The organism is Pseudomonas koreensis (assembly GCF_012986595.1).
GTDB lineage: Bacteria > Pseudomonadota > Gammaproteobacteria > Pseudomonadales > Pseudomonadaceae > Aquipseudomonas > Aquipseudomonas koreensis.
In genome coordinates this window covers 228,450-657,737 of record NZ_JAAQYM010000005.1, presented here as the reverse complement: position 1 = coordinate 657,737, position 429,288 = coordinate 228,450, and the positions used below count along the sequence as shown (strand labels likewise).

Genomic DNA, 429,288 nt, shown 5'->3' with positions numbered 1-429,288 from the left:
CTCCACAAGCACCCACACGAATTGCTTGATTCAGTTGTTAAAGAGCGGTTGGTTAAGATCTTTCGTCTCAACCGAGGCGCGCATTCTACAGCAGCCTCATTTGCTGTCAAGTGATTATTTTCAGAAGTTTTCGAAGATTTCTTCAACAACTTCAACCACTTGCGCTTCCGATCTCTCGTTAGCGGGAGGCGAATTCTACAGCGTTACACGCTGCTGTCAACACCTCTTTTTCTCCGCTTTCGACCGAGAAGATCGAACCGTTAAAAGAGCCAAACATCACCACTCTTTCAACTCCTTCCAGGCTTCGATGAACTGAAGCGAGCCACTGTCGAAAACTGCGTAACTCATTGAATCTCAAGGAGTTTTCCGTTTCGACTGCGCCGGAAGTGGGGCGAATTATAGACCTCTGGAATCTGCCGTCAACAGCTTTTTTCATATTTCTGTCATATCGGTCAAAAAAGCCCGAAAACACGAAGGCCGATCTCTAGAGGTCGGCCTTCTTCATCCCTTTACTTGTTACAAGCTAGGGAAAGCGAATTGCGAAGCTTCATGGCTCGCACGCTGCGGCCAGCGCTGGGTGATGGCCTTGCGACGGGTATAGAAGCGCACGCCATCCGGACCATAGGCATGCAGATCGCCGAAGAGCGAACGCTTCCAGCCGCCGAAGCTGTGGTAAGCCACCGGTACCGGCAGCGGTACGTTGACGCCGACCATGCCGACTTCGATCTCGTCGCAGAACAGACGCGCCGCTTCACCGTCACGGGTGAAGATGCAGGTGCCGTTGCCGTACTCGTGATCGTTGATCAGCTTCATCGCCTCTTCCAGGCTGTTGACCCGAACCACGCAAAGCACCGGCCCGAAGATCTCTTCCTTATAGATGCGCATCTCAGGGGTGACGTTGTCGAACAGGCAGCCACCAATGAAGAAGCCATCTTCATGACCCGCAATGCTCAAGCCGCGACCATCGACCACCAGGGTCGCGCCCGCCGCCACACCGTCATCGACATAACCGCTGACCTTGTCCCGCGCCTGACCGGTGACCAACGGGCCCATGTCCAGACCGCACGAAGTGCCGGCACCGATTTTCAGCGCCTTGATCTGTGGAACCAGTTTCGCCACCAGCGCATCCGCCACCTGATCGCCGACACACACCGCGACCGAGATCGCCATGCAGCGCTCACCGCAAGAACCATACGCTGCGCCCATCAGGGCGCTGACCGCGTTATCCAGATCCGCATCCGGCATCAACACTGCGTGGTTCTTCGCCCCGCCCAGTGCCTGGACGCGTTTGCCGCGCTTGGTGCCTTCGGCGTAGATGTACTCGGCAATCGGCGTCGAGCCGACAAAGCTCAGCGCTTTGACTTCCGGCGCTTCGATCAGCGCGTCTACCGCTGTCTTGTCGCCATGCACCACGCTCAGTACGCCTTTCGGCAGACCGGCCTCGATCAGCAATTGAGCGATCAGCAGCGTCGAACTTGGGTCACGTTCGGACGGCTTGAGGATGAAGCAGTTGCCGCAGACAATCGCCAGTGGGTACATCCACAGCGGCACCATCGCCGGGAAGTTGAACGGGGTGATACCGGCGACCACGCCCAGTGGCTGGAAGTCAGACCAGGCGTCGATGTTCGGGCCAACGTTGCGGCTGTACTCGCCCTTGAGGATTTCCGGGGCGGCGCAGGCGAATTCGACGTTCTCGATACCGCGCTTCAGTTCACCGGCAGCGTCTTCCAGCGTCTTGCCGTGCTCTTCGCTGATCAATTGCGAGATCCGCGCTTCGTTCTGCTCCAGCAGTTGCTTGAAGCGGAACATCACCTGGGCGCGTTTGGCCGGTGGCGTGTTGCGCCAGGCCGGGAAGGCAGCCTTGGCAGCGTCGATCGCGTGTTGAATGGTTTCGCGGGTGGCCAGTGGCAACTTGTGGATCGCCTGACCGGTGGACGGGTTGAACACATCAACCGCGCGACCGTTCTCGGTCACCAGTTCACCATTGATCAAATGCGGGATAACGCTCATCGAAAACTCCTGAATTCTTGTCAACAGGCGCCCACAAGGGGCACCTGTTATTGGCAGGTATATATAGAAGGGAAAATCAGTCGAGCTTGTTCAGCACTTCGCCGACCGCGTCGAACAGACGATCAAGGTCTTGCGGCTTGCTGTTGAAGGTTGGGCCGAACTGCAGAGTGTCACCGCCGAAGCGCACGTAGAACCCGGCTTTCCACAAGGCCATGCCCGCTTCAAACGGACGCACGATGGCGTCGCCGTCACGATGGGCAATCTGGATCGCACCGGCCAGGCCGTAGTTACGGATGTCGATGACGTTCTTCGAACCTTTCAGACCGTGCAGGGCATTTTCGAAATGCGGTGCAACCTCGGCCACGCTCTGCACCAGGTTTTCCTTTTGCAGCAGGTCGAGTGCCGCCAGGCCAGCAGCGCACGCCACCGGGTGGGCCGAGTAGGTGTAGCCGTGGGGGAATTCCACAGCGTATTCCGGGGTCGGCTGGTTCATGAAGGTCTGGTAGATCTCGGAGCTGGCAATCACCGCGCCCATCGGGATCGCACCGTTGGTGACTTGCTTGGCGATGCACATCAGGTCCGGGGTCACGCCGAAGCTCTCGGCGCCGAACATCGAACCGGTGCGGCCGAAACCGGTGATCACTTCGTCGAATACCAGCAGGATGTTGTGCTGATCGCAGATCTCGCGCAGACGTTTCAAGTAACCCTGTGGCGGAACCAGTACGCCAGCGGAACCGGCCATTGGTTCGACGAACACCGCCGCGATATTCGACGCGTCGTGCAGTTCGATCAACTTGAGCAACTCATCGGCCAGGGCGATACCGCCCTGCTCCGGCATGCCCCGGGAGAAGGCGTTGCTGGCCAGCAAGGTGTGCGGCAGGTGATCGACGTCCATCATGGCCTGACCGAACATTTTACGGTTGCCGTTGACGCCGCCCAGGCTGGTGCCGGCGATGTTCACGCCGTGATAGCCACGGGCGCGGCCGATCATTTTGGTTTTGGTCGCCTGGCCTTTCAGGCGCCAGTAGGCACGGACCATTTTCACCGCGGTGTCGGCACACTCGGAGCCGGAGTCGGTGAAGAACACGTGGTTCAGGTTGCCCGGGGTCAGGTCAGTGATCTTTTCTGCCAGCTGGAACGACAACGGGTGGCCGTACTGGAAGCCTGGCGAGTAGTCGAGGGTGCCCAGTTGCTTGGCGACCGCTTCCTGGATTTCCTTGCGGGTGTGCCCGGCGCCACAGGTCCACAGACCGGACAGCGAATCGTAGATCTTGCGGCCCTTGTCATCGAACAGCCAGCTGCCTTCGGCACCGACAATCAGACGCGGGTCGCGCTGGAAGTTGCGGTTGGCGGTGTACGGCATCCAGTGCGCGTCCAGCTTCAGTTGGCTGGCCAGTGGCGACGGAGCGGTTTCAGGCATGTTCATCGGGCAAAACCTCGCAGGGCATAAGCATCAGGGAGATAGAAAGCGTTGTTGCAGCTAAATTGCCACGCGGATAAAGTCGGTGAAATCAAACTTTTCTAACCTTCAGTTAGAAGCCTGCTAAACAATGAGAACAACAGCATGAGCAGTCGCCGTCCCGATCCGCTGGCCCAGGTGAGTGACTTTGATATTCGCCTGCTGCGGATTTTTCGCAGCGTGGTGGAATGCGGCGGCTTTTCTGCGGCGGAAACCGTGCTCGGCATCGGTCGCTCGGCGATCAGCCAGCAGATGAGCGATCTGGAACAGCGCCTCGGCCTGCGCTTGTGCCAACGCGGTCGCGCCGGATTTTCGCTGACCGAAGAAGGTCGCGAGGTTTATCAGTCGGTGCTGCAGCTATTAAGTGCGCTGGAAAGTTTCCGCACCGAGGTCAACGGCCTGCACCAGCATTTGCGCGGCGAGTTGATCATCGGCCTGACCGATAACCTCGTCACCCTGCCGCACATGCGCATCACCCATGCCTTGGCCCAATTGAAGGAACGTGGCCCGGACGTGCAGATCCAGATCCGCATGATCGCCCCCAACGAAGTCGAACAAGGCGTGCTCGATGGCCGCCTGCATGTCGGCGTGGTGCCGCAGGCCAGCGCGCTGTCTGGGCTGGAGTATCAGCCGTTGTACAGCGAGCGTTCGCTGCTTTATTGCGCGGTAGGTCATCCGCTGTTTTATGTCGATGACAGGCAACTGGATGACCAACGTCTTAATAGTCAGGACGCGATTGCCCCGACGTTTCGTTTGCCGGCGGATATTCAGGCGCATTACCAAGCGCTTAATTGCACCGCCAGTGCGTCTGACCGTGAGGGCATGGCGTTTCTGATTTTGACCGGGCGTTACATTGGTTATCTGCCGGATCATTACGCCAGCCTTTGGGTGCAGCAAGGTCGCTTGCGTGCGTTGAAATCCCAAACGCGTTTTTATGACCTGAGCCTGGCATCGGTCACGCGCAAGGGGCGGCGCCCTCATTTGGTGCTGGAAAGCTTTCTGGAGAGTCTGGCAGCGACACGTTGAAAGCCAGATCAAAAGATCGCAGCCTTCGGCAGCTCCTACATTTGGGGGGTATTCGCCGATAAAGCTGAGCAAGTGGACAGCTTTTTGCAAAGCAGGATCAACCCCGATCCTTCAACAAGAAGCCTTAAGCCATGCAGCCAGATTCTGAACCGTCCAGCGAACTGATCTACGGCCTCGACGACCGCCCGCAACCGCCGGCCGCGATGCTCGCCGCCCTGCAACACGTGCTCGCCAGTTTCGTCGGCATCATCACCCCGCCGCTGGTGATCGGCTCGGCCCTCGGCCTGACCGCGCACTTGCCGTACCTGATCAGCATGGCGCTGATGGTCTCCGGGGTCGGCACGTTTATTCAGGCGCGCCGTCCGTTCGGTATCGGCGCCGGGATGATTTGCTTGCAGGGCACCAGTTTTGCCTTCCTCGGTGCTGTGCTGTCGGCCGGGTTTCTGGTCAAGCAACGCGGCGGCAGCCCCGAGGACATTCTGGCGATGATCTTCGGCGTGTGTTTTTTCGGCGCCTTGGTGCAGATCGTTCTCAGCCGCTTCATTGGCCAGTTGCGCCGGGTCGTCACGCCGCTGGTGACCGGGATCGTGATTACCCTGATCGGCATCAGTCTGATCAAGGTTGGCATCACCGATCTGGGCGGCGGCTTCAATGCGCCGGACTTCGGTGCGCCGGGTAATCTGGCACTGGGCGTATTCGTGCTGCTGACGATCATCCTGCTCAATCGCTCGAACACGCCGTGGGTGCGGCTGTCGGCGATCATGATCGGGCTGTTGCTTGGCTGTCTGGCCGCATGGTTCAGCGGCAAACTGGTGCCGCAGGCATTGCCTGACCTGCCGCTGATCAGTCTTCCTGCACCGTTCAAGTTCGGTTTCAGCTTCGACTGGACAGCTTTCCTGCCGGTCGCGCTGATTTATCTGATCAGCACCATCGAAACCGTCGGCGATCTCACGGCCAATTGCATGCTCGCCCGCCAGCCCATCAGCGGCCCTTCTTATATAAGCCGTTTGCGCGGCGGCGTGCTGGGCGATGGCGTGAGCTGCATGATCGCCGCCACCTTCAGCGCCTTCCCCAACACCACGTTTGCGCAGAACAACGGCGTGATCCAGTTGACCGGCGTCGCCAGCCGCTACGTCGGCCTGTACATCGGCGCGATTCTGTTTTGCCTCGGGCTGTTTCCCATGATCGGCGCGGTGCTGCAGCAAATTCCGAAACCGGTACTCGGCGGCGCCACGCTGGTGATGTTCGGCAGCGTCGCGGCGGCTGGGGTGCGAATCCTTGCGCAATCGCCGCTGGACCGGCGCAGCATGCTGATCATCGCCACCTCGCTCGGCGTCGGCCTGGGCATCGCCGCGCAGCCGAACCTGTTGCACCTGCTGCCGAAACTGGTGCAGAACCTGTTCGATTCGGCGATCACCAGCGGCGGCCTGACCGCGATTTTCCTCTGCCTGTTGCTGCCGGAGGCAAAAACCTCGGCGGTCGAGGCCACAGCAGCGTTGAACAAGATCGAACAGGCGTAACGGTTTTATTGCATCAGGACTTGTCGGATGCCTGTGGGTGCGTTATCAACGCAACTGGTTGCACCCACAGACAAACCGGAAGTGCCTATGACCTTTGAAGTCCCAGCCCACGGCGGCAAACCCGCCAGCCGCATTCGTCAGAAGAACGAAGAGACCATCCTCAAAGCCGCCGAAGACGAGTTCGCCCGTCACGGTTACAAAGGCACCAGCATGAACACCATCGCGCAGAATGCCGGGTTGCCCAAAGCGAACCTGCATTACTACTTCACCAACAAGCTTGGGTTGTACGTGGCGGTGCTGAGCAACATCATCGAGTTGTGGGACAGCACCTTCAACACCCTCACGGCCGAGGACGATCCGGCCGAAGCGCTGACCCGCTACATCCGCGCAAAAATGGAATTCTCCCGACGCCAGCCGCAAGCCTCGCGGATTTTCGCGATGGAAGTGATCAGCGGCGGCGAATGCCTGAGCGAGTATTTCAACCAGGACTATCGCGCCTGGTTCACCGGTCGGGCCGCCGTGTTCCAGGCGTGGATCGATGCCGGCAAAATGGACCCGGTGGATCCGGTGCACCTGATCTTCCTGCTGTGGGGCAGCACCCAGCATTACGCCGACTTCGCTACGCAGATCTGCCGCGTCAGCGGTCGCAGCAAGCTGACCAAACAGGACATGGAAGACGCCGGCAACAACCTGATCCGCATCATTCTCAAAGGCTGCGGCCTCACCCCGACTATTTAAGACATTTATGCCTTTCACCCTCAGCGGTTTTTGCGAGTACCGCGAAGAGATTCGCAAAAGCCGCTTTATCACCTTCGCCGCGCCCATCTGCAGCCCCGCCGACGCGCAGGCGTTCTTCGAGCAACACAGCGACTTGAACGCCTCGCATAACTGCTGGGCGTGGAAGCTCGGTGATCAGTACCGCAGCAATGACGATGGCGAACCCGGCGGCACTGCCGGGCGACCGATTCTGGCGGCGATCGAAGCGCAGGATTGCGATCAGGTCGCGGTGCTGGTAATCCGCTGGTATGGCGGCATTCAACTGGGCACTGGCGGTTTGGCCCGGGCGTATGGCGGTGGCGCGAACAAGTGCCTGCAAAACGCGGAAAAAATCGAGTTGATCAGCCGCGTGCCGCTGCGCTGTGCCTGCGGTTTTGCCGAGTTGCCGCTGGTGAAGCTGCGCGTGGCGGATCTGGGTGGCCTGGTAGTGGAGGAGAACTTCACCGCCAATGGCGTTGAGTTGCAGTTGGCGTTGGGCGAGGCGCAGATCGAGTTGTTGCAAACGCAGTTGGCGGATTTGAGCCGTGGGCGGATTGTGCTGCAGCGTTAGAAGAGCAAAAGATCGCGGCCTTCGGCAGCGCCTACATTGGAATGCGCCGACCTGCAGGAGCTGCCGACGGCTGCGATCTTTTAGAGCATCGACGAAATCCGTTATTCCAACAACTTGCCCACATCTACTGTGCACCCGACTGTGGATAACCTGAGCACATCGCGCTGTAACCCTTCTGTCACGTGGCTTTGCGCGATTTGCTCACTTTTCGTCCAATTCACATGAAAAAAGATTAATCCCACGTAAAAACAAATAGTTAGCGCTGTTTATCACCATTAGAAGATAAGCGGTCTTTGCTTATGCCCGGCTTTTCGGCTTGCGCACAAATACTGTGGAACAACCTGTGGATAAGCCGTTCATGGCTGGCGCAGCCGCCGATTCTGCATAGGTTCGGCTCGACTGCTCGTTTTTTAACCAATTGTAACGGTGCAAAAGTGGAGCCGGATCAACGGCTTTGCTCCGCATTGGTGCTCGCCTACCCAGGGAATTTGAGCGGGAGGCTCTACCTCTGGCGCACGGCAACGGCCGTTGCGGGCGTTCCTGACTCAATGGCCAGGAAATTGCTTTATCCACAGGCACAACGCCAAGCCAGACGAGCCTGTCATGCACACCCCTTCTACGAGCAACGATCTCACCCCGCGCCTGCAACTGCGCCACATCAGCAAACGCTACCCCGGGTGTCTGGCCAACGACGCCATCGACCTGAGCATCGCCCCCGGGGAAATCCACGCCCTGCTCGGCGAGAACGGCGCGGGCAAAAGCACGCTGATGAAGATCATCTACGGCGTCACCCAGGCCGATGCGGGGGAGATGCTCTGGCAGGGCCAGCGGGTGAATATCCGCAACCCGGCGCAGGCCCGACAGTTGGGGATCGGCATGGTGTTCCAGCACTTCTCGCTGTTCGAAACCCTCAGCGTGGCGCAGAACATTGCCCTGGCGATGGGCGCCAAGGCCGGCACGCCGAAACAACTGGAGCCGAAAATTCGCGAAGTGTCGCGCCGCTATGGCATGGCGCTGGAGCCGGAGCGACTGGTCCACAGCCTGTCGATCGGCGAACGGCAACGGGTGGAGATCATTCGCTGCCTGATGCAGGACATCCGCCTGCTGATTCTCGACGAGCCGACCTCGGTGCTCACCCCGCAAGAAGCGGACGAGTTGTTCATCACTCTGCGTCGTCTGGCGGCCGAGGGCTGCAGCATTCTGTTCATCAGCCACAAACTCGGTGAGGTGCGTGTGTTGTGCCACAGCGCCACGGTGTTGCGTGGCGGACGGGTGGCGGGGCATTGCATCCCCGCCGAATGCTCGGACCAGCAATTGGCACAGTTGATGGTCGGCGAAGCGGCGGCACTGATTGGCGAATACCCGAAGGTCAGCGGTGGCGCGGCGTACTTACAGGTCCACGGCTTGAGTTGGCACAACCCCGATCCGTTCGGCTGCTCGCTGGCCGAGATTAATCTGCAGGTACGCAGCGGGGAAATCGTCGGCATCGCCGGGGTCGCGGGCAATGGCCAGGACGAACTGCTCGCTCTGCTCAGTGGCGAGCAAATCCTGCCCCGCGATAGCGCCACAACGATTCGTTTTGCTGATCAAGCGGTCGCGGATCTGCGCCCGGATGCACGACGCAAACTCGGACTGGCGTTTGTCCCGGCCGAGCGTCTGGGCCACGGTGCGGTGCCAGAGTTGAGCCTGGCCGACAACGCCCTGCTCACGGCGTTTCAACACGGGTTGGTGAGCAACGGCTTGATCGAGCGTGGCAAAGTCCAAGCCCTCGCCCAACAGATCATTCAACGTTTCGGTGTGAAAACCCCGGACAGCCAGGCCACCGCACGCAGTCTCTCCGGCGGCAACCTGCAGAAATTCATCCTCGGCCGGGAAATCCTCCAGCAGCCGAAACTGCTTGTCGCCGCGCACCCGACCTGGGGCGTCGACGTGGGCGCGGCGGCCACCATTCACCGGGCGCTGATCGCCTTGCGCGATGCCGGCGCGGCGATTCTGGTGATTTCCGAAGACCTCGACGAACTGTTCCAGATCAGCGACCGACTTGGCGCCCTGTGCGCCGGACGCCTGTCGCCCCTGCAAAACACCACCGACACCCTGCTGAGCGACGTCGGCGGCTGGATGGCCGGCCAGTTCGATGCCCCTCAACCACACGCCACGGTTTAACGGAGTTTTCAACATGCTGCTTTCCCTCGAACCCCGTGGCCAGCAATCGCGCCTGATGCTCTGGTGCTCGCCATTATTGGCGGCGGCGCTGACCCTCGGTTGCGGCTCGCTGCTGTTCATCGCCCTCGGCCATGATCCGCTGCAAACCTTGCACACCCTGTTGATTGCCCCGATCAGTGATGGCTATGGCGTCTCCGAACTGCTGGTCAAGGCGCTGCCGATTCTGCTCTGCGCACTGGGCCTGGCCGTGGCTTATCAAGCGCGAATCTGGAACATCGGCGCCGAAGGTCAACTGCTGCTCGGGGCACTCGCCGGCAGTGCGCTGGCGGTGAACATCATCGACATGCAAAGCCGTTGGGCGCTGGTGCTGATTCTGTTCACCGGGACCTTCGCCGGCGCCGCGTGGGCCGGGCTGACGGCGTGGTTGCGCACGCGCTTCAACGCCAACGAAATCCTCACCAGCATCATGCTCAATTACATCGCGCTGAATCTGCTGTTGTTCTGCGTGCACGGGCCGTTGAAGGATCCGGCCGGCTACAACTTTCCCGAGTCAGCGATGTTCGGCGACGCCAGTCGTCTGCCGTTGCTGATGGAGGATGGTCGGGTGCACGCCGGGGTGTATTTCGCCCTGCTCGCGCTGGTCGCGGTGTGGGTGTTGCTGCAGAAAAGCTTCGTCGGTTTTCAGATCAAAGTGCTGGGGCTGGACAAGCGCGCGGCGGGGTTCGTCGGCTTTCGCGAGAAGCGCCTGATCTGGCTCGCGCTGCTGATCAGCGGTGGCTTGGCCGGGCTGGCCGGGGTCTGCGAAGTGACTGGGCCGATCGGCCAACTGGTGCCGCAGGTGTCGCCGGGTTACGGCTACGCGGCAATCACCGTGGCGTTTCTCGGCCGGTTGAATCCGCTTGGCATTCTGTTCTCAAGCCTGCTGATGGCGCTGCTGTACATCGGTGGCGAGAACGCGCAGATGACCCTCAACCTGCCGCAAGCCATCACCCAGCTGTTTCAGGGAATGATGCTGTTTTTCCTGCTGGCCTGCGACGTGCTGATCCTCTATCGGCCACGCCTGAAACTGCGCTGGGCACGGCGCACCTCGACCACCGCCGTAACCGCCGGAGCGCTGTGATGGATATCGATCTGTTGAGCAATATTTTCTACGCCATGGTGCGTTGCGGCACGCCGCTGCTGTTGGTGGCGCTGGGTGAGCTGATCTGCGAGAAGAGCGGCGTGCTCAACCTCGGCCAGGAAGGGATGATGCTGTTTGGCGCGGTGATCGGTTTTATCGTCGCGCTTAACAGCGGCAACCTGTGGCTCGGCGTGTTGTTGGCGATGCTCGCGGGGATGCTGTTGTCGTCGTTGTTTGCCCTGGTGGCGCTGGTGTTCAATGCCAATCAGGTGGCGACCGGCCTGGCGCTGACGATTTTTGGTGTGGGGCTGTCGACCTTTGTCGGCGCGGCGTGGGTCGGCAAGCCGCTGGCCGGATTCGAGCCGTTGGCGATTCCGTACTTGAGTGAGATCCCTCTGATCGGGCGGACGCTGTTTGCTCAGGACTGGCTGGTGTACCTGTCGTTCGCCCTGTTTGCGCTGGTGGCGTGGGTGATCATCAAAAGCCGCGTCGGGCTGATCATTCAGGCGGTCGGCGAAAACCCGGATGCGGCCAGTGCGATGGGGTTGTCGGTGCTGACCGTGCGCACCCTGGCGGTGTTGTTTGGCGGGGCGATGGCCGGGTTGGCCGGGGCGTATCTGTCGTTGGCGTACACGCCGATGTGGGCCGAGAACATGACCGCCGGGCGCGGCTGGATCGCCTTGGCGCTGGTGGTGTTTGCCAGTTGGCGGGTGTGGCGCCTGTTACTCGGGGCTTACCTGTTTGGCCTCGCCAGCATCCTGCACCTGGTGGCGCAGGGGCTGGGGCTGGCGATTCCGTCGAGTCTGCTGGCGATGCTGCCGTATGTGGCGACGATTGTGGTGTTAGTGCTGTTGTCGCGGGATGCGGTGCGGACTCGGTTGTATGCACCGGTATCACTGGGGCAGCCGTGGCAGGCCGGGCATTAGGCACACCCAAAACCTGTGGCGAGGGAGCTTGCTCCCGCTGGGGCGCGAAGCGGCCCTCAACATTGAGTCTGGAAGACCTCGCACTCAGGAATTACGACTGCTGCGCAGCCGAGCGGGAGCAAGCTCCCTCGCCACGGATCGGCAGTACCTGGGCAATGCCCCACACCAGTTCAAGGACCAGAAAACCCACCACCAACGAACTGGCGCCGTGGGCCAGGGCATACGCCATCCACGCTGCGAACAGAAATCGCGTCACCGCGTCATAACGCCCATAAACCGGCTGCGGATCACGAATCCGCAGCACCGCCCACATGCACACCACCGAACCGAACAGATTCGCCATCAACAGATGCGCAGGTTCGAACAGCGGCAGCTCGCCGGGTAGCTCCAGCGCCTGACTCAGCGTCGTCAGCAACCCATGCAACACAGCAAAACTCCAAGGTGTGACAAACGCCGCCGTCACGATCAAGTCATACCAGGCACTGCCGCGCACCAACTGCCGATACTGCGTTGAAGTCCACATCATCCTTGCTCCGAAAATTCAGGGAGCAACCACGCTAAAGCCTGGAGTATGCTCCAAGGTCAAACACTTTCGAGATCTGCAAGATGCGCATCGGTGAGTTAGCCCAGGCCTGCGATGTCAGTCGTGACACACTGCGCTTTTACGAAGAGCGCGGATTGATCTCAGCGCAACGCAGCGCCAATGGTTATCGCGACTATCCGCCGGAGATGGTGCAACTGGTGCTCTACATCAAAACGGCGCAGCGTCTGGGGTTTACCCTCGGCGAGATCGGCAACAGCGTTGGCGCGTTGTGGAACGCCCCCGCCCCAGACAATGCCGTGGCGCAACTGCTGCGTGACAAACTGCAATTGATCGAAACCCGCATGAGCGAACTCGATGTATTGCGACGAGAGTTGCAACAACGGCTCGGTCAGGCGTGTCCATTGAATCCGTGAACCGTAACCTTCAAGGAATCCCGTCATGTCCCAGGCAAAAAACGCACTGATCATCGGCGCCTCCCGTGGCTTGGGCCTCGGGCTGGTGAAAACCCTGCTGGCCGATGGCTGGCAAGTGACCGCGACCGTGCGCAACCCGCAGAAGGCAGAGGCACTGCAAGCGCTGGGCAAGGTGCGCATCGAGAAACTCGACATGGATGATCAGCAAGCCGTGATCGCCCTGAGCCAACAGCTCAAAGGCGAAACCTTCGACCTGCTGTTCGTCAACGCCGGGGTCAAAGGCCCGGAGGTGCAGACCCCGGGTGGCGCGACGCTGGCAGAAGTCGGCCAGTTGTTCTTCACCAACGCGGTGGCACCGATCAACCTGGCGCAACGCTTCGTCGGGCAGATCCGCGACGGCAGCGGCGTGCTGGCGTTCATGAGTTCCGGGCTCGGCAGCGTGACGATACCCGACGCACCGGAGCTGGCGCTGTACAAGGCGAGCAAGGCTGCACTGAACTCGATGACCAACAGTTTCGTCACGCAATTGGGCGAGCAGAAACTCACCGTGCTGTCGCTGCATCCGGGTTGGGTGAAGACCGACATGGGCGGTGAAGGCGCTGACCTGGATGTCGAGACCAGCACGCGGGGGCTGATTGATCAGGTGAATGCGTATACCGGCAAGGGCGGGCATCACTTCATCAACTACAAGGGTGAAACCATTCCCTGGTAAGCACACAAGACCTCTGAAATCCCCACATACCTGTAGGAGCTGCCGAAGGCTGCGATCTTTTGATTTGTTTTTTCAAGATCAAAAGATCGCAGCCTTCGGCAGCTCCTACAGGGAGTGATGCGTTGGCTGTCGGGTCGGGCTTGCCCGATCCGGCGATTTGTTTGAAACTGCGCACCTCGTCCTTCGCGGCGACCCTGGATCAGCAGACAGGGCAACACTGAGCTGGCAACCCTGAACCCACTTTCAGAGGAGCCGGCCACAATGCCTGCGACCCGTACCTGGTTAAAAAATCCCCTCGCCATTTTCACGGCCAATGTGCTCGATGCCCGTGGCGGTCTGGTGCTGCAAGACGGTGTCATCGTCGAAGTGCTGGCAGCCGGTCAGCAACCGTCCGCGCCGTGCAATGAAGTGTTCGATGCCCGCGAGCATGTGATCCTGCCGGGCCTGATCAACACCCACCATCATTTCTATCAAACCCTGACGCGCGCCTGGGCGCCGGTGGTCAATCAGCCGTTGTTCCCGTGGCTGAAAACCCTGTACCCGGTGTGGGCGCGGCTGACCCCGGAAAAACTCGCCCTCGCCACCAAAGTCGCGCTGGCTGAGTTGCTGCTGTCGGGTTGCACCACCGCCGCCGACCATCACTATCTGTTCCCGGACGGTCTGGAAAATGCCATCGACGTGCAAGTCGAAACCGTGCGCGAACTGGGCATGCGCGCCATGCTCACCCGCGGTTCGATGAGCCTCGGCGAGAAGGACGGCGGTCTGCCACCGCAGCAGACCGTGCAGGAAGGCCAGGTGATTCTCGACGACAGTCAGCGCCTGATTCACGAATACCACGAGCGCGGCGACGGTGCGCAAATCCAGATCGCGCTGGCGCCGTGCTCGCCGTTCTCGGTGACCCCGGAAATCATGTCGGCCAGCGCCGAATTGGCGAACAAACTCGACGTCCGCCTGCACACGCACCTGGCGGAAACCCTCGACGAAGAAGACTTCTGCCTGCAGCGCTTCGGCCTGCGCACCGTGGATTATCTGGACAGCGTCGGCTGGCTCGGCCCGCGTACGTGGCTGGCCCACGGCATCCATTTCAACCCGGACGAAATCGCCCGCCTCGGCCAGGCCGGCACCGGTATCTGCCATTGCCCGAGTTCGAACATGCGCCTGGCTTCCGGCATCTGCCCGAGCATCGACTTGACCGATGCCGGCGCGCTGTTTGGTCTGGGTGTGGACGGTTCGGCGTCCAACGATGCGTCGAACATGATCCTTGAAGCGCGGCAGGCGCTGTACATCCAGCGTCTGCGTTACGGCGCCGAGAAGATCACCCCGGAACGCGTACTCGGCTGGGCCACCAAAGGTTCGGCGAGCCTGTTGGGCCGTACCGACATTGGTGAACTGGCGGTGGGCAAGCAGGCGGATCTGGCGCTGTTCAAGCTCGATGAGCTGCGTTTCTCAGGCAGCCATGATCCGATCTCGGCACTGTTGTTGTGCGGTGCGGATCGCGCAGATCGGGTGATGATTGGCGGCAAGTGGCGTGTGGTTGACGGCCAGGTTGAAGGGCTGGACCTCAAAGGCCTGATCACCGATCACAGCCAGGCGGCTCGGCAGTTGATTGCCGGGAGCTGATCCCCGCCGATGAAACCCTGTAGGAGCTGCCGAAGGCTGCGATCTTTTGATCTTGTTTTTTGAAAATCAAAATCAAAAGATCGCAGCCTTCGGCAGGCTCCTACAGAGAATTTGTGGTGGGTCTAGAGGCCCAGCAGCGACAGCATGATGAACGTCGCAAACAGCACAAAGTGGGTCATCCCTTCGATGGCATTGGTCTCGCCGTCATTCAGGTTGATCGCACTGACGATCAGCGTGATGAAGATCATCACCGTCTGCACCGGGGTCATCGCCATCTGGAACGGTTGACCGGTATACAGCGCCATCGCTTCCATGACTGGCACGGTCAGGATCACGGTCGACAGTGACGCGCCCATCGCAATGTTCACCACCGATTGCATGCGGTTGGCCAAGGCTGCGCGCAACGCGGTGAGAATTTCCGGCGCCGCGGAAATCGCCGCCACTAGGATCGCCGTGATCACCGGCGGTGCGCCCGTGCCTTCCAGACCCAGATCGAGGGTCTTCGACATCACCTCGGCCAATGCGCCGATCACCACAATGCCAAACACCAGAATGCCGATGGACAGGCCGATGCTCGGTGCTTTCGCCTGCGCGTCCTGCGGTTCCTTCTTGCGCCGTTTGTCCGGGTAGCTGTAGCTGAAAAAATAGCTGTGCGGCCCGACCTGCATACGCAGGAACAACGCATAAAGCACCACCATCGCACCGATGGTGAACGCCGAATAAATCTTCCAGTTGGCCGCCGGAATGAACTCCGGCACCACCATCGACACGCCCATGGCGGTAAGGATCATCACGCTGTAGCTGCGCGCCGAATCATCGTTGTACGACTGTTCGCCATGCTTGAGTCCGCCCATCAGCGCGGCGAGGCCGAGGATGCCGTTGATGTCGAGCATCACCGCCGAATAGATCGTGTCACGCACCAGCGTGGCCGAGGCTTCGTTGCTCATCATGATCGCCAGGATCACCACTTCCACCAGCACCGCGGCGAGGGTCAGGATCATCGTGCCGTAGGGGTCGCCGACTTTTTCCGCGAGCAGTTCGGCGTAATGGGCGACGCGCATCGACGCGGCGACGATGAAGGCGATCAGCACCAGACCGCAGATCAGCGCGACGACCTGCCCGCTATGGAGCATCCAGTGTTCCAGCGGATAGGCGATGCACGCGGCAATCACCGCCAGCAACAGAAAGCTTTCTTGCTTGAGGATCGTGAGCATGGCGGGCCTTTTTGCCGAGAGGTTCGAATGAGCTACTGACTGCGGCGCGGCGCTAACGTTTCGTTACACCTTAGCGCACCAGCGAATAGCAGCTAGTTTGGCAGGTGCCCTTTTATTGGCCTTACCGGCCTCTTCGCGAGCAGGCTCGCTCCCACAGGGGAATGCGCTCGAATGTGGGAGCGAGCCTGCTCGCGAAGGCCTTCACACGATTTCAAACCGGTTTGTTGTCCTGTTGGTCAGCAATTTGCATTGGCCCTGACCACACACAACAAAATGGAGTTCGAATTCATGCAAATACGTCCGCTGCACAAACTGCTGTGCGCCGCCATCGGTCTGGGGATCAGCCTGAGCGCCAGCGCTGCCGATCCGCTGAAGGTCGGTTTCGTCTACATCGGCCCGATCGGCGACCACGGCTGGACGTATCAGCATGAACAGGGACGCAAGGCGCTGGCGGAGAAATTCGGCCCGCAGATCACCACCAATTACGTCGAGAACGTGGCCGAGGGCGCCGACGCCGAGCGGGTGATCCGCAACATGGCCAAGGACAACTACGACCTGATCTTCACCACCTCGTTCGGCTACATGAACCCGACGCTGAAAGTCGCCAAGCAGTTTCCCAAGGTGACCTTCGAACACGCCACCGGCTACAAGCAGGACAAGAATCTTGGCACCTACCTGGCGCGCACCTACGAGGGTCGTTATGTCGGCGGCTTCCTCGCGGCGAAGATGACCAAGACCAAGAAGATCGGTTATGTCGCCTCGTTTCCGATTCCGGAAGTGATCCGCGACATCAATGCCATTCAGCTAGCCCTGAACAAGTACAACCCCGGCACCGAAATCAAGGTTGTTTGGGTCAACTCGTGGTTCGACCCGGGCAAGGAAGCCGATGCCGCCAACGCGCTGATCGACCAGGGCGTGGACGTGGTGTTCCAGCACACCGACAGCCCGGCGCCGATCCAGGCTGCCGAGCGCCGTGGCGTATACGCCGTGGGTTACGCCTCGGACATGGCGCACTTCGGCCCGAAAGCGGTGCTGACTTCGATCGTCAATGACTGGGCACCGCACTACATCCAGGCCACGCAAAGCGTGATTGACCACACCTGGAAGTCTCAGGATTACTGGGGCGGACTGAAGGAAGGCACGGTTGAGCTGCCGATCAGCGACCTGGTGCCAGCCCCGGTGAAAGCCGAGGCCGAGCAGATCATTGCCGACATCAAGAGCGGCGCACTGCAACCGTTCACCGGGCCGATCAAAGATCAGGCCGGGGTCGAGAAAATCCCGGCGGGGGTGAGTGCGACCAATGCGCAACTGGCGTCGATGAACTATTACGTGGAAGGGATGAAGGCTGAGATGCCGAAATAACCCTCCAGCCAAAACACAAATCCCCTGTAGGAGTGAGCCTGCTCGCGATAGCGGTGTGTCATTCAGCAAAAGTGTTGCCTGATACACCGCTATCGCGAGCAGGCTCACTCCTACATTTGATCTTCAGCGTGTTCAAGGATTGTGTATGGATCAACTTCCGATCATCGACATCGCCCCGCTCTACACCGACAACCAAAACGCCTGGCCCGCCGTCGCCGCGCAAATCGACCTGGCCTGTCGCGAATGGGGCTTCTTCTACATCAAGGGCCATCCGATCGGCGCGCAACGCATCGCCGCCCTGCTCGATCACGCGCAACGCTTCTTCGCGCTACCGGCAGAAGAAAAACTCCAGATCGACATCACCCAGACCCGCCACCATCGCGGCTACGGCGCCATTGCCACCGAGCAGCTCGACCCGAGCAAACCCAGCGACCTCAAAGAAACCTTCGACATGGGCCTGCACCTGCCGGCGGAACATCCCGAGGTGCTCGCGGAAAAACCGCTGCGCGGGCCCAATCGCCATCCGGCGCAGGCAGGCTGGGAGGCGCTGATGGAGCAGCACTACCTCGACATGCAGGCCCTCGCGCAAACCCTGCTGCGGGCGATGACAATTGCGCTGGACATTGAGCGCGATTTCTTCGACTCGCGCTTCGTTGAGCCGGTCAGCGTGCTGCGCCTGATCCACTACCCGCCGCGCCACACCGCCAGCAGCGCCGAGCAGCAAGGCGCCGGGGCGCACACCGATTACGGCTGCATCACCCTGCTGTATCAGGACAGCGCAGGCGGTCTGCAGGTGAAGAACGTCAATGGCCAATGGATCGATGCGCCGCCGATTGACGGCACCTTCGTGGTCAACCTCGGCGACATGATGGCGCGCTGGAGCAACGACCGTTATCGCTCGACGCCGCACCGGGTGATCAGCCCGCTGGGCGTGGATCGTTACTCGATGCCGTTCTTCGCCGAGCCGCACCCGGACACGCGTATCGAATGCCTGCCCGGTTGCCAGGACGCCCAACACCCGGCGAAATATCCGACGACCACCTGCGCCGAATTCCTGCTCTCACGCTTCGCCGATACCTACGCCTATCGTCGTGAGCCGGAAGCGGTCTGACGGATCGCTTGGTCAGGTTTTGCCAATTGTTTCGGCGCGCATCTGTAGAATGGCCGCCATCTGCACCTGATGAGAAAAGCATATGTACGACTGGCTCAACGCCTTGCCCAAGGCTGAACTGCACTTGCACCTGGAAGGCTCGCTGGAGCCCGAGCTGCTGTTCGCCCTGGCCGAACGCAACAAGATCGCCCTGCCGTGGAGCGACGTCGAAACCCTGCGCAAGGCTTACGCCTTCAACAACCTGCAGGAATTCCTCGACCTGTATTACCAGGGCGCCGACGTGCTGCGCACCTCGCAGGATTTCTACGACCTGACCTGGGCCTACCTGCTGCGCTGCAAAGAACAGAACGTGATTCACACCGAACCGTTCTTCGACCCGCAGACTCACACCGACCGGGGCATCCCGTTCGAAGTGGTGCTCAACGGCATTGCCGCCGCGCTGAAGGACGGCGAGCAGCAACTGGGCATCACCAGCGGTCTGATCCTGAGCTTCCTGCGCCACCTGAGCGAAGACGAAGCACAGAAAACCCTCGATCAGGCGCTGCCGTTCCGTGACGCGTTTGTCGCTGTCGGTCTGGACAGTTCCGAGATGGGCCACCCGCCGAGCAAGTTCCAGCGTGTGTTCGATCGCGCTCGCCACGAAGGCTTCCTGACCGTCGCCCACGCCGGTGAAGAAGGCCCGCCGGAGTACATCTGGGAAGCCATCGACCTGCTGAAAATCCAGCGTATCGACCATGGCGTGCGTGCCATCGAAGACGAGCGCCTGATGCAACGGATCATCGACGAGCAGATCCCGCTGACCGTGTGCCCGCTGTCGAACACCAAGCTCTGCGTGTTCGATCACATGGCGCAGCACAACATCCTCGACATGCTCGAGCGTGGCGTGAAAGTCACGGTGAACTCCGATGACCCGGCGTACTTCGGCGGCTACGTCACCGAGAACTTCCACGCGCTGTACGAACATTTGGGCATGACCCAGGATCAGGCCAAGCGCCTGGCGCAGAACAGCCTGGATGCGCGCCTGGTAAAACCGTAAGCAAAAGCGCAAAACCTTTGTAGGAGTGAGCCTGCTCGCGATAGCGGAGTGTCAGACACCGATGTGTTACCTGACAGACCGCTATCGCAAGCAGGCTCACTCCTACATTGGATCGGTGTTAGCCGATGGTTTGGGTTTCAGTCAGCTCCTCCAGCGTCTTGCCCCGCGTCTCCATCCCGAACAGCCACACCACCCCCGCCGCAATCGCGAAACACAACGCGCCCAAGGCGAACACCCCGCCCTGCCCGGTAATCGGGAACACCAGCCCGGTCACCAGCGGTCCGAGCAACGAGCCGACACGGCCAATCGCCGAGGCGAAGCCCGAGCCTGTGGCCCGTGCCGAGGTCGGGTACAACTCCGGCGTGTAGGTGTAGAGCACCGCCCACATGCCGAACAGGAAAAACTGCATCAACAGCCCGGTGCCGATCAGCAACGCGACGTTGCCGCCGAACACCGCACTCTGACCATACAGAAACGCCATCACCCCACCGCCGAGCAAGGTCACGATACACACCGGTTTGCGCCCCCAGCGCTCGACCAGCCACGCCGCCATCAGGAAACCGGGAATCCCGCCCAGGGAAATCAGCACGGTGTAATACACCGACTGAGTCACGGCGAAACCCGACTGTTGCAGCAACGCACTGAGCCATGACGTCAGTCCGTAGAAACCGAGCAAGGCAAAGAACCACAGGCTCCAGATCATCGTGGTGCGCTGGCGGTATTGCGGCGACCAGATCTGCTTGAGGGCCGAGAAGAAGTTGCCCGGTGGCGTCACCGTCCGCGGCAAGCGCAGCGGCTCAGGCAATGTCGCGACCCCGAGGGATGTGCGCACGCGCTGTTCGATCGCGCTCAGGACCTTGTCCGCCGCCTCGTGCCGCCCGGCCTGCTCCAGCCAGCGGGGCGACTCGGGGATGAAGAACCGGATCGCCAGCACGAAGACCGCCGGTACCGCCAACACCAGAAAGATGTCGCGCCAGCCAATCAGCGGCAACAGGAAGTAGGACAACACCCCGGCCGCGACAAAACCCAGCGGCCAGAAACCGTCCATCAACGCGATGTAGCGCCCGCGACGCTGCGCCGGGATCAGCTCGGAGAGCATCGACTGCGCGATCGGGAACTCCATGCCCATGCCGATCCCCAGCAGGATGCGGAACAGCGTCAGGCTTTCGACCGTTTGCGCGGTCGAACACAGGTAACTGGCCACGCCCCACAGGACGATGCTCCACTGGAACACCGGTTTGCGTCCGAAGCGGTCGGCGAGCATGCCCGACAGCGATGCCCCCAGCACCATGCCGAAAAAACTCGAACTGGCGAGCAAGCCGGCCTGGGCACTGCTCAGGCCGAATTCGCTTTTGATCGAGCCGAGCAGGAACGTCATCATCGCCAGGTCCATGGAGTCGAAAAAGAACGCCAGGGCAATGATGATGAAAATGACCCGGTGATAACCGCTGAGCGGCAGGCGCTCCAGTCGTTCTGCCGCACTGAAGTTTCGCGTATCCATGCCCAGCTCCCCCTCCGCAATGTGTGCGGATCGAGTGTGCGCGATAACGGCCCGGCGCTTTTTCTGGATACGACCTGTTCGCAGTCACTGGCGACGCCGACGCCCGGCGAAGGCTCTGTTACGCCAATTCCAGCTCGGTTTCCGTGGCGAAACGGTGAATCTCGCGCTGCCCGGCCGGGGTGACCTGCAAGGCACGCGAGTCCTTGGGCAGCGTCAGCCAGCCGGATTGCATGAACAGCTGCAACAACGCGGCTCCGAGCGCGCCGCCCAGGTGCGGACGCCGCTCGCTCCAGTCCGGACAGGCGCACGCCACCTGGGCCTTGCGATGGGCCAGGGCCTGGATGAATACGCCGCGGTTCGCCAGTTGTGTCGACCCCTTGAGTGTCACCACCACGCGCTGTTCGATCTGTTCGATCCAGCCGGCATCGAGCAGGCGCTGGTACAGATCAGCGGCCAGCGTGCCACCCAAATGGTCATCGCAAAAACGCGCGCGCAGCAGCGAAGACGGTGCGGCCTGAGAACGGGCGATCGGGGTCGAGCGCTTGAATACGTGAGGAATGTCGCGCGGAGCACTGGCGAGCGTGGCACTGGCCAGCGCTTCGATGGCGGTGGCGATCTCCGGGGCGGCCAGACGGAAAAAACGCTTGCGCCCGCGAGCCTCGACTTTCAACAGGCCACCGGCGGACAAACGCCCCAGATGCGCACTGGCCGACGATGGCGACAAGCCTGCCAGCAGCGCCAGCTCCTCGGTCTGACGGGCCGAGCCATCCATCAATGCCCACATCATCGCACTGCGCTTGGGGTCGGCCAGCAGCGTGGCGATCTGGCTGATGCAAGGTGCATGTTCCATGTATTCACTCCCTGTTGAATCGTATCGTCTACTGCTCGAAGACATCTTGACCAGTAATGTGTCGTCGGCCAAGACGCGTAAAACGCCATCAACCGGAGCGAGGCCAGCCGGTGGTGCCGCACCCGTCACTGGTGGGTCCGGAGCGCTTGCGCTGCGCAGGCCCGGCCCGGGAAAAACCGGGCTGATTCTGTCCTGGCCGGTTGTCGGTGCAGGTTTGAGGCGGCCGCTAGTATAAGCGGGATGCTCGACGCTTCCTGCGTCGCGGCTGTCACGAATGGTGATAATTGCTGAGTGAAATTTCGCTAATTGCCTGCGACTAATGATCAACTCTCTGAAAATGCGGAAATTGACTACTCAGTTCGGCGCATCGGCTGGCGAGCATTTCCCTTAAAAGGTTCACCGGCTTACTCAATTGCGCGCGATGGGCGCACAACAGATTCAGCGGAGCACGCTCGCACAGCAATTCGGGCAGCAGCACTTTGAGACGTCCGGCGAGGACATCCGCGCCGACATCGAGCCATGACTTGTAGGCGATCCCCGCCCCTGCCACTGCCCACAAGCGCACCACGTCGGCGTCATCACTGAAACGGTCACCGCTGACCGTCAGGCCGACTTCACGTTTGCCATCATGGAAGCTCCAATGGTCATGAACCCGGCTGCCGAGCATGTACAGCAGGCAATTGTGCTGCGCCAGTTGCTCGAGCTGGCGCGGCTCGCCATGACGTGCCAGATACGCCGGCGACGCACAGAGCACCCGTCGATTATCCGGTGCGATGGGCAAGGCGACCAGGCTGGAGTCTTCCGGCGCGCCGTAGCGCAAGGCGATGTCCACTGGCTGGCGAAACAGGTCAGCGATGCGATCACCCAGAAGCAAGCGTACGGTCAGCTTCGGGTGTTCGCGCTGAAACTCATCGAGCCACGGCAGCAACAGGTTGCGGCCGAAGTCCGAAGGCGCCGACAGTTGCAGGATCCCGCTGACCTGATCCTGCGCGCTCGACAGGTAGCGCCGCCCCTCATCCAGTTGACTCAAAGCGGCGCGCGCGTATTCGAGAAAGCCTTCGCCCTCGGCAGTCAGGCGCAGGCTGCGGGTCGAGCGCGCCAGCAGGCGTGCGCCCAGTTGCTGTTCGATGCGCTTGAGGGCGGCACTGGCCACGGCAGCGGACATGTCCATGACCCGGGCCGCCGCCGACAGGCTGCCCAGATCCGCTGCACGGACGAACAACTGCAAATCATCGAAACGCAGCATTCTCAGCCTCGATTATCAAAAATATATTGAAAGAGACTGCTCTTTTAGCCGGTTTTATCGCGTCGAGAAATAGCTAATTATCTGTCCATCGAGATTAACCACGGCTTGAGCACCTGAGCCCTTCTTCTATTACCGTTACGGAGCAAGTCATGAAAGCCATTGCCTATTACGCCTCCCTGCCGATCAGCGACGAAAAATCCCTGCAGGACATCGAACTGCCAGAACCGGTCGCCGGCCCGCGCGACCTGCTGGTGGAAGTCAAAGCCATCTCGGTCAACCCGGTCGACACCAAGGTGCGGCAGAACGTGGCGCCGGAAAACGGCGCGGCGAAAGTGCTGGGCTGGGACGTGGCCGGTGTGGTCAAGGCGGTCGGCAGCGAAGTGAGCCTGTTCAAGGCCGGCGACAAGGTGTTCTACGCCGGCTCCATTGCTCGCGCCGGCGGCAACAGCGAACTGCACGTGGTCGATGAGCGAATCGTCGGCCACATGCCCAAGTCCCTCGGTTTCGCCGAAGCCGCGGCACTGCCGCTGACCGCCATCACGGCCTGGGAATTGCTGTTCGAACGCCTGCAGATCCGCGAAGGCAAGACCGACGAAGGCCAGAGCCTGCTGATCGTCGGCGCCGCTGGTGGCGTCGGTTCGATCCTCACTCAACTGGCCAGCGAGTTGACCGGGCTCAAGGTGATCGGCACCGCTTCCCGCGCGCAGACCCGTGACTGGGTGAGCGAACTGGGCGCCGATCTGGTGATTGACCACAGCCAGCCGCTGAGCGAAGAACTCAAGCGCGCCGGAATCGACCACGTGACCCACGTTGCCAGCCTGACCCAGACCGATCTGCACCTCGATCAACTGGTCGAAGCGCTGGCGCCGCAGGGCAAACTGGCGCTGATCGACGATCCGAAATCGCTCGACGTGACCAAGCTCAAGCGCAAGAGTCTGTCGCTGCACTGGGAATTCATGTACACCCGCTCGCTGTTCGAAACCCCGGACATGATCGAGCAACACAACCTGCTCAACCGCGTGGCCGAGCTGATTGACGCGGGGACCTTGAAGACCACCGTGGGCGAGCATTTCGGCACGATCAACGCGGCGAACCTGCGCCGCGCGCATGAGCTGCTGGAAAGCGGCAAGGCCAAGGGCAAAATTGTTTTAGAAAGTTTCTGAGAACCCGACAGTCATCATCAGCGCCAGTCCTCATCAGGGCTGGCGCTGTTTTTTTGCCGTCAGTCAGATGCTTGATCGTTGTCACAAATCCGATCGTATTCAGGTCTACACTCGAAACCTCTGCGATACATCTTTTACGCAAGGGAGGTCAGCAATGAAGATCCTGATAAAAGAAGTGGCCAAGTCTCAGTGGCAAGTTCGCCTCGATCAACACGCCGTGACATTCCGCAGTGAAGCCGAAGCCCTCGCCTTCACCCGCACCCTCGAAGCGCGCCTGCACGCGCCCCATCAGATTCCCCAACCCGGACAGCAACGCGCCGTCGGCTGAGATTTCAGGCTTCGGCCTGTGCTTGCGCCAGCGCCCGGGCATTCTGCAAATGCCGGGTGTACATGGCGACGCTCACTACCAGTAATCCGCACAGGCTGATGACCATGGCCATCGGCATGGCGCTGCCGTCGTGCAGAATCCCGACCAGCGAAGCCGCGCCGGATGCCACGCTGAACTGCAGGCAGCCCATCAGCGCCGAGGCACTGCCGGCGCGCGCACCCTGGCCGTTCATCGCACAGGCCGAGGCGTTGGGCAGGATGCAACCGAGGCTGGCGATGCACACGAACAAGGGAATCAACAACGGCCACAACGCCTCGGTGTGCATCGCACTGACGGCCAGCAGCGTCACCCCCGCCAACAGATACACCCACACCGCGCGCGCCAGCAGAAACGCCGGGCCACGCTTGGCCAGCAGCCGCGCATTGACCTGAGCGACAAGAATGAAACCCGCCGCATTCGTGCCGAACAACCAGCCGAAATGCTCGGCCGGCACGCCGTAGAGCTTGATGAAAACGAAGGGTGAGCCGGCGATGTAAGAAAACATCCCGGCGACCGCGATGCCGCCGGTCAGGGCATGGCCGAGGAACACCCGGTCACCGAACAAGCGGCCGTATTGGCGCAGCGCCCCGGACAACGGCTGGCGCGGCACGTAGTCCGGCAGACTTTCCGGCAGGCCCAGCGCCACCGCGAGCCCGGCCAGGGCACTGAAACCGGTGAGTGTGAGAAAGATCGACTGCCAGCCCGTGGTGTTGACCAGCAAACCGCCGAGCAGCGGTGCGAGGATCGGCGCCAGGCCCATCACCAGCATCAATTGCGAGAAGACTTTCGCCGAACCGACGGCATCGCACTTGTCACTGACCACCGCGCGGGAGATCACCATCCCCGCGCAACCGCCCAGAGCCTGGACGAAGCGTGCGCCGATCAGCCACTCCAGATTCGGTGCGTAGGCGCAGGCCAGTGAGGCCAGCGTAAACAAGCCAACGCCGACCAGCAGCGGCAAACGCCGCCCAAAACGGTCGGCCACCGGGCCATAGAGCAATTGCCCGATCGACAGGCCGGCAAAGTACGCCGCCAAAGTCAGCTGAACGTGTTTCTCATCAGTACCGAAGGCCAGCGCCATCGACGGAAACGCCGGCAAATAGAAGTCGATCGCCAGCGGACCGAAGGCGCTCAGGGCACCGAGAATCAGAATGGTACGGAAGTTCATCAGGCATCCAGGTGGGATTGAAGTCGGCAGCCCGACAGTCTAGCCGCGCATGGACGCCTTGAACATTCCGATAGCTCGCTAACTATTAAAAAGTCAGACGAACTGCACTGTGGAGCTTGCCTGCAAAGATCAATAGATCGCAGCCTTCGGCAGCTCCTACAGGAGCCACAACAGTGCCTTGTCGGAGCTGCCGCAGGCTGCCATCTTTTTGCTATTGATCACTCGGCCAGTTTTACCGGGTAGCCCTCTTCGCTGATCACCTCGATCACCTGCTCTGGGCTGAGCGAACTCTCGACGCCGACCTCCTTGGCCGCCAGATCGACCCGCACATTTGCCGCCGGATCCTTGGCCTGCACCGCGTGGGTGATGGCTTTGACACAGTGACCGCAGGACATGCCTTGAACGCTGAACACTTGCATGGATTGACTCCTTTGAGTGAGGTTGCCGCCAGTCTCGAGCTTGCCACCGTGGCAAGGTCAAGTTCTGCGAAAAACTGCCGGGCTGGCATTCGGCGTCGCGCTCAGCCAAGCTGCGTGCATCAATGACTCAAACTCAGGAGATTCAGCCATGCGCTGGTCAGCTTTCAGCCTGTTTGGCTTGCTCAGCCTTTTTGCCGCCCTGCCCCAGGCCAACGCGACCGGCGAGGACTACGCGGTTCTGATCATCTCGCGCGAGCGCCTGGAAGTACCGACGTCCTGCGAGATTGGCGTGTTCGTCAATGATCAACTCGCCGGGCGCCTGCTGCAGGAACAGACCACCTCATTCAATCTGCCCCACGGCACGATTTCCATTCGTCTGAAACAGTTGCCGGGCCAGGTGCCAGGTTGCCAACCAGGCATGCTGGCACCGCCCGCGCAGGACATCTCGCTCAAGGCCGGAGACGTGGTGAAATACCGGATCGCGGCAAATGCCAAGGGCTTGTACCTGCGACCTGCCGCCCTCGAGTATTGAGTCGCCCATAAAAGATCATCCGATCTTTTGCTGTGCAGATTGGCGCTTGACCTTGCCCGCATGGCAAGGTTGATCCTTGTAGGCATCTACTACAGGGAGTACGACCGATGTCCGATTCCATCACTTTCGATCTGCCGATTGCCGGCATGACCTGCGCCAGTTGCGCCGGGCGTGTCGAGCGAGCCTTGAGCAAAGTCAGTGGCGCCAGTGCCGTCAGCGTCAATCTCGCCACCGAACAGGCCCGCGTCCAGGCCCCCGGCGACAGCTTGCCGGCATTGATGGAAGCAGTTGAACGCGCCGGTTACAGCGTCCCGCAGCAAACGCTCGAACTGAACATTGAAGGCATGACCTGCGCCTCGTGCGTTGGCCGCGTCGAGCGTGCGCTGAATAAAGTCCCCGGGGTCAAACGCGTCAGCGTCAACCTCGCCAACGAACGCGCTCACCTCGAACTGCTCGGTCAGGTCGATCCGCAGTCGCTGCTCGACGCCGTGAGCAAGGCCGGCTACTCGGCCAGCGTCTGGCAAAGCGAACACCCCACAACCGATAACCCGCAACGGCGCCTGCAACATGAGCGCTGGGCGCTGATTTGCGCGGTCGCCCTGGCGTTGCCGCTGGTGTTGCCGATGTTGCTGCAACCGTTCGGCATTCACTGGATGCTCCCGGCCTGGGCGCAATTCGCCCTCGCCACGCCGGTGCAATTCATTTTCGGTGCGCGCTTCTATGTCGCCGCGTGGAAAGCCGTGCGCGCCGGTGCCGGCAACATGGACTTGCTGGTGGCCCTCGGCACCAGCGCCGGTTATGGCCTGAGCCTGTACGAATGGGCCACCGCCGCCGGACGCATGCCGCATCTGTATTTCGAAGCGTCCGCGGTGGTGATCGCCCTGGTGCTGCTCGGCAAATACCTCGAAAGCCGCGCCAAGCGCCAGACCGCCAGCGCCATCCGCGCCCTCGAAGCCTTGCGCCCGGAACGGGCGATTCAAGTGATCGACGGCCGCGAGCAGGACGTGGCGATCAGCGCCCTGCGTCTCGATGACCGCGTGCTGGTCAAACCCGGCGAACGTTTCCCGGTGGACGGCGAAGTGCTCGAAGGCCAGAGCCACGCAGACGAAGCCTTGATCAGCGGCGAAAGCCTGCCGGTGCCGAAACAGCCCGGCGACAAGGTCACCGGCGGTGCGATCAACGGTGAAGGTCGCCTGCTGGTGCGCACCACCGCCCTCGGCGCGGAAAGCGTGCTGGCGCGGATCATCCGGCTGGTGGAAGACGCCCAGGCGGCGAAAGCGCCGATCCAGAAACTGGTGGATAAAGTCAGCCAGGTGTTCGTTCCCACCGTGTTGCTGCTTGCCCTCGCCACCCTGATCGGCTGGTGGCTGTACGGCGCGCCGATGGAAACCGCATTGATCAACGCCGTCGCCGTGCTGGTGATCGCCTGCCCGTGCGCCCTGGGGCTCGCCACCCCGACGGCGATCATGGCCGGCACGGGTGTGGCTGCGCGTCACGGCATCCTGATCAAGGACGCCGAAGCGCTGGAACGTGCCCATGAAGTCGACAACGTGGTCTTCGACAAGACCGGCACGCTGACATCCGGCACCCCGCGCATCGCCCATTTCAGCGCCGTGGATGGCGATGAAAATACCCTGCTGACCCTGGCCGGTGCCCTGCAACGCGGCAGCGAGCATCCACTGGCCAAAGCCGTGCTGGACGCAGCCGCCGAGCGCGACCTGCGCGTGCCGGATGTCAGCGACAGCCAATCCCTGACCGGCCGTGGCATCGCCGGCAATCTTGAGGGGCGGCGCCTGGCGCTGGGCAATCGGCGCTTGCTTGAAGAAAGCGGCCTCAGCGCCGGCAACCTCGTAGAGTCCGCGCTGGCCTGGGAAAGCGAAGGCCGGACCTTGTCCTGGCTGATCGAACAAAGCCCTGAACCGCGCGTGCTCGGACTGTTCGCCTTCGGTGACACGCTCAAGCCCGGCGCACTGCAAGCGTTGCAGCAACTGGCCGCCCGAGGTATCCACAGCCACCTGCTGACCGGCGACAACCGTGGCAGCGCGAAAGTGGTCGCCGAGGCTTTGGACATCGAGAGCGTGCACGCCGAAGTGCTGCCCGCCGACAAAGCCGCCACCGTCGCCGAACTGAAGAAAACCGGGGTGGTGGCGATGGTCGGCGATGGCATCAATGACGCCCCGGCACTGGCGGCCGCCGACATTGGCATCGCCATGGGCGGCGGCACCGACGTGGCGATGCATGCCGCCGGCATCACCCTGATGCGCGGCGATCCACGGCTGGTGCCGGCGGCGCTGGAGATCAGCCGCAAGACCTACGCGAAGATCCGTCAGAACCTGTTCTGGGCCTTCGTCTACAACTTGATCGGCATTCCGCTGGCGGCGTTCGGCTTTCTTAACCCGGTGCTGGCCGGCGCGGCGATGGCGCTGTCGAGCGTCAGTGTGGTGAGCAATGCGCTACTGTTGAAAACCTGGAAACCGAAGGATCTGGAGGAGCACCGATGAACATCGGCCAAGCGGCCCGGCACAGTGGCCTGAGCGCAAAGATGATCCGCTATTACGAGTCGATCGGCCTGCTCAAGGCTGCCCATCGCACCGACAGCGGTTATCGGATCTACAGCGACGACGACCTGCACACACTGGCGTTCATCAAGCGCTCGCGGGACCTGGGTTTTTCTCTGGAAGAAGTCGGCAAGCTGCTGACCCTCTGGCAGGATCGTCAACGCGCCAGCGCCGATGTGAAGGCCCTGGCCCGTCAGCACATCGACGAGTTGAATCAGAAGATCCGCGAACTCGGCGAGCTGCGCGACACCCTGCAGGACCTGGTCGAACACTGCAATGGCGACCACCGCCCCGATTGCCCGATTCTCAAGGAGCTGGCGTCGGGCTGCTGCGCGCAACCCGCTCGCGTCTGAGCGCCAAGCCTTTCACGGTCAACAACGTGCCGAGCGGAATGCCGTGGAACAGCAGCACCACGGCACCCGGCGTCCACCAGCCATAAAACGGCGCGGCAATCAGCATGCCGACGCCGAACCCGGTCATTTGCAGCAAGGTCAGAAAACTGAAGATCGGCAGGCGCAGCCGCTCCGGTTCGCGTTGCAGGCGCGACATCAGGCCGACCTCGGAAAAACCGTCGCCCAACCCCGCGGGCAATGAAAACAGCAAAAGTCCCAAGAGGCTGTGTTGCTGGAACATCAGGATAAAGCCGCAAGACATCAGCGCCACGCCGAAGAAAAATCGTCGCTCGAGGTGGACGTTGTCCGAGCCCTTGAGACGGCTGGCAATGCGCGCGCCGAGCAGTTTGCCGCTGGCCCACACCGCCAGCATCAGGCCCAGCGTGGTGCTGGCCGAATCCGGTGTCAGCAGTTTCGAAATGATCGGGAAGCCGACGTTGTGCGCAGCGCTGCCCAAGGTGTCGGCCATGGTCACGGCAAGCATCGCGGCGATCACCGGGGCACTGCGCAGGCCTTGCTTGAGGGCTGACCATTCGCCGGCTTCGCTGGCCGATTGCTCACTGACCGCCGGCGCAGCGAAACGCAACGGCGCAATCAACAGCGCTGCCAACAAGTAGGTCACGGCATTGAGCGCGAACACCGTCTCGAAGCCGAATGTCGCCACCAGCAAACCGGAGACCAGGCTGCCGCCAACCATCGCCGCCGAGGACGCCGAGGTGATCCAGGCATTGGTTTTCAATAACTGCGCCGGTTCGATCAATCGCGGCAACTGGCTGTTGAGGCCGATGGCGAACATCGAGTTGCCAAAGCCGAGGCCGAAGGCGATCACTGGCAACAGTAACGCCTGCTGGCTGACCGGCAGAATCAACAGCCCGCCGAGCAGCGTCGCACGCAACAGATCGAAGGCAATCAACGGCCCCCGACCATGCCAGCGCCGATAGAAACGCGTGCCGATCAGACTGGCAAAAATCCCCCCGCCCACACGGCTGGCGAGAAAGATCCCGACGCTCATGGCGCTGTTGCTCAGCAGGTAGACGTAAGTCGCCAGCGCGACCATGTTGAGAAAGGCGCCGAAGTCGGAGATCAGCCGGGCGGTGATGATCAGGCGGGCGTTGTGCGAGGCGTTCACATACATTCCTTGTAGGAGCTGCCTAAGGCTGCGATCTGTTGATCTGGCCTTTTAAAATCCAGGGCAAAAGATCGCAGCCTTCGGCAGCTCCTACAAGGTGTCCATGCGTAACAGGCACAAAAAACCCGGCCGAAGCCGGGTTTCTGTTCAAGCGCTTACTGCATCCACGGTGGCGGCGGTGGTTCGTCAGACTTGCCTTTCGGCTCATCATCCGCCGCACGGATCGCCTGCTTGCGCTCTTCGTCGAGGCGCGCCGCTTCGATCTCGCGCAACACTCCGCCAACGTCGGCCAGGTCTTCCGGATCGTCGAACTCACCGGTCAGCACACTGTTCGGGTGCAAGGTGCCGGCTTCGTACAGCGCCCACATTTCCTTGGCGTACTTGGTTTTCTTCAGCTCCGGAGCAAAGCGCCCGAAGTACGAAGCCATGTTGCCCACATCCCGCTCCAGCATGCTGAACGCGTGGTTGTTGCCCGCCGCATCCACTGCCTGCGGCAGGTCGATGATCACCGGACCGGTCGGTGTCAGCAGCACGTTGAACTCCGAGAGGTCACCGTGCACCAGACCGGTACACAACATCAGCACGATCTGCGAAATCAGGAACGCGTGATATTCGCGGGCCTGATCCGGTTCCAGCACCACGTCGTTCAGACGCGGGGCGGCATCGCCGTACTCGTCGGCCACCAGTTCCATCAGCAGCACGCCATCGAGAAAATCGTACGGCTTGGGCACTCGCACACCGGCACCGGCCAGACGGAACAGCGCCGCGACTTCGGCGTTCTGCCAGGCGTCTTCGGTCTCTTTGCGACCGAATTTCGAGCCCTTGGCCATCGCCCGCGCTTGCCGGCTGTTACGCACCTTGCGGCCTTCCTGATACTCGGCTGCCTGGCGGAAACTGCGTTTGTTCGCCTCCTTGTAGACCTTCGCGCAACGTAACTGGTTACCGCAGCGCACCACATAAACAGCTGCTTCTTTACCACTCATGAGTGGGCGCAGCACTTCGTCGACCAGACCGTCTTCGATCAGGGGTTCAATGCGTTTTGGAGTCTTCATCAGCTTTTATTGTGGGTCCTTTATTACCAAACACGCGAATGTCACTCGTTATACGGCAATCCTCGCGCTACGGGGAGGGGTTGCCGACCTGTGAACCCTGTGGATGCACACACTGTGCCGAAATAATCGACCGTTGCCGATCATAGCCGAGCCCACCTTGCTTGTAGTTATCGGCCGTCGAGGGCATTTGCGACAGAATCTGACATGCGGCGGTGATGAACAGATTCAAGATCAAAAGATCGCAGCCTGCGGCAGCGCCTGCATGAGATTGGCGAGCCCCTGCAGGAGCGGCCGAAGGCTGCGATCGTTTAGCGTTCGATGATTGCGGTGACACCCTGGCCGCCAGCCGCGCAGATCGAGATCAGCCCCCTGCCCTTGCCCGCCGCATCCAGCAATTTAGCCAGGTTGGCGACGATCCGCCCGCCGGTCGCGGCAAACGGATGCCCCGCCGCCAGCGAACTGCCTTTCACGTTCAGCCGACTGCGGTCGATCGAGCCCAAGGGCGCTTCCAGGCCAAGGCGAGTCTTGCAGTATTCCGGGTCTTCCCAGGCCTTGAGCGTGCACAGCACCTGCGCGGCGAACGCTTCGTGAATTTCGTAGTAGTCGAAGTCCTGCAAGGTCAGCCCGTTGCGCGCCAGCAGACGCGGCACCGCATACACCGGCGCCATCAACAGCCCTTCGGCGCCGTTGACGAAGTCCACCGCCGCCGCTTCGCCATCGCGCAGGTAGGCGAGGATCGGCAAGCCACGTTCCCTGGCCCATTCCTCGCTCGCCAGCAGGACCACCGACGCACCGTCGGTGAGCGGCGTGGAGTTGCCCGCCGTCAACGTGCCCTTCGCGCTTTTTTCAAAGGCCGGTTTGAGCGCGGCGAGTTTTTCCAGGGTCAGGTCCGGGCGCAGGTTGTTGTCGCGGGTCAGGCCGAGGAACGGCGTCATCAGATCGTTGTGCCAGCCTTCACTGTAGGACGCGGCGAGTTTGTGATGGCTTTCGAGGGCCAGTTGATCCTGCTCTTCACGAGGAATATTCCAGGTTTGCGCCATCAGTTCGCAGTGCTGGCCCATCGACAGGCCGGTACGTGGCTCGCCGTTACGCGGGAATTCCGGGATCAGGTGTTGGGGGCGCAATTGCAGAAAGGTTTTCAGCTTGTCGCCGGTGGTCTTGGCGCGGTTGGCCTGCAGGAGGATTTTGCGCAGGCCTTCGCTGACGCTGATCGGCGCATCCGAAGTGGTATCAACGCCGCCGGCGATGCCGCAATCGATCTGGCCGAGGGCGATCTTGTTCGCCACCAGCAGCGCCGCTTCCAGGCCGGTGCCGCAGGCTTGCTGGATGTCGTAAGCCGGGGTCGCCGGTGACAGCCGTGAGCCGAGCACGCACTCGCGGGTCAGGTTCATATCCCGTGACAATTTAAGCACCGCACCCGCCACCACTTCACCGATGCGCAGGCCGTGCAGGTTGTAGCGTTCGATCAGGCCTTCAAGGGCAGCGGTAAGCATCACCTGATTGCTGGCAGTGGCGTACGGCCCGTTGGAGCGTGCGAAAGGGATACGGTTACCACCGATGATGGCGACGCGGCGCAGCTGACTCATGAAATGCTCCTTTTCCAAATGGTCGAATTCACCTGAATCCCTTGCAGGAGTGAGCCTTGTGGTGAGGGGATTTATCCCCGATGGGTCGCGCAGCGGCCCCACACATTGCAATCGCGATACATCAGGTATATCGCGTGCAGCACCTCTGCGACTGCTTCGCAGCCGTTCGGGGATAAATCCCCTCGCCACAGGTCATCCCTACAGGGTTCAGCGTTGTTACTGAATTTGTGTTCGGCCACAAAACCCGCGGTGGCCAACTACTCTGCTGTTCTAGCGTAGGCCTTATTGCGTGGATCGAACGATTGATTGCCGTTGGTAGTCCACACTTTGAACCCCAACTTTTGGAGAGCGTTCCATGTCTGACCGCTATATCGACTTCGCCAACTCGTCCATCGGCCACCGTTTGGTCGGGGCTTTGGGCCTGCCGTCGCCGGTGCGGCTGGAACGCTGGCAGGCTGGACGCCTGCGCCCGGTGGACGGTGCGCTGCTGATCGGCGGCGGGCCGCTGGCCGAACGGGTCAATGCGTTCGCCAACCGCCTGACCGATGCGATCTACAGCTACGGCACCGAGCCTTCGCTGGCCACTGCGTGGATCCCCGGCCACGGCCCGAAACTCAAGGCCGTGGTGTTCGACGCCAGCGACCTGCAGCACACCGACCAGCTCAAACAGCTGCGCGAATTCTTCCAGCCGCTGATGAAAAATCTCGACCACAGCGCGCATCTGGTGATTCTCGGCCGCGCCCCGGAAACCCTGCGCGAGCCCTTTGCCTCCAGCGCGCAACGGGCGCTGGAAGGTTTTTCGCGTTCGCTGGCCAAGGAGCTGCGCAGTGGCGGCACGCTGCAACTGATCTATGTCGGTGACGGCGCCGAAGAACAACTGGAAGGCCCGCTGCGGTTTTTCCTCTCGCCGAAAAGTGCGTTCGTTTCCGGGCAGGTGATTCGCCTGACCGCGTGCGCCACCCAGGTCAGCGACTGGACTCGCCCACTGGCCGGACGCAAGGCGCTGGTCACCGGCGCGGCACGCGGGATCGGCGCGTCGATTGCCGAAACCCTGGCCCGCGATGGCGCCGAAGTGATTCTGCTCGACGTGCCGCCGGCCAAGACCGATCTGGAAGCCCTCGCCGCTCGCCTCGGTGGCCGCGCGATCACCCTGGACATCTGCGCCGAAGACGCCGCCGCACAACTGATCGAACACCTGCCCGACGGCCTCGACATTCTGGTGCACAACGCCGGGATCACCCGTGACAAGACCCTGGCCAACATGACCCCGGAATTCTGGGATGCGGTGCTGGCGGTCAACCTCAATGCCCCGCAAGTGCTGACCAAGGCCCTGCTCGACAACGGCACCCTGCACGACAACGCGCGGGTGATTCTGCTGGCGTCGATCAGCGGCATCGCCGGCAACCGCGGGCAGACCAATTACGCGGCGAGCAAGGCCGGTTTGATTGGCCTCGCTCAGGCGTGGGCGCCGACGCTGCTCGAACGCGGCATCAGCATCAACGCCGTGGCGCCGGGCTTCATCGAAACCCAGATGACTGCGCACATTCCGTTCGGCCTGCGTGAGGCCGGGCGGCGCATGAGTTCGCTGGGCCAGGGCGGCTTGCCGCAAGACGTCGCCGAAGCCGTCGCGTGGCTGGCGCAACCGGGCACGGGCGCGTTCACCGGCCAGGCGCTGCGAGTCTGTGGACAAAGTGTGCTGGGGGCGTAGACATGAGCATTGAATGGCACACCCTCGACCGCGAACCGAGCCTGCCCGGCCTGTATGCGCGGGCCGCGACCCGGCGCAAGATCACCGGCACGCGTCTGCCCGACAGCGGTTTGCGCTGCTGGGTCGATGTCGACGGGCAGAAACTGGCGGCCTATCGCAAGGTTTGCGGCTTTGCCGATGACGGCCTGTTGCCGCCGACTTATCCACACATCCTCGCGTTTGCCCTGCAGATGCAATTGCTCACGGCGAAAGAGTTTCCGTTCCCGCTGCTGGGGCTGATTCACCTGAGCAACCGCATCCGCGTATTGCGCCCGATGGGCGGGATCAGTCGCGCGCAAGTCAGTGTCCGTGTGCACAACCTGCAGCCGCATCCCAAAGGCGCGACCTTCGAGGTGTTGACCACCCTCGATGATCAACTCGGGCCGCTGTGGGAAGCCGAAAGCCAGATGCTCTGTCGCGGCGTGAAACTCGATGGCGAGCCGGCTGAACAACATTGGGAACCTTCGCAGGTCTTGACCCAGGTGGCGCAGTGGAAGGCGCCGGTCGACATCGGACGGCAATACGCCAAGGTGTCGGGCGACTACAACCCGATTCACCTGAGCGCTGCCAGCGCCAAGCTGTTCGGTTTTCCCACGGCCATTGCTCACGGCTTGTGGAACAAGGCGCGAACCCTCGCCGCACTGGCCGATCATTTACCCAAGGCCAACCTTGAAATTGCCGTGCACTTTCGCAAACCGGTGCGCTTGCCCAGTGAGGTTTCGTTGCTGGCGAGTGCGGCGGGGTCGAGCGGCGAATTGCGCCTGATCGGTGCCGGTGACCTCGAACACATGGTCGGGCAATGGCAACCGGTTGCCTGACGCAACCCCTGGGGCAAGCCTGTAAATTGTGTATATATCACTTAAGTTTTCCTGCACCCGCCACCGCACGCTGAAAAATTCCAGGCCTTGATTTTCAAGGCCTTTTTTTGCGCCTCTATATCCTGGGTATTAGTGCTTAGGCACTGCGCTGCGCCCTATATATAAAGGCGTTAATACCAACTTGAGAATGGTCGAAACCTGCGGCGCGATTGAGATTGACACCACGGACGAGGCATCCCCGGCGACAGATCGGTGAGCCATCGAAAACGACGAATGTTGTTACAGGTGCAAGGAATCTCAATCATGAAAACTCAAGTGTGGTGCAAATCGGCAACAGCTCTGGCATTGATCCTCTCCCTTGGCCTCGCTGGCTGCAGCAGCGGCGGTGGCGGCCATCACAGCAGCTCCGGCAGCTCTTCGCCAGACAGCGCGACGTCGGGCACTGGCGGCACTAGTGGTACAGGCGGTACTAGTGGCACTGGCGGCACTGGCGGCACTGGCGGCACCGATACCGCTGGCACAGGGGGTACCGGTGGCACAGGGGGTACCGGTGGCACGGGTGGTACTGGCGGTACCGGCACGACCAATCCAACCAACCCAACTAATCCGACGAACCCGACCAACCCTACGGATCCAACCAATCCGACCAACCCGACCACCACACCGCTGGTGACCACGACCCTGGTACAGGATGTCGGCAAAACCGTCGCTGGGGTTGGCGATGGTGTCGGCCAGATCGGCGATTCGCTGAGCACCGTTCCGGTGGTCGGTGGCGTCGTGCAAAGCGCGGCCAACACTGCCGGCAATGTGGTCACCACATTGGGTGACGGCGTGGCCAACGGCATCGGCAAACTGGGCACCGTTGACAACGGCCTGGGCGTCACTGCGTCAGCAGCGGGTGGCGTGGTGTCGGATGTGGGCACCGGCGTCTCCGACCTGAGCAGCAAACTGGCGACCGCCACCGGTAGCATTCCGGTAGTCGGCGGCGTAGTCACCAAAGTTGCACCGGTGCTTGATGGCGTCGGCGAAAAAGTCACCATGCTTGGCGATACCCTGAGCGTGGCCACTACGACCGGTCCACTCGGTCAGGTGACCAAAACTGTCGGCAACGGCCTGGTCCCCGTGATTGCAATGGTTGAGAGCACTACTGGCAAAGTCGGCGATGCGACCGGACTTGGCGCTCCGCTCAATGGCGTACTCGGCCAGGTCGGTAGCGCCGTCAAAGGCGTGGGCGGTCAAGTAACCGGTGCTGGCGGCGGCAACGCCTTGACCAACACCGTTGGCGGCGCGCTGACCAACGTCGGCACCACCGTTGGCAAAGCCGGCGGGCTGGTCGACAACGGCACCACCTCCGGTGGAGGCTTGGGCGGCGGTCTCGGTGGCGGTCTGGGCGGTACTGGCTTGCTGCAAACCGTCGGCGGCGCCGTGGTCAACGTCGGTGCCGGTCTGAACGCCGGCAACACCAACGGCGTGGTCAGTGCCGGTGGCGTCACGGCCGGCGGAGTGGGCAATACCATTGCCTCGCTCAACACCGTACTCGGCGGTTCGGGCACACCGATCACGGCCACCACTTCGCCGCTGGCGACCGTGGGCGCCACGGTGGGCGCAGCGCTTAATCCAGTCACCAGTGCAGCCACCAGTGTGACCCAACAAGTCGGCGCCGCGACAGGCCTGGCCGCACCGGTCGCCGGTCTCACCGGCCAGGTCGGCGGAGCGGTAAGCAATGTGGGCGCAACCATCGCCGCCGCTAACAACCCGGTCACTACGGCGGTCGGTGGACTGGTCACCAACGTCGGTTCCACAGTCAGCGCAGTCGGTGGCTTGGTCAACGGCGGCACCGCCACCGGAGGCACCGCAACCGGTGGCCTGGGCGGTGTACTCGGTGGCCTGACCGGCGCTCTTGGAGGTAACAAACGCTAAATTGCACCTGGCCGATTCGACGGCCTCACCTACAGCGCCTACGCTTGGTTGAGGGCGGAAGATTCCCACGAGTCTTCCGCTTTTTTCTTAGGAAAAAATTATATCCAGCGCTGTGATCTGACCATGGAGTGTCCTATGCGCGTAATGGCATCCCTGCTGTTCCTCAGTATCAGTTCCGCCGCCCTCGCCGACACCCTTCCCAGCTTTCTCAACAGCAACGAAACCATCCGCAACCTGCCCGTGCCGAACCTGCCGGCCGATGCCTACCGCCCGGCCACCACCCCGGTGCAAGTGCCAGAACCCGGCGCGGCCAATGCCCAGCCGCTGATGATGGAAACCAGAATCACCCTGAAGACGGTGCAGATTGAAGGCGGGACGATCTATCCACTCAGCGAACTGGCCGAGAACTACAAACCCCTGATCGGTCACCAGACCAGCCTCGCCGACCTGATAGAAGCCACCCGCAACATCACCCGCCGCTACCAACAGGACGGTTATCTGCTGTCCTACGCGTTCTTGCCTCAACAAAAGTTCGACGACGGGGTAGCCCGGGTGGTGTTGGTGGAAGGCTACGTCAGGGATATCCAGATGCAGGGCGACGTTGGCCGGGTCAAAGGCCTGCTCGACAAGCTGGCAGCGAAAATCCAGGCTGAACGGCCGCTGACCCGCAAGACCTTCGAGCGCTATACCACGCTGATGACCCGCATTCCCGGAGTGACGGTGCAAGCCCAAGTGCCTCCGCCCGGCACCACCGACGGTGCCACGACACTGGTCGCCCAAGCCAGTCGTAAACCGTTCACCAGCACCCTGAGCACCACAGAAGACAATCGCAATGGCACCCAGGCACTGCTGGGTGTCAGCAGCAACTCCCAGACATCCATGGGCGAGCAATTGACCCTCAGCGGTCTGTTTCCGCCAGGGGACGATCATGAGCATTACTACCGGCTGGACTACAACCAGTTCCTCAACAGCGAAGGCACCCAATTGAGTCTGTTTGCCTCACGCTACCGTGCCGACCCAGGCACCAGCCTGTTCACCAGCGATGGCTTCGAACTCAAGCCGCACAAGGAAGACGACCGTTACTCCATCGGCGTCAGCCACCCGTTCATTGCGGCGTCCAACGAGCTACTGAATGCCGGTGCGCGGCTGTATGCGGTCGATAGCACCACCCGTTACAACGTGGTCGGCTACCCGATCAGCATCGAGGAACGGACTGACGTACGCGCCCTCGCGTTCGAAGGCGACTGGCGCAAGGCCGATGCCCGGCAATTGCGGATTCTCAGCGGTGGCCTGTATCAGGGTCTGGACAGCATGGGCGCGCACTCCAACAACCCGGCCCTGGACCTGAACTTCCTGCGCCTGCGCCTCTCCGGGGTGCAGAGCGACAAGTTCTTCGACAACTGGCAAGGCGTGCTCTCGGCAGCGCTGTACTGGAGTGATGACACCCTGCCTGACAGCGAGCGCGCGGTGTTCGGCGGGCAGAATTTCGGCCGTGGCTATCCGGACGATCAAGCGTCGGGCGACAAAGGCTGGGGCGCGGCTTACGAGGTCAACTACAGCTTCAACCGCGACGGCAACTGGGTGCGCATCCTGCAGCCGTACGTGGTGCTGGACCGTTCGAAAACCTGGTTCAACAAACTGCAGGTGCAGAGCAACGACCTGTCGTCGGCGGCGGTGGGGCTGCGTTTTGGCGATGCCAAGTACTACAACATTGCGTTGGAGGCCGCCAAGCCGATGTCGGATGAAGCACTGGATACGCTCAATCGACGGGCACGCTACAGCATCAGCTTCAGCTATCAGCTTTAAGGGCCGGAATCACATTTTCAGCCTGAGGCAAAACAGTGTAGGAGCGAGCCTGCTCGCGAAAGTCGTGGATCAGCCAACCGTTTGGTCGACTGACACGCCCTCTTCGCGAGCAGGCTCGCTCCCACAGGTTTTACGTGGCGTGTATCAGAACGCGTAACGCACCTTCGCGGTGAAACCGTCGGAATCAAAACCGCTGGCCGTCACGTAGTTGTAGGAGCCACCGACGCTCCACGCGCCCATGCGATAGTTGGCGCCCAGCCCCAGCTCATAGCTGTCACGCACCGGCGTCGTACCACGGCTGGTGAATGAATCGCCGCCCAGCACAAACGACGATTGGGTAGCGACCTTGTCGCCAACGAAGTCGTGCCAGGCCATGACTTTTGCTTCAGGTTCCAGGCTGCCAGTGCCGACCGCGAACGCCGCTGCCAGACGTGCACCGACGCCCATCTCGCCAACCTCATAGCGCTGACTGCCGACGGTCAATGACGCCGAACTGCCTTTTTCGCGATAGGCATCCATCCCCACATTGGCGTAACGCGCGCCGACTTGTGGCTCGAGCACCACGTCAGGCATCAGGCGCAGACTGTAACCGGCCAGTGCGCTGACCCCGAACACATCGCTGTCGTAGTCAGCCTTGGCCTGGGTGCCGGCGATGTAGCGTTTGGACGCGTTGTCGTTCCAGCCGTACATCAGCGAAGCGTCAACGAACCAGTTGTCATGCACCCAGTTGCTGTACAGCGTCAGCGCATGCCCGGTGACTTTGGTCTTGTTGCCCAGATCGGACTTCACGTCGCTGTCGAGGTAGCTGTAGGCCAGACCCAGGGTCGTATCAGCGTTCAACTGACCATCGGCACCGACCGCGACCCCGTGGCTGTCGGCGTCATAACCGGCAACGCCGCGGCGCTCGTCCTGGTTGGCATCGCTGCTCAGGGACTGCAGCCAGACACCCTTGTCAGTCGCCGAATCGCCGTTGCGCGCGCGGCTGGAGCGCTCGTTGATCACCCCCGACACCAGCGTCTGGCTGTTGGTCGTGGCATGCAATACGCCGCGGCTGACATCCGGGCTGAGGGACTCGGACAAGCGCGCGAGTTGCGCATCGGTGCTGGCGTTGGCGAATGCCTGATACACCGGATCCTGCTCATCCAGCTGCGACATCAGGCCCGACACGCGACCCACCGCCACCGCCGCGTTGGTGCTGCCGCCGACGGCCAGGGTGTTTTCGGCCAACACCTCGCTCGACTTGGTTGTCACCACGCTGGTGATGTCGTTGCCGTCAACGCCGAAGCTCTTCACATCCAGCAACGCCGAGGACGAGGTCACCGTCAGGTTGTTGCCGCCAATCAGATTGCCTGAGCTGATCAGGGTGTAACGCGTACCGCCGGGGCTCACGCGAAAATCACTGGAACGTGCCAGCAGATGCAGCTGCGCGCCCGGGGCAATATCGGTGGTGCCGGTGACTTTCAACACGGGCAGCGCTGGGTTGGTGTCGTTGCCCAGGTACATCTCCAGCACCGAGTTCGACTCCTCCATGTCGAAGTCGCCGATGAATGTGGTGTGTGGCTTCATCAGGGTCAGCGTGCCCTCTTCGATGGTGACGTAACCGGAACGGATGGTCGAACCGTCAAAGATCGCATCACCGTCGACCTTCACCCCGGACAGGCCCAGCAGGTCACCCCGGACGGTGCCGCCGTAGAAGCTGAAGTAACTCACGCCGTCATCGACCTGGATCGCCGCCTTGCCGCCCTCGATCAGACCGAACTGCTGATAGATTCCAAAGGGTAGTGCGTTACTGGCCTGGCCGCTGACGTGAACGCCAATGTCTTCGCCGGAGATGGTGCCGTTGTTGAACAGGGCAATGCCATTGGAGCCCACCGGCCGGGTGAATTTGGCGCCCTCGAACACCAGCGCTTCGGCGTTGGCACCGGTCGCACGAATCGTTCCCATGTTGCTGACCGACAGGCTCATCGTGGTGCCATCGAGCAACACGCCCAGCGCATCGGTACCGCTGGCGGTGATGGTGCCCCGGTTGCTCAGTCCGGTCATGCCGGTATGCACCAGCATCAGGCCGCTGGCGCTCTGGCCGCTGACGTCGATGCTGCCACTGTTGGCCAGCGAACCGCCCAAGGTGCTGCCGAGATCGGAAATACCGCTGGAGGTGCCGGCGTCGGCCAGGCCGTGAACCGAAATAGCGCCTTCGTTGATCAGCGCGCCGGCAATTTTGGTCGACACCATACCGGCTGTTCCCAAACTGATACCGTTGCCGAATTTTGCACCGTCAATCCGGATATCGCCGGTGTTGCGCAACTGATCCGCCGTCACGCCGGCGAGTTGTGCGCCGTAGGTCGAGCTCAACTGCGAGACGGGAGCGATGTTGCCGTTACCGCTCAGAGTGATCAGCCCCCAGTTCTGCAGATTACTGGTCAGCGGACCACCGCTCAGGTCGTGATTCAGGTTCGCGCCGGCGGCGCCAGCAGTGGCGGTGTGCAAAGTTGCGGCGGCGATGGAGAGCGCCAGGACAGAGCGACGCAGGCAAACGATATTCACGCGAGATTCCCTTCCAAAACATGAGTAACAGTTTCAGCAGGGTTAATGACATGGTGCTGGCATCCCTACCGTCCCGCCAGAATCGTCTGGTCTGGGCGCGGGGAATGTACACGAGCCATCATTTTGATACCATCAAAAAGTCAAAGCGATGGCGTCAATTTTAAAGTCAACCATCCCCAACAGACGCGAGCGATCAAGCGTGGGCAATCGGCCTAATTTTTGGTCTCGATCTTGCCACCGGCATCCGGATCGTAGAGATCCGGAATCTCGTATTTGTATTTCTTCAGCCAGCGCTGCATGGCCAGTTCGCGTTCTGTCGCCGTGGCGGTTTGCGGGTTTGGCGAAGCTGCCTTATTGCGGCTTTGCAGCACCAGCCAGCCTTCGGTTTCCTGTTGTTGCGCCGAGGCCGGGCCAGCGTCGATCGCCTGGGCCGCGAGCGGCAGGCTGAGCAGGGTCAGGCAGCACACACGGTGCAAAGTGTTCATGGTGATCTCCCCGAGTGTCACTTGATCGTCGACGGTTGTGGGTCAGCCACCACCGCCACCTGATTGCCGGCCGCTGCCGGAGCCTTGGCCGGTGCCTTGAGTTTTTCCGCGCGGCTCTGGGCTTCGGAGAACTGCTCCGGCGTCAGGTGCGCGCGGCTGACGATTTCGGCGGCTTGCTGCCAGTTGTTCTGGTACAGCAACAACGTCACCAGATTCAGCGGCGCCAGTTGATCGTTCTGCTTGAGTTCGATGGCGGTGAGGAATTCGAAGCGCGCGTCTTCAAGGCGCAACTGGTTGAGGTAAACCACGCCCAGGTCGTTGCGGATCTTGTCGTTGGTCGGCGCCAGGCGCACCGCCCGCTGCAAGTGCGCCTGGGCCTGGCCGTTGTCGCCCCGGGCCGCGTAGAGCTGACCCAGGCCATGTTCGGCGTCGGCCGTGAGGCAAGTGCCGAGCAGCCCGCGATACAGCGGCTCGGCCTCATTGCGCCCGAGCAAGCGATAAACCTTGGCCTTGCGCAGACGCACTTCGGCCAGGTTGTCGGGCAGGCTTTGCAGGTTGGCCAGACTGGCGTGCAGCTTGCCATCGTTGGCCAGATCGTCCGCCAGGTTCAGGGCCAGTTCCTGCTCGGAATCGAGCTTGCTGCAACTGGTCGGCGCCAGCATCGCCGACCACGGCGCCTGACCGTCGGTGGCGCAACCACCGAGCATCAACAGACTTGCCACGACAATCAGTGCTTTCATCAAACGCTCTCCATGAGCCAACGTCAGTTGGCAAACGCCCGGGTAATCGCCGTGAACCCCGGGCCGGCCAGTACGATCAGCAAGGCAGGAAACAGAAACAGCATCATCACCACCGACATCTTCGCGGACATCTTCGAAATGTATTCCTGCAGCCGGGTCAGGCGGCGGTCATCGAGCAACTGCTTGAGTGCCAGCAACGATTTCATCGCCCCGCCGCCCTGCTGAATCAGCTGTTGCAGGATCACGCAGGTGTCGGTGAATTCATCGACTGCGAGCATCACCGAGGCCTTGTTCAGTTCCTGCCCCAGCTCAAGTCCCGAGTCGACCCGGGCCAGAATCAGGCGCAGTTCGCGGGTCAGTTCCGGCAGCAATTTTTGCCCTTCGGTACTGAGCACGCGCAACGCTTGTTCGACCGCCATGCCGGACTCGAAGAGGATGCGCAGCAACGGGATGAACGTGGAAATCTCCACCGCGATGATTTTCTGCCGACGCCCCGCTGCGTACGCCAGCAGCCGCTTGGGCAGCAGGTAACCGGCACCGGTGGCGAGCATCGGCACGATCCAGCGGTTGCCGGCGTGCGGAAAAAACACTTCCTGCAGAAAGATTGCCAGTCCCAAAGCCAGCAGTGGCGTGCCGATCTGGCAGGCAGCGAACAGCGAGCGCTCACTGGCGCGGCGCCAGCCGAGGCGGCTGAGCAAGGTCTGGGTTTCGCTGTCGATGCTCACCGAACGCTGGCCGAACTTGCTGCCGCCCAACGCGCGCAGCCAGTTGCCGAAACGGTTTTCGCGCACCAGATGGCCCTGCAACCGTTGGTTGACCTGGCGCACGCGGCGCCGCTCGGTCAGCAGGTGGTTGACCACCAGCAACAGGGCACCGAGCAACAGCATCAGGGCGGCGAGATAGACCATGTCAAACACTCCGCAACATGCGCCACAGCGCCAGGCAGCCGGTGACTTGCAACACCACGGCGATGATCAACATGGTCTGCCCACCGGAGTCGTGCCACATGCCGAGCATGTAGCCGGGGTTGGTCAGCATGAAATAGCTCACCAGGATCACCGGCAGCGAGCCCAGCACCCAGGCGGTCATGCGCGTCTCGCCGGTGAGCGCGCGCAGTTGCCGGGCGCCCTGGTCACGCTCGCGGATCAGCTTGATCAGGTTCTCCAGCAACTCGCTGGCATTACCGCCGTAGCGATGGTTGACCTTCAGGCCGAGGGCGAACATGCGCAACTCATCCTGCTCATAAAGCTCGGCAAAGTCGCTGACCGCGTCCGGCAGATTGACCCCCAGTTGCACGTTGCGCTGTACCCGGCCCATGGCTTTTTTCAGTGGATCGTCACTTGTCTCGATACCGCCCATGACCGCGTCGCTCAGGGTGCGTCCGGACTTGAGGCTGCGCACGGTGTAGTCGAGCAATTGCGGCAACTGCTCGATCATGCGTTTGATCCGGCGGTGGTACAGCCAGGCAATGTACAGGCGCAAGATCAGCGGCGGCGCCAGCAGCATCGCCAGCAGCCCGACCCAGCTCGCCAGCAGATAACCGAGGACGATGGCCACGCCCCACAACGTCAGCCACAGGCCGAAACGCTCGGTGGGGCGCCCGAGGCCGGCGCGCAGGAACATCCGCTCAAGCCCGACCCAGGCCGGTTTCTCGGCCGCCAGTTGTGGCTGCCCCGCCGCGAGGCGGTTGAGCACCCGTTCGTTGCTGGTCTTGTGGATGCCGTGCAGGAACAACCAGATCGACAGCCCGAGCAGGATCAGACAAAGCAGGATAAGAATGGCCGGTCCGATCATGATGTGCGTCCCATGCTGTCAGCCCAGGTTCGTCTCGTGCCGCAACTTGTCGCCGGCCGGATTGACCGCTTCGCGCAGGAAGCCGAAACCGGTGCGCCGATCAAGGCGAAACAGGGTGTTGGTAACGTAGACGTCTTCACGAATGCCGACCACTTCCACCACTTCGCTGACGCAGCGCCGACCGTCGGGCATGCGGGTCAGCTGGATGATCACGTCGAGGGCGGCACAGATCATCTGGCGCAAGGTGCGCTCGGCGATCGAGCGTCCGGTCAGGCCCACCAGCGTCTCCAGACGCAGCAGCGCATCCTGCGCATTGTTGGCGTGCACGGTGCTCATCGAGCCGTCGTGGCCGGTGTTCATCGCGGTCAGCACATCGACCACTTCGACGCCACGAATCTCGCCGAGAATGATCCGGTCGGGACGCATGCGCAGGGCGTTGCGGATCAAGTCACTGGCCTTCACCTCACCGTGGCCCTCGGCATTCGGCGGACGGGTTTCCAGACGCACCACGTGCGGGTGGCCGAGCTGCAATTCGGCGACGTCTTCGATGGTCACCAGACGTTCGTGCGGGTTGATCAATTGACTGAGAATGTTCAGCAACGTGGTCTTGCCGGTGCCGGTGCCGCCACTGATCAGCACGTTGCAGCGCTTGCCTACTGCCTCCTGGAGAAATTCGAAAATCGCCAGATCGATGGTCTGCATCGCCATCAGATCGCTGCTCTTGAGCATGTCCTTGCGAAACTTGCGGATCGACAGGCATGGGCCGTCGAGGGCAATCGGCGGGATGATCGCGTTGACCCGACTGCCGTCCGGCAGGCGTGCATCGACCATCGGCGAAGACTCATCGAGGCGGCGTCCGAGCGGCGCGAGAATCCGTTGCATGACCCGCTCGACGTGATGCGCATCGATAAAGCGCAGGTCGCTTTGATGCAGCACACCGTCGCGCTCGATGAATACCCGGTGTGGGCCGTTGACCAGAATCTCGGTCACCGATGGATCGCGCAACAGCACTTCCAGCGGACCGAAGCCGGTGAGTTCATCGACGATTTCCTCGGCCAGACGCTCCATCTCATAACGGGAAATCGCCAGGTGCAAACGGGCGATGTATTCGGCGACCTTGTCGGTGACAAACTGCGCCAGCAACTGACGCGAGCCTTCCAGCAGGTTTTTTCCCGACTCTTCGATGGCGTCGATGATGTAACGGTGCAGGACCAGCTTCAGGCCTTCGTGATCGGTATTACCGACCGCGCCATGCTGCACCGCGCCGAACAGCTTTTCCGCGCTCATGGGGTGCCTCGCAAGCGGCCGAACCAGGTGACCTTGGGCTTGGCCAGACCTTCGGAGCGTTTGGCCAGGCGTTCGCCGAGCGTGCGCAGGCTCTGCGTGAGTTTTTCCCGCGGGGCCAGTTCGAACAGGCTGACGCCCTGGTTCTTGGCATTGAGGCGCACTTCGGCGTTGGCCGCCAACACCGCGATCACTTCCAGGTTGAAGGTCTTGCCGAGGGTTTCGGCATCCGGGGCGACGCTGCCCAGATAGCCGTCCACCAGCAAGCGTGCGTGGTCGAGCTTCATGCCTTTCTCGCGCCACAGGTTGAGCACGGCAAGGTTGCGGCGGCAGTTGAGCACGTTCTGATCGGTGTACCAGATCAGCTTGTCGCAATGGCTGACAAACGTGCGCAAGGCTTCGCTGTCGGACTGCCCAGTGAGGTTCACGACGATGTGCTGGAAATGTTGGCGCAACGCGCTGAGCAGCATGTACAGCTCGGCGGCGCTGGTGCTTTCCAGCGGCTCGTCGTGGTTGGCGTAGGCCAGAATCCGCAGGCCCGCTTCAGTGCTGGTGAAGGCACTGTCGATCAGGGTGGCGTCAAGCCGGCGCAAATGGCGCAAGGCATCGCCGAAGTGAAACGAACTCTCGAGCCCAAGCAGCGCCAGACTGTCGCCCCGGGGCAGGCCCAGATCCAGCAGCAGGGTTTGCTGCCCGCTCTTTTGCACCACCTGCGCCATGTGATTGGCCAACAGTGCGCCATCGGAATTGCTCTGGGTGCCGTATAACACCGTAAGGCCACCGAGCTGGGTATTGGCGGCCACCGGTGGCAAGCGCTTGTTCAGGCGGCGGACCAGCCCGGCGACTTCACTGGCGCGCGAACCGTACGCTACGAAATCCCGGGCACCGGCGCGCATGGCATTGAGCACCAGTTGGTTGTCCATGCCATCGCCGAGGGCAACGATGGCGAGCATCGGCTTGGCTTCCAGTGCGCCTTCGATCAACGCGCTCTGCGCCACCACATGGTCGCGGTCGAGGCCGACGAACACCAGGCTGGCGAAGGTGACGTCGACCAGCGCCAGCAACTCGTCCAGGCTGCCGGCCCCGGCGCTGACCACCTGGCCCAGCGGTGCGAGCGCGCCCTGCAGCCACTCCAGATCAGTACTGTTGCGGGTGATCGCCAGGAAGGTCTGGCTCAGGTTCTGGTTCATTGGGACAACCCGCTGCGCTTGTCGAAGTTACCGTTCTCAAGGAAGAACATGCGGTAGAAATTCGGGTCGTAGTTGCGCAGTTTTTCTCCCGGCAGTGACGGCAGTTGCGCATCCGCCGCCAGTGGCTGCACCAAGTGCGGGGTGACGATCATCAGCAGCTCGCGCTCTTCGCGCTTGATCTGCGAATCACGGAAAAACGCGCCGATCACCGGGATGTCGCCCAGCCCCGGAAACTTGTTCACCTGCGAATTGTTGGTGGTGCTGATCAAGCCACTGATGACGAAGCTTTCGCCGTCGGCCAGCGATACGCTGGTATCGGTCCGGCGTACGGTCAGGGCCGGCACCGGGGTGCCGCCGATGTTGATGGCATTGGCGTAATCCAGCTCGCTGACTTCCGGGGCGACCTTCAGCGCCACGCGATTGCGGTCGATCACGGTCGGGGTCAGGGTCAGGCGGATGCCAAACTCCTTGTATTCGATGGTCACCGTGTCACTGCCGGAGCTGGGCACCGGAATCGGAATTTCCCCCCCGGCGAGGAAGCTCGCACTCTGCCCGCTCAGCGCGACCAGGCTTGGCCGCGCCAGGGTGTAGGCGAAGCCACTGCCCTCCAGCGCGTTGATGATCGCCATGGTCTTGCCGCCGATCCACGAGAAGTTGAACTGACCGTTATTCACCGGCAGCTTCGGCGTCGGCACTCCGTCGACGTTGGGCAGCGTGTTCGGTGAGCCAAACAGAAAGTTACCGCGCACGCCAATCAGCGAGGCCGTGGCTTCCTTGAGTTTGGTGCGGCTGACTTCGACGAAGCGAATATCGGTCTGCACCTGCGAGGGCAGGCTCGGATCGTCGGAAGGCATGCGGCTGGCGCTGGTCAATGCGGCGGTGGCACTGCCCTGCACGAACACCATGCTCTGGCGCGGCTCGCTGGAGCACGACGTCCAGACCATCAGGCTGGTAGCGCCGGGGGCCACCCCGGTCAGTAAAAACGAGGCGCTGCCGGTGTCATGCACATCGGCGATTTTCGGGTCGCCGATGGCCACACGAGTGATTGCCACGGGCGACTGGATATCCTGCTGGAAGCCTTCGCCGATCTCGATCACCGGTGGCATACGGCCGAGTGCCGAGCAATTGCCCGTGGCCGCGATGGCCGCGTTCATCGACAGTCCCATCAGTATCAAGGCCCGGACTACAGGTTTTAATAGCGGCCTGAATCGACTCTGCATGCACATGGATCCTTGCTCAGTCATGGGGCTTGTTGGGAAACCTGATTGCCGCGGATCACTTCCATCGGCGTGCGCGCATGGCCGCCAGCGGCCGGCGCTTTCGGCGCGGCACCCAAGGCCAGCTGGGTGAATTGAAAGAGTTGGCTGTTGGCGTTATCCACGTGCGCCGGCGACTGCTTTTCACCGGCCCAGTATTTCGCCAGGCGCTGCTCCTCGCTGCTGCGCACGGCCAGGCGCAACGTACCGACCTGGGTGGCGAGCATCATCCGGCTCAGCAATTGCTCAGGCACCGCCAGCACCACGGTGCGTGCGGCGATCCGGCGTTGATCCTGTTTGAGTTTGTCGTCGGCGCTCAGGGCCGGATTGGCGGGCTGGCCGTCGTTGGTCAGGCCGTATTGTTCACCGACGCCGAGCACGCGCATCGCCGGCACGACGATCTGCGCCGACTGCTGCAGATTGCTCGCGTCCTGACGCAAGTAGAGCAGCACATCAACGTAGTCGCCGGGGATCAGTTGCCCTGCGGCGCCGATCACTTCATCCACCGCCACGGTGAGCGCGCGCTCATCACTGTGGATCATCCGCGCCAGTGAGCCACCGGCCTGAAAGCTTTCATCGTTGAGCCAAGTGCCTGCGCTCAGGTGCCGCCACGGGGTGCGACCCACCGCTTGATCGACACTGGCAAGGCTTCCGGCTGGCGCACTGCGCAGTTTCTCCACCGCCACATCGGCAGCCGTGAGAGGCGTGAAAGGCGGGACATCGTGCAACAGCACGACCACCGGCTGACGAGTCTGGTCTTCGGCGGCGGCGACGGTTTTTTCCACAACGACTGCCGGAGCGGCAGGTGCCTGGGCAACGGGAGCTGGCTGCCGACTGAGGACCAGGCCCCAGTAACCGACGAAAATTGCCCCCAGCAGCAGTACAGCTGCAAGACCCATGGTGACGCGACTGTTCATGACGGCTCTCCCTTTCCTGCTGCACCGACAGCCTGTACTTCCTGATGAGAGAATTTTTCGCGATCAGGCAGCTATGAACATGCAACTATTTCGCTATTTCCAAGCTAGCTGATCCGAGACAAAACGCCATTACTGACAGGAAAATAACTCACTAAAGTATGAGTCGTGGCCAATTAACTGTAGGGATTGGCTCGACTAACGTTCCGGTTAATCCTTTGTGATTAATCCGTTCTTACAGTTGTTGACCGGGGGTTTGTTGACAATGCTTTGATAGCACGGTGAAAGCATGCCGCTGTTGGATCGGCGCCAGAGGCGCAAAGGAGTGGACGTATGTTTCGGATGATCATCGACTATCTACTGGCCAGGGCCAGGCTGCTGTGCAGAAGCGAAGAAGGTGCGTCTGCCATTGAATACGCGATCGTGGTGGCAATGGTGGCGGTCGTTGTCGTGGTGTTTGTGACGCCCATCGGCGACAAGGTGCTGGCTATTTTCAACCTGGTGCTGACCAAACTCGGAGGCACGGCACAGGTCAGAACCACGCCTTGATCAAAACCCTTTCCCCTCTTCTCAGTGCCCGGGTCCCTGCTGAAAAACAGCAGCGCTCAGGCACTGCCAACCATCGGATTTCACAAGTCCGATCACTCGCCGTTACGAAGGAGAATGTCAATGATCCTTGAATACCTGATATTGCGCCTGAAGTCGTTTCTGGCAAGCACAGAGGCCGCATCCGCCATCGAATACGCCATTGTGGTGGCGATGGTGGCGGTCGTCGTCGTGGTGTTCATTACCCCGCTGGGCGCGAAAATATTCGCAATTTTCAACAACGTCCTGGTATCCCTGGGCGGCACTGCGCAAACAGCTCCGGTGCAGACGCCCTGATATGAGTCGTGTCCGGCGAATGTCGCGCTACACTCGATCTCACTTTCAGCTTTTCAGGGACTGCCCATGACTGCTTCCTCATTACCCCGCCAACAGTTGCTTCTGGTTGACGATGAAGAGGACGCGTTGCTTGAGTTGGCCGAATTACTGGAAGGCGAGGGCTTTGTCTGCCACACGGCGACGTCAGTGAAACTCGCCCTGCACCACCTCACCCGCCATCCGGATATCGCCCTGGTGATCACCGATCTGCGCATGCCGGAGGAGTCCGGCATGTCGCTGATCAAACGCCTGCGCGAGCACACTTCACGCCAGCATCTGCCGGTGATCGTCACGTCCGGACACGCCGACATGGAAGACGTCAGCGACATGCTGCGCCTGCAGGTACTGGACCTGTTTCGCAAGCCGATCTACCACGTGCGCCTGCTGGAAACTCTGGACAATCTGTTCCCCAAACCGAAGACGCAAGCCGGCTGATTTCAGGTGAGGTGTTTTTGGCAGAATTGACTGCCTGCCCACGAAGGGCAGGCAATCGCGATCAGTGTGCGGTCACACGCTGACGGGCGGCCGAAGCACTGGGGGACAACGCCAAGGCCAACTGGGTGCGGTTGTGCATGTGGGTCAGGCGCAACACCTGCGAGACGTACAACTTCACGGTGTTTTCAGTGATGCCCAATTCGCAGGCGATCTGGTAATTGGTCTGCCCTTTGCCCACCAGACGCGCCACATCCAGTTGCCGTGGTGACAACTGATTGAAGATCGCCGGCATCTCCTGCTCCGCCTCGGCGCCATCGCCGCCGAGCATGTCACTGACCACCGCCGTCGGATTACGCCGGACTTTGTCCAGGTCCTGGTAGAGATCGTCGATGGACTCGGAAAGAAATTGCAGCTTCTGGTTCAGGTGGCCCAACTGCACATTCTTGTGCCGCTCTTGCAGCGCCGCTTCCTGGCGTTTGACCCCTTCGAGCAGTTCATTCAGCTCGATCGGCTTCTGATAGTAGTCGGCGATCCCCGCACGCAATGCCTTGATCACGTCCTGTTTATCGGCGCGGCCGGTGAGCATGATCGCTTCGAACACGCGGTGTTTGCCGCTGATACGTTGCAGTTCCTGCACCAACTGGATGCCATCCATGTCCGGCATATGCAAGTCGCTCAGCACCAGGCCGATTTCCGCGTCTTCACTGAAACGCTCGATGGCCTGCTGACTGGATTCACACGGCACACAGCGGTAGCCGCTGCTTTCGAGAAACTCGCACAACTCTTCGACGATCAAGGGTTGATCATCAACCACGAGCACTTTTACCGCAGACGTAAGCTTGTTCACGAACCACTCCATTGCTCGGGCCAAAGCTGACTTTTTCTGCACTTTGGCGGTGTAACGACCTCATTTGAAAGTAGACGCACTTTCCGACTATGTACATAGGACTAGTGGCACCTGGCGACTAATGGATCCAATGAATCGATGCCAAAACCCCTGCCAGCACGAACGGAGCAAATGGCAGCTTTTTTGACGCCACAGGCTCCATATACCGAAGATGTTCTCTAAGCCCTTGACGCATATGAAGCCAGACTCTTGGCGCGATCAGCAGCCAGAGCAAGCTGGCGACACCCGCGCCGATAAATGCGCAAAGAATGAAGACGCCGTTCGTCGCAAGGCCCATGGCTGTCATTAATTTCACATCAGCTGCGCCCATGCGTCCCATGAAATACCCCGGCAGGGTCAGCGCCAAAGCAATCACGCCCGCCCACAGTCCCTGCTGCGCATCAGCGCCGAGCCAGGTGGTGCCGGTCGCCCACAGATAGATCAGCGCCAACGCTGCGGCACCGAACGTCAGTCCATTGGAGATACGCCGTTGCCGGGCATCCTGGGCGGCGCACACCGCCAGCCAGATCAGGAGAACGAAACTCTGCATCCGGTTAAATCCCGTCCGATTTTGCTGAATGATTCTATGCTGATACTACGCAGTGAACGTCAGGGTAGACGCAGTCATGAAAACCGGCTTCGCAAAATCACAGGCAGGCGCAGTGGCGATCGAATTCGCCTTGGTATTCGTGATTTTTTTTGCTGTGTTCTACGCACTGGTCAGTTACAGCTTGCCGTTTGTGTTGATGCAGACCTTCAACGAGGCAACGTCCGAAGCGGTGCGCCGCAGCGTCGCGGTCGACCCCAATACACCCGGTTACGCCAGCGTGGTGGTGAGCACCGCCAACACCGCGTTGACCCAGCAATTGCAGTGGGTGCCATCGACGCTGAACCTGGTGGTCGGCGTCGATACGTCGGCGGTGTATGACGCCAGTCAGGGCACACTGACGGTCAGGGTCGACTATCCCACCAGCAAGCTCAATCAGGTCATCCCGTTTCTGGTGTTGCCGGGCGTGGGTGCAGTGCCGAGCCTGCCCGCCACCCTTAGCGCCGCCTCGAGCCTGAAATTTTGACCACCGGCGATACGCTGTTCGGGCGCCTGCTCAGACGCACGCCTGCGCCTGCCAACGAACTGCCCGACGCTCTCGGCTCACCGACGCTGGGCCTGCACCTGCATCTGGACCACGACGGCCGCGTGGTGCAGCTAGCCGGGCCGTTGCGTCACCAATTGGCGCAACAGCCGCCCCATGAGTCACCGTTACCGCTGTCGGCATATTTACTGGCGCACAGCACGCTGGCGATTGAAGGTCGCCCGCAAGACTGGCAAGGGCAAATGCTCGACCTGGATTTCCCCGGCCTCAGCGATCAGACCTTGCACCTGCGCGGCTGGGTGCAGCCTTCGGCCGAGGGCTGGACGCTGCAATTGATGGACATCGGCGACCTGCTGCTGGAGCGCCAGCAATCACGCCACCGTGAATCCTGTCAGGCCCTCGCCGGGCAGATCAGCGAACACCTGCGAACCTGCGGCCTGATGCGCCTGCCGGCGGTGGTTAGCGAGCAATTGCAGGCCATCGCCCAGCGTTGGCGGATCCCGTGCCTGGCCATCGCCCTGCTCGACGAACGGAAACAGGGCTGGCAGATCTTCGAACAGTATCGCGCCCACGATGCGCCGATGCTGTGGCAGGACGGCCAGCGTCTGGGCACACCGCTCGACAGCCTCAACGGCAGCGCCCCGCAGCGCCTCGGCGCTCATCATGGGCTGTACGAACATTCGCGACTGGAAGCCACGTTCGGCAACGCCGATGGCTTCGCCGTCCCCTACAGCGATGATCGCGGGGTGGTAGCGTGGCTGCTCTGCGGCTTCTACACCGTCGACGTTGCCGCGCCGCACCTCAGCGACCGCGACTGGATGTCACTGACCAGCGCCCTCGCCGGCCCGCTGCTCAGTCGCCTGCGCGACCAGCAGCATCATCAATACACCGAGCGCCTCGAATCGCTGCAAACCCTGCTCGGCACCGGCTGGTGGGAAATACTCGGTGACGACGTGCTGCTGGCGCCGTCGCTGCTTGAAGTGCTCCCTGCGGACAGCGCCCGAATCTCGCAGCAGGACTGGCTGGCGCTGATTCACCCTGCCGACCGCGAAGAACTGCGCAGCCGTCTGCACGCCCTGCAACTGCACGGCGAGGCCCTGACCCTGAGCGTTCGCCTGCACCGCAACGGCCCTGAGCAAACACCGCTGTGGTATCGGGTGCAGGGGCAAGTCGCCGGCACCGGCGAACAGCGGCGGCTGGTGGGGTTCATGCTCGATATCAGCGACATCCAGAACCAGCAGCAACGGGCCGAAGCCGCCCATGCGCGACTGGACAACCTGATCGCCAGTTCGCCGGCGGTGATCTATGTCCAGCGCTATGTCGAAGGCGCGCTGATTCCGGTTTTTTTCAGCGCCAGCCTGGGCCCCCTGCTGGGCTGGACACTGGACGATTGCAGCACCGCCGATTGGGTGCAGCGGATTCATCCCGAAGACCGCGAACTGTATTTCACCCGCACCCGTCAGTTGTTACGCGAAGGCTCGGTGCGCGCGCGTTATCGCGTGCTCGACCGTGGCGGCGACTACCATTGGCTGCTCGACGAAGCCAGGCTGCTGCGCAATGACCTTGGCCTGCCGGTCGAAGCCGTGGGCCTGTGGCTGGATGTCACCGAGGCGACGCTCGCCGCCGAACAGGTCAGGCACAGCGAAGAACGCTATCGGATTCTGGTGGAAGACTCGCCGGCAATGATCTGCCGCTATCGCCCGGACCTGACCCTGACCTTCGGCAACCGGCCGCTGGCGACCTACCTGGAATGCACGCCGGAACAATTGCCGGGGGTCGATCTGGGCAGCTGGATGTCCGACGAACAGCGCGCAGCGTTCGTGCAACGCCTGGCGCTGCTGACCCCGGAACTGCCGGTGAGCACTGCCGAAATCAGTCTGCAACTGCCCGGGCGCGAGCACGCGTGGTGGGTGTGGTCCGATCGCGGGGTGTTCGATGAACACGGGCGCCTGCTAGAAGTGCAGGCCGTGGGCCGCGACAACACTGAGGTGCGGCGCTCGCAGCAGCAACTCACGCAAAGTGCGAAAATGGCCACCCTCGGCGAAATGGCCACAGGTCTCGCTCACGAAATCAACCAGCCGCTGAACGTGATGCGCATGGCCATCGTCAACGTGCTCAAGCGTCTGGGCAACGGCGACGTGCAGATCGACTACCTGACCGACAAACTCAACCGCATCGACGCCCAGGTGCAGCGCGCCGCAAAAGTGGTCGATCACATGCGGGTGTTCGGGCGTCGCTCGGAGATCGAGCAACAACTGTTCAACCCGGCCTCGGCCATCGAAGGCACGCTGTCATTGCTGGCCGAAGGCATGCGCGGCAAGGGCGTCGACCTGCGCATCAGCGAAACCGGTTTTAGCGTGCAGGTGCGCGGTTATGTCGATCAACTGGAACAGGTGCTGATCAACCTGATGGTCAACGCCCGCGATGCGCTGCTCGGCAAACGCGAGAAGGACTCGACGTTCAAGCCCTGGATCTCGATCTATGCCGAGCGCGATGAACACAAGGTGCGGCTGTGGGTCGAGGACAATGGCGGCGGCATCGACCCGCGTTTGCTGGAGCGGATTTTCGAACCCTTCTTCACCACCAAACCGGTGGGGGTCGGCACGGGCCTGGGGCTGTCGGTGAGCTACGGCATCATCGAAAACATGGGCGGGCATTTGAGCGTGCGCAACTCGGGAGAAGGCGCACGCTTCTGCATCGAGCTGCCCGTGGCGCCGGACGTCTAGATCACCAGATAGGCCTTGCCGGTCTGGCCGCAGGTCATGTTGGCGCCGACATCGACGTCCATCAGGTTGATGCCCAGGCTTTTGAGCAGGTTGTTGAGCAAGGGGTCGAGCAATGGGCTGACGACACCGGTCACCACGGGCAACAAACGGCTGGTGACATCACTGATCAACGACGCCACCCCGGTGACGATGGCGCCGAGGGGGTTGCTGCCGAGCGGTTGGTAGACGATCAGGTTGATACCCGCCAAGGTGTTACTCAGGCTGGCGACGATATTGTTGCTGGGGATCGCCGATTGCACGCTGGAGGGCAGTTTGAGGTTCGGCGGAGTTGCGAACGGCGTGCCACTGGAGAACACCAGATCCTGCGAATTCTGCGCGACGGAAGTATCGAGTTTGATCGCGATGCCGCCCGCGCCGTATTGAACATGGGTCGCGGCATCGCAGGTGCCGAGGCCGAGGATCTTGTGGCAGGTCACGATGCCCAGATCCACCAGCGGCAAGGGCGCGACCGTCGGCTCGGCCGCCGATGAAAAAGCGTTGGTCGGATCAATCTTGCCAAGTTTGAGGTCCGCAATCGACGTGATGGTGTGGGCCGTCAGACTTTTGGTGCCGGTATTGCCGGTCGGGCAACTGTAGTCAGTGACATAACTTTTCGCGCCGCCGGCATCCAGCGCGATATCGATTTGCGGGCTCGGCAGCAGTTTCGGATCGAGTTGCTCGCAACCGGCGCCCAGCAGGCAGCCCAGTGAGTTCAGCGTGTCTACCAGATTCAGACTCAGCAGCGCATTGAGGGTCGGGGTCAATGTGCCGACCAGCCCCAACACCGCGTTGACCAGCCCGGTCACCCCGCTCAACACCGGCAGGTTCACCGAGAGCATCGTGCGAATCTGCGCCGTGCGCACATAAATCCGGTCCGGCCCTAATGGATTGGCCTTGGCCCGCGCCGGGTCGCCAATCGCCGAGAATTGCGGTGGCTCGATCACCTTGACCCGCACCGTAACGTTCGCCAGCCCCAGCACACTGATCGGCAGGGTCGCGGCCACCGCGCTTTTGCTGTTGGCCAGTTGCACCACGCCCTGAATCAATTGCAGCAGTTGCAGATTGGCGTCCAGCCCGGCCGCCGTGGTGCCGGTTTGCAACTGCAGGATGTCGCCGAGCTTGACCGGTGCGGCGTTGATCGCCGCCACCTGCAGTTGCCCCAGCGCGGTGATCACCGTGGCCGTCGCGCCATTGAGTTGCACCACCGTGGCGGCCGCCTGAATCAGTTGGGTGACCGTGGCCTGAGTGTTGAGCAGTTGCGTGTAGTTGCCCGCGGCGACGTTGAGGTTGATTGCCAGTTGGTTGAGGTAGCTGAGCAGGTTGATGTCGGTATTGAGCAAGCCATCCCAGCCCAGGGCGGTGAGGTTGACGTTGCCGCCGAGCAGCCCGGAAAACAACGGATTGAGAATGTTCGACTGCGCGGTATTGATGCTCGCCAGGGTGCTGCGGATGTTCAGTTGCGCGACCGTCGGGGTCGGTTGCGCGGCGACGGCCGAGGCATTGAGCGTGGTGTTGAGGCTGACCGCTGAACCCGTGAACAACGCTTGTACGCCACCGGCAAAACTGGTGGTCACCGTACGACTGGCCGCGACCTTGACCGCCGTCGACTGGGTCGCATCCGCAGTGAACGCGCGCAGTCCGCTGGCCGCGGTCTGCACGCTGCCGCACGTGGTGGTCAGCGTATTGTTGCCATCGACGATGTAGCCATTGCGCACCGCGCTTTGCCCGGCATAAGTGGCAGCGCTGAGGCCTGACAGACAGTTGCCGCCGCGGCTGACGGCTTCCAGCGCCGCACTGTCCACCACCCGCTGCAACTTGCGCTGCTCCATGTACAACCGACCGGTGTCGACCACCAACAGCATCAACACCAGCGCCAGACTGAGGGTGGCAGCCGCCATCAACCCGATCGCCCCGTGTTGCCGGGCCGGGCCGTTGAATTGCGAACGAGGCGACATGGCGCACTCCTTTGCCGGCGCGTTGCCGAGCGCTACCTCCGATGGTGGATTTGAGTGTAGACGGCGCTAGTGGCAACGCGCCATTTGATGCAGCACAAAACCCTGTGGGCTTTGTGGCGGGGCAAAAAAAACGGGAGCTGCTTGGGCTCCCGTTTTGTCCACCGGTTTAGCGCGGTGGATAGTTGGCCAGAATCCGGCCGACCGTTTCGCGAATCGCGTTGCTGCGATCCTGTGGATTGGGGGTGCTGCTGAGCATTTGCTCATCGCTGCCGCGCCACACCAGTTTGCCGTCCTTGCCGTCGAGCAGGTCGATCTGAATGGTCGCCACTTTGTAGGTGATGTTGCGGGTTTCGTTGTACATCGGCGCGCCCCAGTAACCGTTCCACGGGCCGCCCCAACCGCCGCCATAGTTGGTGGTGACTTGCTGCTGACGATCCTCGACGATCAGATACGTCTGCACACTCAAGTCAGCCTTGGTGCCGGCAGCGGCCGGACGCAAGCCGCGCTGATCCAGCTGATCGGTGACGGCCTGGCGGATGCGCTGTTCGGTCAGGTCGCTTTTGATCCGGGGATCATCCGGGCGGTATTGCAGGGCGGGTTCCTTCCAGCTCCAGCTGCGATAGGCGGCAAAGTCGCGGCTGGCATCGAAGTCATGGTTGACCTGGTTGCCGGCACAGGCGCTGAGCAGCGCGGCCATGGCCAGTAAAGCGAGACGACGGAACATGGTGGTTCTCCGGTTGAAAGCCTGAGCCTGCGGTGCGCTCTCACATACAGATTAGCTCGGAGGATAGGCCGACATGGCTTTTTCCAGAGCCTCGCGAATAGCGTCGGTGCGCACGAGTTGGCTACCCTGGTTGGCCGTTTCGGCGCTGGCGCTCCACACCGGTTGACCGGTGCCAGCGTCGAACAGATTGACCTGCACCACCACAACCTGCTCCTGATAGGTGCGTACGATCGGCACGCTGTTGTACATGCCGTACCCGCGACCGTATCGGTCATAGCCGCTGTATCCGCCGTAGCCGTAATCGTCCTGCACCTGACGCAAACGGGTTTCCAGACGCAGATTGGCACTGACTAACAGGTCGGCCGGGCGATTGTCGTGCAACGGGCGCAAGCCCCGCTGATCGAGGGCATTGCTGACCGCCTCGGCCACTTGCGCCGAATCCGCCCAGGCGGTGCCCGGCGGCAGTTGCCCGTTGAGCCACGCCCAACTGCGGTAGCGCCCGTAATCGCGCGGTGGCGCCGGATAGGCACTGCGATCAAAGGTGTTCGCCGCTTGCGGCGGTGCCGGTGGCAAGGGAAGCGATTGCGCCACATACGGATTGCTGCCCTGACAGGCGGCCAACCCCAGACAGATCAGCAATAACCCCGATTGTGCTTTCATCTCGTGCTCCGATCAGATCGGCCGGCAGATCCAGTGCAAGTAACGCCCAAGCCCGGCGAAGCTTGGGTGGCGACGGTGAGCGAGCTCCATCTCCAGCAAATCCGCCAGCTCGACGCGAGCCTGGAATTCCACCGGCATGTAGTCGTGGAAAACCCGAACCCCGCTCTGGCTTTCGACCTGCCACAAGCCATCGAGTTGCGTCGCCAGTTCCCGCGGATCGAGTGGCTGCTGCGGGGTCAGGCTCTGCTTTTCGCCGGCCATGACGTTCTTGCGCATTTTCTTGAAATGGCCCTTGAGCAGGTTGCGGTAGATCAGCGCATCGCGGTTGTAGAAGGCCAGCGACAGCCAACCACCGGGCCTGGTCAGTTGATGCAGCACCGGCAGAATCGCATGGGGTTCGGCCAGCCATTCCAGCACCGCGTGGCAGATCACCAGATCGTAGGGTTCAGTGAGCTGGCCGAGCAGGTCCTGCCACGGTGCCTGAATGAACGTTGCGCTCTGCCCGGCTTCAGCAAAGCGCTGACGCGCACCTTCGAGCATCGGCTCGGCCGGCTCGGTAAAGGTTATCTCATGGCCACGTTCGGCCAGCCACAGCGACATGTGGCCGAGGCCGCCACCGATGTCCAGCACGCGCAACGGACGATCCGGCAGCGCTTCGGCGAGGTCAGCCTGCAACACCGCAAGGCGAATCGCGCCTTTGGCGCCGCCGTAGATTTTTTCGGCGAAGCGGGTCGCCAACTGATCGAAATGCCGGTCGCTCATCAGCTGAACCGCCGTTCGCTGTCGGCGAGCTTGCTGCGCACCACTTCATTCATGTCCAGCCCCAGCTCGCTGCACAGCAGCAACAGGTACAACACGATGTCGCCGACTTCCTGCCCGGCATGCGCCAGCTTGTCCGCCGGCAACTGGCGCGACTGGTCTTCGGTCAGCCACTGGAAAATCTCCACCAGTTCGGACATCTCGACACTGGCGGCCATGGCCAGGTTTTTCGGGCTATGAAATTGCCGCCAGTCATTGCGGTCGCGAATGGCGTGCAGGCGTTCAGTCAGTTCAACAAGGTTCATCGGGCTCTCCTGAAGGCGTATAGCTTCGGGGGGATACAGGCTGAAGGCAAGGCCTAACCGGCGCAAAACCTCTATGCTTGCAGGGAACTCGGCCACCTTCGCTGTGGCCCAAGGCTCAGCCCTTTCATCAGGATGCACACATGCAGGTAGAAAGCTTTTTCGAATGGCTCGGCCAGGCACTTGGTTCGATCATCCGTTTCATCGTCGATGGGCTCAGCGGCCTGTTCAACATTCTGAGCAATGCCGGCGGCAACTTTGTCGATGGCCTGGCCAAGACGCTTGGCATGGACACCTCGATCATCAGCATCCTCGCGTTGATCGTTGGCTTGATGCTGTTGTGGTCGGCGATCCGCGCGTTCATGAATGCGTCGATCATTGCCGGCATCATCTGGCTGCTGCTGGGGTTGTGGTTGCTGAGCTGGATTATTCATTAACACCACCGCCCCCTGTGGGAGCGAGCCTGCTCGCGAAGCCGGTGTGTCATTCAGCACTGCTTTGACAGACCTGACGCTTTCGCGAGCAGGCTCGCTCCCACAATGGAACGCACTGCGAACCCGATGAATCGCTACAATCCCCGCTCCCCCAAGGAGCCCGCATGTCCAACCTGATTGCCGACTGGCGCGACCGCCCGACTCACCGCAAGGTCTGGGCGCTCGCCGCGCCGATGATCCTTTCCAATATTTCCGTGCCGCTGGTGGCGCTGGTCGACAGCACCGTCATCGGCCACCTGCCCCACGCCCATCAGTTGGGCGCCGTGGCCGTCGGCGCCAGCCTCTACACCTTTCTCGCCTGGGCCATGGGTTTTCTGCGCATGGGCACCACCGGGTTTGCCGCGCAGGCGGCCGGGCGCAGCGATGGTGCGGCGTTGCGGCAGATTCTGTTGCAGGGCTTGCTCTTGGCGCTGGGGCTGGCGATCGTGCTCGGCGCCGTGGGCGTACCGTTGAGCGGTATCGCTCTGCATTTCATGCAGCCGTCGGCGGAACTCGATCAACTGACCCGCGACTTTTTCCACACCCGGTTATTCGGGCTGCCGGCAGCGCTGGCCAGTTACGCCCTGGTCGGCTGGTTTCTCGGCACCCAGAACGCCCGGGCGCCGCTGGCGATTCTGCTGAGCACCAACCTGATCAACATCGCCCTCAACCTGTGGTTCGTCATGGGCCTGGAATGGGGCGTGGTCGGTTCGGCGCGGGCCTCGGTGATCGCCGAATGGAGCGGCGCCCTGCTCGGCCTGTGGCTGACCCGTGGCGCATTGCGCGCCTATCCCGGGCACATCGCCTGGGCGGCCTTGAAGCTGTGGCAGAGCTGGCGCCCGCTGCTGGCGGTCAACCGCGACATCTTCATCCGCAGCCTGGCGTTGCAATCGGTGTTTTTCCTGATCACCGTGCAGGGCGCGCGGCTCGGCGATGCCACGGTGGCGGCCAACGCCCTGCTGCTCAACGGCCTGCTGCTGACCGCACACGCCCTGGACGGTCTGGCGCATGCGGTCGAAGCCTTGTGCGGGCACGCCATCGGCGCCCGCGACCGGCTCGCCTTGCGGCGTTCATTGGTGGTGGCCGGGGGCTGGTCGCTGCTGGCCAGCCTCGGCTTCGCCGCGCTGTTTCTGCTGGCCGGACATCTGTTCATCGAAATGCAGACCGACATCCAGAGCGTGCGCGACACCGCGTTCATCTATCTGCCGTATCTGGCCGTGTTGCCGTTGATTGCGGTCTGGAGTTATTTGCTCGATGGCCTGTTCATTGGCGCCACCCGTGCCCGGGAAATGCGCAACGGCATGCTGCTGACCGTCGCCCTGCTGTTGCCGTTCGCCTGGGCGTTGCAGGGGCTGGGCAATCACGGGCTGTGGATATCTTTCCTGTTGTTCATGGTCCTGCGCAGCCTGACGCTGGGCGGCATCGCCCTGTGGCTGCGGCGTAACGATGGCTGGTTCAGCGGTCGGGTTCACTGAGCCGGCGTGTGCTTGACGAATGAAACCACCTGATCGAGCACCGGCGCCAGACGCCGAAGGGGTCGCGACAAAGCCGCCACCAGCGTCACATGATTGGGGCGCGAGTAGTACAGGTCCTGAACCGGCACGCCGGCCTCGCGCAGCTTGCGCGCCAAGCCCTCGGTGTTGCGGGTCGGATTGACCAGACTGTCCCGGGTCGCGGCGATCAGCAGCGCCGGGGGTTCGCCCTGCCTGACATGGTTGATCGGCTGCGATTGCGGCGGTGAGTCCGGCCAGAAAAACACCGGACGCACGTCGGCGTTCTTGATCGGCAGAAAATCATAAGGCCCGGCCAGGCCGATCCAGCCGCTGAGGTCCTTGGGCGACATGCCCACCGCACCGAGCAGGCCAGGGTCGAGTGCCAGCATCGCCGCGTTATAGGCGCCGGAGCTGTGGCCCATCAGGTACAGACGCTGCGGGTTGCCGGAGAACTCGCGGATGTGTGCCCGGGTCCAGGCCACCGCCTGCGCCGAATCCTCGAGGAACAGCGGATAACGCACTTGCGGGTACAGCCGATAGTCCGCCAGCACCGCAACGATTCCCCGCGACGCCAGTGCCTCACCGACAAAGGTGTAATCGCCACGATCGCCGCTGTTCCAGCTGCCACCGTAGAAAAACACCACCACCGGCGCGCCCTCCAGCGGCTGGCGCGGCACGTACACATCGAGTTTCTGCCGTGGGTCAGTGCCATAGGCAATGCCGGTGGTGCCGTGGAACGTGTCGGCGGGTGTAAGCGCATTCAGCAACTTGACCGGCGAGCAGCCCGTCAGCGCCAGCAGCAGAAACCCGCCAAGCATGCTGCCGAACCGCCGTCGCAAAGGATTTGCCATGAGCACTGCACCTCAAGATTGATCGTTCTGCCAATGCCGCCGCACCTGCTCGAGCCGCGCCTGCGAAGTCAGCGCGCCCTGAATGTCTGGCAGTTTCGCCCGGGGATAGTGCAAGCGTAGCCACAACCAGTCATCCAGCACCGGCCGTTCGCTGAAACCCAGGGCCAGACCCTGCTGGACATGGGAGGCCATCTGCAAGTAATCGGTTCCCATCGATTGGCTCCAGCGCCAGATGTGCTGCTCGAGCAGGCACGTCTGCAACCGCTCGCGCTGACGAGGGGTGAGGCTTTGTTCGTTCCCCAGGGGTTCGACCGGCCACTGCGGATTGCGCAATTGTTGCCAGCCCAGACTGCCGATTGCCCGGTCCGCCCAGGTGCCGCCGAACCAGCGCAACTGGCGGATCGGCCCCAGCCAGCGACTCAACTCGGCGGCATCGCAGGCATCGAAGAAATAACTGGCGGTCTGGCGGTTGTAATAGCCGAGCAAGGCCCGGTGATTGAGGCCGAAGGACACCGTCAGCATCCGCCGCAGATGACTCAACAGCCGCTGTTCCGAGGCATCACACACCAGCAGCAGGCCGCGCCAGGTGTGCGGGTCGTGGTGACACAATGCGGCCAATCCGGCTTCCGCCTGCAAATCGACCAATACCGGGCCGGCATCGCTGACCGGTTGAAACTCGGTGCCGTCGAACAATGGCCAGCACCGCACCGTGACGAAGCTCTGGCGCAAGAGCGCCAGGGCCCGGGGGGATTCGGGTCCATCGAGCAGCAACCACTGCGCAGGTTGCTCAAGCGCCGCGCCGCTCATGGTGCGTCGCTCCGGTCCAGCGCCGCGAGCAGCCGACAACTGCACACCGCCGCCGGACAATGCTGGTAACTCCCGCCCCCGGGGATCAGGCACAGCAACAACATGGGCTCCGCCGATTTCAGCCATTGTGCGAAGCCTGCACCGGGCAGTTCATCGGGAAGGGTCAGCTCATCTTCCCGGTCATCGACCCGCGCCGGCTCCTGCAGCACGCCACTGATCACGGGCTGATCCGGATCACCCTCAAGAAAGCTCACCACCACTTCGACACCTTCATGCAGGCTCGCCAGTGCAGTCGCCGTTAGCGCCGGCGCGAGTGGCAGCCAGCAATGGCTCGCGGCGGCTCCTTCGCCCTGGTAGAGCCAGTCGAACTGCACCGCCACCGGCCGCGAATGATCGGGACGCGGCTCGTCGACCGTCACCACCCAGGCCCGTTGCAGACTGTGCATGCGCGGCCGGGCCTGAACGCTGACCGGAGCCGGCGCCAACATCTGCGCGACGCCGAGGACACGATTGCTGTAGGGCGGCTCGGCGGCGGTATCGGCGCGGTGTTCGATCCGCCTCAGCAACCAGTGACGGTTGCACTCGGCAAACGGATGACCGTGCAGCGACAGCCACTGGCCGCTGCGCAAGGTCGGCAGATCCGATTGCCCTTCAGCCGTGTGCATCGCAAGGCTGTCCTTGCCGCCGGGTCGGGTCCCCACCTGCAGTTGCCAGCGACGCAGCGCCGGCGATTCGCCGAGGTCATCGAATGACGCCGCGTCAGCCTTGGGCAATTGTTCGGGCTCATCGCCGAACACCAGACAATGCCCGTCACGCCCGTGCTCGAAGTAATAGTGGATTCGCGCCTGCGCGCACAGACGCTGGAAAAATTGCAGGTCAGACTCGCGGTACTGGGTGCAAAAAATGCGCGCCGGATACTCGACGCGCAGGTCAAAGCGGCACTGTGATCCGACGATCCCATGCTCCTTGAGCACCTGCATCAGGATCTGCGGCACCGAACGGCCGCTGAAAATCCGCTGACTGAAGCGCAACGCCAGACAACTCAGCTTCGGCCCCAGCGTCACTCGACATAAGCGCAAACCCTCGCCGTGTTCATGCTGGACGACACTCTGCAACTGCCCGTTCAGACCATTGGCCAAAGGCCCGAACTGCAGAAAAGCGCAGCGATGCAGCAGGCCGGCAAGGTCCAGGTGCGGGTCTTCAATCATGACGTCGATGTCAAAGGCAAAAGGCTCGCTGATGCCCTCACTCCCGGTAAAGGCCAACACCTCGAAGGGCTCGGGCAGCCCCGCTACATCGAGACGAAACGACGGCTCGTTGACTGAATCGAACATGGGCGGATCTCTACAGGAGGGGCGGCCGGGGATTCTCGCCGAGAGCCATGGCCGAGTAGAGAGCAGAAGTACAACTTAGGAAATGACCTACGCGAAAAGCAGACCGAATGACTTTGCTGGTGCAGTTGGCCAAACATTTCGCGAGGTTTTGGGGATATGTCCCACCGGGTCATCCGAATTTTCCGCAGCTTGAGGAAAAACTTCAGACAACCCGACGGGAGCGCAACCGATCTCAGGAAGACAGGTAGGAGGAGCGGGTCAGGCCCAGACGCAAGGCATCGAGGAACTGCGTGCGTTCGCTGGCACTGATGCGGGCACTGGCGCACTTGTCGCGGTAGTGGGTCATCAGTTCTTCCGGCGACAAGTGCACGTAGCGCAGCATGTCTTCGATGGTGTCGTGGGTTTCGATACCGGCGTGGTACACGCTGCCATCGGCGTTCTGGTAGATGTTCACCGAGTCGGTGTCACCGAACAGGTTGTGCATGTCGCCGAGGATTTCCTGATAGGCGCCGACCAGGAACACGCCCAGCAGGTAGTCCTCGCCCTCGTTCAGACCGTGCACCGGCAGGCTGGTCTCGATGCTCTGCTCGTCGACGTACTGATTGATCTTGCCGTCGGAGTCGCAGGTCAGGTCTTGCAGCACCGCACGACGCAGCGGCTCTTCATCGAGACGATGCAGCGGGATGATCGGCAGTACCTGATCGATCGCCCAGGTGTCCGGCAGGCTCTGGAAGACCGAGAAGTTGCAGATGTACTTGTCGGCCAGCTTGTCGTTGAGTTCGTCGAGCACCTGGCGATGCGAACGCTGGCGCGCCTTCAGCGAGTTGTGCAGGCGACGGCAGACGGCGAAATAGCACTGCTCGGCCAGGGCTTTCTCCGCCAGGGTCAGCTTGCCGTCGGCGTACTGCGAGGCCACGTCGCTCATGTAGTGAGTGGCGCGCCAGTAGGTTTCGGTGACCATTTCGATGTCGGTCGGACCGAGCAGGTCCACCAGCCACTGCACGGTTTCCGGCAGCGCTTCCTTGTTTTCGATCAGCGGAATTTCGTCGTTGTGCTTCTCGACGTCGGTCACCTGCACCACCAGCATCGCGTGGTGCGCGGTCAGCGAGCGGCCGCTTTCGGAGAAGATGTGCGGGTGCGGCAGGCTCTGCGCATCGCAGAATTCCTTGAGCATCCCGACCACGACACCGGCGTAGTCGTCCATGTCGTAGTTGATCGAACTGGCGTTACGCGAGTGGGTACCGTCGTAGTCGACACCCAGACCGCCACCGACGTCGATGTGATCGACCGGCAGGCCGAGGTTGCGCAGCTCGCCGTAGTAACGGATCGCTTCCTTGAAACCGTGCTGGTAGTCAGCGAGGTTGGCGATCTGCGAGCCCATGTGAAAGTGCAGCAGGCGAATGCCCTGATCCAGGCCGGCGGCGCGGAAGCGCTCGACCACCGACAGCAGTTGCGCCGCCGACAGACCGAATTTGGATTTCTCGCCACCGGTGTCCGCCCACTTCGACGAGGCCAGCGACGACAGGCGCACGCGCAGGCCGACCTGTGGCTTGACCTTGAGCGAGGCCGCTTCTTCGATCACCAGGCCGACTTCGGATTCTTTCTCGATCACGATGAACACGTTGTGGCCGAGCTTCTGGCCCATCAGTGCCAGACGGATGAACTCGCGGTCCTTGTAACCGTTGCAGACGATGGTGCCGCCCTTCGGCGCCAGCGCCAGCACGGCCAGCAATTCAGGCTTGGAACCGGCTTCCAGACCGATGGACACGTTCTGGGTGGCGATGATGTTCTCGATCACCGCTTCTTGCTGGTTAACCTTGATCGGGTACAGCGCGGTGTACTTGCTCTGGTATTCCAGGCGCTCGATGTTCGAGTCGAAAGCACCGGTCAGCTGACGGACGCGGTCTTGCAGGATGTCGGGGAAACGCACCAGCAACGGCAAGGACAAGCCGCTCTTGCGCAGTTGGTCGACCTGTTCGAACAGGTCGATAGGCGAACTGCTCGGGCCGTTCGGACGAACTTCGACGCGACCGGCGTCATTGATCGCGAAATACCCGGCCCCCCAATGGCGAATCCCGTAAACACTGCGGCTGTCCGCAACTGTCCATTGGCTGCCATCGTCTTTACGTGTGCGTCGTACGGACATCGAAGTCCCCTATAAAGAAGTCATAGTGCGTCGCCTGATCTCAGGCCGGCGCAGTCTAAAGAATGAAAATGACGGTTCGTCAGCGCGGCGGTAGACCGCGCTGACCGCGTGTAGTTTAGAAACCGGTATGAACAGGCTCTGTGAAAACCATGGAGACGACGCCGGCGCTGAACATTGCAGAACCGGATCAAGCCGCGGGTGGTTTTCACAGAGGCTGCTAGCCGCCGGACTTCTTCGCTTTGAAACCGTGCTTGATCAGCTCTGCCAAGAGTAGCTCGACATGATCGCCCTGGATTTCGATGACCCCGTCCTTCAACGCCCCACCGGTGCCGCAACGTTTCTTCAACGTTGTCGCAAGCTCCTTGAGGGCCTCTTCGGCCAGTGGCACGCCGGTGATGGTGGTCACCGTCTTGCCGCCACGGCCCTTGCTCTCGCGACGTACGCGGGCAATGCCGTCCCCGGCCGGGATCACGGTTTGTTTGCAGATACAGGCGTCCACCGGCTTACTGCATTCCGGGCAATGACGACCTGCGTCGGTGGAAAATACCAGGCCACCAAGGGCGGCGAAGGATGCGGCTTTTTTGGCCACCGGCAATCCTCTTGGGAGGACAAAGACTGATCGCAACCTTGGGCAAGGTTATCGACCGCGAAGCCCCACTCAGGCAGGGGCAGCGCTACTGCACCGGATGCTCCTGCAAAAGCAGGCCGGTACAGCTTGAAAAGGTCGCGCAGTGTAACGGCAAAAAGCGCAATTGCTAAGAGCCAATCGGCGCCAATTTATGAGTTCTTTGCGACGTCGCTTTGTTGAGCCTTGAGATAGCGCTTCAACGCTGCCAGCGAGTCCGGGCAGTAAGGCTTTTGCTCGATTTCCAGCAGCACTTGTTCGACCGGAATGAAGCGCGCTTCCAGGACTTCTTCCGGCTGCAGTTTCAACGGGCCGTCCCACACCGCAGAAAACGCCGAACACCACAGGCGATTGCCGGTGTCTTCGAAGAAGAAATGGTCATGGGCGGTGAGTTCTACGCCGCTCACGCCCAACTCTTCCTCCAGCTCACGGGCCGCCGACTCGGCGTAAGTCTCGTCCGCCTGCACCATGCCGCCCGCCGCCACGTCCCAGTAACCGGGGTAAATGGCCTTGCTCAAGGTGCGCCGGTGTACACAGAGTTCGCCGGCAGAGTTGAACAGCATGATGTAGGTGCCGCGCCCGATCAGGCCACGTTCACGCAAATCGGCCCGCACCAGAGCGCCGAGCAGGTTGTCCTGCTCGTCGACCCAGGCGATCTGTTCGGCATCGGAGGCGGCGCGGTGGGCCGCCTCTTTGGCGCTATCGACCATGACTCAGCCCTGATTGAGCAGTTGGCGCAGATCGATCACTGCGGCGTTGGCCCGGGAAATGTAGTTGGCCATGACCAGCGAGTGGTTGGCCAACACACCGAAGCCGCTGCCGTTGAGGATCATCGGGCTCCAGACCGGCTCTTGCGACGCTTCCAGCTCACGGATGATCTGGCGCACGCTGACCGTGGCGTTCTTCTTCGCCAGCACATCGGCGAAGTCCACTTCGATGGCACGCAGCAGGTGCGACAGCGCCCAGGCCTGACCGCGGGCTTCGTAGAACACGTTGTCGATCTGCATCCACGGAGTCTCGACGACTTCCTCGTCAACCTGCGGCACTTCGCCTACGGCCGGGACTTCGGTTTTCAGCGCGGTGTTGAGCTTGACCCGGCCAACACTGGCCGACAGACGCTGCGACAGCGAACCCAGACGGGTGCCGACATCGCCCAGCCAGTTGTTCAGGTTGTCGGCGCGCGCGTAGAACAGGGCGTTTTTCTGACTAGGGTCAGACAGACGTGCCTGATAACGGCTCAGGGAGTTGATGCCTTCCTGATATTCCGACTCGCTCGACGGTAGGATCCAGCTCTTGTTGTCGAAGTTGAAACGCGGCTCGGCCTTGGCCAGATCGGCGTCTTCGGCCGATTGCGACTGCGAACGGGCGAAGTCTTTGCGCAGCGCGCGGGTCAGGTCGCGCACCTGCACCAGCACGCCGTATTCCCAGCTCGGCATGTTGTCCATCCACAGGCCCGGCGGGAAACGATCGTTGGAAATATAGCCGCCCGGTTTGTCCAGCAAGGTGCCGGCCACGGTCTTGAGGGTTTCGACGGTGGTGTAGCCGACGACCATCTGCTTGCCTTCTTTCTCGGCCGCAACCTGGGCGTTCTGCGCCACCGGGAACAGCGCCGGCTCCTGGCTCCAGTACCAGCCGAGGCCGATCGTCACCAGCAGATAAATGCCGATCAACGTGGCCAGCGCGCGGCTGAACAGCAGCCCGCCTACATAGCTGCGGGTGGCCGACTTCGGCTCAGCGGCACGTTCAGGCGCGCTGCCCGCGCGGTTCTTCCAGTCCAGCATGGCGATATCCTTTCAATCACTTGGGTTCAACGGTTCGACCACAACCATACAACAACGTGCCAAGGCCGGCACCCGTGATCGGGTCATCGAAGAAAAAACCGCTCGCTGTCAGTGAGCGAAAGGATAGACGCGCCGTTCAGACGTTGAAAATTTTCATTGAGATCTGCGAGACGGCGTCCGATGCAAATAGATGTGCGATGCCCTCGGCGTCGGTTTTTCGCTGGCTGGCGACGCCATCAACCGTGGCGATGCAGGCCTGCTGCGCCAACGGTTCCCCGGTCATGCTGGCGACCAGACGAAAGATCCGCGGTGTTCTGCGCGGTTGCGCAGGCGGATTGTTCATCAGCGCCAGCACCGCCTGATCGAAGACCGCGGCCGCGACCGGCCAATGACCGAAATCGGCCTGCGGCTTCAATAACAGCCATTCACCACGCTCGACCTGATCCAGCACCTCGCTGTCCAGATCAATCAGCAACCCCGCCCGCAGTTCATCCAGCCCCTCAAGGGGCTGCCGCTCTAGCAGCACCTGACAAACCCGTTGCAATGCCTGGTCCACCGGATAAACATGCTGGCGTTCGGTTTCGCTCAGGTGCCAGTGGTGAACCAGCCTCATCCCCGCCCCTCGCCTTGCCATTCGTCGGACCCCATCGTCCGGCTGACTTCGTGCCGCCAGTAGATGCGTTGGTAGGTGAAATGGACTTTCTCCAGTTGCGTGTAGTGCGCCATGCCGGAGTCGAGACAATGCGGCATCAGCACCTCGGCGCCGACGATTAACGCATCCTCCAGTTCGATCGTGTAGAAGTGCTCCTGCACACCCTGGGCCGATGTGCGATACCACTCCACCCGGCACTGGCTGAGCAGTTCACCGGAACACATCGCGACTTGAATCAGCGGCGAGGCCTTGTCGAGGGTTTTGGTGATGATCAGCGGCTTGTGCATCCGCCGTCCCGCGCCCTGCCCCTTGGGCACGAAAATGCCGTGGTTCAGGGCCTGAACCATGATCTTGTCCTCGCGTCCGGTCTGATAGCTGTTGCCCACCGAATCCTCGCTAAAGGCACCGGCGCTGATCAGGCCCTGGCGGCTGCCGTGGAGAGTCATGAAGGCTGGGATGGGCATGGGCTGGCTCCTTGTTGGGGTTGGGGCGGGGGGAAATGATCGGGTTCGGCGGAAAGCCTTTCGCTTTCTTCGACAGGCATCCAAGGCTCGGCGAGGGCGAGAGTGATGAGGTAGCGCTCCTGGTCGAGATGCCTGGAGTCTCTGAATCGTGCCAGTGACAGCATTGCCTGATACTTGTCGCCGGCCTGCCAATAAGACACGCCGGAGAGCACACCTTGCCTGACGTATGCACGCCACTCAGGGGTATCCGCCATGGTCGGATCGCGCCGCACGCCTATCGGTTTCCAGCCCTTTGCACACCACTGTGCCTGCAGGTCGACAACCACCTTCATCGCATCGTCGATGAGCAATGGCTCGATTTGCGGGGACATGCGGATGGTGTCGACCACGTTATCGTCGAAGCCCACCGACAAAAAACGCGCCAAAGGCGTCTCGAATCCATACTGCGGGTCGACAACGCGCAGGCGCGCATCAGTCTTGGGAATGCCAGCCCAGATGTGACCGCGAATCAACGGACTGAACGGCGCGGTGGAATGCTCCATCATGCTTTCATAGGTTCCGCCGATTTCGAGAATGATCACGGGGTCGTCCCACAACGGCTGGGTCAACTGACGGGCGGCCGCAAGCGCGAACACTATACAAAGCGCCAGCCACATCCAGCCTCGCCAGTCGGGCAGAGCAATACGCAAGGTCATCAAGCACCCGCCATGACAGCGATTTCACCAATGGATTGCGCGAGTGCCGCTCGGTTTCCGTCATTGAGCATCTGATCAAACCGAGCCGCTGCCCGAAGCACGAACGCCATTCGCTGATTGATATCGGACAAATCCGCCAACGGGTTACTGCCGAAACTGATGGTGCGACCATCCTCGACACGCCGGCATTGGCTGGTAAGGGTCAACTCGATGGCCTGAGCGACACCTGAAGGAAAGCCTGTCACGTAGGCAAAATGATTGCTGCGTAACAGCGCCACCAGATGACGGTTTTCGTAGATGGTTGGCTGAAGAATGTTTCGTTGCTCGTGCCGCGCCAGATGCTCTACGCTTTCGGCAATATTCCCTGCCTCGATCGACTCAAAGGCTTTCAGAACTTCTGGAAAGCGCTTTCCGAATTCAAGTGTTTGCTGGCCGACCGGCCAAAGCACCGGAAACCTGGTGTGCCCATATATTTTTTTCCGCTCACCAAGACACATCTTCAGCTCCTGCAACCCACGCACCGCATAAAACTGATGCAACGGATAAACATCCAGAAACAGCGTGGTATTGCCCAGCGCCATCATGTCGTACACATGCCGGAACTGTTGCTGCACCAGAGACAATGCTTCGCCTGGGGCGCGAAAATCCACGGACGGCACGGGATTGCGTGCCCGGGCTTCGTCGTACTCGCGTAACGCAACGGCCTGTTCAGGCATTTTTTCCGGAGTCAGCAATCCGTGCTCGCGACGGCCATCCCGCACCCGCTGCCGCGCCTCATGCTCGGCACGAATACGGTCGATGCTGTCTGCCGCATGCAGCAACCCACAGCCCACCTGCTTGGAGGCGAACGCCGCCAGACCCGCCCACTGGAACCGCGGATCGTGTTGCCACAGGCGGGCATAGGCCGCGTTGATCGCCCGGTTGCGGGCAACGGGATCGGCAATCAAAACGCCTTCAGGGGCGACGATTCTCTCGGCCGCTTGTTGGTAGGCGCGCCATAGACACTGGCACGTCAACACTGGCACCTCAGTAACCTGCAGCCTGTCGCCATACAGCCATTCTTCGCGGCACTCGCAGTCGGCCACGGGTCTGGTGTTGTGGTTCAGGCGTTGTTCGTCAGTGGTGTGCTCGGTGAAACACTGGCTCATGTCGGCAAGGCAGCCTCTAGGGGAATCCCTTAACCCTACCTGTCCGGAATGCATGTGAAAGAGGCTGAAGAAAAATCAGAAGCGGCTGAAGGACAGCGCCTGACCCGGCATGAGAAAAGTCGTCAGAAACGACAGGAAACGTCCTTAAGCGCCCGGCATACGGCGACTTGACCGACGACGAGGTCAAAAATAAAACCACCCGGTCATGAACTGAATTGTGCCGCACCGCAGATTATTGACGCACGACACTCATATAAGGGAAAAGAGGTGCTAGCATAGAGCCACCAGTCGATCTCAGCATGCACCCTAACTAGTAGTCAGGATATGACCGAGCCAGAAGACCCCAGCCGTGAGCGCCTCAAGCACCACTTTGCCCAGCGGGTAATTCATCAGGCACGTCAGATTCTTGAGATATGGCAACGCCTGCAACGCAGTGAGTGGTCCACTGCCGACCTCGCCGAACTGAGCGAGGCCAACCTGCGCCTGCTGCGTTTTGCCGAGCGCTTCGAACAGCCTGAGCACACGCAACTGGCCCACCACATCAGCCAGTCGCTGGACGCCGTCGATGCCAATCGCGGCCGTCTGAGCAGTGGCCTGATCACCGATCTCAATCGCTTGATGCAACGCCTGTCGCGCACCGGCCTGCGTCATGGTGACCAGCTCGACCAGACCTTTCTGCCGCCGCTGCGCAAACCGATCTATGTGTTGCTGCAGGATCACGACCGCGCCGAGCGGCTGGCCAAACAACTGGAATTCTTCGGCCTGACCGCCCAGGCGCTGGACAGTGTGTCGGCGTTTCGCTCCTCGATGGTCGAGCGTTTGCCGGCCGCGATCGTCATGGACGTGGATTTCAGCGGGCCCGGCGTCGGCCTGCAACTTGCCGCCGAAGCGCAAGTGGGTCTGGAAGAACCGCTGCCGCTGCTGTTCTTCAGTCTGCACGAAACCGACACCCCGACCCGCCTCGCTGCGGTGCGCGCCGGCGGCCAGGAATTCCTCACCGGCACCCTCGAAGCGTCGAGCCTGCTGGAGAAGATCGAAGTCCTGACCTGCGTCGCCCAGTACGAGCCTTATAAAGTGCTGATCATTGACGACTCCCGCGCCCAGGCCTTGCACACCGAGCGCCTGCTCAACAGCGCCGGGATCGTCACCCGCACCCTGATCGAACCGATCCAGGCGATGGCCGAACTGGCAGATTTTCAGCCGGACCTGATCATCCTCGACATGTACATGCCGGCCTGCACCGGCACCGAGCTGGCCAAGGTCATTCGCCACAACGATCGTTACGTCAGCGTGCCGATCATTTACCTGTCGGCCGAAGATGATCTGGACAAGCAGCTCGACGCCATGAGCGAAGGCGGCGATGACTTCCTGACCAAGCCAATCAAGCCACGGCACCTGATTACCACCGTGCGCAACCGCGCCGCCCGCGCGCGCAATCTGAAGGCACGGATGGTCCGCGACAGCCTCACCGGCCTGTACAACCACACGCACATCCTGCAATTGCTCGAAGACTGCTCGTTCCGCGCCCGCCGCGAGAACAAGCCGCTGAGCTTTGCCATGCTCGACATCGACCACTTCAAACGGGTCAACGACAGCCACGGTCACCCCATGGGCGACCGCGTGATCAAAAGCCTTGCGCTGTTCCTCAAGCAACGCCTGCGCAAGACCGATTTCATCGGCCGTTACGGCGGCGAAGAATTCGCCATCGTCATGCCCGACACCGATATAGAAGCCGCGCACAAAGTGCTCGACGAGATCCGCCAGCGCTTCGCCGAAATTCACTACCCGGCCCAGCCGCAGGATTTGTGGTGCACCTTCAGCGCCGGCGTGGTGGAAATGCGCGAGGACTCCGACAGCCTGATGATGGCCAGCCAGGCCGACGAAGCGCTGTACCGCGCCAAGGGCGCCGGACGCAATCGAGTGCAGACCGCGCGCGACTCAAAGCAAAGTGCCACTTTTTCATCGGATTCCACTGACTCGGTCATAACCCTGTAACAGAACCGCAATAAATTCAGGCGCTTACCATTTCTGCCGTTGGTAACCGTCATGCGCCTGAAGTTGCTCACCAATCTCAACACTCTGCTGCTGGTCGCCGTCTGCGTGGCCCTCGGCGCGACGCTGTGGTGGTCGCAAAAAGCCCTGGAGCGGCCGTACCTGTTGATGGAGCGCTACCTGAGTCTGTCGCAGCAATTTCAGAATGACGTGGCGCGCAACGTCGAGGATTACCTCGGCAGCGGCGACGCCCTGCGCCTGAGCAGCGCCAGCCAGGCCATCGACGGCTTGCAGCTAGAACTCGGCGAACTGCCGCCGGCGCTGGCCGAAACCCTGCGCCCGAGCCTGTCGAGCCTCGAAGAATTCAGCAAGACCGACCTGCTCGCCGCCGGCAAACTGGCCGGCGATCCGCAAGCGCTGCTGCTGCAGGCCGAACGCGAACTAAGCGCCAGCCTCGACCAGTTGAACACCTACGCCAACGGCAACGCGACCTACCTGACGCCGCTGCTCGTCGCTTCGCAGCATTTGGGCAAACTGTCGCTGGCCCGCGACAAACTGGTCAGCAGCGGCCGCAGTGAGCTGGCCGCCGACGTCGAGCGCGAAGTCGCCAGCATCCGCACGCAGGCCCAGGCCATCGACGCCCTGCCCCTGCTCGGCGTGGTCGCCAAGAATGAGTCCGGCAGCGATGATTTCGCGGCGATGATGGGCATCGAAAGCACTGAAAAAGCCGCTGCCGAAGACGCCGGCGTCGGCATCAAACGCGAACTCAACAGCCTGCTGGTTCGCTACCCGGCGGAGCTGCAACGCACCCGCGAGCTGATCCAGAAACGCACGGAGCTGAGCACCGCCACGCACCTGAAGATCGCCGCCGTGCAGCAGGCCATCGCCGGTCTCGAGCCAGTGGTGCGCGCCCAGCACGGGCAGATCCAGGGCGAAGTGCGGCTGATGCAAGGCGTGATGATCGGCCTAATCCTGTTGATCGCGCTGCTGATCGACACCTTGCAGCGGCGCCTGGCGCGCACCCTGACCAACCTTGCCCCGGCGCTGTCGACCTGGGCTGAAGGTGATTTCAGTCGCGACATTCATCTGGGCAAGACCAACCGCGAACTGCATGACATCGAAGCATCGCTCAATCGTCTGCGTGCGTACCTGGTGGATCTGGTCGGGACGATTCGCGGCAACGCCGAACAGGTCGCCGGCAGCAGCCGCACGCTGGCCGAACTGAGCAACGACCTGCACTCCGGCGCCGAGCATCAAGCTGGGGATACCGCGCTGATTCGCGATTCTCTGGGCGAACTGGAGGCCACGATTCAACAAGTGGCGGGCGATGCGCGTCAGGCCGCGGATGCCAGCCGCCATGCCGGCCTGGCCGTGGAGCACGGACAAACCGTGATCGGCCAGAGCCTGACCGGGCTGCACGCATTGGTCGGCGAAGTACAAGGCAACGCGCAGATGATCGAACACCTGGCCGAAGAGTCGGCGACCATCGGCGGCGTGCTGACGGTGATCCGCTCGATCGCCGATCAGACCAACCTGCTGGCACTCAACGCCGCCATTGAAGCGGCGCGCGCCGGGGAAATGGGTCGGGGTTTTGCGGTGGTGGCCGAGGAAGTGCGCTCACTGGCGCAACGCACGGCAGGCGCCACGGCGGAAATCCAGACCCTGATCGCCGGCCTGCAAAGCGCCGCCCGACAATCGGTCGAAGGCATGCGCGCCCAGGTCGAACACGCCGAAGCCACCGCCAACCAGGCGCAAGCGGCGGACGGCGCGCTGGATAAAATCGTCGGCGCGATCCAGACCATTTCCGACACGGCGATCCGCATCGCCGACATCACCGCCCAGCAAAGCGGCGCGGTCAGCGAGATTCGCGATCACAGTGAGCGGATCCATCAGTTGGGCGGGGATAACCTGCTGCGCATCGGCGAAGGTCGCGAACAGGGGGAGAATCTGCTGGTATTGGGTGGGCAACTGCATACAGCGGTGCAGGCCTTCCGCGTCTGACACCAACCGCTGTAGGAGCTGCCGAAGGCTGCGATCCTTTGATCTTGCTTCTAAAAACAAAAAGATCGCAGCCTTCGGCAGCTCCAACAGGACGAGATGAGTGACCGGATCAAATCACTCAGTCACAAATTTCGCGCAAACATCGGTCATCGTGCTGGCTATTGCAGAGAACTGGACAGTCACAAAGCCTTTGCGGCATAGTCGCCGGGTTCTGACGACTGCTCATTCATAACAAGGAACATGCAGATGGCAACGCTACTGGTGCTGCACGGCCCCAACCTGAACCTGCTCGGCACCCGCGAACCGGGCACCTATGGGTCAACGACCCTGGCGCAGATCAATCAGGACCTGGAGCGGCGCGCCCGTGAAGCCGGCCATCATCTGCTGCATCTGCAGAGCAATGCCGAGTATGAATTGATCGACCGCATCCACGCCGCACGCGGCGAAGGTGTGGATTTCATCCTGATCAATCCAGCGGCTTTTACGCACACAAGTGTCGCATTACGTGACGCGCTGCTGGGAGTGAGCATCCCATTCATCGAAGTGCATTTGTCCAACGTGCACAAACGCGAACCTTTCCGCCATCACTCTTACTTCTCCGACGTAGCGGTGGGAGTGATCTGCGGCCTTGGCGCCAGCGGTTACCGACTGGCCTTGGAGGCCGCACTAGAGCAGCTTGAACAACAAGCTATACGCCCCTGACCGACCCTTGGGAGTTGATGATTCATGGATATCCGTAAAGTTAAGAAACTGATCGAATTGCTGGAAGAGTCCGGCATCGACGAGCTCGAGATCAAGGAAGGCGAAGAGTCCGTTCGCATCAGCCGCCACAGCAAGACCCCGGCTCAGCAGTACTACGCACCTGCGCCGATGCAAGCACCGGCTGCTGCTCCTGCCGCCGCTGCCGCTCCAGTTGCCGCCGCCCCGGCTGCCGCTGCTGCACCTGCGCTGAACGGCACCGTGGCCCGCTCGCCAATGGTAGGCACCTTCTACCGCAAGTCTTCGCCAACCTCGCCAGCCTTCGTTGAAGTCGGCCAGACCGTGAAGAAAGGCGACACCCTGTGCATCGTCGAAGCCATGAAGATGATGAACCACATCGAAGCTGAAACCAGCGGTGTGATCGAATCCATCCTCGTCGAAGACGGCCAGCCGGTTGAGTACGACCAACCGCTGTTCACCATCGTTTGAACTGCGGAGAGCCTTTGATGACTGCGAAGTTGGAAAAAGTTCTGATCGCTAACCGCGGTGAGATCGCCCTGCGGATTCTGCGTGCCTGCAAAGAGATGGGCATCAAGACCGTCGCCGTTTACTCCAAGGCCGACAAAGAGCTGATGCACCTGGGTCTGGCAGACGAATCCGTCTGCATCGGCCCGGCGTCTGCCGCTCAGTCCTACCTGCACATTCCGGCCATCATCGCTGCTGCTGAAGTGACTGGCGCCACCGCCATTCACCCAGGCTACGGTTTCCTCGCGGAAAATGCCGACTTCGCCGAGCAGGTCGAGAACTCCGGTTTCGCCTTCATCGGCCCGAAAGCCGACACCATTCGCCTGATGGGCGACAAGGTATCGGCCAAGCACGCGATGATCGAAGCGGGCGTACCTACCGTTCCAGGTTCTGACGGCCCGCTGCCGGAAGACGAGGAAACGGCGCTGCGCATCGGTCGTGAAGTCGGCTACCCGGTGATCATCAAGGCCGCTGGCGGCGGTGGTGGTCGCGGCATGCGTGTGGTGCACAAGGAAGAAGACCTGATCGCCTCGGCGAAACTGACCCGCTCCGAAGCGGGCGCGGCGTTCGGCAACCCGATGGTCTATCTGGAAAAATTCCTGACCAACCCACGTCACGTCGAAGTTCAGGTACTGTCCGACGGCCAAGGCCACGCCATCCATCTGGGTGACCGCGACTGCTCGCTGCAACGTCGTCACCAGAAGGTTCTCGAAGAAGCGCCGGCACCGGGCATCGACGAGCAGGCCCGCCAGGAAGTTCTGGCTCGCTGCGTCAAGGCGTGCATCGACATCGGCTACCGTGGCGCCGGCACGTTCGAGTTCCTGTACGAGAACGGTCGTTTCTACTTCATCGAAATGAACACCCGTGTTCAGGTGGAGCACCCGGTTTCGGAAATGGTCACCGGTATCGACATCGTCAAGGAGATGCTCAGCATCGCCGCTGGCAACAAGCTGTCGTTCACTCAGGATGACGTGGTAATCCGCGGTCACTCGCTGGAGTGCCGGATCAACGCTGAAGACCCGAAAACCTTCATGCCGAGCCCGGGTACGGTCAAGCATTTCCACGCCCCAGGCGGCAACGGCGTTCGCGTCGATTCGCACCTGTACAGCGGTTATGCGGTTCCGCCGAACTACGACTCGCTGATCGGCAAGCTGATCACTTACGGCGCCACCCGCGACGAAGCCATGGCCCGCATGCGCAATGCCCTGGACGAAATCGTGGTGGACGGGATCAAGACCAACATCCCGCTGCACCGTGATCTGACCCGTGACGAAGGCTTCTGCAAAGGGGGCGTGAACATTCACTACCTCGAGCACAAGCTGGCTGGCGATAAGCACTAAGCTTCGAACCTGCCCCCAACAAAGCCGCCTTCGGGCGGCTTTGTTGTATCTGCAGCAAAGTCAAAAGATCGCAGCCTGCGGCAGCTCCTACATTCAGGATGCATTCCCCTGTAGGAGCTGCCGCAGGCTGCGATCTTTTGATCTTCGGCCATGGTCGTGTTCTGCCGCGCGCTCGCGTAAACTTGCGCGCTTCTCGCTGGCCGCTAGGCTGCAATCATATTTTTTCAAAGGTGCCCGCCATGCCTTGGCTGCAAGTACGCCTCGCCATCAGCCCGGAACAAGCCGAAACCTACGAAGACGCTTTCCTTGAAGTCGGCGCCGTTTCGGTGACCTTCATGGACGCCGAAGATCAACCGATCTTCGAGCCGGAACTCAACACCACCCCACTGTGGGCGCACACCCACCTGCTGGCCCTGTTCGAGGGCGGCACCGAGCCTGCGCCGGTGCTGGCGCACCTGGAACTGCTGACCGGCAGCCCGCTGCCCGAGCATCACAGCGAAGTCATCGAAGATCAGGACTGGGAACGCAGCTGGATGGACGGTTTCCAGCCAATGCGTTTCGGCCAGCGCCTGTGGATCGTGCCGAGCTGGCACGCCGCACCGGAGCCTGACGCGGTCAACCTGCTGCTCGACCCGGGCCTGGCGTTCGGTACCGGCACGCACCCGACCACCGCACTGTGCCTGGAATGGCTCGACGGTCAGGACCTGAAGGGCTGCAACGTGCTGGACTTCGGCTGCGGCTCAGGGATTCTGGCGATCGCCGCCCTGCTGCTCGGCGCGAAAGAAGCCGTCGGTACCGACATCGATGTGCAGGCGCTGGAAGCTTCGCGCGACAACGCCGGGCGCAACAACATTGCCGAAGAACTGTTCCCGCTGTACCTGCCGGAAGACCTGCCGCAGGTCCAGGCCGACGTATTGGTAGCCAACATTCTTGCCGGCCCGTTGGTCGCTCTCGCGCCGCAACTCTCCGGCCTGGTTAAGTCCGGCGGTCGTCTGGCGCTGTCCGGCATCCTCGCCGAACAGGGCGAAGAAGTGGCTGCCGCCTATGCCCAGGACTTCGATCTGGACCCGATCGCCAATCGCGATGGCTGGGTGCGTATCACCGGCCGTCGGCGCTAGAATGGCCGCCTGCATAAACCGGATCGCCGCATGACCGACAGTTTCGTCACCCAGTGCCCGCATTGCCAAACCAGCTTCCGCGTCAGCCATGCTCAATTGAGCGTGGCCCGCGGGGTGGTTCGCTGTGGCTCCTGCCTGCAAGTGTTCAACGCCGCCAAACAGCTGCTGGAACAACATGCGGGCAAGGAAGCGGTGACGCCGGTCGCAGCACCGCCAGTCGAGCAGGCTGTGCAACCGCCTGAGTCCATCCAGCCCCCGGCCATCGACCAACCGCCCGCGCCGCGCGCCATCAGCCAAAAGCAATGGAGCGCCAGCGAGCTGGATCTGGACAGCCTGGACCTGGACGAAGAACTGGCCCGCCTTGAGCAACGGGAAATACAGCCGACCACCGAATTCGGTCGGCAGCGCGAAGAATCCCTGAGCGCCCGGCGTGACAGCCCTGAAGCCGATGAAACGGTGTGGCGCGACAGCCTGTTCAGCGCCCGCGACGATGAGCGTCTGCCCGAGCCCGACGATGAAGTCGAGCCCGAGCCCCTCGAACCGGAGCCGGTAAAAACCGCGCGCACCGAGCCGTCCTTGTCACTGGAACCGGTCGACCTGGACGACGAACCGCCGATTCCGCAACTGCGCCTGCACGATCCGATCGATCCGAATGCCCGCCGCGAACGCCTGTCCGCCAGCGCCGAGCCTGATGACGACGATCTGCCGTCGGTGGAACCGCTGCGCAAAAAGCGTGACCGCGCAGAACCCGGCGTGCGCGCCGAAGTCCTGCAGGACCTGACCGACGACCCGCTGCAACTGGACTGGCAGAAACGCCGCTCGCCGTGGGGCCGGCGCCTTCTCTGGACCTTACTGGTCTTGCTGGCCGCCGCCGGCCTTGGCGGACAGTACATCGCCTATCACTTCGACGAATTGGCACGCCAGGATCAGTATCGTCCGTGGTTCCAACAGTTCTGTCCGCAGATTGGCTGTACGGTGCCGTCCAAGGTCGACATCGCCAAAATCAAAAGCAGCAATCTGGTGGTGCGCAGCCACCCGGAATTCAGCGGTGCGCTGGTGGTCGACGCGATCATCTATAACCGCGCGACGTTCTCCCAGCCGTTCCCGCTGCTGGAGCTGCGCTTCGCAGACCTCAACGGCCATCTGATCGCCAGTCGTCGTTTCAAACCCGGCGAATACCTCAACGGTGATCTCGAAGGCCTGGCGGAAATGCCACCGCAGACGCCGATCCACATCGCGCTGGATATCCTCGATCCAGGCCCCAAAGCGGTGAATTACAGCCTGAGTTTCCACTCCCCCGAGTGAATCGCTGCAGCGCTTCAGGTTTGACGGCGGTTTTCTGACTGGGCGCAGCCCAACCAAACCGCTGGCAATAACAGAATAACTGTTCAGATTTTGTTCAATTCAGCCTTTATCCAGTCATCGAGAGCGGGTATCATGCCAACCCTTTTTCGAACTCTCATGATCCGGCCCCACTTCAGGGAAGTCCTATGTCGGCGGTACGCATCGGCCCATATACATTACAGAACGGTTTGATTCTCGCCCCGATGGCGGGGGTCACCGACCAGCCCTTTCGTCAGCTTTGCAAGCGTTTGGGCGCAGGGCTTGTAGTCTCGGAAATGGTCACCAGTGACATGAGCCTGTGGAACACCCGCAAGTCGCGCATGCGCATGATCCACGAAGGCGATCCCGAGCCACGCTCGGTACAGATTGCCGGTGGCGACGCGCAGATGCTGGCGGATGCGGCACGGGCCAACGTCGAACTGGGCGCACAGATTATTGATATCAACATGGGGTGCCCGGCAAAGAAGGTCTGCAACAAGGCCGCCGGCTCCGCGTTGCTGAAGGATGAAGCACTGGTCACCGAGATCCTGCAGGCCGTCGTCGCTGCAGTGGATGTGCCGGTGACCTTGAAGATCCGCACCGGATGGGATCGCGACAACAAGAACGGCCTGACCGTGGCGAAGATCGCCGAACAGGCCGGGATCGCCGCGCTGGCCGTGCATGGCCGCACGCGCGCCGATCTGTACACCGGTGAAGCCGAATACGACACGATTGCCGCGATCAAGCAGGCGGTGTCGATGCCGGTGTTTGCCAATGGCGATATCGATTCGCCGGAAAAGGCCCGTTACGTGCTCGACGCGACCGGTGCCGATGGCCTGCTGATAGGCCGGGCTGCCCAGGGGCGGCCATGGATTTTTCGTGAGATCGAGCACTTCCTGCGTACTGGCGAGAAATTGCCGGCGCTGGAGTTGAGCGAAGTGGAACGCATCCTGCTGGAGCATCTGGCCGCACTTCACGCCTTCTATGGGGACGTGATGGGCGTACGTATTGCCCGCAAGCATGTGGGCTGGTATCTCGCAACCTTGCCGGGCGCCAGGGAGTTTCGCGCCCACTTCAATCGTTTGGATGGTACGGAAACACAATGCGCCAACGTTCGGGAGTTCTTCGCCGAGCGTTACAAGAGCCTGACAGGGGACGAAGAAGGGGTGGCCGCATGACGATGATGACCGAGACTTTAGTGAGTGGAACAGCACCCGTGAGCGACAACGTGAATTTGAAACAGCACCTCAATACCCCGAGCGAAGAAGGTCAGACCCTTCGCGGGAGTGTCGAGAAGGCGCTGCACAATTATTTCGCCCACCTTGAGGGCGCGTCCGTCACGGACGTGTACAACCTGGTGCTCTCCGAAGTCGAGGCTCCCCTGCTCGAAAGCGTGATGAACTACGTCAAGGGCAACCAGACCAAGGCCAGCGAGCTGCTCGGACTCAACCGCGGCACGCTGCGCAAGAAACTCAAGCAGTACGATCTGCTGTAAGCATTCAATCCAACCAGAAAGGCGCCCGCGTAAAACCGGTCGCCTTTTTTGCTGACTTCCCTTGCTTTTGATGGAAATTGAGATGACCGACCAGACTACCCGCCTGCCGATCCGCCGCGCCTTGATCAGCGTTTCCGACAAGACCGGGATCCTCGAATTCGCCAAGGAGCTCGAAGCTCTGGGCGTCGAGATCCTCTCCACCGGCGGAACGTTCAAGCTGCTGCAGGACAATGGCGTAGCCGCAGTGGAAGTCGCGGATTACACCGGTTTCGCAGAAATGATGGACGGTCGGGTGAAAACCCTGCACCCGAAAATCCACGGCGGAATCCTCGGTCGTCGCGGTATCGACGACGCGATCATGAACGAGCACGGCATCAAGCCGATCGACCTGGTTGCCGTTAACCTCTACCCGTTCGAAGCCACCATCAACAAGCCAGGCTGCGACCTGCCGACCGCGATCGAGAATATCGACATCGGCGGCCCGACCATGGTCCGTTCGGCAGCGAAAAACCATAAAGACGTAGCGATCGTGGTGAATGCCAGCGATTACGCCAACGTTCTGGAAAACCTCAAGGCCGGTGGCCTGACCTACGCTCAGCGTTTCGACCTGATGCTCAAGGCCTTTGAACACACCGCCGCCTACGACGGCATGATCGCCAACTACATGGGCACCGTGAACCAGGCTGCCGAGACCCTGAGCACTGAAGGCCGCAGCGAATTCCCGCGCACCTTCAACAGCCAGTTCATCAAGGCTCAGGAAATGCGCTACGGCGAGAACCCGCACCAGAGCGCGGCGTTCTACGTGGAAGCCAAGCCGGCCGAAGTCGGCATCGCCACCGCGACCCAGTTGCAAGGCAAAGAGCTGTCGTACAACAACGTGGCCGACACCGACGCCGCGCTGGAATGCGTGAAGAGCTTCGTCAAGCCAGCCTGCGTGATCGTCAAGCACGCCAACCCGTGCGGCGTGGCCGTGAGCCCGGACGCCGAAGGCGGCATCCGCCAGGCCTACGAACTGGCCTACGCCACCGACACCGAGTCGGCCTTCGGCGGCATCATCGCCTTCAACCGTGAACTGGATGCCGAGACTGCCAAGGCCATCGTCGAGCGTCAGTTCGTGGAAGTGATCATCGCCCCAAGCGTCAGCGAAGAAGCCCGCGCCATCGTCGCCGCCAAAGCCAACGTGCGCCTGCTGGCCTGTGGCGAGTGGTCGGCGGATCGCGCTCCGGCGTGGGATTACAAGCGCGTCAACGGTGGCCTGCTGGTGCAGAGCCGCGATATCGGCATGATCGGCGCCGATGACCTGAAAGTGGTGACCAAGCGTGCACCGACCGAACAGGAAATCCACGACCTGATCTTCGCCTGGAAAGTCGCCAAGTACGTCAAGTCCAACGCCATCGTCTACGCCAAGAACCGTCAGACCATCGGTGTCGGCGCTGGCCAGATGAGCCGCGTCAACTCGGCACGTATCGCCGCGATCAAGGCGGAACACGCCGGTCTGCAAGTCGCCGGTTCGGTGATGGCATCGGACGCGTTCTTCCCGTTCCGCGACGGTCTGGACAACGCGGCCAAGGTGGGCATCACTGCGGTGATCCAGCCAGGCGGCTCGATGCGTGATGCTGAAGTGATTGCTGCAGCCGACGAAGCCGGTATCGCCATGGTTTTCACCGGCATGCGCCACTTCCGTCACTAACCAGTCGACGGCCGCACTGAAGCCGGCATCTGCTGCGTTGGAGCCGACCTCGATGATGCTCATTGCCAAAAGGCAACTCCGCTCATCGAGGTCGACTCCGCCTTGCATCTACCGCCTTCATTGCGACCTCCTACAGCGTGAAGCGCTTTAGGCTCTAAAAACAGAATTAGCGTCATCCGAGGTTTTTGAAATGAATGTTTTGATCATTGGCAGCGGTGGCCGTGAACACGCCCTGGCCTGGAAAGTGGCTCAGGATCCGCGTGTGCAGAAGGTTTTCGTCGCACCGGGCAACGCCGGTACCGCGATTGAAGCCAAGTGCGAGAACGTCGCTATCGACGTGCTGGCCCTTGAGCAACTGGCCGACTTCGCCGAGAAAAACGTTTCCCTGACCATCGTCGGTCCGGAAGTGCCGCTGGTGGCTGGCGTGGTCGATCTGTTCCGCTCCCGTGGCCTGGACTGCTTCGGCCCGACCGCCGGTGCTGCGCAGCTGGAAGGTTCGAAAGCCTTCACCAAGGATTTCCTGGCTCGCCACAAGATCCCGACCGCCGACTACCAGAACTTCACCGAGATCGAGCCGGCCCTGGCTTATCTGCGTGAAAAAGGCGCACCGATCGTGATCAAGGCCGATGGCCTGGCCGCCGGTAAAGGCGTGATCGTCGCCATGACCCTGGCCGAAGCCGAAGACGCCGTGCGCGACATGCTCGCCGGCAATGCGTTCGGCGATGCCGGTTCGCGCGTAGTCATCGAAGAGTTCCTCGACGGCGAAGAAGCCTCGTTCATCGTCATGGTCGACGGCAAGAACGTCCTGCCGATGGCCACCAGCCAGGACCACAAACGCGTCGGCGACGGCGACAGCGGTCCGAATACCGGCGGCATGGGTGCCTACTCCCCTGCCCCGGTGGTCACCGCCGACGTGCACCAGCGCGTGATGGACCAGGTGATCTGGCCGACCGTGCGCGGCATGGCTGACGAAGGCAACGTCTACACCGGTTTCCTGTATGCCGGTCTGATGATCGACAAGGCCGGTAACCCGAAAGTCATCGAGTTCAACTGCCGCTTCGGTGACCCGGAGACCCAACCGGTGATGCTGCGTCTGCAGTCGAGCCTGGTGCTGTTAGTCGAAGCTGCCCTCGCGCAAGCGCTGGACAAGGTTGAAGCACAGTGGGATCCACGTCCGAGCGTCGGTATCGTATTGGCCGCCGGCGGCTACCCGGGCGACTACGCCAAAGGCGCAGCGATCAACGGTCTGGACGCGGCCGCCAGCCTGGAAGGCAAAGTCTTCCACGCCGGTACCGCGCTCAAGGATGGCAACGTAGTAACTGCCGGTGGTCGCGTACTTTGCGCCACTGCCATGGGCGCCAGCGTGAGCGAAGCCCAGCAGCAAGCCTACAAGCTGGCCGCCGCCATCGACTGGGAAGGCTGCTTCTACCGCAAGGACATTGGCTACCGCGCCATTGCCCGTGAACGTGGCGAAACCCAGGAATAAGCTGTCCTTCACGTCCGGCGCGGGATGCAGTCCCTCGCCGGGCTGTTCCGCCGCGGCGCATCGTTATATTCTGGCATCAACCTACGAAGGGATTTCGCCGTGCGCTGGCTCAGGATTGCCATAAGTTTCACCGTCACGTTGCTGACCTTGCTCTGCATGCTTTCGGCCCAGGCCGCGCAAGGCAGTGGCTGGTCGGTATTGCTTGACGATCAGGGCAATCTGCAACTGAGCGACATCCGCTCGGCCCGCTACACCAATCAATTCAGCCCCATCGAACTGGACCGCCTCACGGCCGCCGAGCCCGATGGCGCACTCTGGCTGCGTTTCAAACTGACGCCGGGCAAGCACGAACAGGTGCTGCGGATCTTCGCCCCCGACCTGTCCAGCGTCAGCCTCTACGTGCTGGACGGCGACAAGCTGATCGAGCAACGCAACTCCGGCACCCGCCAGCCGCAGGTCGAACGACCGCTGCCCAGCAGCGACTTCCTGCTGCCGCTGCCGCAAAGCGACAAACCCCTCGATATCTACCTGCGGATGGTTTCCGACCATCAGCTGCGTCCGCACATCACCCTGCAATCGGCAGTGATGAGCGCTGCCAACCAGAACCAGACGCTGATCTTCGGCCTGCTGTTCGGTTGCCTCGGCATGTTGCTGCTGCATAACGTCGTGCGCTACGCCTACTCGCGCTCGCGCAGCAGCCTGTGGCTGGCCATCTGCGAAGGCCTGCTGGGTCTGAGCCTGCTGCTGTTGCTCAACCTCGCCGGTCCCTGGTTGCCGAACTGGCACGCGATCCAGACCCCGGGCGCTTATCTGGCGCTGCTGCTGACCGCCCCGGCCGGGCTGATGTTCGCCCTGCGCTTCTTCGCCCCGCTCGGCCCGCACCCGCTGAACAAACTGTTGCTGGGCGACATTCTGTTCATCGTGATCTGCAGCCTGCTGCTGTTGTTCGTCAACACCCTGCCGCTGAACATCATCACCTACGCGCTGGTGGCTCTGGCCGGCCTGAGCATGTTGCTGGTAGGTTTCTATCACTGGCAGAAGGGTTACCGTCCGGCACGGCTGTTCGTCGCCGCAATGGTGGTGTTCAACATCGGCACGCTGATCATCCTGCCGGCCTTGCTGGGGCTGACCCTGGTTGCACCGCAAGGCCTGATCATGACCCTGATGGCCTTCATCTGCGTCAGCGGCCTGCTGATGAGCATCGCGCTGGGTGAGCGCCAGCGCAGCATTACCGAAAGCCGTTTCAGCATCAGCCGCGACCTCGCCGCCAGCAACGCCGAGATCAACGCCAAGGCCGAGTTCCTCGCCAAGATCAGCCACGAGATCCGCACCCCGATGAACGGCGTGCTGGGCATGACCGAGCTGTTGCTGGGCACACCACTGTCGGTCAAGCAACGCGACTACGTGCAGACCATCCACAGCGCCGGCAACGAGCTGCTGACGTTGATCAACGAGATTCTCGACATCTCCAAGCTCGAATCCGGACAGATCGAACTGGACGACGTGCAGTTCGACCTCAATGCCTTGATCGACGACTGCCTGAGCATCTACCGGGCCAAGGCCGAACAGCAGAACGTCGAGTTGATCAGCTTCATTCAGCCGCAAGTGCCACGCGTCATCAGCGGTGACCCGACCCGCCTGCGCCAGACGTTGCTGAGCCTGCTGGAAAACGCCCTGAAGAAAACCGACGAAGGCGAGGTGCTGATCGTCGTCGCCCTCGACGAGCGCAGTGTCAAACCGCGCCTGCGCATCGCCGTGCAGGACAGCGGACAGCCGATGGATGCGGAAGAGCGCGATGCGCTGATGCACGCCGAACTGCACAGCAAGCACTTCCTCTCGGCCAACCGTCTGGGCGGCAACCTCGGGCTAGTGATTGCCCGGCAACTGATCCGCCTGATGCACGGCGAGTTCGGGATCAAGAGTGGCGCCAACCAGGGCAGCACGTTGTGGCTGACCCTGCCGCTGGACCCTGACCGTCTCGAACACCCGACCTCCGACCTCGATGGCCCGTTGCAGGGGGCGCGGGTGCTGGTGGTGGATGACAACGACACGTGCCGCAAGGTGCTGGTGCAGCAATGCAGTGCCTGGGGCCTGAACGTCAGCGCCGTGCCATCGGGCAAGGAAGCGCTGGCGCTGCTGCGCACCAAGGCGCACCTGCGCGACTACTTCGATGTGGTGCTGCTGGACCAGAACATGCCCGGCATGACCGGCATGCAACTGGCCGCCAAGATCAAGGAAGATCCAAGCCTGAACCACGACATTCTGCTGATCATGCTCACCGGCATCAGCAACGCGCCGAGCAAGATCATCGCGCGCAACTCCGGGATCAAGCGCATCCTCGCCAAACCGGTGGCCGGCTATACGCTCAAGACCACGCTGGCGGACGAACTCAACCAGCGCAACAAAGGTCAGGTGGTGTTCCAGCCGCAGGTGGTCACCGCCGCCACGGCGGCCAAAGTGCCGAGTGATTTCCGCATCCTCGTCGCCGAAGACAACACCATTTCCACCAAAGTGATTCGCGGCATGCTCGGCAAGCTCAACCTGCAACCGGACACCGCCAGCAATGGCGAAGAAGCCCTGCAGGCGATGAAAGCCCAGCGTTACGACCTGGTACTGATGGACTGCGAAATGCCGATCCTCGATGGCTTCTCGGCGACTCAGCAACTGCGTGCGTGGGAAGTCAGCAACCAGCGCATCCGCACGCCAATCGTGGCGCTGACCGCGCACATCCTCGCCGAACACAAGGAACGTGCGCGCCAGGCCGGGATGGACGGCCATATGGCCAAACCGGTGGAGCTGTCGCAGTTGCGTGAGCTGATCGAACACTGGGTTGCGCAACGCGATCAACAGAATCGCGCCACCACGCAACCGTCCTGAGCCGACAGACGCCGTAGCGCCTGATAGACTCCGTCACGACTTCCTCGCCAGTGAGCCAGCACCATGCTCCACGTGTTGTTCAGCGTTTACCTGAAGATGCTGGTGCTCTACAGCCCGTTCTTCGTGTTGTCCTGCTTTATCAGCCTGACCCGTGGTTATTCGCGCAAGGAGCAACGGCGCCTGGCCTGGAAAGTCGCGCTGGCCACGCTGATCTCCAGCGTGTTGCTGTACCTGTTCGGCCGGGTGATCTTCGATGTGTTCGGAATTACCGTCGATGCGTTCCGCATCGGTGCCGGCAGTGTGTTGTTCATATCCGCACTGGGCATGGCGCAGGGCAAACCGGCGGTGCAGGCCGACAACGTGCAGCAGGACGTGACCATCGTGCCGCTGACCATTCCGCTGACCGTCGGCCCCGGCACCATCGGTGCGCTGCTGGTGATGGGGGTCAGCCAGCCGCATTGGGACGACAAGCTCACCGCCATCATGAGCATCGCCCTGGCCAGCTTCACGGTGGGCGTCGTGCTGTATCTGTCCAACCGCATCGAGCGCATTCTCGGTGATCAGGGCTTGCAGATCGTCAGCCGCTTGATGGGGTTGTTTGTCTGTGCGCTGGCGGCGCAAATCATCTTCACCGGGGTGAAGGGCTATCTGGTTCCTTGAGAGACAATGCAAAAAGCCGCGAGTGGAATCACTCGCGGCTTTTTTCATGGCTCAGGATTGAACCCTCGGGTGTCAGACTTCGTTCGAGGTATCCATTGCCACGGCCAGGTCACAGGGAGCGCCGTCGAGGGTCGCCAGTTGCCAGCCGTTGATCAGTTCCGGCACTTTGAAGTACCGATAGTCGCCCCACAGGTGAAGTTGCAGATCCAGCAGTTGCCCTGACATGTGCCCCAGCGACCGGGCATTGCGCAGAATCAGGCTACGCCCGGAATCAGGGTCCGTCAGCACCAGATGCTCGCCTGCCATCACCACTTGCCAACGATCAAGCTCGCGCATTTCCAGGCGCAGCTCGCTGCCGTTGGCGGTTTCCGCCCGCTGCAGATTCGGCAGGTCGACGACCAAGCAGTCCAGCCGGTCCCAATCGGCAGACGAAACCGAGCAGCTCATGCCATCAAGTCCGAATCCGAGCAACAGCGTATCGACCCCTTCTACCAGCAGATCCTGCACTCGAGTACGATAATCCGCACTGTCGATTATCAACAACGCCCCATTACGGCGCGCGCTGATCTGGCGCGTGAAGAGTTTTCGGTCATTACTGAACAGCGTCGGCTCAAAGGCGTCGTACATCAGGAAGCGACTGTCTGGCAGCGCTCCCAGGTAGGTGACCCATCGCCCATCTGCCCTGCCGTCGACGGATTGCAAATGTCGCGCCGTGGCGTCATACCAGTTGAACATGCCCATCCGGGAACCTGCGCGCAGAAACGGCACATGAGGTTGACCTTCGATCAGGCTCTCGATCCTTTGTTGTCGAGTCTGCCCATGCGCGGCGGCATAGACGAATTCGTTGGCCACAGCGCTGATGCGCGCCGGCTGGCCCTCCTTCAGTTCAAGGATCACCCCATCATGGGTGCGCCCCTGCAAACCACTGTCCAGCGGGCTGACGCTTGCATACGTCCACTCTGCCCAGACGCGCTGCGGTACTTCCAGAGCCCCATCCCCTGACCGCCGGATCGCGTTGCCGAACAGCGCGCGCATCTGCTCCAGCGTCTGCAGCGCCTGACGGAAAACATGCCCCGTACCGGAGGCGAATAGCCAGGCAGCGGTTTTGTCCGGAGTCTGCGAGACGAGGTGCAGATCGCGCCCCTGCCCGGAACCGACCAGCAATATTTTCCCTTGCAGATAACGGGCAGAGAGCGGTGCACCGACGTCATCCGACAGCCCGAGAATATCGAAGCCATCGGCCCGCTGCTGCTCCACCACGCGCGTCAGGGCCTTGATCCAGTCGTCCTGCGCACGCAGCCATTGCTCACTCAGCGCACGCAGTGTCAGCGTGTCATTGCGCAAATCGAACACCAGACCCTGCGTGGTCTGTGCCAGATGACCATCAGCCGTTGCCACCACGCTGTCGACATCGCTGAGCATCAGCCTTAATGAACCGCCCGAGGCATCCGCGTTGCGTTGCCAGGTGTACAAGCCTTGCTTGCCGCCGTCATGAAAGACCATGCCGTGGCCGTCGTCATCGAGTGGCGAGGCGATCAGCAAGGGATGCTCAAGCCCCAGGTCTTTGTCGGTCACGAACCAGTCATCGCGCACGCGAATCCAGGCATCGAGCATCATCCTCGGATGGGAAATCCGGAGCGAGATGAATTTGGCGGTAGTTGCCGAGCGGATATCTTCGACCATCGAAATCGAACCGTCATCGTCCCTTTCGTAGGTGTTGAATCCTGCGATGAACGAATTCCAGCCCGGCCATTTGAAGCGACTCAAATCGACAGGCTGGACGCCTTCCAGCTGCGTGGAAACCGCGACCAGTTCGACTTTCTCCTGATCCAGCAGGTATTCGAACTGAAAGGCGACACCATTCAGATCGGTGACCTGCTGAACCACCTGAATGGCTCCGCCGACGTCCTGACACGAGAGCACTTGCGAGGGTTTTAACGGGCTGAGCAAGCGATAGCGGCGGCTGACTCGTCCGGTCAGCGCGTCGACCCGCCACAGCGTCGGCTGATCCGGGTGATAGAGAAACACTTGATCACCGAACACCGCCGCCAGGCGGATCTGCGGGTTGAACGCGTGTGGCAGATCCCGGCCATAAAGGATGCGATCGGTCGCGCTTTCAAACCAGGCATTGGTGTGCACCGGCCATTCAGGATCGACCAGCGGCACCTTGAAGTTGTGCAACGGCAACCACGGACTGGCAAGGCGATGAGTGTGATTGAGGCGGGTCAGATGCCGGGCAATGGCAGCGGCGTCATTCTGCTCTGGCAGATTTTCCTCCAGCAGGATCAGCCGCTGTTCGAGCCAATCCACCTGGTACGTCTGCCCCTGCGCGAGTTCGACGTAAACCTCAGCACCGGCGTTGCAGTGCACCTCGGTAGTGCCCAGTTGCAAGCGCAGACCATCGACAGCGGCCTGCGCATCATCCACCCAGCTGGCAGCAATGACCCAGCGCAGTGATGCCGGGTCCCCGGTGCTGGACAACTGCACATTGGCGACGCCCTTGGCGAGGGACAACGCATACTGTCCCGTCACCGCCTCGATGTCATAGGACATTTTCCCATGCCATTCGACCGGTAGCGGCGGAACATGAAGCGACCGGCATTGTTCATCCAGCAGCACCTTGACCTGCGTTCCGTGGTACTTCGGGAAGAGTTTTTCAACGCAGTATTCGAGGGGGGTCGAGGCATCGAACCAGAATGTCTGATGACCCTGGCTGTCCTTTTCCAGTTCGCGAAATTCGTCGAAGCCCTGGTCATGACGATGGGTAACACCGGGCATCAGTTGGTAATCAATACCGAAGGTGCAGGTCGGCGTGCCGGGCAGAATCAGCGTGTGAATGTCCCACGGCACCGCACTCTGCGCAGACAGGTTCCAGCGCTCGCGGATATTGATCGGCGGCTGCTCGTCCTCCCCGAGGATGCTCGGCAGTCCCCAACCTCGGCGCTCCGCGCTCAACAACAACTGACTGCCCATGTGCACGTGACGGATGCGCAGATCGATGCCCGTGATCACCGCATCCGGCAATGGCTCGAGTGTTCCCTGAACGACTTGGCAAGCACCGTTGCTGTACGCTGATTTCAGGGCATAGATGTACTGGCCGACCTGCTGCGCGCGGGCCAGGATCAGGCTGTAATTGCGCGCCAGCGCGCCGATTCCGAAGCCCAGTCCCCCGACAATCACCGCCAAGGGTCCGGCGACCGCAGCGAACGTTCCACTGGCGGTCACGGCACCCGCACTCAATGCCAGCGCTGTCGCGTCGAAACTCAACTGAACCGCCGCCGCTGTTCGCGCCGGAACGCTATCCGCGGTCGCCAACTCGATGATGTCAAATCCAACGTTGGCCAGCGCGAGCAGAACACCCACCCCCTCGCCGAGCACCCGCGAGCCCAGTGAGGGGGCGAGCGCATTGGCCGAGGCTTGTGCTATCAGGCGTTCATCGAGCAACGCCAGTTCAACCAGCTTGACCACTGAAACGACATCGGACACCACGCCGTGCAGAAGCTGGCCGTAAATCACGAAACTGTGCAGACGCACCGCCAGCGTTGCCGTTGAGGTTTGGGCGTCGGCATGTTTATTCAGCAGTTCCAGCAGGGCCATGATCGCAAAGCCTGCGTTCAACGTGTGAATAGCTTCCGGGGCGTGGGGGCTTGTCTGCCCGGGGATTTTTTTCAGTGCCTCGAAGCGGTCGCTCAACCAGAATTTGATTTCCTGAAAACGCGGATCATCGACGGTGATGCCGATGACCTTCGATGGGTCCTGACGGTTGATCAGCGACAGCGTCCATTTCCCGGGGCCCGCATTTTTTACGGTTTCATACAGCACCACACTCTGCGGATCGAGGGTGTGGGTCGCGAACAACTGACGATTCGCCGATTCGATCATCTGCGCAAGGCGCGTGCCTTCCAGCTCCGCCAGGCCGCGACCCAGTTGCGCATTTTCCGACAGTGCACGGGAACGCAACGCGGCATGGTGTTGCCACGGCACGACTGTGCGTTTGCCGGCCACCGGCTCGCTGCTCAGCAGTTCTCCCGCTGTCACCTTCGAAGGTAATGCCTTGTTGGCGATGTTCGATCCATCGAGGGCAATCATGTCGAACAGATCGCTGCTCGCCTCCTGTACGCCATAGAGTGCAGCCAGTTGCTTATCTGCCAGCGCCGCTTCAATGCCACGCCGCAAATGGTCGGCCTGGGCGAACTCATACACGGCGAAGTTCGGATCGTAGAAGAAATACGAAACGCGGTTCCCTTCGACGACTTTGCACGCCAGCAATGAGTGATTTTGAGTGTTGAACATGATGCTGGCGGTCGACGATTTCGCCTCCAGGGTGCGAATGACCGTCGCCAGGTCTGCCGCGCCGAGTTTTTCACCGAACTGCGCCATGGGCACACCGCGCATTTCATCCAGAACCCTCAGCAACGCATGGGATTCAGGGTCTTGCGGGGCAAGGTTGGTGGTGGCCAGTTTGCCGATCAAGGTGCGCTGTGCGGCTCGACCCTGCTCCAGCGCAGCGGCCATCAACAACGCCAGCGGGTAGCAGCGCCGTCCGGGATCGCCCTCGCCATACAACAAAAGATCCTGCGGCAACTGCTTGGCGGAGACAGCGCCGGCCTGAAACAAGCGCGCACGAAGCGGGCCGCCACGCTGCAGGATCGAGGCCCGATACTCGTCTCTTGCCACCGATTCGACACGGGCGATGTGCTCGCCCCATTGGCGGACACTCAACGGCTCGACCAGGGCCTGCGCTTTCAGCAGATACGCATTCTGCGTGCGTATCGCGCTGGACAGCGACGCCTTGAGCCCCGCCTCGAACGCAGACGGACTGCGCTCGCGCAAGGTCTGTTCGATCTGGTCATAACGCGCGGCGATGCCGCGATCCTCGGTGTTGGCAGCCAACGACCGTGTTGCCCTCCAGGCCTCGGCAAACCCCGCATCGTCCAGATGCTGTGCGCCGAACAGGCCACCGAACACCACTCGGTGCAAAGGACTCAATTGCTCTTGCGGCAACCTGCCGCTCGCCACCCGGGTGAACGCTTCGTTCAGATTGCCCAGCGCTTCGGCGCCGACCGATTCCGGCACCTCGGATGATGGCTGCGCGAGGATCTGCTGGCGTTGATCAAAGCTCAGGTAAAACGGTTTGCGGAAGGTGATTTCGCCGCTCAGGCGATCATTCATGGCCCGCCTGAAAGGTTCGCCCAGATCATCGAGCAACTGTTGCAGCACCGGCACCAGCAATACCGGTCTGCCCTCAACGACCGGCCAGCCGCGCTTGAACGTCAGGGTCTGTTCCTTGAGCAGATCGGTGAGGTCGCCGACGTAGCGGGACTTGAGTTTGCCCGACGTCCACTTTTCCTTCTCCTTGGCCAGCCACTCTTCGGGATTACCGTTTACGGTCCAGCCGCTGATGAATTCTTCCTCGGTAAAGACGTTGTAGCCTTCAACCAGTTTCAGGCGATCGCGGATGGTTTGCGACAGGCCGGGCTGCAAATGAATGTTGCTGTAGTGGTCCACTCCGTTTGCGGCAGCCCCAGGACCGGTTAGCGTGATGGTACCTCGGGCCTCCAGGCGGATGCCGTCCTGGTAGTATCCGAAAATGGCGTTGATCAGTTGCCCCCGTACAGATTGTGGAAGGCGTCCCTGGGCGGTAATTTCATCAACGACATCAGTGATCGTCGTAAATAGATGGCTCTCATCCGACCAAGGAATGCTGTTGATACGCATCCGGTGCTCAGTCTCATACAGGCAGTCATAGTTGGAACGGATCATCTGCATGATCGAGTCGGTCATGCCGCTGTCGGGTTGAGCCAGGAAATGCGCATTCATTTCGCCTGACACCTGCAAACCTCTGGCAGTGCCCAGTCGGATGGCATCGTAAGGTACAGACGCATCTTGCGGCGGTTTGAACAGATCCATTGCATTGGGGCGAGTCTGAGCAAATGCGCGCAGTGCTTCCAGATGCTCAACCGGGATGTCTCCAGTTCTGTCGACGTAGCGTTGCCGATCCCGCCCTGGCAACAAGGCGTCGTTATAGTTGAGCAGCAACTGCAGGACGCCTACTTTTGCTGTTTCGCTGAAGCCCGCGATATCCACTCCACCCGGCTTGTCGATCAAAGGTGGCAAGTAGTCCATGTCGCTGTAACGCCCTCCCTCCAGATGCACAGCCTGCAAGCGCACCACGTCACTGGCCGCAGCAAAGTTGCCGCGCAGGGCGATTTCTCGCTTGTAGACGTCATTGAGGTAATGATCGGCAAACGCGTGGCGCACGTCGCGCAACTGCAAATCCGCGCCCACTACGGCGTGATGCGAATCGAGACATTTCTGGCGAAAGGCCTCGAGCGTGCCCCGGTCCTTGCCGTAAGCGCGGACCATCAGATCGATCCGGCCCAGATCCGCGCGTCCGTTCCACTCGGGCCGATTGAGGTGGTCAAACATCTGCTGCTTGAGCACTCGGGCGCGATTTTCAATCAGTGCTGACAGCGCGCTCTGACTCTCCAGTTCAGCCCCGCCCGACTCCATCGCATGCACCCGCGCACTGTCGAGGATCACCCGGTTCATTTCGAAGGCCAGCACCGCATCGCTGTCATACCAGAGATTGAAGGTGTAGCCCTGCGGCGCCAGCACTGTGCGCCAGATGTTCATGTAATCGCGCTGATTCGGCCCGACCTCACTGCCGCCCACCCAGACAAAGTGCATGATCCGGGGCACCGATTTACCGGGCGCCATCACCTCCACCGTCGCAGACAAGCGCTGGTGATAATCGACCAGTTGCTGGTGATAGTCTTTCCACTGAACATTTTCGGCGTCGGCAAAGTCCGTTTCGAAACTTTCTTTAAGCAGTCTGACCGCTGTCAGTTGTTCAGTGAAACTTTTTGCCGAAACCGCAGCGTCGTAATAACTCAACGCCTGTTCCCTGTAGGCCCCACCGCTATTTGTTGAGGCTATCGACGCCAACTCGGTTCGATCCAAAGCCGTCGAAAAACCATCACTTAAAACCAAGACTTTAAAATCGCTCAACTCCATCAAACTAAACTCCCTGTTTTTCACGCAGACATAACCGCCCCGACGACTTATTCGCCGCGACTTATAAAAATTCAATTTCGACAAACCAACTACAACCACTGAGCTATTCAAAATCAAATAGGCCAGGTCAGCTTTACATCACCGAGTTCAGCCCTCGACAGTGACGCTCAGCAACTCCCCGAGAGTTGCAACCGGGTTCGTCGCCTGCCGCTCGCGCAACGTTCGAACCAGACGCGACACCGCGACCGAAAACTGCCCGTCAAAGCCGAGGAACACTTCACCGCGCAGCAGCGGATCAGCGCTGCCGGCATCGCGGAAAATCAGACTGTGTTCGCTGTCCGGATCAACCACCACCAGATGCTCGCCGAGCATTTCCAGTTGCAGTTTGTTCGGCGCGTCCAGCGACCAGTTCAGCTTGCCGGGGATCGTGACGGCTTCACTCGCCGCATGCCGGCAATCGACGATGACCGAAACGAGCCTGAACCAGAGTGTCCTGGACAGATGAAACGTCACCGCGCCCTGCCCCAGCCGCAGGATCAACGTATCGACACCGTCGGGCAGCAGCGGGGTCAAATCAGCTATTTGTTTCTGCCCCTCGACCACCAGCACCCGGGCTTTTCTCTGCAGATAATCGAAAGGGCCGATGCGTCGCGCCTTGGGCAAGGCATGCACAAACCCCGCGCGACGGTCATGCAGCAAGACCTGCTCCTGAAGCCGTGTACCCAACAAGTTGAACGCTGGGGGCAAGTCTTGCTCGGCGACCTCGATCAGCCGCGCGTTCTGCACGTCGTACCATTGCAGGCGACCCGGCCCGGATTCCACCGAGATAAACGCTTCGTGCTCGTCCGTCTCCAGCAACAACTGCAGTCCCTGGACCAGGTGCTCGCCCTGCTTGACCACCCAGGCATGGTTGACGCCAGTGATCCGTTCGCTTTCCCCAAACGGCAACGCCAATATCACCCCGTCGACCGTGACGCCGCGCAACTCGGCGCCGTTGAGGCTCACGTCGGCAAACCGCCATTCCTCCCAGGGTTGCTGCGACGCCGGCAACACCTGCGCATGCAGCAATTGGCTGCCGTCGCCGAACGCGTCGGCCAGCAAGGAAGCATCAATGAATGCCTGGGTTTTCAGTTCACCGCTGGCGGGTTCGAATAACCAGGCCTGGCGTTTATCCGGCGTCACGCCGAGCAGCCGGGTGTCGCCGCTGCGGGTCGACTCACTGAGCAACAGTCGCTGGTCCACGTACCACGCTGCCAGATGCGGATTACCCTGCTCGTTGCGTAATCCGCACACGGCAAAATGCTCCACCGGGTATTGCGCCGCCACCGCATCGAGCGCAAGCCACCATTGCCGCCGCCCATGCAGCCACTTTTCCGTCAGACCGCCAAACTGGATGTCGCCTTGCGCATTCAGATTGAAAAACAAGGCACTTTCAGTGAGTGCCACATAACCGCTGCCGACGGGCAACAATTCGCGCAAGCCTGCGGGCTGCACCCATTTGTGTGACCAGTCCGAGCGGCCGTCGGACAGAGTTCGTGCCAGTCGGCACAGGCGTTGCGCCAAACGATCGTAAATCATGAACACGTCACTGTCCGGCGCCAGGGTCAGCAGCATCAGATCGTTCAGGTTCTTGATCGAATCAGCCCAGCCACGAGCACGTTTCGGCCGCGGAACCGGATGAATCAGCAAGCGGTCACGCTCGCGCACCCACACCATGTCCCTTGAGTCCGGCGCAAACTTCCACGACACCGACACGTACGCGGCCGGCTCCCAATCGACGGTGGTCGCGCCATCCTGGCTCGGTGCCGGCGATTGCCGGTGATAGCTGCCCAGCGCCTGGTCCCAGTCGGTCAAGGTTTCATCGGCAAACAGACGGGTACTCAGTTCTCGGTTGATGTCGTGAGTGGCCGAACTCAACAGCAGTTGCCCGGAATGAATCAGGAAGTTGAACTGCCGTGGGCCTTGCCCCGCCCCCGTATATTCCTGGACCACGTGAATCACCCCGTCGGTATCGGCCTCGACACGGCTCACTTTGCCAGTGCCGGGCATTTGCAGCAGCCGATAGACATGCCTGAGCAGCCCGCTCACCGCATCGACCTGCCAGACAAGAAAACCCGCCGGCTCATAAAAATAGGCAAAGCCGTCGCTGACGGTGCCCAATAACGCCTTGTCGCCCTTCACCTGCTCATTGCGCACGTACACAAAACGATCTTCGGCAGCGTCATACCAGGCCGTGGTGTAACGCGGTTTTTGCGCGGATTCGAACGGGATCAGATAGCGATGCACAGGGGTGTAGGCCAGGCTCAGACGATGCGCCCGGGTCAGCGCTTTGTAATGCTCGAGCAGCGCCGCCTCGTCGAGGCCCGTCGGAGCGGTGTCTTCCAGCAGGATCAGTGTTTGCGTGTCGCGATCAACCCGCATCAGTCGTTGCCCGTCCAGCCTGATGAACAACTCGCTGCGGCCACTGCCGGAAAAACTCAGCTCGATTGCGCCGAGCATGAGATTGCCGTTTTTGAGGAAACGCACCTCTTGCGCGCGTACCCAATTGGCCGTCAAGACCCAACGACAAGCGGTCTGCGGCGGCGCGAGCAGTCTGACCTTGACCCCGGGGCTGAGACTGAGCCGGCACGTGCCACCGGCGCCTGTCAGCGCATACGTCACGTTGCCCTGCCATTCCTGCGGCAGGCGAGGCACCACCAGTTCGCGATCAGAGCCATCCAGCAGCACCTTGATGACCGTTGGCTGGCAGGAAGGAAACAGGCGATGGACGATGTAATGGGACGGAAAGGAGTAGAACGAAAACAGGAATTGCCAGTTGCCAGCGCGATCCTTCTTCTCCAGGCGGCGCGCGATATCAAAGCCTTTGTCGTGCCGCAGTGAAGCGAACGGCAGTGCCTTGTACTCATAGCCGTAACAGGTCTGCGGCATGCAGGGCAGCACAATGGGCTGCCCCACCGGCAGGACCCGCTGGATACGCTCAGGCAGGCCCAACTGCTCGGCGATATCGATTGCGTTCGCGGTTTTCGGATCGTACCCCGGCACACCGAAATGGTCGCGCAGCCTGAACAGCTTTGGACTTTTCAATAGCAGTTGCCCGCCCGGCAGATCCAGCGTATCGATACACAAGGACGATGGCTGTACCACCCAAGCCTGCAAAGCCTTGTCATACCGGTAGCCAACGCCATAGGCGCCATGCTGAAGGCCGTCGAAGAACAACCCGACCGCCTGCGCATCCCGGGCGATGTTGGCGAACCCCTGGGCAAGTGCCGCCACGCCAACGGCCAAACCGCCGAACACCGCTCCCACGCCGCCCAGTACCGCCGCAGCGGTCGCGGCGCCGCCGGCAGCTGCCGCCAACCCGGCCCCCGTCAGGGCGAGGCCGCCGGCATCGAACGCCAGCTGCGTGCCCGCCTGCGCTTTCTCCACCTCGTCTTGCGCCGTCGCCAACTGGTAAATATCGAAACCGACATTAGCCAGTCCAAGCACCGCGCCGACCCCTTCGTTGGCGACATGCCCCAGCGCTTCGCCAACCACTGGCGCACAGGTGCGGGCAATGGCTTTTTCTTCGCTCAAGGCCGTCTTGACCAGTTTGGCCACGCCAAGCGCATCGATCACCGTGCCGTGGGCCAACTGTGCGTAGTTGACGTAGGCATGCAGGCGCACCGAAAGCGTCAGGGTGCGGTCGCTGCCTTCACGGTTGCGCAACGCATTCATCAAGGCCTGGATGGAAAACCCGGCGTTGAGGGTGTGGACACTGGCGACCTCCATCGGGTCCGCCAACCGGCCCATTCCTGCGGGTTTTCGCGCCAGGGTGGAGAACTGTTCCGAGAGCCAGTTCCTGATGCGCAGCAATCGATGCTCATCACTGATCACTTGCGTCACGAAATCCCCGCTCGCCGGATCGAACAGGCTCATCTGATAACGGCCGTCGGGCAAGACTTGCAGCGTATCGAACACCGGCACCAGCGCCTTGGGCGAGTCATGCAAATCCTGCAGTTGCGTCGTTACATGGGCGATCTGCTGCCCCCACCAGCGGCTGTCCAGTTCCAGCAGGCAGCGGCCGAGGTGGGCGTTGTCGATCAACGACTGACCGTGCGCACTGGTCAAGCGTCGGCGGATAGGTCGCGGCGAGGGCAATTGCGGCAGGGCATCGGCCGCCAGCAACTGCGCCACCTGGAAGCCCGCCGACACACTGAGGCCGGCCACGTCCTGCCCCCGCACCTCGATCAGATCGAATTCGGGCGCCGACGCGGTGCCATAGGCGGCGTAGTACCCGGCCATGCCCTGAGTCAGGAAAAAATGCTTGAGCGCCTGCTCGAACATTGTCGCGTGGGCGAACTCGAACAGGCCGAAGTTGGGATCATAGAAGTGAAAGGTCGTCCGTCCGGCGTCAACGGTTTTCGCCAGGAGCATGGCGTGATTATCCGAGTTGAGCATCAACGTACAGGTATCGGGATAGCGCTCAAGCGTCGCGCTGACCTGAGCCAGGCCGACACGTCCCAACGCCTTGCCCACGTCCTTGAGCGGCACATCGCGCAATTGCTCCAGTGCCTCGAGAAACGCCCGCGAATCATTTTGCCCGGGCTCGAGGGCCGCCAGAAAAAACCGCTCGCGCAAGCGCCGTGAGGCGGACTCGCCCTTGCTCAGCGCCGCACTCATTACCAGCGCCAGCGGATAACAGCGCCCGCCGAGCGCCTCGCCCTGACTTTGCAACAGCAGATCCTGCGGCACCAGTTTGACGGTGCTTGCTTCGAACTGAGCGAGCACCTGCTCGACCCGATCCTGCACTTTTTCCCGGTGTTCCAGCGTTGCCAATTGGCGAATCTGTGCGACGTGACGGCCCCATTGGTAGGCCGTATGAGCCTGGACGAGAGCCGCTTCCTTGAGCGCCAGCGCACTGCCGGCCAGTTGTAGCGGCTCATCGGACACGCTTGCGATTCCGGCCATGAAGGCTGGGGTACGCCGCTTGTACATCTGCCGTTCGATGACCGCGTAACGGTTGGACGCACCGAGTTCGCCAACGCTGTTGGCGAGGTTGTCGAGATCTTCGACGAGCAGGTCGAAGCTGCGATTATCCAGCGCCTGTGCACCGAGCAGCAGGCCCAGTGTCAGACGTTGCAAGGGGCTGACCTGGTCCAGGTGGAAAGTGCCTTTGGCCATTCGGCCGAGCAACTCGTCGATGCCGATCCGTTGCGTCTGCGGATCGCTCTGCGACGCCGGGGGAAACATCTGCGCCGGCTGCGCGCGAATGGCCTGGCGATCATCGAAGCTCAGCGGCAGCGGTTTGTCGAACCTGACAATGCCGTCATGACTGCGCCTCATCGCCTGCACGAAAGGTTCGCCCAACTCGTCGGCGAGGCGCTGCAGCAAATCGGTCAACAATACCGGACGACCTTCAATCACGGGCCAGCCCGCGTCGAATTCGATGGCCGGTGGCATGAGCAACTGCTCCAGATCGCCCTGATAGCGCGTCGGATACTGGCCGGCCTGCCAACGGGCCTGCTCGTTGGCCAGCCATGCCTGGGGATCAGTCGCGTTGTCTTTCCAGGAGTGATCCAGCTCCTCTTCGGTGGCGCGATTGACCATCGCCACCGGGGCAATGGGCAACTCCTCGCGCGCCATCCGCGCGCCGTCAGGGGTCAGGTGCTGCCGTTCATAATCCGCCATGCCCGAGCGCATCGCCGCAGGGCCTGTCAGGTAAATGGTGAACTCACTCTGCAGGCGTATGCCGTCGCTGAAGTAACCGGCAGTGGCTGCTGCGAGAAAATCGGCGTTGATCTCCTCTTCCTCCGACAGTTGGCTGAACGGTCCGTAGGTTCGCTCCAGCACTTCACGGGCGAGCGGTTTGATCTTGTCAAAGTCTGTCGGCGCGATGTTGCGCTGGACGCTCAGCCGAGTGACTTCGTCGAGTACTTCATAGTTGAAGCGCATACGCTCGATCACCGCGCCGAGCATCGCAGCATCAGGATGAGCCAACAGAAAGGCGTTGCTCAACGAGGCACTTTCCTTCACCGCGCGCAATTCATGGGGGCGCGCCAGCGCTTGCGCCGGAGGCAGAAAGACCTGGCCCAACGGCGGCGCGCTTTTGGCAAATGCCTCCAGCGCCCCGCGCGACGCTGGCGGAATGCGTTCGGCATAATCCCGGTAGCGGCTGCGGATAGCGACGCGCCCGGGCATCCAGGCGGGGTTGTGATTGAGCAACAGTTGCAGCGCCCCCCGACGCGCATCGCTGCCCCAGGCGCTGATGTCTGTATCACCCAGTTTTGGCGCCAGTGGCGGCAGATTATCGACATCGGCGTAAAGCCCGCCCTCACTGAACAGGACTTCGGCACGCACCACGTCCGACGCGGCGGCAAGGTTGCCGCGCAGACGGATTTCACGCTGATAGATGTGTTCCAGACGCGACTGCAACGGCTGCGATGCATCGGCCAGATCGCGCAGATGCAAGTCACCGCCGTGCAGCGCCAACAGGCTGTCACGATTGTTTTGTCGCAGTATTTCCAGGGCCTCGGCGTCCTGCCCATAGGCACGGCTCAGCAGATCGATCCGGGCCTCATCCGCCGCTTGCCCCTGCGCGACGGCGGCATTGATGTGAGCGAACATCTGCTGTTTGAGCACTATCGCGCGCGCTTCGTACAACGTGGCCAGTTGATCTTCAGTGACGGGACCGCCATCGGTCTTGCGCAACGCGTCCGCCTTGGCGGCTTCAACAATGACCTTGTTGGTCTGGTAGGCCAGCAGCGCATCGCTGTCATACCAGAGGTTAAGGGTGTAACCCTGCCCGGCCAGCACCTGTCGCCACACATTCAGATAGTCGTGCTGAATCGCGCCCATGCCGCCGCCGAGCCAGACAAAGTGCAGGTTTTTCGGCACGGCGCTGGGCGCGGTGTTGATCTGCTCGATACCAAAGCGCAGACGCGTTTCAAAGTCTTCGACCCGGTCGCGGATCTGCGCCAGATTCGGTGCCACCGGCGATTGCTGATCGCTCGCACGCCGTACCCGGATATCCCCCAGCAATAATTCAAGTGTCTGCTTGAGCAGGGCCACGGGTTCGATCAGCTGTGGCGAACTCAACTTCCCCACACAGGCAAAGTAATAACGCAGTACCGCCTCGTAAACATCGTTGCCTTTGTGTGAGCTCAAAGCGTCTTCAAGATCTTTCAACTTGAAAAGATCGACGAATTTTACGAAGTGTTTGCTGCCTTGCTCGGTTGATTGCATTGAATTCAACTGCCTCTTTGAGAGTTCGTGATAATCCAGCCAGAACGTCCAGGAATTCAGGACAACAGCGTGAACTGTCTAACCACGACTTAAGGTTCCGAAGTCAACAAACTACCGACGGGCAACGCTCCGCTCAAACAGGAAAAAATTCAGCAAGTTTCATAAAACATGGATAAGAGAAGAACTAATAAAGGATGTAACCTGAGTGCCATGTCACCGAACATTTCATTGAAATATAAAAACCCGCAAACCACGCAAACAACCCGGGCACGGCAACTTCGCCAAGGCGTCGGCACGTTATAAAAAAACAAGACAAGAAGTAAGTAACAAGAAATCGCTTACGCGGGACGGGTAAAAATCAGACAAGGCCCGATGAAGTCTCCGACACCGTCAAACGCGGAAATAATCCCGCGAAAAAGACCGCAGCCCCGAAGGGCTGCGAGCACTCAGGACAGTGGTTTTTCGCCGTACCAGCGCGGCGTGTAAACCCAATCGCCACCAGCGGCGCGCGGGAAAGTGCAGGTGGTGGACGAGCCGATCAGCACCATGGTGCGCATGTCTACCTGATCCGGCGTCAGCGCGCCCAATGTGGTGGTGCGCAGCGTCTGGCCCGGGCGACCGATATCGCGCCCCAGCACCACAGGGGTTTGCGCGGTGCGGTGCTGCGCGACGATTTCCAGCGCGCGGCCCAACTGCCAGGGTCGGGCACGGGAGATCGGGTTGTAGAACGCCAGGGCCAGATCGGCCTCGGCCGCCAGATCGAGGCGCTTCTCGATGATCGACCACGGCTTGAGGTTGTCCGACAGCGACATCACACAGAAGTCATGGCCCAACGGCGCACCGGCTTGAGCTGCGGTGGCGAGTGATGCGGAAACCCCCGGGAGGATTTCCAGATCGACACTGTGCCAGGCCGGATCATCCGACTCGTGCAACGCTTCGAGCACCGCTGCCGCCATGGCGAACACCCCGGGATCACCGGACGACACTACGATCACCGAGCGCCCCTGGGCCGCGAGCCTGAAAGCATGACGGGCGCGCTGCATCTCTTCGCGGTTGTCGGTGCAGTGCTGCACTTGATCGGCGCGGAACGGGCCGGCCATACGCACATAGGTTTCGTAACCGAGCACGTCGGTGGCGCGGGCCAGTTCGGCTTTGACGGCGGGCACCATCAGTTCCGCAGCGCCGGGGCCAAGGCCGATCACCGCCAGGCGCCCGCGTGGACGCCCGATAGTCGCCACGTCCAGTGGTTGCTCGGAAATCGCAATGGCAAGGTTGTTCGCGCTGACGACCTGCGCCGCCGGTACTGCCACTGCCGCCAACGCTTGCAGGTCACCTTTTGCGGCAACGAACCGCAGCGGCACGCCGAGTTCAAGCGCCGCCTCACGCAAGCTCGCCGAGGCCATTTCTCCGTCGGCGGCCACCAGACACGCCAACGCTTGCAGCGCGACTTTGGCCTGCTGCAGCGCCGCGCGAACGGCGTTCGCCAGGTCAGCAACGTCGGCACTCACCGCCACCGCGACACTGCGCGGGTAAATCAGCAATTCGTTGACGCTCGATTCACGTTCGGCACTGCTCACATGAATCGAGCGCTGCGCCTGCGGATCTTCCGGCAATTGCGCCTGATCCAGCCACGGCGCCGCGCCTTCGATGCGTACGCTGTGCCCGGCCAGCAGATCGGAAACAAAACGCTTGCCCAGTTCCAGGTCGCCCAGCGCATAACCGCTCGGCGGGTTCAGCAGGCAGGTGCCGAAACGCAATTCGCCGCTGGTGGTAATCGCCGCCGCCACCTGCAACCCGGCCGCAATGTCCCGGGCCATGACGTTCACGCCGCCCAGCCCGCCCAGCAGCGGCACCACCGCGCTGCCGTCTTCGGCCACGGCGAGCACTGGCGGCTCGGCGCCTTTTTCCAGCAACAGCGGCGCCAGCGTGCGGATGACGATGCCGGCGGCGCACAGGGCGATGATCGGCGTGGCCTGCTGATACAGCTCACGCAGGGTTGCGCCGAATTCCGCATAGGTTCGATCAGCGCCTTCGACCCGCCCGGCCAGGCCCAGGACTTGCGCGCCGGGATAGACCTGCTGGATGCGCCGGGCAGTGGCCAGGCTGCCCTGACCGAGGATGACGATGGCTGGCGTGGAAAGATTCATCAGCCTTGCCACCGTTCGCCAGGGACGATGATCAGCGAGAAGTACGGCGAGGACATCGGCTCGACCTGATCCAGCGGCACGATCTTCTGGTTGGCCATGGTTGCGCGCTCGACGTACAGCGCACGCTCGGCCAGACCGAGCTCTTCAAGCACCTGCCGGACTTTCGGGAAGTTGCGCCCCAGCTTCATGATCACCGCCGCGTCGGCATCGGCCAGACGGCGCTTCAGATCCTCATGCGGCAACACGCCGGACAACACCGACAGGCTCTGATTGCGGTACACCAGTGGCGCCCCCAGCACCGAAGCGCCACCGAGCATCGAACACACGCCCGGCACCACGTGGGCTTCGTAGCGGGTGGACAGCCGGTCATGCAGATACATATAGGAGCCGTAGAAGAACGGATCGCCTTCGCAGATCACCGCCACGTCGCGGCCGGCGTCCAGATGCGCGGCCACCGTTTCGGCGGCCTCGTCGTAGAAATCGCTGATCACTTGTTCGTACGACAGCGGAGCCGGCAACGCTTCGGTGGTCACCGGGTATACCAGCGGCAGCAGATTCTGTGCGTCTTGCAGGTGCGCCTCGATGATGCCGAACGCGTTGCCCTTCTTGCCCTTGGCGACGAAGTACGCCACCACTGGCGATTCACGGAGCAAGCGCAGGGCTTTGACGGTAATCAGCTCCGGATCACCCGGGCCAACGCCCAGACCGATCAAACGTCCTTGAGCCTGCATCATTCGACCTCCGTGGCGAGGGCATTCACCGCCGCGGCGGCCATGGCGCTGCCGCCGAGGCGGCCCTGCATGATCACGAACGGTACGCCGCGGCTGTCAGCCGCCAGTGCCGCTTTCGACTCGGCGGCACCGACGAAGCCCACCGGGAAGCCGAGGATCAGCGCTGGTTTCGGCGCACCGGCGTCGAGCATTTCCAGCAGATAGAACAGCGCGGTCGGTGCGTTGCCGATCACCACCACGCTGCCTTCAAGATGCGGACGCCACAACTCCAGCGCGGCAGCGGAACGGGTATTGCCCAGCTCACGGGCCAGCTCCGGCACGCTGTCGTCGCGCAGGGTGCAGATCACTTCGTTGTTGGCCGGCAGGCGGGCACGGGTCACGCCTTCGGAGACCATCCGCGCATCGCACAGGATCGGCGCTCCGGCCGCCAGCGCATCACGCCCGGCCTTGCCCGCGCCCTCGGAGAACTGCAGACCATCGACGGCCTCGACCATGCCGCAGGCGTGGATCACCCGCACCGCGAGTTTTTCCAGGTCGGCCGGGATGCGCGCCAGATTGGCCTCGCTGCGAATGATCGCGAAGGAGTTGCGATAGATCTCCTGACCGTCGCGGATGTAATCAAGCATCAAGGGGGCTCCGAGAGCGGGCGTCGAGCAGGGTCGCGGCCGCTTCAATAGTAAGGTTGCGTGCGTGCAGCGCGCCGAAACCCGGCTGCGTTGCATCGCGAAAATAGAGGTCGTAGCGGCCGGGGCTGACGGCCAGCAAGGTGGCTGGCGCGCGGTGCGCCGCCGCGCAGGAGCGCGGGCAACCGGACAGATGAACGCGCTGCGCCTGGTGTAACAGGGTCGCCAGCATACGAGCGTCGTGCTTGGTGTCGGCCAGGCCTTTGCCGCAGCCAGCGGAGCCGGTGCAGGCGATGATGGTCGACAGCGGGTCAGTGGGTTCTGTGAGCAGGTTCAATTGCTTGAGACCTGCGAGCACCTGAACGGCATCGGTTGCTTTGACGTTGGGCAGCAGCAGGCTTTGCCACGGTGTGAAACGCAAGTGGCCGTCGCCGAACAGACGGGCCAGTTGCGCGGCACCCCGCATCATCGTCGGGTCAAGGCGACCGAGTGGCGGCACCGCGCCGATGTAAACTCGGTTGTCGGTGTGTTGCGGGTGAGCGCCGATGTGCAGATCGTCCGCCGCGCGGACACGTTGCCAGGCGCTGATCGCCTTGATCGGCAGACGCGCCCTGAGCTGTTCAAGAAAAGCCAGTATCGGCAGTTCATCGAGCAAATGGCGCATCCGCGTCTGTTCGGGCCGGGCCAGTTCGAGGAACAACTCCAGCACCGCGACCACCAGCGCATGGCCGTTCTCCAGCGCCACCGCACCGACTGCGCGATCCGTCGGGCAACCGGCCAGACCGAATGCCAGCAGCGTTTCGCCGTCGCGTTCGAATGCCGAAAGCCACACGTCGTGCGGATGTTCGAGCATCGCCAGCGCCTCGCCGCCATCCAGTTGCACGGCGAACTTGGCGCTCAACTCGTGGAAGCGTGGATGGCTTTGCAGGGTGTCGAGGATCTGTTCGGCGAGCGCCCGGGTGTCGACGCGCATCTGCCGGTCAATCCCGGCGGCCGGGCTGAGCATCAGGTTGCGCACATCGTCGCCGGCGGCCGTTCGTGGCCCGAGACCCGCGGCGAGCAGACTGTCGATCAGTGCAGCGGATTGCTGACCGATGCCACGGATTTGCAGGTTGGCGCGATTGGTCGCCTCGATCGCGCCGCCGGCGAACTGCTCGGCGGCATTGGCCACCGCGTCAGCCTGATCGGCGCTGATCGAGCCACCATCGAGCTTGATCCGGCAGATCCCGCCGTCCAGTGCCTGGACGATACGCAGCAACCCCGGACAAGCCGAGGGGCGTAAGGCGGTGGACATCAGGCGTTCGTTCAAGGGGCTGACCGGCTGTGTGGCAAAGGCGCTTCGCGGGCGAAGGCGCGGTATTATGCCTGCTTTGTCCGGCGGCATGAAAAGTCTGCCCGTCGGATCAGCATGTTTAGAGGAATATAGATGTCACCCTGGCTGACGGTTGTGGGTATCGGTGAAGACGGCTTCAAGGGCCTGGGCAAGAATGCCCGGCGCGCTCTGCTGGGCGCCTCGCGGATCGTCGGCGGGCAACGTCAGCTGGACCTGCTGCCGGCGTGCATTCGCGGCGAACGGCAGTTGTGGCCGAGCCCGTTCTCCCTGGCCCCGGTGCTGGAGCAGCGTGGCGCGGCGGTCTGCGTGCTGGCCAGTGGTGATCCGATGTTCTATGGCGTCGGCGCGAGCCTGGCGCGGCAGGTGCCGAGCGACGAGATGCTGATCCTGCCCGCGCCGTCCTCTTGCGCGCTGGCGGCAGCGCGTCTCGGCTGGCCGTTGCAGGAGGTCGTGACGCTGTCGCTGGTGGCCCGGCCGCTGGCGGCACTTAATGCGCAGTTGTTCAGCGGTGTGCGTCTGCTGTTGCTGAGCAATGACGGACAAAGTCCGGCGGCGGTCGCCGCGTTATTGCGCGAGCGTGGTTTTGGCGGCAGCCGTATCAGCGTTCTGGAGCACTTGGGCGGCGACGCCGAACGGCGCATCGATGGCACCGCCAATGACTGGAACGACCCGCCGCTGGCCGACCTGAATATCATCGCTGTCGAATGCCTCGCTGACGCCGATACCCCACACCTGTCGCGCCTCGCCGGCCTGCCGGACTCGGCCTTCCGTCACGACGGCCAACTGACCAAACGTGATGTGCGCGCCATCACCCTGGCGCGCCTCGCGCCGATTCCCGGTGAGCTGCTGTGGGATGTGGGCGGTGGTTGTGGCTCGATCGGCATCGAATGGATGCGCGCGCATCCCGGTTGCCGGGCGCTGGCAATCGAAGCCGACGAAGGCCGTCAGCAGTTGATCGAACACAACCGCGATGCGCTGGGAGTGCCCGGCCTGCAACTGATTCGCGGCCGTGCACCGCAGGCGCTCGCCGGGCTGGAGCGTCCGGACGCGATTTTCATCGGCGGTGGCGTGACCCGTGAAGGGGTGTTCGAAACCTGCTGGGAACAGCTCAAACCCGGAGGCCGGCTGGTCGCCAACGCCGTGACCCTGCAAAGTGAACTGGCCCTGATGAACTGGCGCGAACGCCATGGCGGCGAATTGACCCGCATCCATGTCGCCCAGGCACAGCCGCTGGGCGAGTTCGACACCTGGCGCCAGGCGCTGCCGATCACCTTGCTCGACCTGGTCAAACCTCTCGATGCGTGACGAAACCGCCGAACAACCCGCGCCCCTGCGCAGCGGCCTGACCACCGGCAGTTGCGCCACCGCCACCAGCCTCGCCGCCGCACGTCTGCTGCTCAGCGGCACCTCGGCGGATGCGGTGCAGATCGTCTTGCCCAAGGGCAAGCAAGTGCAGATGCGCCTGGAGTTCTGTCGACTGACCGAAGCCGGCGCGGAAGCCGGGACCATCAAGGACGCCGGGGACGACCCGGACGTGACCCACGGTGCACTGCTCTATTCGCAGGTGCGGCTGCTGGCCGAGCCGGGGATTCGCTTCATCGCCGGCGCAGGGGTTGGCACCGTGACCCGGCCAGGGCTGGTGCTCGGCGTCGGTGAGCCGGCGATCAACCCGGTGCCGCGCAAGATGATCAGCGATCACCTGACGCTGCTCGCCGCCGAGAGCGGTTATGCCGGCGGTTTCGAGGTCACGGTCAACGTCGAGGGCGGCGAAGCGCTGGCGCTGAAAACCATGAATCCGCGTCTGGGCATTCTCGGCGGTCTGTCGATTCTCGGCACCAGCGGCATCGTCCGGCCGTTCTCCTGTGCGGCGTACATCGCCTCGATCCATCAGGGCATCGACGTCGCCAAGACCAACGGCTACCTGCACATCGCCGCGTGCACCGGCAACGCCAGCGAAGACACCATGCGCCGGGTCTACGACCTGCCGGAAATCGCCCTGATCGAGATGGGCGACTTTGTCGGCGCGGTGCTCAAGCATTTGCGCAAAGTGCCTGTGGATAAACTCAGCCTGTGCGGCGGGTTTGGCAAGATCAGCAAACTGGCGGCCGGGCACATGGACCTGCACTCCCGACATTCGAGCATCGATTTGCCGCAACTGGCCGAGTGGGCCGCGGCGATTGGCGCTGATGAGGTTTTGCAGCAAGGCATTCGCGAGGCGAACACCAGTCAGCAGGCCTTGGCGATGGCCAGTGCGGCGGGCATCGCCCTCGGCGATGAAGTCTGTCGCAACGCGCTGAATTTCGCCCGCAGCGTGGTGCCGGCGCAGGTGCAGGTCGAGGTGTTTGCGATTGATCGTCAGGGCGGGATTGTCGGGCATGCCGGAGGTTTTGCATGAAGCGGATAGTGTTGCTTGGCGGCGTGACCGAAGCGCTGGCGATTGCCCGTACGCTCGGGCCAGAACATATCTACAGCCTCGCCGGTGTTGGCCGGGTGCCGACGGATCTGACCTGTCAGGTGCGCGTCGGGGGTTACGGTGGCGCTGAAGGTCTGGCGAAGTTCATTCGCGACGAAGGCATTGATCTGCTGCTCGACGCCACGCATCCCTATGCCGCACAGATCAGCCAGAACGCCGCCAGCGCCGCCCACCTGGCCGGCATCCCCTGCTGGGCCTTGCGCCGTCCGGCGTGGCAGCCGCAGCCTAGTGATGACTGGCGCGAAGTCAGCGACTGGGCCGAACTGATCACTGCCCTCAAACCGTTCCGCCGTCCGCTGTTCACCCTCGGCCGCGAACCACTGCAGCACCTCGACGAAATTCCCGCCGAGCAGTTCTGGACCCTGCGCGCCCTCGACGTCTACCCCGGCAACGAACGCTGCGAAGTGATCGGCGCGCGCGGGCCGTTTCTGCTGGGGGATGAGCGCGCGCTGTTCGAACGGCGGCAGATTGATGTGCTGATCAGCAAGAACAGCGGCAGCACCGCAACCGAGCCGAAGCTGGAAGTGGCCCGGGAGTTGGGGGTACCGGTGATTGTGTTGAAGCGGCCGGGGTTGCCGGGGGTTGATCGGGAGTTTCAGACAACAGCTGAAGTCCTCGCTGCACTTGCCTCCGTCACCCGACTTTGACCAAATGCTGATCTCGAGTACGTCTTCGCGGGCAAGCCCGCTCCCACAGTGGTCGGCGGCGACCGCATAGTCTGTGTATGGCAGGGGCGAAGGCGTGCGATCTGACCGCTCGTTTTCTGAACGTTAAAAAACAGATCAAAAGATCGCAGCCTCGTTCCACTCGTCAGCTCCTACAGGATAGGAGGATGAGTCTGGCGTTGCGAACTTCAACCGCTACACTCCTTTTGATTGATCTGCGACACCAAACCGCACGACGCCTTTTTACTTATCGGCCCTGATCAGGCTAAATAGCCGCGCCTGATCGCCCACCCAACGGATCTGTCCCATGAACCGACACCGGCTAGCCATTGCCTGGATCGCCTGCTTTGCAGTGCTGTTCAACATGCTCGCCATGCCGATGACCGGGGCGATGGCACAGGCGGCCAGTTCACCGGCCGAACAGCTGCTATGGAGCAGTTTCTGCACCGGCAGCGGGACGAAGATGGTGGCGATCAACATCGGCACCACGGAGCAGAAAGCCCCGTCCAACGACAGCCATTCCAACATGCAGCATTGCTGGTGCTGCTCGGGTTCAGCGCCGCTGGTGGCGTTGCCGGGTCATACACCGCAGCTGTATTTCGCCCGCTACGAAAGCAATCGCAGCGTAGCGCCGCCCTCGTTGCAAACACCCACCCCGCGCCAGCAATGGCCGAGCCTCAATCCCCGCGCCTCGCCTCTGGTTTGATTTGTTCTCGCAATTGACCTGCGTATCAAATCGTTCTGGAGAACTGCCATGTTGAACAAACTCATCGTTATCGCTGCGCTGTTGCTGCCGGCGTGCTTTGCCCATGCCCACGAATACAAGGCCGGCGAGCTGGAAATCGCTCACCCGTGGTCACAGGAACTGCCGCCCAACGCACCGAACGTCGCCGCTTACTTCGTGATCAGCAATCCCGGCAAGACCAACGACCGTCTGCTCAGCGTCGATTCGCCGATCACTGATCAAGCGCAGTTGCACGAGCATGTGATGCAGGGCGATCTGATGAAAATGCAGCAGGTGCCCAACGTGCTGATTCCGGCCGGCGGCAAGGTAACGTTCGCGCCGATGGCTTATCACGTGATGCTGCTCAGCCCGAAAGACCGCAGCCTGCTCAGCGACGGCAAGCGCTTCCCGCTGACCCTGCATTTCGAGAAGGCCGGTGATGTAACCGTCGAAGTCGCGGTGCAAAAGAAACCACCGCAAGACAGCATGGCGCACGAACACGCCCAGTAATCGATCCGGCTGACCCCGCCCGTGCGCCCGCAACGCACCGGGGCGTCCAGCAAGCATCGCCAGAGCCAGGCTCTGACCCGCGGTAGCTGGATCGCCCTGTTCGCCATGTTGATGATCTTCATCGGCCCGCTGATTTCTCAGTCGATGCCGATGGATCAGCACGCCTCGACTTCCATGCCGATGCGCATGGACATGTCGATGGACATGCCGGGCATGGATCACGGCGGTCATGACGCGCAGCCCAGCGCCGAACATTGTCCGCCGCAATCCTCGCACCACGCCCTGTGGGAAAAGTGCGGTTATTGCAGCCTGCTGTTCAACTGCCCGGCGCTGACCGGTGGCGGCAGCTTCGCCACGTTCAGCATCGCTCACGTCAACACCTTCACCCCGCCCTCCCCGCGCCTGGGCCATGCCCGGCAAACCTTCTTTCCCGGCGCCCGCACCCGCGCCCCGCCCATCGCCGCGTAAACACCGCACCTTTGATTGCACACGGTTGAGAAGACAGCTCCAGGCTGCCGGCCGTGTCGTTTACGACTGTTTGATGGAAATTGTCATGTCCAGGTTTTCCGCTGTTCCACGTTTGAGCGCTGCTCGGGCGTCCTTCGCTTTGAACGAATCGCGCATTCGTTTCTCGCACGCTACCGCCGTCCTTTGCGGCGTCCTGCTGTCCCCGCTGGTGCTGGCCGATGACCACGCCGGGCACAACGATGAACTCAGTCCAACGGTGATCACCGCGATCGCCCCGAGCTCGCCGTTGACCATCGTCACCAATCCCAAGGACCCACGCCAACCGGTGCCGGCCAGCGACGGCGGCGATTATCTGAAGACCATTCCGGGCTTTGCCCTGGTGCGCAATGGCGGCACCAATGGCGATCCGGTGCTGCGCGGCATGTTCGGTTCGCGCCTGAACATCCTCACCAACGGCAGCATGCTGCTCGGCGCCTGCCCCGGCCGCATGGATGCACCGACCTCGTACATCTCGCCGGAAACCTACGACAAACTCACGGTGATCAAAGGCCCGCAGACCGTGCTTTGGGGGCCGAGCGCCTCGGCCGGCACGGTGCTGTTCGACCGGGAACCGGAAAGCTTCGGCGAACTCGGTACCCGGCTGAACGCGAGCGTGCTGGCCGGCTCCAACGGACGCTTCGACAAGGTTGTCGACGCTGCTGCCGGCGGGCCTTTGGGCTATGTGCGAGTGATCGGCAACACCGCGCACTCCGACGACTATCGCGACGGCAACAACGACACCGTGCCGTCGCGCTACGACAAGTGGAACGGTGACATCGCGCTCGGCTGGACGCCCGACGCCGACACCCTGATCGAACTCACCGCCGGCAAGGGCGACGGCGAAGCGCGCTACGCCGGACGCGGCATGGACGGTTCGCAATTCCTGCGCGAAAGCCTCGGGCTGCGCTTCGAAAAATCCAACATCACTGATGTGCTGGAGAAGTTCGAAGCGCAGGTCTACTACAACTACGCCGACCACGTGATGGACAACTACACCCTGCGCACGCCGTCCGGCACCGGGATGATGGCCGGGCCCATGGCGTCCAACGTCGACCGCCGCACCCTCGGCGCGCGGATCAAGGCAACCTGGCGCTGGGCCGACATCCAGTTGATCACCGGCCTCGACGCACAGACCAACGAGCACCGCCAGCGCAGCGGCATGGGCATCGACACCTACAAGGATCAGCCGTACACCAAGGACGCCGATTTCCATAATTACGGCGTGTTCAGCGAAATGACCTGGTACGCCGCCGACCGTGACCGTCTGATCAGCGGCGCCCGGGTCGACCGCGCGTCGGCCAAGGATTATCGGCAGAGCATTGGCTCCGGAATGATGAGCCGGCCAAATCCGACCGCCGACGACACCCGTGCCGACACCTTGCCAAGCGGCTTCGTGCGTTACGAGCATGACCTCGCCGACAGCCCGACCACGCTGTACGCCGGCCTCGGCCACGCGCAGCGCTTCCCGGATTACTGGGAGCTGTTTTCGCCCAAGTCCGGCCCGGCCGGTTCGCTGAATGCGTTCGACTCGATCAAACCGGAAAAGACCACCCAGTTCGACTTCGGCGTGAACTACAAGACCGCCGAACTCGAAGCCTGGGCCTCGGGCTACATCGGCGTGGTGCGCGACTACATCCTGTTCGACTACACGCCGACGATGATGGGCATGAGCACTTCCAGCGCCGAGAACATCAACGCGCGGATCATGGGCGGCGAACTCGGCGCTGCGTACAAGCTCACCGACAACTGGAAAGCCGACGCGACCCTGGCCTACGCCTGGGGCAAGAACAGCAGCGACGGCAAGGCCCTGCCGCAAATGCCGCCGCTGGATGCGCGTTTCGGTCTCACCTACAGCGAAGACAACTGGAGCGCCGGGGCGCTGTGGCGCGTGGTCGCGGCGCAAAACCGCATCGACCAGAACAAGGGCAACGTGGTCGGCAAGGACTACGACAAGAGCGGCGGGTTTGGCGTGTTCTCGCTCAACGGCGCTTACCGGATCAACAAACACTGGAAGGTCAGTACCGGCGTCGACAACTTGTTCGGCAAGGCTTACGCCGAGCATCTGAACCTGGCGGGCAACGCTGGTTTCGGCTACCCGGCCAACGACCCGCAAGCGATCAATGAGCCGGGGCGCACGCTCTGGACCAAGGTCGACATGAGCTTCTGATAAGAAAAAGTCAAAAGATCGCAGGCTGCGCCAGCTCCTACACAGGAGCGCGCGCCCCCTGTAGGAGCTGCCGAAGGCTGCGATCTTTTGATCTAAAAAAAATGATTCGCCAAGCGGAGCACACGTGATGCAAAAGCCCAAAACGAACTTCTACAACCTGGCCTGGCGCTGGCATTTCTATGCCGGATTATTCGTCGCGCCCTTCATGGTGATGCTGGCCCTGACCGGCATCGTCTACCTGTTCAAACCGCAACTCGATGCGCTGATGTACAGCAGCCTGCTCAACGTTCCGGCCGGGCATCACACGGTGCCGGCCGATGACCTGCTGCAGCGGGTGAAAAGTGCTTATCCACAGGGCCAGATCACCCAGTACCTGCCGCCGGCCAACGCCGAACGCAGCGCGCAGTTCGTGGTGAAGAACGCCGGTCATGAACTCAACGTGTTCATCGATCCGTACCACGGCGACATCCTCGGCGAGCAGGACGCGAAGAAAAACCTGCAAGCCGTCGCCCGCGCCGTTCACGGTGAGTTGATGATCGGCACCGTCGGTGATCGGCTGATCGAACTCGCCGCCGGTTGGGGCGTGGTGCTGGTGGTGTCGGGGGTGTTCTTGTGGTGGCCGCGGGGGCAGGCCGCCGGCATTCTATGGCCACGGCTGAACAGCCGCGGTCGGGTGTTGTGGCGTGATCTGCACGCGGTCACCGGGTTCTGGGGCGCAGCGTTGCTGCTGGTGATGCTGCTCAGCGGCATGACCTGGACCGGGTTCTGGGGCAAGCAGTACGCCCAGGTGTGGAACGTGTTCCCGGCCGCCATGTGGAACAACGTGCCGACCTCCGACGTCGAGGCCGGCAGCCTGAACAACGCTGCGCGCCAGACCGTGCCGTGGGCAATGGAAAACACGCCGATGCCGATGTCCGGCGACCATGCCGAGCACATGGCCCACGGCGGCATGCAACACGGTCCCGCCGCGCCCGCGATCAGCCTGCAAGACGTGCAGAACATTGCAATCGAGCGCAAGGTCGAACCCGGCTACAGCATCACCCTGCCGACCACCGCCACCGGTGTGTTCACCATCGCCGTGTTTGCCGACGACCCGCGTAACGACGCCACCCTGCACATCGATCAGTACACCGGCAAGGTCCTCGCCGATGTGCGCTTCGAGCAGTACGGCGCGGTGGCGCGGGCCACGGAAATCGGCGTGATGCTGCACGAAGGCAAGATGTTCGGCACTTTCAACCAGATTGTCGTGCTGCTGATCTGCCTGATGATCCTGCTCAGCGCCGTCAGCGGTGTGGTGATCTGGTGGAAGCGTCGCCCGCAAGGCAAGTTCGGCGTGCCGCCGCTGCGTCATGACCTGCCGAAGTGGAAAACCGGCGTGGCGATCATGCTGGTGCTGGCGGTGATTTTTCCGCTGGTGGGCGCTTCGCTGGTGCTGGTCTGGTTACTGGATCGCCTGCTGTTGTCGCGCCTGGGGCGCCAACCTGAATCCGCCTCAACTTCATCGTGAAGCAGGCGAGATGCGCGTTTTAGACAGATCTTTAAACTGCCGGGGCTTAATCTCCGGCGATTTTTAGTGTTACTGTATAACGCAAATAGGCCGCTCTGCCCGCAACCAAACGTTGCGGGCTTTCTTTTGAAGAAGTGATTCACCGCCCCGATGAACAAGTACCTCTTGTCCAGTCTCTGCCTGTTCGGCCTGAACAACGCCCATGCCGACAACCAGGCGCTGTTGCTGCCCACCGGCACCATCAGCGCACCGGCCATCGACGACGCAAGCGTCAGCCTGACCACGCCGACCACCGCCGGCTCGCGCCTTTACCTCAACGCCATGCAAACCCCGGCCAGCGTCGAAAGCCTCAGCGGCGAACAGGTCCGCGCCCGTGGCGATCACAGCGTGCAGGACGCCGTGTCGCGCAGCACCGGCATCAGCCGCACCGGTACGCCGGGCAATGGCGGCACCTCGTTGCAGGCACGCGGGTTTACCGGGCAGAGTTCGGTGATGCAGTTGTATGACGGCAACCGCCTGTACACCGGCATGGGCACCGTGACCTTTCCGGTCGATACCTGGTCGGTGGAGCGTGTCGACGTGCTGCGCGGCCCGGCCTCGGTGCTGTACGGAGAAGGCGCGACCGGCGCGGTGGTCAACGTGATCCCGAAGAAACCGTTCGAAGGCGAAATCGAAAACCACCTGCGCGTCGGTTACGGCTCCTACGACCGTCAGCAACAGGCGTTCGACAGCGGTGGCTCGCTGACCGATACCCTGAGTTATCGCCTCAATCTCAATCGCCTGCGCAGCAACGGCTGGATCGATCGTGGCGACTCATCCAGCGATTTCATCAGCGCCGCCCTGCGCTGGCAGGCCACCGATGACCTGGCCTTCACCCTCGCCCACGATTACGGCGACCAGCGCCCGCAGAACTATTTCGGCACGCCGCTGATCAACGGCCGGTTGCACGACAGCCTGCGCAACAAGAACTACAACGTGCGCGACGACCAGCAGCACTACAACGATCAGTGGACGCGCCTGACCACGGATTGGCAGATCAACGACGCGGTCAGTGCCAGCAACGAGCTGTACTACCTCAAGGCTCAACGCCGCTGGCAGAACGCCGAGAACTACAACTTCGACACCGCCACCCAGCAACTCAGCCGCAGCGGCTATTTCGGCATCGGCCACCGACAGGAGCAGGTCGGCGACCGCCAGACCTTCACCTTCAAGCACTCGCTGTTCGGCCTCGACAGCCAGACTGTGACCGGCGTCGATTACAACCGCATCCGCTTCCAGCTCAACAGCAACTCGCCGTTCAACGACGTGCTGCCCAACGGCCAGGCGCTGGATCCGTATCACCCGCAACCGGGCTACTTCGAAAGCGCCAGCCCGTACCGGGATCAGTTCGACAGCACCACGAAACAGATGTCGCTGTTCGGCGAAAACCGCACGCAACTGAGCGAGCGCTGGTCGCTGGTGACCGGTGTGCGCCGCGATTACGTGCAGGTGGATCGCACCAACCTGATCGACGACAGCCAGAGCGACAAGACCCTGACCGGCAATAACTGGAAGGCCGGACTGGTGTTTGCGCTGACGCCGGAGACTTCGTTCTACGGGCAGGTCGCGACCAGCACCGACGGCATCGGCGGCCTGATTTCCCTGAGCCCGAGCCAACAGCAATACGACCTGTCGAGCGCACGCCAGACCGAGGTCGGCCTGAAGCAGTTGTTCTGGGATCAGCGCGGCGAGTTCACCCTGGCGGCCTATCGCATCGTCAAGAAGAAGCTGCTGACCGACGATCCGGGCAATCCGACCCACAAGCAGCAGGTCGGTCAGCAATCGTCCAACGGCCTGGAAGCCAGCCTTGATCTGCAACTGCCGCACGCCTGGCAATTGCAGGCCAACGCCGCGATCGTGAAGGCCAAGTACGACGATTTCTCCGAGGTGGTCAACGGGCAAACCCTGTCATACAACGGCAACCGCCCGGTGGACGTGCCTCGGCGTACCGCCAACCTGTGGCTGAACAAAACCCTCAGCGATGACCTGAAGGCCGGCGCCGGCGTGCGCTATGTCGATGCGCGCTACGCCGACATGGGCAACCGCAACGAGTTGCCGAGTTACACCGTGGTCGATGCAACACTGTCGTGGCAAGCCCTGCGCAACACCACGCTGGGCCTGCAACTGAACAATCTGTTTGACCGCCAGTACGCGCAAAGCCAATACAATGCGGGCCAGCAATGGATGCTCGGCGAGCCGAGATCGTTCTTCGTCACGGCGGATTACACCTTTTGACCCAATCCCTGTAGGAGCTGCCGCAGGCTGCGATCTTTTGATCTTGATCTTTCAAAAGATGGCAGCCTGCGGCAGCGCCTGCAGGGGCAAGCATCGCTTTATGAGAATTTGATGACCTCGCTAAACCTCACCAACCTCGCCTGGACACCTCTGGGCCACGGCCACTGCCATCACCAGTTCCAGCTGCGTGACGCCTCGTTGCGGGTGGCCGCCGGTGAGTTTGTCGGTTTGATTGGCCCCAACGGCAGCGGCAAGACCAGCCTGCTGCGCTGCGCCTATCGCTTCAGCCAACCGGAACACGGTGAGGTCCGACTCGACCATCACAACGTCTGGAAACAGTCCTCGCGCTGGTGCGCGCAACGCATCGCCGTGGTCCTGCAGGAATTCCCCGACGCCTTCGGCCTGACCGTCGAAGAGGTCGTCGCCATGGGCCGCACACCGCACAAAGGCCTGTTCGATGGCGACACGCTGGAAGATCGCAACCTTGCCACGCAAGCGCTCAAATCCGTCGGCCTCGACGGCTTCGAAGAACACGCGTTCGCCACCCTGTCCGGCGGTGAAAAACAACGGGTAATCCTCGCCCGGGCACTGACCCAGCAACCGCAACTGCTGATCCTCGACGAGCCGACCAACCACCTCGACCCGCGCTATCAACTCGAACTGCTGCAACTGGTCAAGCGCCTGCAGATCGGCACTCTCGCCAGCATCCACGACCTGAACCTCGCGGCGGCGTTCTGCGACCGACTGTATGTGATCAACCACGGACGCATCGTCGCCAGCGGCACGCCGCAAGAGGTGCTCACCACCAAGCTGCTGCGCGATGTGTTCGGCGTCGAGGCGCTGATCGACTCCCACCCCCTCCACGGCTACCCGCGAATCACCTGGATAACCCGACCATGACTGTGCGTTCCCTGCTTTGCGTCGCTCTTCTGTTGTGCAGTGCCCAGGCCTCGGCCGAAGCCACGAAATACCCGCTGACCGTTCACAGCTGCAACCGTGACGTGAGCTTCAGCGAGGCGCCGAAACACGCGGTCAGCCACGACATCAACATGACCCAGATGATGCTCGCCCTCGGCCTCAAATCGCGCATGGCCGGGTACAGCGGTGTCAGCGGCTGGAAGTCGGTGACGCCCGAGATGCAGTCGCTGCTCGACGGTTTGCCGGAGCTGGCCGCGAAGTACCCGTCGGTGGAAACCCTGCTCAATGCCAACGTCGATTTTTTCTTCGCCGGCTGGGATTACGGCATGCGCGTCGGCGGTGACCTCACCCCGCAGACTCTGCAGCCGCTGGGCATCAACGTGTACGAACTGACCGAATCCTGCGCCTTCGTGATGAAGCGCCCGGCGGCGACGCTGGAGGATACCTACAACGACTTGCGCAATCTCGGCCAGATCTTCGACGTGCAGGATCGCGCCAACGCACTGATCGCCGACATGCAGCAGCAGGTTGCCGAGATCCGCAAAGACCTGCCCGCCGACAAGCCGCGCGTGTTCCTCTACGACAGCGGCGAAGACCGCGCCATGACCTCCGGCCGCCTCGGCATGCCGCAAGCGCTGATCGATGCCGCCGGTGGGCGCAACATTCTCGATGACGTCGACGCGAGCTGGACCCGGGTCAACTGGGAGACCGTGGTCGAACGCAATCCGCAGGTGATCGTGATCGTCGACTACAGCGAAATCACCGCCGAGCAGAAGATCGAATTTCTGCTGAAGAACCCGGCGCTGCAATCGGTGGAAGCGATCAAGAACCAGCGCTTCATCGTCATCCCTTATGTGCAGGCCACGCCGGGGATCGATAACGTGCTGGCGGTGGAAACCCTGGCCAAGGGGTTCCACGGCGAATGATCGACCGTCGCTACGCCCTGCTGCTGACCGCCCTCGGCGCCCTGTTGCTGGTGTCGTGCGTGGTCTCGCTCGGCTTTGGTCCGGCGCGGGTGCCGGTAGACGTGGTGTGGCGGATTCTGCTGCACAAGACCTTCGGCCTCGGCGAGGTGAGCTGGAACGCCGGGCAGGAACACATCGTCTGGCTGATCCGTGTGCCGCGCATGCTGCTCGGTGCGTTGGTCGGCGCCGGGCTGGCCTTGATCGGCGCGGTACTGCAAGCGGTGACGCGCAACCCACTGGCCGATCCGCACCTGCTTGGCGTCACCTCCGGCGCGACCCTGGGCGCAGTGATCGTGGTGCTGCACATCGGTGAGATCGTCGGCCTGCTGACCTTGCCGATTGCCGCGTTCATCGGGGCATTGCTGAGCATGTTTCTGGTGCTGGGCATTGCCAATCGGCAGGGCCGGCTCGACAGCGATCGCTTGCTGCTGTGCGGTGTGGCGGTGTCGTTCGTGATGATGGCAATCGCTAACCTGCTGCTGTTCATGGGCGACCACCGAGCCAGTTCGGCGGTGATGTTCTGGATGCTTGGTGGTCTCGGTCTGGCGCGCTGGGAACTGCTGGCGGTGCCGGCCCTGAGCGTGTTGCTCGGCCTCGGTTTGCTGCTGGGCATGGCCCGCCCGTTGAACGCGCTGATGGCCGGCGAGCAGACCGCCGTGACCCTCGGCCTGAATGCCCGGGCGGTGCGTTTGCGGGTGTTTGTGATCGCCTCGCTGATGACCGGCGTGCTGGTGTCGATCAGTGGCTCGATCGGTTTTGTCGGGCTGATGGTGCCGCACATTGCCCGGCGTCTGGTCGGCGCCGAGCACCGGCGATTGCTGCCGGCCTGTGTACTGCTCGGCAGCCTGTTTCTGGTGTGGGTCGATGTCGCCGCGCGGACCCTGATCGCGCCGGAAGACCTGCCTATCGGCGTCGCCACCGCGGCTATCGGCGGCCTGTTCTTCATCGGCCTGATGCGCCGCCGCTGATCCAGCACAATCAACTTGTAGGAGTGAGCCTGCTCGCGATGACGGCGGCACATTCGACATCAATGTGGATGACAGAACGCCATCGCGAGCAGGCTCACTCCTACAGGGGACAGTGTTGTCCTTGAAATCGCGCCCCAATCTGGCGCGGCCGCCTGCACCAACGCTCCACCCGCGTCCCTTCATGGTGCACCCCGCCCGCGCGCAACCGCTCTAAACCGACATTTTCCTGCCCGATCCCGACCGGGCACAGCCCTTGCAAAACACACCTTCAGTCGTCCGCATCTGCCAACCAGAAAAATTAAACGTTCATGGAGATCGCACAATGAAGCGTCGCAGTTTGATCAAGGCTTTCACTCTCACGGCATCCATTGCCGCGATGGGCATGACCTGGACTGTCCAGGCTGCCGAGACCATCAAGGTCGGGATTCTGCATTCGTTGTCCGGGACCATGGCGATCTCCGAAACGTCGCTCAAAGACATGGCGCTGATGACCATCGACGAGATCAATGCCAAGGGCGGGGTGAACGGCAAGATGCTCGAACCGGTGGTGGTCGACCCGGCGTCGAACTGGCCGCTGTTTGCGGAAAAGGGCCGGCAGTTGCTGACCCAGGACAAAGTCGCCGTGGTATTCGGCTGCTGGACCTCGGTGTCGCGTAAATCGGTGTTGCCGGTGTTCGAGGAACTCAACGGCCTGCTGTTCTACCCGGTGCAGTACGAAGGCGAAGAGATGTCGCCAAACGTGTTCTACACCGGCGCCGCGCCGAACCAGCAAGCGATCCCGGCGGTGGAATACCTGATGAGCGAAGAAGGCGGCAGCGCCAAGCGTTTCTTCCTGCTCGGCACCGATTACGTCTACCCGCGCACCACCAACAAGATCCTGCGCTCGTTCCTGCACTCCAAAGGCGTGGCCGACAAGGACATCGAAGAGGTCTACACCCCGTTCGGCCACAGCGACTATCAAACCATCGTCGCCAACATCAAAAAATTCTCTGCGGGCGGCAAGACTGCGGTCATCTCCACGGTCAACGGCGACTCCAACGTGCCGTTCTACAAAGAGCTGGCCAACCAGGGCCTGAAGGCCACCGACGTGCCGGTCGTGGCGTTCTCGGTCGGCGAAGAAGAACTGCGCGGCATCGACACCAAGCCGCTGGTGGGCAACCTCGCGGCGTGGAACTACTTCGAGTCCGTCGAGAACCCGGTGAACAAGAAGTTCGTCGCGGACTGGAAGGCCTACGCCAAGAAACACAACCTGCCGGGCGCCGACAAAGCCGTGACCAACGACCCGATGGAAGCCACCTACGTCGGCATCCACATGTGGGCGCAGGCGGTGGAGAAAGCCAAGTCCACCGACGTCGACAAGGTCCGCGAAGCGCTGGCCGGCCAGACTTTCGCCGCGCCATCGGGCTACACCCTGACCATGGACAAGACCAACCACCACCTGCACAAGCCGGTGATGATCGGCGAGATCCAGAACGACGGTCAGTTCAACGTGGTGTGGCAGACCGAAGGGCCGATCCGCGCGCAACCGTGGAGTCCGTTTATCGATGGCAACGACAAGAAGCCGGATTATGCGGTGAAGAGCAACTGAGCTATTGGATGTCAGTCCTGCGCCTGGCGTGGGGCTGATGCAATTCCCTGTGGTAGCGAGCTTATGTGGCGAGGGGATTTATCCCCGATGGGTTGCGAAGCAGCCCCAAATCCAGCAGTCGCGGTGTATCAGATTGATCGCGTCGGCTGATTTCGCGACTGCTTCGCAGCCGATCGGGGATAAATCCCCTCGCCACATAAGCTCGCTCCCACAATGTCCGCGTCAAGGCGACTGACTATGCCCACTGCTTTCTACCGCTTTATCTGCGTCATCGCACTTTTGCTGCCGATGATGGCCCACGCCGGCGACGCCGAAGACTTCGTCGCCGCCAATCCCGTGCAACAAGCCAAACTGCTGGAAGCCTGGGCCGCGCAGCCCGAGCCGGCGCGTGTCGAGCTGATCAACGCCCTGCAACAAGGCGAACTGACCCTCGACGGCCAAACCAAAACCCTGCGCCTGAACAACCGCCTGCGGGGCCTGATCGACACTGCACTGGCCAGCCACCAATTGCTCGCCGCCGACGCCAAAATCCGTCTGAGCGCCGCGCAGCAATTGCAGAAAAGCGCAAAACCCGCGCAGCTGAAATTCCTCGACCAGCAACTGGCTGGCGAAAAAGACCCTGGCGTTCACGACGCCCTGAGCCTGGCCCTGGCCAATCTGCAACTGGTGGATGCCGACCCGGCGGTGCGTCTGGCCGCCGTGCGCCTGCTCGGTGAAACCGGTGACCCACTGGCCCGCACCCGCCTCGAAGGCTTGCTCGAACCCGGCGTCGAAACCGATCCCGGCGTGCGCACGGCCGCCGAAACCAGCCTCGCGCAGGTCAAGCGCAAACTGCTGATCGGCGAAGTGTTGGGTCAGGCGTTCAGCGGCATGTCGCTTGGTTCGATCCTGCTGCTGGCGGCACTCGGTCTGGCGATCACCTTCGGCCTGCTCGGGGTGATCAACATGGCCCACGGCGAGATGCTGATGCTCGGTGCCTACTCGACCTACGTGGTGCAGTTGATGTTCCAGCGCTACGCCCCGCAAGCCATCGAGTTCTATCCGCTGATCGCGCTGCCGGTGGCGTTCTTTGTCACGGCGGCGATCGGCATGGCGCTGGAACGCACGGTGATTCGTCACCTCTACGGCCGGCCGCTGGAAACCCTGCTCGCCACCTGGGGCATCAGTCTGATGCTGATCCAGTTGGTGCGCCTGCTGTTCGGTGCGCAGAACGTTGAAGTGGCGAATCCGGCGTGGCTGTCCGGCGGCATCCAGGTGCTGCCGAATCTGGTGCTGCCATACAACCGCATCGTGATCATCGCCTTCGCCTTGTTCGTGGTGGTGCTGACCTGGCTGTTGCTGAACAAGACGCGCCTGGGCCTCAACGTGCGCGCGGTCACGCAGAACCGCAACATGGCCGCCTGCTGCGGCGTGCCCACCGGGCGCGTCGACATGCTCGCCTTCGGCCTCGGCTCGGGCATCGCCGGCCTCGGTGGCGTGGCGCTGAGCCAGATCGGCAACGTCGGCCCGGACCTCGGCCAGAGCTACATCATCGATTCGTTCCTGGTGGTGGTGCTCGGCGGTGTCGGGCAACTGGCCGGCAGCGTGCTGGCGGCGTTCGGCCTCGGTATCGCCAACAAGATTCTTGAGCCGCAGATCGGTGCGGTGCTGGGCAAGATCCTGATCCTCGCGCTGATCATTCTGTTCATCCAGAAACGTCCGCAAGGCCTCTTCGCACTGAAAGGACGGGTGATCGACTGATGAACCAGCCTCTATTAGTTACAGCCACGCAAAAGGCCGGGCCGAGAGTCACGCTGGCGGTCGGCGCGGTGATTCTTGCGCTGCTGATCGCCCTGCCGCTGCTCTCGCTGCTGTCGCCGGACAGTGCGCTGCACATCTCGGCCTACACCCTGACGCTGGTCGGCAAGATCCTCTGCTATGCCATCGTCGCCCTGGCGCTGGATCTGGTCTGGGGTTACGCCGGCCTGCTGTCGCTGGGCCACGGCTTGTTCTTCGCTCTCGGCGGCTATGCGATGGGCATGTACCTGATGCGCCAGGCCGCCGGTGATGGCTTGCCAGCGTTCATGACCTTTCTGTCGTGGACGGAGTTGCCGTGCTACTGGAGCGGCACCAGCAGCTTTGTCTGGTCGATGTGTCTGGTGGTGTTGGCACCCGGCCTGCTGGCGCTGGTCTTCGGTTTCTTCGCCTTCCGCTCGCGGATCAAGGGCGTGTATTTCTCGATCATGACCCAGGCCCTGACCTTCGCCGGCATGCTCCTGTTTTTCCGCAACGAGACCGGCTTCGGCGGCAACAACGGCTTCACCAATTTCCGCACGATTCTCGGTTTCGGCATCACTGAACCGGGCACCCGCGCGGTGCTGTTTCTGGCCACGGTGTTGCTGCTGGTGGCGAGCCTGTTCATCGGCTGGCGCCTGGCGCAGAGCAAGTTCGGCCGGGTACTGACCGCGCTGCGCGATGCGGAAAACCGACTGATGTTCTGCGGCTACGACCCGCGTGGTTTCAAGCTGTTTGTCTGGGTCCTGAGCGCGGTGCTGTGCGGTTTGGCCGGTGCCTTGTATGTGCCGCAAGTGGGGATCATCAACCCCAGCGAAATGTCGCCAACCAACTCCATCGAAGCGGCGGTCTGGGTCGCCCTCGGCGGGCGCGGAACCTTGATCGGCCCGTTGCTCGGCGCTGGTGTGGTCAACGGCATGAAGAGCTGGTTCACCGTGGCCTTTCCCGAGTACTGGCTGTTCTTCCTCGGCGCGCTGTTCATTGTTGTGACGTTGTATTTGCCCAAAGGTGTGATCGGTCTGCTGAAGAAACGAGGTGAGCAATGAGAGTGACAGCAACGGCTGAATTCATGCTGGAACCGGCGTTCTTTCCCGTCGAACCGAACAAGGATGAAGGCACCAGCCGCGATTCCATCGGCCTCGGCCAACGGGTCGGCCCGGGTCTCGACACCCGGCACGGCACGATCCTGACCCTGGAAGACATCAGCGTCAGCTTCGACGGCTTCCGCGCCCTGAACGATCTGAACCTGTACATCGGCGTCGGCGAATTGCGCTGCATCATCGGCCCCAACGGCGCGGGCAAGACCACGCTGATGGACGTGATCACCGGCAAGACTCGCCCCAGCCACGGCAAGGCCTGGTTCGGCGAAACCCTCGACCTGACGCAGATGAGCGAAGTGCAGATCGCCCAGGCCGGGATCGGGCGCAAGTTCCAGAAGCCTACGGTGTTCGAAGCCCTCAGCGTGTTTGAAAACCTGGAGCTGGCGCAGAAAACCGACAAGTCGGTGTGGGCCAGCTTGCGTGCACGCTTGAGCGGTGAGCAGCGTGATCGCATCAGCGAAGTGCTGGAAACCATTCGCCTCACCTCTTCAGTCAATCGCCCGGCGGGCTTGCTGTCCCACGGCCAGAAGCAGTTTCTGGAAATCGGCATGCTGCTGATGCAGGACCCGCAACTGTTGCTGCTCGACGAACCGGTGGCGGGCATGACCGATGCCGAAACCGAATTCACCGCCGAGCTGTTCAAGTCGCTGGCCGGCAAGCATTCGCTGATGGTGGTGGAGCACGACATGGGCTTTGTCGGCTCGATCGCCGACCACGTAACGGTGCTGCATCAGGGCAGCGTGCTGGCCGAAGGGTCGCTGGAACAGGTGCAGGAAAACGAGCGGGTGATCGAGGTCTACCTCGGCCGCTGACGATCCATCCCCTGTAGGAGCTGCCGCAGGCTGCGATCTTTTGATCTTGATCTTAAAAACAAGATCAAAAGATCGCAGCCTGCGGCAGCTCCTACACAGGGATTTGAGGAGATTTTGAGAATGCTGCAAGTCGACAAGCTGCACCAATACTACGGTGGTAGCCACATCCTGCGTGGCCTGAGCTTTGACGTGAAGGTCGGCGAAGTCACCTGCCTGCTTGGCCGTAACGGCGTGGGCAAGACCACCCTGCTCAAATGCCTGATGGGCCTGTTGCCGGCCAAGGAAGGTGCGGTGAACTGGGAGGGCCAACCGATCACCACGCTCAAGCCGCACCAGCGCGTGCACGCTGGTATTGCCTATGTGCCACAGGGCCGGGAAATCTTCGGCCGGCTGACCGTGGAAGAAAACCTGCTGATGGGTCTGTCACGGTTTCCCGGCAGTGAAGCCAAAGAAGTGCCAAGTTTCATCTACGAATTGTTTCCGGTGCTGCTACAAATGAAGCAGCGTCGCGGTGGCGATCTCTCCGGCGGTCAGCAACAGCAACTGGCGATCGGTCGCGCACTGGCCAGCCGCCCGCGCTTGCTGATCCTCGACGAACCCACCGAAGGCATCCAGCCGTCGGTGATCAAGGAGATCGGCGCGGTGATCAAGACACTCGCGGCCCGTGGCGACATGGCGATTTTGCTGGTGGAGCAGTTCTACGACTTCGCCGCCGAACTGGCCGATCAGTATCTGGTGATGTCCCGGGGCGAGATCGTGCAGCAGGGTCGCGGTGAAAATATGGAGGCCGAGGGTGTGCGCGGGCTGGTAACGATCTAGTACAACGAACTAATCTGTAGCTTCCTAACGATAATTACAAACCATGAATTCGACTGTTTCACCTGCCCTGTTTACCCCGAGCTGGCACGCCGAGCTGGAGCTGGCCTACGCGCGCTTCGGCGACTGCACGCGCCCGGTTCAGCGCCGCCATCTCGGTCCGCTGCGGGTGCAAAAGCACCTGTATGCCGAAGGCCCCGAGGTCTGCCAGCACATCATCGTTCACCCACCGGGCGGGATCGCCGGCGGTGACCGGCTGAACATCAGCGCCCGCGTCGAACCAGACGCCTGGGCGCAGATCACCAGCCCCGGCGCGGCCAAGTGGTATCGCGCGGCAGGGCCGGCGTATCAGCGGCTCGACCTGAAAGTGGCGGCCGGCGCGACGCTCGAATGGCTGCCGCAGGAAACCATCGTCTACAGCGCCGCCCAGGCTGAGCTCACCACCGCGATCGAGCTTGAGGGCGATGCACGGCTGTTCTACTGGGACGTGGTGGCGCTGGGTCGCCCGGCCAGTGGCGAGCGCTTCGACCTCGGACATTTCCAGGCGCACCTGGATATTCGCCGCGACGGCCGCTTGCTCTGGCATGAGCGCCAGCGCCTCAGCGGTAATGACGGCCTGCTCGATTCGCCCATTGGCCTGGATGGCCACCCGGTGTTCGCGACCCTGCTGGTGACCGGTGAAATCGACGCCGAACTGCTGGAGCGTTGTCGCTCGCTGGGCCATGAGGTACGCGGCGATCTGACCCAGTTGCCGGGGCTGTTGGTGGCCCGCTGTCTGGCGAACGAGGCACTGCTGGCCCGCGCCTGGCTGATCGACCTGTGGCGCCTGCTGCGCCCGGCCCTGCTCGGCCGCGAGGCCCAGCCACCACGAATCTGGAATACCTGAAATGCATTCCCCCTGTAATCCCGTGTAGGAGCTGCCGCAGGCTGCGATCTTTTGATTTTGATATCCAGAAGCAAGATCAAAAGATCGCAGCCTGCGGCAGCTCCTACACGGTGTACGACTTAACGTTCTTCTGCCGAGATTTGAAAAACAAATGGACCTGACCCCACGCGAAAAAGACAAGCTGTTGATCTTCACCGCCGGCCTCGTCGCCGAGCGCCGACTGGCCCGTGGCGTGAAGCTCAACTACCCGGAAGCCATGGCCTACATTTCCGCCGCACTGCTGGAGGGTGCCCGGGATGGCCAGACCGTGGCCGAGTTGATGCACTACGGCACCACCCTGCTCAGCCGCGAACAAGTGATGGAAGGCATCCCGGAAATGATCCCGGAGATCCAGGTCGAAGCGACGTTCCCCGACGGCACCAAACTGGTCACCGTCCACCAGCCGATCGTCTGAGGCCGCGCCATGACTTACACCATTCGCGATGCCCTGCACGCCGATCTGCCGGCGATCCGCGACATCTACAACGACGCGGTGCTCAACACCACGGCGATCTGGAACGAATCGGCGGTCGATCTCGGCAACCGTCAGGCATGGTTCAGCGCACGCCAGGCTCAGGCCTACCCGATTCTGGTGATCGTCGACGGCGACAATGCAGTGCTCGGCTACGCTTCATTCGGTGACTGGCGGCCGTTCGACGGTTTCCGCCACACCGTCGAGCACTCGGTCTACGTGCGCAGCGACCAGCGCGGCAATGGCCTTGGCCCGCAATTGATGAGCGTGCTGATCGAACGGGCGAAGGCCTGCGACAAGCACGTGATGGTCGCCGCCATTGAGAGTGGCAACGCCGCTTCCATTCGTCTGCACGAACGCGCCGGTTTCAGCATCACCGGGCAAATGCCGCAGGTCGGCACCAAGTTCGGCCGCTGGCTCGACCTGACGTTCATGCAACTGACCCTTAATCCTGGCGCACAGCCGCCGGTCGCCAACAAGGAGTGACACGCGATGAACCCCGCCCAACTGCGACGCGTCAATGCAGAAAGTTTTGCGCACTATCGTCAGGGCCTGATTGACCTGCTGCTGGATGCCGTGGGCTATGGCGCCAGCGTCGGCTTCATGGCCGACCTCGATGCCGCGCAGGCCCGCGCCTATTTCGATGAGGTGCAGCAACAAGTGAACAAGGGCAGCGTGTTGCTCTGGGTGGTGGTCAAGGATGAACAGGTGCAGGCCAGTGTGCAGTTGGGCCTGTGCCAGAAGGCCAACGGCCTCAATCGCGCCGAAGTGCAAAAACTGCTGGTGCGCGAACAGGCGCGCCGGCGCGGCCTCGGTCAACAACTGATGACTGCGCTGGAGCTCGAAGCGGCCAAGCACAAGCGCGGCATGCTCTACCTCGACACCGAGGCCGGCTCCCCCGCCGAAGATTTCTATAAAGCCCTGGGTTACACCCGCGCCGGGGAAATCCCCGACTACGCCTGCGACCCTCACGGCACTTATCGACCGACCGCCCTCTACTACAAGATTCTGCAAGGAGCCCGGCCATGATTCCCGGCCAGTACCAGATCCAGCCCGGCGACATCGAGCTGAATGTCGGCCGCCGCACCGTCAGCCTGAAAGTCGCCAACAGTGGCGACCGGCCGATCCAGGTCGGCTCGCACTACCACTTTTTCGAAACCAATGACGCGCTGACCTTTGACCGCGCCGCCAGCCGCGGCATGCGCCTGAACATCCCGGCCGGCACCGCCGTGCGCTTCGAGCCGGGGCAGAGCCGCGAGGTCGAGCTGGTGGAGTACGCCGGGCTTCGGCGGGTGTTCGGGTTTGCCGGGCGGGTCATGGGTGATCTCGACTGAGACGCACACAAGCCTGTGGCGAGGGAGCTTGCTCCCGCTTGAGTGCGTAGCACTCGCAAACCCGGGGACGCGGTGTGTATGAAAGAAATTATTGGCAGGTTGTGGGGCTGCTGCGCAGCCCAGCGGGAGCAAGCTCCCTCGCCACAATACATTTGTGCAAGGAATTGAAATGAAGATTTCCCGGCAAGCCTACGCCGACATGTTCGGCCCCACCGTCGGCGACAAGGTACGCCTGGCGGACACCGAGCTGTGGATCGAAGTCGAAAAGGACTTCACCACCTACGGCGAAGAAGTGAAATTCGGCGGCGGCAAAGTCATCCGTGACGGCCAGGGTCAGAGCCAGCTGCTCGCCGCCGAAGTGGTCGACACCCTGATCACCAACGCGCTGATCATCGACCACTGGGGCATCGTCAAAGCCGACGTCGGCCTCAAGGACGGGCGCATCGCCGCGATCGGCAAGGCCGGCAACCCGGACGTGCAGCCCAACGTGACCATCGCCATCGGCGCCAGCACCGAAGTGATCGCCGGTGAAGGCATGATCCTCACCGCGGGCGGCATCGACACCCACATCCACTTCATCTGCCCGCAGCAGATCGAAGAAGCGCTGATGAGCGGCGTCACCACCATGATCGGCGGCGGCACGGGACCTGCCACCGGCACCAACGCCACCACCTGCACCTCCGGGCCGTGGCACCTGGCGCGCATGCTCCAGGCCGCTGATGCCTTCCCGATGAACATCGGCCTCACCGGCAAGGGCAACGCCAGCCTGCCGGAGCCGCTGATCGAACAGGTCAAGGCCGGGGCCATCGGCCTCAAGTTGCATGAAGACTGGGGCACCACCCCGGCGAGCATCGACAACTGCCTGAGCGTCGCCGACCAGTACGACGTGCAGGTGGCGATCCACACCGACACCCTCAACGAGTCTGGTTTTGTCGAAACCACCCTCGGTGCGTTCAAGGGCCGCACCATCCACACCTATCACACCGAAGGTGCCGGTGGCGGGCATGCGCCGGACATCATCAAGGCCTGCGGCTTCCCTAACGTATTGCCGAGCTCGACCAACCCGACCCGGCCGTTCACCCGCAACACCATCGACGAACACCTCGACATGCTGATGGTCTGCCACCACCTCGACCCGAGCATCGCCGAAGACGTGGCGTTTGCCGAAAGCCGCATCCGCCGCGAGACGATTGCCGCTGAAGACATCCTTCACGACCTTGGCGCCTTCTCGATGATCAGCTCCGACAGCCAGGCCATGGGCCGCGTCGGCGAAGTCATCACGCGCACCTGGCAGACCGCCGACAAGATGAAAAAACAGCGCGGCCCGCTACCGCAGGATGGCGAAGGCAACGACAACTTCCGCGCCAAACGCTACATCGCCAAGTACACCATCAACCCGGCAATCACCCACGGCATCAGCCACGAGGTAGGATCGATCGAAGTCGGTAAATGGGCGGATCTGGTGCTCTGGCGTCCGGCGTTTTTCGGCGTGAAACCGACGCTGATTCTCAAGGGCGGCGCGATTGCCGCCAGCCTGATGGGCGATGCCAACGCTTCGATTCCGACCCCGCAACCGGTGCACTACCGCCCCATGTTCGCCAGCTACGGCGGCTCACTGCACGCCACCAGCCTGACCTTCATCAGCCAGGCGGCACACGAGGCCGGGTTGCCCGAAGCGCTGGGGCTGAAGAAGAAAATCGGCGTGGTCAAAGGCTGCCGCGAGGTGCAGAAAACCGACCTGATCCACAACGACTATCTGCCGAACATCGACGTCGATCCGCAGACCTATCAGGTCAAGGCCGACGGCGTGCTGCTGTGGTGCGAACCGGCGGAAACCCTGCCCATGGCCCAGCGTTATTTCCTGTTCTGACGCAGCCGACACGCGGTAAAAAGGCCCCGGGCCGTGCCTTGCGCACCGTCTCGGGGCCTTTTTCGTGGCGGTATCAAACCACTGCACAAACGGTCGTGTATTTCTCGTCAAAGGGTCTACTATTCGATTCGCTCCACCTCTTTTCAGGAACTGCCCATGCGTCTATCCGAGTTCATCCTGGCCAATATCGAGCCTATCGTCGATGAGTGGGAACAGTTCGCCGCGACCATCACGCCGGCCGCCGACTATCTGGACTCCACGGCCCTGCGCGATCACGCCAGCGCCATCCTGCGGGCTGCCGCCCGTGACATGAACAAGCCGCAAACCCCTGCTGAGCAAGCCGCCAAAGCCAAAGGCGAAGGCCCGGAAAAGACGCCGAGCCTTGACGAAGCCGGCGCCAGCCATGGCGAGCTGCGCCACACCGTGGGGTTTGATCTGGTGCAGATGACCAGCGAGTTCCGTCATCTGCGCGCCTGCGTCATCCGTCTGTGGGTCGACAGCCTCGAATCGCCGGACAAGGCCTATTTCCAGGACATGATCCGTTTCAACGAAGCCATCGACGAAGCGCTCGCCGAATCGACCGCCGCCTATGCCGAACAGGTCAACCGCTCGCGGGACATCTTCCTCGCGATCCTCGGCCATGACCTGCGCGCGCCCCTGCAGGCGGTGAGCATGTCCACCGAACTGTTGCTGCGCAAATCCAGCCTCGAGGGCGATGCCCTGGCCTGCGCCCTGCACATCAAGCGTGGCGCGCGACACATGGCGTCGATGGTCGGTGACTTGCTCGAGCTGGTGCGCAGTCGCCTGGGCCGCAGCTTGCCGATCGAGCCGGTGCCGATGGACATGGCCAACGCTGCACGGGCGGCAATCGCCGAGGCTTGTGCCGGCAACCCCCAGTACCATCCGACGCTGACGGTCGAGGGTGATACCCAAGGCACCTGGGACGCCGGCAGGATCGATCAACTTCTGCAAAACCTGATCGGCAATGCCTTGCAGCACGGCGCGAACCAGCGCGAGGTGAACATCCACCTCGGTGGCAACGTCGATAACGTCTGCCTGACGGTGCATAACTTCGGCACACCGATTCCCGAAGAGGCAATCGGCACGATCTTCGACCCGCTGGTACGCAGCGCCGACGAAGAGCTCGGGCAGCCGTCGACCAGCCTCGGGCTGGGCCTGTTCATCGTCAAGGAAGTGGTGAACGCCCATGGCGGGACGATCGAAGTCAGCTCGAGCGAGACTGACGGGACATTGTTCAGTGTGGTGTTGCCGAGAAAGGTTTAAGTAGGGAAATCTGCGGTGAATTTATCGCTGGCAAGCCAGCTCCCACATTTGATCGCATTGCCCTGTGGGAGCTGGCTTGCAAGCGATGAGGCCGGCCAATACCACCAAGAACCTATTCGACCACCAAGCGTCCCAACCGCTGACGCAGCATGCGGTTCTCGGCCCGTAGCGCCTGCACTTCTTCCAGCAGATTCAACGCCAGCGCCACCCCCTCCCACTCCAGCTCCAGTTCGCGCCGCAACTTGGCGGCGCGCTTGGCCAGACTCAGTTCGTAGTCGGTGAAACGCCATTCCCGGGGCTGCGCGCCCTGAGGTTCGAGTATGCCGTGTTCGACGATTTCGATCACGTAGACGTCCGACAGATCGGCCGCCTCACAGAATTCTGCCAAGTCCAGTAGAACGATCAGGGGGCTGCTCATGATGGGCTACTCCGTCGTCGGATTCAGAAGTTCTCGCGCGGATTGAAGGCGGCTTTCTTCGCCAGTTCCTGCCACAGCGCCTTGACCTCGTCGTCCGAGGTTTTCGGCATCACGGCCTTGAGCTGCACGAACAGGTAACCGCGTTCACCCGCCTTGTTTTTCAGACCATGACCCTTGGCACGCATGCGCTGGCCGTTCTGGCTACCGGCCGGAACCTTGAGGTTGATCTTGCCGGTCAGGGTCGGCACGGCCACCTCGGTGCCCAGGGCCAGTTCCCATGGCGCCAGCGGCAGGGTGATGATCAGGTTTTCGCCTTCGACATCGAATTTCGGGTGCGGCGCGAAGCGAATGGTCAGGTACAGATCACCATTGGCCCCGCCACCGATGCCCGGCGCGCCTTGGCCCTTGAGGCGGATGCGCTCGCCGTCGGTCACGCCTGCCGGGATCTTCACGTTCAGGCTTTTGCTGGTGTTGCTGACGTGCTGACCGTTGGCGTTGTATTGCGGCACCTGAAAGGTGACCTTCTTCGATTCATTCGAGAGCGTTTCCTCGAGGAAGATCGGCAGTTCCATTTCCACGTCTTGCCCTCGGCGCCCTGCACTGCGTTGTTGCCGACCTTCGCCACCACCGAAACCGGGGCCGCGATTGCCGAAGATCGAACTGAAGAAGTCCGAGAAGTCGCCGGTGTCACCACCGCCGCCAAAACCGCCACGGCTCTGCCAGCCCGGTGGCCCCTGGAACGGCTGACCGTGCTGGCCGTAGCGGCGCAGCTCGTCGTATTCGGCGCGTTTGTCAGCGCTTTTCAGCGCTTCATAGGCTTCCGAGGCGTCCTTGAACTTGGCCTCGGCATCCTTTTCCTTGCTGACATCGGGGTGGTATTTGCGCGCCAGCTTGCGATAGGCCGCCTTGATCGCCTTGTCGTCCGCTGTCGGCTCCACGCCGAGTATCTTGTAATAGTCTTTGAAGTCCATCGAAGGAATCACCATCCGTTATCGATTTCGCGCCGCCTGCAGCATGCGCCTGTTTGCGCGTGCCGGGTTGACCGATCTCAAGGTTGTGACCGGGTGGCGCAGCAGAAGTTTATCGGCAGTGGACGACGGTTCTTGCGACCGCCGGTATGTCTGCCGGCCCATGCCAGCAAGTTTGGGGCGAAGCTGCGACTTTCAAGAAGCTTAGTCGTGAAATAGCAGATGACCGGCCTTCGAATCTGTCGCGCACTGACATACACTGCGCGGCCGTTTTTTGACCGGATCCCGAAAGACATGAACAACGCCTCTCCAGCCCGTGCCTGCGGCATCGACTTCGGCACCTCCAACTCCACCGTCGGCTGGCTGCGCCCCGGCATGGAAACGATGATCGCGCTGGAAGACGACAAGATCACCCTGCCGTCGGTGGTCTTCTTCAACATCGAGGAGCGCCGCCCGGTTTACGGTCGTCTGGCGCTGCACGAGTACCTGGAAGGCTACGAAGGCCGGCTGATGCGCTCGCTCAAAAGCCTGCTGGGTTCCAAGCTGATCAAGCACGACACCAGCGTCCTCGGCACCGCGATGCCGTTCAAGGACCTGCTGGGGCTGTTCATCGGCCAACTCAAGAGCCGCGCCGAAACCGCCGCCGGTCGGGAGTTCGAGCAAGTGGTCCTGGGGCGCCCGGTGTTTTTCGTCGATGACGATCCGCTGGCCGACCAGGAAGCCGAAGACACCCTGGTCGAAGTGGCACGCAAGCTCGGCTTCAAGGACGTGTCGTTCCAGTACGAGCCGATTGCCGCCGCATTCGACTATGAGTCGACCATCGAAAAAGAAGAGCTGGTGCTGATTGTCGACATCGGCGGTGGTACGTCCGACTTCTCGCTGGTGCGCCTGTCGCCCGAGCGTCGCGGCATGGACAACCGCCACGATGACATCCTCGCCACCGGCGGCGTGCACATCGGCGGTACCGATTTCGACAAACAGCTGAGCCTGCAAGGCCTGATGCCGTTGTTCGGCTACGGCAGCCGCATGAAGAGCGGTGCCTACATGCCGACCAGCCACCACATGAACCTGGCGACCTGGCACACCATCAACTCGGTGTATTCGCAGAAGTCGACCCTGGCGTTGGGCAGCATGCGCTACGACATCGAGGACACTGGCGGCATCGACCGCCTGTTCAAACTGATCGAACAGCGCGCCGGGCACTGGCTGGCGATGGAAGTGGAAGAAACCAAGATCCAGCTGACCCACGCCGACAGCCGCCATGTGCCGCTGGACCGAATCGAGCCAGGCTTGAGCGTGGAGCTGAGCCGCGCCCTGTTCGAATCGTCCATCGACGCCCTGCTGGAGCGCGTGCGCGGCAGCGTCACGCAGCTGTTGAACGATGCCAACGTGTCAGTGGCTCAGGTCGATACGGTGTTCTTCACCGGCGGTTCCAGCGGCATCCCGGCCTTGCGCAACAGTGTCTCGGCGATGCTGCCGAACGCACGACATGTCGAAGGGAATATCTTTGGCAGCATTGGTAGCGGTTTGGCGATTGAAGCGATGAAGCGTTACGGCGCAATGGCCTGATACACAACCTGTAATGGTCTGATCACACATCTTGTGGCGAGGGAGCTTGCTCCCGCTGGACTGCGCAGCAGGCCCAGACTTTTGATTCAGCCCCAGCGGGAGCAAGCTCCCTCGCCACAGTGGACGCCCTACACCATCCCGCCCAGCTTCAACTCACTCTTCAGATACGCGTAATAAATCGGCCCTGCCACCACCCCCGGCAGGCCGAACGCGGCTTCGAACACCAACATCGCCAGCAGCAACTCCCACGACTTGGCACTGATCTGCCCGCCGACGATGCGCGCGTTGAGGAAGTATTCGAGCTTGTGGATAAAAATCAGGTAACCCAGCGCCGCCACCGCCACCCAGATCGACAGCGACAGGCCGACGATGGTGATCAGCGTGTTCGACATCAGGTTGCCGATCACCGGCAGCAGGCCGAGCAGGAAGGTCAGGACGATCAGGGTCTTGGTCAGCGGCAGCTTGATGCCGAACAGCGGCAAGACCACCACCAGGAAAATCGCGGTGAAGAACGTGTTCAGCAGGGAAATCTTGATCTGCGCGAAGACGATGTTGCGAAAGGCTTGAACCACCAGGTGCAGGCGGTCGAACAGGGCGGCGGCCAGCGGTTTGCGTTTGGTCAGATCCGGCACTCGCTGCAAGGCGATGATCGCGCCGAGGACCATGCCGATCAGCAAGGTGACGAACATGTGCGCGGCGTCCTTGCCCACCAGTTGCAGCTCGGACAGGTGCTTGCTCGCCCATTCGCCGATGGCCACGCGAAATTCCGCAGCACTGGCCGGCAGGTAGGCATCGAGAAACGGCGGCAGTTGCCCGCGCGCGCGGTCGACCACGCCCATGAATTTGTCGAGCGAGGCGCCGGGATTTTCTGCTTCGTGCAGCAGGAAACTGATAGCCCCGGCAAAGATCAGCGCCAGCACACTGACCACCAGGGTGCCCAGCAGCGCCACCGCCAGCCAGCGCGCACGCCGACCTTCGATCAATCGTTGCAGTTGCGGGGTGAGCATGTTGACCAGTTCGAACACCAGCAAACCGGCCAGCAGGCTGGGCAACAAGCGCAGCGGCAATGCCAGCAGCAAACCGCCGCCAATGATGATGCAACTGACCCAGAACACAACATGACGCTCAGAAAACGTTGGCATACAGCCTCAAAACGAACGGCGTAAAAGGATTGGCAGTCTGCCAGCGTTCAGGGGAGAGCACTAGGGATATGCAGGGACCTTGTCGCGCTCATTGGCCCCTTCGCGAGCAGGCTCGCTCCCACAAGGGGTATGCATTTCAATGTGGGAGCGAGCCTGCTCGCGAAGAGGCCGGCCCGTTCACCACAAATCCTTGCTGATTACTTTTTCTTCAGGCAATCACTCATGAACGTCTTGCGCGCATCGCCGGTCAGGGCTTTGGTTTTCGCGTCGGCGTTGCAGGTCTTCATTTTTTCCTGCTGCGGGGTCAGCACTTTGGCGTCATTGGCGGCCGGCGCGGCCTTGAGGCAGGTGCTCATGAAAGTCTTGCGCTCGTCGCCCTTGAGGCTCTTGGCGGTAGCGTCGGCATTGCAGGTGGTCATTTTGTTCTGTTGCGCCGTGGCGGCGAAACCCTGGGAACACAGGAGCAGACCGATCATCAACAAAGGGACACGCAACATCTTCATGGAGTTTTCTCCTTGTCGCCGCACCGATGGATGCGGCCTCTGCTGGAGTGTAGCCAAATCTTGTTACACCTTCCTGCCTTCGAGATGGCTGCGCCGATACTGTTCCGGCGTACACCCGGCCTGGCGAGCAAACATGGCGATGAAGGCCGAACCACTGCTGTAACCCAGATCAAAAGCGATTTCCTGCACGCTCTTCGTACTTTCCAGCGCCTCGATCGCGGCCAGATAACGCAGACGCTGACGCCATTCGCCAAAACTCATCCCCAGTTCGCGCACGAATTGCCGGGCCAGGGTGCGCTCGCTGACGTGCACCTGCGCCGCCCAGTGCGCCAGCGGCTGGTTATTTCCCGGATCGGCCTGCAACGCATCGAGGATCGCCAGCAACCCGGGGTGGCTGGCGTACGGCAGGTAGCATTCATGCACCGGCGCCTGTTGCAGTTGATCGACCAGCACCTGGGCCAGACGCTGGTCGGCATCCAGTTCGGGGATTTTCACGTCGCGGGCGGCGAAGTCCTTGAGGATCGCCTTGAGGATGTCACTGATCGCCAGCGTGCAGGCGCGCGCCGGCAGATCGGCGCAGACCTTGGGGTCGAGGCACACCGCGCGATAGTTGACCGGTTGGTGGCTGTAAAAACTGTGCTCGACCTGCGGCGGCACCCACACCGCGTATTGCGGCGGCGACATGAAACGGCTGCCGTCGACGTCCATGTGCAGCACGCCGTGGGCCGCGTACTCCAGCGTGCCCCAAGGATGACGGTGCGGCGCGGCGTATTCATGGGCGTTGAAGTCGGCGTAGCGGAAGTACACCGTTGACGGCAGTTCGCTGAAATCCAGCAGATCGATGTGTTTACTGTTCATGCTGTCCGGTTACAGAGGCAGGTTGTCCGGTTCGCAGTATAGGGCTGCATTCAGACAGGGGATAATCACCGTTCATCAACGTTCTGGTTTTAATTCATGCAATACGCGTTTCCCCTGTTGGCGATTTTCATCTGGGCCGGCAACACCGTGATCAACAAACTGGCGGTCGGGGCGATCTTCCCCGCGGAGATCGGTTTCTATCGCTGGCTGCTGGCCGGGCTGCTGTTCACCCCGTTCATGCTCAAGGCGGTGATCGCGCACTGGCCGCAGATCCGCCCGAACCTGGGCAAGATCTTCGTCCTCGGCGTGCTGGGCATGGCGGTCTATCAAAGCCTGGCCTACTTCGCCGCGACCCTGACCACCGCGACCAACATGGGCATCATTCTGTCGCTGATGCCATTGATGTCGCTGGCCATGGCAATCATCAGCCTCGGCCAGCGTCTGACCGCCGGCGCTTTGTTCGGCGCGGTGCTGTCGTTCGCCGGCGTGCTGGTGGTGGTCTCGTCGGGCAGCCTCGGTGCGCTGCTGCAGCATGGGGTGAATCTGGGTGACGCGATGATGCTGATCGCCACCCTCGCCTACGCGATCTACAGCACCTTGCTGAAAAAGTGGCAGCTGCGTTTGCCGCCGCTGGTGTTGTTGTACCTGCAGGTGCTGGTGGCGATTGTGGTGCTGTTTCCGCTGTACGCCGCCTCGCCGAAGACCGGCCTGACCGTGCAGAACATTCCGCTGGTGCTGTACGCGTGCCTGCTGGCCTCGATGCTCGCGCCGCTGGCCTGGATGCAAGCGGTGCAGCGTCTGGGGCCGAGCCGGACGACGTTGTTCTTCAACTTGCTGCCGTTGATTACCGCGCTGATTGCGGCGGTGGTGTTGAAGGAAGAGTTGGCGATGTATCACCTGGTGGGCGGGGTGCTGACGTTGGGCGGGGTGATTCTGTCCGAGCGTTGGACCACGGTGTTGGGCCGTCGGATCAGCGTTGCCTGACGAATTCCTGTGGCGAGGGAGCTTGCTCCCGCTGGGGCGCGAAGCGGCCCCTTTTTAAAGGCCGGGGCCTGCTGCGCAGTCCAGCGGGAGCAAGCTCCCTCGCCACAAAAGCAGGTTAAAGCCCGGCAGCCTTGAGCCGCGCGGCATGCTCGACAAACAGCCGCACCGGGTCCGCGCCTTTGCCCACCAGCCCCAGCGACTGGTTGACGATGTCGAAGTGATCCAGCGGATAGTCGTCGCCAATCACCGTGCCCAGGTGCGAGCTGTAGCGCCCGACCATCCCGTCGCACTGCCCCGGCTCTCGCACAAAGGTTTTCGCGAACAGGCGGCAGCTGCGATGGGTGCCGTCGAACAGGTTGCCGCCACGATCGGTCTTGCCCGGCTGCAACGTCCCCGACCATGAGTAATAGCGCACGCCGTTGACCTCTTCCGGTCCGTGTCCGCCCCAGGTCTCGGGCAAGCCCTGTGGATAACGCTGATTGAACAGCGCCACGCCCTCACGGGTCAGCGATTGATGGGAAGCGTGGATATCCACCGGCAGTTTCGGCCCGTGGTAGCCGGTTTCCAGCAGCGCCATCAGCCAGCCGATAAAACGCAGCAGCGCCTCGAGCAGACGGCCCTTGGCGCTGTTCGCCGGGTAGTGTTGTTGCAGATAGTCGGCCAGCTCCGAACCGTGATTGGGCCCGGCCACCGAGGTCACCGACGCGACCAGGTCCGGCCGCTTGGCGGCGGCATAGCGGGCGGTCAGTGAACCCTGGCTGTGGCCAAACAGGTTGACCTTGGCGGCGCCGGTCTCGCGCAATATCTCGTCGATGCGCGCCAGCAATTGCTCGCCGCGCACCTCGCTGGAATTGAGCGGCGACACCTGCACCGCGATCACCGTTGCACCACCGCGGCGCAAGGCCTTGATGATCCCGTACCAGTACGGGTACAGCAGCAGCCGGATAAACCCGAGCATGCCCGGCACCAGCACCAGTGGATAACGTGTCGCCGTACCTTGTGACATGGGCAAACATCCTTGTGGTCGTAAGTGGATGCCAGACGTGCAAAACGCCCGCCAAGCATCCTCCTTGATGATGACAACTCCACCATCAGCCTACTTCAGGCCCACCACCCCCGCCACAATCAGCCAGGCCTTCTAGAACGCCCGGGCGAGGTCGAGCAAGCGCTGCTCGGCCTCGGCCAGCGACACCGCGAAAGTGCGCTCGGCCGATTCTTCGCCCTCGGCCGCGACCACGCTGACGTCGTTGATGCCGATAAAGCCCAGCGCGGTGCGCAGCCATGGGTCGGCGTGGTTCAGTGCTTCCAGTTCACCGCCGGGGCCGAAGCCGAAACCGCCGCGACTGGTGACGATCAGCGCTTTCTTACCCTGCAGCAGCGGGGTGTACTGGGCCACGCCGTTGTCCAGGGTGTGGTCGAACGTCAGGCCCAGGCGCACGATCTGATCGACCCAGGCCTTGAGGCCGCTGGGCACGCTGAAGTTGTACATCGGCGTGGAAATCAGCAGCAGGTCATGCTCGAACAACTCACCGACCAGTTGATCGCTGAGCGCCAGATCGGCCTGCATCGACAACGGACGGGCTTGGGGTTCCGGGTAAAACGCTGCCGCCACGAACGCCTCGTTGACCGCTGGAATCAGCGCCCGTCCGACTTCGCGGCGGGTGACCAGAGCCTGCGGTTGACGCGCTTGCCAGGCGCTGAGAAAACTTTCCGCCAGGCGCCGTGAGTGCGAACGGTCACCGCGTGGGCTGGCATGAATCGCAAGAATCTTGCTCATCTGAAACTCCTTTGAGACTGGACTTTTCGGGGTGCTTGGCGCCACATTGCCGCTGGCTTGCCGTCGTCTCAAATGAGCAAAAATCAGTCGGGATGAATTAATTTCATCCATGGAGCTATCAATGTTCGCCTCATTGCCGCTGACCGCCCTGCGCGCCTTCGAATCCGCTTCGCGCCTGCTGAGTTTCAAAGCCGCCGCCGAAGAGTTGTCGGTCACCCCCACGGCGATTTCGCATCAGATACGCGCGCTGGAAGACTGGCTCGGTGTGGCGCTGTTCGAACGCTTGCCGCGTCAGGTGCGTCTGACCGAGGGCGGTGAGCGGCTGTTTCGCAGCCTGCACGGCGCGCTGCTGGAAGTGGCGCAAAGCGTCGACACCCTGCGTCCGCAACGCAGTGGCAGCAGCCTGACACTGTCGACCACCGCCGCGTTCGCCGCGCTGTGGCTGGTGCCGCGCCTCGGGCGTTTTTACACCCGGCACCCGAACATCAATGTGCGCCTGGATACCCACTGTGAAGTCATCGACCTGCATCAGGACGCCAGCGTCGATCTGGTGCTGCGCTACAGCCTCGACGACTACCCCAATCTCTACGGTTTGTGCCTGTTCGATGAGTCGTTCGGCGTGTACGGCTCGCCGGAGCAGGTGGCACTGGCCGCCCGGCGCACGCCGGCGCTGATCAGCGTGCACTGGCACAACTCCAGGCTCTATGCCCATGGCTGGGAAGCGTGGTGCGCCAGGTCCGGCGAGCAGTGGCTGAGCCAGCAACCCGCGATCCGCGAATACGACGAGGAGCATTACGCCCTGCAGGCCGCGATTGCCGGGCAAGGCCTGGTGCTGGCGAGCAATATTCTGGTCTCGCAAAGCGTCGCCAGCGGTTTGCTGGTGCCATACAAGGGCGAGGTGCAGGTCGATGGCGCCGGTTACAGCGCACTTTGCGTGCCGGGACGGGAGCGGCATCCGCCAGTGCGGGCTTTCTTTGCCTGGTTGCAGGAGGAGGCCGTGTTGTCCGGGCTGACGCCAAGATCGCAGGCTTCGCCCGCGCCTGCCGGGGAATCAGCGTAAAACCGATAAAACTTTTTGCATCGCGCAGGACTCACAACCTGGGTAGGCAATCACGTCAGTAGAGCGTGGCGCCAATCGGATTAGCCTCCAGGAGACTGAAATGAGTGACATGCATTTATCTGATGTAAAAACCCTGCGCGAGCGCGCACGGCAACACGTCGAGAACGGCGCGGTAACCGAGAGCTACAGCGCCAACCGTGAGGAAGTGCTGCGCTTGCTCAATGAATCGCTGGCCACCGAGCTGGTCTGCGTACTGCGCTACAAGCGTCATTACTTCATGGCCAACGGCCTGAAGGCCCACGTGGCCGCCGAGGAATTTCTCGAACACGCCACTCAGGAAGCAGAACACGCCGACCGTCTGGCCGAGCGCATTGTGCAACTGGGCGGCGAGCCGGAGTTCAACCCGGACCTGCTGTCGAAAATGTCCCACGCCCAGTACGTGGCCGGGAACACCCTGAAAGAAATGGTCTACGAAGACTTGGTGGCCGAACGGATCGCCATCGACAGCTACCGCGAAATCATTCAATACATCGGCGATAAAGACCCGACCACCCGACGCATCTTCGAAGACATCCTGGCACAGGAAGAAGAGCATGCGGATGACATGGCCGACATCCTGCAAGACCTCTAAGCCGTTCAAAACCGCCTTCGCGAGCAAGCTCGCGAAGGCGCCGTAGCAGAAGCAAAAAGATCGCAGCCTGCGGCAGCTCCTACAGGAAAATGCATTCCTCTGCAGGAGCTGCCGCAGGCTGCGATCTTTTGCTCTTGGCTTTATTTGGTTGGTTTGACGGTCACTGGAGCCTTGCCGGCCTTCATCTGTTGCAGCAACGGCGCACACTGATTCGGTTCACCACCGCTTGGTGCCACCAGCGCCAGCAGCCCTGCCGCCGGTGCGGCAATCACGCCCAACGCAACCATCCCCGCCCCGCGCAGCATCAGCGGCACGGCTTTCACGCCCGCGTCCGGTTTGATGAACTTGCCGCGCACGTACAACGGTGAACGCAGCGAGATCAGACGCCAGCCCTTGGATTCCGGCGTTACGGTCAGGTCCAGTTGCTCGGTGGCCATGTTCGCCGTGCCATCGATATAGATGATCGCGTTCTCGGTATCGAACACAAACAGCCGCGTGGTCGCCAGGCCGGTCTTGATGTCGAAGTCCGCCGCCGCGCAGTTGATCTTCACTTCCTTGTCGCCAAAGATCTTGCCGATCACATAGTTGCCGACGTTGAGCCCCGCCAGTTCCATCAGCTCACGGCTGATCGCGCCGTCGTTGATCAGCATCTTCAGGTTGCCATTGGCGCCGCCGAGCAGCTTGGCCACCGAGTTGCCGCGACCGCTGATATCGGCATCGCCATTGAGCTCACCGAAACTGGTTTTCATCGGTTCGAAGGTCGGGAACAGCTCCTTGAGCTTGAATTTGCGGGCGGTCAGTCTGGCCCGGCCTTCCAGCGGTTCGGTGCGGCCATTGAGGCGGATCTGCGCGTCCAGATTGCCGCCAGCCACGCCGAAGCGCAGCGGCTCGAGGCTGAGTTCGCCGTCGTTGAGCTTCAGGTGGGTGTAGAGGTCGTTGAACGGCAGTTTTTCGCTGTGCACGATGCGCTTGCCGGTGAACTCGACATCGGCGTCCATCGCGCGCCAGCGGTCGGTCTTGAACTCTTCGACCGGCAGCACTTTGTCGGTCGGCTGTTTGCTCTCGCCGCCGCGGGCCTTTTGCTTGTCATTGGAGTCGGCACCGATCAACGGCGCGAGGTCGGCGAACAGCAGTTGGTTGGACAGCAGCGCGCCACTCAGCTTGGGCCGTGGCTGGCTGGCGACGTAGGTCAGATCACCGTGAATGTCGCTGCTGCCGATCTTGCCGTTGAACTGCTCATAGGTGAATTTCGCCCCAGCAGCGTCATGCAGCTTGGCAATCAGGTGACCGTCGGTGGAATACGGCGGCGTGTCCGGCAGGGTCACGCCGGTCAGTGGATAGAGGTTACCGAGGCTGGCGCCGGCCAGCTTCAGACGCAGATCGAGGGCGCCGAGGTTGAGCGGGTCGGTCAAGGTGCCGGCCAGTTCAATGCTGGTGGCGCCGATCTTCGCCTGGGCCTGCAGCGGGAACGGCTTGTTCGCATCCTGCAGCGCCAGCAGCCCGCCGATCTTGCCCTGGCCGGTGAGATTCTGGCCGTGATACTGGCCTTTGACCTTCAGCGCGAACGCATAGTCCTGCGGCGCGGCGCCCTTGTCCTGCGCAGTCTTCGCGGCTTTGTCACCGACGATCTCGTTGAACGGAATCGGTTTGCCCAGCGGATCGATCACCACGTCGAGGTTGGTCTTGAGCGTCTGATCATCCAGCGTGACGTGGCCCTTGTCGAAGCCAATCGCCCCGATGTCCACCACCCAGTTGGACGGCTCGGCGTTCGGGTCCTTCGGATCGAACTTGAAGGTCCAGTTGGCGCGGCCGTCGGCCAGGCGTTGCAGCTGTGCATTGGGTTCAGTCAGGTCGATACGCGGGATCGTCACTCGTTGCGCCAGCAGCGCCAGCGGCGAGATGCGCAGTTCCACGCGCTTGAGCGTGACCATCTGCGGTTGTTTCGACCAGTCCGGATTGCCCAGCGTCAAGTCTTCAGCCACTACATGCGGCCATGGCACCCAGGCCCGCCAGCCGCCCTCATCCGGCTCGCGCTGCCAGATCACCGCGAGGTTGCCGTTAATGGCAAACGGTCGATGCAGTTCTTCCGAGACTTTGGCGTTGAGCGGCGGTTTGATCCGGTTCCAGTCGAAGAACACGATGATCAGAACCAGCACCGCCAGCAGCAGTACGAGGATGGCGAAGGTCCAACTGAAGATTTTCCCGGTGCGCGTCATGCACAAGACTCCTGATGACGACCGCACGCCGACTTCGCGACGCACAGCTGAAACGACGGGCCAAAGCGGCCCTCATGAATTCTACGACTGGCAAACAGTGCGCAGGTTTAATCGGAATATAGATTCCACGGCAAAAAATCGCCCGAATGCTGACCGATCGGTCGAAGTGCGTTACCGCCACCCGCACATTTGCGAGGCGCGAGTGAGTCGAAAATACCCACTGCGGTGCAAAACCACCGCCCGCAAACGCCCGAGCTAGAGCGCCTCGGCAGAACAATCAATTCTGTTGATTATTACCATTGCGTTTATGAACTTTTATATCGACTTATCGAGAGTAGCATTGGCTTCGTACCCACTTTATCGCCCTCCCAAGGAGCAACCCATCATGAAACGCCAATTACTGCTCAGCCTTACCCTGTCGATGCTAGCCAGCACTGCTTTCGCCCTGCCCGCTGCCGAACAGGCTACCCCACAAGTGAAATCCAGCCACTCGGTATTCAGCCAGACTGTGGCGGCCGACGGCAGCGACCGTACCCCACAAGGTCAGACCCTGGCTGAAAACGGCCGTAATCGTCTGGAAGAGAAAGGTCTGGTTGAAGATGGCTACGACAAGACTCCACAAGGTCAAGCTGTAGCTGAAGGCGGCCGTGATCGCCTGGAAGAGAAAGGTCTGGTTGAAGACGGCTATGACAAAACCCCACAGGGTCAGACTCTGGCTTCCGATGGCTACGACAAAACCCCACAAGGTCAGACTCTGGCTTCCGATGGCAGCGATCGCACTCCACAAGGCCAAACCCTTGCTGAAGGTGGTGGTGACCGTGTGATCGAACGCAACAGCGCTTTGAGCTAAGCCCGTGGCGGCCTGGAAAAAAAGCCCAATCACCCGATTGGGCTTTTGACTTTTTCAGCCCCGAGACACACCGCAAGACTGGATTTCCCTCTGCTGACTTTCCCCTGCCGTTCGACGCCAGCAAAGCCGATTTGCTAGAGTGCGGCGCTTGTCCCGCTCAAGAAAACGCCTTTGCGATGCTGCCCCGCGCCGAACAGAAACAACAGACCCGCAACGCCCTGATGGACGCTGCCCGCCACTTGATGGAAAGCGGCCGAGGATTCGGCAGCCTGAGCCTGCGTGAAGTGACCAAGACCGCCGGCATCGTGCCGACCGGTTTCTATCGGCATTTCGCCGACATGGACGAACTCGGTCTGGTGCTGGTCAGTGAAGTCGGCCAGACCTTTCGCGAGACCATCCGCCTGGTGCGCCACAACGAATTCGTCATGGGCGGCATCATCGATGCCTCCGTACGGATCTTCCTCGACGTGGTCAGCGCCAACCGTTCGCAATTTTTGTTTCTCGCCCGCGAGCAATACGGCGGCTCGCAGCCGGTGCGCCAGGCGATCGGCCGTCTGCGCGAGAACATCAGCGCCGACCTCGCGGCTGACCTGACGCTGATGCCCAAGCTGCAACATCTGGACGCTGCCGGCCTCAGCGTGATCGCCGACCTGATCGTCAAATCGGTGTTCGCCACCCTGCCGGACATCATCGACCCGCCCGCCGAAGCCCTGCCCGAACATCTGACGCCGCAGGCGAAGATCACCCAGCAGTTGCGCTTCATCTTTATCGGCCTCAAGCACTGGCAAGGGCTGGGCAGTACCGAGTAAAGATCAAAAAGATCGCAGCCTTCGCAGCTCCTACACCCATTCCCTGTAGGAGCTGCCGAAGGCTGCGATCTTTTTTTATAAGCCACAAATTGGTGCATGTAAAAATCTTCACGCACCAAAATCTTCCAAAATCCCGCAACATCTTGAAACATCCACTACGCTCCGACAGGGATTTCCTACATCTCGGCCGGTTGGCAAGCCACTTGCTCTAGCCCTCACTACAAGTCCATTGCTGGAAGCTTTCCGATGCTGGTGATTCACCGCAGAATCGACCCTCAACCTGTCTGGTCCGCCGAGTTGCACCTGACCTTCGAAGCGCGGAGCAAGAGCCGCCTGCGCTGTTTCAGTGCCGATGGCGAAGACGTCGGGTTGTTTCTGGAGCGCGGCCAGGCGCCGTTATATGACGGCGAATGCCTGCAGGCCGAAGACGGCCGCATCGTTCGCGTCTGCGCCCGCCCCGAGCAACTGCTGCACGTCACCTGCGCCAATGCCTTCGAACTGACCCGAGCCGCCTATCACCTGGGCAACCGCCACGTTGCCCTGCAAGTGGGCGATGGCTGGCTGCGCCTGCTCGACGACTATGTGCTCAAGGCCATGCTCGAGCAGCTCGGCGCGCAGGTCGAAGCGATTGAAGCACCGTTCCAGCCGGAACACGGTGCCTACGGCGGCGGCCATCATCATTCGCGGCACGGCGACGAAGACTTCAACTACGCGCCGAAACTCCACCAGTTCGGCGTCCGCCTGTGAATCCGGCCTGGGCGCTGCTGCGCCTGGCCAGTCCGCAATTGCCGATTGGCGGCTACAGCTATTCGCAAGGCCTGGAAATGGCGGTGGATAACGGCCGCGTAAACAACCCGGACAGCGCTCGGCGCTGGATCAGCGATCAGTTGCTGCTCAACCTTGCGCGTTTCGAGGCGCCGCTGTTGCTCGCCCATTGTCAGGCGGCGGTTGACGACAACTGGGATGAGCTGCTGCGCATCTGCGAAAGCCACCGCGCCAGCCGCGAAACCCGTGAGTTGCATCTGGAGAGCCGGCAGATGGGTTACTCGCTGCAGCAGTTGCTCAACGGTTTGCCGGAACTCGACGCGCCGGCCCGTAACTTTCTCGAGCAATGCGCCGAACCGCATCTGGCCCTCGGCTGGGCATTGGCTGCCCGCGCCTGGGGCATCATCCCGCAGGACGCCCTCGCCGCGTGGCTGTGGAGCTGGCTGGAAAACCAGCTCGCCGTACTGATGAAAACCCTGCCGCTGGGCCAGCAAGCCGCCCAGCGCCTGACCAGCGAACTGCTGCCGCTGCTGCAACAGGCGCAGCAGGACGCCAGCCGAATCAATCCCGAACACATCGGCAGCGCCGCGTTCGGCCTGTCCCTGGCGTGCATGGCGCATGAGCGCCAGTACAGCCGTCTGTTCCGTTCCTAGGGCCTGTCATCTTGGAGAAGCACATGAACACACAACCCCTGCGCGTCGGCATCGGCGGCCCGGTCGGTTCCGGCAAGACCGCATTGACCCTGGCCCTGTGCCTGGCGCTGCGCGATCGCTACAACCTGGCCGTCGTTACCAACGACATTTATACCCGCGAAGACGCCGACTTTCTGGTGCGCAACCAAGCACTGGCCCCGGAACGCATCATCGGCGTGGAAACCGGTGGCTGCCCGCACACGGCGATCCGCGAAGACGCCTCGATCAACCTCGAAGCGGTGGACCAACTGAACCGGCGCTTTCCGGGGCTGGACCTGATTCTGGTGGAGTCTGGCGGCGACAACCTGTCGGCGACCTTCAGCCCGGAGCTGTCGGACCTGACCATTTACGTTATCGACGTCTCGGCCGGCGACAAGCTGCCACGCAAGGGCGGGCCGGGGATCTGCAAGTCCGACCTGCTGGTGATCAACAAGATCGACCTGGCGCCGCTGGTCGGCGCCTCGCTGGAAATGATGGATAGCGACACCCGACGCATGCGCAACGGCAAGCCCTTCGTCTTCAGCAACCAGAAGACCGGCCAGGGCCTGGAAGAAATCATCGCCTTCATCGAACGCCAGGGCCTGCTGAACGCCGCCTGACTTATTGACCAACAAGGAAGCTTATCCATGACACTCAAACGTATTTTCGGCGCCGTGGCGCTGCTGCTGACCCCGGCACTCGCCTTCGCCCACCCGGGCCACGGCGACAGCGGTCTGGTCGCCGGTATCAGCCACCCGATCGGCGGCCTCGACCACTTGCTGGCGATGATTGCCGTCGGTTTGTGGGCGGCGCAGCAGCAAGGCGCTGCACGTTGGGCGCTGCCGTGCACGTTTGTCGGCACCATGCTGATCGGCGGCATGCTCGGCTTTGAGGGGCTGGAGCTGCCGGCGCTGGAAAGCGGGATCGCCGCCTCTGTGCTGGCGCTGGGCCTGGCGGTGGCACTGGCGGTGCGTCCGCCGCTGCTGATGGCGGTGGCCGCGACGGCGCTGTTTGCGCTGTTCCATGGCGTGGCGCATGGTCTGGAGCTGCCGGACATGAGCAGCCCGTGGGCGTATGCCGCCGGCTTCGTGGCGGCGACGGCTGCACTGCATGCGGCGGGTTATGCGGTGGTTCGTTTTCTGCCTCAGGCTGCTGCGCCTCTGGTGCGTGTGGCGGGTGCCGCTTCGGCTGTGACTGGCGCGTGGTTGCTGGCCGGTTGATTCTCTAGCGCCTGCCACTGGCCTCTTCGCGAGCAGGCTCGCTCCCACAGGTTTTGTGTACGCTGCAAATCCACTGTGGGAGCGAGCCTGCTCGCGAAGGCGGACTGACAGACTCCGCGTCTCTAAGGCCCGCCGCTCTGCTACCATGTCGCGCAATCGCCCCAGCCGTGACGACGTCCGCCAATGCCCCATGCTTCCCGCTGCACCTCCCTGCCCGAATTGACCGCCCTGTTCAGCGACGTGCAACAGCACTTTCTGAACGTGATCGTGCCGCTCTGGCAAGGCCCGGGCTGGAACGCCGACATGGCGCTGCCCTACGAAGCACTGGACGCCGCCCACAAGCCACTGCCGCCACAACGCTATCGGGCAATGGCCTGCGCACGGCAGCTGTACCTGTTTTCCAGCCTGATCGGGGTTGTGGATAACGCCGAGATCCGCGCCGCCGCACTGTTCCGTTCGCTGCAACGGCACTTTCATGATGCCGAGCACGGCGGCTGGTTCTACAGCATCGATGCCGACGGCAAGCCGCTGGATCAGCGCAAAGACCTCTACACCCACGCCTTCATCCTGTTCGCCTGCGCTCATTACTGGGCCAAGTCCCGCGAGCCGCTGGTGGAATCCACGCTCAACGCCGCACTGGAAGTCATCGCCCGGCGCTTCGCCACCGGTGACGGCTTGTACGAAGCGTGCCTGGACCGCGACTGGATCACCCTGCAAACCGGTCCGCTGCAGAACCCGCTGATGCACCTGGCCGAAGCCTTCCTCGCCACCCTCGCCGTGCGCGAAGATGCCCAGACACAGCAAGCGTTGCTGGAGTTATGCACAGCCATGCACAAGCACTTCGTCGATCCGCAACACGGCGTGCTGATGGAGAAACCGTTGGGGGCTGTGGATAACTGGTACGAGCCGGGGCATCAGTTCGAATGGTATTTCCTGCTGCAATCGTCACCGCTACTGCGCGGTTCGAAACTGCACGCGGCATTGGACCGGGCCTTCGCTTTCACCGAACAGTTCGGCGTGGTCGAGTCGACCGGCGCGGTGCGGGCGATGCTTGATCTGGAACTGGATGGACGACCGAAGGATTCGACTCAGCGCATCTGGGCGCAGGCAGAATACCTGCGCGCCCTGACCTTGCGCCCGGGCAGCGAAGCGGTAGTGCTGCGCCAGTTGCAGGCGCTGCAACAGCGGTTTCTGCATGGCGGTGGCTGGTATGAGTGCCGGGATGAACAGGGTGAGGTGAGCCGCAAGGACATGCCTTCTACCACGCCGTACCATTTGGCGACTTGTTACAGCGGATTGGCTGAATACCTAAGCTGATCTGATGGCAAATGGGATTACTGTGGTGAGGGGATTTATCCCCGATGGGCTGCGTAGCTGCCCCGCTTTTTCAGGGCCGCTTCGCGCCCCATCGGGGATAAATCCCCTCGCCACAAATGTGCTCTCAGCCTAAATCCGGGTTACATCAGGCAACCCACCTCCTGTCGCCAGTAAAGCTGATGGTCAGCCAGCGCGCCGCATCCGGCGCGCCCAGCTGCGCCGAAATCGCCTCACGCAGCGCATCCAGCTGCCCCACGCTCTGCAACCGGTAATCCGCCGGCAACACCACATGAATCTCGATAAACCGCGCCCGTCCGTGCTTCTGCACGTAGGTCACGTAATCGTCGAAACCATGCTCGACCTTCGCCGCTTCCATGACCTGCCGCACTTGGTCATCGAGCGTGTCCGGGGCAATACCCAGCACGTCGCGCTGCGCCGGGCCAAGGATCTTGAACGCCGGCGGCAACATGGTCAGGGCCAGTACGATCAGGATCAGCGGGTCGACAAACTTCGCCCACTCGTCAAAGCCCTGGGCCTTGAGCAGCAGTGCCGCGAGAAAACTGATCAACAGGCCGACCGAGAGCATCGCGTCCACCAGCCAGCTGATGTTGTCGAACTGGATCAGGCTGGATTTGAGCTTGCGATTACGGCGGCGCACGTAGAAGAAGTAGGCGAATTCAACGACGGTGAACACCGCCGCATAAATGATCACCAGCCCCAGCTCGATCTCGCGGCCGCCGTTGATGATGCCGAACACACCGTTGAGAAACGCATAGGTGGCGATCAGCAGCAGGAAACTGCCTTCGATCAGCAGCACCATCGGCTCCAGATGCCAGAAACCGAACTGGAAGCGGTGATTGCTCTCTTTGGCAATCAGCCGGGCGGTGATCAGCATCAGCACTTTGATAAACGTGGCGATCAGCGAGAAAAAACCATCGAAAAGGATGGATTGAGACCCAGAAATAAAACCGGTGACGATCCCGGCGATCGACACCGCGAACATCAGGATGGTGGATTGTTTGAGCAGCGACTGCTCACCTCGGTTACTCACGTAGCCTCCTCTAAAAACCTTTGAACCGCAGGGTGCGGTAGGGTTTGTCGGAGATGAGTTTACCTTATTGCCCTATTTTGGCCGATTTGCCCCCTTCGCGAGCAGGCTCGCTCCCACATAGGAATGCATTGCAAAGTGGGAGCGAGCCTGCTCGCGAATGGCCTCAACCCGGTCTTAAGCCTTGTTACGCTCGATGGCAAACCCGGCCCAGGTCTGGCTCACCGGCATCAGCTCCAGGCTGTTGATGTTGATGTGCGCCGGGGCATTGAGCACCCAGAAGATGGTCTCGGCGATGTCCTGCGGCTGGATCGGCTCGGCCCCGGCGTAGGTCGCGTTGTAACGCTCCTGGTCACCGGCAAAACGCACCAGCGAGAACTCGCTCTCGCACAGGCCAGGCTCGATGTTGCTAACGCGCACGCCAGTGCCTTGCAGGTCGCAACGCAGGTTCAGCGAGAACTGCTTGACGAACGCTTTGGTCGCGCCATACACATGGCTGCCCGGATACGGGTAGTTACCGGCGATCGAGCCGAGGTTGATGATACCGGCACCACGGCCGTGTGCGATCAGACGCGGCAGCAGCAGACGAGTGCTGTACATCAGGCCTTTGACGTTGGTGTCGACCATGGTGTCCCAGTCGTCGAGATCGCATTTCGGTGCCGGATCGACGCCCAGCGCCAGCCCGGCGTTGTTGATCAGGCCCCGCAGCTTGGCGAAGGACGGCGGCAGATTGGCGATCGCCTCTTCCATCGCCTTGCGATCACGCACGTCGAGCACCAGGCCGTGTACTTCAGTCTGCTTGGACAGTTCGGCGCACAGGGCATCGAGACGTTCTGCACGACGACCGGTCAACACCAGTTTCCAGCCAGCCTCGGCGAAACGACGGGCACAGGCTTCACCAAAACCGGACGTCGCGCCGGTGATAAACAGGGTGTTGGACATCGTGTTCTCCTTGCGTCGGCCGCCAGCGCAGCCATGGGAATAGAAAATCAGCAGCCAGCATGCCCGGCCACGCAACCACGGGCAACACCCGCAATCTGTATAAAAAACAACCAACACCCTGAACAGCACGGCGACCGTGGCCTGTAGCCATGTGCACGCACGTTATCCACAAGCCCTTCCACAGTTTCCGGGGGCAAGTGGAAACGCGCAAAGCCGCGCCACACAAGGCTTTGCGCCGGAAATAGAAAGTTTTTTGCTTGACCCTGAAGCGGCAGTTGTGCGGGACATGGCATTTTGCACGACCGACCGGTCACCGTCGTGACTGCGCGAGGCCAGTAATTACGGCCCTCAGCGCGGTCTTTCCAGAGTTTAGTCACAGACTTATCCACAGGCTTGCTCACATCAAATCGCCTGTGTCGCCACCCGCACAAAAGGGTTGACAACGACGTCTTCAGCTCCAGCAAAAATGCCTGATCAAAAAACACTCATCGCCCTGCAAGCCACGTTCAACAAGGGCTGCAGCCAGCTACTCCCACGTTATTCACAGCCGGCTCCACAGCAAACGGGGACAAGTCAAAACTGTGGAAAAACAGCCATTTGCAGCGTCTATATGTCGCGCTTTGGCAGCTATGGGAATTTGTTTTCCACAATTTCAAAATCGACTTGATATTGAAGATGGATTCACTGTAGGAGCTGCCGAAGGCTGCGATCTTTTGATCTTCAAAAACAACATCAAAAGATCGCAGCCTTCGGCAGCTCCTACAGGGTTTCTGTGTGAACTTGAGATGTAAAAAGCCCCGGGACTTGCGTCGCGGGGCTTGTGGACAACTCACGAACAATCAGTGCCCGCCCAGATAGGCGTTACGCACCTCCTCGTTCACCAGCAGTTCTTTACCGGTACCGGTCAGGCGAATCTCGCCGTTGACCATCACATACGCGCGGTCCGACAGCTTCAGCGCATGGTTGGCGTTCTGCTCGACGAGGAAAATGGTCATGCCGGTTTTCGCCAGTTCGCGCAGCGTGGCGAAGATCTGTTTCACCACGATCGGCGCCAGACCCAGGCTCGGTTCATCGAGCAGCAACAGCTTCGGCCGACTCATCAAGGCCCGGGCGATGGCGAGCATTTGCTGCTCGCCGCCAGACATGGTCATCGCCCGCTGGGTGCGGCGTTCTTCGAGCCGCGGGAACAGCTCGAACATGCGCTGCATGTCCTCCTTGGCGTACTTGTCGCCAATCGGGATGGTGCCCATCAGCAGGTTTTCCTCGACGGTCATGTCGGGGAACACCCGCCGCCCTTCCGGCGACTGCGCAATGCCGTTGGAGGCGATGTAGTGCGAGGACTTGTGGGTAATGTCGACGCCTCGATAGAGGATCTGTCCGCCCGCCGCCCGTGGCTGTCCGAAGATCGACATCAGCAGCGTGGATTTGCCGGCGCCGTTGGAGCCGATCAGGCTGACGGTTTCGCCTTCGTTGATCTGCAGCGACACGCCTTTGAGAGCCTGGATCGGGCCGTAGAACACGTCGAGGTCTTTGAGTTCGAGGATCGGTTGGCTCATACCAGCTCCTCTTCGTCTGCGCCCAGATAAGCCGCGATCACTTTCGGATCATGACGGATGGCTTCAGGCCCACCCTCGGCGATGACAACGCCGTGGTCCAGCACCACGATGTGATCGGAAATGCTCATTACCATGCCCATGTCGTGTTCGATCAGCACCACGGTCAGATCGTGCTCGTCGCGCAGCAGCCGGATCATCGCGCTCAGCGCTTCGGTTTCCTGAGGGTTGAGGCCGGCGGCCGGTTCATCGAGGCAGATGATCTGCGGCCGCGTGCACATGGCCCGGGCAATCTCCAGACGACGTTGTTGGCCATACGAGAGTTCACCAGCGAGACGGTTGGCGCAGTCCACCAGATCGACCACCTCCAGCCAATAGAACGCGCAGTCCAGCGCGTCGCTTTCAGCCTTGCGGTAACCCTTGGTGTTAAGGATGCCGGCGAGCATGTTGCGGTTGACCCACATGTGTTGGGCCACCAGCAGATTTTCCAGCACCGACATTTCCTTGAACAGGCGAATGTTCTGGAAGGTCCGGGCCAGTCCTGCACGGTTCACCAAGTGCGTGCCACCGAACATCTTGTAATACAGACGACTGAGGAACGACTTCGGCGAAACGAAATCGGTCGGTTTGAACGACTCGCCGAGCAACTGGATGACGTTGGTCTGCTTGCCGCGCACGTTGAGTTCGATCTTGCCGCCGGAGGCTTTGTAGAACCCGGTCAGGCAGTTGAACACCGTGGTCTTGCCCGCACCGTTGGGGCCGATCAGGGCGAAGATCGAGTTGCGTTTGACCTTGAGGCTGACATCGCTCAGGGCCTTGATGCCACCGAAGTGCATCATCAGTTTTTCCACAGAGAGTACGACTTCACTCATGGCGCAGTCCTCTCATAGTGAATGGCACCTTTGCGTGGAGTGACCCCGGTACGGCTGATGCGGATCAGCCCTCGTGGTCGCCAGATCATCATCAACACCATCAGGATGCCGAACAGCAGCACGCGGTATTCGGCGAAGCCGCGCAGCAGTTCCGGGGCCACCGTGAGCACGAACGCCGCGATCACCACACCGATGGTCGAGCCCATGCCGCCGAGCACGACGATGGCGAGGATCAGCGCCGACTCGAAGAAGGTGAACGAGGTCGGGTTGACGAAGCCTTGATAGGTGGCAAAGAACACCCCGGCCAGACCCGCCGTCGACGCGCCAATGGTGAACGCCGAGAGCTTGACCAGCACGTGGTTCAGGCCCATCGAGCGGCAGGCGATTTCGTCTTCGCGCAAGGCCTCCCAGGCGCGACCCACCGGCATCTTCACCAGCCGATGCTTGATGTACAGCACGGCCAGCACCACCAGGAACAACACCGCGTAGATGAAGTAATACTTCACATCGGGGTTGTAGGCGATGCCGAAGAACTCGTGGAACGGCACCCCGCCATCCTTCGCCCGCTTGCCGAACTCGAGGCCGAAGAACGTCGGCAGTGGCGCCGGCATACCGTTCGGGCCGCCGGTCAGCGACAGCCAGTTGTTGAGGATCAGGCGAATGATTTCCCCGAAGCCCAGGGTCACGATCGCCAGGTAGTCACCGTGCAGACGCAACACCGGGAAACCGAGGATGCAGCCGGCCAGGCCAGCGGTGATCGCCGCCAGTGGCAGCACGGTCCAGAAACCCAGTCCGAGGTATTGATAACCCAGCGCCAGACCGTAGGCGCCGATGGCGTAGAACGCCACATAACCCAGGTCGAGCAGACCGGCCAAGCCGACCACTATGTTCAGCCCCAGCCCCAGCAGCACGTAGATCAACCCGAGGATGACCACGCCCAGCAGGTACGAGTTGGAGACGAACGGCACGATGACCGCGAGCACAATCAGTAGCGGGATGATCCAGCGCAGCGAGGATTTGTGATCGGATGGCAATACATGCACACCGGAGCCGGTGCTCTCGAATCCGTCGAGAATCTTCAGGCCCTTGGGCGTCTGCAGAAACAGGCTGAGGGCAAAGCGGCCGAGCATGACGATGCCGATGATCCACGCCACGCGGGTCGGTTCAAGGTTGAAGCTATAGCCGTCGAGCACGACGCCGACAATCGGGCCGAACACAATCAGCGCAATCAGGCCGGCCAGAATCGCCTCAACCAGGCTTTTTTTGATATCGATGTTTTTTTGAGTGGTTGAAGACATCGCTTACACCTTCGACACAAGAGGACGGCCCAACAGGCCCTGAGGCCGGAAGACCAGAACAAGTACGAGCAGCGAGAAGCTGAACACGTCTTTGTAGTCGGAGTTGACCAGGCCCGAGAACAGCGACTCGGAGATCCCGAGAATGATCCCGCCGAGCATCGCGCCGGGCAGGGAGCCGATCCCGCCGAGCACCGCGGCGGTGAACGCCTTGATGCCAATGACGAAGCCTGCGTAGAAGTCGAACGTGCCGTAGTTCATGGTGATCAGCACGCCGGCCAGCGCCGCCATTGCCGCACCAATGATGAACACGTAGGAAATCACCCGGTCGGTGTTGATCCCGAGGATCGAAGCCATCTTGCGGTCTTGCTGGGTGGCGCGGCACATGCGGCCGAGCTTGGTGTACTTGATCACGTAGGTCAGCAGGCCCATGCCGACGAACGCGGCCACCAGAATGAAGATCTTGGTGTAGGTCAACTGGACGAAACCGCTGCCGACGTCGATACGCCAGGCACCGGTGAGCAGCGTCGGAACACCCTGTTGGCGGGCGCCCTGGCTGATCTGGGCATAGTTTTGCAGGATCAGGGAGATGCCGATGGCGCTGATCAACGGTGCCAGTCGGGTGGAGTTGCGCAGAGGTTTGTAGGCGACGCGTTCGATTACCCAGCCATAGACGCCGGTGACGACGATGGTGAAAACCAACGTGCCGAGCATCAACAGCGGGAAGGATTCAATACCGAAGTAAGCCAGCAGAGCCAGACTGATTGCCGCCAGGTAAGCAGAAATCATGTAAACCTCGCCGTGGGCGAAGTTGATCATGCCGATGATGCCGTAGACCATTGTGTAGCCGATGGCGATCAGGCCATAGACCGACCCGAGGGTCAGGCCGTTGACCAGTTGCTGCAGGAAAATACCATCCATAACGCAATCTCACGCAATGAGAACCTGCCCACCGGTGGGCGGGCGGTTCTTCTAGGAAAAATACAGATTTACGTCGGAGCAATGTCAGAGCGCATTCAGCTCGATCACCGCATGATCCTGTGGGAGCGAGCCTGCTCGCGAAAGCGGCTGATCATTCAACAGAGATGTTGCCTGTCAGTCCGTCTTCGCGAGCAGGCTCGCTCCCACATAGAACAGTGGGAGTCAGCTGATCGCGTCAGCCCTTACTTCTGTTTTTCCAGCTGATGGTATTTGCCGTCCTTGTCCCACTGGTAAACCACGTAGTCGGAGACTTTCAGGTCGCCCTTCTTGTCCCAGGCTTTCTCGCCCATCACGGTTTTCACCGGGTTGGCCTTGAGCCACTCGGCGGCTTTCTCACCACTGTTGGACTTGGCGCCGTTGAAGGCAGCAGCCAGGGTCTGGACCGATGCGTAGGCATACAGGGTGTAGCCTTCAGGCTCGGTGCCGGCCTTGCGGAATGCATCCACTACAGTCTTGCTGTCTGGCAGCAGGCGTGGGTCGGCGCCGAAGGTCATCAGCACGCCGTCAACGTATTGCGGGCCGCCGGCGGTGGTCACCAGTTCGTCGGTCACGATACCGTCGTCAGACATGAACTTGACGTCTTTCAGGCCTTCGGTACGCAGTTGTTTGACCAGCGGGCCGGCTTCCGGGTGCAGGCCGCCGAAGTAGACCACGTCGGCACCGGCCGCACGGATCTTGGTGACCACGGCGCTGAAGTCTTTCTCGCCACGGGTCAGGCCTTCGTACAGCACCGGCTTCACGCCGCGTTTTTCCAGTTGAGCCTTGGTCGCATCGGCCAGGCCCTGACCGTAGGTGTCCTTGTCGTGCAGCACGGCGACTTTCTTGCCCTTGAGCACGTCGACGATGTAGTCGCCCGCGACGATACCTTGCTGGTCGTCACGCCCGCACATACGGAACATGGCGCTCAGGCCGCGCTCGGTCACTTGCGGGTTGGTGGAACCCGGGGTGATCGCGATGACGCCGGCTTCGTCGTAGATTTCCGAGGCTGGAATGGTGGAAGAGGAGCAGAAGTGACCGACCACACCGGCAACCTTCTGGTTGACCAGGTCTTTGGCGACCGTCACAGCCTGTTTCGGTTCGCAGGCGTCATCGCCCTTGACCAGTACGATTTTCTCGCCGTTGACGCCGCCCGCCGCGTTGACCGCGTCCGCCGCTGCCTGTGCACCCTTCATGTACTGCTCGCCAAATGCCGCGTTGGCGCCAGTCATTGGACCCGCTACACCGATTTTCACATCAGCTTGAGCAAACGCAGAAACACCCAACGCAGTAGCCACTGCGAGGGCCAGAAAGCCTTTCTTGTAAAACGTCTGGGACATGAGGTGGTGCTCCAAGGTTTTTTTTAGTTGGCACTGCGACTTCACTTCACTGAATGCTCTGAGCAAGCGCCGTGCCATCGGTTTTTTATTCTTCAAAAAGTCGCTGCTTTCTTGTTATTTCGACTGTTTCGTTCCCATTTTCATTGGGCGTGCAACCGTCTAAACCGCGGAAGGTGAAACCTTTTTAAATCTGAGGCGCAACCCGCCTGCGCCATCATTGCAACCGCGGCACCAAACGACGTGCAACCAGCCTGTAACAGCTCGCGTCACCGAACTGCACACTGCTGGTGCGGGACTGCTACAACCCGCACCATTACAGGCTAGTCGCTACGCGCAAAAGCGCCGCGCAAAGCAACAAATTTCAACACTCAGATAACGATGCGCAGGCACTGGCCCGCGTGATACAGCGAGAACCCGGCCTCGTACAGGCAACTGCGCAGGCCGACACCGGCCAGGGGCTGCATCGGTGCGAAGGGGATTGGCAGAGCCTGCGGATTGCCGTGACACAGATAGTCGGCGAAGGCTTTGCCGACCACGGTGCCGGTGGTCACGCCACGGCCGTTGTAACCGGTGACGGCCACCAGTCCCGGCGCCGGTTCGAACAGGCGCATCAGGTGATCGGGGGTGAAGGCGATGCGCCCGGTCCAGGTGCATTCCCACTCCACCGGTTTCAGGTTGGGGAAGTAGTGTTGCTGCACCCGGTCGGCCCAGGCCTTGAGGAACCAGGCGGGTTTCTGATTGCCGTTGCCCAGGCTGCCGAGCAACAACCGGCCGTCCTTGTCGCGACGGATGCTGCTCAGCACCTGCCGCGTGTCCCACGAACCCTGCCCGCCCGGGAGGATGTCATGGGCCGCGTCTTCGGTCAGCGGCACCGAGGCGACCTGATAGTAGTAGCCGGGGAAGAAGTTGCGCTTGAGCTCGGTCCAGTCGCCTTCGGTGTAGGCGTTGGAGGCAATCACCACTTGCTCGGCGAGCACCGAACCCTGCTCGGTCTGCACCGACCATTGCTGGCCCTGGCGTTCGAGGCGAGTGACCGGCGAGTGATCGAACATCTGCCCGCCCAGGTCCTTCACCGCATTGGCCAGCCCGGTGACATAGGCCATGGGATTGAGGGTGCCCGCGCGGCGGTCGAGCAGTGCGGCGGCGATCTTTTGCGTGCCGGTGGCTTGCTCGCAGGCCTTGCCGGTCAGCAGTTCGACCGGTGCACCACGGCGTTTCCATTGTTGCTCGCGACTGCGCAGATCCGCCTCGCCCTTGGCGTTGTGCGCCATGTGCAGGGTGCCTTCGCGGCGTAACTGGCAATCGATGTTGTACTTGTCCACAAGGCTGAACACCAACGCTGGCGCCGCCCCGAGCATGCGGTTGAGCTGGCTGCCAACCGCCTCGCCGAAGCCGGCCTCGATCTCGTCCGGCGGGATCCACATGCCGGCGTTGACCAACCCGACGTTGCGCCCAGACCCGCCGTGCCCGGCACGATGCGCTTCCAGCACGCAGACACGCTTGCCCTGTTCCAACAGATGCAGCGCCGCCGACAACCCGGTAAACCCGGCGCCGATCACGCAGACATCGACTTTGACCTCGCCGCGCAGGGCGGAGTTATCCGGGCGCTGCGGCGTGAGTTTTTCCCACAGACATTCTTCGCGTAACGGCATTGCCAGACTCCAACAGAAACCTAACCAATTGCGTTGTGGGCACTAAAAAGATCGCAGCCTTCGGCAGCTCCTACAAAACCGCAGCCAACCGCAGCCCTGTAGGAGATGCCGAAGGCTGCGATCTTTTCAGCTTTTTCTCAATTTCAGTCGAAGGTAATACCCTGCGCCAGCGGCAACTCCAGCGAATAGTTCACGGTATTGGTCTGGCGACGCATGTACGCGCGCCAGGCGTCGGAGCCCGACTCGCGACCACCACCGGTCTCTTTCTCGCCACCAAACGCCCCGCCGATTTCCGCGCCGCTCGGGCCGATGTTGACGTTGGCGATGCCGCAGTCGCTGCCGACCGCCGACATGAATTGCTCCGCCTCGCGCACATCAGTGGTGAAGATGCACGACGACAGGCCTTGCGGTACAGCGTTGTTCAGGCGCAGCGCTTCCTGGAAGTCGCTGTAACCGACCACGTAGAGGATCGGCGCAAAGGTTTCGCTGCAGACCACGTCGCTTTGCTCTGGCATTTCAACAATCGCCGGCGACACGTAGTAGGCGTTGGGGAACTGCTCTTCGAGCTGACGCTGGCCGCCAAACACCCGGCCGCCCTCGCTCAATGCCTGCTCCAGCGCATCCTGCATGTTTTCGAAGCTGTGCTTGTCGATCAGCGGGCCGACCAGATTGCCTTCCAGCGGATGGCCGATGCGCACTTTCGCGTACGCGGCCTTGAGGCGGGTGACGATTTCCTCCTCCACCGACTCGTGGGCGATCAGGCGACGCAATGTGGTGCAGCGCTGACCGGCGGTGCCCACCGCACTGAACAGAATGGCGCGCACGGCCATGTCCAGATCGGCGCTCGGGCCGAGGATCATCGCGTTGTTGCCGCCCAGTTCGAGGATGCTGCGGGCGAAACGCGCAGCGACTTTCGGCGCCACTTCGCGGCCCATGCGGGTGCTGCCTGTTGCACTGATCAACGCGACACGCGGGTCATCGACCAGCGCTTCACCAGCGTCACGGCCACCGATGATCACTTGGCACAGGTTTGCCGGGGCATCAGTGAAATTCTTCACCACGCGGTCGAACAGCGCCTGACAGGCCAGTGCGGTCAGCGGGGTTTTCTCCGACGGTTTCCATACCACCGGGTTGCCGCAGACCAATGCCAGCGTGGTGTTCCACGCCCACACGGCGACCGGGAAGTTGAAGGCACTGATCACGCCGACCACGCCCAGCGGATGCCAGGTTTCACGCATGTGGTGACCCGGGCGCTCGGAGGCGATGGTCAAACCGTACAACTGACGGGACAGGCCGACGGCGAAGTCGCAGATATCGATCATCTCCTGCACTTCGCCCAAACCTTCCTGGGTGATCTTGCCCGCTTCCCACGACACCAGCTCGCCGAGGTCAGCCTTGTATTCACGCAACACTTCGCCGAACTGGCGCACCAGCTCACCACGACGCGGGGCCGGGACCTTGCGCCATTGCTCGAACGCATGATCTGCGCGACTGATGTGCTGCTCGACTTCGGCCGGGCCTTCCCAGTTCACCGCGGCGATGCGGCTGCCATCGATGGGCGAATGCACCGGCACTTTGCCGTTCTGGTACAGGGCCGGGTTCACACCAAGACGATCAAGCAATGCGGCAACCATGGGTCACTCCTCAAGCGAAAAACTGAATGTGTGCGGCCGAATGTTCACGACCGGGCAGGCCTTTAGTTGTAGCGTCAGTAGGGCGAGGCAACAAACGACCTTTACGCGAGATATCATTCCGTTTATTCATGCTGCGCAGAGAAAGACAAGAAAAAGGGATCACCCATGCTGAATAAACGCCACCTGCCATCGATCACCGCGTTGCAGTGCTTCGAGGCCGTCACCCGGCACCTGAGTTTTACCCGGGCTGCCGAGGAACTGAACCTGACCCAGAGCGCTGTCAGCAAGCAAGTGGCGCAGCTTGAGGAATTGTTGCAGCACTTGTTGTTCCGCCGGGTGCGTCGACGCTTGCAGATGACCCCGGCCGGGGATTTGTACCTGGTGGAAGTCCGAAAAATCCTCACGCAGGTGGAAATGTCGACGCATTACCTGCGTTCCTACGGCGGCGAGACCGAAGTCCTGCGCGTTTCTACGCCCTCGACCTTCGGCGCCCGCTGGCTGGTGCCGCGCCTGAAGGGTTGGCGTCTGCGCCATCCATCGATCCATCTCGACTTGTGCAACGAGCAGGAGGCGGACGACTTGCTGCAAGGGCGCAGCGATCTGGCGTTCTATTTCGGCCAGGGCTCACGCCCCGGCACCGAATGCCTGAAGCTGTTCGGCGAAGAGCTGGTGCCGGTGTGCGCGCCGGGCAGCCTGCCGGATCAGCCATTCACCGACCCGACGCAACTGACCGATCTGGTGCTGCTGCAAAACGCCTCGCGCCCACAGGCTTGGCACGACTGGTTCGACAGTCAGGGCTACCACACCGAACACAGCTACCACGGGCCGCGTTTCGAAACCTTTTATATGTGTATTCGTGCGGCGCAAGTCGGCTGCGGCGTGGCGTTGTTGCCACGGTTTCTGGTGGAAGAGGAATTGGCCGACGGCAAACTGGTCATTCCCTGGCAGCATGCTATGCCCAGTTCCGACGCTTATTACCTGGCCTATCCGGAACATGCGGCGGAAGTGCCGAAGGTGCGCGATTTTGTGAAGTGGATGCTGGAGCAGATTGATAACCCTGCTGCGTAACCAAGGCACGGTTGTTATCTCTGTGGCGAGGCAGCTTGCTCCCGCCCGGCGGCGCCGCCGTCGTAAGGCCACAGACGCGCTGTAACTGACATTACCGGGATATCGACATCGTGGCGGCTCCGCCACCCAGCGGGAGCAAGCTCCCTCGCCACGATTGCCTTCATTCAGCGCAAAAATCGCTGGCAATCCCCACCGCTGATATGCGCCACTAGCACCATTGTTTGATACCGCGCCGTGCGCGGTGCACCTGGAGACCCCGTTTATGAGCGAGAGTGTGTTTGCCGATCGCATCGTGCAGAACCTGCTCGACACCGACTTCTACAAACTGACGATGATGCAGGCGGTGCTGCACAACTACCCCAACGTCGAAGTCGAATGGGAGTTTCGTTGCCGTAACAGCGAGGATCTGCGGCCTTATCTGGCCGAGATCCGCTATCAGATCGAGCGCCTGGCCGAACTGAGCCTGAGCGCCGACCAGTTGAGTTTTCTCGAACGAATCAGTTTTCTGAAACCGGATTTCCTGCGCTTTCTCGGTCTGTTCCGCTTCAACCTGCGCTATCTGCACACCGGGATCGAAAACGGCGAGCTGTTCATCCGCCTGCGCGGTCCGTGGCTGCATGTGATTCTGTACGAAGTGCCGCTGCTGGCGATCGTCAGTGAAGTGCGCAACCGCTATCGCTACCGGGAAATCGAGCTGGTCCAGGCGCGTGAACAGCTGTATCGCAAGTTCGACTGGCTCAGCGCCAATGCCTCGGCCGACGAACTGGCGCAGTTGCAGGTCGCCGATTTCGGCACCCGCCGGCGCTTTTCCTACCGCGTGCAGGAAGAAGTGGTGAACGTGCTCAAGCACGATTTCCCCGGGCGCTTCGTCGGCACCAGCAACGTGCACCTGTCCAGGGAACTGGACATGAAACCGCTGGGCACCATGGCCCATGAATGGATCATGGCCCACCAGCAACTCGGCCCACGGCTGATCGACAGCCAGATCGCCGCGCTCGATTGCTGGGTGCGCGAGTACCGCGGCTTGCTGGGGATCGCCCTCACCGACTGCATCACCACCGACGCGTTCCTCGGCGACTTCGATCTGTTCTTCGCCAAGCTCTTCGATGGTCTGCGCCACGATTCCGGGGATCCGGTGCAGTGGGGCGAAAAATGCATCGCCCACTATCACAAGCTCGGCATCGACCCGATGAGCAAGACCCTGGTGTTCTCCGACAGCCTGACCCTGCCCAAGTCGCTGGAGATCTTCCGCGCGCTGCACGGGCGGATCAACGTCAGCTTTGGCATCGGCACCAACCTGACCTGTGACATTCCGGGTGTCGAACCGATGAGCATCGTGCTTAAAATGACCGCCTGCAACGGCCAGCCGGTGGCGAAGATCTCCGACGAGCCAGGCAAGACCCACTGCAAAGACCCGAATTTCGTCGCCTATTTGCGACACGTGTTCCAGGTTCCTGCCGATTCCAGTCTATCTAGCAAGGAGTGAATTCATGCAAGCCGTACAGCGTGAGATTGCTGAACAGCTCAAGGTCCAACCGCCGTTCGCTGACCACAAGGCTCTGCAAGCCGAAGTCGCCCGGCGCATTACCTTCATTCAGGATTGCCTGGTCAATTCCGGGCTCAAGACCCTGGTGCTGGGCATCAGCGGCGGCGTCGACTCGCTGACCGCCGGCCTGTTGGCCCAGCGCGCCATGCGTGAACTGCGCGAGCGTACCGGCGACGACAGCTACAAGTTCATCGCCGTACGCCTGCCGTACGAAACCCAGTTCGATGAGCACGACGCGCAGGCCTCGGTGGACTTCATCGCCCCGGACGAACGCCACACCGTCAACATCGGCCCGGCGGTGAAATCGCTGGCCAGTGAAGTCGCGGCGTTCGAAGGCAAGCACGCGGTGTCGGTGGACTTCGTACTGGGTAACACCAAGGCGCGGATGCGCATGGTCGCCCAGTACACCATCGCCGGCGCGGCCCACGGTCTGGTGATCGGCACCGACCACGCGGCGGAAGCGGTCATGGGGTTCTTCACCAAGTTCGGTGACGGCGCCTGCGACCTCGCCCCGCTCAGCGGTCTGGTGAAAAACCAGGTCCGGGCGATTGCCCGCAGCTTCGGCGCGCCGGAGTCGCTGGTGGAGAAAGTGCCAACGGCGGATCTGGAAGACCTCTCGCCGGGCAAACCGGACGAAGCGTCCCACGGCGTGACCTACGCCGAAATCGACGCCTTCCTGCACGGCGAACCGGTGCGTCAGGAAGCGTTCGACATCATCGTCAACACGTACAACAAGACCCATCACAAGCGCGTCATGCCGTACGCGCCGTAAGTTGTGCTGGAACCTGCAGGAGCTGTCGAGTGAAACGAGGCTGCGATCTTTTGCTCTGGCGTTGAAAATCAAGAGCAAAAGATCGCAGCCGGCGGCAGCTGCTGCAGAAACGAAAAAAGCGTCCCGAGGGACGCTTTTTTGTGCCTGAAACAATTACTTCACAGCAATGGTGCCTTTCATCATCGAGATATGGCCCGGGAACGAGCAGAAGAAGCCGTAGTCAGTCCCGGCGGCCAGCTTCGATACGTCGATGGTCAGCGTGTCTTTCTCGCCGGCACCGATGATCTTGGTGTGAGCGATAACGCGCTCGTCGCCGTCTTTCAGGTAGTTCTTGTCGATGCCGGCGGCCAGGCCGTCAGTGGCGATCGGCTGCATGTCCGCGGTTTTGCTCACGACCAGGTTATGGCCCATGACGTTCTTCGGCAGGCTGCCGGAGTGGGTCAGCTCGACGGTGAAAGTCTTGCAGCTCTTGTCGATCACGATCTCCTTGGTGTTGAAGGACATCTGGTCGGTGGAATCAACGGTGGTTTTGCACTCGGCAGCCATCAATTGGCTGCTGGCCAGCGCCAGCAGGGATACCGCAACAACTTTGGAAAACATGGTGAATCTCCAAGGCAGGGTTAACAAAACACGAATGGTTGGAAGACTGCCTGAAATCTTCGCAAGTTCCTATGACTTGAGTCAAAAATTGTATACAACTTTCAGGCTATGACACTCATCGAAACAATCTACCGGCCAGATTCCACGGCCGGCCCTATGATCAGGCCATCTCACTGAACTGAAACGGAGTGCCTGTCATGATCTTTAACGGCCTGTTGTGCAGCTTGCTCGCCGCCTACGCCTGCGGTGCCAGCGGCACCTGCGAAACACCGAAACGCGAAGTCTAGCCCTTGGATCGAGGCCTGCCAGCCATTACCCTGTGACGGATTGACCCAGGAGGAAGGCATGTCTCTCAAATCCGTTTGTGTGTTTTGCGGCGCCAACGCCGGTACTGATCCGGCTTACACCGAAGCCGCCAAAGCCCTTGGCCGCGCCTTGGCTGAGCGCCAGTTGACCCTGGTCTACGGCGGTGGAGCCGTGGGTTTGATGGGGCTGGTCGCCGACGCCGCACTGGCCGCCGGCGGTGAAGTGATCGGGATCATTCCGCAAAGCCTGATGGACAAGGAAATCGGCCACAAAAGCCTGAGCCGCCTCGAAGTGGTCGACGGCATGCACGCCCGCAAGGCACGCATGGCCGAATTGAGCGACGCGTTCATCGCGTTGCCCGGTGGCCTCGGTACGCTGGAAGAGTTGTTCGAAGTCTGGACCTGGGGCCAGCTCGGCTACCACGGCAAGCCGCTGGGCCTGCTGGAAGTGAACGGGTTTTACAACAAACTCACCGCTTTTCTCGACCATATCGTCGGCGAAGGCTTCGTTCGCGCGCCACACCGTGACATGCTGCAAGTGAGCGAATCGCCACAAACCCTGCTCGACGCCCTCGATCAGTGGAAACCGACCGTCACCCCCAAGTGGGTCGACCAAAAACCCGGTTAACCCCCGGGCACCGATACAGGGCAGAATACGCGCCGCTCAACCTCACCTTCGACCCCAGAGGATCGCCCATGGCCAAACCCAATTACTCCTTCGCCAAACGTCAACGAGACCTGGAAAAGGAAAAGAAGAAAGAGGAAAAGCTTCAGCGCAAGAAACAGATGGCTGAAGAAGCGGCACTGAACCCTGACGGTGAAGTGGCGACTGACAACGATGATGATGTTGAAGCACCGAAAGATCAGGCGCCCGACGCCTGAGCTGATTGCTGATTCGCTCCCTGAGGGAGCGATCTGTGGCGAGGGAGCTTGCTCCCGCTGGGTTGCGCAGCGACCCCAAATAGTTTTGCGACTGCTTCGCAGTCGAGCGGGAGCAAGCTCCCTCGCCACAAAAGCTCCTCACGCGCGAGTTGTCTTCAGTCCAGTGGCATCACGGTGACCCGTACTTCCGGATCGTGAGAACCGCCCCCCAGAATCACCCCCCGCAACGGCGACACATCGGAAAAGTCCCGGCCCCAGGCCAGGGTGATGTGCTCCAGCGCCGGCTGCACATTGTTCGTCGGATCAAAATCCACCCAGCCCAATACCGGGCAAAACACCGAAACCCAGGCATGCGACGCATCGGCGCCGATCAACCGTGGCTGTCCCGGCGGTGGCTGGGTCAGCAGATAGCCGCTGACATAGCGCGCCGCCAGTCCCCGCGAACGTACGCAGGCGAGCATCAGGTGGGCGAAGTCCTGGCACACACCACGCCGGCGCTCCAGCACTTCCACCAGTGGCGTCGCCACCTGCGTGGCCTCGGCATCGAAGGTGAACTCGCTGAAAATCTTCTGCATCAACGCTTGCACGCCGAGCATCAGCGGCTGCCCTGGCGGGAAGCAGCTTTCCGAGAACTCGACGAAGCTGCGTTTCAGATGCACGTAGGGTGACTGAAAGCGATATCGACAGGCTTCGAGCATCTGGGCAGTCAACGGCTGGCTGCTGTAGGTCAGCGCATTGCGCGTCTGCTCCCACGCCGGGGACAGATTGAAGTCCGCCAGCGGTCGCGCCAGCACCTCAACCGTGAGCCGGGCGTTGACCTGCAACTCGTCGTGCGGTCGCTCGAAGGCCAGGCGAGTCAGCGGGTTGCCGAAAACATCGAGTTCATCACGCCGGCTCGTCGGCTCCGGACTGATCAGCAATTGCTGTTCGGTGCAGCGCTGCCATGTGCACTCTCGAGGCCACAGGTGCGCCAATTGCTGCGCCAGCGACACCGGGCTGTCGTAGTGATAACAGGTGTCGTGGAAAATCTGGTAATGCGCGCTCATCAGACGGACACCGTACGCTGGCTGACATCATCGACATGGGCAAAGTGGCGCAGCGCCAGGCGATCCGAGACTTGCCCGCTGGCCTCGGCAATCTCTTGCAGCAAGTCAGCCAAACCATCGAGTGCCGCACGCACGCTGGATTCGCCGAACAGCGAGTTTTCCAGACAGCCCAGATCAAAACGTGCCAGACGCTCGACCAGTTGCGGCAGTCCGGCCTCGCGGGGCACGCCGAAATCATCGTTCAGGCGCTTCAGCGTGCGGGTCACCAGTTTCAGCTGGAACAACACCGCATGCGGGTTCTGTTCGTCGAGCAGCAGCAAGTCGAGCACCGGAATCAACTGCGCCACCGCCAGATAACGCGACCGGTAAGTGATGCTGCTGTTGCCCAGCTCCAGCAGCCACTCCAGCCCCGCCTGATCGAACGCGGCGCTACCGCGCAGGAACGCGGCGAGGCTGCTGCTGAGAAACTGCAGACGCTCGATGCGCCGGCCAATCATCAAGAAGCGCCAGCCTTCGTCGCGCGTCATGTCATCCAGGGCGAACCCGGACAGCGCCGCCAGCGACATCACCAGACGGTTGAGAAAATCCAGCAGCTCGCCGAAGTCCGGCGCGTCGGTGTCCAGCTCCATGGCTTCGCGCTGTAACTCGACCAAGGCCTGCCAGTTCTCCCGCGAGAGTTTGCCGCGCACCTGCGAAGCGGCCCACTGCAAGCGCTGCAGGTTGGAACGCAGGCTGAACGACCAGTCCTCGCCGAGCAGCGCCGCCAGCAGGCGCTCCGGCAGCTCGCCCTCCTCCGGCATCAGCATCAGGCGTTCGCCCAGCTCGACCGCCGCCTGCAAGGCTTGCGGATCGTCACCGTCGACATAACGCGCAAGCATGATTCGCAGCAATCGCGCACTGTCGTCGCAACGCTCGCAATAACGACCGAACCAGAACAGGTTCTCCACTACCCGCGACGGCAAGTAGGGATCACGACGCACCAGATCGTGCACGCCGACGTTGCGCTGAGTCTTCCACTGTTCGCCGCTGGGCGGACGATCCCCCAGCACCCAAGTGTCTTTGCTCGCTCCGCCACGTTGCATCGACACCACTTCGGCATCGGCCTCGGCGGCGACCCGGGTCAGGCCACCGGGCAGCACGCGATAACCCTCCCGGCTCGCCACGGCGTACACGCGCATGCCGATGGCCCGCGGTTGCAACTGGCCGTCCTCGGCCTGCCAGATCGGCGCCTGAGACAGCTGCGCCAGTTCCTGCGCCACGTAGGCATAGGGCCGGGCCTGCATACGCTCGGCGAGCGCCTGACGCTGTTGTTCGCTCAGATCCCGGCCGAACACCGGGGCAAAACTTTGTGAGGGGAACGCCGGCTTGATCAGCAGCTCCGGCAACTTCTCCAGCGCCTGCGCCAGCACCGGCGCCTCGCCGCACCACCAGGTGGCGATGGACGGCAGGATCAGCTCTTCGCCGAACAGGTATTGATTGATCTTCGGCAGGAACCCGAGCAATCCGGGTGACTCCAGCACGCCGCTGCCCAGGGCGTTGGCCACCAGCACCCGGCCCTGCCGCACCGCCTCAAGTAACCCGGGCACACCAAGTGCCGAATCGGTGCGCAGTTCCAGCGGATCGCAGAAGTCATCGTCGAGCCGGCGCATGATTGCGTGCACCCGGCGCAGGCCGCTGAGGGTTTTCAGGTACACCGTGGCATCGCGCACCGTCAGGTCGCCCCCCTCCACCAGCGGATAACCGAGCTGGCGCGCCAGATACAGGTGTTCGAAATAGCTTTCGTTGAAACGCCCGGGCGTGAGCAGCACCACCAGCGGCGCGTCGTCATCACAGGGCGCCTGGCGCGCGAGGGTTTCCTGCAGGGTGCGGAAAAATCCGGCCAGATGCTGCACCTTCAGATCACGGTACAACTCGGGAAACGCCCGCGAAACAATGGTGCGGTTTTCCAGCGCATAACCCGCGCCCGACGGCGCCTGAGTACGATCCGCCGTGACCCACCAGCGCCCGTCCGGGGTGCGTGCCAGATCCACGGCGTACAGATGCAGAAAGGCCCCTTCAGGCGGCGCAATGCCCTGACAGGGCCAGAGAAAATTGTTGTGGCCGAACACCAGTTCCGCCGGCAACAGCCCTTCGCTGATCAGCCGCTGCGGGCCGTACAGATCCGCCAGCACCGCATTGAGCAGGCGCGCACGCTGAGCGATCCCGGCTGACAACTGCTGCCACTCATCGGCGGCAATCACATGCGGCAGCAGATCCAGCTCCCACGGCCGGTCAGCGCCCTTGGGGTCGGCATAGACGTTATAGGTGACGCCGTTTTCCTGAATCTGCCGCGCCAGCAATGCCTGACGCTGCACCAGTTGCGCCGGGCTGCTGCGCTGTAACTGATCGAACAGCCGCCGCCAGTGCGCGCGCACTTCCCCACTGTCATCCAGCAGTTCGTGATAAGTGCCCGCGGTGCGCGGGTAGCGGTCTAGCAGGTCAGGCATGGAAAGCTCGGCAGACAGCAAGGAACGGTCAGACTAACGCAGGCACATGACGTGCGGATATACGAAAAATCCGCATGTCGTGCAGGACTTAGAAACGTCGCAAATCGAGTGTCATCGGCAGCTCGTCGGAGATTGTCAGGTCAGGTATCGGAAGTTTCCCCGGCGTGTGTCCGATGCGGAAAAACCGCGCCATGCGCCGGCTCTCCGCTTCGTTGGCATTGACCGGCAACGTCTCGTAGTTGCGCCCGCCCGGGTGCGCCACGTGGTACTGACAGCCGCCCAGGGAGCGCTGCATCCAGGTGTCGAGCAGGTCAAACACCAGCGGCGCGTGCACCGGGATGGTCGGTTGCAGGCAGTTGGCCGGTTGCCAGGCCCGAAAGCGCACGCCGGCCACAAACTCGCCGATGCGCCCGGTCGGCTGCAGCGGCACCGGAATGCCGTTGCACGTCAGCAGATAACGCTGCGGCGGCAGCCCACTGAGCTTGATCTGCAGCCGTTCCAGCGACGAATCGACATAACGCACCGTGCCACCCGCCGTACCCTCCTCGCCCAACACATGCCAAGGCTCCAGCGCCTGACGCAGTTCCAGCTCGATGCCGTTGACCGCGTAATCGCCGACCTTGGGAAAGCGGAATTCCAGATGCGCGGCGAACCACTCGGCGCGCACTGGATAACCGGCATTGTTGAGTTCGACGATGACGTCGGCGAAGTCCTGCTCGATGAAATGCGGCAGCATGAAGCGGTCGTGCAGTTCAGTCCCCCAGCGCGCCAGTTTCGGCGGCGCATACGGCTCGCGCCAGAATCGCGCAACCAGTGCGCGCAGCAACAGCTGCTGGGCCAGACTCATGCGCGCGTGGGGCGGCATTTCAAAGGCGCGCAGCTCGAGCAGACCGAGGCGCCCGGTGGGGCCGTCCGGCGAATACAGTTTGTCGATGCAGAATTCGGCGCGGTGAGTGTTACCGGTGACGTCGATCAGCAGATTGCGCAGCAGTCGATCCACCAGCCACGGCGGGCATTCTTCGCCCGCGTCCGGCATCTGCGCGAAAGCGATTTCCAGTTCGTACAAGGCGTCGTTGCGCGCTTCGTCGACCCGTGGCGCCTGCGAGGTCGGGCCGATGAACAAGCCGGAAAACAGATAGGACAACGACGGGTGGTTGTGCCAGTAGCTGATCAGGCTGCGCAACAGATCCGGGCGGCGCAGGAACGGCGAATCCGCCGGAGTCGCGCCGCCGAGGACGAAATGGTTGCCGCCGCCGGTGCCAGTGTGGCGCCCGTCGATCATGAATTTTTCCGTGGTCAGGCGGGTTTGCCGCGCCTCTTCATAGAGAAACTCAGTGCGTTCGACCAATTCATCCCAAGTCGCCGATGGCTGCACGTTGACCTCGATCACGCCCGGATCCGGGGTGATGCGGAAGTTGCTCAGGCGCGGATCACTGGGCGGTTCATAACCTTCCAGCAGCACCGGGCAATGCAGTTCTTCGGCGGTGGCTTCGATGGCGGCCACCAGTTCCAGATAATCCTCGACCCGCTCCAGCGGTGGCATGAACAGATACAGACGCCCCTCGCGCGCCTCGGCGCAGAACGCGGTGCGGGTCAGCCAGTCGGCGGACTCGTCGATTTTCGGTGGGCGTTCGTCGGCAGATGCTGACTGGCCATGGCTGTTGAGCTGCGTCGCGTCCGGCAGCGGCGGGAACTCCTGATTCGGATCGTTGGGATGAATGAACGGATACTCGGCGGCCTTCACCCACGGCTGCGAACCGAGCGGCAAGCGATAGCCCAGCGGCGAATCCCCGGGCACCAGCCGGCAATGCTCATCGCGCAGATACCAGCGCCCGCTCTGCCACTGATCGCCCTTGGCGGTGCGCGCCAGCGGCAGCACCTGACCAATCATTTTATCCAGGCCCTGACTGAAGACTTTGCGCAGACGCGCGCGCTCCAGCGGCTCCTCCAGCCGGGAGTCTTCGGCGCTGACGTTGCTCGGCAGCGCCCCCTCACGCCAGAGGTAGTAGAAATTGTCCTCGTAGGCCGGAAACACAAAGCGCGCAGGCACTTTCAGCCGCTCGGCGACACTCGCCAGAAAGCGCCCGGCCAGTGCACCGTCGGCGCCGTAATCCTGTTGTTCGTCGGCGATCAACGCGTTGTTGTGCCAGATCGGCACGCCGTCGCGACGCCAATAGCAGTTGAGCGACCAGCGCGGCAACTGCTCGCCCGGGTACCACTTGCCCTGACCGAAATGCACCAGGCCCTTCGGCGCGTAGTGTTTGCGCATGCGCTGGAACAGTTCGGCAGACAGCCGGCGCTTGTCCGGGCCCAGCGCCGCCGTGTTCCACTCGGCGCCGTCCGGGTCGTCGATGGAGACGAAGGTCGGCTCGCCGCCCATGGTCAGGCGCACATCGTCTTTCAGCAGATCGGCGTCGATCTGCCGGCCCAGCGCTTGAATCGCCAGCCACTGCTCGTCGGTGTAGGGCTTGGTGACCCGTGGCGCTTCCCAGATCCGTTCCACCGACATTTCGTGGCTGAACTGGCACTCGCACGGTTCGACCAGGCCACTGATCGGCGCTGCCGAGGATGGATCGGGGCTGCAGGCCAGCGGGATATGCCCTTCACCGGCGAACAAGCCGGAGGTGGCGTCCAGGCCGATCCAGCCTGCGCCGGGCAAGTACACCTCGCACCAGGCATGCAGGTCGGTGAAATCGACGTCAGTGCCGGACGGGCCGTCGAGGCTTTTCACGTCGGCAGTGAGTTGAATCAGGTAACCGGAAACAAACCGCGCGGCCAGCCCGAGGTTGCGCAGCAGCTGCACCAGCAGCCATGCCGAGTCGCGGCAGGAACCACACGCGTGCTCGAGGGTGTGCTCCGGGGTTTGCACGCCCGGCTCCATGCGGATCAGGTAGCGAATGTCTTCGCTGAGACGCTGGTTGAGCATCACCAGAAAATCCACCGCTGGCAGCGGCGTGCGGTCGATGGCGTCCAGATAAGCTTTGAAGGCCGGCGTCAGCGGCAGGGTTTCGAGGTACGGCGCCAGCTCCTTGCGCTCATCGGCGGCGTAGGCGAAGGGGATTTTTTCGGCGTAGGGCTCAAGGAAGAAGTCGAACGGGTTGAACACGGCCATCTCGGCCAGCAGATCGACCTCGATGCGCAACTCGTCGGTCTTCTCGGGGAACACCAGCCGCGCAAGGTAGTTGCCTTGGGGATCCTGCTGCCAGTTGATGAAATGCTGCTCGGGCGAGACCTTCAGCGCATACGAGAGTATCCGCGTGCGGCTGTGGGCGGCCGGGCGCAGGCGAACGATCTGCGGGCCGAGTTCGACAGCGCGGTCGTAGCGATAATGCGTGACGTGATGCAATGCGACATGAATCGACACGGCGTGCCTCCTGCGAGCCTAAGCGTATTCGAAAGCGCGCAAGACTTATGCCATGCAGAGGCTTGGGCGCTTTCCCCGAATGCTCAGGGCAGTACAGCACCAAAATCGGGCGTTGCGGGGAAATGAATTGAGGAAGTTGCGCCTAAATGTGGCGAAGGAATTCTTGTATGGCGAGGGAGCTTGCTCCCGCTGGGGCGCGAAGCGGTCCTGAAATCACCAACCGGATGTTTCAGGAGGAGCGAGGGAGCCGACTTTACGACGGCTTCGCCGCCGAGCGGGAGCAAGCTCCCTCGCCACATGAATTTCAGCGATTTTGAAATGCAAAACGCCAATCCGAAGGTTGGCGTTCTGTTGAGCTAAACGCTCCTTAGCGTGGCACCACCGGCTTGCGAGCCGGCTTCGGCCCCTTGCCCTTGGCCGCTTCCTTGCGCTCCTTGGCCGCCTGCTGGTTGCGGGCGAATGCCGCCGCCTTGGCCTGTTCACGCTTGTCCCAAGGATTGCCACCGTCGCTGGCACGCGGCGGCAGGCCGGTGTGCTGGGTGAGGATCTTGGTGGTCTTCTCTTTGCCTTCTTTCGCGACCTTGTGGCTGCCGGCCGGCGTCGAGTTCTTGCGACGGGCGCTCTGGTAGCTGTCGGTGGCCGGCTGGTGCAGCGGGATCAGTTGGTTCTTGCCCGGACCGATCAGGTCGGCGCGGCCCATGCGGGTCAGCGCTTCACGCAGCATCGGCCAGCCTTTCGGATCGTGATAACGCAAGAACGCCTTGTGCAGACGACGCTGCTCCTCGCTCTTGACGATGGTCACGCCGTCGCTCTTGTAGGTCACCTTGCGCAGCGGGTTCTTGCCCGAGTGGTACATCGCGGTGGCGGTGGCCATCGGCGACGGGTAGAACGCCTGCACCTGGTCGGCACGGAAACCGTTGCCCTTGAGCCACAGCGCCAGGTTCATCATGTCTTCGTCGGTGGTGCCCGGATGCGCGGCGATAAAGTACGGAATCAGGTACTGCTCTTTGCCGGCTTCCTTGGTGTACTTCTCGAACATGCGCTTGAAGCGGTCGTAAGTCCCGATACCCGGTTTCATCATCTGGTTGAGCGGACCTTCCTCGGTGTGTTCCGGGGCGATCTTCAGGTAGCCACCGACGTGGTGGGTCACCAGCTCCTTCACGTACTCCGGCGACTCGACCGCAAGGTCGTAACGCAGGCCGGAGGCGATCAGAATCTTCTTCACGCCCGGCAAGGCACGGGCGCTGCGGTACAGCTGAATCAGCGACGAGTGGTCGGTGTTCAGGTTCGGGCAGATACCCGGGAACACGCACGACGGCTTGCGGCACGCGGATTCGATTTCCGGGCTCTTGCAGGCAATGCGGTACATGTTCGCGGTCGGGCCGCCGAGGTCGGAAATGACGCCGGTGAAGCCTGGAACCTTGTCGCGGATCTCTTCGATTTCGCGAATGATCGACTCTTCGGAACGGTTCTGGATGATCCGGCCTTCGTGCTCGGTGATCGAGCAGAAGGTGCAGCCGCCGAAGCAGCCACGCATGATGTTCACCGAGAAACGGATCATGTCGTAGGCCGGGATCTTCTCCTTGCCGTACGCCGGGTGCGGAACTCGTGCGTAAGGCATGCCGAACACGTAGTCCATTTCTTCAGTGGTCATCGGAATCGGTGGCGGGTTGAACCACACGTCGATCTCGCCGTGCTTCTGCACCAGCGCGCGGGCGTTGCCCGGGTTGGTTTCCAGGTGCAGCACGCGGTTGGCATGGGCGTACAGGACCGGATCGTTACGCACCTTTTCCATCGACGGCAGGCGGATCACGGTCTTGTCGCGAGTCATCCTCGGGCTGGCCAGGATCTGTACGACCTTGGCTTCTTCGGGATCATCCACCGGGCCCTTTTCTTGCTCGATGGCGCAGGCCTGAGTGTCCTGGGTGTTGACGTACGGGTTGATGATCTTGTCGATCTTGCCCGGACGGTCGATGCGCGTGGAGTCAACTTCGTACCAGCCTTGCGGCGTGTCACGACGGATGAACGCGGTGCCGCGCACGTCGGTGATGTCTTCGATCTTGTGCCCGTAGGACAGACGCTGGGCCACTTCGACAATGGCGCGCTCGGCGTTGCCGTACAGCAGGATGTCGGCGCTGGCGTCGATCAGGATCGAGTTGCGCACGCGATCCTGCCAGTAGTCGTAGTGCGCGATGCGACGCAGCGAGGCTTCGATGCCGCCAAGTACGATCGGCACATGCTTGTATGCTTCCTTGCAGCGCTGGCTGTAGACCAGGCTCGCGCGATCCGGACGTTTGCCGGCCATGCCACCCGGGGTATAGGCGTCGTCGGAACGGATTTTCTTGTCCGCGGTGTAGCGGTTGATCATCGAGTCCATGTTGCCGGCCGCGACGCCGAAGAACAGGTTCGGCTCGCCGAGCTTCATGAAGTCGTCTTTGGACTGCCAGTTCGGCTGGGCAATGATCCCGACGCGGAAGCCCTGGGACTCCAGCAGCCGGCCGATGATCGCCATGCCGAACGACGGGTGATCGACGTAGGCATCACCGGTGACGATGATGATGTCGCAGGAATCCCAGCCGAGCTGATCCATCTCCTCCCTGCTCATGGGCAGGAATGGCGCTGGCCCGAAGCATTCGGCCCAGTACTTTGGATAGTCAAATAACGGCTTGGCTGCTTGCATGTCGATAACCGGTGTTGGCTTTCATTGAATTTCGCGGGCGCGGAATATAGCACAAATTTTGACCAATTCCGACGGCTGTGGTCGGAAATTGTGCTTTACCTGTGGCGAGGGGATCGGCTGCGCAGCAGTCGAATTTTGGGGGCTGCTGCGCAATCCAGCGGGAGCAAGCTCCCTCGCCACAAGTGCTCGACGTTATTCGTCGTCGTCGAAGTTGTAACTGCCCGGCGCAAGGTTTTCGAAGCGGGTGTATTTGCCGATAAAGGCCAGGCGAATAAAGCCGATCGGGCCGTTCCGCTGCTTGCCGATAATGATTTCGGCGATGCCTTTGTGCTCGGTTTCCGGGTGATACACCTCGTCCCGGTACACGAACATGATGACGTCGGCGTCCTGCTCGATCGCTCCGGATTCCCGCAAGTCGGAGTTCACCGGACGCTTGTTGGGACGTTGTTCCAGGGAACGGTTGAGCTGCGACAACGCCACTACCGGGCAGTTGAATTCCTTGGCCAGGGCTTTGAGGGATCGCGAAATCTCGGAAATCTCGTTAGTCCGGTTGTCACCGCTGGAGCCCGGGATCTGCATCAACTGCAGGTAGTCGATCATGATCAGGCCGACGTCGCCGTGCTCGCGCACCAGACGCCGGGTGCGCGCACGCATTTCCGACGGGCTGATGCCGGCGGTGTCATCAATGAACAGCTTGCGGTCGTTGAGCAGATTGACCGCCGAGGTCAGGCGTGGCCAATCGTCGTCTTCCAGTTGGCCGGAACGCACCTTGGTCTGGTCGATCCGACCCAGGGACGACAGCATACGCATGATCAGCGATTCGCCTGGCATCTCGAGGGAGTACACCAGCACCGCCTTGTCGCTGCGCAGTACGGCGTTTTCCACCAGGTTCATCGCGAAGGTGGTCTTACCCATCGACGGACGGCCGGCGACGATGATCAGGTCGGACGGCTGCAGGCCGCTGGTCTTCTCGTCGAGGTCGGTGTAACCGGTGGACAGGCCAGTGATCGCGTCGGCGGTGTTGAACAGGGTGTCGATGCGGTCGATGGCCTTGGTCAACAGTTCGTTGACGCCCACCGGGCCGCCAGTCTTCGGCCGCGCCTCGGCGATCTGAAAGATCTGCCGTTCGGCCTCGTCAAGGATCTCTTCGGCGGTACGGCCTTCAGGGTTGAACGCGGCGTCGGCGATTTCGGTGCTGATGCCGATCAACTGGCGCAACGTCGCCCGCTGGCGAACGATCTGCGCATAGGCCTTGATGTTGGCGACAGATGGCGTGTTTTTCGCCAGCTCGCCGAGGTAACCGAGGCCACCAACCTGGGACGTCTGACCTTCCTTGTCCAATTGCTCGGCAAGGGTCACGACGTCGATCGGCATGTTCTGATCGGCCAGTTTGGCGATCGCACGGAAGATCAAACGGTGGTCATGCCGGTAGAAATCGCCGTCGGAGACTTGATCGAGCACGCGTTCCCAGGCGTTGTTGTCCAGCATCAGACCACCGAGTACAGCCTGTTCGGCCTCGATGGAATGCGGCGGCACTTTCAGCGCGGCGGTTTGCAGATCGTATTGCTCGGGAGCGGAGATTTCGTTCATGGCCACTTGGAGTCAGGGTTGAAAACGGGAGTACCAGAAAGACAAAGGGCACGACCTGTAAACAGGATCGTGCCCGATGTTACCGGCAAGCACCCGAGGGTGCCAGCCGACAAGTGTTGCTTAAGCTGCTACCACGACAACGCGTACGGTGGCTTCAACTTCGGCGTGCAGGTGCACAGCCACGTCGAATTCACCCACGTTGCGGATGGTGCCGTTCGGCAGACGAACTTCGCTTTTCGCAACTTCAACGCCGGAAGCGGTCAGTGCGTCAGCGATGTCGTGAGTACCGATCGAACCGAACAGCTTGCCTTCGTCGCCAGCGGTGGCAGTGATGGTCACTTCCAGCTCGGCCAGTTGGGCAGCACGGCTTTCAGCCGATGCTTTACGGTCTGCGGCGGCTTTTTCCAGCTCAGCGCGACGCTCTTCGAACGCAGCCAGGTTGGCAGCGGTCGCAGCGGTAGCTTTGCCGAAAGGCAGCAGGTAGTTACGACCGTAACCGGCCTTAACGTTTACTTTGTCGCCCAGGTTGCCCAGGTTGGCGATTTTTTCCAGAAGGATCAGTTGCATGTGGAAATCCTCTTAACTTTTAACCTTCACCGTTCGCGTTATCGGTGTCTTTCGACACGTGACGACCGCGAAAATCAATCAGGCTGTCGACAATGGCCAGAACCACGAGCAACGGATAGATCAGCTGCATGAACAACAACAGCGTGACGTACAACCCCACCAGCCAGAAACCGGCCAGTCGCTTCTGCCCGACCAGCCCGTGAATCAGGGCGAGTCCGGCGAACACCAGCGGTACACTGCACAACGGCGTCAACATGGCCATCTGTGCACCGAGATTCGGGCCCAGAAGCATCAACGCCAGCAGCAACATCGCCGGCCCCAGCGGGATCCGGATGGCGCGAAACTCGCGACCAAAACCACCCGGGTTGTACAACAACGCCTGCCAATGCCGCCCGACAATCAGGCTCAGCACGCTGACGATCTGCAACAACGCCGCAATCAGTCCGGTCAGGACCGGTGCAATCAGGGACGCGAATCGCGCTTGCTCATCCACCGACAATTGCTTGTAGGTATCACCAAGAAGCGCCGGCATGACCTTTATCAAGGCCTGCGCGAGCATCTCGATCTGGGCTGCAAACGCCGCCCCGAGCACCACTGAAAACACCACTCCAATCACTACGCTGACCAGCAGCGTGCGAACCCAGGACTCGCTTGCGCGCAAAACCAACGCAAGCCCCGAAGATCCCAGCAGCACCAGAAGTGCCCGTGGATCATCGGCATACAGCCACCAGATCAATGCTGGCAGCAGCCCCAGAGACAGAACACCCAGGGCGTCCGTCAGTCCGCGCCGCAGCAGCACAAGGCTCCCGGCGGCAGCGCCCAACCAATACAACAACGGCAATGTTGCACATCCGGCCACCACGAGAGTGGCCTGCATACGGCCTCGCATGATGAACTCAGCTAAGGCACGCATGCATTCAATCCTTTGCTACTTGTCGACTGCCCGGTCTCAGCGGCCGTGGCTGTCGGTGTAGGCCAGCAGGGCCAGGAAGCGGGCGCGCTTGATAGCGGTGGCCAGCTGACGCTGATAACGAGCTTTGGTACCGGTGATGCGGCTTGGAACGATTTTGCCGGTCTCGGATACGTAGGCTTTCAGAGTGTTGAGATCTTTGTAATCGATCTCTTTCACGTCTTCAGCGGTGAAGCGGCAGAATTTACGACGACGGAAGAAACGTGCCATTTGATAGGCTCCTTAAAAGGTCCGTGGATTACTCGTCAGCGTTATCGCTGTTGTCGCTGTCATCACTATCAGCGCTATCAGCGCCTTCGTGCTCAGGACGGTCGCGACGCTCACGGCGCTCACTGCGGTTTTCTTCAGCCTTGAGCATCTCGGACTGGCCGGTAACGGCTTCGTCGCGACGGATGACCAGGTTACGGATCACAGCATCGTTGTAGCGGAAGTTGTCTTCCAGCTCGGCCAGGGCCTTGCCAGTGCACTCAACGTTCAGCATCACGTAGTGAGCCTTGTGAACATTGTTGATTGCGTAGGCCAGTTGACGACGGCCCCAATCTTCCAGACGGTGGATTTTGCCGCCGTCTTCTTCGATCAGCTTGGTGTAACGCTCAACCATGCCGCCGACTTGCTCGCTCTGGTCAGGGTGGACCAGAAAGATGATTTCGTAATGACGCATGAATGCTCCTTACGGGTTGTAGCCTGCCGCTCAAAAACGGTCAGACAAGGAGTGAATGACACTTATGGACTTGCTGGCGCGGGGCACATGCGTGCCTGCCGTCACAGCAAGGGGCGCAATTGTAGAGAAGGGACAGAGGAGGCGCAAGGCAATTGGTGATTATTTGAACAATCACCGACAGACAACTGTAGCCGCTGCCGAAGGCTGCGATCTTTTGCCTTTGATTTTTTCAAAACAGGATCAAAAGATCGCAGCCTCGTTTCACTCGGCAGCTCCTACAGTTTCTGCAAAGGCTTATTTCTTGGCAGCAGCAGCCTTGGCTTTTGCACCGCGCTGGCGCTGCGCTTCGAACAGGCACACACCGGTCGCCACGGACACGTTGAGGCTGCTGACGCTACCGGCCATCGGCAGGTTCACCAGATAGTCGCAGTGCTCGCGCGTCAGGCGACGCATGCCTTTGCCTTCGGCGCCCATGATCAGGATGGTCGGGCCGGTCAGGTCCTGGTCATAAATGCTGACCTCGGCCTCACCCGCCGTACCGACAACCCACAGACCGCGCTGCTGAAGTTTTTCCAGGGTGCGCGCCAGGTTGGTCACCGCCACCAGCGGAATCACTTCCGCCGCGCCGCAGGCGACTTTACGCACCACCGGCGTCAGGGTTGCCGACTTGTCCTTGGGCACGATCACCGCCAGCGCGCCGGCCGCATCGGCCGAACGCAGGCAGGCGCCAAGGTTGTGCGGATCTGTCACGCCATCGAGTACCAGCAACAGCGGTGCGCCTTCGGTGCGATCGAGCAGTTCGTCGAGCATCGCCTCGCCCCAGACCTGGCTCGGACTTACGTCCGCAACCACGCCCTGGTGCACGCCTTCAACCCAGGCGTCCATTTCGCGGCGCTCGGCCTGACCGACCTGCACACGATTTTCGTTGGCCAGTTCGATCAGGGTCTGCACGCGCGGATCGTTGCGGCTTTCAGCCAGCCAGATCTGCTTGACGCGTTTCGGGTGGTGACGCAGCAACGCTTCTACCGCGTGAACGCCGTAGATTTTTTCCAACTGACTCATGACTTCGCCTTCGGTTTACGCGCCCCGCCACTTTTGGCTGGAGCCGAACCCGCCTTTGGCGGGCCTTTACGGTGTTTGCTCGGTTTGGCTGGCTTGCCGCCGGCGGCCTTATCAGGCGCCGACCGTCCGGTCTTTCCCCCAGACGCCGCTTTACCACCGCTTTTGGCTTCGGCCAGCAAGGCCTTCTTCAATTCACGGCTTTTGCGCAGCTCGGCGTTTTTCGCCACGGCATCGCTCGGGCGATAGGCCTCGGGCGCTTTTTCCTTGGCCGGACGACGGCTGGCGGTTTTTGCCGGAGCCTTGTCTTCCACAACCTTGGCCGCCGGTGCTGCGGTGTTGGCGCCACGCTTCTTGCGACCAATCGGCGCGCTGATGGTTTTTTCTGCCATCTCGAAGTCGATCTTGCGTTCGTCGAGATCGACGCGCATGACCCGCACTTCAACGGTGTCGCCGAGACGGAAGCTGCGACCGGTGCGCTCGCCCGCCAGACGGTGATGCACAGGATCGAAGTGGTAGTAGTCGCCCGGCAGCGCGGTGACGTGCACCAGACCTTCGACGTAAATGTCGGTCAGCTCGACGAACAGACCGAAACCGGTCACAGCGGTGATCACGCCCGGGAACGATTCGCCCACGCGATCCTTCATGAACTCGCATTTGAGCCAGTTCACCACGTCGCGGGTTGCTTCGTCGGCACGGCGTTCGCTCATCGAGCACTGCTCGCCGAGCTGCTCCAGCGCCGCTTCGTCGTACGGATAGATACGCGCCTTCGGAATGGTCATCGCCCCGGCACGGCGAACGTGCGGAGTGTCCTGTTTCGAATGGATCACACTGCGGATGGCGCGGTGTGTGAGCAGGTCCGGGTAACGCCGGATCGGCGAGGTGAAGTGGGTATAGGCTTCGTAGTTCAGACCGAAGTGGCCATCGTTTTCAGCGCTGTACACCGCCTGACTCAACGAACGCAGCATCACGGTCTGGATCAGATGGAAGTCCGGACGATCCTTGATGCTCGCCAGCAGGGCCTGATAATCCTTCGGCGACGGACCGTCCTTGCCTTTGTGCAGGGACAGGCCGAGCTCGCCAAGGAAGGCGCGCAGTTTTTCCAGACGCTCCGGCGGCGGCCCCGCGTGAACGCGATACAACGCAGGGATTTCGTGCTTCTTGAGGAACTCGGCAGTGGCCACGTTGGCCGCCAGCATGCATTCCTCGATCAGCTTGTGCGCGTCGTTACGGACGGTCGGGCGGATTTCGGCAATCTTGCGCTCGGAACCGAAGATGATCCGGGTTTCCTGCGTTTCGAAATCGATCGCGCCACGCACGTGACGAGCGGCCAGCAGCACTTTGTACAGCGAATAAAGCTGCTTGAGATGCGGCACGACGTCGGTGTACTCGCCACGCAATTTGCGTGCTTCGGCGACCTTCGGCGTTTCCAGCATCGCGCTGACCTTGTTGTAGGTCAAACGGGCATGGGAGTGGATCACCGCTTCATAGAAGCAGTAGTCGGTCATTTCGCCGGACTTGGAGATGGTCATCTCGCAAACCATGGCCAGACGATCGACGTGCGGGTTCAGCGAGCACAGGCCGTTGGACAGCTGCTCAGGCAGCATCGGCACCACGCGCTCGGGGAAGTACACCGAGTTGCCACGCACCTGGGCCTCGTTGTCCAGCGCCGAGCCGATCTTCACGTAGCTGGAAACGTCGGCAATCGCCACGTACAACTTCCAGCCGCCGGAGAACAGGCGCAGCTTGCCCGGTTTGGCTTCGCAGTAGACCGCGTCGTCGAAGTCGCGGGCATCTTCGCCGTCGATGGTGACGAACGGCAGATGGCGCAGGTCGACGCGCTTCTCTTTGTCTTTGTCTTCGACTTCAGGCTTGAGCTTGGCGGCTTCTTTGAGCACCGCTTCAGGCCAGACGTGAGGGATATCGTAGGTACGCAGCGCGACATCGATTTCCATTCCCGGCGCCATGTAGTTGCCGACGACTTCGATCACATCACCTTGTGGCTGGAAGCGCGGAGTCGGCCAGTGGGTGATTTTCACCTCGACGAACTGACCGATCTGGGCGTTGGCGTTGCGGCCCGGGGTGACCAGCACTTCCTGCTGGATCTTCGGGTTGTCGGCAACGACGAAACCGATGCCGCCTTCTTCGAAGTAACGACCGACGATGCTCTCGTGAGCTCGGGACACCACTTCGACGATCACGCCTTCGCGGCGACCGCGACGGTCGAGACCGGAAACACGGGCCAGGGCACGGTCACCGTCGAACACCAGACGCATTTGCGCCGGGCTCATGAACAGGTCATCGCTGCCATCGTCCGGCACCAGGAAGCCGAAACCGTCACGGTGACCGCTGATGCGGCCGAGGATCAGGTCGAGCTTGTCCACCGGCGCATAGGTGCCACGGCGGGTGTAGATCAATTGAGCATCGCGCTCCATGGCGCGCAAGCGGCGGCGCAGGGCTTCGATCTGGTCTTCTGTGGTCAGACCAAACTCTTCGACCAGTTGCTCGCGGGCAGCGGGCGAACCCCGATCAGCAAGGTGCTGAAGGATCAGTTCGCGGCTGGGAATAGGGTTATCATATTTTTCCGCTTCACGAGCGGCCTCGGGATCGAGGGACTGCCAATCGGCCATTAGAGAGTTTTCACCTTGTCTATATACGGGTTAGTTTGGCATAGGCGCCATCAAACGGGAAATTTCCCACTCCATAAGGCTGTTCTAAAGCCTTGTATCGACGCCTGAACACCCTTTTGAACACCGCCGGTAAAAAAAATCATTTTTTTTGCTGGCAGGGGTTTACAGTTAAAAAGGCGCTCCGTATAGTGCGCGCCATCGACGACGTACACACGTTGACGAGATGCCCAGGTGGTGAAATTGGTAGACACGCCAGCTTCAGGTGCTGGTGACCTTACGGTCGTGGAAGTTCGAGTCTTCTCCTGGGCACCAATTTCGAGTTTGAGACTAGATCAGTTTCAAGACTCACACAAAACCCGCGAAAGCGGGTTTTTTGCATTCTAAGGAACGGATTTGTTAAAACCGATTAATTAAAATTAAATCAGGGGTTTACAGATCAAAAAGCGCTCCGTATAGTGCGCCACATCAACAGCGGCAACGCTTGCGATGAATGCCCAGATGGTGAAATTGGTAGACACGCCAGCTTCAGGTGCTGGTGACCTTACGGTCGTGGAAGTTCGAGTCTTCTTCTGGGCACCAATTCAAATTCAAGGTTACGACCTTGAGTTTCCCAAAAACCCGCGAAAGCGGGTTTTTGCGTTTCTGCCCTTTGGAAAACCACCAAACCTTTTTGTGGCGAGGGAGCTTGCTCCCGATGGGGTGCGAAGTAGCCCGCGCTTTCATTCAATTAATCCTCTCTCACAAATCTAACGACTGCTGTGCAGCCGAGCGGGAGCAAGCTCCCTCGCCACAATGGTTTTTCCAGCCATCTAGCAAACTCGCCTCTCCATCGCAAGGCGCACTTGAGAAACAATATCGTTTATCATTGTTGCAAGTTTTTGCAATGCGACAGTGAGGAACCCTGCGAATGATGTTTCGAAATACCCTGCGCCGCGGCTTGACCTTCACCCTGCTCGGCCTGGCACTCGCCACTCCCCTCACCCAGGCAGCCGACGCGGTTTCCCTGACGCTCTACAACGGTCAACACAAGGAAGTCGGCGATGCGATCGCCAAAGCCTTCGAGGCCAAGACCGGGATTCACGTCAATGTGCGCAAAGGCAGCAGCAACCAGCTCGCCAGCCAGGTCATCGAAGAAGGCGACCGCTCCCCCGCCGATGTGATCTACACCGAAGAATCCCCACCGCTGAACAATCTTGGCGAACAGGGTCTGCTGGCCAAAACCGATGACGCCACGCTGGCCGTGCTGCCGAAAGAATATGTCGCCGGCAACGGCACCTGGATCGGCGTCACCGCGCGGGTTCGCGTGGTTGCCTATAACCCGAAGCTGATCGACGAAAAGGATCTGCCGAAATCGGTACTCGGCTTCTCCGATCCGAAATGGCAAGGCAAGGTCGGTTTCGTGCCAACCAGCGGCGCGTTCCAGGAACAGGCCGTAGCAATCATCAAGCTGCACGGTCGCGACGCCGCCGAAGAATGGCTGACCGGCCTGCGCGCCTTCGGCAAGACCTACAGCAACAACATGGTCGCGCTCAAAGCCGTGGAAAACGGTGAAGTCGCCACCGTGCTGGTGAACAACTACTACTGGTTCGCGCTGCAGCGCGAGAAAGGCAAACTCGACTCGAAACTGCATTACTTCACCGGCGGCGACGTCGGCGGGCTGATCACCGTGTCCAGCGCGGCAGTCCTGAAATCCAGCAAACACCCGAAAGAAGCCCAGCAATTCCTGGCCTACATGGCCAGCGAAGAAGGTCAGCGCGTGATCACTCAGACCACCGCCGAATACCCGCTGCACAAAGGCATGGAGTCGGATCGCGGCCTCAAGCCATTCAGCGAGCTGCAAGCGCCGAATGTCACCCCGGCCGACCTGGGCAACGCCGAAGAAGCCCTGGAACTGGAACGTGAAGTTGGCCTGAACTGATGGCTACATCGCTATCCGCCCCCACCGCGCGCGGGGGTTTCGTGCCACGGCGCAAGCGGCCATCGATCTGGCTGGTACTGCCGGTTTTATTACTGGTGGTGCTGAGCCTGTTGCCGCTGGCCTACGTCGGCCTGAAGGCCTGGCAGGCCGGCTGGGCCGAGGCGCTGCACTTGCTGTGGCGCCCTTACGTGTTCGGCCTGCTGCGCAACACTTTGGCGCTGATGGTCGGTGTGACGCTCACCTGCGGCGTAATCGGCCTGACACTGGCGTGGTTGCTGGAGCGCAGCAATCTGCCGGGGCGGCGCCTGTGGGGCGTGATCTTGTGTCTGCCATTCGCCGTGCCGGCGTTTGTCAGCAGCTTCACCTGGGTCTCATTAAGCGCACAGTTTGAAGGCCTCGGCGGAGCGATCCTGGTGATGAGCCTGTCGAAATACCCGCTGATCTTCCTGCCGGTCGCGGCCACCCTGCGCAACCTCGATCCATCCCTTGAAGAGTCAGCCCGCACCCTGGGGCAGAATCGCTGGGGTGTGTTTTTCCGCGTCACCCTGCCGCTGCTCTGGCCGTCGCTGCTGGCCGGCTCGCTGCTGATTGCCCTGCACATGCTGGTGGAGTTCGGCGCTCTGTCGATCATCGGCCTGCAAACCTTTACCACGGCGATCTATCAGCAATTCGAACTGGAGTTCAGCAACGCCAACGCGGCGATGCTCTCCGCGGTATTGCTCGCATTATGTCTGGCACTGCTGTGGCTGGAGTTGCGCGTACGCGGCAAGGGCCGGCATGTGCGCACAGGCCAAGGCGCGGCGCGTCAGGCCGAACAGGTGCGTCTCGGGCCATGGGCCATCGTCGGTCAGCTGTATTGTCTGCTGCTGGCGATTGTCGGCAGCGGGATTCCGCTGGGCATGCTCGCGTATTGGCTGGCGGTCGGTTCGTCGGCAGCCTTCCCGGTCGCAGCGATCACGCAAGCGCTGCTGTCGTCGTTGGCGTTGTCGCTGGGTGGCGCAGCGTTGTGCCTGCTGCTGGCAGTGCCGGTCGGGCTGCTGGTGGTGCGTTACAAAGGCCAACTGGCGATCTGGGCCGAGCGCCTGCCGTATCTGCTGCACGCGCTGCCGGGTCTGGTGATTGCGCTGACGCTGGTGTATTTCGCCCTGCATTACGTGCCGGCGCTGTATCAGACGTCGGCGTTGCTGCTGATTGCCTATGCGCTCCTGTTTTTGCCACTGGCGCAGGCGCCGATCCGTACAGCATTGAACAAGGCCGCACCGCAACTGGAAGAGGCTGCGCGTACGCTGGGCGCATCTTCGTTCACGGCATTTTGCCGGGTGACCCTGCCGATCATCTTCCCGGCATTGGGCGCGGCGTTTGCGCTGGTGTTTCTGGATGCGATGAAGGAATTGACGGCGACGCTGTTGCTCAGCCCGACCGGGCTCAACACGCTGGCGACCGAGGTCTGGGCACACACGGCGAATGTCGAGTTTGCGGCGGCAGCGCCTTATGCGGCGTTGTTGATTTTGGTCTCGGGGTTGCCGGTGTATCTGCTGACGACGCGGATGTATCTGAGCCGCTGAAACATTAAAAGATCGCAGCCTGCGGCAGCTCCTACAGGGGAATTTGCGTTTCCTGCAGGAGCTGTCGCAGTCTGCGATCTTTTGATTTAAGCCCTGAACTGCCCCAGACTCGCCTTCAACTGCGCCGCCAGGCCATCCAGTACCTTGCCACTCGCCGTGGTCTCCACCACCGCCTGCGCTGCTTTCTCGGCCTGGGCATGAATCGTTTCCACCCGCCCGCGCACCGCTTGCGCGCCCTGCGCCTGATGCGCCGCTGCCTGCGTCGCTAGCCCGATCGCCGCGTGCACCTGCTCGACCGAGGCCTGAACCGACTGCTGCAGCCGCGCACTGTCGCGCAACACCAGCAGGCCTTCGCTGGCCTGACGCCCGGCCTGACCGATCGCTTCTACCGCCTCACGCGCACCTTGCTGCAAGGCGACGATGTGCGCCTGAATGTCGCCAGTCGAGCTTTGCGTCTTGCTGGCCAGCGCACGCACTTCGTCCGCCACCACCGCAAAACCACGCCCGGTCTCGCCGGCCCGTGCTGCTTCGATGGCCGCGTTGAGCGCCAGCAGGTTGGTCTGCTCGGCGATCCCGTGGATCACCGTCAGCACCACTTCAATCTGTTCGCTCTGCTGCGCCAGTCGCTCAATGACTTTTGCCCCGGTGTCGACCTGCCCGGCCAACGCCTCGATCAGGCTGCCGACCTTGGCTGAAGTGCGGGTGTTTTCGTCAGTGGCCTGGCGAATATCCACCACCTGCTTCAACGCCGCCTGCATCGCATGGCTTTCCGATTGCGCCTCGTCAGCCATCTGCGACAGCGCCCGCAGGCTTTCCGCCACTTCATCACGCTGCATCCCGGCTGCCGCATCGGCACCGGCATTGCGCAAGGTCATGGCACCGATTTCCACGCCGGTACGCTGGGCCACGTCGCCCGCCTCGCGCACGATCGGCTGCAACTTATCCACAAAGCGATTGACCGCCGACGCCATGTCGCCGATCTCGTCTTTGCTGTTGATCTGCACACGCTTGGTCAGGTCGCCCTCGCCCGCCGCCAGATCGTCCATTGCCGCGTTGAGCATCTTCAGACGATTGACCACCCGATGCCCGAGCACCACCGCCAGCAACAACAGCACGCCACAGCCGACCAGCGCCAGGCCCAGGCCGATGCGCCAGCGCAAGGTCGCGGCGGCGTCCTGCACGGTGCTGGTGGTATTGGCTTTCATCTCGGCAGCGGTGGATTGCGCCGACTGCAAGCGCGCCTGCATGGCGGCAGCGCTGTCAGCGGCGGCGCCCTTGAGGCTATCGCCGACCAGTTGATCGCCGCTGGCGATCAGCGCCGAGAAGCGCTGGTCGAGGGCGGCCAGATCGGTTTCCACCGAGGCCGTCGAGACGCCCATCAGCACCTTGCCGATTTCCACGCCGTTGGGGTTGATCGAGGCTTCAAGGTAGTAGACCGACGGATCGTTTTTCGCTGCGTCCAGCACCTTGTCCAGCGCGCGCTCACCCTGGCCTTTTTCCAGCAGGGCCTTGTTGATCGGGTTTTCGCGGTTGAGGTAGCGGGTCAGATGCTGGCCGGTGGCGTCGTCGTAGACCACGAACAACACATTGGGATTGCGCTGGGCCCGGCGGGCGAATTCGGAAAGGGTCGGCACGTCGCTGTCCCACATGGCGCGCGGAGCCACCGAGGCGAGCAACTGGGCCATGTCATTGGCCGAATCCTTCAAGTCTTTTTCCAGGGTCGTACGCAGTTGCGCCTGTTCGTCCTTCAGACGAGAAGACAGGCCGGCGGTCAAACGCTGGCGGGTACTTGAGGACAGATTATCAAGACTCGACGTGACTTCACGCCCGGCCTGCTCCAGCTCGCCCGAGAGCTTCTGGCTGTCAGCGCCCAGGCGAACGCCAAGGTCGGCTTCCAGCGCCGTGACCGTGCTTCGTGTGAGGGCGACGGCCACCAGCACTTGCACCAAAAGGGCGATACCAAGGGTAACGAACACGGGCCGCAACAAACGGCTTTGTAACAGTGAGAGAACGGCCGACACTGTGAATCCCTCTACTTCTGACGCCATTAATTTGCTGGCACTCTTGTAGACAGATTTACAGCAAAGGTCATGCCGTCCAACCGGCATAAACGACAAAGGCCCCGATTAAGGGGCCTTTGTTTTTTACATCAACGACTTATCAAGCAAACGGATGACGCAGAACGATGGTTTCGTTGCGATCCGGGCCCGTCGAAATAATGTCGATCGGCGCGCCGATCAATTCTTCAACGCGCTTGATGTAAGCACGAGCGTTAGCCGGCAGCTCTTCCAGGGTCTTGGCGCCCACGGTTGATTCGCTCCAGCCCGGCACTTCTTCGTACACAGGCTGCAGGCCTACGTAGCTGTCAGCGTCGGTCGGCGCAACGGCGTTGCCTTGCGCGTCTTTGTAGCCGGTGCAGATGTTGATGGTTTCCAGGCCGTCGAGTACGTCCAGCTTGGTCAGGCAGATGCCCGAGATGCTGTTCACATCGATAGCGCGACGCAGGATAACGGCGTCGAACCAGCCGCAACGACGGGCACGGCCGGTGGTAGCGCCGAACTCGTGACCTTGCTTGGCCAGGTGCGCACCCACTTCGTCGAACAGCTCAGTCGGGAACGGACCCGAACCGACGCGAGTGGTGTAAGCCTTGGTGATGCCCAGGATGTAGTCCAGGAACATCGGGCCAACGCCCGAACCGGTCGCCACGCCACCGGCGGTGGTGTTGGAGCTGGTCACGTACGGGTAGGTACCGTGGTCGATGTCGAGCAACGAACCCTGGGCGCCTTCGAACATGATGTCTTTACCGGCGCGACGCAGGTCGTGCAGCTCAGCCGTCACGTCCAGCATCAGCGGCTTGAGCAGCTCAGCGTATTCCTTGCACTCGGCCAGGGTTTTTTCGAACTCGATGGCCGGCTCTTTGTAGTAACCGACCAGCATGAAGTTGTGGTAATCCACCAGTTCACGCAGCTTGTCTTCGAAGCGCGGCATGTTGAGCAGGTCGCCAACGCGCAGACCGCGACGAGCAACCTTGTCTTCGTACGCCGGGCCGATGCCGCGACCGGTGGTACCGATCTTCAGCTCGCCACGGGCCTTTTCACGGGCCTGGTCCAGCGCCACGTGGAAGGACAGGATCAGCGGGCAGGACGGGCTGATACGCAGGCGCTCGCGCACCGGTACGCCTTTCTCTTCCAGCTTGGTGATCTCGCGCAGCAGGGCGTCAGGTGCAACCACCACGCCGTTGCCGATCAGGCACTGCACGCCTTCGCGCAGCACGCCCGACGGGATCAGGTGCAAGACGGTTTTTTCGCCGTCGATCACCAGGGTGTGGCCAGCGTTGTGGCCACCTTGGTAGCGCACTACGGCGGCAGCATGTTCGGTCAGCAGATCAACGATCTTGCCTTTGCCCTCATCACCCCATTGGGTGCCCAGGACTACGACATTCTTACCCATAACACTTGTCCTCATTCGCGCAAACTTGGTGCCGGCGTTGGCCGGCAGGAAAACTCAAGAAGCCAGTGGCGATACTTGCCAAAGCCCGTTCTGCTGAATCAATTGCCGGTCGCAGTCCGCTTCACGGGCGGCGGCCAAAGGTTGTCCAGGCAACGCCTGAACGACACGCTGACCCTCACTGCGCAACTGGCAAACCTGCTGCCAGAGTGCCGCATCCGTACTGTCAGGCATCCAGATACCGCCAGACGGTAGCTCGATCTCAGCACGCCCCAGGGTCACCAGGGTTTTCAAATCGGTAGAGAAGCCGGTCGCCGGACGGGCACGACCGAAGTCGGCACCGATGTCATCGTAACGACCGCCCTGAGCGATGGACTGACCCACGCCCGGTACAAACACCGCGAACACCACACCGGTGTGGTAGTGATAGCCACGCAACTCGCCCAGATCGAAGTACAGCGGCAGATCCGGGAAACGCACCGACAGACGCTCGGCGATCGCCAGCAAGTCTTCCAGCGCGGCCAGCACCGGTGCCGGCGCATTGGCCAGACGCTCACGGGCGGCGGCCAGCACTTCACGTCCGCCACACAGGTCGACCAGTGCCCGCAGCATGCCGGACAGATCGGCCGGCAAGCCTTCGGTCAAGGTAATGACCTCGTCGATGGCCTTGCGTTGCAGCGCATCGAACAACTGCTGCTCGACCTCACCGGACAGACCGGCGGCGCGCGCCAGACCACGGTAGATGCCGACATGACCGAGGTCCATGTGCACATCCGGCACATCGGCCAGTTGCAGCATGGCCAACATCAGACTGATCACTTCAACGTCACTGCTCGGGCTGGCATCGCCGTACAACTCGGCGCCCAGCTGGATCGGGCTGCGCGAGGAAGACAGTGCACGCGGCTGGGCATGCAGCACGCTGCCGGCGTAGCACAGGCGGCTCGGACCTTCACGACGCAGGGTGTGCGCATCGATGCGCGCCACTTGCGGCGTGATGTCGGCACGGAACCCCATCTGCCGGCCCGATTGCGGGTCGATGACCTTGAAGGTACGCAGATCCAGGTCCTGGCCCGCACCGGTCAGCAGGGATTCCAGGTACTCGATATGGGGAGTCACGACAAACTCGTAACCCCAGCTCTGGAACAGATCCAACACCTGACGACGCGCGACTTCAATGCGCGCCGCTTCCGGTGGCAGTACTTCTTCGATGCCATCTGGCAGCAGCCAGCGGTCTACCGTTGCCATTACGCCATTCCCCTTTGATCCGGGCGGCCAGCCTGCAGGCGAGCCTTGAGTGAAGCAGAAAATGACCGATCCGTTCAAAACGCACGCGCATGAACGACGCGGCGAAAGGCCTGTTACCGGCTTCGCCCATCACTTTCCTCGAAAAACGCTCGGGCCATTCAACCCGATGCCTGCAACAAAAAACAGCAATCAAACGTGCAGACGCAAAAAAGCCGGGAATTTCCCGGCTGCCGCATCATACACACGTTTTCCCAAAGGATCACCCCGCCCGAGGTTTTAGCCGCCGGGCGGAGCGATTCAGGTCAACGTCGTATCAAGGCTTGGACTTTTCCAGGTAACGGAAGAAGTCGCTGCTTGGGTCGAGAACCATGACGTCGGATTTGTTCGCGAAGCTTTCACGGTAGGCGCGCAGGCTGCGGTAGAAACCGTAGAACTCCTGATCCTGACCGTAGGCCTTGGAGTAGATCGCAGCGGCCTGGGCGTCACCGTCACCGCGAACCTCTTCGGATTCACGATAGGCTTCAGCCAGCAGTACGCGGCGCTGACGATCGGCGTCGGCACGGATGCCTTCAGCCAGCTCGTTACCCTTGGCGCGGTGCTCGCGAGCTTCACGCTCACGCTCGGTGCTCATACGTTCGAACACGCTGCGGTTCACTTCTTTCGGCAGATCGATGGCCTTGACCCGGACATCGACCACTTCGATACCCAGCTCTTTTTCCGCCATCGAGTTCAGCGATGCAGTGATGTCAGCCATCAGCGCATCTCGCTCACCCGACACCACTTCGTGCAGGGTGCGCTTACCGAACTGGTCACGCAGGCCCGATTCCAGACGACGGGAGAGACGCTCGTCGGCAATCTGCTTGAGGCCGGAAGTCGCGGTGTAGAAGCGCTCGGCATCTTTCACGCGCCACTTGGCGTAGGCATCGACCATCACGGCCTTCTTTTCCAGGGTCAGGAAGCGTTGTGTCGGCGCATCCAGCGTCATCAGACGTGCGTCAAATTTACGCACCTGGTTAACGTAAGGCACCTTCACATGCAGACCCGGCTGAACATCAGCCTGAACCACACGACCGAACTGCAGCAGCACCGCACGCTCGGTCTGAGCCACGATGTAGAAGCAGTTCCAGCCAACCAGAACCACAACGACGCCAACAATCAGGGCGATCAGCGATTTATTGCTCATCAGCGGGTCTCCCTTGTGCGTGTCTGCGGCAGGTCAGTGACATGCGGCGCGACGTCCGTGTTGTTGCTGGCAGCGGCCGAACCGGTCACCGGTGCATTGCTGCCACCCGAGCTGTTCTGAATCATCTTGTCCAACGGCAGGTAAAGCAGGTTGCTCTGGCCGTTCTTGTTGCCGGTCACGAGTACCTTGCTGGTATTGCTGAAGACTTCCTGCATGGTGTCCAGGTACAGACGCTGGCGGGTGACTTCAGGTGCCTTGCGATACTCGGCGACCAGTTTGGTGAAGCGGTCGGCCTCACCCTTGGCGCGCGAGATCGTTTCGTCACGGTAACCATTGGCATCCTCGAGGATGCGCTGGGCCTGACCACGGGCTTCCGGCACGACGCCGTTGGCGTAGGTTTCAGCCTGGTTGCGCGAACGCTGCTCGTCTTCACGGGCACGGATCACGTCGTCGAAGGCTTCCTGCACTTCACGCGGGGCTGCCGCGTTCTGTACGTTGACCTGGGTGACAGTGATACCGGTGCGATAGGTATCGAGGAAGCGTTGCAGACGCTCCTTGATTTCGCTGGCCATCAACTCACGACCTTCGGTCAGCACCTGGTCCATGGCGGTGGAACCCACCACGTGGCGCAGGGCGCTGTCGGTCGCATGCTGCAGGCTGATTTCCGGCTGATCGACGTTCAGCACGAAATCCTGCAGGTTGGTGATCTTGTACTGCACGGTCAGCGGCACTTCGACGATGTTCTCGTCTTCGGTCAGCATTTGGCCCTGCTTGGTGTACGCACGCTCACGCGTGACGTTTTCCATGTACTTTTTATCGATCGGCGGGAAGTAGATGTTCAGGCCCGGGCCGACAGTCTCGTAGTACTTGCCGAAGCGCAGCACCACGGCTTGCTCCTGCTCGTCGACCACATAGACCGCGCTGTACAGCCAGACAGCCGCCAGCACCACGAGGCCGATGCCGAGCAGACCGCCGAAGCCGCCACCACTCCTGCCCGAACCACCGCCGTCATCACCACCGCGTTTCTTACCACCACCGAACAACCCGTTCAGGCTTTCCTGCAGCTTTCGGAAGGCCTCGTCGAGATCCGGTGGCCCCTTGCGGTCGCCGTTATTGCGGCGCTTGCCACCCCAAGGATCCTGATTATTCGAGTTGCCACCCGGCTCATTCCAAGCCATAGCGCTCTCCATCTGATAAAGCAAAGACGCACCCACGGCGCGCCGACCAATGCTACAGAATGCCTGCCGTTGCGGCACAACCGCTTTGCCAGGCTTTTATTGCAAAGTGTGTTGCTCGATGAATTCCATCGGCTGCAATCCTTCGCGGCTTACCAGTCGATTCAACTCGACCCGGGGCAAACGAACGGCCAGCAGGCAGATGCCTTCTTCGTCGTGCTCTTCTTTCTGCACCGCACCGAGTTCGAAGAACTGCGCACGCAGTCGAGCGAACCGTTGCGGCAAGCGCAATGTCCCCACGAACAAATCACTGCCCAGCAACTCGGCAATGGCTTGTTCAAGCAATTCCAGACCCGTGCCATCACGCGCCGACAACCAGACCCGTTGCGGCTTGCCATCGGCATCGCGCTGGATCTGTGGCTCAACGCCTTCAAGCAAATCGAGTTTGTTGTATACCTCCAGGATCGGCAAGTCCTGAGCCCCGATCTCGCCCAGCACCACCATCACCTGCTCGATCTGCAACATGCGATCCGGTTCGGCCGCATCGATCACGTGCAACAGCAGGTCGGAGTTGCTCGACTCTTCGAGCGTAGACCGAAATGCCTCGACCAGCTTGTGCGGCAAATGGCGAATGAACCCTACCGTGTCCGCGAGAACAATCGGCCCCAGGTCATTCAGCTCCAGACGGCGCAAGGTCGGATCGAGCGTGGCGAACAGCTGGTCAGCCGCGTACACCTCGGACTTCGTCACGTTATTGAACAGCGTGGACTTGCCGGCGTTGGTATAGCCCACCAGGGAAACGGTAGGGATATCCGCACGGGAACGGCCGCGTCGCGATTGCTCGCGCTGGCTGCGTACTTTTTCCAGACGGCCCTTGATCTGGCGCAGGCGCACCCGCAGCAGACGGCGGTCGGTTTCGAGCTGGGTTTCACCCGGGCCACGCATGCCGATGCCGCCACCCTGACGCTCAAGGTGAGTCCAGCCACGCACCAGGCGAGTGCTCATGTGGTCAAGCTGGGCCAGTTCGACCTGGAGCTTGCCTTCATGGGTACGCGCGCGCTGGGCGAAAATATCGAGAATCAGACCGGTACGGTCAATCACGCGACACTCGAAAACACGTTCGAGGTTACGTTCCTGACTGGGCGTGAGAATGTGATTGAAAATCACCAGATCGGCTTCTTCAGCCTTGACCAGGTCGCGCAGCTCTTCGACCTTGCCGCTGCCGATCAGGAATTTGGCGGTTGGCCGATGACGCGGTACGTTAAAAAACGCAACGGTCTCGGCGCCCGCCGAATTAGCCAATTCCTGAAACTCCTGCGGATCTTCGCGCGCCTCAGGGTCCTGACCATCCAAGTGAACGAGGATGACTCGCTCACCACCACCGTGGCGCTCAAAGAACAAAGGAGACTCCTATCAGGCGTTACCTGGCTCAGCGTCACCTGCATCGGATTCGGTTGCGCTAGGCAGACGAATTGGACGTACTGGCACGACTGTAGAGATAGCGTGTTTGTAAACCATCTGGCTCACGGTGTTTTTCAGCAGGATAACGAACTGGTCGAACGACTCGATCGTGCCCTGCAGTTTGATACCGTTGACCAGGTAGATGGAAACCCCAACTTTCTCTTTACGTAAAGTATTCAAGTAAGGGTCTTGTAGCGAATGCCCTTTTGACATGTGCCGCACTCCTTTAAGGATTCAATAATAAAAAATAGGTAATTCAGATGGCTTTGGCCGCCACACCCCCAAGGATAGACGGCAATTGCAAGGACTCAGCTCAATATGGAGATGGTCCCAAGGTATTTCAAGGCGCGTGGCAGATTGTCGCAATCAAGACTGTCCAGCCAGTGCAGATCATCCCAGCTGCGCAGCCAGGTGAACTGGCGCTTGGCCAATTGACGCGTGGCAATGATGCCGCGTTCCTGCATTTCGGCTAACGACAGCTTGCCATCCAGATAGTCCCAGACTTGGCGGTAGCCTACCGCACGTATAGACGGCAACCCGGAATGCAGGTCACTTCTATTACGCAGGGCTACGACCTCGTCGATGAACCCCTGTTCCAGCATATTTGTGAATCTTTGTTTAATGCGCTCGTGCAGTACCTGACGATTTGCCGGGGCAATGGCCAAGTTCGCGACAGTATAGGGCAATTGTTGCCGTCCCGAAGCGGCTGCTTCAGTACTTTGCGCAGATTGTTGCTGACGCAGGGCCGTCATACTCTGACCGCTGACCCGATAAACCTCCAGCGCCCGACTCAGGCGCTGCGGATCATTGGGATGAATGCGCGCCGCTGACTCCGGGTCGATCACCGCCAATTGCTCGTGCAGGGCTTGCCAGCCAAGGCGTGCAGCCTCTTCTTCGATCTGCGCGCGGACCTCGGGATCCGCCGCCGGCATGTCCGCCAGACCTTCGACCAAGGCCTTGTAATAGAGCATCGTCCCGCCCACCAGCAGCGGAATTTTCCCGCGCGAGGTGATTTCAGCCATGGCTTGCAAGGCATCGCGACGGAAATCGGCGGCGGAATAAGCCTGCGCCGGGTCAAGAATATCGATCAGCCGATGCGGAAACTCGGCCAGCAACTCTTTCGACGGCTTGGCGGTGCCAATGTCCATGGCGCGATAGACCAGCGCCGAATCGACACTGATCAGCTCGCACGGCAGCACCTTGGTCAGCTCGATGGCCAGGTCAGTCTTGCCCGCAGCGGTCGGGCCCATCAGGAAAATCGCTGGAGGAAGCTGGCTCATCAACGACCGCGCAGGAACAGTTTGTCCAGATCGTCCAGGCCCAATTGGGTCCAGGTCGGTCGGCCATGGTTGCATTGACCACTGCGTTCGGTGTTTTCCATGTCTCGCAGCAGACCGTTCATTTCCGGCAGGGCCAGGCGCCGGTTGGCGCGGATCGCGCCGTGGCAGGCCATGGTCCCGAGCAGTTCGTTCAGGTGCGCCTGAATCCGGTCGCTGGTGCCGTATTCCATCAGATCCGACAGCACATCACCCACTAGGCGATTGGCCTCGGCCTGCTTGAGCAGTGCCGGGATCTGGCGGATCGCCAGGGTTTCCGGGCCCAGACGCTGCAGCTCGAAGCCCAGTTTCTGGAACCATGCCGCGTGCTCTTCGGCGCAATCGGCTTCACGCTGACTGACCGCCAGCGACTCCGGCACCAGCAATGGCTGGCCGCTCAGGCCTTCGCTGGCCATGGCGATCTTCAGGCGTTCGTACATGATCCGCTCGTGGGCGGCGTGCATGTCCACCAGCACCAGCCCCTGGGCGTTCTCGGACAAAATGTAGATGCCCTTGAGCTGGGCCAGCGCGTAACCCAGCGGCGGAATATCTTCCTGGCCAGCCGGCAGCGCGTTGGCATTGGCCTCCGGCAGCGGCGCAAAAAACTCGCGGTACGCGGCTTGCGCCTCGGCGGCTGGCGGCACCGCGGATTGTGGCCGTGGCGTGTACTGATACTGATAAGCGCCGCCAGCACTGGCTCCGGACGAGGTGTTGAACGCCGGTTGCGCCTGCGGCTGCTCCAGCAGCGCGTTGGCCGCCAGACGCATTTCGCCCTGCGGGCCGAACTCGCCGGCCTCGATGCCGGTTGGACGGACGACGGCAGTGGTGACAGAGCCGGCCAGTTGATCTTCCGGACGCACATCGCCCAGCGCGCGGTGCAGGGTGCCGTAAAGGAAGTCATGCACCATGCGCCCGTCGCGGAAACGCACTTCGTGTTTGGTCGGGTGCACGTTGACGTCGACCGCTGCCGGATCGACCTCGAAAAACAGCGCGAAGGTCGGATGACGACCGTTGAACAGCACGTCGCGATAAGCCTGGCGCACCGCGTGGGCCACCAGTTTGTCGCGCACCGCGCGGCCGTTCACAAAGAAATATTGCAGATCCGCCTGGCTGCGGTTGAACGTTGGCAAGCCGACCCAGCCCCACAAGTGCAGGCCATTGCGTTCGATCTCGATCGGCAGCGCCTGCTCGAGGAAGCCCGAGCCGCAGATGGCTGCCACACGCCGGGCGCGGGCCGCATCATCATGGGCCTCGTGCAGGCTGAGGATGGTCTTGCCGTTGTGGCGCAGGTGGAAAGCTACGTCGAAACGCGCCAGCGCCAGACGCTTGATCACTTCTTGCAGGTGATCGAATTCGGTTTTTTCGGTCTTGAGAAACTTGCGCCGCGCCGGGGTGTTGAAGAACAGGTCACGCACTTCCACCGACGTACCGACCGGATGCGCCGCCGGTTGCACGCGGGGCGCCATGTCGCGACCTTCGGTCTCCACCTGCCAGGCCTGATCGGCGTCGCGGGTGCGCGAGGTCAGGGTCAGGCGCGCCACGGAGCTGATCGATGCCAGTGCTTCACCGCGAAAACCGAGGCTCATCACCTGCTCGAGGTCTTCGAGGTTGCGGATCTTGCTGGTGGCGTGACGGGCCAGCGCCAGCGGCAGGTCATCGGCGGAAATGCCGCTGCCGTCGTCGCGCACCCGCAGCAGCTTGACGCCGCCCTGCTCGACATCGACGTCGATGCGTTTGGCACCGGAGTCGAGGCTGTTTTCCAACAGCTCCTTGATCACCGAAGCCGGGCGCTCAACCACCTCACCGGCGGCGATCTGGTTCGCCAGCCGTGGGCTGAGCAGTTCGATGCGTGCGGCGTTCAACAGCTGATTCATTCTTTGGACGCCAGTTCGGTGCCGGGGATGGTCAGGTGCTGACCGACTTTCAGCTCATCGCTGCTGAGGTTGTTGGCGCTGCGCAGGGTCGCGGGCGACACCTGATAACGCACCGCGATCATCGCCAGCGTCTCGCCCGGGCTCACGCGGTGATCGCGCGGGCCTTGGGCGATCTTGCCGGAGTCACGCAGCCAGGCAATGTAGGTGCCCGGTGGCGGATTCTGCTGGAAGAACTGGCGCACACCGCTGCTGATCGAACGGGCAAGCGCCTGCTGGTGGCTCGATGCCGAGAGTTTGTTCGCTTCATTGGCGTTGGAGATAAACCCGGTTTCCACCAGGATCGACGGAATGTCCGGCGACTTCAGCACCATAAACCCGGCCTGTTCCACGCGTTGTTTGTGCAGCGGCGTCACCCGGCCGATGTTGGTCAGGACTTTCTGGCCGACATTGAGGCTGGAGGTCAGCGACGCGGTCATCGACAGGTCGAGCAGCACCCCGGCGAGCATGCGGTCCTTGTCGTCGAGGCTGACGTTGCCGGCACCGCCGATCAGGTCGGAACGGTTTTCGCTGTCGGCCAGCCAACGGGCGGTCTCCGACGTGGCACCGCGATCGGACAAGGCAAATACCGAGGCACCGAAGGCAGCCGCCGACGGCGCGGCGTCAGCATGGATCGAGACGAACAGGTCGGCACCCTTCTTGCGGGCGATTTCGGTCCGGCCACGCAGCGGAATGAAGTAGTCGCCGGTCCGGGTCAGCTCGGCGCGGAAGCCTTTCATGCCGTTGACCTGACGCTGCAGTTCGCGGGCGATCTGCAGCACCACGTCTTTCTCACGCTGGCCTCGCGAGCCGGACGCGCCCGGGTCTTCGCCACCGTGGCCGGCGTCGATCACCACAATAATGTCGCGTTTGCCGGCCGGGGCTGGCGGCAACTTGATCGCCGGCTCTGCCGGGGTGACCGGCACCGCTGGCACTGTCGCCACTTGCGGCGTTGGCGCAGGCGGTGGCGCGGCATCGGCTGCATTGTCGAACAGGTCGACCACCAGACGGTTGCCGTATTGCGCGTTGGGCGCCAGCGAGAAGCTTTTCGGGGTGACGGCTTTTTTCAGGTCGATGACCACCCGCAGGTCGGTCGGTGTGCGCTGGGCCGAGCGCATCGCGGTGATCGGCGTGTTGGCGGTCGACACTTTCAAGGGTGCACCCAAGGTGGCGCCATTGATGTCGATCACCAGCCGATCCGGTGCGGTCAGGGTGAAGACGCTGTGCTGCACCGGGCCGCTCAGGTCGAAGACCAGTCGCGTGTTGTCCGGCGCCCGCCACAGGCGCACGCTGTTGACCTTCGTGTCGGCCACAGCGTTTACGGCCACTGCCATCAACATCAATCCTGCGGCAGCCACCAACGCGCGAAAGCGCATACCTAACCCCATCATTTAATTGGATTCCAATGCCAAAGCGGCACACCAGGTCTCGCCACGCGAGCCCTGGGATAAAATTTTCAGCGAACGCCCGCTGTCTTGCGGGCTAATGGTAATGGTCAGGTCGGGCTTTGGCAAAAAGCCTGCACCTTTATCGGGCCACTCGATCAGGCACAGGGCATCGTCTTCGAAATAGTCGCGGATGCCCAGAAACTCCAGCTCCTCCGGATCGACCAGGCGATACAGGTCGAAGTGGAAGGCGCGCACATCGCCGATCTCGTAGGGCTCGACCAGGGTAAAGGTCGGACTTTTCACCGCACCGACATGCCCCAGCCCGCGAATGATGCCCCGCGACAGCGTGGTTTTGCCCATGCCCAGGTTGCCTTCGAGAAAAATCAGGCCATGGCCCTGGGTCACGCGGGCGATCCGTGCGCCAAAGTCGCTCATGGCCTGTTCATCGGCCAGGTACAGGGTTACTTCAGACACGGTGCATGCTCCTCCAACAACTGACGAATGACTGGAATCAAATCACTGGCCGCCAGCCCACGGCCGAATTTACCTTGTTGCGCACCGGCATTGGCATGCAGCCAGACCGCCAAGCACGCCGCTTCGAAGCCGTTCATGCCTTGCGCCAGCAGCGCGCCGGTCAGACCGGCGAGTACATCACCAAGGCCGGCAGTGGCCATGGCCGGATGGCCCTGATGACACAACGCCAGACGTCCATCGGGATCGGCGATCAGGCTGCCGGCGCCTTTGAGCACGACGACGGCCGAATATTTCTTGCTCAGCGCCTGCGCTGCTGCCGGACGATCGGCCTGCACTTCGGCGGTACTGATCCCCAACAGACGTGCCGCCTCACCGGGGTGCGGGGTGATCACACAATCCTTGGGCAGACTGACAACACCGCCCGCCAGCAGATTCAATGCATCGGCGTCCCACACCTGTGGCAGTGCCGCGTTCGCCGCAGCCGACAATAACGCCCGCCCCCAACTCGCCTGCCCCAGCCCCGGCCCGACAACCAGCACCGAGACTTTCTCGAGCAAGCCCATCAACTGATTGGCCGATGAAGCGCCCAGCGCCATGGCTTCCGGCACCCGAGTCAGCGCCGCCGGGACATGTTCCGGGCGCGTCGCCAACGAGACCATGCCCGCGCCGCTGCGCAGGGCGGTTTCGGTACTGAGCAGGATCGCCCCGCCAAACCCGTGGTCGCCACCGATCAGCAGCACATGACCGAAGCGGCCCTTGTGCGAGGTCGGTGCGCGCGCGGGCAGACGCGGCAGATTAGCCGCATTGAGCCGGCGAGCCGCAACCTGAATGTCAGCATACGTTTCAGCGCTGGCCTGCAGATCGTTGAACACCCGTTCGCCGACACAATCTGCCGCATCGCCGGTGAACAGCCCCAGCTTCAGGCCAATGAAAGTGACCGTGAGGTCTGCACGCACCGCGACACCCAGCACTCGCCCGGTATCGGCCGACAATCCGGAAGGGATATCGACCGCCACCACCGGCAGGCCGCTGCTGTTGATCGCGGCAATGGCTGCGGCATAGGGCTCGCGTACCTCGCCACTCAAGCCCGTGCCAAGCAGGGCATCGAGGACAATCCCGCGCAACTCGGTCTGGGCGCTCCAGCCCAGCACCGCGACACCTTCGGCCACCGCCTCGGCATGGGCCAGCGCCGCGTCGCCCTGCAAGCGCTGCGGCTCAGCGACCGCCAGCACGCGCACCGTCCACCCGGCACGCTGCGCCAGCAGCGCCAGCAAATAGCCGTCGCCGGCATTGTTGCCACGCCCGGCCAGCACGGTCAGTTCACTGGCTGAGGGCCAGCGCCGTACCAGCGCGCGCCAGCACGCATACGCGGCGCGCTGCATCAATTCGAAGCCCGGCGTACCGGCAGCGATCAGCCGCGCGTCGAGCTCGCGCACCTGGGCGGCGGCGTACAGCGCGTCGGGTAATTCATCTTTCGTGTGCGGCATGCGTCTTCGGGCTCCGATGTCTGGCAGAATTATACGCACCTCAGCTCCGGTTTCTCTCGCCTCATGTCCGCCATCACCACAGATCTGCCCGCCCTCGCCCAATCGATCAAGGATTGGGGCCGCGAGCTGGGCTTCCAGCAAGTCGGCATCAGCGGTCTGGACCTGGCCGAGCATGAGCAGCACCTGGAGCGCTGGCTCGCCGCCGGCTACCACGGCGAAATGGACTACATGGGCGCCCATGGCAGCAAACGCTCGCATCCCGAGGAGCTGGTGCCCGGCACGCTGCGCGTGGTTTCGCTGCGCATGGACTACCTGCCCGGCGACACGCAAATGGCGCAGATGCTCGCGCAACCGGAGAAAGCTTACGTCTCGCGCTATGCCTTGGGCCGCGATTACCACAAATTGATCCGTAAACGTGTGCAGCAATTGGCCGACAAGATTCAGGCCGAGATCGGCCCGTTCGGTTTCCGCGCATTCGTCGACAGCGCCCCGGTGCTGGAAAAAGCCATCGCCGAGCAGGCCGGACTGGGCTGGATCGGCAAAAATACGCTGGTGCTCAACCGCAAGGCCGGCAGCTATTTTTTCTTGAGCGAACTGTTTGTCGATCTGCCGCTACCGGTGGACGAACCGCACAGCACCGAACACTGCGGACGCTGCACCGCGTGCCTGGACATTTGCCCGACCAACGCCTTCGTCGGTCCGTATGTGCTGGACGCGCGGCGCTGCATCTCTTATCTGACCATCGAACTGAAAAACGCGATTCCCGAAGACCTGCGCCCGTTGATCGGCAACCGGGTGTTCGGCTGCGATGACTGCCAGATCGTCTGCCCGTGGAACCGCTTCGCCCGGCCGTCCGGGGAAAGCGACTTCAAGCCGCGGCACAATCTGGACAACGCCGAACTGGCCGAGCTGTTCCTGTGGGACGAGGACAAGTTTCTCAGCAGCACCGAAGGCTCGCCGCTGCGCCGCGCCGGTTACGAGCGCTGGTTGCGCAATCTGGCCGTGGGCCTGGGCAATGCGCCGTCGAGCATTCCGGTGCTGGAAGCCTTGAAGGCGCGCCGCGACTACCCGTCAGAGCTGGTGCGGGAACATGTCGAGTGGGCGCTGAAACAACACGGCCTCGCCTAATCACACAATGTAGGAGCTGCCGCAGGCTGCGATCTTTTGCTCTTGTCTTTTAAAAATCAAAGTCAAAAGATCGCAGCCTGCGGCAGCTCCTACAGGGAATTGCGTCAGGGCTGATCGTTATAGACGAACTTGGGCATTTCCCAGTGGAAACGGATCGCCAGCAGGCGTAGCAGGAAGCCACCGAACAAGGTAATCAGGATCGCCTGCTCGCTCGGCACATTCAGGTACAGGCAGAGCATGTAGCACCACGCCGCCGCGAACGAGACGCTGGCGTACAGTTCACGGCGGAAGATCAGCGGGATGTCGTTGCAGAAGATGTCGCGCAGGATGCCGCCGAATACGCCGGTGATCACGCCGCTGACCGAGGCCACCAGCATGCCGTGGCCCATTTCCAGAGCGGTCATGCAGCCGATCAGGGTGAACGCCACCAGGCCAACCGCGTCGAGCACCAGAAACAGCGAACGCAGGTGGCGCATCCAGCGCGCGGTGAACACGGTGAGCATCGCGGCGGCCGAGGTCAGCACCAGGTATTCCGGGTGTTTGACCCAGGTCAGCGGGTAATGGCCGAGCAGCACGTCGCGTACCGAACCGCCGCCCAACGCCGTGACACAGGCAATCAGCACCACGCCGAACCAGTCCATGCCGCGCCGTCCGGCAGACAGCGCGCCGGTCATGGCTTCAGCGGTAATGGCGATCAGATAGAGCATCAGCAACATGGCGGCGGTCCTGGCAGGAAGGCGCGCAGTCTAGCCATTTCAGCGCCGCACCAGAAGGGGGCGGCGCCATCACAGATTCCTTGGCGGATACCTGTGGCGAGGGAGCTTGCTCCCGCTGGAGGGCGAAGCACTCCCTTGCACTCTTTCAGGCAAAAGGTGGCTACAGGCTTTGCGACTGCTACGCAGCCGAGCAGGACGGTGCGACCTTTCGACAAGCTCCCTCGCCACAAAAGCCCTCCACCGACACTCAGAACTTGATGAAGTGCTTGCGGTAGTGCTGCAACTCGGCGATCGATTCGCGGATGTCGTCCAGCGCCAGGTGAGTGCTGCCCTTCTTGAAGCTGTCACGCACGTCCGGCGCCCAACGCGCGGCCAGCTCTTTGAGCGTCGACACGTCGAGGTTGCGGTAGTGGAAGTAGCTTTCCAGCGCCTTCATGTGGGTATAAAGGAAGCGCCGGTCCTGGCAGATGCTGTTGCCGCAGATCGGCGATTTGCCCTTCGGCACCCACTGTTCCAGGAACGCGATGGTTTCGGCTTCGGCTTCGGCCATGCTGATACGGCTGTCACGCACGCGCTGGGTCAGGCCGGAGTTGCCGTGGGTGCGGGTGTTCCACTCGTCCATGCGAGCGAGCACTTCGTCGCTGTGGTGGATGGCGATCACCGGACCTTCGGCCAGGGTGTTCAGGTCACTGTCGGTGACGATGGTGGCCATTTCGATGATGACGTCGTTTTCCGGATCCAGACCGGTCATTTCCAGGTCGATCCAGATCAGGTTCTGCGGGTTTTGCATATTCGGGCTCCTAGGCAATGCTGCGCAGTTTAGCCTAGGCCGATGCCCGGGCGTGCTAAACTCGCGGCCGTTTTACCTAATCGCTGCATTCTTCAGACGGAACACCCATGGCCAAACGCCAACTCAATCGTCGTCAAAACTGGCGCATCGAAAAGATTCAGGGCGAGCGCGCCGCGCGCGCCGCCAAACGCGAGTCCTCGGCGGTCGAAGCCCTCGAGGGCGGCGATCTGGGCCCAGAGCAACACGGCCTGGTGATCGCCCACTTCGGTGTGCAGGTCGAGGTCGAGGCCGTGGACGGCGAACTGGCCGGCCAGGTATCGCGCTGCCACCTGCGCGCCAACCTGCCAGCGCTGGTAACCGGCGATCGGGTCGTCTGGCGCGCCGGCAACCAGGGCATCGGGGTGATCGTCGCGCAACTGCCGCGCACCACCGAACTCTGCCGCCCGGACAGCCGTGGCCAGCTCAAGCCGGTAGCCGCCAACGTCGACATGATCGTCATCGTCTTCGCGCCGCTGCCCGAGCCGCATGCCAACCTGATCGACCGCTACCTGGTGGCCGCCGAACACGCCGGCATCCGCCCGTTGCTGCTGCTGAACAAATTCGACCTGATCGACGAGCAGAACGCCCCGGCGCTCAATGCGCTGCTGGCGGTGTATCGCACGCTGGGTTATCCGGTGCTGGAAGTGTCGGCGCACCACGGCAACGGCATGGAGCAGTTGCAGCAGCAGCTCGACGGGCGCATCAGCGTGTTCGTCGGCCAGTCCGGTGTCGGCAAGTCGTCGCTGGTCAACAGCCTGCTGCCTGAAGTCGACACCCGCGTCGGGCCGTTGTCCGAGCTGTCCGGCCAGGGCACTCACACCACGACCACCGCGCGCCTGTTCCACTTCCCAGGTGGCGGTGAACTGATCGACTCCCCGGGTATCCGTGAATTCGGTCTGGGCCACGTCAGCCGCGCCGACGTCGAAGCCGGTTTCATCGAGTTCAACGACCTGCTCGGCACCTGCCGCTTCCGCGACTGCAAGCATGATCGCGAACCCGGTTGCGCACTGCTCAAGGCCCTGGAAGATGGCCGCGTGCAGCAGCAACGCATGAACAGCTATCGCTCGATCATCGCCAGTCTGCCGGAAAACGGCTACTAAACATCCACACCGGCAGCACCTCGACCGAGGGCTGCCGGATGTCGGACCACGCCTGACAAATCCCCGACCTCGCTAAACGTCAGACCTTTCTGAAAGGCCCGCGCACGCCTGCTTGCAGGACAATTCTGTTTCACCGTCCAAGCCTTGTAGGCATTTTCCAGATGCCTACATTGAGTTCCTCCTTCGCATCTTCGCGACCTTCGAGGAACCCCATGCAGACCTACCACCTGTTCATCAGCCATTCGTGGAACTACGCCCACGCTCACGACAACCTCGTGCGCCTGCTCAGTGCGCAACCGGACTTCAGCTTCAAGAATTTTTCGGTGCCACCGCACAACCCCATCGTCGGGGCGCAGACCGATGCGCAGCTTGCCCAAGCCATCGAAAACAAGATCCGTCCCTGCTCGGCAGTGCTGATCATGGCCGGGATGTATTCGACCTACAGCACCTGGATCAACAAGGAAATCGAGATCGCCAAGCGCCTGGGCAAAGTGATCATTGCGATCAAGCCGTTCGGTGCCGAGCGCATTTCCAGCGTGGTGCGCAACGCGGCGCACGCCGAATGCGCCTGGAGCACCAAGAGCATCATCAGCGCCATCCGTCAGCACACGGCGGTGTAACCATGCGCAAGGGACTATTTATCGGCATCAACGACTACACCCATGTTTCGCGCCTGAGCGGTTGCAGCAATGACGCGATGGCCATGGCTTCGGTGCTGAAAACCGATGCCAATGGCGATCCGAATTTCAAGAACGTGGTGCTGACGTCGGCAGAGGACTACCTGAGTCGGGAAAAACTGGAAGACCAGATTCGCGAACTGTTTTCCGGCGACTGCAACGTCGCTCTGCTGTATTTCGCCGGCCACGGCAGCTTCGACGTCGATACCGATGAAGGCATGCTGATCCCGCAGGACTATCGCAACGCCAAGGACGGCATCCGCATCAGCGATGTTCTCAACTGGGCCACCAAGGCCACCCGCATCAAAAACAAAGTGATCATCCTCGATTGCTGCCAAAGCGGCTCGGCCGGTGAAGTCCGCGCCTTGCGCAGTGAAAGCAGCGTGGTCGGTGAAGGCATGACCATCCTCACCGCCTGCAAAAAGGAAGAGCCGGCCATGGAAGGTGCGCAACACGGCGTGTTCACCGGTTTGTTGCTGCAGGCCCTGCACGGCGGCGCGGCGAATATCCTCGGCAAGATCACCCCCGGCAGCCTGTATTCCTTCGTCGACAACGCGCTCGATGCCTGGGAACAGCGTCCGGTGTTCAAGACCAACGTCTCGCAGTTCATTTCCCTGCGCGAGGTCTCGCCGCTGATCCCCAAGGAGATCCTGCGCAAACTGCCGGAATGGTTTGCCGAAGCCGAATCGACGTTCGCCCTTGATCCCAGCTACGAACCCACCGAAGCGGCGTTCGACCCGGAACACGGCGAGGTCTTTGCCCAACTGCAAAAGTGCAATCGCCACAGCCTGATCGAACCGGTCGACGCCGAACACATGTACTACGCCGCCATTCACTCCACCGGCTGCCGCCTCACTGCACTCGGCGCCTATTACCGCGAACTCGCCCTCAAAGGACATTTCTGATGCCGGTTTTCATCAGCTACCGCCACATGGATCGCCCGCAGGCCATGGCCATCAACAGCCGCCTGATACAGGCCAATATCAAAACCTACCTCGACGTGCTGGACCCGGAATCACAGACCACCGACGACATCACCGGGGTGATCACGCGCAACATCACTGAATGCACGCACTTGCTGGCAGTGGTGTCGGAGAAGACGGCGTTGTCGTGGTGGGTGCCGTTCGAAATCGGCGAGGCGACCATCAGCAACCGGCGCATCTGCTCGTTCAGGACCGGGCCGGCGCAATTGCCGCTGTACCTGGACAAGTGGCCGAAGTTGAGCACGGACAACGATCTGAATTTCTTCATCGATGCCTACCGTGAAGAACAATCGAGACGGCGCTCGCTGACGCTGGACTCCAGCAACGAATCCTTCAGCGGCACCTACAAGCGCAATGCCGAGCTGTTCCATGAACAGCTGAAAAGTCGGATTCGTCGGGGGTTTTAACGCCAATCGACAGCCACAAAAAAGCCGACATCACTGTCGGCTTTTTTGTCGGTCACTGCTTCGGTGCGGGGGCCGGTGCAGTGGCTGGCGGAGCCGCTGGCGCTGCACTCCCCGGCTCGGCCGGTTTTGGTGCGGCGTCGTCGAACAGGTTCAAGCGTTCGCGCAACTCGTGCGCCGGTACCGGTTGCTGATCCGCCGGCAGCGCGTTCGGGTCGACCGGCGTCGCCGGAGCGGCGCCGTTCTGACCTTCGGCGGCAGGCTTGGCCGCGTCGGCACCTTGCGAGCCTTCGATGGCCGCTTGTGCCTTCTTGGTCAGCACCACGATGTCGATGCGGCGGTTGACCGGGTTGAACGGGTTTTCCTTGTCGAACAGCGCCGACGACGCATAACCCACCACCCGCGCCACCTGCGAGTCCGGATAGCTGCCTGCCACCAGTGCACGCCGGGCGGCGTTGGCGCGGTTGGCCGAGAGCTCCCAGTTACCGAAATCGCCGGTGCCGGTGTAGGGCTTGGCATCGGTGTGGCCGCTGATGCTGATCTTGTTCGGCACCGCTTTGATGGTGTCGGCCATGGCCAGCAGGATGTCTTCGAAGTACGGCTTCAGACGTGCCGAGCCCGAGTCGAACATCGGCCGGTTTTCGGCGTCCATGATCTGGATGCGCAAGCCGTTCGGGGTGATCTCGAACAGGATCTGATCCTTGAACTTCTGCAACTGCGGGTTCTCGTCGACCTTGTTCTGCAGTTCTTGCAGGAGCAGTTCCAGGCGCTCTTTCTCAACCTGCTCGGCCATGCCTTCGACCTGCTCGGTGTCGACCGTGACCTTGTCCGGTTGCGGCTGCGACTTCACCTCAGGGTTGAGGGTGTTTTCCGGCGCCAGGGTCGGCGTACCGCCCAGGTCAATGATGTACGGCGTGCCGCTTTCCGAGAAGCCGACCGGGTCCTTGAAGTAACCGGCGATGGCGATCTTCTGCTCCGGCGTGGCCGTGGACAGCAGCCATAACACCAGAAAGAACGCCATCATCGCCGTGGCGAAGTCGGCGAAGGCGATTTTCCATGCCCCGCCGTGATGCCCACCGGCTATGCGCTTGACGCGCTTGATGATTATCGGCTGATTATTTTCCATGGCTTAGCGACCGCGAACGGCTTGTTCCAGCTCGGCAAAGCTTGGACGGTGCGCCGGATACAGAACCTTGCGCCCGAACTCCACGGCCAGCGATGGCGGCATGCCGGAAGCCGAAGCCACCAGGGAAGCCTTGATGGCCTCGTAGACGTTCAGCTCTTCCTTGGCATCGTGGGCCAGGGAGTGGGCCAGCGGACCGAAGAAACCGTAGGCGGCGAGAATACCGAAGAAGGTACCGACCAGTGCCGCACCTACGTGCAGACCGATGGATTTCTGGTCGCCTTCACCCAGCGAGGCCATGGTCACCACGATACCCAGTACCGCCGCGACGATACCGAAACCGGGCATGGCGTCGGCGATGCCGTTCACGGCGTGGGACGGGTGCTCGAGGTCTTCCTTGAGGCTGTACAGCTCCATGTCGAACAGGCCTTCCAGCTCGTGCGGCGCCATGTTGCCGGAGGACATGATGCGCAGGTAATCGCAGATGAACGCGGTCATGCGTTCGTCCTTGAGCACGGCCGGGTACTTGGCGAAGATCGGGCTCGCGGCGGCGTCTTCGATGTCGCCTTCAATGGCCATCATGCCTTCGCGGCGGCTCTTGTTGAGGATCTCGTAGATCAGGCCCAGCACTTCCAGATAGAAGGTGTGGCTGAAACGCGAACTGAACATGCTCAGGGATTTCTTGAGCACGTGCATCGTCATGTAACCGGGGTTGGCCTGCAGGAATGCACCGAGGGCCGCACCACCGATGATCATCACCTCGAAGGGCTGGATCAGGGCGGCAATTTTGCCGTGGGAGAGCACGTATCCGCCGAGCACGCTCGCGAATACGACGATGATGCCGATAATTTTAGCCATAGGTAGAGAGTACTTACTTAAGTCGGGTTCAAGGTCATATTCGGAAGTTAAAAAATCTCTTCTTCTACTTATCGGCAAAACTGCGCCAGACTATAGCCAGTTCAGGCGAAAAGCCAATTTAGCCCATGCCGGGCGCGTCTACAGTCAGTGAAGATCTCGTCCAGACATGGCTAATGAAACGAACGTCCCACACGCAAAACCGACCACACTGGAAGGCTGGGTAAAACTGCTCGATGGCGTGCGCCTGCCCGTGCCGCAAGAGGCTCACGACAAGGTGTGCCGCGCGATCCGTGACAACCGCAGTTCCCTGCGCGACATCGCCGACCTGATGCAGGACAGTCCGGCACTGGCCTTGAGCATCATCCGTGAGGCCAATCGTCACACCCTCGGCACCATGGCTGCACCGGCGGAAAATCTTGAGGTGGCGATCAACCGTCTGGGCCTGGCGCGCACCGAAGAACTGCTGGCGCGCCTGCCGGCCCAACCGCAGATGCAGATCCCCAAGGCCCTGCGCCAACTGCAAATGATCAGCCAGCACGCCACGCAACAGGCCAATGGTTTTTTCGCCAGTCGCCTGGCGCGACTGTGGCAGGACATCCATTGGGGCAGCCTGCTGTTTCTCTCGCCGTTATGGCCGCTGGCGCTGACGTTTCCCGAGTTGCTCGAAGAATGGGAATTGCGGGTGATCCACAAGGGCGAATCGGCCTTGGTGGTCGAGAAGCAACTGTTTGGCGTGCGCCTGCTGAAGATCGCCGAAGCGCTGGTGCAAGTCTGGCACCTGCCGATCTGGGTGCAGCAAGGTTATAAATTGCTGCTCAGCGAACAGCGCGAACTGGTCAAAGTGCTGCGCATCGCCCGCGACAGCGAACATCCGCTGCGCCAGCAGAATCGCCTCGATGACGATCCGACCCTGCGTCGCTGGCTCAACCAGCCGGCCAACACTGTGCTGCTGGCCAACGGTCTGGCGCTATCGGCGCAACAGGCCTGGGACAGTCCGCACAGCGAGCGCTGGCAGTACCTGACCAGCCTTTATCTGCAGATTTCGCTGGATGAAGTGCAGCAACAGTTGCACCAACAGGCCGCCAACAGTGCGCGCCAGCATGCCATGCCTGATCTGTGGCACCCGGCCGTTTCTTTATTATGGCCGTGGGGCACCCATCGGTTGCCGGCCGGGATGCTGCCAGCAGCCGCGCCGAGTGCCGAGGATCTGACCCAATGGCGCCGGCAATGCGCCGAACTGCTGGCCGAGCCGAGCCGCTTCACCAATGCCATGAGCCTGACGGTGGCCGCGCGCGATGCCCTGGTCGCCAGCGGCATGCGCCGGGTGATGATCCTGATGGCCGATCGCACGCAGTCCAATCTGCGCGTGCACCAGACTTTCGGTTTGCCGAAAGACGCCGCCGCGCTGAATTTCGTCGTCAGCCAGAGCAAGGTGTTGCAACGCCTGCTGGCGCAGCAGGCACAGGTGCGGATCAACCCCGAGAACAACGCACAATTTTCCGCGTTGTTGCCGCCGGGCCTGCGTTCGCTGTTTCGCGGCGAACATCTGTTTCTGCGCTCACTGGTCAATAACGGCCGGGTGATCATGATCGTCGTGGCCGATCAGGGCGGCGGGCCGTTTGCCGACATCACCGTGCAGGCGTTCGGCAAAACCGCACAGTGCATCGAAAAAGCCCTGCACAGCTTTAGCAGCCGTGGTCGATGAGGCTGCGCTACAATCCCCCCCTTTGTGCTCTGGAGACCTCACATGTCTGACTTCTCTGGCTTGCCGCTCGTCATCGAGCCGAGCGACCTGCTCCCGCGTCTCGATTCCCCTGAACTGATTCTGGTGGATCTGACCAGCCCTGCCCGTTATGCCGAAGGTCACCTTCCCGGCGCACGCTTTGTCGATCCGAAACGCACCCAGCTCGGCCAGCCGCCGGGGCCGGGACTGCTGCCGGCCAAGGCCGACCTCGAAGCCCTGTTCGGTGAGCTGGGCCATCGCCAGGACGCGGTCTACGTGGTCTATGACGACGAGGGCGGCGGCTGGGCCGGGCGGTTCATCTGGCTGCTCGATGTGATCGGTCACGACAAGTATCACTACGTCGATGGCGGTCTGCCGGCGTGGCTGGCGGCGGGCATGCCGATGTCGATCCAGGTTCCGCCTGCGGTGGGCGGCCCGGTGGCGCTGACCCTGCACGAAGAGCCAACGGCAACCCGGGAATACCTGCAAAGCCGTCTCGGCGCCGCCGATCTGGCGATCTGGGATGCCCGTGGGCCACTGGAATACTCCGGCGAGAAAGTGCTGGCCGCCAAGGCCGGACACATTCCGGGCGCGGTGAACTTCGAGTGGACTGCCGGCATGGACAAGGCGCGCCAGTTGCGGATTCGCACCGACATGCCGCAGATCCTCGAAGACCTCGGCATCACCAAAGACAAAGAAATCATTACCCACTGCCAGACCCATCACCGGTCGGGCTTCACTTATCTGGTGGCCAAGTCCCTCGGTTATCCGCGGGTCAAGGGCTACGCCGGTTCATGGGGCGAATGGGGCAACCACCCTGATACGCCTGTCGAGATTCAAGGTTCTAAGGACAACTAATGAAAGAGCGTCTGTTTATCCTCAGCCAGTACCTGCTGCCGCATCACCTGCTGTCGCGCCTGGCCGGCTGCGTTGCCGAGTGCCGCGTGCGCTGGTTCAAGAATGCCTTCACCCAGTGGTTCGCCAAGCGTTATCAGGTGGACATGTCGCAAGCGCTGGTCGAAGACCTGACCGCCTACGAGCACTTCAACGCCTTCTTCACCCGCGCCCTGAAAGACGGCGCGCGTCCGCTGGACGAAACCCCGGGTGCGATCCTCAGCCCGGCCGACGGTGCGGTCAGCCAGCTCGGCCCGATCGAACACGGGCGGGTGTTCCAGGCCAAGGGCCACAGCTTCAGCGTGCTGGAGTTGCTCGGCGGTGACGCAGCGAATGCCGCACCGTTCATGGGCGGCGACTTCGCCACCATTTACCTGTCGCCGAAGGATTACCACCGCGTGCACATGCCGCTGGCCGGTACCCTGCGCGAGATGGTCTACATCCCGGGCCGGATCTTCTCGGTCAACCAGACCACCGCGGAAAACGTCCCGGAACTGTTCGCCCGCAACGAACGCGTGGCATGCATCTTCGACACCGAGCGTGGCCCGATGGCCGTCGTGCTGGTCGGCGCGATGATCGTCGCGTCGATCGAAACCGTGTGGGCCGGTCTGGTCACCCCGCCGAAGCGCGAACTGAAAACCTTCCGCTACGACGAAGCCGCTCGTGCGCCGATCCATCTGGAAAAAGGCGCCGAACTGGGCCGCTTCAAGCTGGGATCGACCGCGATCGTGCTGTTCGGGCCGGATCAGGTGAAATGGGTTGAAGAGCTGGCTGCCGGTTCGCCCGTGCAGATGGGCCAGGCGCTGGCACTGCCAACAGCCTGATTCATCCTCGGTGGGAGCAGCCTCGGCCGCTCCCACCGATTGCTGTAATTGCTGCTATGGTTTTTGGCATGAGCCAGACCATCTCCTCTCCGCTGCTAAGCGCTCCGACTCCAACGCAGTCACGCCTGTCGTTCTGCGAAGCAACCCCGCGCGACCTCAAGCGCTGGATCGCCGGCCTGCCCAAGGCCAACATCGGCGAAACCGCCCGCCAGTTGTATCAAGGCCTGGGCGAACTCAACCAATTGCTCACCCCCAGCGACAATCGCCTGCAACTGCTGGAGTTGCTGCGCCCCGAAGTGTATTTCGTCTGCCAGCATCTGGAGCGGCACTTCCTGCATCAGGCGATCATGCTCGACGATCGCTCGCGCAAGATCAGCAACCTGTGTCAGGCGCTGCAAAATCAGTTGGCTATCGGTTACAAACAGATCGTGCTGCGCATTGCCCCCAAGTACCACAAGGATCGCGCTGCGCTGGTCGGCCAGGCTTTGCAGCGGGCCGCGCATGCGCTCAAGGCACAACTGCTGCGGGCCGCGCAGCTGTATAGCCCGGCGCCGGAACAGCTGTGGTTCGAGCTGCATCAGTTGTATCACTGCGCCAGCGGATTACAGTTGCAACAGCGGCGAGTGCACGACGACCTGGCGAGCCTGACCACCGAACTGAGCCTGGAGCAGACCTACATTGCCGCCCTGCTGCTGGGCAGCGCCCGCTGCAATCAACTGCGGCAAAACCAGATCGCCCGGCTGGCCGAAGTGCTGGAGCCATGGAGCGCCCTGCTCAAGCTGCATCCCGGCAGTCCGGACGACGGACTGCTCGCCATCAGCGCCGAGCTGGACACCGGCCCGCGTTACAGCAGCATGTTTCGCAAGGAGCAACAGGGCGCACTGCTCGGCTTCGATCCGCAGCCGCTGGTGAATGTCATCGAAGCGCATTTACAACATCAGGAGACCTCGACGCCGCTGCCCGTCCCGACAGGGCTGAGCTTCGACACCCTGCAACATGTACACGCCAGTTGGGGCCAGACCGCCGAGCGCAGCTTTCAGCGCACCGTTGGCCAAGGCAACCTGACCGTGTGCGTGGGCATGAGCGCCCTGCACTTCTATCTGGGCGGCGAGCGCACCTTCAGTGAGTTGCTCAAGCATCCCGGCGCCCGCGCGGCGAACTTCAGCCGCGCCGTGGTCCAGGGCGAAAAGGACAGCTGGAGCCAGGCCTTCGACGCCGCCCCGCAAAGCCACGCGGATGAGTTTCTGCCCTACGAAGAAATCCAGTACGACCAACTCGGTGAAGACGAAAAGGCTGCCGACCACACCCCGCATTACCCGACCTATACGCTGCCGGTGATCAACCACAGCCCCGGCGGTTATTGCCTGGGCTGGCCAAGCGAAGTGCCCGCCGAGCTGCAGGCCGGGGAGATGGTCGGAATTCAGGACAGTTCGAATCAGGGCTGGAGCATTGCGGTGGTCCGCTGGATACGTCAGGTACGCGGCGGCGGACCGCAAATGGGCATTGAGCTGGTGGCACCCCACGCCGAACCCTGCGGTTTGCAACTGGTGCGCTCGCGGGACGATCACAGCCACTACTTACGCGGCCTGCTGTTGCCCGAGATCAGTGCGATCGACTTGCCCGCGACCCTGCTGGCCCCGCGCTTGCCGTTTCAAGAGGGCAATAAAGTGCTGATCAACACCCACGGCGAAGAACACCGCGCCGGACTGGATCGACGAGTGGCGAGTACGCACAGTTTCAATCAGTTTGCCTATCGCTCGCTGGAGGCCGCACGCAATGGCGGGAGCGAGGAGGATTTTGATTCGTTATGGAAGTCGCTTTAGGGGCAATCCAGAAACCTGTGGCGAGGGAGCTTGCTCCCGCTGAGTTGCGAAGCGACTCCCTCTATATCCAGCAAAAGAAGGGGCCTGCTGCGCAGTCCAGCGGGAGCAAGCTCCCTCGCCACAGAGGCCCGCACCAGGCTTAGAGCTGCCCGTCGCGATCGCGGAAGCCCAGCAGATACAACACGCCATCCAGCCCCAGGGTGGAGATCGCCTGCTTCGCCGACTGTTTGACCAGCGGCTTGGCACGGAACGCCACGCCCAGACCGGCGATCGCCAGCATCGGCAAGTCATTCGCGCCATCGCCGACCGCGATGGTCTGCTCCAGACGCAAACCTTCCTTGTGCGCCAGCTCCTTCAGCAGGTCGGCCTTGCGCTGGGCATCGACAATCGGCTCGATTGCCACGCCGGTGCACTTGCCGTCGACCACTTCCAGTTCGTTGGCGAACACGTAGTCGATGCCGAGTTTGGCCTGCAACTGCTTGGCGAAATAAGTGAAGCCGCCGGACAGGATCGCCGTTTTGTAGCCCAGGCGCTTGAGTTCGGCGAACAGGGTTTCCGCGCCTTCGGTCAGCCGCAGCGAGGCGCCGATCGAGTCCAGCACGCTGACGTCGAGGCCCTTGAGCAGTGCCAGACGTTCCTTGAAGCTGGCGCGAAAGTCCAGCTCGCCGGCCATGGCGCGCTCGGTGATGGCCGAGACTTGCTCGCCCACACCGGCGGCCTTGGCCAGTTCGTCGATGACTTCGGCTTCGATCAGCGTCGAGTCCATGTCGAACACCGCCAGACGCCGGTTGCGACGGAACAGCGAATCTTCCTGGAAGGCGATATCGACGTTCAGCTCCTGGGCGACGCTGAGGAATTCGGCACGCAGCGCCTGCGGATCAGCCGCCTCGCCACGCACGGAGAACTCGATGCAGCCCTTGCCCTTGTCGGCTGGCGTGTCCAGCGGCATGCGACCCGACAAACGGTCGATATGGTCGATGTTAAGGCCGTATTTGGCGGTGATCGAGCTGACTGCCTGCAATTGGCCGGCGGTCACTTTGCGGGTCAACAGGGTGACGATGTGGCGTTTTTTGCCCTGATTGCCCACCCACTGCTGGTAGTCCTCTTCGGACACCGGGGTGAAGCGCACCTGCTGGTCGAGCTCGTAGCCCTTGAACAGGATGTCCTTGAGCACCGCCTTGCCTTGCTCGGAATCGGGAATTTCAACCAGGATGCCGAACGACAGGGTGTCGTGGATCACCGCCTGACCGATGTCGAGAATGTTCACACCACCTTGTGCCAGAACGCCGGTAATGGCCGCAGTCAGACCTGGACGGTCGACTCCCGTGATGTTAATCAGGACGATTTCGCGCAACGCGCACCCCCGCAACTGGAAAAAAACCGCATTCTACCCACTTTCAGTGACCATCGGGCACCGTGAGCGCTTTGCCGGTCTAGGGCCTGTCGCTATACTGCGCGTCAACTTCACGGACAAAAGAGCCGAGCTCAGTGAACCGGCCAACGCCAGTTAAAACCGATAACTTCTTCCTGCTGATCTTCCGTGCACTGCGCCATCGCCGTGTACCGATTGCATTGCGCATTGCCAGCCATAACGTGATCCTGGTCGCTCTGGCCCTGGTGATCTATGCCGGGGTGATGGGTCTGCAATTCAAGCAGGCCATGCACGAGCAGGCCGATGCGCTGGGCGAAAGCCTGACCACGCAGACCGCCACCTCCGCCACAGAGCTGCTGGTGTCCAACGACATCCTCAGCCTCAACGTGCTGCTCAACAACCTGACCAAGAACAAACTGGTGGCCCACGCGGCTATCTATAGCGTGGACAACCGCATCCTCGCCGAATCCGGTCAGCGCCCCAAGCACAGCCTGTTGGGCGAAGCCGAAGGCATGTACGAGAGCAAGATCACCTTTCAGGACGTGACCGCCGGGCAACTGCGCATCAGCCTGGACATGGATCAGTTCCAGCAGCCGATGACCATCAGCCTGCAGAGCATGGGCATTCTCAGTGCGATCCTGTTGGCGCTGTCGCTGGCCTTGAGCCTGCGCATGGGCCGCTATTTGTCCACACCGCTGCTGCAATTGCGCGTCTGGCTGCGCCGGATTGACGAGCACACGCCGGGCATCGAACGCCAGGATGAAATCGGCGATCTGGCCCGCCAACTGCACGCCAACTACGCGCCGGAGCCGGCGCCTGAGCCAGAACCTGAATTCGCAGACGAGGACGACGAGCCAGAATTCGAAGTGCGCAACCTGCGTGATCCGAGTATTGACGAAACCCGTCCGATGGCCGCGCAAAAGCCTGCACCGCGCCATGTGGTCAGCACCGTCGAAGACGATGATGACGATGACGCGTTCGCCGACCTGCGCGACGAATCGCTGAGTGAAACCGCGCAGCCTGCGGTCCGCCGCGCCACGCCAAGCGTGCCGCAGCACACGGCCGTGCTGGCGGTGCAATTGGGTTCACAGGAGCAATTGCGGCGTTTGCCCCGTGCGCGTCTGGAAGAATTGCAGGAACGCTATCGCGACTGCCTCGATCAGGCCGCTTCGCTGTATCAGGGCGAAATCGAAACGCTGAACGATGGCAGCACGCTGATGCTGTTCCACACCGAAGACAGCGGTGACGACTACCTGACCAACGCCATCTGCTGCGGCGAGTTGCTGCGGGCACTGGGTCATCAGTTGCAGATCGAAGTCGCCGACAGCGGCATCACCCTGCAATTGCAGTTGGGCCTGACCCTAGGCGATGAGCTGTTCGGCCTGAGCCAGATCGACCTGCTGCTGACCGATTCGGCCCAGGATGCTCTGGCCCTGTCGCAGCACAGCCGCAACCTGCTGCTGGTCGAGCGCAAGATCGGTGATGATGCGCTGATTCGCCAGCGTGCACGGATCCGCCCGATTGCCAGCCCTGAGGGGGCTTGCTGCGTGGAGCGGTTGATGGAGCCGTATCCATCGATGCTCGAACGGCAGCTGGCGCGGATGCATGAGCGCCGGGCGTAAGCTGTAGGCGCTGCCGAAGGCTGCGATCTTTTCGCGGCTAAACATCAGCCCGCAGACAAGCGATTGTCTGCGGGCTTTTTTGTTGCCTGTACCAGCCTCTTCGCGAGCAGGCTCGCTCCCACACTTGATCAGCAGCGCCCACATTCCCTGTGGGAGCGAGCCTGCTCGCGAAGAGGCCCGCACCGACGGCAAAGATCTCCAGCCCCCAGACACAACAAAGCCCGCACAAGGCGGGCTCTGTCTTGACTCAAACCAGACTCAGAAGCGGAACACTTCCATGTCCGTACGAATCGGTGATGCCATCGGAATCTTCGGCTGCTTCTCGGCTTCCGCCGCCGGCGCTGCCGGCTTCGGTGCCGCTTTACGCGGCGCCTCGGCCACTGGTGGCTGATTGGCCAACGGTTTCAGCGCGACCGACAACTGCTCGGCCAGACGCTGCAGCAGAATGCCTTGGGCCTGAACCTGCGAAGCCGTGGTGCCGGCGTGCAGCTCCTGCAGATGGACGATGCGGTTATCGCGCACCTTTCCGCGACGGTCGATCAGGCGCCATTGCGCATCGAGGATCGCCGGTTGTTTCTCACCCGAGTCCAGACGCGTGATGGTCAGCAACACCTGCACATCCGGGGTAAACCCCAGGGTGGCCGGCGCCAATACCACGCGCTGGCTGTCCAGATGACCGGCAACCTGACGCATCAGCAATTGATCGATATCCGACGAAAGGCTGCCCGCCCAGCGACCGTCGGTCGAGGCTTGCAGGCTGCCGTCCGGTTGACGTTGCAGCAGGGTTTCACGTTGCAGGTAATCAGCGATGACTACCGGTCCCAACAAAACCGCCATGCCTGTGCTTTGCGCAGGCTGAGCCGGACTTCCGCTGTCCAGCTGATACAGCGACACCGGCTGGTGAACGCTGCAACCCGCCAGGCCCAAAACGCCGGCGAGCAGGAAAATAAGGGGGCGCAGAGAAGTCATCATCCCGTCCAAGTGGCCGCCACAAGGCTCACCACAGTGAAAATACTCAATAAATATGAAGAACGCTCGGCCACGCCTGCGTTTGGAAAGGCCATATCATCCGTGAATATGCGTTCCGACTCCAGCGCCAAAGCGTCGATCTACGCGTTAAATCGTAGATCGAGCGCTCTAGGGCGCTTAATTGAGGTTTTCGACGAGCAGCGCATCCACCCGCTGGAAGCCCCGCGGGAGTTTATTACCGCGACGACCACGTTCACCTTTGTAGTGTTCGAGGTCTTCGGCCTTCAGCGACAGGGTCCGTTTTCCGGCCTGCAGCACCAGGGTGGCGCCTTCCGGAAGCACAGCGATGTCCGTGACATATTCTTCGCGACTGGCCACGCGCTCACCGGAGATCCCGATGATCTTGTTGCCCTTGCCCTTACCCAATTGTGGCAGATCGCTGATCTTGAAGATCAGCAGGCGACCTTCGGTCGTTACCGAGGCCAACCAGTTCTGCTCACGATCGGGCACCGGGCGCGGCGCGATAACCTTGGCGTTGTTAGGCAGGCTCAACAGGGCTTTACCGGCCTTGTTCTTGGCTTGCAGGTCTTCACCTTTCACCACGAAACCGTAACCGGCGTCGGAGGCGATCACGTACAGCGCATCATCTTCCGGCATCAGCACGCATTCGAACGTGGCACCGGGCGGTGGCGTCAGGCGGCCGGTCAACGGCTCGCCCTGGCCCCGGGCCGACGGCAACGTGTGCGCGGCGACCGAGTAGCTGCGGCCAGTGGAGTCAATCACCACGGCAGACTGGTTGGAGCGCCCCGCCGCCGAGGTCTTGAAGCCGTCGCCGGCCTTGTACGACAGGCCGGTGGCGTCGATATCGTGGCCCTTGGCTGAGCGAATCCAGCCTTTCTCGGACAATACGACGGTGACTTTCTCGTTCGGCAGCAGATCGTGTTCGGTCAGCGCCTTGGCTTCAGCGCGCTCGACGATTGGCGAACGACGGTCATCGCCGTAGGTTTCAGCGTCTTTCAACAGCTCGGTGCGCACCAGCTTCTTCAGCTTGGCTTCGCTGCCCAGCAGCGCTTGCAGCTTGGCTTGTTCCTTGAGCAGTTCGTCCTGCTCGTCGCGCAGCTTCATCTCCTCCAGTCGCGCCAATTGACGCAGACGGGTGTCGAGGATGTAGTCGGCCTGAATCTCGCTGAGGGCGAAGCGCTCGATCAGCTTGGCTTTCGGGTGCTCCTCGGTGCGGATGATGTGGATCACTTCATCCAGGTTGAGGTAGGCGATCAGCAAACCGTCCAACAGGTGCAGACGACGCTCGACCTTGTCGAGGCGGAATTGCAGGCGGCGACGCACGGTCAGCACGCGGAATTCCAGCCATTCGACCAGCAACGCCCGCAGGTTTTTCAGCTGCGGCTTGCCGTCCAGACCGATGATGTTGACGTTGACCCGGTAGGTCGACTCCAGCTCAGTGCTGGCGAACAGGTGCTGCATCAGCGCTTCGTGGTCGACGCGGCTGTTGACCGGAATGATCACGATGCGGCACGGGTTTTCGTGGTCGGATTCGTCGCGCAGGTCAGCGATCTGCGGCGCTTTCGACGGTTTGGCCTGCATCAGTGCGGCGATCTGCTCCAGCACCTTGGCCCCGGAGACCTGATGCGGCAGCGCGGTGACGATGATGTCGCCGTCCTCGACGTGGTACACGGCGCGCATGCGCACCGAGCCCTTGCCGGTTTCATACATTTTCAGCAGATCGGCGCGCGGAGTGATGATTTCCGCTTCGGTCGGGTAGTCCGGGCCTTGAATGTGTTCACAAAGCTGCTCGACCGTGGCTTTCGGCTCATCGAGCAGACGCACGCAGGCGGTGGCGACTTCACGCAGGTTGTGCGGCGGCACATCAGTGGCCATGCCCACGGCGATGCCGGTGGTGCCGTTGAGCAGGATGTTCGGCAAACGTGCCGGCAACACCAGCGGTTCCTGCAGGGTGCCGTCGAAGTTCGGGCCCCAGTCAGCCGTGCCCTGGCCCAGTTCGCTGAGCAGCACTTCGGAATAGCGCGACAGACGCGCTTCGGTGTAACGCATGGCGGCGAAGGACTTCGGATCGTCCGGCGCACCCCAGTTGCCCTGGCCGTCGACCAGCGTGTAGCGATAGCTGAACGGCTGAGCCATCAGCACCATTGCTTCGTAGCACGCCGAGTCGCCGTGCGGGTGGAACTTGCCGAGCACGTCACCGACGGTACGCGCCGATTTCTTGTGCTTGGAATCGGCGTCCAGCCCCAGCTCGCTCATCGCATAAATGATGCGCCGCTGTACCGGTTTCAGGCCGTCGCCGATATGCGGCAGAGCACGGTCCATGATCACGTACATGGAGTAGTTGAGGTAGGCATTTTCGGTGAAGTCAGCCAGCGATCGGCGTTCTACGCCGTCTAAGCTGTCTGCAAGGATGTCGCTCATGCGGGCCTCATCGGTTCGTTGTCTGGCGCAGCAGCATGGTGCCGCCGCGCTGGGTAAATTCAAGTTTGTTCAGGGCGCTCATGCCGAGCAGCACCTGATCGCCATGCAGCCCCGGCGCCACCAGTGCGCGGACGTCGCGCAGCACGATGTCGCCCAGTTGCAGGCGGTCGATTTTGGTCCGGTAGCCCTGGCTCAGGCCGTTGGCCGTGCTCAGGGTCACGCCGAAACCTTCTTCCAGTTTCAACCGCTTGGCCAGATCCGCCGGGATCGCCACGTCGGTGGCACCGGTGTCGAGCATGAACTCCACCGGCTCACCGTTGATCTGGCCGCTGGCGACAAAATGCCCTTGGGCGTTGCCGGCCAGCTTCACTTCGATCACGCCATCATGCTGCTCGGACGTGACCACGACGTTCGGATTCTGCTGACGCTCTTCCCACTGGCCAAAAAACCGCGTGGCCAGAAACAGCGCCGCGCACCACGCCAGGGTCATCAACACCCGACCGGCGCGCTTGCCCGGCGGTTGCTGACTCATGGCTTGGCGCTCCAGCCACCTTCGGGCGCGGCGAAGCGCCAGACAATCGGCCGAACCTCACCGTCTGCCCGCGGACCGAAATTATTGTCGACGCCAACCCACGCACCCTCAGCGTCAACGATCAGTGCCTCTTCCAACCCGAAGTTCTGCGAGTAACGTCGGTTGGCCTGCAACAATTCGGCTGCGTACGACCAGCAACGCTCGACCTTGGCGGTCTGCGCATCGCGCCGACAAATCTGAAAGGCGTTGCGTTCAAGGGTAAACAATTTGCCGTTGAACAACGAAAGGTCGGAAAAGTCTCGGTCGACCGCTTTGGCATTCGGGAACTGCGGCGGCTGCATCTCCTTGCCGCCCTCACTGAGCAGCACACAACGACCGTCGCAATCCCACACCGTCTGCTGGCGCTTGATCAGCAGCAAGCCACGGCTTTGCCGTTCGGCGGCCAGCCACAGCTGATCGCCCGCCGGGTTGATCGCCAGGCCTTCGAAAATCGCATTGAAATGCAGGAGCATGCCACTGGCCCGCGCTTCGCGAACCATCATCGGCGAGATCTTCAGCCAGTTGACCGGGCCGCTGACGGGCACCTGCAAGACCGCCGCATGGCCCTCGCTGACGATGTAGCGATTGCCGGCGCTGTCGCAGCTGATGCCTTCGAAATCCAGGTCGCCACCGCGCACGAACGACGCGGCCCAATTGCGCGAGCGCAACCCCCACGGCAAACCGGTCTCCGGCACCGGGGGCACGTCGATGTGCAAGGCTTCGGCCTGCCAGACCTGATCGGCGGTATTGAGGCGATAGATCTGGTCGTCATCGCGGTCCGACACCGTCCACAACTCGCTGCCACACATGGCCAGCCCCGACAGGTTGCCGCCGCGCATGCCGTCGACCGGATGCTCGGAAAGCACGCGCAACTCCTGCAACGGCTCGGCCGACACGCTCATCGCACTCAGCAGTAATGCACCCGCCAAGGCCCAGCCAAACCGCATCAGGCCAGCACCTCGGCCAGGTTGCCCTTGGATTCGAGCCAGGTCTTGCGGTCACCGGCGCGTTTCTTCGCCAGCAGCATGTCCATCATTTCCGAGGTTTCGGCAAAGTCCTCGCCCAGCGTCAGTTGCACCAGGCGCCGGGTGTTCGGGTCCATGGTGGTTTCACGCAGCTGCGGCGGGTTCATTTCACCCAGACCTTTGAATCGGGTGACCTGCGGTTTGCCGCGCTTCTTCTCGGCCACCAGACGGTCGAGAATCCCGTCGCGCTCGGCTTCGTCGAGGGCGTAGTAGATCTCTTTGCCGAGGTCAATGCGGTACAACGGCGGCATGGCGACGTAGACGTGACCGGCATCCACCAGCGGACGGAAATGCTGGACGAACAACGCGCACAGCAGCGTGGCGATGTGCAGACCGTCGGAGTCGGCGTCGGCGAGGATGCAGATCTTGCCGTAGCGCAGCTGGCTCATGTCTGCGGCGCCCGGATCGACCCCGATGGCCACAGCGATGTTGTGCACTTCCTGACTGGCCAGCACTTCGCTGCCGTCGACTTCCCACGTGTTGAGGATCTTGCCGCGCAACGGCAGGATCGCCTGGAATTCCTTGTCCCGCGCTTGCTTGGCGGAACCACCGGCGGAATCACCTTCGACCAGGAACAGCTCGGAACGCATCGGATCCTGACCGGCGCAGTCAGCCAGTTTGCCCGGCAGCGCCGGCCCTTGGGTGACGCGTTTGCGCTCGACCTTTTTGCTCGCCTTGAGGCGGCGACCGGCGTTGTTGATCGCCAGTTCGGCCAGCGCCAGACCGGTTTCCGGGTTGGCGTTGAGCCACAGGCTGAAGGCGTCCTTGACCACCCCGGAGACGAACGCCGCCGCTTCACGGGACGACAGACGCTCTTTGGTCTGGCCGGAGAACTGCGGCTCCTGCATCTTCATCGACAGTACGAAAGCGATGCGCTCCCAGACGTCTTCCGGCGCCAGTTTCACGCCGCGTGGCAGCAGGCTGCGGAATTCGCAGAACTCGCGCATCGCATCGAGCAGGCCCTGACGCAGACCGTTGACGTGGGTGCCGCCCTGCGCCGTCGGGATCAGGTTGACGTAGCTTTCCTGCACCGCGTCGCCACCTTCCGGCAGCCACAGCAGCGCCCAGTCGACCGCTTCTTTATTACCGGCCAGGCTGCCGCAGAACGGCTCGTCCGGCAGGCGTTCGAACTCGCTGACCGCGTCGACCAGATAGGAGCGCAGGCCGTCTTCGTAATGCCACTCGACTTTCTCGCCGGTGCCTTTGTCTTCAAAGCTGACCAGCAGCCCCGGGCACAGCACAGCCTTGGCCTTGAGCACGTGCTTGAGGCGGCTGATGGAAAATTTCGGTGAATCGAAGTATTTCGGGTCCGGCGCGAAGTACACGCTGGTGCCGGTATTGCGCTTGCCGACGGTGCCGACGATTTCCAGCTCGGTGGCCTTGAAGCCATCGGCGAAGGTCATCTGGTACTCGTTGCCGTCACGTTTTACCCGTACCCGGACTTCGGTCGACAAGGCGTTGACCACGGAAATACCGACCCCGTGCAGACCGCCGGAGAATTGGTAGTTCTTGTTGGAAAACTTGCCGCCCGCATGAAGCTTGGTGAGGATCAGCTCGACGCCTGACACACCCTCTTCCGGGTGAATGTCGACCGGCATGCCGCGACCGTCGTCGCTGACTTCCAGCGAGTGATCGGCGTGCAGGATCACCTGCACCGATTTGGCGTGGCCGGCCAAGGCTTCGTCGACACTGTTGTCGATGACTTCCTGGGCGAGGTGGTTCGGCCGACTGGTGTCGGTGTACATGCCGGGGCGTTTACGCACCGGGTCGAGGCCCGAGAGGACTTCGATGGCGTCGGCGTTATAAGAGCTAGCGCTGGGAGTGGCCATAGGGTCTCGTCGTCAGTGATTCAATGAAAAAGGGGCAAGACATCACAATCCGGTGAAATCGATTGCCTGATACAAATCGGCGCCAATGCCGGCAAAACTCAGCAACGCCGGCAATTGCCCGGCAAAGCCCTGGAAACCATGGTCGCCACCGGCCTGAATACGCAGCGCACAGGCCCGGTAATACTGCTGAGCGAGGCGATAATCCAGTGTTTCATCGCCGGTCTGCAACCACACCTGATAGCGCTGCGCATCCACGGGCGCCGGCACTTCCAGCTCGGCCAGGGCCGTCACGTGGTCGTGGGTCAGTTCCCAGGTCTCATCGGTATACAGGTTTTTCTGCGTGCCCAGGTATCCGTCGAACATCCGGTGCGGGCTGACCGCCGGGTTGACCAGCAGGGCTTTCAAGCCGTGGCGCTCGGCCAAGTGAGTCGCATAGTAGCCGCCGAGTGAGCTTCCCACCAGCAACGGCCGGCCCAGCTCGGCAATCGCCTGCTCCAACTGACCGATGGCTTGACGCGGGTGGTGATGCAGCGCCGGGACACGCAATTGCTCGCTCAAACCCAGCCGTTCCATCACCGCGACCAACTGACAGGCCTTTTTCGAAGCCGGGGCGCTGTTGAAACCGTGGATATAGAGGATCGAACCGGACATTTGAGCTCCCTGAGTGTCGGCGAAAGATAGCGGAGTTTACAGGGAGTCGAGCAGCGATGGGCCATGCAAATGATGCCCATGCTGCCCCACTGTAGGAGCTGCCGCAGGCTGCGATCTTTTGATCCTTTAAAGCAAAGTCAAAAGAGCGCAGCCTGCGGCAGCTCCAACAGGGATATATCAGTAGCCGTTGGAGCCGTAATCGACGGTGAACTCGAAGTCGGTGACACGCTCGACGCCGGTTTCCAGCCGTCCATCGGGCAACAGCCGCAACCAGCGATACCCCGGCGGCTGCTCGCCAACCTTGAAGTCTTCACTGTTTGGCTCGAACTGAATGCAGGTCGACGGTGAAGCCATCAGCCGCACGCCGTTGCGCTCGCGGTCGATCTCCTGATGCACATGCCCCCACAGCACCGCACGGGCCTGTGGAAAACGATCCAGCACCTCGAAAAACGCTTCGGGATTGCGCAAACCGATCGGTTCCGCCCAGGCACACCCCACCGGCACCGGATGATGGTGGAAACACACCAGATGATGGCGTTCCGGTGCCTCACTCAACGAGCGGGCGAGCAACTGCAATTGATCGTCCTGCAGGTAACCGGGCACAGAACCCGGCACCGCCGAGTCGAGCAAGGTCACGCGCCAGTTGCCGACATCGACCACTGACTCCAGCAACGCACTTTGCACCGCGGCCTGCGCCATGATCTGCGGCTCATCATGATTGCCGGGAATCCAGCGCGCCGGCGCATCGATCTGCGCGGTCATCTGGCGAAACTGTTGATACGACTCCAGCGTGCCGTCCTGGGAAATATCCCCGGTGGCCAGAATCAGGTCGATCCGCGGTTGCTGCCTGAGCACCTGTTCGATGACCTTCTGCAGGCTCTCGCGGGTGTTCATGCCCAGCAGCGTGCCATCCGCCTCGGCGAACAGATGACTGTCGGATAACTGCACCAGCAACGCCGGATCGGCGGTGGTCAATGCGGATACGCTCGGCAAGGCGTTCTCCCAGGGCAAAAGCACGGAATCGGTTGAGTGCCGCAATTATGCTGGGGGATGGCGCAAAGAGGAAACCGACGAACCGGACGCAGTTCACAACTAGCGAACGACTTCGTACTCGTGCCCCAAGGCCAGACAATGGCTCAGCCATTCCCCCAGGAACAGATTGAGCTGGGCCTTTTCATCCGGCTGATGCATCTCGGCGTTCGGGTAAGGATAGATGCCGCGAAAGCGTCGTGCATGTTCGGCGCTGATCACCTCCGCCATGCGCGCGTCGTGATAGACCTGCACCTCCAGTTGCGGCACCGGCAGCCAGGGCAGGCTGTGTTCCTGGCGCACCTGCAACGTCGTGGTGTACGGACAGGTCTGCAGCACTTCGAGGGCCAGCACGCCGAGCATCTGCTCACCCTGGGTCACGGCGATGCGCCGCGCCTCGGGGTCGTTGCGCATGTCCGGCACCAGTCGCATCAGGCGCGCGTAGTTGGCCTCGCAGGCAGCTTGCAGCCCCGCCAGGTCAACTCGATAACGATCGCGCAGCTTGTTTACGACCATAACCCCCTCACTTCGGCGCGGTTGAGCGCCAGCCATTGCAAGGCGATGATGCTCGCCGCGTTGGCAATGCGTCCGTCACGGACGGCCTGCAAGGCATCTTCAAAGGCCCAGACCGTAACGCGGATATCTTCTGCCTCTTCCTCCAGCCCATGCAGGCCGCCTACGCCTTCTGTACTGCAACGCCCCAGAAACAAATGCACGTATTCGTTGCTGCCACCCGGCGACGGGAAATATTGGGTCATCGGCCACAGGGCCTTGATGTCCAGCCCAGCTTCCTCCTGCGCCTCGCGGTGAGCAACCTCTTCCGGCACTTCTTCCTTGTCGATCAGACCAGCGACCAGTTCCACCAGCCACGGGTTGTCGGTCTTGCCCATGGCGCCGACGCGAAACTGCTCGATCAGCACCACTTCGTCGCGCTGCGGATCGTAAGGCAACAAGCACACCGCGTCGTGACGCACGAAGACTTCACGGTTGATCTCGCGGCTCATGCCGCCAGCGAACAGTTCATGGCGCAGGTGCAAACGGTCGAGTTTGTAGAAGCCCTCGTAGCAGCGCTCGCGCTTTACGACATCGACGGTGGCCGGAGTGGCGTTGGCAAAATCAGTCATGAACATCCTCTTTACGGCAAATCCGATACGAGGCTGCTGGTGGTGACTGGCAACCTCGACTTCGCGCCATCCTAACGCGCCCGAGATGATTGATGCAGCCCCTTTACCGTCAGCGGGATGGACGGTGGAGGCGAAACCCACTCTAATTAGCTTAGTGGCGAACTGACTGCTTCGGCGAGAGTCGAAGCGGATAACTTTTCGCCTTCCCCTGTTTCAGAAAGGACGCCCATGTCGCTTTTCAAAATTGCCTCCGTGGCCGCCATCGCCCTGACCCTGGGCGCCTGCGCCAACCTGTTCCAGCCTAACTACCGCGCGCCGCTGGAAACCACCCGCGACGCATCGGAAACCCTGAAACCCGGCTGTTCCAACCCGGACTGCCCGCTGGTAAACATCGACACCCTGCACTTTCCGGCCGAGCCTGCACTGGACAGCATTATCGAAAAACGCCTGCTGCAAATGACCCGCACCGAGGCGAACGCGCCGGTAGCGCCAACCCTGGCGGCCTATCGTGATCAATTCCTGCGCAATGCCGGCCCGCGCAACAGCAGCTATTTGCAGGCCAAAGTACGCGAGCAGCATGACGGCTTGGTGATTGTCGAGCTGTCGAGCTACCTCGACACCGGCGGTGCGCATGGCACCCCGGGTCGCGGTTTCATCAACTACTCGCGCCAGCAGCATAAAGTACTGAACCTGTCGGACATGTTGCTGCCAGGTCAGGAAGAGGCCTTCTGGAAAGCGGCGCAAGTCGCGCACAACAGCTGGCTGATCAGCACCAAACTGGATCAGGAAGCCGAGTTCGTGAAGAACTGGCCGTTCGTGAAAACCCCGAATGTGGCGCTGACCTACGGTGGCGTAATCCTCAAGTACGACGTGAGCACCATCGCGCCTTACGCGCTGGGCCACGTCGAATTGAAGATTCCTTACCCGCGCCTGAACGGCGTGGTCAAACCCGAGCTGTTTCCGGGCCGTAACTGAAGGCTCGACCGAGCACCAGTTGCAACAGCCCTGCCAGCACCAGTGCCGGCAGGGTCGCGCCGACATCCGGATACAGATTCGCCAGCAAGTGGTAGGTGCTGATCCCGCCCAGCCACGCCAACAGCGCCGGCCAGCGCAATGCGGCTGACGCGACGTGAGCGCTGCGCTTGCGCAGGATGAAGTGATCCACCAGCACCACGCCGAACAGCGGCGCGAATACCGAGCCGATCAGCAACAGGAAATTCTGGTACTGCGCCAATGGCGCCAGCAGCGCAATCAGCGTGCAGATCACGCCGATGGCCAGCGCCAGATGCTCGACTTTCAAGCGCAACAGAATCCCGCTGGATACCGCCGCCGAGTGAATGTCGGCGAAGGCGTTTTCCGATTCATCGAGAAGAATCAGCAGCAGCGGAATCCCCAGGCCGGCACCGGCCAACGCCAACAGCAATGCATTGACCTCACCGCTCGGCGCAAACGCCAGGGTGTAGGCCACGCCGAGGCTCATCAACCAGAAATTGCCGATGAAAAAACCGATCGCCGTGCCACCGAACACGTTCTTCGCGCGCTTGCCGAATCGCGAGTAATCGGCGATCAGCGGCAGCCACGACAGCGGCATCGCGATGGCAATGTCGAAGCCCACGGCGAACGGCATCGAACCATCACCGGCACGCGCCCAGAGCGCCGCCAGATCCGCCTTGGCGAACAGGTTCCAGGTCAGCCAGATGCACGCGGCCAATATCAGCCAGATGCCCCATTTGCGCAGGATCTTGCGCACGAACGTCAGCGGCCCGCTGACCGCGAGCAGGGTTGCCAGCGCACCGAAGCACAAGGTCCAGAGCATCGGGCTGGCCCACAGCGAACCTTCGCTGAACGCGCGGGTGCCGAGCAGACTGGCGGCGTCGCGCATGACGATGATTTCAAACGAGCCCCAACCGATCAGTTGCAACAGGTTGAGCAGCGCCGGCAGGCTCGCGCCTTTGCTGCCGAGGCTGAGTTTGAGCGCGGCCATCGACGACAGGCCGGTGTCGCTGCCGATCACGCCAACCGCCGCCAGCAACAGCACGCCGACCAGGGTGCCGAGGAAAATCGCCAGCAACGAACCCGACAGGCCCAGGCCCGGTGCCAGCAGCGCACCGGTCTGCAATACCATCAGGCCGATGCCGAGGGAGAACCACAGGGAAAACAGATCGCGACCGCCGAACACCCGCTTGTCGGCGGGTACGGCGAGCTCGGGGGAATAGGTGCTGGGTTGAATGCTCAAGGGTGTTATCTCAGAGGGACATTTGTTGTTGTGTTGATCAAGCTGCCCTCTTGTGGCGAGGGGATTTATCCCCGATCGACTGCGCAGCAGTCGCAACTTTGAGAACCGGGTCTTTCAGATGTACCGCATTCTCAGATTTTGGGGCTGCTTCGCAACCCATCGGGGATAAATCCCCTCACCACAAAAGACCAGCTAGGGATCAAACCTTCTTGTACAGCTGACTGCCTTCCTTCTTGAACCGCTCGGCCTGTTCCGCCAGGCCTTGGGCGACGTCCACGTCGACCGCGTCGATCCGCTGGTTGGCCGCGTATTCGCGGACTTCCTGGGTGATCTTCATCGAGCAGAACTTCGGCCCGCACATCGAGCAGAAGTGCGCGACCTTGGCCGAATCCTTCGGCAGGGTTTCATCGTGATACGAACGGGCGGTGTCCGGGTCCAGACCGAGGTTGAACTGGTCTTCCCAACGGAATTCGAACCGCGCCTTGCTCAAGGCGTTGTCGCGAATCTGCGCGCCCGGATGGCCCTTCGCAAGGTCGGCGGCATGAGCGGCGATCTTGTAAGTGATGATCCCGGTCTTCACGTCATCCTTGTTCGGCAGGCCCAGGTGCTCCTTCGGCGTCACGTAGCAGAGCATCGCGCAACCGAACCAGCCGATCATCGCCGCACCGATACCCGAGGTGATGTGGTCGTAACCCGGCGCGATGTCCGTGGTCAGCGGGCCAAGGGTGTAGAACGGCGCCTCGTCGCAGCACTCCAGCTGCTTGTCCATGTTCTCTTTGATCAACTGCATCGGCACGTGGCCCGGGCCTTCGATCATGCACTGCACGTCGTGTTTCCAGGCGATCTTGGTCAGCTCGCCGAGGGTTTCCAGTTCGCCGAATTGCGCTTCGTCATTGGCGTCGGCAATCGAGCCCGGACGCAGGCCGTCGCCCAGCGAGAAGCTGACGTCGTAGGCCTTCATGATTTCGCAGATTTCGTCGAAGTGGGTGTAGAGGAAGTTCTCTTTGTGGTGCGCCAGGCACCACTTGGCCATGATCGAACCGCCTCGGGAGACGATGCCGGTCACGCGTTTGGCGGTCAGCGGCACATAGCGCAGCAGCACGCCGGCGTGGATGGTGAAGTAGTCGACGCCCTGTTCGGCCTGCTCGATCAGCGTGTCGCGGAACAGCTCCCAGGTCAGGTCTTCAGCGACGCCGTTGACCTTCTCCAGCGCCTGGTAGATCGGCACGGTGCCGATCGGCACTGGCGAGTTGCGGATGATCCACTCGCGGGTTTCGTGGATGTGTTTGCCGGTGGACAAGTCCATCACGGTGTCCGAACCCCAGCGAATGCCCCAGGTCAGTTTCGCCACTTCTTCTTCGATGGACGAACCCAGGGCGCTGTTGCCGATGTTGCCGTTGATCTTCACCAGGAAGTTACGGCCGATGATCATCGGTTCCAGTTCGACGTGGTTGATGTTGGCCGGGATGATCGCGCGACCACGGGCGATTTCTTCGCGGACGAATTCCGGGGTGATTTCTTTCGGGATGCTGGCGCCGAAGCTGTGGCCGGCGTGTTGCTGGTTCAACAGGCCAGCGGCGCGGGCCTCTTGCAGCTTCATGTTTTCGCGGATGGCGACGTATTCCATCTCGGCGGTGATGATGCCTTTGCGCGCGTAATGCATCTGGCTGACGTTGGCCCCGGCCTTGGCGCGGCGCGGGTTGTTGACGTGGGCAAAACGCAGCTTGGTCAGCTCTGGGTCGGCGAGGCGTTCCTGGCCGAAGTTGGAACTCAGGCCTGGCAGACGCTCGGTGTCGCCACGGTCGTCGATCCACGCCGAACGCACGTCGCCCAGGCCTTTGCGCACGTCGATCACCACGTTCGGATCGGTGTACGGGCCCGAGGTGTCGTAGACAGTCACCGGCGCGTTGATTTCGCCGCCGAAGTCGGTCGGCGTCACATCGAGGGTGATTTCGCGCATCGGCACGCGGATGTCCGGGCGCGAGCCCTGAACGTAGACTTTTTGCGAACGGGTGAACGGCTGAACCGACTGCTCATCGACCTTGGCCGAGTCACTCAGGTTGATCGCGTTTTTTGCTTTTGTAGTCATCACGGGCTCTCCAGACAGCATCCAGGCAGTGGATTGTCGGAGCAGAACCTGAAAGGCACGGACGCACCAGGACTGGTGCTGTGCATCGTCGTCGAGCGTTCGATTGTCGAACAATTTCCCGGACGAAGCACAAGAGGACTCGCCGGGTGACGAGAAATCTTGTTCCCTACGCAGGCGCTAACCTGATCAGGTTCAACGGGATCCGAAATTATTCGATCTCAGCCTCATAGCAAGGCACCCCGACAAGAACCCGGCCAGTCTAGACACAACCGGCAAAGAACGCCAACACCGCGGCAAACACCATGATGAATGGCGCAATTAGCGGGACTTGCAGGATTGTTGCCGCACGATTGCGCAACTACACTCGCTGTGCCCTGCGCGCCTTGACGCTATCGGGGCCGCGCCGTAGCCTTGGCGCGCACATTATTTTCGTAATATTTCTTGCTAGGGATCGCCTCATGCTGCGCAAACTTTCACTGGCTCTTGCCGTGTCTTGTGCGTCCAACGCAATGGCCTGGGCAGCAGAAGCGCCCTTGTCGACCAAAACCGATCTGGTCAGCGTCTATCAGGAAGCGGTCGACAACAACGCCGATCTGGCCGCGGCCCGCGCCCAGTACGGCGCACAGAAAGAAGTCGTGCCTCAGGCCCGCGCAGGGTTGCTGCCCAACCTCTCCGGCGGCGCTGAAGTCGCGGATGTGCGCACCTCGATCGACCAGCCTTCAGCCATTGCCAATCGCAGCGCGCATTCCTATCAGGCGACCCTGGCCCAGCCATTGTTCCGCGCTGACCGCTGGTTCCAGTACCAGGCGGCCAAGGACGTCAACGAGCAGGCGGCGCTGCAACTGTCGGCCACCGAACAGAACCTGATCCTGCAATCGGCCGAAAGCTATTTCAACGTACTGCGCAGTCAGGACAACCTGGCCTCGACCAAGGCTGAAGAAGCCGCGTTCAAACGTCAGCTCGACCAGTCCAACGAACGCTTCGATGTCGGCCTGTCGGACAAGACCGACGTGCTGCAATCGCAAGCCAGCTACGACACCGCGCGGGCCAACCGCATCGTTGCGCAGCGTCAGGTCGATGATGCGTTCGAAGCGCTGATCACCCTGACCAACCGCCAGTACAACTCGATTCAGGGCATCGTCCACACGCTGCCGATCCTGCCGCCGGTGCCAAATGATGCCAAGGCCTGGGTCGACACCGCAGGCAAACAGAACCTCAATCTGCTGGCGAGCAACTATGCGGTCAGCTCCGCCGAACAGACCCTCAAGCAGCGCAAGGCCGGCCACTTGCCGACCCTCGATGCCGTGGCCAAATACGAAAAGGGTGACAACGATGCCCTCGGCTTCGCCAACCCGAATGCTTTCGGTACTCCGTACGGTGGCAACGTCGAACAAAGCACGCTGGCCCTGCAACTGAACATTCCGATCTACAGCGGCGGGCTGACCAGTTCGCAAGTACGTCAGTCGTATGCGCAACTGGATCAGAGCGAGCAACAGCGCGAATCCCTGCGCCGACAAGTGGTGGAAAACACCCGCAACCTGCACCGCGCGGTCAACACCGATGTCGAGCAGGTGCAGGCGCGCCGCCAGTCGATCATCTCTAACCAGAGCGCGGTGGAAGCCACGGAAATCGGCTATCAGGTCGGTACGCGCAACATCGTCGATGTGCTCGACGCCCAGCGTCAGCTGTACACCTCGGTGCGCAACTACAACAACACCCGTTACGACTACATCCTCGACAACCTGCGCTTGAAGCAGGCGGCGGGCACGTTGAACCCGGGTGACTTGCAGGACCTGACGCGTTATCTGAAAGCCGACTACAACCCGGACAAGGACTTCTTGCCGCCCGATCTGGCAAAGGCTGCGGAAGCACAGCTCAAGGCGCGTCCGTAAACAGCAAACAAGATACCTGTGGCGAGGGAGCTTGCTCCCGCTCGGCTGCGCAGCAGTCGTAAATCTGGCAACTCGATGTATCAGGGCTTGGGGCAGCTGCGCTGCCTAACGGGAGCAAGCTCCCTCGCCACAGGGCTTGAGTGCAAATCAGCGAATCAACTTGCCCAGCCCATCCAGCAAGCGCTGCAACGCCCCCTGATTGCGGCGCATCACCGCCAGCCCGGCCTCGGCCATGCGCTGGGCATCACGCGGCAATTCGAACAGCCGCTGCACTTCCACCGCCAAGCCTTCGGCATCATCCACTTCAGCCAGTGCACCGGCTTCGCGCAACTGCGCGGCGATGTCGAGGAAGTTGAACAGGTGTGGGCCGCTCAGCACCGGTTTTGCCAGGGCCGCAGGCTCGAGCAGATTGTGCCCGCCGTTCGGCACCAGGCTACCGCCGACAAAGGCGCTGTCCGCCAAGGCATAGAGAAACAGCAACTCACCCATGGTGTCGCCGAGCAGCACCGAGGTATTGGCCTCGACGTTGGCACCGGTTGAACGGCGCACGGTGGCAAAGCCTTCACGCTGGCACAGTTCGAACACCGCGTTGAAACGCTCGGGATGACGCGGCACCAGAATCAACAGCGCGTTAGGGTAGTTCGCCAACAGGCGACGATGGGCGTCGAGCACCACTTCGTCCTCACCCTCGTGGGTGCTGGCGGCGATCCACACCGGGCGTTCCAGGGCCTGCCACTGACCGCGCAGCTCATTGGCACGTTGCAACAGTTGCGGGTCGATGGTCAGGTCAAACTTGATCGAGCCAGTGACCTCGACCGTCTCCGCACGTGCGCCCAGATCGCGAAAGCGCCGGGCTTCGGCCTCGGTCTGCACCGCGAACAAACTCATTTCGGCGAGCATCGGCGCGGTCAGTTTGCGCAAGCGTCCATAACCCCGGGCCGAACGTTCGGACAGTCGGCCGTTGGCCAGCGCCACCGGAATCCCGCGTTTGGCGCACTGGTGAATGTGGTTGGGCCACAGTTCGGTTTCCATGATCACCGCAAGCTTGGGCTGCGCCCGATCAAGGAAACGCGCCGCCGCACACGGCAAGTCGTAGGGCAGATAACAATGCTGGATGCGCGGCTCCCCGGCGAACAACGCCTGAATTCGCTCCGAACCGGTCGGGGTCATGCAGGTCACGGTAATCGGCAGCTGCGGATAACGTTGCAGCAAGGCGCGGATCATCGGCGCGGCGGCGATGCTTTCGCCCACCGACACCGCGTGCACCCAGATCCCGCCGGGTTGCAATGACGGCATCCCGTAGGAGAAGCGCTCGCCAATCCGCTTGGCATACGCCGGGGCCTTGCGCGAGCGCAGCCACAGCCGAATCGCCACCAATGGCAGCCCCAGGTAAAACAGCGCGGTGTAGAGAGTTCTATTCATGGCGGCGGAGTTTATCGACTTTTGTCGCCAATCGCCCGCAAGTGCACGGCAAAACGTTCGGCCAGCCAGCGCGCGGCAGGCCCCAACGGCTCATCCCGGCGCCAGACTAGCTCCACCACCAGCGCTGGCGGCGTCCATTCGCTGTCCAGTTCAACCATCAGGCCCTGATAGGCCGAATACTGCACCACATGCCGGGGCAGCCACGCCCAGCCTAAATCTCGCACCAGCCATTCGGCCATCACGTAGAAACTGTCGGCGCGCCACACCTGCGGGCTGGCCGGTTCGTTGCCCGGATAAACGCTGGTCTGCGTCGACATCAACAGTTGCCGATGTTGCGCCAGTTGCTGGCAGGTGACGTAGGACTGCTTCGCCAGCGGATGATTAATCCCGCAGACCGTGACCATTTCCACCCGGCCCAAGACCCGGCGTTCCAGCGCCTCGGGGATTTCATCGTGATAGAACAGCAGCCCCAGATCGGCGCGGCGTTCGACCAGTTTGCGCGCGACCTCACCCTGGGCGGCGCTGGTCAGTTGCACTTCGAGGCTGGGAAATTGCTCGGCCAGGGCGTCGAAGCTTTCCACCAGCGCCTGATACGGCATCGCTTCATCCTGGGCCACGCGCAGCTGCGCTTCCTCGCCGCGCATCATCGCCATCGCCCGACCGTTCAGGCGCTCACATTGGCGCAGCACTTCCCGGGCTTCTTCGAGCAGTGCCTCTCCCGCTTCGGTGAGCCTGGGTGAGCGACCGCTGCTACGCTCGAACAGACTGACGCCCAGATCATCCTCCAGCAGGGCAATCGCGCTGCTGATCGCCGACTGCGCCTTGCGCTGCTGGCGGGCCACGGCGGAAAACGAGCGTTGTTCGGCGACGCCGACGAAGGCGCGCAGTTGTTCCAGGTTCCACTGGGTATTCATGGTCTGACCCATCTTTAAAACAGATAGGTAATGACTTTACCCCATCTGGCGAATCACTAGAATGCCGCCTCAGCAAGCAACGTTTCACATTGAGGATTTGAACCATGAACGCCTACGCCTACCTGGCCATTGCCATCTGCGCCGAAGTGATCGCCACCGTGTCGATGAAAGCCGTCAAAGGCTTCAGCACGCCACTGCCATTGGTGTTGGTCATCGTCGGCTACGCGATTGCGTTCTGGATGTTGACCCTGGTGGTGCGTACCGTGCCGGTGGGTGTGGCCTACGCCGTGTGGGCGGGCATGGGCATCGTGATGGTCAGCGTCGCGGCGCTGTTCATTTACGGGCAGAAGCTGGACGTGCCGGCGATGCTCGGCATGGCGCTGATCGTGCTCGGCGTGGTCGTCATCCAGCTGTTCTCGAAAACTGCCGGCCACTGAAGAAAAAGATCGCAGCCTGCGGCAGCTCCTGCATTGGAATGCCCCCCCTGTAGGAGCTGCCGCAGGCTGCGATCTTTTTTCGCATCTGAGCTCCGATCCCCGAGTCTGTATACTGCGCCCTCGTCTTGAACACTGAGGTCGCTGCATGCCATCCGTTATTTCCACCGACGTTCTGATTGTCGGCGCTGGTGTCGCCGGCCTCTGGCTGAACGCGCGTCTGCGCCGTCAGGGTTTTTCGACCGTGCTGGTGGAAAGCGCCAGCCTCGGCGGCGGGCAGAGTGTGAAGTCCCAGGGCATCATCCACGGTGGCGCCAAATACGCACTGCATGGCGCGCTGACCGGCGCCTCGGAAGCCATCGCCGACATGCCGCGCCGCTGGCGCGAAGCGCTGGCCGGCAACGGTGAGCTGGACCTGTCCGGCGTACGCCTGTTGTCCGAAGCCCATTACCTGTGGTCACCGGGCACCCTGGCCGGCAATCTCACCAGTTTCTTCGCCAGCAAAGCCGTGCGTGGCCGGGTCGATCAGGTCAAGGGCGATCAACTGCCGCCCGCGCTGCAAGACAAGCGCTTCAAAGGCAAGGTCTATCGCCTGGCGGAACTGGTGGTCGACGTGCCGAGCCTGATCCAGCGCCTGGCCGACCTGGCCGGTAATGGCCTGCTCGCCGGGCAAACCATCGAGCCATTGCTGGAAGCGGGTGTGCTGGTCGGCCTGAAAGTCGACGGCCGCGAGATTCGTGCGCAACGCATCGTGCTCAGCGCTGGCGCCGGGACCGCGCAGTTGCTGGAGGATCTGGGGCTGAGCCAACCGGCGATGCAACGTCGGCCGCTGCACATGATCATCGCCAAAGGCCCGGGCCTGAAGCCGCTGTACGCACACTGCCTGGGCGGCGGTACCAAACCGCGCATCACCGTGACCACGCACCCGGCCGCCGATGGCCAGTGGGTCTGGTACTTGGGCGGCGACATTGCCGAAAGCGAAGGCGTGAACCGCGAGCCCGCCGAACAGATTGCCACGGCACAGAAAGAAATCGCGCAACTGTTGCCGTGGATCGATCTCAGCACCACGCAGTGGGCAACCTTGCGGGTGGATCGCGCCGAACCCCTGCAAACCGGGCTGACCCGTCCGGATAACGCCTTCCTCGCCGAGCAGGGGCGCCTGCTGGTGGGCTGGCCGACCAAACTCGCACTGGCGCCAGACTTCGCTGATCGCGTCATCGCCTCGCTGGAGCGCGACGGCATTCAACCGCAAGCCGCCGAGCCATTGCCGGCGCTGCCGAAACCACCGATGGGCGTACCGGCCTGGGAGCAACTGTTGCCATGAGCGTCGCAACCCTGCACGAACTGCATCGCCCACTGGGCAGCACCGGCCTGATGGTGTCCCCGCTGGGCCTGGGCACGGTCAAGCTCGGCCGCGACCAGGGCGTGAAATACCCCAATGGTTTTCAGATCCCTGACGATGACGCCGCACGCATGTTGCTCAAGCAGGCGCAGGGGCTGGGCATCAATCTGATCGACACCGCGCCGGCCTATGGCCGCAGCGAAGAACGCCTCGGCCCGCTGCTGCGCGGCCAGCGCAATGACTGGGTAATCGTCAGCAAGGTCGGTGAAGAGTTTGCCGACGGCGTGTCGCACCATGACTTCAGCGCCGCGCATACGCGGATGTCGGTCGAGCGCAGTCTGCAACGTCTTGAAACCGATTTTATCGACCTGGTGCTGGTGCACTCCGACGGCAACGACCTGGCGATCCTTGAGCACGAGGAGGTCTACGCCACCCTCGCTGCGCTCAAGGCCGAGGGCAAGATTCGCGGCTTCGGTTTCTCCGGCAAAACCGTCGAAGGCGGGCTCAAGGCGCTGGAGCAAGGTGACTGCGCGATGGTCACCTACAATCTGAACGAACAGAACGAGAAGGCAGTCATTGACTATGCTGCTGCCCACGGCAAAGCCATCCTGGTGAAAAAGGCCCTGGCCAGCGGCCATGTGTGCCTGAGTCCCGGCGTGGACCCGGTGCGCGCCAGCTTCGAGTTGTTGTTCCAACAGCCCGGCGTTGCCAGTGCTATTGTCGGGACGATCAATCCGCTGCACCTCGCCCATAACGTTGCGACCGTTGCCCAGGTCCTTCGTGGTCACTGACGCCGCCCCGCGGCCTTAAGCAGGAGCCGACATGCCGCGCACGCTCATCAGAAAGAACCCGAGCAACTTCAAGACCCTGCCGCTGTTCGTCGAAGCCACGCCCGAAGGCCTGACGTATCAGAGCGTCGGCATGCCGCTGAACTTCGCCCAGACCTTGCAGCGCCGCAAACCGGTGAGCGTGGCGGATGCCGAGCGTTTCGCGCTGGAACTGGCCAACCTAGGGGTCTCGGTGCGCCTGACCCTGCATTGGCAGAACCGCGACTATTGGGTGCTGGTGCGCCAGCGGCGGCAAGACCGCGGTGACGTGGTGCTCAAGCTGATCTCCGGTTATGTGCCGGCCCATGAGCTGAACATCCCATTGCACACCGCGATTCAGGAGATTGCCGAAGAGTGCCTGCTGGAAACCCCGGAAGGCTGGCTCGGCGGGCGTTTCAACGACACCTGGCTGCCGGCGCCCTACTCCTCCGCCCTGCATTATCGCGAGGCGCTGCCGTTTCGCCTGACGCCGCTGTCCGGCTCGGCGCGACCGGTGCGCTGCGCCAACCTGCAATTGCTCGAGCGGCCACAGGCCTATGTGCATTTGCCCACCGCGTCGCTGCAACTGATCTACGACCTGCGCCTGGAAGTGCCCAAGGAAGCCAAGTCGCTGAGTCTGTTTCATGTCGATGAGCGGCTGGAGGGTGATCAACTGGTCGCCCGTCTGGACCGCAAACGCCCGGACCTGTACCTGATGCCGATACAGGATGGCGAGCCGCTGGCCGAGCTGTATACCTTGAAGAAAGGCCAGCTGTATCCGGCAGGCACGCGCGGCTTGTACCTGGCCGAAAGCTTTGCCAAACAGGATGGCTGGCTGGTGCGCGAGGAGCGGATTCGCTGGAAGGACTGGCTGCGCCAGCAAGGCCTGACGCCGCCGGAGAAACCCACTGGCTTGGCGCGATTGCGCGGTAAAGCCAAGCAGTTGCTGAAGAAGATCGTACCGCGCAAGGCGATCTAAAGGCCTTAGCAAAACTTGTGGCGAGGGGATTTGTCCCCTCGCCACAATGACACGTCATCAGGACTTGCGGATTTTCTCCACAATCGCCGTCGTCGAGCTGTTTTCCACCAGCCCCAGCACTTTCACCGTGCCGCCGTAGGCCTTGACGATGTCCGCGCCGACCACCTGGTCGATGCCGTAGTCACCGCCCTTGACCAGCACGTCCGGCTTGACCTCGCGCAGCAGGTTTTCCGGGGTGCCTTCCGGGAAGCTGATCACCCAGTCCACCGCACCGAGGCCGGCGAGGACCGCCATGCGGCGGTCGACACTGTTGATCGGACGGCCCGGCCCTTTCAGGCGGCTGACGGAGGCGTCATCGTTGATCGCCACGATCAGACGGTCGCCCTGGGCGCGCGCCTGCTCGAGGTAGGTCACGTGGCCGGCATGCAGAATGTCAAAGCAACCATTGGTAAAGACGATGCGCTCGTTGTGCGCGCGAGCATCGGCGACCGCCAGTACCAGTTGCTCGAGCCCCAGCACGCCACGCTCCGAGCCTTCTTCACGCTGGATCGCACGGCGCAGTTCCGGCGCGCTGATCGCGGCGGTACCGAGCTTGCCGACTACGATGCCGGCAGCGAGGTTGGCCAGCGCCACGGCGTGCGGCAGTTCTTCACCGGCAGCAATGGCCGCCGCCAGCGTGGAAATCACCGTGTCGCCGGCACCGGTCACGTCGAACACTTCACGGGCGCGGGCCGGCAGGTGCAGCGCCGGATGCTCCGGACGCAGCAGGGTCATGCCGTGTTCGCCACGGGTCACCAGCAGCGCGCCGAGCTCGAGATCGTGCATCAGGGCGGCGCCCTTGCTCACCAGCTCGTGTTCATCGGCGCAACCGCCGACAATGGCCTCGAATTCGCTGAGGTTCGGCGTGATCAGACTGGCGCCACGGTAGATCGAAAAATCCTTGCCTTTGGGATCGGCCAGCACCGGAATGCCTTTGGCCCGGGCGGCCTGAATCAACGCCTGATGATTCTTCAACGCGCCTTTGCCGTAGTCGGACAGCACCAGCACCTTGATGCCTTCCAGCAGATCATCGACCTGCGAGGCCAGGGCCAGGGCATCGGTGGCAAACGGTTCTTCGAAGTCGATACGCAGCAATTGCTGGTGCCGGCTCATGACCCGCAGCTTGACGATGGTCGGCTGATGCGCAATGCGCTGGAACAGTGCGCGCACGCCCGCGCCCTTGAGACTGTTGCTCAGGCTGTCGGCGGCTTCATCGTCACCGGTCACACCGACCAGCGACGCCGGCGCACCCAGCGCGGCAATGTTCAAGGCAACGTTGGCAGCACCGCCCGGGCGGTCTTCGATTTGCTCGACTTTTACGACCGGAACCGGTGCCTCAGGGGAAATCCGTGAGGTTCCACCATGCCAGTAACGGTCGAGCATGACATCGCCGACCACCAAGACTGGGGCTTGATCGAATCGCGGCATGGACAACTTCATGGAGCAACCCACATACAAAATGAACAGGGGCGCGATATTAACACAGGGTTGGCGCAGGCTTGAGTGCAGCCTGCAACAGGATGAAACAGCTAGGTATTTTGCTTATTTTTTGAGCACCAGCGCCGCCAGTTGCCCACAGGCATCGGACAATTCCACGTCCTCGGTATCGATCTGCCACTCGGCGGCCAGGGGGGCCTCATACGGACTGTCCACCCCCGTGAAGTGTTTGATTCGTCCTTCCCGTACCGCTTGATACAGGCCTTTCGGATCGCGGCGGGCGCAGACCTGGAGCGAAGTACTGACGTGCACTTCAATGAATTCGCCCTGCGCAAACAAGCTGCGCGCAGCGTCGCGTTCGGCGCGGAACGGTGAGATGGCCGCGACGATCACAATCAGTCCGGCCTCGACCATCAGCCGCGCCACCTCCGCCATGCGCCGAGTGTTTTCCCGACGACAGGCGTCGCTCATGCCCAGGTCCCGACACAGGCCGTTACGCACGTTGTCGCCATCAAGCAGGAAGGTGTGCAGACCCGACTCATGCAAGTGCAGTTCGAGCGCATTGGCCAAAGTCGACTTGCCAGCCCCGGAGAAACCGGTCAGCCACAGACAACATGGACGCTGCCCCTTGAGCGCTGCCCGGGCCTGATGCGAGAGCGCCAGGCCGTACGGTCGAATGCCCAGCGCCTGCATTGCCAGAGACAAAGACTCATTCATAACCGAGCATCTCGTAATCACGCTGGTAAACCCGGCGCACCAACCGCCGCGTGCGCACGGAGCAGAACTCACGCGCCGGCAGCGCTTGCCGCTCACGGGAGCTGTTGACGTGCGGCAACTGGCTGTCCACCCCCAAGTGCTCGCAGACCAGGGCAAAATCCCGTGCCAGGTGCTCCTGATACCCCACAAAGTCCAGCGCCAGATGCCCCAGCGAATCGGTGAGAAAATCGGTCTGCGCGGCAAAGTGCAATTGCCGGGCGATTGTTTCCGGGTGCAGCCAACGTGACACGAAATCGTCGAAATCCCGGTACTGCCGCACCATGCGCTGCGCCGCGTGGTCACGCGCGCTCAACTCATTGCCACGCAAAAAGGCATAGGCCGAATAGGCGCGCTCCAGCGGATCGCGGACAAAAGCGAACTTGAATGCCCTCGCGAACTGCTCGGGAAACTGCTCTTCGTACCAATACAGCGGCAGATGCCCGGGACGCCAGCCGTCGAACAGCGCTGTGCAGATGCTGCTGCCCGCGCACTTGGGAACATGAATGAACAGGCAGGAGTGCTGCTGGAAGGCGTGGGGAAACGTCAGGTTGGCCGACATCGATTTGTTTACCACCTGCCGATCGACCACCGACAGGCGTCCGAGCAGAAAGGCCCGCTGCGGCTTGGGCAGCAGTTTCCAGAGATAGCGTTGCAGCATGGAAGTACCCGCGCGACGGGGATGGCCCCCTCGATGGAAGTCAGAGTTCGTTGCGGAACCTTAACAAGCGCGGTGCCGGGATTTATTCCGGTTTGGTCAAGAAGCGTAAAGGTCTGGATACAAACAACTGTGGGAGCGCGCCCGCTCGCGGTAACGTGCGCACATTCGACACGGATGTCGTCTGCTGCAGCGCTTTCGCAAGCGGGCTCGCTCCCACAGGGTATGGCCTTGGAATCAGGCGATGTCTTCGGTCGGCGCGTCCAGGCCCATGGCGTTCAGGCGCGCGTAATAGCCGTTTTGCGCGAGCAATTCGCCGTGAGTGCCACGCTCGACGATCCGGCCCTGATCCATCACCAGGATCAGGTCGGCCTTCTCGATGGTCGACAGACGGTGAGCGATGACCAGCGTGGTGCGGCCCTTCATCACCTGATCCAGTGCCGCCTGAATGTGCCGCTCGGATTCGGTGTCGAGCGCCGAGGTGGCCTCGTCGAGAATCAGCAGCGGCGCATTCTTGAGCAGCGCACGGGCAATCGCCAGGCGCTGGCGCTGGCCGCCGGACAGCAATACGCCGTTTTCGCCAACCTGGGTGTCCAGGCCTTGCGGCAACTGCGAAATGAAGTCCATCGCGTAGGCATCACGCGCCGCTTTCTCGATGTCTTCACGCGGCGCACCGGCCAGATCGCCATAAGCGATGTTGTTGGCCACGGTGTCGCTGAACAGGGTGACATGCTGGGTCACCTGGGCGATGTGACGGCGCAGGTTGAGCAGTTTGTACTGCTCGATCTCCACGTCGTCGATGAGGATTTCACCCTTGTCGTGGTGATAGAAGCGCGGAATCAGGTTGGCCAGCGTCGACTTGCCGCTGCCGGAACGTCCCACCAGCGCCACCATCTGCCCTGGCTGGACCGAGAAGCTGATGTCGTCGAGCACCTGACGTTCGGTACCCGGGTAGGTGAAGCTCAGGTTGCGCACGTCCAGACGGCCGGTCACCGCGTCGCGTTCGACCGTACCGGTATCGACTTCAGGTTCGACGTCCAGTTGCTCGAAGATACTCTCGGCACCGGCCACGCCTTTCTGGATGGTCGAGCTGACTTCGGACAATTGGCGGATCGGCTTGGGCAGCAGGCCCGCCAGGGTGATGTAGGCGACCATGTCACCGGCCGAGGCGTCACCGCGCAGGAACAACACCAGGAACATCAGCACCGCCATGGCGGTGTAGATCACCAGTTGCAGCATCGGCGTGTAGATCGCGCCGGTGCGGGTCATGCGCAGCTGCTTGTCGGTGTTGCTCTGGCTGGCGTTGAGGAAGCGTTGTTCTTCGTAAGCCTCGCCACCGAAGCTGCGAACGACGCGATAACCCTGGATGGTTTCCGAGGCCACATGGGTGACGTCGCCCATCGCCAGCTGGATCTTCTTGCTCTGCTTGCGGAATTTCTTGCTCGCGGTGCGCACCATCACGGCGATCAGCGGCAGGATCGCGACCATCACCAGCGTCAGCTTCCAGTTCATGAACAACAGCGACGCGAACAGGAAGATCACCGTCATGCCTTCACGGATTACGACCTTGATCGCATCTGTTGCCGCCCCCGTGACCATGGTCACGTTGAAGGTGATACGCGAAATCAGATGGCCGGAGTTATGCTTGTCGAAGTAGCGGTTGGGCAGGACCAGCAGGTTATTGAACAACTGCACCCGCAGGTCATGCACCAGGCCGAGGGAGACCTTGGCCAGAAAATAGTTGCCCAGATAGGAACCCAGCCCCTGCCACGCGGCGATCAGGATGATCAGCAGCGGCACGGCCTGCAGCAGTTGCAGATCACGCAGGTACGGCACAGAAGGGAACAGCACCGCTTCCGGGTTGGACAGGCCATCGACAAAGTACTTGAGGATGTAGCCGAGCATCGGCTGCGTCGAGGCGAAAATCAGAAAGCCGACGATGCTGATCAGAAACAGACTGATGTACGGCCGGACGTAACCGAGCAGACGGAAGTAGATTTTCAAGCTCGAAGGGCTTGCGGCGGGACTGGAGTCGGTCATATCACGCGAAAGTCGATAAAAAGGACGCTGACTTTAGCACAGCTTCTTCAGGGTTCTGGCAATCGGCGAAAGGCTGTTATTGTTAGGCATCTTTTTCTGCATCAAATAGCCATCACTCGAATGGTCGATCAACTTCAGGAATGAATCTCACAGCATGCAACTTCGCGGCTTCAGCAGTACGTCCAATCGGATTTTCGATTTCATTAGCCTGTGGATACTTCCCACGGGTTACTTCTTGCTCCTGTGCGCGCTGTTCTTTTTGCCCGGCCGAAGCCTGCATCACAAGCTGTTCTACGGACTGTTCAGCATTCCGACACTGATCGCACTGTGCCTGCGCCCGCGCGAGCTCAAGGAACTGCTGCGCGAACCGATCTTCGTCGCCGTCCTGCTGTTTGCTTGCTGGGCATTGCTCAGCATTGCCTGGGGACCCGATGGGGAGTCTTTCGGCGGCATGCTCAAGCCGCCGCTGCATACCTTGCTGCTGTTTGCCGGCTGCTACCTGCTGGTGCGCTACCGCAGCGATATTCTCCAGCCCTTGCTGTTTGGCGCAGCGCTGGTTGCCCTGATTGCCACCACGATTTTCCTGTTCACGTTCGCCCGGACCTATGCGCCGGGAATGCGCCTGATCGGCGGTGGCGCCTTTGATAATCCGCTGCTCAGCTCGCACCTGTTCGGATTTTTCAGTGCGTACTGGCTGAGCGTGACCATGACCTGCAAGCGCCGCCAGATGATGTGGCTCAGCGTGCCGGCGATGGCCATCATGTTCATGGCGGTGATCGGCACCGGCTCCAGAACGCCGCTGGTGGCACTGACCATGGCGGCGCTGTGGCTCTGTTTCATCTGCTGGAACCGGCGCTCGGTGGGCTTGTTGGTCGGGCTGGCCCTGAGTGGCGTGGCCGTCGTGACGCTGTTTGCGCAGATGATCATCGAACGGGGCGATTCCTACCGGCTGGAAATCTGGCAACTCGTACTGCACAAGATTGCCGACCATCCGTGGATCGGCCACGGCTACACTGCCACGCTCGCCGTCGACCCCGGCGTTGGTGTCAATTTCCAGGAGCCGCACAGCTTTGCCCTGGGTGTTTTGTATTACGTCGGAATCATTGGCCTGCTGCCTTGGCTGTTTTTCCTGGGATGGGGCCTGTTGAGCAGTTGGCGCCAGCGTGTGCAGCCACTGCTGATCATTGCCTCGACCTGGCTGGTATTCGGAATCGGAGCCGGGCTGACCGAGGGTGGCGGAATCATTTCGCGGCCCAAGGAGCACTGGTTCCTGCTGTGGATCCCGCTGGCGCTGATCGCGGCGCTGAGCATCAATCAACGCGCGCGGCGCCTGTTGACCCTGCCGGTGCAAAAGCTGGCAGCTGCGGACCTGGAACACATGAGCCGCGCAGCACAGGTCATCGAAGAGGATGGCCTCGGCCCGAAAGTCCTGCGCCTGAGCGATGGCAGCTTCCTCAAACTGTTCCGCCGACGCCGCTGGTACACCTCCGGCAGTTTCAATCCCTACTCCGAGCGCTTCGCGGTGAACAGCGAACAGCTGCGTCAGATGGGCATTCCCACCCCGCAAGTGTTGAATCTGTATCGCCTCGCCGACGGCAGCAGTGCCGTGCATTACGCGCCGTTGCCAGGCCACACGCTGCGTCAGGTGCTGCAGAGCATTACGGCTCCGGCGGTGCGTCAGGCGCTGGTGGAGCGCTTCGGCAAATTCATGGCGCAGTTGCACGAGAAAGGTGTGTATTTCCGCTCATTGCACCTGGGCAACGTGCTGGTGCTGGAAGATGGCGAGTTCGGGCTGATTGATCTGGCCGACCTGCGCATCTACCCTACCCCGCTCAGTCTATCGCTGCGCCAACGCAATTTGCGTCACATGCAACGTTACACTGTCGACAAGCGCTGGTTGTTCGAGGATCACCTCGATGCGTTGCTTCAGGGGTACGCCATGACGGCGTCTAAATCCGCGGTTGAAAATCTGCACAGGCAAGTGCTGGCCGGCAACACTCCGGCCCGAGTTCAGTGATGACCGAGACCAATCCTATATTTGCGCTGGCCGCCTATCTGCTGGCCATCGTCACCTCCGCCCTGCTGTTGCGCGCGGTACCGAAAATCGCCCGGCACCTGCAGCATTCCGGCGAAAGCCGTTATGCCAGCATCGACGGCCTGCGCGGTTACCTCGCGTTCGGCGTATTCGTGCACCACTCGATCATTACCTGGATCTTCTTGCGCACCGGGGTGATCGACTTCCCCCCGAGCAACTTCTATTCGATGCTGGGGCAAGGCAGTGTTGCGCTGTTCTTCATGATCACCGGGTTCCTGTTCTGGAGCCGCCTGCTCGCACAAGGGCGCAACCACGACTGGCTGGCGTTCGGCGTTTCACGGGTATTTCGCCTGTATCCGCTGTACCTGCCGCTGATGCTGCTGGTGTTCGTGTCGGTCTTCCACTTGCAGAACTGGCAACTGAAAGAGCCGGGCCTGGAACTGTTCAAGCAGGTTCTTGCCTGGTTGACATTCGACCGACCGGACATCAACCAGTACCGCCACTCGGGCATGCTGATATCCAACGTCACGTGGACGCTGGCTTATGAGGTGTTTTTCTACCTGGCGCTGCCACTGGCCGCTCTGGTTTTCATCTACCGGGGCAGCTGGTTGCAAGTGGTGCTGTGTCTGATCGGCATCTACGCGCTGTATCAGGTCATCGGTTGGGAACACTCGCTGAAGAAACACTTTCTGGCGAGTTTTCTCGGCGGCATCGCCGCCGCGTACTGGATTCGCCGTCCTGCGCTCGTAGCCTGGAGTCAGTCGCGCCTGGCAAGCATCATCGCCGTGTTCGCGCTGGTGATTGCATTCACCGCGTTCAATCGGGCGTTCAAGACTGCGCCGCTGTTCTTGCTGACGCTGTTTTTCGTCATCGTCGCGTCCGGCAACAACCTGTTCGGTGCGCTGAAGCCGCGGAGCATTCGCTGGCTCGGCGAGATCAGCTACAGCACCTACCTGCTGCATGGGTTCGTCTTGTGGATGATGGTCCAGCGTCTGCCGCTGCTGCTGAATATCGATGCGCGGGAAACGTCGGTGTACCTGCCACTGGTGGCCGTCTGCACGTGTTTGCTGATTCTGATCAGCAGCGTGACCTTCCTCTATATCGAGCAACCGGGCATGGCGGCCGGCAAGAAGGTTCTGCACTGGTTGCGCCAGCGCCAGAAGGGTGAAAAGCGCCTGCCGGAGAAAGTCGCTCGCTGAGTGCGAGCGACTGTCGCCTCAGTCCTTTTCCAGCGGGGAAAAGAGCAAACGCCCCAAGCCGCGCCAGGTCTTCTTGTTCCAGGCCTTGAACGGGATCTGCGCCAGCAGCTCGCGCGCCAGTTTGCGATTGCGGTTGGCGGTCTTGAGGAACATCGAGTTCAACGCCTTGAAGCGCACCTCGTCGTACAGCGGATGATCGCTGAACAGCGCATAGGTGCGCAGGATGTTCTCGATCATGAAGCGGTGGTTTTTGTACGAGTTGGTGGCGTGCTTGCGGTAGCGCGCCATCACCACGTTCAGGCCATCGATGAAGTAACCGGCGCGGGTCACCTTCAGCTCGATATAAAGGTCTTCAAGACGAATCGTCGGATCGAACCCACCCACCTTTTCCAGTGCCTCACGACGGATCATCAGGGTCGGCGCCGGGGGGTAGGGTTTGCGCTCAAGAAACATGTCATCGAAATCGAGGCGACGGAACGGCACGTCGCGGCGCTGACGCTTCTCCGGGTAGAGGCTGCCATCAGCGTGCATCAGCTCGATGTTGCCGGCGCAGATGCCGACCTCGGGCTTGCCATCCATGTATGCCACCTGGGTGGCGATACGGTCCGGGTACATGATGTCGTCGGAACCGAACGGCACGATCAGGCTGCCCTTCGAACGGGCGATGGCGCCGTTGAGGGTGTTGGTCAGGCCCTGATTCTGCTGCACACGAAAATCGAACCCGTACTGCGCCTGCAGCGCGCTGATGCGCTCGACGCTGTCGTCCTTCGAACCGTCATCGACCACCAGCAGCTCGATGTTCTTGTAGCTCTGGTTGAGGACGCTGAGGATGCTTTCCTCGATGTACGGGCCATGGTTGTACGAGGCGATAATGACGGTGACGAGGGCGTTTGCTTCGCTCATGGCGTGTTCTTTGCTCACGGCTACTCCTTGCGAGCCTGTTCCAGGCCAGAGTCGATCAGGTTCAGGTATTCCTGACGGAACACCTCGATGTCGTGTTGTTCCTGCAGATAGCGGTAGGCCTGTTCACCCTTGGCCTTGAGCTCGTCATCCGACAGCGCCAGATAGTTATCCAGCGCGGCGACCAGACTCGGCACATCCTTCGGTGTGATCGCCAGGCCACCGGCACCTTCGATCAGCGGCAGCATCGCCGGCACGTTCGAAGCGATTACCGGCAAATGCCCGCTCATGCCTTCGAGCAACGCCAGGCCCAGGCCTTCGGCCAGCGACGGCATGGTCCAGATGTCGAACGCACGCACGTATTGCAGCGCGTTTTCCTTGAAGCCCAACAGGTGCGCCCGGCCGCTCAGGCCCAGTTGCTCGATCTCGGCCGCCAGCGGCGCTTGCAGGCGTCCGGCACCAATGATCGCCAACTGCGTGTTCGGGTATTTGTCTTTCAGCGCGGCAAACGCCTGCAGCAGATAGGTGTGGCCCTTGACCGACACCAGTCGACCCAGCGCGCCAATCAAACGCACCTTCGGGTCGATGCCCAATAGCTCGCGGGCTTTTTCACGGCTGTGCTGCAAGCCTTCGGCCTGCTCGATGTCGATGGCATTGGTGATGGCGTAGGTGTTCTGCTCGGTGAAACCACAATCGCAGTCCAGCAGGTACTGTTTGACCGCCGGCGACACGCCGACGAAACGCCAGTGCCGATCAATCAGGCGCTGGGTCTGGCGGCGCCGGTAAAAGCGATCGTATTCGCCGAAACCGTGGGAGATGCCGATGCACAGCGGCACCTGCAACCAGCGATTGAGCGTGAGCATCATGTTCACCGGTTTGAAGCGGTTACAGATCACCACGTCGAACTTTTCCCGGCGACAGAACTTGTACAGCTGCCACATCGCCCGCAGGCGCATGCCCTTGAGCGACTTGTCGGAAAACTCGAAATACACCGAACGGTCGGCCCGGCTGACCGGCTCGCCCGGTCCGGGCTTGCCACGCAGGAACGCAGCGGTGACCTCATAGCGCTCCGAGGGCAACGCCTTGACGATCTGTTCGGCCAGGTCGGCGAAATCATGGGCTTTGACGTTGTAGTCGGGTTGCAGCTGCAACACCTTGGACCGTTGACTCATGACTCCCCCCGCTGATCGCCCGGCTCACCGTGCTTCAATAACCAGAACAATTCCTGGCGTCTGACCGCTTTTCGAAAAAATTCGTTTTCCCCGTACACCGAGGGTGTCCGACCGGCCAACAGACGCTGAATCACTCGGCGCAGGCGACGCTTGAACGGTGCCGGTGGCTGCAGGTCATGCATCATGCCCAGCGCCATGGCCTTGTCCCGCTGCAATTCGATCGACAGCGGCAGGCACAGCGGCTGCATCGCCACGGCCGAGTCAAAGGCCGGTGGCAAGGCGATGCCTTGCCCGGTGTTGCCCATCGGCCAGCGGTCGTTGTCGTGCAAATGGTTGGCGTAACCGAGCAGCGTCGGCTGCCAGTCGAGGCCATGCAAGGCCTGCAGGACGGCCTGCTGCGCGCAGATATGGTCAGGGTGCGGATCGAGGGTCGGGTGCGGCAGCACGATCACCTCCGGGCGGGCGCGCAGCAACACTTCACGCAGGTCGGCCAGCAGATTGTTCCAGGTCGGCGCGCCATCGGCGTCGCCCGGCAAGGTGAACGGATTCAACTGGCGAAACAGTCGCGTGTCGTTCAGGTCTGCTTCCCGCGAACCCACTGCCTGGTTCGGCGCAGCCTGCATCGCCGCCAGTTGCAGGCAGAAATACCCGAGCTGCACGCAATGTTCCTGCGGCACGCCGGCCCACCGTGGCACCGCGAGGCTGTCCCAGGCCCGCAAACGGCCCTTGAGCCGCGCCGCCTCGACCTTGTTCAGGCCCATCTGCTGATAGTGTTCGGTTTCGATCTCGCCAGCGGTCAGGGTGACGATCCAGGCTTCGTTGGCCTGGCTGTACAAGCCATAGGCGGCCAGCTCGGCATCGTCGGCGTGCGGGGCAATCACCATCACGCGTTGACGGCGGTAGTCCGCGTGTTCCAGCGCCCACAGCAGCGGCTCACCGGTCACTCGGCAGAACCTTGCGCGCAGACGCAACCGGCCTTGCGACAGGGCTTGCGCCTGGCCGCTGAGGTTCAGGTAACGCAGGCCGTTGACGCCACGTTCGAAGGTCTGCGCATCAGGACTGGTCCCGCCCAGCAATTCGATACGCGGGTCGAAGAAGCGTCCGAGCCAGCTGCTTTTGACCCGCACCGCAAGAATCAGCGTGGCCTCGTCCACCAGCATCACGCCCTCGTCCAGGCGCAACTGCTCGCCGTTCAGATGGACCTTCGGCTGCGGTGTGAACGGCGGAAAGCTGTACTGGTAATCGTCTTTCGGCGAATAGAACAGATGATCGGCAAACCACGCTTCGTGAGCGACCCAGCCGACCACCGCGAGCACCAGCGGCAACCACCCTGCCACCAGCACACCGAGCGCGATCAACACGATCAGGGCGATCAGCAAGGTAATGCGTTTATTGCGACGATGACGCTTGAGCAGTTGCTGTTTACGGCTCATGGGCTGACTCATACGGTGAACACCGGCACAGGATTGCACCAGCGATCCTTGTATTCACGGTCGGCGCGACCGAAGGAGAAGCGCAGCGGCTTGTTCAGTGCCCGGGCGTGTTCCCAGGCGCTTTGCGTATTGAGGAAGCTCAACACGCTGCCGGGGCTGAATTCGCGGGTTTCGGGATCGACGCCGCCGTTGATGTACTCGACGCTGATCCACTCCGGCGCTTCAACGCGGTACACCAGTTGAATCGCAATCGGCGCATCGTTGAGAAAGATCACCGAACCGATCAACAGCTCGCGCAGCAGCTCGATGACCTCGGCCATGCGCGCCGCCCCCGTGGCCGGGAAACCCCAGCGACGCTGGAACAGATCGCAGTAGATCGCCGCCAGTTCGGCACTGGAGAAATCGCTGACCGGACGCACCACACCGCCCGCCTCTTCCAGCAGACGCAGTTCGCGGCGCTGGTTGTAGCGAAACTTCTTCGACAGTTCTTCGGGGGTGCGGGCCATGGCCAGTTGTTCGGTCTGCAACTTGATGCCGCTGAAGCGGTTTTCGTTGAGCGCCGACAGATAGCGTGCGCGATGTCGCAGCGGTGCCTGGGCATCGACGGCGGCCGGCAGGATCAGCTCGGCGTTGCCGAGGTCGAACAGGCCTTTCTTGCCATTGCGCTTGAGCACGTCCTTGGACAATGCCAGATCGCGGCCCCAGGTCGGGATCGCCGCTTTGACTTCGCCGCCCTGCTCCCACGCCAGATAACGGACCGGGATGCCGGCCAGCGCGGCCAGACGTTCAACCACCAGTGGATGGGTCGCGACGCTGCCGCCAAAACGCTGCCAGGCGGTGGCATAGGTGGAGGCGTCAACGGGCGACCAGCCACGCTCGCGCCAGCCTTGAAATCGGTTGAGCATCAGCCCCTCGGTGCCAGATCGGTAACTTGCGGCAGACGCCAGAAGGTGTCGCGCACCGCACGGTCGGAGAAACGCTCACGCAGGCGATCGAGCATCAGCTCGGCGCACTGCCGGCGCTGCTGATCATCCATACCGGCCAAATGTTGCAGGCCTTGTGCAAGGTGTTCGGCATCGCCCAGCGGGAACAGGATGCCCACGCCCTCGACCACTTCCTTGGCCCCGCCACACGCGGTGGCGAGCAACGGTACGCCGGCGGCCATGGCCTCCAGCAGCACCATGCCGAACGGTTCGTGATCGGAGCTCAGGGCAAACACATCGAACGCACGGAAGTAATTGCGCGCCTCCGGCACCTGACCAAGAAACAGCACCCGGTCACCGATACCCAACTCGCGCGCCAGCTCCTTGAGGTCCTGTTCCAGACGGCCCTTGCCGAGGATCACCAGTTGGCTGTTGCCCGGCAGACCGGGCAACGCCGCGGCAAAACCGTGCAGCAACGTGGCCTGATCCTTGTCCGGGTGCAGCCGTCCGACGTTGCCGACAATGAACGCATCCGCCGTCAGCCCCAACGTCTCGCGGGCTTCGCGGGCCGACACCTGACTGGCCTGCAGGGCTGGCACATCGATGCGGTTGTACAGGGTCTGGATGCGGGTCGACGGCCATTTCGGCAGGCAACGACGCATGTCGTCGCGCACCGCATCGGACACGCCGAGCAGGCTCAGACGCTTGCGGAAAATGTGCGCGAACAGCTTGCGCGTTCCGCGTTTGTAATCGTCAAACGCGTGGTGCACGCCAATCACTGGCAGCGACGTGCCGAGCAAGGCGATGTAGATCGGCTTGAAGCGATGGGCGATGCAGAAACTGAAATTGCGTGAAGCGGCGATCTTGCGCAGATCGCCGATGGCGCCCAGCTTCAGGCCACGAATGGCCTTGGAGCTGTATTCCATGAACAACACTTCATCGGAAGCACACGCGGCGGCCACCTCGCTATCGGCAGCCCCGGTCAGAAAGACCGTGGTCACCCGATAACCGGTGCCCGCGAACAGGCTGGCGTACTGCCGTGCGCAGTCGAGGAACGGCCCGTCATAGCCGTGACAGAACTGCAGCACATGGCGTTCAGCCGAGCGAGTCATAAGCGTTTGCGCCCTCTTTGACCACCAGAATGTCTTCCATGATCAGGTACTGCAGATCGGAGCCGAAGAACATGTTCAGGGCGTCGGTCGGCGAGCAGATCATCGGTTCACCACGACGGTTCAGCGAGGTGTTCAGCGACACGCCGTTGCCGGTGAGGTTTTCCAGCGCCTTCATCATGTCGTAGTAGCGCGGGTTGTATTCGCGCTTGAGCACCTGGGCCCGGGAAGTACCGTCTTCGTGGACGACTTCCGGCACGCGGGTCTTCCACTCTTCCGCCACTTCGAAGGTGAAGGTCATGAACGGCGCCGGGTGATCGATCTTGATCATCTGTGGTGCCACGGTGTCGAGCATCGACGGGCAGAAAGGCCTCCAGCGCTCGCGGAACTTGATCTGGTGGTTGATGCGGTCAGCCACACCGGCCACGCTCGGGCAACCGATGATCGAACGACCACCCAGTGCACGCGGACCGAACTCCATGCGCCCCTGGAACCAGGCCACCGGGTTGCCATCGACCATGATTTTGGCGATCTGCTCCGGCATGTTGTCCAGCTTGCGCCAGGTCGGCTTGTTCTCGTGACGGGCGCACGCGGCGATCACATCTTCGTTGCTGTACGACGGGCCGAGGTAGACGTGTTCCATCTTCTCGACCGGCACGCCACGGGCGTTGGAGACATAGGCCGCTGCGCCGACTGCAGTGCCGGCGTCGCCGGAGGCAGGCTGCACGAACAGCTCTTTGACGTCGTCACGGGCGATGATTTTCTGGTTGAGCTTGACGTTCAACGCACAGCCACCGGCGTAGGCCAGTTTGCCGGTTTCCTTGAGCACGTCGCCCAGGTAGTAGTCGATCATCTGCAGCGCAATTTTTTCGAACAGCGCTTGAATGCTCGCGGCGTAGTGGATGTACGGCTCGTCGGCGATGTCGCCTTCGCGCTTCGGACCCAGCCACTCGATCAGCTTCGGCGAGAAGTAGTAACCCTTGCCCTTCTCTTTGTAGCGACGCAGGCCGATGACGTTGGCGTAGTCGGTGTTGATCACCAGCTCGCCGTTTTCGAACGAAGCCAGGCGCGAGAAATCGTATTTGCTGGCGTCGCCATACGGCGCCATGCCCATGACCTTGAACTCACCGTCGAGCATGTCGAAACCGAGGAACTCGGTAATCGCGCCGTACAGGCCGCCGAGGGAGTCCGGATCGAAGAACTCCTTGATCTTGTGGATCTTGCCATTTTCGCCGTAACCGAAGAAGGTCGTGGCGTACTCGCCCTTGCCGTCGATGCCGAGGATCGCGGTTTTCTCTTTGAAACCCGAGCAGTGGTAGGCGCTGGAGGCGTGAGCCAAGTGGTGTTCGACCGGCTCGATCTTGATCTTCTTCGGATCAAAACCCAGCTGCTCCAGGCACCAGACGATCTTGTTGCGATAGCGCTTGTAACGACGGTTGCCCATCAGGATCGCGTCGAGTGCGCGGTCCGGTGCGTACCAGTAACGCTTGGCGTACTGCCAGCGGGCCTTGCCGAAAATGCTGATCGGGGCGAACGGAATCGCCACCACGTCAACGTCGGACGGCTTGATACCGGCCTGTTCCAGGCAGAACTTCGCCGATTCGTAGGGCATGCGGTTCTTTGCATGCTTATCGCGGACGAAGCGCTCTTCTTCAGCCGCCGCCACCAGCTTGCCGTCGATGTACAAGGCGGCTGAAGGGTCATGGCTAAGGGCGCCGGACAGGCCAAGAATCGTCAATGCCACAGGGTCTAGCCTCTTTAGTCTGCATTCAGGCGCGATGCGCCTTGAAAATTGATGTGCCCTCGCACCGGGCGAGAGACAGCTAAAGGGCGGGATTATAGCGTAAAAGCGCCGACAAGCCTCTAGCGGAACTGGCGGGGCTTCGCGTTGACACTCCCGAACCTCTCAAACTAGACTCCTGTGCAAATGGACTGGGGGATCCCGGTCGGCGCTAATGCCTCGGTGAGATCACCGGGGCTTTTCGCTTTCTGAAGACGGGAAAACCTTCAAACCCCAGTTCTCGAAACCTTCCCCGGCACTGTCCCGCCCTCCGCTGCAATAGAACTTGCGCTTGAGCACGTCAAAAGCTCGATTATCCTGACCGCCCCTCAAAACGCTCATGCCGATGGGTCTTGCAACAAGATCAGCCAGCTGCAATCCAGTGGAATTTACCTGTTTTGTGGCGAAGACGATGTCAAACGGCATCTGTATACCCAACCGGTTCGCCCCACCACATACCCTACGGAACTCCAGCTCAAGCTCGTTATCTTCGCGCTTGCCTCGCCGCTCGAAAATCACGTGCGTTAACGCTTTCTGTTGATGCTTTTCCTGCAAAAACTCATGCAGCGTTTCCAGACAGAAACCAACAGCCAGGTGATAGGGATTGTCTGCAGCTGCCTGTTTTTCACGCAGCAAGGCCTTGTCAATGACGCAACTGATCAGGACGAAATTGCTGGCCTCGACAATCGCCCGCGACTCGCTCTGGTTTTCAAACAGAGAAAACTGCAAAACAAGTTACCCGCGATCCGTTCGCCAATAGATGCTGATGTTGCCATCCTTGACCTGTTGATAAATCGTGTACGGCAAAACCACCGTATCCAGCACACCGGACAACGGCAGATCCAGCAGCACGAATGGCAACAGCACGCCCGTCGGGTCAGGCGGGGCATTCAATACGCAGAAATCGAATGCCAGACCACTGTAGACCCGCGGAATCGATTGGCAGTAGGTTTTCTGTTTGCGCATGTCGCGGGCGACGTCAGCGTCCATTTGCAGCACCGAGGCGGTGGTGCCGCAGCCGGATAAAAGCCATGCGCAGGTGCCGAGTGTTATGGCGTTTTTGATGGTCAAGGTTTGCCCTCCGAGGTGGTCAGGGCAAGCTAGCATCGGGGCTGGAGCGGGCACAGTTCATGGCTTCTGGAGAAGCTGTAGGACAAGTCAGTGGTGCTTGTCCGTCATTGCTCAACGGGGGACTTGAGGGGCTTTAAATTCCCATCGCGAGTAGGCTCACTCCTGCAGAGGAATGCATCCGATGCAGGACTGAGCTTGCTCGCGAGGGTGGTTCAGACTGCGCTGGAGATGTCTTTGGGCAACCGCTGATCGATCACCTGATACAACGCGCTGCTCTCGGGCCAGTTGCGCATGAACCGTGCCCGGTCCCGCGCATAGGCCGGCGCGAAATGGCTGACAGACGCGTGCTGACACATCGAGTCCAGGTCGATCAGCGCCCAGCGATCCGCCTGCCAGAACAGGTTATGGCCCTTGAAATCGCCATGGCTGATGCGCTCGGCGATCAGCCGTGCAAACAGTTGATCCAGCGCCAGCAGTTCGGACTCTGGCGCCGCGCCGCTTTCGACGTACGGGGCGAAGCGCTCGATGATGTCCGGCCCCGGCAGGAACTCGGTCACCAGATAGGCGCGACTGCGTAGCCAGAGGAAGCGCTTTTCCAGCACCGCCAGCGGTTTTGGCGTGGCGATGCCGAGGAATGCCAGGCGATTGCCTTCACGCCACGAGTGCCACGCACGGCTTGGCCGCCAAAAACGCTTGAGCCAGTGCGCAAAACCTTTGATGTTGTAGCGTTTGATCACCAGCGTGCGCCCGGCCACCTCGACCTTGCCAACGCTTGCCGCGCCGCCGGTCTTGTACAGATGGCCCCGATCGAGCAACGCATCGGCCTGCTCCAGCACCGGCAGCATTGCCGCTGCTTCCTCGCGCCGGATCGCCCGCAGGCCAAACGCACCACGTTGCACACTGAACAAGCTGCACTCGCGGCCGACCTTGATCAGGTAATCCTTCAGGCGCCAGGCGCGAACCTTGGCGATCTGCTTCTGCAGCGCTTCCAGCGGCAATGCATGCTCGCTGTTGCTCAGCAGGTAATAGACCAGCAATTCTTCGGTGAACGGCTCCAGCGACTTGGGCAACTGGGCGAAAAACACCCCGAGGTTTTCCAGCACCTTCTGCCGCGACAACGGCTGACCGGCGGTCTCGGCGCAAATCCCGGCACCATCGATCAGGTACAACTGACCGCCATGGCGCAGCAGGTTGTCCAGGTGCAAGTCTTCCTGCCACAGGCCCTTGCCATGTAGCTGACCGATGGCCCCCAGTGCCTCGGCCAGTACCGCCGACTGCTCGTCCGCCAGCACTGGCAACGCCTCGACCTGTTGCCAGGCATCGCCAAGGCTTTCGGCGTTTTCAAGAAATTCGAACAGCAGCCAGCCGCCCTCGCCGTCCTGCAAGCCATCGGCCAGCAGCAACGGTGTGGTCAGACCCTGGTCGGCGAGCAATTTGACGCCCGCCAGCTCACGCTGAAAATGCCGCGCGGCCTTGCTGCCCACCAGCAATTTGGCCAGCACCGGCCGCCCGCGCCAGACCCCGGCACCGACATAGCGCTGCCCGGGCAACACCCGCAGCAGGCTCAGCAATTGCAGATCCGCAGGGCCTGCCGCATCGGCGAGCGAAATCGTCAGCGGCAGACTCGGTGTGCGTCCGGCATTTTTCAGTTCAGCCAAGCGCATCAACGGCTCTCCTTGCGACTGCGACGTACAGTCAGTCGCGAAACCCAACTGTCGACCAGCGAGCTGTCGATTGGCTGATCGAGATAGGCCGCGAGCAACTCGCGCAATTGCGCCTCGCTCCATTCCGGCGCGCGACGCAGCAGCGGTTCCAGATCCTTGACTCGATCACGCTGGCCGAACAGCAATGGCCGGGTCTTTTCCAGGTCGATCAGTTGCGCCCGATAGCGCTCGCCGTCAGCCTGCAAAAAAATGTGTTTCGGATAAAAGCAGCCGTGCACCTGACGCACGCCGTGCAGCTGGCGCGCCAGTTGCCCGCAGGCCTGGAGAATCGCCGACTGCTGCGCGGCGCTCAGCTCGGACCAGCGCTGCAACAGCGAATCGAGGTCGTCCCAACCGTCGAGGGCACGGGTCAGCAGGATCGCCTGGACGTCGCCCTTGACCTTGCGCTCACCGAAGAACGCCGCTTGCAGCGCGGGAATCCCCAGCTTGTTGTAACGGCTGATGTTGCGAAACTCGCGGGCGAAACTCGGTTCGCCGAACGGCGCATGCAGGGTGCGGGTCAGGTAGTTGCTCTGACGCTTGAGGTAGTACGCCTGGCCTTCCAGCTCCAGGCGAAACACGCTGCTCCAGCCACCGCCATCGGTGTTCGGCTCGTCCACCGCTTCGAGCTGTTTGGCCCAGAGCGCATCGAAAGTTCCGAGGCCATGACGCTCAAGCAGCGCCCGGTCTTCAGCGGCCAGGAAATCAGTCATTCGCGTCCCTCGAAAAATCTCACCACGTGACGAATCCGTTTCTTGTCGGCGGCATTAAGCCGATCACGTCCGCGGTATTGCAGGTAGAAGCGCAGGCGCTGGGTGTTCGACAGGTGATATTTGGCCACCTTGTCGAGACAGGCCAGGTCCTTGGTGATCCGGTACTTGAGCCAGAAGCCGCGCCAGAAATCGCCGTTCGGGCAGTCGATCAGATACACCTGCGCCTGATCGTCGATCAGCAGGTTGCGCCACTTCAGGTCGTTATGGGTGAAGCGGTGATCGTGCATGGTCCGGGTGTAAACCGCCAATTGCCGACTGACGCCATCGACCCAGCGGCGATCCTTGAGTTTCGGATCATTGCGTTCGGCCAGCGCCGAGAGATCTTCGGTGCGCGGCAGTTCGCGAGTGATCATCGCCCCACGAGCATAGGCGGCGCCCCGTCGCTCCAGACCCCAGGCCACCACTTCAGCGGTGGGGATGCCCCACTTGGCGAAGCGCTTGAGGTTCTGCCACTCCATTTTCACCCGTGGCTTGCCGAGGTAACGGCGCAAGCCTTTACCGGCGCCAACGTAGCGTTTGACGTAGTAATTGACGCCGTTGCGCTGTACGCGGATGACTTCCGACAGCGGATCGCGGGTCAGGCGCTCGCCTTGCAGGGCAAACACCGCTTCGAGGCTGCCGAAGTCTTCGGCCAGATCGCGGTATGGCGGCTCCAGAATCCAACCCGCCATCAGAGCGCATCCCCGTAACGCTGTTTACGCGCGTAGAGCTTGTTGGCCTTGCCTTCGAGCCAGCTCAACAGCGGCGCTTCTTCGGCGAGGATCTGCCGTAGCGGTTGCTGGAAATAGCCTTTGAGGAAACGCAGCTTGTCGCGACGGGTCAGGCCGATGTCCAGCGCAGAGAAATACAGCGCTGCCAGGTCTTTGTTGCGCCAGCGTTGAGTGATCTTGGCACGGGTCTGGGCGCGGTGCAGGTCGATCACCGACAGCTTGAAATCTTGCGGGGTGATCGGCTTGTCGGTGTGCAGCAGAAAGTGGCAGATGTAGCAGTCGCGATGGTTGACCCCGGCGCGGTGCATCATGCCGGTCATGCGCGCCACTTCAGCGATCAGCGCGCGCTTGAGCGTTGGCTGCGGCGGCTGCTTGACCCAGTCGATGCTGTAGTCTTCGAGGCTGACGGTCGGCGCCAGTTCTTCGGTGACGATAAACGAATGCTGATCGGCCGGGTTGCTGCCCTTCTCGCCATAGGCGACAGCGGTCATGGTCGGTACGCCGACTTGCTGCAGACGCTGGATCGCCTTCCACTCCTGACCCGCGCCGAGCACCGGCAGCTTGGCGGTCAGCAGGTTCTTGAAGATTTCGCCCCAGCCGATGCCACGGTGGATCTTGACGAAAAATCCGTTGCCGTCGACTTCCGTGCGCAGCGTCCGTCGAGCTTCCAGCTCGCGGTAGACCTCGCCCTGCAAGCCTTCGACTTCGGCGAACGGGTCACGTCCGGCCCACAGGCTCTTGAACGGTTCAGCCAGCATCAACTTCATTTAAGCGTGCTCCGCCAGAATCACATCGGCCGCGTGCTGCGGCATGCTGTAGAGGTCAGCCGTCTCGGCGAAAGCCAGACCATTGCGGCTCCAGGCCGCGCGCGCAGAGGCGTCGCTCAACATGTCAGTCAGGTATTGCGTCAGCTGCGCCTGATCGAACGGCTCGTCCAGCACTCGCCCGGCGTCCGCCTCGGCGATGTAATGGGCGTAACCGCAGACCGCGCTGACCAGCACCGGCAAACCGGCCACCAGCGCTTCGAGCAGCACCGTACCGGTGTTTTCGTTGTACGCCGGGTGGATCAACAGGTCGGCGCCCAGCAGGAAACGCGGGATGTCGCTGCGGCCCTTGAGGAACGTCACGTTGTCGCCCAGGCCCAAAGTTGCACTCTGCATCTGGAACAATTTGGGGTCATCCTGGCCGATTACAAACAGCCGGGTGCGTTTCTTCAGCTCGGCGGGCAATGCCGCCAGCGCCTTGAGGCTGCGGTCGACGCCCTTGGTCTTGAACCCGGAACCGATCTGCACCAGCAGCAGCTCGTCATCCTTGAGATTGAATTCGGCGCGGAAACCGGCGCGAATCTCATCGGCATCCGCCGGACGCCGCCGGTCCTGGGCAATACCCGGCGGCAGCAGGTGGAAGCGCTCCAGCGGCGTGTCGTAATGCTTGATGAACAGTGGCTGCTGCACTTCGGAGATCATCAGCACTTCGGTTTTCGCGTCTTTGCCGAACACCGCGCGCTCGTACTCGGCGAAGTGGCGATAGCGACCCCAGCGGCGGTACAGCGAATGACGCAAGTTCTGCGCCTTGTCTTCGAAACAGCCGTCGGCGGCGTAGTAGACGTCCAGACCCGGCATCTTGTTGAAGCCGATCAGCCGGTCCACCGGACGCTTGGCCAGGTCAGCCTCCATCCACGCAGTGAGTTTTTCATTGCGCCGATGGTTGAAGAACGCCTTGACCGGCGCCACCAGCACTTCGAAACCGGGCGGCACGTCGCCTTCCCAGATCAGCGTATAGACGCGAATCTGGTGACCGCGCTTCTGGCATTCGAGGGCGATGCGCATGAAGTCGCGCTGCAAGCCACCGAACGGGAAATATTTGTACAGGACGAATGCCAATTGCATCAGCGCAGCTCCTCAGCCATTAACAACGTGCTCAGTCGGCTGGCGACACGCTCGGGATTCACACGCGTGAAGCACAGAGGCTGCTCGCGTTTCAGGTCAAACTGACGGGCATCCTGCGCAGTCGGTTGGTAGGTGCATCTCTTTTGCAGGCAAGGGGCGCAGGGGAAATCACTGGCCATGTGAATCTGCACCTTGCCGTAGGCGCCGGTCAGGCCCGGGTTGGTTGGGCCGAACAGCGAAATCGTCGGCACGTCCAGCGCGGCCGCCAGATGGCCGAGGCCGGTGTCGACCGCGACGCAGGCCTGGGCACCGGCCAGCACTTTGCCGACGCCGGCCAGATTGAGCTTCGGCAACACTTCGGCGTGCTTGAAACCGGCGGCAATGCGTTCAGCACGGGCCTTCTCCAGCGGGTTACCCCACGGAAGTTTGACCCCGACGCCCAGATAGCCAACGCGCTCGGTCAGCTCGCGCCAGTAGGCTTCCGGCCAGTGCTTGGTGTCCCACGTGGTGCCGTGGAGGAACACCACGAACGCGCTCTTGCGCGGCAATTCCACCAGACGCTCGACGTTCAGGCCGTAATCGCCCAAGCCTTTGGGCAGGTCATAACCGAGGGCGATAGCGAACAACTGGCGCACCCGTTCAACGGCGTGCTGCCCACGGGCCACCGCCAGTTTGCGGTCGTAGAAACGTGCAGCGATCGGCTCACGCGCCGAGCCTTTATCGAGGCCGGCCACCGGGGCTTTGACATAGCGCGTCAGCCAGGCACTTTTCAGCAGGCCCTGAGCGTCGATCACCAGATCGTATTTATGGGCGCGCACGCTTTGCTTGAAGCGCTTCCACTCGCCGCTCTTGATCGTCTGCCAGAGATTCTTGCGCCAGCGGCGGATCGCCACCGGAATCACTTTGCCGACGGCCGGGTGCCAGGTCGGAATCTCGGCGAAGCCCTCTTCCACCACCCAGTCGAACTTGACCCCGGGAATGGCCCGGGCCGCGTCGGTCAGCGCCGGCAACGCATGAATCACGTCGCCCAGCGATGAAGTCTTGATCAGCAATACCCGCAACTTAATGAACCTCGACCACGGAGCCCTGCAGTTTTTGCAAGGCATCGTTGACCGCGTCCGGCATCAGCTGGCGCAGGCAGTTGTAATGGCCGAAACGGCAAGTGCGGTCGAAGCAAGGACTGCAATCGAGGCCCAGGCGAACGATTTCGACGTGCTCGGCCAACGGCGGGGTGAAACCCGGCGAAGTCGAGCCATAGACCGCCACCAGCGGCCGGTTGAGCGCCGCCGCCACGTGCATCAGGCCGGAGTCGTTGGACACCACCGAATCAGCGCAGGACAGCAGGTCGATGGCCTCGGCCAGCGAGGTGCCGCCACTGAGGTTGACCGACTCTTCACGCAGGCCGGGAATCAACCGCGCGCGGATGTCTTCGCCCACTGCGTGATCGTTTTTCGAGCCGAACAGCCACACTTGCCAGCCTTCGCGAATCCGCGCTTCGGCGACTTTGGCGTAATGCTCGGACGGCCAGCGCTTGGACTCGCCGAACTCGGCGCCGGGGCACAGGGCCAACACCGGGCGGTCGAGGGTCAGGCCGAACTTGGCCAGCGCCGCTTCGCGGGTCACCGGGTCGATTTGCAGGCTCGGGCGCGGATAAGGTTTCGGCAGCTCGGCGTTCGGCTCGTAAGCCAGGGCCATGAAGCGCTCGATCATCAGCGGATAACGTTCTTTATCCAGCGTGCGCACGTCATTGAGCAGGCCGTAGCGGAACTCGCCGCGCCAGCCGGTGCGCTGCTTGATGCCGGCGAAAAACGGCACCAGCGCCGACTTCAGCGAGTTCGGCAGCAGGATCGCCTGATCGTACTGACCGGCCAGGGATTTGCCGATCCGCCGGCGCGTCGCCAGCTCCAGCGCGCCATGGCCGAGCGGAAAGCTCAAGGCCTTGCGCACTTCGGGCATGCGCTCAAGGATCGGCCGGCTCCACTCGGGGGCCAGCACGTCGATTTCGCATTGCGGGTGGCGCTGCTTGAGACACTGAAACAGTGTCTGCGCCATCACCATGTCACCGACCCAACTGGGCCCAACGATCAGAATATTCATGTGGTTTCCATAAACGAACCGGGGAGGCCAATGCCTCCCCGCCTCGAGAATCCAGCACCCACCAGCGCTGGCTGGAGGGTCATTTGGACGAGCCGGTAAAGACTCGTCAGATCAATTCGTACATTCAGCATAAACCTCTGTGGCGCGGGAGCTTGCTCCCGCTGGGCTGCGTAGCGGCCCCAAAACGTCACATCACTTTATACCTGACACACCGCACCGCCTGACTTGCGACTGCTTCGCAGCCGAGCGGGAGCAAGCTCCCTCGCCACAAAGGCTCGCCTCCATGCTCGATGGATCAGCTTAGCCCCAACTCTTTCCAGATCCGCAATACCTGCCGCCGCTCCTCGACAAACTGGTCGCCCGGAATCACCCCGGCGTCCTTCTGCAAGGCCTGCCGGTGAGCGGCGGAGCGGTAGGCTTTATAGGCCTCACGCAACAGGCTGGCGTCTTCGGCAGGCATCAGCCCTTCGTGTTCCAGCTCTTCCAGAATGCGGATGTTATCGGTCCAGCGCAGCAGTGGCGGGTGGCTGTGCGACCACGCCAGGGCCGCGTATTGCACCATAAATTCAATATCGACGATACCTCCGGCGTCCTGCTTGAGGTCGAACGGCGCCGTGGCCTCGAAGGCATTTGCCGCCGTACCGGCCGCGGTGCCCTTGCTGCCGAGGTTGTCGCGCATCTTGGCGCGCATCTCACTGACTTCCTGTTGCAACTTCGCCAGATCCCGCGCCTTGCCCAAGACCTGCGCACGAACTTTCTCGAACGCCTGGCCGACATCCTGACTGCCCACCAGCACCCGCGCCCGCACCAGCGCCTGATGTTCCCAGGTCCAGGCTTCATTTTCCTGATAGCGCTCGAACGCACCGAGCGAACTGACCAGCAACCCCGACGCACCGGACGGCCGCAGGCGCATGTCCACCTCGTACAACTGACCGGAGTTGGTCTGCGCGGTCAGCAGGTGAATGATCCGCTGGCCCAGCCGGGTGAAGAACTGCGCGCCATCGATCGGCTTCGGCCCGTCGGTTTCCGCCTGCGGATCGCCATCATGGATGAACACCAGGTCCAGGTCCGAACCATGCCCCAGTTCCAGACCGCCGACTTTCCCATAACCGACAATGATGAAGCCGGGATCGCACAAGCTGCCGTCAGTGCGCAGCGGCGTGCCGTATTTGGCGACCGTCTGGCGCCAGGCCAGGGCCAGCACCTGCTCGAGAATCGCCTCGGCCAGCCAGGTCAGGTAATCGCTGACTTTCATCAACGGCAGGCTGCCGGCGATTTCCGAAGCGGCGACGCGCAAACGGTGCGCAAGCTTGAAGTGACGCAAGGCTTCCATTTGCTGCTCGAGGTCGTCTTCAGGGATACGCGTCAGGCGCTCGCGCAGTTCGGCGGCCAGTTCCGGGGCCAACGGTGGCTTGAACAGACGACCCTCGTTGAGCAATTCATCGAGCAGCAACGGGAAACGGGTGATCTGCTCGGCGATCCATGGGCTCGCCGCGCACAGCGTCAGCAAGCGCCGCAGGGCGCCGGGGTTTTCTGTCAGCAGCACTAAATAAGCCGAACGTCGGGCCACGGCTTCGACCAGCGGCAGCACCCGTTCCAGCACCAGATCCGGATCGGCATGCTCCACCGCCTGCGCCAGCAACCGTGGAATAAACGCATCAAGACGTTCGCGCCCCAGCCGCTGCATCGCGCGCAATTGCGGGCTGCCGCGCAACCCGGCCAGCGCCTTCAGCGCTTTGGTCGCGTCCTTGAAGCCGCCCTCTCCCAGTTGCCGGCAGGCGGCCTCTTCGTCCTGTTCCTCTTCCCACAGCGGCAACCACTCACCGCCGACCACCACTTCGCAGTCGGCGCCCTCTTCTTCATCAGGGTCGGCGATCACCTGCGCAAAGTGCCAGGCCACCCGGCCCCGCCAGAACATCAGTTTTTCGTGGAAAGCCTCCCAATCGGCGAACCCGAGCATGAACGCAATGCGCGCCTGATCCTGAGCGCCGTCGGGCAACATCTGGGTCTGGCGGTCGGCAATCGCCTGGATCGCGTGTTCGGTGTACCGCAGGAATTCATAACCTTCGCGCAGCTCGCTGATCACCGCCGGCGGCAGATAACCCTGCCCCTCCAGCGTGCTCAACACCTTTAATAAAGGACGCTGTTGCAGGCTCAGATCGCGCCCGCCGTGGATCAACTGGAAGGCCTGGGCGATGAACTCGACTTCGCGAATGCCGCCCGAGCCGAGTTTGATGTTGTCGGCCATGCCCTTGCGCCGTACTTCCTGCTGGATCAGCTGCTTCATGGTGCGCAGCGCTTCGATCGCCGAGAAGTCCAGATAACGCCGGTAAACAAACGGCCGCAGCATGTCGAGCAACTGCGCGCCAGCCACTTGATCGCCGGCCACCACCCGCGCCTTGATCATCGCGTAGCGTTCCCAGTCGCGGCCCTGATCCTGGTAATACTGCTCCAGTGCATTGAAGCTCAGCACCAGCGCGCCGGACGAACCGTAAGGGCGCAGGCGCATGTCGACGCGAAACACGAAGCCGTCGACGGTCATCGGGTCCAACGCCTTGATCAGGCGCTGGCCGAGCCGAATGAAGAATTCCTGATTATCCAGCGCGCGTTTCACCCCGACGGTTTCGCCGCCCTCGGGGTAGGCGAAGATCAGGTCGATGTCCGAGGACAGGTTCAGCTCCACCGCGCCGAGCTTGCCCATGCCGAGGATGACCATCTGCTGCGGCAAACCGCTGCGCCGGCCGGTTGGCGTACCGAACTGCTGGCAATGGCGGCTGTACAGCCATTGATAGGCCTGGTCGATGGTGGCGTCGGCCATGTCGGAAAGATCGCGGCAGGTCTGTACCAGATCGGCCTGGCGGTTGAGGTCACGCCAGATGATCCGCACTTGATGGCGAGCGCGTTGACGACGCAATACACGACCGAGTTCGTCTTCGCTTTGCGCGGTGTTTACGGCGGCGGCAATCTGCGCGCACAGTTCACCCGGCGCGAACGGTCGGTCGAGTTCGCCGGACTGCACCAGCGACAGCAACATCAAAGGGTCACGAACGCTCTGTTCAATGACAAAATCGCTGGCGGCACTGACGCGGGCGAACTGTGCCCAGCGCTCCGGGGTCCAGTTGGCGAGGCCGTGATCGTCTTCCAGTGAGGCGACGGCCGTACGGAACGACTGCTCGGATCGAGTGACCAACGGCAGGAGAATGGCGGGCAGATCGGCAAGCGCAGGCAGGGTCATGGTCTATCCTTGATCGGCGTGTAAATGGCCGCTTGTAGTGTTTGATGAAAACCCGCTACGCGAAGGACTGTCGAACAAAAGTTAGAAATAGCTGAAATTTCTTCTTCTTTAGCATCCAGCATCAAAGTTTCACCTTTTACGGATGGTAATCGACCAACCTTAACGATTATTCTCACAACGCAGTCGGAGGCCACAAGCCTTTCATCTGTAGTTTTACTACTCGTCTATACATCCGAAAGGCTGAAATGCTCAAAGATTTGTAGTAAAACTACACGCCGCCGGAACAACCTGTCGGCAATCCAAGAATTTTAAATCGTCTGCCCACAAGGCCAGTCGCAAACTCAGGCAACCGATTCTGGAAGCCTTTCCGCCCTGGAGCAAGCCATGCAAGACCTCGATCCCGTCGAAACCCAGGAATGGCTGGACGCCCTGGAATCGGTTCTCGACAAAGAAGGCGAAGACCGTGCTCACTATCTGATGACCCGTATGGGCGAACTCGCGACCCGCAGCGGCTCGCAGCTCCCTTACGCCATCACCACGCCTTACCGCAACACGATCCCCGTTACCCACGAAGCACGCATGCCTGGCGACCTGTTCATGGAACGCCGCATTCGCTCGCTGGTACGCTGGAACGCGATGGCCATGGTAATGCGTACGAACCTGAAAGATTCTGACCTGGGCGGTCACATCTCCAGCTTCGCTTCCAGCGCGACCCTGTACGACATCGGTTTCAACTACTTCTTCCAGGCCCCGACCGACGAACACGGCGGCGACCTGATCTACTTCCAGGGCCACACCTCGCCAGGCGTTTACGCCCGTGCGTTCATGGAAGGCCGCATCACCGAAGACCAGATGAACAACTTCCGCCAGGAAGTCGACGGTCAGGGCCTGTCGTCCTACCCGCACCCTTGGCTGATGCCTGACTTCTGGCAGTTCCCGACCGTATCCATGGGTCTGGGTCCGATCCAGGCGATCTACCAGGCACGTTTCATGAAGTACCTGGAACACCGCGGTTTCATCCAGCCGGGCAAACAGAAAGTCTGGTGCTTCCTGGGCGACGGCGAGTGTGACGAGCCGGAATCCCTGGGCGCCATCTCCCTGGCCGGCCGCGAGAAGCTGGACAACCTGATCTTCGTCATCAACTGCAACCTGCAGCGCCTCGACGGCCCGGTTCGCGGCAATGGCAAGATCATCCAGGAACTCGAAGGCGTGTTCCGTGGTGCTCAGTGGAACGTGACCAAAGTCATCTGGGGCCGTTTCTGGGACCCACTGCTGGCCAAAGACGTCGACGGCATCCTGCAACGTCGCATGGACGAAGTCATCGACGGCGAGTACCAGAACTACAAAGCCAAAGACGGCGCGTTCGTTCGCGAGCACTTCTTCAACACGCCTGAACTCAAGGCGATGGTTGCCGATCTGTCCGACGACGAGATCTGGAAACTCAACCGTGGCGGCCACGACCCGTACAAGGTCTATGCGGCGTACCACGAAGCGGTCAACCACAAAGAACAACCGACCGTCATCCTCGCCAAGACCATCAAGGGTTATGGCACCGGTGCCGGCGAAGCAAAAAACACTGCGCACAACACCAAGAAAGTCGACGTCGACAGCCTGAAGTTGTTCCGCGATCGCTTCGACATCCCGGTCAAGGACGAAGAGCTGGAGAACCTGCCGTTCTTCAAGCCAGAACCAAACAGCGCCGAAGCCCGCTACCTCAGCGAGCGTCGTGCAGCCCTGGGCGGTTTCGTACCGCAGCGCCGCGCACAGAGCTTCAGCGTGCCGACCCCGGATCTGGACACCCTCAAAGCCATCCTCGATGGTTCCGGCGACCGTGAAATCTCCACCACCATGGCCTTCGTGCGGATCCTCGCGCAACTGGTCAAGGACAAGGAAATCGGCCCGCGCATCGTTCCGATCATCCCGGACGAAGCCCGTACCTTCGGTATGGAAGGCATGTTCCGTCAGCTGGGCATCTACTCCTCCGTCGGCCAGCTCTACGAGCCAGTCGATAAAGACCAGGTGATGTTCTACAAGGAAGACCAGAAAGGTCAGATCCTTGAAGAAGGCATCAACGAAGCAGGCGCCATGAGCTCGTTCATCGCCGCCGGTACTTCGTACTCCAGCCACAACCAGCCGATGCTGCCGTTCTACATCTTCTACTCGATGTTCGGCTTCCAGCGTATCGGTGACCTGGCCTGGGCCGCTGGCGACAGCCGTACCCGTGGCTTCCTGATCGGCGGCACCGCCGGCCGTACCACCCTGAACGGTGAAGGCCTGCAGCACGAAGACGGTCACAGCCACCTGCTGGCCGCGACCATCCCGAACTGCCGCACCTACGATCCAACCTACGGCTACGAGCTGGCGGTGATCATTCAGGACGGCATGAAGAAGATGACCGAAGAGCAACAGGACATCTTCTACTACATCACCGTGATGAACGAGTCGTACCAGCAGCCAGCCATGCCGGCCGGTGCCGAAGAAGGCATCAAGAAAGGCATGTACCTGCTCGAAGAAGACACCCGCGATGCGGCGCACCACGTTCAGCTGATGGGCTCCGGCACCATCCTGCGTGAAGTCCGTGAAGCGGCGAAGATCCTGCGTGAAGAGTTCAACATCGGCGCTGACGTATGGAGCGTCACCAGCTTCAACGAACTGCGTCGCGACGGCCTGGCCGTTGAGCGCAGCAACCGTCTCAAGCCTGGCCAGAAGCCTAAGCAGAGCTACGTTGAAGAGTGCCTGAGCGGCCGTAAAGGTCCGGTCATTGCCTCTACCGACTACATGAAGCTGTTCGCCGAGCAGATCCGTCAGTGGGTACCGTCCAAGGAATTCAAAGTCCTGGGCACCGACGGTTTCGGCCGCAGCGACAGCCGCAAGAAACTGCGTCATTTCTTCGAAGTCGACCGTCATTTCGTGGTGTTGGCAGCCCTGGAAGCACTGGCTGACCGTGGTGATATCGAACCTAAAGTCGTGGCCGAGGCCATCGTCAAGTTCGGCATCGACCCGGAAAAACGCAACCCACTGGACTGCTGAGGAGACATTTTGTGAGCGAACTCATTCGCGTACCTGACATCGGCAGCGGTGAAGGTGAAGTAATTGAACTGTTTGTGAAGGCCGGCGACCGTATCGAAGCCGACCAGAGCATCCTGACCCTGGAATCGGACAAGGCCAGCATGGAAGTGCCGGCCCCGAAAGCCGGCGTCATCAAAAGCCTGAAAGTGAAGCTGGGCGACCGTCTGAAAGAAGGCGACGAACTGCTTGAGCTGGAAGTCGAGGGCGCCGCGCAAGCGGCCCCTGCGCCTGCCGCTGCACCGGCCAAAGCCGAAGAGAAACCGGCTGCCGCTCCTGCTGCCGCCGCGCCAGCCGCTGCTCCTGCTGCCGCTTCGGTGCAGCAAGTGCACGTGCCGGACATCGGTTCGTCGGGCAAGGCCCAGATCATCGAGATCCAGGTCAAGGTCGGCGACACCGTCGAGGCTGATCAATCGCTGATCACCCTGGAATCCGACAAGGCGAGCATGGAAATCCCGTCGCCTGCCGCAGGCGTGGTCAAGGCCATCAGCGTCAAGCTCAACGACGAAGTCGGCACCGGCGACCTGATCCTGGATCTGGAAGTGGCGGGTGCTGTGGCCCCTGCTGCCGCTCCGGCTCAGGCTGCTGCGCCAGCCGCTGCCGCTGCGCCGGCTCCTGCTGCAGCCCCGGCTGCTCCAGTTGCCGACAGCGTTCAGGACATCCACGTTCCGGACATCGGTTCGGCCGGCAAGGCCAAGATCATCGAAGTGTTGGTCAAGGCTGGCGACAGCGTTGAAGCCGACCAGTCGCTGATCACCCTGGAGTCCGACAAGGCGAGCATGGAAATTCCATCGCCTGCCGCTGGCGTGGTGGAAAGCATTTCCATCAAGCTGGACGACGAAGTCGGTACCGGCGACCTGATCCTCAAGCTGAAAGTCAAAGGCGCGGCCCCTGCTGCTGCCCCGGCTCCAGCTGCCGCTGCCGCACCGAGCGCTCCAGCACCAGCCGCTGCTGCTCCGGCCGCTGCACCTGCTGCTGCCGCTCCGGCTGCTGCACCTGCCAAGCCTGGCGCGAAAGTTCACGCCGGCCCGGCCGTGCGTCAACTGGCCCGTGAGTTCGGCGTCGAGCTGAGCGCTGTTGGCGCCAGCGGTCCGCACGGTCGCATCCTCAAGGAAGACGTGCAGGTTTACGTCAAGGCGATGATGCAGAAGGCCAAGGAAGCGCCAGCTGCTGGCGGCGCAACCGGTGGCGCGGGCATCCCGCCGATCCCGGTCGTGGACTTCAGCCGCTTCGGCGAAATCGAAGAAGTGCCGATGACCCGCCTGATGCAGGTCGGCGCTGCCAACCTGCACCGCAGCTGGCTGAACGTGCCACATGTGACGCAATTCGACTCGGCGGACATCACCGAGCTGGAAGCCTTCCGTGTTGCGCAGAAAGCCGTTGCAGAGAAGGCCGGCGTCAAGCTGACCATCCTGCCGCTGCTGCTCAAGACCTGCGCGCACCTGCTCAAGGAACTGCCGGACTTCAACAGTTCGCTGGCGCCAAGCGGCAAGGCGATCATTCGCAAGAAGTACGTCAACATCGGCTTCGCCGTCGACACCCCGGATGGCCTGCTGGTACCGGTCATCAAGAACGTCGATCAGAAGAGCCTGCTGCAACTCGCTGCAGAAGCCGCTTCGCTGGCTGAAAAAGCCCGCACCAAGAAGCTGTCTTCGGACGAGATGCAAGGCGCCTGCTTCACCATTTCCAGCCTCGGCCACATTGGCGGCACCGGCTTCACGCCGATCGTCAACGCGCCGGAAGTGGCGATCCTCGGCGTTTCCAAGGCAACCATCCAGCCAGTCTGGGACGGCAAAGCCTTCCAGCCGAAACTGATGCTGCCACTGTCGCTGTCCTACGATCACCGTGTGATCAACGGCGCTGCTGCTGCACGCTTCACCCAGCGTCTGGGTAGCCTGCTGGGCGACATCCGCACCATCCTGCTGTAACCCCGATCGGCCCTCCCCCACGGGAGGGCCGATTGCGTTTCACGTTTTCGAGCGCCACACGCTCGTACCTCAACCCCGTCAATTTGACGGGGCTTTTTTTTGCCTGAGACAACAGCAGCGCCCCTTCCTACACGTTCGGCTGACTTGAGCTACGAACGCAGTCCACTTCGCCTCGATATTTTTTACCAGCAGGCAACTAACCTTTGCGCCTCTAGTTAATAGCAAAACTTCCAGATTATTTATCAACACCAACTTAATCGAACGGATTCGAATATGTTCAAGCCAACTATCGGCCCAATCATCGGCCACACCACAACGCATCATGCGCGGGTATTTATTCGGGCAGACCGACAAGACAATACAACAGTATTTGCCGCCCTTCGTTACCGGGCGCAAGGCACACAACAATGGTCGAGCGGCACTTTTGTCGAACTCGAGATATTGCGCGACATGACCGCTGTGTTTGCACTTAACAACTTGAGCAGCGACACCGAATATGAATACCAGACGGGCTGGTTCAGCCCGATGAATCCGGTGCACACCGTCGACAGCGTGGCCGAGTTGCCGCTGCAGTGGCCCCGGGAGATTTATCGCCTGCGCACCCGGTCCAGCGCAGCCCTGCAGCCACGGGCCTACATCATCGGCTCCTGCCGCTATTTGCGCATGACCGCCGGCATTCCCTCGCTGCCCCACCTCGGTGACCGGATCTTCGCTTCGATCAACCAATTGATCGAAGGCGCGCAACCGCCGATCAGTGCCACGCTGATGACGGGCGATCAGATTTATGTCGACGACCTTAATCTGATCGCACCCGACCGTGAATATAAGGAAATCCTCAGCAAGTACCGCGCAGCTTTTTCTCAGCCGAACATTCAGCGACTAATGGCCAACACATCGACTTACATGATACTTGATGACCATGAAATCGAAGACAACTGGCCAGCCAATGCCGGAAAGTCTGATCACGTGTTATATCGCAATGCCATGGCGGCTTATGAAATCTATCAAGTCAGCCACAGCCCAGCGCATGAACTGACAACTAACAACGAAGTGAACCGGGCAAAACTCGAGCATTACTGGTATCAATTCAGCGACGGTGATATCGAATGGTTCGTGACCGACAGCCGCACCCGGCGCAACCTGTCCGCCGATGATCGCCGCATACTCGACGAGGCGCAGGAACAGGCGCTGATCAAATGGCTGATCAACAGCCCGGCGCGGGTCAAGTTTGTGGTCACCAGCGTGATGTTCTACCCCGACCGCAAACTGCACGGCGACGACGCCTGGAAAGCCTTTCCCGAGCAGCGCCTGCGCCTGCTGGAAACCATCCGCAGCCATCGGATCAGGAATGTCGTGTTTGTCTCGGGCGACGTGCACGGCTCGCTGACCGCGCGCCTGACCCACAGCGAAGACCCGGACTTCGAAGTCCACACCATCGTGTCTTCGCCGTTTCACAACAGCAAGCTGCTGCCCTACGCCAAGGCCTCGACCTTCATTCTCGATCAGCCGCTGGTGCGCACGGCAGCCGGCGACTATCGGCATGAGCTGACCAGCACAGTCGTCAGCGAAGACAACTTCGCCCATGTGGTGGTTGAAGCTGATCAGATTTCGATCAATTACCACGATCGCGACGGCAAACGGCTGCAATCGATTGGCCTGAAACTGCGTTGAATGCTGAAAAGATCGCAGGCTTCGGCGGCTTCTACAGGGCAGCGCATCGCCTGTCAGAGCTGCCACAGGCTGCGATCTTTTGCTCTTTTCCAATAGGCGCTGGAGAAATGCCTCGCGCGGCCGACACATTCTTATAGCACTTGGCCTTCATCTCTCTTGTCAGTCGGTGCCGCAATGATGCAACCTTGCCGCAGGCAACAGTAAAGAGGGCGCGAGCCCGGCGCGTTCAGCATATTTCCAAGCGAGTTCCTTCATGAAGAGCCAACCCGATGCCGCCAGCCGTATGGTGGCCGAGGTAGTGACGCAGTTGCCTGTGCCCTCGCGGCTCGGCATGCTGCGTTTCGAGCGCATGAATGAAGCCAGTTGGGCGATGCTGTTTCTCGATCCCAATTGCGAACGCCAGTTCGGCCAGCCAGCCGTCGAATTGTGTGCGCTGGTCGGCTCGCCCTACGCCAGCCTGATGGAGCCCGAAGCACGCTATCAGTTGCACGACGCGATCCAGCAACAACTCTGTGACAGCCCGCATTATCTGGTGCGCTACACCCTGCACACCGCCGCCGGCGACTTGAACATCCTCGAACTCGGCGAAGCCTACAAACAGCACAATCGGCACCTGCTGCGCGGCTATCTGCTGGCCGTCGATAACCTGTTCGACGAAGCGCCGATGCTGCCATCCGTCGATCTCGAAACCCAGAATTCGCGCCTGCAGATCGCCCTGGAACTCAACCAGCGTGCCCAGCAGGAACAACTGCAACACCTTGAACGAGTGCGCGCCCAACAGGACCTGATCCTGTTGCTGGCCCGCCAGCGCTACAGCAGCCATAACTCGCTGCAGGAAGCCGCCGAGCTGATCACCCGCTGCGCCTGCGATATCTATGAAATCGACTGCGCCAGCCTGTGGAACCTCGAAGGTCATCTGCTGGTGCCGATTTCGGCGTATCACCGCGCGACTCAGGAATATATCCTGCCCGAGGTGATCGACATCAGCGGCTTCCCCGACTACATGGAAGCCCTGCACGGCAGCCGTGCCATTGACGCGCACAATGCGATGCGCGACCCGCGCACCCGCGAGATGGCCGAAGCCCTGCGCCCGCGCGACGTCAACGCGATGCTCGACGCCAGCATCCGCGTCGATGGTCAGGTGGTCGGCGTGCTGTGCCTGGAGCAGACCGGCGTCACCCGCGCCTGGCAGTCCGATGAAATCGCCTTTGCCGGTGAACTGGCGGATCAGTTCGCCCAGGTCATCAACAACCACAACCGCCGCACTGCCACCAGCGCCCTGCACCTGTTCCAGCGGGCGGTCGAGCAAAGCGCCAACGCCTTTTTGCTGGTCAACTGCGACGGCGTGGTCGAGTACGTCAACCCGAGCTTCACCGCGATCACCCAGTACTCCACCGAGGAAGTCCACGGCCAGCGCCTGTCGGAACTGCCGGCCCTGGAGAATCTCAGCGAACTGCTGTTCGACGCGCCCTCGGCGCTGGCCAAGAGCAACAGCTGGCAGGGCGAATTCAAGAGCCGACGCAAGAACCTCGAACCGTACTGGGGCCAGTTGTCGATCTCCAAGGTGTACGGCGACAACCGCGAGCTGACGCATTACATCGGCATCTACGAAGACATCACCCAGACCAAACTGGCACAGCAGCGCATCGAGCGTCTGGCCTACACCGACAACCTGACCAACCTGGGCAACCGGCCGGCGTTCATCCGCAACCTGGACGAACGCTTCGCCCGCGATAGCGATACACCGATCAGCCTGCTGTTGGTGGACATCGACAACTTCAAGCGGATCAACGACAGCCTCGGCCACCAGACCGGCGACAAACTGCTGATCAGCCTCGCCCGACGCCTGCGCAACAGCCTGAGCCCCAGCGGCAGCCTCGCCCGCTTTGCCAGTAACGAATTCGCCGTGCTGCTCGACGACACCGACCTCGCCACCGGGCAGCAGATCGCCAACCAACTCCTGGCGACCCTCGACAAGCCGATGTTCGTCGACAACCAGCTGATCAGCGTCACCGGCTCGGTAGGCCTGGCCTGCGCGCCGTTGCACGGGCGCGATCCGCAGACCCTGATGCGCAACGCCGGCCTCGCCCTGCACAAGGCCAAGGCCAACGGCAAACACCAGGTGCAGGTCTTCACCGAAGCGCTGAACGCCGAGGCGAGCTACAAGCTGTTCGTCGAGAACAACCTGCGCCGTGCCCTGACCCAGAACGAGCTGGACGTGTTCTACCAGCCCAAGCTGTGCCTGCGCAGCGGTCGTCTGCTGGGCATGGAAGCGCTGCTGCGCTGGAATCACCCGGAACGCGGCATGATCCGCCCGGACCAGTTCATCAGCGTGGCCGAAGAGACCGGCCTGATCATCCCGATCGGCAAGTGGATCGCCCGTCAGGCCTGCCGCATGAGCAAGGCCCTGACCGCCGCGGGCATGGGCAATCTGCAAGTGGCGATCAACCTGTCACCGAAACAGTTCTCCGACCCGGATCTGGTCGCCTCGATCGCCAACATCCTCAAGGAAGAAGCGCTGCCGGCCAATCTGCTCGAGCTGGAGCTGACTGAAGGCCTGCTGCTGGAAGCCACCGAAGACACGCACTTGCAGCTCGACCAGCTCAAGCGCCTGGGCCTGACCCTGGCCATGGACGACTTCGGCACCGGCTATTCGTCGCTCAGCTACCTGAAGAAATTCCCGATCGACATCATCAAGATCGATCGCAGCTTCATCCACGAAATCCCCGACAACCAGGACGACATGGAAATCACCTCCGCGGTGATCGCCATGGCGCACAACCTCAAGCTCAAGGTCGTGGCCGAAGGCATCGAGACCGCCGAGCAACTGGCGTTCCTGCGCCGTCATCGTTGCGACGTCGGCCAGGGCTACCTGTTCGACCGGCCGATCCCCGGCGCCGAGCTGATCCAGGCGCTCAAGCGCTACCCACGCGGCCCGCTCTGCCTCTAAAAAACACCGCAGATTCCTTGTAGGAGTGAGCCTGCTCGCGATAGCGGTAGGTCAATCAACTTATTTGTCGCTGAAATACCGCCATCGCGAGCAGGCTCACTCCTACAAGGGCGGTGAGTAGCCCCACATTTTGGGTAGTGATTAACTGGGCATCATTGGGCACACTGGCGGTCTGACTTTTTACATCCCATCCTGACTGAGAGGAACGATCATGGTTCTGCGCTCGGAAATTCTGGTGAACAAAAACGTGCTACCGACTAAAGACCAAGCTCTGCCCGGCCGCGAAACCGCGATGACCCTGCCTGAAAAGCATTTCGTCTTCGAAGAAACCCCGCTGCTTGGCCCGTTTTTCCAGGACGTCGATTTTGCGATTTTCGGTCTGGGCTGCTTCTGGGGCGCCGAGCGCCGCTTCTGGCAGCGTGAAGGCGTGGTCAGCACCGTGGTCGGTTACGCCGGCGGCTACACGCCGAACCCGACCTACGAAGAAGTCTGCTCGGGCCTGACCGGCCACGCTGAAGTGGTGCTGGTGGTGTATGACAAGGCCAAGGTCAGCTACGAAGAGCTGCTGGCAATGTTCTGGGAACTGCACAACCCGACGCAGGGCATGCGTCAGGGCAACGACATCGGCACCCAATACCGCTCAGTGATCTACGCGACCTCGCCAGAACAACTGGACGCGGCGCTGAAGAGCAAGGCGGTGTATCAGGCCGAACTGTCGAAGGCCGGTCTGGGTGAAATCAGCACCGAGATCGAACAGGCGCCGACCGTGTACTTCGCCGAGGCGTATCACCAGCAGTATCTGGCAAAGAACCCGGAAGGTTATTGCGGGATTGGCGGCACCGGCGTGTGCATGCCACCGAGCCTGGCGGGTAATTAAGTAAAGCCTGAAAGCAAAAGATCGCAGCCTGCGGCAGCTCCTACAGGGTTAAATGTCGTCCACCAATGCGTGAACGATTACGGACCTGTAGGAGCTGCCGCAGGCTGCGATCTTTTGATCTTGCCGTTGATCAGCTCTCGGCAATCAACCAATCCATCTGCCACCCACCCTGGGTCTGCCCCAATTTCTTGGACAGCCATGGCAGCAGCTCGCGCAATTCTTCCTCCAGCCCCCACGGCGGATTGGCAATCGCCAGACCCGAACCGTTCAGGCTGTTCGGCGTGTCCAGCGGATGCACCAGCAACTCCACACGCAGCAACTTCGGCGCGCCGGTGCCGGCCAGGTCCTGATAGAAACGACGCAGCGCACGCTGGTCCTTCACCGGATACCAGATCGCCGCCACGGTCTGGCGCATGCGGCCAATCGCCTCTTTCATCGACGCCGCGCAGCGCTGCATCTCGTCGAGCTGCTCGAACGGCGGGTCAATCAACATCACCGCGCGCTTCTCCTGCACCGGCAACATCGCCCGCGCCACATGCCAGCCCTCGCCCAGATGCACTTTCACTCGACGATCACCGGCCATGTTGTCCTTGAGCAGCACGCCGTCTTCCGGGTGCTTCTCGTTGAGCATCACCCGGTCCTGCGGCCGGGTCAGACGCCGCGCCAGCTCCGGCGACCCCGGGTAGTAGCGCAACTGGCCATCCGGGTTCATCTCGTGCAGCACCTTCATGTAGTCGGCGGTCAGCGCCGGCAGGTCCTGCTGATCCCACAACCGCGCGATGCCTTCCAGGTACTCGCCGGTACGGTTGGCCTGATCGCCCTGCAGGTCATACAGACCAATGCCGGCGTGCGTGTCGAGATAGGCAAACGGCTGCTCCTTGCGCGACATCAGGGCGATGAGGCGGGTCAAGGTCAGGTGTTTGAACACATCGGCGTGATTGCCGGCATGGAAGGCGTGACGATAATTCATGGCTGCTCCTGCGAAGGGCGCAAAGTTTACCTTTTACCGGGCGGCAAGTCAGGGGTTCACAGCCGAGCGGGCCTCAACGTCAAAAGATCGCAGCCTTCGGCAGCTCCTACAGATGATCCCGTGCAGGAGCTGCCGAAGGCTGCGATCTTTTGATCTTGCGGTATCAGGAAGGCGTGGCGCCCAAGCGTCGACCGATGACGTCGAGCAAATCACAGCCGTCGCGCAAGGGGATGGCGCAGAGTTTGGCGAAGTCGCTGAGGATGATGGAGTCGCACTCGATCGAGCCGCGCATGCACAGGTTTTCCAGCACCTGGACGACGGTGCGGATGCGGTAGTTGGCGGCGTCCATCAGGATGTCGGAAGGGGCATGCGTGTCGACGAACAGCGTGGGCATGTCGTTGCAGTTGCCGGTCAGGGCCATGTAGCGGTTGTCGGGATGGGGGATGTGTTGTTCGTAGGGTGGATCGGGTTTCAAATTTGTCATGGGGTTGTCTCCTAACGTATGGACGGAAACCGCCAACCTTTGCTTCCACGCAAAAGGGTGGCGGCTGCACGCAGGTGTGGAAGACCAGGACGTTAGGCACCCGGCGCACTCGAAAGCGCCCCGCGCGCAGCCACCATAAAACACAGACAATAACGAGCGCCTGACGGGTGGCGCTAGATGCGCCTAACGATAAAAGGGCTTCCACACCCTGTCACCGAGTTTGCGGTGACAACGAAAAGACTATCCCTGCCACCCACCGCCCACCAGTTCATGAAAGCCGCCGCAACTCGAAGGAAACGTCCGAGGACTTCGCCCGGAAATGTCACTCCGTCTCTGCCAGCAAATACGCCAGTAACGCCGATGACGACGATTCTTCCGACGCTGCCTGCTGAAAAAACTGCCTGACCTTGCAGCGTAAAACCGCCTCGGGAAACGCCTCCAACAACCCTGGATGTTCCTCGCTCAGCCACTGCAGCGTATTGCCGACGCGAACGTCATCGCCTGCCGCCGCCAAGACCGATTCCGGTACTTGCCACCAAGGAAACACCCGCCCCGAGGCCTGCGCCCTGCCCCCGACATCCACGCCCTGACCATTGATCAAACCGCGTGAGATCACCGGTAACAACTGCGCCGAATCCACGGCCGTCGACTGCAAGATCGGCAACAAAAACCGCCCATCCCAAAACCGAAAAAACACCGCTTTGCCATCTGGCATCAGCACCTGAGTCAGGCTGCGAAAGTGCTCGACGACCACCTCAAGACTCGCCGAAGAAACCGCCAGCCAACCCCAATCGCGAGACTCGGTGGCTGCCACCCAATCGAGAAACTCACTGTCCACAGCGACAATTCCGACAAAGGGCATCACCGCATCCCACTCGGCGTAGATCGTCTCCGCCCAAATCGGCCTCGCCGCAACCAACGGCGGCCTGGCGTCGCTGGCATTACTGAAAATCGCGAACAGTTGCTCCGAAGGTTTCAGCGGTTCACGCGCCAGCCACTCTGCCGGTGCAAGGCGCTCAGGCTGCACAAACACCGTCCTTGCAGCGCGCGCATTCTTCGCAGAATGGCGCATCACCTTTTAAGCTCATGATTTGTGCGGCGGTGAGCATGGCTGCCGGCGCTGCTGCGAGTTTTGCCGGCAATCCCGGCACACTCGGCGCCGCGTTCATCGCCGCCATCGGCGCGCCACCGACCTGAATCGGCACACTGCTGAAGATGCCGCCGGGGCCGATGTTGATCCACTGTCCGCCCGCCTGAATCGTCGCGCTCGCGCCGCCGTCGATGACCACCTGTTGCCCGGCGCTGAGGTGGACTTGTCCGCTGGCGCTGGTTGCCTGATTGCTCACCCGGGTATGCCGGTCACCGACAACCGTCAGGTGATCATCCTGTTTCACTTCGATCTGGCGCTGACCGTGGGTAATGCGCTGCTCGTCAGCCTTGAGTTCATGGCTGGCAAGTCCGGTGACGACGATGCTGCGCTGGTTGTCGACCTGAACCTGTTGGTCGTGCAGTACATGCTGAGTCCAGTTGCGCTGGGCGCGCAGGTAGATTTCTTCGGCGCCCTTTTTGTCCTCGATGCGCAGCTCGTTGTAACCGCCACCACCGGGGCTGCTCTGGCTGCGGAAGATGCTGCGGGTCTGCTCGGCTGGCAGGTCCAGCGGCACCGGGGTCGCCGCATTCGGCAGGCAACCCATGACCAGCGGTTTGTCGGCATCGGCATCGATGAAACCGACCAGCACCTCCATGCCGACCCGCGGGATCAGCACGCTGCCGTAATGCTCATGCGCCCACCCCGTAGCGACACGCAGCCAGCAACTGGAATGCTCGTTGAGCTCGCCGTCGCGGTCCCAGGCCAGTTGCACCTTGACCCGGCCGTACTCGTCGCAGTGGATTTCGGTGTCTTTCGGTCCGGTGACAACGGCAGGTTGATAACCGAGCATCCGTGGTTTTTCCGGGCCAAGGGTCGGACGAAAGAACACGTCCCACGGCGTGGCGAGAAAGGTATTACGGTAGCCCTGGAAAGTTTCCCCATCGCTGGTCACCGATTCCTCCAGCACTTGCGGCTGGCGCCCACGGTGCTCGATGGCGGTGAGCAGCCACAGGTCGTTCCAGTCCTTGCGCGGGTGCCCGCTCAGTTGCAGGAAATGTCCGCACACCAGGGCGGATTCATCGCTGAGGCCTTCGGCCTGACGGTAGTCGGCGACATGCCTTTCCAGCGCACGCTGCGCCAGATGCTTGCCGGTCTCACGATCGTTGAACTGGCCGGGAAAGTGATAATCCTCCAGCACCGGGCGCAGCTCGCTTTCACTGCGGCTTTGCAGCTGCAATTGCGGCTTGGCAAAGTTGTAATCGCGCCGAGTCACCACGCTGGTGCGGGTTTCCACCCGAACGTTGAAGCGCTGGATGGCCGGCGCGCCAGCCGACATGCCGCTGCCCGGCAGGTACAGCGTCGGCGTCGCGAGCCGCGGGAACAACGTTTGATCGTCGCCGAACACCAAAACGTGCCCCTCGGGGCTGTGTTGAAAGTGGTAATGAATGCCGACCTCGGCACACAGGCGCTGGATGAAGGCCAGATCGCTCTCGGCGTATTGCACGCAATATTCACGCTCCGGGTAGTCACTGCCGAGACGAAACTCGAAGGCATCGCGCAGGATCGCGTGATCCTTGAGGATCCGCGCAACGATCTGCGGCACCGTTTGATGCTGGAAAATTCGCTGGTTGGTGCGGTGACCGAGGTACGTCAGACGCGGTACCAGGCTCAGGTGATAGCGCGTCAGACGTTTCCCGGAGTCGCCCTGACCGACTTGATAAATCTGGCCATGAATACCGGAACCGTCCGCCCCCAGACACAGAAACGCCTGACGGTGCAGCAGACTTTCGAGGTCCAGATCCGGTCGCTCACTGACCAGTTCCAGCTCGAAGCGAAAGGGTTGGCTGATGGCTTCCTTGCCCGTGAACTCAAGGACCTTGAGGTCAAGTTGGGCGCCTTCGAGGGTCAACGTGAAACGCGGTTGATTGGCAGGCGCGAACATCCGATGTGTCTCTGCAGAATGAGGGCGGGCGATTCTGCATGAGGGGCAAGGGGTGTTGGGCGGGTGACGGGAAAATCAGATTTGCCCTACTTTTTCTGGCGAAAAAGACTTCGGATATCGGCGCATCCGACTACAGACACAGCCCTAAAAACCACCACCGAATCCTGTGGGAGCTGGCTTGCCAGCGATGAGGCCGGCACATTCAACACAAATAGTGACTGACACACCGCCATCGCTGGCAAGCCAGCTCCCACAGGTTTCTTCAGTATTCTTGAGAAATCACAGGCACAAAAAAAGGCCCGCCTCCTTTCGGAAACGGGCCGTTTTCTTGTGAGCCGAAGCTCAGCGCATCACTTGTTCAGGTGGAAATCTTTTTCCGCCGCTTCGAAGCGCTGCACCATGCCTTTGGTTGGCTCGCCGAGTTTGCTGACGATGTAAATCGCCACGCTGGCGAAGATGAAGCCCGGGATGATTTCGTACAGGCCCATCACTTCCCAGTGCTTCCAGGCTACAACGGTAATCGCGCCGACCAGGATACCGGCCAGTGCGCCGTCGCGGGTCATGTCTTTCCAGACCACGGAAATCAGTACAACCGGACCGAACGCAGCACCGAAACCGGCCCAGGCGTAGGAGACCAAGCCCAGTACGCGGTTTTCCGGGTTGGCCGCCAGACCGATAGCGATCAACGCCACCAGCAGCACCATGGCACGACCGACCCACACCAGTTCAACCTGGGAAGCGGATTTGCGCAGGAAGGTTTTGTAGAAGTCCTCGGTCAGGGCGCTCGAGCACACCAGCAACTGGCAGCTCAGGGTGCTCATGACGGCGGCGAGAATCGCCGACAGCAGGACACCGGCAACCCATGGATTGAAGAGGATTTTCGCCAGCTCGATGAACACACGCTCGTGGTTCTCGGTCACAGGACCGGCCACTTCCGGGTGCGCCGAGAAGTAAGCGATACCGAAGAAGCCCACGGCCACGGTGCCGCCCAGGCACAGGATCATCCAGGTCATGGAGATGCGACGGGCCTTGGCAATCGACTTCACCGAGTCAGCGGCCATGAAGCGCGCCAGGATGTGCGGTTGCCCGAAGTAGCCTAGACCCCAGCCCATCAGCGAGATGATGCCGATGAAGGTGGTGCCTTTGAGCATGTCGAAGTTGCTTGGATCCTGCGCTTCGATGGCGAGGAACGTGGTGTCGACGCCGCCGGTGGCCAGCAGGACGATGATCGGCGTGAGGATCAGCGCGAAAATCATCAGGGTGGCTTGTACGGTGTCGGTCCAGCTCACCGCGAGGAAACCGCCGACGAAAGTGTAGGCAATCGTCGCCGCAGCACCGGCCCACAGTGCCGTCTCGTAGGACATGCCGAAGGTGCTTTCAAACAGACGGGCGCCGGCCACGATGCCGGAAGCGCAGTAGATGGTGAAGAACACCAGAATCACAACCGCCGAGATGATGCGCAGCAGGCCGCTCTGGTCTTCAAAACGGCTGGAGAAGTAGTCCGGCAGAGTCAGCGCATCGCCGTTGTGCTCGGTCTGCACACGCAGACGGCCGGCGACGAACAGCCAGTTCAGGTAGGCACCGACGATCAGGCCGATGGCGATCCAGCTTTCAGACAGACCGGACATGTAGATGGCGCCCGGCAGGCCCATCAACAACCAGCCGCTCATGTCGGAAGCACCGGCGGACAGAGCCGTGACGACGCTGCCGAGGCTGCGGCCGCCAAGAATATAGTCAGAAAGGTTGTTGGTGGAGCGATAGGCCATGAAGCCGATCAGCACCATTGCTGCGATGTAGATCACGAACGTGATCAGTGTTGGATTGCTTACGCTCATTAGTTACGCCCTGGCTTTGTTTTTATGTAGCAGCGGTGATGGATCGCGCACAAACGACGACGTTTGGCAGACGATTCCGGATCCCGCGCATTTAGGACTGATGTTTCCCCAGGAAAGCCACCAGCCGATGCACCGGGTATTCCCGGTTGCACCTTGGGCGCGAATGCTATGCAACAAAGCAAAAAAGGTGCAACCAGTTTCTGGAGATTAAGTTGCACCTAGTCGGATATACCGATAAATACGCCGTTTTTGCTCCCTTTTAGCGCAGTCAGGTCGCTCCGCTAGAAGCAAAAGCACCAAGCAGGAGCTGCACGTCAGTACCCGAAAATAATTCCTGACGAAGCGTTTATTTTTCCGACAAAAAAAGGGTTGCACCCGGTTGCACCTCATTCAGTGCAAGGCTAATCTTGCCGCCAGCTGATGCCACGCAACTGTGGCAACCATGAGGATAAAAATATGGCTACCACCACCCTTGGGGTCAAACTCGATGACCCGACCCGCGAGCGCCTGAAGGCTGCCGCGACCTCGATTGATCGCACACCGCACTGGCTGATCAAGCAGGCAATTTTCAATTACCTGGAAAAACTCGAGGGTGGTGCAACCCTGACCGAGCTGAACGGTTTGACCGCCAAGGACAGCGACGACGCCGGCGAAGTCCACACCGATCACGCCCACCAGTGCTTCCTCGAATTCGCTGAAAGCATCCTGCCGCAATCGGTACTGCGCGCCTCGATCACCGCTGCTTACCGTCGCCCAGAGCCGGAAGTAGTGCCAATGCTGATCGAGCAGGCGCGTCTGCCGGCACCGATGGCCGAAGCTACCAACAAACTTGCCGCCTCCATCGCGGAAAAACTGCGTAACCAGAAAAGTGCCGGCGGTCGTGCAGGCATTGTTCAGGGCCTGTTGCAGGAATTTTCCCTGTCGTCTCAGGAAGGCGTAGCGCTGATGTGCCTGGCCGAAGCGCTGCTGCGGATCCCGGACAAAGGCACTCGCGATGCACTGATCCGCGACAAGATCAGCACCGGTAACTGGCATCCGCACCTGGGCAACAGCCCGTCGCTGTTCGTCAACGCCGCCACTTGGGGCCTGCTGCTGACCGGCAAACTGGTGTCGACTCATAACGAAGCCGGCCTGACCTCGTCGCTGAGTCGCATCATCGGCAAGAGCGGCGAGCCGATGATCCGCAAGGGCGTCGACATGGCCATGCGCCTGATGGGCGAGCAGTTCGTTACCGGCGAAACCATCGCCGAAGCACTGGCCAACGCGAGCAAGTTCGAAGCCAAGGGTTTCCGTTATTCCTACGACATGCTCGGTGAAGCAGCCCTGACCGAGCACGACGCGCAGAAGTACCTGGCGTCGTACGAACAAGCCATCCACTCGATCGGCAAAGCCTCCCACGGTCGTGGGATTTATGAAGGCCCGGGCATTTCCATCAAGCTCTCGGCCCTGCACCCGCGTTACAGCCGTGCGCAGTACGAGCGGGTGATGGATGAGCTGTACCCGCGCCTGTTGTCGCTGACCCTGCTGGCCAAGCAATACGACATCGGCCTGAACATCGACGCCGAAGAAGCCGACCGCCTCGAACTGTCGCTGGATCTGCTCGAGCGTCTGTGCTTCGAACCGCAACTGACCGGCTGGAACGGCATCGGCTTCGTGATTCAGGCTTACCAGAAGCGTTGCCCGTACGTGATCGACTACGTGATCGACCTGGCTCGCCGCAGCCGTCATCGCCTGATGATCCGTCTGGTGAAAGGCGCGTACTGGGACAGCGAGATCAAGCGCGCCCAGGTCGAAGGCCTGGAAGGCTATCCGGTGTACACCCGCAAGGTGTACACCGACGTGTCCTACATCGCCTGCGCCCGCAAACTGCTGTCGGTGCCGGAAGTCATCTACCCGCAGTTCGCCACGCACAACGCCCACACGCTGTCGGCCATTTACCACATTGCCGGTCAGAACTATTACCCGGGCCAGTACGAGTTCCAGTGCCTGCACGGCATGGGCGAACCGCTTTACGAGCAAGTTGTAGGCAAAGTTTCCGAAGGCAAGCTGAACCGTCCGTGCCGCGTGTACGCACCGGTCGGCACCCACGAAACCCTGCTTGCGTACCTTGTGCGTCGTCTGCTGGAAAACGGCGCGAACACCTCGTTCGTCAACCGCATCGCCGACCAGTCGATTTCGATTCAGGAGCTGGTGGCCGATCCGGTGGCGCAGATCGAGCAGATGGCGACCGTGGAAGGTGGTTTCGGCCTGCCGCACCCACGCATCCCGCTGCCGCGTGACCTGTACGGCGCCGAGCGTGCCAACTCTGCCGGCATCGACATGGCCAACGAACATCGTCTGGCCTCGCTGTCCTGCGCGCTGCTTGCCACCGCGCACAACAACTGGAAAGCCGCGCCGATGCTCGGTTGCGCTTCCAGCAACGAAGCCCCGGCACCGGTGCTGAACCCGGCGGATCACCGCGATGTGGTCGGTCACGTGCAGGAAGCCACCGTCGAAGACGTCGACAACGCGATCCAGTGCGCGCTGAACGCCGCGCCGATCTGGCAGGCCACCCCGCCAGCCGAGCGCGCGGCAATTCTGGAACGTGCCGCTGACTTGATGGAAGGCGAGATCCAGCCGCTGATGGGCCTGCTGGCTCGTGAAGCCGGCAAGACCTTCGCCAACGCCATCGCCGAAGTCCGCGAAGCCGTCGACTTCCTGCGTTATTACGCAGTGCAGGCACGCAACGATTTCAGCAACGACGCCCACCGCCCACTGGGCCCAGTGGTGTGCATCAGCCCGTGGAACTTCCCGCTGGCGATTTTCAGTGGTCAGGTCGCTGCGGCACTGGCTGCCGGTAACCCGGTACTGGCCAAACCGGCTGAGCAAACGCCGCTGGTTGCTGCGCAAGCCGTGCGCTTGCTGCTGGAAGCCGGGATTCCCGAAGGCGTGCTGCAACTGCTGCCGGGTCGCGGTGAAACCGTCGGCGCCGGCCTGGTCGGTGACGAGCGCGTCAAAGGCGTGATGTTCACCGGCTCCACCGAAGTCGCGCGTCTGCTGCAACGCAATATCGCAGGTCGCCTCGACAGCCAGGGCCGTCCGATTCCGCTGATCGCCGAAACCGGTGGCCAGAACGCGATGATCGTCGACTCCTCGGCACTGACCGAACAAGTCGTGATCGACGTAGTGTCTTCGGCCTTCGACAGCGCTGGTCAGCGTTGCTCGGCACTGCGTGTGTTGTGCCTGCAGGAAGATTCCGCAGACCGTGTCATCGAAATGCTCAAAGGCGCGATGGCTGAAAGCCGTCTCGGCAACCCTGAGCGTCTGTCCGTGGACATTGGCCCGGTGATCGACGCCGAAGCCAAGGCTGGCATCGACAAGCACATTCAGGGCATGCGCGATAAAGGTCGCAACGTGTACCAGGTGGCGATTGCCGACACTGAAGAAGTCAAACGCGGCACTTTCGTCATGCCGACCCTGATCGAGCTGGAAAGCTTCGACGAGTTGCAACGCGAGATCTTCGGCCCGGTGCTGCACGTGGTTCGCTACAAGCGCAAGGACATCGACCAGTTGATTGGCCAGATCAATGCGTCCGGTTATGGCCTGACCCTCGGCGTGCACACCCGTATCGACGAGACCATCGCCAAGGTGATCGACAACGTCAACGCCGGTAACGTCTACGTCAACCGCAACATCGTCGGTGCCGTGGTCGGCGTGCAGCCGTTTGGTGGCGAAGGCCTGTCGGGCACTGGCCCGAAAGCCGGTGGTCCGCTGTACCTGTACCGCTTGCTGTCGACGCGTCCTACCGATGCGATCGAACAATCCTTCGCTCGCGGTGACGCTGTCGTTGCCCCGGACGTGCGTCTGCGTGATGCCATGAGCAAACCGTTGAACGCTTTCAAAGCATGGGCCGAGAACAACAAATACGCCGACCTGAGCGCCCTGTGCGTGCAGTACGCCGCCCAGTCGCAAAGCGGTATCACCCGTGTGCTGGCCGGCCCGACCGGCGAGAAGAACAGCTACGCCATCCTGCCGCGCGAGCACGTGCTGTGCCTGGCGGACGTTGAAGGCGATCTGCTGACCCAACTGGCGGCGGTCTTGGCTGTCGGCGGTTCGGCGGTATGGCCAGAGTCCGACATCAGCAAGGCCTTGTTCGCACGCTTGCCGAAGGACGTTCAGGCGCGGATCAAGCTGATCGCCGACTGGACCAAGGACGACGTGGTGTTCGACGCTGTCCTGCATCACGGTCATTCCGACCAGTTGCGTGGCGTTTGCCAGCAGATTGCCAAGCGTGCCGGTGCCATTGTTGGTGTTCAGGGCTTGTCCCAGGGCGAGACCAACATTGCGCTGGAGCGTCTGGTGATCGAGCGAGCGTTGAGTGTTAACACCGCTGCGGCGGGGGGTAATGCGAGCTTGATGACCATCGGTTAATACCCGATAAACCGGCAGCCGCAATGGCTGCCCGGTACGCAATACCCTGTGGGAGCGAGCCTGCTCGCGAAGAGGGAGTGTCAGTCGATATCAATGTTGCCTGACCCACCGCTTTCGCGAGCAGGCTCGCTCCTACAAAAGATCAAAAGATCGCAGCCTTCGGCAGCTCCTACATAGACCGTGTAGGAGCTGCCGAAGGCTGCGATCTTTTGCTTCTGTATCACGCCCATCAATCATCGTATTCAGCCTCTATCAGCAGGACTAGACTCGGCCCAACCCCAAATTTCAGGTAGGCCGCCATGTCCGAGACGCTGCTCAGTTCCCGCAATCTGGCTTTCGAGCTGTACGAAGTCCTCGATGCCGAGGGCCTGACCCGGCGCGAGCGGTTTGCCGAGCACAACCGCGAGACCTTCGACGCGGCCATTGGCACTGCGCGTAACATCGCCGAAAAATACTTCGCGCCGCACAATCGCAAGGGCGACGAGAACGAGCCGCGCTACGAGAACGGCCAGGCGATTCTGATTCCCGAGGTGAAACCAGCGGTGGATGCCTTCCTCGAGGCCGGTTTCCTCAACGCCGCAAGAAGTTTCGAGACCGGCGGCATGCAACTGCCGACGCTGCTGTCGCAAGCCTGCTTTGCGCACTTCCAATCCGCGAACGCGGCAACCACTTCGTACCCGTTCCTGACCATGGGCGCGGCCAACCTGATCGAAAGCTTCGGCACCGACGAGCAGAAACAGCGCTTCCTGCAACCGATGATCGACGGCCGCTTCTTCGGCACCATGGCCCTCACCGAGCCACACGCCGGTTCCTCACTGTCGGATATTCGTACCCGCGCCGAGCCGGCGTCTGACGGCACTTATCGGCTCAAGGGCAACAAGATCTTCATTTCCGGCGGCGATCACCCGCTGTCGGAAAACATCGTGCACATGGTCCTGGCCAAGCTGCCGGATGCGCCGCCGGGGGTCAAAGGCATTTCGCTGTTCATCGTGCCGAAGTTTCTGGTCAACGATGACGGCACGCTGGGCCCGCGCAACGACGTGCTGCTGGCGGGTCTGTTTCACAAGATGGGCTGGCGCGGCACCACGTCAACCGCGCTGAACTTCGGCGATAACGGCGAGTGTGTCAGCTATCTGGTAGGCAAGCCGCATCATGGCTTGAGCTACATGTTCCAGATGATGAACGAGGCACGAATCGGCGTCGGCATGGGCGCGGTGATGCTCGGTTACGCCGGCTACCTGTACTCACTGGAATACGCCCGCGAACGCCCGCAGGGGCGAGTGCCGGACAGCAAGGACCCGACCACCGCACCGGTGGCGATCATTCAGCACGCCGATGTCAGACGCATGCTGCTGACGCAAAAATCCTACGTCGAAGGGGCCTTTGACCTAGGCCTTTACGCGGCGCGGCTGTTCGATGACACCACCACGCTGGAAAGCGAAGCCGAGCGCAAACAGGCGCATGAGTTGCTGGACTTGCTGACGCCGATCGTCAAATCCTGGCCGTCGGAGTTCTGCCTGAAGGCCAACGAACTGGCGATCCAGATCCTCGGCGGCCACGGTTACACCCGCGAATATCCGGTGGAGCAGTATTACCGCGACAACCGCCTGAACCCGATCCATGAAGGCACCCACGGTATTCAGTCGCTGGACTTGCTCGGTCGCAAACTGGCGCAGAACGGCGGCGCCGGGCTCAAGCAACTGGTTCGCCTGATTGCCGACACCGCCGAACGCGCTACCGCGTACGAATCATTAACTGCGCTGCGTGAGCCGCTGGAAAAACTGGTCGCGCGCCTGCAAACAGTGACCATCGGTTTGTTGACCGATCTGGCGCAGGGCAAGGTCAACAGCAGCCTGGCGAATTCGGCGCTTTACCTGAAGGTGTTCGGGCACACGGTGATTGGCTGGCGCTGGCTGGAACAGGCGATCCGCGCCGAGGAAGGGTTGGCCAAGGGCAATGCGGCGGATGCCGACTTTTATAAGGGCAAGCTGCAGGCGGCGCGGTATTTCCTGACGTGGGAAGTGCCGGGTTGCCAGCATGAGCTGACGTTGCTGGAGGCGCGGGATGAGACGTGTCTGGCGATGCAGGATGCGTGGTTCTAAAAGCAAAAGATCGCAGCCTTCGGCAGCTCCTACAGGGAACGCATTCCAATGTAGGAGCTGCCGAAGGCTGCGATCTTTTGATCTTGATCCTTTAGCTCAACTTGAACCCACCCATCTGCCGCGCCAGATCATCCGCCAGCTTCTGCAACATCTGACAATCCTCGCGACACGCACGAACCTCCCCTGCCGTGGCCCGCGCCAGATCGGAAATCCCCTGCACATTGCGGTTGATCTCTTCCGTCACCGCCGATTGCTCTTCGGTCGCCGTCGCCACCTGGTGGTTCATGTCGCTGATGCGCTCGACCTGCCCGGTAATCGCGGTCAACGACGCCCCGGTGCGCTGGCTTGATTCAACGCCAGTGCCGGTCGCCGCTTGCCCAGTGCGCATCGACGACACCGCATTCTCGGCGCCCTGCTTGAGGCTGCCGATCATCTGCTGAATCTCGTCCGTGGAGGCTTGGGTCCTGCGTGCCAGGGTGCGCACTTCGTCCGCCACCACGGCAAACCCGCGCCCCATGTCGCCGGCACGCGCCGCTTCGATGGCGGCGTTGAGCGCCAGCAGGTTGGTCTGCTCGGACACCCCGCGAATCACCGCCAGCACCGAATCGATCGACGCCACCTGATGCGCCAGCTCACCCACCGCCCCCGCCGCGACACCAATCTCATCGGACATGCTTTCTATATGGCGAATCGAGCCACCGACCACTTCCCGCGCCTGCAGCGCTTCGTCCCGTGCGGTTTGCGAAGCCAGCGCGGCGTTGCCGGCGTTCTGGGCGATTTCCTGCACGGTCAGGCCCATTTCGTGAACGGCGGTCGCGACCATGTCGGTCATTTCCTGCTGGCGTACGGAGCGCTCGGCGGTGTTTTCCACCACCTTGGCCACTTGGTCGACGGCGGTGCGCAGATGCTCGCTGGTGGTCAGCACTTCGCCGATCATCGCGCGCTGGCTGTCGAGAAATCGGTTGAAGCCCCGGGCCAGATCACCCAGCTCATCGGCGCGACTGGAATCTAACCGATGGGTCAAATCTCCACCGCCGCTACCGATTGCTACGAGCGCGGCTGTTACCTGCCGAATCGGTCGCACCAACCCCTGGGCCAGCCATACCACCAGCGCCAGGCACACCAATGCCACCGCCAGGCCGATGCCGCCACTCATCCACATCGCTTTGCGAGCTTCGGCATAGATCTGCGATTGCGGCACTTCGGCCACCAGCGTCCAGCCCAGGTCACGCAGCGGCAGGCTGAAGGCGAGGAAGTCTTCGCCGTCCCTTTGGAAGCTACTGCTCACGGCAGTTTTTTGACCCATGACCGCTTGCGCCGCCGAAGAACCGATCTGCTCGCTCAAGGTGCGCTTGCCGCTGAACTGCGCCTCCGGATGGACCTGAATCAAACCGTCGGAACGCACGAGATAGACCTTGCCGCGCTCGCCGAAACTGAAATTGTGGATCAGCTCCGACAGCTCTTTCATGCTCAGGCCAAGCCCTGCTACGCCGACCACTTTGCCGGCCTGTTCGACCTTCAAGTCGATGAACAGCGCCAATTCTCCAGTGGCCCCGTCATTGTCGATATTCAGGGTGCGCGGCTGATGGCTGTCGAGGAAGGAATAGAACCAGGCATCGGCCGGTTTCGCTCGGCTGAGGGTGCGATCCAGACCTTTTTCGGTGATGTAGTGATTGGATTCGGTGCCGATGATCAGCGCGGTGAAAGCTTTGTGTTCGGCGCGGATGCCTTCCAGATACTGCGCGAAGGCGGCTGTTTTGCTGCTGTCTTCACCCGAGGCCAGCCAGTCGCGGACCATGCTGTTGCTGGCGATGTCTTTGGCGGCGGTCAGCGGCTGGACGAGGATGCGCTCGATGTCGTTGCGCGTCGCTTCGATGCTCGACGGCAGCGCTTGTTCGACCAGATAGCTCTGGGCAAGGCGGTTGACCACCAGGGTATAAATGCCAACCACGATCAATATGCTGACCAGCAGGGCGGTGCCCATGCTGAGAATCAGCTGCCATTGAATACTGCGACGCCAGAACTGCATGGAGCACCCCCAAAGAATAAGTGGCCGAAACAATGCAACAGCCGTGCCGATTGTATACAACCCAATCAACAATCTATTCTTTGGTTGTGCGCAACTCCATCAGCCCTGATTGATGGTCTTGGCGATGGTTTCGACCGTGGCGCTGACTTGCTCTTGGTAACGGTCGAGTTCTTCCTGGTGCTGTTTCTTCATTTCGATCTGCTGCGAGCACAGATTCATGGCGGCCAGCACCAGCAAGCGGTCACCGATCAGTGTCGGGTATTTGCGTTTGGTGTCGGCCAGTGCGGCCTTGAGCATCAGTGCGGCGTCCAGCAGGGTCTGTTCTTCCCCGGCCGGTGCCTTGATCGAATAGTCCTCCCCGAGAATGGATATGACTTTTACCCCTGCGGTGCCGTGGTTCATGCGCTGACAGGACCTGCGTTGACGCGATCAACCAGGGCCTGGATGCGCGCTGCGGTGGCGCCGTGCTTCTCTTCCTGTTCCATCAGGCTCAGTTGCAGGCTTTCGTTTTCATCCTTGGCCTGGGCCAGTTCCGTGGACAGGGTCTGGTTGGTTTGCGTGAGGGTCTGGTTCTGTTGCACCAGGTCGCTGACGAGCTGTTCCAATTGGCTGAGGGATGCTTCCAACATTTTGATCTTCCAGGCGTTTTTCAAAGGGCGCGTACGATAAAGAAAAGTCACTGCGGATGCCAGGGTTAAACCGGCGCAAGGCCTTGATTTTCCTGGTGGCCGACCGTTCTCGCGAGTTTAAAAGACTGTGATCTGCCGATCTGGTTCCTGCACTTCGTCGCCCAAGCCCTTGTGCGACAAATACGCACACCGCCTCAAGACTTTAGTCGTATGACCGATAAGTCATCCATACAGCAGTCTCAGCCCGCATGGATGCGGCCCTTCCTCGGTATGCACCCATGTCCCTTCGCAATATGAATATCGCCCCCCGGGCGTTCACCGGCTTCGCCCTGATCGGCGGTCTGATGCTGATTCTCGGCGTGTTCGCCTTGAACCAGATGAGCAAAATCCGTGCAGCGGGCGAAGACATCGCCACTGCCAGTGTCCCGTCGATCAAGTCCGTCGATGAATTCACTCAACTGACGCTGCGCCTGCGGGTGCTTTCGTATCGGTTGCTGATCAACCGCGAACCGGACGTGCAGCAAAAAACCATGGAGCTGTTCGAGCTGCGCAACCGGCAAATCGCCGACGCCCAACGCGCCTACGAACCTTTGATCGATGGCCCGCAAGAGCGCGCGGCCTACGATCAGTACGTGCAGCTCTTGGCTCAGTACCGCCAACTCGAAGACCGGATGAAAACCCTGTCGCGCAACAATCAGATCGATGAACTGCGGCAGATGCTCAACTCGGACTTGCTGAGTAACTCGGAAGCGGTGAACACAGCCCTGGCGCGACTGCTAGAGATCAATACCCAGCAAATTGCCGAGACTAATCAGGGTGCAGCCAATCAGTACTCGATGTCGTTCAATCTGGTCGTGACGCTGTTGCTGATCGCCACCGGCCTGACCTTGCTGTTCGCCTGGCTGCTGACCATCAGCATCACCAAGCCGATTTCGAAAGCCCTGGACGCCGCGGAAACCATTGCCGAAGGCAACCTGACCCAGCCGATCCAAGTGGACGGCACCGACGAAGCCGGGCGCCTGCTGGCCGCCATGGCCAAGATGCAATCGAAACTGCGCGACACCTTGCAACGCATTTCCGGTTCGGCCACGCAACTGGCTTCCGCCGCAGAAGAGCTGAACAGTGTCACCGACGAAAGCGCCCGTGGCCTGACGCAGCAGAACAACGAAATCGAACAGGCTGCCACCGCGGTCAACGAGATGACCAGCGCCGTGGAAGAGGTCGCACGCAATGCGGTGAGCACTTCGGAAGCCTCGAAGAACGCCACCACCTCGGCGGGCGACGGCCGTGACCTGGTGCAGGAAACCGTCAGCGCCATCGAACGCATGAGCGCCGATGTGCAGAGCACTGCGAACCTGATCGGTGATCTGGCGAATGAATCCCGCGACATCGGCAAGGTGCTGGACGTGATTCGTGGCCTGGCCGATCAGACCAACCTGCTGGCCCTCAACGCCGCGATCGAAGCGGCCCGTGCCGGTGAAGCCGGGCGCGGGTTTGCCGTGGTGGCCGACGAGGTCCGTGCGCTGGCCCATCGCACCCAGCAGTCGACCAGCGAGATCGAGCGCATGATCGGCAGCATCCAGAGCGGTACCGAACACGCCGTGGATTCGATGCGCAACAGCACCGAACGCGCCGAGTCGACGCTGAACATCGCCCGTGGTGCCGGAATGTCGCTGGACACTATCAACACCGCCATCGTCGAGATCAACGAGCGCAACCTGGTGATCGCCAGCGCTGCTGAAGAGCAGGCGCAAGTGGCCCGCGAAGTGGATCGCAACCTGGTGAACATCCGCGACCTGTCGGTGCAGTCGGCCACTGGTGCGAATCAGACCAGTGCGGCGAGCAACGAGCTGTCGCGCCTGGCGCTGGATCTGAACAACATGGTTGGGCGGTTCAGCCTGTAACGACATTTCCCTTGAAGTAAATGAACGCTCTGTGGCGAGGGAGCTTGTCGAGTCGTCGCACCGTCCCGCTCGGCGGCGCAGCCGTCGCAATCGAGCCACTGCGTCTGCTCTGAAAAACCGTAGCGTCTGATTTTTGGGGGCGCTGCGCACCCCGGCGGGAGCAAGCTCCCTCACCACAGTCATCACATGCCGCACCGCCTGTACGAGCACGCTGCAAAAACCTTTTTGACAGCATCACATTTCAACAGGTTAGAATCGCTGGCACGCAGACTGCATGGTCAGTTTGTGCCCGTCTTTACGCTTCTGGAGTACTGCCTTTGAATGCGACGACCATCAACAGCCTGTTCTTGATCGGCGCGTTGCTGGTAGGTGCGAGCATTCTTGTCAGCTCACTTTCTTCCCGTCTCGGCATCCCCATTCTGGTGATCATTCTCGCGGTCGGCATGACCGCCGGGGTCGATGGCGGAGGGATCATTTTCGATAACTATCCGACGGCCTATCTGGTCGGCAACCTGGCACTGGCGGTGATCCTGCTCGACGGCGGTTTGCGCACGCGGGTCTCGAGTTTCCGTGTGGCCTTGTGGCCGGCGCTGTCGCTGGCGACCGTCGGGGTGTTGATCACCACCGGGCTGACCGGTATGGCGGCGGCGTGGCTGTTCGACCTGAACCTGATCCAGGGCTTGTTGATCGGCGCCATCGTCGGCTCCACCGACGCCGCTGCGGTGTTCTCGCTGCTCGGCGGCAAAGGCCTCAACGAACGGGTCACCGCCAGCCTGGAAATCGAATCCGGCAGCAACGACCCGATGGCGGTGTTCCTCACTGTAACCCTGATCGATATGCTCGCCAGCGGCCAGACCGGACTGCACTGGAGCCTGCTCGGGCATCTGGTACGCGAGTTCGGTATCGGTGGTGTGATCGGTCTGGGTGGCGGCTGGCTGATGCTGCAACTGGTCAACCGGATCAACCTCGCCGCCGGCCTGTACCCGATTCTGGTGATCGCCGGCGGCCTGGTGGTGTTCGCCCTGACCAACGCCCTGCACGGCAGCGGTTTCCTCGCGGTTTACCTGTGCGGCCTGGTGATCGGCAACCGCCCGGTGCGCAGCCGTCACGGCATTCTGCACATGCTCGATGGCATGGCGTGGCTGGCGCAGATCGGCATGTTCCTCGTGCTGGGCCTGCTGGTCACCCCGCATGACCTGCTGCCGATCGCCCTGCCCGCCCTCGGTCTGGCGCTGTGGATGATTCTGTTCGCCCGGCCGCTGTCGGTGCTGGTCGGCCTGCTGCCGTTCAAGGCGTTCCACGGCCGCGAGAAAGCGTTTATTTCCTGGGTCGGCCTGCGCGGCGCGGTACCGATCATTCTGGCGGTGTTCCCGTTGATGGCCGGGCTGCCGAATGCGCAGCTGTACTTCAACCTCGCGTTCTTCATCGTGCTGGTGTCGCTGCTGGTCCAGGGCACGAGCCTGCCGTGGGTCGCCAAGCTGCTGAAGGTGACGGTACCGCCGGAGCCGGCGCCGATCTCCCGTTCCGCGCTGGAAGTGCATATCACCAGCGAGTGGGAACTGTTCGTTTACAAGCTCGGCGCCGAGAAATGGTGCATCGGTTCACCCTTGCGTGAGCTGAAAATGCCTGAAGGTACGCGCATCGCCGCGCTGTTTCGTGGTCAGCAACTGCTCCATCCGTCGGGTAGTACGGTGCTGGAAGTCGATGATTTGCTGTGTGTTATCGGCCATGAACACAACTTGCCAGCCCTCGGCAAACTGTTCAGTCAGGCGCCGCAACGCGGTCTGGATCTGCGCTTCTTCGGCGACTTCGTGCTCGAAGGAGACGCCCAGCTTAAAGCGGTTGCAGCCCTTTACGGGTTGCCGGCCGAAGGTATCGATCCGGACATGACCCTGGGCGCGTTCATTGCTCACAAGGTCGGTGGTGCACCGATCGTCGGCGACCAGGTGGAGTGGAACAACACCCACTGGACAGTCGCGGTCATGGACGGGAACAAGATCGGCAAAGTGGGCGTCAGATTCCCCGAAGGAAGTCGCCCGGGTCCCGGTCTCTTCCTCTAAACTGCGTCCACTATCACTTGCTTGACCGGTCTCTATGCCTACCCTGCGCTCTTTCTTTTTCGCGGCCCTGCTGGGCCTGAGTCTTTCCGTCGGCCCGCTGTATGCCGCCGAACCACCGTCCAGCGAAGCCGTGCAGGCCAGCCTGGACAAACTGGCCGACAGCAAACTGCCGGATGCCGATAAAAAGGCCCTGCAAACAGTCCTGCAGACCACGCTCACTCAGCTCAACAACCGGCGTGATTACGATCAGAAACTGATCGACCTCAAGCAGCAACTGGCGAGCGCGCCCCGGCAGACCATCGAGAACACCCGCGAACTCACGCGCCTCAAGGCCACGGCGATAGTGCCAGTAGCGCAGCGCTTCCCCAGAGAGTCGATTCAGCAGCTGGAGCAGATCCTCACCGATCGCTCGACCCAGCAAAGCGATCTGCAAAAAGCCCTGGCCGACGCCAACAGCCTGATCATCACCGCCCAGACCCGCCCCGAGCGCGCGCAGGCGGAGATTTCCAGCAGCCAGACGCGCATCCAGCAGATCAACAACATCCTCAAGTCCGGCAAGGACGCGGGCAAGACCGTGAGCGCCGAGCAGCGTGATCAGTTGAACGCCGAACTCGCCGCGCTGAACGCGCTGATCCCGCTGCGCCGTCAGGAACTGGCCGGCAACAGCCAGTTGCAGGATCTGGGCAACAGTCAGCATGACCTGCTCTCGGAGAAATCCGACCGCCTCGACCGCGAAATCCAGGAACTGCAGACCCTGATCAACCAGAAGCGTCTGGCGCAGTCTCAGGAAACCGTCACCCAGCAGTCGATCGAGGCGCAAAAGGCCGGCGGCAGCAGCCTGCTCGCCACTGAAAGCGCGGCCAACCTCAAGCTCTCCGACTACTTGCTCAAAAGCACCGACCGCCTCAACGAGGTCACCCAACAGAACCTGCAGACCAAACAGCAACTCGACACTCTGACCCAGAGCGACTCGGCCCTCGACGAGCAGATCAACGTGCTCAAGGGCAGCCTGCTGCTGTCGAAGATTCTCTATAAGCAGAAGCAGGCACTGCCACGGCTCAAGGTCGACCGCGATCTGGCGGACCAGATCGCCGACATTCGCCTGTATCAGTTTGAAGTCAGCCAGCAGCGTGAATTGCTGAGCAACCCGGCGACCTACGTCGACAACCTGCTGTCGACTCAGCCACCGGAACAAGTCACCCCGCAACTGCGCAAGAGCCTGATGGAACTGGCCAACACCCGCGCCGACCTGCTGGAGCGTCTGAACCGCGAACTGAGCGCGGTGCTCAACGAATCGATCACCCTGCAACTCAACCAGAAACAACTGCTGAGCACCGCGCAAAGCCTGCGCGCGACCCTCGATGAGCAGATGTTCTGGATTCCGAGTAACAAGCCGCTGGATATGGAATGGATGCGCGGCGTGCCGGAGCGCCTCAAGCGGCAGATCGATACGCTGCCGTGGGCCTCCAGCCTGAGCGAACTGACCGATGGTCTGATCCAGCGTCCGTTGCTGTTCCTGCCGTTGGCGCTGTTGATCGGCGCCCTGCTGTGGCGACGCAAGAATCTGTACACGCGGCTCAACAAGGTTCATCAGGACATCGGCCACTTCAAGCGCGACAGCCAGTGGCACACGCCACAGGCGATTCTGATCAACATTCTGCTGGCGATGCCGGTGGCGCTCGGTCTGGGCCTGTGCGGCCTGGCCTTGCAGATCGACGCCCGAGGCCAGAACGCCAACATGGGCGCGGCGCTTTTGCAAATGGGTCAGGCATGGCTGGTGTTCTACACCGCCTACCGGATTCTGGCGCCGGGCGGTGTGGCTGAGTTGCACTTCCGCTGGGAAAAACCTCAGGTCGAATTCCTTCAAGGCTGGGTGCGGCGCCTGGGTCTGGTGGTCTTGGCGCTGGTGGCGGTGGTTGCCGTTGCCGAACTGCAGCCGGCAGCATTGGCCGACGACGTACTCGGCATGCCAGTGGTATTGATTTGCTACGCCTTGATGGCATGGCTGCTCAGCCGTTTGCTGATCAGCAGCCCGGCCCACGAAAACGCCTCGCTGTTCCGTAAAGCGGTCGGCGTGATGTTCACCCTGCTACCGATCGCCTTGTTCGTCGCCGTGTGCTTCGGCTACTACTACACCGCGCTGAAACTCAGCGACCGCTTGATCAACACCCTCTACCTGCTGATGTTCTGGCTGGTGATCGAAGCCACCTTCGTCCGTGGTCTCGCGGTGGCTGCACGCCGCCTGGCTTACCAGCGCGCCTTGGCCAAACGCCAGGCTGCCAAAGAGGCCGGCGACGGCGAAGCAGTGATCGAAGAGCCGACCCTGGACATCGAAAAGGTCAACGAGCAGTCTCTGCGCCTGATCCGCCTGGCGCTGCTCGGCGGTTTCATCGCCGCGCTGTACTGGGTCTGGGCCGACCTGATTTCGGTGTTCTCGTACCTGGACAACATCACCCTCTACGAATACACCAGCGGCACCGGCGCCAACATGAGCATGGTGCCGATCAGCATCGGCGACATGCTCGGCGCACTGATCATCATCGGCATCACCTTCGCCCTGGCGCGCAACCTGCCGGGTCTGCTGGAAGTGTTCGTGCTGTCGAAACTCAACCTGGCGCAGGGCAGCGCTTATGCGACCACGACGCTGCTGTCCTACGTGATCGCCGGCGTCGGCTTCGTCTCCACCCTGTCGACCCTTGGCGTGAGCTGGGACAAGCTGCAGTGGCTGGTGGCGGCGCTGTCGGTGGGTCTCGGTTTCGGGATGCAGGAGATTTTTGCGAACTTCATCTCCGGCATCATGATCCTGTTCGAACGCCCGGTACGGATCGGCGACACCATCACCATCGGCAACCTGTCGGGCACCGTGAGCAAGATCCGCATCCGCGCCACGACCATCACCGACTTCGACCGCAAGGACATCATTGTCCCGAACAAGACGTTCATCACCGGGCAACTGATCAACTGGTCGCTGACCGATACCATCACTCGGGTCACGCTGAAACTCGGCGTGGATTACGGCTCCGACCTGGATCTGGTCAAGGAGCTGCTGCTCAAGGCCGCCCGGGAAAACCCGCGCGTTCTGAAAGAACCCGAGCCGCACGTGTACTTCCTCAACTTCGGCGAAAGCACCCTCGATCACGAATTGCGCATGCACGTGCGTGACCTCGGTGACCGCAACCCGGTGATCGACGAAGTGAACCGCTTCATCAACCGCGAGTTCAAGAAGCAGCACATCAACATCTCGTTCCGGCAGATGGAGGTGTACCTGAAGAACCTCCACGGTCAGGAATACAAGTTGGTGCCCATCGAAGACGAGAACAAAACCATCGTCCCGATCGGCGCGGAGCAAAAGCCGCTGCAAGAGCCGCCGCCAGCCAAACTCGACTAACCGGCCTATTCCCAGCAGAATGCTCGGACATTCTGCTGGAGCCGGCCCTTGAAAGCCCTCGACGAACTGACCTTCGACAATCGCTTCGCCCGCCTGGGCGATGCGTTCTCCGCCCACGTGCTGCCCGAGCCGATCGACAATCCGCGTCTGGTCGTCGCCAGCCCGGCCGCCCTGGCCTTGCTCGATCTCGACCCGACGACGGCTGACACCCAAGAATTTGCGGAACTGTTCGGCGGCCACAAGCTGTGGGCGGATGCCGAGCCGCGAGCGATGGTCTATTCCGGGCACCAGTTCGGCGGCTACACGCCACAACTGGGCGATGGACGCGGACTGTTGCTGGGCGAGGTCTATAACCAGGCCAGCGAACACTGGGACCTGCACCTCAAGGGCGCCGGGCAGACACCGTTTTCACGCATGGGCGATGGCCGTGCGGTGCTGCGTTCGTCGATCCGTGAATTCCTCGCTTCCGAAGCCTTGTACGCGCTGAACATTCCGTCTTCGCGGGCAGCCTGCGTGATCGGCTCCGACACCCCGGTGTGGCGCGAAAAGCAGGAACGCGCGGCGATGGTACTGCGCCTGGCGCCGAGTCATGTCCGTTTCGGCCACTTCGAATACTTCTACTACACCAAGCGTCCCGAGCAGCAGAAGCAACTCGGCGAGCACGTACTGGCGATGCACTTTCCCGAGTGTCTGGAGCAACCGGAACCGTATCTGGCGATGTTCCGCGAGATCGTCGAGCGCAATGCCGAACTGATCGCCAAGTGGCAGGCCTACGGCTTCTGCCACGGCGTGATGAACACCGACAACATGTCGATCCTCGGCATCACCTTCGATTTCGGCCCGTTCGCCTTCCTCGACGATTTCGATGCCAACTTCATCTGCAACCACTCCGATGATCAGGGCCGCTACTCGTTCAGCAACCAGGTGCCGATCGGCCAGTGGAACCTCAGTGCCCTGGCCCAGGCTCTGACGCCGTTCATCAGCGTCGAGGCCCTGCGCGAAACCCTCGGCCTGTACCTGCCACTGTTCCAGGCGCATTACCTCGACCTGATGCGCCGCCGCCTCGGCTTCACCACCGCCGAGGATGACGACCAGAAACTGCTCGAAGACCTGCTGCAATTGATGCAGAACAGCGGGGTCGATTACACCTTGTTCTTCCGCCGCCTCGGCGAAAAGTCAGCAGAACAGGCGGTCGCCCAATTGCGCGATGACTTCGTCGACATCAAGGGCTTCGACGCCTGGGCCGAGCGTTACGTGGCGCGGGTTGCCCGCGATGGCGACAGCGATCAGCAGCAACGCCGGGCGCGGATGCACGCGGTCAATCCGCTGTACATCCTGCGCAACTACTTGGCGCAGAAGGCTATCGATGCCGCCGAGCAAGGCGACTACTCAGAAGTGCGCCAGCTGCATGCGGTGCTGAGCACGCCGTTCGACGAGCAGCCGGGGATGGAAGGTTATGCCGAGCGGCCGCCGGAGTGGGGCAAGCATCTGGAGATCAGTTGTTCGTCTTGAGGCGCACTAGATGAATACGTCTACAGGTAACTTGAAAAACTCGGCCAACCAGCGAACCTGCCGCAAGTTCAACTGCCGCTTGCCGCTCAGGATTTCCGAGACAACTGACTGAGTTCCGACCCCGGGCAAATCGCTCTGGGTCAAACCATGTTCACGCATCAAATATCCCAACACTTCATGACCTGGTGGTTTCGGCGCCGGATGATGCGTGCGATCCCACTCTTCAATCCAGTCACCAATGATATCTACCAGACTCATCAGAGGATGGGACTCGTCAACGCCGGTCATCTCGAGCAACTCATCAAGCGCCTGAACCAGCCTGTCGTAATCGTCTTCGTTTTTCGGCTTGCGCAGCAACGGCGAGACGAACTCCCAGTGCTCGGCGGCTTTTTTGATCAGGACACTCATGCCTTTCCTTCCTTCCATCTGCCGCGATCGTATTCGCGGTGGCCCAACAAATGTTTGATGTACAGCTTTTGAGTTCGATATCTGACGTAGGCGATCAGCCTCAGCTTATTACCGCCAATGTCGAAAACATGAAACTCTCCCACCTTATCGACGGCGGGGAACAGTGCCTTCATCGCCGCAAAGTCCAGCGGCTTGCCTCCTTTCGCCACTGCAAGCCAGTGATCCAGTGCGGTGGCTGCATTGGGCCAATTGTCCTTTGCTTCCCGTATTCGCTTTTCGGTGATGACATGCATGCAACATCCTTATCGCATTTTGCTATGGAAAGTTAATCACAGATCAAAATTATCGCAAGTTGCGATAAAGGCAGACAGACCAACGGGCTCGCCTGGTAGGTCTCAGCCTAGGTCTCAAGTCGAAAACCACGTCATTGAAAATATGAGCAAACGTCTCCAACTAGGGTTTATCGCCCTTCACTGGACCTCGCTCATGACCCACCCACTGCTGATCCCATGCCCCGTCTGCAACGGCCTCAACCGCATCCCCGCCGAACGCCTGGGCGATCAACCGAAGTGCGGGCGTTGCAAATCCGAGGTGCTGTTGAGCAAACCGTTCGAACTCAAGCAAGGCGATTACGCCAGCCAGATCAAAGGTGATCTGCCGTTATTGGTGGATGTTTGGGCGGACTGGTGCGGGCCGTGCAAGTCGTTTGCGCCGGTGTTCGAGCAGGCGGCCGCGCAGTTGGCGGGCAAGTGCCGCTTGGCCAAGCTCGACAGCGAGGCCAATCAACAGTTGTCGGCGCAGTTGGGGATTCGTTCGATTCCGAGCCTGATTCTGTTCAAGAACGGCCGGGAAGTGGCGCGCCAGAGCGGTGCGTTTCCGTTGCCGCAGTTGATGGCGTGGCTGCGTAGCCAGGGCATCTGATACCACACAGAACCCAATGTGGGAGTGAGCCTGCTCGCGATGGCGTCCGGTCAATCAACTCATATGTTGGCTGACAGGACGCCATCGCGAGCAGGCTCACTCCTACAGTGGATCTGCGTCGCTCAGCAGATCAGTGGTCTTCGAGCAGGTTGTGCAGCTCGACGAACTGCTGCGTCAGTTTGTGCCGTGGGTCGAGGTGGATCAGCGGCGTGCTGGCCTGGTGCGACTCACGCATGCGTACCGAGCTGCTCAGGTACACCGGCAGCACCGGCAAGCCTTCAGCGATCAACTCATCAAGCATCTGCTGCGGCAGGCTGGCCCGGGCCTGGAACTGGTTGACCACAATGCCTTCGACTTCCAGGCCTTCGTTGTGGTCTTCCTTCAACTCTTCGATTTCGGCCAGTAGTCCGTAGAGTGCCTGCCGCGAGAAGCTGTCGCAATCGAAGGGAATCAGCACACGATCGGCGGCAATCAATGCCGAAACCGCATAAAAATTCAGCGCCGGCGGCGTGTCGAGGTAGATCCGGTCGTAATCTTCCGACAACTCATCCAGCAACTTACGCAGCTTGTTGATCTTGTGCTTGGCCTCAAGCTTGGGCTGCAGATCGGCCAGTTCAGCGGTCGCGGTGATGATGTGCAGGTTGTCGAACGGGGTTTCGTAGATATCGGCCTGATTTTTCTTCGAGAACGGCCCTGAAGACAGGGTTTGCTTGAAGAAATCGGCAATGCCCATCGGTATGTCATTCCCGGTGAGCCCCGTCAGATACTGAGTGGAATTGGCCTGGGCATCGAGGTCCACCAACAGCGTGCGATAGCCCTCGCTGGCGCTGACCGCTGCCAGATTGCAGGCAATGCTGGATTTGCCCACGCCACCTTTCTGATTGAACACCACGCGCCGCATGACAAAACCTCCGTGTATCAAAGAATGACCGAGTGTAGATGCGCGCGGGTTGGCTTCGCCACCTCCACGGATGCGGACTACAGAGTCAGGTGCAAATATCCCCAGGGCAACAGAGCCAAAACTGCCATTGATCGCCGAGATGCCCGACAGACAAACCTCCGCCAGAGTGGATAATGGCCAGTTGACAGCTTTTCCACGAACCAATCGGTACATTTAGCTGCGCAAAATGTAACCAGCATTTGCTACACACTCGTCGCACCGGGATAATGCGCGCCACCCGAACGTCAGGCGCCACGCCGCGTCCGGGAACGTCAGCACAGCCCAGCTGCGGCTTTGGCGACTCAACGCGTCAATACAAGCCCGCAGGGGCGGGATAATGTCCGTGATCAACTTCAACATCGCCCAATGGCGCGCGTGGGCCCCGGGGCTCGACAGCGTGGACGCCTGGCAGGCCTGGAGCCGACAACCGGTCGTGCTCCAGAGCAGCGATGCCGCGCCCGATGTGTCGTTCCTGCCGGCCATGCAACGCCGACGTCTCAGTCGCCTGGCGCGGATGGCGTTCAGTGTCGGCTGGCCGTTGGCCGACGGACGGGAAAACCTGCCGTTGGTGTTTGTTTCGCGGCACGGCGAAACCCCGCGTACCTTTGAAATCCTTAGTGACCTGGCCAAGGACGAGCCGTTGTCGCCGACGCAGTTCAGCCTGTCGGTGCACAACGCAATCATCGGCCTGTGGTCGATCATGCGCGGCGAAACCAGCGAAATGACCGCCCTCGCGGCAGCCGGCGACGGCCTCGAACACGGCATGCTCGAAGCCGCGGCCCTGCTCGACGAAGGCGCTCCGGCCGTGCTGCTGATCATCACCGAAGAACAGCCGCCCCAGGCGTACTCGCAGTGGATCGATGACGTGCCCTTCCCCTATGCCGTCGGCCTGTTGCTCACCCCGGGTACCGACTGGCGGCTGACCCTGAACAGCGGCCCGGAAGCAGTGTCCAAAGCGCACTGGCCACATGCACTGAATCTGTTGCGAACCCTGCTCGGTCAGCAATCTCCTTGCCAACATGCCTGGAAAAATCGTGTATGGACCTGGCAACGCAACCCGTGACCGAGAAGAACCGCGACGCCTACTACTGGCGTCTGCTGGCCACTGCCGCCAGTTTCGCTCTGTTCGGGCTAGGCGGGCTGTGCCTGCGCGTGCTGGTGTTTCCACTGCTCGGCTGCCTGCCCGGGGATGCGCTGAAACATCGGCAGCGCGCGCGGCAGACTGTCAGCCGGCTGTTCTGGTTTTTTGTACGGTTCATGGCCCGTACCGGCGTGCTGACCTACGACATTCAAGGGGCTGAACGCCTTGGCCGCCCGGGGCAGATGATCATCGCCAATCACCCGTCGCTGATCGACGTGGTGTTCCTGATCGGCCTGGTGCGCCAGGCCAATTGCGTGGTGAAGAAGAGCCTGTGGGAAAACCCCTTCACCCGTGGCCCGCTGCGCAGCACCGAATACATCAGCAATGACGGCAGCATGGACATGCTCGACGCCGCCGCCGAATCGTTGCAAAACGGCCAGACCCTGATCATTTTCCCCGAGGGCACCCGTACCCAGCCGGGGCAGGCACCGGCCTTTCATCGGGGGGCCGCGGCGATTGCCCTGCGCGGTGCGAAAATCCTTACCCCGGTGGTCATCAAGGTCAACCCGACCACTCTGACCAAAGCCGAACCCTGGTATCGGATCCCCCGCCGCCGCGTGCACTTCAGTTTTCGTGTCGGGGCCGATATAGATCCACAGGCTTTCGCCACGCAAGGCCCCGCCCCGCAGGCCTCGCGCAAGCTCAACGATTATTTGCACACCTACTTCATCAAGGAGCTCGCCGAAGATGAGCGATCTGCACCGTGACATTAAAGAGCTGATCATCGATGCCCTCGGCCTCGAAGACATCAGCCCCGACGATATCGGCGACGACATGACCCTGTTCGGCGAAGGCCTGGGCCTGGATTCCGTCGACGCGCTGGAACTGGGTCTGGCGATCCAGAAAAAGTACGGCATCAAGATCGACGCCGACGCCAAAGACACCCGCAACCACTTCACCAACGTGGCGAGCCTTGCGGCGTTCGTCACGGCAAAACAGGCAGCTTGAGACCGGACCATGCAAACTCGTGACGACATTTTCAACACCCTGCGCGATGCCTTGGTCGAGCTGTTCGAACTGGATCCGGCGCGCATCAGCCTGGCATCCAACCTGTATCAGGATCTGGAAATCGACAGCATCGACGCGGTCGACCTGATCGATCACATCAAACGTCAGACCGGCAAGAAAATCGCCGCCGAAGAATTCAAGTCGGTGCGTACCGTCGGCGACGTGGTCGAGGCGGTCTACCGTCTGGTTCAACCGGCCGCATGAGCCGACTGATCGGCCTCGGCCTGCTGCTGGCGGGCCTGCTGTACCCCTTTGCGGTGTATTTCGGCATGGAGCACTTCGCCCCGTGGCAGTTCGGGCTGCTGCTGGGCAGCCTGTGGCTGGCGCGGGCGCTGACCGGCGAGCGCAAGCCCGGCAGTCTGTGGATGGCCTGCGTGGCGATCGTGTTCTGCCTGTTGCTGGCGCTGTTCGACAGCCCGCTGTTGCTGCGCTGGTATCCGGTGCTGATCAGCGGCTTCATGCTGATGCTGTTCAGCCTGAGCCTGAAATGGGGACCGCCGATGGTCGAGCGCCTGGCGCGGATCCGCGAGCCGCAACTGCCGCCCGAGGCGATCCGCTACACCCGCCAGGTCACCGTGGCCTGGAGCGTGTTTTTCTTCTGCAACGGTTTGTGCGCCGCCCTCCTCACCCTGTGGGCGCCGCTGAATTGGTGGATGTTGTACACCGGCCTGATCTCTTACGGATTGATCGGCCTGATGTTTGCCATTGAATGGCTGATACGACAACGGGTAAGAGGCCGTAAATGAACTGGATAAAACTTGAGCACCTGTTGCTCAAGGCCCTGCCGGGGCGAGTGATCACCGACGCCCCGGCCCTCGACCACGCGCAACTGCGCGAACAGGCGCTGAGGATTGCCGCCGGCTTGCACGCACGCGGCGTGCAGCATATGGCGGTGCATCTGGAAGACGTCGCCGACCTCGCCATCGCCCTGCTCGGTGCCTGGCGCGCCGGCGTCAGTGTATTGCTGCCTTCCGACCTGCAAGCGCAAACCCGTCAGCGCTGGTCGAGTGAAGTCGATCTGTGGCTGACCGATCACGACGATGATGCTCACTTGACCGACCTGCTGCAGCCGGCCCTGCCCGGCGCTGAACTGGATCTCGATCAGTGTCGCTTGAGCCTGTGCACCTCCGGCTCCAGCGGCGAGCCCAAGCGCATCGACAAGAGCCTGCGCCAGCTGGCCAACGAGGTCGAGGCGCTGGAACGACTGTGGGGCACAGATCTCGGCGAAGCCTGCATCATCGGCAGTGTCGCCACTCAACACATCTACGGTTTGCTGTTCCGCGTGCTGTGGCCGCTGTGCGCCGGGCGCGGGTTTGTGCGCAAACAACTGGCGTTCCCGGAAGACCTGCAACGCGCCAGCCGCGAACACCCGGCGTTTGCCTGGGTCGCCAGCCCGGCGCTGCTCAAGCGCATGGGCGACAACCTCGACTGGCCGGCGCTGAGCGCCGTGCGCCGGGTGTTTTCCTCCGGCGGCGCATTGCCGGCAGATGCCGCGCAGAGCCTGCAGCAACGTCTGCAACAGTGGCCGACGGAAATCCTCGGCAGCTCGGAAACCGGCGGCATCGCCTGGCGTCAGGGCGCCAGCCTGTGGCAGCCCTTCGCCGGGGTCGAACTGAGCCAGGACGCCGATGGCGCCCTGCTCATCGCTTCACCGTACCTGCCGGTCGGGCATGTCGAACACACCGCCGATGCCGCAAGGATCGCTGCCGACGGTCGCTTCGAACTGTTGGGTCGGCTGGACCGCATCGTCAAACTCGAAGAAAAACGCATTTCCCTACCGATGCTGGAGCAAGCGCTGGTCGCCCATGATTGGGTCGGCGAAGCGCGCCTCGGTGTGGTGCAGGAAAATCGGGCCGTCCTCGGCGCCTTGCTGGTGCTCAGTGAAGAAGGCCTGTTTGCCTTGCGCGAACACGGCCGCCGCAGCCTGACCGAAGCCCTGCGCAAACACTTGAGCGAGCATTGCGAAGCCCTGGCCTTGCCCCGGCGCTGGCGTCTGGTGCGGCAACTGCCGCTGAACAGCCAGGGCAAGCTGCCACAGGCCGACATCGACGCGCTGCTGCTGGCGCCACGGCCGAAAACCCCGCAAGTGCTGGAACAGGTCGAAACCGCTGGCGAGTGGAGCCTGCAACTGGCGGTGCCGGCGGACCTGGCCTACTTCAGCGGGCACTTCCCCAAGGCCCCGGTGCTGCCCGGTGTGGTGCAAGTGGAATGGGCGCTGCAACTGGGTCAGCAGCTGCTGGACCTGCCCGGTAAATTTGCCGGCATGGAAGTGCTGAAGTTCCAGCAACTGGTGCGCCCCGGCGATGAAATCCAGTTGCACCTGCGCTTCGATCGCGAGCGCGGCAAGCTGTATTTCGCCTACCGCAATGACACGGCCACCTGCTCCAGCGGCCGGATTCTTTTAGGGGCTGAGAATGCATAACCGGTGGCGAGGGAGCTTGCTCCCGCTGGGTTGCGCAGCAGCCCCAAACGTTTCTGGCGGCCCATCGAAGGCGAGCGCTTCGCACTCGAGCGGGAGCAAGCTCCCTCGCCAAAAAGGTTGTGTGATCCAGGGGGAAAATCATGCATAACCCTTGCGCCGTGATCCCGGTCTACAACCACGAAACCGCGATCACCACCGTGGTCGAGGCCCTGCTCGCCCAAGACCTGCCGTGCATTCTGGTGGACGACGCCAGCGCGCCATCCTGCGCGAAGGTGCTGGATGCGCTGGCCGAGCGCGACCAGGTGTATCTGGTGCGCCTGCCCCTCAATCAGGGCAAGGGCGGTGCGGTGATGACCGGCCTGCGCGAAGCGGCACGCCTGGGGTTCAGCCATGCCTTGCAGGTCGACGCCGACGGCCAGCATGACCTGCACGACGTCGCCCGCTTCGTCGAGGAATCCCGCGCCCATCCGGATGCGATGATCTGCGGTTATCCGCGGTTCGACGAAAGCGTGCCCAAGGGACGTTTGTATGCGCGTTATCTGACCCATGTGATGGTCTGGATCAACACGCTTTCGCTGCAGATCCGCGATTCGATGTGCGGCTTTCGCGTGTATCCGCTGACCCCGGTACTGGCGGTGATCGACTCGGCACGGGTCGGCAAGCGCATGGATTTCGACTCGGACATTCTGGTGCGCCTGTCATGGCGCAATCAGCCGATGCGCTGGCTGCAAACCAGCGTGCATTACCCGCTGGACGGCGTCTCGCACTTTCGCCTGTTCCACGACAACGCACTGATTTCCAGCATGCACACCCGGTTGTTCTTCGGCATGTTGCTGCGCCTGCCGCTGATCCTCTGGCGCCGGTGGCGGACATGAGCGTCGAGAGCGACCAGAAGCACTGGGCCGACCGCGAGGAGCGCGGCAGTTTCCTGCTGATGAAATTCACGGCGTTGGCGGCCAAAATTTTTGGTCGGCGCCTGCTCAGTCCGTTGCTGTACGGCATCGTCCTGTACTTCTTCCTGTTCGGCCGCACCGCTCGCCACAGCACCTGGCAATACCAGCAGCGGCTGGCTGACTGGAGCAACCGCGCCGAATTGCGTCCGAGTGGCTGGCGCGTGTTCCGCCAGTTCATGGCGTTCGCCGATTCGCTGCTCGACAAGCTTGATGTGTGGAACGGCAAGATCCGCATCGAGCAGATCGAAATCATCGACCCGGCACTGCTGCGCAATCAGTTGCGCGGCAGTCGCGGGCAACTGTTGGTCGGCGCGCACCTGGGCAACCTCGAAGTCTGCCGGGCACTGGCCGAGATCGGCGAAAAGGTCACCATGAACGTGCTGGTGCACACCAAACACGCCGAGCAGTTCAACCGCTTGCTGGGCGAGGCCGGGGCGACCAATCTGCGCCTGATTCAGGTCAGCGAACTGGACCCGGTGATCATGCTGCAACTGCACGAACGCCTGGAGCGCGGCGAATGGCTGGCGATTGCCGGCGACCGCGTGCCACTGCATGGCGGGCGCAGCGTCACCGTCGACTTTCTCGGCCACCCGGCAGCGTTTCCGCAAGGCCCGTGGCTGCTGGCCGGCTTGCTCAAATGCCCGGTCAATCTGCTGATGTGCCTGAAACAACCGGACGGCCACTATCGCCTGACCCTCGAACCGTTCGCCGACGCCGTGACGTGGACACGCCGTGAGCGCGAGCAGGTCATTCATCAGTGGGCCACCCGTTATGCGCAGCGCCTGAGTCACTATTGCCTCGAAGCCCCGCACCAATGGTTCAACTTTTACCCTTTCTGGAAGACCGATGACGACGCCAACCCATGAGCCGGTAACCTTCGGCGAACGCCCTTTGCGCATCGAAGACGTGCTGGCCCTGGCCAACCGTCAGGCGCCCGTGCAGTTGCAGAGCGACGCCGATTACCGTGAGCGCATCGCCAAAGGCGCGCGGTTTCTCGACTCGCTGCTGGACAAGGAAGGCGTGATCTATGGCGTGACCACCGGGTATGGCGACTCCTGCGTGGTCGCGGTGCCGCTGCATCACGTCGAGGCGCTGCCGCGTCATCTGTACACCTTTCACGGTTGCGGACTGGGCAAACTGCTCGACGCCCAAGCCACTCGCGCCGTGCTGGCCGCACGGTTGCAGTCGCTGTGCCACGGCGTGTCCGGGGTACGCATTGAACTGCTGGAGCGCCTGCAGGCGTTTCTCGAACACGACATCCTGCCGCTGATTCCCGAAGAAGGCTCGGTGGGCGCCAGTGGCGATCTGACGCCGCTGTCCTACGTCGCCGCAACCCTGTCCGGCGAACGTGAAGTGATGTTCCGTGGCGAACGCCGGCCCGCAGCCGACGTGCATCGCGAACTCGGCTGGACGCCCCTGGTGTTGCGCCCGAAAGAAGCGCTGGCCTTGATGAACGGCACCGCGGTGATGACCGGTCTGGCCTGCCTCGCCTACGCCCGCGCCGACTACCTGCTGCAACTGGCCACCCGCATCACCGCGCTCAACGTGGTCGCGCTGCAAGGCAATCCGGAACACTTCGACGAACGCCTGCTCGCCGCCAAACCGCACCCGGGGCAGATGCAGGTTGCCGCGTGGCTGCGCAAGGATCTGGCGATCAACGCCCCGACCGCGCCGCTGCATCGCCTGCAGGACCGCTATTCGCTGCGTTGCGCCCCGCATGTGCTCGGCGTGCTGGCCGACAGCCTGAACTGGCTGCGTTCGTTCATCGAAATTGAACTCAACAGCGCCAACGACAACCCGATCATCGACGCCGAAGCCGAACGCGTGCTGCACGGCGGGCACTTCTACGGCGGGCACATCGCGTTCGCCATGGACAGCCTGAAAAACCTCGTGGCCAACGTCGCTGACCTGCTCGACCGGCAGCTCGCGCTGCTGGTCGACGAGCGCTACAACCACGGGTTGCCGAGTAACCTGTCCGGCGCCCCGGCGGATCGCGCCATGATCAACCACGGTTTCAAGGCTGTGCAGATCGGCACCAGCGCCTGGACCGCCGAAGCCCTGAAAAACACCATGCCGGCCAGCGTGTTCTCGCGCTCCACCGAGTGCCACAACCAGGACAAGGTAAGCATGGGCACCATCGCCGCCCGCGATGCGATCCGCGTGCTCGAACTGACCGAACAGGTCGCCGCCGCCACGCTGCTCGCTGCCAATCAAGGCGTGTGGCTGCGCGCGCGCGATCAGGATGCACGGCCGCTGCCGCCAGTCCTGGCCGCCATGCACGAAGAACTGGGCAAAGACTTCCCGCCGGTCATCGAAGACCGCGCACTGGAAGGCGAACTGCGCCTGTGCCTGCAACGCATCGCCGAACAACACTGGAGGCTGCATGCGTAGCGCTGGAGTCCTGCACGCCGACACGGAAATCCTCGTGCCGTTCTTCGACGTCGACACCATGCATGTGGTCTGGCACGGGCATTACGTCAAATACCTGGAAGTCGCGCGTTGTGCGCTGCTCGACCAGATCGGCCACAACTACACGCAGATGGCCGAGTCCGGCTACGCGTGGCCGATCATCGACCTGCAACTGCGTTACGTGCGTGGCGCGGTGTTCGGCCAGCGCCTGAACGTGCGCGCCAGCCTGGTGGAGTGGGAGAACCGGTTGAAGATCAATTACCTGATCACCGACCTGCAGAGCGGTGAACGCCTGACCCGCGCCAGCTCGGTGCAGGTGGCGGTCGAGATCAGCAGCCGCGAGATGCAACTGGCCTCCCCTAAAGTGTTCACCGATGCGGTGCAAAGGATCCTGCGATGAACCTGTTCTGCAAATGCCTTGGCGCGCTGGCGCTGCTCGCGGTATCAAGCCTGGCCAACGCCTTCGACCTGCAACAGCTCAGCGCACAACTGGCGAAACCAGAGGTGATCCACGGCCAGTTCATCCAGGAAAAACACCTGCGCGCCCTGCCGCAGCCGCTGATCAGCAAAGGCAGCTTCGTCCTGGCGAAAAACCACGGCCTGCTCTGGCTACTCAAGACCCCGCTGCAGCAGGATTACCGCATCACCGCCAACGGCATCGCGCGACGCGACGGCAATGGCTGGCAGCTGCTGCCGAACAAGAGCGCCGGGGCCGAGCAGAACCGCTTGTTCCTTGCCGTGCTGCAAGGCGACAGCAGCGGCCTGCAACGGGATTTCGAACTGGCCCTGAGCGGCGACGCACAGCAATGGAAACTCACCCTGACGCCGCGCTCGCTGCTGCTCAAGCAAGTGTTCAACCGGATCAACATCGACGGCGGTGAGCTGGTGCAGACCATCGAACTGCTGGAAACCCAGGGCGACAGCACCGTGCTGCGCATGCAGGACAGCACTGCAGGCCAGCCGTTGAGCGACACGGAGCAACATGACTTTGCCGAGTGAACGCAGGCTGCCGTGGCTGTTCCTGATCCTGCTGCTGGCAGTCATCGCGCTGGCCGGGTGGCAATGGCGCGAGGGTGCGCCGCTGTCGGCCAACCTCATGGAACTGGTGCCCGGCACCACCCCTGACGCCCTCGAACTGCGCGCCGAACAGCGCATGCAGGAACCGCTCAACCGGGAAATGCTGGTGCTGGTCGGCCATGCCGATCGCCAACACGCGGTCGCCATGGCCCAGACCCTGGGCGAGCAATGGCAAGCCAGCGGCCTGTTCGAGAAAGTCCAGTGGAATCTGCAAGCGGATCTGCCGGCCCTGCGCACGCAACTGCTGCAAGGGCGGCTGGCGATGCTTTCGGCCGATGACCGGCAACTGCTGACCGAACACCCCGACGCGTTCATTCAGCAACGGGTGCAGGTGCTGTTCGACCCGTTCACCGGCTTCAGCCTGGTACCCAGCCAGGACGACTGGCTGGGCCTCACCGGACGTATCCAGAACAGCCAGCCGAAGCACGGCGCGGTGCAACTGGACATTGGCAGCGGCGCCCTGGTCGCCGATGCCGACGGCAAGAGTTGGGTGCTGCTGCGTGCGCGCACCACCGGCAATGCCTTCGACATGAACCTGCCGCTGAAAGTCGCGGACCTGCTCCAGCACAGTCGCGAGCAAGCGGCGAAAGCCGACGTGCAACTGTTGGCCGCCAGCGGCCTGCTCTACGCCGCCAACGGCCAGCAGCAAGCGACCCGCGAGATGACTTGGGTCGGCGGCGGCGCGACGGTCGGCATTCTGCTGTTGCTGCTGTTGGCGTTTCGCCGCTGGCGGGTGTTGCTGGCGTTTGTGCCGGTGCTGGTGGGCATGCTGTTTGGCGCGGTGGCCTGCGTGGCGCTGTTCGGCCACATGCATGTGATGACCCTGGTGCTCGGCTCCAGCCTGATCGGGGTGGCGGTGGATTACCCGCTGCACTATCTGTCGAAGAGCTGGAGCCTCAAGCCGTGGCGCAGCTGGCCGGCATTGCGCCTGACGCTCTCCGGGCTGACCTTGAGCCTGATCACCAGCGCCATCGGTTATCTGGCCCTGGCCTGGACGCCCTTTCCGGCGCTGACACAAATCGCGGTGTTCTCTGCCGCCGGATTGCTCGGTGCCTACCTGTCGGCGGTGTGCCTGCTGCCGGCCCTGCTGCAAAACGTTGAGCTGCGCCCGGCGCAATGGCCGCTGCGCCTGGCCGAACGCCTGGTGCAACTGCGCGAAAGACTGCTCGAACATGTGCGCACCCCGGTGCTGCTGGCGCTGGTGATCGCCTTCTGCGCCGGCGGTCTGGTGCAGCTGCAAAGCAAGAACGACATCCGCCAGTGGGTCGGTGCGCCACAACGGCTGACCGATGAAGCGCAGACCATCGCGCGCATCACCGGCTATCAGCCGACCAGCCAGTTCTTCCTCGTGCGCGCCGCCAATCAGCAGGAGCTGCTGGAGCGACAGGCCGCGTTGAGCGAACGCCTGCAGCAACTGGTCAACCTCGACAAACTGCAAGGCTATCTGGCCCTCGATCAACTGCTCAGCCCGCCGAGCCAGCAACAGCAGGTGCGCGCGGCGCTGAGCAAACTGCCACAGTTCTGGCAGCCGTTGCTCGACCTCGGCGTGCCACTCGCGGCGCTGCAAAGCGAACTGCAACAATTGCAGAACCTGCCCGCCGAGGACATCGACGCCGCGCTGGCGGGGCCTTTGGGCGAGCCGTACCGCACGCTGTGGCTCGGCCCGACCGCTGACGGCGTGGCGGCGATGACCAGCCTGCAAGGCCTGAACAATCCATCACTGCTGCGGGTGCAGGCACTGGACTTGCCGGGGGTGACGCTGGTCGATCGTCTCGGCGAGTTGAACAACGTGTTCGCGGCCACTCAGATCAGCGCCGCCGAATTGAAACTCGCCTCCTGCGTGCTGATCGTGCTGGTACTGATCGTGCCGTTCGGCTTCGGCGGCGCATTGCGCATCGTCGCCCTGCCGTTGCTGGCGGCGCTGTGCAGCCTCGCCAGCCTCGGTTGGCTCGGTCAACCGCTGACCCTGTTCAGCCTGTTCGGCCTGCTACTGGTGACGGCGATCAGCGTCGATTACGCGATTCTCATGCGGGAGCAGGTCGGCGGTGCGGCGGTCAGTCTGCTCGGCACCTTGCTGGCGGCGCTGACGACCTGGCTGTCGTTCGGTTTGCTGGCGGTGTCGAGCACGCCGGCGGTGAGTAATTTCGGCCTGGCGGTAAGCCTCGGGCTGGCCTTCAGTTTCATTCTGGCGCCGTGGGCCGGACGTCACGCCCACAGCGCCAGCGACGTGGAGCCGGCAGCATGATGGTCATCGGTTTCTGGCTGATGGCGCTGGCGTTGTTCGCCGTGGCGACCCGTGTCGGCCGGCATTTCGGCCTGATCCCGATCGTCAGCCAGTTGCTGCTGGCCAGCTTCGGTTTGCCGCTGCTGATGTATGTCTGGATCGAACCGGGCTGGCAACTCAGCGGTGCCGAACTGATCGCGCCGGGGTGGCTGAAAGACCTCTACAGCCTGAGTTTCGCGCTGCTGCTCGGGCACATCCTCAGCGATGTGATCGACCTGCGCCTGGACCGCCAGAGCGTGAAAGTCGCCGTGCCGAGTTTTGCCGTACCGTTCGCCTGCGGTCTGGCGGCCGCCGCCTGGCTGTTGCCGGCGCAACCATGGCTGAACTCGCTGGCGATCGGGCTGGTGTTCTCGATCACCGCGATCCCGGTGCTGTACCTGTATCTGCGCCACATCGATTACCCGCCCGCCGCCACCCGGCGTCTGGTGCAGACCGCAATCCTCATCGACCTGACCTGCTGGACGCTGTTCGGTCTCGCTCAGGGCAGTCTGCACCTGAGCAGTCTGTTGCTGCCGCTGGGCCTGGCCTGCGTTCCGGTGCTGCTGTATCTGTTGCGCGTGCGTCGACCGCTGACCTACAGCCTCGGTTTCTTTGCGCTGCTGGTGCTGGCCGAGCACTACAAACTCAACGCGCTGATTTTCGGCATCGGTTATCTGCTGTGCATGGCCGCGTTGAAAATACCGCTGGTTTTGCCGTTGCCGGCGCGCTGGATGAGCCGCTTGCAGACGTGGATTGCGATCCCGCTGATCCTCACCTTCGGCATCGTGCAGATCGACGTGCACAGCGCCCTCGCCAGCCTCGGTGCGCTGCAATGGGCGGCGCTGCTGCTGTTGCCGATTGCCAGTAAACTGCTCGGCAACTGGCTCGGCCTGGGCTGGGCCGGCGCGTCGTTCGAAGGCGCCAGCCGCTGGCGCGAAAGCGTGCTGCTGAACATCCGTGGCCTGAGCGAAATCGTCTTTCTCAATTTGTTGTTGCAACAACAGCTCATCAGCCCGGCGCTGTACTTCGCGTTGATGCTGATGGGCCTGATCGCGACGCTGTTGCCAGCCCTGATCGGCCTGCATCGCGCGCCCCTGAAACACACCGCCACCGCGCCCGGGAGTTCACGTGCCAACCGTTGAAATGCAACGTCGTCAGGTAGTGATCATTGGTGCCGGCCCGTCCGGCGCCATCGCCGCCGCACTGCTCAAGCGCAAGGGCCACGATGTGCTGGTGATCGAGCGCCAGCATTTCCCACGCTTTTCCATCGGCGAGAGCCTGCTGTGTCATTGCCTGGATTTCGTCGAAGAAGCCGGCATGCTCGACGCCGTCAACGCCGCCGGGTTCCAGCGCAAGACCGGTGCCGCGTTCGCCTGGGGCGAGCGCTACAGCGCCTTCGATTTCGGCGACACCTTCACCGGCGGCAAGCCGACCACGTTCCAGGTGCAGCGCGCCGATTTCGACAAGCTGCTGGCCGATCAGGCTGAATTGCAGGGTGCCGAAATTCGCTACGGCGATGCCATCGTCAGCGTCGATTTCGACCGGGCCAGACCGCAGCTCGACGTGCGGCGCGAAGACGGCAGCGAGTACCGCGTCGAAGCGGATTTCGTGCTCGACGCCAGCGGTTACGGTCGCGTGCTGTCGCGCTTGCTCGATCTCGAAGCGCCGTCGAATTTCCCGGTGCGTCAGGCCGTGTTCACCCACGTCGAAGATCACATCGACAACCCGGCCTTCGACCGCGAGAAGATCCTCGTCACCACCCATCCCGAGCACCGCGACATCTGGTTCTGGACGATCCCGTTCAGCAACGGTCGCTGCTCGGTGGGTGTGGTCGCCGCCGCCGAGCACTTCAGCGGTCGCGATGCCGATCTGGACGCTTGCCTGCGCGGCTTCATCGCCGAAACCCCAAGCCTCGCCGGCGTGCTGCACAACGCGGTGTGGGACACTCCGGCGCGGACCCTCGGTGGTTACGCGGCCAATGTGAAAACCCTGCACGGCCCGGGCTTCGCCCTGCTCGGCAACGCAGCGGAATTTCTCGACCCGGTGTTCTCTTCCGGCGTGACCATTGCCATGCGTTCGGCGAGCATGGCCGCCGCCGTCCTGCACCGGCAGTTACAGGGCGAAACGGTCGACTGGCAGCACGAATTCGCCGAACCGCTCAAGCGCGGGGTCGATACCTTCCGCTGCTACGTCGAGGGCTGGTACGCCGGCACCTTCCAGGACGTGATTTTTTATCAAGACAGCCAGGCGGACATCCGCCGGATGATCTGCTCGATCCTCGCCGGTTACGCCTGGGATGAACACAACCCGTTCGTCAGCGAAGCGCGCCGCCGGTTGAAGATGATTTCCGAACTCTGTGCAAAGGACGCCCCATGAATTACTTGAGCGACAGCTACGTCGAGGAAACCCGCTTCGGTTTCTGGTTCCTGCGCAGCCACACCTGGCAGCACCATGTGTTGCGCGTGGCGATCAACGACCTGCGCGGGCTGTTCAGCGAGTCGCTGCCGGCCAATCCGGTGCTACTGGATGCCGGTTGTGGGCAGGGCAAGTCGTTCCGCCATTTGCGTCAAACCTTCTCCCCCCTGCGCCTGATTGGCGTCGACGCCGATCCGCACAGCCTTGCATTGAGCGGCGAAGAAGCGGCGCGCCAGGGTTTCGACGTCGAGTTGATCGGCAGCGACTGCGCAACACTCAATGTGGCGGATGCCAGTGTCGACCTGCTGTTCTGCCACCAGACCTTCCATCACCTGGTCGAACAGGAAAAGGCCCTCGCCGAGTTCTACCGCGTGCTCAAGCCGGGCGGTTATCTGCTGTTCGCCGAGTCCACCGAGGCTTACATTGATACCTGGGTGATCCGCTGGCTGTTCCGCCATCCAATGCATGTGCAAAAGAGCGCGGCGCAGTACCTGCAGATGATTCGCGAGCAGGGTTTCGAGTTTGGTGAGCGCAATGTCTCGTACCCGTATCTGTGGTGGAGCCGGTCGAAGGATTTCGGCTTGCTCGAGCGGTTCGGGTTGCGCAAGCCGAAGCCGTTTGGCGAGCGCGAGGAAACGTTGGTGAACGTCGTTGCCCGCAAGCCGCTTGAAGGTGTTCTTTGATGCGACACATAACCTGTAGGAGTGAGCCTGCTCGCGATAGCGGTAGGTCAGCCAACCTGTTTTTCGAATGTGCGACCGTCATCGCGAGCAGGCTCACTCCCACAAGGTTTGCGGTGTGGCTGATGTTGCTGATGTTTGCCCTGCTGAGCGGTTGCGCCAGCCAGGCCCCGCTGCCTGCGAGCAACCCGACGCTGCCCCTGCCGCTGCAACTGCATATTGAACGCCAACAAGCCGATCAACGTCAGGACTGGCTATTGGTGATCCAGCGCGAAGGCCCCGGCATTCGCTGGTCGATGATGGACCCGCTGGGCATTCCCCAGGCGCGTCAGCAACTGATCGACGGGCACTGGCAGGCCGACGGTCTGCTGCCGCCCAACCCGGAAGCACGTGAGCTGTTTGCCGCGCTGCTGTTCGCCCTGACCCCGTCCAGCGAGCTGCTGCGCAATTATCCCGCCGCGCAGCAACAGGCCGGGCAACGCTCGCTGCCGCCGCGCTGGGCGATCCGTTACACGCAACCGTTGAGCTTCGAATTGAACCTGCCCCAAGGCCCGCACTATCGGGTTTCTCCCCTCGGTGAACCGACGCCATGACTGCCTACCTCAATGCCCTCGGCGTGATCTGCGCCCTGGGCCGCGACAAGCATCAAGTCGCGCAGAACCTGTTTGCCGGTGACTGCTCGGGCATGCGCCGCGAGTCCGGCTGGGTGGCCGGGCGCGAGTTGCCGGTGGCGGCGGTGCACGGTGAGTTGGCGGCGATTCCGGCCGAACTGGCAGACCAGAGCAGCCGCAACAATCAACTGCTGCTGGAAGCCGCGCTGCAGATTCGCGCTGACATCGACTGGGCCATCCAGACCTATGGTCGCGAGCGCATCGGCGTGGTGCTCGGCACCAGCACCTCGGGCATCGACGAGGCCAGCCGCGGTCTGGCGCACTATCTTCGCGAGCATCAGTTCCCCACCGAGTATGACTATCGGCAACAGGAACTCGGCGCCCCGGCGAACTTTCTTGCCGACTGGCTGCAGCTCAGCGGCCCGGCCTACGTGATTTCCACGGCCTGCACTTCCAGCGCGCGGGCGTTGATGAGCGCACAGCGTCTGCTCGACCTGGGCCTGTGCGACGCGGTGCTGTGCGGCGGGGTCGACAGCCTGTGCAAGCTGACACTCAACGGTTTCAGCGCGCTGGAGGCGGTGTCCGACGAGCGCTGCAATCCGTTCTCGGCCAACCGCAACGGCATCAACATCGGCGAAGCGGCGGTGCTGTTCCTGATGAGCAAGCAGCGCACCGACGGCCCGGCCATTGCCCTGCTCGGCGCCGGTGCCAGCTCCGACGCGCACCACATTTCCGCCCCTGAGCCGAGCGGTCGCGGCGCCCTGCAAGCGATGCAGAAGGCCTTGAACCGCGCCCAGCTGCAAGCTGCGCAAATCCATTACCTGAACCTGCACGGCACCGCGACTCAGCACAACGACGCGATGGAGAGCCTGGCGGTGGCCACGCTGTTCCCGCACGGCGTGGCCTGCTCGTCGACCAAACCGATGACCGGCCACACCCTCGGCGCGGCCGGTGCGCTGGAGGCGGCGTTCTGCTGGCTGAGCCTGAGCGCCGACAATCCGCAACAGGCCTTGCCACCGCACGTCTGGGACGCCCAGGCCGATCCCGATCTGCCGGCCCTGAACTGGGTGACCGCGAACGAGCGCCTGTCGTCCATTGCACCCCGCTACCTGATGAGCAACTCGTTTGCCTTCGGGGGCAACAACGTCAGCCTGATTATCGGAGACGCCCCATGATTGACTGGCCGCTCGCCGAACTGCTGCCCCATGCTGGCGACATGATTCTGATCGAGCAGATTCTCAGCTTCGACGAAGAGCAGATTCACACCCGCCTCACGGTCAAGCCCGGCGGACTGTTCAGCCTGCCCGACGGCAGCCTGCCGGCGTGGGTCGGCGTTGAGTTGATGGCGCAAAGCGTCGCCGCGTTCGCCGGTTGCCACGCGCGACAGAAGGGCAACCCGGTGGCGCTGGGTTTCCTGCTCGGCACGCGTAAATTCGAATGCAATGTCGAAGCCTTCCCGGCCGGCAGCGAACTGACCATTCACGGCATTCGCTCGCTGGAAGACGACAACGGCATGGGCGTGTTCGAGTGCCACATCCATGGCCACGGCATCGAGGCCAGCGCGCGCTTGAATGTGTTCCGCCCGCCCCAGCCATCCCAATATCTTGAACAACACAGGGAGTCGAACGATGACTGAATCCGTACTGGTCACCGGCTCCAGCCGTGGCATCGGCCGCGCCATTGCCTTGCGTCTGGCGCAGGCCGGGCACGATATCGTCCTGCATTGCCGCAGCGGCGTCGCCGAAGCCCGAACGGTGCAGGCCGAGATCGAAGCGCTGGGCCGCAACGCGCGCATCCTGCAATTCGACGTCGCCGACCGCGCGACCTGCAAAACCATCCTCGAAGCCGACGTCGAAACCCACGGCGCCTATTACGGCGTGGTGCTCAACGCCGGCCTGACCCGCGACGGCGCCTTTCCGGCGCTGAGCGATGACGATTGGGACGTGGTGCTGCGCACCAATCTCGACGGTTTCTACAACGTCCTGCACCCCGTGATGATGCCGATGATCCGCCGCCGCGCCGCCGGTCGGATCGTCTGCATCACCTCGGTGTCGGGTTTGATCGGCAACCGTGGCCAGGTCAACTACAGCGCCTCCAAGGCCGGCGTCATCGGTGCTGCGAAAGCGTTGGCGATCGAGCTGGGCAAGCGCAAAATCACGGTTAACTGCGTCGCGCCGGGCCTGATCGATACGGCCATGCTGGATGAAAACGTGCCGGTGGAAGAACTGATGAAAATGATCCCCGCACAACGCATGGGCACCCCGGAAGAGGTCGCTGGTGCGGTGAATTTCCTGATGTCGGCGGAAGCCTCGTACATCACCCGCCAGGTCCTGGCGGTCAACGGAGGCTTGTGCTGATGAAGCGCGTCGTCGTCACCGGCATGGCCGGCATCACTTCGCTTGGCAGCGACTGGGACACCATCGCCGGCAACTTCGCGGCCAACCGCAGCGGCATCCGCCGGATGGACGAGTGGGACCGCTTCAGCGAACTCAATACGCGTCTGGCCGGGCCGATCGATGACTTTGTCGTGCCGCCCCACTGGACGCGCAAGCAACTGCGCAGCATGGGCCGGGTGTCACGGCTGGCGGTGGGCGCGGCAGAACAGGCACTGGCGGATGCCGGCCTGCTCGGCGACGACACGATCAAGGACGGGCGCATGGGCGTGGCCTGCGGCTCGTCCACCGGCAGCACCGACGAGATCAAGGCGTTCGGCAACATGCTGCTCAACTCGGTGGCCGAAGGCCTCAACGCCAACTCCTACGTGCGGATGATGCCGCACACCACCGCGGCCAACATCAGCATCTTCTTCGGCCTCACCGGGCGCCTGATCCCGACGTCCAGCGCTTGCACCAGCGGCAGCCAGGGCATCGGCTATGCCTATGAAGCGATCAAGTTCGGCCGTCTGCCGCTGATGCTCGCCGGCGGTGCCGAAGAACTGTGCCCGACCGAAGCCATGGTCTTCGACGCGCTCTACGCCACCAGCCTGAAAAACGACGCGCCGCAGACCAGCCCACGCCCGTACGACAAGGCTCGCGACGGCCTGGTGATCGGCGAAGGCGGCGGCATGCTGGTGCTTGAAGAGCTGGAACACGCCCTCGCTCGCGGTGCGCACATCCACGCCGAGATCGTCGGTTTCGGCAGTAACGCCGACGGCCAGCACACCACCCGTCCCGAGCAGATCACCATGCGCCGCGCCATGGAACTGGCGCTGGAAGACGCCGGCCTGACGCCCGATGCCATCGGTTATGTAAATGGACACGGCACGGCTACAGAACAGGGCGACATTGCCGAAACACTGGCAACCAGCAGTCTGTTCGGCGAACACATGCCGATCAGCTCGCAGAAGAGTTTCCTCGGCCACACGCTCGGGGCCTGCGGGGCGCTGGAGTCATGGTTCAGCATCGAGATGATGAATCGCGACCTGTATGTGCACACGCTCAACCTCGACGAGGTCGACCCGCACTGCGGCAAGCTCGATTACCTGCGCGGCGAATTCCGTCCGATGCACCACGAGTACGTGATGAACAACAATTTCGCTTTTGGTGGCGTCAACACCTCGTTGATTTTCCGCCGCTGGCACTGACCGCAACACGTTTGGAGTGAAAGGAATGACTCAGTTTCACCGCATCGCCGCCCTGCTGGCCCTGGCCTTTGTGCTCGGCGGTTGCACCAGCAAACCGGTATACAACGCCAAGGAACAGTTCTCGCCCAACTTAGGCTTCACCCAGCAACAGATGAGCCGCGCCATCGTTACCGCGCTCAACGACCGCCAGTGGGTCGTGCAATCGGTACGCCCGGGCATGATCAAGGCCGCGATCACCGTACGCGGTCGCCACCACGCCGAAGTCGACATCCCGTTCAGCCCGACCTCGTTCGAAATCGACTATCGCAGCAGCTACGGCCTCGATGCCAAGGACGGCAAGATCCACGGCAACTACAACCGTTGGGTCAACCGCCTGCGCGACAACGTACTCAAGGAGCTGTCGATCAACCCGGACATCGAGTTCGTCAACGACCTGGGCATCGTCAAGCAAGGCGCCGACGAACCGACCTACCTGAGCTTTCGCGAAGGCGTCAAACGCGCCACCGACGCCGGCCTGCTCGACGGCAGCGTGAAGTTCTACCTGGCCGGCGAAACCCTGCCCAAGCAAGTGCGCAAACTCGACACCGTGAGCAGCAGCCGCAAGACCAACGGCTCGAACAAATCCGACGAAGACGCCTGCTTCTGGGCCCTGCAATCGGCCCTCGCGACCCTGCAGAACGCCGCGAAAAAAGCCGACGCCAACGCCGTGATCAACATCGCCAGCGTCGACCAGCGCGACCTGTACAAAGACACCGAGAAATTCCAGTGCCGCGCGGGGATGCTGGTTTCCAGCGTGGCGTTGCGCGGGGATCTGGCGCACGTTGATTGATTGACTGTAGAAACGACAAAGGGCGCCTTGCGGCGCCCTTTCACAAACAGGTTGGCTTGTCATCGCCCTTCCACCTGTCTGGCTCTGTGATGGCTGGTTGCCCAGGATCCTCAGAGTCTCACAAGCCCCTTTCGGGAACGCTGGCAGTATTGCCTGAAATGGCATTACCAGCAATGGATGGCAATTGGCTTGGATGTACCCTCTCAACGGCGACTACAAGCCCAGCGCCTTTCTAACCGCAGTTTTGATGGCGTAAAACTCGTCTGTTGCAAGATGTGAAATCAAGTAAACACGCTTTCCGTGACGGTCTTTACTTCTGATCCTGTAAAGGGCTGATTCCTCTCATCACCTGAACGACAACTACACTCGTCCTGCGGGCCTCAACCATCGCCTGCCAGAACGGCGAGCCCATTGTTCGAGCACTCGCGGTTCTCTTTCACCGTCAAGGAGATGACCATGCAAGTGAAAGCCCTGATCGCCGCCACGCTCCTCGGGCTATTGCCCAGCGCCAGCCACGCCACCAATCTGATGTACATGCCGTTCGAGACCGTGCTCTCGGATGCGATCCGTGCCGGACGGCTGGATGGCAGTGTGAAGTTTTATCTGGCCGGGAACGGGCCTCAGGGCACTCAGCGGTTGTTGCAGCGCGATGTCATCAGTGATTTGAAGACCAACGGCTTCAACAAGAGCGATCACGATTCCTGCGAGTGGGTGTTGCAGTCGAACTTGATCAAGTTGCAGGCCGATGCCAAGCGGGTGGGGGCGAATGCGGTGGTCAATATCGTCAGTTATTACGACCGGCATGTGCGCAAGGATTTGAATACTTACGAGTGTCGGGCGGGGATATTTGTCACGCGGGTGGCGTTGAAGGGGGATTTGGTGCGGTTGCCCTGAGGGCCGTGGTGATTGAGCTGACGTCTTCGCGAGCAGGCTCGCTCCCACCTTGGAATGCGTTCCCCTGTGGGAGCGAGCCTGCTCGCGATTAGATTGCGCAGCAATCAAGCTTTTGAAGGTTCGACCTTGCGCGTCAGCAATTCGACAAACGCCTTGGCCATCGGCGATTTCTGATCCTTGCGCTGCACCAGCCACACCGCCGACACCGCTTCCGGATCGAGCAACGGTCGATAGACCACGCCATCAATGCGCATCCGCTGGTAGGACGCCGGCAATACCGAAACCCCCAGCCCCGCCGCCACCAGTCCGATGATGGTCATGGCCTCCCCGGCCTCCTGAGCAAAGTGCGGGCTGAACCCGGCATCACGGGCCAGACTGAGCAATTGCGCGTACAGCCCGCTGCCGTAGCTGCGCGGAAAGAACACGAACGGCTCCAGCGCCAGCGCCGAGAGGAACAGGCCTTCCTCGCTGCCCTGCGCCAACGGATGTTTGGAGCCGAGCACCGCTACCAGCGGTTCACGCATCAGCTCCACCACACTCAACGAATCCGGCAGGCCCAGCGGGCGCATGATCCCGACCTCGATCGACTCATCCACCAGCCCCTCGGCGACTTGCGTGCTGCTCATCTCCCGCAAATTCAGATGCACCGCCGGGAAACGCTGGCGAAAGGAAAAAATCGCCTGGGGAATGGTCGAGTTGAACGGCGCCGACGAAGTGAAGCCGATCTTCAATTCGCCCAGCTCACCGAGTTGCGCCCGCCGGGCGACATCCGCCGCTTTGTCGACCTGCGCCAGCACCAGCCGCGCCTCTTGCAGAAACAATCGGCCGGCCTCACTCAGCTCGACCCGACGATTGGTCCGTTCGAACAACCGCGCGCCGACCTCTTGCTCCAGCGCCTGAATCTGCTGACTCAGCGGTGGCTGAGAGATGCCCAGCACCTGTGCGGCGCGGCCGAAATGCAGTTCTTCGGCAACGGCGATGAAGTAGCGCAGATGACGCAATTCCATGGACACCCCATTAGGTCGTTAAAGCTATCAAACAGGTCGAACAATATATTGGATAGAAACATTAGCCAGCTATATGATTTTTTCATTGCCTGCCCGGCCGTGCCCTCCGAGGTCTGAAGTGAAAACAGCTGTCGCCCCCCTGGCCCATGAAGTCCCGCCTGCCGCCGCGGACGACGTCGTCGCCGAGCTGCAAGAGATCTACATCGAAAAAGGCACGCCGATGTTCATGCGCACGGTGCTCGCACTGTTCAGCGGCGGGTTTGCGACGTTTGCCCTGCTGTATTGCGTGCAGCCGATGATGCCGCTGCTGTCACACGAATATTCGATCAACGCGGCGCAGAGCAGCCTGATTCTGTCGGTGGCGACCGGCATGCTGGCGTTCGGTCTGTTGATCACCGGGCCGATTTCCGACCGCATTGGGCGCAAACCGGTGATGGTCACGGCGCTATTCGCCGCGGCGCTGTGCACCATCGCCAGTTCGATGATGCCGAGCTGGCACGGGGTGCTGATCATGCGCGCGCTGATCGGGCTGTCGCTGAGCGGCCTGGCGGCAGTGGCGATGACTTACCTCAGCGAAGAGATCCACCCGCAGCACATCGGTCTGGCAATGGGCCTGTACATCGGCGGCAACGCGATTGGCGGGATGAGCGGACGGTTGATCACCGGGGTGCTGATCGATTTCGTCAGCTGGCACACGGCGATGCTGGTGATCGGCGGTCTGGCGCTGATCGCGGCGGCGGTGTTCTGGAAGATCCTTCCCGAATCACGCAACTTCCGCTCACGCTCGCTGCACCCGCGCAGCCTGCTCGACGGCTTCACCATGCACTTTCGCGACGCCGGGCTGCCGTTGCTGTTTCTTGAGGCGTTCCTGCTGATGGGCGCGTTCGTGACCCTGTTCAACTACATCGGCTATCGCCTGCTGGCCGCGCCGTACAACCTTGATCAGGTGTTCGTCGGTCTGCTGTCGGTGGTGTACTTGTCGGGCATCTACAGCTCGGCGAAGATCGGTTCGCTGGCAGACAAGCTGGGGCGGCGCAAAGTGCTGTGGGCGACCATTGCGCTGATGTTTGCAGGTCTCGCGCTGACCATGTTGACGCCGCTGTGGCTGGTGATTGTCGGCATGCTGATCTTCACCTTCGGTTTCTTCGGCGCGCACTCGGTGGCGAGCAGCTGGATCGGGCGGCGGGCGACCAGGGCCAAGGGACAGGCGTCGTCGTTGTATCTGTTCAGCTATTACGCCGGTTCGAGCATTGCCGGGACGGCGGGCGGGGTGTTCTGGCATCTGGGCGGCTGGAACGGGATTGGTTTGTTTATCGGCGCGTTGTTGCTGGTGGCGCTGCTGGTAGCGTTGAAACTGGCGAAGTTGCCGCCACTTGGCGGTGTGAAAGCTTAAAAGCAAAAGATCGCAGCCTTCGGCAGCTCCTACAGGGAAACGCGAATCCCATTGTAGGAGCTGCCGCAGGCTGCGATCTTTTGATCTTAATAAAACGCCCGGCATAAGCCGGGCGTTTTTTTTTGTGTGGCGATCACTCGTGATACTGCGCCGACAATTCGTGCACCGCGCGCAGGAACGCACCGGCATGCTCCGGATCGACCTCAGGGGTGATGCCGTGGCCGAGGTTGAACACGTGGCCGCTGCCCTTGCCGTAGCTGGCCAGAATGCGCCCGACTTCGGTGCGGATCGCTTCGGGTTTGGCGTAGAGCACGGTCGGGTCCATGTTGCCTTGCAGCGCGACCTTGTCGCCAACACGGGCGCGGGCGTTGCCGATGTCGCAGGTCCAGTCCAGGCCCAGCGCGTCGGCGCCGGCTTCGGCGATGCTTTCCAGCCACAGGCCGCCGTTCTTGGTGAACAGAATCACCGGCACCTTGCGCCCGTCGTGCTCGCGGATCAGGCCGCTGACGATTTTCTTCATGTAGGCCAGGGAGAATTCCTGATACGCCGCCGCCGACAGGTTGCCGCCCCAGGTATCGAAGATCTGCACCGCTTGCGCGCCGGCCATGATCTGGCCGTTGAGGTACGAAGTCACCGACTGCGCCAGCTTGTCCAGCAGCAGGTGCATGGCTTGCGGGTTGTCGTAGAGCATCGCCTTGGTCTTGCGGAAGTCTTTCGACGAGCCGCCTTCGACCATGTAGGTCGCCAGGGTCCACGGGCTGCCGGAGAAGCCGATCAGCGGCACACGACCGTTCAGTTCGCGACGGATGGTGCTGACCGCGTCCATCACGTAGCCAAGGTCTTTGTGCGGATCAGGGATCGGCAACGCCTCGATGTCGGCCAGGGTGCTGACGACTTTCTTGAAGCGCGGACCTTCACCGGTCTCGAAGTACAGGCCCTGGCCCATGGCGTCGGGGATGGTGAGGATGTCGGAAAACAGGATCGCCGCGTCCAGTTGTGGATAGCGGTCGAGCGGTTGCAACGTGACTTCGCAGGCGAACTCCGGATTCATGCACAGGCTCATGAAATCACCGGCATGGGCACGGCTGGCGCGGTATTCCGGCAAGTAGCGGCCGGCCTGGCGCATCATCCACACGGGGGTGACGTCAACGGGTTGCTTGAGCAGGGCGCGGAGGAAACGGTCGTTCTTCAGGGCAGTCATGTCGGCATCCGGAAAAAAAGTGCGGGCATTTTCTCAGAGCGCGACGCAAAAGGCACGGATACAGGTCAGCCTTTTGTCTATCGGGTCAATTTATTGCGCTGGAGTGCGGATTTTGCAGCACCCAAAAACAACTGTAGGAGTGAGCCTGCTCGCGATGGCGGTATGTCAGTCAATGCATCTGGTGACTGATCTACTGTCATCGCGAGCAGCTCACTCCTACAAGGTATCGCGTTGTTTGTTCAGACGCCCAGGTAATCCAGGATCCCTTCAGCCGCATTGCGGCCCTCGAAGATCGCCGTCACCACCAGGTCGGAACCGCGCACCATGTCGCCACCGGCAAAGATTTTCGGGTTGCTGGTCTGGTGCTTGTACTGACCTTGCTCAGGCGCGACGACGCGGCCCTGGCTGTCGGTCTGGATCTCGAACTGTTCGAACCACGGTGCCGGGCTCGGACGGAAACCGAACGCGATGACCACGGCGTCGGCCGGGATGATCTCTTCGGAGCCCGGGATCGGCTCGGGGCTGCGGCGGCCACGGGCGTCCGGTTCGCCGAGGCGGGTCTCGACCACCTTCACGCCTTCGACCTTGTCTTCACCGACGATGGCGATCGGCTGACGGTTGTAGAGGAACTTCACGCCTTCTTCCTTGGCGTTCTTCACCTCTTTGCGCGAGCCGGGCATGTTCGCTTCGTCACGACGATAAGCACAGGTCACCGACTTGGCGCCCTGGCGGATCGAGGTGCGGTTGCAGTCCATCGCCGTGTCGCCACCGCCAAGTACCACGACCTTCTTGCCTTTCATGTCGACGAAATCTTCCGGCGACTTTTCAAAGCCCAGGTTGCGGTTGACGTTGGCGATCAGGAAATCCAGCGCGTCATAAACGCCCGGCAGATCCTCACCGGCAAACCCGCCCTTCATGTAGGTGTAAGTGCCCATGCCCATGAACACGGCATCGTATTCGGTTAGCAGTTGCTCCATGGTCACGTCCTTGCCGACCTCGGTGTTGAGGCGGAATTCGATGCCCATGCCGGTGAAGACTTCGCGGCGATTGCTCAGTACGGTCTTCTCAAGCTTGAACTCGGGGATGCCGAAGGTCAGCAGACCGCCGATTTCCGGGTTCTTGTCGAACACCACCGGGGTCACGCCGCCACGCACCAGCACGTCGGCACAACCCAGACCCGCCGGGCCGGCACCGATGATCGCGACACGCTTGCCGGTCGGTTTGACCTTGGACATGTCCGGGCGCCAGCCCATGGCGAACGCGGTGTCGGTGATGTATTTCTCGACCGAACCGATGGTCACCGCGCCGAAGCCGTCGTTGAGGGTGCAGGCACCCTCGCACAGACGGTCCTGCGGGCACACCCGGCCGCAAACCTCCGGCAGGGTGTTGGTCTGGTGCGACAGTTCGGCGGCCTGGAGGATGTTGCCCTCGGCCACCAATTTGAGCCAGTTGGGAATGAAGTTGTGCACCGGGCACTTCCATTCGCAATACGGGTTGCCGCAACCCAGGCAGCGGTGGGCCTGATCGGCCGACTGCTGGGGTTTGAACGGTTCGTAGATTTCCACGAACTCTTTCTTGCGTTGACGCAACAGTTTCTTCTTCGGATCCTTGCGCCCGACATCGATGAACTGGAAGTCGTTATTCAGACGTTCAGCCATTGTTAAAACCTCATCAAACTCTTCAGGCGCATATCACTGCGGGTTGGCACGAGTGCTGGAAAGCAACGATTTCAGGTTGGCAGCCTTCGGCTTGACCAGCCAGAAACGGCGCAAGTAGTCATCGAGGTTCTCGGCGAGTTCACGACCCCACTCGCTTTCGGTTTCGGCGACATACTCGTTCAGCACGTTTTGCAGGTGGCTGCGGTAGGCTTCCATCGCCTCGCCGCTGATCCGCTGGATTTCCACCAGTTCGTGGTTGACCCGGTCAACGAAGGTGTTGTCCTGATCGAGCACGTAGGCGAAACCACCGGTCATGCCAGAGCCGAAGTTGTAACCGGTCTTGCCCAATACGCAGACGAAACCACCGGTCATGTACTCGCAGCAGTGATCGCCAGTGCCTTCCACAACCGTGTGGGCACCGGAGTTACGCACGGCGAAACGCTCGCCTGCGGTGCCGGCGGCGAACAGCTTGCCGCCAGTAGCGCCGTACAGGCAGGTGTTGCCGATGATGGCGCTGTTCTGAGTCTGATAGACGCTGCCCTTCGGCGGCACGATGACCAGCTTGCCGCCGGTCATGCCTTTGCCGACGTAGTCGTTGGCGTCGCCTTCCAGGTACATGTTCAGGCCGCCGGCGTTCCACACGCCGAAGCTCTGCCCGGCCGTGCCCTTGAAGCGGAAGGTGATCGGCGCCTTCGCCATGCCCTGGTTGCCGTGCTTGCGCGCGATTTCCCCGGAGATCCGCGCACCGATCGAACGGTCGCAGTTGCAGATGTCCAGATCGAACTCGGCGCCGCTGAGGTCGTTGATCGCCGACGTCGCCATGTCGACCATTTTTTCGGCCAGCAGGCCCTGGTCGAACGGCGGGTTGCGCTCAACGCCGCAGAACTGCGGTTTGTCCGCCGGGATGTGATCGCTGCCCAGCAGCGGAGTCAGATCCAGGTGATGTTGCTTGGCGGTCTGGCCTTCGAGGATTTCCAGCAGATCGGTACGGCCGATCAACTCTTCGAGGGAGCGCACGCCGAGCTTCGCCAGCCACTCACGGGTTTCTTCGGCGACGTAGGTGAAGAAATTCACCACCATGTCGACGGTGCCGATGTAGTGATCCTTGCGCAGCTTCTCGTTCTGAGTCGCGACGCCGGTGGCGCAGTTGTTCAGGTGGCAGATGCGCAGGTATTTGCAGCCCAGAGCGATCATTGGCGCGGTACCGAAGCCGAAGCTTTCGGCGCCGAGGATCGCTGCCTTGATCACGTCGAGGCCGGTTTTCAGGCCACCGTCGGTCTGCACCCGGACTTTGCCGCGCAGGTCGTTGCCGCGCAGGGTCTGGTGGGTTTCGGCAAGGCCGAGCTCCCACGGCGCACCCGCGTATTTGATCGAGGTCAGCGGCGAAGCACCGGTGCCACCGTCGTAACCAGAAATGGTGATCAAGTCCGCATAGGCCTTGGCCACACCGGCAGCGATGGTGCCAACGCCGGCTTCAGCGACCAGTTTCACCGAAACCAGCGCCTTCGGGTTGACCTGTTTCAGGTCGAAGATCAGCTGCGACAAGTCTTCGATCGAATAGATGTCGTGGTGCGGCGGCGGCGAAATCAGGGTCACGCCCGGCACTGCGTAACGCAGCTTGGCGATCAGCCCGTTGACCTTGCCGCCCGGCAGTTGCCCGCCCTCGCCCGGCTTGGCGCCTTGGGCGACCTTGATTTGCAGCACTTCAGCGTTGACCAGGTATTCCGGGGTGACCCCGAAACGGCCCGTCGCGACTTGCTTGATTTTCGAGCTCTTGATCGTGCCGTAGCGCGCCGGATCTTCGCCGCCTTCGCCGGAGTTGGAACGCGCACCGAGGCGGTTCATGGCTTCGGCCAGGGCTTCGTGAGCTTCCGGCGACAGGGCGCCCAGCGAGATGCCGGCGGAGTCGAAGCGCTTGAGCACCGATTCCAGCGGTTCGATTTCACTGATGTCCAGCGGCTTGTCGAGGGTCTTGACCTTGAACAGGTCGCGGATCATCGACACCGGACGGTTGTCCACCAGCGAGGTGTATTCCTTGAACTTGGCGTAGTCGCCCTGCTGCACGGCGGCTTGCAGGGTGTTGACCACGTCCGGGTTGTAGGCGTGATATTCGCCACCGTGGACGAACTTCAGCAGACCGCCCTGCTGGATCGGCTTACGCGGACTCCAGGCTTCGACGGCCAGGGCTTTCTGCTCGGCTTCGATATCGACGAAACGCGCGCCCTTGATGCGGCTCGGTACGCCACGGAAGCTCAGGTCGCAGACTTCCTCGGACAGGCCGATGGCTTCGAACAACTGCGCACCACGGTACGAAGCGATGGTCGAGATGCCCATCTTCGACAGGATCTTCAGCAGGCCTTTGGTGATGCCTTTGCGGTAGTTCTTGAACACCTCGTAGAGGTCGCCCAGCACTTCACCGGTACGGATCAGGTCGCCCAGCACTTCGTAAGCCAGGAACGGATACACCGCCGAGGCGCCGAAACCGATCAGCACCGCGAAGTGATGCGGATCGCGTGCGGTGGCGGTTTCAACGAGGATGTTGGAGTCGCAGCGCAGGCCTTTTTCGGTCAGGCGGTGGTGCACCGCACCGGTGGCGAGCGAAGCGTGGATCGGCAGCTTGCCCGGCGCGATATGACGGTCGCTCAGCACAATCTGGGTACGCCCGGCACGCACGGCTTCTTCTGCCTGATCGGCAACGTTGCGGATCGCCGCTTCGAGGCCGAGGCTTTCGTCGTAGTTGAGGTCGATGATCTGCCGCTCGAAACCCGGACGCTCGAGGTTCATCAGCGAGCGCCACTTGGCCGGCGAGATCACTGGCGAGCTGAGGATCACGCGCGAGGCGTGTTCCGGCGATTCCTGGAAGATGTTGCGCTCGGCACCGAGGCAGATTTCCAGCGACATCACGATCGCTTCACGCAGCGGGTCGATCGGCGGGTTGGTGACCTGCGCGAACTGCTGGCGGAAATAGTCGTACGGCGTGCGCACACGCTGCGACAGCACGGCCATCGGCGTGTCATCGCCCATCGAACCCACGGCTTCGTAGCCTTGTTCGCCGAGCGGACGCAGCACCTGATCACGCTCTTCGAACGTGACCTGATACATCTTCATGTATTGCTTGAGCTGATCGACGTCGTAAAACGCCGAACCGTGGTCGTTATCTTCCATGGTCGCCTGGATGCGCAGGGCATTCTTGCGCAGCCATTGCTTGTACGGATGACGGGACTTCAGACGGTTGTCGATCGCGTCGGTGTCGAGGATCTGCCCGGTTTCGGTGTCCACGGCGAGGATCTGCCCCGGACCGACACGGCCCTTGGCGATCACGTCTTGCGGCTGGTAGTTCCAGACGCCGATTTCCGACGCAACGGTGATGAAACCGTTGGTGGTGGTGACCCAGCGCGCCGGACGCAGACCGTTACGGTCGAGCAGGCACACCGCGTAGCGACCGTCGGTCATGACCACGCCGGCCGGGCCGTCCCACGGCTCCATGTGCATCGAGTTGTACTCGTAGAACGCACGCAGATCCGGGTCCATGGTTTCGACGTTCTGCCACGCTGGCGGAATGATCATCCGCACGCCACGGAACAGGTCGATGCCACCGGTGACCATCAGTTCGAGCATGTTGTCCATGCTCGAGGAGTCGGAACCGACACGGTTGACCAGCGGGCCGAGTTCTTCCAGATCCATCAGATCGTTGGTGAACTTGGTCCGACGGGCCTGGGCCCAGTTGCGGTTACCGGTAATGGTGTTGATCTCGCCGTTGTGGGCGAGGAAGCGGAACGGCTGAGCCAGCGGCCATTTCGGCAGGGTGTTGGTGGAGAAGCGCTGGTGAAACACGCAGATCGCGGTTTGCAGACGCTGGTCACCGAGGTCCGGATAGAACGCGGCCAGGTCGGCCGGCATCATCAGGCCTTTATAGATGATGGTCTTGTGCGAAAAGCTGCAGATGTAGTGGTCAGTGTCGGCGGCGTTGGCCACCGACGAGCGACGACGGGCGCTGAACAGCTTGACCGCCATGTCCTGATCGCTCAGGCCTTCACCGCCGATGTACACCTGCTCGATCTGCGGCAGGCGCTCAAGGGCCAGGCGGCCGAGGACGCTGGTGTCGATCGGCACTTTGCGCCAGCCGATCAGTTGCAGGCCTTCGGCAAGAATCTCGCGGTTCATGTTCTCGCGAGCGGCTTCGGCCTTGGCCGGATCCTGATTGAAGAAGACCATGCCCACGGCATATTGCTTAGGCAGCTCGACGCTGAAGTTTTCCTGGGCAATCGCCCGCAGGAACGCGTCAGGCTTTTGAATCAGCAGACCGCAACCGTCACCGGTCTTGCCGTCGGCATTAATCCCACCGCGGTGGGTCATGCAGGTCAGGGCCTCGATGGCCGTTTGCAAAAGGGTATGACTGGGCTCGCCCTGCATATGGGCTATCAGGCCGAAACCGCAGTTATCCTTGAATTCATCTGGTTGGTACAGACCTGCTTTCATAGACACTTTCTCACCAGGCTGCCTCTTTACGAGGCAAATTTCTTTTCAATTCAACCACTTGCTGACCGCGCCGAACGTACGCCGGCTTTGCGGGGGCAAAAGGGTGGTCATTGTACACAGCGACACAGACGCTCACAAATTTGACGACGAAATGTCGCAAATCTATGTCGCATTTGTGAAAGGTTTAAAGCGATCTGCTGTGCTAGTCAAAACTTTTTTAATTCTGACTGCAACGACTCAAAGACTACTGTGACGCAGACACCACAAGGCACGCGGCCTGTGAAGGCGGCGCGCACTCGTAGAAATTTTGAGGTGCTTGGAGAGGCGGCCTGGGTAAGGCCGCCGAATCTTCAGCGAGTTGTTGCCAGTTCCTGTTGGACGCTGGCGACAGTGCGAGGCCAAGGTTTACCAGCCTGAACCTTCGCTGGCAAGGCCTTGATGGCAGAAACGGCTGCATCACGGCTGGCGAAGTTGCCATAGGTGATCACGTAGAGAGGCTTGCCGTTGAGGACTTTCTTGAAATAACGGTACTCGCCGCCCTGCTCCTTGACGAAGTTCTGCGCGGTCGCTTCGGAGCTGGTGCCGAGGATCTGCACCACGTAGTTGCTGGTCGGCTGACCGGCGTACCAGCTGCCACCGGCCGCTTTGGCGACGGTAACCGGCTTCTCGGCCGGTTTGGCAGCCGCTACAGGTTTGGCCGGGGCTGGCGCCGGTTTGGCCACTGGCGCTGCCGGAGCAGGCTTGGCGGTGGCGACCTGAGTCGGCGCCGGAGTCGGTTTGGCGGCCGGTACCGGAACTGGCGTCGGTGCCGGGCCTGCCGGAACGCCTGCGGGCGGTGCAGAAGTGGTCACGGTCGGCGGCGTTGCGCTGGAGCCTTCGACAGGCACGCCGTCGTCGCCTTCAGTGATGCCGCCAGCGGCCTCAGCCAACGGGCCGCGCATGACCGGCTGCGAGTTGCCGACCAGCGGCAGCGGCATTGGCTGGGTATTGCCGGCGAATTCGACGTTCGGCGCGCCACCCTTGGCGCCCTGACCCAATGGCAGTTGTGCCTGTTCGTTGGCGGGAGCGCCGGTGGTTGGTGCCTTGTTGCGACCCGGCATCAGCCAGGCGGCGGCGACCGCGACCACAACGACGGCGGAAATCGCCAATACGTGTTTCTTCGGCATGTTGAACCCCATACTTGGACGCTTGACCGCTGAGCGGCTGGCAATCATGACTTCGATCAGTGCATCGCGAGCGACCTGGTTGATGTTGCCAGGCCAACCCTCGGAGCTTTCGTGAATCTCAGAGATCTGATCCGCGGTGAAAAGTTCGACACCCCGGCCCGCACCTTCGAGCCGTTGGTCGAGATATTCGCGGGTCTCTTCTTCGGTGTACGGCTGCAACTCGATGACGTGGAAGCGCTCTTCCTCGAGCTGCAAGGCCTCCAGTTGCGCGATCAGCGAAGACTCACCGAACAGGAACACGTGCGGGCGACCTTCCGGTGCACCGGCTCCCAGCGCCATCAGCGCTTCGAGGGCGGATTCGTCGAGCTGCTCGGCATCGTCCACCAGCAGATAGACTTCCTGGCCGGTCAGGGCAAGTTGCACAACCTGCGCGAGAATCGCGCCGACTTCGGCCTGCGCCACGTCCAGCGCCTGGGCGACCTGACGCAACACGCCTGCGGCATCGCCGGCGCCACGCGCCGAAACGACCACGCTCTGCACCGATTGCTTGTTGGTGCTGGCGACCAGCGCCTGGCGCAGCAGGGTCTTGCCGCTGCCTTGCGGGCCGGTCACCACGAGCAGCAACTGGCTGTAACGCGCCAGGTGGTGCAGTTGCCCCAACACCGGCTTGCGCTGGGCCGGGAAAAATTTGAAGCCCGGCACCCGCGGCGCGAAAGGGTCGTGACTTAACTGGAAATGGCCGAGGAACGCCTCGTCGGCATGCAAACTAGTCATCGGAATCTTATTAACCTTTAAGCTGAGCCAGAGCGCGGTAATCCGCTCCCAGCGTGGCCTGTAGAACCTCTTTCGGATAATCGGCGGTCACCACCGCTTCGCCCATCCGGCGCAGCAGCACCAGGCGCAGACGACCGTCGATCACTTTTTTATCAATTGCCATATGTTCGAGAAAATCGGCTTCGGTCATCTCTTCCGGCGGAATCACCGGCAGACCGGCACGCTGGAACAGACGAATGCCGCGATCACGTTCCTGCTCGCTGATCCAGCCCAGGCGCGCGGACATCTCCAGCGCCATCACGGTGCCAGCGGCGACCGCCTCACCATGCAACCAGACACCATAGCCCATGTGGGTCTCGATGGCGTGGCCGAAGGTGTGGCCGAGGTTGAGCGTGGCGCGTACGCCGGTTTCCTTTTCATCGGCGCCGACCACGGCAGCCTTGGCTGCGCAGGAGCGCTCGATGGCGTAAGTCAGGGCTTTCTGGTCCAGCGCACGCAGGGCATCGACGTTGTCTTCGAGCCAGGTCAAAAACGGCTCATCGCAGATCAGACCGTACTTGATGACTTCCGCCAGACCGGCCGACAGCTCGCGCTGCGGCAGGGTTTTCAGGGACGCGGTATCGATCAGCACCACGTTCGGCTGATAGAACGCGCCGACCATGTTCTTGCCCAGCGGATGGTTGATGCCGGTCTTGCCGCCCACCGACGAATCGACCTGGGACAGCAGCGTGGTCGGAATCTGGATGAAGTCGACGCCGCGCTGATAGCAGGCGGCAGCGAAACCGGCCATGTCACCGATGACCCCGCCGCCGAGGGCGATGATCGTGGTGCGGCGGTCGTGACGGGCGGTCAGCAGGCCGTCGAAGATCAGTTGCAGGGTTTCCCAGTTCTTGAAGGCTTCGCCGTCCGGCAGTACCACGGAAATCACCGAGAACTGCGCAAGGCTTTGGGTCAGACGTTCGAGATAGAGCGGCGCAACCGTCTCGTTGGAGATGATTGCCACTTGCCGCCCATGAATGTGCGGCGCCAGCAACTCAGGCTGATCCAACAAACCTTCGCCAATATGAATCGGGTAGCTGCGCTCGCCTAGATCGACCTTGAGTGTCTGCATGTGTCCCCACAGTGAAGATGGAAGCAGGCGTCCTGCCTTGAATAATTGGATGTCCGCGACCTTTAGCTGATGTGACGCCGCTCGCAAGCCATCCGCCACAACCTCGACGGCTGTGACAGGACGCCGAGGATAGCGCATTTCGCACGGCGCTTTAACGGGGTGGAAGCTGTGCCAGACGGTCGAGAATATCGAGCACCACCATGCGCGGCGGCCGTTCGTCGGTTTCCACCACCAGATCGGCGATCTCGCGATACAGCGGATCGCGGATCTCCAGCAAGTCACGCAGGGTTTTCGCCGGATCGGCGGTGCGCAGCAACGGCCGGTTGCGATCGCGGGATGTGCGACCGACCTGCTGCTCAACGGAGGCGTGCAGATACACCACCCGCCCGCCGGCGTGCAGGGCCTTGCGGTTGGCGTCGCGCATCACCGCGCCGCCGCCGGTCGCCAGCACCACGCCGTCGAACGCGCACAGCTCGGCAATCATCGCCTGCTCACGGTCACGAAAGCCGGGCTCGCCTTCCTTGTCGAAGATCCACGGGATATTGGCGCCCGTGCGCAGTTCAATTTCCTTGTCGGAATCTTTGAACGGCAGGCGCAGCTCTTTGGCCAGCAACCGGCCGATGGTGCTTTTTCCAGCGCCCATCGGTCCTACAAGAATCAAATTTCGCACAGAATCAACGACTCACAGCAATCGCCTGGTTATTCATGATACGCGGAGTGAGAAATACCAGCAGCTCGGATTTTTTCTCCGAAACCACATCACGCCGGAAAAGGCGGCCAAGATACGGCACATCGCCAAGAAATGGCACCTTATCTACGACCTTGCTTTGAGTATTTGAGAAAACGCCCCCAATCACGATGGTCTCGCCGTCGTTCACCAGCACTTTGGCGTTGACCTCGTTCTTCTTGATCGGCGGGACATCCTGCACCTTGTTCAGGTAATCCGGCTCATCCTTGGTGACCTTGACCTCCATGATGATGCGGTTGTCGGGGGTGATCTGCGGCGTCACTTCGAGCGACAGCGAGGCCTCCTTGAATGACACTGACGTCGCGCCGCTGGAGCTGGCCTCCTGATACGGAATCTCGGTGCCCTTGAGGATCTTCGCGGTCTCCTTGTCGGAGGTGACCACTTTCGGCTGGGAGACGATTTCACCGTTGCCGGTTTTTTCCATCGCCGTCAGCTCAAGGTCGAGCAGCACATTGTCGGTGATGAAGGCGATACCGATCCCCGACGTGTTGCCGACCGTGCCCATGTCGACGAACGGCGAGTTGGTGCTGGTGCTGCCCGGCGTGCCGATGGTGGTCGAGGTGCCGTTACTGACCCCGGACGTGTTCCAGTTGCCCTTGTTCTGGATCGAACCGCCCCAGCGCACGCCCAGGCTCTTGTCGTAATCGACGTTGGCCTCGACGATCCGTGCCTCGATCATCACCTGGCGCACCGGAATATCCAGTTGCGCCACGATCCGCCGCAGTTCGTCGAGGCGGTCCTGGGTCTGGTAGGCAATGATGTTGTTGGTCCGCTCATCCACCGTGATCGAGCCGCGCTCATCGATTTTCGCTTCGGCGCTGGTCACCGACTGAAACAGCTTGGCGATGTCCGCGGCCTTGGCGTAGTTCACCTGCAGCAACTCGCGGCGCAGTGGTGCCAGTTCAGCGATCTGCTTCTGCGACTCAAGTTCCTGGCGTTCGCGCGCGGCGATTTCGTCAGCCGGCGCCACGAGCAATACGTTGCCGATCTTGCGTTTATCCAGGCCTTTGGTTTTCAGCACCAGATCCAGCGCCTGATCCCACGGCACATTCTGCAGACGCAAGGTGATACCGCCCTGCACCGTGTCGCTGGCCACCAGATTCAGGTTAGTGAAGTCGGCGATCAGTTGCAGCACCGAACGCACATCGATGTCCTGGAAATTCAGCGAGAGCTTTTCGCCACTGTAGGCCTGGCGGTCGGCATTACGCTTTTGCAGGTCGTCGACCGTCATCGGGCGAATGCTGACGGTCAGCTTGTTGTCGGTCTGGTAGGTCGAATAGTCGAACGTGCCGCTGGGTTCGACAGTGATGACTGCGCGATCGCCAGTTGCGGCGCTGTTGACGTACTGCACCGGGGTGGCGAAATCCTTGACGTCGAGACGTACTCGCAGCCGGTCGGGCAACTGGGTGCGGGCAAAACTGAGGATGATCTTGCCGTCATGCTCCTGAATGTCCGGGGCGATGGTCGGGTCCGACAGGTCGATGACCACGTTGCCCTCTCCTGCCGTACCCCGCTGGAAGTCGACGCCGCGAATGGCCTTGACGGTGGGTGCGTAAGCCTTCGTCGGCGCCGCGGCCGGGCGTGGCGCAACCGCAGTGGCCGGCCGTGGTGCAGCCGGCTTGGCGCCCTGCCCGACCACCACGAACAGATGGTTGCCCTCGACCCGCGCGGTGTAGGGCGTCAGTTGCGTCAGGTTGATGATCAGGCGCGTCCGATCATTGGCCTCGACCACCGTGGCGCTGCGTGCGTTGCCGCTGCCCAGATCGCGGGTCTTGCTCGTCAGCTGGCTGGCGACACCCGGCAGATCCAGCGCGATTCGCGCCGGTGACTCAGTGGTGTAGCCCTTGGGCTGTGGGGGCGGGCCGTCGAACGACAGCTTCAACTCGACGCGATCGCCGGGTAACGCCGCCACATCCAGCGCCTTGAGGCTGGCCGCCTGAACCATCGGTGAAAGCAGCGCTATCCATAGCGAAAAACCGAGGGTGGAGAAAATCCTGTTCATTGTTCGACTTCCACTATGAGTGCTCTTTCAAAGGAATGGTGCGCGGACGCTCCAGCCAGGCGCCTTCGCCATCGGGCACGATTTCGACCACATCGACCTGCGAGGCGCTGATGGCGACGATGCGACCGTCGTTGCGTCCCAGGTAGTCGCCGACTTTCAACCGATGCACCCCGCCCGCCCCGCGCAACAGAGCAAAGGAGCCGGAGGCGTTGGAGATCGTGCCGACCATTTCAAACTGTTCGATGTTGAAACCTTCGAGGTATTGCTTGACCCGGTTCGGGTCGGGTTTGACGTTGCGCGCGCCGCGCTGCTGCCCGGCCAGATCGACCCGCACCTGGCGCGAGAACGGGCTGCGCAGGTTGGCCGCGCTGTAGGTGAACGTCGGGTAGGAGCGGAAAGTCGGCGTCGGCTCGATTTTGCCCGCCGGCCGCAGACGCACTTCGTTCATGTAGGCGTCGAGGTCGCTGAACTCATCACTGCTGCCGCAACCGCTCAGCCCCAGCAGCATCGACAGGGCGAAATAACGCATCGGGGTCATTTTTCCAGCCCCTTGTCGTTATAGCGGTAAGTCTTGGCGAGGATGCTCATGCGCAGCTTGGTCCCGCCGTCCGGGTTGGCGGGCACCAGGTCGAAATCGTGCAAGGTGACAATCCGTGGCAGCCCGGCGACGCCGCTGACGAAGGTGGCGAGGTCGTGATAAGCCCCGGTGACGGTGATCTGGATCGGCAATTCGATGTAGAACGGCTGGGTCACTTCCGGCAGCAGCTTGATCTCTTCGAATTCAAGGCCGCTGCCCAACCCGGTACGGGTAATGTCTTCCAGCAACCCGGGGACTTCGGTGTCGCTGGGCAATTGCCGCAGGAGTACGCCGAAGGAGTTCTCCATTTCCTTCATCTGCTGGGTGTACAGCTCCAGGTTGGCGGCCATGTGCGCCTTGCTGGCGAATTGTTCCTTCAAGGTGTCTTCTTCCAGACGCTTGGCTTCAAGCTGGTTTTCCATGTCGCTGATGAAGAAGTTGTAGCCGAGCGCCAGCACCAGCACCGCCAGCAACGCCGCCGCGATGGTTTTCACTGCAGCCGGCCAGGAACCGATGTTGCTGGTGTCCAGATCGTTGAAGTCGATGTTGCGCAAACCCTGCAGCCATTCGGACGGTTTCATTTGTCGCCCTCCACGGCTGCTGGCTGTGTCTGACGGACGGTCAACTGGAAGACATTGGCCTGATCCACCTGACCGGCGGTCGTCGCCTTCACTTCGTTGAGGCTCGGCGCATCAAACCAGTCGGAGGCATCCAGGTTGCGCATCAGCTCAGAAACCCGGTTATTGGATTCGGCCGCACCACTGATGGACAGCGTCTTGCCGACCAGCTTCACGCTGGTGAAATACACACCGTCCGGCAGTGTGCGCGCCAGTTGGTCGAAGATTCGCCCGCTGATCTGCCGGTTGCCCTGCAAGTCCTGAATGATGCGCATGCGTTCGACCAGTTGCTGGCGCCGGGCCTTGAGTTCGCTGATCTGCTTGATCCGCTCGTCGACCACGGCAATCTGCTTGCCGATATAGGCGTTGCGCGCGGCCTGCTGCTCAATGGCGGTGCTGATGATCTGATCGGCAATAAACACCGCGCCCACCGAGCCGACGAAAACCCCGATCAGGATCAGCAGGAAGCGTTTGCGCCGTTCTTCGCGGCGCTCCTCACGCCAGGGGAGAAGGTTGATCCGCGCCATCAGTCGAAACTCCTGAGCGCGAGCCCGCAGGCAATCATCAGGGCCGGCGCGTCACTGGCCAGGGCCCCGGCGTTGACCTTGCTGCTCAAGGCCATGTCGGAAAACGGGTTGGCAACCTGGGTCGGAGTGCCCAGACGCTGCTCGATCAGGCGATCCAGCCCCGGCACCGACGCCGTGCCACCGGCGAGCAGAATATGATCGACCGCGTTGTACTGCCCGGAGGCAAAGAAGAACTGCAATGAGCGCGACACCTGCTGCACCAGCGCCTCCCGGAATGGCTGCAGCACCTCGCTGACGTAGTCGTCGGGCAGACCACCCTGCTTTTTCGCCAGCCCGGCCTGTTCGACGGTCAGGCCGTAGCGACGCTGGATTTCCTCGGTCAGTTGCCGCCCGCCGAACAGTTGCTCGCGGGTATAGATGATGCGGCCGTTGTGCAGGACGCTGAGGGTGGTCATGGTCGCGCCGATGTCCACCACCGCTACGGTCAGGCGCTCCTGCGAGGCCGCCAGCTGAGTGGCGAGCAGGCCGAACGAACGCTCCAGTGCGTAGGCCTCGACATCGACCACCCGCGCGGTGAGCCCGGCCAGCGCCAGCGCCGCCTCGCGGACTTCGACGTTTTCCTTGCGGCAGGCGGCCAGCAGCACATTGACCCGTTCGGGGTTACGCGGCGAAACGCCCTGGACTTCAAAATCGATGGCGACTTCGTCCAGCGGATAGGGAATGTACTGATCGGCTTCAATCTTCAGCTGGTTTTCCAGCTCGTCATCGGTCAGCCCGGCGTCCATCTCGATGACCTTGGTGATCACCGCCGACCCGGCCACCGCCACCGCCACGCTCTTGAGCCCGGTGCGCGCCTTGACCAACACTCGGGACAAGGCATGGCCCACGCCTTCGAGCTCGGCGATGTTCTTTTCGACCACGGCGTTGGGCGGCAGCGGTTCCACCGCGTAGGCCTCGACCCGGTAGCGGTCGCCCTGCCGGCTCAGCTCCAGCAGCTTCACCGAAGTGGAGCTGATGTCGATCCCCAGTAACGTATTGGTCTTTTTATTGAAGAGTCCCAGCACTACCAATTCCCTATGACTTTCCGTGAGTTACGGACTCTGTAATACGCATTGCGTTCCTTCACCCCGTCTTGACAGAAGCGCAAATGACGCCCCCAGCAGAAAAGTGCTTATAATGCCCAGCGTTTTTTTCCGCTTTTTACTGCCGGCCCAGGCTGTTCTGTGTGTTACCGGGACCCTGTCGCCACATTCATTCTTTGCCCTGGATGTCCAAAAGCCTTGATTCGTCTGCTGAAATTCTTCGGTTGGTCCATCGTCGCCGTTTTCTGCGGACTGCTTTTAGGTCTCAGCGGCGCGTTTCTTTACCTTAGTCCGGGTTTGCCGTCTGTGGAGGCGCTGAGAAGCATTCAGTTGCAGATTCCGCTGCGGGTCTACAGCAGCGACAACAAGTTGATCGCAGAATTTGGCGAAATGCGCCGTACTCCGATCCGTTTCGCCGACATTCCCCCCAATTTCATTAATGCGTTACTAAGTGCTGAAGACGACAACTTCGCCAACCACTATGGCGTCGATCCGAGCAGCCTGATGCGTGCCGCGACCCAGCTGGTGAAAAGCGGTCACATCCAGTCCGGCGGCAGCACCATCACCATGCAGGTGGCGAAGAACTTCTTCCTGACCAGCGAACGCAGCTTCTCGCGCAAAACCACGGAAATCCTTCTGGCCCTGCAGATCGAGCGGCAGCTGACCAAGGACGAGATCCTCGAGCTGTACGTGAACAAGATCTACCTGGGCAACCGCGCCTACGGCATCGAGGCGGCGGCGCAGGTGTATTACGGCAAGTCGATCCGTGACATCAGCCTGGCGCAGATGGCAATGATCGCCGGCCTGCCGAAAGCCCCGTCACGCTTCAACCCGCTGGCCAACCCGGCGCGCAGTAAAGAACGTCGCGACTGGATCCTCGGGCGCATGTACAAGCTCGGCAAGATTTCCGAGGCCGACTACACCGCCGCGATCAACGAACCGCTGAACGCCAGCTATCACGTGCCGACCCCGGAAGTGAACGCGCCGTACATTGCTGAAATGGCCCGTGCCGAAATGGTCGGCCGCTACGGCAGCGACGCTTATACGGAAGGTTTCCGCGTCACCACCACGGTGCCGAGCAACCTGCAGGAAATGGCCAACACCGCCCTGCACGAAGGCTTGATGACTTACGACCAGCGTCACGGCTATCGCGGCCCCGAGTCGCGCCTGCCGGGCAAGACCCATGAAGCCTGGGCCACCGAGCTGACCAAGCAGCGCACCATCAGCAGCCTTGAACCGGCCATCGTCACCCAGGTCGACAAGAACGGCTTGCAGGTGCTGACCCGTACCGGCGAAGAACACGTCGCCTGGGACACCATGAAGTGGGCGCGGCCGTTCCTCAATACCAACAGCATGGGCGCCGCACCGCGGCAGCCGTCGGACGTGGCGCAGGTCGGCGACCTGATTCGCGTGCAGCGCCAGCCGAACAACTCACTGAAGTTCAGCCAGATCCCGCAGGCGCAAGGCGCGCTGGTGTCGCTGGATCCGCAGAACGGCGCGATCCGCTCGCTGGTCGGTGGTTTCGCTTTCGAGCAGAGCAACTACAACCGCGCCCTGCAGGCCAAGCGTCAGCCGGGTTCGAGCTTCAAGCCGTTCGTCTACAGCGCCGCGCTGGACAGCGGTTACACCGCCGCGACGCTGGTCAACGACGCCCCGATCGTGTTCGTCGACGAGTATCTGGACAAAGTCTGGCGGCCGAAGAACGACACCAACACCTTCCTCGGCCCGATCCGTCTGCGCGAGGCGCTGTACAAGTCGCGTAACCTGGTGTCGATCCGCCTGCTGCAGGCGATGGGTGTGGGCAAGACCATCGACTACATCACCCGCTTCGGCTTCAACAAACAGGATCTGCCGCCGAACCTGTCGCTGGCGCTGGGTACCGCGACGCTGACGCCGATGGAAATCGCCACCGGCTGGAGCACCTTCGCCAACGGCGGCTACAAGATCACCCCGTACATCATCGACAAGATCGAAAGTCGCAACGGTGACACGCTGTTCGTCGCCAACCCGCCGACCGTGCCTCAGGGTGGCTCGGCCACCGATGGCTTTGCCGCGCCGGCGTCTCAGCCGATCACCGTGAATGCCGCACCGGTACCGGGTGAAGCCCCTGGCGCTGCCGCCGCACCACAAGCGCCGGCCGTGGCCGAGCGGATTGTCGATGGCCGCACCACCTACATCCTCAACAGCATGCTGCAGGACGTGATCAAGCTCGGCACCGGTCGCCGTGCCCTGGCCATGGGCCGCAGCGACATCGCAGGCAAGACCGGTACCACCAACGAATCGAAGGATGCGTGGTTCTCCGGTTATAACGCCGATTACGTGACCACGGTGTGGACTGGCTTCGACCAGCCGGAAAGCCTCGGTCGCCGCGAGTTCGGGGGCACCGTGGCGCTGCCGATCTGGATGAACTACATGTCGGCCGCACTGAAGGACAAGCCGCCTCACGTGCAGCCTGAGCCTGAAGGCATCCTCAGCCTGCGGGTGGATCCGGTCAGCGGCCGTGCGGCAACGCCAAGTACGCCTGGCGCCTACTTCGAACTGTTCAAGTCCGAAGACACGCCGCCATCGGTGAACGAACTGGGTAACGGTGCCGTACCGGGCAGCCCGCTGCCAGCGGACGAGCAGGCGCCAATCGATCTGTTCTGATCCAACCCAAGCAAAAAGCCCCGCCTTCGTGAGAAGTGCGGGGCTTTTTTGTGCTTCAAAGCAAGATCAAAAGATCGCAGCCTGCGGCAGCTCCTACAGAATCGGCCGTATTTCCCTGTAGGAGCCGCCGCAGGCTGCGATCTTTTGATCTGCCAAACAAAAAGCCCCGACTCTCTCGAATCGGGGCTTCCAGTTGAAGCGCTACAACGGCTTAGCCGTTGAACACGTCATCCACGCTTTTCAGCGGGTAGTTCTTCGGATACGGCAGGGTTGCCACACCGGTCTCGATCGCGGCCTTGGCCACAGCGTCGGAGATCAGGGTGATCAGGCGCTTGTCCATTGGCTTCGGAATGATGTACTCACGACCGAACTCCAGCGGCGCACCACCGTAGGCATCGCACACGTCCTGTGGTACTGGCAGCTTGGCCAGTTCACGCAGGGCGTTGGCAGCGGCCACTTTCATTTCTTCGTTGATGCGCTTGGCGCGAACGTCCAGGGCACCACGGAAGATGAACGGGAAGCCCAGTACGTTGTTGACCTGGTTCGGGTAGTCGGAACGACCGGTGGCCATGATCACGTCGCTGCGGGTCGCATGCGCCAGTTCCGGGGAGATTTCCGGATCCGGGTTCGAGCAGGCGAAGACGATCGGGTTGGCCGCCATCGACAGCAGGCCTTCCGCGCTCAGCAGGTTCGGGCCGGACAGACCAACGAACACGTCAGCGCCTTTCAGAGCGTCAGCCAGGCTGCGCTTGTCGGTCGCGTGGGCGAATACCGCTTTGTACTGGTTCAGGTCGTCACGGCCGGAGTGGATCACGCCGGTACGGTCAACCATGAAGATGTTTTCGATCTTCGCGCCCATGCTCACCAGCAACTTCATGCAGGAGATGGCCGCAGCGCCGGCGCCGAGGCAGACGATCTTGGCTTCCGGCAGGGTTTTGCCGGCGATTTCCAGGGCGTTGATCATGCCCGCAGCGGTCACGATCGCGGTGCCGTGCTGGTCATCGTGGAATACCGGAATGTCGCACTGCTCGATCAGAGCGCGCTCGATCTCAAAGCACTCAGGTGCCTTGATGTCTTCCAGGTTGATGCCGCCGAAAGTGATGGAGATGCGTTTTACGGTGTCGATGAAGGCTTGCGGGCTTTCGGAGTCGACTTCGATGTCGAATACGTCGATGCCGGCGAAGCGCTTGAACAGCACGCCTTTACCTTCCATCACTGGCTTGGAAGCCAGTGGGCCGAGGTTACCCAGGCCCAGAATCGCGGTGCCATCGGAAATGACTGCAACCAGGTTGCCCTTGCCGGTGTACTTGTAGGCCAGTTCAGGATCGCGGGCGATCTCACGCACTGGTTCAGCTACGCCGGGGCTGTAGGCCAGCGACAGGTCGCGAGCGGTAGCAGTGGCCTTGGTGAGCTCGACACTCAGCTTCCCTGGACGAGGATTGGCATGATATTCGAGAGCGGCAGTTTTCAGATCAGACATTTTGGCATTCCGCTTTTTACTGTTGGACAGACTGGTCAGCGAGGATACGCGCCTCGCAAAGTCCCCACAAGACTGAGCGGTCACCGCTGTCAAGCGCCCTGCCCTACGACTTTGGGCCAAGAGCCACGGCGCACAAGGGCTGGACTGTTCACAATCAGTAGAAAAAATGTCTACAATTTTTATTCAGGGCAGCGCTTGCAACATTGAAGGATCCGTCAGCGGCAGCAGCCAACGCGACTGGCCGGATTGCAGCCCACCGCGCCGCGAACGATCGACGATCCAGCCGCGAGCCTCGATTCGCTTGCCTTTCAGCGCTGCTAAACCGGCATTGTCGAATTGTCCAACCAGATTGGGTGCAACGCGCAATACAAGCGCATCCTGCAACTCGATCCAGATTCCGCCACGATTGCGTTGAACCTTGCTCACACGCCCACTGATCACGGCAAAACCCGAACGCTGGATCTGCTCCGCTTTCAGTACAGGTGACTGCCGCCAGAGGCCCCGCCCGGCCTTGCGCGCACTGCGTTCGGCGGCTTGCTGGCAGGCGACAAGATCGACATTCGGCGCAACCGCGACCTGGAAACCGAGGCCATCGGCGAGCATTTGCGCCTCGAGATTGGCGCCGCCGGCGCTGTAAAGATGCGCGAGCGTACGCCCGTAATGGTCTTTGGCTTGCTTGCCGGGCAGCAACCCGACGCGTCCGCCGCTGGCATCGACCAACACTTGCAGGCGTTTGCGTGCCGCCAACGCAAAAGGTTCGTCGCTGCGGCCCTGCTTACCCAGTTCAGGCGTGTTGAGGCCGATCATTCGTACGCTGCGACCATCGCTCAGGCGCAGCGTGTCGCCATCGACCACGCGCTGCACGGCGACACTGGTCAGTCCCGCAGGCGCCGAGCAAAAGGCTTGCGCGCCGGACAGCCAAATCGCGGACACAAAAAAGGCGCCCGCAAGGGACGCCTTTTTCATCAGTCTGGAGAAGTCGAAACGACCTTCCAAAATGATCAGCCTCAGGCTTTTTTGCCAACGCCGAAAGTAGCGAAACGGTCTGCGAACTTCTGCACGCGGCCGCCGGTGTCCAGAGTTTTCTGCTTACCGGTGTAGAACGGGTGGCATTCGTTGCAAACGTCGATCGCCAGGGCTTTGCCGAAGGTCGAACGAGTTTCGAACTTGTTACCGCACGAGCAGGTAACAGCGATTTCTGGGTAATTCGGGTGGATATCGGCTTTCATGGTGTATTCCTCAGGCTAGCGTGCCGCCACCCAACACTATTGTTGAATACCGCACGTAATTAGGCCGCGGATTCTACCAGACCTTTTCAATCACGCAAGCTGTCACCGAGACCGACCGTCTGCTAGGCTCCCGGCCCAATACGTGATCCCCTGTAGGAGTGAGCCTGCTCGCGATAGCGGTGTATCAGACGATAAAAATGTCGAATGACAGACCGCTATCGCGAGCAGACTCACTCCTGCAAGGTTATGTGCCTAGTCCCTTTTATCGTCCGCTGATCGAGATCCCCCCGCGTGCCCGACGCCATTCTGCGCCTCGCCCTGCCTTCGCCCCTGCGCCGCCTGTTCGACTATCGGGCGCCGGCCGGTGTGCTGCGTGAGCAATTGCAGCCGGGCATGCGCCTGCGGGTGCCGTTCGGTCGGCGGGAGATGATCGGGATTCTGGTCGAGATAACCGACACCAGCGAAGTCCCGCTGGAAAAACTCAAACCGGCGCTGGCCCTGCTCGATGCCGAGCCGCCGCTGCCGCCAGCGCTGTTCAAGCTGTGCCTGTGGACATCGCAGTATTACCAGCACAGCCTCGGCGACACCTTGAGTTGGGCGCTGCCAGTGCTGCTGCGCCAGGGCGAACTGGCCGAGGCCCGCCAGGAACGCTTCTGGTCGGTTGTGCCCGGCGCCAGTGTCGATGATCCGCGCATCGCCCGCGCACCGCGCCAGCGTGAAGCACTGACAACGCTCGCCCAACATCCACACGGCGTCGCCCATCAGTTGCTGAGCAAACTGATGTTGAGCAAGGACAGCCTCGACCTGCTGCTGGCCAAGCATCTGGTTCAGGTGGAAATCCGGCGCCATGCCCCCGGGGTGCGCCATGAACACTGGTTGGCGCAACCGGAACTGCCGCTGAATGGTGAACAACGCGCCGCTTACGAGGCGATCCGCGCCGGGTTCGACAGTTATCACGCGTTTCTCCTGGCGGGCGTCACCGGCAGCGGCAAGACCGAAGTCTATTTGCAACTGATCCGCGAAACCCTCGAAGCCGGCAAACAGGCCTTGGTGCTGATCCCGGAGATCAACCTCGGCCCGCAGACCCTGGCGCGTTTCGAGCAGCGCTTCAATGCGCGCATCGCCCTGCTGCATTCGGCGGTCAACGACCGCGAGCGCCTCGACGCCTGGCTCGCTGCCCGCGATGGCGAGGCCGACATTATTATCGGCACCCGCTCGGCGCTGTTCACGCCGATGAAGAACCCGGGGCTGATCATCATCGACGAAGAGCACGACGGCTCTTATAAACAGCAGGAAGGCCTGCGCTACCACGCCCGCGATCTGGCGCTGGTGCGTGCGCGCCAGGAAAACATCCCGATTGTCCTCGGCTCCGCCACGCCTTCGCTGGAAAGCCTGCACAACGCTTACACCGGCCGCTATGGCCTGCTGCGTCTCAACGAGCGAGCCGGCGGCGCCAAACAACCCCGCTTCCTGCGCCTGGATGTGAAAAGCCGTCCGCTGGACAGCGGCATTTCCGGGCCGATGCAACAAGCCATCGGCCAGACCCTCGCCGCCGGCCAGCAGGTGCTGGTGTTCCTCAACCGGCGCGGCTTTGCGCCGACCTTGCTGTGCCACGATTGCGGCTGGATGTCCGAGTGCTCGCGCTGCGATGCGCGGATGACCGTGCACCAGCGCTACGGCGAGCTGCGCTGCCACCACTGCGGCAACGTCGAACGCACGCCGCGTCAGTGCCCCAAGTGCAACAAGGTCGATCTGCGCCCGGTGGGCGCCGGCACCGAACGTGCCGAGGAACGGCTGGCGATTCTGTTCCCGGACTACCCGGTGCTGCGCGTCGACCGCGACAGCACCTCGCGCAAGGACGCGATGAATCAGTTGTTCGCGACGATTCAGAAAGGCCAGCCGTGCATTCTGGTCGGCACCCAGATGTTGGCCAAGGGGCACCATTTCCCCCGGGTCACGCTGGTGTCGATTCTGGATGCCGACGGCGGACTGTTCTCCGGCGACTTCCGCGCCAGCGAGCGCATGGCGCAATTGATTGTGCAGGTGGCCGGGCGCGCCGGGCGGGCTGAAGAGCCGGGCAAGGTGATCATCCAGACGCACCTGGCCGACCATCCTTTATTGGTGCAGTTGACCGAGCAGGGTTACTTCGCCTTTGCCGAACAGGCCTTAAGTGAGCGCCGCGCGGCGGGATTGCCACCGTTTTCACACCTGGCCTTGTTGCGCGCCGAAGCGCACAAGCCGGGACAGGCTGAAGGCTTTCTCGATGAAGCGTGCAGCGCGGCCGAGCGCCTGCTCGCCGAGCAGCATCTGAACGGTATCGAATTGCTCGGGCCGGTGCCGGCGCCCATGGAACGCCGCGCGGGACGCTATCGTGCGCAGCTGTTGGTGCAGGCGGCGGCGCGGGCACCGCTGCATCGGTTGCTCGCCAGTTGGCTGCTGGAACTGGAGCAGATGCCGAGCGGACGGGCGGTGCGCTGGTCGCTGGATGTCGACCCCGTCGATTTGTATTGACGCTGACCTGTGGCGAGGGAGCTTGCTCCCGCTGGGGCGCGAAGCGGCCCCAAAACCGCAATGCCAGACAAACCGAGTCAGCCGGTTTTACGACTGCTGCGCAGCCGAGCGGGAGCAAGCTCCCTCGCCACAGGGTAATTTGTCGCCACATATCCATAAGCTGCCTGCTAAGGTTGGCAAGCCCGTCTTCGCAACGGATAATGCCCAGTTTTTCCACCCGCGCATCGATGCGCCGCCGCGCTTGCGGTCGAAAGAGAAGACCATGAAAGACACCATTCGCCAGCTGATCCAACAAGCCCTCACCCAACTCGTCAACGAAGGTGTGTTGCCTGAAGGCCTGTCGCCGGCGATTCAGGTGGAGAACGCCCGTGACAAGACCCACGGCGACTTCGCCAGCAACATCGCCATGATGCTGGCCAAGCCGGCGAGCATGAAGCCGCGCGATCTGGCGGAAAAAATCATCGCCGCGCTGCCGGCCGACGAAAACGTCACCAAGGCCGAAATCGCCGGTCCAGGCTTCATCAACTTCTTCCAGAACACCCAGGCCCTGGCCTCGCGCCTCGACGCCGCACTGGCCGATGCACATGTAGGCGTGCGAAAGGCCGGCCCGGCGCAGCGCACCGTGGTTGACCTGTCGGCGCCGAACCTGGCCAAAGAGATGCACGTTGGTCACTTGCGTTCGACCATCATCGGCGACGGCGTGGCCCGCGTGCTGGAATTCCTCGGCGACGAAGTGATCCGCCAGAACCACGTCGGCGACTGGGGCACCCAGTTCGGCATGTTGATGGCGTATCTGCAGGAAAACCCGATCACCAGCGACGAGCTGTCCGATCTGGAAAACTTCTACCGCGCCGCCAAGCAGCGTTTCGACGAGTCCGAAGAGTTCGCCGACCGCGCCCGTGGCCTGGTGGTCAAGCTGCAGGCCGGCGATGCCGAATGCCTGGCGCTGTGGACCAGGTTCAAGGACATCTCGCTGTCGCACTGCCAGAAGATCTACGAACTGCTCAACGTCAAACTGACCATGGCCGACGTGATGGGCGAAAGTGCCTACAACGACGACCTGATCAACGTGGTCAACGACCTTAAAGCCGCCGGCATGCTGGTCGAAAGCAACGGTGCTCAGTGCGTGTTCCTCGACGAATTCAAGAACGCCGACGGCGACCCGCTGCCGGTGATCATCGTCAAGGCTGACGGCGGCTACCTCTACGCCACAACCGACCTGGCGGCCGTGCGCTACCGCAGCGGCAAGCTCAAGGCCGATCGCGCACTGTACTTCGTCGACCAGCGTCAGGCCCTGCACTTCCAGCAAGTGTTCGCCGTGGCGCGCAAGGCCGGCTTCGTGACCCATCCGATGGAGATGGAACACATGGGCTTCGGCACCATGAACGGCGCCGATGGCCGTCCGTTCAAGACCCGTGACGGCGGCACCGTGAAGCTGATCGACCTGCTGACCGAAGCGCAGGAGCGTGCCTACAACCTGGTGAAAGAGAAGAACCCGACGCTTGCCGAAGACGAACTGCGCAACATCGCCAAGGTCGTCGGTATCGGTGCGGTGAAATACGCCGATCTGTCCAAGCACCGCACCAGCGACTACAGCTTCAACTTCGACCTGATGCTCAACTTCGAAGGCAACACCGCGCCGTACCTGCTGTACGCCTACACCCGTGTCGCCGGTGTGTTCCGCAAACTGGGCAAGGATTTCAGCGAAGTCGACGGCCAGATCGTCCTCGAAGCCGCGCACGAGCAAGAGCTGGCGGCGAAGCTGGCGCAGTTCGGCGAAGTGCTGAACAACGTCGCGGAAAAAGGCACCCCGCACATCCTCTGCACCTACCTGTATGACGTCGCCGGTCTGTTCTCCAGCTTCTACGAGAACTGCCCGATCCTCGCCGCCGAAACGCCGGCCCAGATGCAGAGCCGTCTGCGTCTGGCCGCGCTGACCGGCCGTACTCTCAAGCAAGGCCTGGAACTGTTGGGCCTGGAAACTCTGGAGCGCATGTAAGTTGGCTGCCAAGAAAAAACCTGCACCCAAGCGTGGCGCCAGCCGTTACCAAGCTCCTGCAAAGCAACCGATCCCGGGTTGGTTGTGGATGGCCATCGGCCTGACGGTCGGTGCGTTCATCGTGTTCCTGATGAAACTGGAGCCGGGCAAGGGCAGCGACACGGTCAAGCGTGAGAAAGTCGAGCAGGCGCAGCAGCAGAAAGCGTCGAAGATCGCCGAGGCCAACAAGACGCCGCCGAGCCCGACGCAACCGGTGAAGCCGAAGTACGACTTCTACACCCTGCTGCCGGAATCGGAAGTGATCGTGCCGCCGGACGCCGTGCCGGAGAAAACCCTGCCGACGCCGCAAGTGCCGACCACGCCGGTGACCCCGGCGGAAGCCGCGAAGATCGACACGGCTCGGGCTCAGGCTGCGCTGTCGGGCATTACCCCGCCACCCGCGCCGCCGGTGGCGAAAGCGGCGCCGGTGACCAAGTTCTTCCTCCAGGCCGGTTCGTTCCGCAAAGAGGCGGATGCCGACAAGGTGCGGGCGCAGATCATTCTGCTCGGCCAGGCCGTTGCAGTTGAGTCGGGCACGGTGAAGGACGAAACCTGGTACCGCGTATTGGTCGGCCCGTTCAGCAACCGCGAACAACTGACCACCGCGCAGAAACAACTGGCGGGCAGCGGCTTCAGCAATCTGTTGTTACAACAACGCCAGAGCCGCTGACCTCACGCCGAACGTAAATCGTTCGGCGGACTTTGTGGCGAGGGAGCTTGCTCCCGATGGGGTGCGAAGCACCCCCAAAGCCTGTAAATCCGGTGCATCAGACAGTCCGGGATTGCAGGTTTTGCGACTGCTGCGCAGCCGAGCGGGACGGTGCGACGATTCGACAAGCTCCCTCGCCACAGAGATTTTCACCCTCCCGCGACACCGCTCGTCCCCTCTCCTGCCCTACGGTTGAAATCCTCTCCAGCACCCCCATATGAATGGGCATAAGGCATTTTCGCCCCGCTGCGTGGAGACTCTTCCCTTGACCACCATCGTTTCAGTCCGCCGCCACGGCAAAGTCGTCATGGGCGGCGACGGCCAGGTTTCTCTCGGCAACACCGTGATGAAAGGCAACGCGAAGAAAGTTCGCCGCCTGTACCACGGCCAGGTCATCGCCGGTTTCGCCGGTGCTACCGCCGACGCCTTCACCCTGTTCGAACGGTTCGAAGGCCAGCTGGAGAAACACCAGGGCCACCTGATCCGCGCCGCTGTCGAACTCGCCAAAGAATGGCGTACCGACCGTTCCCTGAGCCGCCTCGAAGCCATGCTCGCGGTCGCCAACAAGGACGCCTCGCTGATCATCACCGGCAACGGTGACGTGGTTGAACCCGAAGACGGCCTGATTGCCATGGGTTCCGGCGGCGCCTACGCGCAAGCCGCAGCCAGCGCGCTGCTGAAAAAGACCGACCTGTCGGCCCGTGAGATCGTCGAAACCGCCCTCGGTATCGCCGGCGACATCTGTGTATTCACCAACCACACTCAGACCATTGAGGAGCAGGATCTCGCTGAATAAGCCTGACGCGGCCCGTGTGCCACGGCTTGTTTCTGCTTGAGGACCGTCAAATATTATGTCCATGACTCCCCGCGAAATCGTCCACGAACTCAACCGCCACATCATCGGCCAGGACGATGCCAAGCGCGCTGTCGCGATTGCCCTGCGCAACCGCTGGCGTCGCATGCAGCTGCCTGAAGAGCTGCGTGTTGAAGTGACCCCGAAGAACATCCTGATGATCGGCCCGACCGGTGTCGGTAAAACCGAGATCGCCCGTCGTCTGGCGAAACTGGCCAACGCGCCGTTCATCAAGGTCGAAGCGACCAAGTTCACCGAAGTCGGCTACGTTGGCCGTGACGTCGAATCGATCATCCGTGATCTTGCCGACGCTGCGATCAAGATGCTTCGCGAGCAGGAAATGACCCGCGTGCGTCACCGTGCCGAAGACGCCGCCGAGGACCGCATCCTCGACGCGCTGCTGCCACCGGCGCGCATGGGCTTCAGTAACGAAGAAGCACCCAGCAGCGATTCCAACACCCGCCAGCTGTTCCGCAAGCGCCTGCGCGAAGGTCAGCTGGACGACAAGGAAATCGAGATCGAAGTCGCCGAAGTGTCCGGCATCGAGATCGCCACGCCGCCTGGCATGGAAGAGATGACCAGCCAGTTGCAGAACCTGTTCGCCAACATGGGCAAGGGCAAGAAGAAGGCGCGCAAGCTCAAGGTCAAGGAAGCGCTGAAACTGGTGCGCGACGAAGAAGCCGGGCGTCTGGTCAACGAAGAAGAGCTGAAAGCCAAAGCGCTGGAAGCCGTTGAACAGCACGGCATCGTGTTCATCGACGAAATCGACAAGGTCGCCAAGCGCGGCAACGTCGGCGGCGCCGATGTGTCCCGTGAAGGCGTCCAGCGCGACCTGCTGCCGCTGATCGAAGGCTGCACCGTCAACACTAAGCTGGGCATGGTCAAGACCGACCACATCCTGTTCATCGCCTCCGGTGCGTTCCACCTGAGCAAGCCGAGCGATCTGGTGCCTGAGCTGCAAGGTCGTCTGCCGATCCGCGTCGAACTCAAGGCCCTGAGCCCGGAAGACTTCGAACGCATCCTCAGCGAGCCGCACGCGTCGCTCACCGAGCAATACTGTGCGCTGCTGAAGACCGAAGGCCTGAACATCCAGTTCCAGCCGGAAGGCATCAAGCGTCTGGCGGAAATCGCCTGGCAGGTCAACGAGAAGACCGAGAACATCGGTGCCCGTCGCCTGCACACGCTGCTTGAGCGTCTGCTGGAAGAGGTGTCGTTCAGTGCCGGCGACCTGGCCAGCGCGCATGACGACAAGCCGATCCTGATCGACGCCGAGTACGTCAACAGCCACCTGGGCGAATTGGCGCAGAACGAAGACCTGTCCCGTTATATCCTGTAGGTCACCTTCTCTGTAGGAGCTGCCGCAGGCTGCGATCTTTTGATTTTGATTTATAAAAAGATCGCAGCCTGCGGCAGCTCCTACAGGGTGTTCCATCTAGTCGGATGACCTGCAATGACCAATATTCCCACCGACATCAAACTGCACAAAGCTTCGAAAACCCTGACGCTCACCTACGCGTCCGGCGAGGAATACACCTTGCCCGCCGAGTTTCTGCGCGTGCATTCCCCCTCCGCCGAGGTCCAGGGCCACGGCAAACCGATCCTGCAATTCGGCAAACTCAATGTCGGCCTCAGCGGCCTGGAACCGGCCGGTCACTACGCACTGAAACTGACCTTCGACGACGGTCACGACAGCGGCCTGTTCACCTGGGAATACCTCTACGAGCTGGGGCGACGTCATGACGCACTCTGGGCCGATTATCTGGCCGAGCTCAAAGCTGCGGGAAAAACCCGCGATCCCGACGAGTCGATCGTCAAGCTGATGCTCTAGCCCGACACTCTTGCTCTTTAGAGGGCATTTTCTAAATTCATCTGTTTGAATGCTGCGCTTGGCGGTCGAGGATCGGCCGCTTGCGAAAAAAATTAAACTCGGGTAACCAATGGAGCTGGCAAGTTCCCTGCAGTGCTCTATGAACTGTAAAGCAGCTATGCAGAATTAACGGTCACCCGAGCAGTAGTACCTGGCATTGGCTGTGGAACTGCACAGCAGAAAACCGGGTACTCGTCTCAGGACAATGGAGCGTCGTAGATGAGTAACAAGAATAACGATGACCTGAAGTACCAAGCCTCGGAAAACACCCTGGGGCTTAATCCCGTCGTTGGGCTGCGCGGAAAGGATCTGCTGGCCTCTGCTCGAATGGTGCTGACCCAGGCCATCAAACAACCGATCCATAGCGTCAAGCACGTGACCCATTTCGGCCTCGAACTGAAGAACGTGCTGTTCGGCAAATCCGAACTGCAACCGGCCAGCGATGACCGTCGCTTCGCTGATCCGGCCTGGAGCCAGAACCCGCTCTACAAACGTTATCTGCAAACTTACCTGGCGTGGCGCAAGGAGCTCCATTCCTGGATCGACGACAGCAGCCTGTCACCCAAAGACATTGCCCGTGGCCACTTTGTGATCAACCTGATGACCGAAGCCATGGCCCCGACCAACACGGCGGCCAACCCCGCGGCAGTCAAACGCTTCTTCGAGACCGGCGGCAAAAGCCTGCTCGACGGTCTCTCGCATCTGGCCAAGGATCTGGTGCACAACGGCGGCATGCCGAGCCAGGTCAACATGGGCGCGTTCGAGGTCGGCAAGAGCCTGGGCGTGACCGAAGGCGCGGTGGTGTTTCGCAACGACGTGCTGGAGCTGATCCAGTACAAGCCGATCACCGAGCAAGTCCACGAGCGCCCCCTGCTCGTCGTACCGCCGCAGATCAACAAGTTCTACGTCTTCGATCTGAGCCCGGACAAGAGCCTGGCGCGCTTCTGCCTGCGCAATAACGTGCAGACCTTCATCGTCAGCTGGCGCAACCCGACCAAGGCGCAGCGCGAGTGGGGCCTGTCCACTTACATCGATGCGCTGAAAGAAGCGGTCGACGTGGTCACCGCGATCACCGGCAGCAAAGACATCAACATGCTCGGCGCCTGCTCCGGCGGCATTACCTGCACCGCCCTGCTCGGCCATTACGCCGCCATCGGCGAGAACAAAGTCAACGCCCTGACCCTGCTGGTCAGCGTGCTCGACACCACCCTGGACAGCGACGTCGCCCTGTTCGTCGACGAGCAGACCCTGGAGACCGCCAAGCGCCACTCGTATCAGGCCGGCGTGCTCGAAGGCAAGGACATGGCCAAGGTCTTCGCGTGGATGCGGCCGAACGATCTGATCTGGAATTACTGGGTCAACAACTACCTGCTGGGCAACGAGCCGCCGGTGTTCGACATCCTGTTCTGGAACAACGACACCACAAGGTTGCCGGCGGCGTTCCACGGCGACCTGATCGAGATGTTCAAAAACAACCCACTGATCCGCCCCAATGCACTGGAAGTGTGCGGTACGCCGATCGACCTCAAGCAGGTCACGGCCGACATTTTCTCGCTGGCCGGTACCAACGACCACATCACCCCGTGGAAGTCCTGCTACAAGTCGGCGCAACTGTTCGGCGGCAAGGTCGAGTTCGTGCTGTCGAGCAGCGGCCATATCCAGAGCATTCTGAATCCGCCGGGCAACCCGAAATCGCGTTACATGACCAGCGAAGGCATGGCCGCCAACGCCGACGAATGGCAGGAGAACTCGACCAAGCACACCGATTCCTGGTGGCTGTACTGGCAGGCGTGGCACGCCGAGCGCTCGGGCAATCTGAAAAAGGCGCCGCTGAAACTGGGTAACAAAACGTATGCGCCAGGTGAAGCCTCGCCGGGCACTTACGTTCACGAGCGGTAACTGACGCACCTCGCCCTGTGTAGGAGCTGCCGAAGGCTGCGATCTTTTGATTTTGCTTTTCAAGATCAAAAGATCGCAGCCTTCGACAGCTCCTACGGGGAGCGGGGATGAATTAATCCACAGGGCCTGAAGCATGCCGCAACCGTTCATTTTTCGTACCGTCGATCTGGATGGGCAGACCCTCCGCACCGCGGTACGCCCCGGCAAGCCTCATTTGACGCCCTTGCTGATATTCAACGGCATCGGCGCCAACCTGGAGCTGGTGTTTCCGTTTGTCGCGGCGCTGGACCCGGATCTGGAAGTGATCGCCTTCGACGTGCCCGGTGTCGGCGGTTCGTCGACGCCGAGCCGGCCGTATCGCTTTCCCGGGCTGGCAAAGCTGACGGCGCGGATGCTCGATTACCTCGACTACGGTCAGGTCAATGTGATTGGCGTGTCCTGGGGCGGTGCGCTGGCGCAGCAGTTCGCCCATGACTACCCCGAGCGCTGTAAGAAACTGGTGCTGGCAGCGACGGCGGCCGGCGCCTTCATGGTGCCGGGCAAACCCAAGGTGCTGTGGATGATGGCCAGCCCAAGGCGCTACATCCAGCCCTCGCATGTGATCCGGATCGCGCCGATGATCTACGGCGGCTCGTTCCGCCGCGATCCGACGCTGGCCGCCAGCCATGCAGCCAAGGTGCGCTCGGCGGGCAAGCTCGGTTACTACTGGCAACTGTTCGCCGGCCTTGGCTGGACCAGCATTCACTGGCTGCACAAGATCCATCAGCCGACCCTGGTGCTGGCCGGCGACGACGATCCGCTGATCCCGCTGATCAACATGCGCATGCTCGCCTGGCGGATTCCCAACGCGCAGTTGCACATCATCGACGACGGCCACCTGTTCCTGATCACCCGCGCCGAAGCCGTGGCGCCGATCATCATGAAATTCCTTGAGGAGGAACGGCAGCGCGCCGTGATGCACCCGCACCCGACACCCTTGGGCGGCTGAACCGCTGCGGCAGGCTTTATGCAGGGTTTTCTACAACTCGCGTGGCAGGACGCCACGCAGGCAGTAACCCGTAACAGCGACTATGGTGTTCTGGTTCGGTGAGTTTGTTTTTGACCTGAAGACGAAGGAGTGTTGAGTCATGCGCGACAAACCTGCGACGGGCGTAGTGCCCAGCCCCGCCGTGTTCATCAATGCACAAAGTGCAATGACCGGCCTGCGTGGTCGGGACTTGATCTCGACGTTACGCAGTGTCGCGGCCCACGGTCTGCGCAACCCGCTGCACAGTGCGCGACATGCCTTGAAGCTCGGCGGTCAGCTCGGGCGCGTGCTGCTCGGTGAAACCCTGCACCCGACCAACCCGCAGGACGCGCGGTTCGCCGATCCGGCGTGGAGCCTCAACCCGTTCTACCGGCGCAGCCTGCAGGCGTATCTGGCCTGGCAGAAACAGGTCAAGAGCTGGATCGATGAAAGCAGCATGAGCGACGACGACCGCGCCCGCGCGCACTTCGCGTTCACCCTGATCAACGACGCCGTCGCGCCCTCCAACACCCTGCTCAACCCGCTGGCGATCAAGGAGCTGTTCAACTCCGGCGGCCAGAGCCTGGTGCGCGGCCTGAGCCATCTGTTCGATGATCTGCTGCACAACGACGGCCTGCCGCGTCAGGTCACCAAACAGGCTTTCGAGGTCGGCAAGACCGTCGCCACCACCACCGGCGCCGTGGTGTTTCGCAACGAGATGCTGGAGCTGATCCAGTACAAACCGATGAGCGAAAAACAGTACGCCAAGCCGCTGCTGGTGGTGCCGCCGCAAATCAACAAGTACTACATTTTCGACCTCAGCCCGCAGAACAGCTTCGTCCAGTACGCGCTGAAAAATGGCCTGCAGACCTTCATGATCAGTTGGCGCAACCCGGATGTGCGCCATCGCGAATGGGGCCTGTCGACCTACGTCGAAGCCGTGGAAGAAGCGATGAACATCTGCCGCGCGATCACCGGCGCCCGCGACGTCAACCTGATGGGTGCCTGCGCCGGCGGCCTGACCATCGCCGCCCTGCAAGGTCATCTGCAAGCCAAGCGGCAGCTGCGGCGGATCTCCAGTGCGACTTATCTGGTCAGCCTGCTCGACAGCGAAATCGAAACTCCGACCACCCTGTTCGCCGATGAACAGACCATCGAAGCCGCCAAACGCCGCTCCTATCAGAAAGGCGTGCTCGACGGTCGCGACATGGCCAAGGTGTTCGCCTGGATGCGGCCCAACGACTTGATCTGGAGCTACTTCGTCAACAACTACCTGCTGGGCAAAGAGCCGCCGGCGTTCGACATCCTCTACTGGAACAACGACAACACCCGCCTGCCCGCAGCGTTCCATGGCGACCTGCTGGACTTCTTCAAGCACAACCCGCTGACCCATCCGGGTGGGCTGGAAGTCTGCGGTACGCCGATCGATCTGCAGAAAGTCACGGTCGACAGCTTCAGCGTGGCCGGCATGAACGACCACATCACGCCGTGGGATGCGGTGTATCGCTCGACACTGCTGCTCGGTGGCGAGCGGCGCTTCGTGCTGTCCAACAGCGGCCACGTGCAAAGCATCCTCAACCCGCCGAGCAACCCGAAAGCCAATTACGTCGAGAACGGCAAGCTCAGCAGCGACCCGCGCGCCTGGTACTACGACGCCAAACGCGTCGACGGCAGTTGGTGGCCGCAGTGGCTGGAATGGATTCAGCAGCGCTCCGGCACACAGCACGAAACCACGTTTACCCTCGGCAACCCGAACTATCCACCGATGGAGGCAGCACCCGGCACCTACGTGCATGTGCGCTGACGCTTAACCGAACTTTTCTAAGAAGACTGGATGAAAACCCGCGACCGGATTCTCGAATGTGCCCTGCAACTGTTCAACGAAAAGGGTGAGCCCAACGTCTCCACCATGGAAGTTGCCAACGAAATGGGGATCAGCCCCGGCAACCTCTACTACCACTTCCACGGCAAGGAGCCGTTGATTCTCGGCCTGTTCGAGCGCTTCCAGAATGAACTGGCGCCGCTGCTCGATCCGCCCTCGGATGTCGAGTTGGCGCCAGAGGATTACTGGCTGTTTCTGCACCTGATCGTCGAGCGCCTGGCGCAGTACCGTTTTCTGTTCCAAGACCTGTCGAACCTCGCCGGACGCCTGCCGAAACTGGCCAAAGGCATTCGTCATCTGCTCAATGCGCTCAAGCGCACGCTGGCGTCATTGCTGGCGCGGTTGAAAGCGGGCGGGCAGTTGGTCAGTGATACCCAGGCGTTGGGGCAACTGGTGGAGCAGATCACCATGACCCTGCTGTTCTCGCTGGACTATCAGCGGATTCTTGATCGCGAGGGTGAGGTCAGACTCGTCGTGTACCAGATCATGATGCTGGTGGCGCCGCATCTGCTGCCGCCGGTGAAGGTGGCGACGGAACGGATGGCTTTGCAATACCTCGAAGACCATTAACGTCAAAAGATCGCAGCCTGCGGCAGCTCCTGCACGTGCCACGTTCGCCGCCCATTTTTCGGTTTGGCAACGATCCTGTAGGAGCTGCCGCAGGCTGCGATCTTTGATCTTCAAATAAAAACGCCCGACCTTCACAGGCCGGGCGTTTTGTTTTGCCCTGAGGAATCAGGACTGACTGGTTGGCGTCGACGGAGTCGATGCAGCAGTCGGGGTGGCTACCGGAGTCGGTGCAGCGGCGGAGTTCGACGCGCTGGCCGGGGTTGCCGGGGTGGCAGGCTTGGCTGCTGCTGGTGCAGCTGGCTTCGGCGCAGCCGCTTTCGGTGCGGCCGGTTTTTTCACTGCCGGTTTTTTCGCCGCAGCCGGTTTGGCCGCAGGCTTGGCAGCCGGTTTGGCGGCAGCGGTTTTCGCTGCTGGCTTGGCGGCTGGTTTTGCTGCCGGTTTCGCGGCGGCTTTGGCGGCTACCGGTTTGGCTGCCGCTTTTGCGGCGGGCTTGGCGGCGGCGGTTTTCGCGGCAGGTTTTGCTGCAGTTTTGGCAGCAGGCTTGGCCGCGGCTTTCGCAGGCGCTTTAGCCAGTGGCTTGGCTGCTGTTTTTGCAGCGGGTTTAGCCGCCGCAGTTTTCGCTGCCGGTTTCGCCGCAGCGGTTTTCGCCGCCACAGGCTGAGCTTTCAGACCGGTGAGTTTCTCGATCTGCTTGGTCAGGGTTTCAACCTTGCTGTGCAGCGCTTTGACTTCATTGCGGCTCGGCACACCCAGGCGCGAAATCGCACTGTTCAGGCGCTTGTCGAAAGCCCCTTCCAGTTCGTCCCACTTGCCCAGTGCGCGATCTTTCACGCCGCTGATGCGCGACTTGGCCGAGGAAGCAGAGTCCTTGGCGGCATCGACTTTTTTGCCGACTGCCGATTTGGTGAGCTTCTCGGCTTTCTCGCCGTCTTTGACCAATGTATCGAAGAGCTTGCTGCCGTCAGTGTCGATCTTCGAGTACACGCCTAAACCAGCCAGCCAGATTTTGCGGGAGTAGTCTTCGACTTTCCCAATCCACGAGCTGCCTTCTTTATCGGTGTTCTTTTTACCAGCCATCCCGTTCTCCTTAAGATTTACGCGCGACGCGTTCGAGCAATGCCGTCAGCTCATCGAGCTTAGCAGAGAGTGTCTCAACGTCATGTTTAGACGGAATGCCGATACGATTCAAGGCGCTTGCCACACGGGAGTCGAATGCCTTCTCGACCTTGTCGAGCTGGACTTCGACGCGACCTTTGAACGAGCTGACTTCGCCCTTGGCTTCATCGATCTCGGCGTTGGCCGCTTCGAGTTTTTCGGTGACGACTTTTTTGCCTTTCTTTTCAACAGTTTGACCAGCCTTGATCAACTCTTGAAAGTACTCGCTGCCCTCTTGGCCAACCTTGGCGTAGGCACCCAGGCCTGCCAGCCAGATCTTGCGGGCATAGGATTTGACGTCGCTCAGAGTAGAAGTCGAAGCGTCGATTTTTTTCTTCAAAATGACTTTGGCCATGATGCACCTCACGCGCAGAAGGTTTGAGGAACTGCCCGCGAAAGTGTCGGGCTCAGGCACAAAGTAGGGAGAAAAATTAGAAACGGCACCCTAACAACTGACATGAATCGGTGGTGCCTGAATGAAAAGATCGCAGCCTTCGGCAGCTCCTACAGAGGTACACATTCCTGTAGGAGCTGCCGAAGGCTGCGATCTTTTGATGTTCAGACCAAAGCTTTGTCCAGCGCCTTCTCGATCTCGGCTTTGATCATGCCGCTCATGGCCGACATCATGAGGCCCAGTTCCACATCGACCTTGATCGAATCCTCCGCCACATGCACCGCACCTTTCACGCCCGAACGCTTGAGGTTCAGCGTGTCGCCCGACCACTGCGGCTCCAGGCCATATTGATCCGAGAGTTTCTGCGCCAGCTTATCGGCCTTCTCGCGGGCGGCTTCCTTGCCCAGGCTGTGGGCACGCTCAACACTGATTTTGGCCATTGGATGACTCCTGATTGATGAATATGTGTCGGTAAATCTTGACCACGTCTGCGGCAAATCGTCCCGAAGGTTGCCCATCTTACCTTTCGCCATTCCAAGACAAAGCATGGCTTGGGGATTAGAATGTCGCGCATTCTCTTTTGGTGACAGCGATATGACTGATCAGCGCAAAGGCAGCGATGCCGAACCCACCACTCACTTCGGCTTCAAAAACGTTCCGGAAAGCCAGAAAGCGGAAAAAGTCGCTGAGGTTTTCCACTCGGTAGCCGCCAAGTACGACCTGATGAACGACCTTCTGTCGGGCGGCATGCACCGTCTGTGGAAGCGTTTTGCGATCGAACTGTCGGGCGTGCGCAGCGGTAACCGCGTGCTGGACATCGCCGGCGGCACTGGCGACCTGACCAGGAAATTCTCGCACCTGGTCGGCCCGACCGGTCAGGTGGTGCTGGCCGACATCAACGAATCCATGCTCAAGGTCGGTCGCGACCGCCTGCTGGACCTGGGTGTGTCGGGCAACGTCGAATTTGTCCAGGCGGACGCTGAAAAGCTGCCGTTCCCGGACAATCACTTCGACTGCGTGACCATCGCCTTCGGCCTGCGCAACGTGACGCACAAAGAAGACGCCCTGCGCTCGATGCTGCGTGTGCTCAAGCCCGGCGGTCGCCTGCTGGTGCTGGAATTCTCCAAGCCGACCAACGCACTGATGTCCAAAGCCTACGACGCCTACTCGTTCGCCTTCATGCCGCTGATGGGCAAGCTGATCACCAATGACTCGGAAAGCTATCGCTACCTGGCCGAATCGATCCGCATGCACCCGAATCAGGAAACCCTGAAGTCGATGATGGTCGACGCCGGTTTCGACCGCGTGACCTATCACAACATGACCGCAGGCATCGTCGCCCTGCACCGCGGCATCAAGCCCTGATGTTGCTCACCGGGCTGCTCGCCAGCGTCGAACTCGGTCTGAACCGGGTGCTGCGTCTCGACAGCACGGCGCTGCCGCGGCTGGCGCATTTGACCGGCAAGGTGATTGCCGTCGACTGCCGCAGCCCGGCGCTGCAACTGTTCATCCTGCCGAGCGACGAAGGTCTGATGCTGGCCTCGCATTGGGAAACCGACGTCGACTGCACCCTGCGTGCGCCGGCCTCGAGCCTGATCAAACTGGCCGTGAGCAAAGACAAGACTGCGGTGCTGCACGCCCCGGAAGTCGAGCTCGACGGTGACAGCGGCGTGCTGCTGGAGCTGGCCGGCGTGCTGCAGGACCTCGAACTGGACTGGGAGTACGAACTCTCGCGCTGGCTGGGTCCGGTCGCCACGCAACTGGTTGGCGGTCATCTGCGCAGCCGCGCACGCTGGTATCAACAAGGATTTGCCAGCCTCAACCAGAACCTCGCCGAATACCTCGCCGAAGAATCGCGCACCCTCGTCGGGCAGCGCGAAGCCGAAGCACGATTCAGCGAACTGGACCGGATCAAACTTGATCTGGAACGTCTCGAGGCGCGTTTCGAGCGCCTTTCCCGATCCCTCGACCCAAGCGATAACGCATGAAGCTGCTTGCCGTCCGCCGTCTGTTGCGCATCCAGCGCGTCGTGATCCGCTACCGCCTCGATGATCTGCTGTTCGAGCTGCCGCTGCCCTGGTTCCTCCTGGCGCTGCGCTATGCGCTGCCGTGGCGCTGGTTCCCGCGCAAGCCGCTGGACCTGAGCCGTGGCGCGCGCCTGCGTCTGGCGTTGCAGGATCTGGGGCCGATCTTCATCAAGTTCGGGCAGATTCTCTCGACCCGCCGCGACCTGCTGCCGGAAGACATCGCCGATGAGCTGATGCTGCTGCAGGACCGCGTGCCGCCGTTCGATTCGCAGCTGTCGATCAAGTTGATCGAAGAGCAGTTGGGCAAGAAGATCAGCGAAGTGTTCAGCCGTTTCGACGTCGAACCGCTGGCCTCGGCCTCGGTGGCGCAGGTGCATGCCGCGCAACTGAAAACCGGCGAAGAAGTGGTGGTCAAGGTCATCCGCCCGGGCCTGAAACCGGTGATCGCGCAGGACCTGGCGTGGCTGTTCATCCTCGCCCGCGCTGCCGAGAAAGTGTCCGCCGACGCCCGCCTGCTGCACCCGGTGGACGTGGTGCAGGACTACGAAAAAACCATCTACGACGAACTCGATCTGTTGCGCGAGGCGGCCAACGCCAGCCAGTTGAAGCGCAACTTCGAAGGCTCGCCGCTGCTCTACGTGCCCCAGGTCTACTGGGACTGGTGCCGGCCGAAGGTGCTGGTGATGGAGCGCATCTACGGGATTCAGGTGACGGATCTGGCGACCCTCGCCGACCAGCGCACCGACATGAAGATGCTCGCCGAGCGCGGCGTGGAGATCTTCTTCACCCAAGTGTTCCGCGACAGTTTCTTCCACGCCGACATGCACCCGGGCAACATCTTCGTCAGCACCGTCAACCCGTGGAGCCCGCAGTACATCGCAATCGACTGCGGCATCGTCGGCAGCCTGACCCCGGAAGACCAGGATTATCTGGCGCGCAACCTGTTCGCCTTCTTCAAGCGCGACTACCGCCGCGTGGCACAGTTGCACATCGATTCGGGCTGGGTGCCGGCGGAAACCAAGCTCAACGAATTCGAAGCGGCGATCCGTACCGTGTGCGAGCCGATCTTCGAAAAACCGTTAAAAGATATTTCATTTGGCCAGGTGCTGATGCGCCTGTTCCAGACTGCGCGCCGCTTCAACATGGAAGTCCAGCCGCAACTGGTGCTGCTGCAAAAGACCCTGCTGAACATCGAAGGCCTCGGCCGTCAGCTGTACCCGGATCTGGATCTGTGGAACACCGCGCAGCCGTTCCTCGAACGCTGGATGCGCGAGCGTGTCAGCCCGAAAACCTTGATTGGCAACGTGCAGAGCCAGTTCGAACAGCTGCCGCACCTGGCCAACATGGCCCGTGACCTGCTCGAGCGCATGTCCCAGCCGCACGCCAACGACCCGCCGCCACCGTGGCACAAACGCAAGGACGACTGGTTCCTGCGTCTGCTTGGCAGCGCGCATCTGGCGGGCGGCACCATCCTCGCCGCCGGTGGCCCGCTGAACGAACTGGGGCATTGGCCGGCCGGCATCATGGTGGCAGTCGGCTTGTATCTGGTCGTTCGCCGATAGCCAGTTTGCTGATCGGCTGGCACACTGTTTCAACGCCTGAACCCGACTATTCGAAGTACGGGTTCGCTGTCGGAGTCGAAGATGAAAAACTGGCTGGACGAGATCAAGTGGGACGCTGATGGCCTGGTGCCGGCGATTGCCCAGGATCACAAGACCGGACGTGTGCTGATGATGGCCTGGATGAACCGCGAAGCGCTGGAACTGACAGCCGCGGAAAACCGTGCCATCTACTGGTCACGTTCCCGTGGCAAGCTGTGGCGCAAGGGCGAAGAGTCCGGCCACGTACAGACCCTGCATGAAATGCGTCTGGACTGTGATGCCGACGTGATCATCCTGATGGTCGAACAGATCGGCGACATCGCTTGCCATACCGGCCGTCAAAGCTGCTTTTACCGTGTCTTCGAAAACGGCGACTGGAAGACAGTCGACCCGGTTCTGAAAGACCCGCACGCAATCTATTCCGCAGGACACAAACATGAGTGACACCCTGACCCGCCTCGCTCAGGTGCTTGAAGAGCGCAAGGGCGCCGCTGCCGACAGCTCATATGTAGCTAGTCTGTATCACAAGGGCCTGAACAAGATTCTGGAGAAAGTCGGCGAAGAGTCGGTCGAAACCATTATTGCCGCCAAGGACGCTGCCATCAGCGGTGATTGCAGCGATGTGATCTACGAAACCGCCGACCTGTGGTTCCACAGCATGGTCATGCTCGCCCAACTGGGGCAGCATCCGCAGGCCGTGCTGGATGAACTGGATCGCCGTTTCGGTCTGTCCGGACACGTCGAGAAAGCCTCGCGTCCGTCCGCCTGAACAATTTTTAGAGAGGAACAGCAACATGGGCATTTTTGACTGGAAACACTGGATCGTCATTCTGGTTGTCGTGGTGCTGGTGTTCGGCACCAAGAAACTGAAAAACCTCGGCACCGATGTCGGTGAGTCGATCAAGGGCTTCCGCAAAGCCATGAACGACGACGAGAAACCGGCCGCTGATCCGACCGTAACGCCTGCGCAGCCGGTACCGCCGGTGCAGCCGCAAGCCACCGCTCAGGCCAACCCGCCGCACACCATCGACGTGCAGGCGCAGAAAGTCGAAGAGCCGATCCGCAAAGACGTGTGAGACTGACTAATGTTTGGTATCAGCTTCTCTGAACTGCTGCTCGTCGGCCTCGTTGCCCTGCTGGTGCTGGGCCCCGAGCGTCTGCCGGGCGCTGCGCGCACCGCCGGCCTGTGGGTCGGTCGGCTGAAGCGCAGCTTCAACGCGATCAAACAGGAAGTTGAACGTGAAATCGGTGCCGACGAAATCCGTCGGCAACTGCACAACGAGCACATTCTGTCGCTGGAGCAGGAGGCGCGGAAGATTTTCAATCCGGTACAGCAAGAGCCGACGCCGGTTGAGCATGTGGGGCAGCAGACGATTCACAGCCCTGCTGCCGCGACGACGCCACCAGCACCTGCTGCCGTTGTAGCTCCGACAGAAACGGCGCCAGCCGCCGTGGAACAATCTGTTGAACACGTTGCGCCAAACGCCGCGCCGATCACACCCGCGCCTCACGACCCAACATTGCCGCCGCGAGCCCCATGAGCGATCTCCCCGAAAACGACCAGCACATGCCGCTGGTTTCGCACCTCACCGAGTTGCGCACCCGCCTGCTGCGTTGTGTGGCGGCGATCTTCATCATCTTCGCCGGGCTGTTTGCGTTCACCCAGCAGATCTACACCTTCGTCTCGACACCGCTGCGCCAGTACCTGCCGGTCGGCGCGACGATGATTGCCACCGACGTGTCGTCGCCATTCCTGACGCCGCTGAAGCTGACGATGATGGTCTCGCTGTTTCTCGCGATCCCGGTGATCCTGCATCAGATCTGGGGCTTCATCGCACCGGGCCTGTACAAGCATGAAAAGCGCATTGCGGTGCCGTTGCTGGTGTCCAGCATCCTGCTGTTCTACACCGGCATGGCGTTCGCCTATTACTTCGTGTTCCCGCTGATCTTCAAATTCTTCGCCGCTGCCACCCCGGCCGGGGTGGAAATGATGACCGACATCGCCAGCTACCTCGATTTCGTGATGACGCTGTTCTTCGCCTTCGGCGTGGCGTTCGAGATCCCGGTGGCCGTGGTGCTGCTGGTGTGGATCGGCGTGGTCGACGTCAAATACCTGAAGAAGATCCGCCCGTACGTGATCATCGGCTGCTTCGTGGTCGGCATGATCCTGACCCCGCCGGACATCTTCTCGCAGACCCTGCTGGCCGTGCCGATGTGGATGCTGTTTGAAATCGGCATTCTGTTCGGTGGTTTGATCAGCAAGCGCGAACGTCCGGACGAGACGCCGGCCGACGATCACAACGACCAGCCGCCAGCGACCCAGGCATGAACCTGCTGTTGCTCGAAGAGGCCGACTTTATCGCGGCCGACCGCGTCGTGCTGCGTGATCGACGCCTGACCCACATGCAGGAAGTGCATCGCTCGGAAGTCGGTGACAGCCTGCGGGTCGGGCGCATCAATGGCTTGATGGGTTCGGCCGAACTGCTGCGCCTTGAGGCGGGGGAAGCGGAACTGCGCGTCAGCCTCGATCAGTCACCACCGGCCAAGCTGCCGCTGACCCTGGTGCTGGCCTTGCCGCGCCCGAAGATGCTGCGGCGGGTGTTCCAGACCGTGGCGACCATGGGCGTGTCGAAGGTGATTCTGGTCAACAGCTACCGGGTCGAGAAGAGCTTCTGGCAGACGCCGTTTCTGGAGCCGGAAGCGATTCGCGAGAATCTGATCCTCGGCCTCGAACAGGCCCGCGATACCGTGCTGCCGGAAATCATCATCGAGAAGCGCTTCAAGCCCTTCGTCGAAGACCGCCTGCCAGCGATCACCGAAGGCACCCTCGGCCTGGTCGGCCATCCCGGCAACTACCCGCCGTGCCCGCGCGCGCTGAGCGAACCGGTGACGCTGGCGATCGGCCCTGAAGGCGGCTGGATCCCCTACGAAATCGACCTGCTGGGCAAATCCGGCCTGCAACCGGTGCAACTGGGCGAACGCATCCTGCGCGTCGAAACCGCCGTCACCGCCCTCCTCGCCCGACTGTTCTAAAAGTACACACGCACCATTGTGGCGAGGGAGCTTGCTCCCGCTTGGGCGCGAAGCGGCCATTGCTCTTCCTTCACCAGTTTGCGACGGCTGCGCCGCCGGGCGGGAGCAAGCTCCCTCGCCACAATGTCGCTGCGTTCCAGACAAATCGGGTTACAGATTGCCATGAGCCCGCCGATACAGTCCCCATAAGTCCAATTAGTGAGTGGTCCGAGGGGAGTCGTCGCATGTACCGTTGGTTAGCCGAGAATCTTGGAAACGTCAGCGTCAAACGCAAGCTGGGAATCGGTTTCGGCCTGGTGCTGTTGCTCACCCTGCTGATCACCTTCACCGGCTGGACCGGCATGGGCGGCATCATCAGCCGTGGCGACAAGCTGGGTTTCATCTCCAGCCTCAACGAGCTGACCAAGGACCTGCGCCTGGCACGCCTGGACTATGAAATGCGTCGCGGCGAACAAGGCCCGGGCGCGGTCAACGAGCTGCTGAGCAAACTCGACAGCGGCCTGCAAACCGCGCGCGGCCTGATCGAACAACCAGCCGACGCCGCCAGGGTCGAGCAACAGTTGGCCGCCGTCGCCGAATACAAGCGCGCCTTCGCCGACATGGTGCAGGCCGGGGCTAATCGCGAAGACGCTCGCAGCAAACTCGGCGCCACCGCCGATAACGCCGTGGCCAAAGTCGACGAGGTGGAGAAATCCATGCTCCAGGGCGACAGCGTGGCGCAGTTCAACGCGGTGATCGACCTGAGCAAACTGATCCAGCAAGCGCGCTTCCAGGTGCGTGGCTACACCTACAGCGGCAAGACTGAAGCCGAGCAGCCAGCGCTCGACGCCATCGACAACGCCCTGAAGAACCTCGAAACCCTGCCGGCCAAACTGCCTGAGCAACACATCGCCAACCTGCAACAGGCCACCGATTCGCTCAAGGCTTATCGCGCGGCGGTCAGCCAGTTCCGCGACTCGCAGGTCGCCAGTGGCAAAGCCCTGGCCCGCATGTCGACCCAGGGCGACATCCTGCTCGACGTCAGCAAGCAGCTCACCGAATCGCAGACCGTGGTGCGCGACACCGATGCCGCGCATGCCAAGAACATGCTGATCATCGCCACCCTGCTGGCCGTGGCCTTCGGCTTGCTGGCCGCCTGGGCGATCACCCGGCAGATCATCATTCCGCTGAACCAGACCCTGAAAGTCGCCGAACGCGTGGCTGCCGGCGACCTGACCCACAATCTGGTCTCGCAACGCCGCGACGAACTCGGCCAGTTGCAGCGCTCGATGCAGAGCATGACTCAAGGCCTGCGCGACCTGATCGGCGGCATCAGCGACGGCGTGACGCAGATCGCCAGCGCCGCCGAAGAGCTGTCGGCGGTCACCGAGCAGACCAGCGCCGGGGTCAACAACCAAAAGATCGAGACCGATCAAGTCGCCACCGCCATGAACGAAATGGCCGCCACCGTGCAGGAAGTGGCGCGCAACGCCGAAGAGGCTTCCGAAGCCGCCGTGGCTGCCGATCAACAGGCCCGCGAGGGCGACAAGGTGGTCGGTGAAGCGATCGCGCAGATCGAGCGTCTGGCGGTCGAAGTCGGCCACTCCACCGAAGCCATGGGCGAGCTCAAGCGCGAAAGCGACAAGATCGGCAGCGTGCTCGACGTGATCAAATCCGTGGCCCAGCAAACCAACCTGCTGGCCCTCAACGCCGCCATCGAAGCGGCCCGTGCCGGTGAAGCCGGGCGTGGTTTCGCAGTGGTCGCCGACGAAGTCCGCAGCCTCGCCCAGCGCACGCAGAAGTCCACCGAAGAGATCGAAGAGCTGATCGTCGGCCTGCAGAACGGCACCCAGCAAGTGGCGACGATCATGGATAACAGCCGCAGCTTGACCGACAGCAGTGTGGAACTGACCCGCCGTGCCGGTGGCTCACTGGAAAGCATCACCCGCACCGTGTCGGCGATTCAGGCGATGAACCAGCAGATTGCCGCAGCAGCCGAACAGCAGAGTGCGGTGGCGGAAGAGATTAACCGTAGCGTGTTGAACGTGCGCGATGTGTCGGATCAGACCTCGGCCGCAAGTGAAGAAACGGCAGCGTCGAGTGTTGAGCTGGCGCGGTTGGGGACGCATCTGCAGATGCTGGTGGGGCGCTTCAAGGTCTAAGCAGCATTGAAAAACTACTGTGGCGAGGGAGCTTGCTCCCGCTCGGCGGCGAAGCCGTCGTAAATCCAGGCAATCGGAGTCCGTCTGACTCAATTCGATTGAATGGTTCGGGGGCTGCTTCGCAGCCCAGCGGGAGCAAGCTCCCTCGCCACATGGAATTACAGGACCTGACGCAGGAAAGCCTGAGCCCGCGGATCCTTCGGAGCATCAAAAAACTCCGCCGGCGCGGCATCTTCCAGCAATTTACCGTGATCGAAGAACAACACCCGATCCGCCACTTCCCGGGCGAAGCCCATCTCGTGGGTCACGCAGACCATGGTCATGCCTTCGACGGCCAGGTTCTTCATCACGTCCAGCACCTCACCGACCATTTCCGGGTCGAGGGCCGAAGTCGGCTCGTCGAACAGCATCACTTTCGGCTCCATCGCCAGCGCCCGGGCAATCGCCACGCGCTGTTGCTGACCGCCGGACAGGCGTGACGGATATTCCCGGGCCTTCTGCGCAATACCAACTTTCTCCAGCAACGCAAGGGCCTTGGCCTCGCTTTCCTTCTGCCCGCGTTTGCGCACGACTTTCTGCGCCAGACAGAGGTTTTCCAGCACGGTCATGTGCGGGAACAGGTTGAAGTGCTGGAACACCATGCCGACTTCGCGGCGGTAGGCGTTGACGTCGGTTTTCGGGTCGGCCAGTTGCAGACCGTCGATGCTCACCGAGCCCGAGTCGAATTCCTCCAGACCATTGAGGCAGCGCAGGAAGGTCGATTTACCGGAACCGGACGGGCCGATGACCACCAGCACTTCGCCCTTGGCGACGGAAGTGGTGACGTTATCCACAGCCCGTACTACCTGGCCACGGGTGTCGAAGACTTTTACCAGATCGCGGACTTCAATCACTTTGCGCGAGCCTCCGCTCAAGCCGGCTGGCGATTTTCGACAGCGGCAGGTTGATCAACAGGTACAGGCCGGCAACGCAGAACAGGATTTCGAACGGCGAGAACGAGGTGGTGATGACTTCACGACCGCTTTTCAGCAGCTCGGTTATCGCAATCACCGACACCAGCGAGGTGTCCTTGACCAGACTGATGAACTGCCCGGCCAGCGGCGGCAGCACACGCTTGAACGCTTGCGGCAGTACCACGTGGCGCATCGACTGGCCGGCGCTCAGGCCGAGCGAGCGCGCCGCTTCGTTCTGCCCACGGGCAATCGACTGCACGCCGGACCGAATGATCTCTGCCACGTAAGCGCCAGTGAACAGCGACAGCGCGGCGATCCCGGCGAACTCCCGGGACAGGTTCATCACCGTGCCGATGAAGAAGTAGAAAATGAAGATCTGCACCAGCAGCGGCGTGCCGCGCACCAGTTCGACGTAGATGCTCGACAGGTCGCGCAGGGTCGGGTTGTTCGACAGCCGGCACAGTCCGGTGACCAGACCGATCAACAGACCGAGCACGCCGGACACCACTGACAGCCACAACGTGGTCCACAGCCCCCACAACAGCGGCCCTGCCGCCCAATGCCGGGTCACGCCCACGACGTCGCCTTCAGCCACATCGTCGCCCTGAGCGAATTGCAGGCTGTTCTCGTCGACGGTCAGGTGCTGCTCGTCACCGGCGTCGTTGCGCAGGGTGACCTGCGCGCTGCCGCCCTTGCGCACCAGTTCGGTGACCGTGGAAATGTCGGTGGCGCGCTGGGATTCTTCGGCCTGATAGGCGAAGTATTGCGGCACGCGGTTCCAGCGCCATTCGTAGGACATCAGCGACGTGGCGTAATACAACGCGCCCGCCAGGCCGATCAGCACCAGCACGGTCAGGACGTGCCAGGGCCATTGGGCTTTTTTCTGTTTCATCTAAGAGCAAATCCATATCGATCAGGATGCTCGCTCCCTCTGTGGCGAGGGAGCTTGCTCCCGCTGGGGTGCGGAGCAGCCCTGAAATCAGCCACAGCGCAACGTCGGGTAGAACGAGTCAACCGGTTTACGACTGCTTCGCAGCCGAGCGGGAGCAAGCTCCCTCGCCACAACGAGCGGCGTTATTCCATGTCCTTGAGCCACTCGGTGCTCTTGAACCACTTGTCATGGATGCGATCGTAGGTGCCGTCTTCGTGGATCTGGTGCAGGAAGTTGTTGATGAAGTTGAGGCTGTCGTAGTCCCCCTTCTTCAGGCCGAAGGCCAGCGGCTCGTAGGTGAACGGCTTGTCGAGGAACACCAGCTTGCCGGCACCGACCTTGTTCACCGCCACCACGTTGTACGGCGCGTCGTAGATGAAAGCGTCGGCCTTGCCGTTGACCACGTCGAGCACGGCTTCCTGCTCGTTGTCGTAGCCGTGGTACTTGGCTTTGGCGATCAGCTTCTTGGCGACCATCTCACCGGTGGTGCCGAGCTTGGAGGTGATGCGGTATTCGGCGGTGTTCAGGTCTTTATAGGACTTGATGGTGCCTTCCAGCTCCTTGCGGATCAGCAGGGTCTGGCCGACGACGATGAACGGTTCGCTGAAGTTCAGGCGCAGGTTGCGCTCCTGGGTCAGGGTCATGCCGCTGCCGATCATGTCGAACTTGTCGGTCATCAGGGCCGGGATGATCCCGTCATAACCGGTGGAGACCAACTCCAGCTTGACGCCCATGGCCTTGGACATGGCTTTGAGGATGTCGACTTCGAAGCCGATGATCTCGCCGCGCTTGTTGGTCATTTCGAACGGCATGTAGGTCGGATCCATACCGACTTTCAACGTGCCGCGCTTGACCGCGTCATCGATTGCACCGGCGTGCGCCGCATTGACTGCAACCAGTGCCGTGACGCCGACCAGCAGCATCGACAGATACTTCTTCATCTTCAAGTCCCCAAAACCATTGCAATTGCGGCGCGAAAACCAGCCGTGATGGGCAAAAATGCCCGGGTGCGCCAATTCGGGGACGGATGCTAACGCACTCGTCCGTTTGCACAAGGTTTTTTGCCGGGAATTGTTGTTACGGGGAGGGATTAAAAAACAAAAGATCGCAGCCTCCGGCAGCGCCTACAGGTGTTCACATAACCCTGTAGGAGCTGCCGAAGGCTGCGATCTTTTTATCAGGCCGGTTGAGCCTGCAAGCTCACCGGTTGCAACGGCAGCAACGGCGCATGGGGATCGGCTTTCACCGACGCGCGCCACGCATCCAGCCACTCGGCGTGACCTTCGGCCCAGACCTGCTCATGCAGACGCGCCAGAGCCACAGGGTCGCTCAGCAGTTGCAGGCGATCATGGTTGCTCAACGCTGCCGGACCCGCCTTCAGGGCGTGACGTACACGCTCCTGACGCAGCCACTCGATCGGCTCGGCCTGACCGTGACGGGCCGTCGCCAGCGAGCACGCCAGGGCGTTCTGCTGCGGATCGACCACCGCGCGGACGAAGCCGTCGTTCAGCGCGTGCCAACGGTTCTCGTGGGTGTACTGGTCGGTCGCCAGCAGCGCCTGTGGCGGATTGTATTCCTCAGGGATGAGGAACAGGCTCTCGTCACGGGACTTCAGGCCCAGACCGACACGACTGGAAATCACCGACACCGGGATCGACAGCATCAGCGAACCGACGATCGGCACCAGCCACCACAGGAAGCTCGGGTTCAGCCAGATCACCAGCAGCGCCCAGAAGAAGCCCAGCAGGGTCTGCGGACCGTGGCGCTTGACCGCCTCGCTCCATGGCGTGGAGTCGTCGTCACGCTGCGGCGAGTTCCAGGTCGCGGCCCAGCCGAGGAACGCGGCGAGGACGAAACGGGTGTGGAAAATCATCCGCACCGGCGCCAGCAGCATGGAGAACAGCATCTCCAGCAGCATCGACAGGGTCACCTTGAACTTGCCGCCGAACTCTTTCGCGCCCTTGGCCCAGATCAGGATGATGCTCAGCAGTTTCGGCAGGAACAGCAGCACGATGGTCGTCGAGAACAGCGCAATGGCCTTGTCCGGGTGCCATTGTGGCCACAGCGGATAGAGCTGACGCGGTTCGAGGAAGTACTGCGGCTCCATCAGCGTGTTCACCGCCAGCAGCGCGGTCGACAGCACCAGGAAGAAGAACCACAACGGCGCCGACAGGTAAGACATCACGCCGGTGAGGAACACCGCGCGGTGCACCGGGTGCATGCCTTTGACCAGGAACAGGCGGAAGTTCATCAGGTTGCCGTGGCACCAGCGACGGTCACGCTTGAGTTCGTCGAGCAGGTTCGGCGGCAGTTCTTCGTAGCTGCCCGGCAGGTCGTAAGCAATCCACACGCCCCAACCGGCACGACGCATCAGCGCAGCTTCAACGAAGTCGTGAGACAGGATCGCCCCGGAGAACGCCCCCTTGCCCGGCAACGGCGCCAAGGCGCAGTGGTCGATGAACGGCTTCATGCGGATGATTGCGTTGTGACCCCAGTAGTGGGATTCACCCAGCTGCCAGAAGTGCAGACCGGCGGTGAACAGCGGACCGTACACGCGGGTGGCGAACTGCTGCATGCGCGCATACAGGGTGTCCATGCCCGACGCACGCGGCGCGGTCTGGATGATCCCGGCGTCCGGCGTGGCTTCCATCAGGCGTACCAGACTGGTCAGGCACTCGCCGCTCATCACCGAATCGGCGTCGAGCACGACCATGTACTTGTAGTCACCGCCCCAGCGACGACAGAAGTCGTCGAGGTTGCCGCTCTTGCGTTTCACACGACGGCGACGGCGGCGATAGAAGATCTTGCCGAAGCCCTTGGCTTCGCGGCAGACGTCAAGCCAGGCCTGTTGCTCGGCGACACAGATATCGGTGTCGTTACTGTCGCTGAGGACGAAGAAGTCGAAGCGATCCAGATCCCCGGTCGCCGCAACCGACTCGAACGTGGCGCGCAGACCGGCGAATACCCGAGGCACGTCTTCGTTGCAGATCGGCATCACCAGAGCGGTGCGCGCGTCTTTCGGAATCGGCTCGTTGCCCGCGCTTTTGCCGGAGATACGGTATTTATCGTGACCGGTGAGCAACTCGAGGAAGCCCATCAGCGCTGTCCAGAAGCCGGCCGAGACCCAGCAGAACAGAATCCCGAACAGAATCAGGATGCTGGTTTGCAGCGCATACGGCAGCACTTGCGTGGCGGTTTGCAGCAGCGGCTGGTGCAGCACTTCTTCCAGGTCAACGAACGACCAGCCTTGGTACGGCATGATGCCTTTCATGTACCAGCCGGCGACGATGGTCTGGCCAAGCATCAACAGCAACAGGATGTAGCGGCGGATCGAACCGACAGTGCGCCAGCGCGCGGCCGGCAACACGTTCTCGTCCTTCGGCGGCTGTGGCGGGTTGGTGCGCCCGGTCAGGCGGCGCCAGCCACGCACCAGAATGTTGGTGCGCCACGGTTCCGGCACGACTTTGGTCCGACGGATTGGCGGCGTCGCCTTCATCGCGACCCGGCCGCTGGCGTCGAGCACCAGCATTTCCGCGTCTTCCAACTCCTCGGCGGTGCTCAGGGTCAGGCGCTTGCCCACCGAAGCCTGGGCGGCTTCGGCAGGGGCGTCGAACGTCGGCGACGACAGGCGCTGGTGCAGTTCGCTGAATGACTGGCAGCCCGCGAGTTCCGCGCGCTGCTCGTCGGTCATCGGCAGATGCGCCAGATACTCGGACAGAGTCTCTGGCTGTACTTGAGAGTTACTCATCGGCAGGCAACTGATAGCTCCAGGTCTCGGTCAGGACTTCTTCAGTCGGTGCCGATTCCGGTGTGGCTGGGGCCGCGTTCGCAGCCGCTGGCTGCTTGGCGTCTTTGTTGGCCTTGTCCTTGGCATCGGCGGCTGGCTTGGCGTCGGCCTGTTTGGCTTCGGCGGCCTTGGCTTCCTTCTCTTCCTTCTCTTGTTGCTTGGCGGCGACCTTGTCAGCCTTGGCCACCGACGAATTCGACGCCGGTACCGAAGACTTGGCCAGATCAGCCGTGACTACCGGCTGAACCAGGGCAGCACGCATCTCGGTCGACTTGCTCGCGTCCTTGATCTTCATCCGCAGGGTCAGGCGCCAGCCTTTGGTTTCCGGGTTGTAGCGCACGCTGTTCTCGACCAGTTCGGCGTTATCGCCAACGCTGACCTGACTGCGCACGTCGGCATCCGGGGCCAGAGCGGCCAGCGATGGACCTTCGAAGTCGACCAGGTAAGCAACGCTGCCGTCCGGCTGACGGATCAGGTTCGACTGTTTGACGTCACCGGTCGAACGCAGGGTCTGCTTGACCCAGGCGCTGTCCGGGGCGTGAATCGCCGCTTCGTCCATGGTCCAGTGCAGGCGGTAGGCGAAGTCCAGAGGCTTGCCCGGCTCCGGCATGGTTTCCGGGCTCCAGAACGCAACGATGTTGTCGTTGGTTTCGTCGGCGGTCGGAATCTCTACCAGATCAACGGTGCCCTTGCCCCACTCGCCCTTCGGCTCGATCCAGGCGCTTGGGCGCTTGTCGTAGCGATCGTCGAGGTCTTCGTAGTGGCTGAAGTCACGGCCACGCTGCAGCAGACCGAAACCACGCGGGTTCTCGACGCTGAAGTTGCTCACGGCCAGGTGTTTCGGGTTGTTCAGTGGGCGCCAGATCCACTCGCCGTTGCCGGCATGGATCGACAGACCGCTGGAGTCGTGCAGTTCGCGACGGTAGTTGAGGACTTTCGACGGCTGGTTGGCGCCGAACAGGAACATGCTGGTCAACGGCGCGATGCCCAGTTTGCCGACCTTGTCACGCAGGAACACCTGCGCCTTGACGTCAACAATGGTGTCGCTGCCCGGACGCAGGATCAGACGGTAGGCGCCGGTGGCACGTGGCGAATCGAGCAGGGCGAAGATCACCAGGTGCTTGTCGCCCGGCTTCGGCTGTTGAATCCAGAATTCGCGGAAACGCGGGAATTCTTCGCCCGACGGCAGCGCGGTATCGATCGCCAGACCACGGGCCGACAGGCCGTAGGTGTGGCCCTTGCCGACGACGCGGAAGTAGCTCGCGCCGAGCATGGTCATGATTTCGTCTTGCTTGTCGGCCTTGTTGATCGGGTACAGCACACGGAAACCGGCATAGCCCAGTTGTTCAGTGGCCTTCGGATCGAACTTGAGGTCGCCGAAATCGAAGCGGGTCGGATCGTATTTGATCTCTTCGACGTTGTTCGCCGTGATTTCGTTGATTTTCACCGGTGTATCGAAGTGCATACCCTGGTGATAGAAGGACAGTTTGAACGGGGTCTTTTGATCAGCCCACTCAGCCTTTTCGGTGAGGAAGCGGATTTTCTGATAATCCGCGAACTTCATGTCACGGAATTCGTTCGGCAGGTTGCTGCGCGGGGCTTCGAACTTCTGCCCGGCCAGCTCTTTAGCCTTGGCGGATACATCGTCAAGATTGAACGCCCAAAGCTGACCGGCGCTGAGCAGGCACAGGAGCGCCGAACCCGCTACCAGGGCACTTCGCATGCGTTTGGCAGACATTTTTGCTGCATTACAGGGACTAACAATCACGAGCAACCCTCGCCGAAAACAGATCAAAAAACCAACGGCCAGCTATCTATATGCCAGGTTGGCGAGCATTGTTCCGACTCCGCTGGGGCAAAATGATTCCCCAATCGGATCCAGACAAGTCTCTACCTAAGTCAATAATGGACCAACGAACGCTGATCCCCATAGCGCGCGATTATCTAGTAGCCCGCGTGACAACGCATCAGGGGTAACAAAGTATTTATCGCGAAAACAGCCTAAAAACAGTCGAAATTTCCTAAAAAGGTGTTTCAGACGCTTTCAGGTCTGTAACAAAAAGGTAACCGGGCCATCGTTGACCAGGTGCACCTGCATATCCGCGCCGAATCTACCTGATGCCACAGTGCCATGCATCTGTTTCGCTTTGCTTAATAGATAGTCGAACAATTCCTCGCCAAGGGCCGGTGGCGCCGCGGTGGAAAAGCTTGGGCGCAACCCGCTCTTGGTGTCGGCAGCGAGGGTGAACTGAGAGACCAGCAGCAACCCGCCGCCCACATCCGCCAGGGACAGATTCATCTTGCCCTCGGCGTCGCTGAATACCCGATAGTTAAGCAGCTTATGCAGAAGTTTGTCGGCGCTGGTACGCGTGTCGTCGGGTTCGACCGCCACCAGCACCAGCAAACCTTGATCTACCGCACCCACGACTTCTCCCGCGACTTCGACTCGTGCACCGCGCACGCGCTGTAGAAGCCCCTTCATGCTTCTTCGGGCGGCAGGTCGAGCAGACGGCGGGCCATGTTGCTCGCGGCACGCACCAGCGCGTCGGTGATACCCGGCTCGGAGGCGGCGTGGCCGGCGTCGCGAATCACCTGCAGCTCGCTGTTCGGCCAGGCCTGATGCAATTCCCAGGCGTTGTCCAGCGGGCAGATCACGTCGTAGCGACCATGAATGATCACCCCCGGCAGGTGCGCGATCTTGCCCATGTCGCGAATCAGCTGATTCGGTTCCAGGAACGCGTTGTTGGTGAAGTAGTGGCATTCGATCCGCGCGATCGACAGTGCGCGCTGCGGCTCGGAGAAACGGTCGACCACCAGCGGGTTCGGCCGCAGGGTCGCGGTGCGCCCTTCCCACGTCGACCACGCCTTGGCCGCGTGCATCTGGGCGATCTGATCGTTACCGATCAGGCGCTTGTGGAAGGCGCTGAGCAGATCGTCGCGCTCATCCAGCGGGATCGGCGCGATGTAGTCCTGCCAGTAGTCGGGGAACAGACGGCTGGCACCGGCCTGATAGAACCACTCGATTTCCTGCGGACGGCAGAGAAAGATCCCGCGCAGGATCAGCCCGTGAACACGCTCCGGATGGGTTTGCGCATAGGCCAGCGCCAGGGTCGAGCCCCAGGAGCCACCGAACAGCACCCATTTGTCGATGCCCAGGTGCTTGCGGATACGCTCGAGGTCGGCGACCAGATCCCAGGTGGTGTTGTTTTCCAGGCTGGCGTGCGGTGTGGAACGGCCGCAGCCGCGCTGGTCGAAGGTGACAATGCGATACAGGTTCGGATCGAAGTAGCGACGGCTCTGCGCGTCGCAACCGGCGCCAGGACCACCGTGGATGAACACCACTGGCAAGCCTTCCGGCGAACCGCTTTCGTCGACGTACAGCGTGTGGGTGTCATCGACAGCCAGATCGTGCCGGGCGTAGGGTTTGATCTGCGGAAACAATGTCTGCATTGCGCGCTCCGTAAGGGGTCGAGGTCATCCCTGGGGGGACTTCTATTATTCTGCCGTCCGGCATCATAAACCCGATTTACGTCAATGAGCATGCTTCAGAACACGAATCAAACCTGCCCCTCTTTAGGAGCTGCCGCAGGCTGCGATCTTTTGATCTTGCCGTAAAAAATCAGGACCAAAAGATCGCAGCCTGCGCCAGCTCCTGCATGCAGCGGGTTATGCGTCGTATCGGGATTTGCCCCAGCTCAGGAAGCCTTGCAACAACTCCTTCAGCACCACCCGCGTCGGCTCCGCCAGATCGGCGCGATAGCGGAACGGTTCGAACTCTTCCATGTAGGTGCTCTGGCACAGCTCCAGTTGCACCGCGTGGATGTTCTCGGCCGGGTCGCCGTAATGGCGGGTGATATGGCCGCCCTTGAAGCGTCCGTTGAGCACGTAGCTGTAATGGTCGTGGCGCGCGCAGATGGCTTCCAGTTGCGTCGCCAGCTGCGGATCGCAACTGGCGCCGTTGAAGGTGCCAAGGTTGAAGTCCGGCAGTTTGCCGTCGAACAGGTGCGGGATGATCGAGCGGATCGAATGCGCGTCGAACAGCAGCGCGTAGCCAAACTCAGCCTTCAGCCGGGACAGCTCTTGTTGCAGGGTGCGGTGATACGGCGTCCAGATCTGTTCCAGGTAAGTCGCGCGCTCTGCTTTCGAGGGCTCGTGCCCTTCGCGGAACAACGGGATACCGTCAAACAGCGTCGCCGGGTACAGCCCGGTGGTGGCGCCGGCATACAGTGGTTTATCGTCGGACGGACGGTTCAGGTCGATGACGAACCGCGAGTACTCGGCGGCCAATGTGCTGGCGCCCAGCGCCTCGGCAAAATCGTAGAGCTGCGGAATGTGCCAGTCGGTGTCCGGCAGGCTTTTCGCGTCCGCGATCAACCCGGCCTCGACCGCAGGCGTCAGGCGCACCCCGGCATGCGGCATGCTGATCAGCAGCGGTACGCGACCTTGTTTGAAACTCAGAACCTTATCCACAACCGCTCTCCTACAAACGTGATTCAACGCCGTGACGCACGACGCGTTTGTCCAGATCGCCACCGAGCCAATAAGCCAGGTCCGCCGGACGATCGATGTGCCAGGCGACAAAATCCGCGACCTTGCCGACTTCCAGCGAGCCATGCGTATCGGCCATGCCCAGGGCTTGCGCGGCATGAATGGTCGCGCCGGCCAGGGCTTCTTCCGGGGTCATGCGAAAACAGGTGCACGCCATGTTCAGCATCAGGCGCAGCGACAGCGCCGGCGAGGTGCCGGGGTTGAGGTCGCTGGCGATGGCGATTTTCACCTTGTGCTTGCGCAAGGCGTCCATCGGCGGCAACTGGGTTTCGCGCAGGAAATAGAACGCCCCCGGCAGCAGCACCGCGACGGTGTCGGACTTGGCCATGGCGATGGCATCGTCTTCATCCATGAACTCCAGATGATCGGCGGACAACGCGTGATAGCGCGCCGCCAGGCTGGAGCCATGCAGCGAGGATAATTGTTCGGCGTGCAGCTTCACCGGCAGACCGAGTTTCTGTGCGGTGATGAACACCCGCTCGACCTGCTCCGGCGAGAACGCCAGGTATTCGCAGAACGCATCCACGGCGTCGACCAGCCCTTCGGCGGCCAGCGCCGGAAGCATCTCGGCGCAGATGTGCTCGATGTAGTCGTCAGCGCGATCCTTGTACTCCGGCGGCAACGCGTGGGCGGCCAGACAGGTGCTGCGCACGCTGATCGGCAGCTCTATCTGCAGACGCCGGATGACCCGCAGGATCTTGCGTTCGCTGGCCAGATCCAGACCGTAGCCGGACTTCATCTCGACCGTGGTCACGCCATCGCGCATCAGGCTTTTCAGGCGTTTGGCGGCGCTGGCGAACAACTCGTCTTCGCTCGCTTCACGGGTGGCGCGCACGGTGCTGGCGATGCCACCGCCCTGCGCTGCAATTTCCGCGTAGCTGACGCCTTGCAGACGCTTTTCGAATTCGCCGCTGCGGTTACCGCCGAACACGGTGTGAGTGTGGCAATCGATCAGGCCGGGGGTGACCCACGCGCCTTGCAGGTCGTTGACCGCCGGGTATTCGCCGGAGGGCAATTGAGTGCGCGGGCCGATCCACTCGATTTGCGCACCGGACGTCACGATGGCCGCATCCTCGATGATCGAGTAAACGCCTTGCGCCATGGTTGCGACGTGGCAGTGTTGCCAGAGGGTTTTCATCCCTTAGTCTCCACAGTATTCAAAATCGATTTCGCGAGCAGGCTCGCTCCCACAGAGGTACGCATTACAACTGGGGGAGCGAGCCTGCTCGCGAAGAGGCCATTACAGGCTAGGCAAAAGCTTGCCTGGAACCAGTTCGGTCAGACACCGCGAAGCCAACAACTCGGTCGCCGCATTGATGTCCGGCGCAAAGAAGCGGTCCTTCTCATAGAACGGCACTTCCTTACGCAGAATCGCCCGCGCCTGTTCCAGTTTGGCCGAGGTCTTCAGACCGTTGCGCAGGTCCAGGCCCTGCACCGCCGCCAGCCATTCCACTGCGAGAATCCCGCGAGTGTTCTCGGCCATTTCCCACAGGCGCTTGCCGGCGGCCGGGGCCATGGACACGTGGTCTTCCTGGTTGGCCGAGGTCGGCAGGCTGTCGACCGAATGCGGATGGGACAGCGCCTTGTTCTCGCTGGCCAGTGCAGCAGCCGTCACCTGGGCGATCATGAAACCGGAGTTGACCCCGCCGTTGGCCACCAGGAACGGCGGCAGTTGCGACATGTGCTTGTCCATCATCAGCGAGATGCGGCGCTCGCTCAGCGAGCCGATTTCAGCGATGGCCAGAGCCATGTTGTCGGCGGCCATGGCCACCGGTTCAGCGTGAAAGTTGCCGCCGGAAATCACGTCACCTTCAGCGGCGAAAACCAGCGGGTTATCCGACACGGCGTTGGCTTCGACGACCAGCACTTCGGCGGCCTGGCGGAACTGGGTCAGGCAGGCGCCCATGACTTGCGGCTGGCAACGCAGCGAGTACGGGTCTTGAACCTTCTCGCAGTTCTGGTGCGAATCGGAAACTTCGCTGCGCTCACCCAGCAGATCACGGTAAGCGGCAGCGGCGTCGATCTGGCCCTTCTGGCCACGGGCAGCGTGGATGCGCGCGTCGAACGGCGAGCGCGAGCCGAGCACCGCTTCAACGGTCAGACCGCCCAAGGCGATGGCACCGGCAAACAGATCCTCACCTTCAAACAGGCCGCGCAGGGCAAATGCGGTGGACACCTGAGTGCCGTTGAGCAGCGCCAGGCCTTCTTTTGCGGCCAGGGTCAGCGGGGTCAGACCGGCGACTTTCAGCGCTTCGGTCGCTTCCATCCACTCGCCCTTGTAACGCGCCTTGCCCTCGCCCAGCAGCACCAGCGACATGTGTGCCAATGGCGCGAGGTCACCCGAGGCACCGACCGAACCTTTCAGCGGAATGTGCGGATAAACCTCGGCGTTGATCAGTGCAATCAGCGCATCGATCACCACGCGGCGGATGCCGGAGAAACCACGGCTGAGGCTGTTGACCTTGAGCACCATGATCAGGCGCACCAGCTCATCACTGATCGGCTGGCCGACACCGGCGGCGTGGGACAGCACCAGTGAGCGCTGGAGATTTTCCAGGTCTTCGCTGGCGATGCGGGTCGAGGCCAGCAGGCCGAAACCGGTGTTGATGCCGTAGGCGGTGCGGTTCTCGGCGAGGATCTGTTCAACGCAAGCGACGCTGGCCTCGATCTGCGCGGAGGCGCTGTGGTCGAGGGTCAGCTTGACCGGGTTCTGATAAACGTCACGCAGTTGGGCCAGGCTCAGTTGGCCGGGAATCAGGTTCAGCGCAGTCATTTAAATGCTCCTTTTGAGAGTTTGTTATTAACTACCAGTCGCTCCGGAGCATTCCGTTATCCGTCGCCTCTCGCCTTCTGAGCGATCCGCGCCTTGGCACGCTGGTATGGGTATTGTCAGTGCAGATTCGGTAATACGTTGTGCAGCGAATTCGGGTTTTTCAACACGCTTGCGGCGGCAGCAATATCCGGCGCCAGCCAGCGATCCTGATCGTAAGCCGGGACCGTTTCGCGCAGCAGTCGCCACGCCCGGTCAGTGCCCGCGCCAAAGCGCTGTTCCTTGAGGAATTCAAAGGCCTGCGCCGCCAGCAGATATTCGATGGCGAGGATCTGCGTGCAGTTTTCCAGGGCACGGTGAAGTTTGAGCGCGGCGCTGGTGCCCATGCTCAGGTGGTCTTCCTGCAGGCCCGAGGTGACATAGTTGTCGAGCACCGCCGGCTGCGCCAACTGGCGGTTTTCCGCACACAGCGACGCGGCGACGTATTGCACGATCATCATCCCGGAGTTCACCCCCGGATTGGCCACCAGAAACGCCGGCAAACCGCTGACATGCGGGTTGACCAGACGATCGAGACGGCGCTCGGCAATCGAGCCGATTTCGGCTATGGCAATCGCCAGCAAGTCCGCCGCCATCGCCACCGACTGGCCGTGCGGATTGGCTTGTGACATCACCCGGAAGTTGTCCGGCGTGCCCAACAGCAGCGGATTGTCAGTGCAGCCGTTGAGTTCGGCTTCCACTTGCTTGATCGCGTGCTCCAACTGATCACGCGCCGCGCCGTGGACCTGCGGGATCGAACGGATGCTCAGCGCATCCTGAGTGCGGATGCCTTGGCTCGCCGCAATCACTTCACTGCCATCGAGCAACGCGCGCAGATTGATCCCGACCTGCTGCATGCCAGGGTGCGGCTTGAGCGCGATGATCTCGGCGTCGAACGCCGCAATCTGGCCGCGCTGGGCTTCGAAGCTCATGGCACCGATGACATCGGCCCATTGCACCAGCCGCGTGGCATCGGCAATCGCCAGACAGCTGAGGCCGGTCATGCACGGTGTGCCATTGACCAGGCACAAGCCGTCCTTCGCGCCAAGTTGCACCGGTTGCAGCCCTGCTTCGGCCAGCGCCTGTTGCGCCGAGGTGATTTGCCCGCGATAGCTGACATTGCCCACGCCCAGCAACGCGATGCCGATGTGCGCCATGTGCGTCAGGTAGCCCACCGAACCTTGCGCAGGAACCTGGGGGGTGATGCCGCGATTGAGCAGCGCCAGCAGCGCTTCGACTACGCGGCGATGAATGCCGGATTTGCCGTGGCTGTAGTTGTGGATCGCCGCGCAGAGGATCGCGCGGGTCTGCTCGTCCGCCAGCACCGGGCCGACGCCGCAGGCGTGGCTGAGCAAGGTATTGCGCGAGAGCTGGCTGAGTTGTTCGTCTTTCAGCGAGACGTTGGACAAACCGCCCAGACCGGTGTTGACGCCATAGGCGCGCTCGCCGCTTTCGACAATGCGCTGGACGATGGCCTGAGCATTTTCGATGCGCACCCAGGTCTCGCTCGACAGCTCAAGTTGCGCGCCGTAACGGGCGACGGCGACCACGTCCTGCCAACGCAGGGGGCCGCCGGTGATGATGATTTTTTCAGCCTGGGACATCTAAAACCTCATACCAATTCTGTTGATACAAAAACCTGTGGCGAGGGAGCTTGCTCCCGCTGGACTGCGAAGCAGGCCCAACGTTTTTGCGACCGCTGCGCGCTCGAGCGGGAGCAAGCTCCCTCGCCACAACAGCAGTCTCCCTCAAGTGCTCAAACCACCGCCGCCCGCCGCTGCACGAACCGGTCGACATACTCATCCGCCGGCGAATGCAGGATCTCGCGCGGGGTGCCGACCTGAATCAGGCGGCCATCCTTGAGGATCGCGATGCGGTTGCCGATGCGCACGGCCTCGTCGAGGTCGTGGGTGATGAACACGATGGTTTTGTGCAGGGTCTTTTGCAGCTCCAGCAACTGGTCCTGCATCTCGGCGCGGATCAGCGGATCGAGCGCACTGAACGCTTCGTCCATCAGGATGATGTCGGTGTCCGCCGCCAGTGCACGGGCCAGGCCGACGCGCTGACGCATGCCACCGGAGAGCTGATGCGGGTATTTGTTTTCGTAGCCTTTGAGGCCCACGGTGTTGATCCAGTGCAACGCGCGTTCGGAGCACATCTGCTTGCTCTCGCCACGCACTTTCAGGCCGTAGGCGACGTTCTCGATCACGGTCTTGTGCGGCAGCAGGCCGAAGCTCTGGAACACCATGCTGATCTTGTGCCGGCGAAATTCGCGCAGGGCGTCCATGTCGTATTGCAGGATGTCCACACCATCGACAAGGATCGCGCCGCTGGTCGGATCGATCAGGCGATTGAAGTGGCGCACCAGCGTCGATTTGCCCGAACCGGACAGGCCCATGATCACGAAGATCTCGCCGGTGCCGATGCTTAGCGACAGGTCGTTAACGCCGACCACGCAACCGGTCTCGTTCAGCACCTGATCCTTGGTCTTGCCTTGGCCGACCATCGCCAGTGCATCCTTGGCGCGGTTGCCGAAAATCTTGAAGACGTTTTTGACTTCGATCTTGCTCACGGTTGCGTTGCTCATTTGCTCACCTCATGCCGTGGCCGACCGTACGCCTGAGTAATGCGGTCGATGACCACTGCGAGAATCACGATCGCCAGACCGGCTTCGAGGCCGCGTCCGACGTTGAGGGTCTGAATCCCCACCAGCACATCTTCACCCAGACCACGGGCGCCGATCATCGAGGCGATCACCACCATCGACAGGGCCATCATGGTGGTCTGGTTGATCCCGGCCATGATGCTCGGCAGGGCCAGCGGCAGTTGCACGCCGAACAATTGCTGCCAGCGGTTGGCACCAAAAGCGTTGATCGCTTCCATCACTTCGCCGTCGACCTGGCGAATGCCCAGATCGGTCAGGCGGATCAGCGGCGGTGCGGCGTAGATCACCGTGGCGAAAATCGCCGGGACCTTGCCCAGGCCGAACAGCATCAGCACCGGGATCAGGTACACGAAACTCGGCATGGTCTGCATGATGTCGAGCAGCGGCATCAGCACCGAACGCAGGCGATTGCTGCGCGCCGAGAGAATCCCCAGCGGAATGCCGATCAGCACCGAAATGATCGTCGCGACCATCATCAGCGCCAGGGTCTGCATGAGTTTGTCCCACAGGCCGACGGCGCCCACCAGGAACAGCAGACCGACGATGACGGCGGTGGTCACCACTTTACGCGTGGCGTGCCAGGCGACGACGCCGACGATTGCCAGCATCAACCACCACGGCGCCGCACGCAGCAGGCCTTCGAGGTTGACGATGGCCCACAGCAGGGTGTCCGAGATGTGGCGGAACACATCACCGTAATTGGTGACCAGCGAATCGACCCAACCGTTGACCCAGTCGGCGATGGAAAAGGTAAAGCTTTCGGGAAACATAAGCGGCTCTCAATCAGAAATCTCAATCAAGCGATTACGGCATATCTCCCGGCCAGCCTCACGGTTAGCCGGGAGGTATCGACCTACAGCGCCGCGTCGATTTTCTTGGCTGCGTCGTCACTGACCCACGCATGCCAGACCTCAGGATGTTCCTTGAGGAAGATTTTCGCCAGTTTTGGCGACTCGATACGTTCCTTCGCCATGCGTCCCAGGTTCTGGTTCAGCAGGTCGATCGGCAGGTTGACCTTTTCCAGCACGGCCACCAGTTCCGGGGCTTGCTCGTGGAAGGTTTTCGACAGGCCGACCTTGATGCTCACGGTCTTGTCGACGCCCGGTTTCTCGTCGAGTTTGACCGCGTCGATCTGGCCCATCAGCGGGGTTGGCGACCAGTAGTAGAACAGGATCGGCTCGCCACGCTTGTAGCTCGACAGCACCGCCGCATCCAGCGCCGGGCCGGTGCCCGGACGGAAGTTGGTATAGGTGCTTTCCAGACCGTAGCTTTTGAGCATTTCGCTGTTGTCCAGCTCACAGGTCCAGCCCGCCGGGCAGTTGTAGAAACGGCCCTTGGACGGCTCTTCGGCGTCTTTGAAGATGGCGGCGTATTTGCCCAGATCGGCAATGTTTTTCAGGTCCGGGGCCTTCGGCTCAAGCTTGCGCTTGGCGTCACCTTCGATCACGTAGCGCGGCACGTACCAGCCTTCCACGGCGCCGACGATCGGCGCACCGACACCGACGACCTTGCCGGCCTTCTCGGCCTTGTTCCAGACCTCGCTGCGGCCGACCCATTCTTCGGCGAACACTTGAATATCGTTACTGCTCAGCGCGTTCTCCATGGTGATGGAGTTGCCCGGCAGGCTGTCGGTCTTGCAGTCGTAACCTTTCTCCAGCACCACTTGCAGCACGTCGGTCAGCAGCATGCCGCTTTCCCAGTTCAGGCCGGCGAATTTCACCGGTTTGCCGGATTCGCACCAACCGGCGGCCTGGGTGGCGCCGGCACTGGCCAACAGGCCCATGGACAGCAATGTGGTGAGCAGGGTCTTGTTCGATTTCATTGTTGCGACGCTCCTAATCATGAATTGGCTTACGGCAGTCAAGAGGCATCCAGCCCTGTCCACGTCCAATCAGGCCTGCGCCGCAGCGCGACCGGCCCCACTTTTTTCAGGTGGTACAACGCTGTTCTGCTCGACCGGCAGAATCAGATGATCAGGCACCGAGCCGTGCCATTTTTTGGCGCACACGTAATACAGGGCGGCAGGCAACACCAGACCGATGATCCAGGAGATGTCCACATCGCCAAGGGCGGCCACCAGCGGGCCGGTGTAGAACTTGGTGGAGATGAACGGCAGCTGCACCAGCACACCGAACACGTAGATGCTGATCCCGAGCAGGTTCCAGCGCCCGTAGCGACCGTTCGGATCCGCCAGCGCCGGTACGTCATAGCGCTCACGGGTGATGCAGTAATAGTCGACCAGGTTGATCGCGCTCCAAGGCGTGAAAAACGCCAGCAGGAACAGAATGAACGACTTGAATGCACCGAGGAACGAGTGCTGGCCAAGCAAGGCGATCAGGGTCGCCGCACCGACGATCACCAGCACGAATACCAGACGCTGCATGCGCGAGACCGTCAGGTGCCCACGGAAGCCACTGATGATGGTGGCGATGCACATGAAGCTGCCGTAGGAGTTCAGCGTCGAGATGGTCACCTTGCCGAACGCGATGCTGAAGTACAGCAGCGCCGCGGTGGCACCGGTGCCGCCCAGACCGACGATGTAAGCCACTTCGTGACCGGCAAACTGGCCGTTGGCCGAAGCGGCGGCGAACACGCCAAGAACCATCGCCACTTGCGCCCCGATCACCGAACCAGCACCCGCGGCGAAGAAGGTTTTCACCGAGGAAACCTTGCTCGGCAGGTAGCGCGAATAGTCCGCCACATACGGGCCGAACGCGATCTGCCAGGACGCCGCGAGCGACACCGCCAGCAGGAAGCTGCTCCAGCTGAAGTGGCGGATCTGCAACAGTGCCCCGACATCGACCTGACTCAGCAGACGGCTGAACAGGTACACGAAGGCGATCACGCCAATCACGCTGGCGACGCGGCCGATCCAGTGGATCACCCGATATCCGAGCACCGTGACCAGCACAATGACGCTGGCGAACAGCAGGATGCCAACGGTGTCGCTGACGCCGAACAACTGGCCCAGCGCCTGACCGGACAACACGGTGCCGGTAGCGGTGAAGCCCAGGTACATCAGGCACACCAGAACAATCGGGATCGCCGCGCCATAGACGCCGAACTGCACGCGGCTGGAAATCATCTGCGGCAGGCCAAGCTTCGGCCCTTGCGCCGCGTGCAGCGCCATCACGCCGCCGCCCAGCAGTTGACCGATCAACAGACCGATCAACGACCAGAACACATCACCGCCCAGCACCACGGCCAAGGCCCCGGTGACAATCGCGGTGATTTGCAGGTTCGCCCCCATCCACAGGGTGAACTGGCTCAACAGACGACCGTGTCTTTCCGCTTCCGGGATGTAGTCGATCGAACGCCTTTCGATCAACGGTTTGTTGCCTGCACGATCGGGGGTTACAGCCATGATTCAACCTCTGTGGATTGTTATTCGTTGTGTTGGCCGGATCTCTGCAGGAGCTGCCGCAGGCTGCGATCTTTTGATCTTCGGCGTGGGTAATGACGCCAAGATCGCAGCCTTCAGCAGCTCCTACAGGGTTGTGCGTTTATTTACCGGTAATCATCGGCAGGTTCAGACCCTGCTCCTTGGCGCAGTCGATGGCGATCTGGTAACCGGCATCGGCGTGACGCATGACCCCGGTGGCCGGGTCGTTGTGCAGCACACGGGCAATGCGCTCGGCCGCTTCATCGGTACCGTCGCAGACAATCACCATGCCAGAGTGCTGCGAGAAGCCCATACCCACGCCACCGCCGTGGTGCAGGGAAACCCAGGTCGCGCCGCTCGCGGTGTTCAGCAGAGCGTTGAGCAGTGGCCAGTCGGACACAGCGTCGGAACCGTCCTGCATCGATTCGGTTTCGCGGTTCGGGCTGGCCACCGAGCCGGAGTCGAGGTGGTCGCGACCGATCACGATCGGTGCCGACAGCTCACCGCTGCGCACCATTTCGTTGAAGGCCAGACCGAGCTTGGCGCGCAGGCCCAGACCGACCCAGCAGATACGTGCCGGCAGACCCTGGAAGCTGATGCGCTCACGGGCCATGTCCAGCCAGTTGTGCAGGTGCGCGTCGTCCGGGATCAGTTCTTTGACCTTGGCGTCGGTTTTGTAGATGTCTTGCGGATCGCCCGACAGCGCCGCCCAGCGGAACGGGCCGATGCCACGGCAGAACAGCGGACGGATATAGGCCGGTACGAAGCCCGGGAAGTCGAACGCGTTTTCCACGCCTTCTTCCTGCGCCATCTGACGGATGTTGTTGCCGTAGTCGAAGGTCGGAATGCCTTGCTTCTGGAATTCCAGCATCGCTTTCACGTGTACGGCCATCGATTGCTTGGCGGCTTTGATCACAGCGGCCGGCTCGGTCTTGGCGCGGGCGCGGTACTCGTCCCAGGTCCAGCCGGCTGGCAGGTAACCGTTGAGCGGGTCGTGGGCGCTGGTCTGGTCGGTGACCATGTCCGGGCGTACGCCGCGCTTGACCAGTTCCGGGAGAATTTCTGCGGCGTTGCCCAGCAGCGCGATGGAGATCGCTTTGCCTTCGGCGGTGTATTTGGCGATGCGCGCCAGCGCGTCGTCGAGGTCTTTGGCTTGCTCGTCGACGTAGCGGCTTTTCAGGCGGAAATCGATGCTCACCTGCTGGCATTCGATGTTCAGCGAGCAAGCGCCGGCCAGCGTTGCCGCCAACGGTTGTGCGCCGCCCATGCCGCCGAGACCTGCGGTCAGCACCCACTTGCCCTTGAGGTTGTCGTTGTAATGCTGGCGACCGGCTTCAACGAAGGTTTCGTAGGTGCCTTGGACGATGCCCTGGCTGCCGATGTAGATCCAGCTGCCGGCGGTCATCTGGCCGTACATGGCCAGGCCTTTGGCGTCGAGTTCGTTGAAGTGTTCCCAGCTCGCCCAGTGCGGTACGAGGTTGGAGTTGGCGATCAGCACGCGCGGGGCATTGCTGTGGGTCTTGAACACGCCGACCGGCTTGCCGGATTGCACCAGCAGGGTCTCGTCGTCGTTCAGGTTGGTCAGGCTCTCGACGATCTTGTCGTAGCACTCCCAGTTGCGCGCAGCGCGACCGATACCACCGTAGACCACCAGCTCTTTCGGGTTCTCGGCCACTTCCGGGTCGAGGTTGTTCATCAGCATGCGCAGCGGCGCTTCGGTCAGCCAGCTCTTGGCGGTCAGCTTGTTGCCGCGCGATGCACGGATTTCGACGTCGCGAAACTTAGTCATTTTGTTGTCAGTCACGAAAGAGAACTCCTCAGCGATCAATTCAAACCAACCCTGGCAGTGGGCAAGCAGCCTGCGCGCCTCAATGCGCGACAAGCGAATCAGTGGACGCTGCGGACTTATACGCATACGTCTTTACTTGTACATACAAGCATATGCAATCAAGCGGCCAACTTGCTGGAGGGGCGTTCAGGAAAAATCGCGGACAGGGCTACAGAGCGCCTGAAACAAGGCTTTCGGCGTTGATGAAAATTTTCGCGGAGGTGTTCGGGGGGAATGGACGGCTGTTACGAAAGCGAGGTTTTGCGCCACGCTGGGGCGTTCGGTAACAAGTTGGTGCGTGAAGGGAAACAGAGCTTGTGAATGCACTTGTGGTGAGGGGATTTATCCCCTCACCACAAGTGTTTTATATGAGCAGGGAGATCAGCGTGCGGTCAGTTCGATCACGCAGCAACCGCCATTGGCCGCGACCTCAACCAGCCCGGTGTTACCGTCCAGTTGCAGGCAATCATGCCGTCCAAGCTGCGCGGTCTTTTCACCGACCGTTACTTCGAGCAGCTCACTGACACTGAACACCAGCACCGTCGATGCCGAGCTGAAAAACCGCTGCTCACCGTCCAGCCACTGCAGTCGTGCGCTGTAGCGCTGTGGTGCGTAGATCAGGTTGAAGTCGCGAATGGCGCCGCCGAGCAGCGTGCACGACACCTGGCTTTCGCCACTGAAAGCGAACGGGTCGAGCGGTAACAGCGGGCGTGTGTCATCGCCGTCGACGCACAGGGTCATGCCATCGCCCTGCAACACCGTGATGACTCGCTGGTAACCGGTAAAGGTCGAAAAGCCGCCCGACTCGGCAATGTCGGCAATCGACAGGCGCCAGCCGAAACCCTCAAGGCCGGCGCCGGCGTCGCGGGTGATTTCTTCAGTGCTGCCGCCGCCGTTTTTCCACGGCATGCGCGGGTAACCCTCGGCGCGTAAAACTTTCACTTCACTGCTCATTTATGAAAGCGTCCTTCCAGACGATGACGGGAACCCGGGTGGATCAGGCGCGCCGCCGTCACCGGCTGACGCCCCGACCACGTGCGGCGGCGGATCAACAGGCACGGCTCGCCTTTTTCGATCTGCAACAACTTGCACTCGGACGGCTCGGCGAGGATCGCTTCGACCACGTGCTCGCCCTCGGTCAGCGGCGCCACCTGGTTGAGATAGGCGTAAGGGGTTTGCAGGGTGAAGTCCTGCTTGAGGTATTCCGGAGCGACCAGCGCGTTGACGAAACGGTCTTCGATTTGCACCGGAATGTCGTTTTCGTAATGCACGATCAGCGAATGGAAGACCTTCTGCCCTTCGCGCATGTCCAGCGCCAGTGCGCGCTCGGAACCGGCGGCCTCTTCTTCGAGGGTGATCACCTGGCAGGTGTGGCGATGGCCACGGGAGGCGATTTCGTCGGCGATGTTGTGCACTTCGAACAGCGCAGACTGGCTCTTCGGTTCGGCGACGAACGTGCCGACACCTTGCATGCGCACCAGCATACCGTCGGCGGTCATCTCGCGCAGCGCGCGGTTGATTGTCATGCGGCTGAAGCCGAGCTGGTTGACCAGTTCGCTTTCCGACGGCACGCGGTAGTGCGGCGGCCAGTTACCGCTGTCGATCTGCTGGGTGATCATCTGTTTGACGCGGGCGTACAAGGGCGCCGGACTGTCGCCCAGGTTCGCGGCCAACGGGGAGACTGGAGGCGGAGTCGGCACGGTTGATCCCTGTTCATTGATGAAAGTGACTAGCTTGCCGGAGTTTACCGGGCAGGCAAACGTCTGTATATGTATATACAAATAACACACGATGGGGTGCTGAACCATGTCCGCCTTCTTTGCCGAACGCGCGCTGCTGCCTAACGGATGGGCCAACAATGTACGTCTTGAGGTCAGCGCCGAAGGCGTGTTGACCCAAATCCTGGCCGATTCCACTGCAGATGGCGCCGAACGGCTGAGCGGTCCGCTGTTGCCGGGCATGCCCAATCTGCACTCTCACGCTTTCCAGCGCGCGATGGCCGGCCTGGCCGAAGTCGCCGGTAATCCCAATGACAGTTTCTGGACCTGGCGCGACCTGATGTATCGGCTGGTCGGAAAAATCAGCCCGGAGCAACTCGGCGTCATCGCCCGCCAGCTGTACATCGAGATGCTCAAGGCCGGTTACACCTCGGTCGCCGAATTCCATTACGTGCATCACGACAATAACGGCCAGCCATATGCTGATCCGGCTGAATTGGCGCTGCGTATCAGCCAGGCGGCGAGTGAAAGTGGCATCGGCCTGACCCTGCTGCCGGTGCTCTACAGCCACGCAGGTTTTGGCGGGCAGACGCCGAACGACGGCCAGCGCCGCTTCATCAACAGCACCGAAAACTATCTGAATCTGCAATCACGCCTGCAGCCACTGCTGGCGCAGCAAAAGGCGCAATCGCTGGGGTTGTGCTTCCACTCGTTACGCGCGGTCACCCCGCAGCAGATCAGCGAAGTGCTGGCGGCCAGCGACAAGCAGTGCCCGGTGCACATTCACATCGCCGAACAGCAGAAGGAAGTCGATGACTGCCTGAGCTGGAGCGGTCGTCGTCCGTTGCAATGGCTCTACGAAAACACCGAAGTCGATCAGCGCTGGTGCCTGGTCCACGCGACCCACGCCAACCCGGAAGAAGTCACGCTGATGGCCAAGAGTCGCGCCATCGCCGGCCTGTGCCTGACCACGGAAGCCAACCTCGGCGACGGAATCTTCCCGGCGGTGGATTTCCTCGCCCAGGGCGGGCGCATGGGCATCGGTTCGGACAGCCATGTCTCGCTCAGCGTGGTCGAAGAACTGCGTTGGCTGGAATACGGCCAGCGCCTGCGCGATCAACGCCGCAACCGCTTGTATGGCGCGGATCAGCCGATGGTCGGGCGCACCCTGTATGACACCGCGCTGGAGGGCGGCGCCCAGGCGCTGGGGCAACCGATTGGCGCACTGGAGGTTGGCAAGCGTGCGGACTGGATCGTGCTGGATGGCAATGATCCGTATCTGGCCACGGCCCAAGGTGACGGGATCCTGAATCGCTGGTTGTTCGCCGGCGGCGATCGCCAGGTGCGCGATGTGCTGGTCAACGGCCAGTGGGTGGTGCGTGAGGGGCGGCATGCTGGCGAAGAAGACAGTGCTCGCGCGTTCACCCAGGTTCTGCGCGAAATTTTAGGCTAAGAAAAGCAAAAGATCGCAGCCTGCGGCAGCGCCTACATGGAAATGAGATGGTTCCAGTAGGGGCTGCCGAAGGCTGCGATCTTTTCGCTCTTAATTCGAAGTTTTGGCCATCTGCCGATCGGTCGCGCGCCAGATCAGTCGCGTGGTGTCATAACCCTGCTGCCGCGCCTTGCTCAGCAGCTCCTCACGCACCACACCATTGACGGCCGGCGTGCGGGACAGCAGCCAAAGGTATTTGCGGCTCGGGTCGCCGACGATGGCGGTCTTGTAGTCATCGCTGACGTACAACACCCAGTATTCGCCTTTCGCCACACCCGGAATCAGCCGTGAGAACCAGGTATCGAACTCGACCCACAGTTTGTCGGTCTTGCCCGGCACCTGTGGATAAGCTTTGCCCTTGGCCTCTTCCCACTGCCAGTCGGCGGTCAGGCAGCGATTGAGCACATCGACGTTGCCGTCAGGCCTGAGCGCGTAATGGGCTTCGGACTGCGCGCAATTGCGCTGGAAGTACATCGGCAGTCGCGCCAGTTCGTACCAGGTGCCCTGGTAACGCTTGAGGTTGACGCTGTGGACTGTCTTGGGCGCCAGCGGATCTTCACCGTGCGTGGCGCAGCCGGCCAGTACCAGGCCGGCAAAAAGAACAAACAATAACCGCTTCATTATTTTTCTCCCGTGGGCGCGTAGCCCCGGATTACTTCAGGCCTTGGCCGGAAAACATCAACACTTTGTCACCGGCGTACTGCACGCTGATAAAGCTTTTCTGGTCGCCCCAGGTGCAACTGGACATGCCGAGCGCGCCCGAGCAGTCAGTGGGTTTGCCGAGCAGCGTCTCCACTTCGGCCTTGGCCATGCCGGCCGAAAGCTTGGAATAGTTTTCCTGATTGACCTTGCTGCATGCGGCCAGCAGCACGCAAAAAGTCAGAAGGGCGATAGATCGCAGCGACATGAAGTAACTCCTGGAGCGGAAGGGGGGTGGCATGGCGCCAACCAGAAGCTTAGAAGAGAAAACCCCTTTCTGGTTCCCCACGCGGGTGGCTATTTATTGCTCCGCTCGTCTGGCATTTACCGGCAAATCAGCGACTTTTTGCGGCTATTGAGCATTTCGTCGCATTTCCTCAAAACCGCCTAATCTTTGGCGCGCCGCGGTCGAAATAAGAGCAGCGCAAAGCCTCCGAGTGTGGCAAATTGCCGCCCTTTCTCGACCAGCCCCTTCGCGGTAGTTCATTCGATGACCAGAAACATGAAATTCAGCCACAAGATCTTGTTGGCTGCCGCCCTCGTGGTGGCCGTAGCGTTCGCCTGTTTCATTTTCTTCAACGACTATCGACAACGCGAAGCCCTGAGCAGCAGCACCGAGGCTTCGATGCAGGAGCTGGGCAGCCTCACCACCAGCAACATCCAGACCTGGCTGGAAAGCCGCATCCAGTTGCTGCAATCGCTGTCGCAGCAAGTCGCCGCCGACGGCAGCGCCCCCGCCAGCCTGAAACGCATCATCGACCTGCCCGCCTACACCGGCAATTTCCAGCTCAGCTACTTCGGTGGCGCTGACGGCGTGATGTTCTCCGTACCCGCCGGCAATCGTGCGCCGGATTACGATCCGCGCGCCCGTGGCTGGTACAAGGCGGCCACCAGCGCCCAGCAGACCATCGTCACCGAGCCGTACATCGCCGCCTCGTCGGGCAAACTGGTGATCACCGTCGCCACCCCGGTGCAGCGTCAGGGCCAGATGATCGGTGTGGCCGGTGCGGACATCGACCTGACCAGCGTCAGCGCGATCATCAACTCGCTCAACTTTGGTGGCCACGGCCATGCGTTCATCGTCAGCGCCGATGGCAAAATCCTGATCCACCCGGACAGCAAACTGGTGCTCAAGACGCTCGCCGAGGCCTACCCGAACGGCGCACCGAAAGTCAGCCCGGGCCTGAAAGAAGTCGAGTTCGACGGCAAGACCCAACTGATCTCGTTCACCCGCGTCAACGGCGTGCCATCGGCCGACTGGTATGTGGCGCTGGTGCTGGACAAGGACACCGCGTTCTCGATGCTCAGCGAGTTCCGCACCTCGGCGCTGATCGCCATGGTGATTGCCGTGGTGATCATCATCGCCCTGCTGGGCATGCTGATCCGCGTACTGATGCAGCCGCTGCTGACCATGGGCCGTGCGATGCACGACATCGCCGAAGGTGAAGGCGACCTGACCAAGCGTCTGGTGATTCACGGCCACGACGAATTCGGTGCGCTGGGCCTGTCGTTCAACCGCTTCGTCGAGCGTATTCACACCTCGATCCGCGAAGTGTCCTCGGCCACCGGTCAGGTCAACGAAGTCGCCCTGCGCGTGGTCGCGGCGTCGAACTCGTCGATGTACAACTCCGACCAGCAAGCCAGCCGCACCAACAGCGTGGCCGCCGCGATCAACCAGCTCGGCGCCGCCGCCCAGGAAATCGCGCAGAACGCCGCCCTCGCCTCGCAGCACTCCAGCGATGCGCGCAGCCTGGCGGTCGACGGTCAGCAGGTTGTGGATAAAACCATCCACGCCATGCAGCAACTGTCGGCAAAGATCAGCGATTCCTGCGCCAACATCGAAACCCTGAACAGCAACACGGTGAACATCGGGCAGATTCTGGAAGTGATCACCAGCATCTCGCAACAGACCAACCTGCTGGCGCTCAACGCAGCGATCGAAGCAGCCCGCGCCGGTGAGGCCGGTCGTGGTTTCGCCGTGGTTGCTGACGAGGTGCGCAACCTCGCACACCGCACTCAGGATTCGGCGCAGCAAGTGCAGAAGATGATCGAAGAGCTGCAAGTCGGCGCGCGTCAGGCCGTGAGCATCATGACCGAGAGCCAGCGCGAGAGCGAAAGCAGCGTCGGCATCGCCAACCAGGCCGGCGAACGCCTGGGCAGCGTGACCCAGCGCATTGGCGAGATCGACGGGATGAACCAGTCGGTGGCCACCGCGACCGAGGAGCAGACCGCCGTGGTCGAGTCGATCAACGTCGACATCAACGAGATCAACACGCTGAACCAGGAAGGTGTGGAGAACTTGCAGGCAACCCTGCGTGCGTGTTCGGATCTGGAGCAGCAGGCGGCGCGCCTCAAGCAGTTGGTCGGCAGCTTCCGCATTTAAAGCACTGCCACTGGCCCCTTCGCGAGCAGGCTCGCTCCCACATTGGAATGCATTTCAACTGTGGGAGCGAGCCTGCTCGCGAAGAGGGATTGAGTCGTGATGAAGATTTAGAACCGTGACCCCGGCCCAGACAAAAACACCAACTCCTCAGCCGTAGACTCCCGTCCCAACACCGCATTGCGATGCGGAAACCGTCCAAACCGTGCAATCACTTTCTGATGCCGCTCGGCATAGTCCAGATTGTCGGCAAACACAGCACGCTGCGCCTGCGGCTGCTCAGCCACCAGTTCGATAAAGCGCGAAACGGCTTCGTTCTGCACCGCGAGGTTTTCGCAGTGTTCGAAGACGAGGTAGATGAATACGCGCTGGATCGGCTTCAGTTGCCGATCAAAGTCCGCCGCAATGCCCTGCGCGACAAGCTTCTGCGCACGCAGATCACCCGAGAATGCTTTGGGAGAGTCGCGAAAGATCATTCGCGGCAGTTGATCGAGCAGCAGCACCACCGCCAGCCAACCTTCGGGACATTGCGTCCACTCGGTCAATCCGCCCGCGAGGGCCTGATCGACAAAGACCCCGAAACGCTCACGCGCTTCGAGGTCTTGGCTGTCACGCTTGCCGAACCACAACTTGCCCTTGTCAGCCGAGATTTCGTCCGGTGATTCGGCGTGTCCGAACCACCAATCGAGCAACGGCTGCCAGGGCGCGTGCATGGTTTATTCCTTGTGGTATGCCGTGGCGCGCGCCACTTCTTCTTTCGAGCCGAGGAACACCGCTACACGCTGGTGCAGGCCTTCTGGCTTGATGTCGAGGATGCGCTGGTGGCCGTCGGTGGACGCGCCGCCGGCCTGTTCCACCAGGAACGACATCGGGTTGGCTTCGTACATCAGACGCAGTTTGCCCGGCTTCGACGGCTCGCGGCTGTCACGTGGGTACATGAACAGACCACCACGGGTCAGGATGCGGTGCACGTCGGCGACCATCGCGGCAACCCAGCGCATGTTGTAGTTCTTCTTCAGCGGACCTTCTTCGCCGGCCAGCAATTCGCTGACGTAGCGTTGTACCGGGGCTTCCCAGTGGCGCTGGTTGGACATGTTGATCGCGAATTCCTGGGTGGTTTCAGGAATGGTGATGTCTTCGTGAGTCAGGACGAAGCTGCCCATTTCGCGGTCCAGGGTGAAGCCTTTGACGCCGTCGCCCAGGGTCAGCACCAGCATGGTCTGTGGGCCGTAGATCGCGTATCCGGCGGCCACTTGCTGGGTGCCTGGCTGCAGGAAGGCTTTTTCGTTCAGCGGTTCGTTCTGGCTCAGGTATTCGTTCGGGCAACGCAGTACCGAGAAGATGGTGCCGACCGGGGCGTTGATGTCGATGTTCGACGAACCGTCCAGTGGGTCGAACACCAGCAGGTACGCGCCTTTCGGGTATTTGCCCGGGATCTGGTAGGCATTGTCCATTTCTTCGGACGCCATGCCGGCCAGGTGACCGCCCCATTCGTTGGCTTCGAGCAGGATCTCGTTCGACAGCACGTCGAGCTTCTTCTGCACTTCGCCTTGGACGTTTTCAGTGCCCATGCTGCCCAGAACACCACCCAGGGCGCCTTTGGACACGGCGTGGCTGATCTCTTTGCAAGCACGCGCCACCACTTCGATCAGGAAACGCAGATCGGCAGGAGTGTTATTGCTGCGGGTCTGCTCAATCAAATAGCGACTCAGGGTAACGCGGGACATGGACGGCTCCGGTGGAATGGGGGGCTAAAAACCCGCGCAGTTTACAGGGAGTCTGAAAACGTAGCGAGCGAAGACGCCCGGTAACGTGCGTTGGGGTGTATTTGCCTGCATGAGACGTGATTGTCGATGGAGAGTTCAGGTAGCGGGTTTAGCGTAGTTGGAAATCGGACGGGTGTGGCTGGGGGTTAATTGATCAGTTCGGAATATGTATGGGCTGACACGCCGCTTTCGCGAGCAGGCTCGCTCCCACAGGGAATCGGGGGTGACCGCTGAATTGCGTCCATTGAAGATCTACTGTGGGAGCGAGCCTGCTCGCGAATGGCGCGCAGCGCCAGCCATGCTCAGGAATTGGTCGGTGGCTTGCGCAGCAGACTCGCCGCCATCGCCCCGAGGAACACCACACTCACCAGCAATACCGCCCACAAACCGATTTTCTTCCAATTGGTCTCGGCCACCGCTGCGGTGGTTGCCGGCGAGGTCTGCGTCGCAACCGCTTCACCCTGCACCTTCGCCTGGCCCAGCGTCGCGAGTTTCTCCGGTTTGAAATCCGGAATCAGCGTGCTCAGTGGCAGGTTCGCGGTTTTCACCGTCGAATTGCCCAGCGCCAGACTGTAAGGCCCGTCACCACGGGCAAGGAAAATCACCTGGGTCGCCCGCACCGCGTATTTCAGGCTCGGTGCCTGCTCGCCAAGTCCGCCGCCGCGTTCGTCCACCGTCAGTTTCAGTTGCTGCACAGGCTGCCCATACAGCTGCAATTCGTTCTGCACCACGTCCTGACCATTCTGGGTCAGGCGGTACAGCAAGCCGTTGCTCAGTGTCTGCCACGGCAGGCTGCTCTCGCGCCGGCCGGCCAGCGTCACCGGGGCCAGGCTGTTCGCTTGCTTGAGTTCCACCTGCACCCGCTCGACGTTCAGCCCCATCGGCAACTGCCAGGTGTACTCGCCCGCCTTGGCGCTGCTGCCCGCCAACGCTGGCGACCAGACCAACGGCAGCGGCACGTTGCGCGGGTCGCTGCTTTTCAGTTGCGCCGAAGTCAGCGTCGGTGCCGAATTCGGCGATTCCCATAGCAAGCGCACATAGCGTGCGGATTGCCCGGGTAACGTCACTTCGTGCTGTTCGATGCGCTCATCGGAAAAGGTCAGCCGCGCCACCTGGCCTTCGCCCCACGCCTGCCAGTGCTGCAAGTCGTCGCTGGCCTCAATGCTGAAGCGCTGAAAGCCGTCGCGTTCGCTGGTCCAGTCGAGAATCAGCTGCTGCAACGGCGCTTTGATCGCGCTGGCGTCGAGCAGCCAGCCACGTAGCACTTCTTCGCCGGCCTCCAGTTGAGTGGACGGCTGCACCTCCACCAGCGTGCCGGTGGTGGTCGATTGCACGCGTACGTTGGGCGCACGCTCGTTGGCGTCGGCGGCGTTGTACAGCGGGAACCACTTCACGTCATGCAACTGACCGTCATCGCGGGTCTGCGCCGATTCCCGGGCCAGGGCGTAGGCTTGCGGTTCGCCGGCGGCGTTGAATACGCGCAGGTCGCTGAGATCGGTCTGGCGTGCCTGCAGTTGCGCGCTCAACGGCAGTTCGAGGCGATACCAAGGGCCGTTGCCACTGACCGCCAGCGGCACCTGCGTGGCGAAGTCCGCCGGTTTTTCCTGGGCGCCGGCAGCCATCACCACGCCCAACGCCAACCACCCCAGATTCAGCATGCGACTCAAGATGAAACTCCTTCAATGTCCGGCACGGGTTTGTCCGCCGCCGGTTCGGCTTCGATGCGCTTGGGCGGCAGCGGGGCAAAATAGCCCACCACCAGCAGCAACACGCCGACGCCGATAAACGAGACGATCCGCGCCAGTCCGCCACGGTTGCTCAATTCGACAAAAACCAGTTTCGCCACCACCAGCGCAATCAGCGCCGCGCCGATCAGCCACACCTCGCGCCGGTGACGCAGATGCCCGCCGATCATCAGGCCCAGCGCCATCAGCGTCCAGACGATGGACAACCCGGCCTGCACCAGCATCGATTCGAGCAGCAGATCCAGCTCGAACGGGATTCCCGCCCAATGGTGCGCGGCGCGGGTCACCAGCGCGGTGCAGAAGGCAAACAGCGAAACTCCAGCGACCAGTTGCGTGGCGTACTCGGCGTAATCCTTGCGCAGGGCAAACTGCGTCACCGCATGGCGCGACCACACGTACACCCCGAACAGCGCGAACAGCAGGCCCAACTCCAGCGGGTTGAGCAGCGGCACGTACGGCAGCGGTTCGGCGTTGCCGTCGCTGACGCCGTTGGCCAGCCAGAACCACGCCAGCATCAGCACCGCAAGGGGCGCCGCGGCGTACAAACGATATTCGCGGGGGAACGCTGCCACCGGCCACGGCCAGTTGCGCGGAGCCGCCGCCAGCAACAGATACAGGCTCGGCAGGATCGCCCAACCCAGCCAGCGCCAGGCGTTATATTGCTCGGACAACATCAGCAGGCCGTAACGCAACTCCAGCGCCAGCACGCCGATCAGCAGCCAGCAGCCGAGCACATGCGCGGTGCTCAGGGCCAGCGCCGGCAGCATCGGCGCCAGACGCCGCAAGCTGAAGAAATGCACGGCGAACACCAGCGCCCACGCCAGCCAGCCGAAGTTCGCCGCAGGGTGATAACGCGCATGCCACGCCGCCAGCAACACCAGCCCCGCGGCCGGAATCAGCAAGGTGCAGAGCAGGCCCAACGCCGGCCATTTCAGACGCAGCGACAACACTGTCCACAACGCCACGCTCAGTGCGGCGACCAGCAGCAACAGCGTCGCCTCCAGATTCCACGGCGCAAAACGCGACACCTCGCTGACCCACGCCAGCACCCACCAGCCGGCGCCCCACACCAGCAGCAGCTCAGACAGGCGCTGCAAACTCAGCGCATCGAATGCCGAAGGGTGATTGCCCAGTTGCAGGCGCCAGGCCCCGATCATGGCCGCCAGCCCCAACACCAGTGGCGTCCAGAAGCCGCCATGGGCCAGCGGTCGCAGACCTTCGCTGGACAGCGGTCCGAGTAACTCGGGACCGACCAGCAAAAACGCCGCGCCGCCGATCAACTGCAACAACAGACCAAAGACAAAACTCACGCGCTGCTTGAGGTACAGGCTCAGCCAGATGATCAGCAATCCGCTGGCTGCCCACACCGCGCTCGCGGTTTGCCATGGCAACACGAACAGCACCGCCAGATTGATCAGCACCAACCCCGCCAACAGCACCACCGACAAGCCACGCAGCAGACGCACATCACCGCGCACCATCTCGTCGCGCGCCGCCAGCAGCATGCCGGCGATCAATGCCAGACCGATCAGGGATGCGCTGAGCAAACCGCTCCAGCCAGCGCTGAACACCGCCGCCGAACCCTCACCCGCACCTTGCAGGCGCAACAGGAACAACGCACCACCGAGCAACTGCACGGCAAACGCGGTGAACAGGAACGTGCGCGATTGCAGGCGCAGGCCAACGAACAACGTTGCCAGCCCGGCCAGCGCCCAACTGATCGCCGTGGTTTGAACAAAGAACAACAGCGGCGCCAGCAGGTACAGGAAGCTCAGACCCAGGGCCGCCAGCACCGGAAGGCCTTGGCGCTCCCACGGTGCAGCCTGTTCCGGCGCGGCCTTGCGCAACTGGTAGAAACTGAACAGCAGCGCGATGCCGAGCATCAATGCGCCCAACGGTGCGCCGTCGAGCAAGCTGCTTTCACCGACCCGCAACTGACTGAGGAAGGCCAGCGCCGAACCCAGTTGCAGCAGCAGGGCAAACGCTCGGGCGAACGGCCGCTGCTGACGCAAGCCGAGCCAGAAAATCCCCGCGCCCTCCACCGCCCACGCCGCCGAGGTCCAGCGCGCATCGAGGCCGAGCGGGATCGCCAGGCTGGCAAAAATCACCCCCAACGCCAGACAGGTTTCGCCCAACAACAAGGCACGGCCGCCCATCAATACCCGGGCCAGCCCCATGTAGATCACGCCCAGCGCCAGCGCACTGAACGCGGCCGCGAACTCCAGGTGCTGCACCAGCGCAAACTGCAGACCGAAGCCCACGATCGGCGGCCCGAACAGCATCGTGCCGTCGACGTAGTCGCCCTTGCGGGCCGACCAGTGCAACAGCGCCTCGCGGTCGCCGTCCGCCGGCGCATCGGGCATATCAAGCAACTTGCGCCGGGCGAACAGCAGGCCGATGGCCAGGTACATCAGGAAGAACAGGATCAGGAACGGCTCGGTGCTCCACAGCAACTCAGGCGCATACAAACGCAGCCCCCAGGCGAAACCGATACCGAAGGTGCCGACGAAACCGATCAGGTTGAGCAGACGCCAGGCCTTGAACCAGGCGATGGCGAGAATGCCGGCGTTGAGCAGTGCGAAATAGCTGAACAGCGCAACATGGTTGCCCTCCCCGGTCGAGGTCAGGATCGGCGCGGCGAAGCCGCCCAATGCCGCAGCGGCAGCCAGGCCCAGCGCATCTTGAGTAATGGCGAGAATCGCCGAGAACACCGTCACGGCCACCAACAGGCCCAGCGCGGCGGACGGGTCGAGCAACGGGTGCAGGCGCATCGCCGCAAACACCGTCAGGTACAGGACCGCAATCCCGGTGCCCTGCAAAATCAGCGCATAACTGCTGTTGCGCCGACGCAGCCACCAGCCCAGCGCCAACAGAGCCAAAGCCGCCGCCGCAACACCGGCGTAACGCAGTTCGATCGGCACCACCATGCCTTCGGTGGCGTAGCGCAACAGGAAGGCCAGGCCGAAGAACAACAGCACCACGCCGACCCGCAGCACGGTGTTGCCGCCGAACAGCCAGTTGCGCGCAGCGCTGATGCCGCGCTCGATGAGGTTCGGGCCACGGGGTTCGGCGAGAGGTGCGGGGGCTGCCGGCTCGTCGCTGACGGCGTCCAGACGCCAGACATCGGCCGGTAGCGGCTGGCTGGTTTCGCTGGCGACGGCAGAGATCGGTTCGAGTTCGGGGGGCAGTTCCCAGACCAGATCAGGCGTGGGAGCGGATGCTTGTTCGGCGACGGTGACCGGCTCGACGACGGCGTCCGCAACCGGCTCAATACTCGGCGGTGTGGTACGCCCCCCTACACCTTCAAGCAGAAACAAGCGCTGCTCGACGGCGTGCAAGGCGACCTTTGCCTGTTCAAGTTGACGCTGTTGTTCGGCGGTCTGCGTGCCGAGCCGGGCAATACGCAGCGATTGCCCGATCGCCAGCCCGAGCAGCGCACCCAGCAACGCGGCGCTGAACGACTCGTCGAGCAACCAGCCGAGCACCAGCCCGATCAACATGAACATCCATTGCATGGTCGATATCCCTAAGCGCAAAGGCCAATCCGGGAAGATTAGCGCAGCCTGATCCAAAAAGATCGCAGCCTGCGGCAGCGCCTACAGGGTCATGTGAACACCTGAGTAGGAGCTGCCGCAGGCTGCGATCTTTTCCGGCGCGTCGATTATATCGAGCCGAGCGGAAAGTTACTCCAGTGCCTTCCAGATATCGGTGGCGTACTCGCGAATGGTCCGGTCGGACGAGAACCAGCCCATCCGCGCCGTGTTGAGCACTGCCGAGCGCCACCAGTTGTTGGAATCGTGCCAGTGCGCGTCGACGCGTTTTTGCGCTTCCCAGTAGGAGTCGAAGTCGGCGCAGACCAGGAAGCGGTCGTAGTCCACCAGCGAATCGATCAGGCCGGTGTAGCGCGACGTGTCATCCGGCGAGAACACACCGCTGCGGATCGCTTGCAGCACGTCGCTCAAACGATGAGACGCGGCGATGTCCGGCGCGGCGCTGAACTCGTGGTTCTGCTTGCGCGCTTCGACCTGCTGCGCACTCAGGCCGAAGATGAACATGTGCTCGGCGCCAATGCGTTCGCACATTTCCACGTTGGCGCCGTCAAGGGTGCCGATGGTCAGTGCGCCATTGAGACCGAACTTCATGTTACTGGTGCCCGACGCTTCGAAACCGGCAGTGGAAATCTGCTCGGACAAGTCCGCCGCCGGAATAATGCTCTCGGCCAGACTGACGTTGTAGTTGGGCAGAAACACCACTTTCAGCAAGCCACGCACGGTCGGGTCGTTATTCACCACCCGGGCGATGTCGTTGGTCAGTTTGATGATCAGCTTGGCCTGGTGATAACTCGCTGCCGCTTTACCGGCGAAAATTTTCACCCGTGGCACCCAGTCCACTTCAGGCTCGGCTCGGATCGCCTGATACAGCGCCACGGTGTGCATCAGGTTGAGCAACTGGCGCTTGTATTCGTGGATCCGTTTGACCTGCACGTCGAACATCGCCGCCGGATTGACCGCGATCCCCAACCGCTCGTGAATCAGATAGGCCAAGGCCTTTTTGCTGTGCAGGCGCTGCTCGGCGAAGGCTTTGCGGAACGCGGCTTTCTCGGCGAACGGTTCGAGATCGAGCAAGCGTTCTTCAGGATTATCCAGCACCTCCGGGCCGAGGGCATCGACCAGCATCGAGGTCAGTTCGGAGTTGGCCTGGAACAACCAGCGGCGGAAGGTGATGCCGTTGGTTTTGTTGTTGATCCGCTCCGGGTAGAGCTTGTGCAGTTCGGCGAACACGGTCTTGCGCATCAACTGCGTGTGGAGTCCGGACACGCCGTTGACGCTATGCGAACCGAGGAAGGCGAGGTTGCCCATGCGCACCCGGCGACCGTTGTCTTCTTCGATCAGCGACACCGCGCGCAGCACGTCGAAATCGTGAATGCCCTTGGCCCGCAGCGAATCGATGTGCTGCGCGTTGATCAGGTAGATGATCTGCATGTGCCGCGGCAACATGCGTTCCATCAGGCCGACCGGCCAGGTTTCCAGCGCTTCGGGCAGCAGCGTGTGGTTGGTGTACGACAGGGTGTCGACGGTGACCTGCCACGCTGCGTCCCAGGCCACGTCGTAGACGTCGACCAGTTGCCGCATCAGTTCGGCGACGGCAATCGAGGGGTGGGTGTCGTTGAGCTGAATCGCCGCGTGATCGCCCAGGGTCAGCACCGAGGTGTGCATGTTGCGATGGCGACGCAGCAAGTCTTGCAGCGAAGCCGCGACGAAGAAGTATTCCTGACGCAGGCGCAGCTCCTGCCCGGCTTCGGTGCTGTCGGCCGGGTAAAGCACGCGGGAAATACTTTCGGCGCGGGCGACTTCGGCGACGGCACCCAGGTGGTCACCGGCGTTGAAGCGCTCCAGGTGCAGATCTTCCATGGCTCGGGCACGCCACAGGCGCAAGGTGTTGACGCTCGCCCCGCGCCAGCCAACCACTGGCGTGTCGTAGGCAATCGCGCGCACGGTTTCTGCGGGCGACCAGACCTGTTTGGTCTTGCCACTGGCATCAGTGACCGTTTCGACGCTGCCGCCGAAGCCGATGCTGTACACCACTTCCGGCCGCTCGAACTCCCACGGGTTACCGAAATCCAGCCAGTGCTCGGTCTGTTCCTGCTGCCAGCCATCGACGATGGCCTGACGGAACAAGCCGTGCTCGTAGCGAATGCCGTAGCCATGCCCGGCGATGCCGAGGGTCGACATGCTTTCCATGAAGCACGCCGCCAGACGCCCGAGGCCGCCGTTGCCCAGCGCCGCATCCGGCTCCAGCAGGCGAATGCGCTCCAGATCGACGCCGAGTTCAGTCAGCGCCTCCCGGGCGACGTCGAGCAGGCCCAGGTTGCTCAGACTGTCGTAGAGCAAGCGGCCAATGAGAAACTCCAGCGAGAGGTAATACACCCGCTTCTGGCCTTTGCGGTAAATCTGCCGGGTGTGGTCCATCCAGTGTTCGACCATGTGGTCGCGCGCCGCCAGGGCAATGGCTTCGAACCAGTCATGGTCGAAGGCGTGATCCGGGTCTTTGCCCACTGCATAGGTGAGCTTGGTCAGGACGGCATCGCGGAATGCGGCCACCTCTGCTTCGCGAACTAGTGGTTCTTGAGTCATCGATAGGACCTCGAGCGAGCGTGGAATTGTCTGAGCCTAGACGGTCTGACCGACGGTAGAGGCGCAGGTTCTGCAGTTTTTCCGAAGACGGTGAGATAGCCCGGCATTACCTTGGCGAGTGGGCTAATGAATGCAGGGGCCGTGCCGTACTGACGGCCAATTCCACGGCATTTGGAAAAATCTGGCGAAAGGTTGTTCAAAAATCCACCAGTCCCGGTATGATCGCGCGCCCTGATGCACACGCCTGGTAATTCCCGATGATGAAGCCCAACCTGATTGCCGCCGCCGAGATCGACCGTCTCGATACGTGGGCCAAATATTCGGCCCCGATGTGCGGCTCTTGTGTCTCCAGCTGCTGCACCCTGCCGGTCGAGGTCAAGATCAAGGACCTGGTGCGCATCGGTGTGGTCGACGAGTTCGAGCTGGGCGATCCGCCGAAGAACATCGCCAAGCGCCTGCAAAAGGAAGGGCTGGTCGAGCGCTTCAACCAGAAGTCGGGGATCTTCACCCTGCAGCGCATGAGCAACAACGATTGCTACTACCTGGATCGTAAGAGCCGCCTGTGCACCATTTATGACAAGCGCCCGGACACCTGCCGCAACCACCCGAAAATCGGCCCGCGTCCGGGATACTGCGCGTACAAGCCGAAAGAAGTCGAGCGCGTGCAGAATTCACGGTCGATCGAGAAGTTCTGAAGATCAAAAGATCGCAGCCTTCGGCAGCTCCTACAGGGGAATGCGTATCCCTGTAGGAGCTGCCGAAGGCTGCGATCTTTTTTTGCCTTGAATCGCAGACAAACAAAAACGCCCCCGGTCTCGCGACCGGGGGCGTTTTTTTTCAGCCTGGGCTAAATCTTATGCCTTGGCTTTCTTGGCAGCGCGGGTACGCTCGCTTTCGTCCAGGATCTTCTTGCGAAGACGGATGGACTTAGGCGTGACTTCGCACAGCTCGTCTTCCTGGATGTATTCCAGAGCCTGTTCCAGAGTGAAGCGAACAGGTGGTACCAGAGCGATGGTTTCGTCTTTACCCGAAGCACGCATGTTGTCGAGCTTCTTGCCTTTGGTTGGGTTCACACCCAGGTCGTTGTCGCGGCTGTTCTGACCAACGATTTGACCGTTGTAGATCTCCTGGCCGTGTTCTACGAACAGCTTGCCACGAGCCTGCAGGGTTTCCAGCGAGTAGGTCAGTGCCTTGCCGGTTTCAACCGAAACCAGAACGCCGTTCTGACGGCCGGACATGTGGCCCGACTTCACTGGAGCGTAACGGTCGAAGATCGAGGTCAGGATGCCAGCACCGTTGGTCAGGGTCAGGAACTGGTTACGGAAACCGATCAGACCGCGAGCAGGGATGTTGTATTCCAGACGAACACGGCCCTTGCCATCCGGCACCATGTTGCTCAGGTCGCCCTTACGCAGACCCATCTCTTCCATGACCTTGCCCTGCGATTCTTCAGGGATGTCGATGGTTACGTTTTCGAACGGTTCCTGCTTCACGCCGTCAACTTCACGGATGATCACTTCAGGACGGCCCAAGGCCAGCTCGAAGCCTTCGCGACGCATGGTTTCGATCAGTACCGAGAGGTGCAGCTCACCACGGCCGGAAACCTTGAACTTGTCAGCCGAGTCGCCTTCTTCAACGCGCAGTGCAACGTTGTACAGCAGCTCTTTGTCCAGACGATCCTTGATGTTACGGGAGGTCACGAACTTGCCTTCTTTACCGCAGAATGGCGAGTCGTTTACCTGGAAGGTCATGGAAACGGTTGGCTCGTCAACGGTCAGCGGCTTCATCGCCTCGACGGTGTTGATATCGCACAGAGTGTCGGAGATGAACAGCTCGTCGAAGCCGCTGATGCAGACGATGTCGCCGGCCGCTGCTTCTTCAACGTCAACGCGGTGCAGACCGTGGTGACCCATCAGCTTCAGGATACGACCGTTGCGGCGCTTGCCGTCGGCGCTGATAGCGACAACCGGGGTGTTCGGCTTGACGCGACCACGAGCGATACGGCCAACACCGATAACACCCAGGAAGCTGTTGTAGTCAAGAGCGGAGATCTGCATCTGGAACGGACCGTCACGGTCAACGGCCGGAGGCGGAACGTGATCGACTACCGCTTGGTACAGCGGGGTCATGTCTTCAGCCATGGCGGTGTGATCCAGACCGGCGATGCCGTTCAGGGCCGAGGCGTAAACAACCTGGAAGTCCAGTTGTTCTTCGGTCGCACCGAGGTTGTCGAACAGGTCGAAGATCTGGTCCAGAACCCAGTCCGGACGCGCGCCTGGACGGTCAACCTTGTTGATCACCACGATTGGACGCAGGCCGGCTTCGAAAGCCTTCTTGGTCACGAAACGGGTTTGCGGCATAGGGCCGTCTTGAGCGTCAACCAGCAGCAGAACGGAGTCAACCATCGACATTACGCGTTCTACTTCGCCGCCGAAGTCGGCGTGGCCCGGGGTGTCCACGATGTTGATGTGGTAGCCGTTCCAGTTGATGGCGGTGTTTTTCGCCAGAATGGTAATACCGCGCTCTTTTTCCTGGTCGTTGGAGTCCATCACGCGCTCGTCGTTGAGCTCGTTGCGCTCCAGGGTGCCGGATTGACGCAGGAGTTTGTCTACCAGGGTGGTCTTACCATGGTCAACGTGGGCAATGATGGCGATGTTACGTAGATTTTCGATCACTTGTGTATCTCGATCAGAGGATTCGGTTTGCTGACAAGTCTTGGCAGCGATTAACAGTAGTGTCCGGCATGGCCGTTACAGCTTGACGGCGGTGTCGGGGGGCCGGTGACGCAGGCCACAGGCAAACAGCCCCGGGCACTTAGCTCGGTCGATAAACGCGCACATTGGCATGCCCCTCACTGAGCAAATGGTGAGCATGCAGGCGACTCATCACGCCTTTGTCGCAATACAGCAGGTACTGGCGAGTCGGATCCAGCTCCTTGAAACGAGCGTTCACTGCGTAGAACGGCATCGTCTGTACTTCTATGCCGGCGAGTTCCAGCGGGTCATCCTCGGCCGCATCCGGATGACGGATGTCGATGACGATCTGACCGGCCAGCGCTTCGCCGACTTCTTCAATCTGCAAGTCCTGGCCCAATTCGTCGATCACCCGATCGATCGGCACCAGTTTGGCGTTTTCGAGCGCACGCTCGAGGACCGCCATGTCGAATTCTTTCTCTTCGTGCTCAACGCGGTGGCGTTTGGCGGCGGTCTTCGGATTGACCGAGATGACCCCGCAGTATTCCGGCATGTGCTTTGCGAAATCGGCGGTGCCGATCTCGTTGGCCGTGTCGATGATGTCCTGCTTGTGCGCGACGATCAGTGGACGCAGGACCAGCTTGTCAGTCACGCAGTCGATCACCGACAGGTTCGGCAAGGTCTGGCTCGACACCTGGGAGATCGCTTCGCCGGTTACCAGGGCATCGATGTGCAGGCGGTCGGCGATGGCGGAGGACGCGCGCAACATCATACGCTTCAATACGACGCCCATATGACTGTTATCGACTTTGCCGAGAATTTCGCCCAACACTTCTTCGAACGGAACACTGACAAATAGCACGCGTTGCGAGCTGCCGTACTTCTTCCAGATGAAATGCGCGACTTCCATCACGCCCAATTCGTGGGCACGACCGCCCAGATTGAAGAAGCAGAAATGCGCCATCAGGCCGCGGCGCATGATCTGGTAGGCGGCAACCGTCGAATCGAAGCCGCCAGACATCAATACCAGCGTTTGCTCCAAGGCGCCGAGCGGATAGCCGCCGATGCCGTTGTGCTGGCTGTGGATGACAAACAACCGTTGGTCGCGAACTTCGATTCGGACTTCGATTTCCGGCGCCTTGAGGTCGATTCCGGCCGCACCGCACTCGCGACGCAGCTTGCTGCCGACGTATTTCTCGACGTCCATCGAGCTGAACGGGTGCTTGCCTGCACGTTTGCAGCGCACCGAAAAAATCTTCCCGGCCAGCACATCGCCGTAGTGCTGTTTGCACTTCTCGGTGATGTCGTCGAAGTCGCCCAACGGGTACTCGGCGATCTGCAAAAAGTGCGCGACGCCAGGCGTACAGGTGAGGCGTTCGCCCATCTCTTTCAAGGCTTTGAGGTCGGTAACGCGGGTTTCCAGCTCGAGATTGTCCCACACACCGTTCACCACCACGGCCGGGTCCAGATCGCGGAGCACGGCGCGGATATTCTTGGCCAGCTGGCGGATGAAACGCATCCGGACAGGGCGGCTTTTGATGGTGATCTCGGGGAAGACTTTTACGATTAGTTTCATGAAAACAGCGCGCGCAGGGCCAGCCGAAAAAGGGGGGCGCGGATTATAGCGGAAATTGCTCAAGGTTTAACCAGTTAATATGCAGAAGGTTTCACATGCACCAAAACGGGTCACTTTCAGATTTACACGCTACATTAAGGGGCGAGATTTTCCCCTTTATTGCGCTTTGCACCGCTGCAAGCGTGAATTTGGGGCAAAAAACCCATGGTGGGGCACTGGCATGCAATTTGCTCCCTTGTGAGGCAGGTTGCCTTGGCAGAGTATCTGCGCCGGCATCACCCATATTAAGGGCATCCACTACCAAGCCCTAAGCCACCCGGAGGACACTATGTCGAAGTCGGTTCAACTCATCAAAGATCATGACGTCAAGTGGATTGATCTGCGCTTCACGGACACCAAAGGCACTCAGCACCACGTGACCATGCCGGCTCGCGATGCGCTGGAAGACGACTTCTTCGAAGTTGGCAAGATGTTCGACGGTTCCTCCATCGCTGGCTGGAAAGGCATCGAAGCCTCCGACATGATCCTGCTGCCGGACGACGACACTGCCGTGCTCGACCCGTTCACCGAAGACGCGACCCTGATCCTGGTCTGCGACATCATCGAACCGTCGACCATGCAAGGTTACGATCGCGACCCGCGCGCCATCGCTCACCGCGCCGAGGAATACCTGAAGACCACCGGTATCGGTGACACCGTCTTCGCCGGTCCGGAACCAGAATTCTTCATCTTCGACGAAGTGAAGTTCAAGTCGGACATCTCCGGCTCGATGTTCAAGATCTACTCCGAACAAGGTTCGTGGATGTCCGACCAGGACATCGAAGGCGGCAACAAAGGCCACCGTCCTGGTATCAAAGGCGGCTACTTCCCGGTTCCGCCGTTCGACCACGACCACGAAATCCGTACTGCCATGTGCAACGCACTGGAAGAGATGGGCCAGACCGTTGAAGTTCACCACCACGAAGTGGCGACTGCCGGTCAGAACGAAATTGGTGTCAAGTTCAACACCCTGGTGAAGAAAGCTGACGAAGTTCAGACTCTGAAATACGTTGTACACAACGTTGCTGACGCTTACGGCCGCACCGCGACCTTCATGCCGAAGCCACTGTACGGCGACAACGGCTCGGGCATGCACGTCCACATGTCCATCGCCAAAGACGGCAAGAACACCTTCGCTGGCGAAGGCTATGCCGGCCTGTCCGAAACCGCCCTGTACTTCATCGGCGGTATCATCAAGCACGGTAAGGCCCTGAACGGCTTCACCAACCCGGCCACCAACTCCTACAAGCGTCTGGTGCCAGGTTTCGAAGCTCCGGTAATGCTGGCCTACTCGGCTCGCAACCGTTCCGCCTCGATCCGTATTCCTTACGTCAACAGCCCACGCGGCCGTCGTATCGAAGCACGTTTCCCGGATCCGGCTGCCAACCCGTACCTGGCTTTCGCAGCTCTGCTGATGGCCGGCCTGGACGGTATCCAGAACAAGATCCACCCAGGCGATGCCGCTGACAAAAACCTGTACGACCTGCCGCCTGAAGAGGCGAAAGAGATCCCACAAGTTTGCGGCAGCCTGAAAGAAGCCCTGGAAGAGCTGGACAAGGGCCGTGCGTTCCTGACCAAGGGCGGCGTGTTCTCCGACGACTTCATCGACGCTTACATCGCGCTGAAATCCGAAGAAGAAATCAAGGTCCGCACCTTCGTGCACCCACTGGAATATGAGCTGTACTACAGCTGCTGATCCGGTAGCGCCGCGCTACGCGGCGTGACAAAAGAGGCCTCCTTCGGGAGGCCTTTTTTATTGAAGATCAAAAGATCGCAGCCTTCGGCAGCTCCTACCGGGATCGGTGCAGGGGCTGCCGAAGGCTGCGATCTTTTGACCTGGCTTTTCAATTCCATTTGTTAACGGTTTGGGTCTGTCGCCCACCCTGACCTATGCTGCACCCCATCGCTTTCTTTCCCGGTCGCTTTCATGGGTCGCACCTTTCTCTACATCCTGCTGCTGATAGCCCTGCCCGCCGCCGCGCAGATCTACAAGTACACCGACGCCAACGGCAATACGGTCTACAGCGATCACTCGCCGGACGGCATCAAGGCGCAGCCTGTCGAGTTGCCGCCGCTGAACCGCGTCGAGCCGCAGGCACCGAGCGCACCGGCGCCCACCAGCACTGACAATCGTCCACCTGCACGCAACGCCTACGAGATACTGGAGCTGACTGGCCTGCCCAGCGAAGAAGCCCTGCGCGCCAACAACGGCACCTTCACCGTCAACGTGCTGATCAAGCCGCGTTTGCAGGCGCCGCACCAATTAAGACTGGTCCTCGACGATGAACCTTACGGTCAGCCGAGCAACGTGCCGATCCTGCAGCTGGTGAATGTCGACCGTGGCGAGCATCGCCTGGCGGTGCAGGTGATCGATGGTCAGGCGATCATTCAGCAGAGCCCGTCCGTGGTGTTTACCGTGCAGCGTGTACACAAGCCATGAGAGGTGTCTGGCTGATCCTGTGCCTGCTCGCCCTGCCGGTTTCGGCGGAAGTCTTCACCTACGTCGATGCGCAGGGCAATCGCGTCTACACCGATCAGCCGCGCGGCAACGCCAAGCGCGTGCCCATCGCGACCAGCAATCGCATGTCGGCCACCCCTACGGCTGCGGCGCCGATCAGCGCCGCACAAAAATCCCCGGAACCCACTCTGTTCCATTACGACATGCTGCGCATTCTGATTCCTGAACCGGACGCGACCCTGCGCAGCAGTGCTGGCGAGGTGATCGTCAGTGTCACCAGTGAACCGGGCCTGCAACCCGGCCATCGCTATCGCCTGCTGCTGGACGGCCAGGCCACGGGCGAGCCGGGCCTGAGCCCGGTGTTCCCGCTGAGCAACATCGACCGGGGCAGCCACAACCTGTCGGTGGAAATCCTCGATGAGCAGGGCCGCACCGTCGAACGCACCGCCAACCAGCCGTTCCACATGCTGCGCATTTCGCTGGCGCAGAAACGCCAGGTCAAACCCTGCGTCAGCGAAGACTATGGCGTACGCCCGGAATGTCCACTGAAAGACAAACCCGCCGAAGAAAAAAATCCCTTCCTGCGTTTCTTCTAACGCCGTTCAGCTTTGCGCACTATATTGGTGCACTAGACTGCACCGTACCCACATTCCAACCCATTTTGGTTCGAAAGTACCCGCCAGCCCCGACGGGACGCCACGCAAACGAGCGTCAAACGCCTGTTTCAGGGGTTGAGCGCTTCTTTTCGGAGCCTTGGTTTGGTTTTTGCATTTTCCTCGCATCAGCGCTTAGTTCTCGCGCACGCCTTGCTCCAAAAGGGGTCCAGATGACCATAAGCGACGCAATCCACCGTTTGCTGCTCGACAACCTGACCACCGCCACCATCCTGCTCGACGCCGAACTGCGCCTTGAGTACATGAACCCGGCGGCCGAGATGCTGCTGGCCATCAGCGGTCAGCGCAGCCATGGGCAGTTCATCAGCGAGCTGTTCACCGAATCCACCGAGGCGCTCAACTCGCTGCGCCAGGCGGTCGAACAGGCGCACCCGTTCACCAAGCGCGAAGCGATGCTCACCGCCCTCACCGGCCAGACCCTGACCGTTGATTACGCGGTCACGCCGATCCTCAGCAACGGCGCGACCATGCTCCTGCTGGAAGTGCACCCGCGTGACCGGCTGCTGCGGATCACCAAGGAGGAGGCGCAGCTGTCCAAGCAGGAAACCAGCAAGATGCTGGTGCGCGGCCTCGCTCACGAGATCAAGAATCCGCTGGGCGGTATCCGTGGCGCCGCGCAATTGCTGGCCCGCGAACTGCCGGAAGACAGCCTGCGCGACTACACCAACGTGATCATCGAAGAGGCCGACCGCCTGCGTAATCTGGTCGACCGCATGCTCGGTTCGAACAAGTTGCCGTCGCTGGCCCTGTGCAACGTCCATGAAGTGCTTGAGCGCGTCTGCCAACTGGTCGAAGCGGAAAGTCAGGGCTGCATCACCTTGGTGCGCGATTACGACCCGAGCATTCCCGACGTGTTGATCGACCGCGAACAAATGATTCAAGCCGTGCTGAACATCGTGCGCAACGCGATGCAGGCGATCAGCAGCCAGAACGAGTTGCGTCTGGGCCGCATCAGCCTGCGCACTCGGACCATGCGCCAGTTCACCATCGGCCACGTGCGCCATCGCCTGGTGACCAAAATCGAGATCATCGACAACGGCCCTGGGATCCCGGCGGAATTGCAGGAAACCATCTTCTTTCCCATGGTCAGCGGCCGCCCGGACGGTACCGGGCTGGGCCTGGCCATTACCCAGAACATCATCAGCCAGCACCAGGGCCTGATCGAGTGTGACAGCCATCCAGGCCACACCACGTTCTCGATCTTTCTGCCACTGGAACAAGGAGCCACATCGACATGAGCCGTAGTGAAACCGTGTGGATCGTCGATGACGACCGTTCAATCCGTTGGGTTCTGGAAAAAGCCTTGCAGCAGGAAGGCATGACCACGCAGAGCTTCGACAGCGCCGATGGCGTGATGAGTCGTCTGGCCCGTCAGCAGCCTGATGTGATCATTTCCGACATCCGCATGCCGGGCGCGAGTGGCCTCGACCTGCTGGCGCGGATTCGCGAGCAGCACCCACGGTTGCCGGTCATCATCATGACCGCTCACTCCGACCTGGACAGCGCGGTGGCCTCGTATCAGGGCGGTGCATTCGAGTACCTGCCCAAGCCGTTTGACGTGGACGAGGCGGTATCGCTGGTCAAACGCGCCAATCAACATGCGCAGGAACAGCAAGGCCTGGAAGTGGTACCGGCGCTGACTCGCACCCCGGAAATCATCGGCGAAGCGCCGGCGATGCAGGAAGTGTTTCGTGCCATCGGCCGCCTGAGCCACTCCAACATCACCGTGCTGATCAACGGCGAATCCGGTACCGGTAAAGAGTTGGTGGCCCACGCCCTGCACCGCCACAGCCCGCGCGCGGCCTCGCCGTTCATTGCGCTGAACATGGCGGCGATCCCGAAAGACCTGATGGAATCCGAGCTGTTCGGCCACGAGAAAGGCGCGTTCACCGGCGCAGCCAACCTGCGTCGTGGGCGCTTCGAACAGGCGGACGGCGGCACGCTGTTCCTCGATGAAATCGGCGACATGCCGGCAGATACACAAACCCGGCTGCTGCGGGTGCTGGCCGACGGCGAGTTCTACCGCGTTGGCGGGCACGTGCCGGTCAAGGTTGACGTGCGGATCATCGCCGCCACCCACCAGAATCTGGAAACCCTGGTGCACGCCGGGAAATTCCGTGAGGACTTGTTCCACCGCCTCAACGTGATCCGCATCCACATCCCGCGCCTGTCGGATCGTCGCGAAGACATCCCGACCCTGGCCAAGCACTTCCTCAGCCGCGCTGCACAAGAACTGGCGGTGGAGCCGAAGCTGCTGAAAAGCGAGACCGAGGAGTACCTGAAGAACCTGCCATGGCCGGGCAACGTGCGGCAGTTGGAGAACACCTGCCGCTGGATCACCGTGATGGCGTCCGGCCGCGAAGTGCACATCAGCGACCTGCCGCCAGAGTTGTTGAGCCTGCCGCAGGATTCGGCGCCGGTAACCAACTGGGAGCAGGCGCTGCGCCAGTGGGCCGATCAGGCCTTGGCCCGTGGCCAGTCGAGCCTGCTCGACAGCGCGGTGCCGGCGTTTGAACGGATCATGATCGAGACTGCGCTGAAGCACACAGCCGGCCGGCGTCGCGATGCCGCGGTATTGCTCGGCTGGGGTCGCAACACCCTGACGCGCAAGATCAAGGAATTGGGGATGAAAGTGGATGGTGGGGATGACGATGAGGGGGATGAGGGCTAACTCGGCACTCGGCTCCTATACAGAACGCATATCCCTGTAGGAGCTGCCGAAGGCTGCGATCTTTTTTGCGTGTGCACCAGCGCAATGCACATTGACCTGCAATCGCGCACCACGCGCCAAGCGGAACTCAGCTCTAGCGCAAAAAAACTTCGACACTTCAAACAGGCGAAAGCCCCGTTTTACGGGGCTTTCGCGTTTCTGATCAACTTTTTTGTTTCAACCAATTAAAACCTGGCACGCGCCCTGCAATACCTCTTACAGGTGATTCGATTCACCACCCGTTTCGGGGACCTTGGTACAGGCAGGCCGGGGATTCCCCTCTTTACACCGGGTTCAAACCGCATCGCGGCGAACCCACCCTTTTGGGATCCTTGGTACAGGCAGGCCGGGGGTTCCCTCTTTACACCGGACCGACGCTGCAAGCGAAGTCCACCCCGTTTTGGGGCCTCTGATACAGGCAGGTCAGGGGTTCCTTCTTTACTCCGGCTCAACCGCCTCGGCGGTGAGCCGCCCGTTTTGGGAACCTTGGTACAGGCAGGCCGGGGATTCCCGCTTTTATTGCTCCCGGAGATGGATCTCCAGCCGCCAGCGGTCATCGACCTGGCTGCCGGCCCAGTCCCCCTGCAGCGGCCGCGCTGCCAGCACCGTCAGCAACAACCCGCCATCACTCATCCGTGTTCGCCAGTTGACGTCCTTGCCGTTGAGCTTGAGCTGGCCTTTCTGCGCGCGACCTTCGGCCTGAAACAACAGGGCCACGGTGCCATCAATGATTTCGCCGTGCAGCTTCGGTTCGTTGTTGAACCAGACCACCAGGCCGTCATCCGTCACTTCAACCTGCTGCAGCACGCTCGGGTCCGGTGTGGTCAGGCGGCCGATCATCAAACCGATCATCAGACCGACAATCGCCAGCGAACCGATCACCCGCGGGAATAGTTTCGAACGCGGGTCCGCTTGCGGCGTAGAATGCGCGTCATCTTTACCTTCGGAGCCGTGCATGTTTCACGTCATCCTTTTTCAACCAGAAATTCCGCCGAATACCGGCAACGTTATCAGGCTGTGCGCCAACAGCGGCTGCCACCTGCATTTGATCGAACCGCTGGGTTTCGAGATGGACGACAAGCGCTTGCGCCGGGCCGGTCTCGACTACCACGAATATGCCACATTGCAGCGCCACGCCGACCTCGCCAGTTGCCTTGAAAGCCTGGGCAACCCACGGTTGTTCGCCTTTACCACCAAGGGTTCGCGACCGTTTCACGATGCCGCGTTCGTCCCGGGCGACGCGTTCATCTTCGGCCCGGAAAGCCGTGGCCTGCCGCCAGAGGTGCTGGACGCCCTGCCGGCGGAACAGCGTCTGCGCCTGCCGATGCGCGAAGGTTGCCGCAGCCTGAACCTGTCCAACACCGTGGCGGTGGCCGTGTACGAAGCGTGGCGGCAGAACGGCTTCAAATAAACACCCAAAACAACTGTGGGAGCGAGCCTGCTTGCGATTACGGTCTGTCAGCAACATTGATGTCACTGACAAATCGCTTTCGCGAGCAGGCTCGCTCCCACAGGGGTACAGCTGAACCGCTTATTGAACGGTCGGGGTCTCGCCGGCTTCCTGCATGCGCTGCAGCTCTTGCGCGTACAGGGCGTCGAAGTTCACCGGTGCCAGCATCAGGGCCGGGAACGAACCACGGGTCACCAGGCTGTCCAGGGTTTCGCGAGCGTACGGGAACAGGATGTTCGGGCAGAACGCACCCAGGGTGTGGCTCATCGAAGCCGCATCCAGGTTCTTGATCAGGAAGATACCGGCCTGTTGCACTTCAGCGATGAAGGCTACTTCGTCACCGTTTTTCACGGTCACGGACAGGGTCAGCACAACTTCGTAGAAATCGCCTTCCAGCTCTTTCTGACGGGTGTTCAGATCCAGACCGACGGTCGGGTCCCACTGCTGGCGAAAGATCGCCGGGCTTTTCGGGGCTTCGAAGGACAGATCGCGTACGTAGATGCGCTGCAAGGAGAATTGCGGTGCGGTTTCTTCTTCGCTGGCTGCAGTGTTCTGTTGGTCAGTCATCTCAGATCCTTTCTGATCTTGGGTCTTTTAGGGATTGCTGTACGTGGGTGCAGCCGTTCAGGCCTTGAGCAGCGCGTCGAGCTTGCCGGCGCGCTCCAGGGCATACAAATCATCACAACCGCCGATGTGCCTGTCGCCGATCCAGATCTGCGGCACGGAGGTGCGTCCGGCCTTCTGGCTCATGGCAGCACGAATCTGCGGCTTGCCATCGACCTTGATCTCTTCGAAGGCCACACCTTTGTTCACGAGCAATTGCTTGGCTCGCACGCAATAAGGGCAGTAATCGCTGGAGTAGACGATGACTTCGCTCATATCACTTCACCAGCGGCAGGTTGTCGCCTTTCCAGCTGGAAATCCCGCCGGACAGCTTGGCGGCGGTGAAGCCGGATTTCATCAGTTCGCGGGCGTGGGTGCCAGCGGTCTGGCCCAGGGCGTCGACCAGAATGATGGTCTTGGCCTTGTGTTTTTCCAGCTCGCCGATGCGCGCAGCCAGTTTGTCCTGGGGAATGTTCACCGCGCCAACGATGTGGCCAGCAGCGAAATCCTTCGCTGGACGGATATCCACCACGACGCCCGCGTCCTTGTTAACCAGTGCGGTCAGTTCGCCGGTGCTCAGGCTTTTACCGCCGCCCTGCATCGTGTGCGCCAGCAGCAGGGCCAGCAGTACGACGAAGATACCGACAAGAATGTAGTGGTTAGTGGCAAATTCAATCAGGTGAGCAACCATCGAAGGAGGTTCCAGGGCGTTAAAATGTCGGCCAGTATACACAGCCGCTATGGAGGGCCAAACCCCGTCCGGCGGTGACGTGGATTGAACTTGGCTTTAAACTGCCACTCCCTTTTCCATCGCCCTCTTCTTTATTAGCCACGAGTGGATTCCATGACTACCACGCCTAAACCTTTGGTCCTGATGATTCTCGACGGCTTCGGTCACAGTGACAGCCACGAATCCAATGCCGTGTATGCGGCGAAGAAGCCGGTACTCGATCGCCTGTGGGCCAGCGTGCCGAACGGCTTGATCTCGGGCAGCGGCATGGACGTCGGCCTGCCGGACGGCCAGATGGGCAACTCCGAAGTCGGCCACATGAACCTCGGCGCCGGGCGCGTGGTGTATCAGGACTTCACCCGCGTGACCAAAGCGATCCGCGACGGTGAGTTCTTTGAAAACCCGACCATCTGTGCCGCTGTGGATAAAGCCGTGGCAGCCGGCAAGGCCGTGCATTTCATGGGCCTGCTGTCCGATGGCGGCGTGCACAGCCACCAGGATCACCTGGTGGCCATGGCCGAACTGGCCTTCAAGCGCGGCGCCGAGAAAATCTACCTGCACGCCTTCCTCGACGGTCGCGACACGCCGCCGAAAAGCGCCACTTCGTCGATCGAACTGCTCGACGCGACCTTCCAGGCGCTCGGCAAGGGCCGCATCGCCAGCATCGTCGGTCGCTACTTCGCGATGGACCGTGACAACCGCTGGGACCGCGTATCCCAGGCCTACAACCTGATCGTCGACGGCAACGCCGAATTCAACGCAGCCACCGCCCAGGAAGGCCTCGACGCCGCCTACGCCCGTGGCGAGAGCGACGAATTCGTCAAGGCCACCACCATCGGCGAGCCGGTCAAGGTCGAAGACGGCGACGCCGTGGTGTTCATGAACTTCCGCGCCGACCGTGCCCGTGAGCTGACCCGCGTGTTCGTCGAAGACGATTTCAAGGAGTTCGAGCGCGCGCGCCAGCCAAAACTGGCCGGCTTCGTCATGCTGACCCAATACGCCGCCAGCATCCCTGCGCCATCGGCCTTCGCCGCCGGCAGCCTGGAAAACGTGCTCGGTGACTACCTGGCGAAGAACGGCAAAACCCAGCTGCGCATCGCCGAAACCGAGAAATACGCGCACGTGACCTTCTTCTTCTCCGGCGGCCGTGAAGAACCGTTCCCGGGCGAAGAGCGCATCCTGATCCCGTCGCCGAAAGTCGCCACCTACGACCTGCAACCGGAAATGAGCGCACCGGAAGTCACCGACCGCATCGTCGATGCCATCGAACACCAGCGTTACGACGTGATCGTGGTCAACTACGCCAACGGCGACATGGTCGGCCATAGCGGCGTGTTCGATGCTGCGGTAAAAGCCGTGGAATGCCTGGACACCTGCGTCGGGCGCATCGTCGAGGCACTGGAGGAGGTCGGCGGCGAAGCGCTGATCACCGCCGACCACGGCAACGTCGAGCAGATGTCCGACGCCTCCACCGGCCAGGCGCACACCGCGCACACCACCGAACCGGTGCCGTTCATTTACGTCGGCAAGCGTGACCTCAAGGTCCGCGAAGGCGGCGTACTGGCGGACGTGGCGCCGACCATGCTGATGCTGCTGGGCCTGGAAAAACCGGCGGAGATGACGGGGACTTCGATTCTGGTCTGACCCGAATCCATAAAACACCGCAAAACCCTGTGGGAGCTGGCTTGCCAGCGATAGCAATCTGACAGCCAACAGCTATGTTGAATGTTAAGACGCCATCGCGGGCAAGCCCGCTCCCACAGTGGTTTTTGGGGTTTTTAAAAAGGATTTCACCCCGTCTATAGCTCCAGTTATCACACAAGCCCAATTGGGCGTTTTTTTTGCAGCCTCGGGCGGGCATACTAGGCCGTCCATTACCCTGGTGCCGCCCGCCTCTATGCTCCGCGTCCTGATCGCCCTCGCTCTGACCTGCCTGCTCCAACCGGCCTTCGCTGACGAGCGCGCGCAAACCCAACAGCAGTTGGATGCCACGCGTCAGGACATTGCCGAGCTGAAAAAGCTGCTGGGCAAGCTGCAGGAAGAAAAATCCGGCGTGCAGAAAGAGCTCAAGGGCACTGAAACCGAGATGGGCAAGCTCGAGAAGCAGGTCGATGCCCTGCAAAAAGAGCTGAAGAAAAGCGAATCCGAGCTGCAGCGACTCGATGCGGAGAAAAAAAAACTCCAGAGCGCGCGCACTGAACAACAGCGATTGATCGCCATCCAGGCCCGTGCGGCCTATCAGAACGGCCGTCAGGAATACCTCAAGCTGCTGCTCAACCAGCAGAATCCCGAGAAATTCGCCCGCACCCTGACCTATTACGATTACCTGAGCCAGGCCCGCCTGGAGCAGCTGAAGAACTTCAACGAAACCCTGCGCCAACTGGCCAATGTCGAAAATGACATCGCCATGCAGCAGGCGCAATTGCTGGTGCAGAAAAGCAGCCTCGACAGCCAGCGCGACGAGCTGGAAAAAGTCCGCAAGGAACGCCAGCAAGTCCTCGCCAAGCTCAACGATGACGTGAAAGCCCGCGACCAGAAACTGGCCGCCCGCGAGCAGGATCAGGCAGACCTGTCTAAAGTCCTTAAAACCATTGAAGAAACCCTGGCCCGCCAGGCCCGTGAGGCAGAAGAAGCGCGGCAGAAAGCGCTGATCGCCCAGCAGGAAGCGGAAAAAAAGCGTTTGCGTGAGGCGCAGGCTGATACCAGCGACGCCCCACGAAAACCGGTCAGATCAACGCCAGGCGCGCTGGTTTCCAGCAGCGGCGAGACCTTCGGTGGCCCTTTTGCTGCAACCCGGGGAAAACTTCCGTGGCCGGTTGATGGTCGATTGCTGGCACGCTTCGGCGAAAGCCGTGGCGACGATGCCCGCACCAAGTGGGATGGCGTGATGATCAGCGCCGCCGCCGGCAGCCAGGTGCATGCCGTGCACGGCGGGCGCGTGGTGTTCGCCGACTGGTTGCGCGGTGCCGGGCTGCTGGTGATCCTCGACCACGGCAATGGTTATCTGAGTCTTTACGGTCACAACCAGACGCTGCTCAAGTCGGCCGGTGACGTGGTAAAAGCCGGTGAGTCGATTTCCACTGTGGGTAACAGTGGCGGTCAGGACACACCCGCGCTGTATTTCGCAATTCGTCAGCAGGGTCACCCGAGTGATCCGGCGCAATGGTGTCACGCGCAAGGATAAGCGCGTCGCCTAATTCAGGAGTTCGTTCGACATGCTGCATTTGTCCCGCCTTACCTCGCTGGCCCTGACGATCGCCCTGGTGATCGGCGCGCCTCTGGCGTTCGCTGCTCAACCGGCCCCGGCCGTCGCTCCGGCAGGCACTGCCGCGACCGCCAAGGCTCCGTTGCCGCTGGAAGAGTTGCGCACCTTTGCCGAGGTGATGGATCGGATCAAGGCCGCCTATGTCGAGCCGGTGGACGACAAGACCCTGCTGGAAAACGCGATCAAGGGCATGCTCAGCAACCTCGATCCGCACTCCGCTTATCTTGGCCCTGAAGACTTCACCGAGCTGCAGGAAAGCACCAGCGGCGAATTCGGCGGTCTGGGCATCGAAGTCGGGTCCGAAGACGGCTTCATCAAGGTCGTGTCGCCAATCGACGACACTCCGGCGTCGAAGGCCGGCATTCAGGCCGGTGACTTCATCGTCAAGATCAACGGTCAGCCGACTCGCGGCCAGACCATGACCGAAGCCGTGGACAAGATGCGCGGCAAGATCGGCCAGAAAATCACCCTGACCCTGGTCCGTGACGGCGGCACGCCGTTCGACGTGACTCTGGCCCGCGCCGTGATTCAAGTGAAGAGCGTCAAGGCGCAGCTGCTGGAATCGGGCTATGGCTACATCCGCATCACCCAGTTCCAGGTCAAGACCGGCGAAGAAGTCTCCAAGGCCCTGGCCAAGCTGCGCAAGGACAACGGCAAGAAGCTCAACGGCATCATCCTCGACCTGCGCAACAACCCGGGCGGCGTGTTGCAAGCCGCCGTGGAAGTGGTCGACCACTTCATCAAGAAGGGTCTGATCGTCTACACCAAAGGCCGGATCGCCAACTCCGAGCTGCGCTTCTCCGCCACCGGCAAGGACGAAAGCGAAGCGGTGCCGATGGTCGTGCTGATCAACGGTGGCAGCGCCTCGGCCTCGGAAATCGTCGCCGGCGCCCTGCAGGATCAGAAACGCGCCGTGGTCATGGGCACCACCAGTTTCGGCAAAGGCTCGGTGCAGACCGTGCTGCCGCTGAACAACGACCGCGCACTGAAGATCACCACGGCGCTGTACTTCACGCCGAACGGCCGCTCGATCCAGGCTCAGGGCATCGTCCCGGACATCGAAGTGCGCAAGGCGAAGATCACCAACGAGGCGGACGGCGACTACTTCAAGGAAGCCGACCTGCAAGGTCACCTGGGCAACGGCAACGGTGGCGCGGACAAACCGACCGGTTCCGGCGCCAAGCCGAAGGCCATGCCGCAGGATGACGATTACCAGTTGGCCCAGGCCCTGAGCCTGCTCAAAGGGCTGAGCATCACCTCCGGCCGCTGAGGATGTCGCTGCGTTTGCTCATGGTCCTGCTGTGCTGTCTGGCGGGTGCTGCTCATGCAGAGCCCGCCACAACCACTGCGCAAAAAGCCTACCTGACGCTGATCATCGACGACCTGGGGCAAAACCTGCCCCGGGATCGCCGCGTACTGGCCCTGCCCGGCCCGGTGACCACAGCGATCATGCCCGACACCCCACATGCCGCTGAATTTGCCCGCGAAGCCCATCGCGCCGGCAAGATCGTGATCCTGCACATGCCCATGGACCCGGCCACCGGCCCGTATGCCTGGCACCCCGAGCTGCCGCTCGAAGAGCTGGAAAAGCGCCTCGACGCCGCGTTCAAAAGGGTCCCCTACACCGCCGGCATCAATAACCACATGGGCAGCCGCATGACCGCGCAACCGGTGGCGATGGCCTGGCTGATGGGGGAGTTGCAGCGCCGGCACAAGTTCTTCGTCGACAGCCGCACCAGTGCACAGACCGTGGCTGCGCAACAGGCGCAGAAGATCGATCTGGCGAGCGTCTCGCGGGATGTGTTCCTCGATGACGAGCGCACCGAAGCGGCGATCTACACTCAGTTGCAGACCGCGATCAGCCTGGCGCGCAAGCAGGGTTCGGCGGTGATGATCGGCCACCCGTATCCGCAGAC

353 protein-coding genes, 2 tRNA genes, 5 pseudogenes and 1 riboswitch (1 of these 361 cut by a window edge) are annotated in these 429,288 nt (G+C 61.7%); of the genes and pseudogenes, 176 read left to right on the top strand and 184 right to left on the bottom strand.

The genetic code is table 11. The features are described from left to right. Window positions 1–516: 516 nt before the first annotated feature. Together HBN98_RS18765 and aptA are read right to left on the bottom strand one after the other, a co-directional pair. Entirely contained in the window at window positions 517–2,010 is a 1,494-nt protein-coding gene (locus tag HBN98_RS18765; protein ID WP_083367090.1) for a CoA-acylating methylmalonate-semialdehyde dehydrogenase, read from the bottom strand. A gap of 76 nt (window positions 2,011–2,086) precedes the next feature. Further along, entirely contained in the window at window positions 2,087–3,436 is a 1,350-nt protein-coding gene (gene aptA / locus HBN98_RS18760) for an omega-aminotransferase AptA (protein WP_064585846.1), read from the bottom strand. Window positions 3,437–3,574: 138 nt separating this feature from the next. Here aptA and HBN98_RS18755 point away from each other — a divergent pair, with 138 nt between their 5' ends. The 7 genes from HBN98_RS18755 to HBN98_RS18725 all read left to right on the top strand — a co-directional run bounded on the left by HBN98_RS18755 (window position 3,575) and on the right by HBN98_RS18725 (window position 11,551). After that, window positions 3,575–4,495: a LysR family transcriptional regulator gene (locus HBN98_RS18755; RefSeq protein ID WP_064585845.1), complete on the top strand. Its 921-nt coding sequence runs from the start codon at window positions 3,575–3,577 to the stop codon at window positions 4,493–4,495. Window positions 4,496–4,626: 131 nt separating this feature from the next. Next, window positions 4,627–6,015, top strand: coding sequence for a uracil-xanthine permease family protein (locus HBN98_RS18750; protein ID WP_083367091.1), 1,389 nt, complete (start codon window positions 4,627–4,629; stop codon window positions 6,013–6,015). Window positions 6,016–6,102: 87 nt separating this feature from the next. Next, window positions 6,103–6,753, top strand: a complete 651-nt coding sequence (locus HBN98_RS18745) for a TetR/AcrR family transcriptional regulator (RefSeq protein WP_064585843.1) — start codon at window positions 6,103–6,105, stop codon at window positions 6,751–6,753. A gap of 7 nt (window positions 6,754–6,760) precedes the next feature. Continuing rightward, window positions 6,761–7,342, top strand: coding sequence for an IMPACT family protein (locus tag HBN98_RS18740; protein WP_083367092.1), 582 nt, complete (start codon window positions 6,761–6,763; stop codon window positions 7,340–7,342). 603 nt (window positions 7,343–7,945) lie between these two features. Further along, entirely contained in the window at window positions 7,946–9,505 is a 1,560-nt protein-coding gene (locus tag HBN98_RS18735; RefSeq protein WP_083367093.1) for an ABC transporter ATP-binding protein, read from the top strand. A gap of 13 nt (window positions 9,506–9,518) precedes the next feature. Continuing rightward, window positions 9,519–10,625 (top strand): ABC transporter permease, encoded by a 1,107-nt coding sequence (locus HBN98_RS18730; protein ID WP_064585840.1) that lies wholly within the window; start codon window positions 9,519–9,521, stop codon window positions 10,623–10,625. Beyond that, window positions 10,625–11,551 carry an ABC transporter permease gene (locus HBN98_RS18725; RefSeq protein WP_083367094.1) on the top strand — a complete coding sequence of 309 codons (927 nt, stop codon included), beginning with the start codon at window positions 10,625–10,627 and terminating at the stop codon, window positions 11,549–11,551. Before HBN98_RS18730 ends, HBN98_RS18725 begins: the two co-directional genes overlap by 1 nt. A 91-nt stretch (window positions 11,552–11,642) precedes the next feature. Here the strand turns inward: HBN98_RS18725 and HBN98_RS18720 are convergent, their stop codons facing one another. Next, window positions 11,643–12,074, bottom strand: a complete 432-nt coding sequence (locus HBN98_RS18720; protein WP_083367095.1) for a hypothetical protein — start codon at window positions 12,072–12,074, stop codon at window positions 11,643–11,645. An 83-nt stretch (window positions 12,075–12,157) separates the two neighbouring features. Between HBN98_RS18720 and HBN98_RS18715 the strand changes: the two genes are divergently transcribed. The 3 genes from HBN98_RS18715 (at window position 12,158) to HBN98_RS18705 (ending at window position 14,840) form a co-directional block, all read left to right on the top strand. Then, window positions 12,158–12,508 (top strand): MerR family transcriptional regulator, encoded by a 351-nt coding sequence (locus tag HBN98_RS18715; RefSeq protein WP_083367096.1) that lies wholly within the window; start codon window positions 12,158–12,160, stop codon window positions 12,506–12,508. A 25-nt stretch (window positions 12,509–12,533) separates the two neighbouring features. After that, on the top strand, window positions 12,534–13,220 hold the full coding sequence (locus HBN98_RS18710) for an SDR family oxidoreductase (protein ID WP_083367097.1): 687 nt from the start codon (window positions 12,534–12,536) through the stop codon (window positions 13,218–13,220). 261 nt (window positions 13,221–13,481) lie between these two features. Beyond that, window positions 13,482–14,840: an 8-oxoguanine deaminase gene (locus HBN98_RS18705; protein WP_083367098.1), complete on the top strand. Its 1,359-nt coding sequence runs from the start codon at window positions 13,482–13,484 to the stop codon at window positions 14,838–14,840. A 122-nt stretch (window positions 14,841–14,962) separates the two neighbouring features. Here HBN98_RS18705 and HBN98_RS18700 read toward each other — a convergent pair whose 3' ends face one another. Then, the gene (locus HBN98_RS18700) at window positions 14,963–16,054 is read right to left on the bottom strand and encodes a calcium:cation antiporter (RefSeq protein ID WP_083367099.1); all 1,092 of its coding nucleotides are present in this window, start codon (window positions 16,052–16,054) and stop codon (window positions 14,963–14,965) included. 288 nt (window positions 16,055–16,342) lie between these two features. Between HBN98_RS18700 and HBN98_RS18695 the strand changes: the two genes are divergently transcribed. The 3 genes from HBN98_RS18695 to HBN98_RS18685 all read left to right on the top strand — a co-directional run bounded on the left by HBN98_RS18695 (window position 16,343) and on the right by HBN98_RS18685 (window position 19,563). Beyond that, the gene (locus tag HBN98_RS18695) at window positions 16,343–17,416 is read left to right on the top strand and encodes a BMP family ABC transporter substrate-binding protein (RefSeq protein WP_083369375.1); all 1,074 of its coding nucleotides are present in this window, start codon (window positions 16,343–16,345) and stop codon (window positions 17,414–17,416) included. A gap of 145 nt (window positions 17,417–17,561) precedes the next feature. Then, window positions 17,562–18,527: a 2-oxoglutarate and iron-dependent oxygenase domain-containing protein gene (locus tag HBN98_RS18690; protein ID WP_083367100.1), complete on the top strand. Its 966-nt coding sequence runs from the start codon at window positions 17,562–17,564 to the stop codon at window positions 18,525–18,527. An 82-nt stretch (window positions 18,528–18,609) separates the two neighbouring features. Further along, window positions 18,610–19,563: an adenosine deaminase gene (locus tag HBN98_RS18685; protein ID WP_083367101.1), complete on the top strand. Its 954-nt coding sequence runs from the start codon at window positions 18,610–18,612 to the stop codon at window positions 19,561–19,563. A 118-nt stretch (window positions 19,564–19,681) separates the two neighbouring features. On the opposite strand, the gene HBN98_RS18680 is transcribed toward HBN98_RS18685, so the two are convergent. The 3 genes from HBN98_RS18680 to HBN98_RS18670 form a co-directional block, all read right to left on the bottom strand. Then, a complete protein-coding gene (locus tag HBN98_RS18680; RefSeq protein WP_083367102.1) occupies window positions 19,682–21,064 on the bottom strand; it encodes an MFS transporter in 1,383 nt (460 codons plus the stop codon). A 118-nt stretch (window positions 21,065–21,182) separates the two neighbouring features. After that, a complete protein-coding gene (locus tag HBN98_RS18675; protein ID WP_064585830.1) occupies window positions 21,183–21,914 on the bottom strand; it encodes an ArsR/SmtB family transcription factor in 732 nt (243 codons plus the stop codon). Window positions 21,915–22,230: 316 nt separating this feature from the next. Continuing rightward, on the bottom strand, window positions 22,231–23,160 hold the full coding sequence (locus HBN98_RS18670; protein WP_083367103.1) for a LysR family transcriptional regulator: 930 nt from the start codon (window positions 23,158–23,160) through the stop codon (window positions 22,231–22,233). A 149-nt stretch (window positions 23,161–23,309) separates the two neighbouring features. Between HBN98_RS18670 and HBN98_RS18665 the strand changes: the two genes are divergently transcribed. Continuing rightward, the gene (locus HBN98_RS18665; protein WP_083367104.1) at window positions 23,310–24,323 is read left to right on the top strand and encodes a zinc-binding alcohol dehydrogenase family protein; all 1,014 of its coding nucleotides are present in this window, start codon (window positions 23,310–23,312) and stop codon (window positions 24,321–24,323) included. 154 nt (window positions 24,324–24,477) lie between these two features. Further along, window positions 24,478–24,651: a hypothetical protein gene (locus HBN98_RS18660; RefSeq protein WP_169842458.1), complete on the top strand. Its 174-nt coding sequence runs from the start codon at window positions 24,478–24,480 to the stop codon at window positions 24,649–24,651. Between the two features lie 4 nt (window positions 24,652–24,655). Here HBN98_RS18660 and HBN98_RS18655 read toward each other — a convergent pair whose 3' ends face one another. Both HBN98_RS18655 and HBN98_RS18650 read right to left on the bottom strand, forming a co-directional pair. After that, window positions 24,656–25,858: a multidrug effflux MFS transporter gene (locus HBN98_RS18655; protein ID WP_083367105.1), complete on the bottom strand. Its 1,203-nt coding sequence runs from the start codon at window positions 25,856–25,858 to the stop codon at window positions 24,656–24,658. Between the two features lie 218 nt (window positions 25,859–26,076). After that, window positions 26,077–26,277 carry a heavy-metal-associated domain-containing protein gene (locus tag HBN98_RS18650; protein WP_064585826.1) on the bottom strand — a complete coding sequence of 67 codons (201 nt, stop codon included), beginning with the start codon at window positions 26,275–26,277 and terminating at the stop codon, window positions 26,077–26,079. A 148-nt stretch (window positions 26,278–26,425) separates the two neighbouring features. Between HBN98_RS18650 and HBN98_RS18645 the strand changes: the two genes are divergently transcribed. The 3 genes from HBN98_RS18645 (at window position 26,426) to cueR (ending at window position 29,720) form a co-directional block, all read left to right on the top strand. Next, a complete protein-coding gene (locus HBN98_RS18645) occupies window positions 26,426–26,809 on the top strand; it encodes a hypothetical protein (RefSeq protein WP_064585825.1) in 384 nt (127 codons plus the stop codon). Window positions 26,810–26,916: 107 nt separating this feature from the next. After that, entirely contained in the window at window positions 26,917–29,310 is a 2,394-nt protein-coding gene (locus tag HBN98_RS18640; RefSeq protein ID WP_083367106.1) for a heavy metal translocating P-type ATPase, read from the top strand. Then, window positions 29,307–29,720: a Cu(I)-responsive transcriptional regulator gene (cueR, locus tag HBN98_RS18635; RefSeq protein ID WP_083367107.1), complete on the top strand. Its 414-nt coding sequence runs from the start codon at window positions 29,307–29,309 to the stop codon at window positions 29,718–29,720. The genes HBN98_RS18640 and cueR overlap by 4 nt, the downstream gene beginning before the upstream one ends. On the opposite strand, the gene HBN98_RS18630 is transcribed toward cueR, so the two are convergent. From HBN98_RS18630 to HBN98_RS18620, 3 genes are all read right to left on the bottom strand, one after another. Further along, window positions 29,674–30,894, bottom strand: coding sequence for an MFS transporter (locus HBN98_RS18630; protein WP_083367108.1), 1,221 nt, complete (start codon window positions 30,892–30,894; stop codon window positions 29,674–29,676). The genes cueR and HBN98_RS18630 overlap by 47 nt on opposite strands. A 149-nt stretch (window positions 30,895–31,043) precedes the next feature. After that, window positions 31,044–31,940 carry a PA4780 family RIO1-like protein kinase gene (locus tag HBN98_RS18625; RefSeq protein ID WP_064585821.1) on the bottom strand — a complete coding sequence of 299 codons (897 nt, stop codon included), beginning with the start codon at window positions 31,938–31,940 and terminating at the stop codon, window positions 31,044–31,046. 308 nt (window positions 31,941–32,248) lie between these two features. Then, entirely contained in the window at window positions 32,249–33,526 is a 1,278-nt protein-coding gene (locus HBN98_RS18620; RefSeq protein WP_064585820.1) for an acetyl-CoA C-acetyltransferase, read from the bottom strand. Window positions 33,527–33,881: 355 nt separating this feature from the next. Between HBN98_RS18620 and HBN98_RS18615 the strand changes: the two genes are divergently transcribed. The 4 genes from HBN98_RS18615 to HBN98_RS18600 all read left to right on the top strand — a co-directional run bounded on the left by HBN98_RS18615 (window position 33,882) and on the right by HBN98_RS18600 (window position 39,817). Beyond that, window positions 33,882–35,234 carry a 3-oxoacyl-ACP reductase gene (locus tag HBN98_RS18615; RefSeq protein ID WP_064585819.1) on the top strand — a complete coding sequence of 451 codons (1,353 nt, stop codon included), beginning with the start codon at window positions 33,882–33,884 and terminating at the stop codon, window positions 35,232–35,234. Window positions 35,235–35,236: 2 nt separating this feature from the next. Then, on the top strand, window positions 35,237–36,091 hold the full coding sequence (locus HBN98_RS18610; RefSeq protein ID WP_083367109.1) for a MaoC family dehydratase: 855 nt from the start codon (window positions 35,237–35,239) through the stop codon (window positions 36,089–36,091). A gap of 303 nt (window positions 36,092–36,394) precedes the next feature. Then, on the top strand, window positions 36,395–38,011 hold the full coding sequence (locus HBN98_RS18605; protein WP_083367110.1) for a collagen-like triple helix repeat-containing protein: 1,617 nt from the start codon (window positions 36,395–36,397) through the stop codon (window positions 38,009–38,011). A 135-nt stretch (window positions 38,012–38,146) separates the two neighbouring features. After that, a complete protein-coding gene (locus HBN98_RS18600; RefSeq protein ID WP_083367111.1) occupies window positions 38,147–39,817 on the top strand; it encodes a ShlB/FhaC/HecB family hemolysin secretion/activation protein in 1,671 nt (556 codons plus the stop codon). 144 nt (window positions 39,818–39,961) lie between these two features. On the opposite strand, the gene HBN98_RS18595 is transcribed toward HBN98_RS18600, so the two are convergent. The 9 genes from HBN98_RS18595 to cpaB form a co-directional block, all read right to left on the bottom strand. Then, a complete protein-coding gene (locus HBN98_RS18595; protein WP_083367112.1) occupies window positions 39,962–42,361 on the bottom strand; it encodes an autotransporter family protein in 2,400 nt (799 codons plus the stop codon). Between the two features lie 212 nt (window positions 42,362–42,573). Next, window positions 42,574–42,846: a DUF3613 domain-containing protein gene (locus tag HBN98_RS18590; RefSeq protein WP_083367113.1), complete on the bottom strand. Its 273-nt coding sequence runs from the start codon at window positions 42,844–42,846 to the stop codon at window positions 42,574–42,576. A 17-nt stretch (window positions 42,847–42,863) separates the two neighbouring features. Then, entirely contained in the window at window positions 42,864–43,586 is a 723-nt protein-coding gene (locus HBN98_RS18585) for a tetratricopeptide repeat protein (protein ID WP_083367114.1), read from the bottom strand. Window positions 43,587–43,609: 23 nt separating this feature from the next. Then, complete coding sequence (locus HBN98_RS18580; protein ID WP_083367115.1) at window positions 43,610–44,494, bottom strand: type II secretion system F family protein; 885 nt, start codon at window positions 44,492–44,494, stop codon at window positions 43,610–43,612. 1 nt (window position 44,495) lies between these two features. Beyond that, window positions 44,496–45,380, bottom strand: a complete 885-nt coding sequence (locus HBN98_RS18575) for a type II secretion system F family protein (protein WP_083367116.1) — start codon at window positions 45,378–45,380, stop codon at window positions 44,496–44,498. An 18-nt stretch (window positions 45,381–45,398) separates the two neighbouring features. Beyond that, window positions 45,399–46,667 (bottom strand): TadA family conjugal transfer-associated ATPase, encoded by a 1,269-nt coding sequence (locus tag HBN98_RS18570; RefSeq protein ID WP_064585811.1) that lies wholly within the window; start codon window positions 46,665–46,667, stop codon window positions 45,399–45,401. After that, window positions 46,664–47,854 carry a CpaE/TadZ family protein gene (locus tag HBN98_RS18565; RefSeq protein ID WP_083367117.1) on the bottom strand — a complete coding sequence of 397 codons (1,191 nt, stop codon included), beginning with the start codon at window positions 47,852–47,854 and terminating at the stop codon, window positions 46,664–46,666. Before HBN98_RS18565 ends, HBN98_RS18570 begins: the two co-directional genes overlap by 4 nt. Further along, entirely contained in the window at window positions 47,851–49,074 is a 1,224-nt protein-coding gene (locus HBN98_RS18560; RefSeq protein WP_083367118.1) for a type II and III secretion system protein family protein, read from the bottom strand. The genes HBN98_RS18565 and HBN98_RS18560 overlap by 4 nt, the downstream gene beginning before the upstream one ends. Before the next feature lie 20 nt (window positions 49,075–49,094). Further along, entirely contained in the window at window positions 49,095–50,027 is a 933-nt protein-coding gene (cpaB, locus tag HBN98_RS18555) for a Flp pilus assembly protein CpaB (RefSeq protein WP_083367119.1), read from the bottom strand. Between the two features lie 330 nt (window positions 50,028–50,357). Here cpaB and HBN98_RS18550 point away from each other — a divergent pair, with 330 nt between their 5' ends. From HBN98_RS18550 to HBN98_RS18540, 3 genes are all read left to right on the top strand, one after another. Further along, complete coding sequence (locus HBN98_RS18550; RefSeq protein ID WP_373292946.1) at window positions 50,358–50,573, top strand: Flp family type IVb pilin; 216 nt, start codon at window positions 50,358–50,360, stop codon at window positions 50,571–50,573. A 120-nt stretch (window positions 50,574–50,693) separates the two neighbouring features. Then, window positions 50,694–50,906: a Flp family type IVb pilin gene (locus tag HBN98_RS18545; protein WP_083367120.1), complete on the top strand. Its 213-nt coding sequence runs from the start codon at window positions 50,694–50,696 to the stop codon at window positions 50,904–50,906. Between the two features lie 66 nt (window positions 50,907–50,972). Next, a complete protein-coding gene (locus tag HBN98_RS18540) occupies window positions 50,973–51,380 on the top strand; it encodes a response regulator (RefSeq protein ID WP_025111740.1) in 408 nt (135 codons plus the stop codon). A 61-nt stretch (window positions 51,381–51,441) separates the two neighbouring features. Here HBN98_RS18540 and HBN98_RS18535 read toward each other — a convergent pair whose 3' ends face one another. Beyond that, complete coding sequence (locus HBN98_RS18535; protein ID WP_083367121.1) at window positions 51,442–52,227, bottom strand: response regulator transcription factor; 786 nt, start codon at window positions 52,225–52,227, stop codon at window positions 51,442–51,444. A gap of 118 nt (window positions 52,228–52,345) precedes the next feature. Next, window positions 52,346–52,816 carry an A24 family peptidase gene (locus tag HBN98_RS18530; RefSeq protein WP_064585804.1) on the bottom strand — a complete coding sequence of 157 codons (471 nt, stop codon included), beginning with the start codon at window positions 52,814–52,816 and terminating at the stop codon, window positions 52,346–52,348. Window positions 52,817–52,892: 76 nt separating this feature from the next. Here HBN98_RS18530 and HBN98_RS18525 point away from each other — a divergent pair, with 76 nt between their 5' ends. Both HBN98_RS18525 and HBN98_RS18520 read left to right on the top strand, forming a co-directional pair. Continuing rightward, complete coding sequence (locus HBN98_RS18525) at window positions 52,893–53,339, top strand: TadE/TadG family type IV pilus assembly protein (protein ID WP_083367122.1); 447 nt, start codon at window positions 52,893–52,895, stop codon at window positions 53,337–53,339. Then, entirely contained in the window at window positions 53,336–56,083 is a 2,748-nt protein-coding gene (locus HBN98_RS18520) for a PAS domain-containing sensor histidine kinase (protein WP_083367123.1), read from the top strand. The genes HBN98_RS18525 and HBN98_RS18520 overlap by 4 nt, the downstream gene beginning before the upstream one ends. Here the strand turns inward: HBN98_RS18520 and HBN98_RS18515 are convergent. The 5 genes from HBN98_RS18515 to HBN98_RS18495 all read right to left on the bottom strand — a co-directional run bounded on the left by HBN98_RS18515 (window position 56,080) and on the right by HBN98_RS18495 (window position 60,525). Continuing rightward, window positions 56,080–58,077 (bottom strand): pilus assembly protein TadG-related protein, encoded by a 1,998-nt coding sequence (locus tag HBN98_RS18515; RefSeq protein ID WP_083367124.1) that lies wholly within the window; start codon window positions 58,075–58,077, stop codon window positions 56,080–56,082. The two genes, HBN98_RS18520 and HBN98_RS18515, sit on opposite strands and share 4 nt — an antisense overlap. 166 nt (window positions 58,078–58,243) lie before the next feature. Beyond that, window positions 58,244–58,801: a DUF4136 domain-containing protein gene (locus HBN98_RS18510; protein WP_083367125.1), complete on the bottom strand. Its 558-nt coding sequence runs from the start codon at window positions 58,799–58,801 to the stop codon at window positions 58,244–58,246. Between the two features lie 51 nt (window positions 58,802–58,852). Continuing rightward, complete coding sequence (locus HBN98_RS18505; RefSeq protein ID WP_064585799.1) at window positions 58,853–59,461, bottom strand: DUF4136 domain-containing protein; 609 nt, start codon at window positions 59,459–59,461, stop codon at window positions 58,853–58,855. Window positions 59,462–59,473: 12 nt separating this feature from the next. Beyond that, window positions 59,474–60,223: a methyltransferase gene (locus HBN98_RS18500; protein ID WP_064585798.1), complete on the bottom strand. Its 750-nt coding sequence runs from the start codon at window positions 60,221–60,223 to the stop codon at window positions 59,474–59,476. Continuing rightward, window positions 60,223–60,525, bottom strand: a complete 303-nt coding sequence (locus HBN98_RS18495; RefSeq protein WP_007951009.1) for a MazG-like family protein — start codon at window positions 60,523–60,525, stop codon at window positions 60,223–60,225. The genes HBN98_RS18500 and HBN98_RS18495 overlap by 1 nt, the downstream gene beginning before the upstream one ends. Window positions 60,526–60,665: 140 nt before the next feature. Here HBN98_RS18495 and HBN98_RS18490 point away from each other — a divergent pair, with 140 nt between their 5' ends. Beyond that, window positions 60,666–60,959: a hypothetical protein gene (locus HBN98_RS18490; RefSeq protein ID WP_007963021.1), complete on the top strand. Its 294-nt coding sequence runs from the start codon at window positions 60,666–60,668 to the stop codon at window positions 60,957–60,959. A gap of 161 nt (window positions 60,960–61,120) precedes the next feature. After that, window positions 61,121–62,470 (top strand): MATE family efflux transporter, encoded by a 1,350-nt coding sequence (locus HBN98_RS18485; protein ID WP_083367126.1) that lies wholly within the window; start codon window positions 61,121–61,123, stop codon window positions 62,468–62,470. On the opposite strand, the gene HBN98_RS18480 is transcribed toward HBN98_RS18485, so the two are convergent. The 11 genes from HBN98_RS18480 to HBN98_RS18430 form a co-directional block, all read right to left on the bottom strand. Continuing rightward, entirely contained in the window at window positions 62,464–63,339 is an 876-nt protein-coding gene (locus tag HBN98_RS18480) for an alpha/beta hydrolase (RefSeq protein ID WP_064585796.1), read from the bottom strand. The two genes, HBN98_RS18485 and HBN98_RS18480, sit on opposite strands and share 7 nt — an antisense overlap. A gap of 12 nt (window positions 63,340–63,351) precedes the next feature. Continuing rightward, complete coding sequence (locus tag HBN98_RS18475; protein WP_083367127.1) at window positions 63,352–64,146, bottom strand: DUF4123 domain-containing protein; 795 nt, start codon at window positions 64,144–64,146, stop codon at window positions 63,352–63,354. Next, window positions 64,143–65,480 (bottom strand): type VI secretion system Vgr family protein, encoded by a 1,338-nt coding sequence (locus HBN98_RS18470; protein ID WP_083367128.1) that lies wholly within the window; start codon window positions 65,478–65,480, stop codon window positions 64,143–64,145. Before HBN98_RS18470 ends, HBN98_RS18475 begins: the two co-directional genes overlap by 4 nt. Before the next feature lie 232 nt (window positions 65,481–65,712). Continuing rightward, window positions 65,713–67,626 carry an arginine decarboxylase gene (speA, locus tag HBN98_RS18465; RefSeq protein ID WP_064585793.1) on the bottom strand — a complete coding sequence of 638 codons (1,914 nt, stop codon included), beginning with the start codon at window positions 67,624–67,626 and terminating at the stop codon, window positions 65,713–65,715. A 217-nt stretch (window positions 67,627–67,843) separates the two neighbouring features. Beyond that, window positions 67,844–68,215 carry a translation initiation factor Sui1 gene (locus HBN98_RS18460; RefSeq protein ID WP_064585792.1) on the bottom strand — a complete coding sequence of 124 codons (372 nt, stop codon included), beginning with the start codon at window positions 68,213–68,215 and terminating at the stop codon, window positions 67,844–67,846. A gap of 188 nt (window positions 68,216–68,403) precedes the next feature. After that, window positions 68,404–68,961, bottom strand: a complete 558-nt coding sequence (locus tag HBN98_RS18455; RefSeq protein WP_064585791.1) for an NUDIX hydrolase — start codon at window positions 68,959–68,961, stop codon at window positions 68,404–68,406. A gap of 3 nt (window positions 68,962–68,964) precedes the next feature. Further along, window positions 68,965–70,032: a DUF2333 family protein gene (locus tag HBN98_RS18450; RefSeq protein ID WP_064585790.1), complete on the bottom strand. Its 1,068-nt coding sequence runs from the start codon at window positions 70,030–70,032 to the stop codon at window positions 68,965–68,967. 136 nt (window positions 70,033–70,168) lie between these two features. Further along, window positions 70,169–70,588, bottom strand: a complete 420-nt coding sequence (locus HBN98_RS18445) for a hypothetical protein (RefSeq protein WP_308425040.1) — start codon at window positions 70,586–70,588, stop codon at window positions 70,169–70,171. Between the two features lie 53 nt (window positions 70,589–70,641). After that, window positions 70,642–71,148, bottom strand: coding sequence for an Hcp family type VI secretion system effector (locus HBN98_RS18440; RefSeq protein ID WP_083367130.1), 507 nt, complete (start codon window positions 71,146–71,148; stop codon window positions 70,642–70,644). Further along, window positions 71,127–71,843: a hypothetical protein gene (locus HBN98_RS18435; RefSeq protein ID WP_083367131.1), complete on the bottom strand. Its 717-nt coding sequence runs from the start codon at window positions 71,841–71,843 to the stop codon at window positions 71,127–71,129. Before HBN98_RS18435 ends, HBN98_RS18440 begins: the two co-directional genes overlap by 22 nt. Further along, window positions 71,843–72,991, bottom strand: coding sequence for a DUF2515 family protein (locus HBN98_RS18430; RefSeq protein ID WP_083367132.1), 1,149 nt, complete (start codon window positions 72,989–72,991; stop codon window positions 71,843–71,845). The genes HBN98_RS18435 and HBN98_RS18430 overlap by 1 nt, the downstream gene beginning before the upstream one ends. A 324-nt stretch (window positions 72,992–73,315) precedes the next feature. On the opposite strand from HBN98_RS18430, the gene gcbA reads away from it, so the two are divergent. The 13 genes from gcbA (at window position 73,316) to HBN98_RS18365 (ending at window position 90,197) form a co-directional block, all read left to right on the top strand. Further along, window positions 73,316–74,986, top strand: coding sequence for a diguanylate cyclase GcbA (gene gcbA / locus HBN98_RS18425; protein ID WP_064585785.1), 1,671 nt, complete (start codon window positions 73,316–73,318; stop codon window positions 74,984–74,986). Window positions 74,987–75,037: 51 nt separating this feature from the next. Then, complete coding sequence (locus HBN98_RS18420; protein WP_083367133.1) at window positions 75,038–76,984, top strand: methyl-accepting chemotaxis protein; 1,947 nt, start codon at window positions 75,038–75,040, stop codon at window positions 76,982–76,984. Between the two features lie 246 nt (window positions 76,985–77,230). Next, window positions 77,231–77,686 carry a type II 3-dehydroquinate dehydratase gene (aroQ, locus tag HBN98_RS18415; protein ID WP_064585783.1) on the top strand — a complete coding sequence of 152 codons (456 nt, stop codon included), beginning with the start codon at window positions 77,231–77,233 and terminating at the stop codon, window positions 77,684–77,686. Between the two features lie 24 nt (window positions 77,687–77,710). Beyond that, window positions 77,711–78,172 (top strand): acetyl-CoA carboxylase biotin carboxyl carrier protein, encoded by a 462-nt coding sequence (gene accB / locus HBN98_RS18410; protein WP_064585782.1) that lies wholly within the window; start codon window positions 77,711–77,713, stop codon window positions 78,170–78,172. Window positions 78,173–78,189: 17 nt separating this feature from the next. Further along, the gene (gene accC / locus HBN98_RS18405) at window positions 78,190–79,548 is read left to right on the top strand and encodes an acetyl-CoA carboxylase biotin carboxylase subunit (RefSeq protein WP_064585781.1); all 1,359 of its coding nucleotides are present in this window, start codon (window positions 78,190–78,192) and stop codon (window positions 79,546–79,548) included. Between the two features lie 239 nt (window positions 79,549–79,787). Beyond that, a complete protein-coding gene (gene prmA / locus HBN98_RS18400) occupies window positions 79,788–80,666 on the top strand; it encodes a 50S ribosomal protein L11 methyltransferase (protein ID WP_083367134.1) in 879 nt (292 codons plus the stop codon). A gap of 30 nt (window positions 80,667–80,696) precedes the next feature. Next, window positions 80,697–81,971: a DUF3426 domain-containing protein gene (locus HBN98_RS18395; RefSeq protein ID WP_083367135.1), complete on the top strand. Its 1,275-nt coding sequence runs from the start codon at window positions 80,697–80,699 to the stop codon at window positions 81,969–81,971. 185 nt (window positions 81,972–82,156) lie between these two features. Beyond that, window positions 82,157–83,167 carry a tRNA dihydrouridine synthase DusB gene (dusB, locus tag HBN98_RS18390; protein ID WP_064585779.1) on the top strand — a complete coding sequence of 337 codons (1,011 nt, stop codon included), beginning with the start codon at window positions 82,157–82,159 and terminating at the stop codon, window positions 83,165–83,167. Beyond that, window positions 83,164–83,484 carry a DNA-binding transcriptional regulator Fis gene (fis, locus tag HBN98_RS18385; RefSeq protein ID WP_003221275.1) on the top strand — a complete coding sequence of 107 codons (321 nt, stop codon included), beginning with the start codon at window positions 83,164–83,166 and terminating at the stop codon, window positions 83,482–83,484. The genes dusB and fis overlap by 4 nt, the downstream gene beginning before the upstream one ends. An 82-nt stretch (window positions 83,485–83,566) precedes the next feature. Continuing rightward, entirely contained in the window at window positions 83,567–85,174 is a 1,608-nt protein-coding gene (gene purH / locus HBN98_RS18380; protein ID WP_083367136.1) for a bifunctional phosphoribosylaminoimidazolecarboxamide formyltransferase/IMP cyclohydrolase, read from the top strand. A gap of 190 nt (window positions 85,175–85,364) precedes the next feature. Continuing rightward, window positions 85,365–86,660, top strand: coding sequence for a phosphoribosylamine--glycine ligase (gene purD / locus HBN98_RS18375; protein ID WP_064585777.1), 1,296 nt, complete (start codon window positions 85,365–85,367; stop codon window positions 86,658–86,660). A 99-nt stretch (window positions 86,661–86,759) separates the two neighbouring features. Then, window positions 86,760–89,537 carry a hybrid sensor histidine kinase/response regulator gene (locus HBN98_RS18370; RefSeq protein WP_064585776.1) on the top strand — a complete coding sequence of 926 codons (2,778 nt, stop codon included), beginning with the start codon at window positions 86,760–86,762 and terminating at the stop codon, window positions 89,535–89,537. Between the two features lie 63 nt (window positions 89,538–89,600). After that, on the top strand, window positions 89,601–90,197 hold the full coding sequence (locus tag HBN98_RS18365) for a MarC family protein (protein ID WP_016771870.1): 597 nt from the start codon (window positions 89,601–89,603) through the stop codon (window positions 90,195–90,197). A gap of 72 nt (window positions 90,198–90,269) precedes the next feature. Here the strand turns inward: HBN98_RS18365 and HBN98_RS18360 are convergent, their stop codons facing one another. The 6 genes from HBN98_RS18360 to cobG all read right to left on the bottom strand — a co-directional run bounded on the left by HBN98_RS18360 (window position 90,270) and on the right by cobG (window position 109,230). Further along, complete coding sequence (locus HBN98_RS18360) at window positions 90,270–97,094, bottom strand: TcdA/TcdB pore-forming domain-containing protein (protein ID WP_162276292.1); 6,825 nt, start codon at window positions 97,092–97,094, stop codon at window positions 90,270–90,272. Between the two features lie 267 nt (window positions 97,095–97,361). Then, complete coding sequence (locus tag HBN98_RS18355; protein WP_308425043.1) at window positions 97,362–104,357, bottom strand: TcdA/TcdB pore-forming domain-containing protein; 6,996 nt, start codon at window positions 104,355–104,357, stop codon at window positions 97,362–97,364. A 524-nt stretch (window positions 104,358–104,881) separates the two neighbouring features. Then, on the bottom strand, window positions 104,882–106,582 hold the full coding sequence (gene cobJ, locus HBN98_RS18350; RefSeq protein WP_083367139.1) for a precorrin-3B C(17)-methyltransferase: 1,701 nt from the start codon (window positions 106,580–106,582) through the stop codon (window positions 104,882–104,884). Further along, entirely contained in the window at window positions 106,582–107,316 is a 735-nt protein-coding gene (locus HBN98_RS18345; RefSeq protein ID WP_151101734.1) for a precorrin-2 C(20)-methyltransferase, read from the bottom strand. The genes cobJ and HBN98_RS18345 overlap by 1 nt, the downstream gene beginning before the upstream one ends. Continuing rightward, the gene (locus tag HBN98_RS18340; protein ID WP_064585772.1) at window positions 107,313–107,939 is read right to left on the bottom strand and encodes a precorrin-8X methylmutase; all 627 of its coding nucleotides are present in this window, start codon (window positions 107,937–107,939) and stop codon (window positions 107,313–107,315) included. The genes HBN98_RS18345 and HBN98_RS18340 overlap by 4 nt, the downstream gene beginning before the upstream one ends. Then, complete coding sequence (gene cobG, locus HBN98_RS18335; protein WP_275941927.1) at window positions 107,932–109,230, bottom strand: precorrin-3B synthase; 1,299 nt, start codon at window positions 109,228–109,230, stop codon at window positions 107,932–107,934. Before cobG ends, HBN98_RS18340 begins: the two co-directional genes overlap by 8 nt. 132 nt (window positions 109,231–109,362) lie before the next feature. Here cobG and cbiE point away from each other — a divergent pair, with 132 nt between their 5' ends. The 24 genes from cbiE to HBN98_RS18215 all read left to right on the top strand — a co-directional run bounded on the left by cbiE (window position 109,363) and on the right by HBN98_RS18215 (window position 134,921). Beyond that, window positions 109,363–110,574, top strand: coding sequence for a precorrin-6y C5,15-methyltransferase (decarboxylating) subunit CbiE (gene cbiE, locus HBN98_RS18330; protein WP_083367141.1), 1,212 nt, complete (start codon window positions 109,363–109,365; stop codon window positions 110,572–110,574). After that, window positions 110,567–111,664: a cobalt-precorrin-5B (C(1))-methyltransferase gene (locus HBN98_RS18325; RefSeq protein WP_083367142.1), complete on the top strand. Its 1,098-nt coding sequence runs from the start codon at window positions 110,567–110,569 to the stop codon at window positions 111,662–111,664. Before cbiE ends, HBN98_RS18325 begins: the two co-directional genes overlap by 8 nt. Beyond that, complete coding sequence (locus HBN98_RS18320) at window positions 111,661–112,389, top strand: cobalt-precorrin-6A reductase (RefSeq protein ID WP_083367143.1); 729 nt, start codon at window positions 111,661–111,663, stop codon at window positions 112,387–112,389. The genes HBN98_RS18325 and HBN98_RS18320 overlap by 4 nt, the downstream gene beginning before the upstream one ends. Before the next feature lie 325 nt (window positions 112,390–112,714). After that, window positions 112,715–113,113, top strand: a complete 399-nt coding sequence (locus HBN98_RS18315; protein WP_064585766.1) for a DUF2946 domain-containing protein — start codon at window positions 112,715–112,717, stop codon at window positions 113,111–113,113. A 48-nt stretch (window positions 113,114–113,161) separates the two neighbouring features. Next, window positions 113,162–113,641 (top strand): copper chaperone PCu(A)C, encoded by a 480-nt coding sequence (locus tag HBN98_RS18310; RefSeq protein WP_083367144.1) that lies wholly within the window; start codon window positions 113,162–113,164, stop codon window positions 113,639–113,641. Window positions 113,642–113,662: 21 nt separating this feature from the next. Then, on the top strand, window positions 113,663–114,109 hold the full coding sequence (locus HBN98_RS18305; RefSeq protein ID WP_083367145.1) for a DUF2946 domain-containing protein: 447 nt from the start codon (window positions 113,663–113,665) through the stop codon (window positions 114,107–114,109). Between the two features lie 85 nt (window positions 114,110–114,194). After that, window positions 114,195–116,315, top strand: coding sequence for a TonB-dependent copper receptor (locus tag HBN98_RS18300; protein WP_083367146.1), 2,121 nt, complete (start codon window positions 114,195–114,197; stop codon window positions 116,313–116,315). A 127-nt stretch (window positions 116,316–116,442) separates the two neighbouring features. Next, entirely contained in the window at window positions 116,443–117,822 is a 1,380-nt protein-coding gene (locus HBN98_RS18295; protein WP_083367147.1) for a PepSY-associated TM helix domain-containing protein, read from the top strand. Window positions 117,823–117,972: 150 nt separating this feature from the next. Beyond that, window positions 117,973–120,096, top strand: coding sequence for a TonB-dependent receptor (locus HBN98_RS18290; RefSeq protein WP_083367148.1), 2,124 nt, complete (start codon window positions 117,973–117,975; stop codon window positions 120,094–120,096). Between the two features lie 111 nt (window positions 120,097–120,207). After that, a complete protein-coding gene (locus tag HBN98_RS18285) occupies window positions 120,208–120,996 on the top strand; it encodes an ABC transporter ATP-binding protein (RefSeq protein ID WP_083367149.1) in 789 nt (262 codons plus the stop codon). Next, window positions 120,993–121,940, top strand: a complete 948-nt coding sequence (locus HBN98_RS18280; protein WP_083367150.1) for an ABC transporter substrate-binding protein — start codon at window positions 120,993–120,995, stop codon at window positions 121,938–121,940. The genes HBN98_RS18285 and HBN98_RS18280 overlap by 4 nt, the downstream gene beginning before the upstream one ends. Beyond that, window positions 121,937–122,947, top strand: coding sequence for a FecCD family ABC transporter permease (locus tag HBN98_RS18275; RefSeq protein WP_083367151.1), 1,011 nt, complete (start codon window positions 121,937–121,939; stop codon window positions 122,945–122,947). The genes HBN98_RS18280 and HBN98_RS18275 overlap by 4 nt, the downstream gene beginning before the upstream one ends. Window positions 122,948–123,269: 322 nt before the next feature. After that, a complete protein-coding gene (urtA, locus tag HBN98_RS18270) occupies window positions 123,270–124,535 on the top strand; it encodes an urea ABC transporter substrate-binding protein (RefSeq protein ID WP_064585757.1) in 1,266 nt (421 codons plus the stop codon). A gap of 237 nt (window positions 124,536–124,772) precedes the next feature. After that, entirely contained in the window at window positions 124,773–126,275 is a 1,503-nt protein-coding gene (urtB, locus tag HBN98_RS18265) for an urea ABC transporter permease subunit UrtB (RefSeq protein WP_083367152.1), read from the top strand. Then, the gene (gene urtC / locus HBN98_RS18260) at window positions 126,275–127,354 is read left to right on the top strand and encodes an urea ABC transporter permease subunit UrtC (protein ID WP_083367153.1); all 1,080 of its coding nucleotides are present in this window, start codon (window positions 126,275–126,277) and stop codon (window positions 127,352–127,354) included. Before urtB ends, urtC begins: the two co-directional genes overlap by 1 nt. Next, on the top strand, window positions 127,351–128,220 hold the full coding sequence (urtD, locus tag HBN98_RS18255; RefSeq protein ID WP_064585754.1) for an urea ABC transporter ATP-binding protein UrtD: 870 nt from the start codon (window positions 127,351–127,353) through the stop codon (window positions 128,218–128,220). The genes urtC and urtD overlap by 4 nt, the downstream gene beginning before the upstream one ends. Before the next feature lie 120 nt (window positions 128,221–128,340). After that, window positions 128,341–129,039, top strand: coding sequence for an urea ABC transporter ATP-binding subunit UrtE (gene urtE, locus HBN98_RS18250; RefSeq protein ID WP_083367154.1), 699 nt, complete (start codon window positions 128,341–128,343; stop codon window positions 129,037–129,039). Window positions 129,040–129,082: 43 nt separating this feature from the next. Then, window positions 129,083–129,922: an urease accessory protein UreD gene (locus HBN98_RS18245; RefSeq protein WP_083367155.1), complete on the top strand. Its 840-nt coding sequence runs from the start codon at window positions 129,083–129,085 to the stop codon at window positions 129,920–129,922. A 151-nt stretch (window positions 129,923–130,073) separates the two neighbouring features. Continuing rightward, on the top strand, window positions 130,074–130,376 hold the full coding sequence (gene ureA / locus HBN98_RS18240; protein ID WP_003221215.1) for an urease subunit gamma: 303 nt from the start codon (window positions 130,074–130,076) through the stop codon (window positions 130,374–130,376). A gap of 9 nt (window positions 130,377–130,385) precedes the next feature. Beyond that, window positions 130,386–130,919, top strand: coding sequence for a GNAT family N-acetyltransferase (locus tag HBN98_RS18235; protein WP_064585751.1), 534 nt, complete (start codon window positions 130,386–130,388; stop codon window positions 130,917–130,919). Between the two features lie 6 nt (window positions 130,920–130,925). Further along, complete coding sequence (locus HBN98_RS18230) at window positions 130,926–131,462, top strand: GNAT family N-acetyltransferase (protein WP_083367156.1); 537 nt, start codon at window positions 130,926–130,928, stop codon at window positions 131,460–131,462. Continuing rightward, window positions 131,459–131,767, top strand: a complete 309-nt coding sequence (locus HBN98_RS18225) for an urease subunit beta (RefSeq protein WP_064585749.1) — start codon at window positions 131,459–131,461, stop codon at window positions 131,765–131,767. Before HBN98_RS18230 ends, HBN98_RS18225 begins: the two co-directional genes overlap by 4 nt. 169 nt (window positions 131,768–131,936) lie before the next feature. Continuing rightward, window positions 131,937–133,637: an urease subunit alpha gene (gene ureC, locus HBN98_RS18220; protein WP_064585748.1), complete on the top strand. Its 1,701-nt coding sequence runs from the start codon at window positions 131,937–131,939 to the stop codon at window positions 133,635–133,637. Window positions 133,638–133,793: 156 nt separating this feature from the next. Continuing rightward, window positions 133,794–134,921: a sensor histidine kinase gene (locus HBN98_RS18215; RefSeq protein ID WP_083367157.1), complete on the top strand. Its 1,128-nt coding sequence runs from the start codon at window positions 133,794–133,796 to the stop codon at window positions 134,919–134,921. Between the two features lie 112 nt (window positions 134,922–135,033). Here the strand turns inward: HBN98_RS18215 and HBN98_RS18210 are convergent, their stop codons facing one another. Both HBN98_RS18210 and HBN98_RS18205 read right to left on the bottom strand, forming a co-directional pair. Next, on the bottom strand, window positions 135,034–135,339 hold the full coding sequence (locus HBN98_RS18210; RefSeq protein WP_064585746.1) for a chaperone modulator CbpM: 306 nt from the start codon (window positions 135,337–135,339) through the stop codon (window positions 135,034–135,036). Between the two features lie 23 nt (window positions 135,340–135,362). After that, window positions 135,363–136,310, bottom strand: a complete 948-nt coding sequence (locus HBN98_RS18205) for a DnaJ C-terminal domain-containing protein (RefSeq protein WP_064589945.1) — start codon at window positions 136,308–136,310, stop codon at window positions 135,363–135,365. A 291-nt stretch (window positions 136,311–136,601) separates the two neighbouring features. On the opposite strand from HBN98_RS18205, the gene HBN98_RS18200 reads away from it, so the two are divergent. Further along, a complete protein-coding gene (locus HBN98_RS18200; RefSeq protein WP_064585745.1) occupies window positions 136,602–137,876 on the top strand; it encodes an Hsp70 family protein in 1,275 nt (424 codons plus the stop codon). Between the two features lie 128 nt (window positions 137,877–138,004). Here the strand turns inward: HBN98_RS18200 and HBN98_RS18195 are convergent, their stop codons facing one another. The 3 genes from HBN98_RS18195 to HBN98_RS18185 form a co-directional block, all read right to left on the bottom strand. Next, window positions 138,005–139,018, bottom strand: coding sequence for an AI-2E family transporter (locus HBN98_RS18195; RefSeq protein ID WP_064585744.1), 1,014 nt, complete (start codon window positions 139,016–139,018; stop codon window positions 138,005–138,007). A 197-nt stretch (window positions 139,019–139,215) separates the two neighbouring features. Beyond that, a complete protein-coding gene (locus tag HBN98_RS18190; protein ID WP_003221193.1) occupies window positions 139,216–139,521 on the bottom strand; it encodes a PsiF family protein in 306 nt (101 codons plus the stop codon). 63 nt (window positions 139,522–139,584) lie between these two features. After that, window positions 139,585–140,379: an AraC family transcriptional regulator gene (locus HBN98_RS18185; RefSeq protein ID WP_064585743.1), complete on the bottom strand. Its 795-nt coding sequence runs from the start codon at window positions 140,377–140,379 to the stop codon at window positions 139,585–139,587. Window positions 140,380–140,475: 96 nt separating this feature from the next. On the opposite strand from HBN98_RS18185, the gene HBN98_RS18180 reads away from it, so the two are divergent. Beyond that, window positions 140,476–141,363: a DMT family transporter gene (locus HBN98_RS18180; RefSeq protein ID WP_064585742.1), complete on the top strand. Its 888-nt coding sequence runs from the start codon at window positions 140,476–140,478 to the stop codon at window positions 141,361–141,363. 115 nt (window positions 141,364–141,478) lie between these two features. Here HBN98_RS18180 and HBN98_RS18175 read toward each other — a convergent pair whose 3' ends face one another. Both HBN98_RS18175 and HBN98_RS18170 read right to left on the bottom strand, forming a co-directional pair. Then, window positions 141,479–142,369, bottom strand: a complete 891-nt coding sequence (locus tag HBN98_RS18175; RefSeq protein ID WP_083367158.1) for an esterase/lipase family protein — start codon at window positions 142,367–142,369, stop codon at window positions 141,479–141,481. Between the two features lie 132 nt (window positions 142,370–142,501). Further along, on the bottom strand, window positions 142,502–143,140 hold the full coding sequence (locus HBN98_RS18170; RefSeq protein ID WP_083367159.1) for an FMN-dependent NADH-azoreductase: 639 nt from the start codon (window positions 143,138–143,140) through the stop codon (window positions 142,502–142,504). A gap of 109 nt (window positions 143,141–143,249) precedes the next feature. Here HBN98_RS18170 and HBN98_RS18165 point away from each other — a divergent pair, with 109 nt between their 5' ends. Both HBN98_RS18165 and HBN98_RS18160 read left to right on the top strand, forming a co-directional pair. Continuing rightward, on the top strand, window positions 143,250–144,200 hold the full coding sequence (locus HBN98_RS18165; RefSeq protein WP_229754991.1) for a LysR substrate-binding domain-containing protein: 951 nt from the start codon (window positions 143,250–143,252) through the stop codon (window positions 144,198–144,200). A gap of 100 nt (window positions 144,201–144,300) precedes the next feature. Next, a complete protein-coding gene (locus tag HBN98_RS18160; RefSeq protein WP_064585738.1) occupies window positions 144,301–144,831 on the top strand; it encodes a ferritin-like domain-containing protein in 531 nt (176 codons plus the stop codon). A 140-nt stretch (window positions 144,832–144,971) separates the two neighbouring features. Here HBN98_RS18160 and HBN98_RS18155 read toward each other — a convergent pair whose 3' ends face one another. Next, entirely contained in the window at window positions 144,972–147,047 is a 2,076-nt protein-coding gene (locus HBN98_RS18155) for an AsmA family protein (protein WP_064585737.1), read from the bottom strand. A gap of 385 nt (window positions 147,048–147,432) precedes the next feature. On the opposite strand from HBN98_RS18155, the gene HBN98_RS18150 reads away from it, so the two are divergent. From HBN98_RS18150 to HBN98_RS18120, 7 genes are all read left to right on the top strand, one after another. After that, entirely contained in the window at window positions 147,433–147,897 is a 465-nt protein-coding gene (locus tag HBN98_RS18150) for a hypothetical protein (RefSeq protein ID WP_083367161.1), read from the top strand. Between the two features lie 176 nt (window positions 147,898–148,073). Then, the gene (locus tag HBN98_RS18145) at window positions 148,074–148,706 is read left to right on the top strand and encodes a TetR family transcriptional regulator (protein ID WP_027613541.1); all 633 of its coding nucleotides are present in this window, start codon (window positions 148,074–148,076) and stop codon (window positions 148,704–148,706) included. 246 nt (window positions 148,707–148,952) lie between these two features. After that, entirely contained in the window at window positions 148,953–149,453 is a 501-nt protein-coding gene (gene ureE, locus HBN98_RS18140) for an urease accessory protein UreE (protein ID WP_003221180.1), read from the top strand. Next, window positions 149,450–150,124: an urease accessory protein UreF gene (locus HBN98_RS18135; protein WP_083367162.1), complete on the top strand. Its 675-nt coding sequence runs from the start codon at window positions 149,450–149,452 to the stop codon at window positions 150,122–150,124. The genes ureE and HBN98_RS18135 overlap by 4 nt, the downstream gene beginning before the upstream one ends. 23 nt (window positions 150,125–150,147) lie before the next feature. Then, window positions 150,148–150,762, top strand: coding sequence for an urease accessory protein UreG (ureG, locus tag HBN98_RS18130; protein WP_064585734.1), 615 nt, complete (start codon window positions 150,148–150,150; stop codon window positions 150,760–150,762). A gap of 27 nt (window positions 150,763–150,789) precedes the next feature. After that, window positions 150,790–151,362 carry a HupE/UreJ family protein gene (locus HBN98_RS18125; protein WP_064585733.1) on the top strand — a complete coding sequence of 191 codons (573 nt, stop codon included), beginning with the start codon at window positions 150,790–150,792 and terminating at the stop codon, window positions 151,360–151,362. 183 nt (window positions 151,363–151,545) lie between these two features. Further along, window positions 151,546–152,679 (top strand): AGE family epimerase/isomerase, encoded by a 1,134-nt coding sequence (locus HBN98_RS18120; RefSeq protein ID WP_083367163.1) that lies wholly within the window; start codon window positions 151,546–151,548, stop codon window positions 152,677–152,679. Between the two features lie 145 nt (window positions 152,680–152,824). Here HBN98_RS18120 and HBN98_RS18115 read toward each other — a convergent pair whose 3' ends face one another. From HBN98_RS18115 to amaB, 9 genes are all read right to left on the bottom strand, one after another. After that, complete coding sequence (locus tag HBN98_RS18115; RefSeq protein WP_083367164.1) at window positions 152,825–153,730, bottom strand: cation diffusion facilitator family transporter; 906 nt, start codon at window positions 153,728–153,730, stop codon at window positions 152,825–152,827. A gap of 174 nt (window positions 153,731–153,904) precedes the next feature. Further along, on the bottom strand, window positions 153,905–154,669 hold the full coding sequence (locus HBN98_RS18110; protein WP_064585730.1) for an SDR family oxidoreductase: 765 nt from the start codon (window positions 154,667–154,669) through the stop codon (window positions 153,905–153,907). Window positions 154,670–155,508: 839 nt separating this feature from the next. After that, complete coding sequence (locus HBN98_RS18105) at window positions 155,509–156,225, bottom strand: ABC transporter ATP-binding protein (protein WP_083367165.1); 717 nt, start codon at window positions 156,223–156,225, stop codon at window positions 155,509–155,511. Beyond that, window positions 156,222–157,094 carry an ABC transporter ATP-binding protein gene (locus HBN98_RS18100; protein ID WP_064585728.1) on the bottom strand — a complete coding sequence of 291 codons (873 nt, stop codon included), beginning with the start codon at window positions 157,092–157,094 and terminating at the stop codon, window positions 156,222–156,224. The genes HBN98_RS18105 and HBN98_RS18100 overlap by 4 nt, the downstream gene beginning before the upstream one ends. Beyond that, entirely contained in the window at window positions 157,091–158,392 is a 1,302-nt protein-coding gene (gene livM / locus HBN98_RS18095; RefSeq protein WP_064585727.1) for a high-affinity branched-chain amino acid ABC transporter permease LivM, read from the bottom strand. Before livM ends, HBN98_RS18100 begins: the two co-directional genes overlap by 4 nt. Before the next feature lie 3 nt (window positions 158,393–158,395). Then, window positions 158,396–159,310: an ABC transporter permease subunit gene (locus tag HBN98_RS18090; protein ID WP_027613532.1), complete on the bottom strand. Its 915-nt coding sequence runs from the start codon at window positions 159,308–159,310 to the stop codon at window positions 158,396–158,398. Window positions 159,311–159,552: 242 nt separating this feature from the next. Next, complete coding sequence (locus tag HBN98_RS18085; protein ID WP_027613531.1) at window positions 159,553–160,686, bottom strand: ABC transporter substrate-binding protein; 1,134 nt, start codon at window positions 160,684–160,686, stop codon at window positions 159,553–159,555. Window positions 160,687–161,054: 368 nt separating this feature from the next. After that, on the bottom strand, window positions 161,055–162,338 hold the full coding sequence (gene amaA, locus HBN98_RS18080) for an L-pipecolate oxidase (protein ID WP_083367166.1): 1,284 nt from the start codon (window positions 162,336–162,338) through the stop codon (window positions 161,055–161,057). Between the two features lie 143 nt (window positions 162,339–162,481). Further along, window positions 162,482–163,972, bottom strand: a complete 1,491-nt coding sequence (gene amaB, locus HBN98_RS18075) for an L-piperidine-6-carboxylate dehydrogenase (protein WP_083367167.1) — start codon at window positions 163,970–163,972, stop codon at window positions 162,482–162,484. A 165-nt stretch (window positions 163,973–164,137) separates the two neighbouring features. On the opposite strand from amaB, the gene HBN98_RS18070 reads away from it, so the two are divergent. The 3 genes from HBN98_RS18070 to nadE all read left to right on the top strand — a co-directional run bounded on the left by HBN98_RS18070 (window position 164,138) and on the right by nadE (window position 167,358). Further along, a complete protein-coding gene (locus HBN98_RS18070) occupies window positions 164,138–165,040 on the top strand; it encodes a LysR family transcriptional regulator (RefSeq protein ID WP_064585724.1) in 903 nt (300 codons plus the stop codon). A 262-nt stretch (window positions 165,041–165,302) separates the two neighbouring features. Next, window positions 165,303–166,526 carry a nicotinate phosphoribosyltransferase gene (gene pncB, locus HBN98_RS18065; protein WP_064585723.1) on the top strand — a complete coding sequence of 408 codons (1,224 nt, stop codon included), beginning with the start codon at window positions 165,303–165,305 and terminating at the stop codon, window positions 166,524–166,526. A 4-nt stretch (window positions 166,527–166,530) separates the two neighbouring features. Further along, window positions 166,531–167,358: an ammonia-dependent NAD(+) synthetase gene (gene nadE / locus HBN98_RS18060; protein WP_064585722.1), complete on the top strand. Its 828-nt coding sequence runs from the start codon at window positions 166,531–166,533 to the stop codon at window positions 167,356–167,358. 153 nt (window positions 167,359–167,511) lie between these two features. Here nadE and azu read toward each other — a convergent pair whose 3' ends face one another. Next, window positions 167,512–167,958, bottom strand: coding sequence for an azurin (azu, locus tag HBN98_RS18055; RefSeq protein WP_025111837.1), 447 nt, complete (start codon window positions 167,956–167,958; stop codon window positions 167,512–167,514). 345 nt (window positions 167,959–168,303) lie between these two features. On the opposite strand from azu, the gene HBN98_RS18050 reads away from it, so the two are divergent. Together HBN98_RS18050 and HBN98_RS18045 are read left to right on the top strand one after the other, a co-directional pair. Beyond that, window positions 168,304–168,891, top strand: a complete 588-nt coding sequence (locus tag HBN98_RS18050; RefSeq protein ID WP_083367168.1) for an LOG family protein — start codon at window positions 168,304–168,306, stop codon at window positions 168,889–168,891. Between the two features lie 68 nt (window positions 168,892–168,959). Next, entirely contained in the window at window positions 168,960–169,145 is a 186-nt protein-coding gene (locus tag HBN98_RS18045) for a hypothetical protein (RefSeq protein ID WP_083367169.1), read from the top strand. A 155-nt stretch (window positions 169,146–169,300) separates the two neighbouring features. Here the strand turns inward: HBN98_RS18045 and HBN98_RS18040 are convergent, their stop codons facing one another. The 11 genes from HBN98_RS18040 to rnr form a co-directional block, all read right to left on the bottom strand. Then, window positions 169,301–170,191 carry a transglutaminase family protein gene (locus tag HBN98_RS18040; protein ID WP_064585719.1) on the bottom strand — a complete coding sequence of 297 codons (891 nt, stop codon included), beginning with the start codon at window positions 170,189–170,191 and terminating at the stop codon, window positions 169,301–169,303. After that, a complete protein-coding gene (locus HBN98_RS18035; RefSeq protein WP_083367170.1) occupies window positions 170,191–172,677 on the bottom strand; it encodes a circularly permuted type 2 ATP-grasp protein in 2,487 nt (828 codons plus the stop codon). Before HBN98_RS18035 ends, HBN98_RS18040 begins: the two co-directional genes overlap by 1 nt. An 88-nt stretch (window positions 172,678–172,765) precedes the next feature. Then, entirely contained in the window at window positions 172,766–176,041 is a 3,276-nt protein-coding gene (locus HBN98_RS18030) for a transglutaminase family protein (protein ID WP_083367171.1), read from the bottom strand. Between the two features lie 367 nt (window positions 176,042–176,408). After that, entirely contained in the window at window positions 176,409–178,721 is a 2,313-nt protein-coding gene (locus HBN98_RS18025) for a YgiQ family radical SAM protein (RefSeq protein WP_064585716.1), read from the bottom strand. Between the two features lie 192 nt (window positions 178,722–178,913). Then, window positions 178,914–180,311, bottom strand: a complete 1,398-nt coding sequence (gene dnaB, locus HBN98_RS18020) for a replicative DNA helicase (protein ID WP_064585715.1) — start codon at window positions 180,309–180,311, stop codon at window positions 178,914–178,916. Window positions 180,312–180,431: 120 nt separating this feature from the next. Further along, window positions 180,432–180,878 carry a 50S ribosomal protein L9 gene (gene rplI / locus HBN98_RS18015; protein WP_003186385.1) on the bottom strand — a complete coding sequence of 149 codons (447 nt, stop codon included), beginning with the start codon at window positions 180,876–180,878 and terminating at the stop codon, window positions 180,432–180,434. A gap of 19 nt (window positions 180,879–180,897) precedes the next feature. Continuing rightward, window positions 180,898–181,791: a hypothetical protein gene (locus tag HBN98_RS18010; protein ID WP_064585714.1), complete on the bottom strand. Its 894-nt coding sequence runs from the start codon at window positions 181,789–181,791 to the stop codon at window positions 180,898–180,900. Between the two features lie 36 nt (window positions 181,792–181,827). Next, complete coding sequence (rpsR, locus tag HBN98_RS18005) at window positions 181,828–182,058, bottom strand: 30S ribosomal protein S18 (RefSeq protein ID WP_002551829.1); 231 nt, start codon at window positions 182,056–182,058, stop codon at window positions 181,828–181,830. Window positions 182,059–182,086: 28 nt separating this feature from the next. Then, the gene (gene rpsF / locus HBN98_RS18000; protein ID WP_038360383.1) at window positions 182,087–182,509 is read right to left on the bottom strand and encodes a 30S ribosomal protein S6; all 423 of its coding nucleotides are present in this window, start codon (window positions 182,507–182,509) and stop codon (window positions 182,087–182,089) included. Window positions 182,510–182,803: 294 nt separating this feature from the next. Beyond that, window positions 182,804–183,571, bottom strand: coding sequence for a 23S rRNA (guanosine(2251)-2'-O)-methyltransferase RlmB (gene rlmB / locus HBN98_RS17995; protein WP_064585713.1), 768 nt, complete (start codon window positions 183,569–183,571; stop codon window positions 182,804–182,806). After that, complete coding sequence (gene rnr / locus HBN98_RS17990) at window positions 183,568–186,198, bottom strand: ribonuclease R (protein WP_083367172.1); 2,631 nt, start codon at window positions 186,196–186,198, stop codon at window positions 183,568–183,570. Before rnr ends, rlmB begins: the two co-directional genes overlap by 4 nt. Before the next feature lie 225 nt (window positions 186,199–186,423). Between rnr and HBN98_RS17985 the strand changes: the two genes are divergently transcribed. From HBN98_RS17985 to HBN98_RS17970, 4 genes are all read left to right on the top strand, one after another. After that, window positions 186,424–186,510, top strand: a tRNA-Leu gene (locus HBN98_RS17985). Window positions 186,511–186,690: 180 nt separating this feature from the next. After that, a tRNA-Leu gene (locus tag HBN98_RS17980) sits at window positions 186,691–186,777 on the top strand. 328 nt (window positions 186,778–187,105) lie between these two features. Then, entirely contained in the window at window positions 187,106–188,116 is a 1,011-nt protein-coding gene (locus HBN98_RS17975; RefSeq protein ID WP_064585711.1) for an extracellular solute-binding protein, read from the top strand. Beyond that, on the top strand, window positions 188,116–189,681 hold the full coding sequence (locus HBN98_RS17970; protein WP_083367173.1) for an ABC transporter permease: 1,566 nt from the start codon (window positions 188,116–188,118) through the stop codon (window positions 189,679–189,681). The genes HBN98_RS17975 and HBN98_RS17970 overlap by 1 nt, the downstream gene beginning before the upstream one ends. 86 nt (window positions 189,682–189,767) lie before the next feature. On the opposite strand, the gene HBN98_RS17965 is transcribed toward HBN98_RS17970, so the two are convergent. From HBN98_RS17965 to HBN98_RS17910, 12 genes are all read right to left on the bottom strand, one after another. Next, on the bottom strand, window positions 189,768–191,702 hold the full coding sequence (locus HBN98_RS17965; protein ID WP_083367174.1) for a methyl-accepting chemotaxis protein: 1,935 nt from the start codon (window positions 191,700–191,702) through the stop codon (window positions 189,768–189,770). A gap of 139 nt (window positions 191,703–191,841) precedes the next feature. Then, window positions 191,842–193,131: an adenylosuccinate synthase gene (locus tag HBN98_RS17960; RefSeq protein WP_011332187.1), complete on the bottom strand. Its 1,290-nt coding sequence runs from the start codon at window positions 193,129–193,131 to the stop codon at window positions 191,842–191,844. A 54-nt stretch (window positions 193,132–193,185) separates the two neighbouring features. Then, window positions 193,186–194,373, bottom strand: coding sequence for an ATP phosphoribosyltransferase regulatory subunit (locus tag HBN98_RS17955; RefSeq protein ID WP_064585708.1), 1,188 nt, complete (start codon window positions 194,371–194,373; stop codon window positions 193,186–193,188). 313 nt (window positions 194,374–194,686) lie between these two features. Next, window positions 194,687–195,556: a protease modulator HflC gene (gene hflC, locus HBN98_RS17950; RefSeq protein WP_025110148.1), complete on the bottom strand. Its 870-nt coding sequence runs from the start codon at window positions 195,554–195,556 to the stop codon at window positions 194,687–194,689. After that, window positions 195,556–196,734, bottom strand: coding sequence for an FtsH protease activity modulator HflK (gene hflK, locus HBN98_RS17945; RefSeq protein WP_064585707.1), 1,179 nt, complete (start codon window positions 196,732–196,734; stop codon window positions 195,556–195,558). Before hflK ends, hflC begins: the two co-directional genes overlap by 1 nt. Before the next feature lie 96 nt (window positions 196,735–196,830). Beyond that, window positions 196,831–198,132: a ribosome rescue GTPase HflX gene (hflX, locus tag HBN98_RS17940; protein ID WP_064585706.1), complete on the bottom strand. Its 1,302-nt coding sequence runs from the start codon at window positions 198,130–198,132 to the stop codon at window positions 196,831–196,833. A gap of 12 nt (window positions 198,133–198,144) precedes the next feature. Then, entirely contained in the window at window positions 198,145–198,405 is a 261-nt protein-coding gene (hfq, locus tag HBN98_RS17935; RefSeq protein WP_003221112.1) for an RNA chaperone Hfq, read from the bottom strand. Between the two features lie 95 nt (window positions 198,406–198,500). Continuing rightward, complete coding sequence (gene miaA, locus HBN98_RS17930; RefSeq protein WP_083367175.1) at window positions 198,501–199,472, bottom strand: tRNA (adenosine(37)-N6)-dimethylallyltransferase MiaA; 972 nt, start codon at window positions 199,470–199,472, stop codon at window positions 198,501–198,503. After that, window positions 199,472–201,373, bottom strand: a complete 1,902-nt coding sequence (mutL, locus tag HBN98_RS17925; protein WP_169844067.1) for a DNA mismatch repair endonuclease MutL — start codon at window positions 201,371–201,373, stop codon at window positions 199,472–199,474. Before mutL ends, miaA begins: the two co-directional genes overlap by 1 nt. A gap of 5 nt (window positions 201,374–201,378) precedes the next feature. Continuing rightward, window positions 201,379–202,758: an N-acetylmuramoyl-L-alanine amidase gene (locus HBN98_RS17920; RefSeq protein ID WP_373292955.1), complete on the bottom strand. Its 1,380-nt coding sequence runs from the start codon at window positions 202,756–202,758 to the stop codon at window positions 201,379–201,381. Between the two features lie 51 nt (window positions 202,759–202,809). Then, a complete protein-coding gene (tsaE, locus tag HBN98_RS17915) occupies window positions 202,810–203,280 on the bottom strand; it encodes a tRNA (adenosine(37)-N6)-threonylcarbamoyltransferase complex ATPase subunit type 1 TsaE (RefSeq protein ID WP_025110154.1) in 471 nt (156 codons plus the stop codon). Continuing rightward, window positions 203,268–204,767 carry an NAD(P)H-hydrate dehydratase gene (locus HBN98_RS17910; RefSeq protein WP_083367177.1) on the bottom strand — a complete coding sequence of 500 codons (1,500 nt, stop codon included), beginning with the start codon at window positions 204,765–204,767 and terminating at the stop codon, window positions 203,268–203,270. The genes tsaE and HBN98_RS17910 overlap by 13 nt, the downstream gene beginning before the upstream one ends. A gap of 63 nt (window positions 204,768–204,830) precedes the next feature. Here HBN98_RS17910 and queG point away from each other — a divergent pair, with 63 nt between their 5' ends. After that, window positions 204,831–205,895 (top strand): tRNA epoxyqueuosine(34) reductase QueG, encoded by a 1,065-nt coding sequence (queG, locus tag HBN98_RS17905; RefSeq protein WP_083367178.1) that lies wholly within the window; start codon window positions 204,831–204,833, stop codon window positions 205,893–205,895. 104 nt (window positions 205,896–205,999) lie between these two features. Here the strand turns inward: queG and HBN98_RS17900 are convergent, their stop codons facing one another. Together HBN98_RS17900 and orn are read right to left on the bottom strand one after the other, a co-directional pair. After that, window positions 206,000–206,611 (bottom strand): trimeric intracellular cation channel family protein, encoded by a 612-nt coding sequence (locus tag HBN98_RS17900; protein WP_064585699.1) that lies wholly within the window; start codon window positions 206,609–206,611, stop codon window positions 206,000–206,002. Window positions 206,612–206,858: 247 nt separating this feature from the next. Beyond that, a complete protein-coding gene (gene orn, locus HBN98_RS17895; RefSeq protein WP_064585698.1) occupies window positions 206,859–207,401 on the bottom strand; it encodes an oligoribonuclease in 543 nt (180 codons plus the stop codon). Between the two features lie 107 nt (window positions 207,402–207,508). Between orn and rsgA the strand changes: the two genes are divergently transcribed. The 4 genes from rsgA to HBN98_RS17875 all read left to right on the top strand — a co-directional run bounded on the left by rsgA (window position 207,509) and on the right by HBN98_RS17875 (window position 210,607). Next, on the top strand, window positions 207,509–208,540 hold the full coding sequence (rsgA, locus tag HBN98_RS17890) for a small ribosomal subunit biogenesis GTPase RsgA (RefSeq protein ID WP_064585697.1): 1,032 nt from the start codon (window positions 207,509–207,511) through the stop codon (window positions 208,538–208,540). Between the two features lie 212 nt (window positions 208,541–208,752). Then, window positions 208,753–209,160, top strand: coding sequence for a TIR domain-containing protein (locus HBN98_RS17885; protein ID WP_083367179.1), 408 nt, complete (start codon window positions 208,753–208,755; stop codon window positions 209,158–209,160). Window positions 209,161–209,162: 2 nt separating this feature from the next. Then, complete coding sequence (locus tag HBN98_RS17880; protein ID WP_083367180.1) at window positions 209,163–210,122, top strand: caspase family protein; 960 nt, start codon at window positions 209,163–209,165, stop codon at window positions 210,120–210,122. Continuing rightward, complete coding sequence (locus HBN98_RS17875) at window positions 210,122–210,607, top strand: toll/interleukin-1 receptor domain-containing protein (protein ID WP_083367181.1); 486 nt, start codon at window positions 210,122–210,124, stop codon at window positions 210,605–210,607. Before HBN98_RS17880 ends, HBN98_RS17875 begins: the two co-directional genes overlap by 1 nt. 52 nt (window positions 210,608–210,659) lie before the next feature. Here HBN98_RS17875 and motB read toward each other — a convergent pair whose 3' ends face one another. Both motB and motA read right to left on the bottom strand, forming a co-directional pair. Continuing rightward, window positions 210,660–211,730, bottom strand: a complete 1,071-nt coding sequence (gene motB / locus HBN98_RS17870) for a flagellar motor protein MotB (protein ID WP_064585693.1) — start codon at window positions 211,728–211,730, stop codon at window positions 210,660–210,662. Between the two features lie 3 nt (window positions 211,731–211,733). Further along, complete coding sequence (motA, locus tag HBN98_RS17865) at window positions 211,734–212,585, bottom strand: flagellar motor stator protein MotA (protein ID WP_007952169.1); 852 nt, start codon at window positions 212,583–212,585, stop codon at window positions 211,734–211,736. Window positions 212,586–212,751: 166 nt separating this feature from the next. On the opposite strand from motA, the gene HBN98_RS17860 reads away from it, so the two are divergent. The 4 genes from HBN98_RS17860 (at window position 212,752) to HBN98_RS17845 (ending at window position 217,849) form a co-directional block, all read left to right on the top strand. Continuing rightward, window positions 212,752–214,290: an HDOD domain-containing protein gene (locus HBN98_RS17860; RefSeq protein ID WP_083367182.1), complete on the top strand. Its 1,539-nt coding sequence runs from the start codon at window positions 212,752–212,754 to the stop codon at window positions 214,288–214,290. 42 nt (window positions 214,291–214,332) lie between these two features. Then, a complete protein-coding gene (gene rhdA / locus HBN98_RS17855) occupies window positions 214,333–215,166 on the top strand; it encodes a thiosulfate sulfurtransferase (RefSeq protein WP_083367183.1) in 834 nt (277 codons plus the stop codon). After that, window positions 215,166–216,026: an archaetidylserine decarboxylase gene (gene asd, locus HBN98_RS17850; RefSeq protein WP_083367184.1), complete on the top strand. Its 861-nt coding sequence runs from the start codon at window positions 215,166–215,168 to the stop codon at window positions 216,024–216,026. Before rhdA ends, asd begins: the two co-directional genes overlap by 1 nt. A gap of 68 nt (window positions 216,027–216,094) precedes the next feature. Further along, window positions 216,095–217,849 (top strand): molecular chaperone, encoded by a 1,755-nt coding sequence (locus HBN98_RS17845; RefSeq protein ID WP_083367185.1) that lies wholly within the window; start codon window positions 216,095–216,097, stop codon window positions 217,847–217,849. 139 nt (window positions 217,850–217,988) lie between these two features. Here HBN98_RS17845 and serB read toward each other — a convergent pair whose 3' ends face one another. Then, window positions 217,989–219,203, bottom strand: a complete 1,215-nt coding sequence (serB, locus tag HBN98_RS17840; RefSeq protein ID WP_007967407.1) for a phosphoserine phosphatase SerB — start codon at window positions 219,201–219,203, stop codon at window positions 217,989–217,991. 134 nt (window positions 219,204–219,337) lie between these two features. Between serB and HBN98_RS17835 the strand changes: the two genes are divergently transcribed. Further along, window positions 219,338–220,843, top strand: coding sequence for an AhpA/YtjB family protein (locus tag HBN98_RS17835; protein ID WP_083367186.1), 1,506 nt, complete (start codon window positions 219,338–219,340; stop codon window positions 220,841–220,843). A gap of 258 nt (window positions 220,844–221,101) precedes the next feature. Here HBN98_RS17835 and HBN98_RS17830 read toward each other — a convergent pair whose 3' ends face one another. The 9 genes from HBN98_RS17830 to HBN98_RS17790 form a co-directional block, all read right to left on the bottom strand. Further along, window positions 221,102–221,812, bottom strand: coding sequence for a PqiC family protein (locus tag HBN98_RS17830; RefSeq protein WP_064585687.1), 711 nt, complete (start codon window positions 221,810–221,812; stop codon window positions 221,102–221,104). 177 nt (window positions 221,813–221,989) lie between these two features. Further along, a complete protein-coding gene (gene parC, locus HBN98_RS17825) occupies window positions 221,990–224,254 on the bottom strand; it encodes a DNA topoisomerase IV subunit A (RefSeq protein WP_064585686.1) in 2,265 nt (754 codons plus the stop codon). 7 nt (window positions 224,255–224,261) lie between these two features. Further along, window positions 224,262–224,786, bottom strand: a complete 525-nt coding sequence (locus tag HBN98_RS17820) for a retropepsin-like aspartic protease family protein (RefSeq protein ID WP_083367187.1) — start codon at window positions 224,784–224,786, stop codon at window positions 224,262–224,264. Then, window positions 224,783–225,772, bottom strand: a complete 990-nt coding sequence (locus HBN98_RS17815; RefSeq protein ID WP_083367188.1) for an esterase-like activity of phytase family protein — start codon at window positions 225,770–225,772, stop codon at window positions 224,783–224,785. The genes HBN98_RS17820 and HBN98_RS17815 overlap by 4 nt, the downstream gene beginning before the upstream one ends. Continuing rightward, window positions 225,772–227,679 (bottom strand): DNA topoisomerase IV subunit B, encoded by a 1,908-nt coding sequence (gene parE, locus HBN98_RS17810; RefSeq protein WP_083367189.1) that lies wholly within the window; start codon window positions 227,677–227,679, stop codon window positions 225,772–225,774. Before parE ends, HBN98_RS17815 begins: the two co-directional genes overlap by 1 nt. Before the next feature lie 42 nt (window positions 227,680–227,721). Next, a complete protein-coding gene (locus tag HBN98_RS17805) occupies window positions 227,722–228,330 on the bottom strand; it encodes a YqiA/YcfP family alpha/beta fold hydrolase (protein ID WP_064585682.1) in 609 nt (202 codons plus the stop codon). Between the two features lie 177 nt (window positions 228,331–228,507). Continuing rightward, complete coding sequence (cpdA, locus tag HBN98_RS17800) at window positions 228,508–229,323, bottom strand: 3',5'-cyclic-AMP phosphodiesterase (protein ID WP_064585681.1); 816 nt, start codon at window positions 229,321–229,323, stop codon at window positions 228,508–228,510. 99 nt (window positions 229,324–229,422) lie between these two features. Continuing rightward, complete coding sequence (locus tag HBN98_RS17795) at window positions 229,423–229,875, bottom strand: DUF1249 domain-containing protein (RefSeq protein ID WP_083367190.1); 453 nt, start codon at window positions 229,873–229,875, stop codon at window positions 229,423–229,425. After that, window positions 229,866–230,483, bottom strand: a complete 618-nt coding sequence (locus HBN98_RS17790) for an NUDIX domain-containing protein (RefSeq protein WP_064585680.1) — start codon at window positions 230,481–230,483, stop codon at window positions 229,866–229,868. The genes HBN98_RS17795 and HBN98_RS17790 overlap by 10 nt, the downstream gene beginning before the upstream one ends. A gap of 228 nt (window positions 230,484–230,711) precedes the next feature. Here HBN98_RS17790 and HBN98_RS17785 point away from each other — a divergent pair, with 228 nt between their 5' ends. Continuing rightward, window positions 230,712–231,458 (top strand): RsiV family protein, encoded by a 747-nt coding sequence (locus HBN98_RS17785; protein ID WP_083367191.1) that lies wholly within the window; start codon window positions 230,712–230,714, stop codon window positions 231,456–231,458. Here the strand turns inward: HBN98_RS17785 and cytX are convergent. Together cytX and thiC are read right to left on the bottom strand one after the other, a co-directional pair. Next, window positions 231,427–232,719, bottom strand: coding sequence for a putative hydroxymethylpyrimidine transporter CytX (gene cytX / locus HBN98_RS17780; protein ID WP_064585678.1), 1,293 nt, complete (start codon window positions 232,717–232,719; stop codon window positions 231,427–231,429). The two genes, HBN98_RS17785 and cytX, sit on opposite strands and share 32 nt — an antisense overlap. A gap of 199 nt (window positions 232,720–232,918) precedes the next feature. Further along, complete coding sequence (gene thiC / locus HBN98_RS17775; protein ID WP_064585677.1) at window positions 232,919–234,808, bottom strand: phosphomethylpyrimidine synthase ThiC; 1,890 nt, start codon at window positions 234,806–234,808, stop codon at window positions 232,919–232,921. Between the two features lie 146 nt (window positions 234,809–234,954). Next, a riboswitch (TPP riboswitch) is annotated at window positions 234,955–235,060 on the bottom strand. Window positions 235,061–235,266: 206 nt separating this feature from the next. On the opposite strand from thiC, the gene HBN98_RS17770 reads away from it, so the two are divergent. Continuing rightward, on the top strand, window positions 235,267–236,700 hold the full coding sequence (locus HBN98_RS17770) for a TolC family outer membrane protein (RefSeq protein WP_064585676.1): 1,434 nt from the start codon (window positions 235,267–235,269) through the stop codon (window positions 236,698–236,700). 147 nt (window positions 236,701–236,847) lie between these two features. On the opposite strand, the gene waaA is transcribed toward HBN98_RS17770, so the two are convergent. Together waaA and HBN98_RS17760 are read right to left on the bottom strand one after the other, a co-directional pair. Beyond that, window positions 236,848–238,122: a lipid IV(A) 3-deoxy-D-manno-octulosonic acid transferase gene (gene waaA / locus HBN98_RS17765; RefSeq protein ID WP_083367192.1), complete on the bottom strand. Its 1,275-nt coding sequence runs from the start codon at window positions 238,120–238,122 to the stop codon at window positions 236,848–236,850. A gap of 11 nt (window positions 238,123–238,133) precedes the next feature. Then, entirely contained in the window at window positions 238,134–239,036 is a 903-nt protein-coding gene (locus HBN98_RS17760) for a LysR family transcriptional regulator (protein WP_064585674.1), read from the bottom strand. Window positions 239,037–239,140: 104 nt separating this feature from the next. Here HBN98_RS17760 and HBN98_RS17755 point away from each other — a divergent pair, with 104 nt between their 5' ends. From HBN98_RS17755 to HBN98_RS17740, 4 genes are all read left to right on the top strand, one after another. Beyond that, entirely contained in the window at window positions 239,141–239,473 is a 333-nt protein-coding gene (locus HBN98_RS17755; protein WP_064585673.1) for a DMT family transporter, read from the top strand. A gap of 145 nt (window positions 239,474–239,618) precedes the next feature. Further along, window positions 239,619–240,794: an NAD(P)/FAD-dependent oxidoreductase gene (locus tag HBN98_RS17750; RefSeq protein ID WP_083367193.1), complete on the top strand. Its 1,176-nt coding sequence runs from the start codon at window positions 239,619–239,621 to the stop codon at window positions 240,792–240,794. Next, window positions 240,791–241,603, top strand: a complete 813-nt coding sequence (locus tag HBN98_RS17745) for an aldo/keto reductase (RefSeq protein WP_083367194.1) — start codon at window positions 240,791–240,793, stop codon at window positions 241,601–241,603. Before HBN98_RS17750 ends, HBN98_RS17745 begins: the two co-directional genes overlap by 4 nt. Window positions 241,604–241,634: 31 nt before the next feature. Beyond that, the gene (locus HBN98_RS17740) at window positions 241,635–242,597 is read left to right on the top strand and encodes a metal ABC transporter ATPase (protein ID WP_083367195.1); all 963 of its coding nucleotides are present in this window, start codon (window positions 241,635–241,637) and stop codon (window positions 242,595–242,597) included. 57 nt (window positions 242,598–242,654) lie between these two features. On the opposite strand, the gene hldE is transcribed toward HBN98_RS17740, so the two are convergent. The 4 genes from hldE to msbA form a co-directional block, all read right to left on the bottom strand. Continuing rightward, on the bottom strand, window positions 242,655–244,076 hold the full coding sequence (hldE, locus tag HBN98_RS17735; RefSeq protein WP_064585669.1) for a bifunctional D-glycero-beta-D-manno-heptose-7-phosphate kinase/D-glycero-beta-D-manno-heptose 1-phosphate adenylyltransferase HldE: 1,422 nt from the start codon (window positions 244,074–244,076) through the stop codon (window positions 242,655–242,657). A gap of 102 nt (window positions 244,077–244,178) precedes the next feature. Further along, entirely contained in the window at window positions 244,179–244,790 is a 612-nt protein-coding gene (gene cysC, locus HBN98_RS17730) for an adenylyl-sulfate kinase (RefSeq protein ID WP_083367196.1), read from the bottom strand. Continuing rightward, entirely contained in the window at window positions 244,783–245,487 is a 705-nt protein-coding gene (locus HBN98_RS17725; RefSeq protein ID WP_083367197.1) for a sulfotransferase family 2 domain-containing protein, read from the bottom strand. The genes cysC and HBN98_RS17725 overlap by 8 nt, the downstream gene beginning before the upstream one ends. A 234-nt stretch (window positions 245,488–245,721) precedes the next feature. After that, window positions 245,722–247,524, bottom strand: a complete 1,803-nt coding sequence (gene msbA, locus HBN98_RS17720; protein ID WP_083367198.1) for a lipid A export permease/ATP-binding protein MsbA — start codon at window positions 247,522–247,524, stop codon at window positions 245,722–245,724. Window positions 247,525–247,678: 154 nt separating this feature from the next. Between msbA and HBN98_RS17715 the strand changes: the two genes are divergently transcribed. After that, window positions 247,679–249,541, top strand: a complete 1,863-nt coding sequence (locus HBN98_RS17715) for a bifunctional O-antigen ligase/aminoglycoside phosphotransferase family protein (RefSeq protein WP_083367199.1) — start codon at window positions 247,679–247,681, stop codon at window positions 249,539–249,541. Then, window positions 249,541–250,758 (top strand): acyltransferase family protein, encoded by a 1,218-nt coding sequence (locus HBN98_RS17710; protein WP_083367200.1) that lies wholly within the window; start codon window positions 249,541–249,543, stop codon window positions 250,756–250,758. Before HBN98_RS17715 ends, HBN98_RS17710 begins: the two co-directional genes overlap by 1 nt. Window positions 250,759–250,776: 18 nt before the next feature. On the opposite strand, the gene HBN98_RS17705 is transcribed toward HBN98_RS17710, so the two are convergent. The 16 genes and pseudogenes from HBN98_RS17705 to glnE form a co-directional block, all read right to left on the bottom strand. Next, window positions 250,777–251,661 carry a glycosyltransferase gene (locus HBN98_RS17705; RefSeq protein ID WP_047601080.1) on the bottom strand — a complete coding sequence of 295 codons (885 nt, stop codon included), beginning with the start codon at window positions 251,659–251,661 and terminating at the stop codon, window positions 250,777–250,779. Window positions 251,662–251,681: 20 nt separating this feature from the next. Further along, entirely contained in the window at window positions 251,682–252,830 is a 1,149-nt protein-coding gene (locus tag HBN98_RS17700; protein ID WP_083367201.1) for a glycosyltransferase family 4 protein, read from the bottom strand. Next, window positions 252,827–254,263 carry a PIG-L deacetylase family protein gene (locus HBN98_RS17695; RefSeq protein ID WP_083367202.1) on the bottom strand — a complete coding sequence of 479 codons (1,437 nt, stop codon included), beginning with the start codon at window positions 254,261–254,263 and terminating at the stop codon, window positions 252,827–252,829. Before HBN98_RS17695 ends, HBN98_RS17700 begins: the two co-directional genes overlap by 4 nt. Window positions 254,264–254,271: 8 nt before the next feature. Beyond that, a complete protein-coding gene (locus HBN98_RS17690) occupies window positions 254,272–255,168 on the bottom strand; it encodes an antimicrobial resistance protein Mig-14 (protein WP_083367203.1) in 897 nt (298 codons plus the stop codon). Beyond that, window positions 255,168–256,298 (bottom strand): glycosyltransferase, encoded by a 1,131-nt coding sequence (locus HBN98_RS17685; protein ID WP_083367204.1) that lies wholly within the window; start codon window positions 256,296–256,298, stop codon window positions 255,168–255,170. The genes HBN98_RS17690 and HBN98_RS17685 overlap by 1 nt, the downstream gene beginning before the upstream one ends. Continuing rightward, complete coding sequence (locus HBN98_RS17680; RefSeq protein WP_064585660.1) at window positions 256,282–258,039, bottom strand: carbamoyltransferase family protein; 1,758 nt, start codon at window positions 258,037–258,039, stop codon at window positions 256,282–256,284. Before HBN98_RS17680 ends, HBN98_RS17685 begins: the two co-directional genes overlap by 17 nt. A gap of 225 nt (window positions 258,040–258,264) precedes the next feature. Continuing rightward, window positions 258,265–258,762: pseudogene (locus HBN98_RS17675) on the bottom strand (DUF3800 domain-containing protein); the annotation flags it as partial. Between the two features lie 48 nt (window positions 258,763–258,810). Then, window positions 258,811–259,146 (bottom strand): YceK/YidQ family lipoprotein, encoded by a 336-nt coding sequence (locus HBN98_RS17670; protein WP_083367205.1) that lies wholly within the window; start codon window positions 259,144–259,146, stop codon window positions 258,811–258,813. 212 nt (window positions 259,147–259,358) lie between these two features. Next, window positions 259,359–260,810: a lipopolysaccharide kinase InaA family protein gene (locus HBN98_RS17665; RefSeq protein WP_083367206.1), complete on the bottom strand. Its 1,452-nt coding sequence runs from the start codon at window positions 260,808–260,810 to the stop codon at window positions 259,359–259,361. After that, the gene (locus HBN98_RS17660) at window positions 260,810–261,562 is read right to left on the bottom strand and encodes a lipopolysaccharide kinase InaA family protein (RefSeq protein WP_064585657.1); all 753 of its coding nucleotides are present in this window, start codon (window positions 261,560–261,562) and stop codon (window positions 260,810–260,812) included. Before HBN98_RS17660 ends, HBN98_RS17665 begins: the two co-directional genes overlap by 1 nt. Next, a complete protein-coding gene (locus HBN98_RS17655; protein WP_064585656.1) occupies window positions 261,559–262,293 on the bottom strand; it encodes a lipopolysaccharide kinase InaA family protein in 735 nt (244 codons plus the stop codon). Before HBN98_RS17655 ends, HBN98_RS17660 begins: the two co-directional genes overlap by 4 nt. Further along, on the bottom strand, window positions 262,293–263,099 hold the full coding sequence (rfaP, locus tag HBN98_RS17650) for a lipopolysaccharide core heptose(I) kinase RfaP (protein WP_083367207.1): 807 nt from the start codon (window positions 263,097–263,099) through the stop codon (window positions 262,293–262,295). Before rfaP ends, HBN98_RS17655 begins: the two co-directional genes overlap by 1 nt. Then, window positions 263,100–264,221, bottom strand: a complete 1,122-nt coding sequence (locus tag HBN98_RS17645) for a glycosyltransferase family 4 protein (protein WP_083367208.1) — start codon at window positions 264,219–264,221, stop codon at window positions 263,100–263,102. It abuts the gene before it with no gap. Beyond that, on the bottom strand, window positions 264,221–265,282 hold the full coding sequence (waaC, locus tag HBN98_RS17640; protein WP_083367209.1) for a lipopolysaccharide heptosyltransferase I: 1,062 nt from the start codon (window positions 265,280–265,282) through the stop codon (window positions 264,221–264,223). The genes HBN98_RS17645 and waaC overlap by 1 nt, the downstream gene beginning before the upstream one ends. Window position 265,283: 1 nt before the next feature. Further along, the gene (gene waaF / locus HBN98_RS17635; protein WP_047290935.1) at window positions 265,284–266,318 is read right to left on the bottom strand and encodes a lipopolysaccharide heptosyltransferase II; all 1,035 of its coding nucleotides are present in this window, start codon (window positions 266,316–266,318) and stop codon (window positions 265,284–265,286) included. A 295-nt stretch (window positions 266,319–266,613) separates the two neighbouring features. Next, window positions 266,614–269,553 (bottom strand): bifunctional [glutamate--ammonia ligase]-adenylyl-L-tyrosine phosphorylase/[glutamate--ammonia-ligase] adenylyltransferase, encoded by a 2,940-nt coding sequence (gene glnE / locus HBN98_RS17630; RefSeq protein WP_083367210.1) that lies wholly within the window; start codon window positions 269,551–269,553, stop codon window positions 266,614–266,616. A 384-nt stretch (window positions 269,554–269,937) separates the two neighbouring features. On the opposite strand from glnE, the gene aceE reads away from it, so the two are divergent. The 5 genes from aceE to msrA all read left to right on the top strand — a co-directional run bounded on the left by aceE (window position 269,938) and on the right by msrA (window position 280,045). Then, window positions 269,938–272,583 carry a pyruvate dehydrogenase (acetyl-transferring), homodimeric type gene (gene aceE / locus HBN98_RS17625; protein WP_003220999.1) on the top strand — a complete coding sequence of 882 codons (2,646 nt, stop codon included), beginning with the start codon at window positions 269,938–269,940 and terminating at the stop codon, window positions 272,581–272,583. Between the two features lie 11 nt (window positions 272,584–272,594). Further along, on the top strand, window positions 272,595–274,547 hold the full coding sequence (aceF, locus tag HBN98_RS17620; protein ID WP_083367211.1) for a dihydrolipoyllysine-residue acetyltransferase: 1,953 nt from the start codon (window positions 272,595–272,597) through the stop codon (window positions 274,545–274,547). Window positions 274,548–274,820: 273 nt separating this feature from the next. Continuing rightward, a complete protein-coding gene (locus HBN98_RS17615) occupies window positions 274,821–276,218 on the top strand; it encodes an alkaline phosphatase D family protein (protein ID WP_083367212.1) in 1,398 nt (465 codons plus the stop codon). Between the two features lie 253 nt (window positions 276,219–276,471). Further along, a complete protein-coding gene (locus tag HBN98_RS17610) occupies window positions 276,472–279,168 on the top strand; it encodes a putative bifunctional diguanylate cyclase/phosphodiesterase (RefSeq protein ID WP_083367213.1) in 2,697 nt (898 codons plus the stop codon). Between the two features lie 211 nt (window positions 279,169–279,379). After that, entirely contained in the window at window positions 279,380–280,045 is a 666-nt protein-coding gene (gene msrA, locus HBN98_RS17605; protein WP_047290930.1) for a peptide-methionine (S)-S-oxide reductase MsrA, read from the top strand. Between the two features lie 130 nt (window positions 280,046–280,175). Here the strand turns inward: msrA and HBN98_RS17600 are convergent, their stop codons facing one another. The 5 genes from HBN98_RS17600 to putP form a co-directional block, all read right to left on the bottom strand. Beyond that, on the bottom strand, window positions 280,176–281,015 hold the full coding sequence (locus HBN98_RS17600; protein WP_083367214.1) for a 23S rRNA (adenine(2030)-N(6))-methyltransferase RlmJ: 840 nt from the start codon (window positions 281,013–281,015) through the stop codon (window positions 280,176–280,178). Window positions 281,016–281,178: 163 nt separating this feature from the next. Next, entirely contained in the window at window positions 281,179–281,499 is a 321-nt protein-coding gene (locus HBN98_RS17595; protein WP_083367215.1) for a hypothetical protein, read from the bottom strand. Window positions 281,500–281,821: 322 nt separating this feature from the next. Next, window positions 281,822–282,526 (bottom strand): DUF4123 domain-containing protein, encoded by a 705-nt coding sequence (locus HBN98_RS17590; protein ID WP_083367216.1) that lies wholly within the window; start codon window positions 282,524–282,526, stop codon window positions 281,822–281,824. After that, window positions 282,516–284,531: a type VI secretion system Vgr family protein gene (locus HBN98_RS17585; protein ID WP_083367217.1), complete on the bottom strand. Its 2,016-nt coding sequence runs from the start codon at window positions 284,529–284,531 to the stop codon at window positions 282,516–282,518. The genes HBN98_RS17590 and HBN98_RS17585 overlap by 11 nt, the downstream gene beginning before the upstream one ends. A 350-nt stretch (window positions 284,532–284,881) precedes the next feature. Then, entirely contained in the window at window positions 284,882–286,366 is a 1,485-nt protein-coding gene (gene putP / locus HBN98_RS17580) for a sodium/proline symporter PutP (protein ID WP_064585641.1), read from the bottom strand. 456 nt (window positions 286,367–286,822) lie between these two features. Between putP and putA the strand changes: the two genes are divergently transcribed. Together putA and HBN98_RS17570 are read left to right on the top strand one after the other, a co-directional pair. After that, entirely contained in the window at window positions 286,823–290,776 is a 3,954-nt protein-coding gene (gene putA / locus HBN98_RS17575; protein WP_083367218.1) for a trifunctional transcriptional regulator/proline dehydrogenase/L-glutamate gamma-semialdehyde dehydrogenase, read from the top strand. Window positions 290,777–291,075: 299 nt separating this feature from the next. Beyond that, on the top strand, window positions 291,076–292,878 hold the full coding sequence (locus tag HBN98_RS17570; protein WP_083367219.1) for an acyl-CoA dehydrogenase: 1,803 nt from the start codon (window positions 291,076–291,078) through the stop codon (window positions 292,876–292,878). A 91-nt stretch (window positions 292,879–292,969) separates the two neighbouring features. On the opposite strand, the gene HBN98_RS17565 is transcribed toward HBN98_RS17570, so the two are convergent. From HBN98_RS17565 to HBN98_RS17555, 3 genes are all read right to left on the bottom strand, one after another. Next, window positions 292,970–294,907: a methyl-accepting chemotaxis protein gene (locus HBN98_RS17565; RefSeq protein ID WP_083367220.1), complete on the bottom strand. Its 1,938-nt coding sequence runs from the start codon at window positions 294,905–294,907 to the stop codon at window positions 292,970–292,972. Window positions 294,908–295,006: 99 nt separating this feature from the next. Continuing rightward, on the bottom strand, window positions 295,007–295,309 hold the full coding sequence (locus tag HBN98_RS17560; RefSeq protein ID WP_003220971.1) for a cell division protein ZapA: 303 nt from the start codon (window positions 295,307–295,309) through the stop codon (window positions 295,007–295,009). Next, entirely contained in the window at window positions 295,306–295,536 is a 231-nt protein-coding gene (locus HBN98_RS17555; protein WP_003220969.1) for a hypothetical protein, read from the bottom strand. Before HBN98_RS17555 ends, HBN98_RS17560 begins: the two co-directional genes overlap by 4 nt. 248 nt (window positions 295,537–295,784) lie before the next feature. Between HBN98_RS17555 and HBN98_RS28315 the strand changes: the two are divergent. The 5 genes and pseudogenes from HBN98_RS28315 to selO all read left to right on the top strand — a co-directional run. Next, a pseudogene (locus HBN98_RS28315) lies at window positions 295,785–296,537 on the top strand (MCP four helix bundle domain-containing protein); the annotation flags it as partial. Between the two features lie 30 nt (window positions 296,538–296,567). Then, window positions 296,568–297,440 (top strand): methyl-accepting chemotaxis protein, encoded by an 873-nt coding sequence (locus HBN98_RS28310; RefSeq protein ID WP_401280588.1) that lies wholly within the window; start codon window positions 296,568–296,570, stop codon window positions 297,438–297,440. A gap of 317 nt (window positions 297,441–297,757) precedes the next feature. Further along, on the top strand, window positions 297,758–299,500 hold the full coding sequence (locus tag HBN98_RS17545) for a potassium/proton antiporter (protein WP_083367222.1): 1,743 nt from the start codon (window positions 297,758–297,760) through the stop codon (window positions 299,498–299,500). A gap of 34 nt (window positions 299,501–299,534) precedes the next feature. Continuing rightward, entirely contained in the window at window positions 299,535–302,888 is a 3,354-nt protein-coding gene (mscK, locus tag HBN98_RS17540) for a mechanosensitive channel MscK (RefSeq protein ID WP_083367223.1), read from the top strand. A gap of 48 nt (window positions 302,889–302,936) precedes the next feature. Next, complete coding sequence (selO, locus tag HBN98_RS17535) at window positions 302,937–304,400, top strand: protein adenylyltransferase SelO (RefSeq protein ID WP_083367224.1); 1,464 nt, start codon at window positions 302,937–302,939, stop codon at window positions 304,398–304,400. Window positions 304,401–304,406: 6 nt separating this feature from the next. Here selO and HBN98_RS17530 read toward each other — a convergent pair whose 3' ends face one another. Both HBN98_RS17530 and HBN98_RS17525 read right to left on the bottom strand, forming a co-directional pair. Beyond that, a complete protein-coding gene (locus HBN98_RS17530) occupies window positions 304,407–304,808 on the bottom strand; it encodes a helix-turn-helix domain-containing protein (protein ID WP_064585633.1) in 402 nt (133 codons plus the stop codon). Next, window positions 304,805–305,101 (bottom strand): type II toxin-antitoxin system HigB family toxin, encoded by a 297-nt coding sequence (locus HBN98_RS17525; protein ID WP_064585632.1) that lies wholly within the window; start codon window positions 305,099–305,101, stop codon window positions 304,805–304,807. Before HBN98_RS17525 ends, HBN98_RS17530 begins: the two co-directional genes overlap by 4 nt. 193 nt (window positions 305,102–305,294) lie before the next feature. Between HBN98_RS17525 and trxC the strand changes: the two genes are divergently transcribed. Continuing rightward, complete coding sequence (gene trxC / locus HBN98_RS17520; RefSeq protein ID WP_083367225.1) at window positions 305,295–305,729, top strand: thioredoxin TrxC; 435 nt, start codon at window positions 305,295–305,297, stop codon at window positions 305,727–305,729. Window positions 305,730–305,859: 130 nt separating this feature from the next. Here the strand turns inward: trxC and HBN98_RS17515 are convergent, their stop codons facing one another. After that, complete coding sequence (locus tag HBN98_RS17515) at window positions 305,860–306,630, bottom strand: ParA family protein (RefSeq protein WP_083367226.1); 771 nt, start codon at window positions 306,628–306,630, stop codon at window positions 305,860–305,862. 376 nt (window positions 306,631–307,006) lie between these two features. Between HBN98_RS17515 and HBN98_RS17510 the strand changes: the two genes are divergently transcribed. The 22 genes from HBN98_RS17510 to HBN98_RS17405 all read left to right on the top strand — a co-directional run bounded on the left by HBN98_RS17510 (window position 307,007) and on the right by HBN98_RS17405 (window position 326,954). Next, window positions 307,007–307,732, top strand: coding sequence for a beta-ketoacyl synthase chain length factor (locus HBN98_RS17510; protein ID WP_064585629.1), 726 nt, complete (start codon window positions 307,007–307,009; stop codon window positions 307,730–307,732). Beyond that, window positions 307,708–308,517: a lysophospholipid acyltransferase family protein gene (locus tag HBN98_RS17505; protein ID WP_064585628.1), complete on the top strand. Its 810-nt coding sequence runs from the start codon at window positions 307,708–307,710 to the stop codon at window positions 308,515–308,517. The genes HBN98_RS17510 and HBN98_RS17505 overlap by 25 nt, the downstream gene beginning before the upstream one ends. Further along, window positions 308,498–308,758 (top strand): phosphopantetheine-binding protein, encoded by a 261-nt coding sequence (locus tag HBN98_RS17500; RefSeq protein ID WP_064585627.1) that lies wholly within the window; start codon window positions 308,498–308,500, stop codon window positions 308,756–308,758. Before HBN98_RS17505 ends, HBN98_RS17500 begins: the two co-directional genes overlap by 20 nt. Window positions 308,759–308,767: 9 nt before the next feature. Then, window positions 308,768–309,022 carry an acyl carrier protein gene (locus HBN98_RS17495; RefSeq protein ID WP_064585626.1) on the top strand — a complete coding sequence of 85 codons (255 nt, stop codon included), beginning with the start codon at window positions 308,768–308,770 and terminating at the stop codon, window positions 309,020–309,022. Continuing rightward, entirely contained in the window at window positions 309,019–309,564 is a 546-nt protein-coding gene (locus HBN98_RS17490) for a COG4648 family protein (protein WP_083367227.1), read from the top strand. The genes HBN98_RS17495 and HBN98_RS17490 overlap by 4 nt, the downstream gene beginning before the upstream one ends. Next, window positions 309,561–311,240: an acyl-CoA synthetase family protein gene (locus tag HBN98_RS17485; protein ID WP_083367228.1), complete on the top strand. Its 1,680-nt coding sequence runs from the start codon at window positions 309,561–309,563 to the stop codon at window positions 311,238–311,240. The genes HBN98_RS17490 and HBN98_RS17485 overlap by 4 nt, the downstream gene beginning before the upstream one ends. Before the next feature lie 140 nt (window positions 311,241–311,380). Further along, window positions 311,381–312,115 (top strand): glycosyltransferase family 2 protein, encoded by a 735-nt coding sequence (locus tag HBN98_RS17480; protein WP_083367229.1) that lies wholly within the window; start codon window positions 311,381–311,383, stop codon window positions 312,113–312,115. After that, window positions 312,112–313,059 carry an LpxL/LpxP family acyltransferase gene (locus HBN98_RS17475; RefSeq protein ID WP_083367230.1) on the top strand — a complete coding sequence of 316 codons (948 nt, stop codon included), beginning with the start codon at window positions 312,112–312,114 and terminating at the stop codon, window positions 313,057–313,059. Before HBN98_RS17480 ends, HBN98_RS17475 begins: the two co-directional genes overlap by 4 nt. Beyond that, window positions 313,040–314,584, top strand: coding sequence for an HAL/PAL/TAL family ammonia-lyase (locus HBN98_RS17470; RefSeq protein ID WP_083367231.1), 1,545 nt, complete (start codon window positions 313,040–313,042; stop codon window positions 314,582–314,584). The genes HBN98_RS17475 and HBN98_RS17470 overlap by 20 nt, the downstream gene beginning before the upstream one ends. Beyond that, a complete protein-coding gene (locus HBN98_RS17465; protein WP_064585620.1) occupies window positions 314,577–315,002 on the top strand; it encodes an acyl-CoA thioesterase in 426 nt (141 codons plus the stop codon). The genes HBN98_RS17470 and HBN98_RS17465 overlap by 8 nt, the downstream gene beginning before the upstream one ends. Continuing rightward, window positions 314,999–315,601, top strand: a complete 603-nt coding sequence (locus HBN98_RS17460) for an outer membrane lipoprotein carrier protein LolA (protein ID WP_083367232.1) — start codon at window positions 314,999–315,001, stop codon at window positions 315,599–315,601. Before HBN98_RS17465 ends, HBN98_RS17460 begins: the two co-directional genes overlap by 4 nt. Continuing rightward, window positions 315,585–317,924 carry an MMPL family transporter gene (locus tag HBN98_RS17455; RefSeq protein ID WP_083367233.1) on the top strand — a complete coding sequence of 780 codons (2,340 nt, stop codon included), beginning with the start codon at window positions 315,585–315,587 and terminating at the stop codon, window positions 317,922–317,924. The genes HBN98_RS17460 and HBN98_RS17455 overlap by 17 nt, the downstream gene beginning before the upstream one ends. Beyond that, window positions 317,921–319,084, top strand: coding sequence for a sodium:proton antiporter (locus HBN98_RS17450; protein WP_083367234.1), 1,164 nt, complete (start codon window positions 317,921–317,923; stop codon window positions 319,082–319,084). Before HBN98_RS17455 ends, HBN98_RS17450 begins: the two co-directional genes overlap by 4 nt. Continuing rightward, window positions 319,071–320,318, top strand: coding sequence for an NAD(P)/FAD-dependent oxidoreductase (locus HBN98_RS17445; protein WP_083367235.1), 1,248 nt, complete (start codon window positions 319,071–319,073; stop codon window positions 320,316–320,318). The genes HBN98_RS17450 and HBN98_RS17445 overlap by 14 nt, the downstream gene beginning before the upstream one ends. Continuing rightward, window positions 320,315–321,040 carry a class I SAM-dependent methyltransferase gene (locus HBN98_RS17440; protein WP_083367236.1) on the top strand — a complete coding sequence of 242 codons (726 nt, stop codon included), beginning with the start codon at window positions 320,315–320,317 and terminating at the stop codon, window positions 321,038–321,040. Before HBN98_RS17445 ends, HBN98_RS17440 begins: the two co-directional genes overlap by 4 nt. Beyond that, the gene (locus HBN98_RS17435) at window positions 321,040–321,630 is read left to right on the top strand and encodes a hypothetical protein (protein WP_169844065.1); all 591 of its coding nucleotides are present in this window, start codon (window positions 321,040–321,042) and stop codon (window positions 321,628–321,630) included. The genes HBN98_RS17440 and HBN98_RS17435 overlap by 1 nt, the downstream gene beginning before the upstream one ends. Then, window positions 321,627–322,823, top strand: a complete 1,197-nt coding sequence (locus tag HBN98_RS17430) for a beta-ketoacyl-[acyl-carrier-protein] synthase family protein (protein ID WP_083367237.1) — start codon at window positions 321,627–321,629, stop codon at window positions 322,821–322,823. The genes HBN98_RS17435 and HBN98_RS17430 overlap by 4 nt, the downstream gene beginning before the upstream one ends. Next, complete coding sequence (locus tag HBN98_RS17425) at window positions 322,820–323,284, top strand: hotdog family protein (RefSeq protein ID WP_083367238.1); 465 nt, start codon at window positions 322,820–322,822, stop codon at window positions 323,282–323,284. The genes HBN98_RS17430 and HBN98_RS17425 overlap by 4 nt, the downstream gene beginning before the upstream one ends. Next, a complete protein-coding gene (fabG, locus tag HBN98_RS17420; protein WP_083367239.1) occupies window positions 323,277–324,005 on the top strand; it encodes a 3-oxoacyl-ACP reductase FabG in 729 nt (242 codons plus the stop codon). Before HBN98_RS17425 ends, fabG begins: the two co-directional genes overlap by 8 nt. Then, a complete protein-coding gene (locus HBN98_RS17415; RefSeq protein WP_064585610.1) occupies window positions 324,005–325,231 on the top strand; it encodes a beta-ketoacyl-ACP synthase in 1,227 nt (408 codons plus the stop codon). The genes fabG and HBN98_RS17415 overlap by 1 nt, the downstream gene beginning before the upstream one ends. A gap of 25 nt (window positions 325,232–325,256) precedes the next feature. Continuing rightward, a complete protein-coding gene (locus HBN98_RS17410; protein WP_064585609.1) occupies window positions 325,257–326,060 on the top strand; it encodes a hypothetical protein in 804 nt (267 codons plus the stop codon). Between the two features lie 456 nt (window positions 326,061–326,516). Beyond that, a complete protein-coding gene (locus HBN98_RS17405) occupies window positions 326,517–326,954 on the top strand; it encodes a hypothetical protein (RefSeq protein WP_064585608.1) in 438 nt (145 codons plus the stop codon). Window positions 326,955–327,058: 104 nt separating this feature from the next. On the opposite strand, the gene HBN98_RS17400 is transcribed toward HBN98_RS17405, so the two are convergent. After that, window positions 327,059–327,961, bottom strand: a complete 903-nt coding sequence (locus HBN98_RS17400; RefSeq protein ID WP_064585607.1) for a LysR family transcriptional regulator — start codon at window positions 327,959–327,961, stop codon at window positions 327,059–327,061. A 118-nt stretch (window positions 327,962–328,079) separates the two neighbouring features. Between HBN98_RS17400 and HBN98_RS17395 the strand changes: the two genes are divergently transcribed. Then, complete coding sequence (locus HBN98_RS17395) at window positions 328,080–329,354, top strand: MFS transporter (protein ID WP_083367240.1); 1,275 nt, start codon at window positions 328,080–328,082, stop codon at window positions 329,352–329,354. A 133-nt stretch (window positions 329,355–329,487) separates the two neighbouring features. Here HBN98_RS17395 and hemE read toward each other — a convergent pair whose 3' ends face one another. The 11 genes from hemE to HBN98_RS17340 all read right to left on the bottom strand — a co-directional run bounded on the left by hemE (window position 329,488) and on the right by HBN98_RS17340 (window position 345,278). Continuing rightward, window positions 329,488–330,555, bottom strand: coding sequence for a uroporphyrinogen decarboxylase (gene hemE, locus HBN98_RS17390; protein WP_083367241.1), 1,068 nt, complete (start codon window positions 330,553–330,555; stop codon window positions 329,488–329,490). A 239-nt stretch (window positions 330,556–330,794) separates the two neighbouring features. Next, on the bottom strand, window positions 330,795–332,213 hold the full coding sequence (locus tag HBN98_RS17385) for an FAD-dependent oxidoreductase (protein WP_064585604.1): 1,419 nt from the start codon (window positions 332,211–332,213) through the stop codon (window positions 330,795–330,797). Between the two features lie 33 nt (window positions 332,214–332,246). Then, entirely contained in the window at window positions 332,247–336,692 is a 4,446-nt protein-coding gene (gltB, locus tag HBN98_RS17380) for a glutamate synthase large subunit (protein ID WP_083367242.1), read from the bottom strand. Between the two features lie 350 nt (window positions 336,693–337,042). Beyond that, entirely contained in the window at window positions 337,043–338,632 is a 1,590-nt protein-coding gene (locus tag HBN98_RS17375) for an AAA family ATPase (RefSeq protein ID WP_083367243.1), read from the bottom strand. 10 nt (window positions 338,633–338,642) lie between these two features. Then, on the bottom strand, window positions 338,643–339,743 hold the full coding sequence (aroB, locus tag HBN98_RS17370) for a 3-dehydroquinate synthase (RefSeq protein ID WP_083367244.1): 1,101 nt from the start codon (window positions 339,741–339,743) through the stop codon (window positions 338,643–338,645). Window positions 339,744–339,894: 151 nt separating this feature from the next. Then, the gene (gene aroK / locus HBN98_RS17365; protein WP_027611316.1) at window positions 339,895–340,413 is read right to left on the bottom strand and encodes a shikimate kinase AroK; all 519 of its coding nucleotides are present in this window, start codon (window positions 340,411–340,413) and stop codon (window positions 339,895–339,897) included. A gap of 4 nt (window positions 340,414–340,417) precedes the next feature. Next, a complete protein-coding gene (locus HBN98_RS17360; protein ID WP_083367245.1) occupies window positions 340,418–342,493 on the bottom strand; it encodes a type IV pilus secretin PilQ in 2,076 nt (691 codons plus the stop codon). A 13-nt stretch (window positions 342,494–342,506) separates the two neighbouring features. After that, a complete protein-coding gene (locus HBN98_RS17355; RefSeq protein ID WP_083367246.1) occupies window positions 342,507–343,031 on the bottom strand; it encodes a pilus assembly protein PilP in 525 nt (174 codons plus the stop codon). Continuing rightward, on the bottom strand, window positions 343,028–343,651 hold the full coding sequence (pilO, locus tag HBN98_RS17350) for a type 4a pilus biogenesis protein PilO (protein ID WP_083367247.1): 624 nt from the start codon (window positions 343,649–343,651) through the stop codon (window positions 343,028–343,030). The genes HBN98_RS17355 and pilO overlap by 4 nt, the downstream gene beginning before the upstream one ends. Further along, window positions 343,648–344,214 (bottom strand): PilN domain-containing protein, encoded by a 567-nt coding sequence (locus HBN98_RS17345; protein WP_064585597.1) that lies wholly within the window; start codon window positions 344,212–344,214, stop codon window positions 343,648–343,650. The genes pilO and HBN98_RS17345 overlap by 4 nt, the downstream gene beginning before the upstream one ends. Continuing rightward, window positions 344,214–345,278 carry a pilus assembly protein PilM gene (locus HBN98_RS17340; RefSeq protein ID WP_064585596.1) on the bottom strand — a complete coding sequence of 355 codons (1,065 nt, stop codon included), beginning with the start codon at window positions 345,276–345,278 and terminating at the stop codon, window positions 344,214–344,216. Before HBN98_RS17340 ends, HBN98_RS17345 begins: the two co-directional genes overlap by 1 nt. A 219-nt stretch (window positions 345,279–345,497) precedes the next feature. Between HBN98_RS17340 and HBN98_RS17335 the strand changes: the two genes are divergently transcribed. Then, a complete protein-coding gene (locus HBN98_RS17335) occupies window positions 345,498–347,942 on the top strand; it encodes a penicillin-binding protein 1A (RefSeq protein ID WP_373292956.1) in 2,445 nt (814 codons plus the stop codon). A 211-nt stretch (window positions 347,943–348,153) separates the two neighbouring features. Here HBN98_RS17335 and HBN98_RS17330 read toward each other — a convergent pair whose 3' ends face one another. The 3 genes from HBN98_RS17330 to rpmE all read right to left on the bottom strand — a co-directional run bounded on the left by HBN98_RS17330 (window position 348,154) and on the right by rpmE (window position 350,651). Then, window positions 348,154–349,422 (bottom strand): malic enzyme-like NAD(P)-binding protein, encoded by a 1,269-nt coding sequence (locus HBN98_RS17330; protein ID WP_003220889.1) that lies wholly within the window; start codon window positions 349,420–349,422, stop codon window positions 348,154–348,156. A gap of 183 nt (window positions 349,423–349,605) precedes the next feature. Beyond that, entirely contained in the window at window positions 349,606–350,388 is a 783-nt protein-coding gene (locus HBN98_RS17325) for a thermonuclease family protein (protein ID WP_083367248.1), read from the bottom strand. Window positions 350,389–350,429: 41 nt separating this feature from the next. Beyond that, complete coding sequence (gene rpmE / locus HBN98_RS17320; RefSeq protein WP_064585593.1) at window positions 350,430–350,651, bottom strand: 50S ribosomal protein L31; 222 nt, start codon at window positions 350,649–350,651, stop codon at window positions 350,430–350,432. Window positions 350,652–350,942: 291 nt separating this feature from the next. Between rpmE and HBN98_RS17315 the strand changes: the two genes are divergently transcribed. The 10 genes from HBN98_RS17315 to HBN98_RS17270 all read left to right on the top strand — a co-directional run bounded on the left by HBN98_RS17315 (window position 350,943) and on the right by HBN98_RS17270 (window position 363,986). After that, complete coding sequence (locus tag HBN98_RS17315; RefSeq protein WP_083367249.1) at window positions 350,943–353,162, top strand: primosomal protein N'; 2,220 nt, start codon at window positions 350,943–350,945, stop codon at window positions 353,160–353,162. Between the two features lie 262 nt (window positions 353,163–353,424). Beyond that, the gene (gene argS, locus HBN98_RS17310; protein WP_083367250.1) at window positions 353,425–355,161 is read left to right on the top strand and encodes an arginine--tRNA ligase; all 1,737 of its coding nucleotides are present in this window, start codon (window positions 353,425–353,427) and stop codon (window positions 355,159–355,161) included. A gap of 1 nt (window position 355,162) precedes the next feature. Further along, window positions 355,163–355,870 (top strand): SPOR domain-containing protein, encoded by a 708-nt coding sequence (locus tag HBN98_RS17305; protein WP_007968349.1) that lies wholly within the window; start codon window positions 355,163–355,165, stop codon window positions 355,868–355,870. 304 nt (window positions 355,871–356,174) lie between these two features. Beyond that, window positions 356,175–356,705, top strand: coding sequence for an ATP-dependent protease subunit HslV (gene hslV / locus HBN98_RS17300; RefSeq protein WP_007968352.1), 531 nt, complete (start codon window positions 356,175–356,177; stop codon window positions 356,703–356,705). 55 nt (window positions 356,706–356,760) lie between these two features. After that, window positions 356,761–358,098: an ATP-dependent protease ATPase subunit HslU gene (gene hslU / locus HBN98_RS17295; RefSeq protein ID WP_064585590.1), complete on the top strand. Its 1,338-nt coding sequence runs from the start codon at window positions 356,761–356,763 to the stop codon at window positions 358,096–358,098. Between the two features lie 114 nt (window positions 358,099–358,212). Beyond that, the gene (locus HBN98_RS17290; protein ID WP_083367251.1) at window positions 358,213–358,590 is read left to right on the top strand and encodes a gamma-butyrobetaine hydroxylase family protein; all 378 of its coding nucleotides are present in this window, start codon (window positions 358,213–358,215) and stop codon (window positions 358,588–358,590) included. Window positions 358,591–358,848: 258 nt separating this feature from the next. Further along, the gene (gene phaC / locus HBN98_RS17285) at window positions 358,849–360,528 is read left to right on the top strand and encodes a class II poly(R)-hydroxyalkanoic acid synthase (protein ID WP_083367252.1); all 1,680 of its coding nucleotides are present in this window, start codon (window positions 358,849–358,851) and stop codon (window positions 360,526–360,528) included. 133 nt (window positions 360,529–360,661) lie between these two features. Further along, window positions 360,662–361,516 (top strand): poly(3-hydroxyalkanoate) depolymerase, encoded by an 855-nt coding sequence (phaZ, locus tag HBN98_RS17280; RefSeq protein ID WP_064585587.1) that lies wholly within the window; start codon window positions 360,662–360,664, stop codon window positions 361,514–361,516. A 139-nt stretch (window positions 361,517–361,655) separates the two neighbouring features. Beyond that, window positions 361,656–363,338: a class II poly(R)-hydroxyalkanoic acid synthase gene (gene phaC / locus HBN98_RS17275; protein WP_083367253.1), complete on the top strand. Its 1,683-nt coding sequence runs from the start codon at window positions 361,656–361,658 to the stop codon at window positions 363,336–363,338. Window positions 363,339–363,368: 30 nt separating this feature from the next. Then, window positions 363,369–363,986, top strand: a complete 618-nt coding sequence (locus tag HBN98_RS17270; RefSeq protein WP_083367254.1) for a TetR/AcrR family transcriptional regulator — start codon at window positions 363,369–363,371, stop codon at window positions 363,984–363,986. Between the two features lie 165 nt (window positions 363,987–364,151). Here HBN98_RS17270 and HBN98_RS17265 read toward each other — a convergent pair whose 3' ends face one another. The 3 genes from HBN98_RS17265 to HBN98_RS17255 form a co-directional block, all read right to left on the bottom strand. After that, entirely contained in the window at window positions 364,152–365,063 is a 912-nt protein-coding gene (locus HBN98_RS17265; protein ID WP_064585584.1) for a phasin family protein, read from the bottom strand. A 10-nt stretch (window positions 365,064–365,073) separates the two neighbouring features. Continuing rightward, window positions 365,074–365,496, bottom strand: a complete 423-nt coding sequence (locus HBN98_RS17260; RefSeq protein ID WP_064585583.1) for a phasin family protein — start codon at window positions 365,494–365,496, stop codon at window positions 365,074–365,076. Window positions 365,497–365,699: 203 nt separating this feature from the next. Continuing rightward, window positions 365,700–365,975: a polyhydroxyalkanoic acid system family protein gene (locus HBN98_RS17255; RefSeq protein ID WP_083367255.1), complete on the bottom strand. Its 276-nt coding sequence runs from the start codon at window positions 365,973–365,975 to the stop codon at window positions 365,700–365,702. A gap of 154 nt (window positions 365,976–366,129) precedes the next feature. On the opposite strand from HBN98_RS17255, the gene ubiE reads away from it, so the two are divergent. The 11 genes and pseudogenes from ubiE to HBN98_RS28300 all read left to right on the top strand — a co-directional run bounded on the left by ubiE (window position 366,130) and on the right by HBN98_RS28300 (window position 374,337). After that, window positions 366,130–366,900, top strand: coding sequence for a bifunctional demethylmenaquinone methyltransferase/2-methoxy-6-polyprenyl-1,4-benzoquinol methylase UbiE (gene ubiE, locus HBN98_RS17250; RefSeq protein ID WP_083367256.1), 771 nt, complete (start codon window positions 366,130–366,132; stop codon window positions 366,898–366,900). Beyond that, entirely contained in the window at window positions 366,900–367,523 is a 624-nt protein-coding gene (locus HBN98_RS17245) for a ubiquinone biosynthesis accessory factor UbiJ (RefSeq protein WP_083367257.1), read from the top strand. The genes ubiE and HBN98_RS17245 overlap by 1 nt, the downstream gene beginning before the upstream one ends. Continuing rightward, complete coding sequence (gene ubiB, locus HBN98_RS17240) at window positions 367,520–369,124, top strand: ubiquinone biosynthesis regulatory protein kinase UbiB (RefSeq protein ID WP_064585580.1); 1,605 nt, start codon at window positions 367,520–367,522, stop codon at window positions 369,122–369,124. Before HBN98_RS17245 ends, ubiB begins: the two co-directional genes overlap by 4 nt. Before the next feature lie 81 nt (window positions 369,125–369,205). After that, window positions 369,206–369,607, top strand: a complete 402-nt coding sequence (gene hisI / locus HBN98_RS17235) for a phosphoribosyl-AMP cyclohydrolase (protein ID WP_007909357.1) — start codon at window positions 369,206–369,208, stop codon at window positions 369,605–369,607. Further along, a complete protein-coding gene (locus tag HBN98_RS17230; protein WP_003220849.1) occupies window positions 369,600–369,932 on the top strand; it encodes a phosphoribosyl-ATP diphosphatase in 333 nt (110 codons plus the stop codon). The genes hisI and HBN98_RS17230 overlap by 8 nt, the downstream gene beginning before the upstream one ends. Window positions 369,933–369,957: 25 nt before the next feature. Beyond that, window positions 369,958–370,239, top strand: coding sequence for a twin-arginine translocase TatA/TatE family subunit (locus tag HBN98_RS17225; RefSeq protein ID WP_003220847.1), 282 nt, complete (start codon window positions 369,958–369,960; stop codon window positions 370,237–370,239). A gap of 9 nt (window positions 370,240–370,248) precedes the next feature. Continuing rightward, complete coding sequence (gene tatB / locus HBN98_RS17220) at window positions 370,249–370,704, top strand: Sec-independent protein translocase protein TatB (RefSeq protein ID WP_064585579.1); 456 nt, start codon at window positions 370,249–370,251, stop codon at window positions 370,702–370,704. Further along, the gene (gene tatC, locus HBN98_RS17215; protein ID WP_083367258.1) at window positions 370,701–371,492 is read left to right on the top strand and encodes a twin-arginine translocase subunit TatC; all 792 of its coding nucleotides are present in this window, start codon (window positions 370,701–370,703) and stop codon (window positions 371,490–371,492) included. The genes tatB and tatC overlap by 4 nt, the downstream gene beginning before the upstream one ends. Beyond that, window positions 371,489–372,196, top strand: a complete 708-nt coding sequence (locus tag HBN98_RS17210; protein ID WP_064585577.1) for a 16S rRNA (uracil(1498)-N(3))-methyltransferase — start codon at window positions 371,489–371,491, stop codon at window positions 372,194–372,196. Before tatC ends, HBN98_RS17210 begins: the two co-directional genes overlap by 4 nt. Window positions 372,197–372,420: 224 nt before the next feature. After that, a pseudogene (locus HBN98_RS28305) lies at window positions 372,421–373,482 on the top strand (methyl-accepting chemotaxis protein); the annotation flags it as partial. After that, window positions 373,465–374,337, top strand: a complete 873-nt coding sequence (locus tag HBN98_RS28300) for a methyl-accepting chemotaxis protein (protein ID WP_418323032.1) — start codon at window positions 373,465–373,467, stop codon at window positions 374,335–374,337. The pseudogene HBN98_RS28305 and the gene HBN98_RS28300, both read left to right, overlap by 18 nt. A 158-nt stretch (window positions 374,338–374,495) precedes the next feature. Here HBN98_RS28300 and HBN98_RS17200 read toward each other — a convergent pair whose 3' ends face one another. The 18 genes and pseudogenes from HBN98_RS17200 to hutC all read right to left on the bottom strand — a co-directional run bounded on the left by HBN98_RS17200 (window position 374,496) and on the right by hutC (window position 396,859). Continuing rightward, window positions 374,496–375,230 (bottom strand): amino acid ABC transporter ATP-binding protein, encoded by a 735-nt coding sequence (locus tag HBN98_RS17200; RefSeq protein ID WP_083367260.1) that lies wholly within the window; start codon window positions 375,228–375,230, stop codon window positions 374,496–374,498. Continuing rightward, window positions 375,223–376,182, bottom strand: a complete 960-nt coding sequence (locus HBN98_RS17195; RefSeq protein WP_064585575.1) for an amino acid ABC transporter permease — start codon at window positions 376,180–376,182, stop codon at window positions 375,223–375,225. Before HBN98_RS17195 ends, HBN98_RS17200 begins: the two co-directional genes overlap by 8 nt. A 182-nt stretch (window positions 376,183–376,364) precedes the next feature. Beyond that, a complete protein-coding gene (locus tag HBN98_RS17190) occupies window positions 376,365–377,162 on the bottom strand; it encodes a transporter substrate-binding domain-containing protein (protein ID WP_083367261.1) in 798 nt (265 codons plus the stop codon). A gap of 183 nt (window positions 377,163–377,345) precedes the next feature. Next, window positions 377,346–379,969: pseudogene (gene mdoH / locus HBN98_RS17185) on the bottom strand (glucans biosynthesis glucosyltransferase MdoH). Next, window positions 379,962–381,746, bottom strand: a complete 1,785-nt coding sequence (locus tag HBN98_RS17180; RefSeq protein ID WP_162276293.1) for a glucan biosynthesis protein G — start codon at window positions 381,744–381,746, stop codon at window positions 379,962–379,964. The pseudogene mdoH and the gene HBN98_RS17180 overlap by 8 nt, the downstream one beginning before the upstream one ends. A 306-nt stretch (window positions 381,747–382,052) precedes the next feature. Next, window positions 382,053–382,490 carry a D-aminoacyl-tRNA deacylase gene (gene dtd / locus HBN98_RS17175; RefSeq protein ID WP_064585572.1) on the bottom strand — a complete coding sequence of 146 codons (438 nt, stop codon included), beginning with the start codon at window positions 382,488–382,490 and terminating at the stop codon, window positions 382,053–382,055. Beyond that, entirely contained in the window at window positions 382,487–383,458 is a 972-nt protein-coding gene (gene pip, locus HBN98_RS17170; protein ID WP_083367262.1) for a prolyl aminopeptidase, read from the bottom strand. The genes dtd and pip overlap by 4 nt, the downstream gene beginning before the upstream one ends. 216 nt (window positions 383,459–383,674) lie before the next feature. Then, complete coding sequence (gene hutG, locus HBN98_RS17165) at window positions 383,675–384,478, bottom strand: N-formylglutamate deformylase (RefSeq protein WP_083367263.1); 804 nt, start codon at window positions 384,476–384,478, stop codon at window positions 383,675–383,677. 10 nt (window positions 384,479–384,488) lie between these two features. After that, entirely contained in the window at window positions 384,489–385,694 is a 1,206-nt protein-coding gene (hutI, locus tag HBN98_RS17160) for an imidazolonepropionase (RefSeq protein ID WP_083367264.1), read from the bottom strand. Window positions 385,695–385,796: 102 nt separating this feature from the next. Then, complete coding sequence (gene hutH, locus HBN98_RS17155) at window positions 385,797–387,329, bottom strand: histidine ammonia-lyase (RefSeq protein WP_064585565.1); 1,533 nt, start codon at window positions 387,327–387,329, stop codon at window positions 385,797–385,799. Between the two features lie 116 nt (window positions 387,330–387,445). Beyond that, window positions 387,446–388,969 (bottom strand): histidine ammonia-lyase, encoded by a 1,524-nt coding sequence (hutH, locus tag HBN98_RS17150; protein WP_083367265.1) that lies wholly within the window; start codon window positions 388,967–388,969, stop codon window positions 387,446–387,448. Window positions 388,970–389,121: 152 nt separating this feature from the next. After that, window positions 389,122–389,952, bottom strand: a complete 831-nt coding sequence (locus HBN98_RS17145) for a quaternary amine ABC transporter ATP-binding protein (RefSeq protein WP_064585563.1) — start codon at window positions 389,950–389,952, stop codon at window positions 389,122–389,124. Then, complete coding sequence (locus HBN98_RS17140) at window positions 389,949–390,800, bottom strand: ABC transporter permease (RefSeq protein WP_007949591.1); 852 nt, start codon at window positions 390,798–390,800, stop codon at window positions 389,949–389,951. Before HBN98_RS17140 ends, HBN98_RS17145 begins: the two co-directional genes overlap by 4 nt. An 83-nt stretch (window positions 390,801–390,883) precedes the next feature. After that, a complete protein-coding gene (locus tag HBN98_RS17135; protein ID WP_064585562.1) occupies window positions 390,884–391,852 on the bottom strand; it encodes an ABC transporter substrate-binding protein in 969 nt (322 codons plus the stop codon). A gap of 69 nt (window positions 391,853–391,921) precedes the next feature. Next, complete coding sequence (locus HBN98_RS17130) at window positions 391,922–393,394, bottom strand: purine-cytosine permease family protein (RefSeq protein WP_083367266.1); 1,473 nt, start codon at window positions 393,392–393,394, stop codon at window positions 391,922–391,924. A 139-nt stretch (window positions 393,395–393,533) separates the two neighbouring features. Beyond that, window positions 393,534–395,201, bottom strand: a complete 1,668-nt coding sequence (hutU, locus tag HBN98_RS17125; RefSeq protein WP_099093345.1) for a urocanate hydratase — start codon at window positions 395,199–395,201, stop codon at window positions 393,534–393,536. A gap of 420 nt (window positions 395,202–395,621) precedes the next feature. Continuing rightward, entirely contained in the window at window positions 395,622–396,194 is a 573-nt protein-coding gene (locus HBN98_RS17120) for a HutD/Ves family protein (RefSeq protein ID WP_083367267.1), read from the bottom strand. Further along, a complete protein-coding gene (hutC, locus tag HBN98_RS17115; protein WP_229754992.1) occupies window positions 396,191–396,859 on the bottom strand; it encodes a histidine utilization repressor in 669 nt (222 codons plus the stop codon). The genes HBN98_RS17120 and hutC overlap by 4 nt, the downstream gene beginning before the upstream one ends. Window positions 396,860–397,046: 187 nt before the next feature. On the opposite strand from hutC, the gene HBN98_RS17110 reads away from it, so the two are divergent. Then, entirely contained in the window at window positions 397,047–398,411 is a 1,365-nt protein-coding gene (locus HBN98_RS17110) for a formimidoylglutamate deiminase (RefSeq protein WP_083367269.1), read from the top strand. A 90-nt stretch (window positions 398,412–398,501) separates the two neighbouring features. On the opposite strand, the gene HBN98_RS17105 is transcribed toward HBN98_RS17110, so the two are convergent. Continuing rightward, entirely contained in the window at window positions 398,502–399,071 is a 570-nt protein-coding gene (locus HBN98_RS17105) for a lipocalin family protein (protein WP_083367270.1), read from the bottom strand. Between the two features lie 31 nt (window positions 399,072–399,102). After that, complete coding sequence (locus HBN98_RS17100) at window positions 399,103–399,357, bottom strand: hypothetical protein (protein ID WP_007961748.1); 255 nt, start codon at window positions 399,355–399,357, stop codon at window positions 399,103–399,105. A gap of 282 nt (window positions 399,358–399,639) precedes the next feature. Here HBN98_RS17100 and HBN98_RS28295 point away from each other — a divergent pair. Together HBN98_RS28295 and HBN98_RS28290 are read left to right on the top strand one after the other, a co-directional pair. Continuing rightward, a pseudogene (locus HBN98_RS28295) lies at window positions 399,640–400,674 on the top strand (cache domain-containing sensor histidine kinase); the annotation flags it as partial. A gap of 93 nt (window positions 400,675–400,767) precedes the next feature. Then, the gene (locus HBN98_RS28290) at window positions 400,768–401,532 is read left to right on the top strand and encodes a methyl-accepting chemotaxis protein (RefSeq protein ID WP_373292957.1); all 765 of its coding nucleotides are present in this window, start codon (window positions 400,768–400,770) and stop codon (window positions 401,530–401,532) included. A gap of 107 nt (window positions 401,533–401,639) precedes the next feature. On the opposite strand, the gene HBN98_RS17090 is transcribed toward HBN98_RS28290, so the two are convergent. The 5 genes from HBN98_RS17090 to HBN98_RS17070 all read right to left on the bottom strand — a co-directional run bounded on the left by HBN98_RS17090 (window position 401,640) and on the right by HBN98_RS17070 (window position 411,174). Continuing rightward, on the bottom strand, window positions 401,640–402,242 hold the full coding sequence (locus HBN98_RS17090; protein ID WP_083367271.1) for a DUF924 family protein: 603 nt from the start codon (window positions 402,240–402,242) through the stop codon (window positions 401,640–401,642). Between the two features lie 3 nt (window positions 402,243–402,245). Next, on the bottom strand, window positions 402,246–403,256 hold the full coding sequence (locus HBN98_RS17085; protein ID WP_064585553.1) for a class 1 fructose-bisphosphatase: 1,011 nt from the start codon (window positions 403,254–403,256) through the stop codon (window positions 402,246–402,248). 341 nt (window positions 403,257–403,597) lie between these two features. After that, the gene (locus HBN98_RS17080) at window positions 403,598–404,962 is read right to left on the bottom strand and encodes a DUF3999 domain-containing protein (protein ID WP_083367272.1); all 1,365 of its coding nucleotides are present in this window, start codon (window positions 404,960–404,962) and stop codon (window positions 403,598–403,600) included. Continuing rightward, entirely contained in the window at window positions 404,959–408,555 is a 3,597-nt protein-coding gene (locus HBN98_RS17075) for a DUF2339 domain-containing protein (RefSeq protein ID WP_083367273.1), read from the bottom strand. Before HBN98_RS17075 ends, HBN98_RS17080 begins: the two co-directional genes overlap by 4 nt. 168 nt (window positions 408,556–408,723) lie before the next feature. Continuing rightward, window positions 408,724–411,174 (bottom strand): glycogen/starch/alpha-glucan phosphorylase, encoded by a 2,451-nt coding sequence (locus tag HBN98_RS17070; RefSeq protein ID WP_064585550.1) that lies wholly within the window; start codon window positions 411,172–411,174, stop codon window positions 408,724–408,726. A 257-nt stretch (window positions 411,175–411,431) separates the two neighbouring features. Here HBN98_RS17070 and HBN98_RS17065 point away from each other — a divergent pair, with 257 nt between their 5' ends. Continuing rightward, window positions 411,432–411,869: a YkgJ family cysteine cluster protein gene (locus HBN98_RS17065; RefSeq protein ID WP_007961740.1), complete on the top strand. Its 438-nt coding sequence runs from the start codon at window positions 411,432–411,434 to the stop codon at window positions 411,867–411,869. A 159-nt stretch (window positions 411,870–412,028) separates the two neighbouring features. On the opposite strand, the gene typA is transcribed toward HBN98_RS17065, so the two are convergent. Further along, a complete protein-coding gene (gene typA / locus HBN98_RS17060; RefSeq protein WP_064585549.1) occupies window positions 412,029–413,849 on the bottom strand; it encodes a translational GTPase TypA in 1,821 nt (606 codons plus the stop codon). A gap of 139 nt (window positions 413,850–413,988) precedes the next feature. Then, window positions 413,989–415,443 carry a tRNA uracil 4-sulfurtransferase ThiI gene (thiI, locus tag HBN98_RS17055; RefSeq protein ID WP_083367274.1) on the bottom strand — a complete coding sequence of 485 codons (1,455 nt, stop codon included), beginning with the start codon at window positions 415,441–415,443 and terminating at the stop codon, window positions 413,989–413,991. A gap of 328 nt (window positions 415,444–415,771) precedes the next feature. On the opposite strand from thiI, the gene glnA reads away from it, so the two are divergent. The 5 genes from glnA (at window position 415,772) to ntrC (ending at window position 421,285) form a co-directional block, all read left to right on the top strand. Continuing rightward, window positions 415,772–417,178 carry a glutamate--ammonia ligase gene (gene glnA, locus HBN98_RS17050; protein ID WP_003220788.1) on the top strand — a complete coding sequence of 469 codons (1,407 nt, stop codon included), beginning with the start codon at window positions 415,772–415,774 and terminating at the stop codon, window positions 417,176–417,178. Between the two features lie 231 nt (window positions 417,179–417,409). Then, entirely contained in the window at window positions 417,410–417,922 is a 513-nt protein-coding gene (locus tag HBN98_RS17045; RefSeq protein WP_083367275.1) for a DUF4124 domain-containing protein, read from the top strand. Beyond that, a complete protein-coding gene (locus HBN98_RS17040; protein ID WP_083367276.1) occupies window positions 417,919–418,536 on the top strand; it encodes a DUF4124 domain-containing protein in 618 nt (205 codons plus the stop codon). Before HBN98_RS17045 ends, HBN98_RS17040 begins: the two co-directional genes overlap by 4 nt. Before the next feature lie 230 nt (window positions 418,537–418,766). Continuing rightward, window positions 418,767–419,852: a nitrogen regulation protein NR(II) gene (gene glnL / locus HBN98_RS17035; protein WP_007961730.1), complete on the top strand. Its 1,086-nt coding sequence runs from the start codon at window positions 418,767–418,769 to the stop codon at window positions 419,850–419,852. Continuing rightward, window positions 419,849–421,285: a nitrogen regulation protein NR(I) gene (ntrC, locus tag HBN98_RS17030; protein WP_007961729.1), complete on the top strand. Its 1,437-nt coding sequence runs from the start codon at window positions 419,849–419,851 to the stop codon at window positions 421,283–421,285. The genes glnL and ntrC overlap by 4 nt, the downstream gene beginning before the upstream one ends. Before the next feature lie 555 nt (window positions 421,286–421,840). On the opposite strand, the gene HBN98_RS17025 is transcribed toward ntrC, so the two are convergent. Beyond that, window positions 421,841–422,281 carry a hypothetical protein gene (locus tag HBN98_RS17025; RefSeq protein ID WP_083367277.1) on the bottom strand — a complete coding sequence of 147 codons (441 nt, stop codon included), beginning with the start codon at window positions 422,279–422,281 and terminating at the stop codon, window positions 421,841–421,843. On the opposite strand from HBN98_RS17025, the gene HBN98_RS17020 reads away from it, so the two are divergent. After that, a complete protein-coding gene (locus HBN98_RS17020) occupies window positions 422,280–422,735 on the top strand; it encodes a tRNA (cytidine(34)-2'-O)-methyltransferase (protein ID WP_083367278.1) in 456 nt (151 codons plus the stop codon). The genes HBN98_RS17025 and HBN98_RS17020 overlap by 2 nt on opposite strands. Before the next feature lie 120 nt (window positions 422,736–422,855). Here HBN98_RS17020 and secB read toward each other — a convergent pair whose 3' ends face one another. The 3 genes from secB to HBN98_RS17005 are packed head-to-tail and all read right to left on the bottom strand — an operon-like array spanning window position 422,856 to window position 424,068. After that, window positions 422,856–423,341 carry a protein-export chaperone SecB gene (gene secB, locus HBN98_RS17015; protein ID WP_027611264.1) on the bottom strand — a complete coding sequence of 162 codons (486 nt, stop codon included), beginning with the start codon at window positions 423,339–423,341 and terminating at the stop codon, window positions 422,856–422,858. A gap of 57 nt (window positions 423,342–423,398) precedes the next feature. Then, complete coding sequence (gene grxC, locus HBN98_RS17010) at window positions 423,399–423,653, bottom strand: glutaredoxin 3 (protein ID WP_083367279.1); 255 nt, start codon at window positions 423,651–423,653, stop codon at window positions 423,399–423,401. 1 nt (window position 423,654) lies between these two features. Further along, window positions 423,655–424,068: a rhodanese-like domain-containing protein gene (locus tag HBN98_RS17005; protein WP_083367280.1), complete on the bottom strand. Its 414-nt coding sequence runs from the start codon at window positions 424,066–424,068 to the stop codon at window positions 423,655–423,657. A gap of 153 nt (window positions 424,069–424,221) precedes the next feature. Here HBN98_RS17005 and gpmI point away from each other — a divergent pair, with 153 nt between their 5' ends. The 4 genes from gpmI to HBN98_RS16985 form a co-directional block, all read left to right on the top strand. Continuing rightward, the gene (gpmI, locus tag HBN98_RS17000) at window positions 424,222–425,751 is read left to right on the top strand and encodes a 2,3-bisphosphoglycerate-independent phosphoglycerate mutase (RefSeq protein ID WP_083367281.1); all 1,530 of its coding nucleotides are present in this window, start codon (window positions 424,222–424,224) and stop codon (window positions 425,749–425,751) included. 253 nt (window positions 425,752–426,004) lie between these two features. Next, complete coding sequence (locus tag HBN98_RS16995; RefSeq protein WP_083367282.1) at window positions 426,005–427,291, top strand: murein hydrolase activator EnvC family protein; 1,287 nt, start codon at window positions 426,005–426,007, stop codon at window positions 427,289–427,291. A 31-nt stretch (window positions 427,292–427,322) separates the two neighbouring features. Beyond that, on the top strand, window positions 427,323–428,642 hold the full coding sequence (locus HBN98_RS16990) for a S41 family peptidase (RefSeq protein WP_064585539.1): 1,320 nt from the start codon (window positions 427,323–427,325) through the stop codon (window positions 428,640–428,642). Window positions 428,643–428,644: 2 nt separating this feature from the next. Beyond that, window positions 428,645–429,288: the 5' portion of a divergent polysaccharide deacetylase family protein gene (locus HBN98_RS16985; protein WP_083367283.1), read on the top strand. It continues 133 nt past the right edge of the window; only the first 644 of its 777 coding nucleotides appear in the window; it begins with the start codon at window positions 428,645–428,647; its stop codon lies beyond the right edge, outside the window.

What these genes read in the sequence shown, in the direction of transcription:
- HBN98_RS17805 (WP_064585682.1), bottom strand. Translation starts at nt 228,330, where the DNA reads ATGTCCGGTTCGATCCTCTATATCCACGGTTTCAACAGCGCCCCGGCT.
- rfaP (WP_083367207.1), bottom strand. Translation starts at nt 263,099, where the DNA reads ATGAAGTTGATGCTGGCTGAACCGTTCAAGAGCCTGTGGGCCGGACGT.
- HBN98_RS17260 (WP_064585583.1), bottom strand. Translation starts at nt 365,496, where the DNA reads ATGGCCAAAGTCATTTTGAAGAAAAAAATCGACGCTTCGACTTCTACT.
- accC (WP_064585781.1), top strand. Translation starts at nt 78,190, where the DNA reads ATGACTGCGAAGTTGGAAAAAGTTCTGATCGCTAACCGCGGTGAGATC.
- HBN98_RS18575 (WP_083367116.1), bottom strand. Translation starts at nt 45,380, where the DNA reads ATGATCGGACCGGCCATTCTTATCCTGCTTTGTCTGATCCTGCTCGGG.
- cobG (WP_275941927.1), bottom strand. Translation starts at nt 109,230, where the DNA reads ATGTCCACCGCCTTACGCCCCTCGGCTTGTCCGGGGTTGCTGCGTATC.
- HBN98_RS18325 (WP_083367142.1), top strand. Translation starts at nt 110,567, where the DNA reads ATGCGTGACGAAACCGCCGAACAACCCGCGCCCCTGCGCAGCGGCCTG.
- HBN98_RS18190 (WP_003221193.1), bottom strand. Translation starts at nt 139,521, where the DNA reads ATGAAGATGTTGCGTGTCCCTTTGTTGATGATCGGTCTGCTCCTGTGT.
- HBN98_RS18765 (WP_083367090.1), bottom strand. Translation starts at nt 2,010, where the DNA reads ATGAGCGTTATCCCGCATTTGATCAATGGTGAACTGGTGACCGAGAAC.
- HBN98_RS18280 (WP_083367150.1), top strand. Translation starts at nt 120,993, where the DNA reads ATGACTGTGCGTTCCCTGCTTTGCGTCGCTCTTCTGTTGTGCAGTGCC.
- HBN98_RS17475 (WP_083367230.1), top strand. Translation starts at nt 312,112, where the DNA reads ATGAGCGTCGAGAGCGACCAGAAGCACTGGGCCGACCGCGAGGAGCGC.
- ubiB (WP_064585580.1), top strand. Translation starts at nt 367,520, where the DNA reads ATGAAGCTGCTTGCCGTCCGCCGTCTGTTGCGCATCCAGCGCGTCGTG.
- HBN98_RS18655 (WP_083367105.1), bottom strand. Translation starts at nt 25,858, where the DNA reads ATGAACTTCCGTACCATTCTGATTCTCGGTGCCCTGAGCGCCTTCGGT.
- argS (WP_083367250.1), top strand. Translation starts at nt 353,425, where the DNA reads ATGAAAGACACCATTCGCCAGCTGATCCAACAAGCCCTCACCCAACTC.
- HBN98_RS17645 (WP_083367208.1), bottom strand. Translation starts at nt 264,221, where the DNA reads ATGCAATTGGCATTCGTCCTGTACAAATATTTCCCGTTCGGTGGCTTG.
- HBN98_RS17075 (WP_083367273.1), bottom strand. Translation starts at nt 408,555, where the DNA reads ATGCAATGGATGTTCATGTTGATCGGGCTGGTGCTCGGCTGGTTGCTC.
- hutH (WP_083367265.1), bottom strand. Translation starts at nt 388,969, where the DNA reads ATGTCCCAGGCTGAAAAAATCATCATCACCGGCGGCCCCCTGCGTTGG.
- ureA (WP_003221215.1), top strand. Translation starts at nt 130,074, where the DNA reads ATGGACCTGACCCCACGCGAAAAAGACAAGCTGTTGATCTTCACCGCC.
- HBN98_RS18310 (WP_083367144.1), top strand. Translation starts at nt 113,162, where the DNA reads ATGTTGAACAAACTCATCGTTATCGCTGCGCTGTTGCTGCCGGCGTGC.
- hisI (WP_007909357.1), top strand. Translation starts at nt 369,206, where the DNA reads ATGAAAAACTGGCTGGACGAGATCAAGTGGGACGCTGATGGCCTGGTG.
- dtd (WP_064585572.1), bottom strand. Translation starts at nt 382,490, where the DNA reads ATGAAGGGGCTTCTACAGCGCGTGCGCGGTGCACGAGTCGAAGTCGCG.
- HBN98_RS18085 (WP_027613531.1), bottom strand. Translation starts at nt 160,686, where the DNA reads ATGTCCCAGACGTTTTACAAGAAAGGCTTTCTGGCCCTCGCAGTGGCT.
- speA (WP_064585793.1), bottom strand. Translation starts at nt 67,626, where the DNA reads ATGTCCGTACGACGCACACGTAAAGACGATGGCAGCCAATGGACAGTT.
- urtA (WP_064585757.1), top strand. Translation starts at nt 123,270, where the DNA reads ATGAAGCGTCGCAGTTTGATCAAGGCTTTCACTCTCACGGCATCCATT.
- HBN98_RS18530 (WP_064585804.1), bottom strand. Translation starts at nt 52,816, where the DNA reads ATGCAGAGTTTCGTTCTCCTGATCTGGCTGGCGGTGTGCGCCGCCCAG.
- HBN98_RS17330 (WP_003220889.1), bottom strand. Translation starts at nt 349,422, where the DNA reads ATGTCTGATCTGAAAACTGCCGCTCTCGAATATCATGCCAATCCTCGT.
- HBN98_RS18680 (WP_083367102.1), bottom strand. Translation starts at nt 21,064, where the DNA reads ATGGATACGCGAAACTTCAGTGCGGCAGAACGACTGGAGCGCCTGCCG.
- HBN98_RS17405 (WP_064585608.1), top strand. Translation starts at nt 326,517, where the DNA reads ATGCAAGTGAAAGCCCTGATCGCCGCCACGCTCCTCGGGCTATTGCCC.
- HBN98_RS17900 (WP_064585699.1), bottom strand. Translation starts at nt 206,611, where the DNA reads ATGTTGCTGATGCTCTATCTGATCGCCATTACCGCTGAAGCCATGACC.
- HBN98_RS18120 (WP_083367163.1), top strand. Translation starts at nt 151,546, where the DNA reads ATGCCCCATGCTTCCCGCTGCACCTCCCTGCCCGAATTGACCGCCCTG.
- asd (WP_083367184.1), top strand. Translation starts at nt 215,166, where the DNA reads ATGAAAGAGCGTCTGTTTATCCTCAGCCAGTACCTGCTGCCGCATCAC.
- HBN98_RS18320 (WP_083367143.1), top strand. Translation starts at nt 111,661, where the DNA reads ATGAAGCGGATAGTGTTGCTTGGCGGCGTGACCGAAGCGCTGGCGATT.
- tatC (WP_083367258.1), top strand. Translation starts at nt 370,701, where the DNA reads ATGAGCGATCTCCCCGAAAACGACCAGCACATGCCGCTGGTTTCGCAC.
- phaZ (WP_064585587.1), top strand. Translation starts at nt 360,662, where the DNA reads ATGCCGCAACCGTTCATTTTTCGTACCGTCGATCTGGATGGGCAGACC.
- HBN98_RS18165 (WP_229754991.1), top strand. Translation starts at nt 143,250, where the DNA reads ATGGAGCTATCAATGTTCGCCTCATTGCCGCTGACCGCCCTGCGCGCC.
- HBN98_RS18540 (WP_025111740.1), top strand. Translation starts at nt 50,973, where the DNA reads ATGACTGCTTCCTCATTACCCCGCCAACAGTTGCTTCTGGTTGACGAT.
- HBN98_RS17470 (WP_083367231.1), top strand. Translation starts at nt 313,040, where the DNA reads ATGACGACGCCAACCCATGAGCCGGTAACCTTCGGCGAACGCCCTTTG.
- HBN98_RS17960 (WP_011332187.1), bottom strand. Translation starts at nt 193,131, where the DNA reads ATGGGTAAGAATGTCGTAGTCCTGGGCACCCAATGGGGTGATGAGGGC.
- HBN98_RS18395 (WP_083367135.1), top strand. Translation starts at nt 80,697, where the DNA reads ATGACCGACAGTTTCGTCACCCAGTGCCCGCATTGCCAAACCAGCTTC.
- HBN98_RS18640 (WP_083367106.1), top strand. Translation starts at nt 26,917, where the DNA reads ATGTCCGATTCCATCACTTTCGATCTGCCGATTGCCGGCATGACCTGC.
- mscK (WP_083367223.1), top strand. Translation starts at nt 299,535, where the DNA reads ATGCCTACCCTGCGCTCTTTCTTTTTCGCGGCCCTGCTGGGCCTGAGT.
- HBN98_RS18315 (WP_064585766.1), top strand. Translation starts at nt 112,715, where the DNA reads ATGAACCGACACCGGCTAGCCATTGCCTGGATCGCCTGCTTTGCAGTG.
- HBN98_RS18510 (WP_083367125.1), bottom strand. Translation starts at nt 58,801, where the DNA reads ATGTTCCGTCGTCTCGCTTTACTGGCCATGGCCGCGCTGCTCAGCGCC.
- HBN98_RS18600 (WP_083367111.1), top strand. Translation starts at nt 38,147, where the DNA reads ATGCGCGTAATGGCATCCCTGCTGTTCCTCAGTATCAGTTCCGCCGCC.
- HBN98_RS17560 (WP_003220971.1), bottom strand. Translation starts at nt 295,309, where the DNA reads ATGAACCACGGCACCGCAGGGGTAAAAGTCATATCCATTCTCGGGGAG.
- HBN98_RS18675 (WP_064585830.1), bottom strand. Translation starts at nt 21,914, where the DNA reads ATGGAACATGCACCTTGCATCAGCCAGATCGCCACGCTGCTGGCCGAC.
- hutU (WP_099093345.1), bottom strand. Translation starts at nt 395,201, where the DNA reads ATGACTAAGTTTCGCGACGTCGAAATCCGTGCATCGCGCGGCAACAAG.
- HBN98_RS18690 (WP_083367100.1), top strand. Translation starts at nt 17,562, where the DNA reads ATGGATCAACTTCCGATCATCGACATCGCCCCGCTCTACACCGACAAC.
- HBN98_RS17820 (WP_083367187.1), bottom strand. Translation starts at nt 224,786, where the DNA reads ATGAGTCAGCAACCGCCGGGCAAGCGCGCCGGTCGGGTGTTGATGACC.
- grxC (WP_083367279.1), bottom strand. Translation starts at nt 423,653, where the DNA reads ATGAGCGAAGTCATCGTCTACTCCAGCGATTACTGCCCTTATTGCGTG.
- HBN98_RS17455 (WP_083367233.1), top strand. Translation starts at nt 315,585, where the DNA reads ATGACTTTGCCGAGTGAACGCAGGCTGCCGTGGCTGTTCCTGATCCTG.
- gcbA (WP_064585785.1), top strand. Translation starts at nt 73,316, where the DNA reads ATGACCGAGCCAGAAGACCCCAGCCGTGAGCGCCTCAAGCACCACTTT.
- HBN98_RS17655 (WP_064585656.1), bottom strand. Translation starts at nt 262,293, where the DNA reads ATGGCGGGTTGGATTCTGGAGCCGCCATACCGCGATCTGGCCGAAGAC.
- msbA (WP_083367198.1), bottom strand. Translation starts at nt 247,524, where the DNA reads ATGACCGACTCCAGTCCCGCCGCAAGCCCTTCGAGCTTGAAAATCTAC.
- HBN98_RS18225 (WP_064585749.1), top strand. Translation starts at nt 131,459, where the DNA reads ATGATTCCCGGCCAGTACCAGATCCAGCCCGGCGACATCGAGCTGAAT.
- ureC (WP_064585748.1), top strand. Translation starts at nt 131,937, where the DNA reads ATGAAGATTTCCCGGCAAGCCTACGCCGACATGTTCGGCCCCACCGTC.
- HBN98_RS18525 (WP_083367122.1), top strand. Translation starts at nt 52,893, where the DNA reads ATGAAAACCGGCTTCGCAAAATCACAGGCAGGCGCAGTGGCGATCGAA.
- pncB (WP_064585723.1), top strand. Translation starts at nt 165,303, where the DNA reads ATGAGCGAGAGTGTGTTTGCCGATCGCATCGTGCAGAACCTGCTCGAC.
- HBN98_RS17425 (WP_083367238.1), top strand. Translation starts at nt 322,820, where the DNA reads ATGATTGACTGGCCGCTCGCCGAACTGCTGCCCCATGCTGGCGACATG.
- HBN98_RS18485 (WP_083367126.1), top strand. Translation starts at nt 61,121, where the DNA reads ATGTCCAACCTGATTGCCGACTGGCGCGACCGCCCGACTCACCGCAAG.
- HBN98_RS17290 (WP_083367251.1), top strand. Translation starts at nt 358,213, where the DNA reads ATGACCAATATTCCCACCGACATCAAACTGCACAAAGCTTCGAAAACC.
- HBN98_RS18230 (WP_083367156.1), top strand. Translation starts at nt 130,926, where the DNA reads ATGAACCCCGCCCAACTGCGACGCGTCAATGCAGAAAGTTTTGCGCAC.
- HBN98_RS18440 (WP_083367130.1), bottom strand. Translation starts at nt 71,148, where the DNA reads ATGCCCATCCCAGCCTTCATGACTCTCCACGGCAGCCGCCAGGGCCTG.
- HBN98_RS17500 (WP_064585627.1), top strand. Translation starts at nt 308,498, where the DNA reads ATGAGCGATCTGCACCGTGACATTAAAGAGCTGATCATCGATGCCCTC.
- HBN98_RS18070 (WP_064585724.1), top strand. Translation starts at nt 164,138, where the DNA reads ATGCTGAATAAACGCCACCTGCCATCGATCACCGCGTTGCAGTGCTTC.
- HBN98_RS18450 (WP_064585790.1), bottom strand. Translation starts at nt 70,032, where the DNA reads ATGCTGGACTGGAAGAACCGCGCGGGCAGCGCGCCTGAACGTGCCGCT.
- HBN98_RS18550 (WP_373292946.1), top strand. Translation starts at nt 50,358, where the DNA reads ATGTTTCGGATGATCATCGACTATCTACTGGCCAGGGCCAGGCTGCTG.
- HBN98_RS18695 (WP_083369375.1), top strand. Translation starts at nt 16,343, where the DNA reads ATGCAAATACGTCCGCTGCACAAACTGCTGTGCGCCGCCATCGGTCTG.
- HBN98_RS18295 (WP_083367147.1), top strand. Translation starts at nt 116,443, where the DNA reads ATGCAAAAGCCCAAAACGAACTTCTACAACCTGGCCTGGCGCTGGCAT.
- thiI (WP_083367274.1), bottom strand. Translation starts at nt 415,443, where the DNA reads ATGAAACTAATCGTAAAAGTCTTCCCCGAGATCACCATCAAAAGCCGC.
- HBN98_RS17690 (WP_083367203.1), bottom strand. Translation starts at nt 255,168, where the DNA reads ATGCTCAACCGATTTCAAGGCTGGCGCGAGCGTGGCTGGTCGCCCGTT.
- HBN98_RS18475 (WP_083367127.1), bottom strand. Translation starts at nt 64,146, where the DNA reads ATGAGCGGCGCGGCGCTTGAGCAACCTGCGCAGTGGTTGCTGCTCGAT.
- putP (WP_064585641.1), bottom strand. Translation starts at nt 286,366, where the DNA reads ATGAGCGTAAGCAATCCAACACTGATCACGTTCGTGATCTACATCGCA.
- HBN98_RS18470 (WP_083367128.1), bottom strand. Translation starts at nt 65,480, where the DNA reads ATGTTCGATTCAGTCAACGAGCCGTCGTTTCGTCTCGATGTAGCGGGG.
- hflC (WP_025110148.1), bottom strand. Translation starts at nt 195,556, where the DNA reads ATGAGCAATAAATCGCTGATCGCCCTGATTGTTGGCGTCGTTGTGGTT.
- HBN98_RS17875 (WP_083367181.1), top strand. Translation starts at nt 210,122, where the DNA reads ATGCCGGTTTTCATCAGCTACCGCCACATGGATCGCCCGCAGGCCATG.
- HBN98_RS18725 (WP_083367094.1), top strand. Translation starts at nt 10,625, where the DNA reads ATGGATATCGATCTGTTGAGCAATATTTTCTACGCCATGGTGCGTTGC.
- HBN98_RS18455 (WP_064585791.1), bottom strand. Translation starts at nt 68,961, where the DNA reads ATGGTCGATAGCGCCAAAGAGGCGGCCCACCGCGCCGCCTCCGATGCC.
- HBN98_RS18430 (WP_083367132.1), bottom strand. Translation starts at nt 72,991, where the DNA reads ATGAGCCAGTGTTTCACCGAGCACACCACTGACGAACAACGCCTGAAC.
- motA (WP_007952169.1), bottom strand. Translation starts at nt 212,585, where the DNA reads ATGGCTAAAATTATCGGCATCATCGTCGTATTCGCGAGCGTGCTCGGC.
- purH (WP_083367136.1), top strand. Translation starts at nt 83,567, where the DNA reads ATGACCGACCAGACTACCCGCCTGCCGATCCGCCGCGCCTTGATCAGC.
- HBN98_RS17375 (WP_083367243.1), bottom strand. Translation starts at nt 338,632, where the DNA reads ATGACTAGTTTGCATGCCGACGAGGCGTTCCTCGGCCATTTCCAGTTA.
- HBN98_RS17595 (WP_083367215.1), bottom strand. Translation starts at nt 281,499, where the DNA reads ATGACAAATTTGAAACCCGATCCACCCTACGAACAACACATCCCCCAT.
- waaF (WP_047290935.1), bottom strand. Translation starts at nt 266,318, where the DNA reads ATGAATATTCTGATCGTTGGGCCCAGTTGGGTCGGTGACATGGTGATG.
- miaA (WP_083367175.1), bottom strand. Translation starts at nt 199,472, where the DNA reads ATGAGCCAGCTTCCTCCAGCGATTTTCCTGATGGGCCCGACCGCTGCG.
- HBN98_RS17005 (WP_083367280.1), bottom strand. Translation starts at nt 424,068, where the DNA reads ATGGTTGCTCACCTGATTGAATTTGCCACTAACCACTACATTCTTGTC.
- rhdA (WP_083367183.1), top strand. Translation starts at nt 214,333, where the DNA reads ATGTCTGACTTCTCTGGCTTGCCGCTCGTCATCGAGCCGAGCGACCTG.
- ureG (WP_064585734.1), top strand. Translation starts at nt 150,148, where the DNA reads ATGAACACACAACCCCTGCGCGTCGGCATCGGCGGCCCGGTCGGTTCC.
- HBN98_RS18045 (WP_083367169.1), top strand. Translation starts at nt 168,960, where the DNA reads ATGGCCAAACCCAATTACTCCTTCGCCAAACGTCAACGAGACCTGGAA.
- HBN98_RS17325 (WP_083367248.1), bottom strand. Translation starts at nt 350,388, where the DNA reads ATGAAAAAGGCGTCCCTTGCGGGCGCCTTTTTTGTGTCCGCGATTTGG.
- urtB (WP_083367152.1), top strand. Translation starts at nt 124,773, where the DNA reads ATGCCCACTGCTTTCTACCGCTTTATCTGCGTCATCGCACTTTTGCTG.
- HBN98_RS18100 (WP_064585728.1), bottom strand. Translation starts at nt 157,094, where the DNA reads ATGAGTGAAGTCGTACTCTCTGTGGAAAAACTGATGATGCACTTCGGT.
- HBN98_RS18215 (WP_083367157.1), top strand. Translation starts at nt 133,794, where the DNA reads ATGCGTCTATCCGAGTTCATCCTGGCCAATATCGAGCCTATCGTCGAT.
- HBN98_RS17975 (WP_064585711.1), top strand. Translation starts at nt 187,106, where the DNA reads ATGATGTTTCGAAATACCCTGCGCCGCGGCTTGACCTTCACCCTGCTC.
- HBN98_RS17565 (WP_083367220.1), bottom strand. Translation starts at nt 294,907, where the DNA reads ATGCAGTTCTGGCGTCGCAGTATTCAATGGCAGCTGATTCTCAGCATG.
- HBN98_RS18170 (WP_083367159.1), bottom strand. Translation starts at nt 143,140, where the DNA reads ATGAGCAAGATTCTTGCGATTCATGCCAGCCCACGCGGTGACCGTTCG.
- HBN98_RS17435 (WP_169844065.1), top strand. Translation starts at nt 321,040, where the DNA reads ATGCGACACATAACCTGTAGGAGTGAGCCTGCTCGCGATAGCGGTAGG.
- HBN98_RS18645 (WP_064585825.1), top strand. Translation starts at nt 26,426, where the DNA reads ATGCGCTGGTCAGCTTTCAGCCTGTTTGGCTTGCTCAGCCTTTTTGCC.
- HBN98_RS18495 (WP_007951009.1), bottom strand. Translation starts at nt 60,525, where the DNA reads ATGAACCTTGTTGAACTGACTGAACGCCTGCACGCCATTCGCGACCGC.
- HBN98_RS17440 (WP_083367236.1), top strand. Translation starts at nt 320,315, where the DNA reads ATGAATTACTTGAGCGACAGCTACGTCGAGGAAACCCGCTTCGGTTTC.
- accB (WP_064585782.1), top strand. Translation starts at nt 77,711, where the DNA reads ATGGATATCCGTAAAGTTAAGAAACTGATCGAATTGCTGGAAGAGTCC.
- HBN98_RS18560 (WP_083367118.1), bottom strand. Translation starts at nt 49,074, where the DNA reads ATGCAGAGTCGATTCAGGCCGCTATTAAAACCTGTAGTCCGGGCCTTG.
- HBN98_RS17525 (WP_064585632.1), bottom strand. Translation starts at nt 305,101, where the DNA reads ATGCATGTCATCACCGAAAAGCGAATACGGGAAGCAAAGGACAATTGG.
- HBN98_RS17490 (WP_083367227.1), top strand. Translation starts at nt 309,019, where the DNA reads ATGAGCCGACTGATCGGCCTCGGCCTGCTGCTGGCGGGCCTGCTGTAC.
- HBN98_RS18610 (WP_083367109.1), top strand. Translation starts at nt 35,237, where the DNA reads ATGAGCATTGAATGGCACACCCTCGACCGCGAACCGAGCCTGCCCGGC.
- HBN98_RS18245 (WP_083367155.1), top strand. Translation starts at nt 129,083, where the DNA reads ATGAATTCGACTGTTTCACCTGCCCTGTTTACCCCGAGCTGGCACGCC.
- HBN98_RS18735 (WP_083367093.1), top strand. Translation starts at nt 7,946, where the DNA reads ATGCACACCCCTTCTACGAGCAACGATCTCACCCCGCGCCTGCAACTG.
- HBN98_RS17710 (WP_083367200.1), top strand. Translation starts at nt 249,541, where the DNA reads ATGACCGAGACCAATCCTATATTTGCGCTGGCCGCCTATCTGCTGGCC.
- glnA (WP_003220788.1), top strand. Translation starts at nt 415,772, where the DNA reads ATGTCGAAGTCGGTTCAACTCATCAAAGATCATGACGTCAAGTGGATT.
- fis (WP_003221275.1), top strand. Translation starts at nt 83,164, where the DNA reads ATGACGATGATGACCGAGACTTTAGTGAGTGGAACAGCACCCGTGAGC.
- HBN98_RS18025 (WP_064585716.1), bottom strand. Translation starts at nt 178,721, where the DNA reads ATGCAAGCAGCCAAGCCGTTATTTGACTATCCAAAGTACTGGGCCGAA.
- HBN98_RS17040 (WP_083367276.1), top strand. Translation starts at nt 417,919, where the DNA reads ATGAGAGGTGTCTGGCTGATCCTGTGCCTGCTCGCCCTGCCGGTTTCG.
- HBN98_RS17400 (WP_064585607.1), bottom strand. Translation starts at nt 327,961, where the DNA reads ATGGAATTGCGTCATCTGCGCTACTTCATCGCCGTTGCCGAAGAACTG.
- HBN98_RS17885 (WP_083367179.1), top strand. Translation starts at nt 208,753, where the DNA reads ATGCAGACCTACCACCTGTTCATCAGCCATTCGTGGAACTACGCCCAC.
- parC (WP_064585686.1), bottom strand. Translation starts at nt 224,254, where the DNA reads ATGAGCGACATCCTTGCAGACAGCTTAGACGGCGTAGAACGCCGATCG.
- HBN98_RS18615 (WP_064585819.1), top strand. Translation starts at nt 33,882, where the DNA reads ATGTCTGACCGCTATATCGACTTCGCCAACTCGTCCATCGGCCACCGT.
- HBN98_RS17020 (WP_083367278.1), top strand. Translation starts at nt 422,280, where the DNA reads ATGTTTCACGTCATCCTTTTTCAACCAGAAATTCCGCCGAATACCGGC.
- HBN98_RS18150 (WP_083367161.1), top strand. Translation starts at nt 147,433, where the DNA reads ATGAAACGCCAATTACTGCTCAGCCTTACCCTGTCGATGCTAGCCAGC.
- HBN98_RS17705 (WP_047601080.1), bottom strand. Translation starts at nt 251,661, where the DNA reads ATGAGCGAAGCAAACGCCCTCGTCACCGTCATTATCGCCTCGTACAAC.
- HBN98_RS17530 (WP_064585633.1), bottom strand. Translation starts at nt 304,808, where the DNA reads ATGAGTGTCCTGATCAAAAAAGCCGCCGAGCACTGGGAGTTCGTCTCG.
- HBN98_RS17130 (WP_083367266.1), bottom strand. Translation starts at nt 393,394, where the DNA reads ATGGCTGTAACCCCCGATCGTGCAGGCAACAAACCGTTGATCGAAAGG.
- aroB (WP_083367244.1), bottom strand. Translation starts at nt 339,743, where the DNA reads ATGCAGACACTCAAGGTCGATCTAGGCGAGCGCAGCTACCCGATTCAT.
- HBN98_RS17190 (WP_083367261.1), bottom strand. Translation starts at nt 377,162, where the DNA reads ATGAAGAAGTATCTGTCGATGCTGCTGGTCGGCGTCACGGCACTGGTT.
- motB (WP_064585693.1), bottom strand. Translation starts at nt 211,730, where the DNA reads ATGGAAAATAATCAGCCGATAATCATCAAGCGCGTCAAGCGCATAGCC.
- HBN98_RS18180 (WP_064585742.1), top strand. Translation starts at nt 140,476, where the DNA reads ATGCAATACGCGTTTCCCCTGTTGGCGATTTTCATCTGGGCCGGCAAC.
- HBN98_RS18035 (WP_083367170.1), bottom strand. Translation starts at nt 172,677, where the DNA reads ATGCCTGACCTGCTAGACCGCTACCCGCGCACCGCGGGCACTTATCAC.
- gpmI (WP_083367281.1), top strand. Translation starts at nt 424,222, where the DNA reads ATGACTACCACGCCTAAACCTTTGGTCCTGATGATTCTCGACGGCTTC.
- orn (WP_064585698.1), bottom strand. Translation starts at nt 207,401, where the DNA reads ATGCAAAACCCGCAGAACCTGATCTGGATCGACCTGGAAATGACCGGT.
- HBN98_RS17615 (WP_083367212.1), top strand. Translation starts at nt 274,821, where the DNA reads ATGTTCAAGCCAACTATCGGCCCAATCATCGGCCACACCACAACGCAT.
- HBN98_RS18740 (WP_083367092.1), top strand. Translation starts at nt 6,761, where the DNA reads ATGCCTTTCACCCTCAGCGGTTTTTGCGAGTACCGCGAAGAGATTCGC.
- putA (WP_083367218.1), top strand. Translation starts at nt 286,823, where the DNA reads ATGGCTACCACCACCCTTGGGGTCAAACTCGATGACCCGACCCGCGAG.
- HBN98_RS17480 (WP_083367229.1), top strand. Translation starts at nt 311,381, where the DNA reads ATGCATAACCCTTGCGCCGTGATCCCGGTCTACAACCACGAAACCGCG.
- msrA (WP_047290930.1), top strand. Translation starts at nt 279,380, where the DNA reads ATGGTTCTGCGCTCGGAAATTCTGGTGAACAAAAACGTGCTACCGACT.
- HBN98_RS17795 (WP_083367190.1), bottom strand. Translation starts at nt 229,875, where the DNA reads ATGGTCGTAAACAAGCTGCGCGATCGTTATCGAGTTGACCTGGCGGGG.
- HBN98_RS18630 (WP_083367108.1), bottom strand. Translation starts at nt 30,894, where the DNA reads ATGTATGTGAACGCCTCGCACAACGCCCGCCTGATCATCACCGCCCGG.
- HBN98_RS18660 (WP_169842458.1), top strand. Translation starts at nt 24,478, where the DNA reads ATGAAGATCCTGATAAAAGAAGTGGCCAAGTCTCAGTGGCAAGTTCGC.
- HBN98_RS17355 (WP_083367246.1), bottom strand. Translation starts at nt 343,031, where the DNA reads ATGACCCCGATGCGTTATTTCGCCCTGTCGATGCTGCTGGGGCTGAGC.
- rpsF (WP_038360383.1), bottom strand. Translation starts at nt 182,509, where the DNA reads ATGCGTCATTACGAAATCATCTTTCTGGTCCACCCTGACCAGAGCGAG.
- HBN98_RS17955 (WP_064585708.1), bottom strand. Translation starts at nt 194,373, where the DNA reads ATGGCAACGGTAGACCGCTGGCTGCTGCCAGATGGCATCGAAGAAGTA.
- HBN98_RS17830 (WP_064585687.1), bottom strand. Translation starts at nt 221,812, where the DNA reads ATGACTTCTCTGCGCCCCCTTATTTTCCTGCTCGCCGGCGTTTTGGGC.
- HBN98_RS17740 (WP_083367195.1), top strand. Translation starts at nt 241,635, where the DNA reads ATGCCGCGCACGCTCATCAGAAAGAACCCGAGCAACTTCAAGACCCTG.
- HBN98_RS17225 (WP_003220847.1), top strand. Translation starts at nt 369,958, where the DNA reads ATGGGCATTTTTGACTGGAAACACTGGATCGTCATTCTGGTTGTCGTG.
- HBN98_RS18505 (WP_064585799.1), bottom strand. Translation starts at nt 59,461, where the DNA reads ATGAAAGCACAATCGGGGTTATTGCTGATCTGTCTGGGGTTGGCCGCC.
- HBN98_RS17755 (WP_064585673.1), top strand. Translation starts at nt 239,141, where the DNA reads ATGAACGCCTACGCCTACCTGGCCATTGCCATCTGCGCCGAAGTGATC.
- hfq (WP_003221112.1), bottom strand. Translation starts at nt 198,405, where the DNA reads ATGTCAAAAGGGCATTCGCTACAAGACCCTTACTTGAATACTTTACGT.
- HBN98_RS18710 (WP_083367097.1), top strand. Translation starts at nt 12,534, where the DNA reads ATGTCCCAGGCAAAAAACGCACTGATCATCGGCGCCTCCCGTGGCTTG.
- HBN98_RS18340 (WP_064585772.1), bottom strand. Translation starts at nt 107,939, where the DNA reads ATGCTTGATTACATCCGCGACGGTCAGGAGATCTATCGCAACTCCTTC.
- HBN98_RS16990 (WP_064585539.1), top strand. Translation starts at nt 427,323, where the DNA reads ATGCTGCATTTGTCCCGCCTTACCTCGCTGGCCCTGACGATCGCCCTG.
- prmA (WP_083367134.1), top strand. Translation starts at nt 79,788, where the DNA reads ATGCCTTGGCTGCAAGTACGCCTCGCCATCAGCCCGGAACAAGCCGAA.
- HBN98_RS17600 (WP_083367214.1), bottom strand. Translation starts at nt 281,015, where the DNA reads ATGAATTATCGTCACGCCTTCCATGCCGGCAATCACGCCGATGTGTTC.
- rpmE (WP_064585593.1), bottom strand. Translation starts at nt 350,651, where the DNA reads ATGAAAGCCGATATCCACCCGAATTACCCAGAAATCGCTGTTACCTGC.
- HBN98_RS17105 (WP_083367270.1), bottom strand. Translation starts at nt 399,071, where the DNA reads ATGAAGCGGTTATTGTTTGTTCTTTTTGCCGGCCTGGTACTGGCCGGC.
- HBN98_RS17700 (WP_083367201.1), bottom strand. Translation starts at nt 252,830, where the DNA reads ATGAGTCAACGGTCCAAGGTGTTGCAGCTGCAACCCGACTACAACGTC.
- HBN98_RS17195 (WP_064585575.1), bottom strand. Translation starts at nt 376,182, where the DNA reads ATGAAACAGAAAAAAGCCCAATGGCCCTGGCACGTCCTGACCGTGCTG.
- waaA (WP_083367192.1), bottom strand. Translation starts at nt 238,122, where the DNA reads ATGAATAGAACTCTCTACACCGCGCTGTTTTACCTGGGGCTGCCATTG.
- hldE (WP_064585669.1), bottom strand. Translation starts at nt 244,076, where the DNA reads ATGAAGTTGTCCATGCCGCGATTCGATCAAGCCCCAGTCTTGGTGGTC.
- HBN98_RS17760 (WP_064585674.1), bottom strand. Translation starts at nt 239,036, where the DNA reads ATGAATACCCAGTGGAACCTGGAACAACTGCGCGCCTTCGTCGGCGTC.
- HBN98_RS18160 (WP_064585738.1), top strand. Translation starts at nt 144,301, where the DNA reads ATGAGTGACATGCATTTATCTGATGTAAAAACCCTGCGCGAGCGCGCA.
- ntrC (WP_007961729.1), top strand. Translation starts at nt 419,849, where the DNA reads ATGAGCCGTAGTGAAACCGTGTGGATCGTCGATGACGACCGTTCAATC.
- HBN98_RS16995 (WP_083367282.1), top strand. Translation starts at nt 426,005, where the DNA reads ATGCTCCGCGTCCTGATCGCCCTCGCTCTGACCTGCCTGCTCCAACCG.
- HBN98_RS17665 (WP_083367206.1), bottom strand. Translation starts at nt 260,810, where the DNA reads ATGCGCTTGGCTGAACTGAAAAATGCCGGACGCACACCGAGTCTGCCG.
- HBN98_RS18720 (WP_083367095.1), bottom strand. Translation starts at nt 12,074, where the DNA reads ATGTGGACTTCAACGCAGTATCGGCAGTTGGTGCGCGGCAGTGCCTGG.
- HBN98_RS17585 (WP_083367217.1), bottom strand. Translation starts at nt 284,531, where the DNA reads ATGTTCGCGCCTGCCAATCAACCGCGTTTCACGTTGACCCTCGAAGGC.
- HBN98_RS17140 (WP_007949591.1), bottom strand. Translation starts at nt 390,800, where the DNA reads ATGTTTCCCGAAAGCTTTACCTTTTCCATCGCCGACTGGGTCAACGGT.
- HBN98_RS18090 (WP_027613532.1), bottom strand. Translation starts at nt 159,310, where the DNA reads ATGGATGGTATTTTCCTGCAGCAACTGGTCAACGGCCTGACCCTCGGG.
- HBN98_RS28290 (WP_373292957.1), top strand. Translation starts at nt 400,768, where the DNA reads ATGTACAACTCCGACCAGCAAGCCAGCCGCACCAACAGCGTGGCCGCC.
- HBN98_RS17745 (WP_083367194.1), top strand. Translation starts at nt 240,791, where the DNA reads ATGAGCGTCGCAACCCTGCACGAACTGCATCGCCCACTGGGCAGCACC.
- HBN98_RS18570 (WP_064585811.1), bottom strand. Translation starts at nt 46,667, where the DNA reads ATGAGCGCGGAAAAGCTGTTCGGCGCGGTGCAGCATGGCGCGGTCGGT.
- HBN98_RS17715 (WP_083367199.1), top strand. Translation starts at nt 247,679, where the DNA reads ATGCAACTTCGCGGCTTCAGCAGTACGTCCAATCGGATTTTCGATTTC.
- trxC (WP_083367225.1), top strand. Translation starts at nt 305,295, where the DNA reads ATGACCCACCCACTGCTGATCCCATGCCCCGTCTGCAACGGCCTCAAC.
- HBN98_RS17410 (WP_064585609.1), top strand. Translation starts at nt 325,257, where the DNA reads ATGACTCAGTTTCACCGCATCGCCGCCCTGCTGGCCCTGGCCTTTGTG.
- HBN98_RS18620 (WP_064585820.1), bottom strand. Translation starts at nt 33,526, where the DNA reads ATGAGTCAGCTGCGCCGCGTCGCCATCATCGGTGGTAACCGTATCCCT.
- HBN98_RS17110 (WP_083367269.1), top strand. Translation starts at nt 397,047, where the DNA reads ATGTCCGCCTTCTTTGCCGAACGCGCGCTGCTGCCTAACGGATGGGCC.
- HBN98_RS17085 (WP_064585553.1), bottom strand. Translation starts at nt 403,256, where the DNA reads ATGTCCCGCGTTACCCTGAGTCGCTATTTGATTGAGCAGACCCGCAGC.
- HBN98_RS17860 (WP_083367182.1), top strand. Translation starts at nt 212,752, where the DNA reads ATGGCTAATGAAACGAACGTCCCACACGCAAAACCGACCACACTGGAA.
- HBN98_RS17815 (WP_083367188.1), bottom strand. Translation starts at nt 225,772, where the DNA reads ATGCGGTTTGGCTGGGCCTTGGCGGGTGCATTACTGCTGAGTGCGATG.
- HBN98_RS18010 (WP_064585714.1), bottom strand. Translation starts at nt 181,791, where the DNA reads ATGCGTGCCTTAGCTGAGTTCATCATGCGAGGCCGTATGCAGGCCACT.
- HBN98_RS18590 (WP_083367113.1), bottom strand. Translation starts at nt 42,846, where the DNA reads ATGAACACTTTGCACCGTGTGTGCTGCCTGACCCTGCTCAGCCTGCCG.
- HBN98_RS18670 (WP_083367103.1), bottom strand. Translation starts at nt 23,160, where the DNA reads ATGCTGCGTTTCGATGATTTGCAGTTGTTCGTCCGTGCAGCGGATCTG.
- hemE (WP_083367241.1), bottom strand. Translation starts at nt 330,555, where the DNA reads ATGACTGCCCTGAAGAACGACCGTTTCCTCCGCGCCCTGCTCAAGCAA.
- HBN98_RS17345 (WP_064585597.1), bottom strand. Translation starts at nt 344,214, where the DNA reads ATGGCGCGGATCAACCTTCTCCCCTGGCGTGAGGAGCGCCGCGAAGAA.
- hslU (WP_064585590.1), top strand. Translation starts at nt 356,761, where the DNA reads ATGTCCATGACTCCCCGCGAAATCGTCCACGAACTCAACCGCCACATC.
- amaA (WP_083367166.1), bottom strand. Translation starts at nt 162,338, where the DNA reads ATGCCGTTACGCGAAGAATGTCTGTGGGAAAAACTCACGCCGCAGCGC.
- HBN98_RS17485 (WP_083367228.1), top strand. Translation starts at nt 309,561, where the DNA reads ATGAACTGGATAAAACTTGAGCACCTGTTGCTCAAGGCCCTGCCGGGG.
- HBN98_RS17880 (WP_083367180.1), top strand. Translation starts at nt 209,163, where the DNA reads ATGCGCAAGGGACTATTTATCGGCATCAACGACTACACCCATGTTTCG.
- HBN98_RS17070 (WP_064585550.1), bottom strand. Translation starts at nt 411,174, where the DNA reads ATGACTCAAGAACCACTAGTTCGCGAAGCAGAGGTGGCCGCATTCCGC.
- HBN98_RS17245 (WP_083367257.1), top strand. Translation starts at nt 366,900, where the DNA reads ATGTTGCTCACCGGGCTGCTCGCCAGCGTCGAACTCGGTCTGAACCGG.
- HBN98_RS18365 (WP_016771870.1), top strand. Translation starts at nt 89,601, where the DNA reads ATGCTCCACGTGTTGTTCAGCGTTTACCTGAAGATGCTGGTGCTCTAC.
- HBN98_RS17100 (WP_007961748.1), bottom strand. Translation starts at nt 399,357, where the DNA reads ATGTCGCTGCGATCTATCGCCCTTCTGACTTTTTGCGTGCTGCTGGCC.
- HBN98_RS18300 (WP_083367146.1), top strand. Translation starts at nt 114,195, where the DNA reads ATGTCCAGGTTTTCCGCTGTTCCACGTTTGAGCGCTGCTCGGGCGTCC.
- HBN98_RS18745 (WP_064585843.1), top strand. Translation starts at nt 6,103, where the DNA reads ATGACCTTTGAAGTCCCAGCCCACGGCGGCAAACCCGCCAGCCGCATT.
- HBN98_RS18605 (WP_083367110.1), top strand. Translation starts at nt 36,395, where the DNA reads ATGAAAACTCAAGTGTGGTGCAAATCGGCAACAGCTCTGGCATTGATC.
- HBN98_RS18515 (WP_083367124.1), bottom strand. Translation starts at nt 58,077, where the DNA reads ATGTCGCCTCGTTCGCAATTCAACGGCCCGGCCCGGCAACACGGGGCG.
- HBN98_RS17180 (WP_162276293.1), bottom strand. Translation starts at nt 381,746, where the DNA reads ATGTCTGCCAAACGCATGCGAAGTGCCCTGGTAGCGGGTTCGGCGCTC.
- HBN98_RS18755 (WP_064585845.1), top strand. Translation starts at nt 3,575, where the DNA reads ATGAGCAGTCGCCGTCCCGATCCGCTGGCCCAGGTGAGTGACTTTGAT.
- HBN98_RS28300 (WP_418323032.1), top strand. Translation starts at nt 373,465, where the DNA reads ATGCAGAGCATGACTCAAGGCCTGCGCGACCTGATCGGCGGCATCAGC.
- cpaB (WP_083367119.1), bottom strand. Translation starts at nt 50,027, where the DNA reads ATGAACAGTCGCGTCACCATGGGTCTTGCAGCTGTACTGCTGCTGGGG.
- rpsR (WP_002551829.1), bottom strand. Translation starts at nt 182,058, where the DNA reads ATGGCACGTTTCTTCCGTCGTCGTAAATTCTGCCGCTTCACCGCTGAA.
- HBN98_RS17415 (WP_064585610.1), top strand. Translation starts at nt 324,005, where the DNA reads ATGAAGCGCGTCGTCGTCACCGGCATGGCCGGCATCACTTCGCTTGGC.
- HBN98_RS18050 (WP_083367168.1), top strand. Translation starts at nt 168,304, where the DNA reads ATGTCTCTCAAATCCGTTTGTGTGTTTTGCGGCGCCAACGCCGGTACT.
- HBN98_RS18185 (WP_064585743.1), bottom strand. Translation starts at nt 140,379, where the DNA reads ATGAACAGTAAACACATCGATCTGCTGGATTTCAGCGAACTGCCGTCA.
- nadE (WP_064585722.1), top strand. Translation starts at nt 166,531, where the DNA reads ATGCAAGCCGTACAGCGTGAGATTGCTGAACAGCTCAAGGTCCAACCG.
- HBN98_RS17510 (WP_064585629.1), top strand. Translation starts at nt 307,007, where the DNA reads ATGTCCGTGATCAACTTCAACATCGCCCAATGGCGCGCGTGGGCCCCG.
- HBN98_RS18200 (WP_064585745.1), top strand. Translation starts at nt 136,602, where the DNA reads ATGAACAACGCCTCTCCAGCCCGTGCCTGCGGCATCGACTTCGGCACC.
- HBN98_RS17230 (WP_003220849.1), top strand. Translation starts at nt 369,600, where the DNA reads ATGAGTGACACCCTGACCCGCCTCGCTCAGGTGCTTGAAGAGCGCAAG.
- HBN98_RS17265 (WP_064585584.1), bottom strand. Translation starts at nt 365,063, where the DNA reads ATGGCTGGTAAAAAGAACACCGATAAAGAAGGCAGCTCGTGGATTGGG.
- HBN98_RS17770 (WP_064585676.1), top strand. Translation starts at nt 235,267, where the DNA reads ATGCTGCGCAAACTTTCACTGGCTCTTGCCGTGTCTTGTGCGTCCAAC.
- HBN98_RS17610 (WP_083367213.1), top strand. Translation starts at nt 276,472, where the DNA reads ATGAAGAGCCAACCCGATGCCGCCAGCCGTATGGTGGCCGAGGTAGTG.
- HBN98_RS18500 (WP_064585798.1), bottom strand. Translation starts at nt 60,223, where the DNA reads ATGAGCGACCGGCATTTCGATCAGTTGGCGACCCGCTTCGCCGAAAAA.
- ureE (WP_003221180.1), top strand. Translation starts at nt 148,953, where the DNA reads ATGCTGGTGATTCACCGCAGAATCGACCCTCAACCTGTCTGGTCCGCC.
- HBN98_RS18145 (WP_027613541.1), top strand. Translation starts at nt 148,074, where the DNA reads ATGCTGCCCCGCGCCGAACAGAAACAACAGACCCGCAACGCCCTGATG.
- HBN98_RS18040 (WP_064585719.1), bottom strand. Translation starts at nt 170,191, where the DNA reads ATGAGCGCGCATTACCAGATTTTCCACGACACCTGTTATCACTACGAC.
- HBN98_RS17360 (WP_083367245.1), bottom strand. Translation starts at nt 342,493, where the DNA reads ATGAACAGGATTTTCTCCACCCTCGGTTTTTCGCTATGGATAGCGCTG.
- aceE (WP_003220999.1), top strand. Translation starts at nt 269,938, where the DNA reads ATGCAAGACCTCGATCCCGTCGAAACCCAGGAATGGCTGGACGCCCTG.
- azu (WP_025111837.1), bottom strand. Translation starts at nt 167,958, where the DNA reads ATGTTTTCCAAAGTTGTTGCGGTATCCCTGCTGGCGCTGGCCAGCAGC.
- dusB (WP_064585779.1), top strand. Translation starts at nt 82,157, where the DNA reads ATGTCGGCGGTACGCATCGGCCCATATACATTACAGAACGGTTTGATT.
- thiC (WP_064585677.1), bottom strand. Translation starts at nt 234,808, where the DNA reads ATGACTACAAAAGCAAAAAACGCGATCAACCTGAGTGACTCGGCCAAG.
- HBN98_RS18110 (WP_064585730.1), bottom strand. Translation starts at nt 154,669, where the DNA reads ATGTCCAACACCCTGTTTATCACCGGCGCGACGTCCGGTTTTGGTGAA.
- HBN98_RS17270 (WP_083367254.1), top strand. Translation starts at nt 363,369, where the DNA reads ATGAAAACCCGCGACCGGATTCTCGAATGTGCCCTGCAACTGTTCAAC.
- HBN98_RS17090 (WP_083367271.1), bottom strand. Translation starts at nt 402,242, where the DNA reads ATGCACGCGCCCTGGCAGCCGTTGCTCGATTGGTGGTTCGGACACGCC.
- rlmB (WP_064585713.1), bottom strand. Translation starts at nt 183,571, where the DNA reads ATGAGTCAGTTGGAAAAAATCTACGGCGTTCACGCGGTAGAAGCGTTG.
- HBN98_RS17660 (WP_064585657.1), bottom strand. Translation starts at nt 261,562, where the DNA reads ATGACTGATTTCCTGGCCGCTGAAGACCGGGCGCTGCTTGAGCGTCAT.
- HBN98_RS18480 (WP_064585796.1), bottom strand. Translation starts at nt 63,339, where the DNA reads ATGGCAAATCCTTTGCGACGGCGGTTCGGCAGCATGCTTGGCGGGTTT.
- urtC (WP_083367153.1), top strand. Translation starts at nt 126,275, where the DNA reads ATGAACCAGCCTCTATTAGTTACAGCCACGCAAAAGGCCGGGCCGAGA.
- pip (WP_083367262.1), bottom strand. Translation starts at nt 383,458, where the DNA reads ATGCAGACATTGTTTCCGCAGATCAAACCCTACGCCCGGCACGATCTG.
- HBN98_RS17145 (WP_064585563.1), bottom strand. Translation starts at nt 389,952, where the DNA reads ATGAGCAACGCAACCGTGAGCAAGATCGAAGTCAAAAACGTCTTCAAG.
- HBN98_RS18545 (WP_083367120.1), top strand. Translation starts at nt 50,694, where the DNA reads ATGATCCTTGAATACCTGATATTGCGCCTGAAGTCGTTTCTGGCAAGC.
- HBN98_RS18730 (WP_064585840.1), top strand. Translation starts at nt 9,519, where the DNA reads ATGCTGCTTTCCCTCGAACCCCGTGGCCAGCAATCGCGCCTGATGCTC.
- HBN98_RS17460 (WP_083367232.1), top strand. Translation starts at nt 314,999, where the DNA reads ATGAACCTGTTCTGCAAATGCCTTGGCGCGCTGGCGCTGCTCGCGGTA.
- cysC (WP_083367196.1), bottom strand. Translation starts at nt 244,790, where the DNA reads ATGAATGAGTCTTTGTCTCTGGCAATGCAGGCGCTGGGCATTCGACCG.
- HBN98_RS18125 (WP_064585733.1), top strand. Translation starts at nt 150,790, where the DNA reads ATGACACTCAAACGTATTTTCGGCGCCGTGGCGCTGCTGCTGACCCCG.
- HBN98_RS17570 (WP_083367219.1), top strand. Translation starts at nt 291,076, where the DNA reads ATGTCCGAGACGCTGCTCAGTTCCCGCAATCTGGCTTTCGAGCTGTAC.
- HBN98_RS18275 (WP_083367151.1), top strand. Translation starts at nt 121,937, where the DNA reads ATGATCGACCGTCGCTACGCCCTGCTGCTGACCGCCCTCGGCGCCCTG.
- HBN98_RS17920 (WP_373292955.1), bottom strand. Translation starts at nt 202,758, where the DNA reads ATGTTGATGGCAGTGGCCGTAAACGCTGTGGCCGACACGAAGGTCAAC.
- HBN98_RS17910 (WP_083367177.1), bottom strand. Translation starts at nt 204,767, where the DNA reads ATGCCGCACACGAAAGATGAATTACCCGACGCGCTGTACGCCGCCGCC.
- rnr (WP_083367172.1), bottom strand. Translation starts at nt 186,198, where the DNA reads ATGGCCGATTGGCAGTCCCTCGATCCCGAGGCCGCTCGTGAAGCGGAA.
- HBN98_RS28310 (WP_401280588.1), top strand. Translation starts at nt 296,568, where the DNA reads ATGGCCAAGATGCAATCGAAACTGCGCGACACCTTGCAACGCATTTCC.
- amaB (WP_083367167.1), bottom strand. Translation starts at nt 163,972, where the DNA reads ATGGTTGCCGCATTGCTTGATCGTCTTGGTGTGAACCCGGCCCTGTAC.
- HBN98_RS18750 (WP_083367091.1), top strand. Translation starts at nt 4,627, where the DNA reads ATGCAGCCAGATTCTGAACCGTCCAGCGAACTGATCTACGGCCTCGAC.
- HBN98_RS18345 (WP_151101734.1), bottom strand. Translation starts at nt 107,316, where the DNA reads ATGATGCAGGCTCAAGGACGTTTGATCGGTCTGGGCGTTGGCCCGGGT.
- queG (WP_083367178.1), top strand. Translation starts at nt 204,831, where the DNA reads ATGTCCGCCATCACCACAGATCTGCCCGCCCTCGCCCAATCGATCAAG.
- HBN98_RS18205 (WP_064589945.1), bottom strand. Translation starts at nt 136,310, where the DNA reads ATGGACTTCAAAGACTATTACAAGATACTCGGCGTGGAGCCGACAGCG.
- glnE (WP_083367210.1), bottom strand. Translation starts at nt 269,553, where the DNA reads ATGACCCTGCCTGCGCTTGCCGATCTGCCCGCCATTCTCCTGCCGTTG.
- HBN98_RS17210 (WP_064585577.1), top strand. Translation starts at nt 371,489, where the DNA reads ATGAACCTGCTGTTGCTCGAAGAGGCCGACTTTATCGCGGCCGACCGC.
- HBN98_RS17505 (WP_064585628.1), top strand. Translation starts at nt 307,708, where the DNA reads ATGGACCTGGCAACGCAACCCGTGACCGAGAAGAACCGCGACGCCTAC.
- hutC (WP_229754992.1), bottom strand. Translation starts at nt 396,859, where the DNA reads ATGATCACCCAGCAGATCGACAGCGGTAACTGGCCGCCGCACTACCGC.
- cueR (WP_083367107.1), top strand. Translation starts at nt 29,307, where the DNA reads ATGAACATCGGCCAAGCGGCCCGGCACAGTGGCCTGAGCGCAAAGATG.
- livM (WP_064585727.1), bottom strand. Translation starts at nt 158,392, where the DNA reads ATGTCTTCAACCACTCAAAAAAACATCGATATCAAAAAAAGCCTGGTT.
- dnaB (WP_064585715.1), bottom strand. Translation starts at nt 180,311, where the DNA reads ATGAACGAAATCTCCGCTCCCGAGCAATACGATCTGCAAACCGCCGCG.
- parE (WP_083367189.1), bottom strand. Translation starts at nt 227,679, where the DNA reads ATGGCCACTCCCAGCGCTAGCTCTTATAACGCCGACGCCATCGAAGTC.
- HBN98_RS18285 (WP_083367149.1), top strand. Translation starts at nt 120,208, where the DNA reads ATGACCTCGCTAAACCTCACCAACCTCGCCTGGACACCTCTGGGCCAC.
- HBN98_RS17970 (WP_083367173.1), top strand. Translation starts at nt 188,116, where the DNA reads ATGGCTACATCGCTATCCGCCCCCACCGCGCGCGGGGGTTTCGTGCCA.
- HBN98_RS17045 (WP_083367275.1), top strand. Translation starts at nt 417,410, where the DNA reads ATGGGTCGCACCTTTCTCTACATCCTGCTGCTGATAGCCCTGCCCGCC.
- HBN98_RS17725 (WP_083367197.1), bottom strand. Translation starts at nt 245,487, where the DNA reads ATGCTGCAACGCTATCTCTGGAAACTGCTGCCCAAGCCGCAGCGGGCC.
- HBN98_RS17065 (WP_007961740.1), top strand. Translation starts at nt 411,432, where the DNA reads ATGATGAAGCCCAACCTGATTGCCGCCGCCGAGATCGACCGTCTCGAT.
- HBN98_RS18665 (WP_083367104.1), top strand. Translation starts at nt 23,310, where the DNA reads ATGAAAGCCATTGCCTATTACGCCTCCCTGCCGATCAGCGACGAAAAA.
- cobJ (WP_083367139.1), bottom strand. Translation starts at nt 106,582, where the DNA reads ATGAATCTTTCCACGCCAGCCATCGTCATCCTCGGTCAGGGCAGCCTG.
- hutI (WP_083367264.1), bottom strand. Translation starts at nt 385,694, where the DNA reads ATGAAAACCCTCTGGCAACACTGCCACGTCGCAACCATGGCGCAAGGC.
- tatB (WP_064585579.1), top strand. Translation starts at nt 370,249, where the DNA reads ATGTTTGGTATCAGCTTCTCTGAACTGCTGCTCGTCGGCCTCGTTGCC.
- fabG (WP_083367239.1), top strand. Translation starts at nt 323,277, where the DNA reads ATGACTGAATCCGTACTGGTCACCGGCTCCAGCCGTGGCATCGGCCGC.
- glnL (WP_007961730.1), top strand. Translation starts at nt 418,767, where the DNA reads ATGACCATAAGCGACGCAATCCACCGTTTGCTGCTCGACAACCTGACC.
- HBN98_RS18210 (WP_064585746.1), bottom strand. Translation starts at nt 135,339, where the DNA reads ATGAGCAGCCCCCTGATCGTTCTACTGGACTTGGCAGAATTCTGTGAG.
- aptA (WP_064585846.1), bottom strand. Translation starts at nt 3,436, where the DNA reads ATGAACATGCCTGAAACCGCTCCGTCGCCACTGGCCAGCCAACTGAAG.
- HBN98_RS18490 (WP_007963021.1), top strand. Translation starts at nt 60,666, where the DNA reads ATGCAGGTAGAAAGCTTTTTCGAATGGCTCGGCCAGGCACTTGGTTCG.
- HBN98_RS18235 (WP_064585751.1), top strand. Translation starts at nt 130,386, where the DNA reads ATGACTTACACCATTCGCGATGCCCTGCACGCCGATCTGCCGGCGATC.
- HBN98_RS17695 (WP_083367202.1), bottom strand. Translation starts at nt 254,263, where the DNA reads ATGAGCCGTAAACAGCAACTGCTCAAGCGTCATCGTCGCAATAAACGC.
- phaC (WP_083367253.1), top strand. Translation starts at nt 361,656, where the DNA reads ATGCGCGACAAACCTGCGACGGGCGTAGTGCCCAGCCCCGCCGTGTTC.
- HBN98_RS18685 (WP_083367101.1), top strand. Translation starts at nt 18,610, where the DNA reads ATGTACGACTGGCTCAACGCCTTGCCCAAGGCTGAACTGCACTTGCAC.
- HBN98_RS18715 (WP_083367096.1), top strand. Translation starts at nt 12,158, where the DNA reads ATGCGCATCGGTGAGTTAGCCCAGGCCTGCGATGTCAGTCGTGACACA.
- HBN98_RS17135 (WP_064585562.1), bottom strand. Translation starts at nt 391,852, where the DNA reads ATGAAATCGAACAAGACCCTGCTCACCACATTGCTGTCCATGGGCCTG.
- rplI (WP_003186385.1), bottom strand. Translation starts at nt 180,878, where the DNA reads ATGCAACTGATCCTTCTGGAAAAAATCGCCAACCTGGGCAACCTGGGC.
- gltB (WP_083367242.1), bottom strand. Translation starts at nt 336,692, where the DNA reads ATGAAAGCAGGTCTGTACCAACCAGATGAATTCAAGGATAACTGCGGT.
- HBN98_RS18290 (WP_083367148.1), top strand. Translation starts at nt 117,973, where the DNA reads ATGAACAAGTACCTCTTGTCCAGTCTCTGCCTGTTCGGCCTGAACAAC.
- HBN98_RS18155 (WP_064585737.1), bottom strand. Translation starts at nt 147,047, where the DNA reads ATGACGCGCACCGGGAAAATCTTCAGTTGGACCTTCGCCATCCTCGTA.
- HBN98_RS17790 (WP_064585680.1), bottom strand. Translation starts at nt 230,483, where the DNA reads ATGACTGATTTTGCCAACGCCACTCCGGCCACCGTCGATGTCGTAAAG.
- HBN98_RS17845 (WP_083367185.1), top strand. Translation starts at nt 216,095, where the DNA reads ATGAGCCAGACCATCTCCTCTCCGCTGCTAAGCGCTCCGACTCCAACG.
- HBN98_RS18175 (WP_083367158.1), bottom strand. Translation starts at nt 142,369, where the DNA reads ATGTCACAAGGTACGGCGACACGTTATCCACTGGTGCTGGTGCCGGGC.
- aroQ (WP_064585783.1), top strand. Translation starts at nt 77,231, where the DNA reads ATGGCAACGCTACTGGTGCTGCACGGCCCCAACCTGAACCTGCTCGGC.
- HBN98_RS17430 (WP_083367237.1), top strand. Translation starts at nt 321,627, where the DNA reads ATGACTGCCTACCTCAATGCCCTCGGCGTGATCTGCGCCCTGGGCCGC.
- HBN98_RS18105 (WP_083367165.1), bottom strand. Translation starts at nt 156,225, where the DNA reads ATGAGCCAACCGATCCTCGAACTCAAAGACCTCGACGTGTTCTACGGC.
- phaC (WP_083367252.1), top strand. Translation starts at nt 358,849, where the DNA reads ATGAGTAACAAGAATAACGATGACCTGAAGTACCAAGCCTCGGAAAAC.
- hflK (WP_064585707.1), bottom strand. Translation starts at nt 196,734, where the DNA reads ATGGCTTGGAATGAGCCGGGTGGCAACTCGAATAATCAGGATCCTTGG.
- HBN98_RS18585 (WP_083367114.1), bottom strand. Translation starts at nt 43,586, where the DNA reads ATGAAAGCACTGATTGTCGTGGCAAGTCTGTTGATGCTCGGTGGTTGC.
- HBN98_RS18650 (WP_064585826.1), bottom strand. Translation starts at nt 26,277, where the DNA reads ATGCAAGTGTTCAGCGTTCAAGGCATGTCCTGCGGTCACTGTGTCAAA.
- HBN98_RS17515 (WP_083367226.1), bottom strand. Translation starts at nt 306,630, where the DNA reads ATGCGGCGCGTGGTGTTCAATCAGAAAGGTGGCGTGGGCAAATCCAGC.
- cbiE (WP_083367141.1), top strand. Translation starts at nt 109,363, where the DNA reads ATGTCACCCTGGCTGACGGTTGTGGGTATCGGTGAAGACGGCTTCAAG.
- urtD (WP_064585754.1), top strand. Translation starts at nt 127,351, where the DNA reads ATGAGAGTGACAGCAACGGCTGAATTCATGCTGGAACCGGCGTTCTTT.
- HBN98_RS17785 (WP_083367191.1), top strand. Translation starts at nt 230,712, where the DNA reads ATGTCGCTTTTCAAAATTGCCTCCGTGGCCGCCATCGCCCTGACCCTG.
- HBN98_RS18195 (WP_064585744.1), bottom strand. Translation starts at nt 139,018, where the DNA reads ATGCCAACGTTTTCTGAGCGTCATGTTGTGTTCTGGGTCAGTTGCATC.
- HBN98_RS17750 (WP_083367193.1), top strand. Translation starts at nt 239,619, where the DNA reads ATGCCATCCGTTATTTCCACCGACGTTCTGATTGTCGGCGCTGGTGTC.
- HBN98_RS18700 (WP_083367099.1), bottom strand. Translation starts at nt 16,054, where the DNA reads ATGCTCACGATCCTCAAGCAAGAAAGCTTTCTGTTGCTGGCGGTGATT.
- HBN98_RS17025 (WP_083367277.1), bottom strand. Translation starts at nt 422,281, where the DNA reads ATGCACGGCTCCGAAGGTAAAGATGACGCGCATTCTACGCCGCAAGCG.
- HBN98_RS17555 (WP_003220969.1), bottom strand. Translation starts at nt 295,536, where the DNA reads ATGTTGGAAGCATCCCTCAGCCAATTGGAACAGCTCGTCAGCGACCTG.
- HBN98_RS17495 (WP_064585626.1), top strand. Translation starts at nt 308,768, where the DNA reads ATGCAAACTCGTGACGACATTTTCAACACCCTGCGCGATGCCTTGGTC.
- HBN98_RS18435 (WP_083367131.1), bottom strand. Translation starts at nt 71,843, where the DNA reads ATGACCTTGCGTATTGCTCTGCCCGACTGGCGAGGCTGGATGTGGCTG.
- secB (WP_027611264.1), bottom strand. Translation starts at nt 423,341, where the DNA reads ATGACTGACCAACAGAACACTGCAGCCAGCGAAGAAGAAACCGCACCG.
- HBN98_RS17120 (WP_083367267.1), bottom strand. Translation starts at nt 396,194, where the DNA reads ATGAGCAGTGAAGTGAAAGTTTTACGCGCCGAGGGTTACCCGCGCATG.
- HBN98_RS18625 (WP_064585821.1), bottom strand. Translation starts at nt 31,940, where the DNA reads ATGAAGACTCCAAAACGCATTGAACCCCTGATCGAAGACGGTCTGGTC.
- HBN98_RS18565 (WP_083367117.1), bottom strand. Translation starts at nt 47,854, where the DNA reads ATGAACCAGAACCTGAGCCAGACCTTCCTGGCGATCACCCGCAACAGT.
- HBN98_RS17465 (WP_064585620.1), top strand. Translation starts at nt 314,577, where the DNA reads ATGCGTAGCGCTGGAGTCCTGCACGCCGACACGGAAATCCTCGTGCCG.
- urtE (WP_083367154.1), top strand. Translation starts at nt 128,341, where the DNA reads ATGCTGCAAGTCGACAAGCTGCACCAATACTACGGTGGTAGCCACATC.
- HBN98_RS17385 (WP_064585604.1), bottom strand. Translation starts at nt 332,213, where the DNA reads ATGGCTGAACGTCTGAATAACGACTTCCAGTTCATCGATGTCGGGCGC.
- HBN98_RS17450 (WP_083367234.1), top strand. Translation starts at nt 317,921, where the DNA reads ATGATGGTCATCGGTTTCTGGCTGATGGCGCTGGCGTTGTTCGCCGTG.
- HBN98_RS18580 (WP_083367115.1), bottom strand. Translation starts at nt 44,494, where the DNA reads ATGGTCTATCTCGCCGCCCTGATGCTGTTGCTCGGTGCCCTGTTGCTG.
- pilO (WP_083367247.1), bottom strand. Translation starts at nt 343,651, where the DNA reads ATGAAACCGTCCGAATGGCTGCAGGGTTTGCGCAACATCGACTTCAAC.
- rsgA (WP_064585697.1), top strand. Translation starts at nt 207,509, where the DNA reads ATGGCCAAACGCCAACTCAATCGTCGTCAAAACTGGCGCATCGAAAAG.
- hutH (WP_064585565.1), bottom strand. Translation starts at nt 387,329, where the DNA reads ATGACTGCGCTGAACCTGATTCCCGGCCAACTGAGCCTGGCCCAACTG.
- HBN98_RS18420 (WP_083367133.1), top strand. Translation starts at nt 75,038, where the DNA reads ATGCGCCTGAAGTTGCTCACCAATCTCAACACTCTGCTGCTGGTCGCC.
- HBN98_RS17685 (WP_083367204.1), bottom strand. Translation starts at nt 256,298, where the DNA reads ATGACTCGCTCGGCTGAACGCCATGTGCTGCAGTTCTGTCACGGCTAT.
- purD (WP_064585777.1), top strand. Translation starts at nt 85,365, where the DNA reads ATGAATGTTTTGATCATTGGCAGCGGTGGCCGTGAACACGCCCTGGCC.
- ubiE (WP_083367256.1), top strand. Translation starts at nt 366,130, where the DNA reads ATGACTGATCAGCGCAAAGGCAGCGATGCCGAACCCACCACTCACTTC.
- HBN98_RS17255 (WP_083367255.1), bottom strand. Translation starts at nt 365,975, where the DNA reads ATGGCCAAAATCAGTGTTGAGCGTGCCCACAGCCTGGGCAAGGAAGCC.
- HBN98_RS18705 (WP_083367098.1), top strand. Translation starts at nt 13,482, where the DNA reads ATGCCTGCGACCCGTACCTGGTTAAAAAATCCCCTCGCCATTTTCACG.